401 protein-coding genes, 5 tRNA genes, 3 rRNA genes, 2 other RNA genes and 3 pseudogenes (2 of these 414 only partly in view) are annotated in these 458,942 nt (G+C 61.6%); 236 read left to right on the plus strand and 178 right to left on the minus strand.

All coding sequences use genetic code 11. The features are described 5' to 3' along the window. Positions 1–367: the beginning of a LysR substrate-binding domain-containing protein gene (locus ACMGF5_RS12125; protein WP_414157810.1), read on the minus strand. The gene continues 521 nt to the left of window position 1, outside the view; only the first 367 of its 888 coding nucleotides appear in the window; the start codon lies at positions 365–367; its stop codon lies beyond the left edge, outside the window. Positions 368–467: 100 nt separating this feature from the next. Here ACMGF5_RS12125 and ACMGF5_RS12130 point away from each other — a divergent pair, with 100 nt between their 5' ends. The 12 genes from ACMGF5_RS12130 to ACMGF5_RS12185 all read left to right on the plus strand — a co-directional run bounded on the left by ACMGF5_RS12130 (position 468) and on the right by ACMGF5_RS12185 (position 22,980). Then, the gene (locus ACMGF5_RS12130) at positions 468–1,418 is read left to right on the plus strand and encodes a 2-hydroxyacid dehydrogenase (protein ID WP_119688220.1); all 951 of its coding nucleotides are present in this window, start codon (positions 468–470) and stop codon (positions 1,416–1,418) included. Positions 1,419–1,583: 165 nt separating this feature from the next. Continuing rightward, positions 1,584–2,927, plus strand: a complete 1,344-nt coding sequence (locus ACMGF5_RS12135; RefSeq protein WP_119688221.1) for an MFS transporter — start codon at positions 1,584–1,586, stop codon at positions 2,925–2,927. A 363-nt stretch (positions 2,928–3,290) separates the two neighbouring features. Continuing rightward, on the plus strand, positions 3,291–4,685 hold the full coding sequence (gene gabP / locus ACMGF5_RS12140) for a GABA permease (RefSeq protein ID WP_119688222.1): 1,395 nt from the start codon (positions 3,291–3,293) through the stop codon (positions 4,683–4,685). A 162-nt stretch (positions 4,686–4,847) separates the two neighbouring features. Then, on the plus strand, positions 4,848–5,594 hold the full coding sequence (locus ACMGF5_RS12145) for an efflux RND transporter periplasmic adaptor subunit (RefSeq protein WP_231386316.1): 747 nt from the start codon (positions 4,848–4,850) through the stop codon (positions 5,592–5,594). Continuing rightward, the gene (locus ACMGF5_RS12150) at positions 5,591–6,910 is read left to right on the plus strand and encodes an HlyD family efflux transporter periplasmic adaptor subunit (RefSeq protein WP_119688224.1); all 1,320 of its coding nucleotides are present in this window, start codon (positions 5,591–5,593) and stop codon (positions 6,908–6,910) included. Before ACMGF5_RS12145 ends, ACMGF5_RS12150 begins: the two co-directional genes overlap by 4 nt. Next, positions 6,910–9,003 (plus strand): biotin/lipoyl-binding protein, encoded by a 2,094-nt coding sequence (locus tag ACMGF5_RS12155; protein WP_119688225.1) that lies wholly within the window; start codon positions 6,910–6,912, stop codon positions 9,001–9,003. The genes ACMGF5_RS12150 and ACMGF5_RS12155 overlap by 1 nt, the downstream gene beginning before the upstream one ends. Before the next feature lie 25 nt (positions 9,004–9,028). Further along, positions 9,029–9,829: an aspartyl/asparaginyl beta-hydroxylase domain-containing protein gene (locus ACMGF5_RS12160; RefSeq protein ID WP_119688226.1), complete on the plus strand. Its 801-nt coding sequence runs from the start codon at positions 9,029–9,031 to the stop codon at positions 9,827–9,829. Next, positions 9,817–10,800, plus strand: a complete 984-nt coding sequence (locus tag ACMGF5_RS12165; protein ID WP_119688227.1) for a sulfotransferase family protein — start codon at positions 9,817–9,819, stop codon at positions 10,798–10,800. The genes ACMGF5_RS12160 and ACMGF5_RS12165 overlap by 13 nt, the downstream gene beginning before the upstream one ends. Before the next feature lie 172 nt (positions 10,801–10,972). After that, a complete protein-coding gene (locus tag ACMGF5_RS12170) occupies positions 10,973–11,443 on the plus strand; it encodes a GNAT family N-acetyltransferase (RefSeq protein WP_119688228.1) in 471 nt (156 codons plus the stop codon). A gap of 55 nt (positions 11,444–11,498) precedes the next feature. Beyond that, on the plus strand, positions 11,499–12,086 hold the full coding sequence (locus tag ACMGF5_RS12175; protein ID WP_012312610.1) for a phage tail protein: 588 nt from the start codon (positions 11,499–11,501) through the stop codon (positions 12,084–12,086). A 220-nt stretch (positions 12,087–12,306) separates the two neighbouring features. Then, positions 12,307–21,420 (plus strand): Ig-like domain-containing protein, encoded by a 9,114-nt coding sequence (locus ACMGF5_RS12180; RefSeq protein ID WP_414157811.1) that lies wholly within the window; start codon positions 12,307–12,309, stop codon positions 21,418–21,420. Between the two features lie 63 nt (positions 21,421–21,483). Next, positions 21,484–22,980 (plus strand): TolC family protein, encoded by a 1,497-nt coding sequence (locus ACMGF5_RS12185; RefSeq protein ID WP_414157853.1) that lies wholly within the window; start codon positions 21,484–21,486, stop codon positions 22,978–22,980. On the opposite strand, the gene cysC is transcribed toward ACMGF5_RS12185, so the two are convergent. Together cysC and ACMGF5_RS12195 are read right to left on the minus strand one after the other, a co-directional pair. Next, a complete protein-coding gene (gene cysC, locus ACMGF5_RS12190; RefSeq protein WP_414157812.1) occupies positions 22,964–23,539 on the minus strand; it encodes an adenylyl-sulfate kinase in 576 nt (191 codons plus the stop codon). The two genes, ACMGF5_RS12185 and cysC, sit on opposite strands and share 17 nt — an antisense overlap. 331 nt (positions 23,540–23,870) lie before the next feature. Next, on the minus strand, positions 23,871–24,518 hold the full coding sequence (locus ACMGF5_RS12195; protein WP_115273512.1) for a HEPN domain-containing protein: 648 nt from the start codon (positions 24,516–24,518) through the stop codon (positions 23,871–23,873). Between the two features lie 219 nt (positions 24,519–24,737). Between ACMGF5_RS12195 and ACMGF5_RS12200 the strand changes: the two genes are divergently transcribed. The 3 genes from ACMGF5_RS12200 (at position 24,738) to ACMGF5_RS12210 (ending at position 30,379) form a co-directional block, all read left to right on the plus strand. Continuing rightward, complete coding sequence (locus ACMGF5_RS12200) at positions 24,738–26,219, plus strand: hypothetical protein (protein ID WP_414157813.1); 1,482 nt, start codon at positions 24,738–24,740, stop codon at positions 26,217–26,219. 61 nt (positions 26,220–26,280) lie between these two features. Further along, a complete protein-coding gene (locus ACMGF5_RS12205; protein ID WP_414157814.1) occupies positions 26,281–29,682 on the plus strand; it encodes a TM0106 family RecB-like putative nuclease in 3,402 nt (1,133 codons plus the stop codon). Between the two features lie 37 nt (positions 29,683–29,719). Next, positions 29,720–30,379, plus strand: a complete 660-nt coding sequence (locus ACMGF5_RS12210) for an ankyrin repeat domain-containing protein (protein WP_414157815.1) — start codon at positions 29,720–29,722, stop codon at positions 30,377–30,379. Positions 30,380–30,440: 61 nt separating this feature from the next. Here ACMGF5_RS12210 and ACMGF5_RS12215 read toward each other — a convergent pair whose 3' ends face one another. Continuing rightward, positions 30,441–31,316, minus strand: a complete 876-nt coding sequence (locus ACMGF5_RS12215) for a WYL domain-containing protein (protein ID WP_045487618.1) — start codon at positions 31,314–31,316, stop codon at positions 30,441–30,443. Positions 31,317–31,435: 119 nt separating this feature from the next. Between ACMGF5_RS12215 and ACMGF5_RS12220 the strand changes: the two genes are divergently transcribed. The 3 genes from ACMGF5_RS12220 to ACMGF5_RS12230 all read left to right on the plus strand — a co-directional run bounded on the left by ACMGF5_RS12220 (position 31,436) and on the right by ACMGF5_RS12230 (position 35,268). Further along, complete coding sequence (locus ACMGF5_RS12220; RefSeq protein ID WP_144968035.1) at positions 31,436–31,696, plus strand: hypothetical protein; 261 nt, start codon at positions 31,436–31,438, stop codon at positions 31,694–31,696. 8 nt (positions 31,697–31,704) lie between these two features. After that, positions 31,705–32,757: an ADP-ribosylglycohydrolase family protein gene (locus ACMGF5_RS12225; RefSeq protein WP_404602042.1), complete on the plus strand. Its 1,053-nt coding sequence runs from the start codon at positions 31,705–31,707 to the stop codon at positions 32,755–32,757. A 552-nt stretch (positions 32,758–33,309) separates the two neighbouring features. Then, positions 33,310–35,268, plus strand: a complete 1,959-nt coding sequence (locus ACMGF5_RS12230) for a DUF262 domain-containing protein (protein WP_404602043.1) — start codon at positions 33,310–33,312, stop codon at positions 35,266–35,268. A 111-nt stretch (positions 35,269–35,379) separates the two neighbouring features. Here ACMGF5_RS12230 and ACMGF5_RS12235 read toward each other — a convergent pair whose 3' ends face one another. Genes ACMGF5_RS12235 through ACMGF5_RS12255 form a run of 5 tightly spaced genes read right to left on the minus strand, consistent with a single transcriptional unit; the run spans position 35,380 to position 40,755 of the window. Beyond that, a complete protein-coding gene (locus ACMGF5_RS12235; protein ID WP_404602045.1) occupies positions 35,380–36,087 on the minus strand; it encodes a hypothetical protein in 708 nt (235 codons plus the stop codon). Positions 36,088–36,101: 14 nt separating this feature from the next. Continuing rightward, positions 36,102–37,178, minus strand: coding sequence for a patatin-like phospholipase family protein (locus tag ACMGF5_RS12240; RefSeq protein ID WP_404602046.1), 1,077 nt, complete (start codon positions 37,176–37,178; stop codon positions 36,102–36,104). Then, on the minus strand, positions 37,171–38,082 hold the full coding sequence (locus ACMGF5_RS12245; RefSeq protein WP_404602048.1) for a diguanylate cyclase regulator RdcB family protein: 912 nt from the start codon (positions 38,080–38,082) through the stop codon (positions 37,171–37,173). The genes ACMGF5_RS12240 and ACMGF5_RS12245 overlap by 8 nt, the downstream gene beginning before the upstream one ends. Further along, entirely contained in the window at positions 38,079–40,568 is a 2,490-nt protein-coding gene (locus ACMGF5_RS12250; RefSeq protein WP_404602049.1) for a dynamin family protein, read from the minus strand. The genes ACMGF5_RS12245 and ACMGF5_RS12250 overlap by 4 nt, the downstream gene beginning before the upstream one ends. A gap of 43 nt (positions 40,569–40,611) precedes the next feature. Beyond that, positions 40,612–40,755 carry a hypothetical protein gene (locus ACMGF5_RS12255; protein WP_414157816.1) on the minus strand — a complete coding sequence of 48 codons (144 nt, stop codon included), beginning with the start codon at positions 40,753–40,755 and terminating at the stop codon, positions 40,612–40,614. Between the two features lie 544 nt (positions 40,756–41,299). Here ACMGF5_RS12255 and ACMGF5_RS12260 point away from each other — a divergent pair. Next, complete coding sequence (locus tag ACMGF5_RS12260; protein ID WP_404602054.1) at positions 41,300–42,250, plus strand: 5'-nucleotidase; 951 nt, start codon at positions 41,300–41,302, stop codon at positions 42,248–42,250. A gap of 20 nt (positions 42,251–42,270) precedes the next feature. Here the strand turns inward: ACMGF5_RS12260 and ACMGF5_RS12265 are convergent, their stop codons facing one another. Beyond that, positions 42,271–42,447 carry a hypothetical protein gene (locus tag ACMGF5_RS12265; protein WP_404602055.1) on the minus strand — a complete coding sequence of 59 codons (177 nt, stop codon included), beginning with the start codon at positions 42,445–42,447 and terminating at the stop codon, positions 42,271–42,273. A 515-nt stretch (positions 42,448–42,962) separates the two neighbouring features. On the opposite strand from ACMGF5_RS12265, the gene ACMGF5_RS12270 reads away from it, so the two are divergent. The 3 genes from ACMGF5_RS12270 (at position 42,963) to ACMGF5_RS12280 (ending at position 51,425) form a co-directional block, all read left to right on the plus strand. Continuing rightward, the gene (locus ACMGF5_RS12270) at positions 42,963–45,842 is read left to right on the plus strand and encodes a DNA methyltransferase (RefSeq protein WP_414157817.1); all 2,880 of its coding nucleotides are present in this window, start codon (positions 42,963–42,965) and stop codon (positions 45,840–45,842) included. A gap of 317 nt (positions 45,843–46,159) precedes the next feature. Beyond that, entirely contained in the window at positions 46,160–49,171 is a 3,012-nt protein-coding gene (locus ACMGF5_RS12275) for an RNA-directed DNA polymerase (protein ID WP_404602058.1), read from the plus strand. Between the two features lie 139 nt (positions 49,172–49,310). Beyond that, a complete protein-coding gene (locus ACMGF5_RS12280) occupies positions 49,311–51,425 on the plus strand; it encodes a hypothetical protein (protein ID WP_414157818.1) in 2,115 nt (704 codons plus the stop codon). A 66-nt stretch (positions 51,426–51,491) separates the two neighbouring features. Here the strand turns inward: ACMGF5_RS12280 and ACMGF5_RS12285 are convergent. From ACMGF5_RS12285 to ACMGF5_RS12340, 12 genes and pseudogenes are all read right to left on the minus strand, one after another. Further along, a pseudogene (locus tag ACMGF5_RS12285) lies at positions 51,492–51,695 on the minus strand (IS5/IS1182 family transposase); the annotation flags it as partial. Between the two features lie 576 nt (positions 51,696–52,271). Beyond that, positions 52,272–52,538 (minus strand): DUF3077 domain-containing protein, encoded by a 267-nt coding sequence (locus ACMGF5_RS12290; RefSeq protein WP_125923549.1) that lies wholly within the window; start codon positions 52,536–52,538, stop codon positions 52,272–52,274. Between the two features lie 115 nt (positions 52,539–52,653). Then, entirely contained in the window at positions 52,654–52,896 is a 243-nt protein-coding gene (locus ACMGF5_RS12295) for a hypothetical protein (protein WP_414157819.1), read from the minus strand. A 364-nt stretch (positions 52,897–53,260) separates the two neighbouring features. After that, positions 53,261–53,652: a transfer-messenger RNA gene (gene ssrA / locus ACMGF5_RS12300) on the minus strand. Positions 53,653–53,751: 99 nt separating this feature from the next. Then, the gene (locus tag ACMGF5_RS12305; RefSeq protein WP_046785172.1) at positions 53,752–54,045 is read right to left on the minus strand and encodes a hypothetical protein; all 294 of its coding nucleotides are present in this window, start codon (positions 54,043–54,045) and stop codon (positions 53,752–53,754) included. Positions 54,046–54,195: 150 nt separating this feature from the next. Then, the gene (locus ACMGF5_RS12310) at positions 54,196–54,444 is read right to left on the minus strand and encodes a DUF3077 domain-containing protein (RefSeq protein ID WP_161871123.1); all 249 of its coding nucleotides are present in this window, start codon (positions 54,442–54,444) and stop codon (positions 54,196–54,198) included. Between the two features lie 4 nt (positions 54,445–54,448). Next, a complete protein-coding gene (locus ACMGF5_RS12315; RefSeq protein ID WP_115273537.1) occupies positions 54,449–54,718 on the minus strand; it encodes a hypothetical protein in 270 nt (89 codons plus the stop codon). A 391-nt stretch (positions 54,719–55,109) separates the two neighbouring features. Beyond that, entirely contained in the window at positions 55,110–55,358 is a 249-nt protein-coding gene (locus tag ACMGF5_RS12320; protein ID WP_414157820.1) for a DUF3077 domain-containing protein, read from the minus strand. Between the two features lie 4 nt (positions 55,359–55,362). Further along, positions 55,363–55,632, minus strand: a complete 270-nt coding sequence (locus tag ACMGF5_RS12325) for a hypothetical protein (protein WP_414157821.1) — start codon at positions 55,630–55,632, stop codon at positions 55,363–55,365. Between the two features lie 911 nt (positions 55,633–56,543). After that, entirely contained in the window at positions 56,544–59,354 is a 2,811-nt protein-coding gene (locus tag ACMGF5_RS12330) for an FAD-binding and (Fe-S)-binding domain-containing protein (protein ID WP_115273538.1), read from the minus strand. A gap of 73 nt (positions 59,355–59,427) precedes the next feature. Beyond that, complete coding sequence (gene lldD, locus ACMGF5_RS12335; protein ID WP_012312630.1) at positions 59,428–60,573, minus strand: FMN-dependent L-lactate dehydrogenase LldD; 1,146 nt, start codon at positions 60,571–60,573, stop codon at positions 59,428–59,430. Positions 60,574–60,636: 63 nt separating this feature from the next. Beyond that, a complete protein-coding gene (locus ACMGF5_RS12340; protein ID WP_279933637.1) occupies positions 60,637–62,307 on the minus strand; it encodes a lactate permease LctP family transporter in 1,671 nt (556 codons plus the stop codon). Positions 62,308–62,563: 256 nt separating this feature from the next. On the opposite strand from ACMGF5_RS12340, the gene ACMGF5_RS12345 reads away from it, so the two are divergent. Then, entirely contained in the window at positions 62,564–63,331 is a 768-nt protein-coding gene (locus ACMGF5_RS12345) for an FCD domain-containing protein (RefSeq protein WP_012312632.1), read from the plus strand. A 161-nt stretch (positions 63,332–63,492) separates the two neighbouring features. Here ACMGF5_RS12345 and smpB read toward each other — a convergent pair whose 3' ends face one another. Beyond that, positions 63,493–63,975 carry an SsrA-binding protein SmpB gene (smpB, locus tag ACMGF5_RS12350; RefSeq protein ID WP_414157822.1) on the minus strand — a complete coding sequence of 161 codons (483 nt, stop codon included), beginning with the start codon at positions 63,973–63,975 and terminating at the stop codon, positions 63,493–63,495. 162 nt (positions 63,976–64,137) lie between these two features. Here smpB and ACMGF5_RS12355 point away from each other — a divergent pair, with 162 nt between their 5' ends. After that, positions 64,138–64,572: a type II toxin-antitoxin system RatA family toxin gene (locus ACMGF5_RS12355; protein ID WP_012312635.1), complete on the plus strand. Its 435-nt coding sequence runs from the start codon at positions 64,138–64,140 to the stop codon at positions 64,570–64,572. Between the two features lie 62 nt (positions 64,573–64,634). Here the strand turns inward: ACMGF5_RS12355 and ACMGF5_RS12360 are convergent, their stop codons facing one another. Next, positions 64,635–65,171, minus strand: coding sequence for an outer membrane protein assembly factor BamE (locus ACMGF5_RS12360; RefSeq protein ID WP_046788146.1), 537 nt, complete (start codon positions 65,169–65,171; stop codon positions 64,635–64,637). Positions 65,172–65,268: 97 nt separating this feature from the next. Here ACMGF5_RS12360 and fur point away from each other — a divergent pair, with 97 nt between their 5' ends. Beyond that, the gene (gene fur, locus ACMGF5_RS12365; protein WP_008096237.1) at positions 65,269–65,673 is read left to right on the plus strand and encodes a ferric iron uptake transcriptional regulator; all 405 of its coding nucleotides are present in this window, start codon (positions 65,269–65,271) and stop codon (positions 65,671–65,673) included. A 112-nt stretch (positions 65,674–65,785) separates the two neighbouring features. Here fur and recN read toward each other — a convergent pair whose 3' ends face one another. Then, positions 65,786–67,459 (minus strand): DNA repair protein RecN, encoded by a 1,674-nt coding sequence (recN, locus tag ACMGF5_RS12370; RefSeq protein WP_046788148.1) that lies wholly within the window; start codon positions 67,457–67,459, stop codon positions 65,786–65,788. A 191-nt stretch (positions 67,460–67,650) separates the two neighbouring features. On the opposite strand from recN, the gene grpE reads away from it, so the two are divergent. The 8 genes from grpE to ACMGF5_RS12410 all read left to right on the plus strand — a co-directional run bounded on the left by grpE (position 67,651) and on the right by ACMGF5_RS12410 (position 78,115). After that, positions 67,651–68,205: a nucleotide exchange factor GrpE gene (grpE, locus tag ACMGF5_RS12375; RefSeq protein ID WP_012312638.1), complete on the plus strand. Its 555-nt coding sequence runs from the start codon at positions 67,651–67,653 to the stop codon at positions 68,203–68,205. A gap of 101 nt (positions 68,206–68,306) precedes the next feature. Further along, positions 68,307–70,232: a molecular chaperone DnaK gene (dnaK, locus tag ACMGF5_RS12380; RefSeq protein WP_046788149.1), complete on the plus strand. Its 1,926-nt coding sequence runs from the start codon at positions 68,307–68,309 to the stop codon at positions 70,230–70,232. Between the two features lie 197 nt (positions 70,233–70,429). Further along, positions 70,430–71,554, plus strand: coding sequence for a molecular chaperone DnaJ (dnaJ, locus tag ACMGF5_RS12385; protein ID WP_039602362.1), 1,125 nt, complete (start codon positions 70,430–70,432; stop codon positions 71,552–71,554). 13 nt (positions 71,555–71,567) lie between these two features. Beyond that, entirely contained in the window at positions 71,568–72,371 is an 804-nt protein-coding gene (dapB, locus tag ACMGF5_RS12390; RefSeq protein ID WP_046788150.1) for a 4-hydroxy-tetrahydrodipicolinate reductase, read from the plus strand. A 374-nt stretch (positions 72,372–72,745) separates the two neighbouring features. Next, entirely contained in the window at positions 72,746–73,882 is a 1,137-nt protein-coding gene (gene carA / locus ACMGF5_RS12395) for a glutamine-hydrolyzing carbamoyl-phosphate synthase small subunit (RefSeq protein ID WP_039602472.1), read from the plus strand. A gap of 105 nt (positions 73,883–73,987) precedes the next feature. Continuing rightward, on the plus strand, positions 73,988–77,209 hold the full coding sequence (gene carB, locus ACMGF5_RS12400; protein WP_012312643.1) for a carbamoyl-phosphate synthase large subunit: 3,222 nt from the start codon (positions 73,988–73,990) through the stop codon (positions 77,207–77,209). Further along, positions 77,206–77,688, plus strand: coding sequence for a transcription elongation factor GreA (gene greA / locus ACMGF5_RS12405; protein WP_012312644.1), 483 nt, complete (start codon positions 77,206–77,208; stop codon positions 77,686–77,688). Before carB ends, greA begins: the two co-directional genes overlap by 4 nt. Continuing rightward, on the plus strand, positions 77,666–78,115 hold the full coding sequence (locus ACMGF5_RS12410) for a hypothetical protein (RefSeq protein WP_012312645.1): 450 nt from the start codon (positions 77,666–77,668) through the stop codon (positions 78,113–78,115). Before greA ends, ACMGF5_RS12410 begins: the two co-directional genes overlap by 23 nt. Positions 78,116–78,127: 12 nt before the next feature. Here the strand turns inward: ACMGF5_RS12410 and yhbY are convergent, their stop codons facing one another. Then, positions 78,128–78,436, minus strand: coding sequence for a ribosome assembly RNA-binding protein YhbY (yhbY, locus tag ACMGF5_RS12415; protein WP_003249945.1), 309 nt, complete (start codon positions 78,434–78,436; stop codon positions 78,128–78,130). Between the two features lie 102 nt (positions 78,437–78,538). Between yhbY and rlmE the strand changes: the two genes are divergently transcribed. The 16 genes from rlmE to ACMGF5_RS12495 all read left to right on the plus strand — a co-directional run bounded on the left by rlmE (position 78,539) and on the right by ACMGF5_RS12495 (position 94,507). Continuing rightward, the gene (gene rlmE / locus ACMGF5_RS12420; RefSeq protein WP_012312646.1) at positions 78,539–79,165 is read left to right on the plus strand and encodes a 23S rRNA (uridine(2552)-2'-O)-methyltransferase RlmE; all 627 of its coding nucleotides are present in this window, start codon (positions 78,539–78,541) and stop codon (positions 79,163–79,165) included. Between the two features lie 203 nt (positions 79,166–79,368). Then, positions 79,369–81,273 carry an ATP-dependent zinc metalloprotease FtsH gene (ftsH, locus tag ACMGF5_RS12425; protein WP_012312647.1) on the plus strand — a complete coding sequence of 635 codons (1,905 nt, stop codon included), beginning with the start codon at positions 79,369–79,371 and terminating at the stop codon, positions 81,271–81,273. Between the two features lie 8 nt (positions 81,274–81,281). Next, entirely contained in the window at positions 81,282–82,133 is an 852-nt protein-coding gene (gene folP / locus ACMGF5_RS12430; RefSeq protein ID WP_046788151.1) for a dihydropteroate synthase, read from the plus strand. Positions 82,134–82,149: 16 nt separating this feature from the next. Next, a complete protein-coding gene (gene glmM / locus ACMGF5_RS12435; protein WP_046788152.1) occupies positions 82,150–83,490 on the plus strand; it encodes a phosphoglucosamine mutase in 1,341 nt (446 codons plus the stop codon). A gap of 66 nt (positions 83,491–83,556) precedes the next feature. Beyond that, a complete protein-coding gene (tpiA, locus tag ACMGF5_RS12440) occupies positions 83,557–84,312 on the plus strand; it encodes a triose-phosphate isomerase (RefSeq protein WP_039603947.1) in 756 nt (251 codons plus the stop codon). Between the two features lie 4 nt (positions 84,313–84,316). Continuing rightward, on the plus strand, positions 84,317–84,709 hold the full coding sequence (secG, locus tag ACMGF5_RS12445; protein ID WP_012312651.1) for a preprotein translocase subunit SecG: 393 nt from the start codon (positions 84,317–84,319) through the stop codon (positions 84,707–84,709). A 21-nt stretch (positions 84,710–84,730) separates the two neighbouring features. Next, positions 84,731–84,816: transfer RNA gene (locus tag ACMGF5_RS12450), tRNA-Leu, on the plus strand. A 98-nt stretch (positions 84,817–84,914) separates the two neighbouring features. Next, positions 84,915–84,991, plus strand: a tRNA-Met gene (locus ACMGF5_RS12455). A 130-nt stretch (positions 84,992–85,121) separates the two neighbouring features. Continuing rightward, on the plus strand, positions 85,122–85,580 hold the full coding sequence (gene rimP, locus ACMGF5_RS12460) for a ribosome maturation factor RimP (RefSeq protein ID WP_042111874.1): 459 nt from the start codon (positions 85,122–85,124) through the stop codon (positions 85,578–85,580). A 59-nt stretch (positions 85,581–85,639) separates the two neighbouring features. Further along, entirely contained in the window at positions 85,640–87,121 is a 1,482-nt protein-coding gene (nusA, locus tag ACMGF5_RS12465; RefSeq protein WP_046788153.1) for a transcription termination factor NusA, read from the plus strand. Positions 87,122–87,148: 27 nt separating this feature from the next. Further along, a complete protein-coding gene (gene infB / locus ACMGF5_RS12470) occupies positions 87,149–89,680 on the plus strand; it encodes a translation initiation factor IF-2 (RefSeq protein ID WP_046788154.1) in 2,532 nt (843 codons plus the stop codon). Between the two features lie 116 nt (positions 89,681–89,796). Further along, on the plus strand, positions 89,797–90,195 hold the full coding sequence (gene rbfA, locus ACMGF5_RS12475; RefSeq protein WP_012312655.1) for a 30S ribosome-binding factor RbfA: 399 nt from the start codon (positions 89,797–89,799) through the stop codon (positions 90,193–90,195). A gap of 3 nt (positions 90,196–90,198) precedes the next feature. Continuing rightward, positions 90,199–91,116: a tRNA pseudouridine(55) synthase TruB gene (gene truB, locus ACMGF5_RS12480; RefSeq protein ID WP_046788155.1), complete on the plus strand. Its 918-nt coding sequence runs from the start codon at positions 90,199–90,201 to the stop codon at positions 91,114–91,116. Positions 91,117–91,262: 146 nt separating this feature from the next. Beyond that, positions 91,263–91,532: a 30S ribosomal protein S15 gene (gene rpsO, locus ACMGF5_RS12485; RefSeq protein WP_012274241.1), complete on the plus strand. Its 270-nt coding sequence runs from the start codon at positions 91,263–91,265 to the stop codon at positions 91,530–91,532. Positions 91,533–91,783: 251 nt separating this feature from the next. Beyond that, complete coding sequence (gene pnp, locus ACMGF5_RS12490) at positions 91,784–93,889, plus strand: polyribonucleotide nucleotidyltransferase (RefSeq protein ID WP_046788156.1); 2,106 nt, start codon at positions 91,784–91,786, stop codon at positions 93,887–93,889. A gap of 264 nt (positions 93,890–94,153) precedes the next feature. Next, entirely contained in the window at positions 94,154–94,507 is a 354-nt protein-coding gene (locus tag ACMGF5_RS12495) for a BON domain-containing protein (RefSeq protein ID WP_039603841.1), read from the plus strand. Between the two features lie 76 nt (positions 94,508–94,583). Here the strand turns inward: ACMGF5_RS12495 and ACMGF5_RS12500 are convergent, their stop codons facing one another. Next, a complete protein-coding gene (locus ACMGF5_RS12500; RefSeq protein ID WP_204919640.1) occupies positions 94,584–94,886 on the minus strand; it encodes a putative quinol monooxygenase in 303 nt (100 codons plus the stop codon). Between the two features lie 60 nt (positions 94,887–94,946). Here ACMGF5_RS12500 and ACMGF5_RS12505 point away from each other — a divergent pair, with 60 nt between their 5' ends. Continuing rightward, positions 94,947–95,360 (plus strand): VOC family protein, encoded by a 414-nt coding sequence (locus ACMGF5_RS12505; RefSeq protein ID WP_046788159.1) that lies wholly within the window; start codon positions 94,947–94,949, stop codon positions 95,358–95,360. A gap of 134 nt (positions 95,361–95,494) precedes the next feature. Here the strand turns inward: ACMGF5_RS12505 and ACMGF5_RS12510 are convergent, their stop codons facing one another. The 13 genes from ACMGF5_RS12510 to dksA all read right to left on the minus strand — a co-directional run bounded on the left by ACMGF5_RS12510 (position 95,495) and on the right by dksA (position 114,078). After that, entirely contained in the window at positions 95,495–98,431 is a 2,937-nt protein-coding gene (locus ACMGF5_RS12510; RefSeq protein WP_414156174.1) for a DUF748 domain-containing protein, read from the minus strand. A gap of 80 nt (positions 98,432–98,511) precedes the next feature. Next, positions 98,512–99,381: an oxygenase MpaB family protein gene (locus ACMGF5_RS12515; protein ID WP_119688253.1), complete on the minus strand. Its 870-nt coding sequence runs from the start codon at positions 99,379–99,381 to the stop codon at positions 98,512–98,514. A 42-nt stretch (positions 99,382–99,423) separates the two neighbouring features. After that, entirely contained in the window at positions 99,424–101,358 is a 1,935-nt protein-coding gene (gene acs, locus ACMGF5_RS12520; protein ID WP_119688254.1) for an acetate--CoA ligase, read from the minus strand. A 129-nt stretch (positions 101,359–101,487) separates the two neighbouring features. Continuing rightward, on the minus strand, positions 101,488–103,152 hold the full coding sequence (gene pgi / locus ACMGF5_RS12525) for a glucose-6-phosphate isomerase (RefSeq protein ID WP_125923576.1): 1,665 nt from the start codon (positions 103,150–103,152) through the stop codon (positions 101,488–101,490). Positions 103,153–103,294: 142 nt separating this feature from the next. Continuing rightward, positions 103,295–104,158: a pantoate--beta-alanine ligase gene (gene panC / locus ACMGF5_RS12530; protein ID WP_414157823.1), complete on the minus strand. Its 864-nt coding sequence runs from the start codon at positions 104,156–104,158 to the stop codon at positions 103,295–103,297. Beyond that, a complete protein-coding gene (gene panB, locus ACMGF5_RS12535; protein ID WP_046788164.1) occupies positions 104,155–104,955 on the minus strand; it encodes a 3-methyl-2-oxobutanoate hydroxymethyltransferase in 801 nt (266 codons plus the stop codon). The genes panC and panB overlap by 4 nt, the downstream gene beginning before the upstream one ends. Before the next feature lie 263 nt (positions 104,956–105,218). Beyond that, positions 105,219–105,698 (minus strand): 2-amino-4-hydroxy-6-hydroxymethyldihydropteridine diphosphokinase, encoded by a 480-nt coding sequence (gene folK / locus ACMGF5_RS12540; protein WP_012312667.1) that lies wholly within the window; start codon positions 105,696–105,698, stop codon positions 105,219–105,221. Further along, positions 105,695–107,083: a polynucleotide adenylyltransferase PcnB gene (locus ACMGF5_RS12545; protein WP_115273547.1), complete on the minus strand. Its 1,389-nt coding sequence runs from the start codon at positions 107,081–107,083 to the stop codon at positions 105,695–105,697. Before ACMGF5_RS12545 ends, folK begins: the two co-directional genes overlap by 4 nt. Before the next feature lie 776 nt (positions 107,084–107,859). Beyond that, positions 107,860–109,299 (minus strand): sigma-54-dependent transcriptional regulator, encoded by a 1,440-nt coding sequence (locus ACMGF5_RS12550; protein WP_174142449.1) that lies wholly within the window; start codon positions 109,297–109,299, stop codon positions 107,860–107,862. A gap of 4 nt (positions 109,300–109,303) precedes the next feature. Further along, positions 109,304–112,279, minus strand: coding sequence for a sensor histidine kinase (locus ACMGF5_RS12555; protein ID WP_012312670.1), 2,976 nt, complete (start codon positions 112,277–112,279; stop codon positions 109,304–109,306). Beyond that, entirely contained in the window at positions 112,263–112,439 is a 177-nt protein-coding gene (locus ACMGF5_RS12560; protein WP_003250005.1) for a hypothetical protein, read from the minus strand. The genes ACMGF5_RS12555 and ACMGF5_RS12560 overlap by 17 nt, the downstream gene beginning before the upstream one ends. A gap of 244 nt (positions 112,440–112,683) precedes the next feature. Next, a complete protein-coding gene (gene gluQRS, locus ACMGF5_RS12565; RefSeq protein WP_119688257.1) occupies positions 112,684–113,571 on the minus strand; it encodes a tRNA glutamyl-Q(34) synthetase GluQRS in 888 nt (295 codons plus the stop codon). Between the two features lie 63 nt (positions 113,572–113,634). Next, positions 113,635–114,078 carry an RNA polymerase-binding protein DksA gene (dksA, locus tag ACMGF5_RS12570; RefSeq protein WP_039604811.1) on the minus strand — a complete coding sequence of 148 codons (444 nt, stop codon included), beginning with the start codon at positions 114,076–114,078 and terminating at the stop codon, positions 113,635–113,637. Positions 114,079–114,288: 210 nt separating this feature from the next. Between dksA and ACMGF5_RS12575 the strand changes: the two genes are divergently transcribed. Together ACMGF5_RS12575 and sfsA are read left to right on the plus strand one after the other, a co-directional pair. Next, positions 114,289–115,461, plus strand: coding sequence for a pyridoxal phosphate-dependent aminotransferase (locus ACMGF5_RS12575; RefSeq protein ID WP_414157824.1), 1,173 nt, complete (start codon positions 114,289–114,291; stop codon positions 115,459–115,461). Next, a complete protein-coding gene (gene sfsA, locus ACMGF5_RS12580) occupies positions 115,461–116,174 on the plus strand; it encodes a DNA/RNA nuclease SfsA (RefSeq protein ID WP_039604039.1) in 714 nt (237 codons plus the stop codon). Before ACMGF5_RS12575 ends, sfsA begins: the two co-directional genes overlap by 1 nt. Here sfsA and ACMGF5_RS12585 read toward each other — a convergent pair. Beyond that, on the minus strand, positions 116,164–116,481 hold the full coding sequence (locus tag ACMGF5_RS12585; protein ID WP_414157825.1) for a Rieske (2Fe-2S) protein: 318 nt from the start codon (positions 116,479–116,481) through the stop codon (positions 116,164–116,166). The two genes, sfsA and ACMGF5_RS12585, sit on opposite strands and share 11 nt — an antisense overlap. A 149-nt stretch (positions 116,482–116,630) precedes the next feature. On the opposite strand from ACMGF5_RS12585, the gene ACMGF5_RS12590 reads away from it, so the two are divergent. The 4 genes from ACMGF5_RS12590 to ACMGF5_RS12605 are packed head-to-tail and all read left to right on the plus strand — an operon-like array spanning position 116,631 to position 120,216. Then, entirely contained in the window at positions 116,631–117,515 is an 885-nt protein-coding gene (locus ACMGF5_RS12590) for a heme/hemin ABC transporter substrate-binding protein (protein ID WP_115273552.1), read from the plus strand. Between the two features lie 50 nt (positions 117,516–117,565). Continuing rightward, on the plus strand, positions 117,566–118,549 hold the full coding sequence (locus tag ACMGF5_RS12595) for a FecCD family ABC transporter permease (protein WP_414157854.1): 984 nt from the start codon (positions 117,566–117,568) through the stop codon (positions 118,547–118,549). Beyond that, positions 118,549–119,316: a heme ABC transporter ATP-binding protein gene (locus tag ACMGF5_RS12600; RefSeq protein ID WP_204919648.1), complete on the plus strand. Its 768-nt coding sequence runs from the start codon at positions 118,549–118,551 to the stop codon at positions 119,314–119,316. Before ACMGF5_RS12595 ends, ACMGF5_RS12600 begins: the two co-directional genes overlap by 1 nt. Positions 119,317–119,328: 12 nt before the next feature. Next, the gene (locus tag ACMGF5_RS12605) at positions 119,329–120,216 is read left to right on the plus strand and encodes a ChaN family lipoprotein (protein ID WP_414157826.1); all 888 of its coding nucleotides are present in this window, start codon (positions 119,329–119,331) and stop codon (positions 120,214–120,216) included. Between the two features lie 201 nt (positions 120,217–120,417). Here ACMGF5_RS12605 and ACMGF5_RS12610 read toward each other — a convergent pair whose 3' ends face one another. Together ACMGF5_RS12610 and ACMGF5_RS12615 are read right to left on the minus strand one after the other, a co-directional pair. Beyond that, the gene (locus ACMGF5_RS12610; protein ID WP_012312680.1) at positions 120,418–120,696 is read right to left on the minus strand and encodes a TfoX/Sxy family protein; all 279 of its coding nucleotides are present in this window, start codon (positions 120,694–120,696) and stop codon (positions 120,418–120,420) included. 177 nt (positions 120,697–120,873) lie between these two features. After that, on the minus strand, positions 120,874–122,436 hold the full coding sequence (locus tag ACMGF5_RS12615) for an AAA family ATPase (protein WP_119688260.1): 1,563 nt from the start codon (positions 122,434–122,436) through the stop codon (positions 120,874–120,876). A 117-nt stretch (positions 122,437–122,553) separates the two neighbouring features. Between ACMGF5_RS12615 and mrcB the strand changes: the two genes are divergently transcribed. The 18 genes from mrcB (at position 122,554) to recD (ending at position 147,497) form a co-directional block, all read left to right on the plus strand. Further along, positions 122,554–124,875, plus strand: coding sequence for a penicillin-binding protein 1B (gene mrcB, locus ACMGF5_RS12620; protein ID WP_115273557.1), 2,322 nt, complete (start codon positions 122,554–122,556; stop codon positions 124,873–124,875). A 15-nt stretch (positions 124,876–124,890) separates the two neighbouring features. Next, a complete protein-coding gene (locus tag ACMGF5_RS12625; RefSeq protein WP_046788177.1) occupies positions 124,891–125,679 on the plus strand; it encodes a tetratricopeptide repeat protein in 789 nt (262 codons plus the stop codon). Continuing rightward, positions 125,679–126,005, plus strand: a complete 327-nt coding sequence (locus tag ACMGF5_RS12630; protein WP_012312684.1) for a YqcC family protein — start codon at positions 125,679–125,681, stop codon at positions 126,003–126,005. The genes ACMGF5_RS12625 and ACMGF5_RS12630 overlap by 1 nt, the downstream gene beginning before the upstream one ends. Positions 126,006–126,419: 414 nt before the next feature. Beyond that, the gene (locus tag ACMGF5_RS12635) at positions 126,420–128,144 is read left to right on the plus strand and encodes an acetolactate synthase 3 large subunit (protein ID WP_414157827.1); all 1,725 of its coding nucleotides are present in this window, start codon (positions 126,420–126,422) and stop codon (positions 128,142–128,144) included. A gap of 1 nt (position 128,145) precedes the next feature. After that, positions 128,146–128,637 (plus strand): acetolactate synthase small subunit, encoded by a 492-nt coding sequence (ilvN, locus tag ACMGF5_RS12640; RefSeq protein WP_003250040.1) that lies wholly within the window; start codon positions 128,146–128,148, stop codon positions 128,635–128,637. Positions 128,638–128,691: 54 nt separating this feature from the next. Next, a complete protein-coding gene (gene ilvC / locus ACMGF5_RS12645; protein ID WP_012312686.1) occupies positions 128,692–129,708 on the plus strand; it encodes a ketol-acid reductoisomerase in 1,017 nt (338 codons plus the stop codon). A 150-nt stretch (positions 129,709–129,858) separates the two neighbouring features. Continuing rightward, positions 129,859–130,710, plus strand: a complete 852-nt coding sequence (gene pssA / locus ACMGF5_RS12650; RefSeq protein WP_012312687.1) for a CDP-diacylglycerol--serine O-phosphatidyltransferase — start codon at positions 129,859–129,861, stop codon at positions 130,708–130,710. A 76-nt stretch (positions 130,711–130,786) separates the two neighbouring features. Next, complete coding sequence (gene msrP / locus ACMGF5_RS12655; protein WP_046788178.1) at positions 130,787–131,800, plus strand: protein-methionine-sulfoxide reductase catalytic subunit MsrP; 1,014 nt, start codon at positions 130,787–130,789, stop codon at positions 131,798–131,800. Next, a complete protein-coding gene (gene msrQ / locus ACMGF5_RS12660; protein ID WP_414157828.1) occupies positions 131,800–132,414 on the plus strand; it encodes a protein-methionine-sulfoxide reductase heme-binding subunit MsrQ in 615 nt (204 codons plus the stop codon). The genes msrP and msrQ overlap by 1 nt, the downstream gene beginning before the upstream one ends. A 143-nt stretch (positions 132,415–132,557) precedes the next feature. Next, on the plus strand, positions 132,558–132,926 hold the full coding sequence (locus ACMGF5_RS12665; RefSeq protein ID WP_414157829.1) for a hypothetical protein: 369 nt from the start codon (positions 132,558–132,560) through the stop codon (positions 132,924–132,926). A gap of 46 nt (positions 132,927–132,972) precedes the next feature. Then, positions 132,973–134,509: ribosomal RNA gene (locus ACMGF5_RS12670) — 16S ribosomal RNA — on the plus strand. Positions 134,510–134,595: 86 nt separating this feature from the next. Continuing rightward, a tRNA-Ile gene (locus ACMGF5_RS12675) sits at positions 134,596–134,672 on the plus strand. A gap of 24 nt (positions 134,673–134,696) precedes the next feature. Further along, positions 134,697–134,772, plus strand: a tRNA-Ala gene (locus ACMGF5_RS12680). Between the two features lie 236 nt (positions 134,773–135,008). Continuing rightward, positions 135,009–137,900 (plus strand): 23S ribosomal RNA (locus ACMGF5_RS12685). A 131-nt stretch (positions 137,901–138,031) separates the two neighbouring features. Then, positions 138,032–138,147, plus strand: a 5S ribosomal RNA gene (gene rrf / locus ACMGF5_RS12690). Together the 16S, 23S and 5S rRNA genes with 2 tRNA genes alongside form the textbook arrangement of a ribosomal RNA operon. Before the next feature lie 133 nt (positions 138,148–138,280). After that, entirely contained in the window at positions 138,281–141,757 is a 3,477-nt protein-coding gene (gene recC / locus ACMGF5_RS12695) for an exodeoxyribonuclease V subunit gamma (RefSeq protein WP_414157830.1), read from the plus strand. Beyond that, entirely contained in the window at positions 141,754–145,425 is a 3,672-nt protein-coding gene (recB, locus tag ACMGF5_RS12700) for an exodeoxyribonuclease V subunit beta (RefSeq protein WP_414157831.1), read from the plus strand. Before recC ends, recB begins: the two co-directional genes overlap by 4 nt. Then, the gene (gene recD / locus ACMGF5_RS12705; RefSeq protein ID WP_414157832.1) at positions 145,422–147,497 is read left to right on the plus strand and encodes an exodeoxyribonuclease V subunit alpha; all 2,076 of its coding nucleotides are present in this window, start codon (positions 145,422–145,424) and stop codon (positions 147,495–147,497) included. Before recB ends, recD begins: the two co-directional genes overlap by 4 nt. A gap of 221 nt (positions 147,498–147,718) precedes the next feature. Here the strand turns inward: recD and ACMGF5_RS12710 are convergent, their stop codons facing one another. After that, positions 147,719–148,669, minus strand: coding sequence for a LysR family transcriptional regulator (locus ACMGF5_RS12710; RefSeq protein WP_414157833.1), 951 nt, complete (start codon positions 148,667–148,669; stop codon positions 147,719–147,721). Positions 148,670–148,801: 132 nt separating this feature from the next. Here ACMGF5_RS12710 and ACMGF5_RS12715 point away from each other — a divergent pair, with 132 nt between their 5' ends. After that, positions 148,802–150,328: a CoA-acylating methylmalonate-semialdehyde dehydrogenase gene (locus ACMGF5_RS12715; RefSeq protein WP_279931927.1), complete on the plus strand. Its 1,527-nt coding sequence runs from the start codon at positions 148,802–148,804 to the stop codon at positions 150,326–150,328. A gap of 10 nt (positions 150,329–150,338) precedes the next feature. Further along, the gene (gene mmsB / locus ACMGF5_RS12720; protein ID WP_174142287.1) at positions 150,339–151,226 is read left to right on the plus strand and encodes a 3-hydroxyisobutyrate dehydrogenase; all 888 of its coding nucleotides are present in this window, start codon (positions 150,339–150,341) and stop codon (positions 151,224–151,226) included. Positions 151,227–151,358: 132 nt separating this feature from the next. On the opposite strand, the gene ACMGF5_RS12725 is transcribed toward mmsB, so the two are convergent. Then, a complete protein-coding gene (locus ACMGF5_RS12725; protein ID WP_003258412.1) occupies positions 151,359–151,703 on the minus strand; it encodes a cupin domain-containing protein in 345 nt (114 codons plus the stop codon). Between the two features lie 123 nt (positions 151,704–151,826). Next, the gene (locus tag ACMGF5_RS12730; protein ID WP_174142289.1) at positions 151,827–152,711 is read right to left on the minus strand and encodes a LysR family transcriptional regulator; all 885 of its coding nucleotides are present in this window, start codon (positions 152,709–152,711) and stop codon (positions 151,827–151,829) included. 78 nt (positions 152,712–152,789) lie between these two features. Here ACMGF5_RS12730 and ACMGF5_RS12735 point away from each other — a divergent pair, with 78 nt between their 5' ends. Further along, positions 152,790–153,554: a sulfite exporter TauE/SafE family protein gene (locus tag ACMGF5_RS12735; RefSeq protein ID WP_204919666.1), complete on the plus strand. Its 765-nt coding sequence runs from the start codon at positions 152,790–152,792 to the stop codon at positions 153,552–153,554. Here the strand turns inward: ACMGF5_RS12735 and ACMGF5_RS12740 are convergent. Next, positions 153,544–153,858 carry a putative quinol monooxygenase gene (locus tag ACMGF5_RS12740; protein ID WP_046784702.1) on the minus strand — a complete coding sequence of 105 codons (315 nt, stop codon included), beginning with the start codon at positions 153,856–153,858 and terminating at the stop codon, positions 153,544–153,546. The two genes, ACMGF5_RS12735 and ACMGF5_RS12740, sit on opposite strands and share 11 nt — an antisense overlap. A 157-nt stretch (positions 153,859–154,015) precedes the next feature. Here ACMGF5_RS12740 and ACMGF5_RS12745 point away from each other — a divergent pair, with 157 nt between their 5' ends. The 3 genes from ACMGF5_RS12745 (at position 154,016) to ggt (ending at position 157,377) form a co-directional block, all read left to right on the plus strand. Then, complete coding sequence (locus ACMGF5_RS12745) at positions 154,016–154,606, plus strand: NAD(P)H-dependent oxidoreductase (RefSeq protein ID WP_115273566.1); 591 nt, start codon at positions 154,016–154,018, stop codon at positions 154,604–154,606. Positions 154,607–154,695: 89 nt separating this feature from the next. Further along, positions 154,696–155,592 (plus strand): LysR family transcriptional regulator, encoded by an 897-nt coding sequence (locus ACMGF5_RS12750; RefSeq protein WP_115273567.1) that lies wholly within the window; start codon positions 154,696–154,698, stop codon positions 155,590–155,592. A 117-nt stretch (positions 155,593–155,709) separates the two neighbouring features. After that, a complete protein-coding gene (gene ggt, locus ACMGF5_RS12755) occupies positions 155,710–157,377 on the plus strand; it encodes a gamma-glutamyltransferase (protein WP_414157834.1) in 1,668 nt (555 codons plus the stop codon). A 130-nt stretch (positions 157,378–157,507) separates the two neighbouring features. Here ggt and ACMGF5_RS12760 read toward each other — a convergent pair whose 3' ends face one another. Beyond that, entirely contained in the window at positions 157,508–159,427 is a 1,920-nt protein-coding gene (locus tag ACMGF5_RS12760; RefSeq protein WP_414157835.1) for a methyl-accepting chemotaxis protein, read from the minus strand. 187 nt (positions 159,428–159,614) lie between these two features. Continuing rightward, positions 159,615–160,499, minus strand: a complete 885-nt coding sequence (locus tag ACMGF5_RS12765) for a neutral zinc metallopeptidase (protein ID WP_046784707.1) — start codon at positions 160,497–160,499, stop codon at positions 159,615–159,617. A gap of 188 nt (positions 160,500–160,687) precedes the next feature. Here ACMGF5_RS12765 and pcaH point away from each other — a divergent pair, with 188 nt between their 5' ends. After that, positions 160,688–161,407, plus strand: a complete 720-nt coding sequence (gene pcaH / locus ACMGF5_RS12770; protein ID WP_046784708.1) for a protocatechuate 3,4-dioxygenase subunit beta — start codon at positions 160,688–160,690, stop codon at positions 161,405–161,407. Between the two features lie 10 nt (positions 161,408–161,417). Further along, complete coding sequence (gene pcaG / locus ACMGF5_RS12775; protein ID WP_046784709.1) at positions 161,418–162,023, plus strand: protocatechuate 3,4-dioxygenase subunit alpha; 606 nt, start codon at positions 161,418–161,420, stop codon at positions 162,021–162,023. Between the two features lie 38 nt (positions 162,024–162,061). Here the strand turns inward: pcaG and trmA are convergent, their stop codons facing one another. The 3 genes from trmA to ACMGF5_RS12790 all read right to left on the minus strand — a co-directional run bounded on the left by trmA (position 162,062) and on the right by ACMGF5_RS12790 (position 165,814). Beyond that, on the minus strand, positions 162,062–163,147 hold the full coding sequence (trmA, locus tag ACMGF5_RS12780) for a tRNA (uridine(54)-C5)-methyltransferase TrmA (protein WP_414157836.1): 1,086 nt from the start codon (positions 163,145–163,147) through the stop codon (positions 162,062–162,064). Then, the gene (locus ACMGF5_RS12785; protein ID WP_046784711.1) at positions 163,144–164,439 is read right to left on the minus strand and encodes an NCS2 family permease; all 1,296 of its coding nucleotides are present in this window, start codon (positions 164,437–164,439) and stop codon (positions 163,144–163,146) included. The genes trmA and ACMGF5_RS12785 overlap by 4 nt, the downstream gene beginning before the upstream one ends. Positions 164,440–164,593: 154 nt before the next feature. Beyond that, positions 164,594–165,814, minus strand: coding sequence for an MFS transporter (locus ACMGF5_RS12790; protein ID WP_125923832.1), 1,221 nt, complete (start codon positions 165,812–165,814; stop codon positions 164,594–164,596). A 346-nt stretch (positions 165,815–166,160) separates the two neighbouring features. Here ACMGF5_RS12790 and ACMGF5_RS12795 point away from each other — a divergent pair, with 346 nt between their 5' ends. The 3 genes from ACMGF5_RS12795 to ACMGF5_RS12805 are packed head-to-tail and all read left to right on the plus strand — an operon-like array spanning position 166,161 to position 168,772. Next, positions 166,161–167,597 carry a cytochrome ubiquinol oxidase subunit I gene (locus ACMGF5_RS12795; protein WP_046784713.1) on the plus strand — a complete coding sequence of 479 codons (1,437 nt, stop codon included), beginning with the start codon at positions 166,161–166,163 and terminating at the stop codon, positions 167,595–167,597. Between the two features lie 3 nt (positions 167,598–167,600). After that, the gene (cydB, locus tag ACMGF5_RS12800; protein ID WP_012312717.1) at positions 167,601–168,608 is read left to right on the plus strand and encodes a cytochrome d ubiquinol oxidase subunit II; all 1,008 of its coding nucleotides are present in this window, start codon (positions 167,601–167,603) and stop codon (positions 168,606–168,608) included. Positions 168,609–168,616: 8 nt separating this feature from the next. After that, positions 168,617–168,772 carry a DUF2474 domain-containing protein gene (locus ACMGF5_RS12805; RefSeq protein ID WP_080765861.1) on the plus strand — a complete coding sequence of 52 codons (156 nt, stop codon included), beginning with the start codon at positions 168,617–168,619 and terminating at the stop codon, positions 168,770–168,772. Between the two features lie 32 nt (positions 168,773–168,804). On the opposite strand, the gene ACMGF5_RS12810 is transcribed toward ACMGF5_RS12805, so the two are convergent. Continuing rightward, on the minus strand, positions 168,805–169,929 hold the full coding sequence (locus tag ACMGF5_RS12810; protein WP_414157837.1) for a methyltransferase: 1,125 nt from the start codon (positions 169,927–169,929) through the stop codon (positions 168,805–168,807). A gap of 92 nt (positions 169,930–170,021) precedes the next feature. Then, positions 170,022–170,732 (minus strand): autoinducer binding domain-containing protein, encoded by a 711-nt coding sequence (locus ACMGF5_RS12815; RefSeq protein WP_237860172.1) that lies wholly within the window; start codon positions 170,730–170,732, stop codon positions 170,022–170,024. A gap of 212 nt (positions 170,733–170,944) precedes the next feature. Here ACMGF5_RS12815 and ACMGF5_RS12820 point away from each other — a divergent pair, with 212 nt between their 5' ends. Further along, positions 170,945–171,721 (plus strand): ferredoxin--NADP reductase, encoded by a 777-nt coding sequence (locus ACMGF5_RS12820; protein WP_115273571.1) that lies wholly within the window; start codon positions 170,945–170,947, stop codon positions 171,719–171,721. A 62-nt stretch (positions 171,722–171,783) separates the two neighbouring features. Here ACMGF5_RS12820 and mscL read toward each other — a convergent pair whose 3' ends face one another. After that, positions 171,784–172,203, minus strand: a complete 420-nt coding sequence (gene mscL, locus ACMGF5_RS12825) for a large-conductance mechanosensitive channel protein MscL (protein WP_012312722.1) — start codon at positions 172,201–172,203, stop codon at positions 171,784–171,786. 176 nt (positions 172,204–172,379) lie between these two features. Here mscL and radA point away from each other — a divergent pair, with 176 nt between their 5' ends. Beyond that, positions 172,380–173,747 carry a DNA repair protein RadA gene (gene radA, locus ACMGF5_RS12830; RefSeq protein ID WP_042111159.1) on the plus strand — a complete coding sequence of 456 codons (1,368 nt, stop codon included), beginning with the start codon at positions 172,380–172,382 and terminating at the stop codon, positions 173,745–173,747. A gap of 96 nt (positions 173,748–173,843) precedes the next feature. On the opposite strand, the gene ACMGF5_RS12835 is transcribed toward radA, so the two are convergent. The 3 genes from ACMGF5_RS12835 to ACMGF5_RS12845 all read right to left on the minus strand — a co-directional run bounded on the left by ACMGF5_RS12835 (position 173,844) and on the right by ACMGF5_RS12845 (position 176,375). Further along, positions 173,844–175,361: a nucleobase:cation symporter-2 family protein gene (locus ACMGF5_RS12835; RefSeq protein ID WP_046784717.1), complete on the minus strand. Its 1,518-nt coding sequence runs from the start codon at positions 175,359–175,361 to the stop codon at positions 173,844–173,846. 263 nt (positions 175,362–175,624) lie between these two features. After that, complete coding sequence (locus ACMGF5_RS12840) at positions 175,625–175,990, minus strand: PilZ domain-containing protein (protein WP_046784718.1); 366 nt, start codon at positions 175,988–175,990, stop codon at positions 175,625–175,627. Between the two features lie 103 nt (positions 175,991–176,093). After that, positions 176,094–176,375, minus strand: coding sequence for a lytic polysaccharide monooxygenase (locus ACMGF5_RS12845; RefSeq protein WP_231386145.1), 282 nt, complete (start codon positions 176,373–176,375; stop codon positions 176,094–176,096). Between the two features lie 248 nt (positions 176,376–176,623). Between ACMGF5_RS12845 and ACMGF5_RS12850 the strand changes: the two genes are divergently transcribed. From ACMGF5_RS12850 to yjiA, 3 genes are all read left to right on the plus strand, one after another. Further along, positions 176,624–178,690, plus strand: a complete 2,067-nt coding sequence (locus ACMGF5_RS12850; protein ID WP_119688274.1) for a carbon starvation CstA family protein — start codon at positions 176,624–176,626, stop codon at positions 178,688–178,690. Between the two features lie 13 nt (positions 178,691–178,703). Further along, positions 178,704–178,901, plus strand: a complete 198-nt coding sequence (locus ACMGF5_RS12855; protein WP_008094130.1) for a YbdD/YjiX family protein — start codon at positions 178,704–178,706, stop codon at positions 178,899–178,901. Between the two features lie 72 nt (positions 178,902–178,973). After that, positions 178,974–179,951, plus strand: coding sequence for a GTPase (gene yjiA, locus ACMGF5_RS12860; protein ID WP_204919686.1), 978 nt, complete (start codon positions 178,974–178,976; stop codon positions 179,949–179,951). Here yjiA and ACMGF5_RS12865 read toward each other — a convergent pair. Next, positions 179,887–181,398 (minus strand): methylenetetrahydrofolate reductase C-terminal domain-containing protein, encoded by a 1,512-nt coding sequence (locus ACMGF5_RS12865; RefSeq protein ID WP_115273575.1) that lies wholly within the window; start codon positions 181,396–181,398, stop codon positions 179,887–179,889. The two genes, yjiA and ACMGF5_RS12865, sit on opposite strands and share 65 nt — an antisense overlap. A gap of 215 nt (positions 181,399–181,613) precedes the next feature. Here ACMGF5_RS12865 and metE point away from each other — a divergent pair, with 215 nt between their 5' ends. Further along, complete coding sequence (gene metE, locus ACMGF5_RS12870) at positions 181,614–183,914, plus strand: 5-methyltetrahydropteroyltriglutamate--homocysteine S-methyltransferase (RefSeq protein ID WP_414157838.1); 2,301 nt, start codon at positions 181,614–181,616, stop codon at positions 183,912–183,914. A 74-nt stretch (positions 183,915–183,988) separates the two neighbouring features. Here metE and ACMGF5_RS12875 read toward each other — a convergent pair whose 3' ends face one another. Next, a complete protein-coding gene (locus tag ACMGF5_RS12875; protein ID WP_414157839.1) occupies positions 183,989–185,167 on the minus strand; it encodes an acetyl-CoA C-acetyltransferase in 1,179 nt (392 codons plus the stop codon). Between the two features lie 322 nt (positions 185,168–185,489). Here ACMGF5_RS12875 and fabV point away from each other — a divergent pair, with 322 nt between their 5' ends. Together fabV and ACMGF5_RS12885 are read left to right on the plus strand one after the other, a co-directional pair. Then, positions 185,490–186,689, plus strand: coding sequence for an enoyl-ACP reductase FabV (fabV, locus tag ACMGF5_RS12880; protein WP_237860166.1), 1,200 nt, complete (start codon positions 185,490–185,492; stop codon positions 186,687–186,689). A gap of 88 nt (positions 186,690–186,777) precedes the next feature. Continuing rightward, positions 186,778–187,686 (plus strand): alpha/beta fold hydrolase, encoded by a 909-nt coding sequence (locus tag ACMGF5_RS12885; RefSeq protein WP_115273578.1) that lies wholly within the window; start codon positions 186,778–186,780, stop codon positions 187,684–187,686. A gap of 24 nt (positions 187,687–187,710) precedes the next feature. Here ACMGF5_RS12885 and ACMGF5_RS12890 read toward each other — a convergent pair whose 3' ends face one another. The 4 genes from ACMGF5_RS12890 to ACMGF5_RS12905 form a co-directional block, all read right to left on the minus strand. Beyond that, a complete protein-coding gene (locus ACMGF5_RS12890; protein WP_414157840.1) occupies positions 187,711–188,052 on the minus strand; it encodes a HopJ type III effector protein in 342 nt (113 codons plus the stop codon). Continuing rightward, positions 188,045–188,341: a DUF1244 domain-containing protein gene (locus ACMGF5_RS12895; RefSeq protein WP_012312735.1), complete on the minus strand. Its 297-nt coding sequence runs from the start codon at positions 188,339–188,341 to the stop codon at positions 188,045–188,047. Before ACMGF5_RS12895 ends, ACMGF5_RS12890 begins: the two co-directional genes overlap by 8 nt. Before the next feature lie 9 nt (positions 188,342–188,350). Continuing rightward, the gene (gene folM, locus ACMGF5_RS12900) at positions 188,351–189,043 is read right to left on the minus strand and encodes a dihydromonapterin reductase (protein WP_115273580.1); all 693 of its coding nucleotides are present in this window, start codon (positions 189,041–189,043) and stop codon (positions 188,351–188,353) included. Between the two features lie 77 nt (positions 189,044–189,120). Continuing rightward, a complete protein-coding gene (locus tag ACMGF5_RS12905; RefSeq protein ID WP_046784728.1) occupies positions 189,121–189,681 on the minus strand; it encodes an antibiotic biosynthesis monooxygenase in 561 nt (186 codons plus the stop codon). 220 nt (positions 189,682–189,901) lie between these two features. On the opposite strand from ACMGF5_RS12905, the gene ACMGF5_RS12910 reads away from it, so the two are divergent. Next, a complete protein-coding gene (locus ACMGF5_RS12910; protein ID WP_414156853.1) occupies positions 189,902–190,834 on the plus strand; it encodes a MerR family transcriptional regulator in 933 nt (310 codons plus the stop codon). On the opposite strand, the gene ACMGF5_RS12915 is transcribed toward ACMGF5_RS12910, so the two are convergent. Continuing rightward, the gene (locus ACMGF5_RS12915) at positions 190,819–191,436 is read right to left on the minus strand and encodes a hypothetical protein (RefSeq protein ID WP_046784730.1); all 618 of its coding nucleotides are present in this window, start codon (positions 191,434–191,436) and stop codon (positions 190,819–190,821) included. The genes ACMGF5_RS12910 and ACMGF5_RS12915 overlap by 16 nt on opposite strands. Positions 191,437–191,482: 46 nt before the next feature. Then, on the minus strand, positions 191,483–191,923 hold the full coding sequence (locus ACMGF5_RS12920) for a PAS domain-containing protein (RefSeq protein ID WP_119688281.1): 441 nt from the start codon (positions 191,921–191,923) through the stop codon (positions 191,483–191,485). A 102-nt stretch (positions 191,924–192,025) separates the two neighbouring features. On the opposite strand from ACMGF5_RS12920, the gene ACMGF5_RS12925 reads away from it, so the two are divergent. From ACMGF5_RS12925 to ACMGF5_RS12935, 3 genes are all read left to right on the plus strand, one after another. Then, positions 192,026–192,481, plus strand: a complete 456-nt coding sequence (locus ACMGF5_RS12925) for a flavodoxin (RefSeq protein ID WP_046784732.1) — start codon at positions 192,026–192,028, stop codon at positions 192,479–192,481. A 206-nt stretch (positions 192,482–192,687) separates the two neighbouring features. Beyond that, positions 192,688–193,593 (plus strand): alpha/beta fold hydrolase, encoded by a 906-nt coding sequence (locus ACMGF5_RS12930; RefSeq protein ID WP_237860160.1) that lies wholly within the window; start codon positions 192,688–192,690, stop codon positions 193,591–193,593. A gap of 113 nt (positions 193,594–193,706) precedes the next feature. Continuing rightward, positions 193,707–194,627: an SDR family oxidoreductase gene (locus tag ACMGF5_RS12935; protein ID WP_414156854.1), complete on the plus strand. Its 921-nt coding sequence runs from the start codon at positions 193,707–193,709 to the stop codon at positions 194,625–194,627. 265 nt (positions 194,628–194,892) lie between these two features. Here the strand turns inward: ACMGF5_RS12935 and ACMGF5_RS12940 are convergent, their stop codons facing one another. Continuing rightward, positions 194,893–195,675 carry an IclR family transcriptional regulator gene (locus tag ACMGF5_RS12940; protein WP_046784734.1) on the minus strand — a complete coding sequence of 261 codons (783 nt, stop codon included), beginning with the start codon at positions 195,673–195,675 and terminating at the stop codon, positions 194,893–194,895. Between the two features lie 113 nt (positions 195,676–195,788). Here ACMGF5_RS12940 and hmgA point away from each other — a divergent pair, with 113 nt between their 5' ends. Genes hmgA through maiA form a run of 3 tightly spaced genes read left to right on the plus strand, consistent with a single transcriptional unit; the run spans position 195,789 to position 199,031 of the window. Continuing rightward, positions 195,789–197,090, plus strand: a complete 1,302-nt coding sequence (gene hmgA / locus ACMGF5_RS12945) for a homogentisate 1,2-dioxygenase (RefSeq protein WP_414156855.1) — start codon at positions 195,789–195,791, stop codon at positions 197,088–197,090. Positions 197,091–197,093: 3 nt separating this feature from the next. Beyond that, the gene (gene fahA, locus ACMGF5_RS12950; protein ID WP_046784736.1) at positions 197,094–198,386 is read left to right on the plus strand and encodes a fumarylacetoacetase; all 1,293 of its coding nucleotides are present in this window, start codon (positions 197,094–197,096) and stop codon (positions 198,384–198,386) included. Positions 198,387–198,398: 12 nt separating this feature from the next. Next, positions 198,399–199,031, plus strand: coding sequence for a maleylacetoacetate isomerase (gene maiA / locus ACMGF5_RS12955; protein WP_174142302.1), 633 nt, complete (start codon positions 198,399–198,401; stop codon positions 199,029–199,031). Here the strand turns inward: maiA and ACMGF5_RS12960 are convergent. Then, positions 199,025–199,831, minus strand: coding sequence for a SirB1 family protein (locus ACMGF5_RS12960; RefSeq protein WP_046784738.1), 807 nt, complete (start codon positions 199,829–199,831; stop codon positions 199,025–199,027). The genes maiA and ACMGF5_RS12960 overlap by 7 nt on opposite strands. 125 nt (positions 199,832–199,956) lie before the next feature. Here ACMGF5_RS12960 and ACMGF5_RS12965 point away from each other — a divergent pair, with 125 nt between their 5' ends. Next, on the plus strand, positions 199,957–200,976 hold the full coding sequence (locus tag ACMGF5_RS12965) for a Glu/Leu/Phe/Val dehydrogenase family protein (protein ID WP_046784739.1): 1,020 nt from the start codon (positions 199,957–199,959) through the stop codon (positions 200,974–200,976). Between the two features lie 27 nt (positions 200,977–201,003). Here ACMGF5_RS12965 and ACMGF5_RS12970 read toward each other — a convergent pair whose 3' ends face one another. Beyond that, positions 201,004–201,267, minus strand: a complete 264-nt coding sequence (locus ACMGF5_RS12970; RefSeq protein WP_046784740.1) for a YebG family protein — start codon at positions 201,265–201,267, stop codon at positions 201,004–201,006. Between the two features lie 228 nt (positions 201,268–201,495). Between ACMGF5_RS12970 and ACMGF5_RS12975 the strand changes: the two genes are divergently transcribed. Then, positions 201,496–201,966: a phosphate-starvation-inducible protein PsiE gene (locus tag ACMGF5_RS12975; protein ID WP_115273586.1), complete on the plus strand. Its 471-nt coding sequence runs from the start codon at positions 201,496–201,498 to the stop codon at positions 201,964–201,966. Between the two features lie 3 nt (positions 201,967–201,969). Here the strand turns inward: ACMGF5_RS12975 and ACMGF5_RS12980 are convergent, their stop codons facing one another. Then, the gene (locus ACMGF5_RS12980) at positions 201,970–202,260 is read right to left on the minus strand and encodes a DUF3509 domain-containing protein (protein WP_046784955.1); all 291 of its coding nucleotides are present in this window, start codon (positions 202,258–202,260) and stop codon (positions 201,970–201,972) included. A 173-nt stretch (positions 202,261–202,433) separates the two neighbouring features. Here ACMGF5_RS12980 and ACMGF5_RS12985 point away from each other — a divergent pair, with 173 nt between their 5' ends. Next, the gene (locus tag ACMGF5_RS12985; RefSeq protein ID WP_414156856.1) at positions 202,434–204,389 is read left to right on the plus strand and encodes a pilus assembly protein TadG-related protein; all 1,956 of its coding nucleotides are present in this window, start codon (positions 202,434–202,436) and stop codon (positions 204,387–204,389) included. Here the strand turns inward: ACMGF5_RS12985 and ACMGF5_RS12990 are convergent. Further along, complete coding sequence (locus tag ACMGF5_RS12990; protein WP_414156857.1) at positions 204,374–207,019, minus strand: ATP-binding protein; 2,646 nt, start codon at positions 207,017–207,019, stop codon at positions 204,374–204,376. The genes ACMGF5_RS12985 and ACMGF5_RS12990 overlap by 16 nt on opposite strands. After that, positions 207,016–207,456 (minus strand): TadE/TadG family type IV pilus assembly protein, encoded by a 441-nt coding sequence (locus ACMGF5_RS12995; RefSeq protein WP_039603864.1) that lies wholly within the window; start codon positions 207,454–207,456, stop codon positions 207,016–207,018. The genes ACMGF5_RS12990 and ACMGF5_RS12995 overlap by 4 nt, the downstream gene beginning before the upstream one ends. Positions 207,457–207,531: 75 nt before the next feature. Here ACMGF5_RS12995 and ACMGF5_RS13000 point away from each other — a divergent pair, with 75 nt between their 5' ends. Continuing rightward, a complete protein-coding gene (locus ACMGF5_RS13000; protein ID WP_404601914.1) occupies positions 207,532–207,966 on the plus strand; it encodes a prepilin peptidase in 435 nt (144 codons plus the stop codon). Positions 207,967–207,981: 15 nt separating this feature from the next. Here the strand turns inward: ACMGF5_RS13000 and ACMGF5_RS13005 are convergent, their stop codons facing one another. The 8 genes from ACMGF5_RS13005 to cpaB are packed head-to-tail and all read right to left on the minus strand — an operon-like array spanning position 207,982 to position 215,405. After that, positions 207,982–208,245 carry a DUF3613 domain-containing protein gene (locus ACMGF5_RS13005; RefSeq protein ID WP_012312770.1) on the minus strand — a complete coding sequence of 88 codons (264 nt, stop codon included), beginning with the start codon at positions 208,243–208,245 and terminating at the stop codon, positions 207,982–207,984. 15 nt (positions 208,246–208,260) lie between these two features. Beyond that, the gene (locus ACMGF5_RS13010) at positions 208,261–208,962 is read right to left on the minus strand and encodes a tetratricopeptide repeat protein (RefSeq protein WP_046784779.1); all 702 of its coding nucleotides are present in this window, start codon (positions 208,960–208,962) and stop codon (positions 208,261–208,263) included. A 10-nt stretch (positions 208,963–208,972) separates the two neighbouring features. Then, on the minus strand, positions 208,973–209,860 hold the full coding sequence (locus ACMGF5_RS13015; RefSeq protein ID WP_115273589.1) for a type II secretion system F family protein: 888 nt from the start codon (positions 209,858–209,860) through the stop codon (positions 208,973–208,975). A 2-nt stretch (positions 209,861–209,862) separates the two neighbouring features. After that, the gene (locus ACMGF5_RS13020) at positions 209,863–210,744 is read right to left on the minus strand and encodes a type II secretion system F family protein (RefSeq protein WP_046784781.1); all 882 of its coding nucleotides are present in this window, start codon (positions 210,742–210,744) and stop codon (positions 209,863–209,865) included. Next, positions 210,741–211,997, minus strand: a complete 1,257-nt coding sequence (locus ACMGF5_RS13025) for a CpaF family protein (protein WP_046784782.1) — start codon at positions 211,995–211,997, stop codon at positions 210,741–210,743. The genes ACMGF5_RS13020 and ACMGF5_RS13025 overlap by 4 nt, the downstream gene beginning before the upstream one ends. After that, the gene (locus ACMGF5_RS13030) at positions 211,994–213,184 is read right to left on the minus strand and encodes a pilus assembly protein (RefSeq protein WP_046784783.1); all 1,191 of its coding nucleotides are present in this window, start codon (positions 213,182–213,184) and stop codon (positions 211,994–211,996) included. Before ACMGF5_RS13030 ends, ACMGF5_RS13025 begins: the two co-directional genes overlap by 4 nt. Beyond that, positions 213,181–214,440, minus strand: a complete 1,260-nt coding sequence (locus ACMGF5_RS13035; protein ID WP_046784784.1) for a type II and III secretion system protein family protein — start codon at positions 214,438–214,440, stop codon at positions 213,181–213,183. The genes ACMGF5_RS13030 and ACMGF5_RS13035 overlap by 4 nt, the downstream gene beginning before the upstream one ends. Before the next feature lie 17 nt (positions 214,441–214,457). Further along, on the minus strand, positions 214,458–215,405 hold the full coding sequence (cpaB, locus tag ACMGF5_RS13040) for a Flp pilus assembly protein CpaB (RefSeq protein WP_414156858.1): 948 nt from the start codon (positions 215,403–215,405) through the stop codon (positions 214,458–214,460). A 294-nt stretch (positions 215,406–215,699) separates the two neighbouring features. Here cpaB and ACMGF5_RS13045 point away from each other — a divergent pair, with 294 nt between their 5' ends. Together ACMGF5_RS13045 and ACMGF5_RS13050 are read left to right on the plus strand one after the other, a co-directional pair. Then, positions 215,700–215,879: a Flp family type IVb pilin gene (locus tag ACMGF5_RS13045; protein ID WP_046784786.1), complete on the plus strand. Its 180-nt coding sequence runs from the start codon at positions 215,700–215,702 to the stop codon at positions 215,877–215,879. Positions 215,880–215,927: 48 nt separating this feature from the next. Continuing rightward, positions 215,928–216,338: a response regulator gene (locus ACMGF5_RS13050; RefSeq protein WP_115273593.1), complete on the plus strand. Its 411-nt coding sequence runs from the start codon at positions 215,928–215,930 to the stop codon at positions 216,336–216,338. Positions 216,339–216,407: 69 nt separating this feature from the next. Here ACMGF5_RS13050 and ACMGF5_RS13055 read toward each other — a convergent pair whose 3' ends face one another. Then, entirely contained in the window at positions 216,408–216,755 is a 348-nt protein-coding gene (locus ACMGF5_RS13055) for an HPF/RaiA family ribosome-associated protein (protein WP_012312780.1), read from the minus strand. 275 nt (positions 216,756–217,030) lie between these two features. Here ACMGF5_RS13055 and ACMGF5_RS13060 point away from each other — a divergent pair, with 275 nt between their 5' ends. From ACMGF5_RS13060 to ACMGF5_RS13085, 6 genes are all read left to right on the plus strand, one after another. After that, positions 217,031–217,336, plus strand: a complete 306-nt coding sequence (locus ACMGF5_RS13060; RefSeq protein WP_046784788.1) for a DUF3649 domain-containing protein — start codon at positions 217,031–217,033, stop codon at positions 217,334–217,336. Then, complete coding sequence (locus ACMGF5_RS13065) at positions 217,333–218,913, plus strand: PepSY-associated TM helix domain-containing protein (protein ID WP_281870322.1); 1,581 nt, start codon at positions 217,333–217,335, stop codon at positions 218,911–218,913. The genes ACMGF5_RS13060 and ACMGF5_RS13065 overlap by 4 nt, the downstream gene beginning before the upstream one ends. After that, positions 218,907–219,233, plus strand: coding sequence for a DUF3325 domain-containing protein (locus ACMGF5_RS13070; protein ID WP_115273595.1), 327 nt, complete (start codon positions 218,907–218,909; stop codon positions 219,231–219,233). The genes ACMGF5_RS13065 and ACMGF5_RS13070 overlap by 7 nt, the downstream gene beginning before the upstream one ends. Before the next feature lie 55 nt (positions 219,234–219,288). After that, complete coding sequence (locus ACMGF5_RS13075) at positions 219,289–219,786, plus strand: RNA polymerase sigma factor (protein ID WP_223255085.1); 498 nt, start codon at positions 219,289–219,291, stop codon at positions 219,784–219,786. Then, on the plus strand, positions 219,783–220,763 hold the full coding sequence (locus ACMGF5_RS13080; RefSeq protein WP_125923849.1) for a FecR family protein: 981 nt from the start codon (positions 219,783–219,785) through the stop codon (positions 220,761–220,763). The genes ACMGF5_RS13075 and ACMGF5_RS13080 overlap by 4 nt, the downstream gene beginning before the upstream one ends. Before the next feature lie 117 nt (positions 220,764–220,880). After that, positions 220,881–223,271, plus strand: coding sequence for a TonB-dependent siderophore receptor (locus ACMGF5_RS13085; protein ID WP_414156859.1), 2,391 nt, complete (start codon positions 220,881–220,883; stop codon positions 223,269–223,271). On the opposite strand, the gene ACMGF5_RS13090 is transcribed toward ACMGF5_RS13085, so the two are convergent. After that, positions 223,268–224,143 (minus strand): helix-turn-helix domain-containing protein, encoded by an 876-nt coding sequence (locus ACMGF5_RS13090; protein ID WP_414156161.1) that lies wholly within the window; start codon positions 224,141–224,143, stop codon positions 223,268–223,270. The genes ACMGF5_RS13085 and ACMGF5_RS13090 overlap by 4 nt on opposite strands. Positions 224,144–224,359: 216 nt before the next feature. On the opposite strand from ACMGF5_RS13090, the gene ACMGF5_RS13095 reads away from it, so the two are divergent. The 4 genes from ACMGF5_RS13095 to ACMGF5_RS13110 all read left to right on the plus strand — a co-directional run bounded on the left by ACMGF5_RS13095 (position 224,360) and on the right by ACMGF5_RS13110 (position 228,166). Further along, the gene (locus tag ACMGF5_RS13095; RefSeq protein ID WP_115273598.1) at positions 224,360–225,256 is read left to right on the plus strand and encodes a DMT family transporter; all 897 of its coding nucleotides are present in this window, start codon (positions 224,360–224,362) and stop codon (positions 225,254–225,256) included. 89 nt (positions 225,257–225,345) lie between these two features. Beyond that, the gene (locus ACMGF5_RS13100; protein ID WP_414156860.1) at positions 225,346–226,866 is read left to right on the plus strand and encodes a glucosyltransferase domain-containing protein; all 1,521 of its coding nucleotides are present in this window, start codon (positions 225,346–225,348) and stop codon (positions 226,864–226,866) included. Next, positions 226,860–227,231 carry a GtrA family protein gene (locus ACMGF5_RS13105; RefSeq protein WP_115273600.1) on the plus strand — a complete coding sequence of 124 codons (372 nt, stop codon included), beginning with the start codon at positions 226,860–226,862 and terminating at the stop codon, positions 227,229–227,231. Before ACMGF5_RS13100 ends, ACMGF5_RS13105 begins: the two co-directional genes overlap by 7 nt. Next, the gene (locus ACMGF5_RS13110) at positions 227,228–228,166 is read left to right on the plus strand and encodes a glycosyltransferase family 2 protein (RefSeq protein ID WP_174142257.1); all 939 of its coding nucleotides are present in this window, start codon (positions 227,228–227,230) and stop codon (positions 228,164–228,166) included. The genes ACMGF5_RS13105 and ACMGF5_RS13110 overlap by 4 nt, the downstream gene beginning before the upstream one ends. A 40-nt stretch (positions 228,167–228,206) precedes the next feature. On the opposite strand, the gene ACMGF5_RS13115 is transcribed toward ACMGF5_RS13110, so the two are convergent. Further along, the gene (locus ACMGF5_RS13115; protein ID WP_046784799.1) at positions 228,207–229,181 is read right to left on the minus strand and encodes a 2-hydroxyacid dehydrogenase; all 975 of its coding nucleotides are present in this window, start codon (positions 229,179–229,181) and stop codon (positions 228,207–228,209) included. Positions 229,182–229,289: 108 nt separating this feature from the next. Further along, the gene (locus tag ACMGF5_RS13120; protein ID WP_046784800.1) at positions 229,290–230,237 is read right to left on the minus strand and encodes a LysR family transcriptional regulator; all 948 of its coding nucleotides are present in this window, start codon (positions 230,235–230,237) and stop codon (positions 229,290–229,292) included. Positions 230,238–230,415: 178 nt separating this feature from the next. On the opposite strand from ACMGF5_RS13120, the gene ACMGF5_RS13125 reads away from it, so the two are divergent. The 5 genes from ACMGF5_RS13125 to ACMGF5_RS13145 all read left to right on the plus strand — a co-directional run bounded on the left by ACMGF5_RS13125 (position 230,416) and on the right by ACMGF5_RS13145 (position 236,410). After that, on the plus strand, positions 230,416–231,945 hold the full coding sequence (locus ACMGF5_RS13125) for an efflux transporter outer membrane subunit (RefSeq protein ID WP_414156861.1): 1,530 nt from the start codon (positions 230,416–230,418) through the stop codon (positions 231,943–231,945). Next, entirely contained in the window at positions 231,942–234,119 is a 2,178-nt protein-coding gene (locus ACMGF5_RS13130) for an FUSC family protein (protein WP_414156862.1), read from the plus strand. The genes ACMGF5_RS13125 and ACMGF5_RS13130 overlap by 4 nt, the downstream gene beginning before the upstream one ends. Positions 234,120–234,123: 4 nt before the next feature. Then, complete coding sequence (locus tag ACMGF5_RS13135) at positions 234,124–234,324, plus strand: DUF1656 domain-containing protein (RefSeq protein WP_008097766.1); 201 nt, start codon at positions 234,124–234,126, stop codon at positions 234,322–234,324. 10 nt (positions 234,325–234,334) lie between these two features. Further along, positions 234,335–235,192, plus strand: a complete 858-nt coding sequence (locus ACMGF5_RS13140) for an HlyD family secretion protein (protein ID WP_115273604.1) — start codon at positions 234,335–234,337, stop codon at positions 235,190–235,192. A 177-nt stretch (positions 235,193–235,369) separates the two neighbouring features. After that, entirely contained in the window at positions 235,370–236,410 is a 1,041-nt protein-coding gene (locus tag ACMGF5_RS13145; protein WP_414156863.1) for a PDDEXK nuclease domain-containing protein, read from the plus strand. Positions 236,411–236,434: 24 nt separating this feature from the next. Here ACMGF5_RS13145 and ACMGF5_RS13150 read toward each other — a convergent pair whose 3' ends face one another. Then, a complete protein-coding gene (locus tag ACMGF5_RS13150; protein ID WP_115273606.1) occupies positions 236,435–236,881 on the minus strand; it encodes a universal stress protein in 447 nt (148 codons plus the stop codon). Positions 236,882–237,148: 267 nt separating this feature from the next. On the opposite strand from ACMGF5_RS13150, the gene ACMGF5_RS13155 reads away from it, so the two are divergent. From ACMGF5_RS13155 to ACMGF5_RS13175, 5 genes are all read left to right on the plus strand, one after another. Beyond that, entirely contained in the window at positions 237,149–238,057 is a 909-nt protein-coding gene (locus ACMGF5_RS13155) for a LysR family transcriptional regulator (RefSeq protein ID WP_115273607.1), read from the plus strand. A gap of 135 nt (positions 238,058–238,192) precedes the next feature. Further along, positions 238,193–239,734 carry an MFS transporter gene (locus tag ACMGF5_RS13160; protein WP_251961997.1) on the plus strand — a complete coding sequence of 514 codons (1,542 nt, stop codon included), beginning with the start codon at positions 238,193–238,195 and terminating at the stop codon, positions 239,732–239,734. 27 nt (positions 239,735–239,761) lie between these two features. Beyond that, positions 239,762–240,823, plus strand: coding sequence for an HlyD family secretion protein (locus ACMGF5_RS13165; protein ID WP_115273609.1), 1,062 nt, complete (start codon positions 239,762–239,764; stop codon positions 240,821–240,823). Continuing rightward, positions 240,820–242,271: an efflux transporter outer membrane subunit gene (locus ACMGF5_RS13170; protein ID WP_115273610.1), complete on the plus strand. Its 1,452-nt coding sequence runs from the start codon at positions 240,820–240,822 to the stop codon at positions 242,269–242,271. Before ACMGF5_RS13165 ends, ACMGF5_RS13170 begins: the two co-directional genes overlap by 4 nt. A 16-nt stretch (positions 242,272–242,287) precedes the next feature. Then, complete coding sequence (locus ACMGF5_RS13175) at positions 242,288–242,698, plus strand: SDR family NAD(P)-dependent oxidoreductase (RefSeq protein WP_414156864.1); 411 nt, start codon at positions 242,288–242,290, stop codon at positions 242,696–242,698. On the opposite strand, the gene ACMGF5_RS13180 is transcribed toward ACMGF5_RS13175, so the two are convergent. The 14 genes from ACMGF5_RS13180 to ACMGF5_RS13245 all read right to left on the minus strand — a co-directional run bounded on the left by ACMGF5_RS13180 (position 242,648) and on the right by ACMGF5_RS13245 (position 260,366). Continuing rightward, a complete protein-coding gene (locus ACMGF5_RS13180) occupies positions 242,648–243,472 on the minus strand; it encodes an SDR family oxidoreductase (protein WP_046784809.1) in 825 nt (274 codons plus the stop codon). The genes ACMGF5_RS13175 and ACMGF5_RS13180 overlap by 51 nt on opposite strands. A gap of 149 nt (positions 243,473–243,621) precedes the next feature. Further along, positions 243,622–244,086 (minus strand): hypothetical protein, encoded by a 465-nt coding sequence (locus tag ACMGF5_RS13185; protein ID WP_046784810.1) that lies wholly within the window; start codon positions 244,084–244,086, stop codon positions 243,622–243,624. Between the two features lie 152 nt (positions 244,087–244,238). After that, positions 244,239–245,693 carry a mannose-1-phosphate guanylyltransferase/mannose-6-phosphate isomerase gene (locus tag ACMGF5_RS13190; RefSeq protein ID WP_046784811.1) on the minus strand — a complete coding sequence of 485 codons (1,455 nt, stop codon included), beginning with the start codon at positions 245,691–245,693 and terminating at the stop codon, positions 244,239–244,241. A gap of 37 nt (positions 245,694–245,730) precedes the next feature. Further along, complete coding sequence (locus tag ACMGF5_RS13195) at positions 245,731–246,378, minus strand: alginate O-acetyltransferase AlgF (RefSeq protein WP_115273612.1); 648 nt, start codon at positions 246,376–246,378, stop codon at positions 245,731–245,733. 21 nt (positions 246,379–246,399) lie between these two features. Next, entirely contained in the window at positions 246,400–247,557 is a 1,158-nt protein-coding gene (locus tag ACMGF5_RS13200) for an alginate O-acetyltransferase (protein WP_046784812.1), read from the minus strand. A gap of 11 nt (positions 247,558–247,568) precedes the next feature. After that, a complete protein-coding gene (locus ACMGF5_RS13205; protein WP_012312809.1) occupies positions 247,569–249,029 on the minus strand; it encodes an MBOAT family O-acyltransferase in 1,461 nt (486 codons plus the stop codon). A gap of 215 nt (positions 249,030–249,244) precedes the next feature. Then, on the minus strand, positions 249,245–250,348 hold the full coding sequence (locus tag ACMGF5_RS13210; RefSeq protein ID WP_012312810.1) for a mannuronate-specific alginate lyase: 1,104 nt from the start codon (positions 250,346–250,348) through the stop codon (positions 249,245–249,247). A 7-nt stretch (positions 250,349–250,355) separates the two neighbouring features. Then, the gene (locus ACMGF5_RS13215) at positions 250,356–251,795 is read right to left on the minus strand and encodes an alginate O-acetyltransferase (protein ID WP_115273613.1); all 1,440 of its coding nucleotides are present in this window, start codon (positions 251,793–251,795) and stop codon (positions 250,356–250,358) included. A gap of 13 nt (positions 251,796–251,808) precedes the next feature. Beyond that, positions 251,809–253,368 carry a mannuronan 5-epimerase AlgG gene (gene algG, locus ACMGF5_RS13220; protein WP_281870334.1) on the minus strand — a complete coding sequence of 520 codons (1,560 nt, stop codon included), beginning with the start codon at positions 253,366–253,368 and terminating at the stop codon, positions 251,809–251,811. Between the two features lie 19 nt (positions 253,369–253,387). Continuing rightward, a complete protein-coding gene (locus ACMGF5_RS13225; RefSeq protein WP_115273615.1) occupies positions 253,388–254,866 on the minus strand; it encodes an alginate export family protein in 1,479 nt (492 codons plus the stop codon). Next, positions 254,863–256,284, minus strand: a complete 1,422-nt coding sequence (algK, locus tag ACMGF5_RS13230; protein WP_414156158.1) for an alginate biosynthesis TPR repeat lipoprotein AlgK — start codon at positions 256,282–256,284, stop codon at positions 254,863–254,865. The genes ACMGF5_RS13225 and algK overlap by 4 nt, the downstream gene beginning before the upstream one ends. Before the next feature lie 12 nt (positions 256,285–256,296). Next, a complete protein-coding gene (locus tag ACMGF5_RS13235; RefSeq protein ID WP_174142262.1) occupies positions 256,297–257,463 on the minus strand; it encodes an alginate biosynthesis protein Alg44 in 1,167 nt (388 codons plus the stop codon). A gap of 37 nt (positions 257,464–257,500) precedes the next feature. Beyond that, positions 257,501–258,982: a mannuronan synthase gene (alg8, locus tag ACMGF5_RS13240; protein ID WP_174142263.1), complete on the minus strand. Its 1,482-nt coding sequence runs from the start codon at positions 258,980–258,982 to the stop codon at positions 257,501–257,503. Between the two features lie 67 nt (positions 258,983–259,049). Continuing rightward, complete coding sequence (locus ACMGF5_RS13245) at positions 259,050–260,366, minus strand: nucleotide sugar dehydrogenase (protein WP_119688305.1); 1,317 nt, start codon at positions 260,364–260,366, stop codon at positions 259,050–259,052. A gap of 341 nt (positions 260,367–260,707) precedes the next feature. Between ACMGF5_RS13245 and ACMGF5_RS13250 the strand changes: the two genes are divergently transcribed. The 7 genes from ACMGF5_RS13250 (at position 260,708) to ACMGF5_RS13280 (ending at position 267,132) form a co-directional block, all read left to right on the plus strand. Then, positions 260,708–261,232, plus strand: coding sequence for a hypothetical protein (locus ACMGF5_RS13250; RefSeq protein WP_251961995.1), 525 nt, complete (start codon positions 260,708–260,710; stop codon positions 261,230–261,232). Positions 261,233–261,292: 60 nt separating this feature from the next. Beyond that, a complete protein-coding gene (locus ACMGF5_RS13255; protein ID WP_115273619.1) occupies positions 261,293–261,733 on the plus strand; it encodes a hypothetical protein in 441 nt (146 codons plus the stop codon). 114 nt (positions 261,734–261,847) lie between these two features. Further along, complete coding sequence (locus ACMGF5_RS13260; RefSeq protein WP_052750401.1) at positions 261,848–262,642, plus strand: hypothetical protein; 795 nt, start codon at positions 261,848–261,850, stop codon at positions 262,640–262,642. Further along, complete coding sequence (locus tag ACMGF5_RS13265) at positions 262,639–263,304, plus strand: ABC transporter ATP-binding protein (RefSeq protein WP_251961994.1); 666 nt, start codon at positions 262,639–262,641, stop codon at positions 263,302–263,304. Before ACMGF5_RS13260 ends, ACMGF5_RS13265 begins: the two co-directional genes overlap by 4 nt. Then, positions 263,297–264,466 carry an ABC transporter permease gene (locus tag ACMGF5_RS13270; RefSeq protein ID WP_414156865.1) on the plus strand — a complete coding sequence of 390 codons (1,170 nt, stop codon included), beginning with the start codon at positions 263,297–263,299 and terminating at the stop codon, positions 264,464–264,466. Before ACMGF5_RS13265 ends, ACMGF5_RS13270 begins: the two co-directional genes overlap by 8 nt. Next, positions 264,459–265,922, plus strand: coding sequence for a TolC family protein (locus ACMGF5_RS13275; RefSeq protein WP_237860127.1), 1,464 nt, complete (start codon positions 264,459–264,461; stop codon positions 265,920–265,922). The genes ACMGF5_RS13270 and ACMGF5_RS13275 overlap by 8 nt, the downstream gene beginning before the upstream one ends. Then, positions 265,915–267,132, plus strand: a complete 1,218-nt coding sequence (locus tag ACMGF5_RS13280; RefSeq protein WP_414156866.1) for an efflux RND transporter periplasmic adaptor subunit — start codon at positions 265,915–265,917, stop codon at positions 267,130–267,132. The genes ACMGF5_RS13275 and ACMGF5_RS13280 overlap by 8 nt, the downstream gene beginning before the upstream one ends. A 68-nt stretch (positions 267,133–267,200) precedes the next feature. Here the strand turns inward: ACMGF5_RS13280 and yaaA are convergent, their stop codons facing one another. Further along, positions 267,201–267,980 carry a peroxide stress protein YaaA gene (gene yaaA / locus ACMGF5_RS13285; protein WP_414156867.1) on the minus strand — a complete coding sequence of 260 codons (780 nt, stop codon included), beginning with the start codon at positions 267,978–267,980 and terminating at the stop codon, positions 267,201–267,203. A 136-nt stretch (positions 267,981–268,116) separates the two neighbouring features. On the opposite strand from yaaA, the gene ACMGF5_RS13290 reads away from it, so the two are divergent. Both ACMGF5_RS13290 and ACMGF5_RS13295 read left to right on the plus strand, forming a co-directional pair. After that, positions 268,117–269,244, plus strand: coding sequence for a polysaccharide deacetylase family protein (locus tag ACMGF5_RS13290; RefSeq protein WP_414156868.1), 1,128 nt, complete (start codon positions 268,117–268,119; stop codon positions 269,242–269,244). Positions 269,245–269,525: 281 nt separating this feature from the next. Then, positions 269,526–270,920 carry a PhoH family protein gene (locus ACMGF5_RS13295; RefSeq protein ID WP_046784825.1) on the plus strand — a complete coding sequence of 465 codons (1,395 nt, stop codon included), beginning with the start codon at positions 269,526–269,528 and terminating at the stop codon, positions 270,918–270,920. A 46-nt stretch (positions 270,921–270,966) separates the two neighbouring features. Here ACMGF5_RS13295 and ACMGF5_RS13300 read toward each other — a convergent pair whose 3' ends face one another. The 4 genes from ACMGF5_RS13300 to ACMGF5_RS13315 are packed head-to-tail and all read right to left on the minus strand — an operon-like array spanning position 270,967 to position 276,534. Beyond that, on the minus strand, positions 270,967–272,172 hold the full coding sequence (locus ACMGF5_RS13300; protein ID WP_414156869.1) for an MFS transporter: 1,206 nt from the start codon (positions 272,170–272,172) through the stop codon (positions 270,967–270,969). A 4-nt stretch (positions 272,173–272,176) separates the two neighbouring features. Continuing rightward, the gene (locus tag ACMGF5_RS13305; protein WP_414156870.1) at positions 272,177–273,724 is read right to left on the minus strand and encodes a carbamoyltransferase C-terminal domain-containing protein; all 1,548 of its coding nucleotides are present in this window, start codon (positions 273,722–273,724) and stop codon (positions 272,177–272,179) included. Then, positions 273,705–275,441, minus strand: coding sequence for a methyltransferase domain-containing protein (locus tag ACMGF5_RS13310; RefSeq protein ID WP_414156871.1), 1,737 nt, complete (start codon positions 275,439–275,441; stop codon positions 273,705–273,707). Before ACMGF5_RS13310 ends, ACMGF5_RS13305 begins: the two co-directional genes overlap by 20 nt. 10 nt (positions 275,442–275,451) lie before the next feature. Continuing rightward, positions 275,452–276,534 carry a SagB/ThcOx family dehydrogenase gene (locus tag ACMGF5_RS13315; RefSeq protein ID WP_414156872.1) on the minus strand — a complete coding sequence of 361 codons (1,083 nt, stop codon included), beginning with the start codon at positions 276,532–276,534 and terminating at the stop codon, positions 275,452–275,454. A 457-nt stretch (positions 276,535–276,991) separates the two neighbouring features. Here ACMGF5_RS13315 and moaC point away from each other — a divergent pair, with 457 nt between their 5' ends. Genes moaC through moaE form a run of 3 tightly spaced genes read left to right on the plus strand, consistent with a single transcriptional unit; the run spans position 276,992 to position 278,156 of the window. Beyond that, positions 276,992–277,462 (plus strand): cyclic pyranopterin monophosphate synthase MoaC, encoded by a 471-nt coding sequence (gene moaC, locus ACMGF5_RS13320; protein WP_012312827.1) that lies wholly within the window; start codon positions 276,992–276,994, stop codon positions 277,460–277,462. Next, complete coding sequence (moaD, locus tag ACMGF5_RS13325) at positions 277,462–277,707, plus strand: molybdopterin converting factor subunit 1 (protein ID WP_012312828.1); 246 nt, start codon at positions 277,462–277,464, stop codon at positions 277,705–277,707. Before moaC ends, moaD begins: the two co-directional genes overlap by 1 nt. Positions 277,708–277,709: 2 nt before the next feature. Then, positions 277,710–278,156 (plus strand): molybdopterin synthase catalytic subunit MoaE, encoded by a 447-nt coding sequence (gene moaE, locus ACMGF5_RS13330; RefSeq protein ID WP_046784826.1) that lies wholly within the window; start codon positions 277,710–277,712, stop codon positions 278,154–278,156. A gap of 196 nt (positions 278,157–278,352) precedes the next feature. On the opposite strand, the gene rhlB is transcribed toward moaE, so the two are convergent. Continuing rightward, positions 278,353–279,804, minus strand: coding sequence for an ATP-dependent RNA helicase RhlB (gene rhlB / locus ACMGF5_RS13335; protein WP_125923868.1), 1,452 nt, complete (start codon positions 279,802–279,804; stop codon positions 278,353–278,355). 100 nt (positions 279,805–279,904) lie between these two features. Next, positions 279,905–280,561 carry an alpha/beta hydrolase gene (locus ACMGF5_RS13340; RefSeq protein ID WP_046784828.1) on the minus strand — a complete coding sequence of 219 codons (657 nt, stop codon included), beginning with the start codon at positions 280,559–280,561 and terminating at the stop codon, positions 279,905–279,907. Positions 280,562–280,891: 330 nt separating this feature from the next. Between ACMGF5_RS13340 and ACMGF5_RS13345 the strand changes: the two genes are divergently transcribed. From ACMGF5_RS13345 to ACMGF5_RS13360, 4 genes are all read left to right on the plus strand, one after another. Beyond that, a complete protein-coding gene (locus tag ACMGF5_RS13345) occupies positions 280,892–281,920 on the plus strand; it encodes an amino acid ABC transporter substrate-binding protein (RefSeq protein ID WP_046784829.1) in 1,029 nt (342 codons plus the stop codon). 67 nt (positions 281,921–281,987) lie between these two features. After that, positions 281,988–283,166, plus strand: a complete 1,179-nt coding sequence (locus ACMGF5_RS13350; RefSeq protein ID WP_119688313.1) for an amino acid ABC transporter permease — start codon at positions 281,988–281,990, stop codon at positions 283,164–283,166. A gap of 10 nt (positions 283,167–283,176) precedes the next feature. Continuing rightward, on the plus strand, positions 283,177–284,274 hold the full coding sequence (locus ACMGF5_RS13355) for an amino acid ABC transporter permease (RefSeq protein WP_046784831.1): 1,098 nt from the start codon (positions 283,177–283,179) through the stop codon (positions 284,272–284,274). 10 nt (positions 284,275–284,284) lie between these two features. Next, the gene (locus ACMGF5_RS13360) at positions 284,285–285,049 is read left to right on the plus strand and encodes an amino acid ABC transporter ATP-binding protein (protein WP_012312835.1); all 765 of its coding nucleotides are present in this window, start codon (positions 284,285–284,287) and stop codon (positions 285,047–285,049) included. 103 nt (positions 285,050–285,152) lie between these two features. Here the strand turns inward: ACMGF5_RS13360 and algW are convergent, their stop codons facing one another. After that, positions 285,153–286,313, minus strand: coding sequence for a Do family serine endopeptidase AlgW (gene algW, locus ACMGF5_RS13365; protein WP_115273626.1), 1,161 nt, complete (start codon positions 286,311–286,313; stop codon positions 285,153–285,155). 158 nt (positions 286,314–286,471) lie between these two features. On the opposite strand from algW, the gene ACMGF5_RS13370 reads away from it, so the two are divergent. The 4 genes from ACMGF5_RS13370 to ACMGF5_RS13385 all read left to right on the plus strand — a co-directional run bounded on the left by ACMGF5_RS13370 (position 286,472) and on the right by ACMGF5_RS13385 (position 291,023). Continuing rightward, positions 286,472–287,230 carry a Nif3-like dinuclear metal center hexameric protein gene (locus tag ACMGF5_RS13370; protein WP_115273627.1) on the plus strand — a complete coding sequence of 253 codons (759 nt, stop codon included), beginning with the start codon at positions 286,472–286,474 and terminating at the stop codon, positions 287,228–287,230. A 156-nt stretch (positions 287,231–287,386) separates the two neighbouring features. Then, on the plus strand, positions 287,387–288,304 hold the full coding sequence (gene cysD, locus ACMGF5_RS13375; protein WP_009684445.1) for a sulfate adenylyltransferase subunit CysD: 918 nt from the start codon (positions 287,387–287,389) through the stop codon (positions 288,302–288,304). A 15-nt stretch (positions 288,305–288,319) separates the two neighbouring features. Continuing rightward, positions 288,320–290,221 carry a sulfate adenylyltransferase subunit CysN gene (gene cysN / locus ACMGF5_RS13380; RefSeq protein WP_046784834.1) on the plus strand — a complete coding sequence of 634 codons (1,902 nt, stop codon included), beginning with the start codon at positions 288,320–288,322 and terminating at the stop codon, positions 290,219–290,221. Between the two features lie 322 nt (positions 290,222–290,543). Beyond that, on the plus strand, positions 290,544–291,023 hold the full coding sequence (locus ACMGF5_RS13385) for a hypothetical protein (protein WP_115273628.1): 480 nt from the start codon (positions 290,544–290,546) through the stop codon (positions 291,021–291,023). Positions 291,024–291,126: 103 nt separating this feature from the next. On the opposite strand, the gene ACMGF5_RS13390 is transcribed toward ACMGF5_RS13385, so the two are convergent. From ACMGF5_RS13390 to ACMGF5_RS13400, 3 genes are all read right to left on the minus strand, one after another. Then, on the minus strand, positions 291,127–291,384 hold the full coding sequence (locus ACMGF5_RS13390) for a bacteriocin immunity protein (protein WP_115273629.1): 258 nt from the start codon (positions 291,382–291,384) through the stop codon (positions 291,127–291,129). Beyond that, a complete protein-coding gene (locus ACMGF5_RS13395) occupies positions 291,374–293,746 on the minus strand; it encodes an S-type pyocin domain-containing protein (RefSeq protein WP_414156873.1) in 2,373 nt (790 codons plus the stop codon). Before ACMGF5_RS13395 ends, ACMGF5_RS13390 begins: the two co-directional genes overlap by 11 nt. Positions 293,747–293,859: 113 nt before the next feature. Continuing rightward, positions 293,860–294,339, minus strand: coding sequence for an Lrp/AsnC family transcriptional regulator (locus tag ACMGF5_RS13400; protein ID WP_039604488.1), 480 nt, complete (start codon positions 294,337–294,339; stop codon positions 293,860–293,862). A 127-nt stretch (positions 294,340–294,466) separates the two neighbouring features. Between ACMGF5_RS13400 and ACMGF5_RS13405 the strand changes: the two genes are divergently transcribed. After that, positions 294,467–295,660: a methionine gamma-lyase gene (locus ACMGF5_RS13405; RefSeq protein ID WP_204919839.1), complete on the plus strand. Its 1,194-nt coding sequence runs from the start codon at positions 294,467–294,469 to the stop codon at positions 295,658–295,660. A 185-nt stretch (positions 295,661–295,845) separates the two neighbouring features. Here the strand turns inward: ACMGF5_RS13405 and ACMGF5_RS13410 are convergent, their stop codons facing one another. Continuing rightward, on the minus strand, positions 295,846–296,283 hold the full coding sequence (locus ACMGF5_RS13410; protein WP_012312843.1) for a YhcB family protein: 438 nt from the start codon (positions 296,281–296,283) through the stop codon (positions 295,846–295,848). 136 nt (positions 296,284–296,419) lie between these two features. Between ACMGF5_RS13410 and ACMGF5_RS13415 the strand changes: the two genes are divergently transcribed. The 3 genes from ACMGF5_RS13415 (at position 296,420) to zapE (ending at position 299,610) form a co-directional block, all read left to right on the plus strand. Further along, a complete protein-coding gene (locus tag ACMGF5_RS13415) occupies positions 296,420–297,055 on the plus strand; it encodes an alpha/beta hydrolase (protein ID WP_115273633.1) in 636 nt (211 codons plus the stop codon). Between the two features lie 25 nt (positions 297,056–297,080). Beyond that, a complete protein-coding gene (locus tag ACMGF5_RS13420) occupies positions 297,081–298,430 on the plus strand; it encodes a tryptophan--tRNA ligase (protein ID WP_115273634.1) in 1,350 nt (449 codons plus the stop codon). 85 nt (positions 298,431–298,515) lie between these two features. After that, positions 298,516–299,610, plus strand: a complete 1,095-nt coding sequence (gene zapE / locus ACMGF5_RS13425; protein ID WP_039603943.1) for a cell division protein ZapE — start codon at positions 298,516–298,518, stop codon at positions 299,608–299,610. Positions 299,611–299,987: 377 nt separating this feature from the next. On the opposite strand, the pseudogene ACMGF5_RS13430 reads toward zapE, so the two are convergent. From ACMGF5_RS13430 to ACMGF5_RS13440, 3 genes and pseudogenes are all read right to left on the minus strand, one after another. Then, positions 299,988–300,158, minus strand: a pseudogene (locus ACMGF5_RS13430) (IS110 family transposase); the annotation flags it as partial. A gap of 309 nt (positions 300,159–300,467) precedes the next feature. After that, positions 300,468–301,388 (minus strand): GlxA family transcriptional regulator, encoded by a 921-nt coding sequence (locus ACMGF5_RS13435; protein WP_172655354.1) that lies wholly within the window; start codon positions 301,386–301,388, stop codon positions 300,468–300,470. Positions 301,389–301,607: 219 nt separating this feature from the next. Next, a complete protein-coding gene (locus ACMGF5_RS13440) occupies positions 301,608–302,648 on the minus strand; it encodes an NADP(H)-dependent aldo-keto reductase (protein WP_119688319.1) in 1,041 nt (346 codons plus the stop codon). Positions 302,649–302,905: 257 nt separating this feature from the next. On the opposite strand from ACMGF5_RS13440, the gene rplM reads away from it, so the two are divergent. The 7 genes from rplM to ACMGF5_RS13475 all read left to right on the plus strand — a co-directional run bounded on the left by rplM (position 302,906) and on the right by ACMGF5_RS13475 (position 307,774). After that, a complete protein-coding gene (gene rplM / locus ACMGF5_RS13445; protein ID WP_008097538.1) occupies positions 302,906–303,334 on the plus strand; it encodes a 50S ribosomal protein L13 in 429 nt (142 codons plus the stop codon). 14 nt (positions 303,335–303,348) lie between these two features. Continuing rightward, positions 303,349–303,741: a 30S ribosomal protein S9 gene (gene rpsI / locus ACMGF5_RS13450; RefSeq protein WP_046784841.1), complete on the plus strand. Its 393-nt coding sequence runs from the start codon at positions 303,349–303,351 to the stop codon at positions 303,739–303,741. Positions 303,742–304,004: 263 nt separating this feature from the next. After that, positions 304,005–304,598, plus strand: coding sequence for a ubiquinol-cytochrome c reductase iron-sulfur subunit (gene petA / locus ACMGF5_RS13455; protein WP_039604011.1), 594 nt, complete (start codon positions 304,005–304,007; stop codon positions 304,596–304,598). Beyond that, positions 304,598–305,809, plus strand: coding sequence for a cytochrome b (locus ACMGF5_RS13460; protein ID WP_042111179.1), 1,212 nt, complete (start codon positions 304,598–304,600; stop codon positions 305,807–305,809). Before petA ends, ACMGF5_RS13460 begins: the two co-directional genes overlap by 1 nt. Further along, positions 305,809–306,588: a cytochrome c1 gene (locus ACMGF5_RS13465; protein WP_012312852.1), complete on the plus strand. Its 780-nt coding sequence runs from the start codon at positions 305,809–305,811 to the stop codon at positions 306,586–306,588. The genes ACMGF5_RS13460 and ACMGF5_RS13465 overlap by 1 nt, the downstream gene beginning before the upstream one ends. A 120-nt stretch (positions 306,589–306,708) precedes the next feature. Then, complete coding sequence (locus tag ACMGF5_RS13470) at positions 306,709–307,332, plus strand: glutathione S-transferase N-terminal domain-containing protein (RefSeq protein ID WP_046784843.1); 624 nt, start codon at positions 306,709–306,711, stop codon at positions 307,330–307,332. A gap of 10 nt (positions 307,333–307,342) precedes the next feature. Then, positions 307,343–307,774: a ClpXP protease specificity-enhancing factor gene (locus tag ACMGF5_RS13475; protein ID WP_046784844.1), complete on the plus strand. Its 432-nt coding sequence runs from the start codon at positions 307,343–307,345 to the stop codon at positions 307,772–307,774. Positions 307,775–307,825: 51 nt separating this feature from the next. Here ACMGF5_RS13475 and ACMGF5_RS13480 read toward each other — a convergent pair whose 3' ends face one another. From ACMGF5_RS13480 to ACMGF5_RS13500, 5 genes are all read right to left on the minus strand, one after another. Beyond that, entirely contained in the window at positions 307,826–308,044 is a 219-nt protein-coding gene (locus ACMGF5_RS13480) for a YgdI/YgdR family lipoprotein (RefSeq protein ID WP_414156149.1), read from the minus strand. A gap of 79 nt (positions 308,045–308,123) precedes the next feature. After that, positions 308,124–308,702 carry a BON domain-containing protein gene (locus ACMGF5_RS13485; protein WP_115273637.1) on the minus strand — a complete coding sequence of 193 codons (579 nt, stop codon included), beginning with the start codon at positions 308,700–308,702 and terminating at the stop codon, positions 308,124–308,126. Then, a complete protein-coding gene (locus ACMGF5_RS13490; RefSeq protein ID WP_008097558.1) occupies positions 308,699–309,292 on the minus strand; it encodes a phosphoheptose isomerase in 594 nt (197 codons plus the stop codon). Before ACMGF5_RS13490 ends, ACMGF5_RS13485 begins: the two co-directional genes overlap by 4 nt. An 86-nt stretch (positions 309,293–309,378) precedes the next feature. Further along, positions 309,379–309,750, minus strand: coding sequence for a YraN family protein (locus ACMGF5_RS13495; RefSeq protein ID WP_039605078.1), 372 nt, complete (start codon positions 309,748–309,750; stop codon positions 309,379–309,381). Further along, positions 309,750–311,567, minus strand: coding sequence for a penicillin-binding protein activator (locus ACMGF5_RS13500; RefSeq protein WP_115273638.1), 1,818 nt, complete (start codon positions 311,565–311,567; stop codon positions 309,750–309,752). Before ACMGF5_RS13500 ends, ACMGF5_RS13495 begins: the two co-directional genes overlap by 1 nt. Positions 311,568–311,754: 187 nt before the next feature. Between ACMGF5_RS13500 and rsmI the strand changes: the two genes are divergently transcribed. The 18 genes from rsmI (at position 311,755) to lpxC (ending at position 331,180) form a co-directional block, all read left to right on the plus strand. Further along, the gene (rsmI, locus tag ACMGF5_RS13505; protein WP_414156874.1) at positions 311,755–312,630 is read left to right on the plus strand and encodes a 16S rRNA (cytidine(1402)-2'-O)-methyltransferase; all 876 of its coding nucleotides are present in this window, start codon (positions 311,755–311,757) and stop codon (positions 312,628–312,630) included. 66 nt (positions 312,631–312,696) lie between these two features. Continuing rightward, positions 312,697–313,070, plus strand: an RNA gene (gene rnpB / locus ACMGF5_RS13510) — RNase P RNA component class A. 308 nt (positions 313,071–313,378) lie between these two features. Beyond that, complete coding sequence (gene mraZ / locus ACMGF5_RS13515) at positions 313,379–313,834, plus strand: division/cell wall cluster transcriptional repressor MraZ (protein WP_011535546.1); 456 nt, start codon at positions 313,379–313,381, stop codon at positions 313,832–313,834. Beyond that, positions 313,831–314,778, plus strand: coding sequence for a 16S rRNA (cytosine(1402)-N(4))-methyltransferase RsmH (gene rsmH / locus ACMGF5_RS13520; protein WP_414156875.1), 948 nt, complete (start codon positions 313,831–313,833; stop codon positions 314,776–314,778). Before mraZ ends, rsmH begins: the two co-directional genes overlap by 4 nt. Beyond that, the gene (gene ftsL, locus ACMGF5_RS13525; protein ID WP_012312861.1) at positions 314,775–315,068 is read left to right on the plus strand and encodes a cell division protein FtsL; all 294 of its coding nucleotides are present in this window, start codon (positions 314,775–314,777) and stop codon (positions 315,066–315,068) included. The genes rsmH and ftsL overlap by 4 nt, the downstream gene beginning before the upstream one ends. After that, positions 315,068–316,801: a peptidoglycan D,D-transpeptidase FtsI family protein gene (locus ACMGF5_RS13530; RefSeq protein ID WP_414157855.1), complete on the plus strand. Its 1,734-nt coding sequence runs from the start codon at positions 315,068–315,070 to the stop codon at positions 316,799–316,801. The genes ftsL and ACMGF5_RS13530 overlap by 1 nt, the downstream gene beginning before the upstream one ends. Continuing rightward, complete coding sequence (gene murE / locus ACMGF5_RS13535) at positions 316,798–318,288, plus strand: UDP-N-acetylmuramoyl-L-alanyl-D-glutamate--2,6-diaminopimelate ligase (protein ID WP_182445246.1); 1,491 nt, start codon at positions 316,798–316,800, stop codon at positions 318,286–318,288. Before ACMGF5_RS13530 ends, murE begins: the two co-directional genes overlap by 4 nt. Continuing rightward, positions 318,281–319,648, plus strand: coding sequence for a UDP-N-acetylmuramoyl-tripeptide--D-alanyl-D-alanine ligase (locus ACMGF5_RS13540; protein WP_115273639.1), 1,368 nt, complete (start codon positions 318,281–318,283; stop codon positions 319,646–319,648). The genes murE and ACMGF5_RS13540 overlap by 8 nt, the downstream gene beginning before the upstream one ends. Continuing rightward, positions 319,648–320,730 carry a phospho-N-acetylmuramoyl-pentapeptide-transferase gene (gene mraY, locus ACMGF5_RS13545; protein WP_012312865.1) on the plus strand — a complete coding sequence of 361 codons (1,083 nt, stop codon included), beginning with the start codon at positions 319,648–319,650 and terminating at the stop codon, positions 320,728–320,730. Before ACMGF5_RS13540 ends, mraY begins: the two co-directional genes overlap by 1 nt. A 6-nt stretch (positions 320,731–320,736) precedes the next feature. Next, positions 320,737–322,083, plus strand: coding sequence for a UDP-N-acetylmuramoyl-L-alanine--D-glutamate ligase (murD, locus tag ACMGF5_RS13550; RefSeq protein WP_115273640.1), 1,347 nt, complete (start codon positions 320,737–320,739; stop codon positions 322,081–322,083). Beyond that, a complete protein-coding gene (ftsW, locus tag ACMGF5_RS13555) occupies positions 322,080–323,294 on the plus strand; it encodes a putative lipid II flippase FtsW (RefSeq protein WP_046784852.1) in 1,215 nt (404 codons plus the stop codon). The genes murD and ftsW overlap by 4 nt, the downstream gene beginning before the upstream one ends. Beyond that, positions 323,284–324,363 (plus strand): undecaprenyldiphospho-muramoylpentapeptide beta-N-acetylglucosaminyltransferase, encoded by a 1,080-nt coding sequence (murG, locus tag ACMGF5_RS13560; protein ID WP_115273641.1) that lies wholly within the window; start codon positions 323,284–323,286, stop codon positions 324,361–324,363. Before ftsW ends, murG begins: the two co-directional genes overlap by 11 nt. Next, positions 324,356–325,804: a UDP-N-acetylmuramate--L-alanine ligase gene (gene murC, locus ACMGF5_RS13565; RefSeq protein WP_046784854.1), complete on the plus strand. Its 1,449-nt coding sequence runs from the start codon at positions 324,356–324,358 to the stop codon at positions 325,802–325,804. Before murG ends, murC begins: the two co-directional genes overlap by 8 nt. Then, entirely contained in the window at positions 325,801–326,757 is a 957-nt protein-coding gene (locus ACMGF5_RS13570) for a D-alanine--D-alanine ligase (protein ID WP_046784855.1), read from the plus strand. Before murC ends, ACMGF5_RS13570 begins: the two co-directional genes overlap by 4 nt. Before the next feature lie 6 nt (positions 326,758–326,763). Further along, on the plus strand, positions 326,764–327,633 hold the full coding sequence (locus ACMGF5_RS13575) for a cell division protein FtsQ/DivIB (RefSeq protein ID WP_012312871.1): 870 nt from the start codon (positions 326,764–326,766) through the stop codon (positions 327,631–327,633). 14 nt (positions 327,634–327,647) lie between these two features. Beyond that, positions 327,648–328,904, plus strand: coding sequence for a cell division protein FtsA (gene ftsA / locus ACMGF5_RS13580; RefSeq protein WP_012312872.1), 1,257 nt, complete (start codon positions 327,648–327,650; stop codon positions 328,902–328,904). A gap of 55 nt (positions 328,905–328,959) precedes the next feature. Beyond that, entirely contained in the window at positions 328,960–330,156 is a 1,197-nt protein-coding gene (gene ftsZ / locus ACMGF5_RS13585) for a cell division protein FtsZ (protein ID WP_003251871.1), read from the plus strand. 112 nt (positions 330,157–330,268) lie between these two features. Further along, positions 330,269–331,180 carry a UDP-3-O-acyl-N-acetylglucosamine deacetylase gene (gene lpxC, locus ACMGF5_RS13590; protein ID WP_039603495.1) on the plus strand — a complete coding sequence of 304 codons (912 nt, stop codon included), beginning with the start codon at positions 330,269–330,271 and terminating at the stop codon, positions 331,178–331,180. Positions 331,181–331,255: 75 nt separating this feature from the next. Here lpxC and ACMGF5_RS13595 read toward each other — a convergent pair whose 3' ends face one another. Further along, positions 331,256–331,711 carry a DUF721 domain-containing protein gene (locus ACMGF5_RS13595; protein ID WP_115273642.1) on the minus strand — a complete coding sequence of 152 codons (456 nt, stop codon included), beginning with the start codon at positions 331,709–331,711 and terminating at the stop codon, positions 331,256–331,258. Positions 331,712–332,022: 311 nt separating this feature from the next. On the opposite strand from ACMGF5_RS13595, the gene secA reads away from it, so the two are divergent. The 4 genes from secA to ACMGF5_RS13615 all read left to right on the plus strand — a co-directional run bounded on the left by secA (position 332,023) and on the right by ACMGF5_RS13615 (position 337,856). Next, positions 332,023–334,758, plus strand: coding sequence for a preprotein translocase subunit SecA (gene secA / locus ACMGF5_RS13600; protein ID WP_174142273.1), 2,736 nt, complete (start codon positions 332,023–332,025; stop codon positions 334,756–334,758). 187 nt (positions 334,759–334,945) lie between these two features. Then, on the plus strand, positions 334,946–336,163 hold the full coding sequence (gene argJ, locus ACMGF5_RS13605) for a bifunctional glutamate N-acetyltransferase/amino-acid acetyltransferase ArgJ (protein ID WP_125923880.1): 1,218 nt from the start codon (positions 334,946–334,948) through the stop codon (positions 336,161–336,163). 119 nt (positions 336,164–336,282) lie between these two features. Next, on the plus strand, positions 336,283–336,915 hold the full coding sequence (locus tag ACMGF5_RS13610; protein WP_046784860.1) for a glutathione S-transferase family protein: 633 nt from the start codon (positions 336,283–336,285) through the stop codon (positions 336,913–336,915). Next, complete coding sequence (locus ACMGF5_RS13615; protein ID WP_414156876.1) at positions 336,912–337,856, plus strand: Nudix family hydrolase; 945 nt, start codon at positions 336,912–336,914, stop codon at positions 337,854–337,856. The genes ACMGF5_RS13610 and ACMGF5_RS13615 overlap by 4 nt, the downstream gene beginning before the upstream one ends. A 42-nt stretch (positions 337,857–337,898) precedes the next feature. Here ACMGF5_RS13615 and ACMGF5_RS13620 read toward each other — a convergent pair whose 3' ends face one another. From ACMGF5_RS13620 to ACMGF5_RS13630, 3 genes are read right to left on the minus strand one after another with little or no spacing between them, the layout of a single operon-like run. Then, positions 337,899–338,465, minus strand: a complete 567-nt coding sequence (locus tag ACMGF5_RS13620) for a cob(I)yrinic acid a,c-diamide adenosyltransferase (RefSeq protein ID WP_119688323.1) — start codon at positions 338,463–338,465, stop codon at positions 337,899–337,901. A 1-nt stretch (position 338,466) separates the two neighbouring features. After that, positions 338,467–340,497 carry an ATP-binding protein gene (locus ACMGF5_RS13625; protein WP_115273647.1) on the minus strand — a complete coding sequence of 677 codons (2,031 nt, stop codon included), beginning with the start codon at positions 340,495–340,497 and terminating at the stop codon, positions 338,467–338,469. 37 nt (positions 340,498–340,534) lie between these two features. After that, a complete protein-coding gene (locus ACMGF5_RS13630) occupies positions 340,535–341,452 on the minus strand; it encodes a putative 2-dehydropantoate 2-reductase (RefSeq protein WP_115273648.1) in 918 nt (305 codons plus the stop codon). Between the two features lie 102 nt (positions 341,453–341,554). Between ACMGF5_RS13630 and ACMGF5_RS13635 the strand changes: the two genes are divergently transcribed. From ACMGF5_RS13635 to ACMGF5_RS13645, 3 genes are all read left to right on the plus strand, one after another. Next, positions 341,555–342,040: a YajQ family cyclic di-GMP-binding protein gene (locus ACMGF5_RS13635; protein WP_046784865.1), complete on the plus strand. Its 486-nt coding sequence runs from the start codon at positions 341,555–341,557 to the stop codon at positions 342,038–342,040. Between the two features lie 112 nt (positions 342,041–342,152). Further along, positions 342,153–342,995 (plus strand): mechanosensitive ion channel family protein, encoded by an 843-nt coding sequence (locus ACMGF5_RS13640; protein ID WP_115273649.1) that lies wholly within the window; start codon positions 342,153–342,155, stop codon positions 342,993–342,995. Positions 342,996–343,216: 221 nt separating this feature from the next. Further along, positions 343,217–344,461 carry an MFS transporter gene (locus ACMGF5_RS13645; RefSeq protein WP_046784867.1) on the plus strand — a complete coding sequence of 415 codons (1,245 nt, stop codon included), beginning with the start codon at positions 343,217–343,219 and terminating at the stop codon, positions 344,459–344,461. A 62-nt stretch (positions 344,462–344,523) separates the two neighbouring features. Here ACMGF5_RS13645 and ACMGF5_RS13650 read toward each other — a convergent pair whose 3' ends face one another. Both ACMGF5_RS13650 and ACMGF5_RS13655 read right to left on the minus strand, forming a co-directional pair. Further along, entirely contained in the window at positions 344,524–346,071 is a 1,548-nt protein-coding gene (locus ACMGF5_RS13650; RefSeq protein ID WP_039603670.1) for an AmpG family muropeptide MFS transporter, read from the minus strand. A gap of 43 nt (positions 346,072–346,114) precedes the next feature. Continuing rightward, positions 346,115–346,468 carry an MGMT family protein gene (locus ACMGF5_RS13655; RefSeq protein WP_125923885.1) on the minus strand — a complete coding sequence of 118 codons (354 nt, stop codon included), beginning with the start codon at positions 346,466–346,468 and terminating at the stop codon, positions 346,115–346,117. Positions 346,469–346,620: 152 nt separating this feature from the next. Between ACMGF5_RS13655 and ACMGF5_RS13660 the strand changes: the two genes are divergently transcribed. From ACMGF5_RS13660 to ACMGF5_RS13705, 10 genes are all read left to right on the plus strand, one after another. Then, on the plus strand, positions 346,621–347,631 hold the full coding sequence (locus ACMGF5_RS13660) for a DUF481 domain-containing protein (protein WP_046784869.1): 1,011 nt from the start codon (positions 346,621–346,623) through the stop codon (positions 347,629–347,631). 134 nt (positions 347,632–347,765) lie between these two features. After that, a complete protein-coding gene (locus ACMGF5_RS13665; RefSeq protein WP_119688324.1) occupies positions 347,766–348,497 on the plus strand; it encodes a HugZ family protein in 732 nt (243 codons plus the stop codon). A 66-nt stretch (positions 348,498–348,563) separates the two neighbouring features. Further along, positions 348,564–349,025 carry an FxsA family protein gene (locus ACMGF5_RS13670; protein ID WP_115273651.1) on the plus strand — a complete coding sequence of 154 codons (462 nt, stop codon included), beginning with the start codon at positions 348,564–348,566 and terminating at the stop codon, positions 349,023–349,025. A gap of 241 nt (positions 349,026–349,266) precedes the next feature. Beyond that, entirely contained in the window at positions 349,267–349,560 is a 294-nt protein-coding gene (locus ACMGF5_RS13675; RefSeq protein WP_009395550.1) for a co-chaperone GroES, read from the plus strand. A 48-nt stretch (positions 349,561–349,608) separates the two neighbouring features. Next, on the plus strand, positions 349,609–351,249 hold the full coding sequence (gene groL / locus ACMGF5_RS13680) for a chaperonin GroEL (RefSeq protein WP_046784872.1): 1,641 nt from the start codon (positions 349,609–349,611) through the stop codon (positions 351,247–351,249). A 165-nt stretch (positions 351,250–351,414) separates the two neighbouring features. Beyond that, positions 351,415–352,098: a two-component system response regulator ColR gene (colR, locus tag ACMGF5_RS13685; protein ID WP_003255215.1), complete on the plus strand. Its 684-nt coding sequence runs from the start codon at positions 351,415–351,417 to the stop codon at positions 352,096–352,098. After that, positions 352,088–353,398, plus strand: coding sequence for a sensor histidine kinase (locus ACMGF5_RS13690; protein WP_046784873.1), 1,311 nt, complete (start codon positions 352,088–352,090; stop codon positions 353,396–353,398). The genes colR and ACMGF5_RS13690 overlap by 11 nt, the downstream gene beginning before the upstream one ends. A gap of 107 nt (positions 353,399–353,505) precedes the next feature. Beyond that, positions 353,506–354,186 (plus strand): class I SAM-dependent methyltransferase, encoded by a 681-nt coding sequence (locus ACMGF5_RS13695; RefSeq protein WP_115273653.1) that lies wholly within the window; start codon positions 353,506–353,508, stop codon positions 354,184–354,186. A 6-nt stretch (positions 354,187–354,192) separates the two neighbouring features. Then, positions 354,193–354,894 (plus strand): lipopolysaccharide kinase InaA family protein, encoded by a 702-nt coding sequence (locus ACMGF5_RS13700; RefSeq protein ID WP_046784875.1) that lies wholly within the window; start codon positions 354,193–354,195, stop codon positions 354,892–354,894. Continuing rightward, positions 354,891–355,118 (plus strand): hypothetical protein, encoded by a 228-nt coding sequence (locus ACMGF5_RS13705; RefSeq protein WP_046784876.1) that lies wholly within the window; start codon positions 354,891–354,893, stop codon positions 355,116–355,118. The genes ACMGF5_RS13700 and ACMGF5_RS13705 overlap by 4 nt, the downstream gene beginning before the upstream one ends. 61 nt (positions 355,119–355,179) lie before the next feature. On the opposite strand, the gene ACMGF5_RS13710 is transcribed toward ACMGF5_RS13705, so the two are convergent. The 9 genes from ACMGF5_RS13710 to ACMGF5_RS13750 all read right to left on the minus strand — a co-directional run bounded on the left by ACMGF5_RS13710 (position 355,180) and on the right by ACMGF5_RS13750 (position 368,613). After that, positions 355,180–358,224, minus strand: coding sequence for a multidrug efflux RND transporter permease subunit (locus tag ACMGF5_RS13710; protein WP_414156877.1), 3,045 nt, complete (start codon positions 358,222–358,224; stop codon positions 355,180–355,182). Between the two features lie 13 nt (positions 358,225–358,237). After that, a complete protein-coding gene (locus ACMGF5_RS13715) occupies positions 358,238–359,386 on the minus strand; it encodes an efflux RND transporter periplasmic adaptor subunit (RefSeq protein WP_115273655.1) in 1,149 nt (382 codons plus the stop codon). Positions 359,387–359,529: 143 nt separating this feature from the next. Further along, the gene (locus ACMGF5_RS13720; RefSeq protein WP_046784879.1) at positions 359,530–360,627 is read right to left on the minus strand and encodes a DUF1513 domain-containing protein; all 1,098 of its coding nucleotides are present in this window, start codon (positions 360,625–360,627) and stop codon (positions 359,530–359,532) included. Between the two features lie 2 nt (positions 360,628–360,629). Next, the gene (locus ACMGF5_RS13725; protein WP_046784880.1) at positions 360,630–361,694 is read right to left on the minus strand and encodes an imelysin family protein; all 1,065 of its coding nucleotides are present in this window, start codon (positions 361,692–361,694) and stop codon (positions 360,630–360,632) included. Positions 361,695–361,712: 18 nt separating this feature from the next. Continuing rightward, complete coding sequence (locus tag ACMGF5_RS13730) at positions 361,713–363,140, minus strand: di-heme oxidoredictase family protein (RefSeq protein ID WP_119688327.1); 1,428 nt, start codon at positions 363,138–363,140, stop codon at positions 361,713–361,715. Positions 363,141–363,399: 259 nt separating this feature from the next. After that, the gene (locus ACMGF5_RS13735; protein ID WP_046784882.1) at positions 363,400–364,737 is read right to left on the minus strand and encodes an imelysin family protein; all 1,338 of its coding nucleotides are present in this window, start codon (positions 364,735–364,737) and stop codon (positions 363,400–363,402) included. 146 nt (positions 364,738–364,883) lie between these two features. Next, on the minus strand, positions 364,884–366,935 hold the full coding sequence (locus ACMGF5_RS13740; protein WP_046784883.1) for a putative bifunctional diguanylate cyclase/phosphodiesterase: 2,052 nt from the start codon (positions 366,933–366,935) through the stop codon (positions 364,884–364,886). A 270-nt stretch (positions 366,936–367,205) separates the two neighbouring features. Beyond that, positions 367,206–367,802, minus strand: coding sequence for a superoxide dismutase (locus ACMGF5_RS13745; protein ID WP_012312902.1), 597 nt, complete (start codon positions 367,800–367,802; stop codon positions 367,206–367,208). A 211-nt stretch (positions 367,803–368,013) separates the two neighbouring features. Further along, a complete protein-coding gene (locus tag ACMGF5_RS13750; protein ID WP_046784884.1) occupies positions 368,014–368,613 on the minus strand; it encodes a LysE/ArgO family amino acid transporter in 600 nt (199 codons plus the stop codon). 90 nt (positions 368,614–368,703) lie between these two features. On the opposite strand from ACMGF5_RS13750, the gene ACMGF5_RS13755 reads away from it, so the two are divergent. The 3 genes from ACMGF5_RS13755 (at position 368,704) to ACMGF5_RS13765 (ending at position 371,551) form a co-directional block, all read left to right on the plus strand. After that, entirely contained in the window at positions 368,704–369,594 is an 891-nt protein-coding gene (locus ACMGF5_RS13755; RefSeq protein WP_046784885.1) for a LysR family transcriptional regulator ArgP, read from the plus strand. Positions 369,595–369,640: 46 nt separating this feature from the next. Then, positions 369,641–370,636 (plus strand): NAD-dependent epimerase/dehydratase family protein, encoded by a 996-nt coding sequence (locus tag ACMGF5_RS13760; RefSeq protein ID WP_119688328.1) that lies wholly within the window; start codon positions 369,641–369,643, stop codon positions 370,634–370,636. 87 nt (positions 370,637–370,723) lie between these two features. Further along, on the plus strand, positions 370,724–371,551 hold the full coding sequence (locus tag ACMGF5_RS13765; RefSeq protein WP_046784887.1) for an ATPase: 828 nt from the start codon (positions 370,724–370,726) through the stop codon (positions 371,549–371,551). Positions 371,552–371,675: 124 nt separating this feature from the next. Here the strand turns inward: ACMGF5_RS13765 and ACMGF5_RS13770 are convergent, their stop codons facing one another. Beyond that, positions 371,676–372,725 carry an alkene reductase gene (locus ACMGF5_RS13770; RefSeq protein WP_046784888.1) on the minus strand — a complete coding sequence of 350 codons (1,050 nt, stop codon included), beginning with the start codon at positions 372,723–372,725 and terminating at the stop codon, positions 371,676–371,678. An 18-nt stretch (positions 372,726–372,743) separates the two neighbouring features. Further along, positions 372,744–373,046, minus strand: a complete 303-nt coding sequence (locus ACMGF5_RS13775; RefSeq protein WP_046784889.1) for an ArsR/SmtB family transcription factor — start codon at positions 373,044–373,046, stop codon at positions 372,744–372,746. Positions 373,047–373,198: 152 nt separating this feature from the next. Here ACMGF5_RS13775 and ACMGF5_RS13780 point away from each other — a divergent pair, with 152 nt between their 5' ends. Continuing rightward, positions 373,199–373,780: an ACP phosphodiesterase gene (locus ACMGF5_RS13780; RefSeq protein WP_115273660.1), complete on the plus strand. Its 582-nt coding sequence runs from the start codon at positions 373,199–373,201 to the stop codon at positions 373,778–373,780. Between the two features lie 21 nt (positions 373,781–373,801). Here the strand turns inward: ACMGF5_RS13780 and ACMGF5_RS13785 are convergent, their stop codons facing one another. Beyond that, the gene (locus tag ACMGF5_RS13785; protein WP_251961982.1) at positions 373,802–374,590 is read right to left on the minus strand and encodes a lysophospholipid acyltransferase family protein; all 789 of its coding nucleotides are present in this window, start codon (positions 374,588–374,590) and stop codon (positions 373,802–373,804) included. Then, positions 374,590–375,345 (minus strand): L-ornithine N(alpha)-acyltransferase, encoded by a 756-nt coding sequence (gene olsB / locus ACMGF5_RS13790; RefSeq protein WP_174142076.1) that lies wholly within the window; start codon positions 375,343–375,345, stop codon positions 374,590–374,592. The genes ACMGF5_RS13785 and olsB overlap by 1 nt, the downstream gene beginning before the upstream one ends. A gap of 141 nt (positions 375,346–375,486) precedes the next feature. Here olsB and ACMGF5_RS13795 point away from each other — a divergent pair, with 141 nt between their 5' ends. The 7 genes from ACMGF5_RS13795 to ACMGF5_RS13825 all read left to right on the plus strand — a co-directional run bounded on the left by ACMGF5_RS13795 (position 375,487) and on the right by ACMGF5_RS13825 (position 381,011). Continuing rightward, a complete protein-coding gene (locus ACMGF5_RS13795; protein ID WP_414156145.1) occupies positions 375,487–376,374 on the plus strand; it encodes an acyl-CoA dehydrogenase in 888 nt (295 codons plus the stop codon). Between the two features lie 64 nt (positions 376,375–376,438). After that, positions 376,439–377,521, plus strand: a complete 1,083-nt coding sequence (locus tag ACMGF5_RS13800; protein WP_187306320.1) for a serine hydrolase domain-containing protein — start codon at positions 376,439–376,441, stop codon at positions 377,519–377,521. After that, complete coding sequence (locus ACMGF5_RS13805) at positions 377,518–377,814, plus strand: hypothetical protein (RefSeq protein ID WP_046784895.1); 297 nt, start codon at positions 377,518–377,520, stop codon at positions 377,812–377,814. The genes ACMGF5_RS13800 and ACMGF5_RS13805 overlap by 4 nt, the downstream gene beginning before the upstream one ends. Positions 377,815–377,858: 44 nt before the next feature. Continuing rightward, positions 377,859–378,440, plus strand: coding sequence for a YceI family protein (locus ACMGF5_RS13810; protein WP_046784896.1), 582 nt, complete (start codon positions 377,859–377,861; stop codon positions 378,438–378,440). A 1-nt stretch (position 378,441) separates the two neighbouring features. Further along, complete coding sequence (locus tag ACMGF5_RS13815; protein ID WP_119688332.1) at positions 378,442–379,599, plus strand: phospholipase D-like domain-containing protein; 1,158 nt, start codon at positions 378,442–378,444, stop codon at positions 379,597–379,599. 52 nt (positions 379,600–379,651) lie between these two features. Beyond that, the gene (locus ACMGF5_RS13820; RefSeq protein WP_012312917.1) at positions 379,652–380,230 is read left to right on the plus strand and encodes a DJ-1/PfpI family protein; all 579 of its coding nucleotides are present in this window, start codon (positions 379,652–379,654) and stop codon (positions 380,228–380,230) included. 190 nt (positions 380,231–380,420) lie between these two features. Further along, positions 380,421–381,011, plus strand: coding sequence for a GNAT family N-acetyltransferase (locus ACMGF5_RS13825; RefSeq protein ID WP_115273664.1), 591 nt, complete (start codon positions 380,421–380,423; stop codon positions 381,009–381,011). 73 nt (positions 381,012–381,084) lie between these two features. Here ACMGF5_RS13825 and ACMGF5_RS13830 read toward each other — a convergent pair whose 3' ends face one another. Then, positions 381,085–382,608 carry a fumarate hydratase gene (locus ACMGF5_RS13830; protein WP_016488901.1) on the minus strand — a complete coding sequence of 508 codons (1,524 nt, stop codon included), beginning with the start codon at positions 382,606–382,608 and terminating at the stop codon, positions 381,085–381,087. 249 nt (positions 382,609–382,857) lie between these two features. Here ACMGF5_RS13830 and ACMGF5_RS13835 point away from each other — a divergent pair, with 249 nt between their 5' ends. Beyond that, a complete protein-coding gene (locus ACMGF5_RS13835) occupies positions 382,858–383,778 on the plus strand; it encodes an iron-sulfur-binding ferredoxin reductase (protein WP_251962016.1) in 921 nt (306 codons plus the stop codon). Between the two features lie 54 nt (positions 383,779–383,832). Here ACMGF5_RS13835 and pyk read toward each other — a convergent pair whose 3' ends face one another. Next, positions 383,833–385,287 (minus strand): pyruvate kinase, encoded by a 1,455-nt coding sequence (gene pyk, locus ACMGF5_RS13840; RefSeq protein ID WP_012312923.1) that lies wholly within the window; start codon positions 385,285–385,287, stop codon positions 383,833–383,835. 171 nt (positions 385,288–385,458) lie between these two features. Here pyk and ACMGF5_RS13845 point away from each other — a divergent pair, with 171 nt between their 5' ends. The 3 genes from ACMGF5_RS13845 (at position 385,459) to sbcB (ending at position 387,811) form a co-directional block, all read left to right on the plus strand. Continuing rightward, on the plus strand, positions 385,459–385,845 hold the full coding sequence (locus ACMGF5_RS13845) for a hypothetical protein (RefSeq protein WP_046784899.1): 387 nt from the start codon (positions 385,459–385,461) through the stop codon (positions 385,843–385,845). A gap of 123 nt (positions 385,846–385,968) precedes the next feature. Then, positions 385,969–386,328, plus strand: a complete 360-nt coding sequence (locus ACMGF5_RS13850) for a PilZ domain-containing protein (protein WP_046784962.1) — start codon at positions 385,969–385,971, stop codon at positions 386,326–386,328. 46 nt (positions 386,329–386,374) lie between these two features. Beyond that, positions 386,375–387,811 (plus strand): exodeoxyribonuclease I, encoded by a 1,437-nt coding sequence (gene sbcB / locus ACMGF5_RS13855; RefSeq protein WP_115273665.1) that lies wholly within the window; start codon positions 386,375–386,377, stop codon positions 387,809–387,811. Between the two features lie 80 nt (positions 387,812–387,891). Here the strand turns inward: sbcB and mvaT are convergent, their stop codons facing one another. Then, a complete protein-coding gene (gene mvaT, locus ACMGF5_RS13860) occupies positions 387,892–388,269 on the minus strand; it encodes a histone-like nucleoid-structuring protein MvaT (RefSeq protein ID WP_012312927.1) in 378 nt (125 codons plus the stop codon). Positions 388,270–388,566: 297 nt separating this feature from the next. Here mvaT and purU point away from each other — a divergent pair, with 297 nt between their 5' ends. Then, positions 388,567–389,418: a formyltetrahydrofolate deformylase gene (gene purU / locus ACMGF5_RS13865; protein WP_012312928.1), complete on the plus strand. Its 852-nt coding sequence runs from the start codon at positions 388,567–388,569 to the stop codon at positions 389,416–389,418. A 188-nt stretch (positions 389,419–389,606) separates the two neighbouring features. Here purU and ACMGF5_RS13870 read toward each other — a convergent pair whose 3' ends face one another. The 5 genes and pseudogenes from ACMGF5_RS13870 to ACMGF5_RS13890 all read right to left on the minus strand — a co-directional run. Next, positions 389,607–390,599: a lysylphosphatidylglycerol synthase transmembrane domain-containing protein gene (locus tag ACMGF5_RS13870; protein ID WP_115273667.1), complete on the minus strand. Its 993-nt coding sequence runs from the start codon at positions 390,597–390,599 to the stop codon at positions 389,607–389,609. Beyond that, positions 390,596–391,360: a DUF2334 domain-containing protein gene (locus tag ACMGF5_RS13875; RefSeq protein ID WP_115273668.1), complete on the minus strand. Its 765-nt coding sequence runs from the start codon at positions 391,358–391,360 to the stop codon at positions 390,596–390,598. The genes ACMGF5_RS13870 and ACMGF5_RS13875 overlap by 4 nt, the downstream gene beginning before the upstream one ends. Next, entirely contained in the window at positions 391,353–392,474 is a 1,122-nt protein-coding gene (locus ACMGF5_RS13880; RefSeq protein ID WP_115273669.1) for a glycosyltransferase family 4 protein, read from the minus strand. Before ACMGF5_RS13880 ends, ACMGF5_RS13875 begins: the two co-directional genes overlap by 8 nt. Before the next feature lie 183 nt (positions 392,475–392,657). Next, complete coding sequence (locus tag ACMGF5_RS13885) at positions 392,658–393,422, minus strand: methyl-accepting chemotaxis protein (RefSeq protein WP_371316836.1); 765 nt, start codon at positions 393,420–393,422, stop codon at positions 392,658–392,660. A 93-nt stretch (positions 393,423–393,515) separates the two neighbouring features. Continuing rightward, positions 393,516–394,532 (minus strand): annotated as a pseudogene (locus ACMGF5_RS13890) (cache domain-containing protein); the annotation flags it as partial. Positions 394,533–394,697: 165 nt separating this feature from the next. On the opposite strand from ACMGF5_RS13890, the gene ACMGF5_RS13895 reads away from it, so the two are divergent. Continuing rightward, positions 394,698–396,173, plus strand: a complete 1,476-nt coding sequence (locus ACMGF5_RS13895) for a helicase HerA-like domain-containing protein (protein WP_414156878.1) — start codon at positions 394,698–394,700, stop codon at positions 396,171–396,173. 104 nt (positions 396,174–396,277) lie between these two features. On the opposite strand, the gene ACMGF5_RS13900 is transcribed toward ACMGF5_RS13895, so the two are convergent. Both ACMGF5_RS13900 and ACMGF5_RS13905 read right to left on the minus strand, forming a co-directional pair. Then, complete coding sequence (locus ACMGF5_RS13900) at positions 396,278–397,750, minus strand: inorganic phosphate transporter (protein WP_012312934.1); 1,473 nt, start codon at positions 397,748–397,750, stop codon at positions 396,278–396,280. A gap of 317 nt (positions 397,751–398,067) precedes the next feature. Beyond that, positions 398,068–398,268: a hypothetical protein gene (locus tag ACMGF5_RS13905; RefSeq protein WP_012312935.1), complete on the minus strand. Its 201-nt coding sequence runs from the start codon at positions 398,266–398,268 to the stop codon at positions 398,068–398,070. Positions 398,269–398,735: 467 nt separating this feature from the next. On the opposite strand from ACMGF5_RS13905, the gene pcaR reads away from it, so the two are divergent. The 7 genes from pcaR (at position 398,736) to pcaC (ending at position 406,758) form a co-directional block, all read left to right on the plus strand. Then, positions 398,736–399,611, plus strand: coding sequence for a pca regulon transcriptional regulator PcaR (gene pcaR, locus ACMGF5_RS13910; protein WP_012312936.1), 876 nt, complete (start codon positions 398,736–398,738; stop codon positions 399,609–399,611). A gap of 325 nt (positions 399,612–399,936) precedes the next feature. Next, a complete protein-coding gene (locus tag ACMGF5_RS13915) occupies positions 399,937–401,280 on the plus strand; it encodes an MFS transporter (RefSeq protein ID WP_039602158.1) in 1,344 nt (447 codons plus the stop codon). 220 nt (positions 401,281–401,500) lie between these two features. Next, on the plus strand, positions 401,501–402,706 hold the full coding sequence (pcaF, locus tag ACMGF5_RS13920; protein ID WP_237860911.1) for a 3-oxoadipyl-CoA thiolase: 1,206 nt from the start codon (positions 401,501–401,503) through the stop codon (positions 402,704–402,706). Positions 402,707–402,894: 188 nt separating this feature from the next. Further along, a complete protein-coding gene (locus ACMGF5_RS13925; RefSeq protein WP_012312939.1) occupies positions 402,895–404,184 on the plus strand; it encodes an MFS family transporter in 1,290 nt (429 codons plus the stop codon). Positions 404,185–404,193: 9 nt separating this feature from the next. Further along, positions 404,194–405,546 (plus strand): 3-carboxy-cis,cis-muconate cycloisomerase, encoded by a 1,353-nt coding sequence (locus tag ACMGF5_RS13930; RefSeq protein ID WP_414156879.1) that lies wholly within the window; start codon positions 404,194–404,196, stop codon positions 405,544–405,546. An 11-nt stretch (positions 405,547–405,557) separates the two neighbouring features. Beyond that, complete coding sequence (gene pcaD, locus ACMGF5_RS13935) at positions 405,558–406,349, plus strand: 3-oxoadipate enol-lactonase (protein WP_115273673.1); 792 nt, start codon at positions 405,558–405,560, stop codon at positions 406,347–406,349. A 10-nt stretch (positions 406,350–406,359) separates the two neighbouring features. Further along, positions 406,360–406,758, plus strand: coding sequence for a 4-carboxymuconolactone decarboxylase (gene pcaC, locus ACMGF5_RS13940; protein WP_046784914.1), 399 nt, complete (start codon positions 406,360–406,362; stop codon positions 406,756–406,758). A 124-nt stretch (positions 406,759–406,882) separates the two neighbouring features. On the opposite strand, the gene ACMGF5_RS13945 is transcribed toward pcaC, so the two are convergent. The 5 genes from ACMGF5_RS13945 to ttgA form a co-directional block, all read right to left on the minus strand. Next, positions 406,883–407,395, minus strand: coding sequence for a DUF962 domain-containing protein (locus ACMGF5_RS13945; RefSeq protein ID WP_414156880.1), 513 nt, complete (start codon positions 407,393–407,395; stop codon positions 406,883–406,885). 155 nt (positions 407,396–407,550) lie between these two features. Next, on the minus strand, positions 407,551–408,804 hold the full coding sequence (locus tag ACMGF5_RS13950) for an OprD family porin (protein WP_125924258.1): 1,254 nt from the start codon (positions 408,802–408,804) through the stop codon (positions 407,551–407,553). A 256-nt stretch (positions 408,805–409,060) separates the two neighbouring features. After that, entirely contained in the window at positions 409,061–410,515 is a 1,455-nt protein-coding gene (locus ACMGF5_RS13955) for an AdeC/AdeK/OprM family multidrug efflux complex outer membrane factor (RefSeq protein WP_346640392.1), read from the minus strand. Next, on the minus strand, positions 410,512–413,664 hold the full coding sequence (ttgB, locus tag ACMGF5_RS13960) for a multidrug efflux RND transporter permease subunit TtgB (protein ID WP_046784918.1): 3,153 nt from the start codon (positions 413,662–413,664) through the stop codon (positions 410,512–410,514). The genes ACMGF5_RS13955 and ttgB overlap by 4 nt, the downstream gene beginning before the upstream one ends. Before the next feature lie 3 nt (positions 413,665–413,667). After that, positions 413,668–414,822 (minus strand): toluene efflux RND transporter periplasmic adaptor subunit TtgA, encoded by a 1,155-nt coding sequence (ttgA, locus tag ACMGF5_RS13965; protein WP_012312947.1) that lies wholly within the window; start codon positions 414,820–414,822, stop codon positions 413,668–413,670. 255 nt (positions 414,823–415,077) lie between these two features. On the opposite strand from ttgA, the gene ttgR reads away from it, so the two are divergent. Next, complete coding sequence (gene ttgR / locus ACMGF5_RS13970; protein WP_046784920.1) at positions 415,078–415,710, plus strand: efflux transport transcriptional regulator TtgR; 633 nt, start codon at positions 415,078–415,080, stop codon at positions 415,708–415,710. 71 nt (positions 415,711–415,781) lie between these two features. Here ttgR and ACMGF5_RS13975 read toward each other — a convergent pair whose 3' ends face one another. Next, positions 415,782–417,233 (minus strand): MDR family MFS transporter, encoded by a 1,452-nt coding sequence (locus ACMGF5_RS13975; protein WP_414156881.1) that lies wholly within the window; start codon positions 417,231–417,233, stop codon positions 415,782–415,784. A gap of 381 nt (positions 417,234–417,614) precedes the next feature. Between ACMGF5_RS13975 and ACMGF5_RS13980 the strand changes: the two genes are divergently transcribed. Further along, on the plus strand, positions 417,615–418,484 hold the full coding sequence (locus tag ACMGF5_RS13980) for an isocitrate lyase/PEP mutase family protein (protein WP_012312950.1): 870 nt from the start codon (positions 417,615–417,617) through the stop codon (positions 418,482–418,484). A gap of 20 nt (positions 418,485–418,504) precedes the next feature. On the opposite strand, the gene ACMGF5_RS13985 is transcribed toward ACMGF5_RS13980, so the two are convergent. After that, positions 418,505–418,645: a hypothetical protein gene (locus ACMGF5_RS13985; RefSeq protein ID WP_279929733.1), complete on the minus strand. Its 141-nt coding sequence runs from the start codon at positions 418,643–418,645 to the stop codon at positions 418,505–418,507. A gap of 126 nt (positions 418,646–418,771) precedes the next feature. Then, positions 418,772–419,680, minus strand: a complete 909-nt coding sequence (locus ACMGF5_RS13990; protein ID WP_414156882.1) for a LysR family transcriptional regulator — start codon at positions 419,678–419,680, stop codon at positions 418,772–418,774. Positions 419,681–419,784: 104 nt separating this feature from the next. On the opposite strand from ACMGF5_RS13990, the gene ACMGF5_RS13995 reads away from it, so the two are divergent. Then, entirely contained in the window at positions 419,785–420,660 is an 876-nt protein-coding gene (locus ACMGF5_RS13995; protein WP_414156883.1) for an MBL fold metallo-hydrolase, read from the plus strand. A gap of 27 nt (positions 420,661–420,687) precedes the next feature. Next, positions 420,688–421,302, plus strand: a complete 615-nt coding sequence (locus ACMGF5_RS14000; protein WP_174142070.1) for an NAD(P)-dependent oxidoreductase — start codon at positions 420,688–420,690, stop codon at positions 421,300–421,302. Here ACMGF5_RS14000 and ACMGF5_RS14005 read toward each other — a convergent pair. After that, positions 421,296–422,174: a LysR substrate-binding domain-containing protein gene (locus ACMGF5_RS14005; RefSeq protein WP_119688340.1), complete on the minus strand. Its 879-nt coding sequence runs from the start codon at positions 422,172–422,174 to the stop codon at positions 421,296–421,298. The two genes, ACMGF5_RS14000 and ACMGF5_RS14005, sit on opposite strands and share 7 nt — an antisense overlap. 113 nt (positions 422,175–422,287) lie before the next feature. Here ACMGF5_RS14005 and ACMGF5_RS14010 point away from each other — a divergent pair, with 113 nt between their 5' ends. Then, the gene (locus ACMGF5_RS14010) at positions 422,288–423,925 is read left to right on the plus strand and encodes a 5-guanidino-2-oxopentanoate decarboxylase (RefSeq protein ID WP_174142068.1); all 1,638 of its coding nucleotides are present in this window, start codon (positions 422,288–422,290) and stop codon (positions 423,923–423,925) included. 12 nt (positions 423,926–423,937) lie between these two features. On the opposite strand, the gene ACMGF5_RS14015 is transcribed toward ACMGF5_RS14010, so the two are convergent. After that, complete coding sequence (locus ACMGF5_RS14015) at positions 423,938–424,858, minus strand: AraC family transcriptional regulator (protein ID WP_039604874.1); 921 nt, start codon at positions 424,856–424,858, stop codon at positions 423,938–423,940. 202 nt (positions 424,859–425,060) lie between these two features. Between ACMGF5_RS14015 and ACMGF5_RS14020 the strand changes: the two genes are divergently transcribed. Next, positions 425,061–425,354 (plus strand): putative quinol monooxygenase, encoded by a 294-nt coding sequence (locus ACMGF5_RS14020; protein ID WP_012312958.1) that lies wholly within the window; start codon positions 425,061–425,063, stop codon positions 425,352–425,354. A gap of 56 nt (positions 425,355–425,410) precedes the next feature. Then, complete coding sequence (locus tag ACMGF5_RS14025) at positions 425,411–425,644, plus strand: hypothetical protein (RefSeq protein WP_115275480.1); 234 nt, start codon at positions 425,411–425,413, stop codon at positions 425,642–425,644. On the opposite strand, the gene ACMGF5_RS14030 is transcribed toward ACMGF5_RS14025, so the two are convergent. The 6 genes from ACMGF5_RS14030 to bglX all read right to left on the minus strand — a co-directional run bounded on the left by ACMGF5_RS14030 (position 425,645) and on the right by bglX (position 434,098). Beyond that, entirely contained in the window at positions 425,645–426,250 is a 606-nt protein-coding gene (locus tag ACMGF5_RS14030) for a flavin reductase family protein (protein ID WP_115273680.1), read from the minus strand. It abuts the gene before it with no gap. Between the two features lie 116 nt (positions 426,251–426,366). After that, positions 426,367–426,654, minus strand: coding sequence for a hypothetical protein (locus tag ACMGF5_RS14035; protein ID WP_414156884.1), 288 nt, complete (start codon positions 426,652–426,654; stop codon positions 426,367–426,369). Positions 426,655–427,041: 387 nt separating this feature from the next. After that, on the minus strand, positions 427,042–428,361 hold the full coding sequence (locus ACMGF5_RS14040) for an MFS transporter (protein WP_046784965.1): 1,320 nt from the start codon (positions 428,359–428,361) through the stop codon (positions 427,042–427,044). Between the two features lie 277 nt (positions 428,362–428,638). Further along, entirely contained in the window at positions 428,639–429,973 is a 1,335-nt protein-coding gene (locus ACMGF5_RS14045) for a sigma-54-dependent transcriptional regulator (protein WP_046784929.1), read from the minus strand. Beyond that, positions 429,967–431,724, minus strand: coding sequence for an ATP-binding protein (locus ACMGF5_RS14050; protein WP_119688342.1), 1,758 nt, complete (start codon positions 431,722–431,724; stop codon positions 429,967–429,969). Before ACMGF5_RS14050 ends, ACMGF5_RS14045 begins: the two co-directional genes overlap by 7 nt. A gap of 82 nt (positions 431,725–431,806) precedes the next feature. Next, positions 431,807–434,098 carry a beta-glucosidase BglX gene (bglX, locus tag ACMGF5_RS14055; protein WP_414156885.1) on the minus strand — a complete coding sequence of 764 codons (2,292 nt, stop codon included), beginning with the start codon at positions 434,096–434,098 and terminating at the stop codon, positions 431,807–431,809. A 186-nt stretch (positions 434,099–434,284) separates the two neighbouring features. On the opposite strand from bglX, the gene ACMGF5_RS14060 reads away from it, so the two are divergent. Together ACMGF5_RS14060 and ACMGF5_RS14065 are read left to right on the plus strand one after the other, a co-directional pair. Further along, a complete protein-coding gene (locus tag ACMGF5_RS14060; protein WP_046784931.1) occupies positions 434,285–434,902 on the plus strand; it encodes a TPM domain-containing protein in 618 nt (205 codons plus the stop codon). A gap of 99 nt (positions 434,903–435,001) precedes the next feature. Further along, positions 435,002–436,231, plus strand: coding sequence for a class I SAM-dependent methyltransferase (locus ACMGF5_RS14065; protein ID WP_174142065.1), 1,230 nt, complete (start codon positions 435,002–435,004; stop codon positions 436,229–436,231). Between the two features lie 31 nt (positions 436,232–436,262). Here the strand turns inward: ACMGF5_RS14065 and ACMGF5_RS14070 are convergent, their stop codons facing one another. Then, positions 436,263–437,276 carry a DUF4917 family protein gene (locus ACMGF5_RS14070; protein WP_174142064.1) on the minus strand — a complete coding sequence of 338 codons (1,014 nt, stop codon included), beginning with the start codon at positions 437,274–437,276 and terminating at the stop codon, positions 436,263–436,265. Positions 437,277–437,389: 113 nt separating this feature from the next. Between ACMGF5_RS14070 and ACMGF5_RS14075 the strand changes: the two genes are divergently transcribed. Continuing rightward, entirely contained in the window at positions 437,390–438,457 is a 1,068-nt protein-coding gene (locus ACMGF5_RS14075; protein WP_414156886.1) for a glycerophosphodiester phosphodiesterase, read from the plus strand. 92 nt (positions 438,458–438,549) lie between these two features. Here ACMGF5_RS14075 and ACMGF5_RS14080 read toward each other — a convergent pair. The 4 genes from ACMGF5_RS14080 to ACMGF5_RS14095 all read right to left on the minus strand — a co-directional run bounded on the left by ACMGF5_RS14080 (position 438,550) and on the right by ACMGF5_RS14095 (position 440,935). Next, a tRNA-Gly gene (locus ACMGF5_RS14080) sits at positions 438,550–438,623 on the minus strand. 119 nt (positions 438,624–438,742) lie between these two features. Further along, on the minus strand, positions 438,743–439,633 hold the full coding sequence (locus ACMGF5_RS14085) for an alpha/beta fold hydrolase (RefSeq protein ID WP_046784933.1): 891 nt from the start codon (positions 439,631–439,633) through the stop codon (positions 438,743–438,745). A gap of 344 nt (positions 439,634–439,977) precedes the next feature. Further along, positions 439,978–440,670 (minus strand): pseudouridine synthase, encoded by a 693-nt coding sequence (locus ACMGF5_RS14090; RefSeq protein ID WP_115273685.1) that lies wholly within the window; start codon positions 440,668–440,670, stop codon positions 439,978–439,980. A gap of 34 nt (positions 440,671–440,704) precedes the next feature. Further along, complete coding sequence (locus tag ACMGF5_RS14095) at positions 440,705–440,935, minus strand: cysteine-rich CWC family protein (protein WP_046784935.1); 231 nt, start codon at positions 440,933–440,935, stop codon at positions 440,705–440,707. A gap of 246 nt (positions 440,936–441,181) precedes the next feature. On the opposite strand from ACMGF5_RS14095, the gene ACMGF5_RS14100 reads away from it, so the two are divergent. Further along, positions 441,182–441,622 (plus strand): hypothetical protein, encoded by a 441-nt coding sequence (locus tag ACMGF5_RS14100; protein ID WP_115275482.1) that lies wholly within the window; start codon positions 441,182–441,184, stop codon positions 441,620–441,622. A 31-nt stretch (positions 441,623–441,653) separates the two neighbouring features. On the opposite strand, the gene ACMGF5_RS14105 is transcribed toward ACMGF5_RS14100, so the two are convergent. Continuing rightward, entirely contained in the window at positions 441,654–442,760 is a 1,107-nt protein-coding gene (locus tag ACMGF5_RS14105) for an enoyl-CoA hydratase/isomerase family protein (RefSeq protein ID WP_115273686.1), read from the minus strand. Between the two features lie 126 nt (positions 442,761–442,886). Between ACMGF5_RS14105 and ung the strand changes: the two genes are divergently transcribed. Further along, positions 442,887–443,579: a uracil-DNA glycosylase gene (gene ung / locus ACMGF5_RS14110; RefSeq protein ID WP_115273687.1), complete on the plus strand. Its 693-nt coding sequence runs from the start codon at positions 442,887–442,889 to the stop codon at positions 443,577–443,579. Positions 443,580–443,631: 52 nt separating this feature from the next. Here ung and ACMGF5_RS14115 read toward each other — a convergent pair whose 3' ends face one another. The 5 genes from ACMGF5_RS14115 to ACMGF5_RS14135 form a co-directional block, all read right to left on the minus strand. Further along, positions 443,632–444,663, minus strand: coding sequence for an AbrB family transcriptional regulator (locus ACMGF5_RS14115; protein WP_115273688.1), 1,032 nt, complete (start codon positions 444,661–444,663; stop codon positions 443,632–443,634). Next, complete coding sequence (locus ACMGF5_RS14120) at positions 444,656–446,170, minus strand: tripartite tricarboxylate transporter permease (protein ID WP_115273689.1); 1,515 nt, start codon at positions 446,168–446,170, stop codon at positions 444,656–444,658. The genes ACMGF5_RS14115 and ACMGF5_RS14120 overlap by 8 nt, the downstream gene beginning before the upstream one ends. Before the next feature lie 3 nt (positions 446,171–446,173). Then, positions 446,174–446,632: a tripartite tricarboxylate transporter TctB family protein gene (locus tag ACMGF5_RS14125; protein ID WP_115273690.1), complete on the minus strand. Its 459-nt coding sequence runs from the start codon at positions 446,630–446,632 to the stop codon at positions 446,174–446,176. Between the two features lie 83 nt (positions 446,633–446,715). Continuing rightward, positions 446,716–447,696 carry a Bug family tripartite tricarboxylate transporter substrate binding protein gene (locus ACMGF5_RS14130; protein ID WP_012312979.1) on the minus strand — a complete coding sequence of 327 codons (981 nt, stop codon included), beginning with the start codon at positions 447,694–447,696 and terminating at the stop codon, positions 446,716–446,718. Between the two features lie 31 nt (positions 447,697–447,727). Next, complete coding sequence (locus ACMGF5_RS14135) at positions 447,728–449,017, minus strand: OprD family porin (RefSeq protein WP_161872334.1); 1,290 nt, start codon at positions 449,015–449,017, stop codon at positions 447,728–447,730. A gap of 200 nt (positions 449,018–449,217) precedes the next feature. On the opposite strand from ACMGF5_RS14135, the gene ACMGF5_RS14140 reads away from it, so the two are divergent. Together ACMGF5_RS14140 and ACMGF5_RS14145 are read left to right on the plus strand one after the other, a co-directional pair. Further along, positions 449,218–449,889 carry a response regulator gene (locus ACMGF5_RS14140; protein WP_012312981.1) on the plus strand — a complete coding sequence of 224 codons (672 nt, stop codon included), beginning with the start codon at positions 449,218–449,220 and terminating at the stop codon, positions 449,887–449,889. Beyond that, positions 449,882–451,261: a sensor histidine kinase gene (locus ACMGF5_RS14145; RefSeq protein ID WP_046784942.1), complete on the plus strand. Its 1,380-nt coding sequence runs from the start codon at positions 449,882–449,884 to the stop codon at positions 451,259–451,261. Before ACMGF5_RS14140 ends, ACMGF5_RS14145 begins: the two co-directional genes overlap by 8 nt. A 40-nt stretch (positions 451,262–451,301) precedes the next feature. On the opposite strand, the gene ACMGF5_RS14150 is transcribed toward ACMGF5_RS14145, so the two are convergent. Further along, positions 451,302–452,108, minus strand: coding sequence for an HDOD domain-containing protein (locus ACMGF5_RS14150; protein WP_414156887.1), 807 nt, complete (start codon positions 452,106–452,108; stop codon positions 451,302–451,304). Between the two features lie 31 nt (positions 452,109–452,139). Next, positions 452,140–453,081, minus strand: a complete 942-nt coding sequence (locus ACMGF5_RS14155) for a YgfZ/GcvT domain-containing protein (RefSeq protein ID WP_404601856.1) — start codon at positions 453,079–453,081, stop codon at positions 452,140–452,142. 133 nt (positions 453,082–453,214) lie between these two features. Between ACMGF5_RS14155 and ACMGF5_RS14160 the strand changes: the two genes are divergently transcribed. After that, entirely contained in the window at positions 453,215–453,469 is a 255-nt protein-coding gene (locus ACMGF5_RS14160; protein ID WP_008094993.1) for a succinate dehydrogenase assembly factor 2, read from the plus strand. Then, on the plus strand, positions 453,453–453,911 hold the full coding sequence (locus ACMGF5_RS14165) for a protein YgfX (protein ID WP_046784945.1): 459 nt from the start codon (positions 453,453–453,455) through the stop codon (positions 453,909–453,911). The genes ACMGF5_RS14160 and ACMGF5_RS14165 overlap by 17 nt, the downstream gene beginning before the upstream one ends. Positions 453,912–453,962: 51 nt before the next feature. On the opposite strand, the gene nadB is transcribed toward ACMGF5_RS14165, so the two are convergent. Then, entirely contained in the window at positions 453,963–455,567 is a 1,605-nt protein-coding gene (nadB, locus tag ACMGF5_RS14170; RefSeq protein WP_125924242.1) for an L-aspartate oxidase, read from the minus strand. A 435-nt stretch (positions 455,568–456,002) separates the two neighbouring features. Between nadB and rpoE the strand changes: the two genes are divergently transcribed. From rpoE to ACMGF5_RS14190, 4 genes are all read left to right on the plus strand, one after another. Then, positions 456,003–456,584 carry an RNA polymerase sigma factor RpoE gene (gene rpoE, locus ACMGF5_RS14175; RefSeq protein ID WP_003252049.1) on the plus strand — a complete coding sequence of 194 codons (582 nt, stop codon included), beginning with the start codon at positions 456,003–456,005 and terminating at the stop codon, positions 456,582–456,584. Between the two features lie 31 nt (positions 456,585–456,615). Beyond that, positions 456,616–457,206, plus strand: a complete 591-nt coding sequence (locus ACMGF5_RS14180) for a sigma-E factor negative regulatory protein (RefSeq protein ID WP_115273695.1) — start codon at positions 456,616–456,618, stop codon at positions 457,204–457,206. A gap of 12 nt (positions 457,207–457,218) precedes the next feature. Further along, the gene (locus tag ACMGF5_RS14185; protein WP_115273696.1) at positions 457,219–458,184 is read left to right on the plus strand and encodes a MucB/RseB C-terminal domain-containing protein; all 966 of its coding nucleotides are present in this window, start codon (positions 457,219–457,221) and stop codon (positions 458,182–458,184) included. 209 nt (positions 458,185–458,393) lie between these two features. Beyond that, positions 458,394–458,942: the 5' end (the start) of a DegQ family serine endoprotease gene (locus tag ACMGF5_RS14190; protein WP_196998204.1), read on the plus strand. The gene runs 858 nt beyond the window's last position; the window shows 549 of its 1,407 coding nt (coding positions 1–549); it begins with the start codon at positions 458,394–458,396; its stop codon lies off the right edge, out of view.

Here is a 458,942-nt window from a genome sequence, read left to right on the forward strand (position 1 = left end):
CCAGTTCGATGTCGGGTACGGTCTTGGCGGCGTGCACCAGCAGGCGCGGGATCATGCTGTAGGCCCCGACCGCTGTGAAGCCCAGCGTCAATCGGCCAGCCTCGCCATGGGCAATGCGCCGGGCCGACTGGCTGGCCGATTCGGCGATCTGCAGTATGCGCCGGGCATCTTCCAGAAAGCTCTGCCCGGCGAGTGTGAGCCGCGCCTGGCGGTTGTTGCGCTCGAGCAGCAGCACCCCCAACGAATGCTCCAACAGCTGGATCTGCCGGCTCAACGGCGGTTGGGTCATGTGCAGGCGGCTGGCGGCACGGCCGAAATGCAGCTCCTCGGCAACCGCTACGAAGCAGCGCAGCTGGTGCAGCTCCATGATTCAATTCCTGAATTATTCGATCCACTATCTATATTAGACCTGTATCGCATGCCGGCCTAGCATCGAGTCACACCTTTGAAGTTGCCGGATATCAACGATGAACAACGACAACACCGCAGCCGTCGAGCTGCTGCTGACCCAGCCGGTACCGGATGCCATCGATGCGCAACTGGTCAGTGCCTACCAGGTGCATCGGCTGTATCGACATGACAATCCTCAACAACTGCTCGATGAAGTCGGCCCTCGTATTCGTGGGGTGGTCACCGGTGGCGCCAAAGGCTTGGCCAATGCGCTGATGGATCAGCTGCCAGCGCTGCAGATCATCGCCATCAGTGGCATCGGCACCGACGCTGTCGACCTGCACCACGCGGCGAAGCGCGGCATACATGTCACCACGACCCCGGGGGTGCTCACCGATGACGTGGCCGATATGGCCATGGGGTTGATCATCAACACACTACGCCGCCTGGGCGAAGGTGAACGTCTGGTGCGTGATGGCTTGTGGGGCACGGTCAACCTGCCGTTGGCGCGCAAGGTCAGTGGTAGTGCGCTGGGCATCGTTGGCCTGGGGCAAGTCGGCAAGGCCATTGCCCGCCGCGCTGCCGCCTTCGACATGCACATTGCCTACAACGGCCGGCGCGAACAGCACGGCTGTGGCTACCGCTTCGTCGCTGACCTGGTCGAACTGGCGCGTTCTGTGGATGTGCTGGTGGTGGCGGCCTCGGCTGATGGCGGCAAGGTGCTGGTGAGCGCCGAGGTGCTCGACGCGCTGGGTCCGCAGGGCTACCTGATCAACGTGGCGCGCGGCAAGTTGGTGGATGAAGGCGCACTGGTCGAGGCCTTGCGCGAACGGCGCATTGCCGGTGCCGGGCTGGATGTGTTCGTCGATGAACCCCATGTGCCACCGGCTTTGTGTGACCTCAACCAGGTCAGCCTACAGCCGCACCGTGGCAGCGCCACCCTGCAGACCCGCCTGGAAATGGGGCAAATGGTGCTGGACAACCTCGCAGCCTGTTTCCGCGGCGAGGTGCCACCGAACTGCGCGTAACCCCATCGCCGGCAAGCCGGCTCCCACTGGGAGCCCACTGCTTTGCAGCCCGGTGATGTGCCTGTAGGCGCCGGCTTGCCGGCGATAGGGCCACTAGCGACACCACAAGGCCACACCTTCTCTGCACAAGAACAATCGCTTCCATCGAGAAGCAAGAGGGTACACATGAACAGCAAATCCGCCGTCGCCGCACCGCAGGCCGTCGCCGCAATCGGCCGCCATCGCTTCCTTGTCCTGGCGCTGATCTTTGTCATCACGGTCATCAACTATGCCGACCGCGCCACCCTGTCGATCACTGGCACCGAGGTACTCAACGACCTCGGCCTGGACCCGGTCATGCTCGGTATGATCTTCTCTGCCTTCGCCTGGGCCTACGCCCTCGGCCAGGTACCCGGCGGCTGGTTGCTGGACCGCTTCGGTGCACGCCGCGTGTATGGCATCAGCCTGATTCTCTGGTCGCTGTTCACCCTGCTGCAAGGCACAGTGGGCTGGCTGGGCCTGGCCGGTGTGTCGGCTGCGGTGGCGTTGTTCTCCATGCGTTTCATGCTCGGCCTGGTGGAGTCACCGGCATTCCCGGCCAACTCGCGCATCGTCAGTTGCTGGTTCCCCACCCGCGAGCGCGGTACCGCATCGGCGCTGTTCAACTCGGCGCAGTACATGGCAGTGGTGGTGTTCGCGCCGCTGATGGCGTGGATGACCCACACGATGAGCTGGGAGCAGGTATTCATCTGGATGGGCGTGCTCGGCCTGCTGCTGAGCGTGGTGTGGTTCCGCCTTTACCATGAGCCGCACAGCGCACCAGGGTTGAGCCGTGAAGAGTTCGACTACATGCGTGAAGGCGGAGCGCTGGTCGACCTGGAAAAAGAGCGCAAGACGGCCAAGAGCAAACCGACCCGCGCGGAGCTTGCGCAGCTGTTCACCAGCCGCAACCTGTGGGCGGTCTACCTGGGGCAGTACTGCATTACCGCGCTCACCTATTTCTTCATCACCTGGTTCCCGATCTACCTGATCAAGGGCCGTGGCATGACCATCATGGAGGCCGGCTGGGTGGCCGCGTTGCCGGCGATCTGCGGCTTTACCGGCGGTATCCTTGGGGGCTTCGTGTCCGACTGGCTGATCCGCCGTGGCGTGCACCCGTCCAGGGCGCGCAAGACGCCGTTCGTGATCGGCATGGCGTTGTCCACCACCTTGGTGCTGGCCAATTACGTGGATGGCAACGCGGCGGTAATTGCCCTGATGACCTTGGCATTCTTCGGCAAGGGCCTGGCAGCGGTGGGTTGGGCGGTGCTGTCGGATGTGGCACCGAAGAAAATGGTCGGCCTGTGCGGTGGCGTGTTCAACGGCATCGGCAACATTGCCGGCATCGTCACCCCGCTGGTGATCGGCTACGTAGTGGCCAGCACCGGCTCCTTCGACAACGCACTTTGGTTCGTAGCCGCCCACGGCGTGCTGGGGATCTTCGCTTACCTGTTGCTGGCCCGGCGCTTCGAACGGACGGGGCAGGCGTAGGCAGACGCCTGAGCAACAGAGGCCCCGGGTGACCGGGGCTTTTTTGTACCTGTTACGCATACCCAGATGAAAAACAAAACCCTCAAATGGCCATCAGGCGCGTCTGGACATGCCATCCACGACATCTGACGTTTATGGAAAAGCGCTGTCGTGATCGAACAGTTGCGAGGCGTTCTCGTGTAATTTCCTGCAGCCTCAGCCGGCTTAAATGAACCCCGAACCGCACTGACGCCCTGCTTTGTGACGCGCGCCAAAGATCAACAACAGCGCGCAAGCAAGGTGTCGACTCATTGAATCCAAAGGAGATATTTTCGCCTACGCCTGCCCGTCCTTCCTTGTGTCAGCAAAAAGAGAACAACATCAATGAACACCGTGGGAACTGATGGCAACCTTGCACAAGGTTTCAAGCCACGTCATGTAACGATGCTGTCCATCGCGGGCATCATCGGCGCCGGTCTTTTCGTCGGCTCCGGGCACGCCATCGCGGCAGCCGGGCCAGCCACCATTGTTTCTTACTTCGTGGCCGGGACCCTGGTGGTGCTGGTCATGCGCATGCTCGGCGAAATGGCCGTGGCGCACCCCGACACCGGTTCGTTCTCCACCTATGCCGACCAGGCCATCGGCCGCTGGGCCGGCTACACCATCGGCTGGCTGTACTGGTGGTTCTGGGTGTTGGTGATCCCGATCGAAGCACTGGCCGCCGGGCATGTGCTCAACGCCTGGTTCCCACAGGTGGACAGCTGGATCTTCGCCCTCGGTTCCGTACTGCTACTGGCGTGCACCAACCTGTTCAGCGTGGCCAAGTACGGTGAGTTCGAGTTCTGGTTCGCCATTCTCAAAGTCACGGCAATCCTTTGCTTCATCGGCTTGGGCTTTGCGGCCCTGATGGGCTGGTTGCCCAACCGCGAAGTCAGCGGGTTGAGCGGGTTGATGAGCGCCTACGGCGGCTTTGCGCCTAATGGCTGGTCTGCCGTGATCGGCGCGTTCATCACCGTGATGTTCAGCTTCATCGGCACAGAAGCGGTGACCATTGCCGCCTCCGAATCCAGCGACCCGTCGCGTAACATCGCCAAGGCCACGCGCTCTGTGATCTGGCGCATCAGTACCTTCTACATCCTGTCGATTTTCGTGATCATCTCGATCGTGCCGTGGAACGACCCGCAGCTTGCGGTGGTGGGTTCTTACCAGCGGGCGCTGGAAATCATGAACATCCCCAATGCCGCCTTCATGGTCGACCTGGTGGTGCTGGTGGCGGTGACCAGCTGCATGAACTCGTCGATCTATATCGCTTCGCGGATGATGTACTCCCTGGCCAAGCGTGGTGATGCACCGGCCTTCCTCAACAAGACCTCCAAGGTCGGCGTGCCACGCGCTGCCGTGTTCGGCAGCACCCTGATCGGCGCGGCCATCGCCATCCTCAACTACTTCGCACCCAAGGGTGTGTTCGAGTTCCTGCTGGCCAGCTCCGGCGCCATTGCGCTGCTGGTTTACATGGTCATCGCCATCTCCCAGCTGCGCATGCGCCGCCGCCTGGAGCGTGAAAACGCGGAACTGAAATTCCGCATGTGGCTGTTCCCTTGGCTGACCTGGGCGGTGATCATTTTCATTGGCGGGGCGCTGGCGGTGATGATGTACACGCCCGAGCACCGGGTGGAGGTGACCGCTACATTGAGCCTGGCGATCTTCATTTCCTTCCTTGGCATCGTCACCGCGCGCGGTCATGAACGACAGGCGGCGGGGGTGCGCTCGCTCGGTTGAGCGGCGGCGGTGATACCTCCATGGTGGCCGGGTTGATCGGCCACCATGGACCGTTCGGCGTGATGTATCCGTGCCATCACTTTTTTCGTACACTCCGGTCTCCTAGCTTGCAAGGGAGTGTGCAACATGTGTCGTGGGATTCGACTGGCCTTGGCCTTGAGTATGTTGCACCTGCCACTGGCGCTGGCCAATGAAGCATCAGGCGACCCGCTGCTGGACACGCCGAGCGTCGGCAATACGGGCGCCGAGCACAGCGCCCGTGGCGTGTTGCGCGCGCGTCACCAGGCAGTGCTGGCCAGTGAGCTGGCCGGGCGTATCGTCGAGATGCCTTATGCTGATGGCGAGGCCTTCAAGAAGGGCAGCACCCTGGCGCGCTTCGACTGCTCGGCCTACCAGGCCCAGCTCAATGCCGCTCAAGCGGCGGTGCGCGCAAGCCGCGAAGAGCTCAACCACAACCGTCAACTGGCCGCATTGAAATCGGTGGGGCAGTTCGAGGTATCGCTGGCTGAGGCCAAGCAAGCCCAGGCCCAGGCCGAAGCCCAGGTCTACCAAGTGCAGGTCAAGCGCTGTGTGGTCACCGCCCCGTTCGACGGGCGAGTGGTACAACGCCGTGCCCAGCCTCACGAAAGCGTCGCCAACGGCGCACCGCTGGTGGAGGTGGTGGACAATCGTTCGCTGGAAATCCAGCTGCTGGTGCCTTCGCGCTGGCTGGCCAGGCTCAAGCCTGGGCAAAGCTTTCAGTTCACCCCGGATGAAACCGGTCAGCCGCTGGGCGCCACGGTCAAGCGTGTGGGCGCGCGAATCGATGAAGGCAGCCAGACGCTGCTGCTGATCGGCGAACTGCCCGCAGACGCTCACGGTTTGCTGGCGGGCATGAGCGGTACGGCCAGCTTTGCGCAGCAGCCATGACCGCCGCTGCCCATGGTACGGCGGAGCGGGCCTTCGCCTTGTTTCTGGGGCTGCAGCGCCAGGCGCGCCAGGCCACCAGTACCGAGCAGCTGGCGTATGCCATGGTCAACGACGGCCAGGCGATGTTTGGTTTTCGCCATGCCGCGTTACTGATCGCCGGCAAGGTGCAGGCGCTGACAGGCATCAGCGTGGTGGAAGCCAATGCACCGTTCGTGGCCTTTGTCGAACGTGCCGTGGGCAAGTTGCAGGCAGCGGGTGTCGCAGGGCAAGCCGGCGAGGTCGAGCCAAGCGTGCTGGATGCCCAGACACTCGCCGACTGGCAGGCGTTGTCGGCTGGGCAAGCCTTTTGGTTGCCATTGCACGACCGCAAGGGTGAGGCCTTCGGCGGCTTGTGGCTGGCCCGCGAGCAGGCGTTCAACGCCGCCGAGCAGGCCTTGCTGGTGCAGTTGGGGGAAACTTATGCGCATGCCTGGCAGGCGCTGAACCCGGTGCGCCCTTGGCGCCTGCGCTGGCCGCGGCGGCGCTTGCTGGCGGTGCTGGCGGCCGCGCTGCTGTTGCTTTTGCTGCCGGTGCGCCAGTCGGTGCTGGCGCCGGCCGAGGTGGTGCCGCGCGGTGGCTGGGTGGTGGCGGCGCCGCTGGACGGGGTGGTGGCCGAGTTCCTGGTCAAACCCAACCAGCGTGTGACAGCGGGGGATTTGCTGGTGCGCTTTGATGCCACCGCCCTCAAGGCCCAGGCCGATGTCGCCGCACGCACCTTGGGCGTGGCGGAGGCCGAACTCAAGGTCAGTGCCCAGCGCGCCTTTACCGATGCCGACTCTAGCGCGCGCCTGGACTTGCTGGCCGCACGCGTCGAACAGAAACGCGCCGAACTCGACTATGCACACCAGTTGCTGGCGCGCAGCGAGATCCGCGCCGAACGTGACGGCATCGCTGTGTTCGCCGATGCCGAGCGCTGGACTGGCAAACCGGTGCAGACCGGCGAGCGGCTGATGCAACTGGCCGACCCAGTGCAGGCCGAACTGCGCCTAGAGTTGCCGGTGGGCGATGCCATCGCCCTGCAGCCGGGGGCCGAGGTGGCGCTGTTCCTTGACAGTGACCCACTGCATCGGCACGTGGCGCAGCTTGAACGTGCTGCCTACGAGGCGCAAACCACCGCCGCCGGGCAGCTTGCCTACCGGCTGGATGCGACCTTCGTCGAGGCCTCACCACGCATTGGCCTGCGCGGTACGGCGAAGCTGTACGGCGAACGCGCGCCATTGGCCTATTACCTGCTGCGCCGGCCTCTGGCGGCCCTGCGCCAAGGGCTGGGCCTGTAATGTTGCCGGCGCTGCGTGCGGACCTGCAGCTCTCGCCAGCGGCACCGGCGTTGGACGGTGCCCCGCAATGGACCTTGGCCGACCCGTTGCGCGGCCGTTATTTCAAGCTCGGCGCGGCAGCGGTGCGTTTGCTCCGCCACTGGCCGCTGGGTGAGCCGCAACGGGTGCTGGCAGCTGCCAATGCCGAGCCGGGCCTGCCCCTGGATACTCAGGCGGTGGAGGACCTATTGGCGTTTCTCGGCCACCACGACCTGCTCAGCGCCAACGATCCCAAGCAGCGCCAGAGCTATGCCGTGAAGGCCGCCGCCAGCCAACAGGGGCTGTGGCACAAAGCGTTGCACCAGTACCTGTTCTTCCGCATCCCGCTGTGGCGCCCGGATGCCTTCCTCAACCGTACCTGGCCGCTGCTCGAGCGCCATGGTGGCTGGCTGCTGCGCGTTGGCCTGCCGGCGCTGCTGGTGCTTGGCCTGTTTCTGGTGATTCGTGACTGGTCGCGCTTCATCGCCACGTTCCCGCACCTGTTCAGCCTCGGCGGCATGCTCGCCTTTGGCCTGGCCCTGGCTTTCGCCAAGCTATGCCACGAGTTCGGCCATGCCTACATGGCCAAGCGCGCGGGCTGTCGTGTGCAGAGCATGGGGCTGGCGTTCATGGTACTGCTGCCGATGTTCTACACCGATGTCAGCGATGCCTGGCGCGTCAGCGACCGGCGCTCCCGGCTGCTGATAGATGCAGGTGGCGTATTCGCCGAGCTGGTACTGGCGGTGTTGGCACTGCTGGCCTGGTCGCTGCTGCCCGATGGGCCGCTACGCACCGCAGCGTTCATGCTGGCCAGTGCCACGTGGATCACTACCTTGCTGGTCAACCTCAACCCGTTCATGCGCTTTGACGGGTACTTTCTGGTCAGTGACCTGTTAGGCGTGGAAAACCTGCAGCAACGCGCGTTTGCCCTGTGCCGGTGGCGCTTGCGCGAGGCGTTGTTCGGCTATGGCGAGACGATGCCCGAGCCGTGGCCACCGGTAATGCGCCAGCGCCTGTTGATATGGGGCTATGGCGCCTGGGTCTGGCGTGCGCTGTTGTTCTTTGGTATCGCCCTGGCGGTGTATCACCTGTTCTTCAAGGTGCTGGGCATCTTCCTCATGCTGGTGGAACTGGTGTGGTTCATCGGCTTGCCGGTATGCAAGGAGCTGCAGCAGTGGTGGCTGCGCCGTGACCAGGCCCAGCCGCGCAAGGCGCTGGGGCTTGGCCTGGGGTTGATGCTGCTGCTGGCGCTGCTGGCCGTGCCTTGGCGCGGTGCAGTGGAGGTGCCGGCGATGCTCGAGGCGTCGCGGGTGAGTGCCTTGCATGCACCTGTGGCGGCGCGAGTGAAGCAGTTGCAGGTGCACGATGGCCAGACGGTCGCTCAGGGGCAGTTGCTGCTGGAGCTGGAATCGCCGGACCTGGATTCGCGCCTGAAGATCGTGCGCCGCGAAATAGAAATTCTGCAGTTGCTGTTACGCCGTCAGTCCGGGCGCAGCGCTACCGCCAGCGATGCCGGGGTGCTCGAGCAGCAACTGGCCGAGGCAGTGGCCGAGTACCGTGGCCTTGCCGCGCAGCGTGAACGCTTGCAATTGCGCGCGCCGGGTGCGGGAGTGTGGCGCGACATGCCCAGGGACCTGCAGGCGGGGCAGTGGGTCAATACAGGCCAGGCCCTGGGGCGGGTCGTCGAACCGGGGGTGCGCCTGCGTGGTTACTTGGGCGAGGCCGATTTGTGGCGCGTGGCGGCTGGCAGTGAAGGGCGCTTCATTGCCGATGACCCGGCGCGGGCGGCGTTGCCCGTGCGCGTGGAGCAGGTGGATGCTACCGGGGTTGCCGCGCTGGAACTGCAGGCGCTGGCGTCTGACCGGCATGGCCCGGTGGCCGTACGCCGCGATGGCCAACAGCGGGCCCAGCCGCTGCAGGCGCAGTACGGGGTGCGCCTGAGCCCGCTGACGGATGTGGCTGACGTGGCCCAGCCGTTGCGTGGGGTGGTGGTGCTCGAGGGTGCCCGCGAATCGCTGCTGGGCGCTGCCTGGCGCCGGTTGGCGGCCTTGGGCGTGCGTGAGAGTGGTTTCTAGTGCGAATTCACTGCAAGGAGCAGCCATGAGCGAAGTCTCGCTGCCGCTATGTTCCCGACTGCCCCTTGCCATGGACCTGCCGGCATTGCTGCAGGCTTTGGCACGGGTGGAGGCAGGGGCCTGGCAGGCGCATTTCAACCGCGGTTATCACGAGGGCGACTGGAGCGGTGTGGCGCTGGTCAGTGCCGAGGATGCTCCTGTGCCGCTTGCACCGGGCCGGGGCGCGCCCGTGAGGCAGGACTGGTGGCGCCATGAGACCGCGTGGCAGGCCGCGCTGGCGCCATTTCGCGCATCCCTGCAGGCCGCACGTCTGCTGCGCCTGGGCGAGGGCGCGCGGATTCACGAGCACCGCGACCCGGACCTGGGGCGCCCTGGAGGCTGCCTGCGCCTGCATGTGCCACTGCTGAGCCCACCGGGCGTCGAGTTTATCGTCGACGGCCTGCAGGTCCCCATGCAGGCTGGCGAGTGCTGGTTCGTCGACCTGTCACGTGCGCATCGGGTGCACAACCCCGGCCCCGGTGAGCGTATCCACCTGGTGCTCGACTGCTTGGCCGACAACTGGCTGCTCGGGTTGATCGAACAGGGGCGGGCACGAACCCCGGCATTGAGCCCGGGGCGGGCAGGGCAGGCTTTCGAGCGCTTTCGTGAGCAAGTGGCGCATACCCCTGCACTGGCAGCCAGCCTGCAGACACTGGACGATCCACGGGCATTCGTGGCAGCGGCCATTGCCCTCGGTGCAACCATGGGCCTGGTGTTTTCCGAAGCCGAGGTGCTGAGTGCCATGCGCCAAGGCAAGCAAGCATGGAGCGATCAATGGCGAATCTGAATGCGTCAGGCAGTTTTCACGGCTGGATGCCGATTCGCCTGTGGCGTGACAAGGGTGATTGGCGCCTGGACTGGTGCTGGTTTGGCCAGCAGCCCCTGACCAGGCCGTTTTTCCGAGACGACGTCGATCAGGCCTTACGCCTGCCGTTCAACCAGGCCCTGCGCCGCGACACCAACTTGCAGGCACTGTTGGACTGGCAAGTGCGCAGCCCAGGCCTGGCACCTTCGGTGCTGGTGTTCCATGCCTCGCGATGTGGCTCCACGCTGATCGCACAACTGTTGGCCAGCCAGGCGCGCAACATCGTGCTCAGTGAGCCGCCACCCCTGGACAACCTGCTGAGGGCATCGCTGCAGGACCCAGGCGCCAAGGACTGGCAGGCCGAAGGCGTGCGCGCACTGCTTTCAGCCTACGGCCAGCGGCGCCAGGGCGATGAGCGCCAGTTGGTGATCAAGCTTGATGCCTGGAACGTGTTCGAGGCGCCCTTACTGGCCGAACTGTACCCCGAAGTGCCGAGGATCTTCCTCTATCGCGACCCACTGGAGATCGTTGTCTCGCAGTTGCGCCAGGCCGGCATGCACCGGGTGCCGGGCCTGCTTGGCGCCTCGCTGCTGGACACCTTGCTGGGCAGCGGCAAGGGCATGGATACGGTGCAATACACCTGCCGGGTAGTAGGCGAGATCCTCAAGGCCGGCCTGCAGCTATGCCGGGAACACGGCGGCATTGCCGTCAACTACAGTGAACTGCCTGAGGCCATCTGGGGGCGCCTGGCCCCAGTGTTCGGGGTGATGCCCAGCGATGTGCCGAGGTTGCGTGAAGTGGCAGCGTTCGATGCCAAGCAACCGGGCATGAACTTCAGTGCTGACAGCCAGCGCAAGCGCGAGGAAGCCAGCGAGCAAGTACTTGAAGGCGTGCGCCAATGGGCGCTGGAGCCCTATAAGTGCTTGGAATTCATACGCTTGCATAACGCCTGAAAACTGGCGCCAAAAGGCTTCGAACGCCTGTTTGAGAAAACTGTGTAAATCGCCGACGCAGTGGTGGCGATTTGCCTCGTCAATCGACTAGGCTCTACGCCATCGTGTAGGACAATTCACTTGGATGTGCTCCCCTCACCATGGGGTAACTACAGCAGGGAAGCGTGACCCGATGTCGACCTCTGAAGTGCTTCTCCGCCCCGTGGTGGACGCTGACCAAGTGTTTCTGCGCGCCTTGTACGGTACCACCCGGGCCGCCGAAATGGCCGCGCTGGCGTGGGACCAGGCAACGATCGAGCATTTTCTCGACCAGCAGTGGCGTGCCCAGCACTTGCATTACCAGGCGCAGTACCCCGACGCCTGCTTTCTGATCATCGAAACCGCCAACGAACGTATCGGCCGTGCTTCCCTGCAATGGGCCGACAGCCACCTGCAGATCATTGATATGGCAATTTTGCCCGCCTGGCAGGGCCAGGGTATCGGCTCTCGTCTGCTGCGCCAGTGGCTGGCACAGGCTGACCGCCAGGGCCTGAGCGCCGGTTTGCACGTCACTTCGCACAGCCCGGCAGTGCGCCTGTATCGGCGCAGTGGCTTCGCGGTTGTCGAGGACAATGGTCTGTACCTGAAGATGCATCGTTCCTGAACCCATTTCGCGGGCCACCAGGTCCGCCTTGCAGGTAGTCATAGGAGAGCAGCAAATGGATCCGTTTCTCGGTGAGATCAAGATGTTCGCAGGCAACTTTGCGCCTCGCGGTTGGGCATTCTGCCAAGGTCAGCTGATGAGCATTGCCCAGAACAACGCGTTGTTCGCACTGCTTGGCACCACGTATGGCGGTGATGGCAAGACCACTTTCGCCCTGCCAGACCTGCGCGGTCGCGGGCCAATCGGTTTCGGCACCGGGCCAGGCCTGGCCGATGTGGTGCAGGGCGAAGCTGGCGGTGTCAACGATGTCACGCTGTTGCAGTCGAACATGCCGATGCAGCAGGCGGTGATCCCTGCCCAGACCGTTTCGGTGGCCATACCGGCGGTGGAAGGCGATGCCAACGCTGCGGCACCTTCGTCTGGCAACGTGCTGGCCAAGTCTTTTGACAGTTCGGGGGCAGGGGCGGCGGCGGATATCTATTCCAGTGACGTGCCTAATACCAGCCTGAAGCCGTTCAACGTCACGGTGCCTCAAACCAGCGTCAACCTGGGTGGTGCCTCGCTGCCCGTTTCTGTGCAAAACCCCTACCTGGGCATGAACTTCATCATCGCCCTGGAAGGCATCTTCCCGAGCCGTAACTGAGTCAAGGCAAGCAGTGCAGTTCATCGCGGGGGGCATGTCGGCTCCCCGCGGTGCGTCTGGATTCTCGACAAGGATGCGCCATTGCCTGGCGCAGTTACAGGATCAACCAGCCCAAGGGCTGAATGAGGTCGGCATGGCATTCTGGAAGCGAAACAAGAAGAACCAAAACCCCAGCGTTTCCATAAGCCGGCCGAGCCTGATTCAGGCCTTGGAACCCCGCATGATGTTCGATGCTTCGGTGGCCGTAGTCGCCGACCAGGGCGCCCAGGCCGCAGAGGTAGCCGCTGCCACGGCCACCAGCAAGGACACCGCTACCGCCAGCGATACGTCCAGTACCCAGGACAGCGCGAGCCATGAAAGCGCGCAACAGGCCGCACCCGCTACGGCGCCGGCTACCCTGGCTGCCGAGCGCCACGAAGTGGTGTTCGTCGACTCCGCTGTCAGTGACTATCAAAAGCTCATCGCCGGCCTGCCCGCCGGCGTCGAGGTGGTGGTGCTGGAGAACGGCAAGGACGGTTTCAAGCAGATCGCTGATTACCTCGACGGCCGTACCGATGTCACTTCCATCGATATCATCAGCCACGGTGACAGCGGCTATGTGTACCTGGCCGGCAACGCCATTTGGGCCAATCAGCTGGCCAGCCATCAGGCCGACCTGGCGCGCATCGGTGCCAGCCTGGCCGAGGGTGGCGACATCCGCTTTTTCGCCTGCAACACCGGCGAGGGCAGTGATGGGCAGCTGTTCGTCGATGAGGTGGCACGGCTGAGCGGTGCCGATGTAGGCGCGTCTTCCGACTCGACCGGCAACCGCGAGGGCGAGGACTGGGAACTGGAAACCGTCTCCGGTGTGGTCGCTACGGGCGTTGGTGTGCAACGTGGTGACCTGACGGCGTTCAATACGTCGCTGGCGACCATCACGGTGACCGACACCAATGCCACGTCCACTGCGGTTGATAGCTTTGTCTCGCTGGCCGAGGCGATCCAGGCCGCCAACACCGACACATCGGTGAACGGCTCCGCCGCCGGCAGTGGCAGCGACATCATCGTGTTCCATCAATCGCTGAGTGGCCAGACCATCCGCTGGTCCACCGCTTCGGCCTTGCTGGTCACCAGCAACATCACCATCAACGGTGATGTGGATGGCGACGGCCGAGGCGATATCATCCTCAGTGGCGACGTCAACAACAACGGCGTACGTGATGCGGCCGAGGCGTCGGGGCTGCAGAGCAACAGCGGCGGCGTGCTGACGGTGCGCAACCTCGATTTCCGTGACTTCTCGGGCAACCTCACCGGTGGCGCGATCCGTGCCAACGGTGGCTCGATCACCGTTGAAGATTCGAACTTCCAGAACAACGCCGGTGCGGTGATCAACTCGGCGCTAAGTGTCGGCTCCACGGTAGTGGTGCGCAACACCACCATTCATGACAACAGCGCCAGTATCGTCGGAGGCACCGCGATGTCATCGCTGGTGCGCCTGGGTGGCGCCAATAACCATGTGTTGGAAAACGTGGCGATCTACAACAACACCGGCATCTACAGTTTTACCGGCACCATCGCGGGGGGCGCGGTGATCGTCCTGAGCAACGTGGGCGGCTCGGTGAACATCGTCAACAGCACCATTGCCAACAACGTGTTCCTCAATACCGGTAGCGGCAGCATCACCTCCGCCGGCCTTGGCTGGGTCAGTGGCCAGGTCGGCACGATCACGGTGCAGAACTCCATCCTCACCGGCAATACCGTCAACGGTGCTGCCGCCGATGCAGCCACGGGCAGCAGCTACACCAGCACCACCAACCTGATCGGCACCACGGTCAATTTCGTCGATGCTGCCGGGGGTGATTACCGCCTGGCTTCCACGGCCAGCAACGCCATCGACCAGGGCACCAGCAGTGGCGCCCCGGCCACCGACCTGCGCGGTTTCGAGCGGCCACGCGGTGGCGGTGTGGATATCGGTGCCTACGAGGTACTGTATTCGGCACCACCGGTGGTCGACCTGGACACCACTACTGGCAGCAACGACAGCACGGTCAACTTCAGCGGCGCCGCAGTGGCGATCGTGCCGAACATCTCCCTCACCCAGACTGACGGCGACACTCAGGTCAGCGGTGCCTCCCTGGCGTTGAGCGGTGTGGTTGATGGCGCCAACGAAACCCTCTCGCTCACCGCTGCGCAGATCGCCACGGCCGCCGGCTTCGGCATTACTGTGAGCGGCTCGGGCAGCGCGGTGCTTACCCTGAGCGGTGTCGCCACCCTGGCCCAGTACCGGGCGATTCTTGCATCGGTGGCCTATGGCAACGCGGCGGCTGCCTATACCACTGGCACGCGCAGCGTGACCGTCAGCGTCAACGATGACATGGGCAGCACTACGCGTACGGCTGCGGTGGTCGTGCTGGCGCAGAACAACGCACCGGTGATCGGCAACCTCAACGGCGACAGCACTACATTCACCCAGGGCAATGGCGCGATACTGATCGATGCGAACGGCAATGCGACGGTCAGCGACAGTGACTCGGCCGACTTCGGCGGTGGCAACCTAACGGCCTCGGTCAGCGCCAATGGCGTAGCCGGGGAAGATACCTTGGGTATCCTCAGCGTGGGTAACGGCGCCGGGCAGATCAGCCTCAGCGGCAATACGGTGAGTTACGGCGGGGTAGCCATCGGCACCGTAGCCGGCGGCACCGGCGGCGCCAGCCTGGTGGTGACGTTCAACGCCAATGCCACGGCCGCGTCGGTACAGGCGCTGGTGCGCAGTATCACTTATGACAACGGTAATGCCGGCAATGGCATCGGCCAGGCCAGCCGATCAGTTTCGGTAACCGTCAGCGACGGCGATGGCGCTACCTCCACTACCGCCACGGTGCAGGTCAGTGTCCGCGAGACGGTGCCGCCGACCGCTACCATCAGCCTCAGTGACACCGCACTGAAAGTCGGCGACACATCGAACGTGACCATCACCTTCAGCGAAGCGGTGGCTGGCTTCAGCAATGCTGACCTCACGGTGATGGGCGGTACGTTGTCGGCAGTGAGCAGCAGTGATGGTGGCCTCACTTGGAGTGCGACCTTTACCCCCTCCGCCAACACCACTGTCGCCAGTGCGACGATCACCCTGAACAATGCCGGCGTCTCTGACCTGGCGGGCAATGCTGGCAGTGGCGTCACAGTGTCGCCGAGCTACAGCATCGACACGCAGCGCCCCACCGCCACTATCGTGGTCGCCGACAATGCCTTGCGCATCGGCGAAACCAGCCTGGTGACGATCACGTTCAGCGAGGCGGTGAGCGGCTTGAGCAATGCCGACCTGACCGTGGCCAACGGTACTATGAGCGCGATAAGCAGCAGCGATGGCGGCATCACCTGGACCGGGACGTTCACGCCGACCAGCAACATTACCGATGCGACCAACCTCATCACCCTGGACAACACGGGGGTGACTGACAGTGCTGGCAACGCCGGCTCCGGCACTACCAACTCGAACAACTACAGCCTCGATACCCAACGCCCGGTAGCGACAATCGTCGTCGCTGACACCGCCTTGCGCATTGGCGAAACCAGCCTGGTGACCATCACCTTCAGCGAGGCGGTGAGCGGCTTCAGCAATGCCGACCTGACCGTGGCCAATGGAACCCTCAGCGCGGTGAGCAGCAGCGATGGCGGCATTACCTGGACCGCCACCTTCACGCCCGCCAGCACTGTCACTGACGCCACCAACCTGATCACCCTGGATAACGCCGGCGTGGCCGACGCTGCCGGCAACAGCGGTAGCGGCACCACCGACTCCAATAATTACGCTGTTGACACCGTACGGCCGACCGCGACCATCGTGGTCGCCGACAGCAGCCTGGCCATTGGCGAAACCAGCACCGTCACCATCGTTTTCAACGAACCCGTCACCGGCCTGACCCTGGCCGACTTCACGGTACAGAACGGCACGCTCAGCGGCCTGAGCACCAGCGACAACATCAACTGGACCGCCACCTTCACGCCCGCCGGCAATGTCACCGATGCCAGCAACCTGATCACTTTGGACAATACCGGGGTGATGGACACGGCTGGCAACGCCGGCACCGGTAGTACCGACTCGAACAATTACGCCATCGACAGCCAGCGGCCAACTGCGGCCATCGTGATGGCCGACACTACGCTGACCGTGGGTGAAACCACCACGGTGACCATCACCTTCAGCGAAGCGGTGACCGGCTTCACCCTGGCCGACCTGTCGGTGCCGAACGGCAGCCTGAGCGGGCTGACCAGTAGCGACGGCGGCATCACCTGGACGGCCACCTTCACGCCGTCGATCAACGTGCAGGACGCCAGCAACGTCATTTCCCTGGCCAACACGGGCATCGCCGACCTTGCCGGCAACGTTGGCAGCGGCAGCACCGACTCCAGCAACTACACGGTCAACACCCTGCAACCCACGGCGACGATCGTGATGAGCGATGCGGCCCTGCGTATCGGCGAGACCAGTCAGGTGACCATTACCTTCAGCGAGGCGGTGGCCGGCTTCACCACTGCTGACCTGACCGTGGCCAACGGCACCCTGAGCGGGCTTGCCAGTGCAGACGGCGGCATCACCTGGACCGCCACCTTCACACCCACCAGCAATGTCACCGATGCCTCCAACCTGATCACCCTCGACAACAGCGGTGTGGTGGGCCAGAGCAGTGGCAACGCGGGCTTCGGCACCACCAGTTCGAACAACTACGCCATCGACACCCAGCGCCCGACGGCAACCATCGTGGTAGCCGACAGCCAACTGGCGATTGGCGAGACATCGCTGGTGACCATCACCTTCAGCGAGGCGGTGGTCGGCCTCAGCAATGCCGACCTGAGCGTGGCCAACGGTACCCTCAGCGCGCTCTCCAGCGGTGACGGCGGCGTGACCTGGACTGCGACACTGACGCCCACAGTTGGCATCAGCGATACCAGCAACCTGATCACCTTGGACAATACCGGCGTGATGGACACGGCTGGCAACGCCGGCACCGGTAGCACCGACTCGAACAATTACGCCATCGACAGCCTGCGCCCGACCGCCACCATCGTGGTCGCTGACAGCAACCTGACCGTGGGCGAAACCAGCCTGGTGACCATCACCTTCAGCGAAGCGGTGACGGGCTTGAGCAATGCCGACCTGACGGTTGCCAATGGCACCTTGAGCGCGCTTTCCAGTGCCGACGGCGGCATCACCTGGACAGCCACCTTCACCCCGGCCGTGGGTGTGCGCGATACCAGCAATGTCATCACCCTGGCCAACACGGGCATCGCCGACCTTGCCGGCAACACTGGCAGTGGCACCACCTCGTCGGGCAACTTCTCGGTCGACACCATTGTCCCCACGGCAACCATCGTGGTGGCCGACACTGCGTTGCGCCTTGGTGAGACGTCGCTGGTGACCATTACCTTCAGCGAGGCGGTGTCCGGCTTCAGCAATGCCGACCTGACCGTCGCCAACGGAACCCTCAGCGCAGTGAGCAGCAGCGATGGCGGCATTACCTGGACCGCCACCTTCACGCCCACCGGCAATATCACCGATGCCACCAACCTGATCAGCCTGGACAATACCGGCGTGGTCGGCCAGGGCGGCAACGCCGGTGTCGGCACCACCGATTCGAACAACTACGCCATCGACACCCAGCGCCCGACGGCAACCATCGTGGTGGTCGACAGCCAACTGGCGGCAGGCGAGACATCGCTGGTGACCATCACCTTCAACGAGGCGGTGGTCGGCCTCAGCCTGGCCGACCTGAGCGTGGCCAACGGTACCCTCAGCGGGCTCGCCAGCGGTGACGGCGGTTTGACCTGGACTGCGACACTGACGCCCACAGTTGGCATCAGCGATACCAGCAACCTGATCACTCTGGACAACACCGGCGTGGCGGACCTGGCGGGCAACGCCGGCACCGGCAGCACCGACTCGAACAATTACGCCATCGACAGCCAACGCCCGACCGCTACGATCGTGGTCGCCGACAGCAACCTGACCGTGGGCGAAACCAGCCAGGTGACCATCACCTTCAGCGAAGCGGTGACGGGCTTGAGCAATGCCGACCTGACGGTGGCCAACGGCACCTTGAGCGCGCTTTCCAGTGCCGACGGCGGCATCACCTGGACAGCCACCTTCACCCCGGCCGTCGGTGTGCGCGACACCACCAATGTCATCACCCTGGCCAACACGGGCATCGCCGACCTTGCCGGCAACACTGGCAGCGGCACCACCGCGTCGGGCAACTTCTCGGTCGACACCATTGTCCCCACGGCAACCATCGTGGTGGCCGACACTGCGTTGCGCCTTGGTGAGACGTCGCTGGTGACCATTACCTTCAGCGAGGCGGTGTCCGGCTTCAACAATGCCGACCTGACGGTGAATAACGGCACCCTGAGCATGGTTTCCAGTACCGATGGCGGCATCACCTGGACCGCCACCTTCACGCCCACCAGCAATGTCACCGATGCCACCAACCTGATCAGCCTGGACAATACCGGCGTGGTCGGCCAGGGCGGCAACGCCGGTGTCGGCACCACCGATTCGAACACCTACGCCATCGACACCCAGCGCCCGACAGCAACCATCGTGGTGGCCGACAGCCAACTGGCGGCAGGCGAGACATCGCTGGTGACCATCACCTTCAACGAGGCGGTGGTCGGCTTCAGCCTGGCCGACCTGAGCGTGGCCAACGGTACCCTCAGCGGGCTCGCCAGCGGTGACGGCGGTTTGACCTGGACTGCGACACTGACACCCACAGTTGGCATCAGCGACACCAGCAACCTGGTCACCCTGGACAACACCGGCGTGGCGGACTTGGCTGGCAACGCCGGCACCGGTAGCACCGACTCGAACAATTACGCCATCGATAGCCTACGCCCGACCGCCACCATCGTGGTCGCTGACAGCAACCTGACCGTGGGCGAAACCAGCCAGGTGACCATCACCTTCAGCGAAGCGGTGACGGGCTTCAGCAACGCCGACCTGACGGTTGCCAACGGCACCTTGAGCGCGCTTTCCAGTGCCGACGGCGGCATCACCTGGACAGCCACCTTCACCCCGGCCGTGGGTGTGCGCGATACCAGCAATGTCATCACCCTGGCCAACACCGGCATCGCCGACCTTGCCGGCAACATTGGCAGCGGCACCACCTCGTCGGGCAACTTCTCGGTCGACACCATTGTCCCTACCGCGACCATCGTGGTGGCCGACAACGTGTTGCGGGCGGGCGAGTCTAGCCTGGTGACCATCACGTTCAGCGAAGCGGTCAGCGGGTTTACCTTGGCTGACATGAGCGCGGCCAATGGTGTGCTGACCAATCTGAGCAGCCTGGACGGTGGCATCACCTGGACCGCAACGCTGACACCGACCAGCAATGTCGAAGACACCAGTAACCTTGTTTCTCTGGACAACAGTGGCGTAGTTGCCACGGCCTCTGGCAACGCCGGTGTGGGTAGCAGCATTTCCAACAACTACACCATCGACACACGCGTCCCTAGCGTGACCAGCGTCGGTGGGCCGGCGGGCGTTTCCTACAATGCCGGCGATGCGCTGGTGTTCGTGGTCAATGCCAGTGAAGCAGTGCAGGTGGCCGGTTCGCCACGCCTGGCCCTGGAAGTCGGCGGGCGCACGGTGTTCGCCGAGTTGATGGCCGGTGCCGGCACGCCGACGCTGGTGTTCCAGTACATCGTCCAGGCCGGCGACAATGACAGCGACGGCATCCGCGTGACCGGCCTGTCGGCCAATGGAGCCACCCTGAGCGATGCCCAGGGTAATGCAATGAACCTGGCCTTGAATGGCGTCGCCGACACTAGCAAGGTGCTGGTCGATACACTGGCACCTGCAGCCGTCGGCATCGTCACCCTCGACCCATCCCCGAGCAACGCGCAGAGCGTACGCTTCACCGTCACCTTCAGCGAACGCGTCAACGGCGTTGACCTGGCCGACTTCAGCCTGGTCGCCAGCGGTACCGCCAGCGCTACGCTCAGTGGCCTGCGCCAGATAAGCGATGGTGTCTACGAGATCACCGCCAGCGGTGTCAGCGGCACCGGTACCCTGGGCTTGAACCTGAAGGCCGCTGGCACCGCCATCAGCGATGTAGCCGGCAACCTGCTGACGGGTGGCCTGACCGGCGCGGTGTACAACATCGACCATGACGCCCCCACGGTGAATAGCGTCAGCGTGCCGGTGGGGGTGCACTACAACACCGGCGATACGCTGACCTTCGTGGTCGATACCAGCGAAGCGGTGATTGTCGACGGCGCCCCGCAGCTGGCACTGGATGTGGGTGGGCGTACGGTGTATGCCGATTTCGTCGCTGGCTCCGGCACGCCGACGCTGGTGTTCCAGTACCGCATCCAGGCTGGCGACAACGATGCCGACGGCATTCAGGTAGTGGGGCTGACAGCCAATGGCGCGACCTTGCATGACGCTGCCGGCAATGCCTTGCAGCCAGGGCTGGGGGCGGTTGGCGACAGCACTGGAATCATCGTCGATACGCGCTTGCCGAGCGTCGAGTCGATCGTGCCGACGCCTGTCAGTGGCAACGGCAGCCAGGGGTTCACCGTGACCTTCAGTGAAGAGGTTCGCGGCGTTGATCTGAGTGACTTCCAGCTGGTATCGAGCGGCAACGCCAGCGGCACCCTGCAATCACTGGTGCAGCTCGACAGCCGTACCTGGCAGGTGAATATCGCCGGGGTTGCCGGCAGCGGCAGCCTGGCATTGGCCTTGAACACCAGCGGCACGGCTATCAGTGACATGGCTGGCAACGGGCTGGAGGGCGGTTTCGTCGGCCAGGGCAGTGTGCTGCAGAGCACAGGTGGTGACCCGCAGTTCCTGGCCTACCCGGCCGCGCCGCCAAGTCTGGCCGGCCAGCCTTTACCCCTGCCCGGCACACCTGCACCAGCGTTTCCGGCGTTCCAGTCACCTTTGCTGCCAGTACCGTTGTTCGAAGTGCCCAGTGCTGGCGGTGGGCTGCCGCCGCTGGGCAGCATCTTTATCCGCGAGGGGGCCCTGGCGCCTAGCTACCTTGCCCAGGTGTTCGCAGGTCAGCAGGGCGGCTCCGCCATCGGCAACGGCACCGGGGCAGGTTTCCTCGGCTTTGGCGGTGGTGATGCCAGCGTGTTCGGCGCTAGCAGCCTGGCCAATATTTTCGACAAGACGCTGCCGGACGATGGCGGCCAGTATGAGCTCAGCGGTGGCAAACCCTGGCGCCAGGGTGGCGAAGGGCAGTCAGGTGCGCCGACGCTGGGGCAGCAGTTGCAGGCTTTCAAGGAGAGCGAGCAGCGCCAGGTCAGGGAGCTGGCCCTGGCGCTCGGGCAGATCAATACACCCGTGCCCGAGGCGTGAGCCGGAGCCATGGCGGATAACAACACAATGGATATCAAAAAGCAGTACCAGGGGGCGGTGGGGATGAGCAAGGCATCAAGGATATTTGCGATCAGCATGTTGGCACTGACAGTGACCGGTTGTGCGGTCAAGACCCAGCCGATCGAGCGCAGCGTCAGCGAACAGCGCGCGCGTGACGACCTGGCCAGCATGTTCAAGGGCCAGGAGGCACTGCAAGGTCCGCTGACCCTGCACCAGGCAATGGCCCGCGCGGTCAAGTACAACCTGGAGGCGCGCCTGAAGGTGATGGAAGAAGCCTTGGCCCAGCGCCAGGTAGACCTGGCCACGTTCGACATGCTGCCACGCATGGCGATGTCGGCGGGTTATGCAGGGCGCAGCAACACCAGCGCCGCCAGCAGCCGCAGCGTGCTGACCAACACCCAGTCGCTGGAACCCTCCACCTCCCAGGACCGCGACCGCGACGTGGCGGACCTGACCATGGTGTGGAACGTGCTGGACTTCGGTGTCAGCTATGTCAGCGCCAAACAGCAGGGCGACCAGCGCCTGATCGTGCAGGAACGCCGGCGCAAGGTGGTGCAGACCATCATCCAGGACGTGCGCTCGGCCTACTGGCGGGCGGTGGCTGCCGAGCGCCTGCTCAAGCAGATCGATGCGTTGATGGTGCGTGTCGAGCAGGCGCGTGACAACAGCGAGCGTATGGGCGAGCAGCGCATTGGCGACCAGATCCAGGCGCTTAACTACCAGCGTTCGCTGATAGAAGCCACACGCCAGCTGGAGGAACAGCGCCGCGCCTTGTCGCTGGCCAAGACCGAATTGGGCGCGCTGATCAACTTGCCGCCGGGCACCGAGCTGACCCTGGCGGCCAGCGACGACTACAGCGTGCCCGAGCTCAAGGTCGGGCTGGACAGCCTTGAGCAGCAGGCGCTTGCCTCACGCCCCGAACTGCGCGAACAGGACTACCAGGCACGCATCAGCGCCGCCGAGGTGCGTAAGTCGATGCTACGCATGTTGCCTGGCCTGGAGTTCTCCGCTGGCGGCCATTACGACAGCAACAGCTTCCTGACCAACCAGCACTGGGCCGACTACGGCGTGAAGGTCACCTGGAACCTGTTCAACGTGTTGTCCGGCCCAGCGTCGATCGATGTGGCCAAGGCAGGTGAGCAGGTGGTAGAGGCACGCCGCCAGGCCATGTCGATGGCCATTCTGGCCCAACTTTACGTGGCCAACGCCAACTACAGCGAGGCACGTCGCCAGTTCGCCACCAGCCAGCAGATGGTCGCCCTTGATCAACAGATCGTCGAGCAACTGCGCAACCGCCACCAGGCCCAGGGTATTGGTGAGCTGGAACTGATCCAGGGTGAGCTCAACGCCTTGCAGGCAGACTTGCGCCGCGATCTGGCCTACGCCGAGTTGCGCAACAGCTACGGCCAACTGTTCGCCAGTGCCGGCCTTGATCCGCTGCCGGCAACCTTGCCGTCCGACAAGCTGGCCGACATCGCCCAGGCGCTGGGCAACAGCGAGGCCCGCTGGCAGCGTGGCGAGATCACGCCGGAGTCATGAGACCTTCGGGGGCCAGGACCTGCTTGAGGACATAACCCAACAGCAGGTCCTGTGCCCTTTGCAGTGTGGTGCCAGCGGTATCCACTACCAGTTCGGGGTGCTGCGGCGCTTCATAGGGTGCATCGATGCCCGTGAACCCCTTCAGCTCACCCGCCCGTGCCCGGCGGTACAGCCCCTTGGGGTCGCGCGCTTCGCAGGTGGCCAGGTCCGCTTTGACATGCACTTCATGGAACCCGGCCTTGCACGCCCGGCGCGCCGCTGCGCGGTCGGCGCGGTAGGGGGAAATGAGCGCGGCGATGCAGATTAGTCCGGCATCGGCGAACAGCGCAGCCACCTCGGCGGTACGGCGGTTGTTTTCATGACGGTCGGCGGGGGAGAAGCCAAGGTCGGCGTTTAGGCCGTTGCGCAGGACGTCGCCGTCGAGAACGTAGGAGGGGTGGCCTAATTGCTCCAAGCGGAGTGCCAGGGCGTTTGCCAAGGAAGATTTGCCTGCGCCGGAGAGGCCGGTTAGCCAGATCACTGCGCCGCATCGTTGCCGTTCGCTTCCTGCGTTGTGCACTTCCAACCCTCCAGGGCGTAAGGCTGAGTGCGCCAGCCCAGCTATTTAGAATAGCTGGGCATGCCGTTGGAAACACTCCAAAGGTTGAAGCTCAAACAAACTCACGAATTGCAGGCACAAGAAAAGACGTCCGTGGACGTCTTTTTTTGATCATTTGGTGGGCCGGGGTGAGCTGAATTGTGTGATTAACTTATTAATTTATAAGATTAAAATCGGGTTGCGTTTTTTAGTGGAATACCAATTGGAATACTGGGGCAATTACTGCTCGCCTGCCGATTCACCAGTGGTCTCACCTGTCGGGTGACCTCTGCCCCAAGCCGCAGTCATCTAGCTAAACAACAACCGGATAACAAGCATCACCCCACAACGTCTCTGGGTTATCTAGCATCAGCAGAATGATGACCGGCACTAGCTTGCCGAGTAGGTTGGCGCAATCACGTAACTGATCCCGGTTCACGCTGCTGTTCCACGTGGCGCCGCCATGCATGATCTGATTGCGCAGGGTATAGATTCGATTGAAAAGCACGCCGAGTACGGCGGCGGTGTTGCGGTTTGCCAGCGCTTGCTGTGCGATTCTCCGGCCGTTGGCAAAGCGTTCGGTCCATTGTTGCTCGCTAATCTTGCCGTTCTGATTGTCCCAGAAGCTCTGAAACACATAAGGATTGTCCAACAATACACGAATACTGCCAGAAAACTCGGACCACACCAGGTTCTCGATCAGGCTGTTTTTGTCCAATGCACAGAGTTTCTCGAGGAATGCCTTGAATGTGGCTTGCTCGGACAGGCGGAACTCTTCATCAATGTCCGTCGCGTATGCCGAATTGAAGGCGATCCACAAAAAGATGAAGCGTCCATCAAGATCATCCGTCTGCTCGGCGCGATTTAGCCAGCTCAGCGCGCGATGAACGCGCAAGGTGAGGTTGGGGTGATGGTTCTCACGCTCTTGGCGGTGACGGGTCTTGAGTGCTTGATGGTCCATGAAGTGCTAATCCTTGAGGTCGTGAGCGGTCCGTAAAGTGGTTGCGTGTGTCTGAAAAATTTACAGGCTCATGCGCTGCTGGCCGCTGGTGTTGAAGCCTGGCTGATCCGAACGCTTTAACCTGCTCCATTTGTTTACCTGTATGAACAGCCAACGTGGACGTCGCCAGCCATTTTGCTTAGGGTATGGCCATTAGACATTACCCGCAAGGCGGCCTGCATGAAGCGTGAAGAGTTCCTGGTACAACCCGAAGTGGAGTCGTTCATTGCGTGGCTTGCAGCCAACTTGCCGGCGCTCACGTTCAAACTGCGCTTCAAGGCCAGCAAGTTCGTACCGGGCGGTTTGACGGTTGATGTGCAGGGGATCGAGCAGATAGTTGAGCACTACCGCTGGAAGGCAAGCTGGTATGACGCCAATCGGAGCGTGGTCGAGTCCATGACTTGGGCCCAGACCCAGCGCTCGCTGGGGCAGTTGCGTGAGTGGTTGTCCGCTGCGGTCAACGCCGGTGACGAGCAGCAAGCGCTGCAGGCGTGCTTGCAGATTCTTCGGTGGGGTGGTGTGACGGGCGCCATTCCGTTCTTGCATCGGCTGGCGGCACAGGGTGAGTTGTCGAGTTACCTGCAGAAGATGGCGGGGCTTATGTCGCTCGACGGTGACAATGACCTGGATGAACTCAACGAGAGCAGTGTCGAGCGCTTTGATTCTGGCCTGACCAAGATCCACGCCTTGCTCGATTTGTCTGGTTCGCCCATCTATGACAGCCGTGTAGGCGCTGCGATTGCCATGTTGTACTCGCTGTTTCGCCAGCAATGGGCAGGACGTGGAAAACCTTTGCTGCGGTTCCCGTCCGGCGGCGCGCGGGGCGACCAGGCCCGCAATCCTGGGGCGTTCTTGAACAATCTGGCCGCGCCGCAATTTTCGTCCATTGAGTATGCCGAGTGGGCACGTTGGCAAGTACGGTTGGGCTGGATTATCCGCGCATTGCTCGAGCGCACTGGCTGGTTTGCTGATCAAGGGGCAATGCCTGCGCGTTGTCACGCGTTCGAGGCAAGCCTGTTCATGCTTGGTTATGACCTTCGCTGTTTTGGCCTGCCGCTTGCACCTGAGCCCAAGGTTGATGCAGAAGAGGGCGAGGTATCGCCTCGGAAGCTTGGCAAGACCGGCTGGGTACCCACGGGGCATCCCTTTGCCCAAGTGCTCAATCATTATCTGGCCTTCCGTCGCAACGGTGAGCCCGACAACAAGGCATCCTTCGTTGATTGGCTGGTGGCTGAGCCGCGAAACGATGACGCAATCTCACGGGCTACCGCGCAGGGCTACTGCTTCCCGTTCTCCATCGAGGAGTTCGATTTGTTCGGCCGCCCACTTGCCGAACTAGAACACATTGTTGCGGGCGGCGAGGACGGGCTGCGGGCAGCGTTGGGGACCGAAACGCTGGAGCCGTTCACTGTGGGGGATGAGCGCGTCCGTGTCTGCCTGACAGATGTACTGATCACGGGCAACGCCTACGCAAGCGCACAGACCGAGAAGGATCGAATCGACTACATTTTGAGTGCCGGGTACGCCGGAACCGAAAATTCTGCAAGGACACTCATGGCCGTAGGGCGCAGCGTGGGCAAGCACTTTGGCCTGCTCGATCTGCATTACTTGCCGACGGCCCTGTTCAAGCAGTTCTACCAAGGTTGCTCGCTCGATGCTTGAACGACGCAGTCAATAGCGCGGTGCCATGTGCCTTCGGGCGTTCACGAGATGGAATACAATCATGCAAACTCGAAACGGGATTCAGCTGTATTCCGCCTCGGATATCTGCGGCTTTCTGGAATGTCAGCATCTGACAGCGCTGGACCTGCAGCATCTTGTCGTTCCTATGGAGAAAGCGCCGGCAAGCGAGCAGAACCGTTTGATCCAGGACAAGGGGCTCGCCCATGAGTCGGCGTTTCTCGAACGGCTGAAAAGCGGTTATGCCCATGTCGTCGACATTGCCGAAGGCAACCCGAGTTTCGCACGGCGGGTGGAGCTGACCATCGAGGCCATGAAGGCTGGCGTCGACATCATCTTCCAGGCTTCGTTGCAGGAAGGTGCCTTTATCGGGCACGCCGATTTCCTGCGTAAAGTGCCGCGCGTGTCGGCGTTGGGTAATCATAGCTATGAAGTCATCGACACCAAACTGGCCAAGACTGCAAAAGCCAAGTTTCTGGTGCAGGTTGCACTTTATTCGCGAATGCTGATTGCGATTCAGGGCGTACAGCCGCAGTTCATGTACATCGTGCTGGGTGATGCCGCGCGGACGGAACAGGCATTTCGGGTAGCTGATTACGCCGACTATCTGGAGCACGTGCTGCAGCGTTTCAACGCGTTCGTGAACAGTGACGGGCAGCAAGCGACGTACCCCGAGCCATGCGGGCATTGTGGCTTTTGCGGGTGGCGCGAGCGCTGCAGTGAACAACGCCTGCAAGATGATCATCTTTCGGCAGTCGCTGGTATCAGCCGTTCGCAAATCAAGAAACTGCAGGCGGGTGGGGTGAGCACATTGCAGCAGTTGGCGGGTAGTGGCGATGACTTGCGCATCCCCAGGTTGCCCGTAGAGTCACTGAACAAGTTGCGCCATCAGGCACGTTTGCAGTTTCAGGGGCGCTCCAGCGATACCCCGCTGTTCGAGCTGCTGCCGGCCACGGGACAACGGCGTGGCTTCGGCCGAATGCCCGCTGCGGTCGAGGGCGATCTGTTCTTCGACATGGAGGGCAATCCGCTGGAGGAGGGCGGCTTGGAGTACCTCTTCGGCCTGTATATCGACGAAGGCGGTCAACAATTCTTCAAACCTTTCTGGGCGCACAGCCGGGACGAGGAAAAGCTCGCGTTCGAGCAGTTCATCGATTGGGTCATCGCGCACCTCAAGCGCTACCCCAACGCACATGTTTACCACTATGCCAGCTATGAAGAGACGGCCATCAAGCGCCTGATGAGCCAGCATGGCACGCGCGAGGCGCAAGTGGACTGGCTGCTGCGCAACGGCAAGCTGGTTGACCTTTACAAGGTGGTGCGCGAAGCGATCCGAGTGTCCGAGCCCAGCTACTCGATCAAGAACATCGAGCACTTCTACATGGCCAAGCGCGACGGCGATGTTACAAATGCCGGTGCGAGCATCGTGTTTTATGAACGTTGGAAAGAGACTGGCGAGCGGGCCTTGCTCGAGCAGATCGAGCGCTACAACGAAGACGACGTGCTATCCACCTATCTGCTGCGCAATTGGCTTTTGAGCATCAAGCCGCAGGATGCAGGCTCCGTTCTTGTGCCGGAAGCTGAAGGCGAGAAAGCGGTAGCGGAGCAGCAGGAGATCGAGGTTCGACTGGAAGTTTATCGCGATAGATTGCTCGCTGGCTTGTCTGCCGACGACAGCGCCTTGAGCGAAACAGACCAGGTCAGGTTGCTCACCTTCCAACTGCTCGACTTTCACCGCAGGGCAGAGAAGCCTGTGTGGTGGCAGCTGTTCAGCCGTCAGGACATGACTACTGAGGAGCTACTGGAAGATATTGAAAGCCTTGCCGGTTTGCGGCGCACGACAACACCGCCCGAACCGATCAAGCAGTCGTTGCTGTTTGAATACAGTTTCGATCCCCAGGAAAGCAAGATGCGCTCGGGCTCTCAAGGCGTCATCACAGAGTCCCTGGCCACTGCGCAACTGGTCAGCCTGGACAATGACGCGTGTCTGGCGATTTTCAAAGCGACCGTGAAGAATGCGCCGCCGGTTGCCTTCGACATGATTCCTGGAAGGCCAATCCCGTCGACTTTGCTGCGCGAGGCACTATTTCGCTATGCAGACAGCGTCTTGGCGGCTGAGCCGCGCTTCCAGGCAGTGGCGGACTTCCTCCATCGTCGCGCGCCAAGGGTGAAAGGTGTTGAGCCGGGCGCACCGCTGCTAGATCCACGCCTGGCAACGACCGATGCCATCACGCAAGTGGTACGCAACCTCGAGAACAGTGTGCTGTTCATCCAAGGGCCGCCGGGTGCCGGGAAGACCTATACTGGCTCGCACGTGATTGTCGACTTGCTCAAGGCGGGCAAGCGCATCGGTGTGACCTCCAATTCGCACCATGCCATCAACAACCTGCTGGCTGCTGTCGAGGTGCGTGCACAAGTAGAGGGTGTTGCTTTCACGGGGCTGAAAAAATCATCGGAAGGAGAGGGCACGGAATTCAATGGCCGCTGCATCCGTTCCATCGAGAACAAGAAGGAGTTCCTCGACGCTTGGGGGCCGGGTATCAACCTGACCGCCGGCACGGCTTGGCTGTTTGCCGATGCGACCTTCACTGAACAGTTGGATTACCTGTTCATTGATGAGGCCGGCCAAGTGAGTGTGGCGAACCTGGTCACCATGGGCATGGTGGCACGCAACATCGTCCTGATGGGCGACCAGATGCAACTGTCGCAACCTGTACAAGGCGTGCATCCGGGCCGCTCCGGTGACTCCATCCTTGACTACCTGCTGGACGGTACGCCCACCATTCCTGTTGACCGAGGGGTGTTCCTGGCACAAACCTGGCGGATGCACCCGAACGTTTGTTCTTTCATTTCCCATGCGGTGTACGAAGGTCAACTTTCATCGGCGCCAGGTACCGAGCGGCAGGTGTTGCGACTCGACGGGGAGCGCCCGGAAGTACCAGACAGCGGGCTGATGTTCTGCCCTGTCGAACATGACGGCAACGGCCAGAGTTCAGAGGAAGAGGCCGCGTACATCAAAGCGCTCTACGCGTATTTTTTGCGCCAGCGCTATGTGGATAACCGCGGCGAGGAACACGCCGTTACCCTTGAAAACATCTTGGTCGTGGCGCCATACAACTTGCAGGTGCAACTGCTGAAGCAGGTTCTGCCTGCCGGTGCGCGGGTCGGTACCGTGGACAAGTTTCAGGGGCAGGAGGCCGAAATTGTCATCGTCTCGATGGCCACGTCGAATGAAGACTACCTGCCCAGGGACATTGGCTTCCTGTACTCGAAAAACCGTTTGAATGTGGCGGTAAGCCGGGCCAAGTCGCTGGCTTGCATCGTTGCCAGCCCGGGGCTGACAGCCATTCGCTGCCAGACGCCGCAAGACATGAATCTGGTCAACGGCTTGTGTATGGCGACCCGCTATGGAGGGGAGGAAAAGCAGTCGTCCCGGTGTGAATAGCGGCCTTGGTGTTTCTATCTATTCGGGAAAACGTGTCATGACTTATCCGCCCGCTTTGCTTGCCGTGATGGAAAAGACTCTCAAGACGACGCGCTTCGGCATCGACGACCTGTTGGCGCTAGAAATAGGAGTCTGGCATGCCGCCGTGCTTTTCGACGACACCGAGCACTTGCGGCTATTTGCTCCTGCAGCGATGAACGAGCGCGACCGCGCCGAAAACACGCCACTGGACATCGCCTACCGGCTCAACCGCTCGATATGGATCGACAGGTTGGAGGCGTTCGGGGCCGAGGGAGACAAGGCGCTTCTGGACTGGAAAGGCCTCGGCAGCTTTCTGACCCCTGTCAAGCATGATCGTTTGCCCAGCAAACGCGGCATCATCAAGGCGCTCGCCAATCGATACCGGCAGGGCCGCAGTCTGAATGACCGTGATGCGGCAGGTAATACTCCACTCCATTGGCTGGCCGCGCACGGCCACAGCAAGGCTGCGAACTACTTCGCCAACCACTACCGGACCTTCTGCCTGGACCTGAGCGCGAGGAACAACGAGGGCCACACCGCCCGAGACGTTGCCAGGCTGGCGGGCCATCACGACATAGCGGCGCAGCTGTTAATCCGGGAAATCGACAACTACCTGGGCGCGGCATATATCTGGCAGCAGATGTGTGCAGACCGCAGCAGTTACAGCCGTAGCTGAACCTCTGTGAGCGGAACATCGACCAAGGGCATTGAGCCCCTCGTCTGAGAGACTCGCGATTTCAATCATGCAACAACCACGGCTTCAGCTCTTTGAGGTTGCTCACGACAATCTGCTGGGCCTCGGGGCTCATGGCCAGGCTGCGCCGGTCAATCTGATAGCGCTGCAGCACATACTTCACCAGCGCCCTGCGGCTGGGCACAATTAACTGCCCCTGGGTCATACCGAAGTCCGTTTCGATGATTGCCTTCTGCGCCTCGTTCAAGCGTCCATCGGGCTCGATGATCACCGGAATCTCGGTGTTCCAGTCTTCATCCAGCTCGCGCGTGTTCGGTGAGGCGTCGAGCAAATCCGGCTGCCCGCGCAAGCGGCTCAGCACGAAGTCGCGGTATTGGCCATTCTTTTCGCAGTAAGCCCGCACATGCCAGCGCATGCCGGTGTAGACCAGCGTGTGAGGGGCGATCAGGCGAACCTCGACGTTGGGGGTGTTGAACGACACGTACTCGGTTTCCAGGCGCAGGCCCTCACGGCAGGCCTTGAGCAAAGGGCGCAGGACCTCCGGGCGGATGGGTCGATCCGGCACCTCCAGCACCTTGGTGTGCGCATAGGCCAGTGCGAGGCCGTCGATGTGCGGGGCCCGCTCATTGTTCTGGTAGAGCAGATGAAGATAGGCGCTGGCGCTGTCGTCGATGAACAGCGGCTTGAACTGCTTGCTCGGTACATACCCCTTGAGCTGCTTGTCATATGTCAAGTTTTTGGGCGCATGCTCGGTGATGTAGGTGTTGATGTCCTTGGACGCCTGCTGACGGCTGATGCCGAAGCTCTGCATCAGGTGCCCCGTGGTCAGCCGGCCTTCCCACCAGGCAACGGTCTCGATCAAACGATAGCGAAGTGCCAGGTCCCAGCGTACCTGCTCAATGGATTGCTTGCGTTTCATACCCTCTCCATGTGCGCGATTACTTTACCTGTATAAGTCTACATTCTAGACGTGTAGCTTTGCATTACATATCTTCGATTTGTCTTCGGAATACATCTGGGGCATCAAAGGATATGAGCATGACTATGCCGGAAGTGGTTGCGACAGGGGCCTTGGTGGCGATGGGGATCATCCTGCTGGTGCTGATTCAGCAGGCTTTGAAGCTCGGTGAGCTTGGGAAAAAGGTTGAGCACTGCCAGAGGGATTTGCGCTGGCTGCAGATTTGGGAAATGGAAAACCGCGAGCTGCGCTCGGCGTTGCGCGCAGAGCGAGAACATGTTGCGCAGCTCCAGCGCAAGCTGGTGATTTTGCAGGACCTGGCTTCTGGTGAAGGGTGTTAAGGGGCGATATGAACAGAATTGAACGGATCAGCGGCTGCCTACTGGGGGGGGCCGTCGGAGATGCGCTGGGCTCTCCCGTGGAGTTGCTTGAGTGGCCTGTGATCGAGGCCAGGTTCGGGCCGCAGGGCACCAGTGATTTTGCCCCGGCATTTGGCATCACCGGTGCGATCAGCGACGCTACCCAGATGATGCTATTTACCGCAGAAGGCTTGCTGCGGGCTTATGTGCTAGGGAGTTCGCGGCAGGCATGTCATGTGCCCTGCATTATTCATCATGCGCTGCAGCGTTGGCTGACGACCCAGGATTACCCTTCGCTGATACCGGTCGCCACCGATGGCTGGCTTATTAGGCAAATGGAGCTCTGGTCGCGTCGTGCGCCAGACATAACCTGTATGAGTGCGCTCAAGGTCAGCGGACGATTGGGTATGGTTGCCGAAAACAACAGCAAGGGCTGCGGTGCCTTGGTTCGTGTTGCACCCTGTGCATTCTTTGCCAATGCATTTGACTATGCATCGCAGTCCGGGCGGCTGACGCACGGGCACCCGACAGGTTACTTGGCGGCTGGGTTGTTCGCTGACATTCTTCAGCGTGTTGTCGATAGGCAAGGCAGCCTGGAACACGCCGTGACTCAAAGTTTGGCCAGCTATGGGCAAGTGCCTGGTATGGAGGAAACGCGCAGCCTCATCGAGCGCGTGCTGTTCTTCTTTTACGAGGGGTACACACCTACGCCGCAGCGCATTGACGATTTTGCTGGTGGTTGGGGTGCTGAGCAGGTGCTGGCGATTGGGCTGTGGTGTGCGCTGACAGCCCGGTCCCTTGAAGAAGGGGTGATTGCGGCGGTGAATCACAGTGGTGACAGCAGCAGTACAGGGCTGGTCGTCGGAAACTTGATGGGGGCGCAGTATGGTGCTGGCGCTATTCCTGGCCGTTGGCTTGAGCGCCTGGAGCTGCGGCAGGTGATTGCGCAGGTGGCTGAAGATATTGAGCGTGTTCCGCGGGAGTATTGCGGGGTTGGGGGTGAGTTTGATCAGCAGATTGAAAACGCCTATCCCGGTAGTTGAGCGTATTGCTGGTAATTAGTTTGGGCAGGGACGGAGGAGCATTGAACATGCCGATCAAACCCAGGCCCTTCACTTTTCAATGTGAAGGTTGTGGTTGGACGAAAACAGTGGCCCCGCGTAGTGATGCGTTGGTGCTGGGGGAGTGGATTGATCAGTGTCCTAAGTGTGGGGGCAAGGCGCTGAAGATGCGTGCTGCGGGGTGGTTTGAGGGGGCGATGGCGGAGTTATTGGCGCGGCGGAGATTTTGAGCTGAAGGTGATTGTATCGCGCGTCTGACTTAATAAAGAACAGGCCAGGGTTTGCGCCCTGGTCTGTAATAACCTGCTGATAAGCCGGGGAGCACGCTCTGTAATGTTCACCTCTTGTCTGGTAGCGACGCAGGCTCGGAATTCGGCTTTGAGGGTTACAGCCAACAATGGCCTGAGCCTTGTGCTTAGTGGCGCATTTCAGGAGTTCTGGCAAAGTGCTAATATTCGCTGAAATTCGAGTGTGCGCGACTCATCAGCTGGAAGACTGCACATGCCCCCGCCATTCACGGAGCGAAACTCTGCAATGACCACCCAAGGATTTGGCGCTCAGCTGCTGACGCTGCCGGGTATTTTTACGGACCGGTTTTTCACCATTCCAGATTATCAGCGCGGCTATGCCTGGGACAAAAAGCAGGTCGATGAACTGCTGAAGGACATTGATCATCTGATGCTGGATGGCGCCGCATTGCGTCACTACACGGGCACGCTTGTTCTCAGTCGACCGACACATGCAATGGGCGACGCTTTTAGCGTCGTGGATGGTCAGCAGCGGTTAACCACACTTGTCATTTTCTTATCCCAGCTTAATGATTTTCTACCGGTTGAAGATCGCGCTGCATTTTCGGCGTTGTACCTACGCCGTGGCGAATTGGGCAACGAGCGTGCGGTTCTGCGGTTGAATTCCGACACTCGATCATTCTTCGAACGTGTGGTAATGGGGGACGGCAGCGTTGACAACAGCCCGGTTAAACTGGTGGCACATCAGCGTTTGCTAATCGCCAAGGATACGATTAGAAAATGGTTGGAAGATAAAAGCGCTCAAGGTACTGAGTCGCAACGCATACGGTCAGTTCTTGAGCGTCGGCTTGGGTTTCTGGTGTTTGCGCCTGAGGAAGATGCCGAAACAGGGATCATGTTTGAGGTCATCAATAACAGGGGCAAATCGCTTAGTGAACTGGAGAAGGTTAAAAACTATCTGATCTACTGCTGCGTCAAGCTTTCTGCAGCTTCGCTGCGGGATAGCATTGATGAGGATTGGTCGGAGATACTGAGGGCCTTGAATATCGCCGGCAAAACATCAGCCGGCGAGGAAAGTGCTTTCCTTCGTTACTGTCTGGTCGTGCATTTCAAGCTGAACAAGACAGATAGCCAAAACGGCTACGAAGAACTCAAGAAGCGCGTTAATCTCGACAGTTGCCTGGCTGGTGATTCGCAGCGCAATCCGATCATCAGAAAAATAGCAGAATTTGTCCAGTTCATGAAAACTGCCGCGCTCTGGTATCAGCGTCTGTACGGGCGTGACCACACTGATCTGGAGCCTGAGACCGTTGTACTCCTTGATCAAATTCGAGCGCAGGCACGTCACGCCTCTATCATGCCGCTGTTTCTGGCCATGGTGATCAAACTGAAAGGTTCGGGTGAGCGCCTGCACAAATTGCTTCGGTTGCTTGAGATCCTCAATTTCAGGGTCTACATGGCGCGTAATATGACGTCGCGCAACGACACCGGGCAGGGCGACCTTTTCTGGTATGCTGCACAGTTTTACCACAGCAAGCTGCTGGCCTCTATTGCACCTGACGAGCTAAGGGTTGGGCGCACTCGGTTGGAAACCGACGAGGATGCTCTGGAGTACCGGCTCGTTGGCTTTACCTATTGGCTAGCGGCGGATCACCGCTTCGAAAAATCATTCTTGCTTGATCCGGAAAGCCCTGATGATTTTTACAAATGGAGCGGCTTGCGATACTTTCTCATGAATTATGAAGCGAAGCTGCAGCCGCGAAAAACGATCCAGATTGACAAGATCTTGCTCGGGGTTTCTGAGGGCAAGACCTCCGACTATTACTCTGTAGAGCACCTCTGGGCTACTGAAAATAGAAACCGAGAAGGAGGGAATGTCCGTAAGCAAGATAAGTATCAGCGACGTCGGCTCGGTAACTTTGTCTTGTTGGAGCTGCGCCTCAACATCCAGGGGGCCAATGATGATCTGGAAGAAAAATTGCCGCGTTACTGCGAAGGGCTGGGCGATGAGCCGCCTACCGAACTGCATCAAGTCCGGAAAATGGCTACTGATACGCGGTCGCTGATCGATGATTTCGAGGGAAGAAAGCGCACGATCAATTTTTACCATGACCTTCACAAGGAGCTGAATGATCGACAAGAGCAGCGCTTTATCAAGTTTGCGCAAGCGCGTTGGTCGTTGAAGCAATTTATCGGATACACGCAAATTCAGCGGGAAGCCTCTCATGAGGGTGAAGAAGCCTAGACTTCATCCTCCAGACGAAGTCATTGTTCTCAATCCCGTGCCAGTTTCCAGCACAAATATCCGCGCCAATGCGCGGATCTTTGTTTTACGCGCTATCTGAGACTCATGGCCTCAGGCGTCGAGCCTTAGCCGCAGGTATGCAATCAGGACAACGCATGGTACGGTGACCCGGTAAGCGGCCGAAGTCAGATTGTAGGTTCCCCAAACTCCTGACAAGGCGAGCCCGATTGGGCCTAGCATTGTGCTGACAGCGCGTGTGGAGGCAAATCCGACGCCTGCTGCAGCACCTCCGGCAATTCCGAAGGAACTGGCCGCCATCGCGTTGGACAGCAATTGTGCCATGCTCAGAGTATCGTCACCGCGATCATTGGCAGCATTTTCCGACGCAAATTTGCGCAGTAGTTCAGCCCTCTGTTCCCGTGGGACACCCTCCAACGTGAGCCCCCATAGTTTTTTCAATACCTTGACTTCGATGTCGGCGACTGAATCTCCGTCATCACGCGAGCCCTTCAGATGCTCCAAGACATCGAACAGTATCTCGCTGTACTGCACGCCTCCACTGCGGAAGAGGTTGACGATACTGTTACCGCCAAAAAGTTGGAGTTCACGAATCATCGTGCGAATGACTGTTTCTGGATAGGCGCGTGCAGATTTGGCTTTAACCAAGGTGGCGCACACATCATTGGATAACGACAAACGACCCTTACCACTATCAGTTAGGTAGTCGACGAACACTTCCAATTCATCAGGGTCGGCTCGTCGAAGCAAAGTCAACAAGTCATTATCATTTTTGATATCTATTGGCTTTCCCGCGCTCATTGTAAAGCCACCCATTACTTCAACTGAGCCATCACATCGGCCAGTGCCCGGTCTGCACTCGCATTACCTTTTTCACTCTGCGCCAGACGCGCCTCGGACTGTCGCAACTCATGGCGGGCTTTTCCGGCACTCATCACTCGGCCTACACAATGCAGAGTGTCGCGGTAGCCCTGCTCGATCCAGGACGGAATCTTGTCGCTATCGAAGCCCAACAAATCGCGGCTACCACCCAGTGGTCCCGAAGCGCGAGACAGGCTTTCCTTAGGGCGAATTTCCAAGATGGTGGCGTCTGGGAAGTCCTGGCGGCTCCATGGGGAGCCATCACTCAAGTGGGTGACAATCACCAGATTGCAGCCGGCCTGCAGTAGCGGCGTGATAGGTGTGTTGCCTTGCATGGATTGCCAGCCACCTTGGCCACCATCCGAGTAGAGTGTTCCATTGGTCTGGCGTGGAGCGAAGAGCATAGGGATGGCCGCCGAGGCGAGCAGAATCTCTTTTTGCATCTGAGGTGCCAGCGTCTGCAGATGCAAGAATTCGGAGTCAGGCGTATCTGCAAAGCCAAATTCAGCCTGGAAAGCTGCGAGCAGGTCATACAACCCGCCGAAGCTCTTGTAAACGGAGATATACAGCGGCAAGCCGGTGGCCAGATCATCAGTGACCAGATACTGGTCCATCAATGCTTGCAGCGGTTTGTCACACAAGACGCCAGTGTCGAAAATGTCGAAGCCTTTCGGTAGCGAATAGCCGAAACGTTGAGCTGCTCGGTTTGCCAAGCGAGCCACGATATCGACGGTACCGGCGCCGTGGAATTTCATCCCGGCCGAGATCAGCAAGCTGAGATAACCCGGAATGTTCATCTCTAGCGGGGAGCGCTGAGCCAACGTGCCCCACAACTCTTCCAAGCGCTGAATGCCTGTTTCAAAACTAGGAGACGAGGCCAAAATGGCGCCGTTAAGTGCGCCAATGCTCGCTCCCGACACAGCATCCACATGAGTACCCAATTCGCGCAGCGCCTTGAGGACTCCTACTTGGTACGCGCCCTTGGCCCCGCCGCCCGAGAGTACCAGGCCTACCTTCATATGCTCAGACATGAGCCACCTCCAGGAACAGTTCGCTGATCATCGCTTCGCTCATGCGCTCAGGTGAGTTAAGTCGTGGAAGATGCAGCGGCAACTCATCAGGCACCTGCGATACTGCGAATACGAAAGGCGACTTCTGTGGCTCATGGTCGTCTCCCAGATAAGCCAACGATTCGCTGGCCTCTGGCAAGACGTCCCGCCCCATGGGTTTTTCAAGCCAGCGTTCACGGGTCGCGATACGCTCTTTGCGCGTCACCTTGCTGTCGCTGGCCAAGTGGGTGATGACACGATTGGACAAGTTCTCCAGCAACTGCTGACGATCATTCCCGGTAGCCTGCCGACAATAGTCACCAAAAGCGCCCCAGCGCAGTTCTTCCAGAGCTGCATAACAACGACCCGACAGCGAGAAGCTGTTGAATCGTCCAGCGCTCCACTTGTTGAACACCATGTCCAGATGCAGCTGTACCCGCTGCACGAAATCAATGCGAGCAACCTGTTGGTCCAGGTTGTCACAGCGCTCGGTCAAGCGGTCAGCCAGGTTTTCCAGCTGACGGCGAGTGTCAATGGAATAGGTCGCAATGCGTGCAACGTCCAGCTTCAAGTGGTTAACCCGATCGTTGACACCTGCAATTGCAAGATTGCTGCTGGCCAACGACTCGCTGAGATCCTTCAGCCAGTTCAGGGCACCTTCCACACCGTCGGTCAAACTGGCATTGATTTCGGCTTGGTGACGGGCACCTTGACCGGTGAAACCATCAAACAAACGAGCAGCAAAGCCGGTGCGCCCCTTAAGATAAGCCTGCCGCTCGCGCGCAACGTCAATGCCGTTGGCAAAGTCCACGACAAACTTTTCGGGGAGGCACGTCAGAATCTGACAAATTTCGGATTGCTGCGTGATTGGTTGCTGTTCGCTCATGCCGAAACGCCTTCTGAAAGGATGTCGAATGCTTCAGTGTCTTTTTTCAAGTCGCGGCTGTCGGCAAGAATGGCCGGTACATTGCGCTTGAGGCCAGCGAGACGTTGGCTCAACGCTAGCTGCTCAGCTTGGCTGATCTCCTGGTCTCGAATGCCCTGCAGCAAGTCGCCACGAATCTGTTCAACGGTATCGATGAAGGCGGTGAAGAACTTGTCCACGGCATCGTTCAGCGGGACTTCAATGGATTTGGCAATCGTTTCGTTCAGGCCATCGAAGACCTTGGCAATTGCAGTCGAAACTGATTTTTTAACTTGCCGAATGTCGACCTGGTAAAACTTCTCGGTAGTGCTGTAAGACTCCCAGCCCCAGTCGTTGCTGTCGAACCATTTGCAAACGGTGCCCCAGACGCCTGTCTCGCGACGGTAACGGGTGACCTGCTTGCTCTTCTGGCTGACCATGCCAGCCAACGCATCGCTGGCGTTAAGCTCGATTCGCAGCGATCTTGCGCTTGGGATTTTCAACTCAATTGAGAATCCGTCAGAAGATAGTCGATGGTTCAGGTCATCAACGATTTTCTGTGCATTACTGGTTACTTTGTTTTTGAAGTTCTGCTCAAAGGCTTCAAGTATTCCACTCATTACATGCAGCATCATTTTCTCAGCGCTATTGATCTTTTTCATGATCGCGGCATCGATCTTGGTAATGAGCACTTTCGCAGACTTCTCGTCATCGAACTTGATCACTGGATCGTTGGGGTCGAAATCCTGAGCTGCATCAGCTTTGGCTTTGAGGCTCCCGAAGAGGTTGAACTCCTGGACTGTATCGCCTTTGGCTTTTGGGCTTCCCCAAAGCGAGGCAATTATCCCGCCCAGTGCTGCACCTACCGCCGAGGCTGGTACAATACCCGCATCCCGCTGCTTCACCGGCTTGCTGGCCGCTTGCTCAAGCTCGATGGCCTTACCTTCCTTGAAGTAGGTATCAATCGCTCGTTCGGTCTCGGTCTTGATCCGCTTGAAGACGTCCTGGGTACGCGTCTGAATGTCTGCCAGCGTTTCTTTCGCTTCCTTCTCGGTGTGCGAGCGAATGTTTTCGATCTTGTCGATGTCCCCCTTCAATGAGGAAATCTGTTCGCGCAGTACCTTGGCACTTTTCGCCAGCGCGGTCTCACGCACCCCGAGGAATTTTTCGACCGATTCTGCTGTATGGATTAGCTTCGATGCGGCAGAGTCAACCGCGAAAGTCGCAGCTCGTGCATGTGCGGTCTGAATGACGTCGGTCAGCGGGCGCGTGAAAAGCGAGTCCTTCCATAGCGCGTTGGCCGCCTTCAAGACTTCATCCATATCGTCGATGCTGTTCTGCCAGCGACGACCGAATGCTTCTTCGGCAAAATCGACGACCCAGGGCTGCTTATCTGGATCGGGTAGTTTCTTGTGCAGAAACACTTCGTGCTTAGCTCGGTTGGCCAGGTATCCCCAGCGGGACGACACGGGGTGAACGTCCGCGTGCTTGACCATGCCTTGCATCAGATCGTCTGCAACGACGCTCTTGATCTTTTCCTCACTATCGCCGTTTCGGTCTTTCTGGTCGAACTTGTTGACCAAGGCGAACAGGCGCCCGCTCGCGACACTGGCGATCTCCGCCAGCTCGGTACGAACCTGTGCATCAGCGTCCGATTTGAGCTGAGTAAAATCGAGAACGGCCAGTACCGCCGAGGCTTTCTTCAACTGCTCGCTCAGCATCTTACGCAGATGTTGTTGTCCCGACTCGTTAGGTCCGGGAGTGTCCAGCAACGTGAGGCGACCCCCTGCCTGGCCGGTCTCTCCCAAGTGAGCGAACTCAACCTCGATCACTGGCATCTCATGAACTTCGTCATAATCCGCAAATGGGAATTCGACATTCAGCGCAGCACTCAAGCGAACCAGGTCGTTGAGACTCTTGAGGAACTGGAAGATCGAGTCAGCGCCGTCATGCCGCTTGGCAAATCGCTCCCGTTGACTGATAAGCGCTAGCAACTCGCGCATGTCGTCATCCACCGCAAGCTTGCGCAACTGCTCTGAGGCTTGAGGGCTTTCGAGGGCATCCGCCAGCTCAAGGATCAAGGCGTTGATTGGAGCGCTGTTCTCAAGTTTGAGAACCGGCTCGATCTGGCCTGGCGTATGACGAATCAGCGTAGGCAGAGCTGTCATCGGTCGGTTACGGTTGGGCAGCACTTCGGTACCGACGATCGCGTTGATAGTGGTCGATTTACCTGCCTTCATGGTGCCGACTACTGCCAGCACCATTTCCAGATCGTTGAGTTTGGAAAGCTCGCCGCGCAACACTTCGATGTCTTTGGAAATGGACGCGATGGTGAACGTCTGTTGTTCACCTGCATGGGCTTGCGTGACAACCCCCGGTTGGCTCTGCATCTGCTCCAGAAGGTCGATTTCAACCTGCAGCAGTCGCTGGGCTTCGTCACGCAGTAGCTCAATGTTTTTTTCGTGCATGATGCTTCCTTGAAATTTACCCAGGGGCGGGGCGCGCAAAGTTCTAGCGCAACTCAGTACCATCGCCCGGGTTGCGAAATTCTTTAGCGTTGAGAAAGTGGAACAGAGCCAGCGCATCAACCTGAGGCGGTTGTGCGGGGTAGCCGAAGGTTGGGCTCAGGTTCAAATCCATTTTGAGAGAATCCATCCGATCACCGCCGGGCTGCGCAGCGGAGTTTCTGGTTGCGTTCAGGGAACACAAGTTGAGGTCAAGATGACATCAGATGCTAATTGATGTGCTGGCTGTTGGCCACACTCCATAAGGCTATTTCGTTGGTCGTCTGTGCCTTCAGAAGCCGCGCTTTCTTGAAATCGCTTCAACGACCAGACGTTCTAAGAAGCTTGGCTGCCGGAGTGCAAGATGCTCGTTGCCACAGCGTGGGCACCGTTCGAACCAGTCTCCTGGCCCCAGTGCATCACTGGGGGGCGCCAAGGTCTTTGTCCAACCGCATTGCTTGTATTCGAATGTGAAAGGTCTCGGTCTGATTGGCATTTTCTTGCTTCTCGATCACGAATGGCGGTAATAACAGTGAAATGATATGTAAATTTTGATTACATGTCTATGATGTAAGCTTATACAGGTAAACAGAACGCACGCATCCTTGGCGCTCTGCATGCCCGATTTCCTGAGCCTCTTTGGAGTTGTCTGGCGAACTGCTAGTATTTTCCGCAAGTCTGAAAGGGAATGACCCATGGCGTTTGATCTGAGCAATACCTTGGTGGTTGGCATATCCGCTACTGCACTGTTCGATATGAGTGAGTCAGATCAGATGTTCAAGGAGGCGCTGGAGAGCGACCCGGAAAGGGTGATCGATAACTATCGTCGGTACATGCAGAAACACGAGGATGAGCCGCTAGCGCCGGGTACCGGTTACCACCTGGTCAAGGCACTGCTCGATCTCAATCGCCATACGAAAAGTGATGATCGGTCGCCGCTGGTCGAAGTGGTGGTGATGTCGCGCAACAGCCCGGATACCGGCATCCGGGTGCTCAAAACCATCCGCCGTGACCAGTTGGCGATAACACGATCTGCCTTTACCGGAGGGGAGTCTGTTGCCGATTACATGGATGCGTTCGATGTCGACCTTTTCTTGACCACCAATGTGGAGGACGCGCAAAAGGTCATCGACTCCCGGCAGTGTGCGGCGGCAATCCTCAAGGCGCCGCCAGTCAATGCCCCGAAAATCCCCGAAGGCCAGGTGCGTATCGCTTTCGACGGTGATGCAGTGCTGTTCTCCGACGCCAGTGAGTTGGTTTACAAAACTCAGGGTCTGGATGCCTTCCAGGCTCAGGAAGATGCGCTGCAACATACTCCGATGGAAGAGGGGCCCTACGCTAGCCTTCTGATCAAGCTCGCAAAGTTACAGGAGCGACTGCCAACCGGCGGCAAGGATTCACCGATCAGAATCGCCATCGTCACCGCACGAAACTCTCCGTCCGAGATGCGCGTGATCAACACGCTGCGCGCCTGGGGTGTTTACGTTGACGAAGCGTTCTTTCTCGGTGGCGTCGGAAAGCCCAAAGTGCTTCGGGCGTTTAATCCGCACATTTTCTTCGATGATCAAGATGTGCATCTAGAGGCAGCAGCTAATTGGGTACCGTCTGGAAAGGTGCCGTATCTGACCAAGTCGGATGCGGCATGAGTAGGAATTCCTAGATTTACTCAGAGCTGCGCGGCCTGGCGACCGCGCCTGACCTTGGGCGCGGTGGCGCGTTGAGCCTTGATGTGCTCAAGCAGCACACTGGCCGGTTCGTCTTTCGGGTCTTGCGGCACCAATTCACCGCGGAAAGCTTTAGCCAGAATGCTCTGGGCCAAGTGGTCGATGCGGCTTTTAGCCAAGACAACTTTCGCTTCCACTTGCTCGGCAAAGGCAAAGAGTTGTTTACGTGCTCCGTGGATACCACCTGGAATGCAGCTTTGCTTGTTTACAGGGTGTATCAGAGTAAAGGCAGTAGGGTGACGCTGGCCTGCCTCTGGGAGAGTCTTGTCTGGAATCAGCTTTACCAGCTCGAAAAGATGGATGCGGACTGTGAAGCTTATGGTCGTCGTTGGTGGCCATACCCACAGCTCAAAATCTGCGAATCAGGGGTAACCCATCGTATGCCTAGCCTTGAGCTAGCTGTCTATCCTGGACTGCCCGCGGACAGTCAAAAATTAGCTTTGAAGATGATGTGCATCTATATAGGTTTTTATACTTGGTCCTCCTGCGATTGCTGGGTGGCTCTGCAGGGCTGATGGCCAAAAGCTATCCTGCGTCTTGGAAAATTCCCACAAGTGAGTAAGCTATTGCCTCTCGTGCCGAGTAGGCGCTTCATCTCTCCCCCGCAGGACGCATTTCTCCTATGACCTCCCAAATGCAAACCCCTCTTGAGCAGTTTGTGCAGTGGTGTGCCGACCACATCAGAGGTGACGAAAAAGGCGAAGCCCAGATTTTCTTGGATCAGCTTTTTAGAGGATTTGGCCATGCTGGCTTTAAGGAAGCCGGCGCAACCTGTGAAATGCGGGTGAAGAAGGCTGGAAAGGGTACGAGCTTTGCGGATTTGGTCTGGAAGCCAGTCGTATTGGTGGAGATGAAAAAGCGAGGGGAAGATCTTTCCAAACATTATTCTCAAGCCTTCACATACTGGACACGTTTGGTTCCTAATCGTCCTCAGTACGTGGTGTTGTGCAACTTCGACGAATTTTGGATCTACGATTTCAACAGCCAGATGGATAGTCCTGTTGATAAAGTACTCCTCAGCGAGCTTCCTAAGCGTTTCGGTCCGTTGGCTTTCCTGTTCGCGCAGCCCTCTGAACCTGTTTTCGGTAACCATCAGGAAAGCGTAACCCGACAGGCTGCCGACCAACTCGTGATGCTGTTCCGCTCCCTGAGCAAACGAGGCGTTGATCGTAAGCTGGCCCAGCGCTTTACGCTGCAGGCTCTGATGGCACTGTTCGCCGAAGACATCGGCCTTCTTGAAAAGTACTTTTTCACTCGGTTGCTGGATGATTGCACAACGCCAGGCCTAGCTTATGACCTGATCGGTCAGCTATTCGTGGAAATGAACACCCCCGGCAAGACTCCTGGGGGGCGCTTCAAAGGTGTACCTTATTTCAATGGAGGCTTGTTCGCAGACCCAGCTCGAATTGAGCTCTCCGTGGACGAAATCGAATTGCTCAAAGGTGCTGCCAAATTCGATTGGTCGATGGTTCGTCCAGAAATCTTCGGTGCTATTTTTGAGCACAGCATGGACTCTGATGAGCGCCGTGCGTACGGCGCTCATTATACCAGTCCGGTTGATATCATGAAGGTGGTGGGGCCGACCATAGTAGAGCCCTGGCGGCAGCGTATTGAGAGTGCAAAGACTCTTACTGAGTTGGAGCAGCTGCTAATGCGTATAGAAAACTTCCGCGTACTCGATCCGGCGTGCGGGTCAGGGAACTTTCTCTATGTTGCTTACCGTGAACTCAAACGCTTGGAAGCTCGTATCTACGAACGTATGAGTGAGTGGAAAAGCATCGATCCTTCCCAGAGACCGATGGGGTTTGTTTCAACACGAAACTTCTTTGGTATAGACATCAACTCGTTCGCTGTTGAGTTGGCAAAAGTGACAATGATGCTTGCCCATAAACTCGCCATTGATGAGCTGCATGTTCAGGAACAGGCATTGCCTCTAGGCAACTTAGACGCTAACTTTGAAATTGGCGATGCCCTGATGCGTGACGATGGCAGCCGCACTCCTTGGCCTGAAGCTGACGTGATCATTGGGAACCCCCCTTTCTCGGGAGCGAAGCTGCTGAAGCCTCAGCTGGGTGCTGATTATGTCAAACGCCTACGAAAGGCTTACCCTGAAGTACCTGGCATGGCCGACTTGTGTGTTTATTGGTTCCGCCGTGCTGAGGGCCACCTGCCTGAATGTACCGCGACGGATTGGTTCGCTGGCAGGGGGGGCTTGGTTGGGACGCAGAATATTCGCAATAACGCGAGCCGCATCGGGGGATTGGATGCGATCTGTAGTAGCGGAACTGTAGTGGAAGCTGTAGATAATCAACCTTGGTCTGGCGAGGCTAACGTACACGTTTCGATCGCCAACTGGGTGAAAACCCAGGATGCTGCTCTCCTACCGAAAAGCCGCCGCCTGTGGCACAAAATCGAGCAGGTAACAAAGGGTCGCAAGGCTCGAGGCACAGGCCAAGCCAGTAAGGACTACGAGCTGGACATTCGTGATGCGGCGCATATCAATGCATCATTGTCTGACAAAGTAGACGTAGGCAGTGCCGTTGTCCTGCGCTGTAACATAACGCCGCAAGTTACCTTCCAAGGTATTACCCCTGGTCATGCGGGCTTTGTTCTTACTGCGGATCAGTCTAAATCTTACCCGGCTAAAGAGCAGGTTTTGATTTCACCTTATCTGGTGGGAGACGAAGTTCTAAGCGGTGCTACCGAGCGACGCTATTTGCTCGATTTTGGGCAGCGCAGCGTATTGGAGGCGCAGGGTTTCCCCAATGCGTTCGCGCATGTGCGACAAAATGTACTCCCTGCTCGGGAAAAAGCGGCAGAGGAAGGAAAGGATGCGGATGGCAACATGCGCCCGCACCACCGTCGTTTCCTGGAGCGCTGGTGGCAGCTTTCCTGGGGTCGTTCAGATATGTTAGGGGAGTTGGCTAAGGTGCCGCGCTACCTAGCTTGCTCACGAGTTACTAAACGCCCAATTTTCACATTCGTCGATTCAGCAATACGGCCCGGTGATGCGCTCCAAGTTTTCGTGTTAGCTGATGACTATAGTTTTGGTATTCTTCAATCTTCTGCGCACTATCAGTGGTTCCATGCCAAGTGCTCCAACATGAAATCGGATCCGCGCTATACTTCGGAGTCGGTATTTGACACATTCCCTTGGCCTCAAGATATAGGGAAGGCTCAGGTCGATGCTGTGGCTGAAGCGGGGCGTCAGCTCCGCAAAATCCGAAATGAAGCACTAGAGCACTGCGAAGGGGGCTTGCGCGCACTCTATCGCACTCTTGACTTGCCGGGAAAAAATCCACTAGAAGATGCTCATCTAGCACTTGATGCAGCGGTGCTCAAGGCCTATGGCTTCAGTGCTAAACAGGATTTGCTGGAGGAGCTGTTAAAGCTTAATCAGCAGGTCGCTTCTCAGATTTCAGCTGGTAAGGAAGCCAATGCCCCAGGCATCCCGGCCATTTATCCTACTCCGGGGGATCTTCTGTCTGACGATGCTTTTGGTGGGCTTATCTGAAGTTATCGCTGGCCGAGGTACCAAAAGCGTGATACCGCCGCCATCAGTTTTGGTGGAGGCGGTATCTACTGCGAACAAGTCACTTGGTAGCGATACGTGTAATAAAGAATTCCTAGTGTCCTGACTCAGATAAAACGTTCTCTTTGTTCTCGCGTGCCATAGCCTCTCGGGCCCTCTGGATCCCTTACTTTTAAACTGGGCACTGTCAGTAACCGATGACACGTAGTGGCCGAGTTAGAGCGCCTGCAATGCGTTCGCCCACGGCTGCTTATTTTCGGTAATATCCGGGATATCTCAGGATTGCTGAAGGCTAAGAAATGGACGTCGCCCCAATATCGGTATCGCTGCACGATCTTGGCCTTGCCTACCGCAAGGCCAAGGTTGATCTCTACTACTCAACCAACCCCTCGCTGTTCGACATCGCCAACTATGAGGACGACCTGAGTCAAAACCTCACTCGCCTGAAAGATCGGATAGAAGCCACAAGCGAGGACTGGGTGAAAGACCCGGTATTTCTCGGCACGTGGACACTGGCACCCAAAGAAATCCAGATGCTCAAGGGAAAGCAGGATCAGAGTCTGATCTTCGCTTCACCGGACGCCGAGTGGTTAAGCGCGACGGAGGCCAGTAAGCCACCCGCCGCCGTATTCCGCCTTATGGCCCGCTGCAGCATCGACTTTCACGTGCTGTCATCGCTCTGGATGATGGAAGTCGGCGGCCTCTTCGACAAGCAGCTCAGCAGTAACGTCTTTGGCAGCCGCCTGCGCCGTAACCGGCATGACGAGATCAACACGTGGGCACTTGGCTCCTTCAAGCCTTACCTCAGGCCCTTTCGCGAGTGGCGTGATGGTGGCATCAAGGCGATGCGCTCCGCCCTGAGCGAGAAGAAAAAAGTACTGGCCCTGACAGCCGATGTAAGCAGTTTCTATCACGAGCTAAGCCCGGGCTTTATGCTCGACGACACTTTCCTCAAGTTAGCCAAGATTGAACTGAGCGAATCGCAGTCAAAACTAAACCGCCTGTTCATCTCCGCTTTGTTGGCCTGGGCGCAAGACACACCCCTGAAAAAAGGTTTACCCGTCGGTTTGCCTGCGTCTGCCGTAGTCGCAAACGCAGCGCTGCTGAAACTCGACCAGTTCATCGAGCAACAAGTGGTACCGCTTTATTACGGTCGTTATGTGGACGACATTTTGCTGGTCATGGAAAACGCCAGCGACATCAAAACTACCGAGCAGTTTTGGGAGTGGATCTTCAGTCGCGACGGCGGTAAGGGTCTGCTCAAAAAAGACAAAGGCAGCATCCTGTTCAAGCCTGACTATCTCAAAAAAGACCGCATCGCTTTTGAAAACAGCAAAAACAAGCTGTTCATCCTTGCGGGTTCTGCAGGTACCGCTCTGGTCAACGCCATTTCCGAACAGATCAACCAGCGTGCCAGCGAATGGCGCGCGTTACCCGACCTGCCGAATTCGCCAACCACCGTGGCAACGGATCTGCTCAAAGCTACCAACCTTGCCGGTGAGCAAGCAGACAATCTGCGCAAAACAGATGCACTGACGCTACACCGTGCTGGCTTTGCTCTAAGCCTTCGCAACTACGAAGCCTTCGAGCGCGATATCCCTCCAGAGGATTGGCAAGCGCACCGCCATGCTTTTTTCGCCGCCGTCATCGAGCATCTGCTGACCCCGGTCAAGTTTTTCGAACTGGCTCAATACCTGCCCCGCATCATCCGCATGGCTACCGCCTGTGAAGATTATGAGTACCTAAACAAGATCATCAATGCGCTGGGCGGCCTGATAAACAAAGTCGAAAACGACTGCACCCTGACGATCAAAAGCCTGGATGCTGCCAAGGTGCCGGCTGAAGCGCGGCAATTATGGAAAGAATCCATCTGGGAAGTTACAGCGCAGAGCATCGTTTCAGCGTTCCCTTCCCGCCTCAGCAAGTCGGGAGCTATTGCCTGGAAGAACCAGATGACAATCCATGTGGAGAGCCTTGCCAGCATCCTGTGGGGTAGCTTTCTAGACAGTCCAATGAACATAACCAGCCAGCACATACAGAAGCTCCACGCTCGTATGTTCAGCTTTGACCTGGCCCATATCCCTTTGCGCTTTGCAGGCCTTCCTCAGGAAATGGTCAGCCAGCGTGGCATACCACTCCGTAAAAACCTCACGACTACTGATTTAGAGAAACTGCTGCCTGATGAGATGAGCGACGGCATCGCCACGCTGGCGAATTGGCTCAGGTTTAAACGCGGTACCCCGCCTGGACTTACGTTTGCCACTCGACCGTTCAGCCTCAATGAGCTCTACCTCATAGCGCCCACCCCTTTTGCCGCCACTAGCCGCCAAACGCTGGGGCTGGTGGTGCAGGCACTACGAGGCTTCGAACTCACCGAGCACAAGATGCCGCACCTCGACAAAAAGCAGGTGTTGCATATCCCCGACGGAGAACCTAAAGCCAAACAAACCATTGCTGTAGCCAGTTTGGAAACCAAAGATGAAAGCTTTACCGCCGCCATCATGGGGTTGCCCGACCCGGACGGCCTGCACCGTTACCAACGCATCAATCGCCTGATCAACGAACTGATCTCTCGGCCTGACGGCGCTGGTTATTTGATCCTCCCGGAAGTAGCTCTACCACCCCAATGGTTTATGCGTATTGCCGATAAGCTCAAGGGCCGTGGCATATCGTTGATCACCGGAGTGGAGTACCTCCATGCATCGAAAAAGCATGTGCGCCACCAGGTTTGGGCTTCGCTGACCCATGACGGTCTTGGCTTCCCTTCGCTGATGCTGTATCGCCAGGATAAACAACGACCCGCATTCCATGAGGAGCAAGAGCTCTTTCGCCTGGCCGCCCTAGAGCTGAAGCCAGCTCAAGAACAGCAGTGGCAAAAGCCCCCGGTCATCCAGCATGGTGACTTCCGCTTTGCCATCATGATCTGCAGCGAGCTGACCAATATCCGTTACCGCGCTGACCTGCGCGGCCAGATCGATGCGCTGTTTGTTCCAGAGTGGAACAGCGACACCGACACATTCAATGCGCTGGTGGAGTCTGCCGCTCTGGATATTCATGCCTACATCATCCAGTGCAACAACCGCCGATTCGGTGATAGCCGTATCCGCGCACCCTACAAGGACCGCTGGAAACGCGACATATTGCGCGTCAAGGGTGGCAACCATGACTACTGCATTACAGGTGAAATCGACGTATTGAGCCTGCGCCAGTTCCAGTCTAGCCACCGCTCGCCGGCATCAGGTTTCAAGCCTGTACCAGATGGTTTTAACGAGGATATGGCAGCGGATCGGAAAGTATTACCCAAGGCATAAATCAGAAAATGAGTAGGTATAGAGAGCAACGCTTTGCACTGCTGGTGGCACGATAGATTTGTCGAGTCTCATCAGTTCAACGCACCACATTCGCCGGTACTCGGACAGTCGGCCCAGCCGCAGGGAAAGGGAGAACGCCTTGAGCGTGAAGATTAGCTTCGACGATGAATTGGCAGTTGCCAGCATACTGTTGGCCGATTGGGCTCCGGTGCTGGTCGAGTATCTGGGACGATACTTTGACGTCCGCGAGGGCACGCTTCGGCTGGACTACGCCCACCTGCCCGACGAGTGCATTGTCGATGCATTCGATTGGCTATGGAGTGTGCAATCTGTTCGTCAGCGCTTTGTGTACCACCTCGAGAGCGTCGCAAAGGAGGGGCCGATTGCAATGGTCCTCACATTGCTCGGGCACGAATCTACCGAGATCAAGGATTCATCGTCCATTCTGGACCAAGATGCCTACCGGTCTGCGGTGGAGAACTTCAGGACGAATATACTTCAAGGCGACTTGCCGGCCTTACGCGAAACCATCCTGGCGGACATAGCTCCCTGTGCAATATGGATGAGTTGGCTACTAGATGCCGACCGGGATCGTTTTCTGGACGATCGGGAGATCATGGCGGTGCTGGTGGCCAGTACGTCGGGGGACGATTGCATCCATGGCCTTGAACTAGTCGCCCCCCGTCCCGGCCAGAATTATTGGGCTTTCGAGCAGCTGGTCGAGAAGCATTGGCAGCATGTACGCCACTACCTAGAGACCCATCTCGGCATCTCCTCGGGCAAAGTGCCTGATCTCGTTTTCTCGTTGTTTGCGATTTCGCCGACGGTCCAGGCGTCCCGGTGGGCCTGTGAGCAGGTTCTTAGTCGAGCCAATCCAACGGTCTTTCCTCGGCTGATCCAACATTGCAGCGTGATTGAGGCGGACGATGTGCGCAGCCTGTTCCTGCGCTGGCACAGCCGTCCGAAGACAGAGAAGAAAGACGACTTCAGGGAATGCGTTGCCAAAGCCTGCTCGACGCTTGCTACCTTGTTGACCGATACCATGCCCTCGGACCTTGCGCTTGCTGCGATCTGGCACAAGTTCGTGGCCCCCGCGCGGCTCGTCCAGCAAAGCATTGCTGAAAGCCTCAGAGAATTACCATCCGGGGCGTGGGACCGAGAGGCTTTGTGGTGCCAACTTGGCCCTGCAGCCCGCGAGGCCTGGCGGCAGGATCTTTTTGGCCAAGTAAAGGGAGAGCCGGAGTTAGCTCAGGGTCTGCTCTATTTCGCTTGCCTTTGGCTCGAGCAGACTGTGTTCGCCGAAGTAGAGCCGGTACTGCTGCGATTGTTGGATGACGAGGATAACCTGGCTTTTACGAACCGGTTCTCCGGCACAGGTCCAAGGCAGATGCAACTGAGGGCCAACGGGCTGGTGCGGTCCAGGCAAGGTGCACCGGACTTGGAGGGAGCAATAGGCCAGGGCGACGACGCCACTGCGCTGCCCAGCGTCGGCGCCCACACCTGGCTAGGCGACCCGTCCGTGGAGCGCGTCATCCATAGAGCGCTCAGCCAGATTGAGGAAAAGTTTTGTCGCGAGTATTCGGTGACCTGGGGAGAAGACGAGGAGGCCCATACAGCGCGCCTCCTGGCCCTGACGCAGGAGGCAGTTGGCAACGCGAGTCACCAGTTGCACCAGCTATCGGCCACGACCCGGGCGACGTATCCGTGCCTCTCGGTGAAGGTACGTCAGCCCAGCAAACGGGAGGAAGGTGCTCGCACGCCTGCGGGGGCTCCGCTGGGGGCGGATGTGCTATTCCTGACCCGTATCGTGGACGAGGGCAAAACGGTGATCGAGCGAGCTACCCTTGTGCAGGTGAAAAAGCGCAGCGGCACTGGATCGGGGAGGGGCTTCAGTTCGACGATAGGCGTCGACCTGCAGCAGTGCGAGGACATGCTCAAGCAGTCAGAGCATGCCTACTACCTGTTCGCGACGCCGGCCTCGCCGCGCCCGACGCTCTGGGTTGCCCCGGCCCGGCTCGTCAGGAACTTGACCCAGCTGCACACAAGCAAAGCCTCGGTCGTGGCGATTCAGGTGCGGGACGCTAGTTGCTCCTATGCGGATTTTTTCCTGCACGACCTAGTCGGCCTGTGGGCTGGCGACGAAGATGAGGGCGTCGTCGCCATCGCCAACGGCGATCCCCGACGTGGGCGAACGCCTCGTCACATCGTCGACATCGAGGTTCGCCGCCAATCTGAGGTAGGCGATCTGCACTGAGCATCTGCTGAAGGAAGAACATATCGTTGCCCAAAGCGACCGGGTGGCCGGCTTCGGTTACGCAGTGATCTTCAACAGGTCGGGAGGATGGTAGGCGGGCCGGCCTGTTTCAGCCGGGACGATCCCCTCAAAACCCAGTTGGCCAAGGTCGAGTTCATCGACGAAAACATCGATCACCCGCACCGGGTTGGTGTCCGCCACATAGTCATCCAGGCTCTCGGGAAGCAGCGCGCTTCGGCCTCGGTGCTCTCCCTGGATAAAACGCTTCATTGGCGTCCCCTGCTAATTTCGAATCCATCAAATCATAGCGAGGTCGATGCCAGCGTTTTTACACAGCCTGGGCAGAAACTAGCCCTTCGAATCTCTGTTGCATAGGGTCAGACGAAAAGGGGACGGTTTTATTTATAGGGTTGATCGCCCGCTCCTGGCCGATTGTTGCCTGTCGCGAAAAGCCGAGATGGGCGGTTTTTTGCCATTGCTGCGGCGGTTATCGAGCAGCTTTATCCGCAGGCGAATATCCACGCTGAGATAGATGGAGGCGGGTAAGCGAGCCTGTAGGGTGCCTAGCCACGATCCGAGCGTTAGATCACACATTGCTGGTGACATCGGCGTTTGTCACGACGTTTGTCACGAGGGGTATTGCCGCAAAACCATGTGCAATCTTGGCTGCATCAGTGTCAGGAAATCCCGTCTCATTTCTGGGAAAAGAGACGGGTGCATGTTGGCGCACGAATCGGCTTCAGGGCAGCGCAGTCCGGCGTGATTGGCGCACGAGGGGCATGAGATTAAAGAGTACCCATCACCCGGGGGAGGTGACCGGCGCGCTTGGCCTGCTTAGGGTTGCATTCAAGTTTTCATCATCCCCAGTTCTGCATCATCGAGCAGGGCCTTGGCCAGGGCGCAAAGGTAGTGCGAGGCCCAGAGCAACTGCGGTTTGTCTTCCATCAGCCCGTCGATGCTCAGGTCGCGGGCATAGCCCATCAGTTCCGAGGCCTGCTCGCGGGCGGCCTGGCATGGGATGCCGGCTGCGATGCGGAAAAGGGCGTGGGTCTGGTTTTCACCTTGGAAGAAGGTGGTTTTGCCGACGGTGAATTTGGTTTCTTCGGTGGTCACTGTTTGATCTCCCTGAAGTCGTAGTCGCCTGGCCTGGCCCTAATCGCCGGCAAGCCGGACTCCTACAAGTTCATCGTTGTGCGGGAGAGTCAGGCCAGGCAGGTCATGATGCGGGTCAGTGCAGCGTTTGCGGATCGGTGGATTTCTGGATTTGGATCAGCGCCGCTTCGAGCAATTTGCGTAGCGTCTCGAGCTCGTGCATTGAGGTCATGATCAACAACGACACAGGTGACTTGGGCTGCATCAGCATTGCCTGCTGGGCGACGACTTCGGCGCACAGGGCGTAGTCAGCGGCCATCATCAGCGTGTCTTCCAGGGAGTGGAGTAGGTGGGGTGGATCGGGGACTATTTTCAGCATGTTTTAGGCCTGTTCAAGTTGAGGCCACCACCCTCTGCTGTCAAACAGAAAGGCGGCAGCTGTACATGGGTTGACAGACCGGTGAACAGACCAAAACCGGCGCACGCGAGGTGCCCCATGCACAGCTGCCAAAACGGCAAAGCCATGTGGTTAGTTCAGGACGGCCTGTCAAAGCCGATCGTTGCCTGGCAACGACAAGCCGACAGTAGTGCCTCGCCTGGAACACCACAATGGCTGGGAGTATCTTTGGGAAATGCCCTACAGGAAAGGGGTTAAATCTGATTATGACCGTGACAGCGTGTTACGAATTGGCAGATTGCAGGCACAAAAAAAGACGCCCGAGGGCGTCTTCTTTTTTAGGATTTGGTGGAGCCGGGGGGATTTGAACCCCCGTCCGCCAGTACTCCGCTGTCGGTACTACATGCTTAGCCGTGTCTATTGAGTTAATCCGCAGCCGCCCGACGGGCAGGGTGCTTTGGACGAGTTGGGTAAGTTTTAGTCGCTTTGCCCCCAACGTGCTACACGACGATCCTGTTCTGTATGACAATCATTTCGGGTTTACAGGCATCCCCTGATGATTGCTGGAGCCGAAGCTACCAGGAGAGCGGGCTCAGCTGCTTACGCAGCGAGAGCGTAACCCTCGTAGTTTTCGTCATTGGCAACTATAGAAAGTTGCAACAGTGGATTTACGAGTTCTGTTACCAACTCGGCATGCACCTAGAGTTTCGCTACCGGCGTCGAATCCTAATCGGCCCCACACTCAGCTCTAGCTGACGTACCTTTCGGCACGTGCTGCTGAGTATACGCCTTTGCGCGGGCGGCGTCGACAGCCGCTTCTTGCCGCCCGCTCAAAGCTTAGCTACCGCTGCCACCCGCCGAGCCGCTGCCCTTGTCGGTTTTTTCCAGGCGTTCGAGCACTTTGGTGGAAATGGCAATGCATTCTTTGGTGTCGCCCGATGCCTGCGCGGCCTTGGCCTTGTCGACGTGTTCGGTGATGGCCTTGTCCAGGCCTTCGGAAGTGGCGCCGGCGGTGGCCATCTGGTTGTCGATCTTCTGCAGGTTGATAGTGCACAGGTCGTCAGCAGCGAACACCGGTGAAGCCAGGAGGGTAGCGGCCGCGAAGAGGGCCGAAAGCGCGGTACCTTTCATGGGTGTCTCCTTGAAGGCCTCTGGAAGGTGGGCCTGTAAGGGTGGACTGTTGGGGTTTGCCGAGGGTTCAATCGGGGTGCTGGCTTGGCGAGATGATGGTGTGCGGCGGGGTGTTGCCGCTGATTGGGCCGCAGCGCGGCCCGGGTGGCATCAGTGGGATTTGTTCAGCCCAAGCTCGATGTCGTCGATCAGCGCCTTGGCCATCTCGCTCAGGATGCGCGCCGCGCTGCCGGCCTGGCGGTCGTGTTCCATTTCGGCTTCGGTGGTGAGGTGGCGTATGCAACCGAGCAGTACTGATAGCTGGCTGAAGGCGTGCTCGAAAGGCACGCCCGGTTGCAGGCGAAACAGGTCGAAGGTTTCGCTGCCGGCTGTGGTGAGGTTTTTCAACGCGTCATTCATTGAGTCACCTCTGCCTTTGCGCGTTGTAGAGGCCAGTCAAGGCATGCTCGATCAGGGCTCTGGACGTCTCGCAGGCATGCTCGGCGTTGCTGAGCATGCTTAGGCCCGGTTCGCCGGCGTGGGTGCGGCAGTGTTCATCGATGGTTTCGGCGACGCCGCGCAGCAGTTCGCTGGCGTGGGCCAGGGCGTCTGGAGGGGGCATGTCGCTGTGGATGGAGAAGTAAGGGTTGGTGAGGAGTTTGGAGCGAGGTGGGTCGGGTACGATTTTCTTCATGGTGCAGATCCCAGTTTGATTACTCAACAGGAGCTGCCTACGCGATCCTTTCTCACGGGATTGGGTGGCAGCCATGCGTGGGGTGAGAAACCGGTAAACATGGGAAATCCGGCCAGACCGAGGTCTGCCCACGCAGGGCCGCCATTACGAGGCTGCTGTCATGTTTACGGGGTTCTCACACCCTGTCGTTCGAAAACGACCCAGGGAAGTTAGCCCTGATGGTTGTGAGCAACAACAGCGAAACGGCAGCGGCGGTCGTAGGATAAATCCCAAAGCATTTAATCCAGAAGCATTTGGTTGCAGGTTAGGAAATGTCTTACGGGTGGAGGGCTTAGGTGAGGGCTGTGCCCTCGATCGCCGGCAATTGGGCCGCAGCGCGGCCCGGGTGGCATCAGTGGGACTTGTTCAGCCCAAGCTCGATGTCGTCGATCAGCGCCTTGGCCATCTCGCTCAGGATGCGCGCCGCGCTGCCGGCCTGGCGGTCGTGTTCCATTTCGGCTTCGGTGGTGAGGTGGCGGATGCAACCGAGCAGTACTGATAGCTGGCTGAAGGCGTGGTCGAAAGGCACGCCCGGTTGCAGGCGAAACAGGTCGAAGGTTTCACTGCCGGCTGTGGTGAGGTTTTTCAACGCGTCATTCATTGAGTCACCTCTGCCTTTGCGCGTTGTAGAGGCCAGTCAAGGCATGCTCGATCAGGGCTCTGGACGTCTCACAGGCATGCTCGGCGTTGCTGAGCATGCTCAGGCCCGGCTCGCCGGCGTGGGTGCGGCAGTGTTCGTCGATGGTTTCGGCGACGCCGCGCAGCAGTTCGCTGGCGTGGGCAAGGGCGTCTGGAGGGAGCATGTCGCTGTGGATGGAGAAGTAAGGGGTGGTGAGGAGTTTGGAGCGGGGTGGGTCGGGTACGATTTTCTTCATGGTGCAGATCCGATCGTGGCTGGATTTGAGCTGCCCTTCGTCTTCCTCTCACAGAATAAGGTGGCAGCCGAACGCGGGGTGAGAGACCGGCAAAGATCGGCATAAGCCGGCCAGGCCGAAGCCTGCCCGCGTTGCGGCTGCCATAGCAGTACTGCCGAAGTTTGCGGGCTCTCACACCCAAATCGTCAAAGATGACGACCCAGGGAAGTTAGCCCTGATGGTTGTGAGCAACAACAGCGAAACGGCAGCGGCGGTCGTAGGATAATTCCCAAAGCATTTAATCCAGAAGCATTTGGTTGCAGGTTAGGAAATGTCTTACGGGTGGAGGGGGTAGGCGAGGGCTGCGCCCTCGATCGCCGGCAAGCCGGCTCCCACCGGGGGGCAGCGTTTGCCGGTGAATTAGAGGAGAGATCAGATGGGGCGCGGGCAGCGTGTTAATGAATCTGGCTGTGGCTGGGCAGGCCGAAGCATCCAATTCAGAAGCGTTTGGTTGCGGGTTAGGGAATGTCTTACGGGTGGAGGGCGTAGGCGAGGGCTGTGCCCTCGATCGCCGGCAAGCCGGCTCCCACAAGGAGCTGCGTTAACTTTTAGAAATTGGTGAGACAGTTGCTCCAGGGGCGCGCCAGCTTTTAGAAATTGGGCAAGACGGTTGCTTACACAGGTAAAGCGCAGGGCTGAAGAACTGCGCGGTCGCGGTGGGAGCCGGCTTGCCGGCGATGGGCTGCGCAGCAGCCCCCATAGCGGAGCTGTAATAGCCCGAGCGCGCTCGACGGGACCAGCGAGCATCTGGGGCCGCTTTGCGGCCCATCGCCGGCAAGCCGGCTCCCACCTGGATCGCGCCAGCTTTTAGAGGTTGAGCAAGACAGTTGCTACCACCGGGGGCAGCGTTTGCTGGCGAATCAGCGGGCAGATCAGAGGGTGCGTGGGCGGGTGACGCGATCCACCAGGTAGACCAGCCCGTGGTAATCGATCCCGCTGTGGCTGGACAACCCGATCTCACAGGTCCGGCTGGTGGAAATCCCTTCACTGCAATACTGCACTGCGTCCTTCAGGCTGCGCAGTGAGTGGGCATTGAGCTCTGGTGTGGTAAAGCCCTTGTCACCGGCAAACCCGCAACAGTGAATCCCTTCCGGGATCACCACTTGCGTGCTGCAGCGCCGTGCCAGGTCGATCAGCGCCTGGCTTTCACCCAGGTGCTGGGTGCTGCAGGTCACGTGCACCGCCACCGGTTCGTTTTGTGGGGTGAACTCCAGCTTGTCCAGCAGGTGGGTGCGGATGAAGCGCACCGGGTCGTAGAGGTCCAGGCGGGTGTCGCCCAGGTCCTGCACCAGGCGCAGGGTGCAGGGGCTGGTGTCGCAGTAGATGGGGTCGAGGCCGCCGCGGCTGGCGTGCAGCAGCGCGTTGATCAGCTCTTGGCGCTTGTGCTCCGCTTGCTCGGGGTAACCTTTGGACGCGAACGGCTGCCCGCAGCACAGGCTGTCGGCGTTGCCGGGGAACACCACCTGGTAGCCGGCCTTTTCCAGCAGGGCGCGGGTCTTGTCCATTAGGGAGCTTTGCTCGCGGTCGGCATAGGCCGGGCCCATCACCCGTGACACGCAAGCCGCCAGGTACACCACCCGTGGCCGGGCATCGTTGCTCGCCGGGCCGAAATCGATGCTGCGCAACGGCTGCGGCATGGCGGGGGACCATTGCGGCAGGCGGCCTTTGCTGGCCTTGCTCAACGAGGCACTCAGGCGGCCCAGGCGCGGGGCGCCGAGCAGCTTGCGGGCGGTGTTGGCGGCGGTCAGGGTCAGGCGGGCGCCACCCAGTGCAGTAGGGAAGTGCTCGGCCAGCCAGTCGGCGGTCTTTGCATGCTCGGCGGCCTGGCTGCGCAACTTCTTCACCAGCTCGCCGGTATTGATGCCCACCGGGCAGCGCTGGGCGCACAGGCCGGTGGCGGCGCAGGTGTCGATGCCTTGGTACTGGTAAGTCTGCAGCAGTGCGCGGGTATCGATGCCGGCGCGTTTTTTCGCCTGAATGTCACGCCACATGACGATGCGCTGGCGTGGGCTGAGGGTCAGGCCTTTGGAGGGGCAGACCGGTTCGCAGAAGCCGCACTCGATGCATTTGTCGACGATCTCGTCGGCGGCGGGCAGGGGCTTGAGGTTTTTCAGGTGAATGTCCGGGTCTTCGCTCAACACCACGTCGGGGTTGAGGATGCCGTTGGGGTCGAGCAGGCGCTTGAGCGTCCACATCAGCTGATAGGCGTCATGCCCCCACTCCAGCTCCACGAACGGCGCCATGTTGCGGCCGGTGCCGTGCTCGGCCTTGAGCGAGCCGCCGAACTCCACCGCCACCAGTTGCGCCACGTCATCCATGAAGGCCTGGTAGCGCGCGACTTCTTGCGCGCTGTTGAAACCCTGGGTGAAGACAAAGTGCAGGTTGCCCTCCAGCGCATGGCCGAAAATGATCGCTTCGTCGTAGTGGTGCTTGTCGAACAGCTGGATCAGGCGGTTGACGCCTTCGGCCAGTTGCTCGACGGGGAAGGTGACGTCTTCGATGATCACCGTGGTGCCGGTCTGGCGCACGGCGCCGACGGCGGGGAAGGTGTCCTTGCGGATCTTCCACAGCTGGTTGTACACCGCCGGGTCTTCGCTGAAGTCGACTTTCTGTTCCAGCGGGTATTCGGCGATAGAGGCCATGACCTGTTGCAGTTGTTCGTGCAGCAGGCTTTGGCTGGCGGCCCTGGACTCGATCAGCAGCGCGCAGGCATTGTCCGACAGGCCTTTTACCCACAGCGGCATGCCCGGCATGTTTTGCACCGAACGCAGGCTGCGGCGGTCGAGCAGCTCCACGGCGGACACCGGCTGGCGCTTGAGCACGGTCACCGCGCGGCAGCAGCTTTCCACGCTGGGGAACACCAGCAGCGCGCTGGCCTTGTGCGGGTGATCGGGCACGGTGTCGTAGGTGACGGCGCTGATGAAGCCCAGCGTGCCTTCAGACCCAACCAGCAAATGCTGGAGGATATCTAGGGGCTTGTCGTAATCCACCAGGGCGTTGAGCGACAGGCCGGTGGTGTTCTTCAGCCGGTACTTGTGCCGGATGCGCTCTGCCAGTGCGGTGTTGGCGCGGGTTTCGCGGCCAAGCCGGGCCAGCGCTTCGAGCAGGTCGGCGTGGCTGTTTTCAAAGGCGGCAACGCTGGCCGGGTCTTCGCTGTCCAGGCGCGTGCCGTCAGCCAGCACCAGGCGCAGGCCGGCCAAGGTGTGGTAGGTGTTCTGCGCGGTGCCGCAGCACATGCCGCTGGCGTTGTTGGCAACGATGCCGCCGATTTTGCAGGCATTGATCGAGGCCGGGTCCGGGCCGATCTTGCGCCCGTAAGGGGCCAGCCAGGCGTTGGCCTGGGCGCCGATAACCCCGGGTTGCAGGCGGATCTGTTCGCCCTGGCCACGGATCTCCTTGTTGCCCCAGTTATCGCCGAGCACGATCAGCACCGAGTCACTGATAGCCTGGCCGGACAGGCTGGTGCCTGCGGCGCGGAAGGTCACCGGCACACGCTCGCGCTGGGCCAGTTGCAGCAGCCCGACCACTTCGTCTTCCGACTCCACGCGCACGACCAGCTTGGGGATCAGCCGGTAGAAACTGGCGTCGGTGCCGAAGGCCAGGGTGGACGTGGCGTCGTCGAAACGGCGATCGGCGGGTATCAGGCGCTCGGCATCACGCAGGAATGCGGCGGGCAGGCTCATGCTATCTCCTCACCGGGCCACGGCGTCTGGCGCGCCGCATGCCCGGTCATACAGGCGGTGTTTTTGCAGGCGCTCAAGCGCCCAGTTCGCGTACCAGCGAGTCGCGGCTGATCTCGCTGATCGCCTTGGCGCCCGTGAGCACCATGGCTACGCGCATTTCCTTTTCGAACAGTTCGAGCAGGTTCTTCACCCCGGCCTGGCCATGCACGGCCAGGGCCCAGAGGAAGGCGCGACCGATGAGCACGGTGTCTGCGCCCAGGGCGATCATGCGCACTACATCGAGGCCGCTGCGGATGCCGGAGTCGGCGAGGATTTTCAGGTCGCCTTTCACTGCGTCGGCGATCGCTGGCAACGCACGGGCGCTGGACAGCACGCCGTCGAGCTGGCGGCCGCCGTGGTTGGAGACGACGATGCCGTCGGCACCGAACTTGACCGCGTCACGTGCGTCGTCGGCGTCGAGGATGCCTTTGATGATCATCGGGCCGTCCCAGAACTCGCGGATCCATTCCAGGTCCTTCCAGGAAATCGACGGGTCGAAGTTGCTACCCAGCCAGCCGATGTAGTCGGCTAGGCCGGTGGGGTTGCCGCGGTATTTGGAGATGTTGCCCAGGTCGTGCGGGCGGCCCATCACGCCAACGTCCCAGGCCCATTCGGGGTGGGTCATGGCCTGCAACACGCGGCGCATTGGCCCGTTGGCACCGCTCATGCCGGAGTGTGCATCACGGTAACGGGCACCTGGCACCGGCATGTCGACGGTGAACACCAGGGTTTTGACCCCGGCGGCCTTGGCCCGCTCCAGCGCGTTGCGCATGAAGCCGCGGTCTTTGAGCACATACAGCTGGAACCACATCGGCCGGTCGATGGCTGGCGCCACTTCTTCGATCGGGCAGACCGACACGGTAGACATGGTGAAGGGGATGCCATGGGCGGCTGCCGCACGGGCTGCCTGCACTTCGCCGCGGCGGGCATACATGCCGGTGAGGCCGACCGGGGCGAGGGCCACGGGCATGCTCAGGGTTTCGTCGAACAGCCGGGTTTCCAGGCTCAGCTCGGACATGTTCTTCAGCACCCGCTGGCGCAGGGCAATGCCGGCCAGGTCCGAGACGTTGTGGCGCAGGGTGTGCTCTGCGTACGCGCCGCCGTCGGCATAGTGGAAGAGGAAGGGGGGCAGCTTGCGTTGGGCCGCGGCGCGATAGTCGGTGGAGGCGGAAATGATCATGGATTCTCGCAGCGTGGGTTGAAGGAGATGCCGGGCGCTCGGTGGCGCCCGGGCCCTTTCACTTTAGTGATGGACCAGCATGCCGGTCAGCCAGTAGGCCTGGACCAAGGTGATCAGGCCGACAATGGTGGCGAAGAACAGGCTGTGCTTGACGGTGAAGCGGAACAGGTCGGACTCCTTGCCGACCAGGCCGGTGGCTGCGCAGGCCACGGCGATCGACTGCGGCGAGATCATCTTGCCGGTTACGCCGCCGCTGGTGTTGGCCGCTACCAGCAGGGTGTCGCTGACCCCGATCTGGTGGGCGGTGGTGGCCTGCAGCGAACCGAACAGGGCATTGGACGAGGTGTCGGAGCCTGTGAGGAACACACCCAGCCAGCCCAGGAACGGCGAGAAGAACGGGAACGCGGCGCCGGTGCCGGCCAGTACCAGGGCCATGGTCGAAGACATGCCCGAATAGTTGGTGACGAAGGCGAAGGCCAGGACCATGCCGATCGACAGGATCGGCCAGCGCAGTTCCCAGAAGGTTTCCTTTAAAGTGGTAAGACCAGTTTTGAAGTTGATCTTCAATACGGCCATGGAGATCAGCGCGGACAGGAAGATCGCCGTACCGGTGGCGGAGATCGGGTCGAGCTTGAACACCGCTGGCATGGCGGTCGGCGCGGCGACGATCGGCGCGGTCTTGATCACCAGCTGGTCGAGGTGCGGGATGGCGAAGTTGAACACGAAGTTGTACATCGCGCCGCCCGGGGCGAATGCCGCCTTGAACGGTTTCAGGGTCCAGATGGTGACCAGTACGGTGAGGATCAGGAACGGCGACCAGGCCTTGAAGATTTCACCGAAGCTGTAAGGGCTTGGCTGGCTGCCGCCGCTGCTGACCACGGCGGCGCCGACGCTGCCTTTGGCTTCGGCGAACGAGCGCTTGGGCTGCCAGACCTTCAGGAACAGGGTCAGGGCGACAAGGCTGGCCAGGGCCGAGGTGATGTCCGGCAGTTCCGGGCCGATGAAGTTGGAGGTGAAGTACTGGGTGACGGCGAAACTCAGGCCGGCCACCAGGGCTGCAGGCCAGGTTTCTTTGACGCCGCGCAGGCCGTCCATCATGAACACCAGCCAGAACGGCACGAACAACGACAGCAGAGGCAGCTGGCGGCCGGTCATGGCGCCGATGTGGAAGGCGTCGATGCCCGTGACCTGGCCGGCGACGATGATCGGGATGCCCAGGGCGCCGAACGCCACGGGGGCGGTGTTGGCGATCAGGCACAGGCCGGCGGCGTACAGTGGGTTGAAGCCCAGGCCCACCAGCAGCGCGGCAGTGATTGCCACCGGTGCGCCGAAGCCGGCCGCGCCTTCGAGGAAGGCACCGAAGCAGAAACCGATCAGCAGCACCTGCAGGCGCTGGTCGTCGGTGATCGACAGTACCGAGCTGCGGATCACCTCGAACTGGCCGCTCTTGACCGTGAGTTTGTACAGGAACACCGCGGCTACGATGATCCAGGCGATTGGCCAGAGGCCGTAGAGGAAGCCATAGCCCGCGGCAGCAAGGGCCATGTCGACCGGCATCTGGAAGGCGAAGATCGCCACCAGCATCGATAATCCAAGGGTAATGCTGCCGGCGACGTGGCCTTTGAGGCGGAACACGGCGAGGGCCAGGAAGAAGAACACGATGGGTATGACCGCCGCCAGTGCGGACAGGCCAAGACTACCAAGCGGGGAATAGAGTTGTTGCCAGGTTTGCATATGGGGTAGCCCCTAATTGTTGTTGGTCAGGCACTGGCATTGGATAATTGGTAAGACCAATTTACAATGGCTGGACGCTAGGTTAAAAGCGCTGTCATGGGTGTGTCAATTTGTCCCGTGCAAAACTTTGGTCGTGTGCCGATGAGCGGGCGGCTGATGGCATGGGAAAAACGTCGGCTGGTGGGTGTCGGCGTGGCGTGGATCGGCGAGAATAGGCGCCCCCTGAACTTTGCCGGGGGTTTGTGGAGAGCATGTGATGGTTTTTGATCAGGTCCGCCAGCGGCGCCTGTCCGACGACATCGTCGATCGGTTGGAAGGGATGATTCTCGAAGGCACGCTGACCTCAGGCCAGCGGCTGCCGGCCGAGCGTGCCCTGGCCGAGCAGTTCGGTGTGTCGCGCCCCTCACTGCGCGAGGCGATCCAGAAACTGGTGGCCAAGGGGCTGTTGGTCAGTCGGCAGGGTGGCGGTAACTATGTGGCCGAATCGCTCGGTTCAACCTTCAGTGACCCATTGCTGCAACTGCTGGAGCACAGCGCCGAGGCGCAGCGCGATTTGCTGGAGTTCCGTCACACCCTGGAGGCGTCATGCGCCTACTACGCTGCCCAGCGCGCCACCGAGCCAGATCGGGCGCGCCTCAAGGCTGCATTCGACACCCTGCAGGACTGTTATGCGCGGGCTGACCAGGTCACGCGTGCAGAGGAGGGCGCGGCGGATGCGCGATTCCACCTGGCGATTGCCGAAGCCAGCCACAATGCCGTGCTGCTGCATACTATTCGCGGGTTGTTCGACCTGCTTAAGCGCAACGTGGTGACGAATATCGGGGGCATGTACCAGCAGCGTACCGAAACGCGGGACATGCTGATCAGCCAGCACCGTGAGTTGTACCAGGCGATTGTCGAGGGCAGGGCGGACGATGCGCGGGAGGTGTCCAGCCGGCACATTCTGTATGTGCAGGAGGTGCTGGAAGAGGCGCAGAACGAAGCCCAGCGCGTAGCGCGGGCAGAGCGGCGCAGCGGGCGCTGATCGGTTGTCGCTGAATGCGCGCCCTGTAGGAGCGGCCTTGCGTCGCGAAAGGGCCGCAAAGCGGCCCCAGGGATCTCGGCAGCGCCGCAGAAAGCTGGGGCTGCTACGCAGCCCTTTCGCGACACAAGGCCGCTCCTACGGCGGCCGCGCAAGGGCGGGAATTAGTCTTCCTTGCCCTTGTTCCGCACCGCACGCTGCAGCTCGCGGTTGGAATCGCGTTCGCGCACGGTGTCGCGCTTGTCGAATTCCTTCTTGCCCTTGCCAAGCGCAATCTCGCACTTGATCAGGTGCTTGCTCCAGTACAGCGCCAGGGCCACACAGGTGTAGCCCTTCTGCGCCACCGCAGCTTCCACACGCTCCAGCTCACGCTTGGTCAGCAGCAGCTTGCGCGAGCGGATAGGGTCGGCGATGACGTGGGTGCTGGCAGTGGTCAGCGGGGTGATGTGGCTGCCGAACAGCCAGGCTTCGCCATCCTTGAGCAGCACGTAGCTGTCGGTCAGGTGCGCCTTGCCGGCCCGCAGGCTTTTTACTTCCCAACCGGACAGGACCAGCCCGGCCTCGAACTTGTGTTCGATGAAGTAATCGTGTCGCGCCTTTTTGTTTTGCGCGATGGTCCCGGTCGGATGTTTCTTTTGTTTAGCCATAGGGGCGGCATTATAGGCAAGTCACCGCGTGGTCGGCTACGGGATTTAGGTGCGCTTGAGCCACCGCAATGAATACCGGACAATACAGGCCCTGTCTTACGCACAGAACCTGTTTTTGGCACGCTGCGAAGCCCGCCACCCAGCCTTGGAAGTGACGCCTGGATGACTACCCATATTCAACGCTCCGCCCTGCTGCCGTACCCTGCCCAGGCGCTGTACGACCTGGTCAATGATGTAGCCAGCTACCCGCAGTTCCTGCCTTGGTGCTCGGCCTCGACTGTGCTCGAAGCCAGTGACACGCACATGCGCGCCAAGCTGGAGGTGGCCAAAGGTGGCATGAGCCAGCAGTTCGTGACCCGCAATGTGCTGGTGCCCGGGCAGTCCATCGAGATGAACCTGGAGGAAGGGCCGTTCACCCAGTTGCATGGCGTGTGGGTATTCAAGGCGCTGGGTGAAAAAGCCTGCAAGATCAGCCTGGACCTGTCCTTCGATTACGCCGGGCCGATTGTGCGGGCGACCCTGGGGCCGCTGTTCAATCAGGCCGCCAACACGCTGGTGGATGCGTTCTGCCAGCGTGCCAAGCAGCTCAATACGTGATGCTGCCAAGTCATCAGGCACAAAAAAACCCGGACTGATCCGGGCTTTTTTTGCGCCTGCATTTACTGCGGCGAGGTTTCCAGCGGGGCAGGTGTCGGCACCGGTGTGGTCTCGATGGTGTCGATCTCGCGCTGGATGGATTCTTCCACCGAACCAGGTTTGGCCGGCTTCTCTTCCGGTTGCGACGCTGGCTGGCCTGGCTGGGTGGCCGGGCTGACCGTGGTATCACCGCTGCCGCCCAGGATTTCCTGGTCGCGGCTCACGCCTGGCATGAAGTCACCCGACAGGCTGACCAGTTGGTCGCTGTCGTTGAAGAAGATGCTCATGCGCTCCTGCTGGCGTTGGCCGCCACCAGGTTGCAGGCTGTACAGGTAATCCCAACGATTGGTGTTGAAAGTATCCTGGAGCAGAGGGTTGCCCATGATAAACCTTACTTGCCGGCGGGTCATTCCGGGGCGTAATTGGTCTATCATGTCTTGCGTAACGACATTGCCCTGCTGGATGTCGATTTTGTAAACCCCGGGAAACGAGCAACCGGCGAGTGCGAGCAGTCCCACGAAGGTGAGGCTGGTTAGCAAGAGCTTGGTGTTGTTTTGCATCGGTGGGCGACTTCCACTATCTTGGCTGGACAACGTAAACCCCGATCATACCCGTATTAAGAGAAGCTGCGAAGCAGCATCGGCGAGAAAGCTGACCATGGTTGAAAATAGCGAATTGCGCAAAGCCGGTCTCAAGGTGACACTGCCTCGAGTCAAGATCCTTCAGATGCTCGACTCGACCGAGCAACGTCACATGAGCGCCGAGGATGTCTACAAGGCGCTGATGGAGGCTGGCGAGGACGTCGGCCTGGCAACCGTTTATCGCGTACTCACCCAGTTCGAGGCTGCTGGGCTGGTGGTACGGCACAACTTCGATGGCGGTCACGCAGTTTTCGAGCTGGCGGACGGCGGTCACCACGACCATATGGTCAATGTGGAGACCAGTGAAGTCATCGAATTCATGGACGCCGAAATCGAGCGGCGCCAAAAAGAGATCGTGGCCGAGCATGGCTACGAGTTGGTGGACCACAATCTGGTCCTCTACGTGCGTAAGAAAAAGTAACGATTGCGGTCGTTATGAAGAGCAAAGGCGACCCTGGGGTCGCCTTTGTGCTTTCTGCGGTAGGGGTAACTGCGGGAGCCGGCTGTCGGCGATGACGCCAGTGCAGGCAGTATCACGCCTTACCGGACACCACCATCTTGCGCGCATGCGCCAGCGATTCCTTGGTCAGGTCGATCCCGCCCAGCATCCGCGCCACTTCCTCGACCCGCTCGCGCTTGCCAAGGCTGGCCACGGCAGTGTGCGTGGTGTCGCTATTGCGCACCTTGTGCACGAACAAATGATGATGGCCCTGCGCCGCGACCTGCGGCAGGTGGGTGACGGTCAGCACCTGGCCGCGCTCACCGAGGCGGCGCAGTAGCTGGCCGACGATCTCGGCCGTCGGGCCACCGATGCCCACGTCAACCTCATCGAAGACCAGTGTCGGGATGCGTGAGGTTTGCGCCGTGATGACCTGGATCGCCAGGCTGATCCGTGACAGTTCGCCACCTGAGGCCACCTTGGCCAAACCTTTGAGCGGCTGCCCGGGGTTGGCGCTCACCAGCAGCTCTATCTGCTCCAGGCCGTGTGGCGACAGGTCGCTGCTTTCGTTGGGTGTGAGTTCGATGCAGAACCGCCCGCCAGGCATGCCCAGGCGCTGGATCTCCTGTTCGACCGCGATGGCGAGCTGCTGGGCCGCCTGCTGGCGCAGGGCGCTCAACTCGATCGCCCTTTCCTGATAGTGCTTGGCATAGGCCGACAGTTCTTCGCCCAGGCGCTCGATCGATTCGTCGCTGGCATTCAGGCCTTCCAGCTCCTCCATCAACTGCTGCTGCAGGTGGGGCAGTTCGGTCGGGTGCACGCGATGTTTGCGTGCCAGGGTGTAGATGGTGTCGAGGCGCTCTTCCAGGGCTTGCAGGCGCATGGGGTCGGCGTCGAAATTGTCGAGGAAGCGGTTGAGTTCGCCTACGGCTTCTTCTATCTGGATCTGTGCGCTGGCGATGAGGTTGGCGGCTTCACCCAGCGCCTTAGGGGTGTTGGCTGCGGCGCCCAGGCGATTGAGGCTGGAGGTGAGGGCGCCTAGCACATTGCCTGAGTCGCTTTCGCTGCATTGGTCGATGACCTGGCGGCAGATGCCGAACAGGGCCTCAGCGTTGGTCAGGTTCTTGTGTTCCTGCTCCAGCTGCTCCAGTTCGTTTTCACCCAGGCCAAGGTTGTCGAGCTCTTCCAGCTGATAGCTGAGCAACTGGTGGCGGGCGCGCTGCTCATCGCCGGAGTTGGACAGGCGCTCGAGCTCCAGGCGGGTCTGGTTCCAGCGCTTGGCTGCGAGCTGGACCTGGCGGGACAGGTCGATGGCGCCGGCATATTCGTCGAGCAGGCGGCGGTGGGTGTCGGTCTTGAGCAGCGATTGGTGCTCATGCTGGCTGTGGATGTCGATCAGCAGTTCACCGAGCGCCTTCAGGTCACCCAGTGGGCAGGGCGTGCCGTTTATATAGCCGCGGCTGCGGCCTTCGGCCGTGATGACGCGGCGCAGGATGCACGGGCCGCCGTCGTCCAGGTCGCGCTCGGCCAGCCAGGTGTGCGCTTCGGGGATATCCACCAGATCGAAGGTGGCCAGGATGTCCGCCTTGTCCGCGCCAGGGCGCACCACGCCGCTGTCGGCGCGATCACCGAGGGCCAGGCCGAGGGCGTCGAGCATGATCGATTTGCCTGCGCCGGTCTCGCCGGTGATGACGGACATGCCGCGGGCGAGTTCGAGGTCGAGGTGTTCGACGATGGCGTAGTTGTGAATGGACAGATGCACCAGCATGGGGCGGCTCCCGAGAAGTCAGGTCTGGTTATTTATACAGTACTTTTTTCGAGCCTGCCAATGCCTGCTCGCAGTTTCCATCGTCGACCTGAAAACCGCTTTGCCCCTTGAAGCTGATTTTTCCGGCCCCATATAGCCGGCAGACACGGCGAGCTTTGCTCGTACTACAGAGATTGCGGAGGAGAGACCCCATGGCTGACGAACAGCTGAATGAGAAAGACCTTAACGCCGAAGAGGCTGGTGCAGTGGATAACGGCGCCCGCGTTCAAGAGCTCGAGGAGCAGCTGGCCGCCGCCAAGGATCAGTCCCTGCGTGCCGTCGCCGACCTGCAGAACGTGCGTCGCCGCGCCGAGCAGGATGTCGAGAAGGCGCACAAATTCGCCCTGGAGAAGTTTGCCGGCGACCTGTTGCCGGTGATCGACAGCCTGGAGCTGGCTCTGGCGCACTCCAGCGCTGAAGATGAGCAGGTCAAGAAGATCCGTGAAGGCGTCGAACTGACCCTCAAGATGTTCCAGGACACCCTCAAGCGTTACAACCTCGAAGCCATCGACCCGCACGGCCAGCCGTTCAATGCCGAGCACCATCAGGCCATGGCCATGCAGGAAAGCGCCGAGGTAGAGCCCAACAGCGTGCTGAACGTGTTCCAGAAGGGCTACCTGCTCAACGGCCGCCTGCTGCGCCCTGCCATGGTGGTGGTCAGCAAGGCGCCGAGCGCGCCGCAGCCTTCGATCGATGAAAAGGCTTGAAATCTGACGGGCCATCCCCATCTAGGTGTCAAGCCTTCAAGTATTACCGCAGTTGGCCAAAGTAGTCGCTGCTACCAAATTCAAGTTTCGGGAGAGTAAACATGGGCAAAATCATCGGTATCGACCTGGGGACCACCAACTCGTGCGTCTCCATTCTGGAAAACGGTAACGTCAAGGTCATCGAAAACGCCGAAGGTGCGCGTACCACCCCTTCGATCGTGGCCTACGCCAATGATGGCGAAATCCTGGTTGGCCAGTCGGCCAAGCGCCAGGCCGTCACCAACCCGCACAACACCCTGTTCGCAGTGAAGCGCCTCATCGGCCGCCGCTTCGAAGAAGATGTCGTGCAGAAAGACATCAAGCTGGTGCCGTACAAGATCGTCAAGGCTAACAACGGTGACGCCTGGGTCGAGGCTGCCGGCAAGGAAATGGCGCCGCCGCAGATCAGCGCCGAAGTTCTGAAAAAGATGAAGAAGACCGCCGAAGACTACCTCGGCGAGCCAGTCACCGAAGCGGTCATCACCGTTCCGGCCTACTTCAACGACAGCCAGCGTCAGGCCACCAAAGACGCCGGTCGCATCGCGGGTCTGGACGTAAAGCGCATCATCAACGAACCGACCGCTGCTGCGCTGGCCTATGGCATGGACAAGGCCAAGGGCGACCACACTGTCATCGTTTATGACCTGGGTGGCGGTACCTTCGACGTATCGGTCATCGAAATCGCCGAAGTTGACGGTGAGCACCAGTTCGAAGTGCTGGCCACCAACGGCGACACCTTCCTGGGTGGCGAAGACTTCGACATGCGCCTGATCGACTACCTCGTCGACGAGTTCAAGAAAGAGTCGGGCATGGACCTGAAGAACGACCCTCTGGCCCTGCAGCGTCTGAAAGAAGCCGCGGAAAAGGCCAAGATCGAACTGTCCTCCGCTCAGTCGACCGACGTCAACCTGCCGTACATCACTGCAGATGCGACCGGTCCGAAGCACCTGAACGTGAAGATCTCCCGCGCCAAGCTGGAGTCGCTGGTGGAAGACCTGGTCAACCGTACCATCGAGCCTTGCCGCATCGCCCTGAAAGACGCAGGCATCGACGCCAGCAAGATCGACGACGTGATCCTGGTCGGTGGCCAGACCCGTATGCCGCTGGTTCAGAAGGCCGTTGCCGATTTCTTCGGCAAGGAAGCCCGCAAGGACGTCAACCCGGACGAAGCAGTTGCCATGGGTGCTGCCATCCAGGGTGCCGTACTGGCCGGTGACGTGAAAGACGTACTGCTGCTGGACGTCAGCCCGCTGACCCTGGGTATCGAAACCATGGGCGGCGTGATGACCCCGCTGATCGAGAAGAACACCACCATTCCGACCAAGAAGTCGCAGGTGTTCTCGACTGCCGACGACAACCAGGGCGCAGTGACCATTCATGTGCTGCAGGGTGAGCGCAAGCAGGCTTCGCAGAACAAGTCGCTGGGCAAGTTCGACCTGGCTGACATCCCGCCAGCACCGCGTGGTGTTCCGCAGATCGAAGTGACCTTCGACATTGATGCCAACGGCATCCTGCACGTCGGCGCCAAAGACAAGGCCACCGGCAAGACCCAGTCGATCGTGATCAAGGCCAACTCCGGTCTGTCCGACGAAGAGATCGAAAAAATGGTGCGTGACGCCGAGGCCAATGCCGAGGAAGACCGTAAGTTCGAAGAGCTGGCCGCTGCCCGCAACCAGGGTGACGCGCTGGTTCACTCGACCCGCAAGATGGTCGCTGACGCCGGTGACAAGGTCACTGCCGAAGAGAAGACTGCCATCGAAGCGGCCGTGGTTGCCCTGGAAGCCGCTGTGAAAGGCGACGACAAGGCTGCCATCGATGCCAAGGTCGAAGAGCTGTCCAAGGTCTCCGCGCCGGTAGCCCAGAAGATGTACGCCGAGCAGTCGGCCGAACAGCCTCAGGGCGGCGCTCAGCAGGCCGAGCCGGAAGCCAAGCACGATGACGTGGTTGACGCCGAGTTCGAAGAAGTGAAAGGCGACGACAAGAAGTAATCGTTGCATGTTGTCGGCCAGCCCACCGCCGTTTGGCGGTGAGCTGGTAGGATGTCGCCGCGCGGGGGCTTGCTCCCGCGTTGGCGTATCTGGAATTCGAGAATTTTTACAGCATTTGTCTGGGCCGCATCGGGTCTTCAGGCGGGTGCTGACGGCGCGGCGCGGATGCCGAACGCCCAACAAGGTGCAAATGACCTATGTCCAAGCGTGATTATTATGAGGTCCTGGGTGTCGAGCGCGGCGCCAGTGAAGCAGACCTGAAAAAGGCTTATCGCCGCCTGGCGATGAAGTACCACCCGGACCGCAACCCGGGCGACAAAGAGTCCGAAGACAAGTTCAAGGAGGCCAACGAGGCCTACGAAGTACTGTCTGACGCGAGCAAGCGTGCGGCGTTCGACCAGTATGGTCACGCCGGCGTCGACCCGAGCATGGGTGGCGGCGGTGCAGGCTTCGGTGGCGCCAACTTCTCCGACATCTTTGGCGATGTGTTCAGTGACTTCTTCGGTGGTGGTCGTGGCGGTGGTCGTGGTGGTGCTTCGCGCGGCAGCGACCTGCGCTACACCCTGGAGCTGAACCTGGAAGAAGCCGTGCGCGGCACCACGGTCAGCATTCGGGTGCCGACCCTGGTCAACTGCCAGCCTTGTGACGGCAGTGGTGCGAAGAAGGGTTCGACCCCGTCGACCTGCCCGACGTGCGGCGGTATCGGCCAGGTGCGCATGCAGCAGGGCTTCTTCTCGGTGCAGCAGACCTGCCCGCGCTGCCATGGCCAGGGCAAGATCATCACCGACCCTTGCGGTTCGTGCCACGGTGAAGGCCGTGTCGAGGAATACAAGACCCTGTCGGTCAAGGTGCCGGCCGGCGTCGACACTGGCGACCGCATCCGCCTGTCCGGCGAAGGCGAGGCAGGCACCCATGGTGGCCCGACCGGCGACCTTTACGTGGTGATCAACGTGCGTGAGCACGAGATTTTCCAGCGTGACGGCAAGCACCTGTATTGCGAAGTGCCTATCAGCTATACCGATGCCGCTCTGGGTGGCGAGCTGGAAGTGCCGACCCTCGATGGTCGTGTGAAGCTGAAGATCCCGGAAGGCACGCAGACCGGCAAGCAGTTCCGCCTGCGTGGCAAGGGTGTGGCACCGGTGCGTGGTGGTGGTGCGGGTGACCTGCTGTGCCGCGTTGCGGTCGAGACCCCGGTCAACCTCAGCCGTCGCCAGCGTGAACTGCTCGAAGAGCTGCGCGACTCGCTCGAAGGCGACAGCTCCCACTCGCCCAAGGCCAATGGCTGGTTCGATGGCGTGAAGCGCTTCTTCGGCGATCTCTGACAAGGAACAGGCTATGCGACGTATTGCAGTGATGGGCGCGGCAGGGCGGATGGGCAAGACCCTGATCGAAGCCGTGCAGCAAACCCCGGGTGCCGGGCTGACGGCGGCGATCGACCGCCCGGACAGCTCGCTGGTCGGTGCGGATGCCGGTGAGTTGGCGGCGCTCGGTCGGATCGGTGTGCTGTTGTCGGATGACCTGGCCAAGGTTGCCGACGAATTCGACGTGCTGATCGACTTCACTCACCCTTCGGTGACCCTGAAGAACCTGGCGTTCTGCCGCAAGCATGGCAAGGCGATGATCATCGGCACCACCGGTTTCACCAGCGAGGAGAAGCAGCTGCTGGCCGAGGCGGGCAAGGATATCCCGATCGTCTTCGCCGCCAACTTCAGCGTAGGCGTCAACCTCAGCCTGAAGTTGCTGGACATGGCGGCGCGTGTGCTGGGCGATGATGTCGACATCGAGATCATCGAGGCGCACCACCGGCACAAGGTCGACGCGCCGTCAGGCACTGCGCTGCGCATGGGTGAGGTGGTTGCCAATGCCCTGGGTCGTGATCTGCAGGAAGTGGCGGTGTATGGTCGTGAGGGCCAGACGGGCGCGCGTGATCGCCAGACCATCGGCTTTGCGACTGTGCGTGCCGGCGATGTGGTCGGTGACCACACCGTGCTGTTCGCCGCTGAAGGTGAGCGCCTGGAAATCACCCACAAGGCTTCCAGCCGCATGACCTTCGCCAAGGGTGCGGTGCGTGCCGCGCTGTGGCTGGATGGGCGCGAGGCGGGCTTGTACGACATGCAGGATGTTCTAGAGCTGCGTTAAGCCGTTCCCTCGGGGTACATGTGATCCCTGGTAGGAGCGGCCTTGTGTCGCGAAAGGACTGCGCAGCAGTCCCAGGATATCTGTGGCGCCGCTGATATCCTGGGGCCGCTTTGCGACCCTTTCGCGACACAAGGCCGCTCCTACACGCGTGTTCATTGCCCAAGAAGGTCAGCCTGTCGCAATCATGTGTTTTAGAGGCACATTTACGGTAGACCAAAAAAGCACTTTTCTGTAAGCTACAGCTTTAGTGTGTCCACTAAAAGCGCGCAGCGAATTGAATTCAGCACATAGAAGCGGGGTGACGTGTCCATACGTCACTCCGCTTTTTTGCAACCTGCGATCGCCCTTTCATGCTTGATTTACGGGAGGTCTTCTTGACAAAGCCAGCCATACTCGCCCTTGCCGACGGCAGTATTTTTCGCGGTGAAGCCATCGGAGCCGACGGTCAGACCGTTGGTGAGGTGGTGTTCAACACCGCTATGACCGGCTACCAGGAAATCCTTACAGACCCTTCCTACGCGCAGCAAATCGTTACTCTGACCTACCCGCACATTGGCAACACCGGCACCACCCCGGAAGACGCCGAGTCGAACCGTGTCTGGTCCGCCGGCCTGGTCATCCGTGACCTGCCGCTGCTGGCCAGCAACTGGCGTAACACCCAGTCGCTGCCTGACTACCTCAAGGCCAACAATGTCGTTGCCATCGCCGGCATCGACACCCGTCGCCTGACCCGTATCCTGCGTGAAAAGGGCGCTCAGAACGGCTGCATCCTCGCCGGTGACAACATCAGCGAAGAAGCCGCCATCGCCGCTGCCCGCGCCTTCCCTGGCCTCAAGGGCATGGACCTGGCCAAGGTCGTTTCCACCAAGGAGCGTTACGAGTGGCGCTCCAGCGTGTGGGAGCTGAAAACCGACAGCCACCCGACCCTGGAAGCTTCCGAGCTGCCGTACCACGTTGTTGCCTTCGACTACGGCGTCAAGCTGAACATCCTGCGCATGTTGGTCGCCCGTGGCTGCCGCGTGACCGTGGTGCCTGCCCAGACCCCGGCCAGCGAAGTGCTCGCGCTCAACCCCGATGGTGTGTTCCTGTCCAACGGCCCTGGTGATCCGGAGCCATGCGACTACGCAATCCAGGCGATCAAAGAGATCCTCGACACCGATATTCCGGTGTTCGGCATCTGCCTGGGCCACCAGCTGCTGGCGCTGGCCTCTGGCGCCAAGACCGTGAAAATGGGCCACGGCCACCATGGTGCCAACCACCCGGTCCAGGACCTGGACACCGGTGTGGTCATGATCACCAGCCAGAACCACGGTTTCGCCGTAGACGAAGCCACCCTGCCGGGTAACGTCCGCGCCATCCACAAGTCGCTGTTCGACGGCACCCTGCAGGGTATCGAGCGTACCGACAAGAGCGCGTTCAGCTTCCAGGGCCACCCTGAAGCGAGCCCGGGCCCGACCGACGTCGCGCCACTGTTCGATCGTTTCACCGATGCCATGGCCAAGCGCCGCTGAGCATCCTGCTTCAAGGCCCCGGGCCGGCACCTGCCGCGCCCGGAAGCGCCTGACCCAGATTGTTCAAAGCGGCTTGCCGACTGACCCCGGATTTGAGTGACCACCATGCCAAAACGTACAGACATCAAAAGCATCCTGATTCTCGGCGCTGGCCCGATCGTGATCGGCCAGGCCTGCGAATTCGACTACTCCGGCGCCCAGGCCTGTAAAGCCCTGCGCGAGGAAGGTTTCCGCGTCATCCTGGTGAACTCCAACCCAGCCACCATCATGACCGACCCGGCCATGGCCGACGCCACCTACATCGAGCCGATCAAGTGGCAGTCGGTGGCCAAGATCATCGAAAAAGAACGCCCGGACGCCGTATTGCCGACCATGGGTGGCCAGACCGCACTGAACTGCGCCCTGGACCTGGAGCGCCACGGCGTTCTGGAGAAGTTCGGCGTAGAGATGATCGGTGCCAACGCCGACACCATCGACAAGGCCGAAGACCGTTCGCGCTTCGACAAGGCCATGAAGGATATCGGCCTGGAGTGCCCGCGCTCCGGTATCGCCCACAGCATGGAAGAGGCCAATGCGGTCCTTGAGAAGCTTGGCTTCCCATGCATCATCCGCCCGTCGTTCACCATGGGTGGCACAGGCGGTGGTATCGCTTACAACCGTGAAGAGTTCGAAGAAATCTGCACCCGTGGTCTGGACCTATCGCCGACCAAAGAGCTGCTGATCGACGAATCGCTGATCGGCTGGAAAGAGTACGAGATGGAAGTGGTCCGCGACAAAAAGGACAACTGCATCATCGTCTGCTCGATCGAAAACTTCGACCCGATGGGCGTGCACACCGGTGACTCGATCACCGTTGCTCCGGCGCAGACCCTGACCGACAAGGAATACCAGATCATGCGCAACGCCTCGCTGGCGGTGCTGCGTGAAATTGGCGTTGAAACCGGCGGTTCCAACGTGCAGTTCGGTATCTGCCCGAACACCGGCCGCATGGTCGTGATCGAGATGAACCCGCGTGTTTCGCGTTCCTCGGCGCTGGCTTCCAAGGCAACTGGCTTCCCGATCGCCAAGATCGCCGCCAAGCTGGCCATTGGTTACACCCTTGACGAACTGCAGAACGACATCACTGGCGGCCGTACTCCGGCGTCCTTCGAGCCGTCGATCGACTACGTCGTCACCAAGCTGCCACGCTTCGCCTTCGAGAAATTCCCGAAAGCCGACGCCCGCCTGACCACCCAGATGAAGTCCGTGGGTGAAGTCATGGCCATCGGCCGTACCTTCCAGGAATCCCTGCAGAAAGCCCTGCGCGGCCTGGAAGTCGGTGCTTGCGGTCTTGACCCTAAAGTCGACCTGGCCAGCCCGGAAGCCGCCGGCATCCTCAAGCGCGAGCTGACCGTGCCGGGTGCCGAGCGCATCTGGTACGTGGCTGACGCCATGCGTTCGGGTATGACCTGCGAAGAGATCTTCGCCCTGACCGGCATCGACATGTGGTTCCTGGTTCAGATGGAAGACCTGATCAAGGAAGAAGAGAAGGTCAAGACCCTGGCCCTGTCGGCGATCGACAAGGACTACATGCTGCGCCTCAAGCGCAAGGGCTTCTCGGACCAGCGTCTGGCCAAGCTGCTCGGCATCACCGACAAGAACCTGCGCCGTCACCGCCACAAGCTGGAAGTGTTCCCGGTGTACAAGCGCGTCGACACCTGCGCTGCCGAGTTCGCCACCGACACCGCCTACCTGTACTCCACCTACGAGGAAGAGTGCGAGGCCAACCCGTCGACCCGCGACAAGATCATGATTCTGGGTGGCGGCCCTAACCGTATCGGTCAAGGCATCGAGTTCGACTATTGCTGCGTGCACGCGGCACTGGCACTGCGTGAAGACGGTTACGAGACCATCATGGTCAACTGCAACCCGGAAACCGTCTCCACCGACTACGACACCTCCGACCGCCTGTACTTCGAGCCGTTGACCCTGGAAGACGTGCTGGAAGTCTGCCGCGTCGAGAAACCAAAGGGTGTCATCGTCCACTACGGCGGCCAGACCCCGCTGAAACTGGCTCGCGCCCTGGAAGAGGCCGGCGTACCGATCATCGGTACCAGCCCGGACGCCATCGACCGTGCCGAAGACCGTGAGCGCTTCCAGCAGATGGTTCAGCGCCTGAACCTGCTGCAGCCGCCAAACGCTACCGTGCGCAGCGAAGAAGAAGCCATCCGTGCTGCGGGCGGTATCGGTTACCCGCTGGTGGTGCGCCCGTCCTACGTACTGGGCGGCCGCGCGATGGAGATCGTCTACGAACTGGACGAGCTCAAGCGCTACCTGCGTGAAGCCGTGCAAGTGTCCAACGACAGCCCGGTACTGCTGGACCACTTCCTCAACTGCGCCATCGAGATGGACGTGGATGCGGTCTGTGACGGCACCGACGTGGTGATCGGCGCGATCATGCAGCACATCGAACAGGCCGGCGTTCACTCCGGTGACTCGGCGTGCTCGCTGCCGCCGTACTCGCTGAGCAAGGACGTGCAGGACCAGGTTCGCGATCAGGTGCGCAAGATGGCCCTGGAGCTGGGCGTGGTTGGCCTGATGAACGTGCAGCTGGCGTTGCAGGGCGACAAGATCTACGTGATCGAAGTCAACCCGCGCGCCTCGCGTACCGTGCCGTTCGTGTCCAAGTGCATCGGCACTTCCCTGGCGATGATCGCTGCCCGCGTCATGGCCGGCAAAACCCTGAAAGAGCTGGGCTTCACCCAGGAAATCATCCCGAACTTCTATAGCGTCAAGGAAGCCGTCTTCCCGTTCGCGAAGTTCCCGGGGGTTGACCCGATCCTCGGCCCTGAGATGAAATCGACCGGTGAAGTCATGGGTGTCGGTGACAGCTTCGGTGAAGCGTTCGCCAAGGCTCAGATGGGTGCCAGCGAAGTGCTGCCAACTGGCGGTACCGCGTTCATCAGCGTACGTGACGACGACAAGCCACAGGTGGCTGGCGTTGCCCGTGACCTGATCGCCCTGGGCTTCGAAGTGGTCGCTACTGCAGGTACCGCCAAGGTCATCGAGGCGGCCGGCCTGAAAGTGCGCCGCGTGAACAAGGTGACCGAAGGCCGTCCGCACGTGGTCGACATGATCAAGAACGACGAAGTGTCGTTGATCATCAACACCACCGAAGGCCGTCAGTCGATTGCCGATTCCTATTCGATTCGTCGCAATGCGTTGCAGCACAAGATCTACTGCACCACGACCATTGCGGCTGGTGAAGCCATCTGCGAAGCGCTGAAATTCGGCCCTGAAAAGACCGTTCGTCGCTTGCAGGATCTGCATGCAGGACTTAAAGCATGAGCATTACCAAGTATCCGATGACCGTTCAGGGCGCTCGCGCCCTGGAAGAGGAGCACCTGTTCCTGAGCAAGACCGAGCGCCCGCGCCTGAGCCAGGCCATTGGCGAAGCGCGCGAACTGGGCGACCTCAAGGAAAATGCCGAATACCATGCCGCCCGTGAGGAGCAGGGCATGGTCGAGGCGCGTATCCGCGACATCGAAGGCCGTCTGCAGAACTCGGTAGTGATCGACGTGACCACTATCCCTCACACCGGCAAAGTGATTTTCGGCACCACTGTGGTGCTGGCCAACACTGAAACCGATGAAGAGGTGAGCTACCAGATCGTTGGTGAGGATGAAGCCGACGTGAAGCAAGGCAAGCTCTCGAGCGGCGCACCGATCGCCCGTGCCATCATCGGCAAGGAAGAAGGTGATACTGTCGTCGTCAAGACGCCAAGCGGCTCGGTCGAGTACGAGATTGTCGAAGTCAAGCACATCTGACCGGCGCCTGCGGGCGCCATCCCTTGAGGGGATCCTCTGGCAACTGGCCCAGGTTTTCTGGGTCGGTGGCCTTTGGGTGTTCCATGTTGGGCTGGTGCCTGCGCTCAAGGTCAGTGGCCTGGCACCTTTGCTGGTACAGGATATCGCCGGGCAGATTGACCGTTGGTTGATTGGCGTGGCGTTGCTCGGGCTGCTGACGCAGCTGGCAGTACTGGCGAGGGTCGATGGCCTGGCGGCCTGGTGGCGGCAATTTCGTGGCCAGATGCTGTTGCTCGGCTTTGCGGCCTGCGTGGGGTATTACACCTTGCGCTATGGCATCTCGGTCGGCGAGCGCTGGCAGATGTTCTGTTTTCTGGTTCTGGGTTTTTCCGGCATCGTGCTGGTGGCTCAACCGGTACCGGTCAGGGCGCGCCAAGCGCGCCACTGATCGGCGCCACCGTTACTTGTAGCGGTGGATGTTGGACAGCTGTTTGTTCGGCTGTGGGTTCTTGCGGTAGATCAGCGCTTTCTTGCCGATGGTCTGCACCAGCTCGGCGCGGCCGGCCTTGCACAGCTCTGCGATGGTCTCGGCGCGCTCTTCGCGATCTTCCGAGCGAATTTCGACCTTGATCAGCTCGTGGTCGACCAGTGCGCGCTCCAGTTCGGCGATCACGCCTTCATTCAAACCGTTGCCAGCAACGATCAGGACCGGTTTCAGGTCATGACCAATGGATTTGTATTGCTTCTTCTGCTCGTTATTGAGCGGCATAATCTGACCCTTTCCGTCTGATTCTGTAAAATTGACGGGCATTTTACCCGAGGGCCTGTGGCTCCGCCCAGTCAAACACGACGCATATCATCGAGGTGCCCCGTGGTACAACGTTCCAAAAGCAGCGCTAACTGGCTGCGAGAGCATTTTAACGACCCTTTTGTTAAGCAGGCACAGAAGGATGGCTACCGCTCGCGTGCGAGCTACAAACTGCTTGAGATCCAGGAGAAAGACCGCCTGATCCGCCCAGGCATGAGCGTGATCGACCTGGGCGCGGCGCCGGGTGGCTGGTCGCAGGTGACCAGTCGTCTGATTGGTGGCCAGGGCCGTCTGATCGCTTCGGACATTCTGGAAATGGACTCGATCCCGGACGTTACCTTCATTCAGGGCGACTTCACCCAGGATGAGGTCCTGCAGCAGATCCTCGATGCGGTCGGTGATTCGCACGTAGACCTTGTGATTTCCGACATGGCCCCCAATATGAGTGGTACGCCTGAGGTGGACATGCCGCGCGCCATGTTCCTCTGTGAGTTGGCCCTGGACCTGGCAACCCGTGTGCTCAAGCCCGGCGGTGATTTTCTGATCAAGATTTTCCAGGGCGAAGGCTTTGACATGTACCTGAAGGATGTGCGCACCAAGTTCGACAAGGTGCAGATGCGCAAGCCGTCCTCTTCACGGGATCGCTCGCGTGAACAGTACCTGTTGGGTAAGGGTTTCAAGGGCGCTTGAATGGCGTGCTGCGGGGTGGTCGATAGTTATTTCCAATCGGCCGCCCCGTCTGGATTGTCCGAACTTCGTGTAGTCTAGATTTCACAAAGGGTTACAGACGGTGCCTGCGGTTGCGTAGGTAATGTAGTAAGTTAGGGCGATGAATATCATGCGAGGCACGGCTGCGTCGTGCGCCGGCCTCAGAGGGTAGCGAATTGAACGACATGGCAAAGAATCTGATCCTGTGGTTGATCATCGCAGCTGTCCTGGTGACAGTGATGAACAACTTCTCCAGCCCTAACGAGCCGCAGACCCTCAACTACTCCGACTTCATCCAGCAGGTCAAGGATGGCAAGGTCGAGCGTGTGACCGTCGACGGCTACATCATTACCGGCAAGCGCGCCGACGGCGACAGCTTCAAGACCGTTCGCCCGGCCATTACCGATAACGGCCTGATCGGCGACCTGGTCGACAATAACGTGGTCGTCGAAGGCAAGCAGCCCGAGCAGCAGAGCATCTGGACTCAGCTGCTGGTGGCGAGCTTCCCGATCCTGGTGATCATTGCCGTGTTCATGTTCTTCATGCGCCAGATGCAGGGCGGTGCAGGCGGCAAGGGCGGGCCGATGAGCTTCGGCAAGAGCAAGGCGCGCCTGCTGTCCGAAGACCAGGTCAAGACCACTTTGGCTGACGTTGCAGGTTGCGACGAGGCCAAGGAAGAAGTCGGCGAGCTGGTCGAGTTCCTGCGCGACCCGGGCAAGTTCCAGCGCCTGGGCGGCCGCATCCCGCGTGGCGTGCTGATGGTCGGCCCGCCAGGTACCGGTAAGACCTTGCTGGCCAAGGCCATTGCCGGCGAAGCCAAGGTGCCTTTCTTCACCATTTCCGGTTCGGACTTCGTCGAGATGTTCGTCGGTGTGGGTGCCAGCCGTGTGCGCGACATGTTCGAGCAGGCCAAAAAGCACGCCCCATGCATTATCTTCATCGACGAGATCGACGCCGTTGGTCGCCACCGTGGCGCCGGCATGGGCGGTGGTCACGACGAGCGTGAGCAGACCCTCAACCAGTTGCTGGTCGAGATGGACGGCTTTGAAATGAACGATGGCATCATCGTCATTGCCGCCACCAACCGTCCGGACGTACTGGACCCGGCCCTGCTGCGTCCTGGCCGCTTCGACCGCCAGGTGGTGGTCGGCCTGCCAGACATCCGTGGTCGTGAGCAGATCCTCAAGGTTCACATGCGCAAGGTTCCGATCGGCGAGAACGTCAACCCGGCAGTCATTGCCCGTGGTACTCCAGGCTTCTCCGGTGCTGACCTTGCCAACCTGGTCAACGAAGCTTCGCTGTTCGCTGCGCGCTCCAACAAGCGCCTGGTCGAGATGAAAGAGTTCGAACTGGCCAAAGACAAGATCATGATGGGCGCCGAGCGCAAGACCATGGTCATGTCCGAGAAGGAAAAACAGAACACCGCTTACCACGAGGCCGGTCACGCCATCGTTGGTCGCCTGGTGCCTGAGCATGACCCGGTTTACAAGGTCTCGATCATCCCGCGCGGTCGCGCCCTGGGTGTGACCATGTTCCTGCCCGAGGAAGACCGTTACAGCCTGTCCAAGCGTGCGCTGATCAGCCAGATCTGCTCGCTGTACGGTGGCCGTATCGCCGAGGAAATGACCTTGGGCTTCGACGGTGTTACCACCGGTGCCTCGAACGACATCATGCGTGCCAGCCAGATTGCCCGGAACATGGTCACCAAGTGGGGCCTGTCCGAGAAGCTCGGCCCGCTGATGTATGCCGAAGAAGAGGGCGAGGTTTTCCTCGGCCGCAGCGCCGGCAGCCAGCACGCCAGTGTTTCTGGCGAAACGGCCAAGCTGATCGACTCGGAAGTGCGCAGCATCATCGACCAGTGCTACGCCACTGCCAAGCAGCTGCTGACCGACAACCGCGACAAGCTCGATGCCATGGCCGAAGCGCTGATGAAGTACGAGACCATCGACGCCGACCAGATCGACGACATCATGTCCGGTCGTACGCCTCGCGAACCGCGTGACTGGGATGACGACAAGACTTCGGGCACGCCTGCTGCCCAGAATGATCGCCCTGAATCGCCGATCGGCGGCCCAGCGGCTCAACACTAAGGGCATCTATGAGCTCTAAGCTGTACCCGACCCGGTTGCCTTGCGGCAACCGGGTTCTTGATTTGTCCCGTACCCATGTCATGGGTATCCTCAATATCACCCCCGATTCCTTCTCTGATGGCGGGCGCTTCAGTCAGCGCGACGAGGCCCTACGTCATGCAGAAGCCATGGTTGCGGCGGGCGCGACGCTGATCGACATCGGCGGCGAATCGACGCGCCCCGGCGCCCGTGCGGTCTCGGTGACCGAGGAGCTCGAGCGTGTGGCGCCGATGGTCGAGGCAATCAATAGTCGCCTTGATGTGGTCATTTCGGTCGATACTTCAACGCCTGCCGTCATGCGTGAGTCGGCTCGCCTCGGTGCTGGCCTGATCAACGACGTGCGTGCGCTGGAGCGTGATGGCGCCCTCGATGCCGCTGCAGATACCGGGCTGCCGGTGTGCCTGATGCACATGCGCGGCGAGCCGGGGAACATGCAGGACGACCCGCATTACGAGGATGTGACCGCCGATGTAACGCGCTATCTTGAACAGCGGATGGCGGCTTGCGCAGCAGCGGGTATCGGTGCCGAACGCATCATCCTCGACCCGGGTTTCGGGTTCGCCAAGACACTGGCGCATAACCTGAGCCTGTTCAAGCATATGGAAGCACTTTACAGTCTCGGGCGCCCGTTGCTGGTGGGTGTTTCACGCAAGAGCATGATCGGCCTGACGCTGGATCGTCCGGTTGGTGAGCGGCTGTACGGCAGCCTGGCGCTGGCGGCCTTGGCCATGACCAAGGGTGCCAGCATTCTGCGCGTCCATGATGTGGCCGAGACCGCCGATGTGGTGCGCATGATTGCTGCGGTACAGAACGCCGAATAAGAACATTGGAGTCCCTATGAGCAGAAAATACTTTGGTACCGACGGCATCCGTGGCCGCGTCGGCGAATACCCGATCACCCCTGACTTCATGCTGAAGCTGGGCTGGGCGGCGGGCATGGCCTTCCGCAAGCAGGGTAACTGCCGCGTGTTGGTGGGCAAGGACACGCGCATTTCCGGTTACATGTTCGAGTCCGCGCTCGAGGCGGGCCTTTCTGCTGCAGGTGCTGACGTCTTGCTGCTCGGGCCGATGCCTACCCCGGCCATCGCCTACCTGACCCGTACCTTCCATGCTGAAGCGGGTATCGTCATCAGTGCTTCGCACAACCCGCACGATGACAACGGTATCAAGTTCTTCTCAGGCCAGGGCACCAAGCTGCCCGACGAAATCGAGCTGATGATCGAGGAGCTTCTTGACCAGCCGATGACGGTGGTCGGCTCGAGCAAGCTGGGCAAGGTCTCGCGTATCAACGATGCCGCTGGCCGCTACATTGAGTTTTGCAAGAGCAGTGTGCCGTCCAGCACCGGCTTCGAAGGGCTCAAGCTGGTGGTCGACTGCGCCCATGGCGCCACCTACAAAGTCGCGCCGAGCGTGTTCCGCGAGCTGGGTGCCGAAGTGACGGTGCTGCATGCGCAGCCTGACGGCCTGAACATCAACGAAAGCTGCGGCTCGACCCACATCGAGTCGCTGCAGGCGGCAGTGCTGGTCGGTCACGCCGACTTGGGCATTGCCTTCGACGGTGATGGTGACCGGGTGTTGATGGTCGATCATACCGGCGCGATCGTCGATGGCGACGAGCTGCTGTTCATCATCGCCCGGGACCTGCACGAGCGGGGCAAGCTGCAGGGCGGGGTGGTCGGTACGCTGATGAGTAACCTGGGCCTGGAGCTTGCACTCAAGGACCTGGACATTCCTTTCGTGCGGGCCAAGGTTGGCGACCGTTACGTCATGGCCGAGCTGCTGGAGCGCGGCTGGCTGGTGGGGGGTGAGAACTCCGGGCATGTCGTGTGCTGCAACCACACCACCACCGGTGATGCGATCATTGCCGCACTGCAGGTACTGCTGGCGCTCAAGCGCCGCGGCGAGACCCTGGCGCAGGCTCGCCAGGCCTTGCGCAAGTGCCCGCAGGTGTTGATCAATGTTCGTTTCGGCGCCAGCAAGGTCGACCCCCTGGAGCATCCGGCTGTCAAGGAGGCCAGTGCCAAGGTTACCGAGGACATGGCGGGGCGTGGGCGTGTGCTGTTGCGTAAGTCGGGCACCGAGCCGTTGGTGCGGGTGATGGTTGAAGGTGACGATGAAAGCCAGGTGCGCACGCATGCCGAAGCCCTGGCCAAACTGGTCGCTGAAGTTTGTGTCTGAATTGGGCTTGCCAGCGCAGATCTGGTTGGGTAAGATCTGCGCCCACTTTGACCGACGAGGTAAAGCATGCGTCGCCCCATGGTAGCTGGTAACTGGAAGATGCACGGTACCCGCGCCAGCGTCGCTGAGCTGACTCAGGGCTTGGGCAATATGCTCATTCCCGAAGGTATCGAAGTCGCGGTTTTTCCTCCGGCCCTGTTCATCAATGAAGTCATTGATGGCCTGAAAGGCAAAGGAATCATCGTTGGAGCACAGAATTCTGCAGTACAGCCCGAACAGGGTGCGCTGACTGGTGAAGTTGCACCGAGTCAGTTGGCTGAAGTGGGTTGCAAGTTGGTGTTGATTGGTCACTCCGAACGTCGCCAGGTTATCGGTGAAAGTGAAGAAGTGCTTAATCGCAAGTTTGCAGCTGCTCAGAAAAGTGGTTTGACGCCGGTGCTCTGCATAGGGGAAACTCTACAAGAGCGCGAAGCAGGCAAGACGCTTGAAGTTGTTGGGCGTCAACTAAGCAGTGTTATCGACGCGTTCGGTATTGCCGCTTTTGCCAATGCAGTAATTGCCTATGAGCCTGTATGGGCCATCGGTACAGGTTTGACGGCCTCGCCACAGCAAGCTCAGGATGTGCATGCAGCCATCCGTAAGCAGTTGGCAGCGAAGGACGCCGAAGTTGCGCAAAATGTGCAGCTTCTCTACGGCGGTAGCGTGAAGGCGGCCAATGCGGCCGAACTGTTCGGCATGCCGGATATTGATGGGGGGCTCATTGGTGGAGCATCCCTGAACGCAGACGAATTCGGTGCAATTTGTCGCGCCGCAGGAAACTGAACAAATGCTGGAAACAGTCATCGTTGTTTTTCATCTGTTGGCAGCGCTGTCGCTTGTAGTGCTGGTGCTGTTGCAACAGGGTAAGGGTGCGGAAGCAGGTGCATCTTTCGGCGCAGGTGCTTCAAATACTGTGTTCGGAAGCCAAGGTTCTGCTACCTTCCTGAGTAAATTCACTGCTATACTTGCTGCCACTTTCTTTTTGACAGCACTTGGGTTAGGATACTTCGCCAAGCAACAAGCTCACCAGCTTGGTCAGGCGGGACTTCCGGATCCAGCGGTGTTGGAAGTAAAGCAGCCAAAGCCGGCAGTAAATGATGATGTACCGGTGCTCCAGGAGCAGAAGAGCGAAACCACCCCAGCGGGTGACGTACCTCCTCCAGCCGAAGAGCAGAAGTAACGGGTTTCAAGAAGTAATATTGCCGAGGTGGTGGAATTGGTAGACACGCAACCTTGAGGTGGTTGTGCCCATAGGGTGTAGGGGTTCGAGTCCCCTTCTCGGTACCAATTAAAGCTTGAGAGCCCGCTTTAGCGGGCTTTCTTGCAGGTGGAGGTTAGATTGACCCAGCGACGGGTTCAGTCTTATACTTTCGCCCCAGCTTTGTCGCGGGGTGGAGCAGCTTGGTAGCTCGTCGGGCTCATAACCCGAAGGTCGTTGGTTCAAATCCAGCCCCCGCAACCAGCTTCAGCGGAGCCCCTTTTCAGGGGCTTTTTGCTAGCCGAACAGTTTACGGCGTCGTTGTCCAACGGCGCTTTCAGGGATGGGCGCTTCGCCCATTTTTTATTTGCACAGCATGCACGAGGGGGTTCAGGTGTCGAGCAAGCTAGAACAGTTGCAGGCCTTGTTGGCCCCGGTGGTCGAGGGTCTGGGCTATCAATGCTGGGGGATCGAGTACGTTTCCCAGGGTAAGCATTCGGTATTGCGCATCTATATCGACAAGGAAGGCGGCATTCTGGTGGAGGACTGTGAAGCGGTCAGCCGTCAGGCCAGCGCCATTCTTGATGTGGAAGATCCGATCAGCAGTGAATATACCCTTGAGGTGTCCTCTCCAGGCATGGATCGCCCGCTGTTCACGCTGGAACAGTTTGCCTCGCATGCCGGCGAACAAGTGAAGATCAAGCTGCGTACGCCCTTCGAGGGTCGTCGTAACTTCCAGGGCCTTCTCCGCGGTGTGGAGGAGCAGGATGTGGTGGTCCAGGTGGACAGTCATGAGTTCCTGTTGCCGATCGACTCGATCGACAAGGCCAATATTATTCCCAGTTTTGACTGAGACGTGCCGGGCCCGGCGGACTATCCGGGCCCAATGGCTTGCGCAAGGCGAGGCGTACGATGAGCAAAGAAGTACTGCTGGTTGTTGAATCGGTATCCAACGAAAAAGGTGTACCGCCCGGCGTCATTTTCGAAGCGCTGGAAGTGGCCTTGGCTACTGCAACCAAAAAACGTTTTGAAGACGAAGTCGACCTGCGTGTGGAAATCAACCGCCACACCGGTAGCTACGAGACCTTCCGTCGCTGGACCGTGGTCGACGAAGCCGATCTGGACGATCCGGCAATCGAGACCTGGCTGGCCAAGATCCACGAGACTCACCCTGAAGCCAAGGTGGGTGACGTGATCGAGGAGAAGATCGAGTCCATCGAATTCGGTCGTATCGCCGCCCAGACCGCCAAGCAGGTCATCGTGCAGAAGGTCCGTGAGGCCGAGCGCGCCCAGGTGGTCGATGCCTACCGCGAACGCGTTGGCGAGATCATCTCCGGTACTGTCAAGAAGGTTACCCGCGACAACGTCATCGTCGACCTGGGCAACAACGCCGAGGCGCTGCTGGCTCGCGAAGACATCATTCCACGTGAGACCTTCCGGGTTGGCGTGCGCTTGCGTGCGCTGCTCAAGGAAATCCGCACCGAGAACCGCGGTCCGCAGCTGATCCTGTCGCGCACCGCGCCACAGATGCTGATCGAACTGTTCCGCATCGAAGTGCCGGAAATCGCAGAAGGCCTCATTGAAGTCATGGCCGCTTCCCGTGATCCGGGATCGCGTGCCAAGATCGCCGTCCGCTCCAAGGACAAGCGCATCGACCCGCAGGGTGCCTGTATCGGCATGCGCGGTTCGCGCGTCCAGGCCGTATCCGGCGAGCTGGGTGGCGAGCGTGTGGATATCGTCCTGTGGGACGAGAACCCGGCGCAATTTGTCATCAACGCCATGTCGCCGGCTGAAGTCGCGGCGATCATCGTTGACGAAGATGCCCATGCCATGGACATCGCCGTTGCCGAGGACAACCTGGCCCAGGCCATTGGCCGTGGTGGTCAGAACGTTCGCCTGGCCAGTCAGTTGACCGGCTGGACCCTGAACGTGATGACCGAGAAGGACATCCAGGCCAAGCAGCAGGCGGAAACCGGTGACATCCTGCGCAACTTCATCGAGGAACTGGAAGTCGACGAGGAGCTGGCCCAAGTGCTGGTCGACGAAGGCTTTACCAGCCTTGAAGAAATTGCCTACGTACCGTTGGAAGAAATGCTCAACATCGATGGCTTTGACGAGGATATCGTCAATGAGCTCCGCGCTCGAGCCAAGGACCGTTTGTTGACCAAGGCCATCGCTACCGAAGAAAAACTGGCAGACGCCCATCCGGCCGAAGACCTGCTCTCCCTTGAGGGCATGGACAAGGACCTGGCGGCGGAACTGGCGGTGCGCGGCGTGGTTAACCGCGAAGACCTGGCCGAGCAGTCGATTGACGACCTGCTCGACATCGACGGCATCGACCAAGAGCGTGCCGGCAAGTTGATCATGGCCGCCCGAGCCCACTGGTTCGAGTAATTAGGCGCGGCCTGAGGAGAGAAGTGCATGACGCAAGTCACGGTGAAAGAACTGGCCCAAGAGGTCGAGGCACCGGTAGAGCGCCTGCTGCAGCAGATGCGTGAGGCAGGTCTGCCGCACACCGACGCCGGTCAGGTAGTGACCGACAATGAGAAGCAGACTCTGCTGACCCATTTGAAGAGCAGCCACAAGAGCAAGGCGGAAGAGCCGCGCAAGATTACCTTGCAGCGCAAGACCACCAGCACCCTGCGTGTCGCCGGTAGCAAAAGCATCAGCGTAGAAGTACGCAAGAAGAAAGTATTCGTTCAGCGCAGCCCTGAAGAGATTCAGGCTGAGCAGAAACGTGAGCAGGACGAGCGCCGTGCGGCTGAAAATGCCGCGCGTGACAAGGTCGACGCCGACGTTCGCCAGCGTAACGAAGAGCAGGCTCGTCGCCACGCGACCGCTACTGCTGCCGCTGCGCCGGCTGCCAAGGCCGAGCCGGCACCGGCTGCTGCTGCTCCGGCACCAGCACCGGCCGTCGCTAACGCCCCGGCTTCCGAAGACGCTGCAGCCCGTGCTGCCGAGCGCAAGAAGGACGAGACCCGTCGCAACGAAAGCCGTACTCGCGATGACGACCGTCGCCGTGGCGAGGCGCCACGTGTGTCGATCAAGGTCAAGGTGAAGGAGAAAGAAAAGGCTCCGACCCCTCGTGCCGCTCCGCGCACCACCGACGAAGAGAGCGATGGCGCTCGCCGTGGTCGTGGTGGCAAGGGCAAGCTGAAGAAGCGTAACCAGCATGGCTTCCAGAACCCGACCGGTCCGGTCATCCGTGACGTGACCATCGGCGAGACCATCACCGTCTCGGAACTTGCGCAGCAGATGTCGGTCAAGGCCGCTGAAGTCGTCAAGTTCATGTTCAAGATGGGCACTCCGGTCACCATCAACCAGGTGCTCGACCAGGAAACCGCTCAGCTGATCGCAGAAGAGCTGGGCCACAAGGTCACCCTGGTCAGCGATACCGCCCTGGAAGATTCCCTGGCCGAATCGCTGAAGTTCGAAGGCCAGGCCGAGTCGCGTGCACCGGTCGTTACCGTCATGGGTCACGTTGACCATGGCAAGACCTCGCTGCTCGACTATATCCGTCGTGCCAAGGTTGCCGCTGGCGAAGCCGGTGGTATCACCCAGCACATCGGTGCCTACCACGTGGAAACCGACCGCGGCATGGTCACCTTCCTCGATACCCCAGGCCACGCTGCGTTCACTCAGATGCGTGCCCGTGGTGCCAAGGCGACCGACATCGTCATCCTGGTGGTGGCGGCGGACGATGGCGTGATGCCACAGACCCGTGAAGCCGTTCAGCATGCCAAGGCAGCTGGCGTCCCTCTGGTGGTTGCGGTGAACAAGATCGACAAGCCTGGTGCTGACCTCGATCGCATCCGTAACGAGCTGTCCGTCGAAGGCGTGACCTCCGAGGAATGGGGTGGTGACACGCCGTTCGTCAAGGTTTCGGCGAAGATGGGTACGGGCGTCGACGAACTGCTTGAAGCCGTATTGCTGCAGGCCGAAGTCCTCGAGTTGACGGCCACTCCGACCGCGCCTGGTCGTGGTGTGGTTGTCGAATCGCGCCTGGACAAGGGCCGCGGCCCGGTGGCGACCATCCTGGTTCAGGACGGTACCCTGCGTCAGGGCGACATGGTCCTGTGCGGCTCCAACTATGGCCGCGTGCGTGCCATGCTGGACGAGAACGGCAAGCCTGTTAAGGAAGCCGGCCCGTCGATCCCGGTCGAAATCCTCGGCCTGGATGGCACTCCGGAAGCCGGTGACGAGCTGTCCGTGGTTGCCGACGAGAAGAAGGCCCGCGAGGTTGCACTGTTCCGTCAGGGCAAATACCGCGAGGTCAAGCTGGCCCGTGCTCACGCCGGCAAGCTGGAAAACATCTTCGAGACCATGGGTCAGGAAGAGAAGAAGACCCTCAACATCGTCCTCAAGACCGACGTGCGCGGTTCCCTGGAAGCACTTCAGGGTTCGCTCGGCGGCCTGGGCAACGACGAAGTTCAGGTTCGCGTGATCGGTGGCGGCGTCGGTGGTATCACCGAGAGCGATGCCAACCTGGCGCTGGCGTCCAATGCGGTGCTGTTCGGCTTCAACGTGCGTGCCGATGCCGGTGCGCGCAAGATCGTCGAGCAGGAAGGTCTGGATATGCGTTACTACAACGTGATCTACGACATCATCGAAGACGTCAAGAAGGCCCTGACCGGCATGCTCGGCAGCGATGTTCGCGAGAACATCCTGGGTGTGGCCGAAGTGCGTGACGTGTTCCGTTCGCCGAAGTTCGGCGCCATCGCTGGCTGTATGGTCATCGAGGGTACCGTGTACCGCAACCGTCCGATCCGCGTACTGCGCGACGACGTGGTCATCTTCGAAGGCGAGCTGGAATCGCTGCGTCGTTTCAAGGACGACGCTGCAGAAGTGCGTTCGGGCATGGAGTGCGGTATTGGCGTCAAGAGCTACAACGACGTCAAGGTCGGCGACAAGATCGAAGTCTTCGAGAAAGTCCAGGTTGCTCGTACCCTTTAAGGGCGAGCAGGGTGTCGGCCCCCGCCCCAGGGCGGTGGGCAGCCCCTCAGTAGGTAGCGCCCGGTCAGGCTTCAGCCTGACCGGGCGTTTGCCGCTTTAAGTTACAGGTAGCAAGAATGGCCAAAGAATACAGCCGTACCCAACGTATCGGTGATCAGATGCAGCGCGAGCTGGCAGAACTGATCCGCCGTGAAGTCAAGGACCCACGCGTCGGCCTGGTGACCATCACCGCCGTCGACGTCAGTCGCGACCTGGGCCATGCCAAGGTCTTCATCACCGTCATGGGTGAAGAAACGCCGGACGCAGTGCAGCAGTCGCTCAAGGCGCTGAACAGCGCTGCCAGCTTCCTGCGCCTGCACCTGGGCCGCTCGATGCAGCTGCGCAGCGTGCCGCAGTTGCACTTCCATTTCGATGAGAGCGTCAGCCGTGGTGTCCACCTGTCAGCGCTGATCGAGCGTGCAGTGGCCGAAGACCGCCTGCACAAGGATACCGACGAGCAGGACACCAAGGAGTAACCGGTGGCCCAGGTCAAACGTATCCGCCGCAACGTCAGCGGCATCATCCTGCTCGACAAGCCACTGGGGTTCACCTCCAACGCCGCACTGCAGAAAGTGCGCTGGTTGCTCAACGCGGAAAAGGCCGGCCACACCGGCAGCCTCGACCCGTTGGCCACCGGCGTGCTGCCGCTGTGCTTCGGCGAAGCGACCAAGTTTTCGCAGTACCTGCTCGATTCCGACAAGGGCTACGAAACCGTCATGCAGCTGGGGCAGACTACCAATACTGCCGATGCTGAAGGCGAGGTCCTGCAAACCCGTGAAGTGACCGTTGGTCGTGCCGACATCGAGGCGCTACTGCCACGTTTTCGCGGCCCGATCAGCCAGATACCGCCGATGTACTCGGCGCTCAAGCGTGATGGTCAGCCGCTTTACAAACTGGCACGTGCAGGAGAGGTAGTGGAGCGCGAGGCGCGTTCTGTTACTATTAACCGCTTGGAGTTGCTCGAGTGCGAAGGCACCCGTGCACGGCTGAGCGTAGGATGCAGCAAAGGCACCTATATCCGCACCCTGGTGGAGGATATCGGCGAGGCCCTCGGCTGTGGCGCCTATGTTGCCGAGCTGCGCAGGACCCACGCCGGGCCCTTCGAGCTGGCCCAGACCGTGACCCTCGAGGAACTCGAACAGGCCCACGCCGAAGGCGGCAACGAAGCGCTCGATCGCTTCCTCATGCCTTCGGACAGTGGCCTGCAGGACTGGCCGCTGATCGGCTTGTCCGAACACAGCGCGTTCTACTGGCTGCATGGCCAGGCGGTACGTGCTCCGGACGCGCCGCAATTTGGCATGGTCCGGGTACAGGATCACAATGGTCGTTTCATCGGTATCGGTGAAGTGAGCGAAGACGGGCGTATTGCGCCGCGTCGACTGATTCGGTCGGAATGATCGAAACCGCAGGCTTCGGCTCATGCTGTGGCCTGCGGATACAAGGGTGGCTGTCAGTAGGCACGGTCACACCTTTTTTATTAATACAGGGATTTGTCCCTGGCCTATTGGACCCGCTTGCGGGTTCCGTTATCAGGAGAAGCCACATGGCCCTCAGCGTTGAAGAAAAAGCTCAAATCGTTACCGACTTCCAGCAAGCTGCTGGTGACACTGGTAGCCCGGAAGTTCAGGTCGCTCTGCTGACCGCGAACATCAACAAGCTGCAAGGCCACTTCAAGGCCAACGGTAAAGACCACCACTCGCGTCGTGGCCTGATCCGCATGGTTAACCAGCGTCGTAAGCTGCTGGACTACCTGAAGGGCAAAGACACCACTCGTTACAGCGCCCTGATCGGTCGCCTGGGCCTGCGTCGCTAATAGCGGCCTGGTCAGTGGTGTGCATGGCGTGTCGCATGCTTCGCCAGCGCTGCTTGGCAGCGTTTGCGTCGGACACGCCACGCGTATCTTCGAGGTTGGCAGCCTGGCAACGCCGAGCGGTTTTTTCCGCTCGGCGCCAGGCTCCCAGCCTCGTGTTGTATCTGGACGGTCAATGGGGCCGATTCCCCGTTCTGCCCAAGAATTCGCAAGAAACCAGTTCCCCCAGAGCCACTGAAAAAAGGTAGGAAACCGTGAACCCGGTAATCAAGAAATTCCAGTTCGGTCAATCGACCGTTACTCTCGAAACGGGCCGCATTGCCCGTCAGGCAACCGGCGCCGTGCTGGTTACCGTCGACAACGATGTCACCGTGCTGGTGACCGTGGTCGGTGCCAAGCAGGCCGATCCAGGCAAGGGCTTCTTCCCTCTGTCGGTCCACTACCAGGAAAAGACCTACGCCGCCGGCAAGATCCCGGGTGGCTTCTTCAAGCGCGAAGGCCGTCCTTCCGAGAAAGAGACGCTGACCTCGCGCCTGATCGACCGTCCGATCCGCCCGCTGTTCCCTGAAGGCTTCATGAACGAAGTCCAGGTCGTCTGCACCGTGGTATCGACCAGCAAGAAGACCGATCCGGACATCGCTGCGATGATCGGTACCTCGGCTGCGCTGGCCATCTCCGGCATCCCGTTCGAAGGCCCGATCGGCGCTGCCCGTGTTGCCTTCCACGAAAGCACCGGCTACCTGCTGAACCCGACTTACGAGCAACTGGCTGCCTCGAGCCTGGACATGGTCGTTGCCGGTACTTCCGACGCCGTGCTGATGGTTGAATCGGAAGCCCAAGAGCTGACCGAAGACCAGATGCTGGGCGCTGTACTGTTCGCCCACGACGAATTCCAGGCCGTTATCCAGGCTGTCAAAGAGCTGGCTGCCGAAGCTGCCAAGCCGACCTGGGACTGGAAACCTGCCGTTGCCAACACCGAGCTGTTCAACGCCATTCGCGCTGAATTCGGCGAAGCCGTTTCGCAGGGCTACACCATCACCGTCAAGGCCGACCGCTACGCGCGCCTGGGCGAGCTGCGCGACCAGGCGATCGCCAAGTTCTCCGGTGAAGAAGGCCAGCCATCGGCCAGCGAAGTAAAAGAAATCTTCGGTGAGATCGAATACCGCACCGTTCGCGAAAACATCGTCAACGGCAAGCCGCGTATCGATGGTCGTGACACCAAGACCGTTCGCCCGCTGAACATCGAAGTCGGCGTTCTGCCGAAGACGCACGGTTCGGCACTGTTCACCCGTGGTGAAACCCAGGCCCTGGTCGTCGCGACCCTGGGTACTGCCCGTGACGCCCAGCTGCTGGACACCCTCGAAGGCGAGAAGAAAGACCCCTTCATGCTGCACTACAACTTCCCGCCGTTCTCGGTGGGCGAGTGTGGTCGCATGGGCGGTGCTGGCCGTCGTGAAATCGGTCACGGCCGCCTGGCCCGCCGTTCGGTACAGGCCATGCTGCCTGCCGCTGACGTGTTCCCGTACACCATCCGTGTTGTGTCGGAAATCACCGAGTCCAACGGTTCCAGCTCCATGGCGTCGGTCTGCGGTGCTTCCCTGGCACTGATGGATGCCGGTGTACCGATGAAGGCACCGGTGGCCGGTATCGCCATGGGCCTGGTCAAGGAAGGCGAGAAGTTCGCAGTCCTGACCGACATCCTGGGTGATGAAGACCACCTGGGCGACATGGACTTCAAGGTTGCCGGTACTGCCAAAGGCGTTACCGCACTGCAGATGGACATCAAGATCAACGGCATCACCGAAGAGATCATGGAAATCGCCCTGGGCCAGGCCCTGGAAGCGCGCCTGAACATCCTCGGCCAGATGAACCAGATCATTGGCCAGTCGCGTACCGAGCTGTCGGCCAACGCCCCGACCATGATCGCGATGAAGATCGACACCGACAAGATCCGTGACGTCATCGGTAAAGGCGGCGCCACCATCCGCGCCATCTGCGAAGAGACCAAAGCTTCGATCGATATCGAAGACGATGGCTCGATCAAGATCTTCGGCGAAACCAAAGAAGCTGCAGAAGCCGCGCGTCAGCGCGTTCTGGGCATCACCGCTGAAGCCGAGATCGGCAAGATCTACGTGGGCAAGGTCGAGCGTATCGTCGACTTCGGCGCCTTCGTCAACATCCTGCCTGGCAAGGACGGCCTGGTACACATCTCCATGCTCAGCGATGCGCGCGTAGAGAAAGTGACCGATATTCTGAAAGAAGGTCAGGAAGTCGAAGTGCTGGTACTGGACGTGGACAACCGCGGCCGTATCAAGCTGTCGATCAAAGACGTTGCCGCGGCCAAGGCCTCGGGCGTCTAAGCGACCTGCAACGTTGTATAAAAAGGGCCCTTAGCGGGCCCTTTTTTATTGTCTGCACGGAACCTTTTGCACACTTGCATCTTGCACGCAGATTTACCTCGCAGGTTGCAATTTGCACGATTGGCGACTAGTAGTGATTTTTATAAGTAGTTGATATACAAGGAAAAAACTAAATATTAAAACCTGGCACAGCCCGTGCAACTACCTTCATACCTGCCGCCAGGACATACGGCGCAGACCTTTCGAAAAACAGGAGTGACTCACATGAAGAAGTTCGCCATTGCTGCCGCTACTGCTACCGCCCTGACCCTGACCATGGCTAATGGTGCGTTCGCCGCCGAGCCTGTCCAGGCTCCAGTCATGCTGGCTGCCAACGACACTGTGGACAACATGCAACAGGAAGGCTCCGACACTTGGATCACCACCAAAGTCAAAGCTGACCTGATGACTGAAAAAGGCGTTCCAGGCAGTGACATCAAAGTCGAAACCAGCCAAGGCGTCGTGTCGCTGTCTTCTGACGTGAAGGTCACCGATTCTCAGAAAGAAGAAGCGGTCCGCATTGCCAAGAACATCAAGGGCGTCAAGAGCGTCATGTCTGATGGTCTGAAGTCCGAATAAGGAATGTCCCGTCGGCCAAAGGATCTGGCCACCTTTCAAAACAGCCCCGGCCTTGGCCGGGGCTTTTCGTTACCGCTCAATTCGCTGGGTTACGCGCGATAACGTTGCTTTCGAAATACTCCTGCTCGGCGATCAGAGGCTCTACAAGGGGGCGGCTGTCACGAAAGTGCGCAGTGCGGGTATGCGCTTCATATGCCTCGTCGTCGCGGTAGATTTCGTACAGGTAGATTACCTCCGGATCGACCCGGTCCTGTGACACATCGAACACCAGGCACCCGGGTTCCGTGGCCACGGAGGCGGCAGCGTTTACCTTGATGGCCGTGAGAAAGCGTTCGGCGCAACCAGGCTTGACGCGCGTCTTGATGAACAAGCTATACACATGAAGCTCCTTTTGTTTTAAATTCTATTATGAATTGTATACAAAAATGGAGTCGCGCTAATGTCTGAATTACCTGCACGCCCCGGTCGTCTCAATGGCCTGCGCCATATCGCCCTGCTGGTGCCCAACCTTGAAGAGTGCGAGCGTTTCTATGTCGATGTGCTGGGCATGGAGGTGTTGAATCGAGCCAACGAGGATCTGGTCTACTTGACGTGTGGTAACGACAACCTCTCGCTGGGGCGGGGGGCAGGGGCTGCCAATGGCCTGCAGACGCTGGATCACTACGGCTTCATCGTCGACAGCGTGGAGGAATTGGAGGCCTGGTATCAGTACTTCAAGGCTCGTGGGGTGACCTTGCTGGACCGGCCTTTCAATCATGGGGATGGCGCGCGCAGCTTCCACTTGCTGGACCCGGCAGGCAACAAGGTGCAGCCGCTGTACCACCCGGCGGTATCCGGGCAGCGGCTTTCGTAGGAGCGGCCTTGTGTCGCGAAAGGGCTGCGCAGCAGTCCCAGGATAGCTGTGGCGCCGCTGATATCCTGGGGCCGCTTTGCGGCCCTTTCGCGACGCAAGGCCGCTCCTACAGGGCGCGTCAGGGCAGACATTGTTTACTCGGCATCCAGATGCATCGGTGTAATCACCCGGCCATCTGATTCAGCCTGCCCCAGCGTGGTATCGATGAAATACACCCGGTCATCCTCAAGCTTGCCCTTGTCGACCAGGTAGTCCTTGATACTGCTGGCCCGCTCCTGGCCCAGGGTGCGCAGCAATGCGGCGCTTTCGGCCCATGACTTGATCACCGCCTCGCGCAGCCTGGCGGTGCGCTCCTCGCGGCTCAGCTGTTCCCAGTCGGCCGGCGGTTGCTGTTTCAGACGGGTACGGTAGATGCCTTCGAGCATGGCCGGTTTGTCGCTGTCGTCGACCACCAGCATGGAGGCGTTGGCCGGCACCTTGTCGCCACGGCGTTGCAGGATCTTGTACCAGGTGGCCTGATACTCCCGCTCCAGGCGCTGCTGAGCTAGCAGTGGGCCATCACTGCTCTGGGCACTGGTGCCTTCGATTTCCAGGCGCAGCTCGGGGCGCTCCTTGAGGGCCGAGGCGAGTTTGTCCAGGGCCGATTGCGCATCGCCACTGAGCTCGCTGGAACCTGGGGCGAACGATACGTTGCCAAGGTCTTGCGAGCCGCCGCCAGCAATCAGCCCGCCGATGAATTTGAAAGGCGCCTGAGCCGCACGCAGCACCAGGTTGCGCAATGTCTGCCAGACGATAGGCATGACGCTGAATTGCGGGTTGTTGAGGTCGCCGGTCACCGGCAGCTCGATCGAAATCTTGCCTTCGGTGTCTTTGAGCAGCGCGACCGCCAAGCGAATGGGCAGGTCGACCGCATCCGGGCTATCGACCTTCTCACCCAACTGCAATTGCTCGACCACCAGCTTGTTCTCGGCCTTCAATTGGCCATTGGTGATCAGGTAGTGCAGGTCGAGGTTCAGGCGGCCCTTGCGGATACGGAAGCCGGCGAACTTGCCAGAGTAGGGCGTCAGCGTGGTCAGCTCGACACGTTTGAAGCTGGTGGCGATATCCAGGCTTGCCATCGGGTTGAACGGGTTCAGCGCGCCTTTGATGGTAACCGGTGCATAACGGTCGACCTTGCCCTTGATGTCGACCTTGGCCGGCGCCGGCTTGCGGTTGTCGATGGTGCCGATCTGGCCGTTGAGCTGCTGCACCGCCGTGGCGAAGTTAGGTGTCAGAGTGAGGTCGGCAAAGTTGGCTGAACCATCGTTGATGCTGATCTGCCCGATGCGGATGCCCAGCGGCTTGCTGCTTTGGGTGCTGGCCGGCTTGGCTTGGCTTGGCGCGGGGGCATTGGCAGGCTGCGGGATCAGCAGGTCATCGACATTGGTGGTGCGGTCTTCGTTGATGATGAAGCGGGCATAGGGCTGCAGCAGGGTTACCTTGTCGATCGACAGGGCATCACCGTGCACATAGGCCAGGCCGTCCACATTCACCTGTTGCCATTTGACGAAGTCGCGGTTCTTGATGGTGTCCAGGGTGTGCAACTGGTTGACCTGCGCCTTGCCGGCCACGGTGAAGGCCAGTGGTTCGGTGCCTTTGAGGTCGACCTTGAGGTCGCTGGCAAGCATGCCGCTGCGCAGCTCCAGGCGGATGAACGGACTGATATAGGCCTGCGCAATACGCAGGTCGATGTCGCGTGTGCTGACATCGAGCCTGGCGCTGACCGGCGCCAGGTTGACCTCGCCACTGGCCTGCAACTTGCCCTGCTTGCCAATGCCGGTGTCGAGCTTGAGGGTGAAGGGTGAATGGTTGAGGCTGTCGAAGCCCTGAAGGTCGACGTTCAGAGGCCCAACGTCCAGCGCAACTGGCTCTTTCTGGCTACGGTCGGCCAGGTGCACCTGATAATTGCGCAGCTGAACGTCCTTGAGTAGCACTTGCCATGGCTTGCCTGGTTCCTTGGCTGCCTTGTCGTCGGGAGCCGGTTCGGCGGCGGCCGGCTCTGCCTTTTCCGTCGGCGTGGGCTTGGCCGGCTGGCTGGCGAAGAGTTTCTGCCAGTCGAGCTGGCCGTCCTGCTCCAGGGCGGCCCAGGTTTCCAGTTTTTCACTGCGGATCTTGCCCACGGTAACCCGCTGTTTGGCCAGGTCGATGCTGGTTTCGCTGACATCGAGGCTCGCCAGGCGTACCAGTGGGCGACCATCTGGCGCCTTTATGGCGAATGGCGCGACACGTACCGAGGTGTTGTCCAGCAGCAGCTCGGTTTCCTTGGACAGGTTGAGCGTGTAGTGCGTGTCGAGGTTGACCACGCCGTCCTCCAGCACCAGCGGCACGGCATCGCGAACGTAGGGCCAGAACAGCTTCATCTTGCCGTCGGTGATTTTCAGAGTGCCCTTTGAAGCTATAGGCGCAAGGCTCAAGGTGCCGTTCCAGTCGATGCGCCCACCGTTAGGGCCCAATGCCACCAACGTCATGTCAGCGTTGTCGTCCGGCAAGGTGCTGAGGTTTTTCAGCTCCAGGTTCATGTCGTCGTAGATGAATTCGATCGGCTCGCTTGGACGCGCATCGGCAAAATGCAGGTAGCCAGCGCTGAGCTTGATGCTGCCGATGCGCAAGGGGAACGGATCGGATGCAGGCTCTTGAGCTTTGGGTTCGCTGGCTGGCAGCTTGAACAGCTGGGTGAGGTTGAGCGTGCCGTCCTTGGCGAACAGCACTTCGTTGCGGGGTTTGTCGAGTTCGATCGCCTGCAGGTGCAGGGCGCCGCTCCACAGGCTGTCGAGCGCAAGGTTGGCATACAGCCGCTCAAACCCTACCTGTTCTTTGCCCGGTTCGCCGATCTGCAGGCCCCACAGCGTCAGCTCGAGGCTGAACGGGTTGAGCTCGATACGCTGAAGGTGCGCCGGCAGTGTGGCGTATTGGGCCAGCTGCTGGTTGGCGATGCGCAGGGCAACGCCAGGAACGATGAGGAAGCCAAGCAGGCTGTAGAGGGCCACGAGAGCCAACAGGGCGCCGAGGGCGCGAGTCAATCCTTTGTACATGTGTCGCTTCGTCTGTCCAGGCAGGAGAGCTTGGAGTATGGCAGGTTAAATCGGTTCCGCTGGGGGCGCGGCATTTGCGCTCACTCGATCCCCATGCGCCTTTTGGCGCGATGCGCCGAACCGTCACGCATGGCCCAACGCAGTACCGGGGCGGTGCGGCTTAGCCCCAAACGGATCATGCGCTGCTGCAGCGGGCCCTGATGCAGGCCGAGCATGGCCTGGGCCCAGTCCGGCAACAGGTCGATACCCGCTTGCAGCATCAACCTGCCAACCGGCTGGGCAAGACGGCTCGGCGCAGGGGCCTGAAGCAGGATCTCGATCACTTCCAGGCTGCGCGCGTCGCAGTGCAATTGAGGGCGCATACGCTGCAGGTACTCGTCGACCTGCTGGCATGAGCGGGGCACATTGCGGGCACCAAGGCGTTCGGCGATCAGGGCGATTTCGTCGTAATAGGCATCCTGCTCGGTGCGTGACAGCTGCGGGTCGCGATAGCGCAGGTGGGCCGCGAGGAAGCTGCTGACTTCGGCCACATGTACCCAGGTCAGCAGATCGGGGTCGCTGGCAGCGTATGGACGGCCATCGGGCGCAGTCCCGGTCACTTGCAGGTGAATGGTGCGCACCTTGTCGATCAGCCACTCGGCGTCACGGGTCGAGCCGAATGTCGTGCCCGAAATGAATTGGCTGGTGCGGCGCAAGCGGCCGAGCAGGTCTTGGCGAAAGTTGGAGTGGTCCCACACGCCCGCCAGTGCCAGCGGGTGCAGCAGTTGCAGCATCAGGGCGCTGATACCGCCAACCAGCATGCTGGGGAAATCGCCATGCACCCGCCAGCTCATGCTGTGCGGGCCGAACAGGCCGGGGTCACCTTTGGGGGATTCCAGGTCGAGCTGGCCGAGGGCCAGCCCGGTGAGGCTCATGACCTGGGTTTCGATACGGCGGCGTAGGGCTTCCATGGTGACCTGTCGTTCAGGGCGGCCATGAACAGGTGCCGCCGGCTATTGGTTGAGGCGTTTGTCGATCAACCCCTGCACCACGCTCGGGTCAGCCAGGGTCGAGGTGTCGCCCAGGGTGTCGAGTTCGTTGCAGGCGATCTTGCGCAGTATACGCCGCATGATCTTGCCCGAGCGGGTCTTGGGCAAGGCCGGCGCCCACTGGATCAGCTCGGGTTTGGCGAAGCTGCCGATTTCCTTGCTGACCAGTGCCAACAGTTCCGCTTTCAGGGCATCGTCCGCTGTCACGCCGTTCATGGTCGTCACGAACGCATACACACCCTGGCCCTTGAGATCATGGGGGTAACCGACCACTGCGGCCTCGGCGACGCTTTCATGCAATACCAGTGCGCTTTCCACTTCGGCGGTACCGATGCGGTGGCCGGAAACGTTGATCACATCATCGATGCGGCCGGTGATCCAGTAGTCGCCATCGGCATCACGCCGGGCACCGTCGCCGGTGAAGTAATAGCCGGGCATAGGTTTGAAGTAGGTGTCGACCATGCGTTGGTGGTCGCCGTAGACGCTGCGGATCTGCCCCGGCCAACTCGCCTTTATCGCCAGCAAGCCGGCGCCGGGCCCTTCGATCGGCTTGCCTTGGTCATCCAGCAGCACCGGTTGCACGCCGAACATGGGTTGTGTCGCACAACCTGGCTTGAGCTTCTGTGTGCCGGGCAGCGGGGTGAGCATGATGCCGCCGGTTTCGGTCTGCCACCAGGTGTCGACGATGGGGCAGCGTTTTTGGCCGACTTCCTCGAAGTACCATTCCCATGCCTCTGGGTTGATCGGCTCGCCGACGCTGCCGAGCAGGCGCAGGCTCTTGCGCGACGTACCCTGCAACGGGCCAGAGCCTTCACGCATCAGAGCGCGCAGTGCGGTGGGCGCGGTATAGAAAATATTGACCTTGTGCTTGTCCACCACCTGCCAGAACCGCGAGGTGTCCGGGTAGTTGGGAACGCCCTCGAACATCAGTGAAACCGCGCCGTTGGCCAGCGGGCCATAGACGATGTAACTGTGGCCGGTGACCCAGCCCACGTCGGCGGTGCACCAGAACACCTCGCCGTCGCGGTAGTCGAACACCACCTTGAAGGTCATGGTGGCCTGCAGCAGGTAACCGGCGGTGGTGTGCAGCACGCCCTTGGGCTTGCCGGTGCTGCCGGAGGTGTAGAGGATGAACAGCGGGTCTTCGGCCTCCATGGGTTCAGGTGGGCAGTCGTCACCCGCGTTTTCCGTTGCCTGGTCATACCAGAGGTCGCGGCCCTCGCTCCAGGCTACATCGGTACCGGTACGGCGCACCACCAATACGCTGCTGACGTCCGGGCAACTGGCCATTGCCTTGTCGACATTCTGCTTGAGTGGGATGCGTTTGCCGCCGCGCAGGCCCTCATCGGCAGTAATCACGGTGCGGCAGTCAGCATCGAGAATGCGGTCGCGCAACGCATCCGGGGAGAAGCCGCCGAACACCACCGAGTGGATCGCGCCAATCCGCGTGCAGGCAAGCATGGCGTAGGCAGCTTCGGGAATCATCGGCATATAGATGCATACCCGGTCGCCTTTCTTCACGCCACGTGCCTTGAGTGCATTGGCCAAGCGACAGACCTGGCGGTGCAACTCTTGGTAGGTGATGGCCTTGGAGTCCGCAGGATCGTCGCCTTCCCACAACAGGGCGGTCTGCTCGCCGCGTTGGGCTAGGTGGCGATCGATGCAGTTGTAGCTGACGTTCAGCTGGGCACCTTCGAACCAGCGGGCTTCGCCGGTCTTGAGGTCGCATTGCTGTACCCTGGACCACGGTTTGATCCAGGCCAGGCGTTTGGCCTGTTCGGCCCAGAAGGTGTCGGGGGCTTCGACCGACTGGCGGTAGAGGCGGCTGTAGTCGTCGGTAGAAAGGCTGGCGGACTGGCTGACGGCCAGGGCCTGGGGGTAGTCGCGTATATCGAACATGGCAGGTGGTCCTTTGCTCTTGTCGGGGCGGTGGACTGCAACGGCTATTCGATTGGACAGTGTAGCTGGAAGAGGTGTTCAACCTGTGCCGGCGTCTTCGCGGGCTGGCCACGAAGACGCCGGCATCGGTCAGCCGCGGTGACGGCCGCGGAAGTAGTTGATCAGGCCCTGGGTGGAACCATCTTCGGCGCTGTCTTCCAGGCTGCCGACGATACGCTGGTAGACACCCTTGCCCAGCTCCTTGCCCAGTTCCACGCCCCATTGGTCAAAGGCGTTGATGCCCCAGATCACGCTCTGTACGAACACCTTGTGCTCATACATCGCCACCAGCGCGCCAAGGCGACGCGGGCTGATGCGTTCGACCACAAGGGTGTTGCTCGGGCGGTTGCCCGGGATCACCTTGTGTGGAGCGAGCTGTTCGATGTCGGCTTCATTCAGGCCCTTTTGGCGCAATTCGGCCTCGGCCTCCTCACGCGTTTTGCCCAGCATCAGCGCCTGGCTTTGCGACAGGCAGTTGGCGTACAGCCACTGATGGTGGTCGGCAACCGGGTTGAAGCTCACCACCGGGACAATGAAGTCGGCCGGGATCAGCTGGGTGCCCTGGTGCAGCAACTGGTGGTAGGCGTGCTGGCCGTTGCAGCCGACGCCGCCCCAGATCACCGGGCCGGTATCGGTCTTCACTGGCGTACCGTCGGTCAGCACGCTCTTGCCGTTGGACTCCATGTCCAGCTGCTGCAGGTGTTTGGTGATGTTGCGCAGATAATGATCGTAAGGGAGGATCGCGTGGCTGCGGGCACCCCAGAAATTACCGTACCAGACGCCCAGCAGGGCCAGCAGCACCGGCATGTTTTTCTCGAACGGCGCGGTCTGGAAGTGCTGGTCCATGGTGTAGGCACCCGACAGCAGTTCCTTGAAGTTGGCGGTACCGATGGCCAGGGCGATCGGCAGGCCGATGGCCGACCACAGCGAATAGCGCCCGCCGACCCAGTCCCACATGGGGAAGATGTTCTCTTCGCGGATGCCGAAGGCTACGGCGGCAGCCTTGTTGCTGGATACGGCGATGAAGTGGCGATACAGCTCGGCTTCCGAACCGCCCTGGGCCAGGTACCAGGTACGTGCGGCCATGGCGTTTTTCAGGGTCTCGAGGGTGTTGAACGACTTGGACGAGACGATGAACAAGGTGGTTTCGGCGCGCAGGTTGGCCGACAGCTCATGGAACTCACTGCCATCGATGTTGGCCAGGTAGTGGCAGCGCACGCCGCGCTGGGCGTAGGGCAGCAGCGCCTCGGAAACCAGTTCAGGGCCCAGGAAAGAACCGCCGATGCCGATATTGACCACATCGGTGATAGGCTTCTCACTGTAGCCACGCCACAGCCCGTCATGGATACGCCCCACCAGCTCGGTGATCTGGTTGAGTACCTTGTGCACCTCGGGCATCACGTTGACGCCGTTGACGCTGAGCTTGTCACCCACCGGGCGGCGCAGGGCGGTGTGCAGCACCGGACGGCCTTCGGAGGCGTTGATGATTTCGCCGCTGAACATCGACTTGATCGCATCCTGCAGGCCGACTTGTTCGGCCAGCTGCACCAGCAGGTCGCGGCTTTGTTCGTTGATCAGGTTTTTCGAGTAGTCGAGGAACAGGCCGCAGCAGCTCAGGGAAAACTCGTCGAAGCGCTTGGAGTCGGCGGCGAAGGCTTCGCGCATGCTGAAATCCTGCATGGCGTCGCGGTGCTGCTGGAGGGCCTGCCAGGCTGGCAGGGCCGTAACATCATGGGGTGTCCGGTAATACGCCATTGCGCAGAATTCCTTGTTGCGTAGTGTGGCCTTGGACAGGGGCGTCATGGCCAGGTTCAGGCTGGCCATCATTATAGGCATTGGTTGCGCGCAGGGAATGGGGCGGGGAGGGGAATTTGGGGCTGCAGGGCAGCCCCCGGCATCATGCAGTCTTTTCGTCCAGATGCACGTAAAGGTTGTCGATAAGCCGCGTGTTACCCAGGTAGGCCGCCACCAGAATCACCAGGTCCCGGTCATCGACCATCGCTGGGCGAAGGGTCAGCGCATGGCGTACCTGCAGATAGTCCGGGCGCAGGCCGGCCGCTGTCAGCTGAGCCTGCCCATCGGCAACCAGCGCTGCAAAGTCGCGCTGGCCACGGCGGATGGCGTCGCCGATCTGCTGTAGCGTGCGGTACACAACCGGGGCGGTAGCACGCTGTTCTGCCGTCAGGTAACCATTACGCGACGACAGCGCCAGGCCATCCTCGGCGCGCACGGTCGGCTCGCCGATGATCTGGATCGGCATGTTCAGGTCACGCACCATGGCGCGAATCACCGCCAGTTGCTGGTAGTCCTTTTCGCCGAACACTGCAAGATCGGGCTGCACCATGTTGAACAGCTTGCTGACCACGGTGGCTACGCCCTCGAAATGCCCCGGGCGGCTTGCGCCACACAGGCCTTCGGAAAGGTTCGGCACGCTGACGCGGGTCTGCACGGCCATACCGTCGGGGTACATCTCTTCGACAGTGGGAGCGAACAGCAGATTGCAGCCAGCCTGGAGCAGGCGCTCTTGGTCGGCGGCGAGGGTGCGTGGGTACTTGTCGAGGTCTTCGTTGGCGCCGAACTGCAGCGGGTTGACGAAGATGCTGGCAACGACGAAGTCGGCACGTTGGGCCGCTGTGGTCACCAGCGCAGCATGGCCGTTGTGCAGGTTGCCCATGGTTGGCACGAAGCCGATACGCTTGCCCTCGCCACGGGCGCGCGCAATGGCTGCGCGCAGTTCACGGACGGTCTTGACTGTGTTCATGCGCTGAATCCGTGCTCGCTCGCTGGGAAACTGACGTCTTTGACAGCCTTGACGTAGGCGGTAAGTGCGCTCGCGATGTCCGGTTGGCCGACCATGAAGTTCTTCACGAACTTTGGTACCCGACCGCTAAGGGACAAGCCCAGCATGTCGTGCAGGACCAGCACCTGGCCGTCGGTAGCGTTGCCGGCACCGATACCGATCACTGGGATGCTGACGGCCTGGGTAATTTCTGCGGCCAATTCGCTGGGTACGCATTCGAGCAACAGCATGGCGGCGCCGGCCTGTTCCAGGGCGATGGCATCGGCGCGCATCTGCCGTGCCTGGGCTTCCTGGCGCCCCTGCACTTTATAACCGCCCAGAACGTTGACGGTTTGCGGGGTCAGGCCCATGTGAGCGCACACCGGCACACCGCGCTCGGCCAGCAGGCGAATGGTCTCGCCCAGCCAGGCAGCGCCTTCAAGCTTGATCATGTGGGCGCCGGCCTGCATCAGCGTGGCGCAGTTGGCGAAGGCCTGCTCGGGGGTGGCGTGGGCCATGAACGGCAGGTCGGCAAGAATCAGCGCACCCTCGTTGCCGCGTTTGACGCAGGCGGTGTGGTAGGCCATTTCCGCCGTGGTGACGGGCAGCGTGCTGTCATGGCCCTGCAGGACCATCCCCAAGGAGTCGCCCACCAGCAACACTTCGACGCCGGCCTGGCTTGCAGCCTTGGCAAAGGTAGCGTCGTAGCAGGTCAGCATGGTGATCTTTTCACCCTTGGCCTTGAGGCCGTGCAGGGTGGTCAGGGTTACTTCAGGCATGTAGGAAAATCCTCGTTCAGGCGCTGTGAAAAACGACCGCCAACAACGCGTGTAGTCATCTTCCGGAGCGGCACATCATCGCGTGTGATGTTCGGGGCACAGGTCCGTCCGGGCCTAAATACGGGTATGCGGCACTTTGGTGCCACACGGGACGCCTATAGTCGTGAGCGAGGTGGGGGAAGTCAATCACCCTGTTACCGCATTGTTACGAACAGGGTGTTACTGGCGTTACCGCCCTTGGAGAAAGGCCCCAAGCGCCTGGGCTACAGGCGTTCCAGGCCGACAAACGGGCAGGCTTGGAGCAACTGGGCAAGCGGGCGGCCGTCGGCCAGGTGAAAGTCGTCTGCCACCAGTTCGGCCAGTGGGTACAGCACGAAGGGGCGGGCATGCATGTGGTAGTGCGGCACCTGCAGGCGTGGCACATCGATGACGTGGTCGCCGAACAGCAAGATGTCCAGGTCGAGCGTGCGTGGGCCCCAGCGTTCCTTGCGTACACGGCCCTGTTCATTCTCGATGGCCTGCAGGGCGTCCAGCAGGTCCAGGGGGGCGAGAGAGGTATCCAGAGCGGCGACGGCGTTGGTGTAACGCGGCTGGCCAGGCAGCAGGGAGTCGCTGGTGTACAGGGCAGAGGCCGCCACCAGGCGGGTGCTCGCGACCCGGTCCAGCGCCTGCAGGGCGTTGCCCAGTTGCTCGGCAGGCGCATCCAGGTTGCTGCCAAGGCCGATGTAGGCGCGAGTGGTCACTCGAACGCCTCATCGCCACCACGTTTGCGCTTGCTGTTGCTGCGCTTGCGCTTGCGTGGGCCGGCCCCGGTGCCTTCATCACGGCTGCCCAGCTCGCGGATCATCTCGCGGCGCTCGGAGTCGCTGGCATCCTGGTAATCGGTCCACCACTGGCCAAGGTCGTCGGTTTCTTCGCCTGCGCTCTCGCGCAGCAGGAGGAAATCGTAGCCGGCACGGAAGCGTGGGTTGTCGAGCAGCAGGTCGGCGCGTTTGCCGCTGCGTCGTGGCAGGCGCTCCTGCATGTCCCAGATCTCGCGGATAGGCAAGGTGAAACGCTTCGGAATGGCAATGCGCGCACACTGTTCGGCAATCAGGTCGTGGGCTGCGCCATTCATGGCCGGGATCGGCGGTACACCCTGGTTTTGCAGGTGCAGTACGCGGCTTGGCAGGGCTGGCCAGAGCAGGGCGGCGAACAGGAAGGCCGGGGTCACCGGTTTGCCTTGCTTGATACGCAGGTCAGTGTTGCTCAGCGCCTGGCTGATCAGGGTATGGGTGTAGGTCGGGCGCTCTTCCAGTGCATGCGCACTGGCCGGGAACAGCGGCTCGAACAATGCCAGGTCGACCAGCATCTCGAAGACGATCGCGCCTTGGCCGGACAGGAACAGCTTGAGGCATTCCTCGAACAGCCGCGCAGGCGGGATTTCGCGCAGCAGCGGTGCCAGGCCGCGGATAGGCTGGAAAGTATGCTTTTCGATGCCGAAGTCGAGTTTGGCGGCAAAACGCACCGCACGCAGCATGCGTACCGGGTCTTCCTGGTAGCGATGCGTCGGGTCACCGATCAGGCGCAACAGGCGGTTGCGTACGTCGTGCACGCCGTTGGCGTAATCGAGGACGCGTTCGCTGACCGGGTCGTAGTACAGGGCGTTGATGGTGAAGTCGCGGCGTTGCGCGTCCTCTTCCAGGCTGCCATATACGTTGTCACGCAGAATGCGACCACTGGCATTGTGCGACGAGCGGTGACTGTCACCTTGGTCGTCTTCTGAGTGATGGGCACGGAAGGTCGCGACTTCGATGATTTCACGGCCGAAATGCACGTGAACCAGCTTGAAGCGACGGCCGATGATGCGCGCATTGCGGAACTCGGCACGTACCTGCTCAGGTGTTGCGCTGGTGGCGACGTCGAAGTCCTTGGGCGTGATGCCCAGCATCAGGTCGCGCACGCAACCACCGACCAGGTAGGCCTGGTAGCCCGCGCCTTGCAGGCGCTCGACGATATTCACCGCATGGCGGCTGAACTGGTGGCGCTGCAGCGAGTGTTGGCTCTTGTTGATCACCTCAGGCGTGGTGCGCTTGTGGTGCTGGCCCGGTACGGGAGGGCGGAAAGACTGGAACAGCTTCTTCAGCATGGGATGCACTGTGTGAAGGAATGTTCGGCCAAGAATAGGAGAATGGCCGCATGATGGGCGGGGATTCTAGCATTTACTCGGGGAATGGTGTAGGCGGTAGCAGGATGGACTGCCAGAAGGGAGAAACGACAAGGGGAGCCTAAGCTCCCCAAGAAGTCGTTGCGTGCTCTTATTGTTTTTATGCCGGGCTTCTTGTTTTTGTTGAGTGCCCTGCCCACAAATCTCAAAGCTTGTGGACGACCCCCAATCCAGGGGTTAAGAGCAAACGGATTGCTTTGGCCGCTGATGTCACGCTGATCATTCGATCCAACCAGTTCAGGCGCTGCTTTTTAGTGCAGTTTTTGTTGTTCTCTGCCTGGTCGTGGGGCAAGCCCCAAACACGCATCCTCTCCAAAAGAATCAGTTAGCTGCGCCTCCGCCGTCTTGTTTTTATTGTGCGTGAGCCGTTTCGTCTTGTTCTTATTCTGAGTTGCAGTGCTTGTTATTGTTCTTGTACTGAACATATAGCAGGTGGCGTGCCAACTTTTGCAAACCCAATGAAATCAATGGCTTGGCGGGTTTTTGAAAAGGCTGGCGGGTGGTAAATGTCGGAATTTCGTTACCGTACGCCTCGGGAACTGTTACGGCGCAAAGATTGGGTAACAGATTTTTGCGGGTACTGATGTGTTACCACGGGTTGCCGCGACCTGTTCAGCGTCCATGCGATCAAGCGCCGCGCGGGCGGCGCTCGATCTGACTGGCGCCACCTTTGCTGCGGCGTGCACCATCGGAGTCGCTCATTCGCTGGTAGCGTTGCTCTTGCGGCGCGGTATGCCCAGGCGCTGACGGCGCTCCCACAGGCACTTGCGGCTCACCCCGAGCTTGCGGGCAAGCTCGGTTTCGGTCATGTGGTCCTGGTGCTCAAGCACGAAATGCTGGAAGTAGTCTTCCAGCGATAGATCCTCGGTCGGCTCATGGCTGGCGTTGCTGGCAGCGCCAGCGGCCATCGCCTTGTCGAGAAGGTCGTCATCGTCCATATCGCTCAGCTCGATATCGATACCCAGCAGTTCGGCCGATATTTCCGCGCTCTCGCTCAGAATCACCGCACGCTCTACGGCGTTCTCCAGTTCGCGCACGTTGCCCGGCCAGCTGTAATGACGAATGGCTTGCTCGGCTTCAGGCGAGAAGTGCAGGTCGTCACGACCGATGCGCGCGCTCTGCCTGGCGAGGAAGGCGCTGGCGATCTCGTTGACGTCACTGCCGCGCTCGCGCAGGGCTGGCAATTTCAGGGCGATCACATGCAGGCGATAGTAAAGGTCTTCACGGAATTGCCCAGCCTTGGCCAGGTTTTTCAGGTCGCGGTGGGTCGCGGCAATCAGGCGCACATCGACTTTTTGCGACTGTACCGAACCCACCCGGCGGATTTCGCCCTCCTGCAGTACGCGCAGCAGACGGGCCTGGGCTTCCAGTGGCAGTTCACCGATCTCATCGAGGAACAGGGTGCCGCCGTCTGCCGCTTCCACCAGGCCGGCACGCCCGGCGCTGGCACCGGTGAACGCACCTTTTTCGTGGCCGAACAGTTCCGACTCGATCAAGGTTTCGGGAATGGCCGCGCAGTTCACCGAGATCATCGGCGCTTTGGCGCGCCGTGACAGGTTGTGCAGGGCACGGGCTACCAGTTCCTTGCCGGTACCGGACTCACCCTGGATGAGCACATTGGAATCGGTGGGCGCCACCTTGCGGATCTTGCTGTACATATCCTGCATGGGGGGGCAGGAGCCAATGATGCCGATCTCGCCGTTGGCCGATGCCGGGGCGCCTTTTTCGGCAGGCGCTGCCTTGCCGTTGCTGCGTGGCTCGGCGGCTGGGGCGGGTGCCGGCGCACTCTGCCGGTCGCGCAGGATGCGCGCCACGGCCTGGAGCATTTCGTCGTGGTCGAAAGGCTTGGCGATGTAGTCCACCGCGCCCATCTTCATCGAGTCCACCGCCGAGCGCAGGCTGGCGTAACTGGTCATGATCAGCACCGGGGTGCCTTGGCCGAGCTTGATCAACTCGGTTCCTGGCGCGCCGGGCAGGCGCAGGTCGCTGACGATCAGGTCGAAGGTGGCAATGCTGAAGCGTTCCTGGGCTTCCTGCACCGAGCCGGCTTCGCTGACCTGGTACTGGTTCCGCTCGAGCAGGCGACGCAAGGCCGAGCGGATGATGGTTTCGTCTTCGACGATCAGAATATGCGGCATTGATTCAATTCTCTCGACGGTCTCGAATTTCAGGGGACGTCGCTACGACATGCCGGGGCAGGGTCACGCGGATCCGTGTGCCACGTTGCCGTTCGATGTCGGCCGGGCTGTCGATGGTGATTTGCCCATAATGCTCTTCCACGATGGAATAGACCAGAGCGAGCCCCAGTCCGGTTCCCTCGCCCGGGTCCTTGGTGGTGAAGAAAGGTTCGAACAGGCGGTCCATGATGTTCTTCGGAATCCCACTGCCTTCGTCCTCGACGATCAGGTCGACGGTGTGCTCGCTGACTTCGGTGCGTACCCGCACGGCGCTGCCGGGCGGCGAAGCATCGCGCGCGTTGGAGAGCAGGTTGATCAGTACCTGGGCCAGGCGCTGGGGGTCCCCCTCGGCCCAGTGGTCGGGGTCGCAGAGGTTGAAGAACTGTACTTCGAAATTGCGCCGGTTCAACGCCAGCAGACCGATGGCATCCTGGGCCACTTCAGCCAGGCACACCGGCTCTTCGCTGTTCTGGTGGCTACCGCCGGCATGGGCAAAGCTCATCAGCGACTGCACGATGCGCGACACCCGTTTGGTCTGTTCGAGTATCTGGCTCGACAATTCGATGATCTCGCCGTCCCCTTCGCGCTCCTCGCGCAGGTTTTGCGCCAGGCAGGCGATGCCGGTGATCGGGTTGCCGATCTCGTGGGCCACGCCCGCAGCCAGGCGGCCGATGCTGGCAAGGCGCTCGGAGTGCACCAGCTTGTCTTCCAGGGCCTGGGTCTCGGTGAGGTCTTCGACCAGCAGCACCAGGCCGCTGTTGCCGGGTGCCAGGGGCTCGTCGATGGCTGCCTTGTGCAGGTTCAGCCAGCGCGGCTGCCCGTCCAGTGCCAGGCGCTGCTTGTGCAAGTGCTCATCAGGCACGTTGATGAAACCTTGCAGCAGGCCGCGCCAGGGTTCATCGATGGTTACCAGGCGCGACCCGACCACGTGTTTGGCGGCGATGCCGGTCAGCTCTTCCATGGCCTTGTTCCACATCAGGATTTCCTGGTCCTTGGCCAGCGAGCAGACGCCCATGGGCAGCTCCTGCAGGGTCTGGCGGTGGTAGCGGCGCAAGGCATCGAGTTCAGCAGCCAGGCCCGTCAGGCGCGAGTGGTAATCTTCCAGGCGGCTTTCGATGAAGTGAATGTCTTCGGTGACGTAGTTCTCGTTGCCAGACTTGTAAGGCAGGAAGGTTTCGACCATGTCCTGGGCCACGCTCGGGCCCATCAGGCCCGAGAGGTTGGCCTCGATGCGGTCACGCAGGCGGCGCAGGGCATAGGGGCGGCGCTCGTCGAACGGCAGGTAGAGGTCACGCAGGGCTTGTTCGACTTCCTTCTGTGCAGCCTTGGCGCCCAGTGGCTTGGCCAGTTGGGTGGCGAATTCCTGCGGTGAGGCAGCATGCAGCTCGCGGCGCTGGGGGCGGCGCACGTTGTCCACCGCGCATGCTTCAGCGGCGCTGACTTCCTCGCTGCTGGCGTTGGTGAACAGTGAAATCAGCGTGAACAACAATACGTTGGCGGCCAGCGAGGCAATTGCCGCCATGTGCCAGCTGGTGTCGTCGAGCACATAGATCATGTCCAGCAGCGGGATGTAGAAGCCCTGCAGGTTGCCCAGCAGGGGCAGCAGCATGGTCACCATCCATACCAGGGTGCCGGCCAGCAGGCCGGCGATGAAGCCACGGCGGTTGGCGGTCGGCCAGTACAGCACCGACAGCACCCCAGGCAGGAACTGCAAGGTGGCGACGAAGGCGACGATGCCCAGGTTGGCGAGGCTCTGGTGGGTGTTCTGGTTCAGGTAGAACATGAAGCCAGCGGTGATGATGGCGACTATCAGCGCGCGGCGGGTCCATTTCAGCCAGCGGTAGATGTTGCCTTCGGCCGGTGGCTGGTACAACGGCAGCACCAGGTGGTTGAGCGCCATGCCCGACAGCGCCAGGGTGGTGACGATGATCAGGCCGCTGGCGGCAGACAACCCACCGACATAGGCCAGCAGTGCCAGCGCCTTGTTGTTGGCGGCGATGCCAAGGCCCAGTGTGAAGTACTCGGGGTTGGTACTGGCGCCCAGGCGCAGGCCTGCCCACAGCACCAGCGGCACGGCCAGGCTCATCAACAGCAGGAACAGCGGCAGGCCCCAGCTGGCGCTGACCAGCGAGCGCGGGTTGAGGTTTTCGGTGAAGGCCATGTGGTACATGTGCGGCATGACGATGGCCGAGGCGAAGAACACCAGCAGCAGGGTGCGCCATGGGCCCTCCTGCAAGGGGGTGTGCAGCGCTGCCAGGGCTGTCTGGTTCTGCAGCAGCCACACTTCCAGCCCGTGCGGGCCCCCGAACACGCCGTACAGGGCATACAGGCCAATGCCGCCCAGGGCCAGCAGCTTGATCACCGACTCGAAGGCGATGGCGAACACCAGCCCTTCATGCTTTTCGCGCGTGGCGATGTGGCGTGAGCCGAAGAAGATGGTGAACAGGATGATCAGCGCACAGAAGGCAAAGGCCACCCGGGCCTTGACTGGTTCACCGGTGAGAATGCTGATCGAGTCGGCCACTGCCTGAATTTGCAGCGCCAGCAGGGGCAGTACCCCGATCAGCATGAAAATGGTCGTCAGCGCACCGGCCCAGGTGCTGCGAAAGCGAAAGGCCAGCAGGTCAGCCAGTGACGACAATTGGTAGGTGCGGGTGATCTTGAGGATCGGGTAGAGCAGCACCGGTGCCAGCAGGAAGGCGCCGGACACCCCAAGGTAACAGGCGAGGAAGCCGTAGCCATACTGATAGGCCAGGCCCACCGAGCCGTAGAACGCCCAGGCGCTGGCGTAGACACCCAGCGACAGGGTGTAGGTCAGCGGGTGGCGAATGATCGAACGGGGTATCAACCCACGCTCGCTGATCCAGGCCACGCCGAACAGCACCATCAGGTACGCGGCGCTGATCAGGATCATCTGGGTCAGGCTAAAGCTCATCGGCATCTCGTTGGCTCTGCAGGATGAAGGTGACGACGATCAGGATCAGCCAGAGCAGGTAAGGGCGGTACCAGGCACCGGTCGGTTCGATCCACCAGTCCATGATGGCCGGGGAGAACAGGTAGATCCCCACGACCAGAAGCAGGACCAAACGATAGATGTACATGCTGGCCTCGATGGTTGGGCGCTGCGGGCTTGGACTTATTATTGGCGCAAATGGCTGGGGCGATGCTAGCGGGAATCGGTGGTGTTCGCCAAGGGTTTGAAATTATTGGGCTTTTGTTTTTGAGACGGTAGTTGCCTGTAATGGCCCTATCGTCGGTAAGCCCGCCCCCCACAAGTACCCACACCTATAGGTACTGCACTGTACCTGTGCAAGCCGGCTTGCCGGCGATAGGGCCGGTGATGCTTCAGTTCAAATCAGCCTCGGGCACCGTCGTTCGCTGTGCAATGGCCGCTGGCTGCCAACGCTGGCGCGCCACGGCCAACACTTCAGCCGGCGTCGCCGTCAACAACTGGGGGTCGGCTTCCTGGCCCAATGCCCGCAACGCCCGCAACAGCAACGGCGTCGCCTGGCCAGCCTCAAGGGGCGGCGAACGGTACGACTTGCCCAGCTTGTGCCCATCAGGTTGCACGATCAGCGGAATGTGCAGGTAGCGCGGCTGGGAAAAGCCCAGCAATTCCTGCAGGTACAACTGGCGCGGCGTGTTGTCGAGCAGGTCGGCCCCGCGCACGATGTCGGTAACACCTTGCCAGGCATCATCCAGCACAACGGCCAACTGGTACGCATACAGCCCGTCGCGGCGCTGAATCACGAAATCGCCCACCTCGCGCCCAAGGTGTTGCTGGAACGCCCCTTGCACCCGATCGGTAAAGCGGTAGAGCAGTTCTGGCACCCGCAGGCGGATGGCCGCGCCTTCACGGGCATGCCCGGCGTTGCGGCAAAACCCTGGATAGATGCCGTTGTAGCCTTCGAGCTGCTTGCGCGAACAGGTGCAGGCATAGGCCAGGCCCATATTGAACAAGCGCTCGACCACTTCTGCATAAGCCGGGTGGCGCTGGCTCTGGAAGACAACCTCGCCGTCCCACTCCAGCCCATAGCGCTCCAGCGTCTGCAGGATTGCATCACGGGCGCCCGGCATTTCCCGGGGCGGGTCGGTGTCTTCCACGCGAAGCAGCCAGCGGCCATTGACCGCACGGGCGTCAAGCCAGGAGGCGAGGGCTGCGACCAGCGAGCCGAAGTGCAGAAAACCGCTGGGGGTGGGGGCGAAGCGTCCGATGTAGCGGGAGTCGTTCATGGGTGGTCGTGCGTATGAAATGAAACGGGGCGCATGATGCGCCCCGTTCGGGTAGGAGAAGGATCAGCCTTTGCCGACTGTTTTTTCCTTTTTCTCCGCGATTTCCTTGCAGTCGAAGCACAGGTCGGCAGTCGGACGGGCTTCCAGACGGCGCAGGCCGATCTCGATACCGCAGGAGTCGCACCAGCCGTACTCGTCGTCCTGAATTTTCTGCAGGGTCTTGTCGATTTTCTTGATCAGCTTGCGCTCGCGATCGCGGTTGCGCAGCTCAAGGGCGAATTCCTCTTCCTGGCTGGCGCGGTCGGCCGGGTCCGGGAAGTTGGCCGCTTCGTCTTTCATGTGATCAACGGTGCGATCCACACTGACCATCAGCTCGCCTTTCCAGGCATTGAGCAGCTTGGTGAAGTGCTTTTTCATGGGCTCGCCCATGTACGCCTCACCCTTGCTTTCGACGTAGGGCTCGACACCGTACATGGTCTGGACTTTTTGCTTTTCTACGGTGGACATGAATAGACCGCCTCTCACTCATCTGATCCAATGCGCAGGATGCTCCATCTCCGGCACCCGCCGGCCCTGCGACTGCGAGCCGCCGAACTTACCAGATAGATCGGGGGTGCGCTAGCCCGCCCGGTCCTAGCTGTTGACAGCGCCGTGAAGCGCACGTTCGGTGCCGCGCAGAGGTAGAATCACCAGTTTAGACCCAATTGAGAGAAGGTCATGGCTCACCCCTACAGTGCGCGCAGCCGCGCCATCGAACCCTTCCACGTCATGGCGTTGCTGGCGCGGGCCAACGAGCTGCAAGCGGCCGGTCATGATGTGATCCACCTGGAGATCGGCGAGCCGGACTTCACCACTGCCGCGCCTATCGTCGAGGCAGGCCAGGCAGCGCTGGCTGCCGGGCATACCCGCTATACCGCCGCGCGTGGCCTGCCGGCACTGCGCGAGGCGATTGCGGTTTTTTACGACCAGCGTTATGGCGTTGCGGTGGACCCTGAACGCATCCTGATCACCCCGGGGGGCTCTGGCGCGCTGCTGTTGGCCAGCAGCCTGCTGGTCGACCCGGGCAAGCACTGGCTGTTGGCAGACCCCGGCTATCCATGCAACCGCCACTTCCTGCGACTGGTCGAGGGTGGTGCGCAACTGGTACCTGTCGGGCCTGAGGTGAACTACCAGCTGACCGCCGACCTGGTGGCCCGCCACTGGAACCAGGACACCGTCGGTGCCCTGGTCGCCTCGCCAGCCAACCCCACCGGTACGGTGCTGGAGCGTGATGAGCTGGCCAGCCTGGCCAAGGCCACCCGCGAACGAAATGGCCACCTGGTGGTGGACGAGATCTACCACGGGCTGACGTACGGCATGGACGCTGCGAGCGTCCTGGAGGTGGATGATTCGGCATTCGTCCTGAATAGTTTTTCCAAGTATTTCGGCATGACCGGGTGGCGGCTTGGCTGGCTGGTTGCGCCGCCTGACGCCGTGGCCGATCTGGAAAAGCTGGCGCAAAATCTGTACATCAGCGCGCCCAGCATGGCCCAGCACGCCGCACTGGCCTGCTTCCAGCCTGAAACCCTGGCAATATTCGAAGCGCGCCGCGCCGAGTTTGCCCGTCGTCGCGACTACCTGTTGCCCGCCCTGCGCGAACTGGGCTTTCGCATTGCCGTGGAGCCGCAGGGCGCGTTCTATCTATATGCCGACATCAGTGCCTTTGGTGGCGATGCCTTTGCCTTCTGTCGGCACTTTCTGGAAACCGAGCATCTGGCGTTCACGCCGGGCCTGGACTTTGGTCGCCACCTGGCCGGCCATCATGTGCGCTTTGCCTACACCCAGAGCCTGCCGCGGCTGGAGGAAGCGGTCCAGCGCATCGCCCGGGGCTTACGGAGCTGGCAAGGCTGATGGTGTTCTTTCCTCCACTCGAGCAGGGGCGGCTGTTGCGCCGCTACAAGCGGTTCCTGGCGGACATCGAACTGGCCAATGGGGAGCAACTGACCATCCATTGCCCCAACACCGGCTCCATGCTCAATTGCATGCGTGAGGGCGGGCAGGTCTGGTTCAGTCGCTCCAACGACCCCAAGCGCAAGCTGCCGGGCACCTGGGAAATCAGTGAAACGCCCCAGGGGCGGCTGGCCTGCGTCAACACGGGGCGGGCCAACGCGCTGGTCGAAGAAGCGCTTCGCGCCGGCGTGATCCGAGAGCTGGCGGGCTTCACTGCACTCAAACGTGAGGTGGCCTACGGTGAAGAAGGCAGCCGTGTGGACTTTCGCCTGGAGTTCGACCACGGGCCGGCCTACGTCGAGGTCAAGAGTGTGACACTGGGGTACCCGGACACGGCAGTGGCTGCTTTCCCGGATGCTGTCACCCAGCGCGGTGCCAAGCACCTGCGCGAACTGGCGACGCTGGCCCGGCAAGGTATACGTGCGGTGCAGTTGTACTGTGTGAACCTGACAGGCATCGAAGCGGTGCGCCCGGCCGACGAGATCGATGCGGCTTATGCCCGGGCACTGCGCACCGCGGTGGCGGATGGAGTAGAGGTGCTGGCCTATGGTGCGCGCCTGGATGCCGGGCACATCGTCATCGACCGTCCGCTACCGGTGCTGCTCAACCCCTGAGCCAGATGCCCTGGCTATCTTCCAGGCAGTCCAGGGCCTGCAGCGCGTCACCTTCGCAGGGGCCTGCCACGCATTCGCCATTCTCAATCAGGAACAGCGCCCCGTGATGGGCACAGTGGATCAGGCTGGCACTGTCATCGAGAAATGCGCCCGCCTGCCAGTTCAAGGGGATACCCCGGTGCGGGCAGCGGTTACGATACAGGTGCACACGGCCCTGGCGACGCACGCCGAACAGTTCGGTGCCGTCTACGCTGAAGGCGCGGCTGTGGCCCTCGGCCAGCGCTGCGGAAGTACAAAGGAAGTGCATTTGCGGGAACGACTCGTGAAACAAGTGATGGCTTGACGCGCCAATGCGAATAATTATCAAATTGCCCGCTATCGCTGCGCCCGGTTGTCTATGGTGCGCAGTTCCGCCGTTCGCCACAAGGCGTGTGGCTCGCCTTCAGAAGGAATCCGATGATGCGTCGTCCCGCTGTCTTGCTTGCCTTGTGTGCGGCCCTGGTTGCTTGCACCCAAGCCCTGGCCGCCGACCTGCCACAGCGCTGGGTCAGTGCTGGCGGCGCATTGAGCGAGTGGATCAGCGCACTGGGCGGCGAGCCGCGCCTGGTGGGTGTGGACACCACCAGCCAGCATCCTGAGTCACTCAAGGGCCTGCCAAGTATCGGTTACCAGCGCCAGTTGTCCGCAGAGGGCATCCTCAGCTTGCGCCCGGATGTACTGGTGGGCACAGAAGAGATGGGGCCGCCACCTGTGCTTGCGCAAATCCGCAAAGCCGGCGTTCGGGTGGAGCTGCTCTCCAGCAAGGCTGACCTCGCCGCCGTGGATGCAAACCTCGAGCAGTTGGGTATGTTGCTCGGCGCCGAGCAGAAGGCCGCGCAACTCGTTGCCGATTATCATCAGCAGCTCGAGGTATTGCAGGAGCAGGTCAAGCAGGCCCAGGCCAGCCACAAGGTGCCGGGTGTGCTGTTGCTGGTCGGCCATGCCGGTGCCAAACCGCTGATTGCCGGGCAGGGCACCGCAGGTGACTGGCTGCTGCGTCAGGCAGGTGGGCGAAACCTGGCGGAGCATCAGGGATACAAGAACTTCTCCAATGAGGCGTTGGCGGCGCTGGACCCGGATGTCGTGGTGTTCTCCGACCGCGCCTTGGTCGGCGACCAGGCCCTGCAGGCACTGCTCAAGGAAAACCCGGCCCTGAACGCCTCCCGCGCGGTACGCGACAGGCGCCTGGTGCCACTCGACCCGACCTTGCTGGTTGGCGGCCTGGGCCCGCGCTTGCCGCTGGCCCTGCAAGACCTGGCGGCTGCGCTCTACCCGGCGGCAAAGGTCAGCTTCACGCAATGAAGCCGCGCGTGCAGCCACGTACACTGATTACCTGCCTGAGCCTGCTGTGCCTGTTGGCGGTATGGCTGTCCCTCGCGTTGGGCCCTGTGAGCTTGCCGCTGTTCGATACCTTGCGCGCGGGCCTGCGGTTATCGGGGCTGCGCATCGATGGCGAAGGCCTGCAGCAGGCCGAAATGATCCTGGGCCAGATTCGCCTGCCACGCACACTGCTGGGTTTGGCAGTGGGGGCGGTGCTGGCGCTGTGCGGTGTGGCCATGCAGGGGTTGTTCCGCAATCCGCTGGCCGACCCTGGGCTTGTGGGTGTCTCCGCCGGTGCCGCAATGGGCGCCGCAGTGGCTATCGTTGGCGGTAGTTGGTTTGGCGGCATGCCTGAGGCTTTCGCACCTTACTTATTGTCACTGTGCGCCTTTGCCGGCGGCCTCGGGGTCACCGCGCTGGTCTATCGCCTTGGGCGGCGCGACGGGCAGACCAATGTGGCCACAATGTTGCTGGCCGGTGTAGCCATGACTGCGCTGGGGGGCGCGGGGGTTGGCCTGTTTTCCTACCTGGCCGACGATGCCACCCTGCGCACGCTGACCTTCTGGAACCTGGGCAGTCTCAATGGTGCCAGCTACGACCGGCTGTGGCCGTTGCTGATCGTTGCCGCAGGCGTCGCGCTGTGGTTGCCGCGCCGGGCGCGGGCGCTCAATGCCTTGCTGCTGGGCGAGTCCGAGGCGCGGCACCTGGGGATCGAGGTGGAGCGGCTCAAGCGCGAGTTGGTGTTCTGCACGGCCTTGGGTGTGGGAGCGGCCGTTGCGGCGGCGGGGCTTATCGGCTTCATCGGCCTGGTGGTACCGCACCTGGTGCGCTTGCTGGCCGGGCCTGATCACCGCGTGGTGTTGCCCGCCTCGTTGTTGGCCGGCGGCGTGCTGATGCTGCTCGCCGACCTGGTGGCGCGCTTGGCGCTGGCGCCGGCCGAGTTGCCGATCGGTATTGTCACGGCATTTATCGGTGCGCCGTTTTTCCTGGTTCTGCTGATCAGAGGGCGCAGCTGATGTTGCAAGTCGAGGGCCTGTACCTGCGTCGTGGTGGGAATGAAGTACTGCAAGACCTCCACCTGCAATTGCACCCGGGCCAGGTCATGGGCGTGCTCGGGCCGAATGGTGCAGGCAAGAGCAGCCTGCTGGGCGTGCTGTGTGGCGAGCTGTCGCCCGGCCAAGGAAGCGTGACGCTGCAGGGCCGGCCGTTGGCCGATTGGCCTGGGCAGGCGCGGGCCAGGCGCCTGGCGGTGTTGCCGCAGGTGTCCAGCCTGGGCTTTGCGTTCAGGGTCGAGGAAGTGGTGGGCATGGGGCGAATGCCGCATGACAGCGGCCAGGTGCGTGACGCTGAGATCGTTGAGGCGGCCCTGCGCGCGGCGGATGCCTGGCACCTGCTGGGTCGCAGTTACCTGGCTTTGTCGGGCGGAGAGCGGCAACGGGTGCATCTGGCCCGCGTACTGGCTCAGCTTTGGCCGGGTGAGGAGGGGACTACGCTGCTGCTTGACGAGCCGACCTCGATGCTCGACCCCTTGCACCAGCACACCACCTTGCAAGCCGTGCGCAGTTTTGCCGATCGCGGCGCAGCGGTATTGGTGATCCTGCATGACCTGAACCTGGCGGCGCGCTACTGTGATCGTATCCTGTTGCTCGAAGGCGGCCGTGCCCATGCTCTGGCGTCGCCGCAGGAGGTATTGACGCCCAGGGCGCTCAAGGCCGTGTTCGGCATTGACGTATTGGTGCAGGCCCATCCGGAACGGGGGCATCCGCTGATCATCACCCGCTAGGAGGCGTTGCCGATGCATCATTCCTTACTGTCTGGCGCGTTGCTGGGCTTGTTGCTGGCGTTGGGTGGCTGCCAGGCCAGCTTGCCGCCGTTACCCGCCTGGCAGAGTAGCGAGGGGCGTGACAGCGCAGAACTGGGGCAAATCCACGACCTGGCCAGTGGCAAGGTCATCAGCCCGGAACAGCTGGTCGAGCAACTGGCTGGCGTACCGCGAGTGCTGGTAGGCGAAAAGCATGACAATGCCGACCATCACGCCTTGCAACTTTGGTTGATCCGCGCCATGCAGGCCCGGCGTGCCCAGGGCAGCCTGCTTCTGGAAATGCTGCAACCGCAGCAGCAGTCACGGGTCGATGCGGTTGAAGGCCAGGCCCGGTTGCCGCAGGACCTGCCCAAGGCCCTGGCGTGGCAGGAGGGCTGGGACTGGCAGCTGTACGGGCCGATCGTACGTGAAGCACTGGGTAACCATATTCCCCTTCTGGCCGCCAACCTGTCGCCTGGCGAAATGCGCCAAGCCTACCGGCAGGCGGCGGCGGTGCCGGGGGCGCAGTCCAATGCCCCGTCAGTAAAGGCGGCATTGCTCGAGCAGGTGAGGGCCGGGCACTGTAATTTGCTCCCCGAGAGCCAGTTGCCGGCCATGCTGGCCGTTCAGCAACAACGTGACCGGCGCATTGCCGAGCGGCTGCTGGCAGCGCCGCAGCCGGCCTTGTTGTTCGCCGGTGCATTCCACGCACGCAAGGACCTGGGCGTGCCGCTGCACCTTGCCGACCTGGGGGCCGAGGGGCAGAGCAAAGTGCTGCTGCTGGCCGAGGTCGGTCAGCAGGTCGAGGCGGGGATGGCAGACTTTGTGTGGTATACGGCTGCGATGCCGGAGCAGGACTATTGCGCACGGTTGCGTAGGTAGACGGGGAAGCGCGGGCGCTGACAATGCAGTGACATGCAAAAAAAAGACCCGGCAAAAATGCCGGGTCAATAACCGTGATTAGCCTGATGAGGAGATAATCTGAGAGTCCGAACCAGGGGCTTTCAGCTTATCCAACCAGTCTCGCGACCAGTTGTGATAATCATAACGATTCTCATTATCGAGTCAATCCCCATCTGATGTTTATTTTGCATTTTTTTGCGCAGGGCATTTCGCATCCAGTTGTTGATTGAGCGCTTGCTTGCGCTCGGCCGGCAAATCGTTCCAGTGCATGTCCAGCAGCGCGCCTTCAATGGCGTACAGCAACACCTTCGACGCCCGGAATCCTCGGGTTTTCACGGCCTGGTACGCACCTACCGCGCCGAGTCGACGCAAATCCGATGCACTGTGGATACCGGCCGCATGCAACCACTGCGCGGAGGTCTTTCCAAGATTCTTCAGATGCTGCAATTCATCGTTCATCGAGCCTCCTTGCGATGGCTGAACGGGTATTAGGGGATAAATCGCGAGCAGGTCAGAGAGGAGTGTAGCGGGGGTTGGAAAATGCGCGGCCTTTTGCCATCGGGGGCGACGAGATGCCCTGTTTGCGCTGGGTGCAGGAATGCGGGCCGGCCAATTGCCGGCCCGAATTGCGTTGAATCAAAGACCGGGCAAACGCTGACGGACCTGGTCGATCACCTGGTCCATGCTGCTGGCATCCTGAGTATCAACACGTGTGCTCTGCTGCAGTTCAACGTCATCCAATGGCTCACGGCTGGCCTGCTGTGCCTTGACCACTTCCAGGGTGGCGTCCGACGGGTCGCTATTCTGGGCCAGGCGCTGCGCCAGCCAACTGGCGATGACCGCCTCCGGTGCCTGGCAATCGAGGATCAGCAGTGGCACGCCGGTATCGCTCGCGACCTCGGCTGCGGCCTTGCGGTGTTCGTGCTTGAGGTAAGTGGCATCGAGCACTACCGGGAAGCCTGCGCGCAGGATGGTCGCGGCAAGCTGGTGCAGGCGCTGGTAGGTGGCGGTGCTGGCATCGTTGTCGTAGATGCCGGCTTGCAGTTGGCCTGCTTCGGCTTTCTGCTGTTCACCGAACAGGCGCTTGCGCTCCACATCGGAACGCACGCGCACGGCGCCCAAGGCTTCGACCAGGCGCATGGCGACGTGGCTCTTGCCCACGGCCGAGACGCCGTGGGTGATGGCCAGCAGGCGCGAAGGGATGGCGCTGTAGCTTTCAGCCAGGTTGGCGTAGTTGCGGTAGGTGCGCAGGCTGGTGGCGCGCTGCACGCCATCGGCATTGGCCGGCATGCTGAACAGGGCGATCTTGGCGCGGACCAGGGCGCGGTAGGCCTTGTAGAAGTTCAACACTTCCAGGCCTTCATAGTCGCCGGTCAGCTCCAGGTACTGGCTGACGAAGCGCCGCGCCAGGCATTTGAGGCCGCGGTCTTCCAGGTCCATGGCGAGGAAACCGGTGTCGGCCCAGACGTCGGTCATGCGGAACGGTTCGTTGAACTCGATGCAGTCGAAGATCACCACCTTGCCATCGATCACGGTGGCGTTACCCAAATGAATGTCGCCATGGCATTCGCGGGTGAACCCATTGGCCTTGCGCGCCGCGAACAGGCCTTCAAGGCGTTCGAAACTGCTGCGCGCCCAGGCCTGCAGGTTGTCCAGCTGCTGCAGGTCGGCCTTGTCACTGAGGAATGGGCGGATCTGCTCGAAGTTTTGCTCGACCGGGGCCATGACGCTTTCAGGTGAGCCATAGGGCTGCTCGGCGGGCACTTTCGGAGTTTGCAGGTGGAATTCGGCGATCTGCCGGGCCATTTGGTCGATGTGCCCGGCATTGAGTTCACCGTTGGCCTGCAGGGTGTTGAGCATCTGCCCCTGCGGGAACTGGCGCATTTTCAGCGCGTACTCGATCGCCGCACCTTCACCGCCGAGCTGCGGGGCTTCGGCGCTGCCAGTGATCGGCAGCACTTCCAGGTACAGGCCGTCGGTCAGGCGCTGGTTCAGGCGCAACTCTTCGTTACAGAAATGCTGGCGCTGATCAAGCCCGGTGAAGTCGAGGAAGCCGAAATTCATCGGCTTCTTGATCTTGTAGGCGTATTCGCCAGTGAGCAGGACCCAGGAGATATGCGTCTCGATGAGTTGGAACCCGTCCACGGGGTGAGGGTAGAGGGCAGGGTTCTGCAACGCTTTGATCAAGGCTTGGCTCACGGGAAATCCTTCCGGGGGCAGGGAATTCGAAGGCGCCATTATGGTCAATGGTGCCGCCCCTGCATACCGCCAGAGGGCGCCTGCCCAGCCTTTACAAAGTGCGTATAATCCGCCGCCATGACTCGAACCCGAAATTCCCGTACTCCTAAGAAACGCCCGACCGGCCGCTCGCGCGCCTGGCTGGGCTGGGCGTTGAAGCTCAGCCTGGTTGGCCTGGTGATCGTTGCCGGCTTCGCGGTTTACCTCGATGCTGTCGTCCAGGAGAAGTTCTCCGGCAAGCGCTGGACCATCCCTGCCAAGGTGTACGCCCGGCCGCTGGAGCTGTTCGTCGGCCAGAAGCTGAGCAAGAACGACTTCCTCACCGAACTCGATGCTCTCGGCTACCGGCGTGAAAGCGCGGCCAATGGCCCGGGCGCTGCGGCTGTCAACGGTAACACCGTCGACCTCAACACCCGCGGCTTCCAGTTCTACGAGGGTATGGAGCCCGCGCAGTTCGTGCGTGTGCGCTTCTCCGGCGACTACGTTGCCGGGCTGTCCGGCGCCAACAATGGCAAGCTGGATGTGGTGCGCCTCGAGCCGTTGATGATCGGGGGTATCTACCCGAAGAACCTCGAGGACCGCATCCTGATCAAGATCGATCAGGTGCCGCCGTACTTGCTCGAAACCCTGGTGGCAACCGAAGACCGAGACTTCTACAGCCACTTCGGCGTGTCGCCAAAGTCCATCGCACGCGCAATGTGGATCAACACCTCCTCCGGTTCCATGCGCCAAGGTGGCAGTACCCTGACCCAGCAGTTGGTGAAGAACTTCTACCTGACCAGCGAGCGCACCCTCAGCCGCAAGCTGACCGAAGCGATGATGGCCGTACTGCTGGAGATGCACTACGACAAGCGCGAAATTCTCGAGGCCTACCTCAACGAGGTGTTCGTCGGCCAAGATGGCCAGCGCGCCGTGCATGGCTTTGGCCTGGCCAGCCAGTTCTTCTTCAGCCAACCGCTGTCGGAGCTCAAGTTGCACCAGATCGCCCTGTTGGTGGGTATGGTCAAAGGGCCGTCCTACTACAACCCGCGTCGCCACCCCGAGCGGGCTCTGGCGCGGCGTAACCTGGTCCTGGACCTTGTGGCCGAGCAGGGCGTTGCGAGCCAGGAAGCGGTCGATGCGGCGAAGAAGATGCCGCTGGGCGTGACCAAACGAGGCAGCCTGGCCGACAGTTCGTTCCCGGCCTTCCTCGACCTGGTCAAGCGCCAGCTGCGCCAGGACTATCGCGACGAAGACTTGACTGAAGAGGGCCTGCGCATCTTCACCAGTTTCGACCCGATTCTGCAGATGAAGGCCGAAACCTCGATGAATGAGACCTTCAAGCGTCTGTCGGGGCGCAAAGGCGCTGACGAGGTCGAATCGGCGATGGTCGTGACCAACCCGGAAACCGGTGAGGTGCAGGCCCTTATCGGCAGTCGTCAGGCCGGATTCGCCGGCTTCAACCGTGCCATCGATGCCGTGCGGCCGATTGGCTCGCTGGTCAAGCCGGCGGTGTACCTGACCGCGCTGGAGCAGCCGAGCAAGTACACCCTGACCAGCTGGGTGCAGGACGAGGCGTTTTCGGTCAAGGGCGCCAATGGCCAGGTGTGGCGCCCGCAAAACTATGACCGCCGCCCGCATGGCACCATTTACCTGTACCAGGGGCTGGCCAACTCCTACAACCTGTCGACCGCCAAGATCGGCCTGGAAGTGGGGGTGCCCAACGTCATCAAGACCATCGGCCGGCTCGGGGTCAATGTCGACTGGCCAGCGTTCCCGGCAATGCTGCTGGGGGCCGGTGGCATGTCGCCGATGCAGGTGGCGACCATGTACCAGACCATCGCCAATGGCGGTTTCAATACGCCGATGCGCGGCATCCGCAGTGTGCTCACCGCCGAAGGTGAGCCGCTCAAGCGTTACCCGTTCCAGATCCAGCAGACCTTCGATCCGGGCTCCATCTACCTGGTACAGAACGCGATGCAGCGGGTGATGCGCGAAGGTACCGGCCGCTCCGTGTACAACGTGCTGCCCAGGTCGCTGACCCTGGCGGGCAAGACCGGTACCAGTAACGACTCGCGTGACAGTTGGTTCTCAGGCTTCAGCCAGGACCTGCTGGCGGTGGTGTGGATGGGCCGTGACGATAACGGCAAGACGCCGTTCACTGGCGCCACCGGTGCCCTGCAGGTGTGGACCAGCTTCATGAAGAAGGCTGACCCGCTGCCGCTGGACATGCCGCAACCGGACAACGTGGTACAGGCCTGGATCGACCCCTACAGTGGGCAGGGTTCCGACGCAAGCTGTCCGGGGGCGGTGCAGATGCCGTATATTCGCGGGAGCGAACCGCCCGCCGGCGCGATCTGTGGCGGCGAGCAGAATCCGGCAGAATCGGTCATGGACTGGGTCAAAGGCTGGATGAATTAAGCCCTGGCAGCATTGATGAGGTGTGAAGTGAAAAAGTGGTGGTTTCCTGCCGTGACGGCACTGGTGGTGCTGCAGGGCTGTTCCAGCGTTCAGCGTGGCAACATCCCGGTTGTGGACTCGAGCACACGGGTGTCCAACAGTGAACGCGTGACGGCCAACCGCTCGGCGGCCGGCATCAGCAATGGCACCTCGCAGGCGCAGACCCTGCCTGAGGACTCCGGCGTGACCGTGATGATTCCGCAAGGTGCCGGTGCCACGGGCATCCAGACGTTCCCGGCAGGCAATGGCGTGGCCCCGATCAGCACCACGCCGATTACCACTGGCCCCGGCACATCTGCACCGATGACGACCAACCCCAACCCGATCGCCGACGAACCGTTCGACATCGCGTCGATGAACAGTGCCCCGGCCGCTGCCAGCGCGCCAACCGGCATTCCGCGCAGCAGTGCGGCATCCGGGGGGCTGTCGGCTGACGAGCAGCTCGATGGCCCGGTGCTGGCATTGTTGACCACCGCCCAGTCGCAACAGGGCAGTGGCGACTTCAACGGTGCGGCCTCGAGCCTGGAGCGCGCCCAGCGCATCGCCCCGCGTGAGCCGCAGGTACTGTTCCGTCTGGCGCAGGTGCGCCTGTCCCAGGGCGATGCGGCGCAGGCCGAGCAATTGGCGCGCCGTGCCCTGACCTATGCCAATGGTCGCCCTGACCTTCAGGCCGAGCTGTGGAACACCATCGCCCAGGCCCGTGAGAAGCAGGGTGACAGCGCCGGCGCCGCGCTGGCCCGGCAAAAAGCGCGGGTCAACTCCTGATGATCGAGCAGCGCATTCTGGACATCGCCGACCACCTGCTGCTCATCGAGCGTGAGTTGATCGTGCAGGGCTGGTGGGCTGACGAGCCGCCAAGCGATGAGGCGCTGGCCAGCACAGTGCCTTTTGCGGTCGATAGCATGAGCTTCGAGCAGTGGCTGCAGTGGATATTCCTGCCGCGCATGAAGATCATCATCGAGCTTGGTCAACCGCTGCCCAACGCCTCGAGCATTCTGGTGATGGCCGAGACGGTGTTCGTCGACCGGCCGGAGCAGAGTCGTGAGTTGCGGCGCCTGCTGGCAGAGTTCGATCAATTGATCGCTGCTTGAGCCTGATTTCTTCTCTTTTTCCTTCAGGGGCCGCAGATTGTGGCCCTTTTTTGTGGAAAAGTTATTTTTCCTGCTGCTGTGTCGGTTTTTAGTGGTGGCAGGAATTCATCTTGAGGAAAAATTGGCAATAATTTTTCTTGACTTGTAGCCGCCAAATCACAAGAATCCAGTTTCCGCTTTAGAGGGACTGCCAGAAGCAGACCCGCTAAGCAGATCATGAGGCGCACACCCGCGCCGACCTGTTACACCCCGCAACGCGTTACCTCGCGCTGGGTGGGATAACCCCGCAACACTCAGGGGTGCTCCCAATACTTGCTCAGTCAGTGCTGACGTTCGCTCATGCTCTGCTTGGCAGTAAACCTATTAAGACCCGTCCACTAGGGACGGTATTCTGGCGTTTTAGAGGTGAACAACGTGGAGCTTTTATCTGGCGCTGAGATGGTCGTCCGCTTCTTGCGTGACGAAGGCGTTAAGCACATCTACGGGTACCCTGGTGGTGCTCTCCTGCATGTTTACGACGCCCTGTTCAAGGAACCGGAAGTCGAGCACATCCTGGTTCGTCACGAGCAGGCTGCTACCCATATGGCGGACGGCTACGCCCGCGCCACCGGCAAGGCCGGTGTGGTGCTGGTAACCTCCGGCCCGGGCGCGACCAATGCCATCACCGGTATTGCCACCGCTTACATGGACTCGATTCCGATGGTCATCCTGTCCGGCCAGGTGCCTAGCACCATGGTGGGTACCGATGCCTTCCAGGAAACCGACATGATCGGCATCTCGCGGCCGATCGTGAAGCACAGCTTCATGATCAAACACGCTACCGAGATCCCTGAAGTTCTGAAAAAAGCCTTCTATCTGGCGCAATCCGGCCGTCCAGGCCCGGTCGTGGTCGACATTCCAAAAGATATGACCAACCCGGCCGAGAAGTTCGAATACGTCTATCCGAAGAAGGTCAAGCTGCGCTCCTACAGCCCGGCAGTGCGTGGCCACTCCGGCCAGATCCGCAAGGCTGCCGAGATGCTGCTGGCTGCCAAGCGTCCGATCGTCTATGCCGGTGGCGGTGTGATTCTCGGTGGTGGCTCCGAAGCGCTGACCGAAATTGCCAAGTCGCTGAACCTGCCAGTCACCAATACCCTGATGGGCCTTGGCGGCTTTCCGGGTACCGACCGCCAGTTCCTCGGCATGCTCGGCATGCACGGCAGCTACACCGCCAACATGGCCATGCACAATGCCGATGTGATTTTCGCGGTCGGCGCGCGCTTCGATGACCGCGTGGTCAATGGTCCGGCCAAGTTCTGCCCGAATGCCAAGATCATTCACATCGACATCGACCCGGCGTCGATCTCCAAGATGATCAAGGCCGACGTGCCGATCGTGGGCCCGGTCGACAGCGTGCTGAGCGAGATGCTCGGCATCCTCAAGGAAATCGGCGTGCAGCCAGACAAGGCCGCGGCCGAAGCCTGGTGGAAGCAGATCGACGAGTGGCGCGGTAATGGCGACCTGTTCCCCTACAACAAGGGCGACGGCAGCGTCATCAAGCCGCAGACCGTCATCGAGACCTTGTGCGAAGTGACCAACGGCGATGCTTTCGTCACCTCCGACGTCGGTCAGCACCAGATGTTCGCAGCACAGTACTACCGCTTCAACAAGCCGAACCGCTGGATCAACTCCGGTGGCCTGGGCACCATGGGCTTCGGTTTCCCGGCAGCCATGGGCATCAAGCTCAATTTCCCGGATCAGGACGTGGCCTGCGTGACTGGCGAAGGCAGCATCCAGATGAACATCCAGGAGCTGTCCACCTGCATGCAATACGGCCTGCCGGTGAAGATCGTCAACCTGAACAACGGCGTGCTGGGCATGGTCCGTCAGTGGCAGGACATGGCCTACAACGGCCGTCACTCGCACTCCTATGTCGAGTCGCTGCCTGACTTCATCAAGCTGGCCGAGGCCTATGGCCATGTGGGTATCCGCATCACCAGCCTGAAGGACCTCAAGCCGAAGCTCGAAGAAGCCTTCGCGATGAAGGACCGCCTGGTGTTCATCGACATCGCGGTCGACCGTACCGAGCACGTCTATCCGATGCAGATCAAGGATGGCTCGATGCGTGACATGTGGCTGAGCAAGACGGAGCGTACCTGATATGCGGCACATCATTTCCCTGCTGCTGGAAAACGAACCCGGTGCTCTGTCCCGCGTGGTCGGCCTGTTCTCCCAGCGCAACTACAACATTGAAAGCCTGACCGTGGCGCCCACCGAAGACCCGACCCTGTCGCGTCTGACGCTGACCACCGTTGGCCATGACGAAGTGATCGAACAGATCACCAAGAACCTCAACAAGCTGGTCGAAGTGGTCAAGCTTGTCGACCTGTCGGAAAGCGCTCACATCGAGCGTGAACTGATGCTGGTCAAGGTCAAGGCCACCGGTGCCCAGCGTGCCGAGATCAAGCGCACCACGGACATCTTCCGTGGCCAGATCGTCGATGTTACCGCCAGCGTGTACACCGTACAGCTCAGTGGTACCAGCGACAAACTGGACAGCTTCATCCAGGCCATCGGCACTGCATCGATTCTCGAAACCGTGCGCAGTGGCGTCACCGGCATTGCCCGTGGCGACAAAGTGCTCAGCATCTGAATTCAAAAATTAGCGATGGCTCCGCAGGGGCCGAGATATAACCAGGGGTATTTCATGAAAGTTTTCTACGATAAAGACTGCGACCTTTCCATCATCCAGGGCAAGAAAGTCGCCATCATCGGTTACGGTTCCCAGGGCCACGCCCAAGCGTGCAACCTGAAGGACTCCGGTGTAGACGTTACCGTCGGTCTGCGTAAAGGTTCGGCTACCGTTGCCAAGGCTGAAGCTCACGGCCTGAAAGTGGCCGACGTTGCCACCGCCGTCGCTGCTGCCGACCTGGTCATGATCCTGACCCCGGACGAGTTCCAGGGCGCTCTGTACAAGAACGAAATCGAGCCGAACATCAAGAAGGGCGCCACCCTGGCCTTCTCCCACGGTTTCTCGATCCATTACAACCAGGTCGTTCCACGTGCCGACCTCGACGTAATCATGATCGCGCCGAAGGCCCCGGGCCATACCGTGCGTTCCGAGTTCGTCAAAGGCGGCGGTATCCCTGACCTGATCGCTATCTACCAGGACGCCTCCGGCAACGCCAAGAACGTCGCCCTGTCCTACGCTTCCGGCGTTGGTGGCGGCCGTACCGGCATCATCGAAACCACCTTCAAGGACGAGACTGAAACCGACCTGTTCGGTGAGCAGGCCGTTCTGTGCGGCGGTACCGTCGAGCTGGTCAAAGCCGGTTTCGAAACCCTGGTCGAAGCTGGCTACGCGCCGGAAATGGCCTACTTCGAGTGCCTGCACGAGCTGAAGCTGATCGTCGACCTCATGTACGAAGGCGGCATCGCCAACATGAACTACTCGATCTCCAACAACGCCGAATACGGTGAGTACGTCACCGGTCCGGAAGTCATCAACGAAGAATCCCGCAAGGCCATGCGCAACGCTCTGAAGCGCATCCAGGACGGCGAGTACGCGAAGATGTTCATCTCCGAAGGCGCCACCAACTACCCATCGATGACCGCCAAGCGTCGCAACAACGCCGCTCACGGTATCGAAGTCATCGGCGAGCAACTGCGTTCGATGATGCCGTGGATCTCGGCTAACAAAATCGTCGACAAGACCAAGAACTGAGTCTTATCGAATGATGAAAAACGCGGCTTCGGCCGCGTTTTTTCGTTCTGGCATTCAGCTTCTGGTATAAAGCAGACCAGTGGCCTGCCGTCAGAACCTGTTTCGCGGGCCCGTGTCGAACATTTTCCATCCTGTTGCAAGGTACCCTCCATGAGCGAACGTCCCGAAGAGCCGAACAAGCCCTCCGACGCCGAAAGCCTGCTACCTGTCGATGAGCACGTTGAAGAAGGGCATGATGCCGAAGGGCGCAAGGTGCGCCATCGCGGTATCTATCTGTTGCCCAACCTGTTCACCACCGCCAACCTGTTTGCCGGTTTCTATTCCATCATCAACTCGATGAGCGCGCAGAGCGCCCTGAGTGCTGGCGACCCGCGCGAGGCGAGCAAGTACTTTGCATTTGCCGCCATCGCCATCTTCGTGGCCATGGTGCTCGACGGCCTCGATGGTCGTGTCGCCCGCATGACCAACACCCAGAGCGCCTTCGGGGCCGAGTACGACTCGTTGTCGGACATGGTCGCCTTCGGCGTGGCCCCGGCCCTGCTGGCCTTTGGCTGGGCGCTGGGCGACATGGGCAAGGTCGGCTGGATGGTCGCCTTCATCTATGTGGCCGGTGCCGCGCTGCGCCTGGCGCGTTTCAATACCCAGGTTGGTACTGCCGACAAGCGCTACTTCATCGGCCTGGCCAGCCCGGCTGCCGCTGGTGTGGTCGCCGGTACCGTATGGGCCTTCAGCGACTATGGTATCCAGGGCTCCAAGTTGTCGTTTTTGGTGGCACTGCTGGTTGCCGCCGCCGGTATGTTGATGGTCAGCAACATCAAGTACAACAGCTTCAAGGAGCTCGACCTCAAGGGCCGCGTGCCGTTCGTGGCGATCCTGGCGGTGGTGCTGGTGTTTGCCGTGGTATTCAGCGACCCGCCGCGCATCTTGCTGCTGATTTTCCTTGCCTACGCCGCTTCTGGTCCGATCCAGTTCCTGCTCAAAGGCCGCCATCGTAAATCCTGAATGATTTAATGATGGAATAACCCTGCGGCTCCATAGTCTTACTGGTACATCCGTTAACCAGTGCTGTGGAGCCGTCATGCTTATAAAGCTTCCCAGGTCTTCCGATTGCAAGGCATCGGAGATCACTCCCGAAAGCATCTACCTTTCCCGTCGTACCCTGTTGGGTGGCTCCATGGCCGGCGTTGCGCTGGGTGCGATGCCCTTTGCGGCGCGCGCGGCCCAAACATCGCGTTACGCAGATGTCGAGGCAGGTAACGCACCGGCCTGGTTCACCAGCAAGCTGGCTGACACGCGTTGGCAAGCGGTGACGGTAAAAGACGAGGCGATCACGCCCTTCAAGGATGCCACTCATTACAACAACTTCTATGAGTTCGGGCCTGATAAAGGCGACCCCGCCGCCAATGGCGGGAGCCTGAAGACCGAACCCTGGTCGGTGGTGGTCGATGGTGAGGTTGGCAAGCCCGGGCGTTATGCGCTGGAAGACTTTGTCAAACCCTACGCGCTTGAGGAGCGTATCTATCGGTTACGCTGCGTGGAGGCCTGGTCAATGGTCATCCCCTGGTTGGGCTTTCCCCTGGCGCAAGTGCTCAAGCAGGTTGAACCGACCTCAAAAGCGCGTTATGTACGGTTCGAGACCCTGCAGGATCCGCAGCACATGCCGGGGCAGCGTTCGGGCTTCGCGTTGATCGATTGGCCGTACGAAGAGGGCTTGCGCCTGGATGAGGCGATGAACCCGCTGGCCATCCTGGCGGTCGGCATGTATGGGCGCGAGTTGCCCAACCAGAACGGTGCGCCGCTGCGCCTGGTGGTGCCGTGGAAGTACGGGTTCAAGAGTATCAAGTCGATCGTGCGGATCAGCCTGGTGGCCGAACGGCCGCGCACGACCTGGGAGAGTCTTGCGCCTGATGAATATGGTTTCTATGCCAACGTGAACCCCGAGGTCGATCACCCGCGCTGGAGTCAGGCGCGCGAGCGGCGGCTACCCAGTGGCCTGTTCAGTCCCAACGTGCGACAGACCCAGATGTTCAATGGCTATGCCGATGAAGTGGCGTCGCTGTACGCTGGCCTCGACCTGCGGAAGAACTATTGATGCGTTATCCCTGGCTGCGCCTGGTTATCTTTATAGTCGGTTGTCTGTTTCCGCTGTGGTGGTTGTATGAGGCGGCCATGAACCTGCTTGGACCGGACCCAGGGAAGATTCTTATGGATCGGCTTGGGCTGGGGGCGTTGATCTTCCTTTTGATCACGCTGAGTATGACGCCGCTGCAGAAGCTGACAGGGTGGTCGGGGTGGATCGTTGTGCGCCGGCAACTGGGGTTGTGGTGTTTTGCCTATATCGTGTTGCACCTGCTCTGCTACCTGTTCTTTATCCTGGGGCTGGATTGGGGGCAGTTTGCCGTCGAGCTGCGCAAGCGGCCGTACATTATTGTGGGTGCGCTCGGCTTTATTGGTTTGCTGGCGTTGGCGGTGACTTCCAATCGTTACAGTCAGCGCCGCTTGGGCGGGCGCTGGAAGAAACTGCACAAGCTTGTATATGTGATTCTCGTTTTGGGCCTGCTGCATTTTCTATGGATCGTGCGCTCCGATCTGCGCGAGTGGGCGATCTACGCGGTCATTGGTGGTTTCTTGATGGTGCTGCGAGTGCCAGCGGTGGCGCGGCGAGTGCCTCGCATTATGGGGCGGCGGGGAAGGGTGGCTTCGTAGGCGCTTGAAGGATAGCGTCCCACACCAGGTACGCTTAGGGCTATTTCTACCTATATTTCAATTTCTTGAATTAAAGCCTTGACGGGCGTTCGAATCCCCTTATAATGCGCCCCACTTCCAGCGTAGTCGGAACGAGAAACTCCTTGAAATTCAAAGAGTTGCTTAATCCAGGTAGTGCTGGTGGTGCTTCGGTCGACAGATCGATAGTGGTTAAAAAGGTGGTTGACAGCGGTTCTAAACGCTGTATGATTCGCCTCCCGCTACGAGAGATCGCAGCGAGCCAAGTGTTTGAAGCTAAACGAGTTTCTCGCAAAAAACTTCAAAATAAACGCTTGACAGGCTCTGAGGAAAGCGTAGAATGCGCGCCTCGGTTGAGGCGAAAAGCTCTTAACCAAACGCTCTTTAACAAATCGAATCAAGCAATTCGTGTGGGTGCTTGTGAGTACGGACTGATAGTCAGAAAGATTATCAGCATCACAAGTGACCATGCGAGAAATCACATAGTCATTTGAGATTGCTGAGCCAAGTTTAGGGTTTCTTAAAAACCCAAGCAGTATTGAGCTGAAGAGTTTGATCATGGCTCAGATTGAACGCTGGCGGCAGGCCTAACACATGCAAGTCGAGCGGATGACGGGAGCTTGCTCCTTGATTCAGCGGCGGACGGGTGAGTAATGCCTAGGAATCTGCCTGGTAGTGGGGGACAACGTTTCGAAAGGAACGCTAATACCGCATACGTCCTACGGGAGAAAGCAGGGGACCTTCGGGCCTTGCGCTATCAGATGAGCCTAGGTCGGATTAGCTAGTTGGTGGGGTAATGGCTCACCAAGGCGACGATCCGTAACTGGTCTGAGAGGATGATCAGTCACACTGGAACTGAGACACGGTCCAGACTCCTACGGGAGGCAGCAGTGGGGAATATTGGACAATGGGCGAAAGCCTGATCCAGCCATGCCGCGTGTGTGAAGAAGGTCTTCGGATTGTAAAGCACTTTAAGTTGGGAGGAAGGGCATTAACCTAATACGTTAGTGTTTTGACGTTACCGACAGAATAAGCACCGGCTAACTCTGTGCCAGCAGCCGCGGTAATACAGAGGGTGCAAGCGTTAATCGGAATTACTGGGCGTAAAGCGCGCGTAGGTGGTTTGTTAAGTTGGATGTGAAAGCCCCGGGCTCAACCTGGGAACTGCATCCAAAACTGGCAAGCTAGAGTACGGTAGAGGGTGGTGGAATTTCCTGTGTAGCGGTGAAATGCGTAGATATAGGAAGGAACACCAGTGGCGAAGGCGACCACCTGGACTGATACTGACACTGAGGTGCGAAAGCGTGGGGAGCAAACAGGATTAGATACCCTGGTAGTCCACGCCGTAAACGATGTCAACTAGCCGTTGGAATCCTTGAGATTTTAGTGGCGCAGCTAACGCATTAAGTTGACCGCCTGGGGAGTACGGCCGCAAGGTTAAAACTCAAATGAATTGACGGGGGCCCGCACAAGCGGTGGAGCATGTGGTTTAATTCGAAGCAACGCGAAGAACCTTACCAGGCCTTGACATGCAGAGAACTTTCCAGAGATGGATTGGTGCCTTCGGGAACTCTGACACAGGTGCTGCATGGCTGTCGTCAGCTCGTGTCGTGAGATGTTGGGTTAAGTCCCGTAACGAGCGCAACCCTTGTCCTTAGTTACCAGCACGTTATGGTGGGCACTCTAAGGAGACTGCCGGTGACAAACCGGAGGAAGGTGGGGATGACGTCAAGTCATCATGGCCCTTACGGCCTGGGCTACACACGTGCTACAATGGTCGGTACAGAGGGTTGCCAAGCCGCGAGGTGGAGCTAATCTCACAAAACCGATCGTAGTCCGGATCGCAGTCTGCAACTCGACTGCGTGAAGTCGGAATCGCTAGTAATCGCGAATCAGAATGTCGCGGTGAATACGTTCCCGGGCCTTGTACACACCGCCCGTCACACCATGGGAGTGGGTTGCACCAGAAGTAGCTAGTCTAACCTTCGGGAGGACGGTTACCACGGTGTGATTCATGACTGGGGTGAAGTCGTAACAAGGTAGCCGTAGGGGAACCTGCGGCTGGATCACCTCCTTAATCGACGACATCAGCCTGCTGATGAGCTCCCACACGAATTGCTTGATTCTTTGTATAAAGACGATGCTGTAACGCGACCCTGTTATAGGTCTGTAGCTCAGTTGGTTAGAGCGCACCCCTGATAAGGGTGAGGTCGGCAGTTCAAATCTGCCCAGACCTACCATTACATGGTTCAGCCGTAGAATACGGGGCCATAGCTCAGCTGGGAGAGCGCCTGCCTTGCACGCAGGAGGTCAGCGGTTCGATCCCGCTTGGCTCCACCACTTTTGCAGTAACTTGTCAGAACTTAGAAATGAACATTCGGCTTGAATGTTGATTTCTGGCTTTTGTCAGATCGTTCTTTAAAAATTCGGATATGTGATAGAAATAGACTGAACACCAGTTTCACTGCTGGTGGATCAGGCTAAGGTAAAATTTGTGAGTTCTGCTCGAAAGAGCAACATGCGAATTTTCGGCGAATGTCGTCTTCACAGTATAACCAGATTGCTTGGGGTTATATGGTCAAGTGAAGAAGCGCATACGGTGGATGCCTTGGCAGTCAGAGGCGATGAAAGACGTGGTAGCCTGCGATAAGCTTTGGGGAGTCGGCAAACAGACTGTGATCCAGAGATCTCTGAATGGGGGAACCCACTCAGCATAAGCTGAGTATCTTGTACTGAATACATAGGTGCAAGAGGCGAACCAGGGGAACTGAAACATCTAAGTACCCTGAGGAAAAGAAATCAACCGAGATTCCCTTAGTAGTGGCGAGCGAACGGGGACCAGCCCTTAAGTTGATTTGAGATTAGTGGAACGCTCTGGAAAGTGCGGCCATAGTGGGTGATAGCCCCGTACACGAAAATCTCTTATCAATGAAATCGAGTAGGACGGAGCACGAGAAACTTTGTCTGAACATGGGGGGACCATCCTCCAAGGCTAAATACTACTGACTGACCGATAGTGAACCAGTACCGTGAGGGAAAGGCGAAAAGAACCCCGGAGAGGGGAGTGAAATAGAACCTGAAACCGTATGCGTACAAGCAGTGGGAGCCTACTTTGTTAGGTGACTGCGTACCTTTTGTATAATGGGTCAGCGACTTATATTCAGTGGCGAGCTTAACCGAATAGGGGAGGCGTAGCGAAAGCGAGTCTTAATAGGGCGTTTAGTCGCTGGGTATAGACCCGAAACCGGGCGATCTATCCATGGGCAGGTTGAAGGTTAGGTAACACTGACTGGAGGACCGAACCGACTACCGTTGAAAAGTTAGCGGATGACCTGTGGATCGGAGTGAAAGGCTAATCAAGCTCGGAGATAGCTGGTTCTCCTCGAAAGCTATTTAGGTAGCGCCTCATGTATCACTGTAGGGGGTAGAGCACTGTTTCGGCTAGGGGGTCATCCCGACTTACCAAACCGATGCAAACTCCGAATACCTACAAGTGCCGAGCATGGGAGACACACGGCGGGTGCTAACGTCCGTCGTGAAAAGGGAAACAACCCAGACCGTCAGCTAAGGTCCCAAAGTCATGGTTAAGTGGGAAACGATGTGGGAAGGCTTAGACAGCTAGGAGGTTGGCTTAGAAGCAGCCACCCTTTAAAGAAAGCGTAATAGCTCACTAGTCGAGTCGGCCTGCGCGGAAGATGTAACGGGGCTCAAACCATGCACCGAAGCTACGGGTATCACCTTTGGTGATGCGGTAGAGGAGCGTTCTGTAAGCCTGTGAAGGTGAGTTGAGAAGCTTGCTGGAGGTATCAGAAGTGCGAATGCTGACATGAGTAACGACAATGCGAGTGAAAAACTCGCACGCCGAAAGACCAAGGTTTCCTGCGCAACGTTAATCGACGCAGGGTTAGTCGGTCCCTAAGGCGAGGCTGAAAAGCGTAGTCGATGGAAAACAGGTTAATATTCCTGTACTTCCAGTTATTGCGATGGAGGGACGGAGAAGGCTAGGCCAGCTTGGCGTTGGTTGTCCAAGTTTAAGGTGGTAGGCTGAGATCTTAGGCAAATCCGGGATCTCAAGGCCGAGAGCTGATGACGAGTTGCCTTTAGGCGACGAAGTGGTTGATGCCATGCTTCCAAGAAAAGCTCCTAAGCTTCAGATAACTGGGAACCGTACCCCAAACCGACACAGGTGGTTAGGTAGAGAATACCAAGGCGCTTGAGAGAACTCGGGTGAAGGAACTAGGCAAAATGGCACCGTAACTTCGGGAGAAGGTGCGCCGGTGAGGGTGAAGGACTTGCTCCGTAAGCTCATGCCGGTCGAAGATACCAGGCCGCTGCGACTGTTTATTAAAAACACAGCACTCTGCAAACACGAAAGTGGACGTATAGGGTGTGACGCCTGCCCGGTGCCGGAAGGTTAATTGATGGGGTTAGCGCAAGCGAAGCTCTTGATCGAAGCCCCGGTAAACGGCGGCCGTAACTATAACGGTCCTAAGGTAGCGAAATTCCTTGTCGGGTAAGTTCCGACCTGCACGAATGGCGTAACGATGGCGGCGCTGTCTCCACCCGAGACTCAGTGAAATTGAAATCGCTGTGAAGATGCAGTGTATCCGCGGCTAGACGGAAAGACCCCGTGAACCTTTACTATAGCTTTGCACTGGACTTTGAATTTGCTTGTGTAGGATAGGTGGGAGGCTTTGAAGTGGGGACGCCAGTTCTCATGGAGCCATCCTTGAAATACCACCCTGGCAACTTTGAGGTTCTAACTCAGGTCCGTTATCCGGATCGAGGACAGTGTATGGTGGGTAGTTTGACTGGGGCGGTCTCCTCCCAAAGAGTAACGGAGGAGTACGAAGGTGCGCTCAGACCGGTCGGAAATCGGTCGTAGAGTATAAAGGCAAAAGCGCGCTTGACTGCGAGACAAACACGTCGAGCAGGTACGAAAGTAGGTCTTAGTGATCCGGTGGTTCTGTATGGAAGGGCCATCGCTCAACGGATAAAAGGTACTCCGGGGATAACAGGCTGATACCGCCCAAGAGTTCATATCGACGGCGGTGTTTGGCACCTCGATGTCGGCTCATCACATCCTGGGGCTGAAGCCGGTCCCAAGGGTATGGCTGTTCGCCATTTAAAGTGGTACGCGAGCTGGGTTTAGAACGTCGTGAGACAGTTCGGTCCCTATCTGCCGTGGACGTTTGAGATTTGAGAGGGGCTGCTCCTAGTACGAGAGGACCGGAGTGGACGAACCTCTGGTGTTCCGGTTGTCACGCCAGTGGCATTGCCGGGTAGCTATGTTCGGAAGAGATAACCGCTGAAAGCATCTAAGCGGGAAACTTGCCTCAAGATGAGATCTCACTGGGATCTTGAATCCCCTAAAGGGCCGTCGAAGACTACGACGTTGATAGGTTGGGTGTGTAAGCGCTGTGAGGCGTTGAGCTAACCAATACTAATTGCCCGTGAGGCTTGACCATATAACACCCAAGCAATTTGCTTCTGCAGATTGTGGTGGTGAAGACGAAAGAACCGAAAGTTCGCAACATCACAACTATCGCATATCCGAATTCGCTGGGCTGTCCATCTGGACATTCTGGCTACAGAATTTCTTGACGACCATAGAGCATTGGAACCACCTGATCCCATCCCGAACTCAGTAGTGAAACGATGCATCGCCGATGGTAGTGTGGGGTTTCCCCATGTGAGAGTAGGTCATCGTCAAGATTCATTTCGCAAAACCCCTATCTGCGCGAGCAGGTAGGGGTTTTGTCTTTTCTGGCTTTTACAGATCCCGGACTCGGCGGCTAGCCGTGATATCGTTCCCCATCAGCCCGAACTGCCTTCCAGAGAACCATCAATGGCCAACCCGACTTCACTCCATCCCGGCTTCATGATCGTGCACGGCAATCGCCTGGACGACTTGCGCAGCCTGGTGGTGAGCTGGATGCGGCGCTATCCGCTGGCCCCCCTGGAAAACGAAATCGCCCTGGTACAAAGCAATGGCATCGCCCAGTGGCTCAAGCTGGCCTTGGCCGAGGACCCGCTCGAAGATGACCAGGGTGGTTGTGGGATCGCTGCTGCCATCGAAGTGCAGTTGCCGGGCAGCTTCATGTGGCAGCTGTACAGAAAAGTCCTCGGGCGTGACGAGATTCCAGAGGTTTCCTTGCTCGACAAGGCCCCGCTGACCTGGCGACTCATGCGTTTGCTGCCAGCGCTGATCGAGCGCACGCATTTCGAACCGTTGCGACGCTTCCTCACCGACGACGGTGATCTACGCAAACGCTATCAGCTGGCAGAGCGCCTGGCTGACCTGTTCGACCAGTATCAGGTCTATCGTGCCGACTGGCTCAAGGATTGGGCTGCCGGCCAGCACGTCCTCAATACGGCCCGTGGCGAACGCAAACCCCTGGCACCTGGCAACCGCTGGCAGGCCGAGCTGTGGCGGGCCTTGCTCGAGGATGTAGGTGAACAAGGCATGGCCCAGAGCCGTGCAGGGGTGCACCAGCGATTCATCGAACGGATCAACAGCCTTGAGCAACCCCCTGCGGGTCTGCCTTCACGGGTAATCGTATTCGGTATCTCATCGCTGCCTGCCCAAGCGTTGGAGGCACTGGCAGGTCTTGCGCGGTTCAGCCAGGTATTACTGTGTGTGCACAACCCTTGTCGCCATCACTGGGCGGACATCGTCGCCGACAAGGACCTGCTGCGCCACCAGTACAAGCGCCAGCAGCGCAAGCAGGGCATGCCCGCGCAGTTGGATGACGAGTCCTTGCACCAGCACGCCCACCCCTTGCTTGCCGCCTGGGGCAAACAGGGCCGCGACTACATCAACCTGCTCGACAGTTATGATGACCCAGGCAGCTACCAGGGCGCATTCAGCGATGGACGCATCGACCTGTTCAGCGAAAGCGAGCCGGCAACACTGCTCAAGCAGCTGCAGGACGATATCCTCGAACTGCGCCCGCTTGCCGAAACCCGTGAGCTGTGGCCTGAGGTCGATCTGGCGCAAGACCGCTCCGTGCGCTTCCACATCGCCCACAGCCCACAACGCGAAGTAGAGATCCTGCACGACCAATTGTTGGCCCGCTTCAGTGCCGACCCCACCCTGCGCCCACGTGACGTCATCGTGATGCTCCCGGCAATCGACAACTATGCACCGCATATCCGTGCCGTTTTCGGCCAGCTACAGCGCAACGACCCGCGTTACATACCCTTCACCCTGACCGATCAGGGCCAGCGCGGGCGTGATCCATTGTTGATTGCCCTGGAGCATCTGCTCAAGCTGCCAGACAGCCGTTTCGCCGTCAGCGAAGTGCTCGATCTGCTGGACGTACCGGCTGTACGAACGCGTTTCGGGATCCGCGAAAGCGACCTGCCCACGCTGCACCGCTGGATCGAGGGCGCCGGTGTCCGTTGGGGGCTCAATGCCGAGCAGCGAGCGTCCCTGGGCCTGCCCGAAGGGCTGGAGCAGAACAGCTGGCGGTTCGGCCTGCGGCGTATGCTGTTGGGTTATGCCGTCGGTATGGGGGAGGGCTGTGACGGTATCGAACCTTACGACGAAATCGGCGGCTTGGATGCTGCGCTGATCGGCCCGTTGGTGGCCTTGCTCGACGCCCTCGATGTGGCCAACCATGCCCTCTCTCAGCCAGCCAATGCGGCCCAGTGGGGCGAGCGACTGAACGCGCTGTTGCAAGTGTTCTTCCTGGCAGAAGGCGAGCACGACGAATTCCTGCTCATGCAACTGCAGGAGCTGCGCGATAGCTGGCTACAGGTGTGCGAGACCGTAGGCTTGCAGGACTTGTTGCCCCTCACGGTCATACGCGAGGCGTGGTTGTCGGGCCTGGATCAGGGCAAGCTGTCCCAGCGTTTTCTTGCAGGTTCGGTAAACTTCTGCACCCTCATGCCGATGCGTGCCATCCCGTTTAGAGTGGTCTGCCTGCTTGGCATGAACGATGGCGATTACCCGCGCGCCCAGCAGCCGCTGGACTTCGACCTGATGGCCAGTGACTACCGCCCCGGCGACCGCTCGCGCCGCGAGGATGACCGTTACCTGCTGCTCGAAGCGTTGTTGTCCGCGCGCGATCAGCTGTACATCAGCTGGGTCGGCCGGAGCATCCGCGATAATAGCGAGCGCCCGGCATCTGTGCTCATAGGCCAACTGCGCGATCACCTGGCGGCAGGTTGGCGGCTGGCCGGTGGCAGCGGCAGCCAGCAAGCGGGCGAGCAGTTGTTGCATGCGTTGACTCAAGAGCACCCGCTGCAGCCCTTCAGCCCGCGTTATTTCCAGAAAGGCAGCGCGTTGTTCAGTTATGCCCATGAATGGCAGCTGCTGCACCAAGTCTGCGATGAGGCTAAACAGGCGGATGTCGGCCTGCCGGCTTACAGCAGCGATGAAGCCCTGACCCTTACGCAACTGCAGGACTTTCTGCGTCATCCGGTGCGTCACTTCTTCAGCCAGCGCCTGAAAGTGTTCTTCGAGGCGCTGGAGGCGCCGACGCCGGATGAGGAGCCGTTTGTCCTCGATGCCTTGCAGCGCTATAGCGCCAGTGAAAGCCTGCTCGGCGCGGCGCTGGCCGAGCCGGAAAACGCCGAGCAGGCGCTGCAAGCCCAGGCGCGCCGGCTGCAGGCGTGCGGCATGCTGCCGTTGGCCGGGTTCGGCGAGCTTCTACAGGCAGAGCTGATCCAGCCGCTGCCCGATCTGCTGCAACGCCATCGCCAATTGTTGCAGCGCTGGCCCAACGTGGTCGAGGGCGCACTGCCGATCCATTTCGAGCATGGCAGCCATCGCCTGGAGGGTTGGCTTGGCCGGGTGTATCAGGCCGATGACCAAAGCCTGTTGAGCATCACCACGGTGCCCAACACCATCAGCGCCGGGCGTAACAGCCTCAAGTGGCACCGGCTGATCGCCAGTTGGGTCATGCACCTGGCGGCGTGCGCCGAAGGCTATCCGCTGCATAGCGCCCTGTTGGCCAGCGACATCACCCTGCTGCTCGCGCCACTGCCACAACACGAAGCTGCCGAGCAGCTCGGCCATCTGCTGGTGTCACGCCAGGCCGCAATGAATGCGCCGCTGCCGGTCGCCGCCAAGACAGCGTTCGCCTGGCTGGCCCAGGACGATCCTGACAAAGCCCTCGCCGCAGCTGCCCGTGCTTACGAAGGTGATGGCCGCACCAGTTTCGGTGAGCGCAGCGAAAGCCTGGCCCTGGCCCGACAGTTCCGTGACTTCGCCGCACTCAGTGCCGACGAAACTTTTGAAGGCTGGTGCGAAACCCTGTACCGCCCGTTATTCAGCGCAGCCTGGCAGACGCTGGGCAACCCGGAGAGTGGCGCATGACCCAGGTCCGTCCCCTGGCACTGAGTTTCCCCCTGCATGGCAGCCAACTGATCGAAGCCAGTGCCGGTACCGGCAAGACGTTCACGATTTCGGCGCTTTATCTGCGGCTGATCCTCGGCCATGGCGGCGAGTGCGCTTTTGGCCGCGAGTTGTTGCCACCGCAGATCCTCGTGGTGACCTTCACCGATGCGGCCACCAAGGAACTGCGCGAGCGTATTCGCGCGCGCCTGGCCGAAGCTGCACGCTTCTTTCGCGGCGAGTTACAGGAAGCCGACCCGCTGCTGCACCAGCTACGTGACGATTACCCACCCGAGCACTGGCCGCGCTGCGCCAACCGCCTGGAGATCGCCGTACAGTGGATGGACGAAGCGGCAGTCTCGACCATTCATGGCTGGTGCCAGCGCATGCTTCGCGAGCATGCCTTCGACAGCGGCAGCCTGTTCACCCAGAGCCTGGAAACCGACCACAGCGACCTGCTTGGCCAGGTCATGCGCGACTACTGGCGGCGGTTCTGCTACGGCATGCACGGCGAGGCCCTGGGCTGGGTGCGTAGCCATTGGGGCAGCCCCGATGCATTGTTGCCCAGGATCCGCCCCCTGTTTGGTCGCGTGCGTGCGCAGCAGGATGAGCAAGAACCGCAAGCGCTGATTGATGCAGCGCTGCTGCAGCGCGCCGATCAGTTGCACCAGCTTAAAGCCCCATGGGCGCAATGGGTCGAGCAGTTGCAACAGATCTGCCGGGACGCCGTCGCCGCCAAGCAGGCCGATGGCCGCAAGCTGCAGGCGCGCTTCTTCGAACCCTGGTTCGACAAGTTACGCGCCTGGGCTGCTGATGAGCAGATAGTGGAACTTGACCTTGGGACTGGCTTTACGCGCCTGACTCCAGCAGGCATGGCCGAAGCCTGGAAGGTCGGTGAGCCTCCAGATCACCCAGCGCTGCACGCCATGCAAGACCTGCCACAACAGCTGCAGGCTCTGGCAAGCCCCGATGCACGCCTGCTCGAACACGCCGCTGCCTGGGTTTCGGCGCGCTTCGAGGTGGAAAAGCGCCGCCGCGCCGAAATGGGCTTCGATGACATGCTGCTGCGCCTGCAACATGCGTTGGCCAGTGAAGCCGGCGAGAGATTGGCAGGCCTGATTCGCGAACAGTTCCCGGTAGCCCTGATCGACGAATTCCAGGATACCGACCCGGTTCAATACGGCATCTTCGAGCGCATCTACCGCATCAGCGAAAATCGTGAGGAAACCGGCCTGTTCATGATCGGCGACCCCAAGCAGGCCATCTATGCCTTCCGGGGCGCCGACATTTACACCTACCTGTCCGCGCGGCGCGCCACCGCCGGCCGGCTGCACAGCCTGGACACCAACTACCGCTCCAGCGAGGCCATGGTGGCCGCTGTCAACCGGGTGTTTCTGCAGGCTGAAGCCCGTGAGCAAGGGCGGGGCGCCTTCCTGTTCCGCGAAGACGATGACAACCCGTTGCCGTTCATCGAGGTGCGCGCCAAGGGGCGCAGCGAACGCCTGCTGATCGACGGCCAAGCCATCGCGGCCCTGCAGTGCTGGCAACTGGAAAGCGACGACCCCGTCTCCAGCACACTGTACCGGCAGCAACTGGCGGCCAGTTGCGCCAGCCACATCGTCGCCCTGCTCAACGGTGCCCAGCGCGGCCAGAGCGGTTTCAGCAAGGCTGACGGTGAGCTGCGCCCGTGCCTGCCCTCTGACATCGCCATCCTTGTACGCGACGGCCATGAAGCGCAGCTGGTGCGAGCCGAGCTTGCCGCCCGTGACGTTCGCAGCGTGTACCTGTCCGACAAGGACTCGGTTTTCGCCGCCCAGGAGGCGCATGACTTGCTGGCCTGGCTCAAGGCCTGCGCCGAGCCGGACTCCGAGCGCCTGCTCAAGGCCGCCTTGGCCAGCCTGACCCTGGACCTGTCGCTGGCCGAACTGGACCAGCTGAACCAGGACGAGCGGGTCTGGGAAGACTGGGTAATGCGTTTTCGCCGCTACCGCGACACTTGGCAGCGCCAGGGCGTACTGCCGATGTTGCGGCACCTGCTGCACGACTTCCAGTTGCCGCGTACGCTCATTGCCCGCAGCGATGGCGAGCGGGTGTTGACCAACCTGCTGCACCTTGCCGAGCTGCTGCAGCAAGCGGCGGGCGAACTGGACGGCGAACAAGCGCTGATCCGCCATCTGGCCGAGCACCTGGCCAATGCCGGGCAGGCCGGTGAGGACCAGATCCTTCGCCTGGAGAGTGATGAACAACTGGTCAAGGTCGTGACCATCCACAAGTCCAAGGGCCTGGAATACCCCTTGGTCTACCTGCCGTTCATCTGCACCAGCAAACCGGTCGACGGTAGCCGCCTGCCGCTGGCCTGGCACGACAGCCAGGGCAATGCGCAGATGACCCTGACCCCCGACCCGGCACAGATTGCCCTGGCCGATGATGAACGCCTCGCTGAAGACCTGCGCCTGCTCTACGTGGCCCTCACACGTGCCCAGCACGCATGCTGGCTGGGCGTCGCCGACCTCAAGCGCGGTAACCAGAAAAGCTCGCAGCTGCACCGTTCCGCGCTCGGCTATCTGCTTGGTGGCGGAGTGCCACTGCAGGGCTCGGAACAACTGGCGGGCTGGCTGCAGAGCTTGCAGGCAGGCTGCCCGTACATTGCCTGCCCCGGCCTGCCGGAGGCTGACGAAGTGCGCTACTGCTCGCCCCATGCCGAACGCGAGCTGCTGCCTGCACGCAAGCCTCGTCGCGCAGCGGCGGAGCATTGGTGGATCGCGTCGTACAGCGCCTTGCGGGTGGGTGAACAGACACTGGGGGGCGACAGTTCCCAGGCCCAGCAGTTGCTCGACGATGAGGGGGTCGATGCTCAACTGCCCCGTGAGGTGCCCGCCGACAGCGGCGACATTCACCGCTTCCCGCGCGGGCCGAACCCCGGCACCTTCCTCCATGGTTTGCTTGAGTGGGCCGGGCGCGAAGGCTTCTCCGAGGTCGCCGCCAACCCCAAACTGATCGAGCGCACCGTCGGCCAGCGCTGCAACCGGCGCGACTGGACCGGCTGGATCCCGACACTCAGCGAATGGTTGCAGCAACTGCTGAACGAGCCACTGCCGGCCCGTGACATGAGCCTGACGTTGGCGCAGTTGCAGCACTATCAGATAGAAATGGAATTCTGGTTCGCCAGTCATCAGGTCGATGCAGAGCAACTGGACCGGTTGGTCGCCCGCCACACCCATCCAGGCGCAGCGCGCCCCGCTGCTCAGCCGACACTGCTCAACGGCATGTTCAAAGGCTTTATCGACCTGGCGTTCGAGCTCGATGGCCGCTACTACGTGGCCGATTACAAGTCCAACTGGCTTGGCCCGGATATCCAGGCCTATGACACGCTGGCCATGGAAAAGGCGATCCTGGAGCACCGCTACGACTTGCAATACGTGCTTTATCTGCTGGCCCTGCATCGCCAGCTGCGTGCACGGCTGCCCGATTACGATTACGACCGGCATGTGGGCGGTGCGCTGTTCATCTTCTTGCGCGGGGCCAGCAGCAGCGGCCACGGCGTGTACTTCGTCAAGCCGCCACGTGAGTTGATCGAGGCGCTCGATGCGCTGTTCCGTGGCGTTCACGCGCCTCAACAACAGGACCTGTTCGCCGGAGCTGCGCCATGAGCCGCACCCTTGATGACCTCTTGCCTACCCCACTGAACGCAGAGCACTTGCTGAGGCTGGCGCCACAACGCAACAGCGCAGACCTGCTGCAACTGCTCGACCGCTGGGTTGAGCGCGGCTGGTTGCGGGCTTTGGACCGGGCTTTCGTGTCCTTCCTGGAAGAGCTCGCACCCGGCAGCGATCCGCTGTTGCTGCTGGCCGCTGCGTTGGCCAGCCATCAACTGGGCCACGGGCATGTCTGCCTGGACCTGCAGCAAACCCTTGCCGAGCCGGATTTCGCCCTGTCGCTGCCGCCGGAGGGCGATGCTTTGGCAGGCCCGTTGCTGCTACCGTCGCAATTGCTCGCCAACCTCGACCTGCACACCTGGCGCGAGCGCATTGCCGCCAGCCCCCTGGTTGCAACTGGCAATACCCCTGGTCATAACGCCCGGCCATTGGTGATCAGCGGCGAGCGCCTCTACCTGCGCCGCTACTGGAGTTATGAGCGGCAGATAGACGAAACCCTGCGCCAGCGCCTGAGCCAGGACGAGGCCACGCCCGCCGACCTGCCTGCACGCCTTGCGCAGTTGTTCGACGAAGGCGCTCTGGCAGGCCAGGTCGATTGGCAGAAACTGGCCTGTGCCCTGGCCACCCGCGCCGGCTTCAGCATCATCACCGGGGGGCCGGGCACCGGCAAGACCACCACGGTAGTGCGCCTGCTGGCCTTGCTGCAGGCACCTGCAGTCGAGCAGGGCAGGCCTCTGCGCATTCGCCTCGCAGCGCCCACCGGCAAGGCTGCAGCACGCCTGACCGAATCCATTGGTCAGCAGGTCGAGCGCTTGCAGGTGAGTGCCGATGTCCGCGGGCAGATTCCTACCGATGTCAGCACCGTGCACCGGCTGCTCGGCAGCCGTCCGGGGTCGCGGCACTTCCGCCACCATGCAGGCAACCCGCTGCCGCTGGATGTGCTGGTGGTGGATGAAGCGTCGATGATCGACCTCGAAATGATGGCCAACCTGCTCAATGCCTTGCCACCCAAAGCCCGGTTGATCCTGTTGGGGGACAAGGACCAGCTGGCCTCGGTCGAGGCGGGCGCGGTGCTGGGCGACCTGTGCCGGGATGCCGAAGAGGGCTGCTACTCATCCGCTACCCAGGCATGGCTGGAGCAGATTGGCGGTCAGTCGCTGGCCGACAGTGGCCTGAAGGCCGGCGACGCGCAACGCAACCCATTGGCCCAGCAGGTGGTGATGCTGCGTTTTTCCCGGCGCTTTGGCGAAGGCAGCGGCATCGGCCAGCTGGCGCGCCTGGTCAACCGCCAGCAAGCCCAGGCGGCCCGCGACCTGTTGACCATGCCCCCGGCCGATGTATTCGGCCTGGCCCTGCGCGGCGAGCACGACCGCGCCTTTGATCGGCTGATACTGGACGGTCTGAACCGCGGCGCTGAGGGGCCACAAGGCTATCGTAGCTATCTGCGTACCATTGGCCGCCATCGTCCAGCGCCTGGCAGTGCTTTCGACGACCCGCACTGGGAGCAGTGGGCTGGCAAGGTGCTGCGCAGCTTTGAGGACTTCCAGTTGTTGTGCGCGGTGCGCAAGGGCGCCTGGGGGGTTGAAGGCCTTAACGAGCGAGTAGCGCGGGTGCTGCACAGCGCCGGGCTGATCGACAGCCAGCAGCCTTGGTACGAAGGGCGCCCGGTACTGGTGACGCGCAACGACTACGGCCTGGGCCTGATGAACGGTGACATCGGCATCGCCCTGCGCTTGCCGGACGAGCAGGGCGAGCCTTTGCTGCGCGTGGCCTTCCCACGCAACGACGGCAGTGGCGGGGTGCGTTTCGTGCTGCCCAGCCGGCTCAACGAGGTGGAAACGGTGTTCGCCATGACCGTTCACAAGTCCCAGGGCTCTGAGTTCAGCCACACCGCGCTGGTACTGCCCGATGCGCTCAACCCCGTGCTGACCAAGGAGCTGGTATACACCGGTATAACCCGGGCCAAGCATTGCTTCAGCCTGGTCGAGCCACGCCAGGGCATCTTTGAAGAAGCGGTGGCACGCAAGGTACGGCGTATCTCCGGGCTGATGCTCGAACAGGTGTGATGCACTGCTGTAGGAACTGCCGTTTGCCGCGAAAGGGCGCTCTCACCGCAATGATGGCGTTGCGCTATCGTTGAGCCGCGGCCAACGAGGCCTTTGAGCTGACTGCCAGAACCTCAGAGCAGCGGGCGCAAAGTGTGGCCAAGGTGTGCTTCCACAACTACATCGAAGGCAGTGGAAAGCGTGGGGCCGGTTTGCCGGCGATGGGCTGCACAGCAGCCCCATCACTCCTGAGCGAAACGCATCTCACGCGTTTGCCCCATCAACAACGGCGTATTCGCCTCCGTCACCCCACGAATGTAATCCCACAGCAAGGTAATGCGCTTCAACTTGCGCAGATCCTCCCGGCAATACATCCAGAATTGCCGCGTCACCTCGATCTGCTCAGGCAGCACCGTGACCAATCGCGCATCCTGCGCCGCCAGGAAACACGGCAAGATCGCCAACCCTCGCCCCTGCAACGCCGCCGTGTACTGTGCAATCACGCTGGTACTGCGAAGGTGCGCGCTGGCGTTGGGAATCAGGTTGGCCAGGTACAGCAGCTCTGAGCTGAACGCCAGGTCATCCACATAGCTGATGAACGGATGGCCAACCAGGTCGCTGACCTGGTTGATCGGCGCATGGTTGTCCAGGTAATCCTGGGTCGCATACAGCCGCAGGCGATAGTCGCACAGCTTGCAGCACACATAAGGCCCATGCTCTGGCCGCTCCAGGGCAATGACGATGTCCGCCTCACGCTTGGACAAGCTTATGAAGTGCGGCAGCGGCAGGATATCCACCGATATCGCCGGGTAGGCATCGACGAAATGGCTCAGCTGCGGGGTAACGAAAAAGCTGCCGAAGCCTTCGGTACAGCCCATGCGCACATGGCCCGACAACGCCACACCTGAACCGGACACCTGTTCGCAGGCCATGTGCAGCGTGCTTTCGATCGACTCCGCGTAGCCCAGCAAGCGCTGCCCCTCGGCGGTCAGGACAAAGCCGTTGGTCCGCGATTTTTCGAACAGCAACGTGCCCAGCGCGCCTTCCAGTGAAGTGATGCGCCGCGACACCGTGGTGTAGTCCACGCTCAGGCGTTTGGCCGCGCTGCTGGCCTTGCGGGTGCGTGCTACTTCGAGGAAGAACTTCAGATCGTCCCAGTTCAGCGCACTGAGAGAGGTCAGGTCTTTTTGCATGTTGATCCGGTTTTTTTGTGCGTTCTTGTTGGATGTTTGCACATCTATACTCGAAAAAAGCCCCATGACGCCACCTCGCGGTTGCACGGCGCTGGCGATCTCGTCCTGACAATAATTCCAAGGAGAACGCAGATGAACGCACCCCAATCCCCCGACCAGACCAAGGTCGAGCAGGTCAAGCTGCTGATCGACGGCCAGTGGGTCGAGTCGAAAACCACCGAATGGCGCGACATCGTCAATCCGGCTACCCAGCAGGTGCTGGCGCGAGTGCCGTTCGCCACCGTCGAAGAAGTGGATGCCGCCGTGGCCGCTGCCGAGCGCGCCTTCAAGACCTGGCGCGACACCCCGATCGGCGCACGCATGCGCATCATGCTCAAGCTGCAGGCGTTGATCCGCGAACACAGCAAGCGCATTGCCCTGACCCTGAGCGCCGAGCAGGGCAAGACCATTGCCGATGCCGAAGGTGATATTTTCCGCGGCCTGGAAGTGGTCGAGCACGCCGCCTCCATCGGCACCCTGCAGATGGGCGAGTTCGCCGAAAACGTCGCCGGGGGGGTCGACACCTACACACTGCGCCAACCCATCGGCGTGTGCGCCGGCATCACCCCGTTCAACTTCCCGGCGATGATCCCTCTGTGGATGTTCCCGATGGCCATCGTCTGCGGTAACACCTTCGTGCTCAAGCCGTCCGAGCAGGACCCGCTGTCGACCATGATGCTGGTCGAGCTGGCGCTGGAAGCCGGCGTGCCGGCCGGTGTGCTGAACGTGGTGCACGGCGGTAAGCAGGTGGTGGATGCGATCTGCACACACAAGGATATCAAGGCGATTTCCTTCGTCGGTTCCACCGAAGTCGGCACCCATGTGTATAACCTGGGCAGCCAGCACGGCAAGCGCGTGCAGTCGATGATGGGCGCGAAGAACCACGCCGTGGTCCTGCCCGATGCCAACCGCACCCAGACCATCAACGCCCTGGTCGGCGCAGCGTTCGGCGCGGCGGGTCAGCGCTGCATGGCCACCTCGGTGGCGGTGCTGGTGGGCAAGGCGCGTGAATGGCTGCCGGACATCAAGGACGCGGCCAGCAAGCTCAAGGTCAACGCCGGTAGTGAGCCAGGCACCGATGTCGGCCCGGTGGTCTCCAAGCGCGCCAAGGAGCGCGTACTAGGCCTGATCGAGAGCGGTATCAAGGAGGGCGCCAAGCTCGAACTCGACGGTCGCGACGTGAAAGTGCCGGGCTACGAGCAAGGCAACTTTGTCGGCCCGACGCTGTTCTCCGGGGTGAAGACCGACATGCAGGTTTACACTCAGGAAATTTTCGGCCCGGTACTGGTGACCCTGGAAGTCGACACCCTCGACGAGGCCATCGCCCTGGTCAATGCCAACCCGTTCGGCAACGGTACCGGCCTGTTCACCCAGAGCGGCGCGGCGGCGCGCAAATTCCAGAGCGAAATCGACATCGGTCAGGTCGGCATCAATATTCCGATCCCGGTACCGGTGCCGTTCTTCAGCTTCACCGGTTCGCGTGGCTCCAAGCTCGGTGACCTTGGCCCGTACGGCAAGCAGGTGGTGCAGTTCTACACTCAGACCAAGACCGTTACCGCCCGCTGGTTCGATGACGACAGCGTCAATGACGGTGTGAACACCACCATCAGCCTGCGCTAAGGAGATCGCCATGCGTATCGCATTCATCGGCCTGGGCAATATGGGTGCCCCCATGGCCCGCAACCTGATCAAGGCCGGGCACCAGCTGAACCTGTTCGACCTGAACAAGACCGTACTGGCCGAGCTCGCCGAACTGGGCGGGCAGGTCAGCGCCTCGCCCAAGGAAGCGGCAGCCAGCAGCGAACTGGTGATCACCATGCTGCCGGCCGCGACCCATGTGCGCAGTGTCTACCTGAACGACGACGGCGTGCTGGCGGGCGTGCGCCCGGGCACACCGACCGTGGACTGCAGCACCATTGATCCGCAGACTGCGCGCGAGGTGTCCAAGGCCGCTGCGGCCAAAGGCGTGGACATGGGCGATGCGCCGGTTTCCGGCGGCACCGGCGGCGCGGCGGCCGGCACACTGACCTTCATGGTCGGCGCCAGCACTGAACTGTTCGCCACGCTCAAGCCGGTGCTGGAGCAGATGGGCCGCAATATCGTGCATTGCGGCGAGGTCGGCACCGGGCAGATCGCCAAGATCTGCAACAACCTGTTGCTGGGCATCTCGATGATTGGCGTGTCCGAGGCCATGGCGCTAGGCAATGCGCTGGGCATCGATACCAAGGTGCTGGCGGGCATCATCAACAGCTCGACAGGGCGTTGCTGGAGTTCCGACACCTACAACCCGTGGCCGGGCATCATCGAAACCGCCCCGGCATCACGCGGCTATACCGGCGGGTTTGGCGCCGAGTTGATGCTCAAAGACCTGGGGCTGGCTACCGAGGCTGCGCGTCAGGCGCATCAGCCAGTGATTCTCGGTGCTGTGGCCCAGCAGCTCTATCAGGCAATGAGCCTGCGGGGTGAGGGTGGCAAAGATTTCTCGGCGATTGTCGAGGGGTACCGCAAGAAGAATTGACGAGCGAGGTGGACTTCATCGCGGGCCGGGCGGCCTTCCCTCTGTAACTGCGCACCAGAGGGAAGGGCACTTGCTCCGCGATTTTTTTGTCTGTTGAGGCCCTTCGCCGGGGACAACAAACAACACGTTGGATCAGGCGAAAACGAAATACTTGCGTACCGTCTCAACCACTTCCCAAGTCCCTTTCATCCCAGGTTCGATCACGAACACATCACCCGCCTTCAGGTGCTTGGGCTCCTCACCTTCCGGAGTGATGATGCAATAGCCATCGAGGAAGTGGCAGAACTCCCACTTCTCGTAGTTGACCTCGAATTTGCCCGGTGTGCAGATCCAGGTGCCCATGATCTTGCTGCCGTCGGCCGACAGGTAGGCATTGAGGTTGACGGTGTGTGGATCGCCGCCGATGCGCTTCCACTTGGTGGCGTCCACGACCGGCGTCGGGCAGGTTTCGCGCAGGACGGTAATGAAATCGGACATGGCACAACTCCTGGTGACTGGCTGAATGACTCGACACCATAGGGCCATTGGCCGAGCCGCAGTTGCCTGGGCTCGACGCTCAGGTGCCTGACTGCGCTATGCGCATGCGTGTGGGATGAGCGTTCAAGCCTTTGCCAGCCGTTCGACCAACCCGGCCGCATAGCCCGGCAACGCCGCAAAATCCCGTGCGCACAGCCGCAAGCGGCGATTCGCCCAATCCTCGCGCAGCGCCACCCAGTGCAGCGGCAACAGGCCTTCCCAGCGCTTCACTGCCGCCAGCGGCACCACGCCAACCCCGGCGCCACCCGCAACCATGCGGATCACCCCGTCAAAGCCTTCGGCGCGCACCCGTACGCGCATGCGCCTACCTTCGCGCAGGGCCTGTTCCTCCAGATACAACGCCAGGGCGCTGTTCGCACCGAGCCCGACATGCTCGTGGGCAAGGCTGTCGATGAAGCTTGGGGCAGGCTCCGAGCTGAGGGGGTGAGCCCGCGGTGTGATCAGCGCTAGCGGGTCGTCTCGAAACGGTCGGGTTTGCAGGTGCGTGCTGGGCGCAGCGGTGGAGATGATGCCCAGGTCGGCCATGCCTTGGGTGATCGACTGCACGATCCTCAGGCTCGGCATTTCCTGCACGTCGACGCTCACGCCAGGGTTGTCGGCCAGATACCCGGCCAGCAGCTCCGGCAGGTATTCGGTCAGCGCCGCCGTGTTGCACAGCAGGCGTACCTGGCCCTGCTGCCCCTGAGCGTACTGGCCCAGGTCGAACTGCATGCGTTCGACCTGCTGGCCGATCAACCGCGCATGCTGAAGCAGCGCCTGGCCAGCCGGGGTCGGTTGCACACCGCGGCGGTTGCGTTCCAGCAACGCAGTACCGAGTGAGGCTTCCATGGCGCGGATTCGCGCACTGGCAGCAGGCAGCGACAGGTGGCTGCTGCGGGCCCCGGCCGTGATGTTGCCGCACTCCAGGGTGTGCCGGAACAGCGTGAGATCAATCAGGTCGAAATGCATCAGCCTCTGTCCTGGCGAGAGTCAGGGTGAGTATATGGCAGATTTTCAGCCACTGCGGTGCACGCCATGATGGTGGTCATGAATAACCTGATCGCTTTCTATCAACATATCGGGCCGGCCTTGTCCCTGCTGGTAATCGTGACTTTCGTGCTGGCTGGCGCGGTAAAAGGCGTGATCGGCCTGGGCCTGCCGACCATTGCGATGGGGCTTTTGGGCCTGGCTATGCCTCCGGCGCAGGCTGCCGCCTTGCTGATCGTGCCATCGACCATCACCAATCTCTGGCAACTGGCGGCGGGCGGCCATCTGTCGGCGTTGCTGCGGCGTCTTGGGCCGATGCTCGCCATGATTTTCATCGGCACGCTGGTCGGCAGTGCCTGGTTGGGGATCAACAGTGGCCCATGGGCGGCGCACGCGTTGGGCGCGGCGCTGCTGGTGTATGCGGTGTATGGCTTGATCGGGCCTGGCCTGCGGCTGGCGCCGGGCAGGGAAGGGTGGCTGGGACCAGTGTGCGGGGGGGTGACCGGCATCGTGACTGCCGCCACGGGTGTATTCGTGATGCCCGCAGTGCCCTACCTGCAGAGCCTTGGCCTGAGCCGAGACGAAATGATCCAGGCATTGGGCCTGTCGTTCACCGTCTCGACCGTGGCGCTGGCCCTGGGGCTGGCCGGGCAAGACGCCCTGGGCAGCCAGGCACTGGGCGCTTCATTGCTGATGCTGGCGCCCGCGCTGCTGGGCATGCTGGCTGGCCAGTGGTTGCGGCAGCGCATCAGCGCCGAGCTGTTCAAACGGTGCTTCTTCATCGGCCTGGCCGCGCTGGGCGGCCATCTGCTGATCAACGGCTAGCGGAGGACGCACTGAGCATTTCGATCAGCTGGATATCGAAGTCGCGCTCCAGGTAGTCCATACGTTTTTCGAAGAACTCGACCATATGCGGCAGGGCCGAATGCACGTCCAACGCTGCTTTGTTGGCCCACACCTCAAAGAATACGAACAGGCTCGGGTCTTCCTTGTCGCGCAGCATGTGGTATTCGATGCAGCCAGGCTCATTGCGGCTCGGTTCAACGTAAGCACGGAACAGGGTATCGAAGGCGTCGGCCATTTCCGGACGGGTCTTTGCCTTGAGAATGAAGGCGTATTGCTCGCTCATTGATCACAACTCGTTGGTGGAGGGTGAAGCGATTCTAAGGCAATAATAAGCTTCGTATTCGTGACTTATGGTCAATTGTATTTTGCCCCGCTCACCCTGTATCCCGTGACCCTGAATCGCTAATCTGCCGGCCATTGATTCTTGACTTGAGGTCAGCATGAAAAAGATTCTCCTGCTCAATGGCGGTAAACAATTCGCCCATTCCGAAGGTCGCCTTAACCAGACTTTGCACGACGCCGCCCTTGCTCATCTCGACCGAGCCGGTTTCGACGTGCAGCAAACCTTCATCGACGCGGGCTACGACGTGCAGGCAGAGGTGGCGAAGTTCCTCTGGGCCGATGTGGTGATCTACCAGATGCCGGGCTGGTGGATGGGCGCACCCTGGACCGTGAAGAAATACATCGACGAAGTCTTCACAGCAGGCCACGGCAGCCTCTACGCCAACGACGGCCGGACTCGCTCGGATGCTTCGCAGAAGTACGGCAGCGGCGGTCTGGTGCAGGGCAAGCAGTACATGCTGTCGCTGACCTGGAACGCACCGCAGCAGGCCTTCGACGACCCGAGCGATTTCTTTGAGGGCAAAGGGGTGGATGCAGTGTATTTCCCGTTCCACAAGGCCAATGAGTTTCTTGGCATGACCGGCCTGCCGACCTATCTGGCAGTCGATGTGATGAAGCGCCCGGATGTGCCGGCTGCATTGGCAGCTTATGAGGCGCATCTGAATAAAGTGTTCGGCATGGCTCGGTAAGTGCCTTTCAATAGGGCCGCTTCGCGCCCCCTTGCATAGAAGCCGATCAGCCGCTATCAATCACGGCATATCATTGTCAGGCCAATCCTGTGAAAACCCGATCCGAAGAACTCCAGGTATTCGTCGCCGTTATCGACTGCGGTTCGATTTCCGCTGCCGCCGAGCAACTGGGGCAGACCCCTTCGGCGGTCAGCCGCACATTGTCGCGCCTGGAGGCAAAGCTGGGCACTACGCTGGTCAATCGCACCACCCGGCGCATGGACCTGACCGAAGAAGGGCGCTTCTTCCTGGAACGCTCACGGTTGGTGCTCGAGCAGATGAATGACATGGAAGAGCGCCTGTCGATGAACCGCCAGACGCCTTCCGGGCGCCTGCGCATCAACGCCGCAGCGCCGTTCATGCTGCACGCGATCTTGCCGTGGATCGGTGAATTTCGCAGCCAGTACCCCGACATCGAGTTGGAACTGAACACCGATGACCTGATCATCGACCTGCTGGAGCAGAGCACCGACGTGGCGATCCGCATCGGTGAGCTGGCCGACTCCAGCCTGCACGCGCGTTCGCTGGGGTGCAGCCCGGTGCAGGTACTGGCAAGTCCGGCGTACCTTGAGCGGCACGGTACACCGCAGCATGTCGAAGACCTGAACCATCACTGCCTGCTCGGTTTCAGCCAGCCCGAGTCACTCAACCAGTGGCCGCTGCGCCATGCCCAGGGCGACCGCTGGGCGATCCGCCCGGCGCTGATCGCCTCCAGCGGCGAGACCCTGCGCCAGTTGGCGCTGGCCGGGGAGGGTATCGTCAGCCTGTCGCACTTCATGACCCACGAGGACATCCGCGCCGGCCGCCTGCAGGTCATTCTGAGCGAGGCCAACAACGGCTACCGCCAGCCGATCCACGCTGTTTACTACCGCAACACGCAACTGGCCCTGCGCATCCAGTGCTTCCTCGACTTCATCCAGCGCAAACTGGCGATGTACGCCTGCTGAGTTGCCTGAACGCGACAAATCCTGTCCAAGGGCGGCGAAACTTCCTACATGTGATTGCACAGTCGAGACGCTTCGGCCTTACTGAGTGATCAACAAAAACAACACCAAGGAAGTGTCATGCGTATTGTCCTGTTCCAGTCCATGGCCCTCGGCGCCGCGATCTTGAGCTGTTCATCGGCCTATGCGGTAACCCTGGAGGGTGGCGCGGTGGCCGCGCCCGATCAATATGGCGCACAGGTAGCCGCCGACATCCTGAAAAAAGGTGGCAACGCGGTGGATGCAGCAGTGGCTACCGCCTTCACTCTGGCGGTGACCTACCCTGAGGCCGGCAACATCGGTGGCGGCGGTTTCATGACCCTGTTCGTCGACGGCAAGCCGTATTTCCTCGACTACCGGGAAGTGGCGCCCAAGGCCGCGACCCGCAACATGTACCTGGACGAAAAAGGCGAGGTGATCGAGAACCTCAGCCTGGTCGGCGTGCGCGCAGCCGGCGTGCCCGGCACGGTGATGGGCCTGTGGGAAGCGCACGAGAAATTCGGCAAGCTGCCCTGGAGCGAGCTGCTGACCCCCGCCATCGGCTATGCGAAAAACGGCTTCAAGGTTGCCGAAAAGCAGTACCAGTATCGCAATGACGCGCAGGGCCTGTTCAAGACCGCGACCAACTTCAACGACTATTTCGGCACCATGAAGGTGGGCGAGCTGTTCAAGCAGCCAGAGATGGCCCAGACCCTCGAACGTATTGCCGACAAGGGCGTGAGCGAGTTCTACCAGGGCAAGACCGCCGACCTGCTGGTGGCGCAGATGCAGGCTGACAAAGGCCTGATCACCAAAGAAGACCTCAAGGACTACAAGGCCGTCTGGCGTGAGCCCATGGCCCTGAGCTGGCGCGGCAACGTGGTCTACACCGCGCCACCGCCAAGCTCGGGCGGCGTTGCACTGGCCCAGTTGCTGGGCATCAAGGAAGACCGTGCGGCTGATTTCAAAGGCGTGGCGCACAATTCGGCGCAATACATTCACCTGCTGGCCGAGATCGAGAAGCGCGTGTTCGCCGACCGCGCCGACTACCTGGGCGACCCGGCCTTCACCAAGGTGCCGGTCGACCAGCTGATCGCCAAGGATTACCTGGCCAAGCGCGCCGCGCAGGTCAACTCCAAGGCCATTTCCGCGACCGACGATGTCAAACCGGGCCTGGAGCCGCACCAGACCACGCACTTCTCGATCGTCGACAAACAGGGCAACGCGGTCAGCAATACCTACACCCTCAACCTCGACTACGGCAGTGGTGTGGTGGTCAAGGGCGCGGGCTTTTTGCTCAACGACGAAATGGACGACTTCAGTGCCAAGCCGGGCGCAGCCAATGCCTTTGGTGTAGTGGGCGGTGATGCCAACGCTATCGAGCCGGGCAAGCGCATGCTGTCGTCCATGAGCCCGAGCCTGATGACCCGCGATGGCAAGGTTGCACTGGTGATCGGTACGCCCGGCGGCTCGCGGATCTTCACTTCGATCTTCCAGGTGATGAACAACCTGTACGACTACGGCATGCCCCTGGACAAGGCCGTGGCGGCGCAGCGTGTGCACCACCAGTTGTTGCCCAAGGACACCATCTACTTCGACAGCTACGCACCGCTGAGCGGGCCGGTAGCCGACGACCTGAAGAAGATGGGTTACGTGCTGGAGGATCAGGGCTGGGAGATGGGGGATATCCAGGCGATCCGGGTGAACGGGGCGAAGCTTGAGACGGCTTCGGATCCGCGTGGGCGCGGGGTGGGGATGGTCGTTAAATAATCGGCTGTCAGCTCTACCATCATCACCGGCAAGCCGGCTCCTACTGATATCGCGCAGCCTCGAGCCTTGCGTATCCCTGATGGAGCCGGCTTGCCGACAATGGGCCGCAAAGCGGCCCTAAAGTACGAGGTCAGACGCGGAACTGGCTGACCAGCGTCTGCAGGTGCCCACCCAGGCGCGCCAGCTCGACACTGGACGCCGCGGTCTCATCACTGGCCGCTGCGGTCTGCTCCGACACATCGCGCACATTCAGGATGCTGCGGCTGATCTCCTCAGCCACCGCACTCTGCTGCTCGGCTGCCGCGGCAATCTGCTGGTTCATCGACTGGATGCTCGACACCGTGCTGGTGATGTTTTCCAGCGAAGTGCCGGCTTTGCGCGCCAGTTCGACACTGCTGTCGGTCAGGGTGCGGCTGCCTTGCATGGCGTTGGCCACTTGCTGGGTGCCATGTTGCAGGCCAGCCACCAATTCTTCGATCTCTTCGGTGGATTTCTGCGTACGCTGGGCCAAACCACGTACCTCGTCGGCGACCACGGCAAAGCCACGGCCAGCCTCACCGGCACGGGCGGCTTCGATGGCAGCGTTGAGCGCCAGCAGGTTGGTCTGTTCGGCTACCGACTTGATCACATCCATGACACTGCCGATTTTCTGGCTTTCTTGCTGCAGCAGGTTCATGGCTTCGGTGGAGCGGTGCACTTCCTCGGCCAGGCGTTCGATCTGGCTGATCGCTTCACCGACCACGCGATCACCTGCGCGTGCTTCGTCATCGGCGCCGGTCGCTGCGTGCGAAGCCTGCTCGGCATTGCGCGCCACTTCCTGAACGGTCGCGGCCATTTCGTGCATGGCGGTAGCGACCTGGTCGGTTTCGACCTTCTGGCTGTTTGCGCCAGCGCTGGTCTGCTCGGTGACCGCCGACAGTTCCTCAGCGGCGCTGGCGATCTGCGTGACACCGTCGCGGATGCCGGTGATGAGCTCGCGCAGGGTGGTGCCCATGCGGGCGATGCCCTGCTGCAGCACGCCGATTTCGTCGCGACGGGTAACACGCAGGTCGTGGGTGAGGTCGCCACCAGCGATGCGCTCCACCGCTTGCAGCGTGTCATGCAGCGGGCGGGTGATCTGGCGGGTGATCAGCACCGCCGCCAGTACACCGACCAGCAGGGCCAGCAACGTGGCGATGGTCTGCAGGCTGCGCGCCTGGGCGCTCTCGGCGTCGCGGCGGTCGATCTGGATCTTGTACAGCGCGTCGCTGCGCTTGACGATATCGCCGCCCTGCACGGTCATCTCTGCACGGGCGGTGGTGATGTCGGCGACTGCATCGCGGAACTGGCGCACGGCCTCGCGGTAGGCCTGTATCGATTGCTCCAACTGCTGCACGCGCGTGGCTTCGGCAGGCAGCTGACGCTTCAGGTTGTCGATCTCGGCAAGCGCCGACTCCAGCTGGCGCAGGGCGGCCTGTTCGTTGGCCGCAGAGTTGTCGGCAATGTAACCGCGCACATCCACTCGCACTTGCAGCAGTTGCTGGCGCGCCTTGCTGATCAGTTGGTATTGCGCCAGGCGCACGCTATCGGCTTCGGGGCGGCCCATGACGTCCTGGCCAAGAACTTCCATGGCCTCGTCGGCTTTGGCGGCCGATACATTCATCGCGTCACGTGCAGCCAGCGAGCCTTTGTAGCCGGCACGCATCTTGTTCAGCGAAACCTCGTACTCGCTGATGGTCTGGCCCAGTTCTTTGAGCAGCTTGACGTTTTCCGGGCTCTTGAAAGTACTGACCAGGTATTGTTGCTGCTTGCTGAAGGCATCCAGCTTGGCCTGGGTGTTGGCTGCGGCAGCATCGTCGCCATTGGCGATCATGTACTGCAGGCGCGCCACGCGCAGGTCGGTCAGGTCTTTGTTGAGCTTGCCGATATCGCCCATCCAGTTGCTGCGGTCGATGAGGCTGCCCAGGCTGTTCCAGCCGGTCAGGGCCAGCAGGCCGGTGAGGACCAGCACCAGGCCGAAGCCCAGGCCGAGTTTGAGGTTGACGCTGATGTTGGCAAACCAGCTGTTCATGCACGCTCTCCAGAAATGATTTCGCTCACTTGATCAATGTTCGATCGCGAGGCGTTGTTGTTCTGGATGCCCGCTGAATCGTGCAGGGGTTATCGGCAAATGGCGGGGAAGCTGAAACGCTTTTTCAGCTCAATTGCAACACCACGCGCGGCAGCGGGCTTGCCGCGCGCAGGGACCCCTTGAAATTTCAAAGGCTTCGCGCACTGAACGTGTCGCAGCTGTTCACATCGCCCTGGGCAAACCCGGCCTTGAACCAACGCACCCGCTGCGCCGAGGTGCCGTGGGTAAAGGAGTCAGGTACCACGCGCCCCTGGCCCTTTTGCTGCAGTCGGTCATCACCGATGGCATTGGCAGCATTGAGTGCTTCCTCGACATCCCCTGGCTCCAGCCAGTTCAGGCGTTGCTGCGCCTGGTAAGCCCATACACCGGCCAGGCAGTCGGCCTGCAATTCCTGGCGCACCAGCAAGCCATTGTCACCCTCCAGGCGCTGGCCTGCACGGCGCGCGGCATCGACCTTGGCCGACACGCCAAGCAAGGTTTGCACGTGGTGGCCGATCTCGTGGGCGATCACGTAGGCCTGGGCGAAGTCGCCTGCGGCGGCGAAGCGGGTTTCCATTTCACGGAAGAACGACATGTCCAGGTACACCCGCTGGTCGGCCGGGCAGTAGAACGGCCCCACCGCCGCTGAAGCGAAGCCGCAGGCGGAATTCACCTGGCCGCTGAACAGCACCAGCTTAGGGTCGCGATACTGCTTGCCAGCCTGCGAGAACAGAGCCTTCCAGGTGTCTTCGGTGTCGCCCAGGATCGAGGCGACGAACTGGGCCTGCTCGTCGTTGGCCGCTGGGGCCTTGTTGCCCGCACCGCTTGGGGCTTGCTGCTGCTCCATCTGGCCAGTGAGCTGGCCGAGGATCTGCAGCGGGTCCTGGCCAGTGAGCCAACCGATGCCGACGATCAGCAGGATGGCCCCGAGCCCCAGGCCCTTGCCGCCGCCAAAGCGCATGCCACCACCGCCGCCGCCTTGGCCACGGGCATCGACCACATTGTCGCTACGACGGCCTTTTCGCCATTCCATGAAGTGCACTCCAGAGCCTGAAACATGAAGACAAAGGTTAGTTCACGCCAGCCAAAGGTACTAATGCATAACCATTTGGTTAAGTAACGGTCGGCGGAATTCAATATTCATCTGGGGCGACCTATCCGAAACTGCAAGTCCGCCTGCGAACCACAGGCGCTTTGATAACTCCAAGAGAGGAAAACGGCATGCCCGCCCAGGACAACAGCCGCTTCGTGATCCGTGATCGCAACTGGCACCCCAAGGCCCTGACCCCCGACTACAAGACTTCCATTGCCCGCTCGCCGCGCCAGGCATTGGTCAGCATCCCGCAGTCGATCAGCGAAACCACCGGCCCGGACTTCACCCACCTGGGCTTCGGCGCCCACGACCATGACCTGCTGCTGAACTTCAACAACGGCGGCCTGCCGATTGGTGAGCGCATCATCGTTGCTGGCCGTGTCGTCGACCAGTACGGCAAGCCAGTGCCCAATACCTTGGTAGAGATCTGGCAGGCCAACGCCGGCGGCCGTTACCGCCACAAGAACGACCGCTACCTGGCCCCGCTGGACCCGAATTTCGGTGGTGTCGGCCGCTGCCTGACCGACAGTGAAGGCTACTACAGCTTCCGCACCATCAAGCCCGGCCCATACCCATGGCGCAACGGCCCGAACGACTGGCGCCCGGCGCACATCCACGTCGCTGTCAGCGGCCCGTCGATCGCCACCAAGCTGATCACCCAGCTGTACTTCGAGGGCGACCCGCTGATCCCGATGTGCCCGATCGTCAAGTCGATCGCCAACCCAGAAGCGGTGCAGCAACTGATCGCCAAGCTCGACATGAGCAACGCCAACCCCATGGATTGCCTGGCGTACCGCTTCGACATCGTGCTGCGCGGCCAGCGCAAAACCCACTTCGAAAACTGCTGAGGACCCCGCCATGCCAATCGAACTGCTGCCGGAAACCCCCTCGCAGACCGCCGGCCCCTACGTGCACATCGGCCTGGCCCTGGAAGCGGCCGGTAACCCTACCCGTGATCAGGAAATCTGGAACCGTCTGGCTAAGCCGCAGGCACCGGGTGAACACATCCTGCTGATCGGCCAGGTGTATGACGGCAACGGCCACCTGGTGCGCGATTCATTCCTGGAACTCTGGCAAGCCGATGCCAATGGCCAGTACCAGGATGACTACAACCTGGAAAACGCCTTCAACAGCTTCGGTCGTACTGCCACCACCTTCGATGCCGGTGAGTGGACCGTGCAGACCGTCAAGCCCGGTGTGGTGAACAACGCTGCCGGTGTGCCGATGGCCCCGCACATCAACATCAGCCTGTTTGCTCGCGGCATCAACATCCACTTGCACACGCGGCTGTATTTCGATGATGAGGCCGAAGCGAACGCCAAGTGCCCGGTGCTCAACCTGATCGAGCAGCCGCAGCGCCGTGAAACCTTGATTGCCAAGCGTTGCGAGGTGGATGGCAAGACGGCGTACCGTTTCGATATCCGTGTTCAGGGGGAAGGGGAGACGGTCTTCTTCGACTTCTGAGTGTATTGGGGCTGCAAAGCAGCCCCAATTTCCGTCAATCAGCGCCGAACCAGCAATACCCCACTTTCCATGTGGTGGGTATACGGGAACTGGTCAAACAACGCACAGCGTTCGATGCGGTGCGTGTCCTGCAACTGCTCGATGTTGGCCGCCAGCGTTTCTGGATTGCACGAGATATACAGAATCCGTTCAAAACGCCGTGTCAGCTCGCAAGTATCCGGGTCCATCCCCGCGCGCGGTGGGTCGACGAACACGGTCCCGAACGCATAACTCTTCAGGTCGATCCCTTCCAGCCGGCGGAACGGACGAACCTCGTTCAGCGCCTGGGTCAGCTCTTCCGCTGACAGGCGCACCAAGCGCACGTTATTCACCGCGTTCTCTTCGAGGTTGCTCAGGGCGGCGTTGACCGAGGTCTTGCTGATCTCGGTGGCCAGCACTTGGCGTACGCGGGTGGCCAACGGCAGGGTGAAATTGCCGTTACCGCAGTACAGTTCCAGCAGGTCGTCATCGCGCTCGCCGATGGCGTCGTACGCCCAGCTCAGCATCTTTTGATTAACCGCGCCATTGGGCTGGGTGAATGCGCCTTCCGGCTGGCGATAGCTGAACACCCGGCCAGCCACATCGAGTTTTTCCATGGCGTAATCACGGCCGATGACCAGCCGCTTGCCCTTGGAGCGGCCGATCAGGCTCACGCCCAGCTCTTCGGCCAGTTGCCGTGCTGCCACTTCCCAGGCCTCGTCCAGCGGGCGGTGGTAGCACATCGTGACCATCGCATCGCCGGCAAGGGTGGTGAGGAACTCCACCTGGAACAGCCGATTGCTCAGTTCTTCACTGGCCTGCCAGGCAGCCTTGAGGCGCGGCATCAATGCGTTGATGCGCTCGCTGGCGATGGGGAAATCGTCGATCAGGATGGCCTTGTGCTTCTCGCCCGGGGCGAACATCGCATAGTGGCGCTGGCCATCCTCGCGCCACAGGCGAAACTCGGCACGCAAGCGGTAATGCTCGCGCGGCGAGTCGAACACAGCGGGCTGCGGCGCACCGAAGGGGGCCAGCAGCTCGCGCAGGCGGGTAACCTTGGCCTGCAGTTGCGCGTCGTAGGCGCTAGGGTCGAAGGCAGCACTCATGCGTTGAACCAGCCCAGCTTGATGACGAACAGGATGGAAAGGATCACCAGTGCCGGGTTCAGGTCGCGGCGGCGGCCGGAAATCAGCTTGACGGCGGTCCAGCAGATGAAGCCGAAGGCGATGCCGTTGGCGATCGAGTAGGTCAGCGGCATGGCCAGGGCGGTGACCACCACCGGTGCGGCCTCGGTCACGTCGTCCCAGTTTATTTCCGCCAGGCCCGAAGCCATCAGCACGGCGACGAACAGCAGCGCCGGTGCGGTGGCAAAGGCCGGTACGCTACCGGCCAGCGGGGCGAAGAACAGCGCCAGCAGGAACAGCACGGCCACCACGATGGCGGTCAGGCCGGTGCGGCCACCGGCGCTCACGCCTGCTGCCGACTCGATGTAGCTTGTGGTGGTCGAGGTGCCCAGCAGCGAACCGGCCATGGCCGCAGTGCTGTCGGCGATCAGGGCACGGCCCATCTTCGGCATGTGGCCGTCCTTGCCCATCAGGCCGGCGCGCTTGGCCACGGCGATCAGGGTGCCGGAGTTGTCGAACAGGTCGACGAACAGGAAAGCGAAGATCACGCTGACCAGGCCTACGTCGAGTGCCCCGGCGATGTCCAGCTGCAGGAAGGTCGGTGCCAGCGAAGGGGGCATCGACACGATACCGCCGAACGGCGTGACGCCCATGGCGATCGCAGCGACCGTCACGGCGAGAATGCCGATCAGCACCGCGCCGCGCACCTTGAGCGCTTCAAGGCCCACGATCAGGAAGAAGCCCAGCGTGGCAAGGATCACCGACGGCTGCTTGAGGTCGCCCATGCCCACCAGGGTGGCCGGGTTATCGACGACGATGCCGGCGTTATGCAGGGCGATGAGCGCCAGAAACAGGCCAATGCCCGCGGCAATGGCCGAGCGCAGCGGCAGCGGGATGCTGTTTACGATCCACTCGCGGATGCGGAAGATCGACAGCAGGAAGAACATCACCGCCGAGAGGAACACCGCGCCCAACGCGACCTGCCAAGTGTGCCCCATGTGCAGGACCACGGTGTAGGTGAAGAACGCGTTCAAGCCCATGCCCGGCGCCAAGGCGATGGGGTAGTTGGCGATCAGGCCCATGGTCGCCGAGCCGATGGCGGCAGCCAGGCAGGTGGCGACGAAGATCGCGCCCTTGTCCATGCCGGTTTCGCCAAGAATGCTCGGGTTGACGAACAGGATGTAGGCCATGGCCAGGAAGGTGGTGACGCCCGCAAGAATCTCGGTGCGCACGTTGGTGTTGTGTGCTCTTAGTTGAAACAGCCTTTCCAGCATGCCCGCTCCCCGAGGCGCCCCCGGCGCCGTGAATGTATCGACCCCATCAGCAAAGCACAGACCGTAACGGCTGCCGTGGTTTTGCGTGGGGAGGAAAAAAGCCGCGCATCATACCAGCATGGCTGGCAGGGGCCTATGGCCGTTCAGGCCCCCGTCAACCATTGTGCAACCGATCCCGCGTGGCCAGTGTCGGGAACAACTTTATCCACACTCCGGTCACCACCAAGGTGCCGACGCCCCCCAGCACCACCGCCGGCACCGTGCCGAACCAGTGCGCCGTGACCCCCGATTCGAATTCACCGAGCTGATTGGAGGCACCGATGAACAGGCCGTTGACCGCGCTTACCCGGCCCCGCATCTCATCCGGCGTCTCCAGTTGCACGAACGCACCGCGTATCACCATGCTGATCATGTCTGCTGCACCCAGCACTACCAGTACCGCCAGCGAGAACCAGAATGAGGTCGACAGGCCAAAGGCGATGGTGGCCACGCCGAACACCCCGACTGCGGTGAACATGGTGCGGCCGACCTTGCGCTCCACCGGGAAGCGCGCCAGCCAGAACGACATCAACAGCGCGCCCACCGCTGGCGCCGACCGCAACAGGCCCAGGCCCCAAGGGCCGGTGAGCAGGATATCCTTGGCGAACACTGGTAGCAGCGCGGTGGCGCCACCCAGCAGCACGGCGAACAGGTCGAGGGAAATCGCCCCGAGAATGTCTGGCCGGCTGCGGATGAAACGCACGCCTGCCAGTAGCGACTCCAGGCTGGCGCGACCGCGTTGCGGCACTTGCTGGCGCGAATCCAGGGTCAGCATAAGCAGGCAGGCAATGGCATACAGGGCCACGGTCGGGCCATACACCCAGGTACTGCCGAAGGCATACAGGAGCCCACCCACGGCCGGGGCGACGATGGTCGCCGCCTGGGTGGCCGAGGCTGAGGCCGCTACGGCCCGAGGAAACAGCCCGGGCGGCACCACATTGGGCAGCAGCGCCTGGGTGGCGGGCATTTCGAACGAGCGGGTGGCTCCGAGCAGGAAGGCGAGGGCGAAGATCAGTTCGCGGCTGACGTTGTCGGTGGCGCTGCCCAAGGCCAGCACCAGGGCGATCAACCCCTGCAGCGTCTGGCACAGGGCCGCGACCTTGCGCCGGTCATAGCGGTCGGCGACGTGCCCGGTGTGCAGCATGAACAGCACCCGCGGCGCGAATTCGACGAGGCCAACCAGGCCCAGGTCGAGCACATTGCCGGTCAATTGGTAGAGGTGCCAGCCAATAGCAACGGTAAGCATCTGAAAACCGCTGGCGGTGAACACCCGGGCCAGCCAGAAGGCAATGAAAGGGCGGTGATGGCGCAACAACTGCGGTGCGGAATCGGACATCGGAAACCTGTGGCCTCGGCGCAGTAGAGGGGGGCGGCAGATTATCATCTGTTTGTAACAAACGGTTACTGTTTGCCGTTGTCGACACGGTTTCTTCGGCTCTGGAAGGGCGTGGGGCAACCGGTCACGCGGCAAACAACCGCACCGCCTGCCGGGCCATTCGGGACTATGCTTGCTATCAATCGTTGATCTGGATCAATCGTTCCAGAAACAACGATTTGGCCAGTGGGCCGAAATCCCTGCGATCGAACAGAACAATTCCAACGTGCCGCACTCGACACTAACGCGGGGGCAGTGGGCGACGGGCCACGAGCCCGGAAGCCGGATTACCTGAAGAGGAAGCACCATGTTCGGAATAGAAGCCCTCGAGCTCGCCCGAATTCAGTTTGCCTTTACCGTGTCGTTCCACATCCTGTTCCCGGCCATCACCATTGGCCTTGCGAGTTACCTGGCGGTTCTCGAAGGCCTTTGGCTGAGGACCCATGAGCAGGTCTACCGTGACCTTTACCATTTCTGGTCGAAGATCTTCGCCGTCAACTTCGGTATGGGGGTGGTTTCCGGCCTGGTCATGGCCTACCAGTTCGGTACCAACTGGAGTCGTTTTTCCGACTTCGCCGGCGCTGTCACGGGCCCCCTGCTCACTTATGAGGTGCTGACCGCGTTCTTCCTCGAGGCGGGCTTCCTCGGCGTCATGCTGTTTGGCTGGAACCGCGTGGGCCGCGGCCTGCATTTCTTCTCCACCGTGATGGTGGCATTGGGTACGCTGGTGTCGACCTTCTGGATCCTGGCGTCCAACAGCTGGATGCAGACCCCGCAAGGCCACGAGATCATCGACGGTCGGGTCGTCCCGGTGGACTGGCTGGCGATCATCTTCAACCCGTCGTTCCCCTACCGCCTGATGCACATGGCCACCGCCGCGTTCGTTGCCACAGCCTTCTTCGTTGGTGCCTCGGCGGCCTGGCACCTGCTGCGCGGGCGCGATAACCCGGCGGTGCGCAAGATGCTGTCGATGGCCATGTGGATGGCGCTGATCGTCGCCCCCATCCAGGCTGTGATCGGTGATTTCCACGGGCTTAACACCCTCAAGCATCAGCCGGTGAAGATTGCCGCAATCGAAGGCCACTGGGAGAACGTTCCTGGCGAGCCGACCCCGCTGATCCTGTTCGGCATCCCGGACATGGAAGCCGAAACCACCCGCTTCAAGGTCGAAATCCCGGCGCTCGGTAGCCTGATCCTTACCCACAGCCTGGATAAGCAAGTGCCGGCGATGAAGGAGTTTCCGCCCGAGGACCGTCCCAATTCGACCATTGTCTTCTGGTCGTTCCGGGTCATGGTCGGGCTTGGCTTCCTGATGATCTTCGTTGGCCTGTGGAGCCTCTGGCTGCGCAAACGCGGCACCCTCTACACTTCACGCCCGTTCCTGTACCTGACACTGTGGATGGGCCCATCGGGCCTGATCGCCATTCTTGCCGGCTGGTTCACCACCGAGATCGGCCGCCAGCCGTGGGTGGTGTACGGCCTGATGCGTACCTCGGAGGGTGTCTCCAACCATAGCTACGCCCAGCTGGGCTTTACCCTGATTGCATTCGTGGTGGTGTACTTCGCGCTGTTCGGCACTGGCCTGGGCTACATGATGCGCCTTGTGCGCAAAGGGCCGAAAACGGGCGAGGGCGACGAGCACACCCCTGGCGGTCCCGGCCAGAAACGCACGCCGGCACGGCCGCTTTCCGCCGCCGATGAAGGCCGCAAGGCCACTGCCCCCAGCCTGAGCAAGGAGAACTGAGCCATGGGTATCGACCTTCCGCTGATCTGGGCCGTGATCATCATCTTCGGTGTCATGATGTACGTGGTGATGGACGGGTTCGATCTGGGCATCGGCATGCTCTTCCCCTTCGTCAAGGCTGAGCAGGACCGGGATGTGATGATGAACACCGTCGCCCCCGTATGGGACGGTAACGAAACCTGGCTGGTCCTGGGCGGCGCCGGTTTGTTCGGGGCCTTCCCGATGGCCTATTCGGTGGTGCTCGAAGCGCTTTATCTGCCGCTGATCCTCATGCTGATCGGCCTGATCTTCCGCGGAGTGGCCTTCGAGTTCCGTTTCAAGGCCAAGGACGACAAGCGCCACATCTGGGACAAGGCGTTCATCGGCGGTTCACTGGTGGCGACTTTCTTCCAGGGGGTCGCGTTGGGGGCATTCATCGAGGGCTTCAAGGTAGTGGACCGGCATTACGCCGGCGGCACGCTCGACTGGCTGACCCCGTTCAGCCTGTTCAGTGGCCTGGGCCTGATCGTCGCGTACACTTTGCTCGGGTGCACCTGGCTGATCATGAAGACCGAGGGGCCTCTGCAAGCGCAGATGCACAAGCTCGGCCGGCCGCTGGCCCTGGTGTTGCTGGTGGTGATCGGCATCGTCAGCTTGTGGACGCCGATCGCTTACCCACAGATTGCCGATCGCTGGTTCAGCATGCCCAACCTGATCTGGTTCATGCCGGTACCGCTTCTCGTGCTGGTAACGTTCTACGGTTTGTTCAAGGCAGTGGCGCGCAGTGCCAACTACACCCCGTTTTTGCTGACGTTGGTGCTGATCTTCCTTGGCTACAGCGGCCTGGGCATCAGCCTCTGGCCGTATATCATCCCGCCGTCGATCTCGATCTGGGATGCAGCTGCGCCGCCACAGAGCCAGGGCTTCATGCTGGTCGGCACATTGTTCATCCTGCCATTCATCCTGGGGTATACCTTCTGGAGCTATTACGTGTTCCGCGGCAAGGTCACCCACGAAGACGGCTATCACTAGGAGGGCCCATCATGGCTGGCAAACATGGCCTTGAAGAGAAGAAACCCCTGTGGCAACGCCTGGGCTGGTTGTTGCTGATCTGGGCTTTGAGCGTGGCCGCCCTGGGCGTGGCGGCCTATGTGATGCGGCTGTTCATGAGCGCGGCGGGGCTGACCACGCATTGATGGGCGTGGGGCTGCCCTGAGCAGCCCCCGCTTCACTTGCGGGCTTTGAGGATCACGAACTTCGGCGTCGCGGCCACCTGTTCAACTCCCCGGAACAGGCGCGCCAGCTTGCTGTGATAGCCCAAGTGGCGATTACCGACGATATACAACGCACCGCCGACCACCAATGCCTCACGCGCCTGCTGGAACATGCGCCAGGCAAGGAAGTCGCCCACCACCTGCTGTTGATGGAACGGCGGGTTGCACAGCACCACATCCAGCGACTGCTTTTCCACCCCCGCCAGGCCATCGCCTGCCACTACCGTCACCGCGCGATCGCCCAGCGCAGCCTGCCAGTTTTCCTGCGCCGACTGCACCGCCATGTACGATTCATCCACCAGTGTGTAGTGCGCCTGGGGGTTGGCCAGCGCGCTGGCGATGGCCAGCACGCCGTTGCCGCAACCCAGGTCGGCGACACGTACATTGCCCAAGTCGTGTGGCAGGTGTGGGAGGAAGGCCCGCGTGCCGATGTCCAGGCCGTCGCGGCAGAATACGTTGGCATGGTTGAGCAGTTCGAGCGCAGGTGAGTCGAGGCGGTAGCGGGTCGGGTACGGGGAGCTGGCGGCAGGGCGCTGGGCGAAGGTGGCCGTCAGCAGGCGCGCTTTTTTTTGTGCCAGCGAAGCTTGTACCGGGCCGATGTACTTCTCCAGCAGATCACCCGCAGCCCGTGGCAAGTGTTTGATCATGGCCGCAGCGATGACCTGGGCGCCTGGGGCCAGGTGGCCTTGCAACCGGATCAGTTGCTCTTCGAGCAGTGCAAGGGTTTTGGGCACGCGCACCAGTACGCGATCGAAGTGCCCCTGCCAGTGCTCGCTGGCGGGCACGAAGGGCACGCTGTCGAAAGCCTTGCCGTTGCGTGCGAGGTTTTTTTCCAGGGCCATGTGGGCCAGGTGCGAGTCGCCACTGCTGACCACTGACACGTGGTCGATCAGGCTGGCGGCCAGTGCGCCGAAGCTGTCATTTAGTACCAGCACTCTGCTCTCGGCTGCCAGCTGCTGAGCATGCAACTGCTCGAGCAGGTATTCATCGGCGGCATCAAAGGCCTGCAACGGGTCGTTGGCCTGGTCCGGCTGGCGGATCAGGTCGAGTTCGGCGTAGGGGGTGGTCAACAGGGGCATGGCATCTGGCTCGGGCACGGATCTGCCCGTCACGGATCGTCACGGGCTTTGGTAGCGATTCTACAGCGCTTTGCTGCTGGTCGCAGGCCGTGCTACTGATCGATCAGGCCACGCATCATGGCAATGGCGACGGCGCCGGCCTTGTTGGAGGCGTTGGTCTTGGTGATTACGCTGCGGATATGGAAGTTCACCGTGCTTTGCGACAGGGACAGAATGCAGGCAACGTCGGCGGCGGTCTTGCCGGCGGCCGACCATTTCAGCACCTCGAGTTCGCGGTCGCTCATCTTCAGCGGCGAACTCAACTTGGCCAGGTGATGCTCACAAATGGTGTCATGCAGCGTATGGCACAGCCATTGCACTTGGCCGGCCTTGTCGTACAGCTCATGGATGTCGATCTTGCCACAGGGCCTTGCCACACTGACCTGAGTCTCGTTGTGCCTGAGGTCATGCAGCGACTGAGTCCAGCCGTGGCGCAGGCCATGTTTGCAGGCCTGCTCACGAAAATCCGGGGCTTCGCGATACAACTCATCGGTCCACAGTACAGGCTCGGTCGACGTGTGACTGAGTGCTGCTGCCGGGTCCTGCTTGTAGAACTCGTCGCGTTGATAACGCTCGATCCAGGCAAGCGGGTAGTTACTGTACAGGTAGAGCCTGGGTGCCTGGGCTGCAAGCTGAATGCGAAGCTTGAGCCCCATGAACTCCATGCCCAGGTCCTGTGCCAGGTGAACCGCGAGGTCGAACACCTTTTGCGGGGTACTTTCGTTGACCAAGCGGTCTAAATGCTCGTGATTCCAGTGAGGCATCAACCCTCTCCCTTGCGTCCAGAGGACCCAATCCGTTTGCATACCGGTGGGATTGTAGGAAAAGACCGAGCGTTTTGTTGGGATTTTTTTGTTAAGAATGTCTCATCATTCCAGGACAGCAGCCAGGCCGTGGCCTGTGACCCTACAATCGAACGGTTTTTATCCTGGCCGCTTTGCGCGACACTGTGCGCACGCTATTCACGGAGCCCGTCATGACCGCCAGTGCCGAAAAGTTTACCCGCCAGACCTTGCTGGACGTCCAGCCACTGACGCCTGGCCTGTTCAGCCTGCGGGTGACTCGCGATCCGGGGTTTCGCTTTCGGGCCGGGCAATTCGCCCGGCTTGGCGTGACCAAGGCCGATGGCAGCGTGGTCTGGCGTGCTTACTCGATGGTCAGTGCGCCGCATGACGAGTATTTAGACTTCTTCTCCATCGTGGTCCCGGGCGGGGAGTTCACCAGCGAGCTCAGCCGCCTTGGCGAGGGTGATTCACTGCTGATCGACCGCCAGGCATTTGGCTACCTGACCCTTGATCGCTTCGTCGGTGGCCGTGACCTGTGGCTGTTGGCGACCGGTACCGGCATTGCGCCGTTCATGTCGATCCTGCAGGACTTCGAGGCCTGGGAGCGTTTCGACAACATCAAACTGGTGTATTCGGTACGCGAGGCCAAGGAGCTGGCCTATGTGGATGACATTGCCGGGCTTGAACAGCGTGATTACCTGGCAGAGTTTGCAGGCAAGCTGCAATTCATTCCCGTGGTTACCCGTGAGCAGTATCCGGACGCGCTGAATGCACGCATCACTACACTGATCGAGAATGGCGAGCTGGAAAAGGCGGCGGGGCTGGAACTGTCGCCTGAGCACTCACGGATCATGCTTTGCGGCAACCCGCAAATGATCGATGAGACCCGCAAGGTGCTCAAGGCGCGTGACCTGCAGTTGAGCTTGAGCAAGCGGCCTGGGCAGGTGGCGGTGGAGAACTACTGGTAGCTGCAAGCTGCAAGCTACAAGTGCTGCCCTTGAGCGGCCTTACGCTTGCAGCTTGCCACTTTTCAAGGCAGGCGATTCTGGTTCTGCGACTTGAGCAGGTCACGAATCTCGGTCAGCAGCGTTTCCTGAGGGGTCGGGGTCGGCGGGGCGCTTGGCGCAACGGCCTCTTCGCGTTTCAGGCGGTTGATCGCCTTGACACCCATGAAGATGGCGAAGGCCACGATCACGAAGTCGATCACGGTCTGGATGAACTTGCCGTAGGCCAGCACCACGGCCGGTATATCGCCCTCAGCCGCCTTCAAGGTAATGGCCAGGTCACTGAAGTCCACGCCTCCGATCAATATCCCCAGTGGCGGCATGATGATATCGCCGACGAATGAGGAGACTATCTTGCCGAATGCAGCGCCGATAATGATACCGACTGCCATGTCGACGACATTGCCCTTGACCGCGAAGGCCTTGAACTCACTGATCATTCCCATGTTCGATTCCCTTGTGACAAATGGTGATGTTTACGCAGTGTAAGCCACTGCATCGCTTCATGCGTGCCGTTCACGGGTAGTGACTGCGCTTGGAACGAATAGTTTTGTCGCATGCCGACGCGCTCGAGACACGTCTGCGTCGGCTATCATGGCGATTTTTCCAGGAGACCCTGCCCATGGCCAAGGCCAAGCGCTTGTATGGCTGCACCGAGTGCGGCGCTACCTTTCCCAAATGGGCCGGCCAGTGTGGCGAATGCGGGGCGTGGAACACCCTGGTCGAAACCATGATCGAGAGCGGCGGTGCGGCGGCACCCAGCGGTCGCGCCGGCTGGACCGGGCAACAGGCGCAGATCAAGACCCTGGCCGAAGTCAGCGTCGAGGAGATTCCGCGGTTCACCACCAGCAGCACCGAACTCGATCGTGTGCTGGGCGGCGGCCTGGTCGACGGTTCGGTGGTGTTGATCGGCGGTGACCCGGGCATCGGCAAATCGACCATTCTGCTGCAGACCTTGTGCAATATCGCCGTGGGCATGCCGGCGCTGTATGTCACCGGCGAAGAGTCGCAGCAGCAGGTGGCCATGCGCTCACGCCGCCTGGGGCTGCCCCAGGACCAGCTCAAAGTGATGACCGAGACCTGTATCGAAACGATCATTGCCACCGCGCGCCAGGAAAAGCCCCGGGTCATGGTCATCGATTCGATCCAGACCATCTTCACCGAGCAATTGCAATCAGCGCCCGGCGGTGTCGCCCAGGTGCGCGAAAGTGCGGCATTGCTGGTGCGCTACGCCAAGCAGAGTGGCACGGCGATCTTCTTGGTCGGCCATGTCACCAAGGAAGGCTCGCTGGCAGGCCCGCGGGTGCTGGAGCACATGGTCGACACCGTGTTGTATTTCGAGGGCGAGTCCGATGGCCGCTTGCGCTTGCTGCGCGCGGTGAAGAACCGCTTCGGTGCGGTCAATGAACTGGGGGTCTTCGGTATGACCGACCGTGGGCTCAAAGAGGTTTCCAACCCATCGGCGATCTTCCTCAACCGGGCTCAGGAAGAAGTACCGGGCAGCGTGGTCATGGCCACGTGGGAAGGTACCCGGCCGATGCTGGTAGAGGTACAGGCACTGGTCGATGACAGCCACCTGGCCAACCCGCGGCGTGTCACCCTGGGCCTGGACCAGAACCGGCTGGCCATGTTGCTGGCGGTGCTGCACCGCCATGGTGGTATTCCCACCCATGACCAGGACGTGTTTCTCAATGTCGTCGGCGGGGTGAAGGTCCTTGAAACCGCGTCGGACCTGGCCTTGTTGGCTGCGGTGATGTCCAGCCTGCGCAACCGGCCATTGGCCCACGGGCTGCTGGTATTTGGCGAGATTGGTTTGTCGGGCGAGGTGCGGCCGGTTCCCAGTGGCCAGGAGCGCCTCAAAGAAGCGGCAAAACATGGCTTCAAGCGGGCCATCGTGCCCAAGGGCAACGCACCGAAGGAATCACCGGCGGGGTTGCAGGTGATCGCCGTAACCCGGCTGGAACAGGCTCTGGACGCCTTGTTCGAATAAGCCGCTGGTTGTGCAGGCAATCGGCCGGTGCAGGCAAACAAAAAAGGGAGCCGACGATGCGCATCGGCTCCCTCTGGGTCACCGCTCAGTCAGCGGTCAGTGCTCGGCTACCGGCGTTCGCCTGGGCGCCGCATTGCCATGCTCGTCCAGCTCCAGCACCGGCACCTCATTGCCCTCGGCGTCGAACAGCTTGCCTTCCTTGAAGTAATCGCCATCACGCAGTGCAGAGATGTCCGAGTACTGGATGGTGCGCTCGTAGCCTGCCGCGAACACTGACTGCTGGTCTGAATTGCCTGCCGTGAAATGGTTGAAGATCAGGTTCAACACGATGGCCATGATCGCTGCCGAGCTGATGCCGGAGTGGAAGATGGTCTCGAACCAGTTCGGGAAGTGGTGGTAGAAGTTCGGCGCGGCAATCGGGATCATGCCAAAGCCCAGCGAGGCGGCGACGATGATCAGGTTGACGTTGTTCTTGTAGTTGACCTTGGACAGGGTGCGGATACCGCTGGCAGCCACAGTGCCGAACAGCACGATGCCTGCGCCGCCCAGTACCGGGGTTGGCACTGCTGCAATCACCCGGCCCATCACCGGCAGCAGGCCCAGCACTACCAGGATCACACCACCGGTGGCCACCACGTAGCGGCTCTTGACCCCGGTCACGGCCACCAGGCCTACGTTCTGCGCAAAGGCGCTCTGGGTGAAAGAGCCGAATACCGGTGCCAGGATGCTCGAAGCCATGTCGGCGCGCAGGCCATTGCCCAGGCGCTTGGAATCGACCTTGGTATCGATGATCTCACCCACGGCCAGGATGTCGGCCGAGGTTTCCACCAGGGTCACCATGATCACGATGCACATCGACAGGATCGCCGCGATGTGGAAGGTCGGCATACCGAAGTGGAACGGGGTAGGGAAGGCGAACATCGGGCCTTCGGCCACCTTGCTGAAGTCGGTCATGCCCAGCGCCCAGGCGATCAGGGTGCCGAAGACCATGGCCAGCAGGATCGACAGGCGCGAAATGGTCGCGCTGCCCAGTTTGCTCAGCAGCAGCACGATGGCGAACGTCAGCGCTGCCAGGCCGATGTTGGCCATGCTGCCGAATTCCGGCGAAGCACTGTTGCCGCCCATCACCCAGCGTGCGGCCACCGGCATCAAGGTCAGGCCAATGGTCGTGATGACGATACCGGTGACCAGAGGCGGGAAGAACTTGGTGATGCGCGAGAACACCGGGGTGATCAGAAAGCCGATCAGCGATGCCGCCATGACTGCGCCCAGCACGCCTGGCAAGCCGCCACCGTCCTGGCTGCTGAGAATCGCCCCCATGGTTGCCACGCCTGCGAACGACACGCCCTGCACCAACGGCAACTGGCATCCGAAGAAGGGCAGGCCGAGCGTTTGCAGCAGCGTGGCCAGGCCACCGGCAAACAGCGAGGCCGCGATCAGCATGCCGATCTCGGCACCATTGAGGCCCGCAGCCTGCCCCAGGATCAGGGGTACTGCGACGATCCCTCCATACATGGTCAGCACATGCTGAAGGCCATAGGCCAAGTTGGCTCCAAGGCCGAGGTTTTCGTCCTCGGGGCGCTTGGCGGGAGACGTGCTAGGGGACGTAGTCATTGAGCAGGCTCACTGTTTATTGTTGTGCCGCTACTGTAGACACTTCCTACAAATGATTGCTACAAGAATTGTATACAATATTTTGATTGGAGCGCGAACAAGCAGGCTTGCAGGGTGTGCAAGAACGCAATGCAGATCGCGTACCAACTCATTGAATACGGTGTTAGAGGGGTGTGTACAACGTTGCGATACCCAGGTTGAAAGCTGTCTGGGTAGACAAGAAACACAAGTTGGGAAAGCTATTAGCTAGCTAAGAGATCCCATTATTCGATGAGTTGTCGCAGCTCGCGCATCATTTCGGTGCTGTCGGCCACGTTCAATTCCACAAGACGGTGCAAATGGCTCATCGAATCGATGTCGATGTAGAGGCAGATGAACCCCAGCCGCTTCGCCTCTTCATGGCGTAGTTCCACCTGCATCTGCACATGGGTGTGCGGGTCCAGTTGGATGATCGCATCGAAATCCTGAGTGAGGTCGGCGTTCCACGGCTCAGGGCGCTCGATCAGCAGGCCCTTGAGCGACAGATCCAGGAGTTTGACCGGCCAGCGGCGATCGCCCTGGCGCAGTTCGGTGGGGGCGTCGAAGTCAATGCGCTGGAAGCGCCGGCGATCGTCGGAAGGAGTGGTCATGGCGGGCCCTCGTCAGTAGCACTGACTATAGACCAGCCATGGGCACTCCTGCCGGATGACGGGTAATACGGATGACATATGGCCGAGTCACCCGGCGCCACCGTTAGCTGGTGACGAAATCGAGGTCGACCACCTGATAGAAGGCCTTGTCGGTCTCGGCTATTTCCCAGACGCCCAGCAGTACGTGATAGCCCTGGCGTTCAGGTAGCTCCAAGGTATGCGTAGTGGGTTGTGCCGGCCACATCTGCTCGTCGGTGAAGCCCCAGTAAGGCTGAAGTTCATTGAGGAATGTGGCGAACGGCTGCGGTTCGAACTGGGCACGGGTCAGCGGCTCCCCGGCTTTCAGATGATCGACGCACGATTTCAGCGTGTGCAGATTCGTCAATCGCGTGTCTTCCAAGGGCAATCGGATTGCCTGATCATTGAAAGCGCGTGCCCCTTTCATGCACAGCTGGCAAAAATGACAGGCCCGCCAGGGCGCGTGTTGCTTCCCAGGCATGAGGTTGTACGGGTAGCGGCGTTCTAGAGCCTGTGCTCGCCACCGGCTGTATGCCAATTCGGGATGGTAAACCCTTCAAGCAAGCCCTAGACTCAAGGGGCTGTCTATTCCAACCACTTAGCTGGAAGCATGCCATGAACAACAATAACAGCCTGCTACGCCACATCCCGTGGCTGGCGCTGGCGGTCATAGGGGCTTGTGCGCTGGGTGTGGTCGCCCTGCGTCGAGGCGAGGCGATCAATGCCTTGTGGATCGTGGTCGCGGCAGTGGCCATCTACCTGGTCGCCTACCGTTACTACAGCCTGTTCATCGCCACCAAGGTGATGCAACTCGACCCTCGCCGAGCCACCCCTGCGGTGCTCAACAACGATGGCCTGGACTACGTCCCGACCAACAAACACATTCTTTTCGGTCACCACTTCGCCGCCATCGCTGGCGCCGGCCCCCTGGTCGGTCCCGTGCTTGCGGCGCAAATGGGCTACCTGCCTGGCACGCTCTGGCTGATCGCCGGCGTGGTGCTGGCCGGCGCGGTCCAGGACTTCATGGTCCTGTTCCTGTCTACCCGCCGCAACGGCCGCTCGCTGGGCGACATGGTGCGCGAGGAGATGGGGCGCATCCCTGGCACCATCGCCCTGTTCGGCTGCTTCCTGATCATGATCATCATCCTGGCGGTGCTGGCGCTGATCGTGGTCAAGGCCCTGGCTGAAAGCCCATGGGGCATGTTCACGGTGATGGCGACCATCCCGATCGCGATGTTCATGGGCATCTACATGCGCTACATCCGCCCGGGCCGTATCGGCGAGATCTCGGTCGTCGGCGTGGTACTGCTGCTGGCGTCGATCTGGCTGGGGGGCCAGATTGCCGCGGATCCGGTCTGGGGCCCGGCGTTCACCTTCACCGGCGTGCAGATCACCTGGATGCTGGTGGGTTATGGCTTCGTCGCTGCCGTGCTGCCAGTGTGGCTGGTGCTGGCGCCGCGTGACTACCTGTCGACCTTCCTCAAGATCGGCACCATCGTCGGCCTTGCCATCGGTATCCTGATCATCGCGCCAGAGCTGAAAATGCCTGCGCTGACCCAGTTCACCGACGGTACAGGCCCGGTGTGGAAGGGCACACTGTTCCCGTTCCTGTTCATCACCATCGCCTGTGGTGCGGTGTCCGGCTTCCACGCGCTGATTTCCTCGGGGACCACGCCGAAGCTGCTGGACAACGAAACCAACGCCCGCTACATCGGCTACGGCGGCATGCTGATGGAATCGTTCGTCGCCATCATGGCCATGGTCGCCGCCTCGGTCATCGAGCCAGGCGTTTATTTCGCCATGAACAGCCCGCCCGCAGTGGTCGGTGCCGACGTCGTGTCGGTGGCGCAGACGGTCAGCAGCTGGGGCTTCCTGATCACCCCCGAACAGCTTGAGGCCGTGGCCCGCGACATCGGCGAGCACACCATCCTGGCCCGTGCCGGTGGTGCGCCGACGCTGGCGGTGGGTATTGCGCAGATCCTGCACCAGGTGCTGCCGGGTGAAAACACCATGGCCTTCTGGTACCACTTCGCGATCCTGTTCGAAGCGCTGTTCATCCTGACCGCAGTGGACGCCGGTACCCGTGCCGGCCGCTTCATGCTGCAGGACCTGCTGGGCAGCTTCGTGCCGGCGCTCAAGCGTACCGAGTCGTGGACGGCCAACCTGATCGGCACGGCCGGCTGCGTGGCCCTTTGGGGTTACCTGCTGTATCAGGGCGTGATCGACCCGCTGGGTGGCATCAACACCCTGTGGCCGCTGTTCGGCATCTCCAACCAGATGCTGGCCGGTATCGCTCTGATGCTGGGCACGGTGGTATTGATCAAGATGAAGCGCCAGCGCTACATGTGGGTCACCTTGCTGCCAGCGGTGTGGCTGCTGATTTGCACCACCACTGCCGGGCTGATCAAACTGTTCGACCCGAACCCTGCGGTTGGCTTCCTGGCCCTGGCCGAGAAGTACAGCACTGCGCTGGACGCCGGCCAGGTGCTGGCCCCGGCCAAGGATATCGGGCAGATGCAGCACGTGATCTACAACGCCTACACCAACGCCGGGCTCACCGTGTTGTTCCTGATTGTGGTGTTCAGCGTGTTGTTCTTTGCCATCAAGGTCGGCTACGCCGCCCTCGGCCGCAAGGAACGCACCGACAAGGAAACCCCGTTCCAGGCACTGCCTGACGCTTGAGAGGAATGCTGCGATGTTCAACGACCTGGGTCGGCTGGGTAAATACCTGGGGCAGGCAGCCCGCCTGATGGTCGGCATGCCCGACTACGACAACTATGTCGAGCACATGCAGACCAAGCACCCGGACAAGCCGGTGATGAGCTACGAGGCGTTCTTCCGGGAACGCCAGGAAGCCCGCTACGGTGGCAAGTCCGGCCCCAAGTGCTGCTGATTCGGCACACTGCGTGAACCTGTGGGAGCCTGTGGGCTCCCACAGTCATTTTCAGCTTCAGGAGATTTCTGCGTGCAGACGCCAATTCCCGTAACCGTGCTCACCGGTTTTCTCGGTGCCGGCAAAACCACGTTGCTCAAGCACATGCTAAAAGCCGAGCACGGCCTGAAAATCGCCGTGATCGAGAACGAGTTCAGTGAGGCAGGCATCGACAGCCAGCTGTTGGGTGACGAGCCGGTGCAGGTCATGACCCTGGCCAACGGCTGTGTATGCTGCAGCATTCATGGCGACCTGACCCGTGCCCTGTTCCTGCTGCTCGAGCGCCTGGACGCCGGGGAGATCGCTTTCGATCGCCTGGTGATCGAATGCACTGGCCTGGCCGACCCCGCGCCGGTGGCGCAGACCTTCTTCGTCGAAGAGCAATTGCGCGACCGCTATATCCTCGATGGCATCATTACCCTGGTCGATGCGGCCCATGCCGAGCTGCATCTGGCCCAGACCATCGCGCAGGCCCAGGTGGGCTTTGCCGACCGCCTGTTGCTGAGCAAGACCGACCTGGTCGAGCCGGCGGCGGTGGACGCCTTGCGCGAGCGCCTGGCGCGTATCAATGGCCGTGCGGCGTTGCGCGTGGTCGAGCACGGCCGTATCGACCTGGCCGAACTGCTCGACGTGCGCGGGTTCAACCTCAACCCGGATCTGGGCGCCAACCTCAAGCCAACCCTGCGCCCGGCGTTCAAACCCGCCACACCTGATCGTATCTCGACCCTGGTGTTGCGTACCGAGGTCCCCCTGGACATCGACCGCCTCAGCGGCTTCATGAACGAATTGCTCGAGACTCACGGCAAGCAACTGCTGCGCTATAAAGGTGTGCTCAACATTGCCGGAGAAGACCGTCGCCTGGTGTTCCAGGGCGTGCTCAAGCTCTATGGTTTCGATTGGGACGCCGAGTGGGCCGAAGGCGAAACGCGCGAAAGCGTGATGGTGTTCATTGCCGATGAACTGCCTGAGGCGAAGATTCGGGCGGGTTTCGAAGCGTTGGCTGCGGGCTGAACCGGGCAGGCGTCTGCACGGCGAACCACTGCGGCCATGAACTGCGGTGACGCGTTTGTACCTCGATGCAGGGGATCAGCCGTTCGGTGAGCACGGCGGTCTGTTGCACGGCTTTGGCGGTGCGGTATTTGACGCTGTGGATGCACTCGCGGTCGCCGAACTCACAGCGGTTCAGCGCAGTACCGCCACAGGGGCCGTTGGCCAGGCCCTTGGGGCAGGTTTCGGGGCAGATGTACAAGGTGTCTTCCAGGCGGCACCGGCCACAGGTGTCGCAGCCCAGCAGCGGGCGCTTCACGATGCGCTCCAGCCCGTGCAGCCAGCGGGCGCCGCTGTCGCTGGCCCACAGCGGCTGGCGCACGGCCCAGCCAAAGGTCTTGCTCAGCCAGTTGTTACGGCTGAACAACAGGGCGTGAAACCCATGCAGCAGGTGATAACGCAGTTTCTCCCTGGCGGTTGCGCTGACCCTCGACTGGCCTTGGCGCCAGTCTGCTTGTGGTGGGTGAAAGGTCACCGCCGGCAGGCCTGGCATCTGCCAGCTGCCGGCCCAGGCCGTTGTCCACTGTTCCTGTGAATGGACACGTGCTTGCCAGTCCTCGATGCGCGCCTCCAGGGCGAGCAGTTGCTTGAGTTCGTGAACACCTGAAAGGTGCACCCCGGCATACCCCATCAACTTTACGCCAATGATCTGCAGGGCCAGGCGATCAAGGCCGCGTGCCTGGGCATAGGCTTTGGATACGCCCGCTTCGGCCTCAAGCATGTCGCGCATCGACGGCGATACGGTAACGCCGGCGACATGCTCGAGCATCGCTGCACGGCCATGGCTCAGGCTCATCAGGCAGGCCAGTAGGGGCTTGGGTTCGGCCTGACGCCCCATCCACTGCATGGCCTCCAGATGCTTGCTGGCATCGAAGCCCAATTGCAGGGTGAGGAAATCGGCGCCCGCAGCGAGCTTCTTCTCTGCCTTGAAATACTGCGCACCGCCTTCCTCCTCGCGGTATTTGAATGGGTTGAGTGCAGCCCCCAGCAGCCAGTGGGGGCAGGCCTTGCGAGCAAGTTGCAGTGCGGCGACCGATTCCAGATAGCGCACCGGGCGCTCGCCTGGCTGGTGGCCTGGCAGGCGATCGCCGGTCAGTAGCAGCAATTGGTCGAGGCCGGCGGCGTCCATTCTTTTCAGCTGCGCGAGCAGATCATGGCGTTCACGGTCCTTGCCGGAAAAGTGGGGCAGGGCAGGGACGGGTTTACTGAAGCTGGACAGGGCGTCCAATGGTGAGAGGTCCAGCGGGCTGCCGACACGGTCGCCGATGGCTACGGTCATTGGCCAGCCGCACAAGTGCCCACGGGCCATGATCGCCTCCATCGCAGCGAAGCGTTCGGCCGACGGCTTGGGCACGAACTCCATGACGCAGACGAAGGTTTTTTCGCGCAGCGCCGATTTCAGCAGGCTCATGGCAATGGGGCACCTGGATTGTTCAGTGAGGCATTGTGCGACGCGTCTTGGGCGCAGGCTTGTCTGCGAGCGTACCAGGCTGCTCTGAACAAGACGTGCCCGGCCTATTCATCATGAAAGAATCTTGACTTCATCTCAAATTAAATGAGTTTGTCTCATTGTGTGGCGGGCCGGAAAATCCCCCTCATTATTTTTTGCATTCTGAGGGACAAGAGATGGCACTGGCACATAACCTGGGTTTTCCGCGTATCGGCCGCGACCGCGAACTGAAAAAAGCCCAGGAAGCCTTCTGGAAAGGTGAGTTGGACGAAGCCGGCCTGCGCAAGGTTGGCCGCGACTTGCGCGCGGCGCACTGGCAAGCCCAGAAGGATGCTGGCATCGAGCTGTTGCCCGTCGGCGATTTCGCCTGGTACGACCAGGTACTGACGCACTCGCTGACCTTCGGCGTCATCCCCGAGCGTTTCCGAGGCCATGACGGTGCCAAGCCCACCCTGCAAACCCTGTTCGCCATGGCCCGTGGCGTGGCGACCGAGCGCAGTGCCAACTGCTGCGGCGCTGCCCACGCCCAGGAAATGACCAAGTGGTTCGACACCAACTACCACTACCTGGTACCTGAGTTTACCGTCGATCAGCAATTCGCCCTGAGCTGGGAGCAGCTGTTCGAGGAAGTGGACGAAGCCACGGCATTGGGCCATGCCGCCAAACCGGTGGTGATCGGCCCGCTGACCTACCTGTGGCTGGGCAAAACCAAAGGTGGCGACTTCGACAAGCTGGAGCTGCTCGACCGCTTGCTGCCGGTGTATGACGAAATCCTCAATCGCTTGGCTGGTCAGGGTGTGGAGTGGGTGCAGATCGACGAGCCGATCCTGGTACTCGATCTGCCGCAGGAATGGAAAAACGCCTATGAGCGTGTCTACAACATCCTCCAGCGCGCCCCTTTGAAAAAACTGGTGGCCACCTATTTCGGCGGCCTGGAAGAAAACCTCGGCCTTGCCGCCAACCTACCCGTCGACGGCCTGCATATCGACCTGGTGCGGGCGCCGGAGCAGTACCCGACCATCCTCGACCGCCTGCCGGCCTACAAGATACTGTCGCTGGGCCTGGTCAACGGCCGCAATGTCTGGGCCTGCGACCTGGAAAATGCCGTTGATGTACTGCGTCACGCTGCCGAGCGTCTGGGTGACCGCCTGTGGGTCGCACCATCCTGTTCGCTGTTGCACAGCCCGGTGGACCTGAGCCGTGAAGACCAGCTCGACACCGAGCTGAAAAGCTGGCTGGCCTTCGCCGTGCAGAAATGCCAGGAAGTCGCCGTGCTGGCCAAGGCCGTCAATCAGCCGGACGCTGCCGAAGTTGCCGCCGCACTGGCGCGTAGCCGCGCCATCGAGGCTGGCCGCGCCAGCTCGCCGCGTATCCACAAGCCTGCCGTACAGGCGCGTGTCGACGCGATAAAGCCTGGCGACAGCCAACGCCTGTCGGCGTTCGGCCAGCGCATTGCCAAGCAGCGAGCCGGGCTGAACCTGCCTGCCTATCCGACCACCACCATCGGCTCTTTCCCACAGACCCCTGCCATACGCCTGGCACGCCAGGCGTTTAAACAGGGCAAGTTGACCGAAGCCGATTACGTCGAAGCCATGCACAGTGAAATTCGCCATGCCGTACAGATCCAGGAAAACCTGGGCCTTGACGTATTGGTGCACGGCGAGGCCGAGCGCAACGACATGGTGGAATACTTTGCCGAGCAACTCGACGGTTACTTGTTCACCCGTTTTGGCTGGGTACAGAGCTATGGTTCGCGGTGCGTGAAGCCGGCGGTGATCTACGGTGACCTGAGCCGGCCTGAGGCGATGACCGTGGCCTGGACCCGCTATGCACAAGGGCTGACCGGCAAAGTGATGAAGGGCATGCTGACCGGCCCGGTGACCATGCTGATGTGGTCGTTCCCACGTGAGGATGTCAGCCGCGAAACCCAGGCCCGGCAACTGGCGCTGGCGATTCGCGATGAAGTGCTCGACCTGGAGGCAGCTGATATCAAGATCGTGCAGATTGACGAGGCCGCCTTCCGCGAAGGCCTGCCGCTGCGCCGCAGTGCCTGGCCCGCTTACCTCGAGTGGGCCACCGAAGCCTTCCGCCTGTGCGCTTCGGGCGTTCGTGACGAAACACAGATCCACACCCACATGTGCTACAGCGAATTCAATGATGTGATCGAATCGATCGCTGCGATGGACGCCGACGTCATCACCATCGAGACATCGCGTTCTGACATGGAATTGCTGGAGGCGTTCGAGAAGTTCGACTACCCCAACGAGATCGGCCCAGGTGTGTATGACATTCACTCGCCACGGGTACCGACCAGAGAGGAGATGGTCAAGTTGCTGCGCAAGGCGGCTTTGCGTATTCCGGCCGAGCGTCTGTGGGTCAACCCGGATTGCGGATTGAAAACCCGTGCCTGGCCTGAGACCGAGGCGGCGTTGGTGAACATGGTGGCGGCGGCTCGTGAGTTGCGCGCCACAGCCTGAGCATTTGCTGCTTGTACCGCCCTCATCGCCGGCTTGCCGGCGATGAGGGCAGTGCTGTCTGCCTTAAACCAGGATCAACGCTCGATCGCCAAAGCGACACCCTGGCCCCCGCCGATGCACAGCGTGGCCAACCCCTTCTTGGCGTCGCGCTTGATCATTTCGTGCAGCAAGGTCACCAGCACCCGGCACCCCGAAGCACCGATCGGGTGCCCAAGGGCAATTGCCCCGCCGTTGACGTTGACCCGCGCGGCATCCCACTCCAGCGCCTTGCCCACCGCCAGCGCCTGTGCGGCAAAGGCCTCGTTGGCCTCGATCAGGTCAAGCTCGGCCAATTGCCAGCCGGCCTTGTCCAGGCAACGCTGGGTGGCCGACACCGGGCCAATCCCCATGATTTCCGGGTCCACCCCCGCACTGGCGTAGCCGGCAATTTTGGCCAGTACCGGCAGGCCAAGGGCCTTGGCCTTGTCAGCACTCATCAGCAGCACCGCAGCGGCGCCGTCGTTGAGGCTGGAGGCGTTGCCAGCGGTGACGCTGCCGTCTTTCTTGAAGGCCGGGCGCAGCTTGGCCAAGGAATCAGCGGTGGTGTCCGGGCGTGGCTGCTCGTCACGGTCAAAGACCTTGGGGTCACCTTTTTTCTGCGGCATCACAATGGGCGTGATCTCGTCCTTGAAGCGGCCGGTATCGATGGCGGCCACCGCCTTGCGTTGCGATTGGGCGGCAAATGCATCCTGCTGTTCACGGCTGATGCTGTACTTCTCCACCAGGTTTTCGGCGGTAATGCCCATGTGGTAGTCGTTGAAGGCATCCCACAGGCCGTCGGTGATCATGCTGTCGACCAACTGGCCATGGCCCATGCGCTGCCCGGTTCGCGCCGAAGGCATCACGTAGGGGGCCAGGCTCATGTTTTCCTGGCCTCCGGCGATTACCACCTCGGCATCACCGCAACGGATGGCTTGTGCAGCCAGGTGCAGGGCCTTGAGCCCCGAGCCGCAGACTTTATTCAGGGTCAGCGCCGGCACACTGTAGGGCAGGCCGGCCTTGATCGCGGCCTGGCGAGCAGGGTTCTGCCCGACGCCGGCGGTGAGTACCTGGCCGAGGATCACCTCGTCGACCTGTGCCGGGTCCAGCCCGGTCTGCTCCAGCAGGCGCTTGATCACGGCAGCGCCCAGGTCTACCGCGGGCACGTTGGCCAGGGCACCCTGGAAGCTGCCGATGGCGGTTCGGGTTGCGGCGACGATGACCACGTCGTTCATGTTGTTGTTCTCCGTGTGCAGGTGGGCGCCAAGCGGGCGCAGTGCCACCAGCTTCGGCGGGTTTGGCTCATTTGTTAAGTTTGTTTTTCTTTGCCATTGATGTGAAAAACCAATCAATGGCTCCTGGGCTGGTGTCCGGTCTTTGCTCTTAACCACCGGATCTTGCCGGCGACAGAGTGTTCATCGGGAGGCGCATCGTTTTGCATCCCTTTGATCACCCCGTAATATGTGTCGGATAACCTGTGGGGGTAGTCTCACCCTCTGATCAATCGGAATCGCCCAAGGCGGCGCTTCCCTGCATAAACCTGACGAGGTACAGACATTGGCCATCATTCATCCTAAGGTTCGCGGTTTCATCTGCACCACGACTCACCCCAAGGGCTGCGAGCTGAACGTCCGTGACCAGATCGAAGCCACCCGCAAGCTGGGCGTGCGCGAGGATGGCCCGAAGAAGGTCCTGGTCATTGGTGCATCCAGCGGCTACGGCCTGGCGGCACGCATTACCGCAGCCTTCGGCTTCAAGGCCGATACCCTGGGCGTGTTCTTCGAAAAGCCAGGCACCGAGACCAAGGCTGGCACTGCCGGCTGGTACAACGCTGCTGCCTTCGACAAGTTCGCCAAGGCCGAGGGCCTGTACAGCAAGTCGATCAACGGTGACGCTTTCTCCGATGAAGCCCGTGCCAAGGTCATCGAGCTGATCAAGAACGAAATGGGCGGTCAGGTCGACCTGGTCATCTACTCCCTGGCCTCGCCGGTGCGCAAGCTGCCGCAGACCGGTGAAGTGATCCGTTCCGCGCTCAAGCCGATCGGCCAGCCGTACAAGTCGACCGCCATCGACACCAACAAGGACACCATCATCGAGGCCAGCATCGAGCCGGCCACCGAGCAGGAAATCGCTGACACCGTCACCGTCATGGGCGGCCAGGACTGGGAACTGTGGATCGACGCCCTGAACGCCGCTGGCGTGCTCGCGCCACAGGCTCGCACCGTGGCCTTCAGCTACATCGGTAGCGACATCACCTGGCCGATCTACTGGCACGGCGCCCTGGGCAAGGCCAAGCAGGACCTGGACGAAACCGCCCAGCGTCTGGCCGGCAAGGTCGGTGGCAGCGCCAACGTGGCCGTGCTCAAGTCGGTGGTCACCCAGGCCAGTTCGGCCATTCCGGTGATGCCGCTGTACCTGTCGATGGTCTTCAAGATCATGCAGGAGAAGGGCGTTCACGAAGGTACCCAGGATCAGCTGGACCGCATGTTCCGTGACCGTATGTACCGTGCTGACGGCGTCCCGGCGGAGCTGGACGAGAAGGGCCGCCTGCGCCTGGACGATTGGGAGCTGCGCGACGATGTGCAGGGCGCCTGCAAGGCCCTGTGGCCACAAGTGACCACCGAGAACCTGTTCGAACTGACCGACTACGCCGGTTACAAGAAGCAGTTCCTCAACCTGTTCGGCTTCGAGCGCGCTGATGTCAACTACGACGAAGATGTGGCGACCGATGTGAAGTTCGACTGCGTCGAGCTGTAAGCCCTCTGGCTGTACCGGCCCCGCGAAAGGGCCGGTACAGCCCTCGCGTTTTTTGCTAGCGTTGGCGCACAACAACAGGAAGCGCGCCATGAGCAGCCTCACCCAACCGGCCACGCCTTTTCGCCAGACCACAGCCGACGGCTACAGCCTTGGTGGTTTCTACTGGCGCCACGCCCAGGCCAATCCCCAGCGCCCGCTGGTGATCATCAATGCCGCCACGTCCGTGCGCTGCCGTTACTACACCCGCTTTGCCGATTACCTGTTCGCCCAAGGCTGCGACGTGTTGACCTATGACTACCGCGGCATCGGCGAATCCCGGCCGCCTTCCTTGCGCGGTTTCCAGGCCTCCTGGAGCGACTGGGGCAGGCTGGATTTCGAAGCCATGCTGGCGTACGCCGCCCAGGCATTTCCCTGCCAGCCGGTGGATGTCGTTGGGCACAGCTTCGGCGGTTGCGCCGTAGGGCTGGCGCCGTCTGCCGAGCGGATCAGGCGGGTGGTGATGGTGGGTGCGCAGTTCGCCTACTGGCGTGACTACGCGGCCGATCAGCGTTGGCGACTGTTCGGTAAATGGCATGTGGCGATGCCGTTGCTGACCCGTGTGTTCGGTTACTTCCCCGGCAAGCGCCTGGGCTGGATGGAAGACACGCCTGCCGGTGTGGTCCAGGACTGGACTACCCGTACTGCGCGCTATGAGCAAAGGCCCAGCGGGCGCCAGTTGCAGTATTTGCCGTTTGCTCAGGTGCGGGCGGCAACGTTGGCCATCAGTCTGGCCGATGACCCGTTTGGCACGGTTGCCGCTACAGAGCGATTGCTAGGTTATCTGGAAGGCGCCGAGCGTCGGCATCTGCGGATCGCACCTGTGGATATCGCGGTCGAGGACATTGGCCACTTCGCGTTTTTCCATGACCGATTCCGCGAGAGCCTGTGGCCGATTGCGCTGGCGTGGTTGCAGCGCGGCGGGTTGCCGGCCGACGGGCCGGGGCAGATCATCAGCTGATGGGGCCTGCCCGGCCCGGCAGTATCAGGCGTTACGCGAAAGCGGCTGGGCGGTGAACTTCACGCCTGCCAGGCCATGCGCGATCAGCGCACGGATGTTGCCATGGTCAGTGCCCTCGGGCGTGGCCATCACGTCGCGGTAGTGTTCACCGAAGGCCAGCAGCGCCTCCTGGTCGCTCAGGCCTTCCAGCAGGGCCAGGCCCAGCGTCTTGCACGAGCCTTCGTTCTGCCCGGCGGCGTTTTCCACGCCACCGTTGGTGAAAGCCTGTGGCTGGTAGCTGTAGTGGGCAGCGATGAACGCCAGGGTGTCGGCGAAGGCGTGTTTGCCGCTGGCCAGGCTGGCGCGCAGGGTGTTCAGATCAGTCACGAGGTTTTCCTTTTTCAAACGCCGCTTGCTGGTCGGCGCTGGCTTCTTTCTGGTACTGGGTTTTCCATTCGGCGTAGGGCATGCCATACACCGCTTCACGGGCGTCATCCAGGCTGATGTCGACCTGGCGTTCGTCGGCCGCGGCCTTGTACCACTTGGACAGGCAGTTACGACAGAAGCCAGAGAGGTTCATCAGGTCGATGTTCTGCACATCGGTGCGGTTCTGCAGGTGTGCGACCAGGCGCCGGAAGGCGGCGGCTTCGAGTTCGAGTTGTTCTTGCGCAGTCATGGGCTTCTCTCAGGTCATGCGATTCTTCAGGTGGCGGCCACCGTTGATGACCACCTGGCTGCCGGTGCTGTATTGGCTGTCGAGCAGGTATTTGACCGTCTCGATCAGCGGGCCGGCGCCGGGTTCGAATTCCAGCAGGGCCTTTTTCAGGGTCTGCTGGCGATAGGCTTCGTCGCCCCCTTCCTTGAGGATCAGCAGCCCGGGCAGGATACCGTTGACGTGTACCTTGGGCGCATATTTTTCGGCAAACGACAGCACCATGTTCTGCAGCGCTGCCTTGGTGGCGGCGTAGCCGATATGGCTCTTGCTGCCACGCGAGGAGGTTTCGTCGCAGATATGGATGATATCGGCCTTGTCGACCTTGTTCAGCAAATCACCCAGCGCCAGGTTCAGGTGGTAGGGCGCCTCGACGTGGAGGCGGAACATGGTCTGCAGGTTGTCCAGGCCATCGTCGAGCCACAAAGAGGCATTGTGGATGATCGCGCGCAGCCCATCGTAGTGCTGCTGCAGGTGGTCGATCAGCGCCTGGCGGTCGGCCGCCAGGCAAAGGTCGGCCTGGAACTGCACGATGTTAGGGTGCGCAGGCTGGGGCTGGACGCTGCGGCTGGCACTGACCACGGTATGGCCGGCCTCTGCCAGCTCAAGGGCCAAGGCCAGCCCGACGCGCTGGCTGGCTCCGGTAACGAGAATTGGGCTGTTCATGTGCGGGCGGTCAACTTGTCTTTCCTGTCGTTGCCGCCCAGCATACCCGAACTGTTTCCCTCTTGTATGGCCTGCCCTCAGCGGCTGCGCAGTGCGGCGCCTGAGGGCGGCGAGGCATGAAGCCAACCGGCCAGCAGGCGGGTGGAGAGGGGAATGAACAGGTAGACCATCAGCGGCGTCAGGGCCAGGGTGCTGAGCATCACGCGCGGCACCAGTTCAAATTCGGTCAGCCAGTGGCCGAACAGCACGTTGAACAGCAGCGAGACGGGGAAAAATGCCAGCCAGATCGCGATTGCCTGTTTCCAGCGCGGTGGTTTTTGCACTGTGTTGGTGCCGAACCAGTCATCAATGCCACTGACGCGCCTTTCTTTGGGGCGCTCGAACAGGCCGTTGCCGCGTTGCAGCCAGGCCCGGCGCGACGCGGAATGCTCCCAGGCGTGCAGGGTGGGTTCATCGCTGAAGCGGAAAATGATCTGGAATTCATCGCTGTCGCGGGGCGGTGCGAGGATGCCTGAACCGAGGTAGCCGGGGAAGTCGGTAGCCAGCTGCTCGCCTTCGTGCAGCCAGGCCAGCAGGTCCTGGTAGCGGCCATGGGCGGCGCGGCGCGACACCATCAGGGTGACGGGTGGGGTAGACATCGTGTATCTCCTGGCGACGGGGCTGGCGGGTAGCCGGCCCCTTGGCTGCGTGGCCCGGGGTGGTGGGCGACGCAGGCTTGCATGCAAGAATCGGGCGCGGATTATCGCTTATTGGACTTCGTTGGCAACTGCTCCGCTGCAAAAGGGAGGCTAACGTGAGACGTTCCCGGTCGTAGTAGACTGTACCTCCAATTTTTTGCGCACAGGTCACTTAGTGCAGATGGACAAACAGGGACTTATCGCGCAAGTCGAAGCAGGCCTGCAGCAGTCGGAGCTGTACCCGATTCGTGAAGTTTCCCGGCTCACCGGGGTCAATGCCGTGACCTTGCGTGCCTGGGAGCGGCGCTATGGGCTGATCCAGCCAACACGCACCGACAGTGGCCATAGGCTCTATTCGCTGGCAGACGTCGACGAAATCCGGCGCATCCTCGGGTGGCTCGAACGCGGTGTGGCGGTCAGCAAGGTCGGCAGTATCCTGGCGCGTGATCAGGCGAACGTGCATGACGCGTTTGCAGCCGATTCCGCCATCCGCTGGCAGGCGCAATTGCGCGAGGCCGTGCAACGCTTTGATGCCGCGAGCCTTGACCGCTTGTTCGACCAGGTGTTTGCCTGCATCAGTCAGGACCAGGTTTTCGCTGATGTGTTCATGCCTGTCTGGCACGACCTGGCGGCGGGGCAGGGTGCGTTCGGCCAGGCCAGCGAGTGGCTGTTCCTCGATCAGTTCTTGCGTGCCCGGGTGTTCTCGCGCCTGCAGCTCACGCGTCGGCAGCGCAGCCGCTGCGTGCTACTGGCACCGTTGCCAGGGCAGTGCCTGGAACTGGAGCTGCTGGTCACCGGCCTGTTGTTGTGCAGCGATGATGTCGGGGTGACGGTGTTGACGCCTGGGCAGCCGCTGGATGAATTGGCGGTCGTCTCTGGAAAGCTCCGGCCCGATGCTTTGGTGCTGTTCTCCAACCACGCGCCGACCGCTGAGCTGAGCAAGCGCTTGAGCCGTCTGGCTGCCGGGCTTGAGTGCCCATTGCTACTGGCGGGGGAGGCTGCCGAAATGGCCCAGGAAAGCCTGGCCGGCAGCCCGGTGGCGTGCCTGGGTGCAGAGGTAAGCCTGATGCGGCGGCGCCTGCGGCAATACCTGGCCGGTCAGCTCGACAGCTGAGCGTGCAGCTCCGGGTGGGCCTGAAGGTGAGCCTGCAGAATGTATTCACGCAAGCGCTCGGTTTCTTGCGCCGGGCTGCGGCTGAGGTCGTAGGCAGCGAGATCCGAGCCAATACGCCGGCGTAGCCTGCCGTGCAGTGTGATGGCCGGGATGCCCCCTGGCGCGAAGCGCAGGTCGAAGCGCGAAGGCGCTTCGGGCAGGCCGCGAATTTCCAGCAGCGCCCCTTTGAACGAAATCTCGCGCACGAAGAGCCCGCTAACCTTCCCGTGCGCATCCAGCAGCGCGGTGGGTTGGTCCATCGACAGGCGCCAAGGGCGCAGCATCGGGCCGTCTTCGTAGATTTCCGGCGAGCCGATCTGCAGGTGCACGGCGTGGAACTCGTCTTCCACCAGGTGCAGGGGGAAGTTGATCTGCTGGTTGTTGAACTGTGCCTGCAGGGTGACTTGCTCGTTGGCCACCAGCCGAGCCAGCAACGACTGAATACGACGGTCGCCATTGACTAGCAGGCTCGACATCGGGTCGGTCTGGTTCAATTGCGGGGAATGCTGCATGTCCTGGATGAAATCCAGCTCGTCCTGGGTCAAAAGCGCATTGGCGTGCATGATCGAACTCGGAGTTGACGGCTTCTTCAACGGGATTGACTCTGCCTTAAGCGCTTGGTTCCTGGCGCTTGTCGAAATTCCGACGAACGTTCATCTCGGCCAGTTCACGTTCCAGCTCGACCTGGCGGCTGACATCCTTCTGGATGCCGATGAAATACGTGCGATGATCGGTATCGCATTTCACCGGCGTGATCGACAACTCGTTCCAGAAGGCGCTGCCGTCCTTGCGGTAGTTGCGCAGTACTTCGCGGCAGGGACGGCCTTCGGCCAGCGCCTTGCGAATGCGCGCTCGGGCAAGCTGGTCCCGGTCATCGCCCTGCAGGAAACGGCAATCCTGGTAAAGGATCTCGTCGCGGCTGTAGCCGGTCAGGCGCTCGAACGCCGGGTTGACGTAGATCAGAATGGTGTCATCGCCTTCCTGTTCGGCGACCACGATGCCGTCGTTGGACGCATCGACCATCGATTGCAGCAGTTGTGCGTTGATCATGTCCTGGCCAGTAGACAAAGGGGGCATAGGGATGGGCGGCCTTTTGCCACCGCCGGATGCTAGTATCCTACGTTTTCACTCAGTTTCGGAATCCATCTCTCGATGAAAATCGCCATTATTTCCGGCTCCGTGTACGGTACTGCCGAAGAAGTTGCCCGTCATGCCGAGTCGCTGCTCAAGGCTGCAGGCCATGATGCCTGGCACGCTGCCCGCGCCACCCAACAGGATCTCGAAGGTTTTGCGCCAGAAGCGTTGCTGGCAGTGACCTCCACCACCGGCATGGGTGAACTGCCGGACAACCTCATGGCGCTGTACAGCAGCATCCGTGACACCCTGCCCGCCGCCTGGCGTGGCTTGCCGGGGGCGGTCATTGCGTTGGGCGACTCCAGTTATGGCGATACTTACTGCGGCGGTGGCGAGCAGTTGCGTGAACTGTTTGCCGAATTGGGTGTGCGTGAACTGCAGCCGATGCTCAAGCTCGATGCCAGCGAGACAGTAACCCCGGAGACTGACGCCGAACCGTGGTTGGCAGCATTTGCCCAGGCCCTGACGGCCTGAGGTTGTAGTGGCGACCCGTGTGCGCAGTGACCGTTCGTGCCACTGACTCGCTCGGTCATCAAGCTGGCTGTCAACGCAAGTTTCACCGAGTGGGCGGCTGACTAGACTCAGCCTCGACATAGAGAGCACATGTATGTGCCGAGGTGAAATGCAATGACCGCAGCCTTGCCCTATAACCACAACCTTTGCATACCGGGACGAATCTGATGCCTTTGGCCGAGATACCATTGTGCGTCTGGCGTACCCGGAGTCAGAGTTTTTCATTCCGGGGCCAGAGCATCCGCTACTGGACCGCAGGGCAAGGAGAGCCCCTGCTGCTGTTGCATGGATTCCCGACGGCAAGTTGGGATTGGCATTACCTCTGGACGCCGCTGGCCCAGCGCTTTCGCCTCATCGCCTGCGACATGCTCGGCTTTGGCGATTCGGCCAAGCCGCTCAACCATGGCTACAGCCTGATCGAGCAAGCCGACCTGCAGCAGGCCTTGCTCGCCCACCTCGAGGTCGACCAGCCTGTGCACCTGCTGGCACACGATTACGGCGGCAGTGTGGCTCAAGAGTTGCTGGCGCGACACCATGAACAGCGTGCCGACATCGCCAGTTGCGTGTTCCTCAACAGCGGCCTGTTCCCTGAAAGCTGCCGGGTACTGTTGATACAGAAGCTGTTGCTCAGCCGCCTGGGTTGGCTGGTGGCGCGTTCGTTCGGGCGCGACGACCTGGTGCGCAACGTCAGCCAGGTCTATGGGCCGTGCACTCACCCCAGTGAAAGCGCGCTGGATGACTTCTGGAGCCTGATCGCTGCCAACGGCGGCACTCGCATCCTGCACAAGCTGGTCGGTTTCGTGACCGAGCGCAGGCTGCATCGGGAGCGCTGGGTGGGTGCGCTGCAGCGTGAGGGCGTGCCGCTGCGTTTTATCAACGGCGTGGTCGATCCGCTTAGCGGAGCGCAGATGGTCGAGCGTTACCGGCAACTGGTGCCCAACCCGGACATCGTGCAATTGCAAGGCATTGGCCATTACCCGCACACCGAAGCCCCTGCGCAGGTTTTGCGCCATTATCTGGCCTTTCGCGAACAGCCGCTGAGCTACTTCCCGCAAAAAGTGGCCTGGTCCTGAGCAACTGAAATCGCTGCGCGTTATCGCCTGGCATTCAGGCTGAGTGAGCTTGATTGTCCGCTGGCAGAGGCTGGTGGACACTCGAGGCCTTGAACCTGTCTGGAGCCAAGAGCATGAGCGAGCCGGTACGTCTGCAAGACCGTGTGGTGATCGTCACGGGGGCCGGTGGTGGCCTGGGCCGCGCCCATGCACTGTTGTTCGCCGCGCGTGGCGCCAAGGTGGTGGTCAACGATCTTGGGGGGTCCACCCATGGGGAAGGCGCCAGCGCTTCGGCGGCCGATCGGGTTGTCGAGCAGATCCGCGCCGCAGGTGGTACGGCTGTGGCCAACCACGACTCCGTCAGTGACGGCGCACGCATCGTCGAACAGGCGCTGGACAGCTTTGGTCGGGTCGATGTACTGGTCAACAATGCTGGCATCCTGCGCGACAAGACCTTCCACAAGATGGACGACAGTGATTGGGATCAGGTTTACCGGGTCCATGTCGAGGGCGCCTACAAGGTTACCCGCGCTGCCTGGCCCCATTTACGCGAGCAGAACTGGGGGCGGGTGATCTTCACCGCTTCGACCTCCGGTATTTATGGCAACTTCGGCCAGGCCAATTACGGCATGGCCAAGCTTGGGTTGTATGGCTTGACCCGTACCCTGGCCATCGAAGGGCGCAAACACGGCGTACTAGTCAATGCCATCGCGCCCACCGGTGGCACGCGCATGACCGAAGGGCTGATCCCGGCACAGGTGTTCGAACGCCTCAAGCCTGAACTGGTCAGCCCCCTGGTGGTTTACTTGGGCAGCGAGCAGTGCCAGAGCAGCGGTGAGCTGTTCGAGGTGGGCGGGGGCTGGATTGGCAAGGTGCGCTGGGAGCGTAGCCTGGGTGTCGGCTTCGACCCGAGGGAAGGTTTTAGCCCTGAGCAGGTGGCTGACAGCTGGGCGCAGATTGGTGATTTCGCTGATGCGGTGCACCCGCAGGACAGCTTGCAGGCGTTGCAGCAGATGATGACGAACCTGCAGCAGTATCTGCTGCAGCGTCCTTGAAAACGAGCACCATCGCGGTCGCCGCTCGGTCTTCTGGCCGCCAGAGCACACCTCAAAAAAAAGGCCGCTGCAAGCGCAGCGGCCAATCGAGACGTCAGATCAAGGAGCTTCAAAATCAACGTCGGTGAACCTCGCAGGCCTGAAAGGCGGGGGGAGTGCCCTTCATGCCGGCCAGTGATTCAAGAATAAGCGCTTGATCCGGCAGGAAAAATAGCCGCTTGCGACATTCACCTTTACGTTTCAGGCAACAGTGCCACGGCCCTTCTCAGGCCTTCGGCGAGTGACCCATGCGCCAGCTGGTATCGCGCGCTGCTGCCAGCAGGCGCTGCGCCGCCGGCCCATGTTCATCGGCGTGAAAGATCGAGGTCGGCCCCACCACCGTCATCACCGCAGCGATCTGCCCCATGGCATTGAACACGGGGGCCGAGAGCGCATCCACGCCTGGCATCAGCAAGCCGTGCACATGGTGCAGCCCCCGTTCACGAATGCCTGCCAGCAGCCGGTCGTAATCGCTCGCGCTCTGCTGCAGCACGGCCAGTTCCTTGTCGCGCAGCTCCAGGGTTTCGCGCTCAGGCAAGTACGCGGCAAACACCAGCCCGGTAGAGGAACTGAGCAGCGGCAACACCGAGCCGATCTGGGTCACCACCGTGACTGCCCGTACAGCAGGCTCGATGCTGACCACCGTTGCTCCCTGATTGCCCCACACGGCGATGAAGCAGCTTTCGTTGAGCTCGTCGCGAAGCTGCGACAAGGGCAGCGCCGCCAGCTTCAGCACATCGATGCTGCCCAGCGCTGCCAGCCCCACGCGCAATGCTTCTCGGCCCAGCCCGTAGTGGTTGGTGGCCGCATCCTGCTCGGCAAAACCACTGGCAATGAGTGCTTGCAGGTAACGGTGCACTTTGCTCGCGGGCATCTGCACGTGCTCGGCCAACCGCGACAGGGAGGTGGACGGCGAGAGCTCGGCGAGGGCCTTGAGGATGTCGGTGCCGACTTCCGCCGAGCGGACCTTCTGCTTGCCGTTGTCGGTGGGGGAGCTGGCTTTGGCCATGGGTTGGGTTTTCCGGATTCGTCGAGTCGCGCCTTTATAGCTTGACGGGTTGCACGGAGCAAATTACGTTATTCGTAATCTGATTACGATAAAAACAAAATCCGGAGGCATCGATGAACCGCGACACGTCGCCCGACCTTCAGTACCTGAGCGGCTTCGGCAATGAGTTCGCCAGTGAAGCCCTGCCCGGGGCCCTGCCCGTCGGGCAAAATTCTCCGCAGAAGACCCCCTACGGCCTGTATGCCGAGCTACTGTCGGGTACGGCGTTCACCATGGCGCGCAGCGAACTGCGCCGGACCTGGCTGTATCGCATCCGCCCATCCGCCCTGCACCCACGCTTTGAACGGCTGGCGCGTCAGCCACTGAACGGGCCGCTGGGCGCCGTCACCCCCAATCGCCTGCGTTGGAACCCTCAACCGCTCCCCGCTGAACCAACTGACTTCATCGAGGGCTGGCTGCCAATGGTGGCCAATTCAGCTGCGGACAAACCGGCGGGTGTGAGTGTCTATATCTACTGCGCCAACCGCTCGATGGAACGGGTGTTCTTCAACGCTGACGGTGAACTGCTGATAGTGCCGCAGCAGGGCCGCCTGCGCATCGCCACTGAGTTGGGGCTGCTGGAGGTCGAGCCGCAGGAAATCGCAGTGGTCCCGCGCGGCATGAAGTTTCGCGTCGAACTGCCTGATGGCCAGGCCCGGGGCTACATTGCCGAGAACCACGGCGCGCCGTTGCGCCTGCCGGACCTGGGCCCGATCGGCAGCAACGGCCTGGCCAACCCCCGAGACTTCCTGGCCCCGGTAGCGCGTTACGAGGAGGCTGAAGGCCCGGTGCAGCTGGTGCAGAAGTTCCTGGGCGAACACTGGGCCTGTGAGCTGCAGCACTCACCACTGGATGTGGTCGCCTGGCACGGCAGCAACGTGCCCTACAAGTATGACCTGCGTCGTTTCAACACCCTCGGCACGGTCAGCTTCGATCACCCCGATCCGTCGATCTTCACCGTGTTGACGTCACCGACCAGCGTGCATGGTCTGGCCAACATGGACTTCGTGATCTTCCCGCCGCGCTGGATGGTGGCCGAGAACACCTTCCGTCCCCCGTGGTTCCACCGCAACCTGATGAACGAGTTCATGGGCCTGATCAGCGGTGCCTACGATGCCAAGGCCGAAGGTTTCCTGCCCGGTGGCGCTTCGCTGCACGGGGTGATGAGCGCCCACGGGCCCGATGCCGAAACCTGCGAAAAAGCCATTGCCGCCGACCTTGCGCCGCACAAGATCGACAACACCATGGCCTTCATGTTCGAGACCAGCCAAGTGCTGCGCCCGAGCCTGCAGGCGCTCGAGTGCCCGCAGTTGCAGGCCGACTACGATAGTTGCTGGGCCACCTTGCCGAGCACCTTCAACCCGAACCGGAGATAACCCATGAACCAGTCCGCCATTGCCCGTAGTTGGGTCGAGCACGCCAACGGGCACAGCGACTTCCCGCTGCAGAACCTGCCGCTGGGCATCTTCAGCCGCCCAGGTGAAACGCTGCGCTGCGGCGTTGCCATCGGTGATGCGATTCTTGACCTGGAGGCCGTGCTGGCTGCCGGGCTGTTCGAGGGCCAGGCCAAGGCCGCCGTGGAGGCTACCCGTGGTGGTGCGCTGAACGCCTTCTTCGCCCTCGGCCGAGAGGCCCGCGTGGCGTTGCGCGAGCGGTTGCTGGCGCTGTTGGGCGAACACAGCGAGCATCAGGCTGTGCTCAAGGGCGCGCTGCATCCTGCCGGCGATTGCCAGTTGCACCTGCCAGCCAAGGTCGGCGACTACACCGATTTCTACGTAGGCATCCAGCACGCTACCAACGTCGGCAAGCTGTTCCGCCCCGATAACCCACTGCTGCCCAACTACAAGTACGTGCCGATCGGCTACCACGGCCGCGCCTCGACGCTGCGCCCGTCAGGCACCGATGTACGCCGCCCCAAGGGCCAGACGCTGCCCGCCGGGCACACCGAACCGAGCTTCGGCCCGTGTGCGCGCCTGGATTACGAACTTGAACTGGGTATCTGGATTGCCCGGGGTAACGAGATGGGGCAGGCGATTCCGATCGCTGAAGCCGACCAGCACCTGGCTGGCCTGTGCCTGCTCAACGATTGGTCGGCGCGTGATATCCAGGCCTGGGAATACCAGCCGCTGGGGCCGTTCCTGTCCAAGAGCTTCATCACCACGCTGTCGCCCTGGGTGGTCACCGCCGAGGCCCTGGAGCCTTTCCGCTGCGCCCAACCGGCGCGTGCGCAAGGTGATCCACAACCGTTGCCCTACCTGCTTGACCCACGTGACCAGGCCAACGGCGCCTTCGACATCGAGCTGGAAGTGCTGCTGATCACCGAGCGCATGCGTGAGCAGGGCTTGCCGGCCCACCGCCTGGCGCTGAGCAACACCCTGAACATGTACTGGACCGTGGCACAGCTGATTGCCCATCACAGTGTCAACGGCTGCCAGTTGCAGCCAGGCGACCTGTTCGGTTCGGGCACGCTGTCCGGCGCTTCGCCCGACGCCTACGGCAGCCTGCTGGAGACCACCTTGGGTGGCAAGCAGCCGGTGGAGCTGGCCAGTGGCGAGCAGCGCAAGTTCCTCGAGGATGGCGATGAGATCATCCTGCGTGCCCGTTGCAAGCGTGATGGCGTGGCCAGCATCGGCTTTGGTGAGTGCCGCGGCAAGATCATCGCCGCCAACTGAGGGAGCAGGGCAATGGAGCTGTACACCTACTACCGTTCCACCTCTTCCTACCGGGTGCGCATTGCCCTGGCGCTCAAGGGCCTGGATTACCAGGCCCTGCCGGTCAATCTGCTCAAGGGCGAGCAGCGCGGTACCGAGTATGTAGCGGTGAATCCGCAGGGCCGGGTACCGGCTCTGCGCACCGACGATGCCCAGCTGCTGGTGCAGTCGCCGGCGATCATCGAGTACCTGGAAGAGGTTTATCCACAGCCTGCGCTGTTGCCCCGTGGCGCTGCAGCACGGGCCAGGGTGCGCGGTGTGGCGGCGATCATCGGTTGCGATATCCATCCGTTGCACAACGTCAGTGTGCTCAACCAATTGCGCCAGTTGGGCCATGACGAGGCCAAGGTCAACCAGTGGATTGCCCACTGGATTGGCCAAGGCCTGGCGGCTGTAGAGCAGCTGATCGGCGATGATGGCTACTGCTTTGGTGAGGCGCCGGGGCTGGCAGACGTCTATCTGGTCCCGCAACTGTATGCCGCCGAGCGATTCAACATCGACCTTGGCAGCTATCCGCGTATCCGCCGGGTTGCGGCATTAGCCGCCAGGCATGCTGCATTCGCCAAGGCGCACCCGTCCTGCCAGCCGGATACACCGCTTCAGTGAATCGAACGGTTCGCCAGCGGTAGCTGGCCGATGCGTTCGGACAGCTTCAGGCGCTGGACCGGGTCCTCGGTGAGCAGCAAGGCATGCTCCAGGTCGAAGCGTTCGGCCTGCGGGCAGTCGAGGTGTTGGTAGAGCGAGGCGCGGGTCATGTAGTCGCTGACTTGCACCGGGCCCAGTTGCATGACCCGTTCGGCGTCGACCAGCGCGGCCAGGTGGTTGTCATTGCTGATATGCAGCTGGCGCAAATTACGCGAAAGGCGCTGCAGCATCTGGGCCGGGCTGGCCGTGCGCAGGTGCTCGGCTGTCAGCGGCACATGCGGGCCAAACTGGCGGGCCAGCAACTCGCGGCAATCATTGGGGTACAGGCGCCGGCCACCGCAAGGGTCGAGCAGGTGATCGGCACCGGGTACGCGCAGCAGAAAGTGCCCTGGGAATGCCACACCCTCCAGCGCTATGGACAGGCGCCGGGCCAGCTCCAGGGTAATGATGGCCAGCGCCAGCGGTTGGCCCCGGCGGCGCAGCAAAACCTTGTCCATCAGTGCTGCCTGCGGGCGCAGTGGGTGGAATTCATCCTGCTGGAAGCCCAGCGCATTGAGTTGGCGCAGCAGTGGCTGAGCCAGCTCGCACACCGGCAGCATCGGCAGGCTGGCGCTGATTTCGGCTTGCAGGTGGTGCAGGCTGGCAAGGCTGGCTGCGGGCTCGACCTTGCGATCGTGCTCGGCGGCAATCCACAAGGCAGCTTCCAGCAAGGCGACCGGTTCGCGTTCCAGGCAGGCCAGGCAGGCTTGGCGTGGGTTCATGGGGGCATCTCCGCATACCCTTGAGTAATAGCGCTGGCGTCGTGATTCGTCCAGTGGTCCGGTCGCAGCTTGGCGTGCATGTGGATGCCTATACTGCTAGGAGCACCTCCCAGGGGAGCCCGCCGATGTTCGCGCTGATGCAAAGCACCCGCACTCAGTCACTGCACCTCTTTACCGACCCGAAAACCGGCCTCAAGGCTGTGGTGGCCATTCATAACGAGATTAGAGGCCCGGCGCTGGGAGGTTGCCGCTACCTGCCCTACGCTGACGACGAGAGCGCCATGGCCGATGCCATCCGCCTGGCGCAAGGCATGAGCTACAAGGCGGCGCTGGCCGGGCTGGCGTTGGGGGGTGGCAAGGCGGTGGTCATGCGCAACCCGCACGTGGAAAACCGCGCGGCGCTGTTCGAGGCGCTGGGGCACTTCGTCGATACCCTACAGGGGCGTTTCATCATCGCTGTGGACAGCGGCACCTCCACGCTGGACATGGATTGCATCGCCCAGAGTACGCCCCATGTGACCAGCACAACGGCCTCGGGTGATCCCTCGCCGCATGCGGCCATGGGGGTATTCGCCGGTATCCGTGCAACCTGCCTGGCCCGCCTGGGCAGCAGCGACCTCAAAGGCTTGCGCATTGCGGTGCAAGGCCTGGGCAATGTGGGTTACGCATTGGCCGAGCAATTGTACGCAGCAGGTGCCGAGTTGCTGGTGAGTGACCTGGACCCCGGTCGGGTGCGGCTGGCGGTGGAGCAGTTCAACGCCCATCCGGTGACCAACGATGCCTTGATCAGTACGCCCTGCGATATTTTTGCGCCGTGTGGCGTGGGCCCGGTGCTCAATGGCCAGACGGTGATGCAATTACGCTGTGCTGCGGTGGCAGGGGCGGCGAACAACCAGCTGACCACCTTGCAGGTTGCTGACCAGCTGGAGGCTCGCGGGATTCTTTATGCTCCGGACTACGTGATCAATGCCGGTGGTTTGATCTACGTGGCAATGAAGCACCGCGGCGAGGAGCTGGGCACCATCACCGCGCACCTGGCACGGATCCCGACGCGCCTGACCGAGGTGTTCGCTCACGCTCAGGCCGAGAAGCGTTCGCCCGCCCGTGTGGCGCAAATGCTGGCGGAGCGGTTGCTATACGGCTGAAGCCGCACGGCGGCCCGGCCGTCGACATCATTCTGCAGCGTCACCTTGCAACAACTCACCCAACGCGTCCGGCTGGCTCTTGAATGCCCGCGCGAACACGTCGCGGTTCTTCGCCATGTAAATGCCGGCTTCCTCGACCTGCTGCTCGGTCAGCGACGGCACCGCCTTGTGCAGCACCTCGGCCAGGCGCTCGGCCAGTTCGAGCATCTTGTCGTGACGATCTGCTTCGGCCTTATCCATGAACAAGCGCTCCGGGTCGCGGCTGCTGCGGTACACCACTTCGACGGCCATTCATCACCTCTGTGCCTTTTTGCGGTTGGTTTATCGATCACTGTATGCGCATACAGTAATGGCAATCGCACCTCAGGTGCAACCCTTGCCGCAAAAAAGCGTAGCCCACAGGTGCCTTGCGGCAATCTGCCGCCTTCCAAAAGCAGGGGCCTGGCCCTTTAACTGCATGGCACAAGCGTCACACGCGTGACGCATCATCCTTCATGTCGTATCGGGGAATCGCACATCGTGAACATCAAATGGGCAGAAAAGCTGCGCAAGGGCCTGCATGGCTCGGCCGACTCGCTGGGCAATCTGTGTGTAGAGGGGTTTCACTACCTTGCCCTGTTCGGCATCGGCGCCATTACCGCCTACGCGGCGGTGATGACGTTCCTGGACATGCTCGGCAAGGGCGGCATCAGCGTCGATGACATCCTGCTGCTGTTCATCTACCTGGAGCTTGGGGCGATGGTCGGGATCTATTTCAAGACCAACCACATGCCTATCCGCTTCCTGCTGTATGTGGCGATCACCGCGCTGACCCGCCTGCTGATCGGTGATGTGTCGCACCACAAGGCGCCGGATGAGGGCCTGCTGTACCTGTGCGGGGGCATCCTGCTGCTGGCGTTTTCGATCCTGGTGGTGCGCTACGCCTCGTACCGTTACCCCTCGACCAAGGTGCTGGACGCCAATGGCAAGGCAGTGGAAGAGGGCAAGTAGCCGTCAGTTGGCGATGGAGTGACCTGGCTGCTGGCGCGGGTCGCGGGTGAGGGCGGCCAGTACCTGCAAAGGGTTCTGCCCCAGTTCGATGGCCAAGCCCAGGCGAATGCTGTCGATGACCCGCTGCAGGCGCACCGGGTCGTTGCGCTGGGCCTGGGTGATCAGGCGCTTGGCGACCACCCCGGCATCATCGGACAGTGTCAGCATGATGCTGCCGTCCAGGCGCTCGATGCTCAGGTTTACGCGGTACTCGGGGGCGAAGGCGGCGCTGATCTGTTCGAATGGATTGTTCATGGTCTGGGCCCGCAATAGGTGATTGCAGGAATTGACCGGGTAGATGCCGGGTTGGTTCAGGGCATTTGATCGGTAGCCCTCGCGCCCCAGGGCAAGGCAATTAGCCACTAGTGTGACTACACTCCTGTGACCAAAGCCGCGATGGCTGGCCTCTGGCCTGCAAAGGAGTGCCCGTGGTTCCCTCTTCCGCTGCCCGGCAGCGTGGCGCGATCGGCCTGATGGCGGTTACCACACTGGCCCTGGCCTTGCTTTTCATGCTGGTAGTGGTCGACAGCGGCCGTCTTTACCTTGAGCAGCGCAAGTTGCAACGCATCGCCGACATGGCCGCGCTTGAAGCTGCAGGCCAGTCTGCCGTGTGCACGGGCAATGGCCCACAGGCCACGGCCATCGCCAGCGTAGCCGCCGCCCGCAACGGCCACACGCCTGGCAGCCCCTTGGTGGCCAGTTGCGGTTACCTGCAGACCGGTGCCAATAGCCTGCGCACGTTTACCAGCGACAATGCCCGTAACGAAGCGATACGGGTCGATGTCAGCAACACAGTCACCACCAGTTTTGCCGCCGGCATCTACATCCTGACCCAAGGTGGCGGGGCTCCCCTGACCACCACCCTGCAGGCCCATGCGGTGGCGTCCAAGGCATTGCCGCCACAGGCCATGCTGAGCATTCGCACTACGTTGGCTACGGTGGATTCGCAACAGTCGGTGTTGCTCGATGGCCTGCTCGGCGCCTTGGGAGGCAACGTGCAGCTTGGCCTCGCAGGCTGGAAAGGCATAGCCGCAACCGACCTCAACCTGCTCAACTACCTCGAGCAGTTGGCTGTCGACCTGCAATTGACCGTTGGCGACTACGAGCAACTGCTCAATGCCGACGCCACCGTCACACAATTGCTGGAAGCGGCGGTCAAGGTACTTGAGCAAAGCGGTGCCGCCGCCGATGTTGTCACCAACCTGGGCAAGGTCGCCCTGGGGGCCGGCAACAGCACGTTGCTGCAACTGGGCGACATTCTCGATATTCAGAACGGTACTGCCCAAGCGGGGCTGGACGCCAGCATCCAGCTGCTGCAACTGGTGCAGGGGGTGATCCAGCTGGCTGCCAGCGAAAGCGCAGCCACTGCCGACTTGCCGATTAGCGTGCTCGGCCTGATCAACGGTCGGGTGCGGCTGAAGGTCATCGAGCCGCAACAGGTCTCGGCGGTCGGCGATCCGCGTACGGATGAACTGAGGGTTCACACGGCTCAGGTACGGGCGATGATTTCGCTCGACCTGCCGCTGCTCAGCACGGTCTTCGGCTTGGTCAATGCGGTGCTCGACCTGGCCTCGCCACTGACCAACGTGCTCAACAACCTGCTCAGCCTGAACCTGGCTTCGACACTGGAATCGGTGCTATGCCTGTTGGGTGTGCCGTGCACCGTCACCGATATCGTGCTCGTGCCTGACAAGCTTCAGCTGGACATTGGCCTTCAGGTCGCCGAAGCCACGGCACGCCTCGACCCGCAGTCTCCTGACACGTTCAGATGCTCGCCCAAGCGTTTGACCGTTCAGGCCCAGAGCGCTGCTGCCCAGCTGGCGGTGGGGCGCTTCGAATCCACTGACGCGTTCTTCACCACCGGCACTACCGCAGTCAAGGCGCTGCCATTGATCGATATCGGCACCAAACGCTGTACCAAGCTGCTGATACTCGGAACTTGCGAAAGCCGAATACCCTACGCCGGTGGCGGCCTTGGCCTGCGGGTCGACAGCAAGCTGCTGAGCAGTGGCCCGGTAGAGCACTCGCTGGTGTTCCAGGGCCCGGTTAGCGAACCGCCCAATATCGGGCAGCCCGCCGCCTACCTGAACATGCGCCCGGTCAATGACAACGTGGTCGGCAGCCTCAGCGACACCTTGCTGGGCGTCCAGCTCCAGGCCTTCAAACCCACTGCCAACAGTGGTCTCGGCGATGTGCTGGTGATCGCCGGCAATGTACTCGGTACGGTCAAAGGCATCATCGAACCCTTGATAAGAGGGGTGCTCAGCCCCCTGATCGACCCGTTGGTCAATGTGCTGCTGAAGGTTCTGGGAATCGACCTGGTCAATACCGACGTCGGCGCCAACCTCAGTTGCTCCACCGGCCGTGCTCAGTTGGTGTTGTAGATGGGCAGCAACACTCGGAAGCAGGCGCCGTCAACACCATTGAGCGCTTCGAGCCTGCCGCCCATGGCTTCGACGATGCCGAAGCTCACCGACAGCCCCAGCCCGGTACCCACGCCCGCAGGCTTGGTGGTGAAGAACGGCTCGAAGATGCGCTCGATCAGGCGTGGGTCGATACCGCCGGCGTTATCTTCCACCTGCAGGCACAGTTGCCCTTGCTCGATACGCTGGCAGATGCCGATCCGTGGGCTGGCCACCTGGCGCTCGAGCAAAGCGTCCCGGGCGTTGACCATCAGGTTGATCAGCACCTGCTCGAGCTGGTCCTCATGCCCTTGCACCTCCGGGCAGAAATCCGGCTCTTCGACCTGCAACGCCACACCTTTGCCGCGCAGCCCTTCAGCCAGCAACGCCACTGCGCCATCCACCGCAGTCCAGGCTGCAAACACCTGGTGCTCAAGCGCGGAGCGCCGCCCATAGGTGCGCATGTGCTCCACCAGCCTGGCCACGCGCCCCACCTGTGCATCGATGCGCTGCAGCTTGCCTGTCAGGTACTCGACTTCGACCACCCCGCTTTCCACGCGCTTGAGTGTGTTGGCAATGGCCAGGCGCATCACGTTCAGCGGCTGGTTGATTTCATGCACCAGCCCTGTCGCCAACTCGCCGAGCGTGGCCATCTTGGCGCCCTGCATCAATTGTTGCTGGCTTTGCCTTACCTGCGTGTTGTCGCGCCCCACTGCCTGCACTTCCAGCAGCCGGCCTTGCTCATCGAACAGCCCACGCTCGGCCCACACCCACCAGGCATGCCTGTGCCCTGGCAGTTGCAGGCAGATCTCCGCGCTGCCCAGCGGCTGCTCCGGGGTAAGGTCGGCCAGGCGTTGCAGAAACGACAGGCGCTGGCTGTCGGACATCCATTGGCCCAGGTTCATCTCGCTCAGTTGCTCAGGTGCGCACTCCAGTTGTTCGGCGAGCGGCCGGTTGCCGAACAGCAGCTGCAGGTCCGGGGTGTAGCGGCAGATCATCGCGGGTGAATCCTCCACCAGCACCCGGTAGCGTTCCTCACTCTGGCGCACACGCTCGGCTGCCTCGGTCGCTTCGCTGACATCCAGCCACAGGCCGACCACCTCGACCGGCTGGCCAAGGTCGTCACGCAACAGCCGGGCTTCGTCCAGCACCCAGTGATAGCCACCCAAGTGGTCGCGCAGGCGATAGCGGCTGCGGACCTGGCCATCGCGCAACAGCGTACGTGTTCGCTCAAGCCATAGCGCCCGGTCGTGCGGGTGTACCGCCTGGCCTGGATGGCGCGCCAGCTCGCTATCTTTGGGCCAGCCCAGCATCGGCGTCAGGCTGGCGCTGAAAAACTCACTGTGCAACGCGCCCTCGCAACAGCGCTGGATATAGATCACCGCAGGCGAACTGGCGATCAGGTTCTCCAGCCGGGCGCGCGCGGCGCTGGCCTGAAGCTCCTGGGCTTTCAGTGCGCTGATGTCGAGCACAAAGCCGTGCCCCTGCCCGCCGTGCAACTGCCCGACCCAGTGCAGCCAGCGAGGCGCCGCGCCACTGTCGGCTTCGAGCAGCCGCACGTTCAAGCTCAATGCCACACCGTTGCGCAACTGCTCCAGGGCCATTTGCGCAGCCTCCCGATCAGCCGGGTGCAGGCGCGCCAGCCATTGCTCGATACTCACCGCACTGGGCAGGCCAAGGCTGGCGGCCAAGGCCGGATCGAAATGCAGCGGCCCTTGCCCCGGCCATTGCCACCAGCCTGCGCCCAGTTGCTGTTGCAGCTCGTCCAGATGGCGCGAGCGCTGCTGCAACTGGTGTTGCCGCAGGCGCGCGAGCAGCGGCTCGAGCAAGGCTTGCAAGAGCGCCTTGGCCGCCTCTGGTGAAGGCACCGATGGCGCGCCCGCACACAGCAACCAGGCCTGAACCTCATGGCCATGGCTGTAAGGCACAAGGAACAGCGGTAATCCAGCGCAAGTGGCCCGCCAGTGCGGCAAGTCAGGCGCGACCTGCTGAAAATGGGCGGGAAGCGCCTGCAGCCACGGCTGCAAGCGTTGGTCATCGGGCCAAGGCCAGTCGCTTTCGCTGCAGGTATGCGCCCGCCAGCCCGATGGGTCCGCCAACATCAGGCGTACCGAGCCGGCATGCCAGTGCTCGGCCAGGCGCAGCAGTTGCTCGGCGGTCGTCTGCGTCAGCCAGTCTTCGCTGCAGTCACGCACGGCCTGGCCGACGTCTGCGGCCAGCTGGCGCAAGGTCAGGCACTGTTCCTGCTGAGCGCCTTGGCGCAGCAGGTCGCTGATATCGAACAGCTGCAGCATCCAGCCGACAGCCTGGTGTTGCAGCCAGCCACGGGTCTGCAGGGCCTGGCCGTGCACGGTGTGAAAATCCAGGTCCAGTGCTTGCCCTTGCCAATCGGCGGGCACCCCTTCGAGGGCCAGCCAGCTGTGCCGATACAGGTAGTCGTGCACCCGCGCCTGCGCGTGGCTGGGTACGGCCAGCAGCGTGCGCAAGGGCCCGGCCAGGCGTAGCACATGCCCCTGATCGTCCAGCCACACCTGAAGGCCCACGGCATGCGGCATCTGCGCGGCGGGCTCTGCGCCATGGCTGCCCAGCCAGCGATCGAACAGGCCACTCACAGTTGCAGGCTCGCTTCGGCCTGCAAGCTCTCAGGCAAGCGGGGCACTTCGCCAATCAGCGGTATCACCAGCAGCGGCAGCACCTTGTGCAGTTTGCTTTTCGGATAATTGATCGTCACCTTCAGCAGCTTGTCATCATCCACGCTCACCTGTGCATCGGCCGGCTGGAAGTCGAGTGCCTCAGGCATCCAGGCCAACTGCTCGCGGATCACTGCATGGGCAAGCGCCTGTACATCGTCGTCATAGGTCTCGCTGCTCGGGTCCAGAGCCACGCAGCGGCGCACGGCCTCGCTGCTGGCCTGGTTGAACGATTGCAGCATCAGCATTGGCAGGGTGTAGCTGACCAGGCCGTAGAACACTGTGAAAAAGATCATGAAGACGGCGACGAACTCGATGGCTGCCGCGCCTTTTTGCCGTGCTACCGGGCCTGCTTGCATGATTGCGTCTACCCTGACGAGGAGTCCTGAGTTACAGCATAGAAGCCTTCGACGAACAGGGATGGCCAATTGCCAATATCCAGTATCGCCCTGCTGCTGTGGCTTGCCTTGTGCAGCCGGCAAGATGTCCGCGAACGGCAGATTTCCAACCTTCTGACCCTGGGCGTCGCAGCCTGTGCGCTGGTGTGGCTGGCGGTTACCGGGCACAGCTGGATCGGCGCCCGGGCCAGTGATGCCGGCTGGGCACTGGCGATTGTGTTGCTGCTCACGTTGCCCGGCTACGCGATGGGGCGTTTCGGTGCCGGCGACGTCAAGTTGCTCGCCGCGCTGGGGCTGGCCACCAGCCAGGACTACGTGCTCGGTACGTTCATCGGCGCCGGCGGCACCTTGCTGGTCTGGGCGCTGTTGCGACGGTGGGCGCGGCGCAGGGCAGGGCAGGGGGCTGAAAAGCAGCCATTCGCGCCCTTTGTGCTGGTGGGCTTTTTGCTGACCAGCATGTGCCTGCAGTGAGATCGCCAGGCCCGGTCAGTTGTTCGACTCAGTCATCTTGGTCCAGCGATAGAAATCCGGAATGGCGTACTTGTAGGTTTCCAGCCAGCGCTGCTTGGACAGATCACGCTCGCGCGCCGTCTGCACCTGCAGGCGCGTGGACGCCTGTTCGCCACTGGACTGCACTCGCAGCAGCGCTTCGGTTGCCGTCAGCGCAGGCGGTTGCTGGCGTGGGTAATCCTCTGCCCAGGCCGTGGTAATACCGGTGCAGCAGGCCAGCAGCATCACATACCTGATCATGACCTTCTCCTTTGCTCAGTTGACCATCACACCTGCGCCACTGGCCGAAGCTATCGGCCCGCGTCCTGTGGCTTTGATCTGGCTGGCGCGTGCCTGGGCCTGGGCAAACTGCGCCGGTTTGAGCCGCAGGCGGCCGACCAGGTCGGTGGCTTGCTGCCAGTTGTCCTGCAGCAGCGCCAAGGTCACCAGGTTGACGGCGGGCAGCGGGTTGTCATCCTTGAGCTCGATGGCGGTCAGGAATTCGAACCGTGCCTGTTCATACCGGCCCATGCTCATCAGCACCACACCCAGGTCGTTGCGAACCCGCTCGTCGGTGGGGGCCAGACGCGCCGCACGCTGCAGGTTCTGCAAGGCCTGCACGTCATCGCCCCGGGCCGAGGCGAGCTGGCCCAGGCCATGTTCACCTTCGGCCGCGAGGCAGCCGCCGAGCAGGCTGCGGTACAGCGGTTCTGCTTCGCTACGCCCCAACAAGCGCGAGACCCTGGCCTTGCGCAAGCGTACCTGGTCGAGGGTGTTGGGCAACTGCTCCAGGTGCGCCAGGCTGGCATGCGGGCGGCCATCGTTGAGCATCTCGTCCGCCAGGTTCAGCGCCAGTTGCTGATCGGCGTTCGGCTTGCCGCAGCTCGAGGTGCCGAACAGGTGTCCGAACCCTTCAGGCTGCTGGCCGGCGCATCCTGTCAGCAAGAGCAGGCCGGTGAACAACAGGGTCGCTTTCATCCATTACTCCCTAGGGGCCCAAGGCCCGCGTCAAGGCGGAAAATCCCGGCCCGGCCAGGACGATGAGCAGTGCCGGGAAGAGGAATACCATCATCACCGCCGACATTTTTGCCGACATTTTCGATACCCGTTCCTGCATGCGTGTCAGGCGCCGGTCATCGAGCAGGTCCTTGAGCGCGAGCAGCGATTTCATCGCACCACTGCCCTGTACCAGCAACTGTTGAAGGATCACGCAGGTGTCGATGAACTCATCCACGGCCAGTACCCGGGCGCTCTTTTCCAGCTCCGGGCCGAGCGCCAGGCCCGAGTCCACCCGTTGCAGCACCTGGCGCAACTCTTCGCTGATTTCGGGGACCAGCGCCTGGCCTTCCTGGCTCAGCACGCGCAGTGCCTGCTCTACGGCCAGACCGGTCTCGAAGAGAATGCGCAGCAGCGGAATCATCAGGCTGACTTCCTGGGCGATACGCTGCTGGCGCCGTCTGGCGGCAACCGCCAGCAAGCGCTTGGGCAACAGGTAGCTGGCACCCAAGGCGCATAACGGCCAGACCAACCAGTGCGTGCCTTCACCGCCTAGCACGCCTTGCTGCAGGATCAGTGTCAGCACGACCGCCAGCAGCGGCAGCCCCAGTTGCATGGCAGCGAACAGCGCCCGCTGGCGGCTGCGGCGCCAGCCGACACGGTCAAGCAAGGCTTGGGTTTCCCCGTCGAGTTTCTGCAGGCGCCGCCCCAGCGGGCTACTGCCCAGCCAGTGCAGCCAGTCCCCCAGGCGCTCCTCGCGCGTCAGCCGCCCCTGCAGCCTGCGAGCGACCAGGTAGCGGGCACGCAGCTGCCGGGCGGCCTGCACGCCAAGCAAGCCGGCGGCGATGAACAGGCACACGGCGCAGAGCAACAAGGCCATGGTCAAAGGCTCCTCATCATGCGCCACAGCACCAGGCAGCCGACCACCTGCAGGGCGAAGGCGAACAGCAGCATCATCTGGCCGCTGCTGTCTTGCCACATGGTCAGCAGGTAGTGCGGATTGGCCATCAGGAAGTAGCCGACCATGCACAGCGGCAAGGCACCCAGGATCATCGCTGTGATGCGGGTTTCGCCGGTCATGGCCTTGAGCTGACGGCTGCCTTGTTCGCGCTCGCGGATCAGCTTGATCAGGTTCTCCATCAGCTCGCTGGTATTGCCGCCGTAGCGCTGGTTGATGCGCAGCCCCATGGCGAACAGACGCAGCTCGTCCTGGTTGTAAAGCTCGGCCAGTTCGTTGACCGCATCGTCCAGCGGCACGCCCAGCTGTACGTTGCGCCGTACCCGGGTCATGGTCGAGCGCAAGGGCTCGCGAGAGCCGTCGATACCACCAAGGACCGCATCATTGAGGGTGCGCCCGGCCTTGAGGCTGCGCACGCTGTAGTCCAGCAAAGCGGGCAGCTGTTCGACAAGCTGGTGCACGCGCCGTCGGCATAGCCAACTGAGGGTGAAATAGCCGAGCAGCGGCAGGCCGACCAGCACCATCAGCCCGGCCACCCACCCGGCCCCCAGCAGCGCCACCAGTGCCAGGCCGAGCCAGGCCAGCAGCCAGCGCTGCGGTTGCCAGTCGGTTGCGCCAAGCCCGGCACGTTGCAACAGCGGCTCGAGCCAGGCGCGCCGTGCATTGCCGCTGCGGACCAATTCAAAGGCGCGCCCCAGGCGCTGGAGAATGCGCTGTTCGCTGCGCTTGTACAGGCCCAGGCGAAACAGCATCAGGGACACGCCCAGCAACAGGGGCGCCAGCGCCAGCAGCAGGGGGCCGGTCATTGCACACCTTCATGGCGCAGTTTGCTGCCCGCGGGGTTCGGCGCCTCCCGCAGAAACACGTCGCCGCCGCGGCGGTCGAGGCGGAACAGGGTATTGGTCACATACACGTCGTCACGCACGCCGACCACTTCCAGGATTTCACTGACGCAGCGGCGACCGTCGGGCAGGCGGGTCAGCTGGATCACCACGTCCAGTGCCGCGCAGATCATCTGCCGCAAGGTCTTCTCGGCGATCTGCCGCCCGCTCAGGCCAACCAGGGTTTCCAGGCGCAGCAAGGCGTCCTGCGCGGTGTTGGCGTGCACCGTACTCATCGAGCCGTCGTGGCCAGTGTTCATCGCGGTGAGCACGTCCAGCACCTCGGTGCCGCGGATCTCGCCGAGGATGATACGGTCCGGGCGCATGCGCAGGGCATTGCGGATCAGCTCGCTGGCCTTGATCTCGCCGTGCCCCTCGGCATTTGGCGGGCGGGTTTCCAGGCGTACCACGTGGGGATGGTGCAGTTGCAGTTCGGCGACGTCTTCGATGGTCACCAGGCGCTCGCGCGGGGCGATCATCTGGCTGAGGATGTTCAGCAGGGTGGTCTTGCCGGTGCCGGTGCCGCCGCTGACCAGGATGTTGCAGCGCCGACCCACGGCGCGCTCGAGGAAGTCGAAAATGTGCTGGTCGATGGCACGGGTGGCGAGCAGGTCGGCACTTTTGAGCATGTCCTGGCGGAATTTGCGGATCGACAGGCACGGCCCGTCCAGGGCCACGGGTGGAATGATCGCATTGACCCGGCTGCCGTCGGGCAGGCGCGCGTCGACCATCGGCGACGATTCGTCCAGCCTGCGCCCGAGCGGTGCAAGGATGCGCTGCATGACGCGCTCGACGTGTTGGGCATCGATGAAACGCAGGTCGGTCTGTTGCAACTGCCCGGCCCGCTCGACGAACACCCTGTGCGGCCCGTTGACCAGAATCTCAGTGACACTGGCGTCCCGCAGCAGCACCTCCAGCGGCCCGAACCCGGTCAGCTCGTCGACCAGCTCTTCGGCCAGGCGCTCCATTTCGTAGCGTGACATTGCCAGGCGCAGGCGCGCCACGTAATCGCCCACCTGCTCCAGTACAAACTGCGTCAGTGCCGGGCGCGCGCCTTCGAGCAGGTTGCGGCCGCTGTCTTCGATGGCATCGATGGCAAAGCGGTGCAGTGCGCGCTTTAACGCATATGGGTCGCCAGAGGCATGGTTGGGGCCGCCGAAGGGTTGGTCGCCGTTCATTTGCTGCCCCATAGCCGACGCAGCCAGGTAAAGGCCGGTGGCGCAAGGTTTTCCGAACGCTGCGCCAAGCGCTCACCCAGGCCGCGCAGGGCTTGTGTAAGGTTTTCGCGCGGGGCCAGTTCGAACAGGCTCAGGCCCTGGTTTTTCACGTTCAGCCGCACCTCGGGGCTGTCGGGCATGACCTTGAGCAGCGGCAGCGCATAGCGCTTGGCCAGGCTCTCGGCATCCGGGGCGACATTGCCCAGGTAGCGGTCGACCAAGAGGCTGGCATGCTCCAGCTTGATGCCATGATCGCGCCACAGCTCCAGCACTTCGAGGTTGCGCCGGCAGTCGAGGATGTTCTGGTCGGTATAGATGATGAGCTTGTCGCAGTGGCTGATGATGGTGCGCAGGGCTTCGCTGTCGGCATGCCCGGTCAGGTTCACGACGATGTGCTGGAAGTGCTGGCGCAGAGCGCTGAGCAGCATGTACAGCTCGGCGGCACTGGTCTGGCGCAGCGGGTCATCGTTTTCGGCAAAGGTCAGCAGGCGCAGGCCTTTCTTGTCGCGGGTGAAAGCACTGTCGATCAGGGTGGTGTCGAGCCGGCGCAGGTGGCGCAGGGCATCGCCGAAATAGAACGACGCCTCCAGCCCCAGCAGCGCCAGGCTGTCGCCACGTGGCATGCCCAGGTCCAGCAGCAGGGTCTGCTGGCCGCTTTCCTGTACCACCCGCGCCAGGTGCGTGGTCAGCAAAGCGCCGTCGGCACCGGTCTGCACGCCGTACAGCACGGTCAGGCCGCCCAGGCTGGGGTTGTTGGTGACGGTGGGCATGCGCTTGCCCAGCCGCCGGACCAGCCCGGCCACTTCACTGGCCCGTGAGCCGTAGGCGACGAAATCGCGGGCGCCGGCACGCATGGCGTGCAGCACCAGTTGATTGTCCATGCCATCGCCCAGAGCGACGATCGCCAATAGCGGCTTGGCTTCAAGCACCCCCTCGATCAGTGCGCACTGGTTGACCAGTTGCTCACGGTCCAGGCCGATGAACACCAGGGTGCTGAAGGTCGCATTGATCAGCGCCAGCAGTTCATCGAGGCTGCCGCCACTGGCGCCGATCACCTGGCCTTGGGGTGCCAGCGCGCTCTGCAGCCACTGCAGGTCTTCTTCATTGCGGGTGATGCCCAGAAAGGTCTGGTTGAGGCTCTCGTTCATCGTGATAACCCGCTTTGGCCATCGAAGTTGCCGTTTTCCATGAAGAACAGCCGGCCCCAGCTGGGGTCGTAGGTACGCAACCCTTCGCCGGGCAGTTCCGGCAGGCGGGCATTGGCCGCCAGCGGTTGAACCAGGTGCGGGGTGACGATCATCAGCAACTCGGTCTCCTCACGTATCAGGGCCGATTGCCGGAAGAACGCGCCAAGGATCGGCAGGTTGCCCAGCCCGGGGAGCTTGTCCACGGCGGAGCGGGTGTTGTTGCCGACCAGGCCGCTGATGATGAAGCTCTCGCCATCGGCCAGGGAAATGCTGGTATCGGTGCGCCGTATGCTCAGCCCCGGTACGCTTGTGCCGCCAATGGTCACCGCGTTGGTGTAATCCAGCTCGCTGACTTCAGGCGCTACCTTCAGGGTAATGCGGTCGCGGCTGATCACGGTCGGCGTCAGTGCCAGGCGCACGCCGAACTCCTTGTACTCGATCGAGAAGTTGTCACTGCCGGCGCTGGGCACCGGGATCGGTATCTCACCACCGGCCAGGAAGCTTGCAGTCAGGCCGCTGAGCACGGTGAGGCTGGGGCGCGCCAGGGTGTAGGCGAAACCGCTGTTTTCCAGGGCATTGATGGCCGCCAGGAAGCGGCTGCTGCCGCCGCCCCAGACGATGTTGAACACACCGTCGTTGAGCGGGATCTGCGGCGAGGTGACAGGCACGGCGCCCGGTGTCACCGAAGTGCCTGGCACGGTACCTGGCGATCCGATCAGGCTGTTGTTCGAGCCGCTGAAAAACAGCCGGGCGCCGGCTTCCTTGTACTTGGTGCGGCGCACCTCGACGAAGCGGATATCGGCCTGCACCTGGCTTGGCAACTCCGGATCCAGCGACGGCGGCAGGCCCGTTTCGGCCATGGCGGCGCTGGCCTGGCCTTTGACGAACAGCATGGCCCGGTGTGGCGCCGGTGCGCAGGCTGTCCACAGCATGAGCGTGGTATTGCCTTGGCCCACGGCCGTCACCAGCACGGCGCGGTCACCGCTGGGTTGCACGTCGGCAACCTTGGGGTCGCCGACGGCGGCGCGGGTGATCGCCAGCGGCAAGCGCAATTCTTGCTGCAGGCCTTGGTCGATTTCGATCACTGAAGGCAGCTGGGCAAATGCTTCGCAGCCGTTGCTGGCGGCATGGGCCTTCGGCAGCAGCGCAACCATGAGCAGGGCAAGGCACGCGAGACTGAAGAACCGTTTTGAACTGCAACGCTCGGAACTACGCATACTGCATCCTTGCCTTGTCAGGGGGTCTTGTTGGCGTCCGCGGCCTGTGCGCCACGGATGATCTGCATGCTTGCAACGGCTGCAGCGGTTGAGGCGGTTTTGGCCAATGGCGCCTGGGAAAGCTGGCTGAACCGATAGAGTTCCCGGTTGATGCTTTCTACCTGCGGTTTGCTATCCGCTTGGGCCCAATAGCGGGCCAGCCGCTGCTCGGCGGCACTGCGCACGGCCAGGCGCAGGGTGCCGACCTGGGCTGCCAGCATCAGGCGGCTGGCCAAGGCTTCAGGGACTGCCAGCACCACGGTGCGGGTGCTTGCGGGGTTGCCTGGGGTCGCCTGCTCGCGGCGCGCCTTGAGCTCCTCGGCGGTCAGTGCCGGGCGGCCGTCATTGGTAACGCCCATCTGTTCCCCGACGCTCAGCACGCGCAGGGCCGGCAGCACGACCTGGGCAGAAGACTGCGGGTTGTTGGCCTCTTCGCGCAGGTACAGCAGCACGTCGACAAAATCACCCGGGTACAGTTGCCCGGCGGCGCCGACCACGTCGTCCACGCCTACCGCAACGGCCCGCTCGTGGGCACGGATCATCCGTGCCAGCGGTCCGCCGGGCTGGAAGCTCGACTCGTCCAGCCAGCTACCTGCGGCCAGTGGCCTGGCGCTGCTGCGTCCGATCACTTGGTCCACTTGCTGGAAGGCACCGGCAGGGACTACCTGCAAGCGCTCGAGCAGCACGTCGTCTGCGGTCAAGGGCGTATTGGCCGGCAGCGCCTTGCGCAGCACGACGATGGGGAAGCGCTGCGGCTCGGGCGGTTGCGGGGTGGGCGCTGCAACCACCGCAGGCGGCTGCTCGGCGATGGGGGCTACCGGCTGGGGTGGTGCAGGGGGGCGGCTGAGCACGACCCCCCAGTATCCCGCGAGCAGTGCGCCGAGCAGGAAAAGGGTGGCCAGAATCATGGTCAAGCGACTGCTCATGGCTGGCCTCCGTGCACGCGTCGGGTGGTGGCAAAAAGTCACTATTTCGCTATTGCACGGTAGCCCACCCATCGCCATTCGCCATTAGGCGCTCGGCTTTTTTTGTAGCCAGAACGTAAACCCAATTAAAACAGTCGGTTGTTGAAATAAAAGGATCTAATGCTTTTGGATTATCACCTGATGACTAATGCTTTTTTATATTTGCAGACGGCTCCAGCTTGGCAATCCTTTGATGGCAAACAGGCGTCACTTTGACACCATTGTCGCCGGCGAGTTCGCCGCAAGGAGCTGGTCATGTTGCTGAAACAGGTCATCCTTCACTGCAAGCAATTCCTGCATCGCAAGGACGGTGCCTCGGGTATCGAGTACGCGGTCATCGCGGCGATGGTGGCGGTGGTATTGGCCGGGTTCGTTCCCGGGATCTCCGGCAACATCAGTACCATGTTCACCGCAATCCAGACGGCCCTGAACTAGACCAATAACAGGCGACGTCTCGTCGGACTGGATCAACAGGAGCCGCACATGCAGAACTCTCCCTCGCGTCAGCAGATTCTTCTGGTCGATGACGAGGAAGAGCACCTGCTTGAGTTGGCCGAACTCCTCGACAACGAGGGGTACTACTGCCACACGGCAGGCTCGGTGAAAGCTGCCCTGCAACTGCTCACCCGTTATCCGGACGTTGCCTTGGTCATCACTGATCTACGCATGCCGGAAGAAAGCGGCATCGGTTTGATCCAGCGCCTGCGCGACCATACGGCCCGGCAGCATTTGCCGGTGATCGTCATGTCGGGGCACGCCGGTGCGCAAGACCTCAGCGACCTGCTGCGTCTGCAGGTGCTGGATTTCTTCCGCAAGCCCATTTATTACGCACGGTTGCTGGAGACACTGGACAACCTGTTCCCGCAACCACTGTTGCAGGTTGCCAAGTACTGACTCAACTGGACGAAGGTGAAAACGAAAACGCCCGGCACATGGCCGGGCGTTTTTGCTTACTGGCAAGGGTCAGGCGTCGGGATCGCTCAGTTCCAGTACGCCGCGCTTGCTGCGCAGCTTGCCGTAGAAATGATCCAGCGCATTGTTCAGCTTGCTGGCGGCTCCATCCACCGCCTGGTCCAGCGAAGCGGCGGTATGGGTCACGGAAATCGGTTGATGGCCTTTGGGGCGAGCCTCCATCTGGCAGCGTTTGTCATGCGGCCCGGGCTTGGCGCCGTTCTCGTCGCGCAGGTGCACCTCGATGCGGGTGAGGTCCTCCTCGTAACGTTCGAGTGTGGTTTGCAGCGTACTGCGGACCCACTCGTTGAGACGGATGTTGCCTTCGATATGGTTGCTGCTGTTGACCTGGATTTGCATGATTCAATCCTTATTCAGCTTGCTCGCATGGAGGCGTGCCTAGGCCCTTGAGGCCCTTGGAAATTCTTCGCCTCTTGACTCTAAGGTCAGGCAACCGAAGCCTGAATTCAAGCCCTTCGTGAAAATAAATTTTCTGTTGCAATTAACCCCACAGAGGCTACCGGGCAGCCCTTTGACGACATAAGACCGGTTAAAACCCCCAAGTCTTTCAGACTTTGCTTATGCGAATTGAAATCATTACTATTGCAACCCCCAGAGTTTCCCGGACCTCCGCCATGAAGCGCAATGCCGCCGGACTGCCCCTCAGCTACCGCCTGGCCGTGACCTCACGCTGCCTGGCAGCGGTGCTGGGTGGGTACCTGCTGGCGTCCATGGCCAGTGTCTGCATCACCTTGCTGGTGCCGTTGGCGCAAGTCGACGCGGCCATGACCGGCATGATGCTGTCGTTCGTTTTCTACCTGTTGGCCTTCATCTGGTGCTTTGCCTGCCGCAGCGCCTGGCATGCCTGGCTCGGCGTGTTGCTGCCGAGCCTGCTGCTGGGGCTGATCAACGGGCTGGCCTATTGGATGAAGAACCCATGAAGGACGGTTTCCGCCAGGCGATGGCCTGGCTGCACACCTGGACCGGGCTGATTTTCGGCTGGCTGCTTTTCGCAATTTTCCTGACCGGCACACTGTCGTATTTCAAGGAAGAGATCAGCCACTGGGCACAGCCCGAAGTCCGCCGCCACGCGCTCGACCCGGTGGCCAGCCTGGGCCTGGCCCAGCGCTACCTGGAGGCCAACGCGGCGCACTCGGGCAACTGGATGATCCGCTTGCCCAGCGAGCGCGAAGCCGCGTTGAGCGTCGGCTGGCGTGACCCTGCCGGCGGGCGCCGTGGCTTTGTCAGCAAGCAACTCGACGCCCAGACCGGGCAGCCAGTAGAGGCCCGTGACAGCCGCGGCGGCGAGTTCTTCTACCGCTTCCACTTCCAGCTGCAGATGCCCCACCCCTGGGGGCGCTGGCTGGCGACCTTCTGCGCGTTCATCATGTTGCTGGGCCTGGTCACCGGCATCATCACCCACAAGAAGATCTTCAAGGAGTTCTTCACCTTCCGCCCCGGCAAGGGCCAGCGCTCGTGGCTGGATGGGCATAACGCAATCGGTGTGCTGGTGTTGCCGTTCCATCTGATGATCAGTTACAGCAGCCTGGTGATCTTCATGTACATGGTGATGCCGGCCAGCATCATGGCCAGCTATGGCGGCACTACCAACGGCTACTTCAACGACCTGTTCGGCCCAGAGGAGGTGCCCAAGGTGGCCAACGTCGCTGCGCCACTGGTGCCGTTGGCCGGCTTGTACGCCAAGGTTCAGGCGCAGGTCCCCGGTGCCCGCATGGGTTACATCCAGGTGCACAACCCGGGCGACCGCAACGCTCGCGTGAGCTTCGCCCAGGCTTCGGCCGACAACATCGCCTACAAGCGCAGCGCCAACTGGATGTTCGACGGCAGCACGGGCGAGCTGCTGAGCCAGGGGGCACCGGAAAGCGCTGCGATGATGACTTCGTTCAGCTTCGTCGGCCTGCACATGGGCAACTTCGCCGGGCCCTGGTTGCGCTGGCTGTACTTCGTGTTCGGGGTGGCGGGTACTGCGGTCATCGGTACGGGCCTGGTGATGTGGCTTGGCAAGCGCCAGCTCAAGCATGCCAAGCGCGAACGCATGCCCGCTGAGTTGCGCCTGGTCGAGGTGCTCAACATCGCCAGCATGAGTGGCCTGCTGCTCGCGGTGGCCGGCTTTTTCTGGGCCAACCGCTTGCTGCCTGTGGCGCTGCAAGGGCGGGCGGACTGGGAGGTGAACACGTTCTTCGTGGCCTGGCTGTTGTCGCTGGTACATGCCGTGCTGCGCCCCGGGCGCCGAGCCTGGGGCGAGCAGCTTGGGTTGGGCGCGCTGGCCTTCGCGCTGCTGCCTTTGCTCAATGCGCTGACCACCGGCCAGGGGCTGAACCACAGCGTAGCCGCCGGCGACTGGGCGATGGCGGGCCTGGACCTCACGGCATTGGGCACCGGTCTTTTCCTGGCCTGGGCCGCAGGCAAGATGCTGCGTGCTCCGAAGGCTGTGGCCAAGCGTGAGCCCCGGGTGTCAAAGGCAGCGGCTGAAACGCTCGAGGTGAACGGATGCTGAGCGTCGCCCTGATCGGTTTTGCCGGGTTCGCCGCCTTGTGCCTGGCGATGGAAAAGCACTTCAGCGACCTGCTCGGGCGCAAGCCTGCTGTCGGCCAGTTGCGCAGGCTGCGTATGGCGGGTTGGTTGCTGCTGCTGGCATCGCTGTTGCTGTCGGTGCACCTGCGTGGGTGGGCCCATGGCTTGGTGGAGTGGGTCGCTGTGTTGATGGCCGGGGTGACCCTGTGGGTCTTCGCCTTGCCTTACCAGCCGCGCCTGTTGCTGGGGCTGGCGGGGATCAGCCTGGTACTCGGCCCGCTGCTGGTCATATCTGGCGGGTGATGCCTTGATCGAACCTGACAGCGACAGCACGCGCGCACGTTTCGTCCAGGTCTTCATGGCCCAGCGCGCACGCATGGAAGCCCTGGTCAGCCGTCGGGTAGGCTGCCGCGCCACTGCATCGGACCTGGTGCAGGAGCTGTTCTTGCGCTTCTGGCGGCGCCCCGAGGTCAAGGTCGAGGCGCTGGATACCTACCTGCTGCGCTGCGCCGGCAACCTGGCCATCGACCATCTGCGCAGCGAAGGCAGCCGCGAACGCATCGCCGAAGCTTCGCTGCAACTGGATGAGTGCTCGGCCCAGGCACCGGAGCAGGCCCTTGAGGTAGACCATGACCTGCAGCGCATCGAAGCGGCACTGCGCGCCCTGCCCGAGCGCACCCGGCAGATCTTTTTGCTCAACCGCATACACGGCTGCAAGTACGGCGAAATCGCCAAGGCCATGCAGCTGTCCCAGAGCGCCGTGGAAAAGCATATGATGCGCGCCCTCCAAGCGTGCAAGGCCAGTGTTGCCGAACCCGCGACCCCGATGCGCAGGCCAGGGAGCGCCCGTCGATGAGCCATTCAGACTTGACCACCGCCGACCCGTCGCACGCTGCACTGCATTGGCTGGCCAGGATCAACGAGCAGCCTGAGGTAGCGCACAGTGCGGCGTTCAAGCGCTGGTTGCTGGCCGACCCCAGGCACCGTGAAGCCTATGCCCAGGCCCAGGCGCTGTGGCACAAGAGTGCGGCACCCGCGGCACGCCTGGCCGAGGAAGAACACGCAGACCTGCAACGATACCTGGATGCCATGGCCAAGGCGCCTGCCCCGCCTCGCTGGCGGCGCGCCCGCGCACTGGCCGTAGCGGCCTGCCTGGTGCTTGCCGTGGGCGTTGCCGGGGGCTGGCATCCGGGGTACTGGCTGCAGGACCTGCAGGCCGACTTCAGCAGCACAGACGCCATTCGCCAGGTGACGCTGGCTGACCAGTCGCAGGTGACGCTGGATGCGGGCAGTGCCATTGCTGTCGATTTCCAGCAGGGGCAGCGCCATGTGCGGCTGTTGCATGGTGCTGCATTCTTCAAGGTCACGCACACCGGTGACCCGTTTGTAGTAAAGGCGGCGGGGGGGCAGGTGCGGGTGCTGGGCACCGAGTTCGAAGTGCGCGAGCAGGCCGAGGGGGCACAGGTCACGGTGCGCAACGGTCGGGTGGCGGTCACGCCGGCTCAGGGGCAGGCCGCCCGTGAGCTGACGGCCAACCAGCAACTGGCCTATGCCAGAGGCCGGGCCGGTGAGACGGCGAGTGTGGACAGCGACAGCCGTCTGGCCTGGCGCCAGGGCTGGGTCAATTACTACCAGGTGCCATTGGCGCAGGTGGTCGAGGACCTGGGGCGCTATTACCCGGGGCGGATCGTGCTGCTCGACGGCGAGTTGGGGCAGCGCAAGGTCAGCGGCAGTTTCCCGGTGCGCGAGCCACTGGCGGCACTGGATTCGCTGGGCAAGGTGATGGGGTTCTCGCGGCAGACGGTTTTCGGCCGGTTGACCGTTATCCGTTAAGCGGCGGCACTGGAAAAATAATTTTCAAAAGCGGATGAGGTAACAGGACGTGACATCCGTGTAATGAGTGGAAGTGCGATTCATTCGCAGTCATCACCCTCTCACAGGTCAGCGTCCATGAAGTTCACCCACCGTTGCGTCCCTCTCTGGCTAGGTTTCTCTGCGCTTTCGGCCTTGGCTGCTGCCCCTTGTGTCCTTGCCGCCGAGCAGCTTGAACTGCACCGGTTCGCCCAGCCGAGCCAGCCCTTGCCCCAGGCGCTCAATGCCTTCAGCCGTGCCACCGGCCAGAGCGTGGTCTACACCTTGGAACTGCCTGCCGTGCAGGCACCGGCCCTGCAGGGTACGTTCAGTGCCGAACAGGCGCTGCAGCGATTGCTGGGCAACGCTGGCCTGACGTGGCGCCGGATCGATGCCCGCACCCTGACGCTTGAACCGGTGGACACCTCCGGTGCGCTCAACCTGCAGGCCACCACGGTGACCTCGCAGATGGACACCTACAGCTACCAGCCGCCGGCCAGCGCCTCGATCATGCGTGGCCAAGGCCCGTCCCAGGACATCCCCCAAGCCATCAACGTGGTCCCTGCCCAGGTCATCCGCGACCAGGCCCCGCGCAACCTGGATGACGCCCTGGCCAATGTCAGCGGCATCACCCAGGGCAACAATTTCGGTGGCACCTCCGACACGGTGATGAAGCGCGGCTTCGGTGACAACCGCGACGGTTCGATCATGCGCGATGGCATGCCCGTCGTGCAGGGGCGCAGCCTCAATGCGAGCACCGAACGGGTCGAGGTGCTCAAGGGCCCGGCTTCGCTGCTGTATGGCATCCAGGACCCGGGCGGGGTGATCAACGTGGTCAGCAAGCGCCCGCAATTGCAGCAGTACAACGCCCTGACCGTGCGCGGCTCGACCTACGGCAGCGGCAAGAACGGCAGCGGCGGTGGGTTCGACAGCACCGGGGCACTGGGCGACAGCAACTTCGCCTACCGTTTGATCGTCGATCATGAGGACGAGGATTACTGGCGCAACTATGGCGTGCACCGCGAATCGCTGGTGGCGCCGTCGCTGGCCTGGCTGGGCGAGGACACCCAAGTGGTGCTGGCTTATGAGCACCGCGAGTTTCTCTACCCGTTCGACCGGGGCACTGCGTTCGGCAGCAACGGCCACCCGCTGGACATTCCGGCCACGCGCCGCCTGGATGAACCTTTCAACGACATGGAAGGCCGCTCCGACCTGTATCGCCTTGAGGTCGACCACCAGTTGGCCGACGATTGGAAGCTGCACGTTGGCTACAGCTTCAACCGCGAGACTTACGACGCAAGCCAAGTGCGCGTGACCGGCGTCAACGAAGCCAAGGGCACGCTCACGCGCAGCATCGATGGCACCCACAACGCCATGAGCCGCGACCAGTTCGCGACCCTCAGCCTCAATGGCAACGTCGAGCTGGCCGGAATGCAGCATGACCTGCTCATTGGCATTGATCACGAAGACCGCAAGGTATTTCGCGGCGACCTGATTCGCCAGACCGCTCAGTCCACCTTCAGTTATGTGAACCCGGTCTATGGCCAGGAAGTGGAGGGCAGTACGGTGCGCGCCAGCGACAGCGACCAGACCGACAAGCTGCGCACCGAGGCGCTGTTCCTGCAGGACGCACTGCACCTGGACCAGCACTGGATACTGGTGGCCGGCGCCCGCTTTCAGCAGTACGACCAGTACGCCGGCCGCGGCCGGCCGTTCAAGGCCAATACCGACACCAGCGGCCAGGCCTGGGTACCGCATGCCGGCATCGTCTACAAGGTCGATGAGCAGTTGTCGTTCTATGGCAGTTACAGCGAGTCGTTCAAGCCCAACTCCAGCATTGCCCCGCTGACCGGCGGTGTGGTGCTGGATTCGTCGATTGCGCCGGAAGAGGGCAAGTCGTGGGAGCTGGGTGCCAAGCTCGACATGCCTGGCAGCCTGACCGGCACCCTGGCGCTGTTCGACATCACCAAGCGCAACGTGCTGGTCTCCAACTTCGACAGCGGTACCGGCGAGACGGTCTACAGCAATGCGGGCGAGGTCAGTTCAAGGGGGGTGGAGCTTGACCTGACCGGACAGCTCAGTGAGCGTTGGAGCCTGATCGGCAGCTACGCCTTTACCGACGCCAAGGTGACCAAGGACCCGGACCTCGAGGGTAACCGCCTGCAGAACGTGGCCAGGCACAGTGGCTCATTGTCGGCGGTGTACGACTTCGGCAGCCTGTTCGGTGGCGACCGTTTGCGTTTCGGTGCCGGAGCCCGTCATGTCGGCGAGCGCCCGGGCAACTCGACCAACACCTTCGACTTGCCCAGCTACACCGTTGCCGATGCTTTCGCCACGTACGAGACCCGGCTCGACGAGCACAATGTGCGCCTGCAACTGAACGTGAAGAACCTGTTCGACAAGGTTTACTACAGCTCGGCGGTGAACCAGTACTTCGTTGCCATAGGTGATGCGCGCCAGGTGAGCCTGTCGAGTACCTTCGAGTTCTAGTGGCTGAAGGCGGCGCGATAGTCGCCAGGTGTCGCGCCGACTGCCTGGCGAAAGCGGTTGCTGAAATGGCTGGCACTGGCAAACCCGCACAGCAGTGCAATGTCTCCCAATGGCAGCTGGCCCAGGCGCAGCAGTTGGCAGGCCCGATGCAGCCGGCGGGCCAGCAGGTACTGGTGTGGCGGCAAGCCGAAGCTGGTGCGGAACATGCGTGCGAAGTGATACTCGGAGAGGTTGCAACGCACGGCCAACTCACCGAGGGTGATGGGCTGATCCAGGTGTGTCTCGATGTATTCCACCAGTTGCCGGCGCAGGTTCGGTGCCAACCCGCCTTTGAGGCGTAACCCCTGGCGCAGCCCTACCTGGCTGAGTACGGCGTGATCGACAATCTCGTGTGCCAGGCTGCTGGCCAGCAAGCGCTCGCCTGGCTCTTCCCAGGCCAGGCTGATCAACTGGCGAAAACGCGCCGACTGCCGTGGGTCGTCGAGAAACGTCGCTTCCTGCAGTTGCATCTCCCGCGGTTCCCGGTCGAGCAGGCGCACGCAGCCCAGGGCGAATTGCACCTCGCTGATGTACAGGTGCGCCAGGCGGATCTGCCCATTGACCACCCAGTTGGACTCGTGGCCGGCCGGCATGATGCACAATTTGTCCGGCGCTCCTTTGTCGGCTGGGCGCTGGCGGCGAAAGGTGCCGGTGCCGTGGGCGATGTAGCACGACAGCGTGTGGTGGCTGGGCGCCTGATAGTCGCGGGCATCGTCACGGTTGCTCCATAGCGCCGCCGCCAGCCCGTCGCCCAGGTGCGCGCTCAGTTCCAGCCTCGCGTGGGGCGAGGCATGCATGGCGTTGAACACGTGCAACTGGGTCAGTGGGGTCATGAGCGTTTCCTCTGTCGCCATCGTACTGCCGATGCGCCGAGGTGGCAGCTCCCTGAATGCTGAAAAGCGCAAGTTTGTGCAAGCGCACTTCACTGGCCGCAGAGAACACTGATGGCCCTGGCGAGGGCTGCGTCCTCGATCGCCGGCAAGCCAGCTCCCACAGGTTGGCCGCATGGTGCCCCCCGCAATGCATGGTCGTATGCCTAAGGAACCCCCATGAACCTTTCCCTGTACCTGCTCACTGTCCTGATCTGGGGTACCACCTGGATCGCCCTGAAACTGCAATTGGGTGAAGTGGCCATCCCGGTTTCGATCGTCTACCGCTTTGCCTTGGCCGGCCTGATTCTGTTCGCCATCCTGCTGCTCACCCGCCGCCTGCAGCCGATGAATCGGCGCGGTCATCTGCTGTGCCTGGCGCAGGGCCTGTGCCTGTTCTGCGTCAATTTCATGTGTTTCCTCACCGCCAGCCAGTGGATCGCCAGTGGCTTGATCGCCGTGGTGTTTTCCACTGCAACACTGTGGAATGCGCTGAACGCGCGCCTCTTTTTTGGCCAGAGGGTTGCCAGCAACGTACTCGGTGGCGGCGCGCTTGGCCTTCTGGGGTTGGGGCTGCTGTTCTGGCCGGAGCTGTCGCACCATGCGGCAAGCCGCGAAACGCTCTATGGTCTCGGCCTGGCCTTGCTCGGTACGTTGTGCTTTTCGGCAGGCAACATGCTGTCGAGCATGCAGCAGAAAGCTGGCCTCAAGCCCATGACCACCAATGCCTGGGGCATGGTCTATGGCGCCGCGATGCTGGCCGTGTATTGCCTGATCAGCGGTATTCCATTTGCGATGGAGTGGAACACGCGCTATGTCGGCTCGCTGCTGTACCTGGTGATACCGGGTTCAGTGATCGGTTTCACCGCGTACCTGACGTTGGTCGGGCGCATGGGCCCGGAGCGGGCTGCGTATTGCACGGTGCTGTTCCCGCTGGTGGCGCTGAACGTGTCGGCGTTTGCCGAAGGCTATCAATGGACAGCCCCGGCTTTGCTCGGGCTGGTCGCAGTCATGGCGGGTAATGTGTTGGTGTTTCGCAAGCCCAAACCCCCGCTGGCAGGTGCTCTGGCACGTTGAGCGCTGCGCAGCAACTGACATAAATGCCAGGTGTTGGCACGCAGTGGCCTGTTTAGACTTGCCCGGGAGCCATTAGCCCGGAAACGTCAATGTCACCATTGCTCCCCTGGAACAAGCGACTGTCGCATCGTCAGGTGCAACTGCTCTGCCTGTTGGCCTTGGCGGTGCATCTATTGCCGCTGGTGCTTGCCGATTACGCCTATATCGATGATGTGTGGCGCGCCCAGAACGCTGGCCTCACGCCTACCGGCAATGAATCCTGGACAGGGCAGGGGCGCTTCCTGCTCTTTCTGATGCATCGCATGCTGGGCTTCTCTGTCGGGGCTGTGAATCTGTTCCCTTTGCCTATTCTGCTGGCTGCCAGCGTGACTGCACTGGCGCTCGCCCGTCTGGTGTCACATTACTTCCCGGCCCCCACGGCGAGCTCTGTGCTGGTGGTATTGCCCTTATGGTACAACCCCTTCTTTCTGCAAAACCTGTCGTACCAATACGACGCACCCGGTATGGCGTTGGCGCTGGCTGCATGCGTCTGGGCCATCACGCTGAGTGCCGAGCGCTGGCAGCAGTGCCTGCTGGGCGGCGTGCTGGTGGCATGTGCCGCGAGTTTCTACCAGGTCAGCATCAACGTCTTCGCTGGCTTGTGTTGCCTCGAAATCATGCGTCAGGTGCTCGGCCATGCCGGGTTGCGTCAGGTCTGCCGTCATCTTTTCGGCCGGCTGACACAACTGCTCGGCGGGTGCCTGCTGTACTCGCTCACGGCCCATCAGTTCATAGATGTCCCCCGCACCGCGTTGCTGCCTCTGGATGCCCAGTGGTGGCCTGAGCTGTTGCGGCGCCTGGAAGTTATCTTGGGGCACGTGGCGATGTTGATCACGCCAGGAACGGCGTGGGTGTTCATCGGCCTTTCGGGGCTGGCGCTTGTGGCGCTGCTGATCGCCTTGCGTGAGGTATTGGTTGATCCACGCCCTGTATGGGAACGGGGGGTGTTGACGGCTGCGCTGCTGCTGCCCATCCCGGCTGTGGCGTTGCTGGTGTACGGCCTGATGATGGTGTTCGCGCATTTTGACGGTCGCGCACGCCTGTTGATGGGGTTCGGCGTGGTCTTGATGATGCTGGCACTGCTGGCCCATCGGCTACTGTCAGGGCTTGGCGGTCGGCTGAGGTGGCTGCTGGCTATTCCTGTGTTGTTCATGTTGTCATTTTCGTTTGCTTACGGCCGAACGCTGATCGTGCAGAAGGAACTGCAACGCATGGTGACGTCTTCGCTCGCCAATGCCATCCAAAGCCGGCCGCAGTTGTACGAGACCAAGCGATTCTATGTTTTCGACATCGGTAGCAGCGCACGTTGGTTGCCTGCAGCCAGCGCCAGTTATGAACAGATGCCAGCGTTGCGTTATGTCCTGAACATCGATTTTCTGCTGTTGCCTGAGATGATGCCGCGCCTCGGGCTGGTCAACTTCACTACAAATCCCCCGCTCGACCGTGAGCAGGTACTTGCGCGCAGCCATGCAGCGGTGGTGAAGAGCACGTTTTTCGACATCCACCTGGTCGACGGTAACGGCTATGTGCTGATGAAAGCACCTGCCCAGAGCGAGGCCTACCGATGGTAACGACCCTGCGTTTCTACCGGTATGGCCTCATCGGTGTTGGAAATACGCTGTTGCACTGGGCGGTTTTCTTCCTGCTGCACCAGGCTGCCGGGCTGAACCAGGCATCGAGCAACTTGCTGGCATTCGCAGTGGCTGTCAGTGCGTCCTATTACCTCAATGCTCGCTTCACGTTCGCCACCGCGCCGAGCAAGCTGCGTTACCTGGCGTTCGTATCGGGCATGGGTTGCCTGAGCCTGAGCATGGGGGCGCTATCGGACCGGGCTGGTTTGTCACCCTGGCTGACCTTGGTAGCTTTTTCAGCCGTCAGCCTGATCATCGGCTACGGCTACTCGCGGACAGTGGTGTTCAAGCGGAGGCAGCCATGAACATTACCTTGGTCGTGCCCCTGTACAACGAGCAGGACACCCTCGAACGGTTCTATCACACGGTGCGTAACGAGCCGTCTTTACAGGGCGTGGTGGTCGAGATCCTGCTGGTCAATGACGGCAGCAATGATGCCAGCGAGGCCATCTGCGCCGAGTTGGCGGCACGGGATGAATGGGTAACCGTCGTCAATTTCTCGCGTAACTTTGGCAAGGAGTCGGCGTTGTTCGCCGGCCTTGAGTACGCCGAGGGCGACGCCGTGGTGCCGATCGATGTCGACTTGCAGGACCCGGTCGAGCTTATCGCGCAGATGATCGATGTGTGGCAGCAAGGGGCGGAGGTCGTTCTGGCAAAGCGCCGTAGCCGTGCCGCTGACACACGGTTCAAACGGTGGAGCGCACGCTTGTACTACCGCCTGCACAACCGCATTGCCTCGACCCGGATCGAGGAGAACGTCGGTGATTTTCGCCTGCTGGACCGTAAAGTGGTAGCCGCCATCCGCCAGTTGCCGGAGCAGCAGTTGTTCATGAAAGGTGTGTTGTCCTGGGTAGGCTTTCGTACTGCCATCGTCGAATACGACCGGCCCGAACGTACGGCGGGCAACAGCAAGTTCAGCTTCTGGCGGCTGTGGAACCTGGCCCTGGATGGCATCACCTCGTTCAGCACTGTGCCTTTGCGGCTATGGAGTTACGTGGGCGGAGGTGTATCGCTGTCGGCTTTTGCCTTTGCGGTGTACATGGTGATCGACAAACTGCTGTACGGAAACGATGTGCCGGGCTATCCGTCGTTGATGACGGCAGTGCTGTTCCTTGGCGGTGTGCAGTTGATCGGTATCGGAATACTGGGGGAGTACGTAGGGCGGATCTACCAGGAGACCAAACAGCGGCCCCGGTACGTGGTGCGCAAGGTGCTGAGGCGGCGCAGACAACCCACGTGAAGGTTGTCTGCGCAGGCCCCTTGGTGGGACAAACGCGTTATCAGCCCTTCCACACCTGCGGATTCACCAGGTCCTGCGGCCGCTCGCCCAGCAGCGCCGCACGCAGATTGTCCATTGCCCGGTTGGCCATGGCCTCACGGGTTTCGGCGGTGGCCGAGCCGATGTGCGGCAGCGTCAGGGCATTGGGCAATTTGAACAGCGGCGATTCGCTAAGCGGCTCTTTCTCGTAGACATCCAGACCAGCGCCGCGAATGGTGCCGTTGTGCAGGGCCTCGACCAGCGCTGCCTCGTCTACCACCGGGCCACGGGCAATGTTGATCAGGAAGGCGCTCGGCTTCATCAGCTTCAGCTCGCGAGCACCGATCAGCTTGCGGGTGGCGTCGGACAGCGGCACCACGATGCAGACGAAATCGGACTCTGCCAGCAGTTGTTCGAGGCTGCGGTATTGCGCCCCCAGTTCCTGCTCCAGCGCCGGTTTGCGGCTGTTGCCGGCATACAGCACCGACATGTTGAAGCCGAAGCGGCCACGGCGGGCGACGGCCGCGCCGATGTTGCCCAGGCCGACGATACCCAGTGTCTTGCCGTACACATCGCTGCCGAAGTGCGCCGGGCCGACGGTGGCTTGCCATTGGCCGGCCTTGGTCCAGGCATCCAGTTCGGCCGTGCGGCGGGCGCAGCCCATGATCAGCGAGAAGCCCAGGTCGGCGGTGCTTTCAGTGAGCACATCGGGGGTATTGGTCAGGGCGATGCCGCGCTCGTTGAAGTAGTCGACGTCGTAGTTGTCGTAGCCCACCGATACGCTGGACACCACTTCCAGTTTGGCTGCCCCCTCGAGCTGCGCGCGGCCGAGCTTGCGACCGGCGCCGATCAGGCCGTGGGCTTGGGGCAAAGCTTCATTGAACTGGGCACTGATGTCGCCGAGCTTGGGGTTCGGCACGATCACGTTGAAATCTTGCTGCAGGCGCTCGGCCATGGCCGGGGTGATACGGCTGAAGGCCAGGACGGTCTTTTTCATCGGGCTACTTCCAACGCAAAAGCTACAAGCTACAAGCTACAAGCTTCAAGCCGCAAGAAAAAGCAGCGCGTGCACCAATCTGCTTTTTCTTGCCGCTTGCAGCTGCTTTCAGTTCGCGATCAGCAACTCGTGGGTTTTCAGGTCCGCTTCATGGGCTGCGAGAATCTCTGGCAACGAGTTGCGCAGGTACTCAACCCAGGTCTTGATCTTCGCATCCAGGTACTGGCGCGACGGGTAGATCGCATACAGGTTCAGTTCCTGCAGCCGGTAGTCCGGCATCACCCGCACCAGGCTGCCATCACGCAAACCATCGATGGCCGAGTAGATCGGCAGCACGCCCATGCCCATGCCGCTGCGAATCGCGGTTTTCATCGCGTCGGCCGAGTTGACCTGGAACGGCGAGCTGGTGATGTTGACCAGTTCCTGGCCTTCCGGGCCGTCGAACAACCACTTTTCCAGCGGGATCACCGGGCTGACCATGCGCAGGCAGGCATGCTGCAGCAGGTCGACCGGCTTGTGCGCGAAGCCGTGCCTGGCCACGTACTCGGGCGAGGCGCAGACGATGCTGTAGGTGATGCCCAGGCGCTGCGACACGAAACCTGAGTCCGGCAGCTCGGTGGCCAGCACGATGGACACGTCATAGCCTTCGTCGAGCAGGTCGGGGACGCGGTTGGCCATGGTCAGGTCGAAGGTCACGTCCGGGTGCGACTCGCGGTAGCGGGCGATGGCATCGACCACGAAGTGCTGGCCGACCCCGGTCATCGAATGCACCTTCAATTGCCCGGCAGGCCGGGCATGCGCGTCGCTTGCCTCGGCTTCGGCCTCTTCGACATAGGTGAGGATCTGTTCACAGCGCATCAGGTAACGCTTGCCCGCCTCGGTCAGGGCGATGCGCCGGGTGGTGCGGTTGAGCAGCCGGGTTTGCAGATGGGCTTCCAGATTGGAGACCGCCCGCGACACGTTCGCGGTAGTCGTATCCAGTTGCGCCGCAGCGGCAGTGAAACTGCCAAGCTGGGCTACGCAACTGAAAGCACGCATGTTTTGCAGGGTGTCCATGGGTCACTCTCAAGGTAGAGGGCAAATTGTGTCACGAAGTTAGTTGCATGTGCCTTCGACCAAAGCCGGATTATCGCTGTTTTGGTAACAAAGATTCGCAGGAATCTGCGCTTATCGCCAGTGCGGCCGCCCCCTAGAATTGCCCAGCCCTCCACCTCTTCCTCGGGAAATCGCAGCTGTGCCGCGTCGCATCATCAGAACGCTTCAGGCGTTCAGTGCCTGTGCCCTTAGCCTCACCTTGAGCGGCTGTATCGGAACCTGGGGCATTGCCCCACAAAGCAAGACCCTCCAAGCCAATACCCTGACCACCGATGCGGCCATCCGCGAAGCCGCCAGCGATGCCCACTGGCCCGACCAGCAGTGGTGGCACGCCTACCGTGATCCACAGCTCGATCGTTGGCTCGACCTGGCTATGGCCGGTAGCCCGACCCTGGCCATGGCCGCAGCGCGGGTGCGCGCAGCCAAGGCCATGGCCGGTGTGGTCGAGTCGGCAGAAAAGCTGCAGGCCAACGGCCAGGCGTCGCTCAAACGCCACAACTGGCCTGAAGACCAGTTCTATGGCCCTGGCGCACTGTCGGGTGCCAACACCTGGGACAACAACGCCGCCATCGGCTTCAGCTATGCCCTGGACCTCTGGGGGCGCGAGCGCAATGCCAGCGAACAGGCCGTGGACCAGGCACACATGAGCGTGGCCGAGGCCCGCCAGGCGCAACTGGAACTGCAGAACAATGTGGTGCGTGCCTACATTCAGCTCAGCCTGCACTTCGCCCAGCGCGACATCGTCAAGGCCCAGCTGGAGCAGCAGGAGCAGATCCTGGCTTTGGCCAAGCGCCGCCTGGACGGCGGTATCGGTACCCATTTTGAGGTCAGCCAGGCCGAAGCACCGTTGCCCGAAACCCACCGCCAACTGGATAGCCTGGACGAAGAAATCGCCCTTACCCGCAACCAGCTGGCCGCGCTGGCGGGCAAGGGGCCGGGTGAGGGCGCGCAGATCCAGCGCCCCAGCCTGGCCCTCGCCGCCCCTTTGAAACTGCCGTCGGCCCTGCCGGCCGAGCTGGTCGGCCAGCGCCCCGACGTGGTCGCCAGCCGCTGGCAGGTGGCCGCGCAGGCGCGTGGTATCGACGTCGCCCACGCCGGCTTCTTCCCCAACGTCGACCTGGTCGGCAGCCTGGGCTTCATGGCCACCGGTGGCGGGCCGCTGGAATTCCTCACCGGGCGCAAGTTCAACTACAACGTCGGGCCGGCCATCAGCCTGCCGGTCTTCGACGGTGGCCGCTTGCGCTCGCAGCTGGGTGTGGCCTCGGCGGGCTATGACGTGGCCGTGGCGCACTACAACCAGACGGTCATCGGCGCGCTGAAGAACATTTCCGACCAGTTGATCCGCCGTGAGTCGATGAAGGAGCAGGCCCACTTCGCCGCCGAATCCGTGGCCGCTGCACAGAAAACCTACGATATTGCCATGGTCGCCTTCCAGCGCGGCCTGACCGACTACCTCAACGTGCTCAATGCCCAGACCTTGCTGCTGCGTCAGCAGCAGGTGCAGCAGCAGGTGCAGGCCGCGCGCCTGATCGCCCATGCCGAGCTGGTGACCGCGCTGGGCGGTGGCCTGCAGGCCGGCAAGGACCTGCCTGAGCAGGAGCGCCAGGCGGCGCCGAAAACCCCGGCCACTCTGGCTGTTTTCGAACGCAAACCGGACCACGCCGAATGATTACATCGAGCCTGCCCCTGCGCTGGCTGCACAGCCTGGAGTGGCGCCGTGGCTTCTTTGCCTGGGCGCGTACCGACGGGGTGACCTGGGTCTACATCTTCAAGGTGCTCGCCGCTGCGTTCATCACCTTGTGGCTGGCCATGCGCCTGGAGCTGCCGCAGCCGCGCACGGCGATGATCACCGTGTTCATCGTCATGCAGCCGCAGAGCGGCCATGTCTTCGCCAAGAGCTTCTACCGGGTGCTCGGCACCCTGGCCGGCTCGGCGATGATGGTGGCGCTGATCGCCCTGTTCCCGCAGAACACAGAGCTGTTCCTGCCCAGCCTGGCACTGTGGGTGGGCCTGTGTTCGGCGGGCGCCATGCGCTACCGCACCTTGCGCGCCTATGGCTTCGTGCTGGCCGGTTACACCGCAGCCATGATCGGCCTGCCGGTGCTGGAGCACCCTGACCAGGCGTTCATGGCAGCGGTGTGGCGCGTGCTGGAGATTGCCCTGGGCATTCTGGTCTCGACCTTCGTCAGTGCCGCGATCTTGCCGCAATCGGCCAGCGCCGCCATGCGCAATGCGTTGTACCAGCGTTTTGGCGTGTTCGCCGGGGTGGTGGTCGAAGCCTTGCGCGGTGACAGCCAGCGTGACCGTTTCGAAACCAGCAACGTACGGTTCGTCGCCGAGGCGGTCGGCCTGGAAAGCCTGCGCAACGTCACCGCCTTCGAAGACCCGCACATGCGCAGGCGCTCTGGCCGGCTGGTGCGCATGAACAGCGAGTTCATGGCCATTACCACGCGCTTCAACGCCCTGCACCGGTTGCTTGAACGCTTGCGCGCCCGCGGCCCGCTGCAGATCGTCGGGGCCATCGAGCCGGGCCTGAACACCTTGGTCGAGCTGCTTGAGCCCTATGTAGGGCGTGCGCTGACCGATGCCGATGCACTGCGCCTGACGCTGGAACTGGCGGCCTACAAAGAGGGCCTGCAGGCTCAGGTACGCGGCCTGCGCGCCGAGTACCTGCTGACCGAGCCCAGCGAGTCCGACCTGCTGGATTTCCATACCGCTTTCGAACTGCTCTATCGCTTCGTCGACGAGATGTACAGCTACGCCGAAACCCATGCCTCCCTGGCAGCGCACACGCACGCGCGCGAGCAGTGGGACGAGCCTTACGTGGCCCGGACCAGCTGGCTGGTGTCGCTGGCCGCCGGCGTGCGCGCCTCGGCGGTGCTGTTGCTGCTGGGTAGCTACTGGCTGCTCAGCGACTGGCCCAGCGGGGCCATGATGACCTTGATCGCCACCGTCACCGTGGGCCTGTCGGCGGCTTCGCCGAACCCCAAGCGCATGTCGTTCCAAATGGCCTGCGGCACGGCGATCGGCGCGTTCGTCGGCTTCTTCGAAACCTTCTTCGTGTTCCCCTGGATCGATGGTTTCCCGCTGCTGTGCATGGTCCTGGCGCCGGTGTTCGTGCTCGGCGCGTTCCTGTCTTCGCGGCCGGCTTACGCAGGTTACGGCATAGGCCTGCTGGTGTTCTTCGCCATCGGTTCGGTGCCCAACAACCTGACCGTGTACGACCCTTACACCTTCATCAACGACTACATCGGCATGGTCATCGGCATGTTCGTCTGCGCTGCGGCCGGGGCGATCATCCTGCCGCCCAACAGCCGCTGGTTGTGGAGCCGCCTGGAGCAGGAGCTGCGCGAGCAGGTGCTGTTCGCCATCAGCGGTCGCCTGCGCGGTCTGGGCTCGGCTTTCGAAAGCCGCACCCGTGACCTGTTGCACCAGGCCTATGGCCTGGCTGCCGGCAAGCCGCAGGTCCAAAGCCAGCTGATGGGCTGGATGTTCACCGTGCTGGAAATCGGCCACGCGGTCATCGAGCTGCGCAAGGAGCAGGCCCGCGCACCAATCCACCCGGCGTATGCCGAGTCGCAGCCGTGGCGCCAGGCCATCCGTGTCATGGGCCGCGCCTTGGCACGACTGTTCCTGCAGCCCAGCGCCAGCAACCACGAGCGCGCGCTGGTGGCGGTGGACCACGCCATCAGCCGCGTGCAGGCCACCGACGAACCCTTCGCCCGGCACTTCGACACCTCGGTGTTACGCCGCGCGCAGAGCTACCTGCACTTCATCCGTTCCTCCCTGCTCGACCCACAGTCGCCGTTGGCTACGACGAAAGGATTGCACGATGTTCCGTGAAATCATGCCCCGTGAGATCGCTTTTCATGGCGTGTACATGCCCACCATGACCTTGATGTTCCTGTTCGCCCTGGGCCTGGCCTGGGGCCTGGACCGCTTCATTGCCAGCCATGATGGCTACCGCTTCTTCTGGCACCCGGCGCTGTTGCGCCTGAGCCTGTTCGTCTGCCTGTTCGGCGCCCTGGCGCTGTCGCTCTACTGGTGAGAATCCTTCGATGAAAAAGTTCTTCAGCCTGATCGCTACCTTGCTGGTGCTGACCGCTGCCGTGGTGATCGGTCGCCAGTTGTGGCTGCACTACATGACCACGCCCTGGACCCGTGACGGCCGCGTGCGGGCCGACATCATCAATGTCGCCGCCGACGTGCCCGGTTATGTAGTGGACGTACCGGTCAAGGATAACCAGCGGGTGAAGAAGGGCGACCTGCTGATCCGCATCGACCCCGAGCACTACCAGCTGGCTGTCGACCAGGCCAAGGCGCTGGTCGCCTCGCGCAAGGCCACCTGGGAGATGCGCAAGGTCAACGCCCGGCGCCGTGCCGACATGGACAACCTGGTGATCTCCAAGGAAAACCGCGACGACGCCAGCAACATCGCCAACGCCGCCCTGGCCGACTATCAACAGGCCCAGGCAGCATTGGCAGCGGCCGAGCTGAACCTCAAGCGCACCCGGATCGTTGCCACGGTCGATGGTTACGTGACCAACCTGAATATCCACAAAGGTGACTATGCGCGGACCGGTGAGGCGGTGATGGCAGTGGTCGATGAAAACTCGTTCTGGGTTTACGGCTTCTTTGAGGAAACCAAGCTGCCGCACGTGAAGGTGGGTGACCAGGCTGAGCTGCAGATGATGAGCGGCGAACGGCTCAAGGGCCATGTGCAGAGCATCGCCCGCGGTATCTACGACCGCGACAACCCGCAGAGCCGCGAGCTGATTGCCGATGTGAACCCGACCTTCAACTGGGTGCGCCTGGCCCAGCGCGTGCCGGTGCGGATTCACATTGATGAAGTGCCGGACGGGTTTCTGCTGGCGGCGGGGACGACGTGTACGGTGGTGGTGAAGAGGGAGGAATGAAACTGTTATCGCGGGATGCCGTAAGAACGTTAGTTTTGAGCTCAGGGAGGGATTGGGAAATATCCTACTTGATTTAGGGAGAAATCGCCTGCTGGAGCTCTTGGCGGTGCTTTTCCATCGGAGCAGCCTGGGTTGTCACGAAAGCAACCCATCGATTGTTCGAGGAACTCTGATCCCATGCCCGAAAAAACGCTATCCCTGATCGACACCCCTCAGGGCTACAGCGCTTGGCTAGCTGACCTGAAAGGTCGTATTCAAAAAGCCCAGCAAAGGGCCAGCCTTGCCGTGAATCGGGAGCTGGTGGGTCTTTATTGGCATCTTGGGCGAGATATTGTCGAACGCCAAGCGGCTCAAGGTTGGGGAGCGAAAGTCATAGAGCGGCTGGCTCATGACCTCAAAACTGCGTTCCCCGCGATGAAGGGGTTCTCACGAGCCAATCTGATGTATATGCGAGCATTTGCTGAGGCTTGGCCAGAGGAAGCAATTGTCCAACAGGCTGTTGGACAATTGCCATGGGGCCATAATCTGGTGTTGCTGACCAAGTTAAAAAAGCCACAAGAGCGGCTTGCTTATGCAGTGCGGGCATCGGAGTGCGGTTGGTCACGGTCGACCTTGCAGATGCATATCGAGTCCAGGTTGCTGGAGCGCGAGGGTAATGGTGTTTCAAATTTTTCGGCGCTCTTGCAACCGCCAGGGACTGACCTGGCTCGCCAGTTTCTAAAGGATCCTTATCTTTTCGACTTCCTGAATGTAACCCAAGAGGCGAGTGAACGAGAGATCGAGGCAGCGTTGGTGGAGCACATCACCCAATTTCTGCTTGAGCTAGGGGCAGGTTTTGCCTTCGTCGGCCGCCAAGTGCATATGGAAGTCGGAGGTGATGACTTCTATATCGATCTTCTGTTTTACCACCTGAAGCTGCGTTGTTATGTAGTCATTGAGTTGAAGGCAGAAAAGTTCAAGCCGGAGCATCTGGGTCAGCTGAGCTTCTACCTCACTGCAGTTGATTTACAGATGAAGTTAGAGCAAGACAACCCCACGATTGGCTTGCTGCTGTGCAAAGGCACGAACAAGGTGGTGGCCGAGTACGCGTTACGCGGCAAGTCTCAACCCATTGGTGTCGCTGAATTTCAGTTGATCAATACCTTGCCGGAAGAGCTGCAGGCAAGCTTGCCCACTGTCGAGCAGATCGAGCGGGAGCTGGCTATTCGTCAAGAGTGAGCCATGGCTTTTGAAAATGTCCCCTCAAGCCGCTCCCACCAGCACTGGCACCTCAACCCGATCGATCACTTTAGTGCTGATCGACGGATCCAGCATCCGCCCCAGCCGCGACAGGTGCCGGTGGCCCATGATGATCAGCTCGCATTGCAGTTCCCGTGCCTTGGCGACAATGGCCTCGACCGGTTGCCCGGCGACCATGCAGCCGTGGCTGGTGAAGCCGGCCTGCTTTAGCCATGCAACAGCCTCGGCCACGGCGCGGTCGCCGAGGCGTTGTTCCTCACAGGCGGCAGGGTATTGCTCCAGTTCCTCGGCGGTGTAGGGCGCAGGCTTGTCGTGCACCGCGAAAGTCGAGTCGATGGCCAGCAGTACATGCAGTTCGTGTTCGTCGGGCCGGCAGTAGCGGCGGGCGAGGGTGAGCAGGGCGGTCGAGGCAGGGGACGCGTCGATGGCGATCAGGACGGGGCTGGGCATGGAGGTTCCTTGCTGAAAAACTGGCTGGTCGGTTGCCTGTACCGCCCCATCGCCGGCAAGCCGGCCCACAAGTAATGCACCGATCGCAGGGCAGTGGGGCACCTGTAGGAGCCGGCTTGCCGGCGATAGGGCCGGTACAGCCACAGCATCATTAATGGCTCATCTGGCCCTCGAGATAAATGCCCCTCCACGCACGAACGCATTGCGTCTGGTGCAATCATGCGACCTGTTAACATCGCGTTCCCACAACTGCCACGGAAATCGGCCATGCCACTCCCGGACATGAACCTGCTCGTCGCCCTTGACGCCCTGCTCGATGAAGGCAGTGTGGTCGGTGCCGCGCAGCGCATGAACCTCAGCCCGGCGGCGATGAGCCGGACCCTTGGGCGTATCCGCGATGCCTTGGGCGACCCGATCCTGGTGCGCGCGGGTCGTGGCCTGGTACCGACACCTCGGGCGCTGGCCCTGCGCGAGCAGGTGGCGGCGCTGGTGGAGCAGGCCGGTGAGGTGTTCCGCAGTGCTGCAGAGGTGGATTTGCCCAAGCTCGACCGAGCCTTCAACATCCGCACCAATGACCTGTTCATTGCCCTGTATGGCGCCATGCTGTTGCGCCGCATGCATGAGCAGGCCCCGCGCACGGTCCTGCGCTTCGTGCCCGAGAGCCCCGGCGGTGATGACGATAGCGTGCTGCGCGACGGGCGCACCGACCTGATCATCAGCTCGACCGTCGACCTGGGCCCGGAGATCAAGGTGCAGAGCCTGTTCCAGACCTACTACGTGGGTTTGGCGCGGCGCGACCATCCCATATTCGACCAGCCGATCACACCGCAGAGCTTTGCCAGTTATCCACAGATCAGCGTATCCAGGCGTGGCCGCGCCAATGGGCCGATTGACGTCGAACTGGCCAACTTCAAGGTGCAGCGGCGCGTGGCGCTGATCACGCCGAGCTTCCACTCGGCGTTGTTCTCGCTGCCGGATTCGGACCTGATCCTGCCGATGCCCGCCAATATCCTCAACAGTGTGCACAAGCTCGGCTTGCCGTTGCGCTCGTTCGAGATCCCGGTGCCGCTGGAGCGGGTAACCGTGCTGCAGGCCTGGCACCCGCGTTATCACAACGATCCGGCCCACCGCTGGTTGCGGCAGATCCTGAAAACCTGCTGCAGTGTCGATCCGTAAACCCGCTTCGCCCTACGGCGGCTGGAGCGGATTGCGTTAAACGCAATATAAAGCTGCCGATAAGTCAGTTTTCGTAAGCATTCGACTTTCTTAGACTTGCCCCAGCCATAAAATTGTTGCTGGAGTTGTCTACCCATGAGTTCCCTGTCCGCCCCTGCCACCGCGATCGCCGCCGCCCCCGCGCCGGCTGCGCCCGTGCAGTCGGCGTTCGGCCTGCGCGTGGTGGTCGGGCTGTTCGGCGTGTTGCTGGCCGTGCTGTGCGCCGGCCTCAACGAGTCGGTGACCAAGATTTCCCTGGCCGATATCCGCGGGGGCATGGGCATCGGCGCCGACGAGGGCGCCTGGCTGCTGGCGGTGTACAGCGCCGCGTCGGTTTCGGCCATGGCCTTCGCGCCGTGGCTGGCCACTACCTTCTCCTTGCGCCGCTTCACCATGAGCGCGGTCGGGCTGTTTGCGCTGCTGGGGTTGCTGCAGCCGTTGGCCCCCAACCTGCACAGCCTCATGCTGCTGCGCATCCTTCAGGGTTTTGCAGCGGGCGCCTTGCCACCGATGCTCATGAGCGTGGCGCTGCGTTTTCTGCCGCCGGGCATCAAGGTCTACGGCCTGGCCTGCTATGCCCTGACGGCCACCTTCGGGCCCAACCTCGGCACGCCGCTGGCCGGGTTGTGGACCGAATACGTCGGTTGGCAGTGGGCGTTCTGGCAGATCATTCTGCCCTCGGCCCTGGCCATGTTCTGTGTCGGCTGGGGCTTACCGCAGGACCCGCTGCGCCTGGAGCGCTTCAAGCAGTTCGACTGGCGCGGCGTGTTGCTGGGCCTGCCGGCCATCAGCTGCATTGTCCTGGGCCTGTCGCTAGGGGACCGCTGGGGCTGGTTCGATTCGCCGCTGATCTGCTGGCTGCTGGGCGGGGGCGTGCTGTTGCTGGTGCTGTTCCTGTACAACGAATGGTCCGAGCCGCTGCCGTTCTTCCAGTTGCGCATGCTGTCGCGCCGCAACCTGAGCTTCGCGCTGCTCACCCTGGCCGGCGTGTTGGTGGTGCTTTCCGGTGTGGGCAGCATTCCCTCTGCCTACCTTGCGCAAATCCAAGGGTATCGCCCGGCGCAAACCAGCCCGCTGATGATGCTGGTGGCCATGCCGCAACTGATTGCCCTGCCGTTGACGGCGGCACTGTGCAACCTGCGTGCGGTGGACTGCCGCTGGGTGCTGGCCACGGGGCTGGCGATGCTGGCGCTGTCGTGCATCGGCAGCAGCCTGCTGACCTCCGAGTGGATCCGTAGTGATTTCTACCCTTTCTACCTGCTTCAGGTGTTCGGCCAACCGATGGCGGTACTGCCGCTGCTGATGCTCTCCACCAATGGCATGAGCCCGCAGGAAGGCCCATTCGCCTCCAGCTGGTTCAACACCGTCAAGGGGCTCGCCGCAGTGATCGCCGGTGGCCTGCTGGATGCCCTCGGTACGCTGCGCCGACACTTTCATTCCAACCACCTGGTGGACAGCCTGGGCAACGCCCCGCTGATCGATGACCACGCTACGGGCCTTGCCAAGCGTATCCATGACCAGGCGCTGGTGCTGACTTCGGCCGACCTTTACCTGGTCATGGCCGGTATCGCCGTGGCGCTGATCTGCCTGATTCCTTTCGTGCCTACCCGGGTCTACCCACCGCGCGCGGTGGCCTGAGCCCGGATGAATTCGAGACCGCTGAAAATGACCAACAAGCGCAAGACAATCGTGATCGGCTCGGTACTGGCCGTGGCCGTGCTGGCGGGTATCGTCGGCCCCTGGCTGCTCGGCAGTGACCACCGGCAAAGCACCAACGACGCCTACGTGATCGCCGATTACACCGTAGTGGCGCCCAAGGTGGCCGGCTTCGTCAAGCAAGTGCTGGTCGAAGACAACCAGCAGGTGCAGGCCGGCCAGTTGCTGGCGACCATCGATGCGCGGGACTACCAGGCCGCCCTGGATGCCGCGCAGGCCCAGTTGCTGGTGGCCAAGGCGCAAAGCGCCGATGCCCGTGCCACCCTGGAACGCCAGGCGGCATTGATTGCCCAGGCCGAGGCGGCGGTGAAGGCAGCGCAGGCTGAAGCATCGTTCGCCGACCACGAGGTCAACCGCTACAGCCGCCTCGCCCAGCAGGGGGCCGGCACCGTGCAGAATGCCCAGCAGGCGCGCAGCCGGGTCGACCAGGCCCGCGCACGGCTGGCCAATACCCAGGCTGCATTGGTTGCCGCGCGCAAGCAGGTGGACATCCTCAGCGCTCAGGTCGCCAGCGCCGATGGGCAGTTCAAGCGTGCCGAAGCGGGCGTTGAAAAAGCTCAGCTGGACCTGTCCTACACGCGCATTACCGCCCCGGTGGATGGCATGGTCGGTGAGCGTGCCCTGCGCGTTGGCGCCTTCGTCAACCCGGGCGCACGCCTGCTGTCGGTGGTGCCCTTGCAGCATGCCTATGTGGTCGGCAATTTCCAGGAAACCCAGCTGACCCATGTGCAGCCGGGGCAGCCTGTCAGTATCAGCGTCGATACCTTTTCCGGTGAAACCCTCAAGGGCCATGTCCAAAGCATTGCGCCTGCAACTGGCGTGACCTTCGCGGCAGTAAAACCCGACAACGCCACCGGCAACTTCACCAAGGTCGTGCAGCGCATCCCGGTGAAAATCGTCTTCGATGACGGCCAGCCGTTGCTTGCGCGCCTGCGTGTGGGCATGTCGGTGGAAGCGACCATCGACACCCGTGGTGACACGTTCAGTGGCAAAGAGGTGAGTGCACGATGAAACCGGCAGTACGCTTGAGCCCCTTGCTGCTGGCCGTACTGATGGCCGGCTGCACCCTGGGCCCCGACTTCAAACGCCCGGACAGCCAGGCCCCGCAGCAATGGGCACCGCTGCAGGGCCAGGCGGCACCCAGCCAGCCGCAAGCAGAACCGCTTGAACTGCGTTGGTGGGAGACCTTCCACGATGCGCGCCTGAGTGCGCTGATCCAGCAGGTGGCCGAGCGTAACCTCGACCTGCAGATCGCCAGTGCGCGGCTGCTGCAAAGCCGCGCCTTGCGCAGCACGGTGGCTGCCGACCAGGCGCCGTCGGTCGATGTGGATGGCGGCTACAGCCGCGCCCGTAACAGTGCCGAAGGCCTCAGCGACCCGTCTGGCAAAGCAGGCAAGTCGGCGTTCAACCTGTGGCAGGGCGACCTGGTCGCCGGTTGGGAGCTGGACCTCTGGGGCCGGGTGCGCCGGCAGGTGGAGGCTGCCGACGCCACGGTGGAAGTGGCCGAGAATGACCGGCGCGGTGTGCTCTTGGCGCTGTTGTCGGAAACCGCAGGCAACTACATCCAGTTGCGTGCCGTGCAGCACACGCTCGATGTCACGCGCGACAACCTGAAGGTCGCCCGGCACAGCCTGAAGCTGTCCCAGGACCGCCAGGCCGAGGGTGTCGCCACCCGGCTCGACGTGGCCCAGGCCAGTGCCCAGGTTGCCTCGATCCAGGCCCGTCTACCGAGCCTGGAGGCCCGGCGCGACGACCTGATCAACGCGCTCAGCCTGCTGGCGGCCGAGCCCCCACGCAGTTTGCAGGCACAGTTGCTTGAGGGCGGGGAGTTGCCCGCGCCGCAGCAGCAATTTGCGATCGGCTTGCCGTCCGAGCTGGCCGAGCGCCGTCCGGACATCCGCCAGGCCGAGGCGCGGCTGCATGCGGCCACTGCCAGCATTGGCGTGGCCAAGGCGGATTTCTACCCCAGCATCCGGCTGTCCGGCAGCGTCGGCTTCCAGGCCATGCAACTGTCGGATTTCGGCGCCTGGGACTCGCGCCGCTTTGCCTTCGGCCCACAGCTGTCATTGCCGATCTTCGAGGGTGGCCGGCTCAAGGGTACCCTGGCGCTGCGTGAGGCGCAGCAGCAGGAGGCGGCGCTCAACTACCGCAAGGTGGTGCTCGGTGCCTGGCACGAGATCGACGATGTGCTGCGCCTGTACAACGCCAGCCAGCTGCGCCGTGATCACTTGGCCGAAGCGGTGCGGCAGAACCGCATCGCCCTGGAAACCGCCCAGCGTCAGTACGTGGAAGGGGCAGTGGACTTTCTCAACGTGCTGACCGTGCAGAGCGCGTTGCTGGCCAGTGAAGAGCAGTGGATCGACAGCTCGGCGGCGGTATCGCAGGCATTGGTCGGGCTGTACAAGGCTTTGGGTGGTGGCTGGCAGGCGTTCGACGGGCAGCCGACGACAAAGGTGTGATCAAGCGGAGGCAGCCATGCACCTCTCCCTCAATGGAAAGCGCGCACTCATCAGTGGCTCCATGGCAGGGCAGGGCCTGTCTACCGCCATAGACCTAGCCGCCGCCGGCGCCGAAGTCGTGCTCAACGACCGCACCCAGGCGTTGGTCGATGCTGCGCTGAGAGCGGTACGTGAGCGCTTGCCCAAGGCACGGATCATTGGCGTTGCCGCTGACCTGGGCACCGAACAGGGTGTGCAGGCCTTGCTCCAGCAGGTGCCGCACACCGATATCCTGGTCAACAACGGCACGCAGGACGTTGCCCGGCGCCTGCAGCGTCATTACGCCCGCGGCATGGCCGAGCGCAAGTGGGGGCAGGTGATCCACCTGCGCGGTGAATCAGAGCGGTCGCAGCAGCCCGAAGCGTTTGCGCAGTACCCAGTCCAGTAACCGGCGTGGCAGCCAGCGTGCCAGTAGCGGCAACGCCGTACTGCCATTGCCCAGCCGCACCACCGCTGGCACAGGCGATTTGCGCGTGGCCGCCAGCAGCCCTTGGGCAAATTGCGCCGCGGATGTGGGCCGGTCTTGCGAGGCGCGGGCCCGCGCCTGGATATGCTCGCGCAGCGGCCACCACGGCGACTGCGCCGCTACCACCTGATCGGCTTGGCGCTGGGCATTGCTGGCGAATTGTGAGGCGATCGCCCCCGGTTGCACTTCCATCACCTGAATGCCGAAAGGCGCCAGCTCCAGGCGCAGGGCGTCGCTCAGTGCGTGTACGGCAGCCTTGGAGGCGCAGTAGGCGCCGGCGAACGGCGTGACCAGTACGCCCGATACACTGCCGATGTTGACCACCAGCCCACGCGCACGGCGCAGCAGCGGGAACAGTGCACCGGTTACACCGATCACGGCGAACACATTGGTTTCGAACTGTTGGCGCAGGGCGTCCACGCCGCCATCGAGCAGGGGGCCCATGGCACCGTAACCTGCGTTGTTGACCAGGATGTCGAGCCGGCCGTGGCGTGCTTCCAGCTCCTCGGCCAGGTGCTTCAGGCCCTCGGCGTCGTTGACGTCAAGCTGCCGGGCGGTGAAGCCGGCGCCGGCCAGGTGTTCGACGTCTTCGGCTTTACGGGCGGTGGCCCAAACGTCGTGGCCGGCATCGCGAAAGGCTTCGGCCAGGGCGCGGCCGATGCCGCTGGAACAACCGGTGATCAGGACGGTGGGCATTGGGCAGGCCTGTGCTCAAAGTAAGTTATGTATAGGCTGGGCTGGCCCTATCGCCGGCAAGGCAGCTCCCAGAAGTACCCCGAATCTGCGGGCAGCGGTGAACCTGTGGCAGCCGGCTTGCCGGCGATAGGGCCAGAGCAGGCACCGTATCAGTTGGCGAATGTACCCTGTAGATGCTCGGCACGAAACTCCAGTGTCTGCGGCCGGTAGCCGGCGCGCAGTGGCGGCAGTGGCAGGCAATCGGTCCATTCTGCCCCAGGCTGCAGTTCGCCCGGCCCACGATAGCGCGGTGCGCTGTAGGTGTTTTCGGCCAGGTTGATGGTATCGCCCGGGGCATAGGCACCGACCCGCCAGCGCAGTTCTGTCAGCGGAGCCTTGTTGCCGTTTTTCATGTGTACCTTCAAGGCACGGTCGGCGGGGCATTGATCCGGGGCATAGGTCAGGCGCAGGTCAAGACGCGCCAGTTGCGAAGCTTCGCGTGTGTCCTGCCAGACGACGAACAGCGCGACCAGCCCGAGGCCGCAGACAGCGGCCAGCGAGATCGGCAGGGCCTTGGCCGGGTAACGCAGCAGCAGTACCAGCCAGGTGAGGATGAGGAAGGCGCCGATGATCATGTGGTCCGATTCCCGTTCGAGTCTTCGGACATCTTGGAGCGGCCAGCTGCAAGCTGCAAGCGGCAAGCTGCAAGAGAAAAGCGGGTCGGCGGTGGCCCCACATCTGTAGGTACACCGCCGACCCGCTGTGCTTGTAGCTTGCAGCTCGTAGCTTACTGCGCGATGGTCTTCACCGATACGCCACGTTCGACGGGAGTTGCCGTGCGCCCATACACATCCTCGAAGCGCTCGATATCATCTTCGCCCAGGTAGCTGCCGGACTGCACTTCGATGATCTCCAGCGGGATCTTGCCCGGGTTGCGCAGGCGGTGGACCGAGGCGATCGGGATATAGGTCGACTGGTTTTCGGTGAGCAGGAACACGTTTTCATCGCACGTCACCTCGGCGGTGCCCGATACCACGATCCAGTGCTCGGCACGGTGGTGGTGCATCTGCAGCGACAGGCTGGCGCCCGGCTTGACGGTGATGTGCTTGACCTGGAAGCGGCCGCCCATGTCCACCGAATCGTAAGAGCCCCACGGGCGGTACACCTCAAGGTGGTTCTGGGTTTCGCTGCGGCCTTGCTCGTCGAGGGTCTTGACCATCTGCTTGACGCCCTGGACCTTGTCCTTGTGGGCAATCATCATCGCGTCCTTGGTCTCGACCACGACGATGTTTTCCAGGCCGATCACCGACACCAGCTTGCCATTGCCATGGATCATGCAGTTGCGGCTGTCCTGCACCACCACATCACCCTTGGTGACGTTGCCATTGGCGTCCTTGTCATGCACTTCCCACAGCGACGACCAGCAACCGACGTCGCTCCAGCCAGCCGACATCGGCACTACGCAGGCGCGCTGGGTCTTTTCCATCACCGCGTAGTCGATGGAGTTGTCCGGGCAGCAGGCGAAGGTCGCTTCGTCGATGCTCAGCACATCATCTGTTTCGTCGCTGCGCTCCAGGGCCAGCACGCAAGTGTCATAGATGTCGGGCTCGTGCTTTTTCAGCTCTTCAAGGAAGCGGCTGGCGCGGAACAGGAACATGCCGCTGTTCCAGAAGTAGCCACCGGACTGAACGAATTCGGCGGCGCGTTTTTCGTCGGGTTTTTCGACGAACTGCGCCACCCGGGCCACACCTTCGGGCAGCAGGGCGTCCTGGCTGGAGCGGATGTAGCCATAGCCGGTCTCGGGCTTGGTCGCCGGGACGCCGAACAGCACCATCTCGCCACGCTCGGCGGCCACGGTGGCCAGGGCCAGGGCACGTTGCAGGGCCTTCTGGTCGTCGATCACGTGGTCGGCCGGCAGCACCAGCATCAAGTCATCGCGCCCCTCGTTGACCAGCTTCATGGCGGCCATGGCCACCGCAGGGGCCGTGTTGCGGCCGAAGGGTTCCATCAGGATGCCCTGGGTTTGCAGTTTCAGCGCCGCGAGCTGTTCCTGGACGATGAACTTGTGGTCCTTGTTGCAGACCACGATCGGGGCGTCCATGCCTTCGAACACCAGGCGCTCGAGGGTTTGCTGGAACAGCGTGTGCTCACCGGTCAGGGCGAGGAACTGCTTGGGGAACTGCTTGCGCGACAAAGGCCACAGACGCGAACCGCTACCACCAGAAAGAATTACCGGGATCATGTTGTTTCTCCAATAAGGTCGTTAAAGAGGCAGAGGATCAGTTGGTGGACACTGGGCGGGTGACCCAGACTGGCGACAGGCTGCTGCCCGAGCCGGTGACGTACAGCACGGCGGCTTCGCCGCGCTCCAGGGCGACGGGTTTGACGTCGCTGACTTTCTTGTCTCCTGCAAACAGGGCCAGGTTCACCTTGACCGGGTTGATCTCACGCTCGCCACGGCCTTTGGCCGCCACCGGAGTAACCACCTCGGTCTTGCCGTCAGCGGTCTTCAGGGCCAGCGCCTGATCGCTCAGGTTCTGTACACGCACCAGGGCTTTCTGCTTGTTCTTGAAAGGCGGTTCTTCGATCAGCTGCGGGTTGCCGCTGCCGTTGTTGACCAGGGTGTAGTACTTGTCTGCGGCGAGCTTGACCGGGACACTCTTGCCGGCGACCTGCGCGGTGTAGTCACCGCCCGGGAGGAAGCTGAAGTCGCTGCTGGCCTGGGCGCCGACCTGTTTGATCTGGGTGTTGCCGACGCTGGCGGCAGCCGGTGCAGGGGAGGCGTTGTACAGGCGCACGAAGGTCGAGCCTTTCGGTGCGGTCGGGCCATACAGGGCAGCGTCGGCGCCGGCGAATGCCTGCATCGAAGCCAACGACAGGCCTGCTGCGAGGGTGAGGGCTTTGGCAATGGAAGTCTTGGTAGTCATGTGCGTGTTCCTCTCTATCTATCAGTGGTCCGTCCGGTTGGACGACAGGGCCAGGTTTTCTTCGGATTTGCGGGTGTTCTTCAGTTGCGCGATCCACTGTGGATCGAAGCTGCTGAGGTCGTTTTTCATTGGCAGATAACGTTCGGGGAATTCCCACACCACAACCTGTGGCGCGGCGTTCTTGAAAGCATCGCTTTGCAGGTACTTGAGCATTGGCAGCAGGGGGCCGTGGCCGTCTTCGGCATAGTTGGCGACGTCGCTGCGCAGGGCCTGCTGCAGCGCGCCGAGGAAGTTCCAGTGCGGGTTGGCGCTGTAGCTGGTGCCGACCAGGGCGACCGGGATCTGGCTGTCGGCGAACAGGGCATCGCCCGCATCACCTTCGGCCTCGACCGGGCGCGTGCTGCGTTGCTGCAGGGTGTCCGGGCTGGGCAAGAGGTTGCTGAACAGCGGGTCCAGTGGCAGGAAGTTGGTCAGGTCGCCCTTATACGGGGCGGTGTTGCCTGCTTCGGTGATGAACGTCTGTGGGTCGCCATTGAGCAGGCTCTGGCGCCCGACCGCCTCGGCCACAGCCTGTGCGGCGACTTCAGCGCCCATCGGCGTCCAGTGGGTATCGGTGCGCAGGAATACCTGGCCGCGGGCCTTGGCCTGTTCCATCGGGGCCATCAGGTCAGGGGCGAACACGTTGGCCTGACGGACCTGGGCATGGAACTGGTTGTACAGGTCGTCATGCAGGCTGGCTGGCGCCTCCTTGCCCACATACTCCGAGTAGACCCGCGCCTTGGCCGGCACGATCGCCAGCACCAGCTGGCTGCCGTGCTGTTGCAGGGTGTCGCGCACACCGCGGATCAGCGCCAGGTTTTCCTGCATGAGCTGGTCGGCACCGGCAGTCGGTTTGAACTCTTCGTCGCTGAACAGCCACTGGTCACGGCCCAGCACCACGCCCGGGCGGCCTTCGTTGAACAGCTTGTAATCCAGCGCGGCCCAGAGGTTGGTGCCCAGGCGCTTGATCGGGAACTCGTCGTCGTAGTGCGTCTCGGCGGCCTTGGCCAGCTTGCCGTTGAGCACGGTCATCTGTTCGGTGCGCTGGAAGCTTTGCAGGCCACCGGTGGACCAGGCGCCCATGCCTACCAGCAGGCCGATGAACGACAGGGAATAGGTGATGCGTAATGTCCGGGTCATGGTCATCAACCTCAGAACTGGAAGTAAAGGAACGGCGAGTAGCTCTGCGCCGAAAGCTTGAGGATCGAGGCCACGAACAGCAGCAGGATCAGGGCGCGGGTCATCACCCGGGTCCAGTCCAGGCCAAGCGAGCCGTCGGCATTGACCTGCGCCGGGGTGCGCATGGCTGCCGGCGGGGTGGCATTGCGGTAGAAGTCACGCAGGCCGAAGAACGCCAGGGTGATGTAGGCGATGACCAGCGTCGCCACCTGCAGCCCGGTGAGCTGGGCGCGGTTGAGTTCGGACAGCTGCCACTCGCCGAAGCTGAACATGGCGCCGTACATGCGGCCGGCCACTTCCAGGTTTTCGGCGCGGAAGATCACCCAGCCGACCACCACCAGCAGGAAGGTGAACGCCCACTTGACCGGGTTGAAGCGCTGCGGGTTGGTGTCCAGGCCCAGTGCGCGCTCGATTGCCAGCCACATGCCGTGCCAGGCGCCCCAGATGATGTAGGTGAAGTTGGCGCCGTGCCACAGCCCGCCCAGCAGCATGGTCAGGAACAGGTTGCGGTAGGTGTTGAAGGTGCCTTTGCGGTTGCCGCCCAGGGTGATGTACAGGTAGTCGCGCAGCCAGGTCGACAGGCTGATGTGCCAGCGGCGCCAGAACTCGGTGATCGACTGGCTGATGTAAGGCTGCTTGAAGTTCTCCATGAAGCGGAAGCCCATCATCAGCCCCAGGCCGATGGCCATGTCGCTGTAGCCGGAGAAGTCGAAGTACAGCTGCGCGGTGTAGGCCAGCGCACCGAGCCAGGCGTCACCGGTGGTCGGGTTCTGCAGGGCGAAGCAATGGTCGGCGACCACCGCCAGGGTGTCGGCGATGAACACTTTCTTGATGAAGCCCTGCATGAAGCGGGTGCAGCCTTCGGAGAACTTGTCCAGGGTGTGGGTGCGGTTGTTGAACTGGTCGACCAGGTCCTTGAAGCGCAGCACCGGGCCGGCGATCAGGTGCGGGAAGATCGCCACGAACGCTGCGAAGTCGATCAGGTTGCGGGTGGCCGGGGTGTCGCCGCGGTACACATCGATGATGTAGCTGATCGACTCGAAGATGTAGAACGAGATACCGATCGGCAGCAGCACGTGGGTGAGGATGAAGGGCTCAAGGCCGAACGAGCTGATGATCGCGTTGAGGCTGTCGACGCCGAAATTGGCGTACTTGAAGTAGCCGAGGATCGCCAGGTCCACGCCTACGCCCAGCAGCAGCCAGCGCTGTGCAGGCTTGGTGCGCACGCCAGCGGCGCCGACTTTCAGGCCGATCCAGTAGTTCCACAGGGTGACACCGGCGAACAGGGCGAGGAAGTCCACCCGCCACCAGGCGTAGAAGATGTAGCTGGCGACCAGCAGCAGCAGGTTGCGATAGCGTTGCCCGCTCAGGTAGTACAGGCCGAGGAATATCGGCAAGAACAGGAACAGGAACACGTTGGACGAGAAGACCATCCCGGTTCTCCTAAATTGTTCACAGCATCCAGGGCAAAGCGCCCCCCAAACCCCCCAGTGAGAAACTGGAGGAAACCTTTGTTGCTTCAATACCGCTGGCGAGGGCTTGGCCCTCGTTTCGCGACGCGAGGCCGCTCCTACAGATTCAGCGCCGTCCTTGTAGGAGCGGCCTTGCGTCGCGATGGGCCGCAAAGCGGCCCCCATTCAGGCAACGCTCATTTCTTGGATTGCGCGCTCGGGTCATAGACCCGGGTCAGGTTGCCGCCCAGGCGGAAGCTGTCGAACGGCTGCATCCGGTGTTTGCGCTCAAGCGTGTCGCCCACGCACTGGTACAGCGCGCACCAAGGCTCGAGCCAGGCGTACTTGCCGTCGACCTTGAGGTCCTTCATGTCCTGTTTCTCACCTGCGCGCTCGGCGAAGTGGCGCGGGTCGCGGGCGCCGTACAGCACGCCTTCACCCAGGCGCTGCAGGGCAAAGTTGTTTTCGCTGCGCAGGTCCACGCCATTGGCCTTGGCAAAGCTTGCGATCATCGCCAGTGGCGGCAGGGCGTAGTTGTGGTAGGCCAGGGCACGCTGCTTGCGCTTGATTTCGTTGGGCAGGAAGCCTTGGTCGTCGATCTGGTTGGCGCCGACCTTGTATTCCTTCACCGCCCAGTCGAACAGGTCACGGCGGTCGGTGGCCACGGCGGTAGCCATCACCGACCAGGCCGCCCAGTAGCTGTGGTTGTTGATCTTCTCCAGCGGCAGGTTGCTCCAGTCGCGTACGGTCTGCTCGGCGAGGCGGGCGAACCACTTCTCGATCAGCTCGGCCTCGGCCTGGTGTGCGGCCAATGGCTGCGAGTTGGAGAACTTCAGGCGCAGCCACGAGCCGCTCATGCTACCCAGCGCCCATTTGCGCATGGACTTGCCGGTGTGGTTGTAGTTGGTGGACATCAACGCATCAGCGCGCGCCCATGTACCCAGCCAGGTCAGGGTGCAGTCCAGCTGCGCCGGACGGCCGTCACGCATGTACTGGTTGACCATCTTGGCGACACCACGCTCAAGGGTTGTGATGTCTTTGGTGGAGTCGCGGAAGGCTTGTTCCGAGTCCCGGTTCAGGGTCGCCCGAGCCTTGTCCGAGCCTTCGTACTTGCTGCGAAATTGCAGCGCGCCGGTGAAAGGTTTGGGCGCAGATTCGCAGCGGAAGTTGCCGTCGCTGGTCTTGATCTTTTCAATCCCCTCGTAATAACCCTGGGGCGGTACCAGCGCGGCATGCGCGGCACCTCCGTACAGGGCCAGAACGAGCAGGGCCGGGCTGAAGATTCGCTTGAATGCAGTCATGGTCGCCTCACTGGCCGGCCTGCGCGGTTTGCGCGGGCACGGCGTAGTTGTTGCGTTTGCAGAGCTTGGCCTCGACCTTCTGGGTGCCGCTTTCTGGCCCCTGGACTTCCAGGGCCAGCAAGTTCTGGCTGGCCCAGTCCTCGTCTTCACGCATCTGGAAGACGAAGCGGCCATTGGTGTCGGAGGTTTCCGGCTTCTCGATCTTGATGTCCTCGTGGCGCCCGTTGAGGTACCAGAGGGTGGCTTGCAGCACCTTGACCGAAGGGTCTTCGAACTTGATGTCCATCTGCAGGTTGCGGTTGACCAGGTCCTTGATCACGCCGCCCTTGCCGTTGACCATCAGCTCGTTCTTGCCGGGCTTGAGGGTGCTGCTGGCGCTCATCAGTGCCGGGCGCGCGTCACAGCCATCGTCGAGCAGAGCGAGGATCTGCCGCCAGATGGTTTCCTGGTCCAGGCGATACAGCGGCGAGAATTCCCAGATGAGGATCTTCGGTGGATTGTTCTGGAATTCCTCGCTGCCCAGGTACTCGATCATCGAGCCTTCCAGGCCGCCGCCAGGGAAGGCGACGTTGAGCACATCGGCACCGATGTACTGCTCGAGGAAGCCCGAGAAGTTGTAGTTCTTGCCGCTGTGGCTGGTGCCGACCAGGGTGATCTGGGCGTTACCGCTGTCGCCGAACAGATCGTCGCCGCCGCTGGCGCCTTTCGGTTCGGTGGCGAACTGGTCCATGTACTGCACGGCGTAGCTGGTGCCGCACAGCTGCCCGGCAACGTTGTGCAGGGTGCCGGTCTTGCCCATGCGCCCGGACTTGTGGGTCTCGAATTCCTTGCGCGGGATACCTTCGAAGGCCGGCATCTTGTGTACGGTGTCGGCCACGATCCTGGCTGCACGTTCGGCGCCGTAAGGCGTCCAGTGCTGGTCACCACGGAAGTAGAAGTCCTTGCCCTGCTCGGCGGCCGCCAACTGTTCGTTGGTCAGCGGCGACAGGTCCGGCACGTTGTAGCCCATGCCGGCGAAGCGCTTGAGCATGGCCTGGTAGTTGCCCAGGGCCTTCTGGTAATCGAAGGCGGCTTTCTCGGCCGGGTTGAGCATGTTGCGGTTCACCAGGCCTCGGGTGGGCTGGTACACCACCACCAGTTCCACGCCCCGCTTCTTGAACGCGTCGTGCACTTGCTGCAGGCGTTTGTAGCCTGCCGGTGTGGTGCTGAACTCGGTACGCAGGTCTTCGCGGGTACGGAACAGCCAGTCGCCCTTGGCCTGTACCAGCGTGGTGAAGTTCTGCTGGTAGCGTGTGGTGTAGCGGCTGGCGTCGTGTGCTTCGGGGCACAGCTGGCAGCAAGGCTCGGCAGTGAAGGTCGGCGCCTTGACCTCGTCGGCGCGCACGCCCTGGCTGATGGCCAGGAGGGCGGCGGACAGGCCCAGCAGTTTCATCAAGTGTGGGGTCATGGTCTGGGCTTCCTTAATCGATCATTTCGGTCTGGCGTTCGACCGGGTCGATCAGCACGGCCTTCTGCTGGCGCACCAGCAGGTCGAGGATTTCGTCCTGGCGCTCGCCCAGGATGCCGTTGAGGCTGATGCCGTTGGATTTGCGCGGGGCGAGCATGGAGACTTTGTACAGCTCCACCGACAGCGGCGAATCGATCGAAAGAGGCCCCGAGCCGTTGGCCGCCAGCTCACCGCCGACCACGATCAGCGAGACCTTGGTGTCGAACGGGTCGAGGGCGATGTCACGGTCGGTGTCGGACAGGTCCTTGATGTGCCCGTACACGCCAACCAGGCCATTGGCCATGGCGACGTTCTCGTACAGGCGGATGTTGACGCTGTTGCGCACGCGGATGCCGTGGCGACGGTTGCTGATCAGCTTGTTGCCCCAGATCAGGTTGTCACCGCTTTCGTACAAAGTGATGCCGTCGGTGTGGTTACGGTAGATCTCGTTGTAAGCGATCAGGTTGTTGACGCTGTTACGGTCGATCACCACGCCCGAGAGCTTGTTGTCGTAGCTCTTGTTGTTGATGATCCAGCTGTCGTTGACCTCACGCGAGACGATGATCCCGTGCTTTTTCTTGGTGCCATACACCGTGTTGCCGGCGATGATCAGGCGGTGCGAACGGTCGTGCGGGTCGATGCCGTAGACGATGTTGTCGCGGTAGGTGCTGTCCTTGACCACGAAGTCCTGGGTCTCGTAGCAGTAGAACCCGTACCACATGTCACTGAATTCCGAGCCGATGATCCAGCCGGTGGGCTCCGGGCGGCCCATGCGCTTGGCCATGTTCGGGGTGTACTGCGAGATGCTCACACCGTACGACTTGGACTTGGCATAGCCAAAACTGGCCATCTTGGTGTTGACGATGTACGTCTCGGTGCCGCCCCACGACAGCAGGAACGGGCGGAATTCATTGGGCGAGCGGAAGGTCGCCGGGCCGTTGTCCTTCTCGCGCCAGCCAGTGACCTGGGTGTCGCTGACGAACAGTTTGCCGTCATTGACCAGGAACGCGCCGCCCTCCTGGGACAGGCGCAGTTGCTTGACCTTGCCGTCGATCTCGAGGATGCCCTTGTGCCCGACCACGATCGGCAGACGCGCCAGGTAAACACCTGACTCGACTTCGCTGAGGTACTGCTTGGGCACCTTCTTGCTCAGTTCGACCAGGTCGACATGGCCGTCATCGACGAAGATCGCCTGGGGGATGCCGTGCTGGCGTTGTACCCACTCGGCAGCCTTGTTGTCGCCGCCGATGAATTCCTTGAGCGATTCTTCCTGCAGCATGCGGCGCACGCTGACCTTGCCCTTGTGGCTGCGGTCGATCTTTTTCTGCACAGCGGCGGCGGTGTAACCGCTCAGATCGGGCAGCTTGGGCGGGTCCATGTGCAACGGCTCGGTCGGTGCGCTGGACACGGTGTAGGTCTTGGCATGCTGCAGTTCCTTGGCGATCACCGCAGGTTCTGCGGCGACGGCCAGCCCTGAGGCCAGCAGCAGAGCGCTGGCCAGAAGGCTGTGACGTAAGTGCGGGTGAAGGTTCATTGCAGGTCCTCTACCGGCCTTAGAAGCGCCAGATCACGTCGACGAAGGCGCGGTGCATGTAGGAGTCCGCTTCCTTGCCATAGGCATCGCCGGGCTTGAACACACCGGCGCGCAGGCGCACCAGCGCGGACGGCTCGTCGATCGCCTGGCTCATCGAAGCAGGCAGCAGGCCCTGCTTGAAGTACTTGGTGACGACCACGTCCATTTCCTGGCCCAGGTCTTTCTCGCCGTTGACCAGCGGGCGGCTCACGCCGTTGTCGTTGACTGCAGCGTTGATGCCGCTGGAGCCGATGTTCTGCGAACCGTCGACACGCCAGAACTTGTGGTAGATGAAGCTGGCGTCGTAGTCCTCGCGCAGTTGCCAGGAGGCGAACAGGGTGGCCGCCTGCAGGTTGCCCAGCTCGCCGCGGAAGGCCTCGCCGAAGCGGTGCACGCGCGAACGGGTACCGGTGAAGTTGGAGCGGTTGCTCTCAAGGCCGGTCTGCTCGAAGTTGCTCGAACCGTCGTCGCCACCACCGCCGCTGCCGCGGGCATAGGCCGCGCCAACCTGCCAGTTCGGGTCCAGGCGCAGGCGGATGCCCAGGTCGGTGGCCCAGGCGTTGACGTCGCCGCTCTGCTTGCCGACGACGACCTGGTCGTCACCGACCAGCTGGCTGTTGAGCTTGTCGCGATCACCGGTCAGCCAGGTCAGGCTGCCCCAGTAGTTGACGGTGTGGTCGTTGCGCCAGTTGTAGGCGTCGCTGTTGGCTTCCAGGCCCAGCCAGGTGAGGTCGCCGGTGCGAGTCTTGTCCAGTGCGTCGATGGTTTCGCCCGGGCTTTTCAGGCTGCCGCTGTCATGGGTGTGATGGGCGCGCAGGCCGACCCAGTGGCCGGGTGTCCACTGCGTGGCGACGTTACCGTAGATGTGCGTACGGTCTTCGTCTTCCGGGGCCAGCTCGGTCAGGTCGGTGCGGTATTCGCTGAAGCGTTGGGCCACACCCAGGTCAGCCTTGAGCAAGGTGGTGTCGAAGGTCCAGTTCAACGCTTCGATGTTGGTGTCGCGCCACATGCCGTCGTCGCTGCGCAGGCGTTGGCGACCAAGGCGCAGCTGCTCGCCCGGGTAAGCCGTGAGGCCGCTGTAGCCGACCCAGAACTCGCGCATGGCCAGGTAGCTTTTGTCGGGTTGGCGGCTGTCGTCACCGGTGTCGGTGGTGGTGCCGTCATCGTTCTGGCGCAGGGTGTCGGTTTCGATGGTGTCTGTGGCAGCAACGGCCTGGCCCATGGCGAAGGCACTCCAGTTGCCGCGCTCGCCGTATACCCAAGGGCGCAGGTCAAGGCCCAGGCCGTTGACGTCACCGCCGGAGCGGGTGCCCAGGTCGCGATCGTCTTCCGACTGGCCGGTGATCTTCACATCCAGGCCGAAGTTTTTCTGGGCGGTCATGTCGGCCAGGGTCGGGCAGGACCACAGCAGGGCGAAGCTCAGGCCGATGCCGGCTTTCACGAAGGGATTGAGCGTCATAGCGAGTCCTCACCGTCTACTTCTTTTTCGTCGTCTTGCAGGGCCTCGAGGGCCAGGGTGCCGCCTTGGGCCATGCTGCCGCGAGCCTGCTTTTCCTGCGTCAGCAGGCTTTGTGCCTGGCTGCGCTGGTCAGGCGTGAGCTGCTGGTCGAGTTGCTGCAGCAGCTCGGTGGACTGCGGCGTCGGATTGGCTTGCGAAAGCTGGGCGAATACCCAGGCGTTGCCCGGTTGTGGGCGAATGCCATGGCCTTCGCTGAACAGCTGGGCAAGGGCATAGTCGGCACTGTTCTGGCCACCGCGGGCTGCGCTGAGCAGGTGATCGACGGCCTTTTGCGGCTCGACGTTGCCCAGGTAGCCACGGCGATACAGCTGGCCAAGGTAGTAGTGGGCGCTGACTTCGCCGGCCTCGGCAGCTGCCTGCAGGTGGTGTTCGGCCTTTTCGGCATCGGCGGGCAAGGTCTTGCCTTCGTAGTACAGGCGGCCCAGCAACAGTTCGGCACGCGGCTGTTCGGCTTCGCGGCCCTTGTCGATGTAGGCCATCAGCTGGTCGGTGTCGCCCAGTTCCGGGAAGTCGTAGACCAGTTGCGCCAGGCTCACCCAGGAAGCCGGATTGGCCGGGGCGACCTGTTCCAGCAGCGCTTTGGCGGTTTTTTCGTCAGTCTGGCCCAAGCTACGGTCGGCCAGTACACGGGCAACGCTGTCGACCCGAGTGGCAGGCACCGCACCGCGGGCATAGGCGGACTTGAGCTGGCCGAGCAGGGCGGCTTGCTGGTCGGCCTGGCCGCGTTTCTGATACACGGTGGCCAGCTCGACATAGCAGATGTCGTTGGTGTTCAGCGCCGCCTTGCAGATCTTCTCGACTTCACCCAGGTGCTGGTCGTAGGTGCCCTGGGTGCGATACAGCAGCACCTGGGCCAGGCCCGCTTCCGGGTTACCGGCAGCGCGCCACTGGTCGATCTGCTGCTGTGCATTGATGTTGGGGAAACTCTGCGGGTAGGTCAGGTAGAGCATCGCCAGCGGGATCAGGGTATTGCCTTGGCCCTGCTTGGCGGCGAGCTTGAGCAGGGTCTGAGCTTCTTCGCGTTCGGCCTGGGTGCTGTCGGGCTTGGCCACCAGCAGGCGGCCGAGGCGTGCCTGGGCGCGTGGCGAGGTAGCCGCCGCAGCGCGATAAGTGGCCTCAGCTTCCTTGAGCTGCGAGGGATCGCGGGTAGCGACCTTGATGTCGGCCAGGCCTACTTGTGCGTCGCTGTAGCCCAGGTCAGCCAGGGCCTTGTAGTTGCGCTCGGCCAGCGCGGTGTCACCGCGCTTGAGGGCTTCGTTGGCCAGGCGCTGGTCAGGCAGGCCCGCACAGCCTGCCAGGGCGATCGCCGCGGCCAGGGCACAGAGGCCCAGGCTTGCGCTTTTCTTGTGGGGAATCATCGTTTGATCCTCTTACAGCCCACGGGCCACGGCTTTGTCGATCAGCCAGTTGAGCGAAGGGCCACGGTCGCTGCTGACCGATGCCGGGCGCCCGGCCAGCTCGGCAGGCAGGCCGCCGTCTGGTTTGATCTGCACGCGGATGTCGGAGGCCAGGTTTTCGCTGTCGAGGCTGGCGCTGCTGACGATCTGGCCGGTGCGCACTTCGGTTTCGCCCGCCACCTGGAAGTTGACGCGGGTACCTGGCTTGACTTCGTCGAACTGGCGGTAGCTGAAGCGTGCCTCGACCATCGGGTTGCTGGTACGCGGGACCAGTTGGAAGATCGGCTGGCCCTTGGCGGCGTACTGGCCATCGTCCACCAGCTGGCGGGCGACTACGCAATCGCAGGGGCTGGTGAGGGTGCCGGAGAGTTGCTTGCCGAACAGTTCCTCGACCTTGGCCGGCTCCAGCTGCGAGTCGTCCAGGTGGCCTTTGAGCATGTCCAGCATGCTGGTGCTGAAGCTTGCCAGCGGCGCGCCCTTGACCACCATGCCACCGGGCTCGACCAGGCTGTTGACGGTGCCGTCACGCGGCATGGTGATGTTGGTGGTCGGCACCGCGACCACGCCGGCTTCGGCGTGGCTGACGAAGTACATGCCGTACAGCGATTTGGCGACGAAGCCGAAGGCGGCTACACCAACGACGAACACCCCGAGGGTCACGGTCACTGCCTTGAGGCGGCCGAAAGCGGACAGGCCAGAGCCGCCGTCCTTCTGTTTGCGCGCCTTGGTGAAGTTGTCGCGCTGCAGGGTGCTGAGCACGTCGCCGACGCTGATCAGTTCACCCGAAAGGTGGCTGGTGATGATGTGGCGCAGGGTGGCGATGTCGCGGGGTTCGAGGTTCTGGAACTGCGCACCGGTACGGCCATCGCTCGGGTTGCAGGAGCGCACCTGAAACTCGATGTCCATCGACAGGCCCAGGTTGTCGACCACGAACTGCAAGCGCCCGCGCAGTACCTGGCCGACCTTCAGCGGCTGCTTGGCGTAAAAACTCAAGCCGCCAGCGGACAGGTCTTCGACCTTGACCTCCTGGGTCTGGCGTTCGCCATCCAGATAGCGCAGCTTGGCCGGGATGCGCACCCGGGCGTGCTGGCGCTGGGCTTCGGACTCATGCACGACATTGACGTTCACGGCGGTATTCATGGTGGTTTGTTCCTGTTAGTTCCGATCCGGGTTGGGCTCACACGACCATGAACAGCACAGCGACGAAGATGCTGGCAGCCGAGAAGGTCATGGTCCGCGAGGACCAGGTGTTGAACCATTGTTGAAAACTGGCGAGGTCACGTTTCAGGGCAGTCGGTTGACGGGTCCAGGACTGCTTGTCGAGGCGGAAGAAGACGTAGATCTTCATCAGCGCGCCGACGATCTGGTTGTAATAAAGGATCAGCGGATAGGCCGGGCCGACGTTGTGCCCCGAGCACAGCAGCATGATGGTGAGGATCAGGCGGGTGATGCCGATCCACAGCAGGTACACCAGCAGGAAGCCGAGGCCGAACTTGAGGCTGGCGATCACGGCCACGGTCAGGCCCAAGAGGCTGGTCCACATCGACACGCGCTGATCGAACAGCACGATGCTGGTGAACAGCCCCAGGCGGCGCATGCCCAAGCCCAGCGCGCGGGAGTTCTGCCGCAGGTTGTTGCCGTACCAGCGGTACATCAGTTTGCGGCTGGCCTTGAGGAAGCTCTTCTCCGGCGGGTGCTCGACCGTGTTGATGGCGGCGTCCGGCACGTAGAAGGTGTCGTAGCCAAGGCGCATCAGGCTGAACCAGCTGGACTTGTCGTCCCCGGTGAGGAACTTGAAGCGGCCCAGGCGCCAGTGCATCAGCGAGTCGCTTTCGACGTCGGCGATGAACTCGGGGTTGGTCACAACGCTGGCACGGAACATCGACATGCGCCCGGTCATGGTCAGCACGCGCTTGCTCAGGGCCATCGAGCACATGTTGATGTGGCGCTGGGCGAAGCGCAGCTTGTGCCACTCGCTCATGATGTAGCCACCGCGCACTTCGCAGAACTCGTTGGTGGTCAGGCCACCGACGTTCGGGTACAGCTTGAACCAGGGTACGGTCTTGCGAACCACGCCTTCGGCCAGCACGGTATCGCCGTCGATCACCGCGACAACGGCGTTCTCATCCGGCAGCATCCGCGAGATGGCGCGAAAGCCGTACGCCAGGCCATCACGCTTGCCGGTCCCGGCGATGCGCACGATGTCCAGCTTCACGTGGGCGGGCGGGTTGTATTTGGCCCACAGGCTCTTTACCAGCAGTTCATCGGACATTTCCACCAGCGAACAGACCACGGTGGTGGGGAAGCCGCAATCGATCGCTTCACGGATCACTGAGCTGTACACCTGGGCAGTGGTCAATGCTTCGATGCGAAAGCTGGTGACCATCAGGTACACGTGCGACGGGTCGGCCGCGCTGCCCATCTTCTGCACCTTGCGGCGCAGGTAGGGGTACACGCCGTATAGGAAGATCATGCCGCGAATGAAATGGGTGGCGCCCATGGAGTAGCGCCAGATGCCGACTGCGCCGACCAGGAAGATGAAGTGCTTGGACTGCGAGTCGAAGATTTCGGCCGGCAAGGCCAGGGCGATCAACATGAGCAGGCTCATGTAGAGCAGCCAACCGGCGCACTGCAGCAGCACTGTCTGTAGCCTTTGCATGTTCAGCATCCGTCGAGAATTCTGGGAAAAGGGCAGCGCAGGAGGCCTGCGCTGCCTGGCTGCTGGCTTACCAGCAGATGCCTTCGGTACGGCTGATGTTGCAGGTCGGTTTGCTCATGAAGCCGACCAGGTCGATCACTTGCTTGCCTTCCGGCGCTTGTTCGGCCAGGGCGCGGAACTGCTCGTCACGGTTGCCCAGGACGATGATGTCGGCGTTGTCGATGACCTTCTGGAAGTTGGCGTTGAGCAGCGACGAGACGTGCGGGATCTTCGACTCGATGTACTCTTTGTTCGCACCGTGAACACGGGCGTACTCGACGTTCTCGTCGTAGATGTCCAGTTGGTAGCCTTTGCCGATCAGGCGCTCGGCCAGCTCCACCAGCGGGCTTTCACGCAGGTCGTCGGTACCGGCCTTGAAGCTCAGGCCCAGCAAGGCGACCTTGCGCTTGTCGTGGGCTTCGATCAGTTCGAAGGCGTTCTGCACCTGAGATTCGTTGCTGCGCATCAGCGAGTCGAGCAGTGGCGCCCGTACGTCGAGGCTGGCGGCACGGTAGGTGAGGGCGCGCACGTCCTTGGGCAGGCACGAGCCGCCGAAGGCGAAGCCAGGGCGCATGTAGTACTGCGACAGGTTCAACACCTTGTCCTGGCAGACCACGTCCATCACGTCGCGGCCATCGACGCCGACGGCCTTGGCGATGTTGCCGATTTCGTTGGCGAAGGTGACCTTGGTGGCGTGCCAGACGTTGCAGGTGTACTTGATCATCTCGGCGACTTCGATCGGCTTGCGGATGATCGGTGCATCGAGTTCTTCGTACAGGCTTTGCAGGACGTCGCCGCTGGCGCTGTCCAGTTCGCCGATGACAGTCATAGGTGGGTGGTCGTAGTCCTTGATCGCGGTGCTTTCACGCAGGAACTCGGGGTTGACCGCGACGCCGAAGTCGACGCCGGCTTTCTTGCCCGAGCAGTCTTCGAGAATCGGGATGACCACGTTCTTGACCGTGCCTGGCAGCACCGTGCTGCGCACCACGATGGTGTGGCGGCGAGTGGTATCGCGCAGGACGTAGCCGATTTCGCGGCAGACCGACTCGATGTATTCCAGGCCCAGGTCGCCATTTTTCTTGCTTGGGGTACCGACGCAGATCATCGACACGTCGCTGGCGCGGATGGCCTCGGCGAAGTCGGTGGTGCCACGCAGGCGGCCGTTGGCGATGCCCTGCTGCAGCAGTGCTTCCAGGCCAGGTTCGACGATGGGCGACTTGCCCTGGTTGATCAGGTCGATCTTGGTGCTGGACACGTCCACACCAATCACGTCATGGCCTCGCGCCGTCAGGCAGCCTGCACAGACCGCACCCACATAACCCAAACCAAAGATGCTGATACGCATCGCTATCACCTCATGTGTTTATCACGCCAGCTCTTCCGGGAAGAGCCGGACCGGGTTGATTAACAACAGTTTTAGGGCGCACGGATCCCATGGCGAATGCACACTTCACCGAGCGCAGGCATGAATAAATCCGGAGCGCACAACGTTGTGCACTCAAAGTTGGCAGTCAAAGGCCAGTAATTAATAGGCGTGCCCTGAAATGCAGCCGTCTTTATTGCAAAGCGCTACTTGGCGCGTTGCTGTGCTTGTTCTTTCAAGTGAAAAAATCCTTTGAAATCAACCACTAGGACGATTCTTTAGGGGCGCGTCTCTCCTGCTGGGCAGGGCCTACGGGAGTACCCGTGGCATCTGTTAAAAGTTTCGGAGCCGCTATTGGTTCGCGGCTGCTTGTCATCTGTAAGTCATCTCTCACACCGCACAGGCATGAAATTCGTTACGGCACTATGAGCGATGCGTCACAGAAGAAGTTCCTGGGTGGGTTTCGCCTCGATGAAAGATTTCTAAATAATTCTTCAGTGGCGAATACTTTCAAACTGATAGCACGCCTCAGGCGCACCCCTGTATATAAAGGGCGAAATCCGGGTGAGATATTTTTGTGCCAGCACCGAAAAATTTTTTTCAAAATTCGTCAAAAAACTACGAATGGGCTTATGACGGTTTGCGATAACAGCTCGTATGCCGATTTTTTGGCGCTGGTTTGTTGGCATGGTGGCTGCGTGATCCCTGCTTCAGTGTGGTGCGGGTTCACATTCAGAAATATTCAAAGCCATGCGAAAGCTAAGGTTTTTCCGGGGCTGGTCGTTAACACCCTTGGACGCGCCTATTCGGAGCTGTCCATGAACGACGGAGCGTCTTGGGCAGCCTGAGGCCACTGGCCATCAGGGGCGTCTCATCCTTAATCACATGGAAGAGACGAGATCACGCTAATGAAAAAGACATCGCAGATTGTGCTTGCCACCGTATCGCTGCTTGCCGCCGGCCTGGCGCAGGCGGGGCCGCCGGTTGAGGTGACCATCAAAAATCTCGGCGCTCAGCCCGCAGTCATGAAACTGGTGACCTCAAATGAGACCAGTAGCTATCAGATCGCCAACCCTAAACCCTCCAATACGATTCCAGCCTCATCTTCCACCTTCATGCGCGTGCAGCGGTTGGTAAGCCCGGACGTAAATGGTGCGATGGTGCGCTACACCATTGGCAGCAAGACGTGCGCTTTTGGCACCACTTTTCAGATGCGCATGCTACCGGGTGGAATAAAGCAGCCCCAGTGGACCAAAACCGCAACGCCAAGTGGCGGAGCAACGTGCACGGCGACTATTACGAGTACATCCGCTGACTTCGCATGGAAAGTTGAATTCACGATGAGGTGAGTGGCGTTTCAGTCTTCTTCTCAACGTCTGCACTTTGCCGGTATGCGCCGGCGGAGTGTAATTGAAGTATTTGTGCGAAAGGTGGGTGCTGCATCAGCAGCAGGAGTTATGTATATGGATGGAGTCAATGGTCGTGGGGTATATAAAAGCCAGGTTGGCACGGCTCTAACTGTCAGGCGTGTAGAGGAGTCTGACCTTGTAGACGCGCAGAAAATAGACAGCAAAACGGGGAATGGCGAAGAAAAAATTTCGAGCCTGGCTAAACAGTTGAGCGCTGCTGCCGAGCGTGCGGCGTTGCGTGATAGCCAGCTCTCCCGTAGTGAGCTGGCAGACCTTGCAGCCAGCATTCTTGACCGGTTGGGAGGGCTTTCATATTCCTTGGCGAAAGACTTTTATGATTCACAGCTACCGGATACGGATAATGCCGAGTTGCTGGCGCGTGCGCGCCAAGCCAATGATTTTGCAAGTGGCAAAGGTAGCAACCCATTCAAGGGTTTTAGTCGCGAGCAGCTAAGCCTGATCATTTACGATGAAAGCGGGGCTTTCACGGTGAGTGAGCGGCGTGCTGCAATGTTCGAAAAAACAGACCAGCATAACCAGTGGGCACAATCAATAAGCGGCAAGATGAACGCTGAATATCAGCGAACGGGCCGAATTGATGAAGGGTTGCATGAAATTCTGGACTTTTATAATGCTCTACCGCCCATTGAAGTTGCCGAATATGGGAACTATGAGGCCGATATCATGATGCAGTTGTCGCAGCATGAAGTGCCGCAGCCGGAGTTTGATACTTCGTTGATCGACATGCTGGCAAAGGAGTGGAAATCGGCACGAAGCGATCAAGCGAAAGCACTCGACTCGCAGAGCGACGCTGCATTTCAGGGTGAGAATGGGGGGGGCAAGGCATGAACCCGATAGTCTGCGTGAACGGTATCGCGCGCATTCTGGGCTGCCAGCCAGTCCTGCAAGATGTCTCTTTGTCCATCCCCCGCGGCCAGACCTGCGCCATCATCGGCCCTTCCGGCTCGGGCAAAAGTACCTTGCTCAACCTGATCGGCCTGCTCGACCAGCCTTGCCGTGGCCAGATAGTGCTGGCTGGCCGGGACATGACCGCCGCCACCGCCGACCAGCGCGCAATCATGCGTAATCGCCTGCTGGGTTTCATCTTCCAGAGCTTCAACCTGCTGCCGCGCCTGACTGTGCTGGACAACGTCGCTTTGCCGTTGAGTTACCGGGGCATCGGGCGGGTAGCGGCACGCCAGGCGGCACAGCAGCAACTGGAGGCGGTCGGGCTAGGTCAGCGGGCGCAGCACCTGCCTGCCGACTTGTCCGGTGGCCAGCGGCAACGGGTCGCCATCGCCCGGGCGCTGGTGACGGAGCCTGCGTTGCTGCTGGCCGATGAGCCGACCGGTAATCTCGATGGCGCCACGGCCGAGGGTATCGCAGCGCTGTTACTGGCGCTCAATCGTGAGCGGGGCGTGACCTTGCTGATGGTCACCCACGACCCTGCCATGGCGCGGCGCATGGACCGTTGCATCGAGGTGCGCAACGGTGGGGCCTTTGATGCCTGAGGCCTATGGCCCTTCGTGGCCGCAGCGCTTGAGCGAGGCGTTGGCCAGCTTGCGTCAGGCAGGCCCCCGCGCCTGGCTGGCGCTGATCGGCATCGCTGTGGGGTGCGCTGCGCTGGTGGCCTTGCTCAATATCGGCCACAGCGCCACGCAGCATGCTCGGCAGCTGTATCGAGGCATGGGCAGTGAACTGCTGGTCGCCAATCTGCAACGCCCCGCTGAAGTTGCAGCACCCGTGGCACTGGACCTGTCAGTACTGCCAGCGTCCGTTCGCGCCGCTGCGCCATTGCTGGTTTCTGTGGCCACAGTGCAATTGGCAAGCAAGCGCCATGAGACCCTTGTCGGCGCAAGCACGCTGCAACTGGCGCAAGTGCTGGACCTGCAAGCCAGCCAGGGCCGCTTGTTGTCCGCCTACGACGATGACACCACGCATGTATTGCTGGGGGCTACGCTGGCCCGGCAACTGGGTGCGCGTGTGGGCGATCGTCTGCAGTCGGGCCGCTACCTGTTCGAGGTGGTTGGCGTGCTTGCGCAGCGGGGTTACAACCCGATGCTGCCAATACAGGTCGACGATGTTCTGCTGATGCCCTTGCCGGGTATGCGCCGCCTGGGCGCTGCGCCCGAGGTGGGGACGGTGCTTGCACGCGGGCATGATGTCGCGGTGTTGACGGGCACGGCGCAGGCGCTGACTGACTACCTGGCTGCACGATTGCCAGGTTACGAGGTCGACGTGCAACTGCCACAGCAGCTGCTGGAAGGGATGGCCAACCAGTCACGGATGTTCACGTGGGTGCTCGCCGGGTTCGCCGGTATCGCATTGCTGTTGGGTGGGGTCGGGGTGATGAATGTGATGCTGATGAGCGTAGCGCAGCGCCGTCGCGAGATCGGCGTGCGCTTGGCGCTGGGCGCACGCACCCGCGATATTGCCTGGTTGTTCCTGCTCGAAGCGCTGTTGCTGGCGGTTGGCGGAGCGTTGCTCGGAACACTGGTGGGGCTAGCGGCGAGCTGGGGCTTTGCCCTGGTGTCAGGCTGGCGCTATGCGCTGGATGCGTCATCGATAGCGCTGGGCATGGGCAGCGCGTTGGCGCTCGGCCTTTTCTTCGGCTTGCAACCGGCACTGGCTGCGGCGCACCTGCAACCTGTATTGGCGTTGCGCGATGACTAGATGGCTCGTTTTTCTGTGCTCGGCGCTGCTGGGCGGTGCCGTACTGGCTGCTGACCCGCTGCAGCTGCCGCGTTCGGACCACGGCTTTGCGGTGTCGGCCACTGCCTGGGCGGCCAGCGGGGGCGCCGAGGTATCGCTGGAGCTGGCCGATGCCGTTGCCTTGGCCCTGCGCGACAACCGCGCCGTCCGCAGTGCTTATCTTGAGCGCATCGCGCAGAAATTCGACCTGCGCGTGGCGCGTGATCACTATGCCCCGCAGCTGTCACTCAAGGCACGCTACCTTGGCAATCGCAACAGTGATGACCACTACCGCGAAGTCCAGCTCGCTCCGGCGGCGAGCCTGCTCACGCCCTACGGTACACGGCTGAGCCTGGACTGGGCGTACGGCCAGACACGCGCCGACAGGGCTGGCGTACATTACCGTGATGGCGCCAACTTGATGGTGATACAGCCGCTGCTGCGCGGTGCCGGGCGCGAGGTGGCCAGTGCACCGCTACGCCAGGCGCTGCTGGCCGAGCAACTAAACCGGCTGGTGCTCAAAGACCGCGTGGCTGAAGTGATCACGCGTACCATCCTGCACTATCGCGAACTGCTTCACGCCCAGGAGCAGTTGCACATTGCCCAGCAGGCGCTGGCCCGGGCGCAGCAGTTGGTAGAGGTGAACCAGGCGCTGATCGCTGCCGGGCGCATGGCCGCATTCGACAAGGTTCAGGCCGAAGCCGAGGTGGCTGGGCAGGAGTTGGCGCTCGAAAGCAGCCGTAATCAGCTCCACGCAAGCCGGCTGGCGTTGGCCCAGGTGTTGGCAGTGGACCTGGCCACCCCTTTGCGAGCAGTGGAAAAGGTCCACGTCCAGCGCTTGCAGGTCGATACTGCGCAGGCACTGACCCAAGCCGAAGCGCTGCAGCCTGCGTATCTGATGCAGGTGATCACGGGTGAGCAGGCGTTGATTGAGCTGCAGGTGGCACGCAATGAGCAATGGTGGGACGTGTCGCTGGTCGGCGGGGCCAGCCAGACGCGCCAGCGCCCTGGCAACCAGGCCGGCTGGGAGCACTATGTAGGGCTGGAGCTGGAAATACCGCTTGGAGACCTGAGCCGGCGTCAGGCCGAGGTACGTGCCCGCGTGGCTGTCGAAAGGCAGCAGGTCAGCCTGGCCGAGGCGCGCCAGCAACTCCAGCGCGATGTGTTGACTGCAGTGCGCGATTCCCAGGTGCGTTGGCGCCAGCTGGAAATTGCCGCACGGGCGCTGGCGCTATCGCGGCGCAAGCTGGAGATAGAACAGGAAAAACTTGCCGTCGGACGCTCGAGCAATTTCCAGGTGCTCAGCTTCGAGAGCGATTTGCGCCATGCGCAGAGCGTCGAACTGGATGCCAGAATTGCCTACCTCAATGGCCAGGCTGAACTCGACCGGACACTGGGTACCACGCTGGAAAGCTGGGCTGTGGCGCTCAATGATTAGATGGCGGTTGCTGTTGTGGCTGCTGGCGTGGCCGGCAGCGTGGCTCCTGTGGCAAGCCTGGCCTGCTAGCCAGGGGCAGGATGTCGCGGCGCGCTGGTTGTGGGTTGAGCCGCAGCGGCTGGAAAGCCGGGTGGGCCTGGTCGGCAGGGTCCAGGCGGTCCGCCAGCAGATCCAGGCTGCGCCATTCGACGGGGTGGTCACCGAAGTGGAGGTGGAGCCAGGGCAGCGGGTGGCTCCAGGCCAGCCACTGTTCAGGCTCGATACCGCACAACTGGATGTGCAGATACGCCAGGCCGAGGCCGAGTGGCTCAAGGCGCGGACAAGCGTGCGCCTGCTGCAGGGTTGGCAAACCGGGCCGCAGGTGGCCCGTGCGCGCCGCGCGATGTTCGGCGCCCGGGGGGCTTTGGCAGCCAGCGAGGGCGCGCTGGCAGACACACGACGCCTGTTCGAGCGGGGGATCGTCGCCCGCATCGAGGTCGACAGCCTGGCGCAGCAGGTAGTCGCTCAGCGCGAGGCACTGCAAGATGCCGAACAGGAGCTGAGCCTGGTGCGCGAACGCGGGCGAGGCGATGAGCTGCGCATTGCACAGATGGCGCTGGCTAATACCCACGCCCGCTGGCAGGCGATGCTGGCCCAGCGTGAGCGCAGGGTGGTCAGGGCGCCTTTTGCGGCCTTGGTGGTGCGTGCCGACAACGCTGGGGGCGGTGCCTCACGGCACCTGCAAGCGGGCCAGCAGGTGAGCCAGGGTGCGCCATTGCTGACGCTGGTCGACCTGAGCCAGCTGCAGGTGCTTGCCGCAGTCCAGGAGCATGATCTGGACAGGCTGCGCGAAGGGCTGGAGGTCGAGGTCATCATCGCCGGTCAGCCACTTGCCGGCCAGGTGCAACGCGTTGCCCTTCAGGCCAGGAACGATGAAGGGCAGGGGGCCTGGTACGACGTACGGGTGGCCTTGGAGATGCCGAGGGAGCCGTCGACACCGTTGTTGCGCCTTGGGATGACGGCGCAGTTGACAGTGATCGCGCACAGAACGGAGCAGGGCATTGCGGTACCGGCAGAGGCGCTGCAGGTGGATGAGGCGGGGCAGGCTTACGTGGTCTACCGGGCTACGGGCGATCGACAGGGGCGCAAGGTACCGTTCACGGCAGGTGTCGCGGTAGCGCAGGGGGTCGAGGTGGTGGGGCTATCGGCGGGTTATGTACGAATTCCGTAACGGGCCGCTGTGCGGCCCGGTCGGTTGTCACAGATCCAGGGACCAGGGCTTGGCGGTGGTGCAGGCACTCACTCGGCCGGATGATCGCGCAAGAACACCAGGTGATCAGGCTTGGACTGTTCGGCGCTGTAGTAGTAGCCCTGTACATCGAACTGCTTGAGCTGCTGCGGGTCATTGACCCGTTCCTGGATCACGAAGCGGCTCATCATGCCGCGGGCTTTCTTGGCGTAGAAACTGATGATCTTGTACTGGCCGTTCTTCAGGTCCTTGAAGTCGACGTTGATTACCCGGCCTTTCAGGGCGCTGCGTTTCACCGCGCTGAAATACTCGTTGCTGGCCAGGTTCAACAGCAGGTCATCGCCCTGCTCGGTCAGCGCCTGGTTCAGCCATTGGCTGAGACGCGTGCCCCAGAAGGCATACAGGTCCTTGCCACGGGCATTGGCCAGCTTGGTACCCATTTCCAGGCGGTAGGGCTGCATCAGGTCGAGCGGGCGCAGCAGGCCGTACAGGCCGGAAAGCATGCGCAGGTGCTGCTGGGCGTAGGTGAAGTCGTCTTCGCTCAGGGTTTCGGCGTCCAGCCCGGTATACACGTCACCCTTGAAGGCCAGCAGGGCCTGCTTGGCATTTGCCGGCGTGAAGCCTGGCGTCCAGCTGCCAAAGCGGGCGGCGTTGAGGCCGGCGAGTTTGTCCGACAGGTGCATCAGCTCGCTGATCTGCGCCGGTGACAGCTCACGCAGTTGCACGATCAGCTCCTGGGAGTCGTCCAGGTACTGGGGCAGGGTAAAACGCTCGGTCACCGGTGGGGTGTCGTAATCGAGGGTCTTGGCGGGGGAAATCACCGTCAGCATCGGGTCGGCTCCTGGAATCGTTGCCGGGGATTCTACGGACTGAAGGGGGGAACGCCAAACTATGGCGACAATAGTCACAGACCATCGGATGAGCAGGCGCTATAGTGCGCGTTTCGCTGTGACGGAGAGACCGATCGTGCGCATTGCCGGTGTCTTGCTGGCCTCACTCCTGAGCCTGGCCGCCCAAGCCGCCCCTATCCCCCCCGCCAGCCTGGACCGCAGCCTGTGGCCCGAACAGTTGGACAGCCCTGCATTGTTCGATGTCGCCTCGCGCGCAGAGATCCTGTCGTTTGCCCAGGTACTGCACGAAAGTGAGCTGCTCGACGATGGGGCGCTGGCTGCGCGCCTGGGCTTGCGGCAGATCAACCTGCAGAAGGTCCGGGCGCTGCGGGCGCGCATGTGGCAGCGTTTGTGGCAGGGCTACCAGCAGGCCCAGCGCAGCTGCGAGCAGGATGCCTCGTTCTGCTACGTGGTGGAGTCCATGGCCGATTTGCGCACAAGGGCTGCGACGTTCGCTACCGATGTCGGCACCTTCTATACCGGCTGGGTCGAACCAAGCCACCAGTTCCATGTGCGCTACCTGGATGAGCAACTGCGCAAGGCGGCGCTGTTGCCGCAGATCACCAGCGAGGTCGAACGCCTGTCCAATCGTGAGCGCAGCGGCGATGAGCTGAATGACCGCATGTTCTTGCTGACCTTCGTGGGCGGCCCCGGCCCCCAGGGCAGCACGACCGACACGCTGACCGCTTACCTGCGCAAACAGAAGATGCAGGGCACCTTCTTTGTACTGGGCAACCGCTTGCAGCAGCGCCGTGACGCTGGAGCGGCCGGTGCGCTGGGGCAGCTCTATGATGGCCAGTGCGTGGGGCTTCAGGGGTGGGAGTATCGCTCGCATGCGCAGTGGAATGGCTGGCAGGATTCGCTCAGGCGCAGCCAGGCGCGGATCCAGGCCGACCTGCCTGAGCAGTATGTGCCGTTGTTCCGCCCGCCCTATGGCCAGCGCCGGGCCGATGGCGAGGCATTCATGGCCAGCCAGCAGCTGCGGGTGTCGCTGTGGGATATCGACGCACAGGATGACGGCCCGTTGACAGCCCAAGCCTCGGCCCAGCGGGTGGTGACCTTGATGCTGCTGTGGCGCAAGGGCGTGATCCAGTTGCATGACAGCCTGCCCAAGGCGCAGCCGGCGGTGCAATGGTTGCTGGAACATACCGCGCAAAGCGGCATTGGCTGGGAGGATTGCCGTGAATACGGCTATCAGGAATAACGGGTCTGACTTCTGACTGTAGTCCCGTCTGGGTCCATCGCCAAGTCCTGTTCGTCAATCGGAAAAATAAACTTCACCAACACGTAAAAATGCTTTTTTTAGTCATGCTTTTTGCGGTATGAAGAAACCAGACAGCCGATTCCTGCAGCACAGGTGGCGTCATCCGAGCCCACCTTGCCAGGTTCACTTCCCGCCCGTAGCAACGCGGATACGGGGAGAACGGCAGTCACTCTGCGGCGCAGCAGACCGCGCCGTGTGGCTTCGACATAAGGTGACCGAGTATGGATGACCAAGGACGCAACCCTTCCTCCAGCAAGCCAATCCTCTATGTGCTCGATACCAACGTCCTGATTCACGACCCCAACGCACTTCTCAACTTCGAGGAGCACCACGTCGCCCTTCCGATGACGGTGCTGGAGGAACTCGACAAGCTCAAGACCGGTAAACAGTCCATCGCCGCCGAATGTCGCCAGGCCATCCGCCTGATCGACCAGACCCTCGGTGACGCCTCGCCCAGCGATGTCGAGCAGGGCGTACCCATACAGCGTGGCAAGAGTGGGCCCAAGGGCTTCCTTTCGATCCTGATGAGCCCACGCAACGAACCCAACCGGCTGCTGCCGGAGAACCTCAACGACAACATCATCATCAACCAGTTGCTGGAACTTCGGGCCAAACGTGCCGACCTGGACGTGGTGCTGGTAACCAAAGACATCAACATGCGCCTTAAGGCGCGGGCCTGCGGTATCGCGGCCGAAGATTACAGCACCGACCAGCTGGTCGATGACGTCTCGCTGCTTTCCAAGGGCTACCACTCGGTCACCGGTTCGTTCTGGGACCGTGTCAGCAAGGTCGATACCCGTCAGGAGCGGGGCCGAACCTGGCACCGGGTGCAATTGATCGACAACCTGCCGGCAGTGCATGTCAACGAGTTCATCATCGATGAGCAAGGGTTCGTCGGCTGGATCAAGGGCATCCGCGAAGATGAACTGCTGCTGCTCGACCTGCACCAGGAGCCACTGCTGCACCAGGAGGCCTGGGGCCTCAAACCGCGGGATATCCATCAAAGCCTGGCGCTGTTCGCGTTGCTCGACCCGGATATCCACCTGGTCAACCTGACCGGCGCCGCCGGCTCCGGCAAGACTATCCTGGCGCTGGCAGCGGCTATCGAGCAGACCATGGTCAGCAAGCGTTACCGCCGTATCATCGCCACCCGCAGCGTGCAGGGGCTGGACCAGGAAATCGGTTTCCTGCCGGGGACCGAAGCCGAGAAAATGGAACCCTGGTTGGGTGCGATCACCGACAACCTCGAAGCGTTGCACATGGATGACGAGAGCACCCACGGCAGTGTCGAGTACATCCTCGAGCGGGTCCCGCTGCAGTTCAAATCGCTGAACTACATCCGGGGCCGCAGCTTCCAGCAGAGCCTGATCCTGATCGACGAGTGCCAGAACCTGACGCCGCACCAGATGAAAACCATCATCACCCGTGCCGGCTCTGGTTCCAAGGTGGTCTGCCTGGGCAACCTGGCGCAGATCGACACCCCCTACCTGTCCGCGACCAGTTCGGGCCTGACCTACCTGACCGAACGCTTCAAGGACTTCCCCCACGGCGTGCACATCACCTTGCAAGGTGTACCGCGCTCGGTGCTGGCCGAGTACGCCGAGTCGCATTTGTAATATTGGCGTTCTACGTTGCAAGCCTGTTTCTACAGGCTTGCAACTGTTACGAGCCATCCGATGTCTCATGCTGCAGGTAATAGGTATGTAAAAGAACAGCGCTGATTAGTGTTATCAACCCCGATGTCATGATGACGCTGGCGGTACTCGTTACTCCTGCTAACCATGCTCCTGCAGCCGGAAGGACAATGAATAGGGAAATTGAACAGCTTCTTGCAGTGGAAAACGCCGTGCCTAAAATATTGCTGGGGCATGTGAGCTGAAGAGTCGAAGTGAACCCTTGAGAGGTTAGTCCATAAGCAAAGCCAGCAATCAGGAAAAGAACTGGAAATGAATAATTTCCAAATAACTCATAGTTAAGACCGGCACTGCCTACGGTTAATAAGCAAGCGCCAAAAATCGAAGAGGCGACAGTTGCGCAAAGTAGAGTGTGTCGTCGATATAACTTCGGAAAAGCGAACCCAGCTATTATTCCACCTAGCGCCGTCGCGCTTACAACTTGACCGAACGATGAAGAGCTAAGGCTGAGCTCTCTCATGAAAAGACTTAAAAGAGAATCATAGGTCCCCAGTGCGGCTGACTGAATTAACATACATAAAAGAAATGCTTGAGCGGTCGTATGAGACACAAAAAAATCAAGCACCTCGCGTAGGCTGGATTTTTGTCTAGTGGTGTTGCATTTTTTAGTGTGAGTTAAGTTTGGCTTCAATAGCCACACAAATGCTAGGCCGTTGATGCTTATTAATCCGGAAATTAAAAATCCGTAAGTGCTATTGCTCAAGGTGATTGATAGCCCAGCTGCGAGTGGTGCTATTATTTTTATGGTTTGATCAGTGATGCTTACTAATGATGTATTTTTTATTATGCTTTCAGGGGGGAGGAGCCTAGTTGTAAGTACGATTTCAGCTGGAGTGGATCCGAGGTTTGATAGTCCTTTTAGGGCAATAAAGGCCAAGAAAAATTCCAGGCTGGAAGCTTGAAAGAGACAGATTGCGGTCACGGCTCTCACACAAAAGCTAACTGCTATAATTGCATGTGGCGAATAGCGATCAGGTAATGAACCAATATACGGGCCTAATATTAACGAAGGTATGCCATAAAGTGCCGCTGCAAGCGCTAACGTTTCGGCCTGCGCATGAAATATGAATGTCAGCGTTGAAAATATTAAAATAAAGTCAAGCCAAACTGTCGCGGAACTACAAAATCGTATGCCATACAGGTAACAATATTGACTTGTTCTTATGCTCTCCATCTCGTTACTCCATCCTCGTGTACATGGTGTCATCAATCACAAATGTCGAAATCTCGTTATCAGTGCAAAATTTTTCCAAGTCAGATCGATTGTTAATGAAGCCTGTACCACTGAAGTTGAGTGATGTGTTACACAAAACCCCGGCGCCACTGACGTCTTTGAAAGCCGTTAACAGGCTATATAGTAAAGGGTTGTCGTCATGTGCAACAGTTTGAACGCGTGCAGTGCCGTCAGTGTGGGTGATAGCTTGAAGCTTAGGGTTAATTACTCTGTAGAATGACAACATAAATTTGCTGGTTTCGCAGTTCTCGAAATGCTGCGGCGCGTCTTGTTCTAAGCATATCGGTGCTATAGGGCGATAATTTTCTCTTTTTTTTATTTGGTTCAATTTATGTGTGGTTGTTTTGCAGAACGGGGATGCCAAGATTGAGCGATTGCCAAGTGCTCTTGGGCCAATTTCACAACGTCCCTGCACCCAACAAATTATTTCACCTTCAAGAATCTTTTTGCAGACAGTATGGAGTTGTAGTGGATACGAAGTGTAGTAAGCGTTTGCAGTAGGTTCACGTTCATGTGAGAAGGGTTGGCCAGAGTAAACACTCCAATCTAAGCCGCACCGTCCAGCCAGAAGCTTCTGGGCTAGCGCGGCCGCTCCGATAGCCACGCCAGTGTCATTGGTGCATGGCGGGACGAATACATCTGTAAATAAACCGCTTTCTTCCCATTTCCTGTTCCAGTCACAGTTCAGTCCACATCCGCCAGAGAGTAATAATGGAACACGCTTGTTTATATGTCTGAGTATTTTTGACTTGATATGCTCAAATAGATTGTTCGATATTTTTTTTGCAAGATCGCAGAAGGGTTGCGTGTGGGGGCCGATATTGTAGTATTTTGAATTTACAAAGTCGGCTTTGCAAAATGTATCTATCGGGGAAGAGGCGTTGATAAGGTAGTCGAGGATTTCCTGTTCTTCGTTACTCGTCGGTGAGTCATGTCCAAGACCAGCAAGCGCCATCATTTTTCCTGCGTCGCCCAAGCGGCAATAACCTTTTGGGAGATTGAAAAGAGGGTCAGCTATACCAAATGCAAATGAATACCTTAAGCCAGGACTTTGAGTGATATTCTGGAGTAACTCTACTTGTAGGTCTTTATTGATGTAGTAGAGGTTGCCAATGTATCCTTCTAGTAATAGGACATAGCAATCGCTTATGTCTGCATATTTTGACAGTGCGTAGGAGCATACTATGTGTGAGAGTTCATGGCTGCAGTATACCCATGTCTTGTTGTTATTGTGCTCAACGTTATAATTTAGGCCAAGATATCCGCCGTCGATCGGAACATTTCGAGGGTCATGCCCCTTTGCCCAGCCACTTATAGCGATTACGTCATATTCATTTTTGATTGATGTAAGAGTTTTTAGAAGGTCGCTAGGTGAGTTGGCTGAGTACCTAGGATTACTATCCTTTTCAGCTTCGTGACTAAATAATAATTTGTTGTTTTCAATTAGGCAGATCTGACCGTCGTGACCGAGGTTATAACTTATGATTTTCATGTGTATTCCTTGGTTTAACCCAAAATAAGTACATGTTAGAAAATGCTGTGGGGTTTTTTGATTCAAATGATTGCCATTTCCGAAGTAATTCTCTAAGTTCTTTCCCGCTATTGAATGTTGTATAGGCGGGGGCGCGAGTAAGATGGGTGTCGAAACCGCAGAAGTCTAGGTTATATGTGCGTAGCAGGTCGTAGATTCTTTTGGGTGTATAATTATCCTCGTAGGGATTGAATAATAGATCCATACACCCTTGGTGAGAATAGAAGTCTCTCGACCAGATGATGCTCTCAAATTCGTCGGGATATTGAGTGATCGCTAATCTCCTTATTTCTAGAATGCTGTTTGGAGAGTATGCAATTTTGTGCATGCTGCATTTTTTCTTTAATGTATCAATGGGTGCTCTGGCTACCTTACTGTAGAGGCCTAACTTTAAAATTCCATTTTTGCGTAGTGCCATTAATAAAGACTTTATGGCTCTGCAAGGTTGTTTGAGATGGTGTAGAACTCCAATGCATTCGATTATGTGAAATTTTATTTTAAGATCCGTTATGTCGAATATGCTACTATGAATAAAAGTGACATTGTTAACGTTATGCTTCTGTTTCATAATATTGGCGTATTGTAGGCTTGGTAAGCTTATGTCTACTCCAACTATTTGAGCGTCTGGATAGTTAAGGGCCACCTGGATTGCATGGCGGCCTGTACCACAACCTGCAACGAGTATTTTGATTTTGAGTGAAGAGTTATTCGTGTTGGTTAACCCCGTTCGAGCGAAGTAGTCATCAATTGTGCTGGGTGAGTGATGTGGCAAGTATTTCCATTTTGGGTAGGGATTTGATTCGTAAAAAGATCTTAGAGCGTCTCGCGAAGTGGCATGGGCAAGCTTATTAAGTGAGTTATTCTGCCTTCTTGGCTTTCGGATAAATATTTTTGATGGGCTTTGGCTGCTTGAAATGATTTGGCGAATTTCAGATCCGTCGTTGTTGAATGCGTGTTGAGATAATCGATGTTGAGAGTTAATAACTGCGGACAGCCAGGCTTTATGTTTTTTATCGAGGCCTGGCAAGTGTTTTTTTGATCGTTCGAGTAAATTCTCAAGTATAGGGTTTGTTATGAAATGCTTTGTTAAAAAATTGAATGCGAGCTTATGTTTGGATAGGTGTTCCACTAGTTGGGATGGCCAATTGGGCTGTGATGTGTCTATTGTAGAATTTGTTAGTATGTTTCTATAATAATTATATAGAAGTAGTTCAAGGTCGATTTTTTCAATGTCAGAAATTTTTTCTAGCGCCAATAACGTTTGTCTGTTATTGGTCGCTGCGTCGGTATTGGAAAGCAGGTCGAGATAATTTACAGCGGTCTCATACGTTGTCGTATTTTCTGATTCTATAGTTTTTTCGTATGCCCAGAGGCCTAAGGGGATTTCTTTGATAGAATGGCAGGCGCGTGCTAAATTTCCGTAATATATATGATCATTTGTTGTTTTGCCTTTTAGTTGTGAGCACGCTCTTCTGTATAACTCAATGGATTTTTCTATTTCTCCTAATTTCTCGTAGAGTACGCCAAGATTATTAAGTGTCTTTATGTTTTTGTTGTCGAGGTCTATGCTTTTGTTGTAGGCGGTTTCCGAGAGACTAAGTTGTTGTTTTTTGAAAAGCTGGTCACCTATTTTTCGTGCGGCTTCGGAGGCCTCACGACGCTGTTGCGTGTCATCCATATGAGCATTCCTAGATTAGCTTCTGCATGTTTGGGGATATAGGGTCGGAGTAACCAGGGCCGCCAGCCATTACGAAGAGAGAGTGCTCGTTAATGCCGTCAACTTTCAAAAGTTCGTTGAGCATATTGTCAATGAAATACCCGCTTATCCAAGTGTTCAACTTGTATGCAGTTGCGGATAAGTTAAAAGTCTGAGAAAGATGGCCGACCTCCAGTAGAGCTGAACGGTATGCTCTTGAGTGAGGGTACTTCCACCAGAGCTTGTCAAATCTCGACGTCATTGCAATAAGAAAGGATGCCTCCGTTGCAAATGTTTGATGGCATAATATTTTGCTGAGTTCGATAACTTCATTATTGATCAGGGACAATGCGTGGTCTTGTGGCCTGTAATGATATACACCTTTCTCAAGGCCATGTACGTTAAGCGCAATTAGATAGGCTTCTGTAGCTTGTAAGCATCCGGCGCTGGGCGATGAGCGTCTATAGCCGATCGTTTTTATCCCGCGTGCAGCTAATGCTTTTTCATGAGTGTCTCCATGAAATTTTCCAAAAGTGGAAAACAATAAGTCAGAGACAATGCTAATGTCGGTTTCTAAGTTTTTGAAGTGACGACTAGTTTTTCTATTTTTCAATGCGCTTAGTAATGAGGTCTCTAGTTCAAATAGGCATGGTGCTGGTAACCTCGTTATAGCCCCAGTCCGTTCTATGTGAATCGAAGGCATATTGCCTGCGATACTCTCGCAAAAGTCAACGTAAGCAGCCTCGGGATTCTCTAGTTTATTAGATAGGTCGCATGGAAAGTTATGTTTTGTACCTAGGTGGAATATTTTTGCAATATCGTCCCATCCCCATTGTGGATGTGCTTCATCAATGCCTTTGTTTGTCGTTGCTAGCTCTAATATGCCGGCATCGATAAGTTCATTGTCGATGTCGTCAATAGCGGCTCTGTATCCCGTCAAGGTTGTTATTTCATGAATTCTATCGAGATACTTTGTGTCGTAAATTTGGTATTGCTCGCCATTAGTTAAATTCCATAGTGCAAAAACACCTTTTTTGACGGTGAATACGATATCTTCGTTGAGTTTGTAATTCATGATTATCTCGAATTCTGTTTAATAGTCCTGGGCAGGCAAGCGCTGCCCAGGATGTAGAGTTAATCTACCAATGCTTTTGCTTGATCAAAACGCGCCACAAGGATGTGGTAGGCATTGTTGGATAACGCGCTCAGATGGCTCTGCAAGCTGATTTTTTTCATTCTTATTTCCTCATTGTGGTTGTTGAAGTCGTTGTGACTTCGGAGGTAAGAATATTTTCCATGTGGTAAAAGTCAACAGTGCGTGAAGGTAGGAAAGTTCTATATGGTATGTAGGATATTTCGTCGGTATTAAATGCTTTGATATCAGGAAGTTAAATATTTTCCTCATGATTAACGATGTTCAGGAAGACAAAATTTTTTATCGAAAATATGCGAGCCCCCCGGAGGAACAATTTTTTCTGCCAAAACCTGACCCACAGGTTTAAGCTTTAGCTTCCCTTCACAGGAGCAGAGCAGTGCTGACACATCTTGATTCCCAGGGGCGGGCCAACATGGTCGACGTCACTGAAAAGGCCGTGACCGAGCGCGAGGCCACCGCTGAGGCGCGCGTGCGGATGTTGCCGCAGACCTTGCAGATGATCGTCGAGGGTGAGCACCCCAAGGGCGATGTGTTCGCCGTGGCGCGTATCGCCGGCATTCAGGCAGCGAAGAAGACCAGCGACCTGATCCCGTTGTGCCACCCTTTGATGCTCACCAGCGTCAAGGTCGAACTCAGCGCAGAAGGCACGGATGCGGTGCGCATCGTCGCGCGCTGTAAGCTGGCCGGACAGACCGGTGTGGAGATGGAAGCATTGACCGCTGCCAGCGTCGCGGCGCTGACGATCTATGACATGTGCAAGGCCGTGGACAAGGGTATGGTCATCGAGCAGGTGCGCCTGCTGGAAAAGCTCGGTGGCAAAAGCGGCCACTACAAGGTGGATGCGTGATGAACGTGAAAGTGATGTATTTCGCCCGTTACCGTGAGTTGCTTGGTGTGGATGCCGAGCGCCTGGAGGGCGACTTCAAGGTGCTTGACGATGTACGCCAGGCCCTGGTGGCCAAGGGTGGGCAGTACCAGGTGCTGGCCGAGCAGAACCTGATGTGCGCGCGCAACGAAGAGCTGTGCAGGCTCGATGAGCCGCTGGAAGCGGGCGATGAGGTGGCGTTCTTCCCACCGGTGACCGGAGGCTGAGCATGGCAGTGCGAGTGCAGGATGGCGCGTTCGACCCCGGGGTCGAGGTCAATGCCATGCATGCCGCCAATGTTGGCGTGGGCGCGGTGGTCGGGTTCGTTGGTTACGTGCGCGATTTCAATGATGGCCGGGACGTGGCCGGGATGTTCCTGGAGCATTACCCTGGCATGACCGAGAAGGCTTTGGCGAAGATCGTGGTCGAGGCCGAGCAGCGCTGGCCGTTGCTGAAGGTTGAAGTGCTGCATCGCATTGGTGCGCTGGAGCCTGGGGAGCCGATCGTGTTCGTCGGTGTGGCCAGTGCCCATCGGCAGGCGGCTTTCGATGCCTGCAATTTCATCATGGATTACCTGAAGACTCGTGCGCCGTTCTGGAAGAAGGAGAATACCCAGGAGGGCCCGCGCTGGGTCGAAGGCAGGCAGAGTGATCAGGATGCGGCGGGGCGCTGGTAAGGTCTGATCGATTGGCCGGGGCTTTGCCCCGGATCGCCGGCAAGCCGGCTCCCACTGGGTTTGCGCTGAGCTTGAGAGCAGCGGGGTACCTGTAGGAGCCGGCTTGCCGGCGATAGGGCCGGTAAATCCGATGCAAGACTCAGTGCAGTTCTCGTTGCGACCAACTGCGGCGCATGGGCTGCAAAGCAGCCCCGCATCAATGGTGTTTGCGCGGCACCGGTGTAAGCAGCTCATCCGGTGGCATCTCGCACTTGATCTTGCGCCCCAGCAACTCTTCGATCGCCGGCAACTGGTAGGAGTCATCCTCGCCGGCAAAGCTGATCGACACGCCACTGGTGCCGGCACGGCCCGTGCGGCCGATGCGGTGCACGTAGTCATCCGGGTCTTCCGGCAGAGTGAAGTTGATCACATGGCTGATGCCGTCGATGTGAATGCCTCGCCCCGCCACGTCGGTGGCCACCAGCACGGTAATCCGGCCCTCGCGGAAGCTTTCCAGGGTACGGATGCGCTTGTGCTGCGGCACATCGCCCGACAGCTGGGCGGCATTGATACCGTCGCGTACCAGTTTTTCCTCGATACGCCGCACTTCGTCCTTGCGGTTGGCGAACACCATCACCCGTTCCCACTTGTTCTGGGTCACCAGGTTGTACAGCAGCTTGTACTTGTCGCTGCCCGCCACTGCGAACACGTGCTGTTCGACGGTTTCGCTGGCGACATTCTCCGGCTCGATCTCGACGATCGCAGGGTCGGTGGTCCACTGCTTGGCCAGGTTCATCACGTCGTCGGTGAAGGTGGCAGAGAACAGCAGGGTCTGGCGCTCGCTCTTGGGCGGGGTCTGGCGGATGATCTGCCGTACCTGCGGGATGAAGCCCATGTCCAGCATGCGGTCGGCTTCGTCCAGCACCATCACCTCGACCATGTCCAGGTGCACATCGCCGCGCTGGTTGAAGTCCAGCAGGCGGCCAGGGGTAGCCACCAGGATGTCACAATGGCGCGCTTCGAGCGCCTTGAGCTGCTTGTCGAAGTCCATGCCGCCGACGAAGGTCATGACGTTCAGGCCGGTGTATTTGGTCAGGGCGGCGGCGTCCTTGGCGATCTGTACCACCAGTTCGCGGGTTGGCGCGATGATCAGTGCACGCGGTTCGCCCATGTAGCGCTCTTTGGGCGGCGGCGTCTGCTGCAACTGAGAGATGATCGAGATGAGGAACGCGGCGGTCTTGCCGGTGCCGGTCTGCGCGCGCCCGATGGCGTCCTGGCCACGCAGGGTGTGGCCCAGCACCTGGGCCTGAATCGGCGTGCAGTACGGGAAGCCCAGGTCATGGATGGCGTGCATCAGCTCGTTGGAGAGCTTGAAGTCGTGGAAGCGGGTCTTGCCTTCCTGCGGTTCGACCACGAAGTCTTCCGGCTTCCACAGGCTGGCCTGGGGTTTGGGCTTGCGTTCGCGGCGCGGCTTGTCCATGGCCGGTTGCTCGGCAACGGGCGCGGCTGCAGGCATCTGGGCCTTGGCGGCGGGTTTGGTGCGCGGCGTGGAGGGCTGCGGCTCGGGCTGAGCCATGGGGGCCGCAGGCGGGGTGATGCTGGCAGCAGGAGCGGCGGCCTGAGGTGCCGGGTCTCCCTTGCCGAATATTTTCTTGAGTGCCTTGAGCACGATCGTCTCATCAACTGATTTAGGAATGTACGCCGGGCAGTGTAATGCAAGATCTGGGCGCGGCGTAGCGGAATGCGCCCACAACTACAAGAGAGCCTGCCTATTGCAGTTGCTTGCTCAGCCAGTCGTGGATATCGCTCAGCTCTGCCACCACCACCTCGTGTTCCATTGGGTATTCCTGCCACCGCGCGGCCACGCCCCAGGTGTTCAGGTACTCGAAGGCGGTGCGGCCCATGGAGGGGATCACCACCGGGTCGTGCACGCCGTGCAGGCACAGGGCGGGGGTACGTTGCTGGCAGGCGCTCAACTGATGGCCGTCGTTGAAGGTTGGTGCATAGGTAGACAGTGCGATCACGCCGCCCAGTGCTTCTTGCCACTTTATATAAGCAGTGTGCAGCACCACGGCGCCGCCCTGGGAGAACCCGGCCAGGATGATCCGTGCCAGGTCGATGCCTTTGGCCCGCTCGGCCTCGATCAGGGCAATGATCTGGTCAGCCGATTCTTCCAGCTGCGCTTCGTCGATGGCGCGGGCCGGGGTCATGGCCTTGATGTCGTACCAACTGGGCATTGCATAGCCGCCGTTGATGGTGACAGGCCGGGTCGGCGCCTGGGGCATGACGAACCGCGTGCTGAGCAGACGCTCCTGCATGAATTCGGCAACCGGTAGGAAGTCGTAACGGTCGGCGCCCAGGCCGTGCAACCAGATCACACAGGCGTCTGCGGTTTTCTGGGGTTCGAGAATCAACGGGTGGGTCATGACTGCTCCGAAAGTGTGCGAATCGTATGAAGGCATGCGCAAAAAGAAGGCGCTGGAAATGATTGTCGGAAAAAGAATGTCGCAACGATACAACTTTCCCTACTTGACGAGCGCTTAAACGCTTTAGCCGCCAACTGTGGTACGCCCCTTGCTATGAAACCTCTGATGCAAGGGTCGGGCCGGTACGGTAACACCCTTGTCACGCGAAGGCTGTCATAGAACAGCCCATTGCGCCATTGACCCAATAACAAGCCAACAAGGGTCGGATGCGCCTCATAAGGGTGCGGTGCAATTCCGGCTCGTACAACAAGAGCGATTTGGAGGTTGTGAATGAAGATGTTGAAAACCACCCTGGCAGTCCTCACCGCTGCCGCCGCGCTGGGCGCCGTGAGCAATGCCCAGGCCGGCGCCACCCTCGATGCGGTCAAGAAGAAGGGCTTCGTCCAGTGTGGCGTGAGCGACGGTCTTCCAGGCTTCTCGGTACCTGATGCGCAGGGCAAGATCGTCGGTATCGACGCTGATGTCTGCCGCGCCGTGGCCGCCGCCGTGTTCGGCGATGCCACCAAGGTCAAGTTCAGCCAGCTCAACGCCAAGGAACGCTTCACTGCGCTGCAGTCCGGCGAAGTCGACGTGCTGTCGCGCAACACCACCTGGACCAGCTCGCGCGATGCCGGCATGGGCCTGGTGTTCGCAGGCGTCACTTACTATGACGGCGTCGGCTTCCTGGTCAACAAGAAGCTGGGTGTTTCCAGTGCCAAGGAACTCGATGGCGCGACCATCTGCATCCAGGCAGGCACCACCACCGAGCTGAACGTGTCCGACTACTTCCGCGCCAACGGCCTGAAGTACACCCCGATCACCTTCGATACCTCCGACGAGAGCGCCAAATCGCTGGAGTCGGGCCGTTGCGACGTGCTGACCTCGGACAAGTCGCAGCTGTTCGCCCAGCGTTCCAAGCTGGCCGGGCCAACCGACTACGTGGTGCTGCCGGAAACCATCTCCAAGGAACCGCTGGGCCCGGTGGTGCGCAAGGGCGACGAGGAGTGGTTCAGCATCGTCAAGTGGACCCTGTTCGCCATGCTCAATGCCGAAGAGGCGGGCGTCACTTCGAAGAACGTCGAAGCCGAGGCCAAGTCCACCAAGAACCCGGACACCGCCCGCCTGCTCGGCGCGGACGGTGAGTACGGCAAGGACCTGAAGCTGCCCAAGGACTGGGTAGTGCAGATCGTCAAGCAAGTGGGTAACTATGGCGAGGTGTTCGAGAAGAACCTGGGCCAGAGCACTGACCTGAAGATCGACCGTGGCATGAACGCCCTGTGGAACAACGGCGGCATCCAGTACGCGCCACCTGTGCGCTGATGGCTGCACCCTGCGGCGGCATTCCGCCGCCGCAGGCTGTTCGAATCCCTACTGTCCGGGGCACTTCATGCAAAATCGAATCGGCGCACAAAAGGGGCTGACCCTGAGCGATCCACGTGTGCGCGCGTGGTTGTTCCAGATTCTCACGATCATCTTCGTGGTGGGTCTGGGCTGGTACCTGTTCCACAATACTCAAACCAACCTGCAACACCGGGGCATTACGTCCGGCTTCGACTTCCTCGACCGCAGTGCCGGCTTCGGCATCGCCCAGCATCTGATTCCCTATGTGGAGTCCGACAGCTATGCGCGGGTGTTCGTGATCGGCTTGCTCAATACCCTGCTGGTCACCTTCATCGGCGTTATCCTGGCAACGATCCTGGGGTTCATCATCGGTGTGGCTCGCCTGTCACCGAACTGGATGATCAACAAGCTGGCGACCGTGTATGTCGAGACGTTCCGCAACATCCCGCCGCTGCTGCAGATCCTCTTCTGGTATTTCGCCGTGTTCCTGACCCTGCCGGGGCCACGGGGCAGCATCAGCTTCGACGATGCCTTCTTCATCAGCAATCGTGGCCTGAACATGCCCGGCGCCCTGATGGCCGACGGCTTCTGGCCGTTCGTCGCTGCCGTAGCCCTGGCGATCGTAGCCATCATGGCGATGGTGCGTTACGCCAACAAGCGCTTCAACGAAACCGGCGAGCCGTTCCATAAGTTCTGGGCAGGGCTTGCCCTGTTGGTGGTGATTCCAGGCCTCTGTGCATTGCTGTTCGGCAGCCCTGTGCAGTGGGAAGTCCCGCAGCTCAAAGGTTTCAACTTCGTTGGCGGCTGGGTACTGATCCCGGAACTGCTGGCGCTGACCTTGGCGCTGACCATCTACACCGCCGCGTTCATCGCCGAAATCGTGCGTTCGGGCATCCGTTCGGTCAGCCATGGCCAGACCGAAGCCGCCCGTTCGCTCGGGCTGCGCGAAGGCCCGACGCTGCGCAAGGTGATCATCCCCCAGGCACTGCGGGTGATCATTCCGCCACTGACCAGCCAGTACCTGAACCTGGCGAAGAACTCGTCGCTGGCGGCCGGTATCGGCTACCCGGAGATGGTCTCGCTGTTCGCCGGTACCGTACTCAATCAGACCGGCCAGGCCATCGAGGTGATCGCCATCACCATGAGTGTCTATCTCGCCATCAGCATCAGCATTTCGCTGCTGATGAACTGGTACAACAAGCGCATTGCGCTGATCGAGCGGTGAGGATACGCCCGTGAATGCTCATGTTTTCAAACCTGACATGCCGCCACCGGTCAAGACCGTCGGCGTGCTCGCATGGATGCGGGCAAACCTGTTCTCCAGCTGGCTCAACACCCTGTTGACCCTGTTCGCCGTGTACCTGGTATGGCTGATCGTGCCGCCGCTGCTGCAGTGGGCGTTGATCGACGCCAACTGGGTCGGCACCACGCGCGCCGACTGCACCAAGGAGGGTGCCTGCTGGGTGTTCATCCAGCAGCGCTTTGGCCAGTTCATGTACGGCTATTACCCGGCTGAGTTGCGCTGGCGCGTGGACCTGACCGTATGGCTTGCCGTGCTTGGCGCTGCGCCGCTGTTCATCAAGCGCTTCCCGCGCAAGGCCGTTTACGGCCTGGGCTTTCTGGTGGTGTACCCGTTCCTGGCCTACACGCTGCTGCATGGCGGCTACCTGGGCCTGGAAAGCGTGCCGACCAGCCAGTGGGGCGGGCTGATGCTGACCTTGGTGATCGCCACGGTGGGTATCGTCGGCGCCTTGCCGCTGGGCATCTTGCTGGCCCTGGGGCGGCGTTCAAACATGCCTGCGGTGAAGGTGGTCTGCGTGACCTTCATCGAGTTCTGGCGTGGCGTGCCGTTGATCACCGTGCTGTTCATGTCGTCGGTGATGCTGCCGTTGTTCCTGCCCGAAGGCATGAGCTTCGACAAGCTGCTGCGGGCCATGATCGGCGTGATCCTGTTCCAGTCGGCGTACATCGCCGAGGTGGTGCGCGGCGGCCTGCAGGCCATCCCCAAGGGGCAATATGAAGCCGCTGCGGCGATGGGCCTGGGCTACTGGCGCTCGATGGGCCTGGTGATCCTGCCGCAGGCCTTGAAGCTGGTGATCCCTGGCATCGTCAATACCTTCATCGCCCTGTTCAAGGACACCAGCCTGGTCATCATCATCGGCCTGTTCGACCTGCTCAACAGCGTCAAGCAGGCTGCCGCCGACCCGGCCTGGCTGGGCATGGCCACCGAGGGCTATGTGTTCGCAGCCCTGGTGTTCTGGATCTTCTGTTTCGGTATGTCCCGCTACTCCATGCACCTGGAGCGCAAGCTGGACACTGGCCACAAGCGTTAGGAGTTTCGAAATGAGTGAAGCGATCAAGCAGCCTGCCGGCCCCGAAGGCATCATCCAGATGCAGGGCGTCAACAAGTGGTACGGCCAGTTCCATGTACTGAAGGACATCAACCTGAACGTGCGCCAGGGTGAGCGTATCGTGCTGTGCGGGCCTTCCGGTTCGGGCAAGTCCACCACCATCCGCTGCCTCAACCGCCTGGAAGAACACCAGCAGGGGCGCATCGTGGTCGATGGTGTGGAGTTGACCAACGATCTCAAGCAGATCGAGGCGATCCGTCGTGAGGTGGGTATGGTGTTCCAGCACTTCAACCTGTTCCCGCACCTGACCATCCTTGAAAACTGCACCCTGGCGCCCATGTGGGTACGCAAGATGCCGCGGCGCAAGGCCGAGGAAATCGCCATGCACTATCTGGAGCGGGTACGTATCCCGGAGCAGGCGCACAAGTACCCTGGGCAGTTGTCCGGTGGCCAGCAGCAGCGCGTGGCGATTGCCCGGGCGCTGTGCATGAAGCCGAAAATCATGCTGTTCGACGAGCCGACATCGGCGCTCGACCCGGAAATGGTCAAGGAAGTGCTCGACACCATGGTTGGCCTGGCCGAGGACGGCATGACCATGCTCTGCGTGACCCACGAAATGGGCTTTGCCCGAACCGTGGCGAACCGGGTGATCTTCATGGATAAGGGGGAGATCGTGGAGCAGGCTGCGCCGGATGACTTCTTCGACCGGCCACGCAGTGACCGGACAAAGCTGTTCCTAAGCCAGATCCTGCACTGATGCTGTAGGGGCACAAGGCCGCTCCTGCAGGGTCACGCGTTTTGCCTGCAGGAGCGGCCTTGTGTCGCGAAAGGGCTGCAAAGCAGCCCCGGATCTTGAAGCCTTACTTCTCTTCCTGAGCCGCAGCCGGCGCAGGCGGCGGCCGTAGCCCCACTTCGGCGATCAGCTTCAACTGCTGCCCGTTGCGCATCACCTCGATGGTGATCTTCTCGTTGGGCTTGATCCGCGCCACCTGGTTCATCGACTTGCGCCCGTCACCGGCCGGCTCGCCATTGATGCTCAGGATCACGTCACCCAGTTGCAACCCGGCCTTCTGCGCCGGGCCATCGCGGAAAATGCCCGCTACAACGATGCCTGGGCGCCCTTGCATGCCGAACGATTCGGCCAGTTCCTGGCTCAGCGGCTGAACTTCGATACCCAGCCAGCCACGAATCACCTGGCCATGCTCGACGATCGACTTCATCACTTCCAGCGCCAGTTTGACCGGTATGGCGAAGCCGATGCCCTGCGAGCCGCCCGATTTGGAGAAGATCGCCGTATTGATGCCGACCAGGTTGCCGTTGGCATCGACCAGCGCGCCGCCGGAGTTGCCCGGGTTGATTGCGGCGTCGGTCTGGATGAAGTCTTCGTAGTTGTTCAGGCCCAGCTGGTTGCGGCCAGTGGCGCTGATGATGCCCATGGTAACGGTCTGGCCGACGCCGAAGGGGTTGCCGATGGCCAGGGTGACGTCACCGATGTGGATGGTGTCGGAGCGGCCGATGGTGATGGCCGGCAGGTTCTTGAGGTCGATCTTCAATACCGCCAGATCGGTTTCGGGGTCGCTGCCGATCACCCGTGCCAGGGTTTCGCGGCCGTCTTTGAGCGCCACGACGATCTGGTCGGCGCCGCTGGTGACGTGGTTGTTGGTCAGCAGATAGCCCTCGGGGCTCATGATCACCGCCGAGCCCAGGCTCGACTCCCAGCGCCGTTGCTTGGGCAGGTTGTCGCCGAAGAAGCGGCGGAACTGCGGGTCTTCGAACAGCGGGTGGGCGCTCTTGTTCACCACCTTGGTGGTGTACAGGTTGACCACGGCAGGGGCGGCGAGCGTGACGGCGTCGGCATAGGACACCGGGCCTTGCATGATCTGCGTGGTCTGTGGCGCTTGTTGCAGGTTTACATCCTGGCTGGGCAGGCCGACCCACTGCGGGAAGCGCTGGATGATCAGCATGGCGATCAGTATGCCGGTAAGCAGGGGCCAGCCAAAATAACGCAAAGCCTTGAACATGAACGAATCCTGGGAGTGGGCGAGGGCCATGGTGGCGCGGCGGGGCGCGAACGCGCGCGATCATACACCGGTTTCCCCAACGCCGGCGACGGCCCATAATGGCGGCCATTATACGGGCGTTGTTCCCGTTGAACGTGCAGATTTCGAGGAGATTTTCCATGGCCGTCGCCCTTGACACCCTGGTTGAAGAAGCCGAGCGTTACCTGGGTAGCGCGAAAATCCAGGATTACTGCCCCAACGGCCTGCAGGTCGAAGGCCGCCCGCAGGTCAGCCGCATCGTCAGCGGCGTCACCGCCAGCCAGGCATTGCTGGATGCGGCGGTCGAGGCACAGGCCGACCTGGTGCTGGTACACCACGGTTATTTCTGGAAGGGCGAGAACCCGTGCATTACCGGGATCAAGCAGCGGCGCTTGAAAACCCTGCTCAAGCACGACATCAGCCTGCTGGCCTTCCACTTGCCGCTGGATGTGCACCCTGAGGTCGGCAACAACGTGCAACTGGCCCGCCAGCTGGACATCACCGTCGAAGGGCCGCTGGACCCGAACAACCCCAAGGTGGTCGGGCTGGTCGGCTCGTTGGCCGAGCCTGTGACGGCGCGCGATTTCGCCCGCCGTGTGCAGGAGGTGATGGGGCGTGAACCCCTGCTGGTCGAAGGTGACCAGGTGATCCGTCGCGTCGGCTGGTGTACGGGCGGTGGGCAGGGCTATATCGATACGGCGATTGCTGCCGGCGTGGACTTGTTCATCAGTGGTGAAGCGTCCGAACAGACCTACCACAGTGCCCGCGAGAATGGCGTGAGCTTCATTGCCGCCGGGCATCATGCCACCGAGCGCTATGGTGTGCAGGCGCTGGGCGACTACCTGGCGCGGCGCTTTGCTCTGGAGCACCTGTTCATCGACTGCCCGAACCCTATCTGAGGCCGCAGAGCGGCCCTTTGATAGCCAAACCCCCAGTCATATCGTTAGACCTTTTCGATCTAGTCCGGCGCCTAAATAGAATCAGCCGCTGTGATAAAGTGGCTCGCTCGAACACGGCCCGAAGGCCGTCCATAAGATCGTTTTACGTGAGTAGCCATGGTCGACAAACTGACGCACTTGAAACAGCTGGAGGCGGAAAGCATCCACATCATCCGCGAGGTGGCCGCCGAGTTCGACAACCCGGTGATGCTGTACTCGATCGGCAAGGATTCCGCCGTGATGCTGCACCTGGCGCGCAAAGCCTTCTTCCCAGGCAAGCTGCCGTTCCCGGTGATGCACGTCGACACCCAGTGGAAATTCCAGGAGATGTACCGCTTCCGCGACAAGATGGTCGAGGAAATGGGCCTGGAGCTGATCACCCACGTCAACCCCGAAGGTGTGGCGCAGGGCATCAACCCGTTCACCCATGGCAGCTCCAAGCACACCGACATCATGAAAACCCAGGGCCTCAAGCAGGCACTGGACAAGCATGGTTTCGACGCCGCTTTCGGTGGTGCCCGCCGCGATGAAGAGAAGTCACGTGCCAAAGAGCGTGTCTACTCGTTCCGTGACAGCAAGCACCGCTGGGACCCGAAGAACCAGCGCCCGGAACTGTGGAACGTCTACAACGGCAAGGTCAACAAGGGCGAGTCGATCCGCGTGTTCCCCCTGTCGAACTGGACCGAGCTGGACATCTGGCAGTACATCTACCTTGAAGGCATCCCGATCGTGCCGTTGTACTTCGCCGCCGAGCGTGAAGTCATCGAGAAGAACGGCACCCTGATCATGATCGACGACGAGCGCATCCTCGAGCACCTCTCCGAGGAAGAGAAAGCGCGCATCGTCAAGAAGAAGGTGCGTTTCCGTACCCTGGGCTGCTACCCGTTGACGGGTGCTGTCGAGTCGGAAGCCGAGACCCTGACGGACATCATTCAGGAAATGCTCCTGACCCGAACGTCCGAACGCCAGGGCCGTGTCATCGACCACGATGGCGCCGGTTCCATGGAAGACAAGAAACGCCAAGGCTACTTCTAATTTCAGGGTTACTCCATGTCGCACCAATCTGATCTGATCAGCGAGGACATCCTCGCCTACCTGGCCCAGCACGAGCGCAAGGAACTGCTGCGTTTCCTGACCTGCGGCAACGTCGACGACGGCAAGAGCACCCTGATCGGGCGCCTGCTGCACGACTCCAAGATGATCTACGAGGACCACCTCGAGGCCATCACCCGTGATTCGAAGAAGTCCGGCACCACCGGTGAGGAAGTCGACCTGGCGCTGCTGGTCGATGGCCTGCAGGCCGAGCGTGAGCAGGGCATCACCATCGATGTCGCCTACCGCTACTTCTCCACCGCCAAGCGCAAGTTCATCATTGCCGATACCCCGGGCCACGAGCAGTACACCCGTAACATGGCCACCGGCGCGTCCACCTGTGACCTGGCGATCATTCTGGTCGATGCCCGCTACGGCGTGCAGACCCAGACCCGCCGCCACAGCTACATCGCTTCGTTGCTGGGCATCAAGCACATCGTCGTCGCGGTCAACAAGATGGACCTCAAAGGCTTCGATGAAGGCGTCTTCGAGGAAATCAAGGCCGACTACCTGAAGTTCGCCGATGCCATCAACCTGACCCCGAGCAGCCTGCACTTCGTGCCGATGTCTGCGCTCAAGGGTGACAACGTGGTCAACCGCAGCGAGCGTTCGCCGTGGTACACCGGCCCTGCGCTGATGGAAATCCTCGAAACCGTCGAGGTCGCGGCCGACCGCAACTTCACCGACCTGCGTTTCCCGGTGCAGTACGTCAACCGCCCGAACCTGAACTTCCGCGGCTTCGCCGGTACCCTTGCCAGCGGCGTTGTGCACAAAGGTGACGAAATCGTCGTACTGCCCTCGGGCAAGAGCAGCCGGGTCAAGTCCATCGTCACCTACGAAGGTGAACTGGAGAACGCCGGGCCAGGCCAGGCCGTGACCCTGACCATGGAAGACGAGATCGACATCTCCCGTGGCGACCTGCTGGTGCATGCCGACAACGTCCCGCCGGTGACCGACCAGTTCGACGCAATGCTGGTGTGGATGGCCGAAGAACCGATGCTGCCGGGCAAGAAGTACGACATCAAGCGCGCCACCAGCTACGTGCCAGGCTCGATTGCCAGCATCACCCACAAGGTCGATGTGAACACCCTCGAAAAAGATGCAGCCAGCGCGCTGCAGCTGAACGAGATCGGTCGCGTCAAGGTGTCGCTGGACAGCGCCATCGCCCTGGACGGCTACGACAGCAACCGCACCACCGGTGCGTTCATCGTCATCGACCGCCTGACCAACGGCACCGTCGGCGCCGGCATGATCATCGCTCCGCCTGTTCTGCCGCACGGCAGCACCGGCCAGCATGGCAAGCAGGCCCACGTGTCTACCGAAGAGCGCGCCCTGCGCTTCGGCCAGCAGCCAGCCACCGTGCTGTTCAGCGGCCTGTCCGGCGCTGGCAAGAGCACCTTGGCCTACGCGGTCGAGCGCAAGCTGTTCGACATGGGCCGTGCAGTTTACGTGCTCGACGGCCAGAACCTGCGCCATGACCTGAACAAGGGCCTGCCGCAGGACCGCGCTGGCCGCACCGAGAACTGGCGCCGCGCCGCTCATGTGGCGCGCCAGTTCAACGAAGCCGGCCTGCTGACCCTGGCCGCGTTCGTGGCCCCGGATGCCGAAGGCCGCGAACAGGCCAAGGCGCTGATCGGCAAAGAGCGCCTGGTGACCGTTTACGTCCAGGCCTCGCCATTGGCCTGCCGTGAGCGCGACCCGCAAGGCCTGTACGCGGCTGGTGGTGACAACATCCCGGGTGAAAGCTTCCCGTTCGATGTGCCGCTGGATGCTGACCTTGTGATCGACACCCAGGCCACTAGCGTGGACGAAGGTGTGAAACAGGTGCTGGACGTGCTGCGTCAGCGCGGCGCGATCTAAGCGCTAGCCTGCAAGGAAAACCCCGCTTCGGCGGGGTTTTTGTTTCTCGCTCCACAGGCTTGCAAGTTCCCTTTTAGGAGCGGCCTTGTGTCGCGATGGGATGCGCAGCAGACCTAAAGAGGTTCTATGCGAGCTCGAATGAATGGCCAATTCCCACATGCAAGTTTCTTCGCTATGTGAAAAGCGCTGTTGGTTTTCATGTTTTTAAAATCGGCATGCTAAATTCAGACGCTTCCTACAAGTTTCAATGGTCTTCATGAGGTAAGCTGCAACCCGTTTTGATTGAGTATGGTGTCTGGGTGAATTCAGTTGGGGGGGAAGTATGGTTTTGCGCAGTGTGTTGATGCCGCCTAAGCTTGATGAACAATTAGTCTCGAAGCTTACTGGTCTTTCTGAAGAAATAGATTGTGGAAAACGAGACTTGACGCAACACCTCGTTATCGAGTTTAACCAGCTAGCTGCAACTGCATTTGATTTCTTGGATTTTCAGGGCATCTACGGAGGGCAGGATCATGACACTTGGGTCCGTAAAGTCCTATATGGGCCGTATATTAAGCCGGTTGCTGACATTACTACCGATGAACTGGTTGAGATGATGCGAAGGGTCATGGAGTGTGAAGGTGCTGAGCATGAGGTTGATTTTTGGATTTTTATGTTGGAAGTGAATGTGCCTAATGAGCGACTAGTAGATTTGGTTTTTCACCCCCAAGTGTATTTCGCCGATCCCGAATTCTCTCAGGAATTATCACCTGAGCAAGCAGTTTATCTGGCAATGAACACAAAAGCTGTTGCTGATTGCTAGATTCAGTGATGGAGCAGCAGCCTTGCTTGGCATGGCTTACAGCTCAGCAGGCACCTAGGTCAACTGATAGGTGAGGCCCTGGGTGATCAGGGCCTCAATCTATTTAGCTAGCTTTGAAACCTTCTTTGCCATTGGCCAGGCGCCACGTTTCGACTATTTCAAGTACTTGTTCAGGCTCGCCCCGGTTGCTGCCTTGCGGTCTGAAAAAAAGATCACTACCAGACGGGTGCTCGGTAATTTTCTCAAAATGTTCAATCAACGGTACCAGTACGTTGTCTGGCTCATCCTCGATAGCTGTATCAATCACTTGGAGGAAGGCAAGAAACTCTTGTTTTGTATAATCTTCAAATTTATTTTTCAAGATCGTCTTTTCCATAGTGAATGTGGTTGTGAGCTTTGGGCGTCAAAATTATTAAGTTGTCCATATCATATACGCCACCTTGCTTGCTGATAGGCACGACGTGGTGGATTTCGTGAGAGCGTTTGCTCATATACTTGTCATCTTTATCGACCCAGGGCGAGTATCCATGTTTTCTCATTCGACGGATGTCTTGAGGGCTAAACTGCTTCGATAGCTCGGGGTCATTAGCCACCGCCTTCCAAAATTGCCGCCGGAACGCGTCAAAGGTCCTATATTCTTTACCTCTTAGAAGATCAGCAATCTGAGCAGGAATTGGAGCCCCTTCGAGGCTGGCGGCCGATTTACGCCATGTATCTGTTACCTGTGCACCATTTCCGGTTGATGTACCAGCCTCATATCGCGGGCTTTTGAACACCACCAGAATAGGCGGTAATCCCGAGCCCATGGGGAAGGTGATGATCAGGCGTTCCTGATCCAGCAAATCCAGCGCTGGGTAGCTTTCCGTCTCGTTACTTACAGGGCTCAGGCTGCTGCCGGTGTAGATGATAGTACCCGGTGGCGCTGGAGGGAGGCTTGTCGAGCTTCCGTTCTCACCGCCTGGCGCGCGGATGGGCGTCCATGTCAGGATTCGCTGCGGATTGTCCAGCACTAGGCTGTAAACCTGCCGCGCGCTGTCGAACGTCGCCGCTCTTACCCCAATAGGCTTGCCGCCGGGTACTACGTACAGCCTCACCTCATCATCATCTTCATTGCCAGCAAGCAAATAGGGCACATCAACGCTGGCAGATGACATGGCCAGTGCTGTCAGGTCAGGCCCGGCTGGCGGTGACAGGCTGGAGAGTGGGGTGCTGACAAGGTAGCGCCGATCAGCGTTACCGAGTGTTGATGGCCAAGCTGCTGCCAGAGTGGTGACGATGAACTGAGGAGCAGCCGCAACGGCCACCGTCCCCATGCGAGCTACTGCTGCTTTGATAGCCTCCAGCATTGCAGTGGACGCACTTTCCGCTAGTGCGAACGTTGCCGCGCCGATCGGAGTGATGGTGGGTACTGAGGATGCGGTTCGGGCATCGCTGATGTAGCTGATGCGTTGGCGTGCCGCTTCTTGGCGCTGACGTTCAGCGTGTGCTGCCAGTCGTTCGACTTCTGCCTGTTTTCGTGCAGCTTCCTCGGCAGCCAATCGTTGCGTCTCGGCCTTCAGTCGCGCAGCTTCCAGGGCCGCAGCCTGTTCTGCCGCGTGCCTGGCTTGAAGTTGCTCCACCTCAATGGCGCGCTGAGCCAGGTTGCCCATCGCAGCGCTGAACCCTTGCAGGTAGCGAATGGATTCGGTCAGCGCGAGTGCGCGATGGTAGTCCGCCCACAGTTGTCCGGCTCGACGTGTGGCCTGCTCATCGACCAAATGTTGCAAGGCTTCGGTTTGCGGCTTGGACAGTGGCCCGATGATGTTCGGGTTGGATTCGCTGAATGCCGGTACTTGCGCCTTCTTGGCCTCAATCAGACCGTTGGCGGTATTCAAGTATGCCGACAGCCGCTGGGGCAGGGTATCGGTATCCTGAATGGACGTGGCCTGAACCACCTGATGCTGTACGAAGTTAGGCAGACAGTCGAAACAGATCTGCTGCTCCAATTGTATCTGCCGGATCCTGCGCTCGATTGCCTTTGGCAGATCCTTATGGGGCTGTTCCAGTTCCGCCTTGTCCAGTTGCCGAGCCAGATCGGGAAGATCGGCCGCCAGTGCACGGTACTTTTCTGCTAAGAGGTGGAGCCGATAGGCTGCATTTACGGAGGCATCAAAGGTTACCCAGATCTTTCTGCCCCATTCCTCGGGTGTGGTACTGAAGTCGAATGCCCCATCGTCACCAAGGCGGGAGGCAAATGAGTCGTAACGTTTAAAAAAGGGAATTGCGCCATAGAATCCAACGGCTGCCGGCACGATTTGCAGGTAGTCGCTGCGCCAATGTTGCAAATTGGCCATTGTCAGTTGCTGCTTCAGCTCGATTAACTGAGTGGGGCTGGTTGCCGTAGTGCTTGCTTGTTGTTGAATGGCTGCGCGTTCTGCTTCGATTTGCGCGGGAAGCTGTTGCATAGCCGGCGCGTATTGCAAGGCGTAGCCGTTGTTGACGGCCTTGTGCTCCTCGCCGAAAACCGTTCGCCAGCCTTTTTCACGGGCAAACCGGCTAGGCCCTCCGGTACCTCGTAGTCGCCCTGCATCGAGCCCCCATCCGCCATAGCCGGGGCCTCCACCGCCAGCAACAGATGTGAACGGTGTTCTGTGAGGTTCGTTGGGGCTGATCCATGTGGCTTCGAGGTATACCGGCGCGCGAACGTGCGTGTTTTCTGAATGGACAGTTTGTTTTTGAGCCATGTAGACATCCTCCTGGTCGCTACATGGTCAGCGTGCTCCAGGCGGTTTTTCCCGTATGTCAGGCACGGCCTGTCAACCAGTAGGAGCCTTCCTACCGGCTTGAAAGATCTCATTCAGATATGCGTTTCCGACACGGGGATCACGCGTTTTTCCTTAACTGCCTTGTAGGAAAAACTCGAATAGATTTCCTTCACCCCGGGCAAGCGCTGCAGCACTTCGCGGGTAAATTCGCCGAACGACTCCAGATCCCGTGCGAGGATTTCCAGCAAGAAGTCATAGCGCCCGGAGATGTTGTGGCAGGCGACGATCTCGGGGATTTCCATCAGCCGCTGTTCGAACGCCAGCGCCATTTCCTTGGTGTGCGAGTCCATCATGATGCTGACGAACGCAGTTACCCCAAACCCTAGCGATTTGGGCGAAAGAATAGCCTGGTAGCCGGTGATGTAGCCGTTGTCCTCCAGCAGCTTGACCCGTCGCCAGCAGGGCGAGGTGGTCAGGGCTACCTGGTCGGCGAGTTCGGCGACGGTGAGGCGGGCGTTGTCCTGTAAGGCGGCGAGTAGGGCGCGGTCGGTGCGGTCGAGGCTTGAAGGCATGTTTTGCCCTCCTGGTCCGTTAATTGTTGTTTTTGTTCCAGCAAGCACGCAGATGCGTGGGCTATTTTGGAAAAAATCGGGCAGCTCGGTGGCATAAGCTTATAACAAACCACAAGAGGCTGTTGCGATGCGCGACTCCCATAACAACACCGGTTTTTCCACACGGGCCATTCACCATGGCTACGATCCGCTTTCCCACGGTGGTGCCCTGGTGCCACCGGTGTACCAGACCGCTACCTATGCCTTCCCGACCGTCGAATACGGTGCTGCCTGCTTCGCCGGGGAGGAGGCGGGGCACTTCTACAGCCGCATCTCCAACCCCACCCTGGCCTTGCTTGAGCAGCGCATGGCCTCGCTGGAGGGCGCAGAGGCGGGATTGGCGCTGGCGTCGGGGATGGGCGCCATCACTTCGACCATCTGGACCCTGCTGCGGCCTGGTGATGAGTTGATCGTCGGGCGCACCTTGTATGGCTGCACCTTCGCGTTCCTGCACCATGGCATCGGCGAGTTCGGGGTCAAGATTCGCCATGTCGACCTTAACGATGCCAAGGCACTGAAAGCGGCGATTAACGGCAAAACGCGGATGATCTACTTCGAAACGCCGGCCAATCCCAACATGCAATTGGTGGATATAGCGGCCGTCGTCGAGGCAGTGCAAGGCAGTGATGTGTTTGTGGTGGTCGATAACACCTACTGCACGCCTTATCTGCAGCGGCCGCTGGAGCTTGGGGCGGACTTGGTGGTGCATTCGGCGACCAAGTACCTCAGTGGCCATGGCGACATTACCGCCGGCCTGGTGGTGGGGCGCAAGGCACTGGTCGACAGGATTCGCCTGGAAGGGCTCAAGGACATGACCGGCGCAGTGTTGTCGCCGCACGATGCTTCGCTGTTGATGCGGGGCATCAAGACCCTGGCTTTGCGCATGGACCGCCATTGCGCCAATGCCCAGCAGGTGGCGGAGTTTCTGGCGCGCCAGCCGCAGGTCGAAGTTATCCATTACCCTGGGCTGCCCACGTTCGCGCAGTATGAACTGGCGCAGCGGCAGATGCGTCTGCCTGGCGGGATGATCGCCTTCGAACTCAAAGGGGGAAACGAGGCTGGCCGGCGCTTCATGAATGCGTTGCAACTGTTTGCCCGTGCGGTAAGCCTGGGGGATGCCGAGTCGCTGGCGCAGCACCCGGCGAGCATGACCCATTCCAGCTACACACCGCAGGAGAGGGCGCATCACGGGATATCGGAGGGGCTGGTGAGGTTATCGGTGGGGCTGGAGGATGTGCAAGACCTGCTGGCGGACATCGAGCAGGCGCTGGGGCATCTGTAGGAGCGGCCTTGTGCCGCGAAAGGGGCGCGCAGCGGCCCCCGGATTTCAGCCATCCTGCAAGATTGCCGGGGCTGCTTTGCAGCCCGTTCGCGGCGCGAGGCCGCTCCTACACTGGGTCGTGCACGGGCAGGAAAACGGCATCCACAAAAAAGGCCTCTTACGAGGCCTTTTACGTGTTCAGCAGATCAACGCTTGAGCCCGTAGCTCTCGTCAAGCATGCCCGGCGAGTTCGGCGCTTTTGGCGCATAGTCGCGCGGTACTTCGGCGGTGTCCTTCGGCGGCGTCAGGCGGTCACGTGGTGCCTGGGCCGACTCGGAGTGCAGTGCAGCCAGCAGGCGCTGGCGAGTGACTTCATCGAGGGCCAGGCTATTGGCGCCTTCGGCCAGGTGATCCTGGACATCCTGGTAGCTCTGGGTCAGTTTCTTGACCAGCATTGCGGTGCTGTTGAAGTGGGTGACCACTTCGTTCTGGTAGCTGTCGAAGCGCTTCTGGATGTCGTCCAGTTGGCGCTGGGTGTTGGTCGGCGCAGCATTGGGCAGCAGGCGGGCCACGATGAAACCGACCGCCACACCGATGACCAGGGCCAGGGTTGGCAACAACCAAACAAGGAGCGAGAGTTCCACGAGTCCTTCCTCTATAAACGGCTTTGCTTTACGTTAACGGCTCAGACCTGCGCTGTATACCGCGAGCGATCGCAAATCAGAACAGAATTCCTACCCTAGACGAATCGACCCCCTTCGAGGTCACGGAGTGAGTGCCTTGCTTGTCCGCGAAACCCCCTTGTTCATCGATGGCCCCGTCGGCCAGCTGGAAGCCTTGTACCTGGACGTGGCCGACGCCCGTGGCGCGGTGCTGATCTGCCACCCCAATCCGGTTCAGGGTGGCACCATGCTCAACAAGGTGGTCTCGACCCTGCAGCGCACGGCACGCGACGCTGGCTACGTGACATTGCGTTTCAATTACCGCGGTGTTGGCCAGAGCGCGGGCAGCCATGACATGGGCGCTGGTGAAGTGGCCGATGCACAAGCTGCCGCAGCCTGGTTGCGCGAAAAACACCCGCACCTGCCGCTGGTGCTGATGGGCTTCTCGTTCGGCGGCTTTGTCGCCACCAGCCTGGCCGGGCGCCTTGAGAGCGCTGACGTCACGCTGCAGCACCTGTTCATGATTGCCCCGGCCGTGATGCGCCTGACTGCAGAGTTCCCCTTGCCGCAGCGCTGCCCGATCACCGTGGTGCAGCCAGATGCCGACGAAGTCGTTGCACCGCAGCTCGTTTACGAATGGTCTGACACGCTGCCGCGCCCCCATGAGCTGCTGAAAGTGGCAGAATGCGGACACTTCTTCCATGGCAAGCTGACCGATCTGAAGGATCTGCTGCTGCCGCGCCTTTCGAATTGAGCCAAGCCTGAATAAGCGAACACCCATGACCACGCGCATTCTCACTGGTATCACCACCACCGGTACCCCACACCTGGGCAACTACGCCGGTGCCATTCGCCCGGCGATCGTCGCCAGCCAGCAGCCGGGGGCCGACTCGTTCTACTTTTTGGCCGACTACCACGCCCTGATCAAGTGCGATGACCCGCTGCGCATTCAGCGCTCGCGTCTGGAAATCGCTGCTACCTGGCTGGCCGGCGGCCTCGACCCGGACAAGGTGACCTTCTATCGTCAGTCCGATATTCCCGAGATCCCCGAGCTGACCTGGCTGCTCACCTGCGTTGCGGCCAAGGGCCTGCTCAACCGTGCGCACGCCTACAAGGCTTCGGTGGACAAGAACCTCGAGAATGGCGAAGACCCGGACGCCGGCGTGACCATGGGCCTTTACAGCTACCCGGTGCTGATGGCGGCGGACATCCTGATGTTCAACGCGCACAAGGTGCCGGTCGGTCGCGACCAGATCCAGCACGTGGAAATGGCCCGTGACATCGGCCAGCGCTTCAACCACCTGTTCGGCCAAGGCAAGGATTTCTTCGCCTTGCCAGAGGCGGTTATCGAAGAAAGTGTGGCGACGTTGCCTGGCCTGGACGGGCGCAAGATGTCCAAGAGCTATGACAACACGATCCCGCTTTTCTCCAGCGCCAAGGACATGAAAGACGCCATTTCGCGCATCGTCACCGACTCGCGTGCACCTGGCGAAGCGAAAGACCCGGACAACGCGCACCTGTTCACCCTGTTCCAGGCCTTCTCGACGCCGGTGCAATGCGCCGAGTTTCGCGAAGAACTGCTGCAGGGCCTGGGCTGGGGCGAGGCCAAGCAGCGCCTGTTCCAGCTGCTTGACGGGCAACTGGCCGAGAAGCGTGAGCACTATCACCAACTGATTTCCCGCCCGTCGGACCTGGAAGACATCCTGCTGGCTGGCGCTGCCAAGGCCCGCAAGACCGCCACGCCGTTCCTCGAGCAACTGCGCGAGGCCGTTGGCCTGCGCTCGTTCCGTAGCAGCGTGCAGGCCACTACAGAGGTGAAGAAGAAGGCCGTCAAGAGCGCACGCTTCGTCAGCTTCCGTGACGAGGACGGCAGCTTCCGCTTCCGCCTGTTGGCCGCTGATGGCGAGCAACTGCTGTTGTCTCGCAGCTTTGCCGACGGCAAGAGCGCGGGCGCGGTGAGCAAGCAGTTGCAGCAGGGCGGCGACGCCGATGTGCGTGTCGAAGGCCTGGGCTTCAGCTTGTGGCTGAACGGCGAGCAGGTTGCCGACGGGCCGCAGTTTGCCAGTGCCCAGGCCCTTGACATGGCCGTTCAAAGCCTGCGTGAGGCCCTGGCGCCGCAGCAGGACTGAGACAGTTTGACGCAAGTCTGATTGCCATTAGGCGGGCCGGTCGCTACAGTGACGGCCCGTTTTTTGTTGCCTCGCTAACGAAATCATGACGCCCCTAGAACGATATCAAGCAGATCTGAAACGTCCCGACTTCTTCCATGATGCGGCGCAGGAAACTGCGGTGCGTCACTTGCAGCGCCTGTACGACGACCTGGTGCACGCGCAGAACAACAAGCCGGGCATGTTCGGCAAGCTGTTCGGCAAGAAGGAGCAGACGCCGGTCAAAGGCCTGTATTTCTGGGGCGGGGTAGGCCGGGGCAAGACCTACTTGGTCGATACCTTCTATGAAGCGCTGCCGTTCAAGCAGAAGATGCGTACGCACTTCCACCGCTTCATGAAGCGCGTTCACGAGGAGATGAAAACCCTCAAGGGCGAGAAGAACCCGCTGACCCTGATCGCCAAGCGCTTCAGCGATGAAGCCAAGGTGATCTGTTTCGACGAATTCTTCGTCTCCGACATCACCGATGCCATGATCCTCGGCACCCTGATGGAAGAGCTGTTCAAGAACGGCGTATCGCTGGTGGCGACCTCCAACATCGTCCCCGACGGCCTGTACAAGGATGGCCTGCAGCGTGCGCGCTTCCTGCCGGCCATCGCCATGATCAAGCAGTATACGGACGTGGTGAACGTCGACAGCGGGGTCGACTACCGCCTGCGCCACCTGGAGCAGGCCGAACTGTTCCACTTCCCGCTCGACGAGGCTGCCGAGCAGAGCATGCGTGCGAGCTTCAAGGCGCTGACACCCGAGTGCACCCAGGCCGTCGACAATGACGTGCTGATGATCGAGAACCGCCCGATCCATGCGCTGCGTACCTGTGACGATGTCGCCTGGTTCGACTTCCGCGCCCTGTGCGACGGGCCGCGCAGCCAGAACGACTACATTGAACTGGGCAAGATTTTCCATGCCGTGCTGTTGAGCAACGTCGAGCAGATGGGCGTCACCACCGACGACATCGCCCGGCGCTTCATCAACATGGTGGACGAGTTCTACGACCGCAACGTCAAGCTGATCATTTCGGCCGAGGTAGAGCTGAAGGATTTGTACACCGGTGGGCGCCTGAGCTTCGAGTTCCAGCGCACCTTGAGCCGGTTGCTGGAGATGCAGTCGCACGAATTCCTGGCCCGCGCGCACAAGCCCTGAGGTCCTTGCGCTGTAGGAGCGGCCTTGCGTCGCGAAAGGGGCGCGCAGCGGCCCCAGGTTCTGTGGCGCAACAAAAAACATCGGGGCCGCTGCGCAGCCCTTTCCGACCGGTCCGGCGCCCCAGCAAGGCCGCTCCTATGTATGGACTTAGCTGCTTTTTGAACATAGGAACCCGGTTGCATCTACGTATCAGGCCTATTCAAGGAAGCTTTTTGCTTCTGGCCAACATCGTGGTGAGCTCGCAGCGTGCCGTTTACATTGAGGCCACTCATCAGGCCTGTAGGAGCGGGGGCATCTGTCTGCGACGGTCTTACCAAGGGTCAATGTTCACTAGCAGGGGTTGGAGCGCTCAGCGCCCGGTGGCATTGCTCAGTTGATCAGCGGCTCATAGCAGCCTCCGACCGATTTTCCGCTTTGCGTTGGTAAACCTGGCCACTCTGCAGCAGAGCCCAGATTATCCGCAGATTCCGATTAGCCAGTCTGATTGCCGCCTCCTTGCGCCCAAGGCGGGATAGCCAGCGCAAGAGGCGGCGATCGTCTGGCTGATCATCAAGACGGTCACCGTCACGGGTAGTTTGAGCAAGAAATCATGGAAGGCTTGGCGGGATTTGATGCGATCTTCGTAGATCACCCGGCCGGCAGCATCTTCGCCTGCTAGCTGGAAGACCTGCTTGGTCAGGTCTACGCAGATGGTTGTGCAAAGCTCCACATCAGTGGAAGACAGGGAATCGTGCTTCGAACTATGCTTTTTCATGGACTCGCCCTCGCTGCCGTTGGCTTCTTAGAACGCCACCGTGGCACTGTGATGCCTCGGCGGGGGCGAGTCCATCGATTACAGACGGTCGCTTGGGCTGAATTCAGGCTTCCTGCATAAACTGCTGCCGATACTGGTTCGGCGACAACTCCGTGTGCTGGCGGAACAGCCGCGCAAAGAAACTCGCATCGTCATAGCCGACTTCATAGCTGATGGTCTTGATGCTCTTGCGTGTGCTCGACAGCAACCCCTTGGCTGTTTCTATCCGTAGCCGCTGCAGGTAGTGCAGCGGCTTGTCGCCGGTCGCGCCCTGGAAGCGCCGCATGAAGTTGCGGATGCTCATGCCATGGTTGCGGGCCACATCCTCGAAGCGGAACTTGTCGGCGAAGTGCTCCTCGAGCCAGTGTTGAATCTGCAGGATGATCAGGTCCTGGTGCAGCTTCTGCCCACCGAAACCCATGCGCCCAGGGGTGTAGTTGCGCTGCACTTCGTAGAGGATGTCACGGGCCACGGCGCGGGCCACGTTGGCCCCGCAGAAGCGTTCGATCAGGTAGATGTACAGGTCGCAGGCCGAGGTGGTGCCGCCGGCGCAGTAAAGGTTGTCGGCGTCGGTCAGGTGCTTGTCCTGGTTCAGCCGGATCTTCGGGTAGCGCTCGGCGAAGCTGGTGAAGAAGCGCCAGTAGGTGGTCGCCTCCTTGCCGTCGAGCAGGCCGGACTCGGCCAGCCAGAATACCCCGCTGGCTTCAGCGCAGAGTACGGCGCCGCGGGCATGTTGCTCGCGCAACCAAGGCAGCACTTGCGGATAACGTTGCAGCAGGTTGTCGAAGTCTTCCCAGAAGGCTGGGAGGATGATCACATCGGCGTCGTCCAGGCCGCCATCGACCGGCAGCTGCACATTGCTGAAACTGTCCACCGGCTGGCCGTCGGGGCTCACCAGGCAGATCTCGAACATGGGCTGCAGGCCCAGGCCCAGCTGTTTGCTGTAGCGCAGGCTGGCGAGGTGGAAAAAGTCCTTGGCTTGCATCAAGGTCGAAGCGAACACCTTGTCAATGGCCAGGATGCTGACGCGCCGCAATGACGCGGAGGGTTGGGTAAACATCATTGTCATTGTTCTTATAGGGTAGAGTGGTCAATCACCGGCTGGATCGTCTTATGTTTTTTGTCGAGCTGCAAGCTTCAAGCTGCAAGCGGCAAGAAAAAAGCAGAGGCTGCGACACCGCTCTGCTTTTTCTTGCAGCTTTGTTCAAGGTGCCGGGTTGGGCTGCTCCTGATGAACGGCCTCGATCGCCGCCAGCAGCTCATCACTCAGGTTCAGCTCCAGGCTTTTGAGGTTGCTCTGAAGTTGTACCAGGTCAGTGGCACCGATGATGTTGCTGGTCACGAAGGGCTGGCGGGTGACGAATGCCAGGGCCATTTGTGCCGGGTCCAGCCCGTGTGCCTGGGCCAGTTGCACATAGCGGCTGCAGGCCGCCACGGTCTGCGGGTTGGAGTAGCGGGCGAAGCGGCTGAACAGGGTCAGGCGGCCTTTTTCCGGCCGGGCGCCGTTCTCGTATTTACCCGACAGCATGCCGAAGGCCAGCGGCGAGTAGGCCAGCAGGCCACACTGCTCGCGGATGGCCACTTCCGCCAGGCCCACCTCGAAGCTGCGGTTGAGCAGGTTGTACGGGTTCTGGATCGACACCGCCCGGGGCCAGCCGCGGGTTTCGGCCAGGTGCAGGAACTTCATGGTGCCCCACGGCGTTTCGTTGGAAAGGCCAATGTGGCGGATCTTGCCTGCCCGCACCTGCTCGTCGAGCACCTCGAGGGTTTCTTCCAGGGGGGTGAACAGGTCATGCGGCAGGTGCTGGTAACCCAGCTTGCCGAAGAAGTTGGTGCTGCGCTCCGGCCAGTGCAGCTGATACAGGTCGATACGGTCGGTTTGCAGGCGCTCAAGGCTCGCATCCAGCGCCGCCACGATGTGCTGGCGGTTGTGCTTGAGCTGGCCGTCGCGGATGTGGCTGATACCGTTGCCGGGGCCGGCGACCTTGCTGGCGAGAATCCAGTCATCACGGTCGCCGTGCTGGCGGAACCAGTTGCCGATGATGCGCTCGGTGGCGGCATAGGTCTCGGGGCGTGGCGGCACCGGATACATTTCGGCGGTGTCGATAAAATTGACCCCGCTGGTTTTGGCCAGTTTGATCTGGGCGAAGGCCTCGGCCTCGTCGTTCTGCTCGCCCCAGGTCATGGTGCCCAGGCACAGGGCGCTGACATCGAGATCGGTACGGCCGAGCTTGCGGTATTCCATCGGGAAAACACTCCTTGGCAAAGACACCCATAAAAGCAGGTTGAAATTTTTCGCGCAATCTGGATAATTCGGCCCCTCTCCGTGTGGCGGAAGTGATGCACCACCACGCAGGAAGAACCCCGTCGAACATTGGCGTGCCCGACCCGAGCCCCCAAAAGCGTCTGTGTTCGGCTGCGCGCTTGCCCTTGGCAAGCTGTGCACTATCCAGTAAGATTCGCCGTCTATTTTTCGCTGGGCGGCCTCTGAGGCTTTAGAGAATGAAAACTTTTACTGCTAAACCGGAAACAGTAAAGCGCGAGTGGTTCGTAGTCGACGCCGCTGGCCAGACCCTGGGTCGTCTGGCTACCGAAATCGCTAGCCGTCTGCGTGGCAAGCACAAACCAGAATACACTCCTCACGTTGACACCGGCGACTACATCGTCGTCATCAACGCCGAGCAAATCCGTGTAACTGGCGCCAAGTCTTCCGACAAGATGTACTACTCCCACTCCGGCTTCCCGGGCGGTATCAAGGAAATCAACTTCGAGAAGTTGATCGCCAAGGCCCCTGAGCGTGTTATCGAAACCGCGGTCAAAGGCATGCTGCCGAAGAACCCGCTGGGTCGCGACATGTACCGTAAGCTGAAAGTGTACGCGGGTGCTGCTCACCCACACACTGCTCAGCAGCCTCAAGAACTGAAGATCTAACGGGATAGTTCATTATGTCGGCGACTCAAAATTACGGCACTGGCCGTCGCAAGACCGCAACCGCTCGCGTTTTCCTGCGTCCGGGTACTGGTAACATCTCCATCAACAACCGTCCTCTGGACACCTTCTTCGGCCGCGAAACCGCTCGTATGGTTGTTCGCCAGCCGCTGGAGCTGACCGAGACCACCGCGAAGTTCGACATCTACGTCACCGTTGCCGGTGGTGGTGTCAGCGGTCAAGCCGGTGCGATCCGTCACGGTATCACCCGCGCTCTGATGGAATACGACGAAACCCTGCGTGGCGCTCTGCGTCGTGCTGGCTACGTCACCCGCGACGCTCGTGAAGTCGAGCGTAAGAAAGTGGGTCTGCGTAAAGCGCGTAAGCGTCCTCAGTACTCCAAGCGTTAATACCGCTTCGGCAGTCGAAAAAAGCCCGGTTCTTTGGAACCGGGCTTTTTTTATGGCTTGAACTAACCTGTCAGCATGTCCGTGGTGTCCTGTCGCATAGACGCAGATCAAGCAAAGCGAGGGTTGTAGCCCAGACCTGGGTTAATCACCTTGTCACTGTGTGGATTTGTTTCTTACCATGGCGGCCAATTTGGGGTGCCACAGACATTACCTAAGTACAGGCCTGATCCAACAGGCCAAGCAAGCTGATGGGAGAGGACTGAATGAGCAATGACGGCGTCAACGCAGGCCGGCGCCGCTTCCTCGTAGCCGCGACATCCGTGGTCGGGGCAGCGGGGGCAGTGGGGGCTGCGGTACCGTTCGTGGGGTCATGGTTTCCCAGCGCCAAGGCGAAGGCGGCCGGGGCACCGGTGAAGGTCAACATCGCCAAGGTTGAGCCTGGGCAGCAGATGGTTGCGGAATGGCGTGGCCAGCCTGTGTTCATCGTGCGGCGAACGGATGAGATCCTCGGTAACCTGAAAAAAGTCACTGCCGAGCTCGCCGACCCTGAATCGAAGGCCTCCGTACAGCCGGAGTACGTCGACCCCCAGGTACGCTCGATCAAGCCGGAAATCCTCATTCTCGTGGGCCTGTGCACTCACCTTGGGTGCTCACCGACCTTCCGCCCGGAAGTCGCGCCCGCCGATCTGGGGCCCAAGTGGGTGGGCGGCTATTTCTGCCCCTGCCATGGTTCCCACTACGACCTGGCGGGGCGTGTCTACAAATCGCAGCCAGCGCCTCTCAACCTGCCAGTGCCGCCGCACTCTTACGAGTCGGATGACATCGTCGTCATCGGCGTCGACCAGGAGAAAGCATGATGAGCAAGTTCATGGACTGGATTGATGCTCGCTTCCCCGCCACCAAGATGTGGGAAGAGCACCTGAGCAAGTATTACGCGCCCAAGAACTTCAACTTCCTGTATTTCTTCGGCTCGCTGGCCCTGCTGGTGCTGGTCAACCAGATTGTCACCGGTGTATGGCTGACCATGAGTTTCACGCCCTCGGCGGAGGAGGCCTTCGCTTCGGTCGAGTACATCATGCGTGACGTGGAGTACGGCTGGATCCTGCGCTACCTGCACTCCACCGGTGCTTCGGCGTTCTTTGTCGTGGTCTACCTGCACATGTTCCGCGGCCTGCTCTATGGCTCCTATCAGAAGCCACGTGAACTGGTCTGGCTGTTCGGCATGCTGATCTACCTGGCGCTGATGGCCGAGGCCTTCATGGGCTATCTGCTGCCGTGGGGTCAGATGTCTTACTGGGGGGCGCAGGTGATCATCTCGCTGTTCGGTGCCATTCCGGTGATCGGCGACGATCTCACCCAGTGGATTCGTGGTGACTACCTTATTTCCGGCATTACCCTGAACCGCTTCTTCGCGCTGCACGTCGTGGCCCTGCCGATCGTCATTCTCGGGCTGGTCGTGTTGCACATTCTGGCCCTGCACGAGGTGGGTTCGAACAACCCGGACGGGGTCGATATCAAGAAGAAAAAGGACGAAAACGGCATCCCGCTGGATGGTATTCCGTTCCACCCTTACTACACCGTCAAGGACATTGTCGGCGTGGTGGTGTTCCTGTTCGTGTTCTGTGCGGTAGTGTTCTTCTTCCCGGAAATGGGCGGTTACTTCCTGGAAAAACCCAACTTCGAACAGGCCAATGCGTTCAAGACGCCTGAGCATATTGCGCCGGTCTGGTACTTCACGCCGTTCTACGCGATTCTGCGTGCGGTGCCCGACAAGTTGATGGGCGTAATCGCCATGGGGGCGGCGATCGCCGTGCTGTTCGTATTGCCTTGGCTCGATCGAAGCCCGGTACGCTCCATGCGCTACAAGGGCTGGATCAGCAAGGTCTTCCTGCTGGTGTTCTGCATTTCCTTCGTCATCCTCGGCATTTTGGGGGTGCTGGCACCTACGCCAGGTCGCACGCTGCTGTCGCAGGTGTGCACCGTGCTGTACTTCGCCTACTTCCTGCTGATGCCGTTCTACACAAGGCTTGAGAAGACCAAACCGGTTCCGGAAAGGGTGACTGGCTGATGAAAAAGTTGATTGCAGTATTTTTGCTGGCAGTGATGCCTGCCTTTTCCTTTGCTGCCGGACCGGGGCTGGAGCTGGACAAAGTCGATATCGACCTGACGGACAAGGCTGCGATGCAGGATGGCGCACGGACTTTCGCCAACTATTGCATGGGTTGCCACAGTGCCAAGTTCCAGCGTTACGAGCGCGTAGCCGATGACTTGGGAATACCCCATGAGTTGATGCTGGAGAAGCTGGTATTCACGGGTGCCAAGATCGGCGACCACATGAACATCGGCATGAAGCCCGATGACGCCAAGACCTGGTTCGGTGCTGCGCCACCGGACCTTACCCTGGTTGCCCGGGTGCGTGGTACCGACTGGCTGTACACCTACCTGCGCAGCTTCTATGAGGACAAGTCGCGACCTTACGGGGTTAACAACAAGGTGTTCCCGAATGTCGGTATGCCCAATGTGCTGGTCGGGCTGCAGGGCAATCAGGTGATAGGGTGCAAGCAGGTGCAGATGGTGGTCGATGGCAAGAAGCAATTCGACCCCTTGACCGGCAGCCCTTTGACCCATGAAGCGTGTGACCAGCTGACCATCACGCCGAATTCCGGTACCCTGACGCCTGAGCAGTTCGACGAGAAGGTCAAGAACCTGGTGACCTTCCTGGCCTATTCGGCCAACCCGGTCAAACTGGAAAGCCAGCGCATCGGCACGTATGTGTTGCTGTACCTGGCCTTCTTCTTCGTGTTCGCCTACTTGCTCAAGCGCGAATACTGGAAGGACGTGCACTGATCACGCAGTAGTTTCTGGTAGTTGAACGCGCCCTGGGCGCTCCCTCGTGTATGCGAAGGGGCCTCCAGGGCGCGTTTGCATTTGCAGTTTCACAAGCATCCCCATGCGAGGAGGCGCTACATGGGCGCGACCATCAGGTTAGCCTGCTATTCCGACCCCGCTGACCATTATTCTCATCGGGTACGCCTGGTTCTCGCCGAGAAAGGTGTCAGCGTGCAGATCATCGACGTCGATCCCGGTCGTCTGCCACCCAAGCTGGGTGAAGTGAACCCTTACGGCAGCGTGCCGACCCTGGTCGACCGCGATCTTGCGTTGTATGAATCGACCGTGGTGATGGAATACCTCGAGGAGCGTTATCCGCATCCGCCCCTGATGCCGGTGTATCCGGTGGCGCGTGGTAACAGCCGCTTGTTGATGCATCGCATTCAGCGTGACTGGTGCGCGCTGGCCGATACCGTGCTCGATTCGCGCAGCAGTGATGCCGCTCGTGCCGAGGCGCGCAAGGCACTGCGTGAGAGCCTGACGGGCGTCTCGCCATTGTTCAACGAGTTCGCTTGTTTCATGAGCGATGAGCAAAGCCTGGTCGATTGTTGTCTATTGCCCATACTCTGGCGTTTGCCGGTACTGGGTATCGAATTGCCGCGGCAAGCAAAGCCGCTGCTGGATTATATGGAGCGGCAGTTCGCCCGTGAGCCTTTCCTGGCGAGCCTGTCCTCCGTTGAACGTGAAATGCGCAAGCTTTAAGGAGCCGTTGATGAACTCCAGTCGCCCCTATCTGGTTCGAGCACTGTACGAGTGGATCGTCGACAACGATTGCACGCCCCATATGCTGGTCAATGCCGAATATCCGGCAGTCCAGGTGCCGCAAGGTTTCGCCAGTGACGGCCAGATCGTCCTGAACATTTCCCCAAGTGCCGTGCGCAGCCTGCACATGGACAACGACGCGGTGAGCTTCGAGGGGCGCTTCGGTGGCGTTGCCCACTCGTTGTTCGTGCCGGTCGGCGCGATTCTGGGCATTTATGCCCGGGAGAACGGCCAAGGCATGGTCTTCGAGCTGGAGCCTCCGTTGATGGAGGGTGAAGAGCTGGAAGACGAGGGTGTCGAGCCGGATGATGATGGCCCGCCGGAAGGTGGGGGGCAGCCGCCGCGCCCGAGTGGTCGGCCGAGCCTGAAGGTGGTCAAGTAACAAAAAAGGCGATCCGGTTGGGTCGCCTTTTTCTTTGCAGCACGGTGGTGGTTACAGGTCGCTGATGGTGCGAATCTGGTCACGGTTAACGCGGGTCTGTTTACCGTCGAGCTGCTGGAACTCGTAGAAGCCGGACTCCTGATCAAACTGTGGTTCGTCAACGGTCTGGAATTCGCGACCGTCGTTCAGGGTGATCAGGCTAGGGGTGGAGCAGCCGGCCAGGGTGGCGAAGGCGCCGATCAACAGGGCGGGCAGCAGAAGCTTTTTCATGCGGTGTTTCCTGAAGTTCTGAAGGTGGAGCCATTAGGATGCCTGTACCGGTATGCGAGGGCCGGTGCAGGCAAGCGTATCAGTCGATGTACTCGAACAGCTTGACGATCTTTTGCACGCCCGACACGCCTTGTACCACGGCAGTGGCGGAGTTGGCTTCCTGCCGGGTAACCAGGCCTAGCAGGTAGACGATACCGTTCTCGGTGATGACCTTGATGCGTGAGCTGGGCACGGCATTGTCGGTGAGCATCTGGGTCTTGATCTTGGTGGTCAGCCAGGCGTCGTTATTGCGCGCAAGGATGGAGGAGGGTTGCATCACCTGCAGCTCGTTATGCACCCGCTTGACCCGCTGCACCTGGCTGGCAGTCTGCTCGGCCAGGCTCTTCAGGTCGGCGCGCGGGGTTTGGCCGGCGAGCAGGACAATGCCGTTGTAGCTGCTGACGACAATGTGCGAACCCTTGTCCAGATCAGGGTTGGCCTTGGAGATGTTTACAGCGGCCTTGGTTTCGATCAACGAGTCGTCGATCTTGCTGCCGATGGTGCGAGTGCCGCGATCATCCTCGATCGGCGAATTGCGGGTCGAGGTCAGTACCGAGCTGCAGCCGGTGACGCTCAGGCACAGGGTCAGGGCCATCAGGCCGAGGCGCTTGGGGATCATTCTTCACTCCCGAACAGTTGGCTGTCGATCAGATCACACAGGCAGTGGATCGCCAGCAGGTGGACTTCCTGGATGCGTGCAGTGACCGTCGAGGGTACGCGGATCTCCACGTCCTCGGGCAACAGCAGCGAAGCCATGCCGCCACCGTCACGCCCGGTCAATGCTACGACAATCATTTCGCGATCATGTGCCGCCTGGATCGCTTGAATCACGTTTGCCGAGTTGCCGCTGGTCGAAATCGCCAGCAGGACGTCGCCGGGCTGGCCCAAGGCGCGAATCTGCTTGGAAAAGATTTCGTTGTAGCTGTAGTCGTTGGCAATCGAGGTCAGTGTCGAGCTGTCGGTGGTCAAAGCGATTGCCGGCAGGCTCGGACGCTCGCGCTCAAAGCGGTTGAGCAGCTCCGAAGAGAAATGCTGGGCGTCGCCGGCCGAGCCGCCGTTGCCGCAGGCGAGCATCTTGCCCTCGTTGAGCAGCGCATTGACCATGACCAGGCTGGCCTGCTCGATGTGCGGTGCCAGGATGTCCATTGCCTGTTGCTTGGTATCGATGCTGGCCTGGAACAGCCGGCGAATTCGGGATTGCATGTCCATCTGGTGACCTTAAGTGGGGCGGTGGCCTTTGCTACGCGCAACAGGGACCAGCCCGCGAAACATAGAGCAAAAATAGGGGAGTGGGTTCAGCATTCGAAGGCGTTTTTCAGCCATTGAAGCGGCCTGCCTGCATGGTGGCTACCCTGCAAGGCGACAACATCGAAGCGGCAAGGGTGGTTGGCCCAGCAAGACTCCTTCAGCAGAAAAAGGCTGGCGGCATGCACCAGCCGCTTCTGCTTGCGCCCGTCGATACTGCCAAGGGCGCCACCGAAGCCCGCGTGCAACCGATAGCGGACTTCGACGAATACTACTGTATCGGTGTCGAGCATGACCAGATCAAGCTCGCCGCCTTTGCATCGCCAATTGCGCGTCAGCAGTTGCAGGCCTTGCCCTTGAAGAAACTCAAGGGCTTGGTTCTCTGCGGCATGGCCGGCGCTGGTTGGTGATGCTTGGGGCATTAGCGGATGGTATCGGGCAGGCGTTTGACCTGGCCGCCAGAGAATTCAGCCCACGGCAGCTGGCGCTCGATGCGCTGGCTGGCGCTCATGCTCAGGCTGCCGGAAAGGCCCTGTACACGGTTGTCCGGCAATGCTTTGAGCTGACCCAGGCGTGGTGCCAGGCTATAGGCGTCTACACCCATCGCATACAGGCGGCCGAGACTGCCAGCGGCTTGTGGCCACTGCTGAACCACCTGCTGGCGCAGGCTGTTGGTGGTGTCGAGCAGCCACGGGGTTTCGCAGAAGCGAATGCCGTTCATGTCTTTGTACTGGTTGACGTCACCGCTGGCGCTGTAAAGGTTCGAGGTGGCGTAGACCGGAACGTCGCCAGCGTACTGGAAGTTCAGGGTCGGTTTGATCTGCTGCGCCTGTTGCGGGGTCGAGGCGAGGAAGATGAAGTCGATGTCCTGGCGACGCGATGGTTGTGCGGCAATGGTGCCGCCCACGGTGCTCTGCAGGCTCTGTGCGCGGCCTTCGCTCTGGCGCAGCTGGAACAGGTTGGCGATCTGCTGGGCCAGGGCGACCGGCTGGGCGATGCGTTCGGCGGCGATGATGGTGCCGCCATTGCCTTCCCAGTCTTGGCGGAACGCGGCAAGCACGCGGTCGCCCCATTCACCGCTCGGCACCAGGGCCACCGCGCGAACCATGCCGTCGGCGCGGGCGCGGCGCGAGACTTCGCGGGCTTCGTCTTCGGCCGCCAGGCCGAACTGGAAAAGCTGTGGCGGGGCGTTCTGGCCGGCGTCGGCGTAATTCAGGGCGAGAGTCGTGATAGGCAGCTGCGCATTGGCGGCCAGTTTTTTTACCAGCGCTTTTTCCAGCGGGCCGACTACCAGTTGCACGCCATCGGCCTGGGCCTGACGATAGAAGTCGTCCAGCGAGCCGATGCGTGAGCTGTCGTACACCTGTACGGCCGGCGCTTGCTGGCCAGCCTGCTGGGCCTGGAAGTGCGCGGCCATGAAGCCGTCACGCAGGGCGCGGGCGACACCGGCAAGCGGGCCTTCCTGGGGCAGCAGCAGACCGATCTTGGTCAGCGGCTGGCTTGCCAGTTCCTTGAGCTTGACCAAGGCCGATGGCAGTTGCTGTGCCGCGGGGTGGTCGGGGTGCTGCTTGCGCCAGGTTTCGATGGCGGCCTGCTGCTGCTCCAGGGTGCCGGCGCTTTTCACGGCCAGGGCCAGGCTGGTCCAGCCGGCCAGGGTCTGGTCGCCGGCGGGCTGCTGCAGTTGCTCTGCCGGCAGCGAGGCGACCAGGGCCCAGATCGCGTCATTGTTGGCGCTGGCAGCCTGGCCGCTGAGCAGTGGGCCCAGCATTACGCGCTGTTGTGCAGCGGCCAGGGCCTGGCCGTCGGCTTCAAGGGCGGCGGCGTGGACGCCATAGGTGCGCACCTGCTGCTCTGCCGGCAATTGGGCGAGGTGCTGCAGGCTGGTGTGCGAGAGGGCGCTGAGGGCGGCTTTGGGCTGGTTGCGGCTCATGGCCAGTTCGGCGCCAAGTGTGGCGGCGAAGATTTGTTGGGCGGGCTTGAGCGTATCCATGGGGACCTGCTCGAGAATGCGTGCGGCGCGCGGGTAATCCTTCTGCTTGTAAGCCAGGTCGGCAGCGCTCAGGCGCAGCAGGGCGGCATCTTCGGCAGACGTGCTGGCCGCCGCTTTTTCGAGCAGTTGCTCGATGCTGGCGTCCGGCGTGCGTGGCAGCTCTCCGAGGCTGGATGAGGGCGAGCTGGCGCAGGCTGCCAGCAGGGCAGCGAGGCAGAGGGCTGTGAGCAGCCGCAGGCAAGCGATCATGTAAAGGTCCTGTTACTCGATCAAGTTGGCCGGCAATTGTACCCAAGCGTTGGCCGGGGCGCGATGTTGCTGAACGGGAACCTTCACTATAGGTGTACTTGACGTGGCCGCAGGTGAAGTTCTTTGCGCCCTGTTACCGGCGCTCGGGCTACAATGGCGCCTTTGATCCGAAAGGCAGGTGTGCGCAGTGACTGATGTGGCAGGGGCTTCGAAATCCACCGTGGGGACGCTGTATGTGGTCGCAACCCCCATTGGCAACCTCGACGACATGAGCGCCAGGGCATTGAAGGTGCTGGCCAACGTCGCCTTGATCGCTGCCGAGGACACCCGGCACTCGATCCGCCTGCTGCAGCATTTCGGCATCGATACGCCGCTAGCAGCCTGCCACGAGCACAATGAACGGGACGAAGGCGGGCGTTTCATCACCAAGCTGATGGCCGGTGAAGATGTGGCGCTGGTCTCCGATGCCGGTACGCCGTTGATTTCCGATCCTGGCTACCACTTGGTGCGTCAGGCGCGAGCCGCGGGCGTCGATGTGGTGCCTGTGCCTGGCGCCTGCGCGCTGATTGCCGCGCTTTCGGCGGCCGGGCTGCCCTCCGATCGGTTCATTTTCGAAGGTTTCCTCCCCGCCAAAAGCGCCGGTCGCCGTGGCCGGCTCGAACAGGTGAAGGAGGAGCCGCGCACGTTGATTTTCTACGAAGCGCCTCATCGTATTCTTGAGTGTCTGGAAGATATGAAGCTGGTGTTCGGTGCCGAGCGCCCGGCGTTGCTCGCACGTGAGCTGACCAAAACCTTCGAGACCCTCAAAGGGTTGCCGCTCGCAGAGTTGTGCGAGTTCGTGGCGGGTGACAGTAACCAGCAGCGCGGCGAGTGCGTGGTGTTGGTCGGTGGCTGGAGTGCGCCGGAAGGTGAGGCGGCGATCAGTGTCCAAGCGCAGCGTGTGCTGGACCTGCTGCTGGCCGAGTTGCCGCTCAAGCGTGCGGCGGCCTTGGCGGCCGAGATCACCGGTGTGCGCAAGAACCTGTTGTATCAGGCGGCACTGGAAAAGCAGAAACCGCAGTAGTGGCAATTTGATATAGTTGCGGTATTGCTTGTTCTTGAGCGCAGCTGCCGTTAACCTTGGCGCCGGAGAGTCGATCGGACAGTCGCTGCCTGCTTTTGTTCCGCAACTTTTGTTGCGTAACGGCGGGGGGAGGAAAGTCCGGGCTCCATAGGGCAGAGTGCCAGGTAACGCCTGGGAGGCGCGAGCCTACGGAAAGTGCCACAGAAAATAACCGCCTAAGCACTTCGGTGCCGGTAAGGGTGAAAAGGTGCGGTAAGAGCGCACCGCACGTCTGGCAACAGTTCGTGGCTAGGTAAACCCCACTCGGAGCAAGACCAAATAGGGTTCCATCAGGCGTGGCCCGCGTCGGAACCGGGTAGGTTGCTAGAGGCGTCCAGTGATGGCCGTCGTAGAGGAATGACTGTCCTCGACAAAACCCGGCTTACAGATCGACTCTCCACCTCTCCTCCCTTCTGCTCGATCGATAGCAGAGCGCGTTTGTAATACCGAAAAGATCTTACTCTTAATAAATCACTTTAAGTTCAAACGGTATCCGTTTGAGTGGGTTTGATTTTTCGCGTTTTTTTTTGCCCCCAGTACTCCTTCCTTCTTCCTTTATTGAGCTAAATCTCGGTCCTGTAAGGGTTTTCCCTATGAACGCGCCTTGACGGTGCAGCGGACGGATTCCTATAGTGTGCGCAAGTGGCAGAAAGTGGGATGAAGTGGGTTTTCTGGCACAAAAAAGCTACCATTGTGGGGAATCGCAGCCGTGTTCCGCGGAGCCAACGCCGTCAGCCTCGATGCAAAGGGCCGTCTCGCCATGCCGAGCCGGTACCGTGACGAGCTCGATTCGCGTTGCAATGGTCAGCTGATCGTGACCATCGACGCCGTCGACCCCTGCTTGTGTGTTTATCCCCTCGATGAGTGGGAGCAGATTGAAGCCAAGTTGCGTGCCTTGCCGTCGTTGCGTGAGGAAAACCGCCGCCTGCAGCGTTTGCTGATCGGTAATGCGGTGGACCTGGAGCTCGACGGCAGTGGCCGTTTCCTGGTACCGCCCCGCCTGCGGGAGTACGCCAAGCTGGACAAGAAGGCGATGCTGGTGGGGCAGTTGAACAAATTCCAGCTGTGGGATGAGGATGCCTGGAACGCAGTTTCGGCAGCCGACCTTGCAGCTATCCAACAACCGGGCGCCATGCCCGACGATTTACGTGACCTGATCCTGTGACCATAGATAGCGGCTTCAACCACATCACCGTCCTGCTCGACGAAGCTGTCGAGGCATTGGCCCTGCGCGCCGACGGTTGCTATCTCGACGGCACCTTCGGCCGCGGCGGGCACAGCCGTCTGATCCTCAGCAAGCTCGGGCCGCAAGGGCGGCTGCTGGGCTTCGACAAAGATCCTCAAGCGATTGCCGCGGGGCAAGCGCTGGCGGCCGAAGACGGCCGCTTTGTCATTGTGCAGCGCAGTTTTGCCGAACTGGGCGCGGAAGTGGCCGAGCGCGGGCTGGCTGGCAAGGTCAGCGGTATCCTGCTTGATCTGGGCGTGTCCTCGCCCCAGCTGGACGACCCCGAGCGTGGTTTCAGTTTCCTCAATGACGGCCCGCTGGACATGCGCATGAACCCCGACCAGGGCATCAGTGCTGCCGAGTTCATCGCCACCGCGCCGGTTGAGGAAATTGCCCGCGTTTTCAAAGAGTACGGCGAGGAGCGTTTTGCCGGGCGCATGGCGCGTGCCGTGGTAGAGCGCCGCGAAAAGCAGCCGTTCACGCGTACTGCGGACCTGGCCGAAGTGCTCAAGGTCGCCAACCCTGCCTGGGAAAAAGGTAAAAATCCGGCTACCCGTGCCTTCCAGGGCCTGCGCATTCACGTCAACAACGAGCTGGGCGATCTTGAGGCCGGCCTTGAGGCCGCACTCGATGCGCTGGAAGTCGGCGGCCGCCTGGCGGTGATCAGCTTCCACTCGCTGGAAGACCGTATCGTCAAGCTGTTCATGCGCAAACTGGTCAAGGGTGAAGCGGATAACCTGCCGCGCAACCTGCCGGTTCAGCACAAGGTCTTCGAGCCGAAAATCCGTCTGATCGGCAAGGCCCAGTTTGCTTCCGAAGCCGAGCTCAAGGCCAACCCGCGGTCGCGCAGCGCCGTGATGCGGGTGGCGGAGAAGCTTCGGTGAGCCGGCTATTTGCCAAACCTTTGCCAGGCGGAAGCTTCCTGATGCTTCTGCTGTTCGTTGGCGTGCTTGTTTCGGCCATTGCCGTATCGTACAGCGCCCACTGGAATCGCCAGTTGCTCAACACCCTGTACGGCGAGTTGAATGAGCGCGACAAGGCCCAGGCCGAGTGGGGCCGGCTGATCCTCGAACAAAGCACCTGGACCGCTGCCAGCCGCATCGAGAACCTGGCTTCCGAGCAGCTGAAGATGCACGTGCCTGCCGCCGACGAAGTACGGATGGTGGCGCCATGATGAAGCTCGAAGGCGCGCTCTACCCCTGGCGCTTCCGCGTGGTGATCGGCTTGCTGGCGTTGATGGTCGGTGCCATCTGCTGGCGCATCATCGACCTGCAGGTGGTCGACCGTGACTTCCTCAAGGGCCAGGGCGATGCCCGCAGCCTGCGTCATATCCCTATTCCGGCACACCGTGGTCTGATTACCGATCGCAATGGTGAGCCTCTGGCCGTCAGTACGCCTGTCACCACCTTGTGGGCCAACCCCAAGGAAATGCAAGCCTCCAAGGAGCGCTGGCCGCAACTGGCCGCAGCACTGGGGCAAAACGCCCAACAGCTGAGCGAGCGCCTGACCCAGCAGGCCAGCAAAGAATTCATCTACCTGGTCCGCGGCCTGACCCCGGAGCAGGGGCAGCATGTGCTCGACCTGAAAGTGCCGGGTGTATACGGCCTTGAAGAATTCCGCCGCTTCTATCCCGCCGGTGATGTCACCGCGCACATGGTCGGTTTCACCGACCTGGATGACCATGGCCGCGAAGGGGTGGAACTGGCCTACGATGAATGGCTGGCCGGGGTGCCCGGCAAGCGGCAAGTGATCAAGGACCGGCGCGGCCGCTTGATCAAGGACATTCAGGTAACCAAGAACGCCAAGGCCGGCAAGACCTTGGCGTTGTCCATCGACCTGCGCCTGCAATACCTGGCCACTCGCGAACTGCGTAACGCAATCGCCGAACAGGACGCTAAGGCCGGCAGCCTGGTGATCATGGATGTCAAGACCGGTGAGGTCCTGGCGATGGTCAACCAGCCGACCTACAACCCGAACAACCGTCGCACCATGTTCCCGGCGGCGATGCGTAACCGGGCGATCATTGACGTGTTCGAGCCAGGCTCCACGGTCAAACCGATCTCCATGAGCGCCGCATTGGAGAGTGGGCGCTGGAAGCCCACCGACAAGGTCGAGGTGTACCCGGGCAGCTTGCAGATCGGCCGCTACACCATCAAGGACGTGTCCAGGAGCGAGGGGCCGATCCTCGACCTGACCGGCATCCTGATCAACTCCAGTAACGTCGGCATGAGCAAGATCGCCTTCGATATCGGCGGCGAAGCCATCTACCGGGTCATGTCCCAGGTCGGCCTTGGCCAGTACACCGGCCTTGGGTTCCCGGGGGAGCGCGTTGGCAACCTGCCCAACCATCGCGAGTGGCGCAAGGCCGAAACCGCGACCTTGTCCTATGGCTACGGCGTCTCGGTTACCGCCCTGCAGCTGGTGCATGCCTACGCGGCGCTGGCCAACGACGGCAAGATGGTGCCGCTGTCGATCCTCAAGGTCGACAAGGCGCCCGAGGCAGTCCAGGCCATTCCAAAGGACACCGCCGAGACCGTGCAAGGCATGTTGCAGCAAGTGATCGAGGCGCCGCGCGGGGTATTCCGTGCCCAGGTGCCGTTCTATCACGTGGCCGGCAAGTCCGGTACCGCACGTAAAGCCACAGTTGGCGCCAAGGGCTACACCGAAAACGCCTACCGCTCGCTGTTCGCCGGCTTCGGCCCGATGAGCGACCCGCGTTACGCCATTGTCGTGGTCATCGACGAGCCGAGGAAAGGCGGTTATTTCGGTGGTCTGGTATCGGCGCCGGTGTTCAGCAACGTCATGTCGAGCACCCTGCGGCTGATGAATGTGCCGCCAGACAACCTGCCACCGCCTGCCGACCCGCAACAAGTCAATGCAGTACCCGCCAAGGGAGGGCGTGGATGATGACAATGCCACTGAGCAAGCTTTTCGCCCACGCCAGTCGCGACCCGCTGATCCGTGAGCTGACCCTGGACAGCCGTGCTGTGCGCGCAGGTGACCTGTTCCTGGCCGTGCCGGGGGCCAAGGTCGATGGCCGTGACCATATCAGCGACGCGCTGGCCCGTGGTGCCGCCGCAGTCGCTTACGAACAGCAGGGCACCCATGTGCTGCCGATCACCGATGTGCCGCTGATCCCGGTCAAAGGCCTGATCGCCCAGCTGTCGGATATTGCCGGCCGCTTCTATGGCGAGCCGAGCCGTCAGCTGAACCTGGTCGGGGTTACCGGCACCAACGGCAAGACCAGCGTCACTCAGCTGGTGGCCCAGGCGCTCGATGCACTTGGCCAGCGGTGCGGCCTGATCGGCACCCTGGGTACCGGGTTTCATGGTGAGTTGCAGAGCGGTCGGTTGACCACGCCAGACCCGATTGCGGTGCAGTCGACCCTTTATGATCTGAAAAAGGCTGGCGCCAAGGCTGTGGCGATGGAAGTATCCTCGCACGCCCTGGAACAGGGTCGTGTTGCTGCGCTGGAATTCGATATCGCGGTGATGACCAACCTGTCCCGTGATCATCTGGACTATCACGGCAGCATGGAGGCCTATGAGGCCGCGAAGGCCAAGCTTTTCGCCTGGCCTGGCCTGCGTTGCCAGGTGGTCAACCTGGATGACGGATTCGGGCGTCGCCTGGCGGCTGATTTTGCCCGTCGTCCGAGTGTCGATCATATCGAGACCCGTTTGCTCAGCTATAGCCTGGAAAACTCCGACGCTTCCTTGTATTGCCGTGAAGCCAAATTCGACGACGATGGCGTACGCGCCATCATCGTCACTGCCCAGGGTGAGCGCACCTTGCGCAGCCAGCTGCTGGGCCGCTTCAACTTGAGCAACATGCTCGCGGCCGTGGCCACTCTGATGGCTCTGGATTATTCGCTGGATGAAATCCTCAAGGTCACCCCGCAATTGCAGGGCCCGGTGGGCCGCATGCAGCGCCTTGGCGGTGGTGAGAAGCCGCTGGTGGTGGTCGACTACGCGCACACTCCTGACGCCCTGGAAAAAGTACTCCAGGCCCTGCGCCCGCACGCCCACGGCCAATTGCTGTGCCTGTTCGGTTGTGGCGGCGATCGCGATCGTGGCAAGCGTCCGCTGATGGCCGAGGTGGCCGAGCGCCTGGCTGACCGTGTACTGGTCACTGACGATAACCCACGTACCGAAGACCCGCAGGCCATCTTCAACGACATTCGCCCTGGTTTTGCCCGGCCCGCCGAGGTCGAGTTCATCGCTGGCCGTGGCGAGGCCATTGCACACCTGATCGCTTCTGCTGCCGCCTCGGACGTCATCGTCCTGGCCGGCAAGGGGCACGAGGATTACCAGGAAATCAATGGCCAGCGCCATGACTTCTCCGACTTGGTCGAAGCCGAAAAGGCACTTGCAGCCTGGGAGGCTCCACATGCTTAAGCCCATGACACTCAGCCAGCTGACCGCAGCACTGAGCGCTCGCCTGGTCGGCGCAGACGCCAGCTTCAGCGGTGTCAGCATCGACAGCCGCAGCGTCGGCGCCGGGCAGTTGTTCGTCGCCCTGGCGGGGCCGCGTTTCGATGGCCACGACTACCTGGCCGATGTGCAGGCCAAGGGGGCTGTGGCAGCGCTGGTGGAGCGTGAAGTGGCCGATGTCGACCTGCCGCAACTGGTGGTTGCCGACAGTCGTCTGGCCCTCGGCCAGCTTGGTGCGCTGAACCGTGCCGGCTACGACAAACCTGTGGTAGCGATCACCGGCTCCAGCGGCAAGACCACGGTCAAAGAGATGCTTGCCTGCATCCTGCGTACCCGTGGCCCTGTTCATGCCACCCGTGGCAACCTGAACAACGACCTGGGTGCACCGCTGACCCTGCTGGAAATTGCCCCGCAGCACAGCGCCGCCGTCATTGAGCTGGGCGCTTCGCGCATTGGCGAGATCCGCTATACCGTGGGCCTCACCCAGCCACAGGTGGTCATCATCAACAACGCAGGTACTGCCCACGTCGGCGAGTTCGGCGGGCCAGAGAAGATCGTTGAAGCCAAGGGCGAGATTCTCGAAGGGCTGGGCGAGGGTGGCACGGCCATCCTCAACCTGGACGACAAGGCCTTTGCCATCTGGAAGGCGCGTGCGGGTGCGCACAAGGTCATCAGCTTTGCCCGCAGCGACGCCCGCGCCGACTTCCATGCCACCGACATCGGGCGCGACGCGCGGGGTTGCCCGTCGTTCACACTGCATGGCGCCGGCGCATCGGTGGCCGTGCAGCTCAATGTGCTCGGTGAGCATAACGTCAGCAACGCCTTGGCCGCCGCCGCCGCCGCCCATGCCGTTGGTCTGAGCCTGAGCGGCATTGCCGCCGGCCTGAACGCCATGCAGCCGGTCAAGGGCCGTACCGTGGCGCAAATCGCCCCGAATGGCGTGCGCGTGATCGATGACAGTTACAACGCAAATCCCACCTCGATGTGCGCGGCCATTGATATACTCGCCGGCTTTTCCGGTCGCACCGTTCTGGTGCTGGGGGATATCGGCGAGCTGGGGCAGTGGGCCGAAGAAGGCCACCGTCAGGTGGGCGATTACGCGCGCGGTAAGGTCGATGCCCTGTATGCAGTGGGTACCAACATGACACATGCGGTCAAGGCGTTCGGCGCCAATGGCCGTCATTTCGCAACTCAAGCTGAGCTGATCGAGGCCGTTCGTGCCGAAACTGCCAGCAACACCACTATCTTGATCAAGGGCTCGCGCAGCGCTGCGATGGAAAACGTCGTGGCTGCATTGTGCGGTGCCAGCGGGGAGAAACATTAATGCTGCTGCTGTTGGCTGAGTATCTGCAACAGTTCCACAAAGGCTTCGCGGTCTTCCAGTACCTGTCCCTGCGCGGGATCCTTGGCGTACTGACCGCGTTGTCGCTGGCGCTGTGGCTGGGCCCGTGGATGATCCGTACCCTGCAGATCCGCCAGATCGGTCAGGCCGTCCGTAATGACGGCCCGCAATCGCACTTGTCCAAATCCGGCACGCCAACCATGGGTGGTGCCTTGATCCTGTCCGCCATCGGCATCAGCACCCTGCTGTGGGCCGACCTGTCGAACCGCTATGTGTGGACGGTACTGATCGTCACGCTGCTGTTCGGCGCCATCGGATGGGTCGACGACTACCGCAAGGTGATCGAAAAGAACTCGCGCGGCCTGCCTAGCCGCTGGAAGTACTTCTGGCAGTCGGTGTTCGGCCTGACGGCGGCGATCTTCCTGTATCAGACGGCCCCGACCACTGTCGAAACCACCCTGATCGTGCCGTTCCTCAAGGACGTCACCATCCCGCTGGGCATCGGCTTCGTCGTCCTCACCTACTTCGTCATCGTCGGGTCGAGCAATGCGGTCAACCTGACCGATGGCCTCGATGGCCTGGCGATCATGCCGACGGTGATGGTTGGCGGTGCGCTGGGCATCTTCTGCTACCTGTCGGGTAACGTGAAGTTCGCTGAGTACTTGCTCATTCCTTATGTGCCGGGTTCAGGTGAGCTCATCGTGTTCTGCGGCGCGCTGATCGGCGCCGGCCTGGGCTTTTTGTGGTTCAACACCTATCCGGCCCAGGTGTTCATGGGTGACGTCGGCGCGCTGGCGCTGGGCGCTGCACTGGGCACTATCGCCGTGATCGTGCGCCAGGAAATCGTGCTGTTCATCATGGGCGGCATCTTCGTGATGGAAACCCTGTCGGTGGTGATCCAGGTGGCTTCCTTCAAGCTGACCGGCAAGCGCGTGTTCCGCATGGCACCGATCCACCACCACTTTGAACTCAAGGGTTGGCCTGAACCACGGGTGATTGTCCGTTTCTGGATCATCACCGTGATTCTGGTGCTGATCGGCCTTGCAACCCTGAAACTGAGGTAGACGAGCGTGTCACTGATCGCTTCCGACCAATTCCGCATCGTTGTCGGCCTCGGCAAGAGCGGCATGTCCCTGGTTCGCTTCCTGGCGAACCAGGGCATTGCCTTTGCGGTCGCCGACACCCGCGAGCAACCGCCGGAACTGGACACCCTGCGCCGTGATTACCCGCAGGTGGAAGTACGCTGTGGTGAACTGGACGTGGACTTCCTGTGCCGCGCCAACGAGTTGTATGTGAGCCCAGGCCTGGCACTGGCCACGCCGGCCCTGCAGCAGGCGGCGGCGCGTGGCGTGAAGCTGTCCGGTGACATCGAACTGTTCGCCCGCCATGCCAAGGCGCCGATCGTGGCGATCAGTGGCTCCAATGCGAAAAGCACGGTAACCACCCTGGTCGGCGAGATGGCCGCCAAGGCCGGCAAGCGCGTGGCCGTCGGCGGCAACCTGGGTACACCGGCCCTGGACCTGCTCAGTGATGATGTCGAGCTGTATGTCATGGAGCTGTCGAGCTTCCAGCTGGAAACCACCGACCAGCTCAATGCCGAAGTTGCCACGGTGCTGAACATCAGCGAAGACCACATGGACCGCTACAGCGGCCTGCCGGCCTATCACCTGGCCAAGCACCGGATATTCCGTGGCGCCCGCCAAGTGGTGGTGAACCGCCAGGATGCCCTGAGCCGGCCGTTGCCGGTCGAAAATCGCCCGTGCTGGAGCTTTGGCCTGAATCAGCCGGACTTCAAGGCCTTCGGCTTGCGTGAAGTCGAGGGCGAGAAGTACCTGGCTTTCGAGTTCCAGGCACTGATGCCGGTCCGTGACCTGAAAATTCGGGGTGCCCACAACCAGAGCAACGCCCTGGCGGCCCTGGCCCTCGGGCATGCCGCCGGTCTGCCGTTCGAGCCGATGCTCGAAGCCCTGCGCGAATTCGGCGGCCTGGCCCATCGTTGCCAATGGGTGCGTGCGCGCAACGGTGTGAGCTGGTACGACGATTCCAAGGCGACCAACGTCGGTGCTGCCCTGGCCGCCATCGAAGGCCTGGGCGCGGATATCGACGGCAAGCTGGTGCTGATCGCCGGCGGCGACGGCAAGGGTGCCGATTTTGCCGCCCTGCGTCAGCCGGTGGCACGTTTTTGCCGCGCCGTTGTGTTGCTCGGCCGTGATGCCGAACGCCTGGCCGAGGTGCTAGGTGATGCCGTGCCGCTGGTGCGGGTCAAGACGCTGGACGAGGCCGTGCAGCAATGCGCCGAGCTGGCTCTGCCGGGTGACGCCGTGTTGCTGTCGCCGGCGTGCGCCAGCCTCGACATGTTCAAGAACTTTGAAGAACGCGGGCGGCTGTTCGCCCAGGCGGCGGGAGGGCTGGCATGATCTTCGGCATCCTCAAGCCGTACCCGTCGCCGCTTATCAGCGGCCGTGGCATCGACCTCGACTTCGCCTTCCTGGCCGGCTGCCTGGCGCTACTCGGCCTGGGCCTGGTGATGATCACCTCGGCGTCGTCGGAGGTGGCCGCAGTACAGTCAGGCAACCCGCTGTACCACATGTTCCGCCATCTGGTTTACGTGGCCATTGGCCTGGTCGCCTGTGGTGCGACCCTGCTGGTGCCGATCGCCACGTGGCAGCGCATGGGCTTCATGATGCTGGTTGGCGCCTTTGGCCTGCTGGTACTGGTGCTGGTGCCTGGCATTGGTCGGGAAGTGAACGGCTCGATGCGCTGGATCGGCTTCAGCTTCTTCAACGTCCAGCCTTCGGAGATCGCCAAGGTCTTCGTGGTCATTTATCTCGCCGGCTACCTGGTACGTCGGCAGACCGAAGTGCGCGAAAGCTGGATGGGCTTTTTCAAACCGTTCATCGTGCTGCTGCCGATGGCCGGCCTGCTGCTGATGGAGCCGGACTTCGGTGCCACCGTGGTCATGATGGGCGCTGCCGCAGCCATGCTGTTCCTCGGCGGAGTAGGGTTGTTCCGCTTCAGCCTGATGGTGGTGCTGGCGGTGGTCGCAGTGTTCGTGCTGGTGCAGGCGCAGCCCTACCGGATGGCGCGCCTGATCACTTTTACCGACCCCTGGTCCGACCAGTTCGGCTCTGGTTACCAGTTGACCCAGGCATTGATCGCCTTCGGCCGCGGCGAGTGGCTGGGCGTAGGGCTGGGCAACAGTGTGCAAAAGCAGTTCTACCTGCCTGAAGCGCACACCGACTTCGTGTTCTCGGTACTCGCCGAGGAGTTGGGCGTGGTCGGTTCGCTGGTGACCATCGCGCTGTTCGTATTCGTGACCGTGCGCGCCCTCTACATCGGCCTGTGGGCCGAGAAGGCCAAGCAGTACTTTGCCGCCTACATGGCATTTGGCCTGGCGTTCCTGTGGATTGGCCAGTTCCTGATCAACATTGGCGTGAACGTCGGCTTGCTGCCGACCAAGGGCCTGACCTTGCCCTTCCTCAGTTACGGGGGCAGCTCCCTGGTGATCTGCTGTGCCTGCGTCGGCTTGTTGCTGCGTATCGAATGGGAAAGCCGCACGCACTTGGGCAGCGAGGAACACGAATTCAGCGAAAGCGATTTTGCCGAGGAGACCAGTCATGGCCGCTGACGGCAAAAACGTACTGATCATGGCGGGTGGCACCGGAGGCCATGTGTTCCCGGCCCTGGCCTGCGCACGTGAGTTCCAGGCGCGCGGCTATACCGTGCACTGGCTGGGCACCCCCCGCGGCATCGAGAATGAGCTGGTCCCCCAGGCCGGCCTGGCGCTGCACCTGATCCAGGTCAGCGGCTTGCGTGGCAAGGGCAAGCTGTCGCTGCTCAAGGCACCGTTTACCCTGGTCAAGGCCGTGCTCCAGGCGCGGCGTATCATTGGCCAGCTCAAGCCGGTCTGCGTGATCGGCTTCGGTGGCTATGTGACCGGCCCTGGCGGCGTCGCCGCGCGTCTGTGCGGTGTGCCGCTGGTGATTCACGAACAGAACGCCCGCGCCGGTACCGCCAATCGCCTGCTGGTGCCGTTGTCGGCGCGTGTCTGCGAGGCTTTCCCAGGCACGTTTGAAGCTGGCGAAAAGCTGCGTACCACCGGCAATCCGGTGCGCCCTGAGCTGTTCATGGACGCGCAGCGTGCGCCCTTGGGCGAGCGCCGTGCCCGCCTGTTGGTCATGGGTGGCAGCCTGGGTGCGGAACCATTGAACAAATTGTTGCCTAAGGCCCTGTCCGAGGTGCCCGCTGACCTGCGGCCCGAGGTGTTCCATCAGGCCGGCAAGCACCACGCGCCGATCACCGCCGAGCGTTATCAAGAGGCGGGTGTCGAGGCTCAGGTAGAGCCGTTCATCAAGGACATGGCCCACGCCTACAGCTGGGCCGACCTGGTGGTGTGCCGGGCCGGTGCCCTGACCGTCAGCGAGCTCGCGGCGGCCGGCCTGCCTTCGATGCTGGTGCCTTTGCCCCATGCCATCGACGACCACCAGACCCATAACGCCCAATATCTGGCTCGGGAAGGCGCCGCCTTCCTCATGCCACAAGCGACAACTGGCGCAGCGCAACTCGCTGAACGCCTGAACGAGGTGCTGATGCAACCCGAGAAACTCAACACCATGGCACGCACCGCACGGGGCCTTGCCAAACCTTCCGCAACCAGCACCGTGGTCGATATCTGCCTGGAGGTGGCCCATGGTTGAAAGCCAGAAAGCCATGCCCCAGCCGAAGATGGGCCGTATTCATCGTATCCACTTCGTCGGTATCGGCGGCGTGGGCATGTGCGGTATTGCCGAAGTGCTGCTGAACCTGGGCTATGAAGTGTCCGGCTCCGACCTCAAGGTGTCGCCGGTTACCCAGCGCCTGGAGTCGTTCGGTGCCGAGATCTTCGTTGGCCACCGTGCCGAAAACGCCGCCAATGCCGATGTACTGGTGGTGTCCAGCGCCATCAACCCGGCCAACCCGGAAGTCGCCACTGCGCTTGAACGGCGCATCCCAGTGGTGCCGCGTGCCGAAATGCTCGCTGAGCTGATGCGCTACCGCCATGGTGTGGCGGTTGCCGGTACCCATGGCAAAACCACCACCACCAGCCTGCTGGCCTCGGTATTTGCCGCCGGTGGCCTGGACCCGACGTTCGTCATCGGTGGCCGCCTGACCGCTGCCGGCACCAATGCGCAGTTGGGTACCAGCCGTTACCTGATCGCCGAAGCCGACGAAAGCGACGCCAGCTTCCTGCACCTGCAGCCGATGGTTGCTGTGGTCACCAACATCGACGCCGACCACATGGCCACCTACGAGGGTGACTTCAACAAGCTGAAGAAAACCTTCGTCGAGTTCCTGCACAACCTGCCGTTCTACGGCCTGGCCGTGATGTGCCTGGACGACCCGGTGGTGCGTGAGATCCTGCCACAGGTCAAGCGCCCGACCGTGACCTACGGTTTCAGCGAAGAGGCCGACATCCGCGCGATCAACGTCAGCCAGAAGGGCATGCAGACCCACTTCACCGTGCTGCGCCGTGATCGTGAGCCGCTGGAAGTGTCGGTCAACATGCCGGGCAACCACAACGTGCTCAATGCCCTGGCCACCATCGCCATCGCCACCGACGAAGGCATCAGCGACGAAGCCATCGTGCAGGGGCTTTCCGGCTTCCAGGGTGTCGGTCGACGCTTCCAGGTGTACGGCGAACTGCCGGTTGAAGGCGGCAGCGTGATGCTGGTCGACGACTACGGCCACCACCCGACCGAAGTGGCGGCGGTGATCAAGGCTGTGCGCGGTGGCTGGCCAAGCCGTCGCCTGGTCATCGTCTACCAGCCACACCGTTACAGCCGCACCCGTGACCTGTACGACGATTTCGTGCAGGTGCTGGGCGATGCCAACGTGCTGCTGCTGATGGAGGTGTACCCGGCCGGTGAAGAGCCGATACCCGGTGCCGACAGCCGTCAGCTGTGCCACAGCATTCGCCAGCGCGGCAAGCTGGACCCGATCTACATCGAACGCGGCGCCGAGCTGGCACCGCTGGTCAAGCCGCTGCTGCGTGCCGGTGACATCCTGCTGTGCCAAGGTGCCGGTGATGTCGGTGGCCTGGCCCCGCAATTGATGAAAAGCCCGCTGTTCGCTGGCGCCAAGCAGGAGAAGTCGAAATGACCAGCGCCTACGAGAAGCTGCATTCAACCCTGGACGTCAACGCGTTCGGCCGTGTCGCTGTACTGTACGGCGGCAAGAGCGCCGAGCGTGAAGTCTCGCTCAAGTCGGGCGCTGCCGTGATCGAGGCGCTGCGCAGCGCCGGTGTCGACGTGGTCGCCATCGACGTGGGCGATGACCTGCTGGCCCGCCTGCAAAGCGAGAAGATCGACCGTGCCTTCATCATCCTGCACGGCCGCGGCGGTGAGGACGGCAGCATGCAAGGCCTGCTGGAGTGCCTGGGCATTCCCTACACCGGCAGTGGCATCCTCGCCTCGGCCCTGGCCATGGACAAGCTGCGGACCAAGCAGGTATGGCAAAGCCTGGGCATTCCGACCCCGCGTCATGCTGTGCTGGCCAGCGAAGAAGATTGTGTTGTAGCCGGTACGGAACTGGGCTTCCCGCTGATCGTCAAACCTGCCCATGAAGGCTCTAGCATCGGCATGGCCAAGGTGAACAGCGAGCAGGAACTGGTCGCTGCCTGGCAAGACGCCGCCAAATACGATTCTCAGGTGCTGGTCGAGCAATGGATTCACGGCCCGGAGTTCACCATTGCCGTTCTGCGTGGCCAGGTGCTGCCGCCGATCGCCCTGGGCACTCCGCACGTGTTCTACGACTACGACGCCAAGTACATCGCCAATGACACCCAGTACCGCATTCCGTGCGGGCTGGACAGTGCCAAGGAGCAGGAGCTTATCGACCTGACCGCGCGCGCCTGCGATGCCATCGGCATCGAAGGCTGGGGCCGTCTGGACGTGATGCAGGACGAGCAGGGCCGGTTCTGGCTGCTCGAAGTAAACACCGCACCGGGCATGACTGATCATAGCCTGGTGCCCATGGCGGCCCGCGCGGCCGGTCTGGACTTCCAGCAACTGGTGCTGGCGATCCTGGCCGACAGCGTAGCGACGCGAGGTTAACAAACCATGCAAGGCGCAATGATACGTCAGCAGCAACCCGTTACCGGCCGTAGCAAGCCGGTGCCGCGTGGTGCCAGCCGACTGGTGGCCGACGAGCCCGTATCGGCGCGCCTGCCGCGGCCCAGCCTGGGCGGCCTCAAGCGCCTGCTGTGGCCGGTGTTGCTGGTGGCCGCAGGCTTTGGCGCCTACGAGGGCGCCATTCGCCTGATGCCGTACGCCGACCGGCCGATCACCAAGATCGACGTGCAGGGCGACCTCAGTTACATCAGTCAGCAGTCGGTGCAGCAGCGGATCGCGCCATACGTGGCAGCGAGTTTCTTCAGCGTCGACCTCACGGCGATGCGAGCCGAGCTCGAACAGATGCCATGGATCGCCCACGCCGAAGTACGCCGGGTTTGGCCGGACGAGGTGGTGATTCGCCTGGAAGAACAGTTGCCGGTGGCACGCTGGGGTGAGGAAGCCTTGCTCAACAACCAGGGCCAGGCCTTCACCCCGCGCGAGCTGGCCAACTACGAGCATCTGCCGCAGTTGGCCGGGCCACAGCGTGCCCAGCAGCAAGTCATGCAGCAGTATCAGGTTTTGAGCCAGATGCTGCGCCCCTTGGGCTTTTCCATCGCTCGCCTGGAGCTGCGCGAGCGTGGCAGCTGGTTCCTGACCACCGGTGCGGGCAGCACCGGGCAGGGCGTCGAGCTGCTGCTGGGGCGCGATCATCTGGTGGAGAAGATGCGCCGTTTCATTGCCATTTACGACAAGACACTCAAAGAGCAGATCACCAACATCGCCCGCATTGATCTGCGTTATTCCAACGGACTTGCCGTTGGTTGGCGGGAACCGAACGCACCGACGACGGCCCAACCCGCCGTTGCGAAGAATTAGAGAGAGGCAGGACCATGGCAAACGCGCATAGCGGCAAAATGATCGTCGGGCTGGACATTGGCACCTCCAAGGTGGTGGCGCTGGTGGGTGAAGTTGGCGAAGACGGTACCCTGGAGATCGTCGGGATCGGTACTCACCCTTCCCGCGGCCTGAAGAAGGGCGTGGTGGTGAACATCGAGTCCACCGTGCAGTCGATCCAGCGCGCAGTGGAAGAAGCGCAGCTGATGGCTGGCTGCCGCATCCACTCGGCGTTCGTCGGCGTGGCCGGCAACCATATCCGCAGCCTGAACTCCCACGGCATCGTCGCCATTCGCGACCGCGAGGTCAGCCTTGCCGACCTCGAACGTGTGCTTGATGCTGCCCAGGCCGTGGCCATTCCGGCTGACCAGCGCGTGCTGCACACCCTGCCGCAAGACTACGTGATCGATAACCAGGAAGGTGTGCGCGAGCCGCTGGGCATGTCTGGCGTGCGCCTGGAAGCCAAGGTCCACGTGGTCACCTGCGCGGTCAACGCGGCGCAGAACATCGAGAAGTGCGTGCGCCGTTGTGGCCTGGAAATCGACGACATCATCCTCGAGCAACTGGCCTCGGCCTACTCGGTGCTGACCGACGATGAGAAAGAGCTCGGTGTGTGCCTGGTGGACATCGGCGGCGGCACCACCGACATCGCCATCTTCACCGAAGGCGCGATCCGTCACACTGCGGTCATCCCGATTGCCGGCGACCAGGTCACCAACGACATCGCCATGGCCCTGCGTACACCCACCCAGTACGCCGAGGAAATCAAGATCCGTTACGCCTGCGCCTTGGCCAAACTGGCCGGCGCCGGCGAGACCATCAAGGTGCCGAGCGTGGGCGACCGCCCACCGCGCGAACTGTCGCGCCAGGCCCTGGCCGAGGTGGTAGAGCCCCGTTACGACGAGCTTTTCACGCTGATCCAGGCCGAGCTGCGCCGCAGCGGTTACGAGGACCTGGTGCCGGCCGGCATCGTCCTCACCGGCGGCACCGCGAAGATGGAAGGCGCCGTGGAACTGGCCGAAGAAATCTTCCACATGCCGGTACGCCTGGGCGTACCGCACAGCGTTCGGGGGCTGAGCGACGTGGTGCGCAACCCGATCTATTCCACCGGCGTGGGCTTGCTCGCTTACGGCCTGCAGAAGCAGTCCGAAGACTTGCCCCTGACCGGTAACAGCAGCAGCAACAGCTATGGCGATGAACCGAAGGCCCCAGTGCTTGAGCGCTTCAAGCGGTGGGTTCAGGGCAACTTCTAAGTTTCAAAGCAGTAGTGGTAGGCGCGACAACTAGAGAACTGAAAGGAGAGGGAAAATGTTCGAGCTCGTAGACAACGTCCCGCAAAGCCCGGTCATCAAGGTGATCGGTGTCGGCGGTGGCGGCGGCAACGCCGTCAACCACATGGTGAAAAGCAGCATCGAAGGCGTCGAGTTCATCTGCGCCAACACCGATGCTCAGGCGCTGAAAAACATCGGCGCGCGCACCATCCTGCAACTGGGTACCGGGGTCACCAAAGGCCTTGGTGCCGGTGCCAATCCGGAAGTCGGCCGTCAGGCTGCTCTGGAAGACCGTGAGCGCATCGCCGAGGTGCTGCAGGGCACCAACATGGTGTTCATCACCACCGGCATGGGCGGCGGTACCGGTACCGGTGCAGCCCCGATCATCGCCGAAGTGGCGAAGGAAATGGGCATTCTCACGGTTGCCGTGGTGACCCGTCCGTTCCCGTTCGAAGGTCGCAAACGTATGCAGATCGCCGATGAAGGCATCCGCATGCTGGCCGAGAGCGTCGACTCGCTGATCACCATTCCCAACGAGAAGCTGCTGACCATCCTGGGCAAGGATGCCAGCCTGCTGTCCGCCTTTGCCAAGGCTGACGATGTACTGGCCGGTGCCGTTCGCGGTATTTCCGACATCATCAAGCGCCCTGGCATGATCAACGTCGACTTCGCCGACGTGCGCACCGTGATGGGCGAGATGGGCATGGCGATGATGGGTACCGGTTGCGCCAGCGGCCCGAACCGTGCTCGCGAAGCCACCGAGGCGGCAATCCGCAACCCGCTGCTCGAAGACGTCAACCTGCAGGGCGCCCGCGGCATCCTGGTGAACATCACCGCAGGCCCTGACCTGTCGCTGGGCGAGTACTCCGATGTGGGTAGCATCATCGAAGCTTTCGCCTCCGACCACGCGATGGTCAAGGTGGGCACCGTGATCGACCCGGACATGCGCGATGAGTTGCACGTGACCGTGGTGGCCACCGGCCTGGGCGCGCGTATCGAGAAGCCGGTCAAGGTGGTCGACAACACCCTGCAGACTGCCCAGCAGGCGTACGAGGCCTCCAACCCGGCCCCTGTTCGTCAGGAGCAGCCAGCGGTCAACTACCGTGACCTGGAGCGTCCGACCGTGATGCGCAACCAGGCCCACGCAGGCGCTGCCGCAGCAGCTAAACTCAACCCTCAGGATGACTTGGACTACCTGGATATCCCGGCCTTCCTGCGTCGTCAGGCCGATTAATGGAATTTATCAGGGGTATAAGGGTGATTGGTGTTCAGCAAAGGCCGGGTCTGTTATCATCCTCAGCCTTTGTTGATACCTGTTCGCAATTTGCGCTGAAGCGGCCAATGCCATGATTAGACAACGCACCCTGAAGAATACCATCCGTGCCACAGGCGTCGGCCTGCACTCCGGGGAGAAGGTCTATCTGACCCTCAAGCCTGCGCCTGTCGATACCGGCATCGTCTTCCGTCGCGCCGACCTCGACCCTGTGGTCGAGATCCCGGCACGTGCGGCCAACGTCGGTGAGACCACCATGTCCACCACGCTGGTCAACGGTGACGTCAAGGTCGATACCGTCGAGCACCTGCTTTCCGCCATGGCGGGGTTGGGCATCGATAACGCCTACGTCGAGCTCTCCGCCTCGGAAGTTCCGATCATGGATGGCAGCGCCGGTCCCTTCGTATTCCTGATTCAGTCTGCCGGCCTGGAAGAGCAGGACGCAGCCAAGAAGTTCATCCGCATCCTGCGTGAAGTGACAGTGGAGGAGGGCGACAAGCGCGCTACCTTCCTGCCTTTCGAAGGGTTCAAGGTGAGCTTCGAGATCGACTTCGATCACCCGGTCCTCAAGGGCCAGACCCAGAGCGCCGTCGTCGACTTCTCCAGCACTTCGTTCGTCAAGGAAGTCAGCCGCGCCCGTACTTTCGGCTTCATGCGTGACATCGAGTACCTGCGCAAGCACAACCTTGCGCTGGGTGGCAGTGTCGAGAACGCCATCGTTGTCGATGAGACCGGTGTCCTTAACGAAGACGGCCTTCGCTCCGAAGACGAGTTCGTCAAGCACAAGATCCTCGACGCCATCGGCGACCTTTACCTGCTGGGCAACAGCCTGATTGGCGAGTTCAAGGGCTACAAGTCCGGGCACGCGCTGAACAACCAGCTGCTGCGCAAGCTGATCAATGAAACCGATGCCTGGGAAGTGGTCACTTTCGAAGATGCCAGTACGGCACCGATCTCTTATATGCGCCCTGTTGCGGCCGTGTAAGTTCGAACACTCTCTCTAGTGATTAAGGCCACCTTTGGGTGGCCTTTTTTATGGGTTGTGCTCAGGCCTGCTGACTCAACCCTTGCCCTTGGCGTGACTGGCCAGGCGTTCCAGTGCTTCACGCAGTTTGGGGTCGGTGATGCCTTCGGCGGAACCCCGAATGCCTTCGGCGGCATTGGTCGACAGCTCGGTCATGTTACCGCCGCGCTTGGCCGGAACCAGCGGCGGCTGCACCTTGTAAAGGATGCGCTGAAGGTTGCCGAACGCTTCCAGCGCCTGCAGCTGACGCATCAGGCGCTTCTGCTGATAGCGCAGGCGGGTGGCCCAGTGCCCGTCCGTGACCACCAGCAGCAGCGTGCCGTCGCGCCACGAAGCCACGTGGCAGTGCTCGCGGGCTGCCGGTTGCAACTGGCTTTCCAGCAGGCGCTGCAGGTGCGCCAGGCGTTCGGCCTGGTTCAGCAACAGGCGCAGCGGGCGCACCTGGCGCAGCAGTGCCGAAGGAGGCTGGGCGGGGGAGGGTTTGTAGGCCATGGGGGGTCGCATCAGGTTACAAGATCGGCAGTCTAACACCTCTGTCGGCCCCACTGACGGCGTCAGCGCCATCGCACACAGACAGCATACGAGTCATTCTCGATACGTTTCATGATGCTCCGGGTTGAACTCAGCGAAAATGCCCTTATCTTAGAAACGCCCCCGCCAAAGCGCTGTGCCAGCATCGTGGAAATCCACCACTTTCCTCACCATCGTTTCCGGGTAGAATGCTCGTTCGCATGCGGCCCAAGGGCTGCACGGGCGACTCATGGGGCCGCCCTCCATCCCTACGTGTGGAAGATCCTGCCGATATGTTTGCGCCTTTGTTAAAGAAACTTTTTGGAAGCAAGAACGAGCGTGAAGTCAAACGCATGCTCAAGACGGTGAACATCGTCAATGCCTTCGAAGAGAAAATGGTCGCCCTCTCCGATGAGCAACTGCGCGCCAAAACCGCAGAGTTCAAGGAGCGTCTGGCCAAAGGCGAGACACTGGACCAACTGCTGCCTGAAGCCTTCGCCGTGGCCCGTGAAGCCGGCAAGCGCGTGATGGGCATGCGCCACTTCGATGTGCAGCTGATCGGCGGCATGACCCTGCACGAGGGCATGATCGCAGAAATGCGCACCGGTGAAGGCAAGACCTTGGTCGGTACCCTGGCCGTTTACCTCAACGCCCTTTCCGGCAAAGGGGTGCACGTGGTCACGGTCAACGACTACCTGGCCCGCCGCGACGCCAACTGGATGCGCCCTCTGTACGAATTCCTCGGTCTGTCCGTAGGCATCGTCTCGGCCTTCCAGCCACCAGAGGAAAAGCGCGCTGCGTATGCCTCCGATATCACCTACGGCACCAACAACGAGTTCGGTTTCGACTACCTGCGCGACAACATGGCTTTCAGCCTGGAAGAGAAATTCCAGCGTGAACTGAATTTCGCCGTGATCGACGAAGTCGACTCGATCCTCATCGACGAAGCCCGTACGCCGCTGATCATCTCCGGCCAGGCAGAAGACAGCTCCAAGCTGTACATCGAGATCAACCGCCTGATCCCGCGCCTGACCCAGCACATCGAAGAAGTCGAAGGCCAGGTCACCCAGGAAGGTCATTTCTCCATCGACGAGAAGAGCCGCCAGGTCGAGCTCAACGAAGCCGGTCACCAGTTCATCGAAGAGATGCTCACCCAGTCCGGCCTGCTGGCTGAGGGCGAGAGCCTCTACTCGTCGCACAACCTGGGCCTGCTGACTCATGTCTATGCCGGCCTGCGTGCGCACAAACTGTTCCACCGCAATGTCGAGTACATCGTTCAGGACGGTCAGGTCCTGCTGATCGACGAGCATACCGGCCGTACCATGCCAGGCCGTCGCCTGTCCGAAGGCCTGCACCAGGCCATCGAGGCGAAAGAGAACCTGAACATCCAGGCCGAGAGCCAGACCCTGGCTTCGACCACCTTCCAGAACTATTTCCGTCTGTACACCAAGCTGTCCGGCATGACCGGTACCGCCGACACCGAAGCGTTCGAGTTCCAGTCGATCTACGGCCTCAACGTGATGGTGATCCCGCCGAACAAGCCGCTGGCGCGTAAGGACTTCAACGACCTGGTGTACCTGACCGCAGACGAGAAGTACGCTGCGATCATTGCCGACATCAAGGAAAGCATGACCCAGGGCCGTCCGGTTCTGGTGGGTACTGCGACCATTGAAACCTCCGAGCACATGTCGAACTTGCTGAAGCAGGAAGGCATCGAGCACAAGGTCCTGAACGCCAAGTACCACGAAAAGGAAGCCGAGATCATCGCGCAAGCGGGGGCTCCGGGTGCACTGACCATTGCCACCAACATGGCCGGTCGTGGTACCGACATTCTTCTGGGCGGTAACTGGGAAGCCGAGGTGGCTGCCCTGGAGAGCCCGAGCCCCGAGCAGATCGCTCAGATCAAGGCCGACTGGCAGAAGCGTCACCAGCAGGTGATCGAGTCCGGTGGCCTGCATGTGATCGCCTCCGAACGCCATGAATCGCGTCGTATCGACAACCAGCTGCGTGGCCGTTCCGGCCGTCAGGGCGACCCGGGTTCCAGCCGCTTCTACCTGTCGCTGGAAGACAGCCTGATGCGTATCTTCGCCTCCGATCGGGTTAAGAACTTCATGAAAGCACTGGGCATGCAGTCCGGTGAGGCCATCGAACACCGCATGGTCACCAACGCCATCGAAAAGGCGCAGCGCAAGGTCGAAGGGCGCAACTTCGATATTCGTAAGCAACTGCTCGAATACGATGACGTGGCCAACGAACAGCGCAAGGTGATCTACCACATGCGCAACAGCCTGCTGGCTGCCGAAAACATCGGTGACACCATCGCCGAGTTCCGTCAGGAAGTGCTCGATGCCACCATCAGCCAGCACATCCCGCCGCAGTCGCTGCCCGAACAGTGGGACGTTGCCGGCCTGGAGGCTTCGCTGGCCAGCGACTTCGCCATCAAGCTGCCTATCCAGCAGTGGCTCGACGAGGACGATCACCTCTACGAGGAGACCCTGCGCGAGAAGCTGCTGAAGGAAATCACCGACGCCTACAACGAGAAGGAAGACCAGGCCGGCATCGACGCCCTGCGCACCTTCGAGAAGCAGATCCTGCTGCGCGTGCTGGACGACCTGTGGAAAGACCACCTGTCGACCATGGACCACCTGCGCCACGGCATTCACCTGCGTGGTTACGCGCAGAAGAACCCGAAGCAGGAGTACAAGCGCGAATCCTTCACCCTGTTCCAGGAATTGCTCGAGTCGATCAAGCGCGACACCATCCGCGTGCTGTCGCACGTTCAGGTACGCCGCGAAGACCCGGTCGAAGAAGAGGCCCGCCTGCGCCGCGAAGCCGAAGAACTGGCCAGCCGCATGCAGTTCCAGCACGCCCCTGCGCCAGGCCTTGAGAGCGAGCAACTGAGCGAAGAAGGTGCCGAAGTGGCAGTCGCCGTGGCCCCGGTGCGCAACGATCAGAAGCTGGGCCGCAACGAGCCGTGCTGGTGTGGTTCGGGCAAGAAGTTCAAGCATTGCCATGGTCAGATCGAGTGATCTGAACAGACGTTTGTAAAAGCCTGGGGCCGCATTGCGGCCCTTTCGCGACACAAGGCCGCTCTCACATATCGCGCTCGCCCACCGGTTGGCGCGGTCCCTGTAGGAGCGGCCTTGTGCCGCGAATGGGGCGCGAAGCGGCCCCGCTCTTTCCTCATCACTTCACCGTTTTTCTAGGAGCGCTCTAATGGCTGTTGGTCTTGGTCCTTTGCCCACCCTGCACCCGGTTCCGGGTTTTGAACTCGGCATCGCTTCTGCCGGCATCAAGCGCCCAGGGCGCAAGGATGTGGTGGTCATGCGCTGCGCCGAGGGCTCCAGCGTGGCAGGCGTGTTCACCCTCAACGCCTTTTGCGCAGCACCGGTGATCCTTGCCAAGCAACGCGTTCAGGGCACTGTGCGTTACCTGCTGACCAACACTGGCAACGCCAACGCGGGCACCGGCGCGCCGGGGCTGGCCGCCGCTGAGCGCACTTGCGCCAAGCTTGCGGAGCTGACCGGCGTGCCTGCCGAGTCGGTGTTGCCATTCTCCACCGGTGTGATCGGTGAGCCGCTGCCGGTCGAAAAGATCGAAGGTGCCCTGCAGGCCGCTTTGGACAACCTGTCGGAAAACAACTGGGCTGAAGCCGCCACCGGCATCATGACCACCGACACTCTGCCCAAGGGCGCCAGCCGCCAGTTCCAGCACGAAGGCGTGACCGTCACCGTTACCGGTATCAGCAAAGGCGCCGGCATGATCCGCCCGAACATGGCCACCATGCTCGGCTACATCGCTACCGACGCCAAAGTTGCCCCGGCCGTGCTCAAGGACCTGATGCTCGACGGCGCCAACAAGTCGTTCAACCGCATCACCATCGATGGCGACACCTCGACCAACGACTGCTGCATGCTGATCGCCACCGGCAAAGCGGGCCTGCCGGAAGTCACCGAGGCCAGCGGCGCGCTGTTCGAAGCGCTGAAGAAGGCGGTGTTCGAAGTGTGCATGGAAGTGGCCCAGGCCATCGTCCGTGACGGCGAAGGCGCTACCAAGTTCGTGACCGTGCAGGTCAATGGCGGTGGCAACCATCAGGAGTGCCTGGATGTCGGTTACGCTGTCGCTCACTCGCCGCTGATCAAGACCGCGCTGTTCGCCTCCGACCCGAACTGGGGCCGTATCCTTGCTGCCGTAGGGCGCGCTGGGGTGCCTGCGCTGGATGTAAGCCTGATCGACGTGTACCTCGACAATGTGTGTATTGCCAGCAAAGGCGGCCGCAGCCCGAGTTATACCGAAGAGCAGGGCTCGGCAGTGATGGCTCAGGAAGAGATCACCATCCGTATCGAGCTGGGCCGTGGCCAGTGCAGCGAAACCATCTGGACCACCGACCTGTCCCACGAATACGTGAAGATCAACGCCGAATACCGTACCTGATCCAATGGCCTGATCGCCGAAAAGCCTGCTCGCAGCCACCTGTGGAAGCCGGCTTGCCGGCGATGGGCTGCACAGCAGCCCCAAGGCCACCGACATTGCCACATCATCGGAGCCGACCCATGAGCTATCACCTGATCATCGGCGACAAGCTGTATTCTTCCTGGTCGCTACGCGGCGCCCTGGCCCTTGAGCTGGCCGGCGTTCCCTACGAAGAAACCCTGATCAAACTCAACCAGCCCGACACCCGTCAGCGCATTCTCGCGTTCTCCTCCACCGGCAAGGTGCCGCTGCTCAAGACCGAGCACGGGGTGATCGCCGACTCCCTGGCCATCGCTGAATACCTTAACGAGCGCCACCCCGAGGCCCACTTGTGGCCTGTCGATGTGGCAGCCCGTGCCCAGGCCCGTTCGGCCTGTGCGCAGATGCACAGCGGTTTTTTCGCCCTGCGTGGCGCCATGCCCTTCGATCTGTCCCGGGACGAAGCACTGGAAAACATCCCGCTGGATGTGCAAGTGGATATCGACCGTATCGTCGCGCTGTGGTCCGAATGCCGCCTGGTGGCCAAGGACAGCGGCCCGTTCCTGTTCGGCAAGCCGACCCTGGCCGATGCCTTCTTCGCCCCGGTTGCCGTGCGCCTGCGTACTTACCGTGTAGAGGTGCCAGCGCAGGCTGCGAGCTATATCGAAACCATTTACCAATGGCCGGCCTTCAAGGCCTGGCAGCAAGCAGGCCTGGCGGAGCGTGAAGGGTGAAACGGATTCATGTAGCAGCAGCGGTGATTCGCGGTACAGACGGCCGCATCCTCATTGCCCGACGGGCCGACAGCCAGCACCAGGGTGGCCTGTGGGAATTCCCTGGCGGCAAGGTGGAGGAGGGCGAAAGCGTCGAAGCGGCGCTGGCTCGCGAGCTTCGCGAAGAGCTGGGTATCGAAGTGACCCGTTCACGGGCGCTTATCAAAGTCAGCCACGACTACCCGGACAAACAGGTGTTGCTCGATGTCCTTGAGGTCGAAGCGTTCACCGGTGAGCCCCACGGCGCTGAAGGCCAGCCGCTGGCCTGGGTGTCGCCGAGGGACTTGCCACAGTATGAGTTCCCCGAGGCCAACAAGCCGATCGTGGCCGCCGCGCGCCTGCCCGATCAGTACTTGATCACCCCGGACGGCCTGGACGTACCCGAGATGCTCAAGGGTATACAGAAGGCTGTCGCCGCCGGCATCCGCTTGATCCAGTTGCGTGCGCCGGACATGTACGACCCCAAGTACCGCGATGTGGCGGTGGATGCGGTGGGGCTATGTGCGGGCAAGGCACAGTTGATGCTCAAGGGGCCGCTGGAGTGGTTGGGCGACTTCCCCGCGGCAGGCTGGCACCTGACGGCTGCGCAACTGCGCAAATACGCCGCCAAGGGCCGGCCTTTCCCTAAAGATCGTTGGCTGGCAGCGTCCTGTCACAGTGCTGAAGAGCTGGCACTGGCTGAGCAGATGGGTGTGGATTTCGTCACGCTCTCGCCAGTGCAGCTGACGCAGACGCATCCTGAGGCCTCGCCGCTGGGTTGGGATGAGGCTCAGCGCTTGATTGCCGGGTTCGGCAAGCCGGTGTTCCTGCTCGGTGGTGTTGGGCCAGGCGAGCGTGAGCGGGCCTGGCAAACCGGGGCGCAAGGTGTTGCCGGGATTCGGGCCTTTTGGCCTGAGGCCTGAGGCGGCCGTCGCAGGGGGCTGCCAGGCAGCCCCTTTGCGGTGTCAGCCTGCTGGCTTGTCCGCAGCCTGCCACAACACCTCGGCAACCCCCTGCCGCCGCCCGATGATCCGCGCCGCCACAAACAGCAGATCGGAAAGGCGATTGATATACGCCAGCCCCACGCCTTCCAGCGGCTCAACCGCATTCAGTTGCTGGCAGCGTCGTTCCGCACTGCGTGCCAGGCTTCGGCAGACGTGCGCCTGGGCGATCAGCGCCGATCCACTGGGCAGGATAAAGTTCGTCAACGGCCCCAGTTCCTCGTTCCACCCATCGATGGCGGCCTCAAGCCGTTCCACCTCGGCCTCGTTCAGTGCCTTGTAACTGGGCATCGCCAGCTCGCCGCCCAGGTCGAACAGGCGGTGCTGGCATGGCGCCAGAACCTCGCTGACCTCCTCCAGACCTTGCTCTGCAAGGCCGGCCAGCAGCAGCCCAAGCTGGCTGTTAAGGCTGTCCACCTCGCCAATAGCCTCGATCCGCGGGTGGTCCTTGGGCACTCTGCGCCCATCGCCCAGGCCGGTTTCACCTGTGTCACCGGTGCGGGTGTAAATCTTCGACAGGCGATAGCCCATGTCATGTCTCCGTCTGGTTCGGGGCCGCTGCCGACGGCTGGCCGAGGGGCAGGCGCAGGGTGAAGCAGGTGCCCTGGCCGGGCGTGGACTGCACTTCCATCTGCCCCTTGTGGTTATTGGTGATGATGAAGTAGGAAACCGACAAACCGAGCCCGGTGCCCTGGCCGATTTCCTTGGTGGTGAAGAAGGGCTCGAAGGTGCGCTTGCGGACCGCTTCGGGCATGCCGACGCCGTTGTCCTCGACCTGGATCTCGGCCCACGGCGGGCTGAGCCGGGTACGCAAGGTGATCCTTCCTGGCTCGCTGGGCTGAGGCCGTTGGTGAATGGCCTGGGCGGCATTCTTCAGCAGGTTCAGCAGCACTTGCTCCAGCTCGTTGGCGGTGCACGGCACCGGCCCCAGGTTGGGGTCGAACTGGCGGACAATGGCCTGGCCCTTGAAATCGAAACCGATGGTCAGGTCGAAGTCGTTACCGGCGATTTCCACGGCCTGGTCGATCAATGCCGGCAGGTCGCAGGGCGCCAGTTGGCGGTTGCTACGGCGGCTGAAACTGAGCATATGAGTGACGATCTTGGCCGCCCGGGCACCGGCCTGCTGAATGCCATCGAGCAGTTGCGGTACCTCGCGGCTTTCCAGGTAGCGATTGACGCTGGGCAGGTCGATGCCCAGCTCGCTGGCTTGCTCCTGGTTGCGCGGCAGCTCCGGCGACAGTCGCCTGCGGATGTTCTGCACGTTGTGCAGGATCGCGCCCAGCGGGTTGTTGATTTCGTGTGCCATGCCGGCGGCCAGGCCACCGACCGAGAGCATCTTTTCCGATTGCACCATCATTTCCTCCAGCGACAGGCGCTGGGTGATGTCGTCGATGCGGATGACCACGCCGCGGCCGCCGCCACCCATCAGTGGATAGAAGGTCAGGGCGTAATGGCGCAGGTCGTCGCCTTTGGCCCAGGTGACCCGCTCGATCTTGGCGACACGGTGTTTTTCCACGGTTTCCTTGAGCTGCGGCAGGAACGGCTTGAGCGGCTCGAAAGCGATGAAGATCGGCTGGTTCAGCGCTTCGTCCAGCGGCGTGCCGGAGAGCACCGTGGCCTCGTGATTCCACTGGGTGACATAAAGCTGCTCGTCGAGGGCGATCAGCGCCGAGGGCATGGAGTCAATGATGCTGTTGAGATAGTTCTGAAAGCCCGTGAGCTTTTTCTCGATCTTGCTGCGCACCTGGACTTCCAGTTCCAGCTTGCGGTTGGTGTGGCGGGTTTCCTCGGCCAGGCCCTGGGCCTGATCGTAAGCGTCCTGGAATTCGTCGCGGGTGCGCTTGAGTTGCTGCTCGCGCGCCTCGATGCGCGAGAGCATGGTGTTGAAAGCGTCGGCGAGGCTGCCGATCTCATCGTCGTTGCCCCTTTTGGCACGCAGCGCGTAGCTTTCTTCACGGGTGACCTGGCGGCTGAGTTCTTCGAGCTGATTGATCGGCTGGGTGATCAGGCGTTTGATCTGCCGGGCGATGACCAGCCATAGCAGGATGCTGAACACCAGGATCGCCAGGCTGGCGCTCAGGGTGCCGGTGTAGAACGCGGTTGGCAGTTCGCTGCTGGCCACCAGCAGCAGGTGCGCGGGCGGGCTGGCATCACGGGGGATACGGATCAGTTGGGTGCTGCGAAATTCCATCAGGCGCCAGCCGTCGATGTTTCGATAGCGCTTGGGCAGGGCCAGCGGGTCGCCATGTTGCAATTGGGCCAACATGCGACCATCGCCACCATAGACCGCCGCAGCGCGCAGCGGCGTATAGCTGTCCAGCTCTTTGAGCAGCGCCGTGGCAGTGTCCTGGGATTCGCCGGCGCGTGCTGCCAGCTGAGGGTTGGCGACCAGGCGGCCGATGGTCTGCAACGCTTGCGGCGCCATGCTTTCCTGGGTGATCCAGTAGGCGGCGCTGATGAACGTCAGGTTGGCCACCAGCAGGATGGTCACCAGCAGTACCAGCAGGGCGGCCAGCAGCTTCTGCCCGACCGGGAGGTTTTCCAGGCGTTGGCGCAAGGTCATGGGCTAGGCAATGTCCGTATCCGGTTGAAAGGGCGCGTCAGGCGCTTGGCAAGCCACGTGCACGCAGGTTATCGACCAGCCGCTGGTGCAGGCGTTCCAGCCCAGGCAGCACCATGCCATGGCGCGCGGCTGAGCGGCAGGCATGGCCAAGCAGGTAATGCACCTCGGTACGCCGGCCTGCGCGCACATCCTGATACATCGAAGAGTAGTTGGCTGACGTGGCGAGGATCACCCGTTGTACTTCTTCGCCCAGATTATCGGCGGCTTCGGGTTGGCCACAGCGGCCCAGCAGTTCGCCGAGTTCGGCAATCAACCCATCGACTTCGCTCAGGTGCCCCAGCAGCCCGCCGTTCTGGCAGTCATGCAGCACGGTCAGCGGATTGATCGCGCAATTGAGCGCGAGCTTGCGCCACAGGCGGGTAAGTATGTCGACGGTCCATTCAGCCGGGATACCGGCGTCATGGAGCTCGTCGAACCACTCTGGCGCCGCGGGGTTGGCCGGGTCGCCCAGCCAGTTGAAGCCGTGGCCGGCAAAGCGTACCCGCCAGTCGTCCTCGCGGAATGCGCCCTCGGTGCTGGAGGCGAAGATGCAGCGGGCCAGCGGTACCTGATCGGCGACTTCGTCCTGGCTGCCCAGCCCGTTCTGCAGCAGCACGATTTGCGCGCCAGCGGCCAGGCGCGGGGCCAGCCGTGCGATCGCAGGTGCTGCGTCGTAGGCCTTGCAAGCCACCAGCAGGCGGTGCACCGGCCCGTTGGTATCGGCTGTTTCGGCAGGGATCGCGTAATGATTGGCGTGGTCCTGTTCGACCAGCGTCAGGCCGCCAGTCTGTTCATAGGCCAGCAACCGCTGCCGATCGCGCAGAATCAGGCGCACCGCCTTGCCGGCACGTGCCAGTCGGCAAGCCCAGAGGGTGCCGAGGCTACCGGCGCCGAGAATATGCCAGGTGCTGCTCATCTGCGTTTCGCAACCCGTTATAATAAGCCCGCATTTTAACCTTCAAACCCCGACGCGCTCCATCTTCAGACCGAGCGCGCTTTTATTTTATGGAGAACAACCATGCCTTCGTTCGACGTGGTATCGGAACTGGACAAGCACGAAGTGCAGAACGCCGTCGAAAACGCCATCAAGGAGCTCGACCGTCGTTACGACCTCAAGGGCAAGGGCAGCTTCGAGTTCAAGGAAAAGGAACAGACCGTGCTGCTGACTGCCGAGGCTGAGTTCCAGCTCGAAGCGATGATCGAGATCCTGCGCCTGGCGCTGGTCAAGCGCAAGATCGACGTGAAATGCCTGGAAACCCAAGACGCCTACGCCTCGGGCAAGGAAATGAAGCAGGAGGCCAAGTTCCGCGAAGGCATCGACAAAGAGCTGGCCAAGAAGATCGTCGCCCACATCAAGGATGCCAAGCTCAAGGTCCAGGCTGCCATTCAGGGTGAGCAGGTGCGCGTGACCGGCAAGAAGCGTGATGACCTGCAAGAGGCCATTGCTGCCTTGCGTGCCAAAGAGTTCGACATGCCGCTGCAGTTCAACAACTTCCGCGACTGATCCTTGTTGCCAGGAACCCCGATGGCGCAATGATGTCCATGGGGGCCATGGCCGCTGAATTTTTCGCGGCCGGTTTTACCGTGTACTTGCCGTTCGGCATCAGGAGATGAACATGGATTTGAACGCTGAAGTCGATCAGCTGGTCCGCCAATCGCAGACCTGGGTCCCCTTGATCATGGAGTACGGCAGCCGTGTGCTGCTGGCACTGCTGACCCTGGCGGTCGGCTGGTGGATCATCAACAAGGTCAGCGCCCGCCTGGGCAAACTGGTGGGTCTGCGTAACGCCGACCTGGCGCTGCAGGGCTTCATCAGCACCTTGGCCAACATCGTGCTGAAGGTGCTGCTGCTGGTCAGTGTGGCCTCGATGATCGGCATCGAAACCACCTCCTTCGTCGCTGCCATCGGTGCCGCCGGCCTGGCCATCGGCCTGGCCCTGCAGGGTAGCCTGGCGAACTTTGCCGGTGGCGTGCTGATCCTGATGTTCCGCCCGTTCCGCATCGGCGACTGGATCGAGGCGCAGGGTGTGGCGGGCACGGTGGACAGCATTCAGATCTTCCACACTGTGCTGCGCACCGGTGACAACAAGACAGTGATCATGCCTAACGGCAGCCTGTCCAACGGCATCATCACCAACACCAACCGCCAGCCGACGCGCAAGGTGGTGTTCGACGTAGGTGTGGATTACGAGGCCGACCTGCAGAAGGCGCGCAACGTACTGCTGGAGCTTGCGCAGGACCCTCGCGTGTTGCCCGACCCGGCGCCGCAGGCCGTGGTGGCGACCCTGGGTGACAGCTCTATCACCGTATCCTTGCGCCTGTGGACCAAGACCAGCGATTACTGGGATGTGCTGTTCATGCTCAATGAACATGCGCGTGATCGCTTGAAGGCCGAAGGAATCGACATTCCGTTCCCGCAGCGGGTGATTCGTGTGGTCCAGGAGCCTGCCGCGCAGTAACGCTGAGGTTGCACCATGGGGGCCGCTGTGCGGCCCAATCGCCGGCAAGCCGGCTCCAACAGGTATGCACTGCGCCTGATGCTTGCAGTGGGCCTGGAGGAGCCGGCTTGCCGGCGATTGGGGCGCGCAGCGGCCCCTTGTATTTACACTTGTTCACAGCCAAGCCGCGTCATTTCTGGCATATAGCCTGACCCCACCTGCCTCTGCACCGATACCCCACCATGAAACCATTGCTGTACATCACCCCTCTCAGAGCCCTGTTGTTCGGCCTGACCCTGGCCCTGTTCGAACTGCTGACCTACCTGGCCAGCGACGCCGTCATGCCAGCCATGCCGGTGGTGGTCGACCATCTGAACGCCAGCCCCGAATACATCCCGCACGCGTTGAACCTGTACCTGCTCGGTGGTGTGGTGCTGCAGTGGCTGATCGGCCCGCTGGCTGACCGTTATGGTCGTCGCCCACTGCTGCTGGCCGGTTGCGCGCTCTTTGGTGCGGCTTGCCTGGCCACCTTTTGGGTGCAGGACATTGGCCTTTTCAACCTGCTGCGGCTAGTGCAAGGCATCGGCCTGGGCTTTGTGGTGACGGTAAGCTACCCGGCCCTGAACGAAGCGTTCAGCGAGGCCGATGCGGTACGGATGATGGCGTTGCTGGCCAATATTGCCTTGCTGTCGCCACTGCTCGGCCCGCTGGTGGGTACCCTGATGTTGCAATGGCTGGACTGGCGCTGGCTGTTCGTGGCGTTCGCCGTTGGCGCTGTGTTGGTGTGGGGGCTGCTGTACCGCTTGATGCCCGAGACCTTGGGCGTGGAGCGGCGCGACGGCTCACGCCTGGCGTTCACGCCGATCCACCTGCTGCCGCTACTGGCGGGCTATGGCCAGCTGCTGGCCAACCGGCGTTTCGTCGCCGGCAGCGCGGCGTTGGGCCTGGTGGGCCTGCCGCTGATCGGCTGGATCGGCCTGTCACCCGTGTTGCTTATCCATGACGAGGGGCTCAGCACGATGGAATACGCCCTGTGGCAGTTGCCAGTATTCGGTGGGCTGATCCTGGGCAACCTGATCATCAACCGCATCGCTGACCGCTATCCGCTGCCGGCGCTGGTGCGCGGTGCGCTGTGGCCATACCTGGCAGGCTTGTGCCTGATGGTGCTTGCCACCTGGTACTGGCCCACCGTGACCAGCGTGGTGGCGGGCATGTCGCTGTATGCGCTGGGCCTGGGCGTGGCCAATGCGGTGCTGTACCGCATGACGCTGTTCTCCAGCGATCAGAGCAAAGGCTTGGTGTCTGCGATGCTGGGGATGATCACCATCGCCTTGCTGGGCTTGGGCGGGGCGCTGATGGCGATGATCGGGGCGGGGGCGAGCTTGATGCACTTTGCCTTGGCGGCAGGCGTAGCAGGGGCGCTGGCGCTCTGGCCGTTGTGGTTTGTGGTCGGTGGCCGGCCTGATGAGGGTGCTGTCGCTCAGTAGCGATTGCCTGGCCCCATCGCCGGCATGCCTGCGATGGGGCGGGTACAGGCCGCAAGTCTCCCTCAGGGCTGCTCGGTTGCCGAGTTCTCCACCGGTGCCTGTTTCCCGCGGCCCGCTTCCTGTCGCCATTGCAAGGCGATCAGGATCAAGGTCGGTACACCCAGCAGGGCGGTGATCAGGAAGAAGTCGTGATAACCGAACTTCTCGACAATCACCCCCGAATAGCCGCCGATCAGGCGTGGCAACAGCAGCATGATCGAGCTGAGCAGGGCATATTGCGTGGCCGAGAACTTCAGGTTGGTCAGGCTCGACAGGTAGGCGACGAATGCCGATGTCGCCAGGCCCGAGCTGAAGTTGTCCAGCGAAATGGTGACCACCAGCATCTGAAGATTTGGCCCCATGTCGGCCAGCATCAGGAACAGGATGTTGGTACCCGCCGAGGCCGCACCGCCGATGAACAGGATCGGCAGTATGCCGAAGCGCACGATCAGCAGCCCACCTGCACCTGCGCCCACCAAAGTCATGATCAGGCCGAAGATCTTGCTGACGCTGGCAATCTGGTCCTTGGTGAAGCCCATGTCGATGTAGAACACGTTCGCCATGACGCCCATCACCGTGTCCGACATCCGATAGGTGGCGATCAGGCCCAGCAGCAGCAGGGCCTGCCAGCGATAGCGGGTGATGAAGTCGTTGACTGGCGTCAGCACTGGCGCCAGGCCGCGACGGCCCATGCTCGACAGGCACGCCCAACTCAGCAGCACATAAAGGATAAGACGCAGGAAGGCGCGGTCTTCGAGCAGCAGGTCCAGTGGTGTGGCATCGCCGAAGATGACGCTGGCCCAGTCGGTGTTGAACAGCTGGGTGAAGCTAGCCGGTACCGACACCAGCAGGATGATCAGCACAAACACCGAGGCCAACTGGTGAATAAGCCCATAGCGCGCTGCCGACAACTGGGTGCGCAATGGTACGGGAGGTTCGCGCATCACCAGCGTGGTGAACAGCGCAGGCAGCATCATCACGCCGAACAGTACGTAAGTGCCGGCCCAGGCCTTGTGCAGGTAGCTGAAACCGGTGGAGCCGAACCATTCGGCAAAGAACAGGGCGCCAGCAGTGGCGAGCAGCGCAGCGATCCGGTAACCGGCCATGTAGCTTGCGGCCAGGGCGGCCTGGCGTTGATCGTCGGCAATCTCCAGGCGATAGGCATCGACAGCGATGTCCTGGGTGGCAGACGCGAACGCGACCAGCACGGCCAAAGCGATGAGCCACGACAGATGTTGCTGAGGGTCACACAGGCTCATGCCCACCAGGCCGATCACCACCAGTGCCTGTGACAGCAACAGCCACGAGCGCCGGCGACCCAGCCCACCCAGCAGCGGCAACCGCCATTGATCGAGCAGCGGCGACCATACCCATTTGAAGGCATAGGCCAGGCCGATCAGGCTGGCATAGCCAATGGTTTCGCGCGCCACGCCAGCTTCGCGCAGCCACACCGACAGGGTCGAAAACACCAGCATGTAGGGCAGACCGGCAGCAAAGCCGAGCAGCAGAAGCACCAGGGTTGACGGGCTGGCATAGGCAGCGAGCGCAGCGCGCCAGGTTTTACGGGGCATGGGCCAACATCTGCCTCAAGTTTGCGAAAACAAAACGCGCACTCTAACCGCTGTGCTCCATTGGGCGCCAGCCATGGCGCATCATATCCACACGATTATTGGCTACATTCACGCCCTCCGCACGCAGCCGCGCCCTTTGTTCATCTCCCGAGGGAGTCCCCAGCGCCAGGCTCAGACGACCGCCGGCACCCAGTACACGGTGCCACGGCAGACGGGTGTCCGCAGGAAGCTGGCCGAGGGCCTTTCCAACCCAACGCGCCGCTCGGCCAAGGCCCGCCAATTCGGCGAGCTGGCCGTAGCTGACCACCTTGCCTGCTGGCACCTGGCCCAGCACTGAATAAAGCGCCGTTCGTCGGGCCTCGGGCGTCTGCAGCGCGTACTCATGTGCCTCAGACATCGCGGCAGCCCTGGCCTGAAGTGAAACCGGACCAGTGGTCACGGCAAATGCGTATTGAACTCAACGCCATAGTGGGGGGTCTTTCCTTGCTCTGGTCGTCCGCATCCGGATAATGCCCGGCTCATTCGTCTAATCGAACCTGTATTTCGCTTATGCATTCTAGATCCTTGCTGTGCCTGTTGACCGCTTCCCTGTGCGCTGCTCCTGCGTTCGCCGACACCGTGTGGATGAAGAACGGTGACCGCTTGAGCGGCAAGATTCGGGTCTTCGATGGTGGCAAGCTGCTGCTGGAAACCCCATACGGTGGTTCTATTTCGCTGGACTGGAAGCAGGTCCAGACCCTGGAGAGCGACCAGGAGCTGCTGGTCAAGCAGGACGCCTACAACGGCGAGCGGGCCAAGTCGTTGAAGGCCGCCGAGCCTGGCAAGGTGACCCTGGCCAACGGTGAGACGCCCAAGACTGTAGAGCTTGCCAGCATCGAGCAGATCATGAAGCCCAAGCCTGTGGTCGAGGACCTGGTCTGGAAAGGCAATATCGATGCCGCGCTGGACTACCAGCGTGCCGAGAACGATACCGACGACTATGACATCGGTTTCAAGACCACGGCCCGTCATGGCCGTTGGCGGCACAACGCCGAAGGCGAGTACAACCGCGAGACCAAGGACGACGTCACCACGACCAACAACTGGAGCGCAGAGTATGCGCTCGATCGCTTCATCACCGAGAAATGGTTCTGGCAGGGGCGTCTTGAGTACAAGCGGGATCACATCGAGGATCTGGCGCGTCAGCGCACCGTGGGTACCGGCCCCGGTTACCAGTTCTGGGATGACGAACTGGGTGCGTTCTCGCTCGGTTCACTGATCAACCGCACCGACTTCGAGTATCAGAATGGCGGCAAGGACAACTTCTATTCGGCGGCGGTGAAGTGGGACTACACCCGTTACCTGATCGGCAAGAATGTCCAGCTGTTCACCAACGGTGAGTTCGCCAAGCCGCTGGGGGGCGTTGCCGACTATTCGCTGGATGCCGAGGTGGGGCTGCGCTACAAAGTGACCGAATGGGCCTCGCTCAATCTCAAGGCAGAAAAAGACATCATCACCGGCACGCGTGAGAGTGATCTGGACAAGACGCGCTATACCGCAGGCTTTGGCGTGACCTGGTAGGGGTCAGCTTCAAGCTGCAAGCTAAAAGCGAGTGGCATGGCGCCTCGCTCCTGCTTTTTCTTGCAGCTTGAAGCTTGAAGCTTGAAGCTTACAGGTAGCTTGCAACCCAATAGCCACCTGTCGAGGAGTCAGACGTGAGTCAGAAGGCCATCCGCCCCGCCCGGGAACTGCTGCTCAAGGAGTACCGCGGTGTACTCTCGACCCATTCCAAGTCCATGCCTGGCTTCCCTTTCGGTTCTGTGGTGCCTTATTGCCTGGATGCCGAGGGCAACCCGCTGATCCTCATCAGCCGCATCGCCCAGCACACCCACAACCTGCAGAAAGACCCCAAGTGCTCCTTGCTGGTGGGGGAGCGGGAAGCCGAGGACGTGCAGGCCGTTGGCCGCCTGACGATCATGGCCGAGGCGCACAAGCTGGTCGATGAGGCTGCCGTCGACGCCGCTGCCGAGCGCTATTACCGTTACTTCCCCGATGCCGCCAACTATCACAAGGCGCACGATTTCGACTTCTGGGTGCTGCAGCCGGTGCGCCATCGTTACATAGGTGGCTTCGGGGCGATCCACTGGCTCGATCAGGTGACGTTGGCCAACCCCTTCGCCGGCAAGGCGGAGGCCAGCATGATCGAGCACATGAACAGCGATCATGCCAACGCCATCGCCCACTACGTCGAATTGAGCGACCTGCCGCGTAGCGCGCCAGCGCAGATGGTCGGCATCGACAGCGAAGGCATGCACCTGCGCATAGGCCAAGGTATCCATTGGCTGGCTTTCCCAAGCAATTGCAATACGCCGACACAAGTTCGCGAGGCCTTGGTTTTACTGGCGCGCGCCGACCAATGGCCGGCCGCGACAGAAGTCGAAGCTTGAAAAACCGAGCGCACGCATCCATCTGATGGTCTTAAAGGAAGATAGTCTTCCGTCGAGGAATCCTTGATGCGTGTTTTTCTACTGCTGTTTCTGCTTTTCCCTGTGCTGGAGTTGTTCGTCTTCGTCAAGGTCAGCTCAGCCATCGGTTTCTTCCCGGCGCTGCTGTTGATCATCGCAGGTTCCGCCTTGGGTGTGCTGGTGATGCGTGTGGCCGGCCTGGCCACCGCCTTGCGTGCCCGTGAAAGCCTGCAGCGTGGCGAACTGCCCGCCGAGGACATGTTCCAGGGCATGATGCTGGCGGTGGGCGGTGGCCTCCTGCTGCTCCCGGGCTTCATCAGTGACGTGCTGGGCCTGCTCTGCCTGTTGCCCTTCACCCGCCATCTGGCCGCACGCAAGATGCGACAGCGTGCCGAGGCCCAGGCCATGCGCCAGCGCGCGTTCCAGGACGACCCCTCTCAGGCACAGCCGCGCGACAGCGGCCATCGGCCCAATGTGATCGAAGGCGAATACGAACGTCGCGACAAGTAGACATCCCCGGGGCCGCTTTGCGGCCCCAAGCTTTTCTGCTCGTTGAAAAATTTTCTGCAGCAAGCCTTGTAATTGATCATGCCGGCCTCATGTATGTGGTCACCGCAAGGTTTCTGGTGGCAACGCCAGACAATACACAGGTGGTTCGCCCGTCGCGGGCCACCCCCGGCAACGCCGGACCGCATCAACCCGCCGGTGTCGACACCGGCCGATGAAAACCACAAATTGGGAGAGATCGACAATGAAGCTTCGTCCTCTGCATGACCGCGTAGTCATCCGTCGCAGCGAAGAAGAATCGAAAACCGCTGGCGGTATCGTCCTGCCGGGTTCGGCCGCTGAAAAACCAAACCGTGGCGAAGTTGTCGCCGTCGGCACCGGTCGCATCCTGGACAACGGCGAAGTACGTGCGCTGGCCGTCAAAGTGGGTGACAAAGTGGTTTTCGGCCCTTACTCGGGCAGCAACACCGTGAAAGTCGATGGCGAAGACCTGCTGGTAATGAGCGAGAACGAAATCCTCGCCGTTGTCGAAGGCTGATTTCCCCGACTTCCCGTTACTCCAAAGAATTTCAAGGATTAAACGATCATGGCTGCTAAAGACGTAAAATTCGGCGATTCCGCCCGTAAAAAAATGCTGGTTGGCGTCAACGTTCTGGCTGACGCGGTAAAAGCGACCCTGGGCCCGAAAGGCCGCAACGTGGTCCTGGCCAAGAGCTTCGGCGCGCCGACCATCACCAAGGACGGCGTTTCCGTCGCCAAAGAAATCGAACTCAAAGACGCCTTCGAAAACATGGGCGCCCAACTGGTCAAGGAAGTCGCTTCCAAGGCCAACGATGCTGCCGGTGACGGCACCACCACCGCGACCGTTCTGGCTCAGGCCATCGTCAACGAAGGCCTGAAGGCCGTCGCTGCCGGCATGAACCCGATGGACCTCAAGCGCGGCATCGACAAGGCCACCGCTGCCGTCGTCGCCGAGCTGAAAAACCTGTCCAAGCCATGCGCCGACTCCAAGGCCATCGCTCAGGTTGGCACCATCTCCGCCAACTCCGACAACTCCATCGGCGAAATCATCGCTGAAGCCATGGAAAAAGTCGGCAAAGAAGGCGTGATCACCGTTGAAGAAGGTTCGGGCCTGGAAAACGAACTGTCCGTCGTAGAAGGCATGCAGTTCGACCGCGGCTACCTGTCGCCGTACTTCGTCAACAAGCCGGACACCATGGTTGCCGAGCTGGAAGGCCCGCTGCTGCTGCTGGTCGACAAGAAAATCTCCAACATCCGTGAGCTGCTGCCAGTTCTGGAAGCCGTTGCCAAGGCCGGCCGCCCACTGCTGATCGTTGCTGAAGACGTCGAAGGCGAAGCCCTGGCTACCCTGGTCGTCAACAACATGCGCGGCATCGTCAAGGTTGCTGCAGTCAAGGCACCAGGTTTTGGCGACCGTCGCAAGGCCATGCTGCAGGACATCGCCGTCCTGACCGGCGGCCAGGTCATCTCCGAAGAAATCGGCCTGACCCTGGAAACCACCACCCTGGAGCACCTGGGTAACGCCAAGCGCGTCATCCTGTCCAAGGAAAACACCACCATCATCGACGGTGCTGGCGTGGACGCCGACATCGAAGCACGCGTCAAGCAGATCCGTGCCCAGATCGAAGAGACCTCTTCGGACTACGACCGTGAGAAGCTGCAAGAGCGCCTGGCCAAGCTGGCTGGCGGTGTTGCCGTGATCAAGGTCGGTGCTGGCACCGAAGTTGAAATGAAAGAGAAGAAAGCCCGCGTTGAAGACGCCCTGCACGCTACCCGTGCAGCCGTCGAAGAAGGCGTGGTGCCTGGCGGTGGTGTTGCTCTGGTTCGCGCCCTGGGCGCCATTGTCGACCTCAAAGGTGACAACGAAGACCAGAACGTCGGTATCGCCCTGCTGCGTCGCGCTGTTGAAGCGCCGCTGCGCCAGATCACTGCCAACGCCGGCGACGAGCCAAGCGTTGTGGCCGACAAGGTCAAGCAAGGTTCGGGCAACTACGGCTACAACGCCGCTACTGGCGAATACGGCGACATGATCGAGATGGGTATCCTTGACCCAGCCAAGGTCACCCGTTCGGCCCTGCAAGCAGCTGCTTCGATCGGCGGTCTGATGATCACCACCGAAGCCATGGTTGCCGACCTGCCGGAAGACAAGCCAGCTGGCGGCATGCCAGACATGGGCGGCATGGGCGGTATGGGCGGCATGATGTAAGCCAGCCTCACCCCCTGTAACAGGAAAAGCCCCGGTTCGTGAGAACCGGGGCTTTTTCGTTTGCGTCAACTTCGTTGAATTTCCACCAGCACTGGCACTGTCCGTGCGATGGCCTTAAGCTGCGCCTGCCGCGCACCATAGCGAAGCGCCGCACAGGAGAACCCGATGCGCATTCTTTTGGTTGAAGACAACCGCGATATCCTTGCCAACCTGGCTGATTATCTGGGCATGAAGGGCTATACCGTCGACTGCGCCCAGGACGGCCTGTCAGGTCTGCACCTGGCTGCCACTGAGCACTACGACCTGATCGTGCTCGATATCATGCTGCCTGGAATCGACGGTTACACCCTGTGCAAGCGCCTGCGCGAGGATGCCCGTCGCGATACGCCGGTGATCATGCTGACCGCCCGCGACCAACTCGACGACCGCCTGCAGGGCTTCCGCTCCGGCGCCGACGATTACCTGCTCAAACCGTTCGCCCTGTCCGAACTCGCTGCGCGCATCGAAGCCGTGCTGCGCCGCGCCCAGGGCGGCGGGCGACGTACCCTGCAGGTTGCCGACCTGAGTTACGACCTGGACACCCTCGAAGTCACTCGCCAGGGGCGCTTGCTCAAGCTCAACCCTGTCGGCCTCAAGCTGCTCGCGGTGCTGATGCAGAAAAGCCCCCACGTGTTGCGCCGCGAGGTACTGGAAGAGGCGCTGTGGGGTGATGATTGCCCCGACAGCGACAGCTTGCGCAGCCATGTACACCAGCTGCGCCAAGTAATCGACAAACCGTTCGAAAAGCCGTTGCTGCATACCGTCCATGGCGTCGGCTATCGCCTCGCCGAGGGTCGCGATGGAGTTTAAGCAAAGCCTGGCGCAGCGCATCATCATCGCGTTTGCGCTGATGAGCGCGCTGGTGGCTGGGGCGTTCGCCTTCGGTATCGTCGCCACTGTCCACCTGGTTGAAGAGCGCTTGATCTCCTCGGTGCTGGGCGGCGACCTGCAGCGCCTGTTGCGCATGGACAGCATCAGTGACTGGAGCCATCGGCCGCGCCCTGACCAGCTGTTCTACTTCAGCGGTGGGCGCGATGACTTCGAGCTGCCAAAAGATTTGCGCCACCTCGATGCAGGCTTTCATGAGGTATTTCGCGACCAGCTTTCCTACCACGCAATGGTGGAAATCGTAGACGGCCGACGTTATGTATTGCTGCAGGACCAAAGCGATTTCGAAGAGCGCGAGCGGGTACTGTTCGCCGTCGTCATGGTGGGCTTCGTGCTCAGCCTGGTACTGGCGGTGTTCCTCGGCTGGCTGCTGGCACGGCGAGTGATGGCACCGGTGATCCGCCTGGCGCGGCAAGTACGCCATCGTGATCAGCTTCTTGGCCTGGCACCGCCCTTGGCACCCGATTACGCAGCCGATGAAGTTGGCCAGCTAGCGGTGGCATTCGACGATACCCTTGGCCGTTTGCGCGATGCACTGACCCGCGAGCGTCTGTTCACCAGTGATGTCAGCCACGAATTGCGCACGCCGCTGATGGTGCTGGCCACCTCTTGCGAGCTGTTGATCGAAAACCCCAATCTGGATAGCCGCTCACGCAGCCAGGTCGAACGCATCGCCCGGGCCACCGAAGAAATGCGTGAGTTGGTCAAAACCTTCCTGATGCTCGCCCGTGCCCAGCGCGACCAAGGTGCCGTGGCCTCCCAGGCGACGCTGCGCGAGGTGGCCGACGATCTGATAGGCGTATGGCGCGACACCATCGAGCAGAAAGGGCTGACGCTGTACTTCGATGGCCGCGTCAGTGCAGGCCCGCTGCTTTACAACGCGACGTTCCTGCAATCGGTGATGGGCAACCTGTTGCGCAACGCTGCGCACTACACCGACAGTGGTTACATCCGCCTGAGTCTTGAAGCCAATGGGTTCAGCGTCGAGGACAGCGGGGTCGGCATTCCGGAGGAGCAGCGCGAGGCGATGTTCAAACCGTTCGTGCGTGGTGATGAGCGACGCGGCGAAGGTCTGGGGCTTGGCTTATCGCTGGTACAACGGATCTGTGACGACCAGGGTTGGCGCGTTACGCTGACTTCTACCGCCCCCCATGGTTGCCGTTTTCAGGTGGACTTGAGCCAAGGCGCTGAAAAGTCCGATCCGTTAAAGCTTTGCGAGTAAATTACTGGGCTATATTCCTTTAGGGATAACACTTTTTTCACATTGGCATGACCTGTTTCCTACGCAGTGTTACTTAAGGTACATGCAATGGAGCCAGGAGATGCCCAATGCGTAGCCCGATCAAACTCGAATTTTCCAAGAAGTACGACCAGCAACATGCTCGGGAGTATTTCCTCAAGCACCAGGATGGTCTGGCACGTCGCCTTTCCCACAAGCGCGATGAGCAATTGGCCCGTCGAGCCTTGGCGCTGGCCGGAGAACCGGGGTTGGTGCTGGATCTGCCTTGCGGCGCGGGCCGTTTCTGGCCACTGCTGGCAGAAAAACCCAACAGGGTAATCATTGGTGCCGACAATTCCGAGGCGATGATCGAGACTGCCTGTGCCGCACAACCGCCAGAGGTGGTAGCGCGGGTACGCCCTTTGCAAACGTCAGCGTTCGCCATCGACTTGCCGGACAACTCGGTCGACAGCATTTTTTGCATGCGCTTGTTTCACCACATCGGTGAGGCAGCCCACAGAAAAACGATTCTTTCGGAGTTTCAAAGGGTTAGCCGTGACAGCGTAATCCTGTCATTGTGGGTGGACGGAAACTTCAAGGCCTGGCGGCGTCAAAAGCTCGAGCAACGGCGCAGTGCCAAAGCCGAGCCGGGCAGTTACCAGAATCGTTTCGTGTTACCGGCAGAGACAGTCGAAGAAGAATTCAAGGCCGCCGGCTTCAGGATCCAGGAACGCCTCGATTTCCTGCCGTTCTATGCCATGTGGCGGGTCTATGTATTACGTAAGGGGTAGTGTTTGATGGCTGTAGCCCAGAGCGGGGAGTCACGCTTCGATTATTACTGGCGTCAGCAGGGCGAATGGGTCGAGGAACCCAACCAGCGCCGCGGTGGTGAAAGTGGCGTGCAACGCCTCAACGATGCCGATGGCAAGTTGCTGTATGCCAAGCGCCAGGTCGGGCACATCTACCGCAGCCTGTTGCACCCCTTCGGCAGGCCGACGGTGCTGCGTGAGCTCGACGCGCTGAACAGCTTCGAGCAACTGGGCGTGCGTGTCCCGCGCATCGTATTTTGTGGGGCCGAGCGCGATGCCGACCACCAATGGCGTGCGCTGCTGGTCAGCGAAGCGCTCGATGGTTTCATCGAACTCGATGCCTGGCATGCCCAAGGTGCGCGCGAGCACTACCCGCAAGTGGTACATGAACGCATGCTCAAGGAGTTGGCTGACAACCTGGCCCGCATGCACCTGGGCCACTGGCAGCATGGCTGCCTGTATGGCAAGCACGTATTCGTCAAAGTGATCGGCGAGGGCGAACAGGCCCGTGTTGAAGTGGCATTGCTCGATCTGGAGAAGTGCCGCCGCCGTATCAGCTGCCAGCGCGCGGCGGGCAATGACCTGCGTCAGTTGCGCCGCCATTCGTCGCTCAATGACGCGGAATGGCAATCGTTGCTCTACTTTTACCAGATGGCGTTTGGCAGCGCTGTCAAAGGGTTAGGGCAATGAAACTAGAAATCGCTCGAGCATTGTTTCTGATAGCGGGTCTGGCTGTGACCACCGTGGCGGTAGCGGCGTGGGAAGAGCCACGGCCCAGAGTGTTCAGCAAGGCTGAACAGGCAGAACAATGCGCGTTGCCCAGGGACGTGAAGCAGCAGGTCCAGGCCCAGCCGGACCAGGATTTGCTGTTGCTTCTGTTCGGGCTGCGGCAGGGCTTGCGGCCTGCAGGCTGACCTGCTTTGAGCACAAGAGGCCCCGCTATTGCGGGGCCTTTGCTTTCTGTAGTTGGCCCGCTCAGGCTACGACAGGTTCCGTCGCCGCTGTCTTGTGCGCCAACAGGGTGTAAATGCACGGCAGCACAAACAAGGTAAACAACGTCCCGATCGACATCCCCGTCGCAATCACCGTACCGATGTCAAAGCGGCTCACTGCCCCGGCCCCGGTCGCCAGAATCAGCGGCACCATGCCAAATACCATTGCGGCGGTGGTCATCAGCACCGGGCGTAGACGAATGGCCGCAGCTTCCTCGATCGCCTCCCTTGCGCTCAGCCCTTTTTCCTCACGCAACTGGTTGGCGAACTCGACGATCAGGATACCGTGCTTGCTGATCAGCCCGATCAGCGTCACCAACCCGACCTGGGTATAGATGTTCATGCTGGAAACACCCAGGAATAGCGGCAACAGCGCCCCGCAGATCGACAGCGGTACCGTCACCAGAATCACCAGCGGGTCGCGGAAGCTTTCAAACTGTGCCGCCAGTACCAGGAAGATGATCGCCAACGCCAGGCCGAAGGTCACCCACAGCGCGCTGCCTTCCTGTATGTACTGCCGTGCCGCGCCGGCATAGTCGAAGGAGAACCCTTCCGGCGCCTGCTCGGCAGCAATATCCCGCACTGTCTGCAAGGCTTCGCCGATGCTGACCAAAGGCACGCCCTGGATGATTGCCGAGTTCAGTTGCTGGAACTGGTTGAGCTGGCGTGGACGCGCTCGGTCGCTAAGGGTGATCAGTGTGGACAGTGGCAGCAGTTGGCCCTGGTCGTTCTTGACGTAATAGCTGTTGAGCCAGCCGGCGTTGTCGCGGTAGGGCCGTTCGACCTGGGCGATGACTTTGTAGCTGCGGCCTTCGAGGGTGAAACGGTTGATTTCCCCCTCGCCCAGCAAGGTCGCCAAGGTGCCGCCAAGGACGTCCATGGATACACCCATCTGTGCAGCCTTGGCGCGGTCGATGTCGACTACCACTTCGGGCTTGTCGAACGCCAGGTCGATGTCGAGGAAGGCAAATTTGCCCGATGCCTGGGCGCGTTCCTTGACCCCTTGGGCAACCTCCAGCAGCGCCGGGTAATCACCTGCGGTATTGATGACGAACTGGAACGGCAGGCCTTCGCCGGTCCCCGGCAGTGACGGCAGGTTGAAGCCGAAGATCTGCAGGCCGCTGATGTTGTCGAGTTTGGCCTGTACCAGGGGCAGCAACTCCATTTGCGTGCGGTCGCGCTCGTTCCAGGGCTTGAGCAGGAAACCGCCGATGCCGCTCTGCACACCGTTGAATCCGTTGATCTGGAACGACGAGTAGTATTCGGGGAAGGCCTTGAACAGTGGGGTGAACTGGTCGGTGTAGGCATTGAGGTAGTCGAGGTTGGCTGGTTGTGGCGAGCTGCTGATCATGAAGATGACCCCCTGATCTTCGTTCGGTGCCAGCTCGTTCTGGGTGAACTTGAGCAGCACCGGGATCAGGCACAGGATGATCACGGCGAACACCAGCACCACCGGGCGGCTGTCCAGGGTGGTGTGCAGCAGGCGCTGGTAGCGGCCCTTGATCCGCTCGAACAGCACGTCAAGGCGATGGGCCAGGCCGCTGGCATTCTGCTCACGACGCAATAGCAGGGCACACATCATCGGCGACAGGGTCAGGGCGACGACGCCCGAGATGATCACCGCCCCTGCCAAGGTCAGGGCGAACTCCTTGAACAAGGCGCCGGTGAGCCCGGTCAGGAAGCCGATCGGTGCGTATACCGCGGCCAGGGTGATGGTCATCGACACCACTGGCATGGCGATTTCCCGCGCACCTTCCAGCGCCGCGTCCACCGGTGACTTGCCTTCCTCCATGTGCCGGTGGATGTTTTCCACCACGACGATGGCATCGTCCACCACCAGGCCGATGGCCAGCACCATTGCCAGCAGGGTCAGCAGGTTGAGCGAATAGCCCATCATCTGCATGAAGAACAGCACCCCGATCATCGACAGTGGGATGGTCACTACCGGGATCAGTACCGAGCGCAGCGCGCCGAGGAATAAGAACACCACCACGATGACGATCAGCACCGCTTCGCCAAGGGTCTTGACCACTTCGTCGATCGAGGCCTGGATGAACAGCGTGGCGTCATAGGCAATCGACCCCTTGAGCGCGGACGGCAACTGGCTTTGCAGCTCCGGCATGATGCGGCGTACTTCCTTGATCACCTCCAGCGGGTTGGCGGCCGGGGTGGCCTTGATGCCGATGTAGACCGAAGGCGTGCCATCGAACGAGCTGACCGTGTCGTAATTTTCCGCGCCCATCTCGACCCGTGCCACATCACCGAGCAATACACGGCTGTCGCCGGAGGTCTTGAGCGGCAATGCGGCAAAAGCCTCGGCCGACTTCAGTTCGGTGTTGGCGTTGATGCTGGTGACCACGTATTCGCCCTTCACCTCACCAGCGGCGGCGAGAAAGTTGTAACGGCGTACGGCGCTGGTCACGTCGGTGGCGGCAAGGCCGAACGCTGCCAGTTTGACCGGGTCGATCCAGATGCGCATGGCGAACACCTGGTTGCCGAGGATCTCTGCCTCGGCCATGCCCGGCAAGATTGCAAGTTTCGGCTGGATGACCCGTGACAGGTAGTCGGTGATCTGCGGGTTGCTCATTTCCTTGCTGTAAAAGCTGATGTACATCAGCGCCGAGGCATCTGCGGCTTCTTTGCTCAGTACCGGGTCTTCTGCGTCTTGCGGCAACTGGTTGCGCACTTCGTTGGCCTTGGCCAGCAACTCGGTGAACAGGCGGTCGCTGTCGGCGCCGATGCGCGCATAGATGGAGATGATCGAGAAGTTCTGCCGGCTCACCGAGGTCATGTAGTCGATGCCTTCGGCGCTGGCCAGGCTCTGCTGCAGCGGTTGGGTGATGTAGCCCTGAATGGTTTCTGCGTTGGCGCCGGGGTAGGCCGTGGTCACCGTGATCAGGGCGTTTTCCATCTGCGGGTACTGGCGGATCTGCAGCTTGTTCCAGGCCTGGAAACCCAGCAGCAGGATCAGCAGGCTGACCACGCTGGCCAGCACCGGGCGGCGGATGAACGGGTCGGTGAACGCCATGCCTGCCTCCTAGTCAGTCCGCGCGTGGGGCGCCTTGTTCGGGTTCGAGCGCTGCGTCCTGGCCGATGCGGATCGCCGCGCCAGGGCTCAGCTTGAGCTGGCCGGCGGTGACCACCTGTTCGCCCGCTGCGAGCCCTTTGCTGACCACCACCACGCCGTCGCGCCGCTCGCCGGTCTGCACGCTGCGCTGTTCGGCGCTGAGCTGCGGCCGGCCACTGTCGTCCCGCTCGGGATTACCGTCCTTGTCTTTCTTCGGCGTGGCGACATACACGGAATTGCCATACAGCGTGTAGGTGATGGCGCTTTCGGGCACTACCACCTGTGGGCGCGGGTCAGGCAGCAGCACCAGCAGGTTGGCGAACATGCCCGGCAGCAGCTTGCCATCCGGGTTGGCCATTGTCGCGCGCACCAGCAGGTTGCGCGTGCTCTCTTCAACCTTGGGGTTGATGGCGCTGAGGCTGGCAGGGAAGGTCTGGCCAGGGTAGGCCGCCACCTGCACCTGTACCTGCTGGCCGAGGCTCAGCTGTGGCAGTGCCTGCTCCGGTACATTGAAATCGACGTAAAGGCTGGAGAGGTCCTGCAGGGTAGCGATCACAGAGCCGGCCGCCAGGTAGTCACCCACATCCACCTGGCGGATGCCGATCGTGCCGCTGAACGGGGCACTGATGCTCTTCTTGGTTTTTGCGGCCTTGAGCTGGTCGACCACCGCCTGGTTGCGCCGGTATTGGGCAGTGAGGCGATCATATTCGCCGCGGGAGATGGCCGAATCACCCACCAGCTGGCTGCCGCGGCCGAAGTCCACTTTGGCCAACCCCAGGTCGGCCTGGGCAGTCCCCAGCAGGGCGGTTTCCTGATCGTCATTGAGCTTGAGCAGCAGTTGCCCGGCCTTGACCTTCTGACCGGAGTCGAAGTGCAGGGATTGAACGATGCCTTCCACCTCCAGGCTCAGCTCGACACCCTGCAGGGCCTTGAGGCTGCCGACGGCGGGCAGGCGCTGCTGCCACTCGCGCTGCTCGGCCATGGCCACCGCCACGGTGATGGGAGGCTTGGGGGCAGTGAACACCTGGATCTGCCGGTAGATCGAGAAGGCCTTGTAGCCCCCCAGGGCCAGCACGATCAGCAGAACGACGGCCAACATGATGAGCATGCGGCGGCGCAGCATAAGTCCGGTTCCTTGGATGCGAGGTTGTTATTGGTTTTGACACGACAACGGGCGGTCCTGCCCACGTGCGGATGGGGGAAGTATTGACTGTTTTTCGATTGAGGGGAAATGGATTGCGCCCCCGTAGGGGCGCGCAGGCCTGATCAGGCCAGGTGCAGGTGGTTGTCCCAGAAACCGGAAGGCAAATCCATCGGCTGGCCGATCAATTCCTGCTTGCGGCAATCATAGAACCGGCAACGCCCTTGCCCGGACGTCACGACAAAACCATCCTTCACCGCGCCCACCCCGGCACAGTCCGGCATCGGCGCATCCAGCCTGACTGCGCCACTGTCCAGGTCCCAGACGAACAGGCGGTTGGCCCGCGGCGCCGTCAGTGCCACCAGGCGCAGGTCGCTGTGGATGGCGACGCTGGCAGTGTACTGGGCCATGGCTTGCAGCTGGCGCTCTGGCACCGGGAAGGCCTTGAACGGCTCGCCTGGGCGCTTGATTGCCAGCAGCTCGGCGGTTTCATCGGCATCGCCCATGAACTGCTGGCAGGCGGCGATGGTGCCATCGCTGCCCACTGCCAGGTGGCGCACGCTGTTCATTTGCTGGGCCAGGGTTTCCTTGCTCAGCAACGTGCCGTCGCGCTGCATCAGTACCAGGCTCGGCTCCATGGCATTGAGGTTCATCTCGACCCGGCTTTCGGCCTCGGTGCGGATACCGCCATTGGCCACGACCAGAGTCTCGCCATCGGGCAGCCATGCCACTTCATGCGGGCCGATGCCGTGGGTGGGGATCTCGCCGGTGTGAACCAGGCGTTCACCCTCGAAGCGGTACACGCCCAGTACGCCACGCCCTGGATCGGTGGTGTCGTTCTCGGTGGCATACAGCCATTCGCCGCCTTTATGAATCACGGCGTGGCCGTAAAAGTGCCGGTCAGGCTGCGACGAGACGGTCTGCAACAAGCGCCCGTCGCGCAGGTCGATCAGGTAGCTTTCGGTACCGGGACGGCGTGCGACGAACAGGGCGATCGGCAGCTCTGGATGGTTGATGATGGCATGGCAACGCTGGGCCACCTGGGTGCTGAACACCCGGGTGCCGTCCAGGCGGAACCCGACGGCATAGTGCTTGCCGTCGCCATCGTCACGCGCCGACAGCAGCAAAGGATCGCTGCCTTTGTTGCGCATCAGGCTCCAGCCCCCCAAGGTCAGGGCGCTGAGCAGAACGCTACCGATTTTGAGTGCCTGGCGTCGCAGCATGATCAGTCACCGTCGTTGGCATTGAAGCCCAGCTGGATGTTCAACGCCTTGGCCAGTTCGCCTTCGTGCAGGCGGTGAACGACGTTGAGGCTGTCGTAGATCTGGTTGAGGCGCTGCATGCCATCTTCGTCAGCCAGCAACTCGCCCAAGGTCTTCTGGTTATCGGTCAGTAGTTTGACCGAGGTGGCGTAGGCGTCGTCGATCTTTTGCGCCAGGGCTTTCTGGTCGCTGCCCAGCAAGCCGCGCAGGCCTTGGTTGTCGACCCCGACCCAGACCGCCTGGGCGGCCTTGAGGCTGGCTTCCAGGCTTTTCAGCGAGGCGTGGCTGCGCCAGGCTTCGGCCTGCAGTGGCTGCGCAATGCCTTTGCTCTGGCGGCCCATCGGTGCGCCGAGCTTCTTTTTCAGGGTGTCCAGCGCAGTCACCTGCGCACGCAACAGGTCGGCGATCGCCTCGTGCGAGTCGGCATAGCGCTGGTTGGGGAACTTGGTCATCTGCGAGAGCATGCCGTCGGTGCTGTTCCAGCCTTTGAGGATCTCTTCAGCCAAGGCCTTCTGGTGCTCACCGATGGCGACCAGCAGCGGGCAGTATCGGGCTTTCTGTTCGGCGGTGGCGACATCCGGCTTGCTGTCGAACAGGATGTATTCGTAGGCCGACAGGCCGCGCACCACGACGCTGGACTTGCCCAGGGTCTGGGCGTCGATCGGCTTGTCGCCATTGACCAGTTGCTCGACCTGGCGACCGACCAGGTTCTTCTTGTCGGGCCAGAACTGCACCTGCCAGGCGCGGTTGCCCTCGGCCAGCGGGCCGACCAGCAGTGGCTGCAGCTCGGCCCAGGCTTTTTGCGCGTTGAGGAAATCGGCGCGAGCGCTGTCCAGGCTCTCTTTGCCTTCGCAGTAGGCCAGGGCACTGGCGGCCAGCTGGCGGTCGGCTTCGACCCAGCGGCTGTAGGTGGGCAGGATCACCTGCTTGGCGATGGCGGCGGAGGTCACGGCCTGCGGGTCTTGCGGTGAACAGGCACCGAGGGCGAGTGCGGCGAGGCTGGTGAACAACAGTTTGGGTCGGAACATGCCCGGCTCCTTGCGCTTTTAAAGTGAGTTCAGGAAAGCCAGCAGCGCAGCGCGCTGCTCGGCATTGAAAGTCAGAACATGGTCGCGCGCTGCCTGCGCTTCGCCGCCGTGCCAGAGCACGGCCTCGAGCAGGTTGCGGGCGCGGCCGTCATGCAGGTACTGGGTGTGGCCACTGACCGCTGGACTCAGGCCGATGCCCCACAGCGGCGGGGTTCGCCAGTCTTGGCCGTTGGCGGCAAATTCGGTGCGATCGTCGGCAAGGCCCGGGCCCATGTCGTGCAGCAGCAGGTCGCTGTAGGGGCGGATCACTTGCCCGGCCAGCTCTGGCTCGGGGGCGTCGGCGGCAGTGGTGAACTGCGGGGTGTGGCATCCCTGGCAGCCGGCCTGATAGAACAGGTTCTTGCCGGCCAGCACTTGCGGGGCGCCGACATCGCGCCGGGCTGGCACGCCCAGGTTGCGGGTGTAAAAGGTGACCAGGCGCAGGATGTTGTCGCTGACTTCCTTTTCGCCGTCGGTGCCGTCGCCATTGGGGGCTGCAAGGCAATCGCGCTGCGCCGGGGTGCAGTCGTCCCGGGGCTGCAGGGTGCTGGTCAAGCCCATGTCACCGGCAAAGGCGTGCACGTTCTGCTGGTTGACGTTCGGTTGCCCGGCCTTCCAGCCAAAGCGACCGACCACGGTCTTGCTCTGGGCGTCGTCCCAAACCCGGTTGGCCCGGCCGCGAATACCGTCGCGGTTGCGATCATCGGGGTCTTCGTTGGCCAGAATCTGAGCTTCGGGGATGGCTTCGAGCAGGCCCAGGCCGATCATGGGCGGTGCCACGCGTGCAGAGAACCGGGTGTCAGGGTGCATCGGCCCATAGCCGAGCTGGGTGATTTGCAGGGTAGGGCGACGCAGTTCGACCTTATGGCCGTCGTTGAAGCTGACGGTCTGGTTGTCGTAAGTCACGCGCACCTTGCCTTCCGGGGCCACACCAGGGTTGGCCATGTCCTGCAACTGGGTGCCATAGACAGGCTCCGGGACCACGCCCAGGCGCTCGATTTCTTTTGCCAGGTAAGGCTGGTCGGGGATCGACAGGCGCACCAGCATCGACACCGCGTTGCTGTCGCCAGGCTCTGGCGGATGGCCACGGCCGTCGCGTACGTGGCAGTTCTGACAGGCGTTGGTGTTGAACAGTGGGCCCAGGCCATCGCGTGCAGTGGTGGTGGACGGGGCGATCACCCAGGGGTTGCGGAAAAAGCTGTTGCCTACGGCAAAGTCCAGGCGGCGCTCGGGCGACAGGTTGGCCGAGGGCAGGGAAAAGGCATTGCGGTCGTTGCGCTGGACAGTCGCCTGGCCACCGGACAGCGCTTCGCCAGGCTCTGCCTGAGTGAAACGCGGGGCGTCGTCACAGGCGGCAAGGGCGAGGGCCAGCAGCGGAGGGGAGAGTCGGGACAGCGACAAGGACATGCAAAATCCTGGGCGTAGGCGAAAAACCGGCGTGCAAGCTTAGCAGGCTGAGAATGTTTGAATAAGAGGAATTTGCAATTGCTGGATGAAACTGCTGTCAGTTTTGGCCCTGCCGCAGGCAAGCCAGCCCTCACAGATACCGCGCAGAACTCAAGAACTGCGCGGCCCCGGTGGGAGCAGGCTTGCCGGCGACGGGCTGCGTAGCAGCCTACTAACGCTAACTGACTGGCGTTAGCCTTTTTTGCCTGCCAATGCCGAATCAGAACTCGTGATCGGCAGTGTCCGGGTTCAGGTTGGCAATGCCCAGCTTGCCCGCAGCCTGCTCGATCGCACCGGTCTGCTTGACCAGGGAGGCAATGGCATCGCGTACGACCTGGTTGCCGGCAGCGTTGTCGGCTGCGATCAGTTGGTCGTAATGCTCGCCTTTGAGCGCGTGGTCGACAATGACCTGAAGCTTCGCCTCGGTCGCTTCCAGGTCGGCCTTGAGGGTAGCGTCGGCAGCCGGGTCGGCCTTGGCCACCAGCGACGACAGGCTTGGGCCGGTCAGCTTGGTACCGTCGGCGCGGGTGTACTCACCCAGGTAGACGTTGCGGATGCCTTTGGCGTCGTAGAAGTGCGAGTAGTGGGTGTTGTCGCTGAAACAGTCCTGTTCGTCTTCCGGCGAATTGGCTTCCAGCGAGACCTTCATGCGCTCGCCAGCCAGTTCGCCCAGCGACAGGCTGCCCATGCCGAACAGCATCTTGCGCAGGCCGTCGGTGGCAGGCTCGGCTTCCAGCGTGGCGCGGTAGTTGTCGGCGACGTTCGGGGCCCAGTTGCCGACCATTTCTTCGAGGTCCTTGACCAGCAGCTCGGTGACCGACTTCAGGTAGGCGCGGCGACGCTCGTTGTGGCCGCCGGTGGCGCCTTTACCTTCGAGGTAGTCCGAAGCAGGGCGGTTGCCTGCGCCCGGGCCGGTACCGTTGAGGTCCTGGCCCCAGAGCAGGAATTCGATGGCGTGGTAACCAGTGGCGACGTTGGCTTCGGAGCCGCCCAGTTCGTTCAGGCTGGCCAGTTTCTCAGGGGTGATGTCCTTGACATCGACCTTCTCCTCACCGACCTGGATTTCGGTGTTGGCAATGATGTTCGAGCTGGCAGCCGGGTTGCCCAGCGCATGTTCGTAGCTCTTGTCGACGTAGTCGATCAGGCCTTCGTCAAGCGGCCAGGCGTTCACCTGGCCTTCCCAGTCGTCGATGATCGTGTTGCCGAAGCGGAAGGCTTCGCTCTGCAGGTACGGTACGCGCGCTGCAGCCCAGGCTTCTTTGGCAGCTTTGAGGGTGTCGTCGTTGGGGTTGGCGAGGAATGCATCGATGGCTGTTTGCAGGGACTTGGCCGTGCTCAGCGAGTCGCTGTAAACGGCGTAGACCATCTCGGTGTAATGCTTGACCACGGCCTTGCCGGCCGCTTCGTCGACAGCAGCCGGTGCTGCGGCGGCGGTGCTCGCGGCGGCAGGTGCCGCAGCTTGCGGGGCGGCGGCCTTCTCGTCCTTGCTTTCACCGCAACCGGCGAGAGCGATGGCGATGGCCAGCAGACTGGCGGAGGCCAGAGGCATACGAATCATTGTTGGTTTCCCTGCGTCGTGTGGTTGGACAGTGCGCCGTGGCACGTAAAACTACAACATCATGCGAAAGATTTGCATTTGCTGTAAAGGGGTGGGGCGCAATTATGTAAATGCCGGTTAAGGCCTGGAACCAACAGGGGCAGGGGTTATAACGCAGAAACCTGATTGCGCTGGGCCTGGCGCAGGAAACTGGTCAGCTCGCGCGCTGACAGTGGCTTGCTGTAGTGATAGCCCTGACCTTCGTGGCAGCCTTGGGCGATGATGTAGGCTTCCTGCTCGGACGTCTCCACGCCCTCGGCGATCACCTGCATGCCCAGGCTTTTGCCCAACTGGATGATCGCCCGAACGATGGTGGCATCGTCATCGTCGTCCAGCAGGTCCTGGACGAAGCTCTTGTCGATCTTGATCTTGTCCAGTGGCAGCGACTTGAGGTAGCTGAGCGACGAGTAACCGGTGCCGAAGTCGTCGATGGCGATCATCGCACCGGAGCGGCGCAGGCTGAGCAGGTGCTGGGCGGCGGTGCTGATGTCTTCCATCAGGCCGGTCTCGGTCACTTCCAGTTCCAGGCTGCGCGGTGGCAGACGGTAAGCCTGCAGCAGATTGTTGACCACGCGCGGAAGTTCGTTGTGATGCAGTTGCACGGTGGACAGGTTGACTGCCATGCGCAGTTCGCTGAAGCCCAGATCATGCCATTCGCGCAGTTGCCTGCAGGCCTGGTCGAGTACCCACTCGCCGATGGTGATGATGTTGCCGTTCTGTTCGGCCAGCGGGATGAACTGGTCCGGCGGGACCATGCCAAGTTCAGGATGCTGCCAGCGCAGCAAGGCTTCGACGCCGACCACGCGGTGATCGCGGTAGCTGATCTGCGGCTGGTAGACAAGGAACAACTGGTTGCGCGACAGCGCCTCGCGCAGGTCCTTTTCCAATTCACGGCGTCGACGCATCTCGCTGTCGACGCTGGCGATGTAGAACTGGTAGCGGTTGCGCGAGCGGGCCTTGGCCAAGGTCATGGTCTGCTCGGCCTTTTGCAGCAGCTTCTCGGTGCTGTCGCCGTCTTCGGGGAACAGGGTGATGCCGATGGTGGCGCGCAGGCGAATCTGCTGGTGATCCAGGTCGAACGGTGCTTCCAGGTCATCGAGGATGCTCTGCGCCAGTTCTGCGGCCTCGTAGGGCTGTTCGATAGTGGCCTGCACCAGGGCGAACTGGTCGCCACCCAGGCGTGCCAGCGCCCCCAGGCGGCCACTGTGGGCGCGCAGGCGGTCCGCCAGGGCGAGCAGCAACTGGTCGCCGACCTGATAGCTGAACTGCTCGTTTATGCCTTTGAAGTCGTCCAGGCCCACGCACAGTACGGCGACGCGATGCTGCAGGCGGGCGCCGTCTATAAGGATCTTGTCGAGCTGTGCCTGTAGCTGCTGGCGGTTCGGCAGGCCGGTCAGGAAGTCGTATTGGGCCATGCGTTGCAGGCTGTTTTCGGCTTCGTGGCGCAGATGGGTATTGCGCTCGATCGAGGCCAGCAGCTGGTTGGCGGTGTTGACCCAGATGCCCAGTTCGTTTTTTTCATGGCCTTTGAGCAGCGGAATCTGGTGCTGGCTGGGGCGGTCAGGGTTGATCTGGGTGAGGTGCTCGATGATTTTCGACAGCGGTTTGGTCAGCAGCCAGTGGTAGACCAGGTACAGCACCAGGCCCATGGCCAGGGCGCGCAGCACGCCGGAAATGAAGATGATGATGGCGTTGAGCAGGAAGCCTTCACCGTAGGCGGCAGTGTCCAGGGTGATGCTCAGGTCACCGTAGTACTCGCTGTAGGGGCCGCGGCCGACCAACTGAGTGGTGTAGGTGCGTTCCTGGCCAAGGAGCAGGTCGGTCAACCAGCGTACGGGAGAGTCCTGCAGCGGGCGGGACTTTTCGGCGAGCATGGTTTCATTGGGGTGGCCGATGGAAGCCTGGCGTACAGACTCGTCCTGGAACAGGCCTTCCATGACCTGCATGCCCATTTCCCGATCAAGGCTGTAGACCGCCTGGGTCGAGGGATCGCGAAACATGTCGAGGATGCGCTGGGCGTCGCTGTCGACGGTCTGACGGGTCTTGTAGGTGTCATAGACGATCTGCGCGCAGCTAAGAACGACACCGACCGCCAGCGCCGAAAGGAGCACGACCCTGAGCAACTTGACCGATAAGCTGTTCCGCAATTCCAGCTTCAATGGGGGTTTCCTTAATCCATGCGCATGACATCATTTTGCCATTAACCTTGGCGATACACTATCGGCCGGTGGAGCTGCCCTGAGCAGTGTATCGGTTGCCTGACCCTGCAACTTGAGTGCGCTGTAGCGAACTTTCAGACGTTTGATGTTAGCGCGCTCTGCGGGGGGAGCAAGAGCCGCCGGGAAAACTGTTCGTTGGGAGCCTGTGATGCCGGCACCGGCCATAAAAAAACCCGGCGCATGGCCGGGTTTTCAGTTCAAGGCGCAAGATCAGGCCTTGAAGGTCTTGCCTTCGAACTGCTCGGCAACGAAGGCCCAGTTGACCAGGTTCCAGAATGCTTCTACGTACTTCGGACGCAGGTTGCGGTAGTCGATGTAGTAGGCGTGTTCCCAGACGTCGCAGGTCAGCAGCGGGGTGTCGCCGCTGGTCAGCGGGCAGCCGGCACCGATGGTGCTGGCCAGGGCCAGGGAGCCGTCGGCCTTCTTGACCAGCCAGCCCCAGCCGGAACCGAAGGTGCCAACCGAAGTCTTGGTGAACTCTTCCTTGAACTTGTCGAAGGAACCGAATGCGGCGTTGATGGCTTCAGCCAGCGCACCGGTAGGCTGGCCACCACCGTTTGGCGACAGGCAGTTCCAGTAGAAGGTGTGGTTCCAGACTTGAGCGGCGTTGTTGAAGATGCCGCCCGAAGAGCTCTTGACGATCTCTTCCAGGGTCTTGCCTTCGAATTCGGTGCCTGGGACCAGGTTGTTCAGGTTCACGACGTAGGTGTTGTGGTGCTTGTCGTGGTGATACTCCAGGGTTTCCTTGGAGATGTGCGGCTGCAGGGCATCGTGGGCGTACGGCAGCGGCGGCAATTCAAAAGCCATGGTGGATCTCCTGATTCAGGTCTAGTTCGCGGTTTGCGCAAGGCCGATCACGGGCGGCCCTATGTGCGTCGGCGAGTTTGTACTCTTTGCGACGCAAGGGCTGGATCATAGCACCAGCCCCGCCGCATAACCACGCAACAAAGATAGGGAATAGAGGTTCCAGAGCGGTTGCCTGCCGCCGACGGGTGGCGCTCCGTTGCAAGCTTGCAGCTCAAGCAAAGATCAGCTGCGCCGCCACGGCGAACATCATCACGGCCACCATCAGGTCGAGCATCCGCCAGGTTGCCGGGCGGGCCAGCCAGGGCGCCAGCCATGCAGCACCGATCGCCAAAGTCGAGAACCATAGCAGCGAAGCGCTGGCGGCCCCTGCCACATAGGCGCCCGGCACGGTCTGCTGTGCGCCCAGCGAGCCGATCAGCAACACGGTGTCCAGGTACACATGGGGGTTCAGGAGGGTAACGGCCAGTGCACTGAGCAGCACCGCACGCCGCGAGCGCATGCCTTGGCCTTGCTGATGCTGCAGGCTCTGTTTGGAGCATGCACTGCGCAGGGCCTTGGCGCCGTACCAGAGCAGAAACACCGCGCCACCCCAGCGTGCAATCGCCAGCAGCGTCGGATTATGCGCCAGCACCGTGGCCAGGCCGAATACACCGGCGGCTACCAGCAGGGCGTCGCAGACGATGCACAGTGCTGCCACCGGCAGGTGATGTTCACGGCGCAGGCTCTGCGCCAGGACGAAGGCGTTCTGTGCGCCAATGGCCATGATCAGGCCGAAGGCCACCAGCATGCCGTTCAGATAGCTTTGCCACATGGCAGATACTCCAGAGAAGATGCTGGCTATTGTGCGGATCCCCCCTGTATAAGAAAAACAAATAGTGCTGATCCGTCATTAGGAAAATCGATGTTCGACTACAAGCTGCTTGCCGCGCTCGCGGCGGTGATCGAGCAAGGTGGTTTCGAACGTGCAGCGCAGGTGCTGGGGCTGTCGCAATCGGCTATCTCACAGCGCATCAAGCTGCTCGAGGCGCGGGTTGGTCAGCCGGTGCTGGTGCGCGCCGCGCCACCGAGCCCGACCGAGGTCGGGCGACAGTTGCTCAACCATGTGCAGCAGGTGCGGCTGCTCGAACGTGACCTGCAGCGTCAGGTACCGGCACTCGATGAAGAGGGCATGCCAGAGCGTCTGCGCATTGCGCTCAACGCTGATAGCCTGGCGACCTGGTGGGCAGCTGCGGTGGGTTCGTTCTGCGCCGAGCAGCAGGTACTCACCGACCTTGTGGTGGAAGACCAGGAGGTTGGCCTGAAGCGCATGCGTGCCGGGGAGGTGGCGGCCTGCCTGTGCGGCAGTGAGCGGCCGGTGGCCGGCGCCCGCAGCATGCCGCTGGGTGCCATGCGCTACCGGGCGCTGGCCAGCCCGGCATTCATGGCGCGCTATTTCCCAATGGGTTTCGAGGCCCGGCGCCTGGCCCGCACGCCGGCGATCGTGTACGGCCCGGACGATTTTCTGCAGCACCGATACCTCGCTTCTCTCGGTATCGAAGATGGCTTCCTGCATCACCTTTGCCCGTCGTCCGAAGGCTTCCTGCGCATGACCGAAGCTGGCCTGGGCTGGGGCCTGGTGCCTGAGTTGCAGGCCCGTGAGCAGTTGAGTAGTGGGCGACTGGTGGAAATTTGTGCCGATACCCCCATCGATGTGCCGCTGTACTGGCATCATTGGCGCAACGGCGGGCAACTGCTCGCGCAACTGACCGAACACCTGCGGCACACGGCACAGCATTGGCTGGTGCCCTTGTAGTGGCGGCTGGCGTCTGTTGCATCTGAAATCTGAGGCGGAGTGTTACATGCGAATTCTGGTCACTGGCGCGAGCGGCTTCATCGGCGGGCGCTTTGCGCGCTTCGCCCTGGAGCAAGGCCTGGATGTGCGGGTCAGCGGCCGGCGCGCCGAGGGCGTCGAGCACCTGGTCAAGCGCGGTGCGCAGTTCATCCCCGGCGACCTCGGTGACGCCGAACTGGCCCGGCGCCTGTGCCAGGGCGTCGAGGCGGTGGTGCATTGCGCGGGGGCGGTGGGCACCTGGGGGCGCTATCAGGATTTTTACCAGGGCAATGTGGTGGTCACCGAGAACGTGGTCGAGGGCTGCTTGAAGGAGCATGTCCGTCGCCTGGTACACCTGTCGTCGCCGTCGATCTACTTCAATGGCCGTTCGCGCCTGGATATCCGCGAAGACCAGGTGCCGCGCCGCTTTCACCATCATTACGCGCAGACCAAATACCTTGCTGAACAAAAGGTTTTCGGCGCCCAGGAGTTCGGGCTCGAAGTTCTGGCCCTGCGCCCGCGCTTTGTAACCGGAGCCGGTGATGCCAGTATTTTCCCGCGGCTGATGCAGATGCAGCGCAAGGGCCGTGTGGCGATCATCGGCAACGGCCTGAACAAAGTCGATTTCACCAGCGTGCACAATCTCAATGAGGCACTGCTTGGCGCGCTGTTCGCCGATGATCGCGCGTTAGGGCAGGCCTACAACATCAGTAATGGTCAACCGTTGCCATTGTGGGATGTGGTCAATTACGTGATGCGCCAGATGCAGTTGCCCCAGGTGACCCGTTATCGCGCCTACGGCCTGGCCTACAGCATGGCGGCGCTGAACGAGGCCGCTTGCATGCTCTGGCCCGGGCGACCCCAGCCCACCCTCACGCGCCTGGGGATGCAAGTGATGAGCCGCGATTTCACCCTGGATATCAGCCGCGCCCGGCAGTACCTGGACTATCAGCCCAAGGTCAGCCTGTGGACGGCGCTGGATGAATTTTGCGCGTGGTGGAAGCACCAGCCCCTTGGCCAGTGAACCAGGCGCCAGGATGATGGTCATCAGTGCGCCGCGTGAGCGGTTTATACTCATGTCTCTTTGCTACTACCGCGGTTGAAACTATCCATGCGTAACGATGCCCACGACGATTTTGATGATGTGCCAACCCTGCGTGCCGGCACCCCGGATGACGACGAACTGTTGCCGGCGCGTGTGTCGCGCAACCGCCAGAAGGCCACCAGGCCCGCCAGTACCGGCCCACTGTGGGCGTTGCTGGGGGCTTCGTTCATCGCGCTGGCCGGGCTCGGCTGGTGGAGCTTTCAGCAGATCTCGCTGATGGAGCAGCAACTGGTGGCCACTCAGGAAAGCTTTGCGCGCATCAGCGAGGAAGCGGCGGGGCGCTTGCAGGCGATCAGTGGCAAGGTCGCTGCCACCGAGAGCTCTACCAGCACCGGCAGTGAGGCGCTCAAGCTGCAGATCCGCCAACTGCAGGCCAGCCTGGCCGAGCAGGGCAAGCAACAGCAGGGGGTGGCCGGGCAGACGGGTGACCTGGGCAAGCGTCTGGAGCAGGTGCTGGCCGATACCCGCGAGCAGCAAAAGGCGGTAACTGAGCTGCAAACCCAGTTACAGGCGCAGTTGAAGGCGGTGAATGCCGAGCTGGCGGCGTTGAAGTCAGGCCAGGTGGATGGCGGCAAGCTCGATGGGCAGCTCAAGAGCCTTAGCGAGGAGGTGGCCGCACTGAAGAAGCAGGGCAACCCGAAAGCGGCGATCGAGAGCCTGGAGCAGGACGTGCTGGTATTGAAGAGCCAGGTGGACAATCGCCCGGCTGCGGCGCCAGCAAGTGGCGCTTCGGTGCAGGAGTTCGATGCGTTTCGTGGGCAGACCACGCGTAACTTCAACACCTTGCAGAGCCAGATTCAGAACCTGCAGCAGCAGATCAATGCTCGGCCTTAGGGCCTTAGGGGAGGGCTTCGCCCTCCTTTCGCGACACAAGGCCGCTCCTACACGAAATTGAGCGGTCGACTGTCGGGGCGGCCTTGTGTCGCGAAGGGCCGCAAAGCGGCCCCGGCGATCTGACTTACAGCCGCGGGTAATCGATGTACCCCACCGGCCCTTTTGCATAGAAGGTCTCCGGGTGCGCCTGGTTCAGCGGCGCATCGGCTGCCAGCCGTGCCGGCAGGTCCGGGTTGGCAATGAACGGCACGCCAAATGCCACCGCATCCGCCTTGCCACTGGCCAACGCGGCATTGGCACTGGCCTTGTCGAACCGCTCGTTGACGATGTAAGGGCCACCGAACGCTGCTTTGATCAGCGGGCCGATACTGTCATCGGCTTCTTTCTCCCGAGAGCAGATGAAGGCGATACCCCGCTTGCCCAGTTCCCGCGCTACATAGGTGAAGGTCTCGGCGCGGTCGGCATCACCCATGTCATGGGAGTCTGCGCGCGGTGCAAGGTGCACGCCGACACGGCCTGCGCCCCACACGCCGATGGCGGCGTCTGTCACCTCCAGCAGCAGGCGGGCACGGTTTTCCAGTGAACCACCGTAGCGGTCGGTGCGCTGGTTGGTGCTGCTCTGCAGGAACTGGTCGAGCAGATAGCCGTTGGCACCGTGAATTTCCACGCCATCGAAACCGGCAGCCTTGGCGTTCTCTGCGCCACTGCGGTAAGCCTCGACGATGTCGGCGATTTCTTCGCTTTCCAAGGCCCGTGGGGTCGGGTATTCGGTGATCGGGCGCACCAGGCTGACATGGCCCTTGGGCTGGATGGCGCTGGGAGCCACCGGCAGTTCACCGTTCAAATAGCTGGGGTGGGAAATGCGGCCAACATGCCACAACTGCAGGAATATACGACCGCCTGCGCCGTGCACGGCCTTGGTCACGTTGTTCCAGCCGCGTACCTGCTGGTCGTTCCAGATGCCTGGCGTATCAGGGTAGCCGACGCCCATGGCAGAGACCGAGGTCGCTTCACTGAGGATCAGCCCGGCGCTGGCGCGCTGCACGTAGTACTCGGCCATCAGCGCGTTGGGCACCCGGCCTTCGTCGGCGCGGCAGCGGGTGAGCGGCGCCATGATGATGCGGTTGGGCAGTTGCACATCGCCCAGTGTGATCGGATCGAAAAGCGTGGTCATAACGGGTTACCTACCTTGTCAAAGCGCTTGGCGCAGTTGTTCGAGGAACGCCTGGATGGTGGCTTCGTCGCGTTTGAAAAAATGCCACTGGCCGATCTTCTGGCTGCTGATCAGGCCTGCGCGCTGCAACGTTGCCAGGTGGGCAGAAACGGTCGACTGCGACAGGCCGCAGCGTTGATCGATCTGGCCGGCACAGACACCGTGCTCGGTGCTGTGGTGCTGGGCGGGAAAGTGCGCTGCCGGGTCTTTCAGCCAGTTGAGGATTTCTCGCCGGACCGGGTGGGCCAGGGCTTTTATTATGTCGTCGAGATCGAGAGGCATGGTGTGGGGCTCGTGGTGTAGCGGTATATCGCGATATGACGAAATATAAATCGGTATTTCGCGATATAGAAATATGAAGTGGTTCTGAGCTGAGCGCGAATCGTTATATCGCGTTATAACGATATACGGATGCGCAGTGCTAAACTGCGCCCATGAATTACCTCGCACACCTGCACCTGGGCGGCCCGGCGCCGCAACAACTGCTTGGCAGCCTGTACGGCGATTTCGTCAAAGGCTCGCTGGAGGGGCGCTTTGCGCCAACGCTGGAGGCTGCCATTCGGCTGCATCGGCACATCGACAGCTACACCGATCAGCACCCGTTGGTATTGGCAGCGCTGGCGCGGTTCCCCCGGGAGCGGCGCCGCTATGCCGGGATCATTGTGGATGTGTTCTTCGACCATTGCCTGGCGCAACACTGGGGCGACTATGCCGAGCAGCCGCTGGAGCAGTTCACCGGTGCGTTCTATCGCGTGTTGCTGGCCGAGCCCGAGTTGCCAGGGCGGCTGGCGCGCATTGCGCCCTTGATGGCCGCAGATGACTGGCTGGGAGCGTATGGCGATTTTTCCACCCTGGAGCAGGTCTTCAACGGCATTGGGCGACGCTTGTCCCGGCCTGAGGGCATGATGGGCGTGATGGCGGAGCTTGAGCGGTTGTACGAGCCGTTGCTGGCTGATTTCCGTGAGTTCTATCCACAGTTGCAGACGTTTGCCGCCGCACAGAGGTCTGGCCGATAGCGGTGTACTGCCAATCAGGCATCAAGCAGCACGGGCCTGCCGGCGCGCTGCCACCTCGACTTCGCCAACCCCGAACAACGCAATGTGGATAGCCTGTTGCGCCTGAAATGCCAACGCCGCGCGTTCTTTGTCCACGCTGCTGATCGGCTGCAACAGGTGGATGCACACCTCACCCCGCGGCTCGGCGAACAGCCGCATCAGGTGTGACACGAGGTCATCATCACCGATGAACGGCGCAACCAGGTCAGCCTCGCCGTTGCGCAGGTACTCAATGGCAACAGGCTGCACTGCCACACCCTGATCGATGGCGCCTGCCAGCAAACGCCCATGGAAGGTGCGCAACTGGCGCCCGTCGGTGGTGGTGCCCTCGGGGAAGATCAACAGCGGCCTGGCGTCGCCCAGTTGTGCGCTGATCTGTTCACGCAAGCGCTGGCTATCGCCGCCGCCGCGGCGGATGAACAATGTGCCGGCTTTCTCCGCCAGCCAGCCAGCCACGGGCCAGTGGCGGACTTCGGCCTTGGACAGAAACGACAGCGGCAGCAGCATGCCGAGCAGCGGGATATCGGTCCAGGACACGTGGTTGCTGACCCACAACATCGGCCGTTTGGGCAGTTCACCGATTACCCGCACGTCGAAGGGCAGGGCAGCGACCAGGCGTTTCATGAACAGGCAGGTCCAGCGCTGGCGGCGCTCGATGGAGGCCTTCATGCCCATGCGTTCACCGATGGCGATCACGCTGGCCATGAGCATGCCGAAAAGCAGTACCAGCAACAGCCTTGCGAGGCGGGCGAACACCCGCAGTTTGGGCATCAGACCGCTGCCTTGAAGTGGCGGGCGTAACGTGGGCAGAGGTCATCACGCTTGAGCAGGATGAACACGTCGGCCACCTGGAAGTCCTCATCCCAACAGGGTTCACCGCAGATCTTCGCACCCAGGCGCATGTAGGCCTTCAGCAGCGGCGGCATTTCGGCGATGACGTTGTTCGGCAGGGCCAGGGTGGGCAGCGGGTTCTTTGGCTCCGCACGCAGGTGTTCGTTGCACAGGTAACGCTCACGCAGGCGTTGCATGATGGCATGGGCCTGAACCCCGCCATCCTGCATGGGGATGCTCGCGCAGCCCATCAGGTAGCTGTAGCGGCCTTCATTGAGCACTTCGGCCAGCTCACCCCAGAGCACAGCGATGGTGCCGCCGTTGCGGTAGCCGGGGTCGACGCAGGTGCGGCCCAGTTCGAGGATTGGGCCTTGCAGTTGCAGCAGGCCATGCAGGCTGAATTCTTCTTCGCTGTAGAAGCGCCCCAGGCTGCTGGCGGCCTGATGGTCGAGCAGGCGGGTGGTGGCGACCAGTTCGCCGGTGTTCAGGTCGCGTACACCGATGTGCCGGCAATGTACGTCGTAGTCATCCATGTCCAGGCCCAGTTCAGCGCCCTTGAGCCTGGCCTTGAATTCTGCGCTGAACACTTTGTAGCGCAGGGCCTGTGCTTCCTGCAGGGCCGCGGCGCCGACCAGGCGTTCGGCTTGCAGACGGCGTTCAGTGCTGTTGTCGCCAGAGCGAGCTGTCCGAGTCATTGCGAGTCTCCCTAAGCCAGCCATGAAGGGTTGCGGCCGGTCGGCTTTGTTGTGCAAAGTCAGCCTAGGTAGGCGCGGTGTCACCCCTGTGAACCTTTGGTGATGCTTGCGTGACACCCCCTGACAAGCGAGGAGCGTCCGATGGCCTGGTTGCAACGACTCAACGATCCCTTTCGCCAGCCTATGGCCGGTACTTTGGGTGAGGCATATGCCGCGCAGCTCGAGCGCCTCGGTGGGTGCACGCCGTTCGAGCTGGCGGTGCTGGGTGGGCGCGCCATGGCCACACCCGGCCTGGCGTTTCTCATTGGCTACCAAGCCGCCTTGCGCATGCTGTGGCCTAGCGCCCCGGCCAGTCTCGGCGCGTTATGCGCCACCGAGCGGCGTAGCGTGCGCCCTGCGGACATGCAGACGCGCCTGGAGGGTTTACGCCTGACCGGCCGCAAGGACTTCGTGACCGCCGGGCTTGACGCCGAATGGCTGCTGGTGGCGGCGCGCAGCGAAGGGCAGGGTGAAGCACCGCGCCTGAGCCTGGGAGTGGTTTATCCGGGTGAGCCAGGAGTGACCCTGGAGGCGTTGCCGACCCTGCCTTTGATGCCTGAGGTCGGCCACGGGCGCCTGCAACTGCACCAGGCTGCCTGCGAGTTGTTGGCAGGTGATGGTTGGGATGCGTACGTCAAACCGTTTCGCTCGCTGGAAGATTTGTACGTACTGGCGGCGATGGTTGCCTGGTTGTATGGCGTAGCGCAGGAATGCGGCTGGCAACAGGAGCTGCGGTTGCGCCTGATTGCCTTGTTGGCCGGCTGTGCCGAGGCCAGCCGCCAGTGCGCCGACAGTGTTGGCTGCCATTTGTTGTTGGCGGGCTTGTTTGCGCAGTTTCAGGCACTGAAAGGGGCCATCGACAAAGCGCTGTCGGCCGGGCCGGCGCAATGGGCGCAGTTGTGGCAGCGTGATCAGGGGGTGATGGCGCTGGCGACGGCTGCTCGGGAAAAGCGCCTGGCCAAGGCTTGGGAGGCAGCCGGATTGTCATGAACGCCTGCCAGGATCGCCTGATCCGTTGAAAACCCGGGTCGCCTTGCGGCCCCAAGAGGCGTTTATGTTGAGGGCAGGGTTGTTGATCCTGGCGGTGGCGGTCGGTTCGGCCAGGGCAGAGGACTGGCCCCTACCGGATTGGCAGGCCGACATCACGGCCATCGACTGGCAGGCTGTCGACAGCTATGCCTTCCCTGAACGCGACGCCACCAAGCGCAGCGGCATTCGCAGCGACGCCCTGCTGATCATCCGTGACGGCCGTATCCTGCACGAACGGTACGCCGCACCTACCACCGCGAAAACCGCCCACCTGACCTGGTCGGTGAGCAAAAGCGTGCTGGCGACAGTGCTGGGCGTGGCCCAAGGTGAGGGGCGTTTTCAACTGCAGGACCCTGCGGCCCGCTTTTACCCGCCCATGCAGGCACACCCCGACGTGCGTCTGGCCGATCTGTTGCATTGGGCCAGTGGCCTGGCCTGGCAGGAAGACTACGAATACGCACCGCTGAAATCCTCGGTAGTGGCCATGCTCTACACGCGCGGGCGCCATGACATGGCGGCTTATACCGCTTCAAGGCCCGTCGCCGAAAAGCCCGGGCAGCGATTCATTTATTCGAGTGGCGACAGCAATGTCCTGGCCGCCGCATTGCGCGGCATGCTCAAGGGCAGTGCTTACCCTGACTACCCCTGGCAGGCGCTGTTCACCCCTCTGGGCATTCACAGCGCCGTTTGGGAACGCGATGGCAGTGGCACCTTCGTTGGCTCTTCCTACCTCTACCTCAGTGCCCGTGACCTGGCGCGCATCGGCCTGTTGATGCAGCGTGAAGGACGCTGGGGTGGCCGCCAGTTGCTGCCGGCAAGCTGGGTTGCTTTCAACCGTACCCTGTTCAGCCAGGCCACACCGCTGCCCGGCGAAGCCAACCCGGGTGGCCACTGGTGGCTCAACCAGCCACTGCCGGGCAGTGCTTCACCGTGGCCTGACGCGCCGGCAGACACCTATGCCGCCCTCGGCCACTGGGGCCAGGCCCTTTACATACTGCCGACCCACAAGCTGGTCATCGTCCGCTACGCCGACGACCGTGATGGCAGTTACCGCCATAACGAACTGCTCAAGCGTGTGCTGGCAGCGCTGGCCAAGGAGGGTGCATGAAGCGCCTGCTGGGGCTGGTGATGGTTGCCTTGTTGGGCTGGGCCTGGCTGGAACGCCAGGCATTGGCGGATTTCCCCGGTATTCTTTCGGCTTATTCGGCCAAGGAATATTGCTCCTGCCGTTTTGTCATGGGCTTGGACCCCGCCTATTGCCGGGGTTATGTCGCGCAGTGGTTGCCGTTGAGCATGCTGGAGGAGGACAGCCAGCAGCGTCTGGTCGTCGCAGCGGGCCTGGGCCAGCGCAATCAGGCGGCATGGCAGGGGGCGCAGGCTGGCTGCCGCTTGCTGCCATGAAGACGGCCGGGTAAGGTTGGCGGTCTGGTTTCACGAGATCTGTCATGTTCAAGCTGCCCCGTCTTCTACCCGCACTGTTGCTGGCTCTGTGCCTGCCCGCCCACGCCAATTGGCACCTCGATGGTGAATCCTCACGCCTTTCATTCGTCACCGGCAAGGACGGCGATACGGCCGAGGTCCATCGTTTTCTGGTACTGCATGGCACCGTCGACCGCAAGGGCGCAGCCGGGCTGCGTATCGAGATGGACTCGGTGAGCAGTGGTATCCCGCTACGGGACGAGCGCATGCGTGACGACCTGTTCGAGGTCGGCCGCTTTGCCGAAGCGACGGTCAAGGCCCAACTCGACCTGCGGCCGATAAACGACCTGGCCGACGGCGCGCAGGTCGAATTGCGCCTGCCACTGACCGTTACGCTGCATGGCCAGTCGCACAGCTACAACGCCTTGTTGCTGGCAACCCGCCTCGATGCGCGGCGCTTTCAGGTGGTGACCCTCGAACCGTTGATACTGCACGCCCACGACTTCGGCCTGCTGCCCGGCCTGGAAACCTTGCGCAAGTTCGCCAAGCTCAAATCCATCAACCCGACGGTACCGGTCAATGCGGTGCTGATTTTCAACGCCCGCTGACATGCCGGGGCCGGTCTTTCCCTGGCGCGATGGCAACCAGTTCGAACTGCTGATCGACGGCCCCGAATTCTTTCCACGCATGCTCCAGGCGATCGAGGGTGCTCAAGCCCAGGTCGATCTTGAGCTGTACCTGGTCGAGGCTGGTGCCTGCGCCGAGGCGGTGGTCCAGGCACTGGAGCAGGCGGCCCGGCGCGGTGTACGCGTGCGTTGCCTGTTCGACGACTACGGCTCGCTGGCTTTCAATGCTGCTTTGCGCCAACGCCTGCTGGATGCCGGTGTGTACCTGCGCTGGTACAACCGCCTGCGCTGGCGCCGCGGCCTGCGCAACCTGTATCGCGACCATCGCAAGCTGCTGCTGGTTGACGAGCGCTTGGCGGTGGTCGGTGGTACCGGTGTCACCGATGAGTTCTGGACGCCGGGTGAAGCGACCAGCGAGTGGCATGAGGTGATGGTGCAGATGCGCGGCCCGGTGGTCAGCGATTGGCAGCTACTGTTCAACCGCCAGTGGCAGGCCAACAACCGCCGTACGGCCTGGCGCCCCGCTGAAGGCTTCGGCCTGCCGCGCCTGCCCAAGGTGCCGGTGCAGGGCCAGGGCATGGGCCGGGTGGCCTATGCCGACGCCCGCCAGCACCGTGACATCCTGCATTCGCTGGTGCGTGCGCTCAACAGCGGTAAACAGCGGGTCTGGCTGGCCACACCTTACTTTTTGCCTACCTGGAGCGTGCGCCGCTCGCTGCGCCGGGCGGCAGGCAAGGGTGTCGATGTGCGCCTGCTGCTCACCGGCCCGCGGACCGATCACCCCTCGGTACGCTACGCCGGTCATCGTTACTACCCTCGTTTATTACGCGCGGGGGTACGTATCTACGAATACCAGCCGTGCTTCCTGCACCTGAAGATGGCGCTGGTGGATGATTGGGTCAGCGTCGGCTCGTGCAACTTCGATCACTGGAACCTGCGCTTCAACCTGGAGGCCAACGTCGAGGCATTGGACCCGCCGCTGACGGCCGCCGTGGTCGCCAGCTTCGAGCGCGACTTCAGCCTGAGTGACGAGGTCGATCTTGACCACTGGCACGCCCGGCCGTTGTGGCGCCGCGTGAAGCAGCGGGTGTGGGGCTGGCTCGACCGCCTTGTGGTCAACCTGCTCGACCGTCGCGACTGAAGCAGACTATCGTGCAGTGGTTGTTCCCCAAACTACCGAAGGAGTGGATGCGATGACTGCGAAGAAGATTCTCATGCTGGTGGGCGACTACGTCGAGGACTACGAGGCGATGGTGCCTTTCCAGGCCTTGAGCATGGTGGGCCACACGGTGCATGCGGTGTGCCCGGAAAAAATCGCGGGCCAGACGGTGCGCACGGCGATCCACGATTTTGAAGGCGAGCAGACCTACAGCGAGAAGCCAGGCCACAACTTTGCCCTGAACCATGACTTCGTCCAGGTCCGTGCCGAAAGCTACGATGCCTTGCTGATCCCCGGTGGGCGAGCCCCGGAGTATCTACGCCTGGATGAGCGCGTGTTGGCGTTGGTCAAAGCTTTCGACCAAGCCGGCAAGCCGATTGCGGCGGTTTGCCATGGTGCGCAGTTGCTGGCGGCGGCCGGCGTGCTGGAAGGGCGTGAGTGCAGTGCGTATCCGGCGTGTGCGCCGGAGGTACGTCTGGCAGGGGGGAAGTTCATCGACATCGCCGTGGACCAGGCTCACGTAGATGGCAACCTGGTGACGGCTCCTGCGTGGCCGGCGCACCCGGCATGGCTTGCGGCCTTCCTCAAGGTGCTGGGGACGCGTATCAGTTGAGCGAGTCAAGGAAAGCTGGGATGCACCGGCATTGAAAGCTGCGTAGTGGGCATTTACCCGTTCGGTAGCGGTCCTGGAACAGTTCCTGTCGTGTGGGGAAAAGGTGGGGCATTGGTACGGATGTTAGGGTTTCCCCTCAAGCCCGGCTTAGCCGAGCGCGTCACCCACCTCGACAGAACGACCGCCAAGCATGGAAATACGCCTGTTGCACGGTGCCGCTATCGCGCCTTACATCGATGACCTCGCTCGCCTGCGCCTGACTGTGTTGCGCGAGTTCCCCTATCTGTATGACGGCACAGTAGAGTTTGAGGCCGAGCACATGGCAGCCTATGCCCGCTCCGGCCGCAGCCTGGTAGTGCTGGCCCTGGACGATGGGCGTGTGGTTGGCGCCTCGACCGGCCTGCCACTGGTGGACGTTGCGCCCAAGTTTCAGCAGCCGTTCCTGGCGCAGGGGCGCGACCCTGCCAGCGTGTACTATTTCGGCGAATCGCTGGTGCTGCCCGAATACCGTGGCCAAGGCCTGGGTGTGCGCTTCTTCATCGAGCGTGAATCCTACGCGCACAAGCTGGCCGAATTCGACTACTGCGCATTCTGCACCGTCGAGCGCCCTGGCATGCACCCCAGACGGCCTGCCAACTACAAGCCATTGCACGGTTTCTGGCGAAACCGGGGCTTCCTGCATGACCCATCCCTGCGCACTCATTACGCTTGGCGCGATTTGGGCGAACAGGAAAGCAGCAACAAGATCATGTCATTCTGGCTCAAGGAACTACCCATATGATCCGCGTGGCGGGCTGCCAGTGAACCATAGGGGTGCATGAACGATCGGGGCTGCAAAGCAGCCCCGATACCGCTTACTTGACTTCTACCGCCAGGCTTTCGGCGATCTTGCTCTGCCACAGCGCAGGGCCGGTGATGTGCACCGACTCACCGTTGCTGTCCACCGCGACGGTGACTGGCATGTCTTTGACTTCGAACTCGTAGATCGCTTCCATGCCCAGTTCGGCGAAGGCCAGAACCTTGGACTTGCGAATCGCCTGGGCCACCAGGTAGGCAGCGCCGCCGACGGCCATCAGGTAAACGGCCTTGTTGTCCTTGATCGCTTCGATGGCGGTCGGGCCACGCTCGGACTTGCCGATCATGCCCAGCAGGCCGGTCTGTTCAAGGATCTGGCGGGTGAACTTGTCCATCCGGGTGGCGGTGGTCGGGCCAGCCGGGCCTACCACTTCGTCACCGACCGGGTCGACCGGGCCGACGTAGTAGATGAAGCGGCCTTTGAGGTCAACCGGCAGCGCTTCGCCACGGTTGAGCATCTCGACCATGCGCTTGTGCGCGGCATCGCGGCCGGTGAGCATCTTGCCGTTGAGCAGGATGGTCTCGCCCGGCTTCCAGCTGGCCACTTCTTCCGGGGTGATGTCGTCGAGGTTGACGCGGCGGGCGCTCGGGCCGGCTTCCCAGACGATTTCCGGGTAGGCGTCCAGCGACGGGGCTTCAAGCTCGGCCGGGCCGGAGCCGTCGAGCACGAAATGCGCGTGACGGGTGGCGGCGCAGTTGGGGATCATGCACACCGGCAGGGATGCGGCGTGGGTCGGGTAGTCCATGATCTTGACATCGAGCACGGTGGTCAGGCCACCCAGGCCCTGGGCGCCGATGCCCAGCTGGTTGACCTTCTCAAACAGCTCCAGGCGGATCTCTTCGAGGCGGTTCTGCGGGCCACGGGCTTTGAGTTCATGGATGTCGATGGACTCCATCAACACTTCCTTGGCCATGACTGCGGCTTTTTCGGCGGTACCGCCGATGCCGATACCGAGCATGCCGGGCGGGCACCAGCCGGCACCCATGGTCGGGACGGTCTTCAGGACCCAGTCGACGATCGAGTCGGACGGGTTGAGCATGGCCATCTTCGACTTGTTTTCCGAGCCGCCGCCTTTGGCTGCCACATCGACTTCGACCTTGTCGCCAGGGACGATCGAGTAGTGGATGACGGCTGGAGTGTTGTCCTTGGTGTTCTTGCGGGCACCGGCCGGGTCGGCCAGGATCGAAGCGCGCAGAACGTTTTCAGGCAGGTTGTAGGCGCGACGCACACCTTCGTTGATCATGTCGTCGACGCTCAGGGTGGCGCCGTCCCAGCGCACGTCCATGCCGACGCGCACGAATACGGTGACGATACCGGTATCCTGGCAGATCGGCCGGTGGCCGGTGGCGCACATGCGCGAGTTGATCAGGATCTGGGCGATGGAGTCGCGCGCGGCAGGCGACTCTTCACGCAGGTAGGCCTCGTGCATCGCCTGGATGAAATCGACGGGGTGGTAGTACGAAATGAATTGCAGGGCGTCGGCGACGCTCTGAATCAGGTCGTCTTGCTTGATCACGGTCATGCAGCGCGCTCCTCTTAAAGACGGGAACATTCGTAAAGGCCTTCCGACACTGCACACCTGCGTGTCGAAACGCCTGGCAAGGCGTCGACAGGTCAGGCCGACGCAAAAAGGCGCGGCAGTATAGCGCGCCTGTGCCTGCGAAACACCTGCGTGTGGTCTGGACCATGGTCTGCAGGCGACGGGCATCCTTTTTGCTGCCGATGCCGGCTTGCCTTAGAGTGGCGATGTATAGCCGGAGAAGTGATGACCATGCCTGAACTCTGTGTGGGCGAGCGCCGCTGGACGGTGCCCACCGGCAGCAATCTGCTCGATGCCCTGAACGACGCGGGGCTGAATGTGCCTTACAGCTGCCGTGCAGGTAGCTGTCACGCCTGCCTGGTGCATTGCCTGGACGGGCAACCCGCCGATGCACGGCCCGAGGCCCTGGCGCTGGAAAAACACGCACAGGGCTGGCGGTTGGCATGCCAGTGCCGGGTGATTGACGACCTGCGCGTAGCGGTGTTCGACCCCCTGCAGGACGGCATCTCTGCACAGGTCTGTGCGCTGGACTGGTTCGGTGATGTGCTGCGCTTGCGCCTGCGGCCGGAGCGGGCATTGCGTTATCAGGCCGGTCAGCATGTGGTGCTGTGGAACGGTGCGGTGGCCCGGCCCTATTCATTGGCAAGCCTGCCGGGCGAAGATGACTTCCTTGAGTTCCATATCGACTGCCAGCGCCCGGGCGCCTTTTGCGACAAGGCCCGTGGTTTGCAAGTTGGCGATACGCTGCGCCTGGGGGAACTGCGCGGTGGGGCGCTGCATTACGACCTGGACTGGCAGGGGCGGGCGCTATGGTTGCTGGCAGCAGGTACCGGGCTTGCGCCATTGTGGGGCATCTTGCGCGAGGCGGTGCGGCAGGGGCATCGGGGGGAGATCAGGGTGATGCATGTGGCGCATGATGACGCCGGGCATTACCTGGCTGAGCCGTTGATGCAGATCGAAGGCGTGATTGTCGAGCGGGTACTGGCGGATCAGCTGGATGCAGCGCTGGCGACATTGCGGCCATCATCGCGGCAGACTATCGCGTTGGTGTGTGGCTCGCCGGGAAGTGTAGAGCGTTTCGCGCGGCGGCTGTTCATTGCGGGGGTACCGAGGAATCAGGTATTTGCCGATGTGTTCGTCGAGCATGCCTGAAGACTGTGTGCAGTGATTGAACCGGCGCCGCAGAGCGGCGCCGGTTGAGGCAGATCAGCCGACCAGCGGATCACCGACATGCAGGATCTTCATGCCGTTGGTACCACCGATGGTGTGGTAGCTGTCGCCCTTGGTCAGGATCACCCAGTCGCCTTGCTCCACCAGGCCACGCTTGAGCAGTTCGTCGACTGCCGCCTGGCTGACCTTGTCGGCCGGCAGCGAAGCCGGGTCGAACGCGATCGGATAGACGCCGCGGAACATCGACGCGCGTGCCTGGGTAGCGCGGTGCGGCGACAGTGCGTAGATCGGTACGTGCGAGCGCAGGCGCGACATGATCAGCGGGGTGTAGCCACTTTCGGTGAGGGCGATGATCGCCTTGACGCCGGGGAAGTGGTTGGCAGTGTACATCGCCGCCAGGGCGATGCTCTCGTCGCAGCGCTCGAAGGTGGTGTGCAGACGGTGGCTGGACTTCTGGCTGGTCGGGTGCTTTTCAGCGCCCAAGCAGATGCGCGCCATGGCTTGGACCGCTTCGATCGGGTAGGAACCGGCGGCGCTTTCGGCCGACAGCATCACCGCATCGGTGTTGTCCAGCACGGCGTTGGCCACGTCGGACACTTCGGCGCGGGTCGGCATCGGGTTCTGGATCATCGACTCCATCATCTGGGTCGCCACGATCACCGCCTTGTTGTTGCGGCGTGCGTGCTGGATGATCTTCTTCTGGATGGCGATCAGCTCGGCGTCGCCGATTTCCACGCCCAGGTCGCCACGGGCAACCATCACGGCATCGGAGGCGGCGATCAGCTTGTCGAGGGTTTCGTCGTCGGCAACGGCTTCGGCACGCTCGATCTTGGCCACCAGCCAGGCGCTGCCGCCGGACTCGTCGCGCAGCTTGCGGGCATATTCCATGTCGCTGGCGTCACGCGGGAAGGACACGGCCAGGTAGTCCAGGTCCATTTCCGCGGCCAGCTTGATGTCGGCCTTGTCTTTTTCGGTCAGGGCCGGCGCGGTCAGGCCGCCACCTTTGCGGTTGATGCCTTTGTGGTCCGACAGCGGGCCACCGATGATCACCACGCAGTGCAGTGCATCTGCGGTAGCGGTCTCGACGCGCATGACCACACGGCCGTCGTCGAGCAGCAGTTCGTCACCAACGCCGCAGTCCTTGACCAGGTCGGGATAGTCGATACCGACGATGTCCTGGTTGCCTTCGGTCAGCGGGTGGGCGGTGGAGAAGGTGAACTTGTCACCGATCTTCAGTTCGATGCGCTTGTTGCTGAACTTGGCGATGCGGATCTTCGGACCCTGCAGGTCGCCCAGCAATGCGACATGGCGGCCGTTCTTGGCAGCGATTTCACGGATCAGGCGGGCGCGCGCCTTGTGCTCGTCCGGGGTGCCGTGGGAAAAGTTCAGGCGTGCCACGTCCAGGCCGGCGAGGATCAGTTGTTCGATCACTTGCGGCGAATTGCTGGCGGGGCCGAGGGTGGCGACGATTTTGGTACGGCGGATGGTCATGCACAGACTCCTATAGTGAAGCGCAGCGAAAGGCTACTCCTGAATCGCCCTGTAGTCATTGTTCCGTTGCACTACCTGCAGGCGGGTACGATAGGGCAGCTGCAAGCTGCAAGTTGCAAGCTGAAGAAATATACCGGCACGCCGATATACTCTTTATTAAAGGAGATCCCCATGCGAGCCCTGATCGTTTTTGCCCTGGCGGCCAGCGCCGTCGGCTGTACCCGCTGGTCCATGGACCACCATCTGAACAACGCCTATCGTGCGTACGACCGTGGCGATTGCCAGCGGGTCATGCTCGAGCTGTCACAGGTCGACCGTACCAGCCGCGCGCGGCCGTTCATCCATCCGGAAGTGTCGTTGCTGCGGGGTCAGTGCCTGGAGCGCCAGAAGCTTTTCGTGGACGCAGCACAAACCTACGAATACCTGATCCAGCAGTATCCGCGCAACGAGTACGCCTACCGGGCCAAGGCGCGACTGCAGACTCTGGAGAAGCTGGGCCACTACCGCGCTGGCGAGGGTGCGATGGCCAGCCCGGTGAATACCTCTCCTTGGCGTTAACACCAAGGTATCGTTTATTTCACGGGATTTGCCGCGTGCGCTGCGTTAACCTGTAACTCAGTTGTTACAACAACCGCCAGTACCTCGTATTCCTGGCATCGGGTACGGACTGCAATTGTGACCATGTTCAATCAGCGTCATATCGAACGCCATCAGTTACCTTGTGTACTGAGGGTCTTCAACCGCTTTACCGATCAGCCGATCGGGCAGCTGGGCAATGCCTCGGAAGATGGCTTGATGTTGATCAGCCAGTTACCGGTGCTGGTGGGGCCGGATTTCGAGTTGCAGTTGCGCCTGCCGCTGCCCGGTGGTGGCTTTCAGTTCATCAACCTGACCGCCAGTTGCCTGTGGTGCCGTGAGGACCAGACGCCTGGCCATTACGATTCGGGCTTCATGCTGCTGCAGGCACCACGCGAATACGACGAATTCGTGCGCTCGTTGCGCGACTATTTCAGTTTCCACCCGGCCAACGCTTCCGTCTGAGGCCATGTCCGCTAGAATCGGGGCGACCTTTGATCAGGACGTCCCCGTGACCTCTAGCATTTTCTGGCACGACTACGAAACCACCGGTATCAACCCGCGCTGCGACAGGCCGTTGCAGGTGGCCGGAGTGCGCACCGACTTCGAGCTCAATGAGATCGACGAGCCGATCAGTCTTTATTGCCGCCCCAGCGACGATATCCTGCCGCACCCGGCGGCCTGCCTGGTGACGGGTATCACCCCCCAGCAACTGGCCAGCCAAGGCCTGTGCGAAGCCGAGTTCATGACGCGGGTGCACGCGCAACTGGCCCTCCCGGGGACCTGCGGCGCCGGTTACAACACCTTGCGCTTCGACGACGAGGTTACCCGCTACAGCCTGTACCGCAACTTCTTCGACCCCTATGCCCGGGAGTGGCAGGGCGGCAATAGCCGCTGGGACTTGATCGATGTGGTACGCACTGCTTATGCCCTTCGCCCTGAAGGCATCGTCTGGCCGCAACAGGACGGGCGCACCAGCCTGCGTCTTGAACTGCTCAGCAAGGCCAATGGCATCGAGCATGGGCATGCACACGAGGCACTTTCCGACGTGCGGGCCACCATCGCACTGGCGCGTCTGATCCGGCACAAGCAACCCAAGTTGTATGAGTGGCTGTTCCAGTTGCGCAGCAAGCACAAAGTGATGGAGCAAATCCGTCTGCTGCAGCCGTTGGTGCATATATCGGGGCGGTTCTCGGCGGCGCGCAATTATCTGGGGGTGGTCTTGCCTTTGGCCTGGCACCCACGTAATCGCAACGCGCTGATTGTGTGCGACCTGCAACAGGAAACCCTACCCTTATTAAGGGAAAGTGCCGAGGTGCTTCGTGAACGCTTGTACACGCGTCGTGAGGAATTGTCTGACGGACAATTACCCATACCGCTGAAGTTGGTGCAGATCAATCGCTGCCCGGTAGTGGCGCCGCTCTCGGTATTGCGCGCGCCCGATCAGCAACGGCTCGGTATCGATTTGGCGCTCGTGCAATCACGCGCTGAAGAGTTGGCCAATCAACAGAATGCTTGGCAACACAAGCTGGAACACATTTACGGCAAGGACGACTTTGTTCCGAGTGACGATCCGGAACAGCAATTGTATGAAGGGTTTCTCGGCGACCGCGACCGCCGGCTGTGCGAACAAGTAAGAACGCTGGACCCTGCACAGTTGGGGCAAGGCCACTGGATGTTCGATGACCCGCGCATGCCTGAGTTGTTGTTCCGGTATCGGGCGCGCAACTTCCCGGAAACCTTGAATAGCGAAGAGCGGCAACGCTGGTATGGTTTCTGCCAGCAGCGGCTGAGCGATCCGCATTGGGGTGCACCCAACACGCTGGGTGACTTCGAGCAGGCGCGCCAAAGCGCCTGGGCCAACGCGGACGAGGCCGGGCGTCAGGTGCTGGATGCCTGGCAGGCGCATGCCCGACAACTGGCGGAGCAGTTTGCCATCAGTGTTTGAGTGGTTTTATACAAGCAAACAAAAACGCCGGCATCGTGCCGGCGTTTTTGTTTTTAGCAGTACAGCGATCGAGCGGACAATCAGTCCAGCAGGGTCGCCCAGCTTTCAACCACATCGCCACCCCATTTGGCTTTCCACTCTTTCAGGGTTTTGTGGTTGCCGCCTTTGGTTTCGATCACTTCACCATTGTGCGGGTTTTTGTATTGCTTGACCTTGCGCGCACGTTTGGTGGCGGTGGTCTTGACGGCGCCACGTGGCCCTTTGCTCAGTTTCGACTCCGGGTCGAGCAGGGCAATGACGTCGCGCAGCGATTTGGAGTATTCGCCCATCAGGGTGCGCAGTTTGCCTTCGAACTCCAGTTCTTTTTTCAGCTTGTCATCCTGCGACAGGTTGGCCAGGCGGGCCTGAAGTTCCTTGATGGCTTCTTCGGTGGCGCGGTATTCGTTGATCAGGGACATGGAGTGTTCCTTAAGGCGTGTTCGGAAATGTGTGGAGCAATAATAGACAGGCGAAACTCTCAAGTAAACCTATTAATCAGTTCCTCAACTGTTTATGTCGCTGTGACAAAATATCTCAAGGTTAAAAAAATATTTACATAAGGCCCCGCAATTCGTCATGTTTCACCCTCGCTGTTGCAGCGTGCCGCGGCTTGCGTGTAAGCGAGGAGGCGGGCGGCGGTGGGGTGCAATGATTACTGCGTTTTTCCGGGCGGGCCGCTAGAATGAGCGCCTTTGCGAAGTTCTGGAGTCTTATTCATGCGCACCTATCGTCTGGTGATCGCTTGCCCCGACCGTGTTGGTATCGTGGCGAAAGTCAGTAATTTCCTGGCTTTGTACAATGGCTGGATCAACGAAGCGAGCCACCACTCCGATGAGCAGAGTGGCTGGTTCTTCATGCGCCATGAAATCCGCGCCGAATCGCTGCCATTTGGTATCGAGGCCTTCCGTGAAGCCTTCTCGCCGATCGCCGAAGAGTTTTCCATGGCCTGGCGCATTACTGACTCGGCTCAGAAAAAGCGCGTGGTGCTGATGGCGAGCCGCGAATCCCACTGCCTGGCTGACCTGTTGCACCGCTGGCACACCGATGAACTGGATTGCGAGATCCCCTGCGTGATTTCCAACCACAACGACCTGCGCAGCATGGTCGAGTGGCACGGCATCCCGTTCTTCCATGTACCGGTCGACCCGAAAGACAAGGCGCCTGCGTTTGCTGAAGTGTCGCGCCTGGTTCAGGAACATGCGGCCGATGTGGTGGTGCTGGCGCGTTACATGCAAATCCTGCCACCGCAGTTGTGCCAGGATTACGCCGAAAAAGTCATCAACATCCACCACAGCTTCCTGCCGTCGTTCGTCGGTGCCAAGCCTTACCACCAGGCCGCCCTGCGTGGGGTGAAGCTGATCGGTGCTACTTGCCACTACGTGACTGAAGAGCTGGACGCAGGCCCGATCATCGAGCAGGACGTGGTACGTGTGAGCCATGCCGACAGCATCGAGGACATGGTCCGCTTCGGCCGCGACGTCGAGAAGATGGTGCTTGCCCGTGGCCTGCGCTATCACTTGGAAGACCGCGTGCTGGTGCACGGCAACAAGACTGTCGTGTTCGACTGATACGGGCTTTGGGGCTGCAACGCAGCCCCAGCTATGCAGGGGATGCAACATGACAAGCTCACGCAACAAACCCACCGCATCAGCACCGCCCACCCTCGGTGAAGGCTGCCTTGCCCGCTACGACCCCGATGCCCTGAGCGAACAGGACGGCACCGATTTTCCCGGTGCCGCCGAGCTCTGGCGCCAGCTCAACCCGTCTGACGCCGCCAGCGCTCCAGTAGCGGGCGCGCCAGCAGGCAGACGAACACCGGCCCCCCGGCCAGCAGGTAAAAATAGTAAGTGACCGCACGCCAGATCAGGATCGCTGCGGCAGCGGTGGAGCTGCCCACCAGAGGCGTCAACAGGCTTGCCGATGTCAGCTCGGCGGCCCCGGCTCCGCCCGGCAGCAGGCTGAATTGCCCGGCACTGAGCGAGAGCATCTGCACCAGAAAACTCGGGATCCACGACAACTCCACGCCCAAGCCTTGCAACACCAGGTACAGCACGCTGTAGCGCAGGCTCCAGTGCGCGCAGGTGAGGGTGAACACAAGCACCAACGTGCTTTTGGGAAGCTGCCAGGTCTGCGCCAAGGCATCGATGAAATGCAACAGCTTGCGTGCCCAGCGCCGTTTGCGCGCCGGCGCCATCCCCATGCGCTGCAAAAGCCGCCCGTTGAGGCGCATCACCGTCCGTCGGTAACGTAGCAGCGCCACTATTGCCGCCAGTGCCGAGCACAGCAACAGCGCGCTGCCCAGCAACATGCTCTGCTGGCTGCGGCCAAGGCTGTGGAACAGTGCGTAACCGGCTATTGCCAACATGGCACAGAAGAAGAACAGCAGGTCGTTCAACTGATCCATGGCAAACACCGCGCCGCTGCGTGCCGGGCCGATACGGTCGCGGGCCAGCAGCGCCATGAGTGTCAGCGGCCCACCACTGCCGCCTGGGGTGGTGCAAATGGCGAATTCGGTGGCCATCACCACGCCGAGGCTGCGTACGTGCCCAAGCTTTGCTCCCTGCTGGCCAAGCAGCAGGCGCAGCCGCACGGCATTGATCACCCAGCACAGCAGGATCATGCCCAGCAGGGTCAGCATCAAGCCGGGGTCGAAGGCCTTGAGCCGGGGCAGCAGTTCGCTTCCCCCCAGCAGGGCCGGTATCACCATGGCCGTCACCAAAGCCATGGCCAGCCAGCCCAGACGGTTCATCCGTTTGCCTGGCGCTGTAGCCAGGCCGACTTGGTCAGGGGGGCGCGGCCTTGCATCAGCAGCTTGTCCAGCGTTCGCAGCCAGTAATCTCGTGAGGAGCGGTGGCGCATGTCCACCGGATGCAGCCCAAGGCGCAGGGTTTGCGCGTTGCGCCAGCGCCTGCATTGCCAGTCACAGACCACTCGCGACACGCTGCGGCGCCAGGTGCTGCGGGCACTCCAGACCAGGCCGGGGGCATTGAACGCAGTGAAGTCCGGCAAGCGATACAGGTGCTGTGGTGTGCTGGTGTAGCGCAACGGCAGTTGGCTCAGGGCCTGGCGGGTGCCTTGGCTCATCAGCCAGGCCGGGGCGACGAAGCCTGCGACGGGCCAGCCTTGCCGGGCGAAGACTTCAAGGCCGGCCTCCAGGCGTTGCATGGCCTGCGCCTGGTTCAAGGCATAGAATTCACCTTCATGGGTGTACAGGCGGCGCATGAAGTACTCACGCAGGCTGCTTGGCGATGGCCCATCGTCGGCGTGATACAAGCCATGCAACGCCAGTTCATCGCCACGCGCCAGGCGCCGTTCGAGCAGGCGGCAGAATGCTGGGGAGCCTGCCAGCGGGTTGCGGTGATGGAAGTTCGGCACTACCAGCCAGGTCATGGGCACATGGCCCATTTCGTCGACCGCCTGAACGAAGGGCTGGTAGTCCGGCCAGGTCTCAGGCGCGATATCGTGCAGCACGAGCATCAGGCTGCCCGGCGCGGTGCTGGCCTCAAGCATGGGCGCGTACCTGTGGTTGATGGCCAAGCACCGCTTGATAGTGCTGCAGCAAGCCGGCGACGACATTGTCCCACGAATAATGTTGCTCAACGTGGCTGCGGGCCTGGGCCCCGAGCTTGCGCACGCCGGCTTCGAACACCTCACGCACTGCAGTGGCCATGGCCTGCCCATCGTTTGCCCGGCACAGGCGCCCGCACTGCTCATTGACGATCTCGCCGAAGGCCCCGGCGTGCACGGCCACCACGGGAGTGGCGCTGGCCATTGCTTCAAGGATGACCAGGCCGAAGGTTTCCTGGTCGCCGGCATGCACCAGCAGGTCGGCGCTGGCCACCAGCCTGGCGACGTCCTGCGGCGCGCAGAATCGATTGATCACGCTGACGTTGTCAGGGACGTTGGCTGGCATGTTCGAGCCCACCAGCAACAGGTGGTAAGGGCGGCCAAGACGCTGTATGCAATCGAGCAGTACGGGCAGGTTTTTTTCCCGCGAGCCACGGCCAGCGAAGACCAGCAGGCGACTGGTATCGGGTATGCCCAGTTCGGCGCGCAGTTGCGCGTCACGGTGTTGCGGGTTGAACGTGGCCAGATCGACGCCCAGGCGCTGCACATGGACATCGCGCACACCCAGGCGGCGAAGCTTGTCGGCCATCACCTGGCTGGGCGCCAGCACTCGGTCGAAATTGCCGTACAGCTTGCTGACATAGGCTTCTACATTTGGCATGAACCAGTTGCCCATGCGGTTGCTGACCAGCAGCGGCAAGTCGGAGTGATAGAAACCGATCACGGGTACATCCAGCTGACGCCGCGCCTCGAGGGCCGCCCAGGCGGTCAGGTAGGGGTCACCCACCTCGATGAGGTCGGGCTTGAGGCCGCGCAGCACATTGCACCAGGGGGCCAGCCGCACTGGGAAGCGGTAGCCTTTGCCGAAGGGCAGGGGCGGAGCCGGAACTTGATAGATGCCGTCTTCCTGGCGAGCGCTGGCTCCGGGAATCAACAGGCTGTGGCGTACGCCGTCAATGGCGTCGAGACGGTGGTGTTTGGCATCAAGATAAGTGCGTACGCCGCCGCTGGCCGGGGCGTAGAACATGGTGATGTCAGCGATGTGCACGATCAGCATCCCTCCGGGATCGACTTTTGGTCCGTCATCGGGCTGTAACAGGCCGGGGATGACGCGCCTAAGGTTGACCTACCTGAAGGATAGTTTGTTCGGTTGGGTTGGGTTGGGTGGGAGCTGCAAGCTACAAGCTGCAAGCAAGAGGCGGCGCCAAATCCGCTTTTACTTGCAGCTTGCCGCTTGGCGCTAGATGCGGAAGCTGCCTACCAGGTGCTTGAGGCGGGAGGCCTGCTGCTCCAGGTCCGAGCACGCCCGCAGGGTGGCCTGCAGGTTCTCGACCCCTTCCTGGTTGAGCATGTTGATCTCATTGATGTCCATGTTGATCGAGTCGACCACGGCTGTCTGCTCCTCGGTTGCAGTGGCCACCGACTGGTTCATGCCGTCGATTTCACCGATGCGCACGGTGACGCTGTCCAGGCGCTCACCGGCCTGGTTGGCGATCGCCATGCTGTCCTGGCTGTGGCGCTGGCTCTGGCCCATGGTATCGACCGACTCGCGGGCACCGACCTGCAGCTCCTCGATCATCGCCTGTACCTGTTGCGCCGACTCCTGGGTACGGTGCGCCAGGTTGCGTACTTCGTCGGCGACCACGGCAAAACCACGCCCGGCTTCTCCAGCCCGTGCGGCTTCGATGGCGGCGTTCAGCGCCAGCAGGTTGGTCTGTTGGGAAATACTGGTGATCACCTCAAGGATCTGGCCGATGTTCACCGTCTTGCTGTTGAGCGTTTCGATGTGCGCGCTGGAGGTGACGATCAGGTCCGACAGGCGATTCATCGCCTCGATATTGCGCGTCACGACTTGCTGGCCCTCTTCGGCCAACAGGCGTGCAGAGCTTGCATGTTGCGAAGCCTGGGCGGCATTGCCGGCGATTTCCTGGGCGGCGGCACCCAGTTCGTTGATGGCCGCGGCAACGCTGTTGGTGCGGTTGGACTGCTCGTCCGAGTTGGTCATCGACGAGTTGGAGGCGCTGATCACGCGCAGGGCCACTTCGTTGACCTGCTCGGTGGCCGAGGACACCTCGCGGATCGAGCCGTGGATGCGCTCGACGAAGCGGTTGAAGGCGGTGCCGAGGATGCCGAACTCATCATGGTTGTGGATTTTCAGGCGTTTGGTCAGGTCGCCTTCACCTTCGGCGATGTCTTCCATGGCGCGGGTCATGGTGAGCAAGGGTTGCATCAGCACGCGGATCAGCAGGCCCAGCAAGCCAATGATGATCACGACCGCCACCGCCGTGGCGATCACGGCCGACGTACGGAAGTTGCTGAGCATGGCAAAGGCTTTGTCCTTGTCCACCGACAGGCCGATGTACCAGTTGGCCGATGGCAGGCCCTTGATCGGGGTGAAGGTCAGCAGGCGGGTCTGGCCATCGGCCTCGATTTCGGTGAGCTCGCCGGTCAGTTTCGGCGTGTGCTGCGGGAACAGGTCCGACAGCGATTTCATGACCAGTGCCTTGTCCGGGTGCACCAGAATCTTGCCTTGGTCGTTGACCAGGAAGGCATAGCCCATGCCGCCGAAATTCAGCGAGTTGATGATCTGCACCAGGCCGTCCAGGGCCAGGTCGCCACCGACCACGCCGACACCCGCGGACACTTTGCTGAGGATGCCGATGACCATCTGGTTGGTGGTCATGTCGATGTAGGGCTCGGTGAGGATGGCGCCCGGGGCGCTCATGCCATCCTTGTACCAGGGGCGGGTACGTGGGTCGTAGCCATCAGGCATCTTCGAGTCGGGTCGCACGCTGAAGCCACCGTCGACCTTGCCCAGGTAGACGGTCAGGAAGCTTGACGTCAGGGCGCTCTGGCCCATCAGCGTTTCTGCGCTGGCAGGTTGCTGGGCGATGTTCTGCGCCAGGTTTTCAACCAGTTTTATACGGCCTTCGAACAGGTTGCGAATGTTGTTCGAAGTGGATGTGCCCATTTCAGCCAGATAATTCTCCAGGTTTTCACGGATGGCATTACGCTGGAGATAGTCGTTGTAGAGGGTGAACAGGCTGAAGGCGAGTATCACGATCAGTGATGCGGCCAAAAGAATCTTGTGGCTGAAACGAAGGCTTTTGTTCATGGCGTGATCGGTTCCGCTAAGGTTTTTATCGGGCGTTCGCACGAGTACCGCTTAAAACAGTGCAACATCCCGAAAGTCCTTTCAGGGGTGTTCTGTCTTCAAAGGCGAATATCATCCAGAGCTATCGGCTGGTGGGTGGGCAAGCTTGAGCAGAGGATTAAAAAGATGTCGGAAACTTCGACCATAGTTTTAGGTGCCGGCCCGGATGGCCAGCCTGTGCATCAAGCCATGCGCCTGGCTAACCGCCATGGGCTGGTCGCCGGTGCCACCGGTACCGGCAAGACCGTAACCTTGCAGCACCTGGCGGAAATATTCAGTGATGCTGGCGTGGCAGTGTTCGCTGCCGATGTCAAAGGAGACCTGTGCGGTGTCGGTGCGGCTGGAGCGCCCCAGGGCAAGGTGGCCGAGCGCATCGCCGGCATGCCCTGGTTGGGGTACAAGGCGCAGGCCTATCCGCTGAGCCTATGGGATATCGCCGGTCAGTCCGGCCACCCGCTGCGCACCACTCTTAGTGAGATGGGGCCGCTGTTGCTTGGCAATCTGCTAGAGCTGACCGACAGCCAGCAGGCTGCGTTGTATGCCGCATTCAAGGTGGCCGACCGTGACGGGTTGCTGCTGCTCGATCTCAAGGACCTCAAGGCGCTGCTCGCACACCTTAAAGACAATCCCCAGTTGCTGGGCGAAGACAGTGCGCTTATGACCACGGCCTCGACCCAGGCACTCTTGCGTCGTTTGGCAACCCTGGAGCAGCAGGGCGCCGAAGCGCTGTTCGGTGAGCCGGCGTTGCAACTGGAGGACCTATTGCGCACGGACGCTGATGGTCGTGGGCGAATTCATCTGCTCGATGCCAGCCGGTTGGTGCATGAGGCCCCGAAGGTATACGCCACCTTCCTGCTGTGGCTGCTGGCCGAGCTGTTCGAGCAATTGCCGGAGCGAGGCGACGCCGACAAGCCGGTGCTTGCGCTGTTTTTCGACGAAGCGCACCTACTGTTCAACGGTACCCCGAAAGCTCTGCAGGATCGCTTGGAACAGGTGGTTCGGCTCATTCGCTCCAAGGGCGTGGGGGTATTCTTTGTCACCCAGTCGCCGGGCGATCTGCCCGACAGCGTTCTGGCCCAATTGGGGTTGCGCATACAGCATGGGCTAAGGGCCTTTACCGCCAAAGAGCAAAAATCGCTGCGGGCCGTGGCAGACGGCTTCCGCCCCAACCCGGCATTCGACACTCTGGCAGTGCTGACCGAGCTGGGGATTGGCGAGGCTCTGGTGGGTACGCTTGAAGAAAGGGGTACGCCGGCGATGGTTCAGCGGGTGTTGATTGCGCCGCCGCAATCGCGAATCGGGCCGTTGAGTGTGGCCGAGCGTGGTGCGCTGATAGCAGCGTCACCGCTGGCGGGGCGCTATGACAAGCCGATTGACCGGGAGTCGGCGTATGAAATGCTGGCCCGGCGCAAAGGTGAGGCGGTAGAGCCGGTACCGGTGCCCAAGGCGGATGAAGACAGCCTGGTCGACAAGGCCGGAGATTTCTTGCAGAGCGCGGCGGGGCAGGCGATCAAGTCGGCGGTGCGTCAGGCGGCCAATCAGTTGGGGCGCCAACTAGTGCGGGGGTTGATGGGGTCGTTGCTCGGGGGCAAGAAGCGTTAGCATTCACAGGGACCGCGCAGCTCTTGAGGGCTGCGCTGTACCTGTGGGAGCCGGCTTGCCGGCGATGGGCCGCAAAGCGGCCCTTTTCACTGCACTGTTATGGCTCAGCCGATAGCCTTGGATGCCAGCCAGAACAAGCCAGCCGCCAGGCCCATCGTCGCCGGCAGGGTCAATACCCAGGCCAGCAGGATGGTTTTCACTGTGCCGCCTTGCAGGCCGCTCTTGTTGGCAACCATGGTGCCGGCCACGCCGGACGACAACACGTGGGTAGTCGAAACCGGCAGGGCGAACACGTTGGCCATGCCAATGGCGCATGCTGCGGTGATCTGGGCCGACATGCCCTGGGCATAGGTCATGCCCTGTTTGCCGATCTTCTCGCCTACGGTCAGTACCACGCGTTTCCAGCCAACCATGGTGCCCAGGCCCAGAGCCAGGGCGACGGCGACGATTACCCAGAACGGGGCGTATTCGGTGGTGGCGGTGAGGTCCTTGCGCAACTTGTCGAGGTCGGCCTTTTCACGCGCATCCAGTCCCGGCAGCTTGCCGACCTTCTTCGCCGTGTCATCCAGGCACAGCAGGTAGCGGCGCACTTCCACGCGCTTGTCGGCTTCCAGGGCACGGTAATCGGTCACGCCCTGCAGCGAGGATTGCAATGCTGCGATGGTGGGCTCGGTCTGCTGCGGGTTGCAACTGAACTGCTCCGGGAGGTCGCTGGCCTGTGCCTTGCCCAGTGCCAGGAACTCGCCCAGGGTGGCGGCATTGCGCTGGTAGAACTGGCTCAGGTGCATCGTCGCGTCGCGGGTGCGCTCGATCTGGTAGGTGGTGCTGTTCAGGTCGAGCACGAACTTGGCCGGAACAATGCCGATCAGTACCAGCATGATCAGGCCGATGCCTTTCTGGCCATCGTTGGAGCCGTGTACGAAGCTCACGCCCATTGCCGAAATCACCAGCACCAGGCGGTTCCAGAAGGGTGGGTGCTTCTTGTCGTCGAGCTTGCGGCGCTGTTCTGGCGTCTTGTGCATCTTCGACAGCGGGCGCCACCATTTCAGGCCGAGCAGCAACAGCGCAGCCACAGCGAAGCCGGCCATGGGCGAAATGACCAGGGACATGGCGATGTCGATCGCCTTCTGCCAGTTGACGCCGTCACCCAAGGGAATGTCGCTGATCAGGGCATTGGCCAGGCCCACGCCAAGGATCGAACCGATCAAGGTGTGCGAGCTCGAGGCCGGGATGCCGAAATACCAGGTACCCAGGTTCCAGGTGATGGCCGCAGCCAGCAACGAGAAGACCATGGCCAGGCCATGCCCGGTGTTCACATTGATCAGCAGCTCGACCGGCAGCAGGTGAACGATGGCGTAAGCCACCCCGACACCGCCCAGCAGAACGCCAAGGAAGTTGAACACCCCGGAGAAGAACACGGCCAGGTGTGGTGGCATGGCTTTGGTATAGATGACGGTGGCTACCGCGTTGGCGGTGTCATGAAAGCCATTGATGAACTCGAATGCGAGCACGAAGGTCAGGGCGAGCAGCAGGCTCACCAATACCCAGGCATCCAGTCCGCTGAATAAATCGATCATGAAGGTTGTCTGGCGGTCATTTGGGGGGCGGGATTATGCCAGAAAACCTTGGCAATCGATGCACCCGCAGCTGACCGATGGCAGTCTTTTGATCGACTTCCAAACGTTGTCTTCCACGGAGTAATGCGTAGAAGGTTTCGCTAAAAATCACAAAAAACGCCGAATTTCGCCGTATTCCTGTAAACGGGAATGGCCATTCATGATTAAAACGACTGTATGAAATTTGTGTAATTCCATTTCATACTCGGCCTGTCGGTAACGATCGGTCCCGCGAGCGCCGCCCTCGACCGTCAGTGCAATTGCCCGCGGCAAACGGCTCAGGTGTCTTCGTTGCGCAACTCTTTCTCCATCTTTTCCAGTTCCTGGTTGAAGGCCTGATCCTGGACCGTGGCCCGTTTGCGCCAAGGTTTGCGCTCCGGTTCCGGTTGAGCGGCGTAAGTGGTGACTTCACCACCGTAAACTTCCTTGTAACGTTCAGCCTGGCGCTCCAGTTCCGCGCGCAGTTCATCTTTCGTCACAGTAGTACCTGAATGTAAAAAGTGGCCGTTAGTGCGTGCACGTGCACGTTGCCCATGCACAGGGCGTGCTGGTCGTCGGATAAGGGTCAGGCCGTAAGTGCCTTGCCCGAATGCGGATCCGGGCCAGCCGACTGGATTATAGCAATCGATAAAACGCCAGACAGTGTTATTTACCCAGCCCTTACAACCGTCGTTCAAGTTGCGGGTAATGGCTGCTTGTGCAAAGTTTGAACGGCCGGCGCTTGGAAAGTTCGCTGCTGTTCAGATACCAGGCTGGGAAATAAAAACGGCCTCGCACAAAGGCGAGGCCGTTGCCTGGGGACTTCTACGGTGGGTACCTGACCAGTCTCTCCAAAGAAGCCACAAGTGGCAGTAGAAAGGTATAAGTAAACGTGTCAGCGGTCAATTGCGATTATCGGCCGTTTGTTCGATAATCGCACGAAGCAGCGAATTTTTTGAGGTGAGCGATGAGTGACGAAATCCCGGCCAACGAATCTGCCAGCCCGGAGTCGGTACGCCCGAGCGCTCCTGCCTTGGCACCGCCGATCGTGGCCTCGCCAGCCAAGCGTATTCAGGCATTTACTGGTGACCCGGACTTCATGACCTCGCTGGCGCGGGGCCTTGCCGTAATCCAGGCATTTCAGGAGCGCAAGCGCCATCTGACCATCGCTCAGATCAGCCACCGCACCGAGATCCCACGAGCGGCGGTGCGTCGTTGCCTGCATACGCTGATCAAGCTCGGCTACGCCACGACCGACGGGCGTACCTATTCGCTGCTGCCCAAGGTGCTGACCCTCGGCCATGCCTACCTTTCGTCGACGCCCCTGGCGATGTCGGCCCAGCCCTATCTGGACCGCATCAGCGATCAATTGCACGAGGCTGCCAACATGGCCACCCTCGAAGGCGACGATATTCTTTATATAGCCCGCTCGGCCACTGTGGAGCGGTTGATATCGGTCGATCTGTCAGTCGGTGGGCGGCTGCCGGCCTACTGCACGTCGATGGGGCGCATTCTGTTGGCAGCGATGGACGACACCAGCTTGCGCGAGTACCTCGACCGCGCCGACCTCAAGGCCCGCACCAGCCGTACCTTGCATGATCCGGAGTCGCTGTTCGCTTGTATTCAGCAGGTGCGTGAGCAGGGCTGGTGCGTAGTCGACCAGGAACTGGAGCAGGGGCTGCGCTCGATTGCTGTGCCGATCTATGATGCTTCCGGGCAGGTACTTGCGGCGTTGAATGTCAGTACCCATGTGGGGCGTGTGAGCCGAAGCGAGCTGGAACAGCGGTTCTTACCGATCCTGCTGGCATCCAGTCGCGATCTTTGCCATCAGTTGTTTGGCTGAAACACGTACAGCCCGTCGTGCCGCTGTGCACTGTTATCGAACATGCCAACCGTTTCCTGTTCGATAAACGCACAGTGTCGCTCTGGACGAATTGCGCGCCCTCCATTGGCTGATTAATGTCTCTCGCAGCGGTCGGCTGTGCCGACCGAACAAGAAAAACACAAGAGGCGCACACCATGACCACTGTCACTTTGCTGCTGCGGCCGCACCCGCACGCAGTTCCGTTGTATCCAGGCTGAATCAGGCCGCATTTCATCGACTTTGAACCCTGTACCGGTTGCCCTTGTGCAGTGGCTCGACTGTGCCCAATTTCTGGATAACAACAATGAACAAGCCACAATCTGTCGGGAACTGCCTCGACGTTCAATCATTCATCAATGAACAACCGCTGTCGCGCTATCAATGGCGCGTGGTGATCCTTTGCTTCCTGATTGTCTTCCTCGACGGTCTGGATACTGCGGCCATGGGCTTTATCGCTCCGGCATTGTCCCAGGAATGGGGTATCGACCGCGCCAGCCTTGGCCCGGTGATGAGCGCCGCATTGATCGGGATGGTGTTCGGTGCCTTGGGGTCAGGGCCGCTGGCCGACCGCTTTGGCCGCAAGGTCGTGCTGGTAGGTGCGGTATTGGTGTTCGGTGGTTTCAGCCTGGCCTCGGCCTACGCCAGCAACGTCGACCAGTTGCTGATGCTGCGCTTTCTGACCGGCCTCGGGCTGGGTGCCGGCATGCCCAATGCCACCACGCTGCTTTCCGAATACACCCCGGAGCGCCTCAAGTCGCTGTTGGTGACCAGCATGTTCTGCGGTTTCAACCTGGGCATGGCTGGTGGTGGGTTCATTTCCGCGAAGATGATCCCGGCCTACGGCTGGCATAGCCTGTTGGTAGTGGGCGGCGTGCTGCCGCTGCTGCTGGTTGTGGTGCTGATGGTCTGGCTGCCTGAGTCGGCACGCTTTCTGGTTGTACGCAACCGCGGTACCGACAAGGTGCGCAAGACCCTGGCGCCGATTGCACCGGCCGTCGTTGCGCAGGCAGCCAGCTTCAGTGTGCCGGAACAGAAGGCTGTGGCCGCGCGCAACGTGTTCGCAGTGATCTTCTCCGGCACCTATGGCCTGGGCACGATGCTGCTGTGGCTGACCTACTTCATGGGCCTGGTCATCGTCTACCTGCTGACCAGCTGGCTGCCGACGCTGATGCGTGACAGCGGCGCAAGCATGGAGCAGGCCGCGTTCATCGGTGCGCTGTTCCAGTTCGGTGGCGTACTCAGTGCCGTGGCAGTAGGCTGGGCCATGGACCGTTACAACCCGCACAAGGTCATCGGTATCTTCTACTTGCTGGCGGGCGTGTTCGCTTATGCGGTAGGGCAGAGCCTGGGCAACATTACCGTGCTTGCCACTCTGGTGCTGGTAGCTGGGATGTGTGTGAACGGCGCGCAATCGGCCATGCCTTCGCTGGCGGCGCGGTTCTATCCGACCCAAGCGCGTGCCACCGGTGTTTCCTGGATGCTCGGCATCGGCCGCTTTGGCGCGATCCTCGGCGCCTGGAGTGGTGCGACCCTGCTTGGCCTGGGCTGGAACTTCGAGCAGGTGCTGACGGCATTGCTGGTGCCAGCTGCGCTGGCCACGGTAGGCGTGATCGTGAAAGGCCTGGTGAGCCACGCCGACGCGACCTGAGCCTGCGCTGACGGGCCGCGTTGCGGCCCCTTGGGAAAGGGATGGCTGGGTGACAATATGTTCGATAAACGCACGGATAGTCGATTATCGGATTGTCAGCGACCCGCCACTCTCCTTAATCTGAGCCCAACGTAGCACCCTGAACCGAGGTCGACCTGGGTGCGCTGCGTGACTTTGAAACCCGCACCGCCGAGGCCCATGGCCCACTGGCAGGAGAAGCTTGATGCGCGACGTATTTATCTGTGACGCTATTCGCACCCCCATCGGCCGCTTCGGCGGCGCCTTGGCCGGCGTGCGTGCCGATGATCTGGCCGCTGTACCGCTCAAGGCGCTGATCGAGCGTAACCCGGGTGTGCAGTGGGATCAGGTCGACGAAGTGTTTTTTGGCTGTGCCAACCAGGCCGGTGAAGATAACCGCAACGTGGCACGCATGGCCCTGCTGCTGGCGGGCCTGCCCGAGAGTATCCCGGGTGTGACCCTGAACCGCCTGTGCGCCTCGGGTATGGACGCCATCGGTACTGCATTCCGTGCCATTGCCAGCGGCGAGATGGAGCTGGCCATTGCCGGCGGCGTCGAGTCCATGTCGCGCGCGCCGTTTGTCATGGGCAAAGCCGAGAGCGCTTACTCGCGCAACATGAAGCTTGAAGACACGACCATCGGCTGGCGCTTCATCAACCCGCTGATGAAGAGCCAGTACGGTGTGGATTCCATGCCTGAAACAGCTGATAACGTCGCAGACGATTACCAGGTTTCGCGTGCCGACCAGGATACATTCGCCCTGCGCAGCCAACAGAAGGCCGCAGCAGCACAGGCTGCCGGCTTCTTCGCCGAAGAAATCGTGCCTGTGCGTATCGCCCACAAGAAGGGCGAAACCATCGTCGAGCGAGATGAGCATCTGCGCCCGGAAACCACCCTCGAGGCACTGACCAAGCTCAGGCCGGTCAACGGCCCGGATAAGACGGTCACCGCTGGCAATGCCTCGGGCGTGAACGACGGTGCTGCTGCACTGATCCTGGCCTCGGCTGAAGCGGTGAAGAAGCACGGCCTGACCCCGCGTGCCCGTGTTCTGGGGATGGCCAGCGGCGGTGTCGCACCACGGGTAATGGGCATTGGCCCGGTACCGGCGGTGCGCAAGCTGACCGAGCGCCTGGGTGTGGCCATGAGCGATTTCGATGTGATCGAGCTCAACGAAGCGTTTGCCAGCCAAGGCCTGGCGGTGCTGCGTGAGCTGGGCGTGGCCGATGATGCGCCGCAAGTGAACCCCAACGGCGGTGCAATTGCCCTGGGCCACCCGCTGGGCATGAGTGGAGCGCGCCTGGTGCTGACCGCACTGCACCAACTGGAGAAGAGCGGCGGGCGCAAGGGCTTGGCGACCATGTGTGTCGGTGTTGGCCAAGGTCTGGCGTTGGCCATCGAGCGGGTTTGACCTGTTCCGGCCTTTTCGCGGGACAAGCCCGTTCCCACAGGGGACCACGCCTCTCTTGTGAGAGCGGGCTTGTTTCGCGAAGAGGCCGGACTTATGAGACACAAGGCCAATAGCCAGCCCAGAAGCGGAACGAGTGTGTTACTAAGTATGTCTAGACCTACTTAGCACACTCCAGGAGTAAAGCCGTCATGACCTCAACCTACTACACCGGTGAAGAGCGCAGTAAGCGCATCTTCGCCATCGTCGGTGCCTCTTCAGGCAACCTGGTGGAATGGTTCGACTTCTATGTCTACGCCTTCTGTGCAATCTATTTTGCGCCGGCCTTCTTCCCCTCTGACGACCCCACTGTTCAGTTGCTCAATACCGCGGGCGTGTTTGCCGCTGGCTTCCTGATGCGGCCAATCGGTGGCTGGATCTTCGGTCGCCTGGCGGACCGCCATGGCCGCAAGAATTCCCTGATGATCTCGGTGCTGATGATGTGTTTCGGCTCCTTGATGATTGCCTGTTTACCCACCTACTCGAGCATTGGCACCTGGGCCCCGGCATTGCTGTTGCTGGCCCGCTTGATTCAGGGCCTGTCGGTAGGCGGCGAGTACGGCACCACCGCGACCTACATGAGTGAGGTGGCGCTGCGTGGCCAGCGTGGTTTCTTTGCTTCCTTCCAGTACGTCACGCTGATCGGTGGCCAACTGCTTGCCGTGCTGGTGGTGGTGATCCTTCAACAACTGCTGACCGAAGACGAACTGCGCGCCTGGGGCTGGCGCATTCCGTTCGTGGTCGGCTCCATCGCTGCACTGATCTCGCTGATGCTGCGCCGCTCGCTGCACGAGACCAGCAGCGCCGAAACCCGCAAGGACAAGGACGCAGGTTCCATCAAAGGCCTGTTCCGCAACCACACGGCAGCCTTCATCACCGTGCTCGGCTATACCGCCGGTGGCTCGCTGATCTTCTATACCTTCACTACGTACATGCAGAAGTACCTGGTCAACACTGCGGGCATGACCGCGAAGAACGCCAGCTTCGTGATGACCGGCGCCTTGTTCCTGTACATGGTGATGCAGCCGTTCTTCGGCATGCTCTCCGACCGTATCGGCCGACGTAACTCGATGCTGCTGTTCGGTGCCTTGGGGACGCTGTTCACCGTGCCGTTGCTGATGGCGCTAAAGACCGTCAGCAGCCCGTTCATGGCCTTCGTGCTGGTGACCCTGGCGCTGTGCATCGTCAGTTTCTACACCTCGATCAGTGGCCTGGTGAAGGCTGAGATGTTCCCGCCGCAGGTGCGTGCGCTTGGGGTAGGCCTGGCTTACGCGGTAGCCAACGCAATGTTCGGCGGCTCGGCCGAGTATGTGGCCCTGGGCTTGAAAAGCCTGGGTATGGAGAACACCTTTTACTGGTACGTGACGGCGATGATGGCAATCGCGTTCCTGTTCAGCCTGCGTCTGCCGAAACAGGCGGCGTACCTGCACCATGATGATTAAGGACGTTGCATGAGCAACCTACTGTTCGACGCCTATTTCACCGCCCCGGCCATGCGCGAGATCTTTTCTGACCGCGGCCGTCTGCAGGGCATGCTCGATTTCGAAGCTGCCCTGGCCCGTGCCGAGGCTGCTGCCGGCCTGGTGCCGCACAGCGCGGTAGCGGCCATCGAGGCGGCCTGCCAGGCCGAGCGCTTTGACGTTCGCGCGCTCGCCGATGCCATTGCCACGGCAGGCAACTCGGCAATCCCGCTGGTCAAGGCGCTGGGCAAGGTGATCGCCAGTGGTGTTCCCGAGGCCGAACGCTATGTGCACTTGGGCGCCACCAGCCAGGACGCGATGGATACCGGGCTGGTGCTGCAGTTGCGTGATGCACTGGCGCTGATCGAGGCTGACCTCGCCACGCTGGCCGAAACCTTGTCGCGCCAGGCCCTGCTGCACGCCGACACACCGCTGGTGGGACGTACATGGCTGCAGCACGCCACCCCGGTGACTCTGGGCATGAAGCTGGCCGGCATACTGGGCGCCGTTACGCGCCACCGCCAACGGCTGCAGGAGCTGCGTCCGCGCTTGCTGGTGCTGCAGTTCGGTGGCGCTTCCGGCAGCCTGGCGGCCTTGGGCAGCAAAGCGTTGCCGGTCGCCGAGGGCCTGGCCGCACAGTTGAAACTGACCTTGCCCGAGCAACCCTGGCACACCCAGCGCGATCGCCTGGTGGAATTCGCCTCGGTGCTGGGCCTTATTGCCGGTAGCCTGGGCAAGCTGGGCCGCGATGTCAGCCTGCTGATGCAGACCGAGGCGGGCGAGGTGTTCGAGCCTTCCGCGCCTGGCAAGGGTGGGTCGTCGACCATGCCGCACAAGCGCAACCCGGTGGGCGCTGCAGTGCTGATCGGTGCCGCCACCCGGGTGCCGGGGCTGCTATCGACGCTTTACGCAGCCATGCCCCAGGAGCACGAGCGCAGCCTCGGCCTGTGGCATGCCGAGTGGGAAACACTGCCGGAGATCTGCTGCCTGGTTTCAGGCGCCTTGCGCCAGGCCCGGGTGATCGTCGAAGGCATGGAGGTGGACGCCGAGCGCATGCGCCGTAACCTCGATCTGACCCAGGGCCTGGTGCTGGCCGAGGCGGTGAGCATCGTCCTGGCCCAACGCCTTGGCCGCGACCGCGCCCATCACTTGCTCGAGCAATGCTGCCAGCGCGCCGTGGCCGAACAGCGCCATTTGCGCGCTGTGCTGGGCGACGAGCCGCAGGTGACCGCCGAACTGACTGAACAAGAGCTAGACCGTCTGCTCGACCCTGCCCATTACCTTGGCCAGGCCCGCGTCTGGGTGGCGCGCGCCGTGGCTGAACATCAACGTTTCACTGCCTGAAGGAGACCGCTGTGGCGCATTTGCAACTGGCCGATGGCGTACTGAACTATCGACTCGATGGCCCGGACGATGCCCCGGTGCTGGTGCTGTCCAACTCCCTGGGGACCGACCTGGGCATGTGGGACAGCCAGATTCCGCTGTGGAGCGAGCACTTGCGTGTACTGCGTTACGACACTCGCGGTCACGGCGCTTCGCTGGTCACCGACGGCCCATACAGCATCGAGCAACTGGGCGGCGATGTGCTGGCACTGCTCGATGCACTGGATATCCGGCATGCCCACTTCGTCGGCCTGTCCATGGGTGGCCTGATCGGCCAGTGGCTGGGTATCAATGCGGGCGAGCGTCTGCACAGCCTGACCCTGTGCAATACCGCGGCCAAGATCGCCAATGACGAAGTGTGGAATACCCGCATCGACATGGTGCTCAAAGGCGGCCAGCAGGCCATGGCCGACCTGCGCGACGCCTCGATCGCTCGCTGGTTTACTCCCGCGTTTGCCCAGGCCCAACCTGAGCAGGCGCAGCGCATCTGCCAGATGCTCGCGCAGACCTCTCCACAGGGCTACGCCGCCAACTGCGCGGCAGTACGCGACGCCGATTACCGTGAGCAACTCGGCCGTATCCAGGTGCCTACGCTGGTCGTTGCCGGTACCGAGGATGTGGTGACCACGCCGGAACATGGCCGCTTCATGCAGGCCGCGATCATCGGTGCCACCTATGCCGAATTCCCGGCAGCGCACCTTTCCAATGTCGAGATCGGCGAGGCGTTCAGCCTTCGCGTGCTTGACTTCCTGCTGGCTCGCTGAGGAATCTGCCATGGATGAGAAACAACGTTACGACGCCGGCATGCAAGTACGCCGCGCAGTACTCGGCGATGCCCACGTGGATCGCAGCCTGGAGAAACTCAACGACTTCAATGGCGAGTTCCAGGAAATGATCACTCGCCATGCCTGGGGTGATATCTGGACCCGCCCAGGCCTGCCACGGCACACGCGTAGCCTGATCACCATCGCCATGCTGATCGGCATGAACCGCAACGATGAACTCAAGCTGCACCTGCGCGCGGCGGCCAACAACGGCGTGACCCGTGAAGAGATCAAGGAAGTGCTGATGCAGAGCGCTATCTACTGTGGTATTCCAGCAGCCAATGCCACCTTCCACCTGGCAGAATCGGTGTGGGATGAGTTGGGTGTAGAGTCTCGTCAACAGCCGTGAAGCTCACGCACCTGTAGGAGCGGCCTTGTGTCGCGAAAGGGCTGCGAAGCGGCCCCAGGATGGTTGCAGCGTCGCTGAAATTGATGGGGCCGCTTCGCAGCCCTTTCGCGACACAAGGCCGCTCCTACGCAGAGCGCAGCGCCACCGGCCCGGCATTGGCCTCAACTGCATGCTTGAGCGCCGGGCACATTCCCAGCATGAACGCCGCCTCCGCCACCACGAACAGCGGCCCGATGATCAGCCCGCTGATATCGTCGACGAACGCTGGCTTGCGGCCTTCGTAGTAATGCCCGACGAACTGGATGATCCAGCCCACCACAAATGCCCCTGCCCCAGCACTGAGCCACAGCGCGGTGCTTTGCAGCGCCAGTGCCTGGCCAACCCACAGGCACAGCCCCAGCAGCAAGCCCATCACCAGCCCGAAACGCAGGTCCAGGCGCAGGTAGAACCACACCGACGCTGCCGCTGCCACAAGGGCAGGGGACAGCCAGATCCCGGCGACGTCCCAGCCCGGGCGCGACAGCAGGATGGTCACGGCCAGCACGATCAGCGGAATGCCGACGAAGTGGGTAGCGATATTGCGTGGGTCGCGGTGGTAGCTGGCGTATCGGCTCAGGTGTTCAACGAGGTTTTTCATTGTTGTTCCTCCCTGGGTGGCCTGTTTGCATGGTGTAGCCTGTGCCGCACTGTTGGCGGGCACAGGCCACTCATACTGCTCAGGATAGCCTGTGGCGCACCACTATCATCAGCTTAGCGAATGGTGGCAGTGCGCATGGCTGATGGCCGGTGAGATCACAACAGGTTCAACGGATAACTCACGATCAAGCGGTTCTCATCGAACGCGTTGGTGCTGAAGTCCCTGCGCATGGTGGAGTTGCGCCATTTCAGCGAAAGGTCCTTGAATGACCCCGACTGCACCACGTAGGCCAGTTCGGTTTCCCGCGCCCATTCCTTGCCGTCGTCAATGCTGCCAGAGGTGACATTGTCACCCTTGATGTAGCGGTTCATCAGGGTCAGGCCGGGGATACCGACGGTGACGAAGTTGAAGTCATGGCGCACCTGCCAGGAACGTTCCTTGGCATTGTCGAAGCTGGAGTTGTAGCTGTCGTTGGCCAGGGTGCCGCCGCTGGTGCCGTTGACCCGCAACCAGGCATCGTCGCCACTGACTTTCTGCAGGCCGACGTAGAAGGTGTTGCCCTTGTAGCGTGCCGAGAGCATGGCCGAGGCCGTGCGGTTGTCGAGCTGGCCTGCGCGTTCGGCCCCGTCTTCTTTGCCGATGAAATAGCCGAGGTTGGCGCCCAGGGTCCATTCGCCCAGCGGCTGGCTATGCACCAGGTTGATGTATTGCTGACGGTAGATGTCCTTGAGCTGGGCATCCCACAGGCCGATCATCGTGCGCTTGTCGTTGAAGGTATATTCGCCACCGCCGAAGTTGAAACGATCGGAGGTGAACGCCGCCCGCCCATTGAGCGACATGTCTTCCATGCTGGCGTCGTTGCGCGGGCTGTTGGCGCGGAACTGACCCGCGTACAGGGTCAGGCCCTCGATTTCTTTCGAGGTGAGCTGGCCGCCGCGGAAGGTCTGCGGCAGCGAGCGGCCGTCATCCGAGCGCAGAATCGGCAGCACTGGCATCCATTCGCCTACTTTCAGTTCGGTCTGCGACAGCTTGGCTTTCAGTGCAACGCCCAGGCGGCCGAAGTCGTCGGCGGGCCGGCCGTCATCGTGGACCGGTAGCAGGTTGGTATTGGTGGTGCCCTTACCGCCGTCGAGCTTGACCGAATACATGCCCAGTACATCCACGCCGAAACCTACGACGCCCTGGGTGAAGCCGGAGCGGGCATCGAGGATGAAGCTTTGCGTCCATTCCTCTCCCTTGGCTTGGGAGTGAGCCGGGTCGACAAAGTTGCGGTTGATGTAGAAGTTGCGCAGGTTGAGGGTGGCCTTGGCGTCCTCCATGAAACCGCCTTCGGCGGCCAATGCGGGGAGGGCACAGGACATGGCCAACAGGCCGGGCAGCAGCTGGCGTGCGGGGTGCGAAATGCTCATCTGTCGTGGATCTCTTGTTTTTATTGGCGAACCGGTGCGCTGCAGAGTGCAGCCTGCAGGGCGGGTCTTTTTGTCAAATTGGCAACGTGTTGCTGGAGAGGATGGTGCGGGGAGGGCAGCAGTGAGGCAATTCGTCGCAAGCGGAAGCGGGCGATAATCGAACGGAATGTTCCAGTTGGTTAATTATTTGTCAGGCAGCGTTGTGCGCAACAAAAAACCCACCGCGAGGGGTGGGTTTTTGTGTTTACCTGAACAGTCAGCTCTTCGGTGTTGCCGCCGATGCCTGCTGATTGGCCTGCCCGGTCTGCTCGTACCAGCCACCGCCGAGCGCTTTGTACAGGTTGACCTCGCTGGTCAGCTGCGACAGGCGATCGGTGATCAGCGACTGCTGTGCACTGAACAGGTTGCGCTGGGCGTCGAGGAAGGTCAGGTTGCTGTCGATACCGATGCGGTAACGGCGTTCGGCCAGGCGGTAGTAATCCTGGTTCGCCTGCACCAGGTCACGTTGCGCCTGCAACTGCTCTTCGAAGGTCTTGCGTGCCGCCAGGCCATCGGAGACTTCCTGGAAGGCGGTCTGGATGGTCTTTTCATACTTGGCGACGTTGATGTCCTTCTGGATCTTCGAGTAGTCCAGGCTCGCCTTCAGACTGCCGGCGTTGAAGATCGGCAGGTTGATCTGCGGCTGGAACAGCCAGGTCCCCGAACCACCATTGAACAGCCCGTCCATGTCCGGGCTCAGGGTGCCGGCGTTGGCGGTCAGGCTGATGCTCGGGAAGAACGCTGCTCGTGCTGCGCCAATGTTGGCGTTGGCAGCCTTGAGCAGGTGTTCGGCTTCCTGGATGTCCGGGCGGCGCTGGAGGATGTCCGACGGCAGGCCTGCCGGCACTTCCGCCAGCTGGTCGGCATCGAGCTCCAGCGGCTTGGGCAGGTTGGCCGGGATGCCGGTACCCACCAGCACGGCCAGGCTGTTGAGGTCTTGGGCGACAAGGCGCTGATACTGCGAATACTTGACCCGTGCCCCTTCCACTGCGGTGCGCGCCTGGCTGAGGTCGAGCGCCGAAGCCACACCGACTTCGTTGCTGCGGCGGGTCAGGTTGTAGCTTTCCTCGTAGGTCTTGAGCGTCTCTTCGGTCAGCTTGAACAGTGCCTGGTCGGCCTGCCAGGTGTAGTAGGCGTTGGCCACGCTGGCCACCAGGGCGATCTGCGTGGAGCGACGCGCCTGCTCACTGGACAGGTAGGTTTCCAGGGCCTGCTCGGTCAGGCTGCGTACGCGGCCGAACAGGTCCAGCTCGTAGGCGCTGACGCCCAGCGTGGCCGAGTACTGGCTGGTGATGTTGGCCTCACCGGTTGTCGACAGGTCCGCCGGGACGCGCTGGCGGCTGCCGCTGCCGGTGGCTGAAACCGCCGGGAACAGGTCGGCGCGCTGGATGCGGTACTGCGCGCGGTAGGCGTCGAGGTTCAGTGCCGCCACGCGCAGGTCACGGTTGTTCACCAGCGAAGTCTGGATCAGCTGCTGCAGTGCCGGGTCGTGGAAGAACTGGCGCCAGCCCTGTTCGGCGGCGGCCACGTCGGCCGACTCGGTCGGCGAGTACGCAGGGCCTTGCGGCCACTGCGCTGCCACCGGTGCTTCCGGCGTCTGGTAATCAGGGATCAGCGAGCAGCCGCCGAGAATGAAAGCGGTTACCGCCAGGGACAACAAAGACTTGGTCATTGCCCAGCCTCATAACGTGGAGTTTCAGGGGTGGCGTCCTGTTCCGGCTTTTTGCTGCCGAACAGCGACGACACTGCGACGAAGAACAGCGGTACCCAGAAGATGGCCAGCACGGTCGCACTGATCATGCCGCCGATTACCCCGGTACCGATGGCATGCTGGCTGCCCGCGCCAGCGCCGCTGGAAATGGTCAACGGTACCACGCCGAGGATGAATGCCAGCGAGGTCATGATGATCGGGCGCAGACGCATGCGGCATGCCTCGATCGCTGCGTCATACAGGCTCTTGCCTTGTTCGTGCAGTTCCTTGGCGAATTCCACGATCAGGATCGCGTTCTTCGCCGCCAGGCCGATGGTGGTCAACAGGCCTACCAGGAAGTACACGTCATTGGACAGGCCGCGCAGGCTGGTGGCGATCAGCGCACCGATGATGCCCAGTGGAACGACCAGCACGACGGCGATCGGGATCGACCAGCTTTCATACAGTGCTGCCAGGCACAGGAACACGAACAGGACCGAGAGGGCGAACAGTGCCGGCATCTGCGAGCCGGAGAGCTTTTCCTCGTAGGACATGCCGGTCCAGGAGTAGCCGATGCCGTCCGGCAGTTCGCCAGCGATCCGCTCCACCTCAGCCATGGCTTCACCGGTACTGTAGCCTGGTGCCGGTGCACCGAGAATCTCCATTGCCTCAACGCCGTTGTAGCGCGACAGCTTGGGCGAACCGTAGGTCCATTCACCTGTGGCGAAGGAGGAGAACGGCACCATCTCGCCTGCACCGTTGCGCACGTACCACTTCTGCAGGTCTTCCGGGCTCATCCGGGCGTTCGGTTCGCCCTGGATGTACACCTTCTTGACCCGGCCGCGGTCGATGAAGTCGTTGACGTAGCTGGCACCCAAGGCAATCGACAGGGTGTTGTTGATGTCGGAGATGGTCACGCCCAGGGCGCTGGCACGTTCGTCATCAATGGTCAGCTGGTACTGCGGCTCATCGTTCAGGCCGTTCGGACGCACGGCGCTGAGCACCTTGCTCTGGGCAGCCTTGGCCAGGAACTGGTTGCGCGCTTCCATGAGTTTCGCATGGCCGACGCCACCACGATCCTGCAGGAATACGTCGAAGCCGGTGGCGTTACCCAACTCCAGTACCGCAGGTGGAGCAAAGGCGAACACCATCGCATCACGGAAGCTGAAGAAGTGCTGCTGGGCACGCTCGGCCAGGCCGAACACGCTGTTCTCCTTGGAGCGTTCGTCCCACGGCTTGAGCATGATGAACGCCATGCCCGAGCTTTGCCCGCGACCGGCGAAGTTGAAGCCGTTGACGGTGAACACCGACGACACGGTATCGGCTTCGTCCTCGAGCAGGTACTCACGCATCTGGTCAATCACCACCTGGGTGCGCTCGGCACTGGAACCGGCCGGTGTCTGCACCTGGGCGAACAGTACGCCCTGGTCTTCCTCGGGCAGGAACGCGGTAGGGATGCGGGCGAACAGCCAGATCATGCCGACGACGATCAAGGCGTAGCCCAGCAGGAACGGCACCTTGTTGCGCAGGATGGTACCCACGCTGCGCTCGTAGCCGTTCACGCTGCGGTCGAAGTTGCGGTTGAACCAGCCGAAGAAGCCACCTTTGGCCACATGGTGCTCGCCCTTTTTAAGCGGCTTGAGCATGGTGGCGCACAGCGCCGGGGTGAAGATCAGTGCCACCAGCACCGACAGGCCCATGGCCGAGACGATGGTGATGGAGAATTGCCGGTAGATCACACCCGTGGAGCCGCCGAAGAAGGCCATCGGCAGCAGCACTGCCGACAGCACCAGGGCGATACCCACCAGCGCGCCCTGGATCTGCTCCATCGACCGCTTGGTCGCCTCTTTGGGCGGCAAGCCTTCCTCGGACATGACCCGTTCGACGTTCTCCACCACGACGATGGCGTCGTCCACCAGCAAGCCGATGGCCAGGACCATGGCGAACATGGTCAGGGTGTTGATGCTGAAGCCCGCGGCGGCAAGGATGCCGAAGGTGCCCAGCAATACCACCGGTACGGTCATGGTGGTAATGATGGTGGCGCGGAAGTTCTGCAGGAACAGGTACATCACCAGGAATACCAGGACCACGGCTTCGATCAGGGTGTGGATAACCCCGCTGATCGATTCGGTGACCACCGGCGTGGTGTCATACGGGAACACCGCCTTGACCCCTGGCGGGAAGAACGGCTCCAGGTCGCTGATGGTCTTGCGCAGGGCCGTGGCGGTATCCAGGGCGTTGGCGCCGGTCGCCAGCTTGACCGCAAGGCCCGAGGCCGGCTTGCCGTTGAACTGGGCGCTGATGGCGTAGTTTTCGCCGCCCAGGCCGACCTGGGCAACATCGCGCAAGCGAACCTGCGAGCCATCGCTGTTGACCTTGAGCAGGATATTTTCGAACTGCTCGGCGGTCTGCAGGCGAGTCTTGCCGATGATGGTGGCGTTCAGCTGGGTGCCGGGTATGGCAGGCAGGCCGCCGAGCTGGCCGGACGACACCTGCACGTTCTGCGCGGCGACCGCGGTCTTGACGTCGACCGGAGTCAGCTGGAACTTGTTCAGCTTGGCCGGATCGAGCCAGATACGCATGGCGTACTGTGCACCGAACACCTGGAAGTCACCGACACCTGCCGTGCGCGAAATCGAGTCCTGCATGTTGGAAACGATGTAGTTGGCAAGGTCATCCTTGGTCATGCTGCCGTCTTCGGACACCAGGCCGATCACCATCAGGAAGTTCTTCACTGCCTTGGTGACGCGGATACCTTGCTGCTGTACTTCCTGCGGCAGCAGTGGGGTGGCCAGGTTCAGCTTGTTCTGTACCTGAACCTGCGCGGTATCAGGGTTGGTGCCCTGCTCGAAGGTGGCGGTGATGGTCATGCTGCCGTCGGAGTTGCTCTCCGAGGACACATAACGCAGGTTGTCGATACCGTTGAGCTGCTGCTCGATCACCTGCACCACGGTGTCCTGCACGGTTTGCGCCGAGGCGCCCGGGTAGGTCACGGAGATGGCGATGGCCGGCGGCGCGATGCTTGGGTACTGGTTGATCGGCAGCTTCAGGATCGACAAAGCGCCGACCAGCATGATCACCAAGGCGATCACCCAGGCGAAGATCGGGCGATCGATAAAGAACTTCGACATGGTTTACTCCGCTTTGGCGTCTGCTTTGGCCGCGCTGGCCTGATCAGGGCTGCCCGGTTTCTTGACGTTGGTGGCATCGCTGACCTTGACCTCGACACCCGGGCGCACGTACTGCAGGCCCTCGGTGATCAGGCGGTCGCCCGGGTTCAGGCCTTCTTCGATCAGCCAGTCGCTACCCAGGGTGCGGCTGGCCTTGAGCTGGCGCAGTTCGACCTTGTTCTCCTGGTTGACTACCAGCGCGGTCGGTGCACCCTTGAGGTCACGGGTCACGCCTTGCTGCGGGGCCAGGATGGCATTGCTGTTGACCCCGGCCTTGAGCCGCGCGTGCACGAACATGCCAGGCAGCAGGGTGTGATCAGGGTTGGGGAAGATGGCGCGCAAGGTCACCGAACCTGTGGTCTCGTCGACCGCCACTTCGGAGAACTCCAGGCGACCTTCCTGCTTGAACAGGCTGCCGTCTTCCAGCACCAGCTGGACGGACGCGGCGTTGTCGCCGGACTTCTGCAGCTGGCCGCTTTCCAGGTCACGGCGCAGCTTGAGCAGCTCGGCGGTGGACTGGGTGACATCGACGTAGATCGGGTCGAGTTGCTGGATGGTGGCCATGGCATTGGTCTGGCCATTGCTCACCAGCGCACCTTCAGTGAACGACGAGCGACCGATACGACCGCTGATCGGCGCCAGTACCTTGGTATAGCGCAGGTCGATCTGGGCACTTTTGAGCGCTGCCTCGGCCTGCAATCGTTTGGCATTGGCGTCGTCGTATTCCTGCTTGGACACCGCCTGTTCGTCTATCAGCTGCTTGTAGCGCTCGGCCAGCGAGCGGGTAGCCTGGAGGTTGGCCTGGGCGTTGGCCAGGGTGGCCTCGTATACGGCAGGGTCGATCTGGTACAGCTGCTGACCGGCCTTGACGTCGCTGCCTTCCTTGAACAGGCGCTTGAGAATGATGCCATTGACCTGAGGGCGCACTTCGGCCACGCGATAGGCGCTGGTGCGCCCCGGCAGCTCGGACGTCAGGGTGAAGGCTTGGGGCTGGATTGTCACGACGCCGACCAGAGGAGCCTGTGCTGCGGGCGCGGCTTCTTCTTTCTTACAGCCACTTAGCAGAGTTGCCAGGGCGACGGCGGAAACCAGAGCGGTAACGGCTGGCTTGAATTGCATGAGGATCCTCGGGTCGCTAGAGCAGGGAGACGCTCAAGAGTAATGGAAGAGTCTTGTCAGAAAAAATGCTATCAGGTGGATAAATAGCTTACTAACGAATATACTTACATTCATGGTTGTTTGTAAATACCGTTGGGTAGTACTTGGCTACTATCCGGCCCCTTGATTAGCCCATCCGGAGGCACCCTTCAGAGGTGACCCCGGCGGATTCCCCGCAAGCAACGTGCCTGCGGGCCCAGATGAGGTTGTACTGCCATGGTCCGTCGAACCAAAGAAGAAGCCCAGGAAACCCGAACCCAGATCATCGAGGCGGCGGAAAAGGCTTTCTACAAGCGTGGGGTTGCGCGAACCACCCTGGCTGACATCGCCGAACTGGCGGGCGTGACCCGCGGTGCTATCTACTGGCATTTCAACAATAAGGCGGAGTTGGTGCAGGCGCTGCTCGACAGCCTGCACGAAACCCATGACCACTTGGCGCGTGCCAGTGAAAGCGAGGACGAACTGGACCCACTCGGCTGCATGCGCAAGCTGCTGCTGCAAGTGTTCAACGGGCTGGTGCTCGACGCCCGGACCCGGCGTATCAATGAGATCTTGCATCACAAGTGCGAGTTCACCGATGACATGTGTGAAATTCGCCAGCAGCGCCAAAGTGCGGTGCTGGATTGCCATGAGGGCATTACCCTGGCGTTGGCCAATGCCGTGCGCCGTGAGCAGTTGCCGGCCGGGCTGGATGTAGAACGGGCAGCCGTGGCCCTGTTTGCCTATGTCGATGGCCTGATCGGGCGCTGGTTGCTACTGCCAGACAGCGTCGATCTGCTGCGCGATGCCGAAAAATGGGTGGACACCGGGCTGGATATGCTGCGCTGGAGCCCTGCCTTGCGCAATTGACACTTTGTTAAGGATTGTGAGGGAGTGTTTTCCCTGAGCATTAAGGGATGATTAAAACCTAAGGTGCTCCCCTAGCGCCCACGCAACTGCCGGTCCGGCAATGCCACTGCCGCCACCAGCCCCAGCAGCGCCACCGTGGCGCTGCCCAGCAACAGGTGCCTGAAGGTTTCCAGCAATCGTGCCTGGGTTGCAGGATCCGCTTCCCCAGCCTGCAGGCTCCCCAGCAACGGATTACCCGCCAATTCGAACCCCCCCTGATGCAGCAGTGCCAGCAGTACGCTGGACATGCAGGCCACGCCCATGGCGCCGCCAAGTGAGCGGAACAGATTGGTCGTGCTGGTGGCCACGCCGATGTCCTTGCTATCCACAGCGCTCTGGGTGCCTACCAGCGATGTCGGGAACTGCAGCCCACAGGCGATGCCTGTGAACAACATGAAAAGCGCACTGAGAACGCCCGACTGCGGTGGGGTGATGGCCATGGCGAAGATCGCCACCGGCATCAGCAACGCACCGGCGAGGATCTGCGGCTTGTAGCGGCCAGTGAAGCTGGTCATGCGCCCGCCGGTGAATGCACCGATGGGCAGGCCGATGGCCAAGGGCAGCAGGTGCAGCGCGGCGCTGTCGGCCCCGGCCCCGGTGATGCCCTGGTAGCGCAGGGGCATCAGCATGGTCAGAGAGATCGATTGGAAACTGGCGAAGAAAATCACCGCCCAGCACAGCACGGCAACCCGGTTACCGAACAGTCCGAGTGGCAGCAACGGCTCCTGGCAACGACGTTCATGCCCGATGAACAAGGCTGTGCCAAGCCCGGCACAGGCGAACAGGGCCACTACGGCAGGCGCAGTCCAGGCATGGCCCTGGCCGACCAGGGTAATGCCCAACAGCAGGCTGCCCAGGCCAAGGATCAGCAACACCGCCCCCAGATAGTCCACCTGGGCCTGGCGGCGTTGCACGGGCATACCCTCCAAGGCGCGATGGATGGCCCACAGGGCGACCAGGCCCAAGGGCAGGTTGATCCAGAACACCCAGCGCCACGACAGGTATTCGGTCAGCCACCCACCCAGTACCGGCCCGGCAACACTGGCTGCGGCGTACATGCTGCTGAAATAGCCCTGATAGCGCCCACGCTCGCGCGGCGGCACGAAGTCGCCGATGATCGCCTGGCTCACCGAGACCATTCCGCCCGCACCGATGCCCTGCAGCACCCGCGCCAGCACCAGCTGCTGCATGTCCTGGGCCAGGGCGCAGGCGATGGAGGCCAGTGTGAACAGGCTGATGCCGGTAAGTATCATGCGCCGGCGGCCATACAGGTCCCCCAGCTTGCCATAGATAGGGACCGCCACGGTCATCGCCACCATGTAGCCCGAAATTACCCAGGCCAGCAGCCCGACGTCATTGAACTGGGCGGAGATGGCGGGCAGTGAGACCGCGACGATGGTCTGGTCAAGGGCACCAAGGAAAATGGCCAGCATCAACGCGGTGAGTACGTTGCGCAGGGCGGTCTGGGGGAGGGCGGCGGTCACGGGGGCACCTTGTTTGAACGACGGCGGTGACTTTGCTGGCCCGCGGACGGGTCGGCATCAATGCTGCGAGTGTAACCCGACTTAGGTAGCTACCTATGTACTATCTGCATCGCCCATGCAAGATCGGCATTGGCGCATTCATCCAGTGCTGCATGGCCGCGTGATATCGTGCATGTGCCGCAGAGCCTTGAATCCGCGGGTTGCACCAGCTTGGTGCAGCATGATGTCGCAGGATTCCAGTGCCGCTGTATCCCACACCTTTTATTCCTCTGCCTGCATGTCGAGCATGACCGCCCAGATGGCGACGGTTGGAACAGGTCAGGTAGACCCGATTCAGGGGTCGGTAGCAACCGTTCAATTTCACGTATAAGCGGAGTGATCATGCCCAAGGCTTCCCATCAAGATTTGCGTTTTGCCTTCCGCGAGCTGCTCGCTTCAGGTTCCTGCTATCACACGGCCTCCGTGTTCGACCCAATGTCGGCGCGTATTGCCGCTGACCTGGGCTTCGAAGTCGGCATTCTCGGCGGGTCGGTCGCTTCGCTGCAGGTGCTGGCCGCACCAGACTTCGCCCTTATCACACTCAGTGAGTTCGTCGAGCAGGCTACCCGCATCGGCCGTGTGGCCCAGCTGCCGGTGCTCGCCGATGCCGACCATGGTTATGGCAATGCGCTGAACGTCATGCGCACGGTCATCGAACTGGAACGCGCCGGTGTGGCTGCGCTGACCATCGAAGACACGCTGCTGCCGGCCCAGTTCGGGCGCAAGTCCACCGACCTGATCCCGGTCGAGGAGGGGGTTGGCAAGATCCGTGCGGCGCTGGAGGCCCGGGTCGACTCATCGCTGTCGATCATTGCCCGCACCAACGCCGGCGTGCTCAGCACCGAAGAAATCATCGTGCGCACCCAGAGCTACCAGAAGGCCGGTGCCGACGCGATCTGCATGGTGGGCGTCAAAGACTTCGAGCAACTCGAGCAGATTGCCGGGCACCTGAGCGTGCCCCTGATGCTGGTGACTTACGCCAACCCCAACCTGCACGACGATGAGCGCCTGGCGCGCCTTGGCGTGCGGATCGTGGTCGATGGGCATGCCGCCTACTTCGCCGCGATCAAGGCTACTTATGACTGCCTGCGCCTGCAGCGCGGCCAGCAGAACAAGTCGGAGAACCTCACGGCCACCGAACTCTCTCACACCTACACCCAGCCTGAGGACTACATCCGCTGGGCCAAGGAATACATGAGCGTTGATGAGTGACCGGCCTGGCGCCGTTCAACCTAACGGACGGCGCTCAAGGTTGCCGTATGCGGCACGCAGTGCGCCTGCTCGCAACTGGCCGCCGAGCTTGGCTGGTTGCGTAGCAGTTCTGCGCGCCAGCAGGCTGAGCCGTACAGCCCGGCGACTGCAGTCAATGCCATGACAAGGGCGACTCTTCTTGATTTGATGCCCATGGTGCTCACCTCCTGTTGCAAAAACAGGTGATACCTCAAGCATAGGTCAATCACCGGTGGACGCTTGACGCAACAGCCCTGTTGCGCGGCAGTTCACAACAAATCTTTATCCCACTCCGGTTCGTCCCTGAACCGCTGCGCCAGAAAATCCAGCATGGTGCGCAAGGTCGCCGGCATATGCTTGCGTGATGTGTACACCGCATTCAGGTTCAGCTCCTGCGGGCGTGCATAAGGCAGCAGGCGCACCAGCTCGCCTGTACGCATGGCCGCGGCAGCCTGGTAAGTCGGCAGCATGGCGACCCCTGCACCGGCCAGTGCCGCCTTCTGCAGGGTCATGGCCTCGTTGGCACTGATATTACCTTCGACCGGCACAGTGATCGGCTGGCCGCCCACTTCGAAATGCCAGACGCTGTGGCCGAAGTAGGCATGAGTAAGGCAATTGTGCTGGCTCAGTTCCTCGACCCGTTGCGGGGTGCCATGCTCATGCAAGTAGGCGGGTGCCGCGCAGACGACTGAGCGGCATACAGTGAGGCGCCGGGCGATGAGGTTCGGGTCCAGGTCGTTGCTGGTGCGGATGGCCAGGTCGATGCGCTCGTCCACCAGGTTGACCGTGCGATCAAGCATCTGCAGCTCGACTCTCACCCCAGGGTAGCGGCGCACATACGCGGCTACCGCATCCACCAGTTGTGCCTGGCCGAATGAGGTACTGACGCTGATGCGCAGGGCGCCACGGGGCGCATCCGCCGGTTGCTGCACGGCGGCCTGCAGGTCGCCGGCCAGTTCCAGCAGATGCCGGCAGCGGGGCAGGGTCTCCAGGCCAGCGGCGGTCAGGCTCAATTTGCGCGTGGTGCGCTGCATCAAGCGCGCGCCAACCCAGTCCTCCAGCTCGGCGAGGTAGCGCGAGACCACCGGGCGGGACAGCTGCAGTTGATCGGCCGCCGCCGACTGGCTGCCCAGGTCGACGACGGTGACAAAAACGCGCATCGCGTTCAGACGGTCCATGATTTGCCCGATTTCAGAAACAAACTATGTTCGAGCATCGCATTTTTTGTCATGGATCGGGCAACTAAGCTGTTGATCATTCTTCTCGCGGACGGTCACAGAGCATGTCGATATACACTCCCTTGCGCAGCCTGGTGCTGGCATGTGTCGCCCTGGCTGGCCAGGTCCAGGCTGCCGAGCCGTTGCAACTGGACATTTACAACCCAGGCCATGAGGCCATCTTCCCGGTCAGCTCGGTAATCGTCAGTGGCGAAAAGGACGCCATCCTGGTCGACGCCCAGTTCGGCAAGGCCCAGGCCGAACAGCTGGTGCAACGCCTGCGTGCTGGCGGCAAACACCTGACGACCATCTACATCAGCCATGGCGACCCGGACTACTACTTCGGCCTCGACACCCTGACCCAGGCCTTCCCTGAGGTCAGCGTGGTTGCTTCGGCCGCCACCGTTGCCCATATCCGCCGGACCATGGATGCCAAGCTGGCTTACTGGGGCCCGCAGATGGGCTCCGACAAACCGGCGCGGCTGGTGGTGCCACAGGTGCTCGATGGCAATCGCCTGATGCTGGAGGGGCAGCCGCTCGAAGTCATGGGGCTGGATGGCCCGCAACCTGAGCGCAGTTTTGTCTGGATTCCGTCGATCAAGGCAGTGGTGGGTGGGGTGGTGGTCTCCGAAAACATCCATGTGTGGATGGCCGATACCCAGTCAGCCAAGTCGCATGCGGATTGGCTTGGCACGCTCAAGCATATCGAGCAGCTGTCACCGCGTACTGTCGTGGCCGGCCACTACTTGGGGCAGAGCGATCATTCGCTCGATGCCGTGCATTTCACGGCGAGCTACATCCAGGCGTTCGATGTTGAAGCGGCCAAGGCCAAAGACGCCGATGGGCTGATCGGCGCAATGAAGAAGCGTTACCCGGGCCTGGCCGACGAGAGCTCGCTGGAGCTCGGTGCCAAGGTCGCCAAGGGCGAGGTGAAGTGGTAATTCCATTCAACTGAAGGAGTGTTCCTCATGAGCAAGATCGCAATCATCGGTGCTACTGGCCGCGCTGGCAGCCAACTGCTGGAAGAGGCGTTGCGCCGCGGGCACAGTGTGCTCGCCATTGCCCGCGACCCTTCGACACTGCAGGGGCGCGCGGGCGTGACCGTGCAGGCGCTCGACGTCAAGGACAGCGCGGCGCTGCACAAGGCGCTGGCGGGTGTGGATGCGGTGCTGAGCGCTGCGCATTTTTCGACCATCGAGCCGCATGCGATCATCGAGCCGGTCAAGCGTGCGGGCGTCAAACGCCTGTTGGTGGTCGGGGGCGCCGGCAGCCTGCTGTTGCCTTCCGGGCATCGGGTCATCGACAGCCCGGACTTTCCCGAGGCTTACAAGGCCGAGGCCAGCGCCGGTGTACGCTTTCTTGAGGTGCTGCGCCAGGAACAGAACCTGGACTGGACCTTCCTGTCGCCGTCGGCTGAGTTCGTCGAAGGGGAGCGGACAGGGCATTACACCTTGGGCAAGGACCACCTGCTGATCGGCGCCGATGGCAAGAGCTGGATTACCTTTGCCGACTACGCCATTGCCATGCTCGATGAACTGGAGAAACCGGCGCATTCGCGGCAGCGTTTTACCGTCGGTTACTGAGCCTCGGCACGGCCCTCCAGCCAGTCCATCAGCTCGGCCAGCCCTGCTGGCAAGCTTTTGGACTGGCAGGCCAGGTAATAGGCTTTGCCGGTGGTCACCTTCAACCCGAAGGGCATGCACAAACGCCCGCCGCGCAGGTCATCGCCAATCAATGCCCAATCGCCAATGGCAACCCCAGTGCCCTGGGATGCCATGGCCATGGCCATGTCCAGCGTCTCGAAGTGCTGCTTCGGCCCGTGCAGGTCGAGTGACGCACCGGCCGCTTGCAGCCACAGGCGCCAGTCATGCTCATCCCGCGATGGGTGCAGCAGCATATGGCGCGCCAGGTCCTCGACCTGCTTCAGTGGCAAAGGCCCAGCCAGTAACGATGGCGCGCAGACGGGCGTGAGTTGCTCATCGAACAGCTTGCGCACCCGCAGCCCATGATTGGGCAAGCTGCCATAGACCACCGCCGCATCGAACCCTTCGCGCCGAAAATCCACGCCATGTTGCACCGTGGTGGTCAGCTCTACTGGCACATCCGGGCGCAGTGCCTGCCATTCCATCAGGCGCGGCAACAGCCAGCGCATCACGCAGGTCGGCGCCTTGAGCTGCAAGGTCGTGCTGCGCCCGCCCACCTCGCGCACACCCTGTTCGATCAAGGCGAACACCTGTTGCACGCGCGGCAGCCAGTCCTGGCCTTCACGCGTCAGGCTCAGGCCGCGGGCCTGACGCTGGAACAAGGCATAACCCAGGTGTTCTTCGAGCCCGGCGATCTGCCGGCTGACGGCGCCCTGGGTGATATGCAGCTGCTGTGCGGCACGGGTGAAGTTGCAGTGCTGAGCGGTGATCAGGAAGGTGTGCAGAGCGGAAAGCGGTGGAAGGCGTTTCATCGCGCAAGCCATGATTACAGGACATGGCTAGTATGTGTTTTTTTGCCTTGTGGCGATAGCTGTGCGTTGGGTCCAATGAGCGCAGATTCCAACAAGATCCAAGGTGAAACGCGATGGCTACCTGCGGCGAAGTACTGGTCAAACTCCTCGAAGGCTATGGCGTAGACCATGTCTTCGGCATCCCCGGCGTACATACCGTGGAGCTCTACCGAGGGCTGGCGGGCTCGTCCATCCGCCATATCACACCGCGCCATGAGCAAGGCGCCGGGTTCATGGCTGACGGCTATGCGCGTACGCGTGGCAAGCCGGGTGTATGTTTCATCATCACCGGTCCTGGGATGACCAACATCACCACCGCGATGGGCCAGGCCTACGCCGATTCGATCCCGATGCTGGTGATTTCCAGCGTGCAGTCGCGCAGCCAGCTGGGTGGTGGCCGTGGCAAGCTGCACGAGCTGCCCAACCAGAGCGCCCTGGTGGCTGGGGTGGCTGCCTTCTCGCAAACCTTGATGAGCGCTGATGACTTGCCACAGGTACTGGCGCGCGCGTTTGCCGTGTTCGATGGCGCCCGGCCGCGTCCGGTGCATATCGAGATTCCGCTGGACGTGCTGGTCGAGCCTGCTGACCACCTGCTGCCGGGCCGCCCTGTACGCAGTAGCCGCGCGGGCGCCGCGCCGCAGGCTGTGGCACTGATGGCCGAACGCCTGGCCAAGGCGCGCAAGCCTTTGATCCTGGCAGGCGGCGGTGCTTTGGCTGCTGGCCCTGCGCTTGCGCGCATGGCCGAGTACCTGCAGGCCCCTGTGGCTCTGACCATCAATGCAAAGGGCCTGCTGCCCTCTGACCATCCGTTGCAGATCGGGTCGACCCAGTCGCTGGTCGCCACCCGTGCGCTGGTGGCTGAGGCTGATGTAGTGCTGGCGATTGGCACCGAGCTGGCTGAAACTGACTACGACGTGACGTTCAAGGGCGGCTTTGAAATCCCCGGGGCACTGCTGCGCATCGACATCGACCCGGACCAGACCGTGCGCAATTACCTGCCGGAGCTGGCGCTGGTCGCCGATGCCGAGCTGGCAGCACAGGCATTGCTCGATGCCTTGCACGACCTGCCACAGCCTGCCCGCGATGGCACGTGGGGGGCGGCACGCGCGCAGCGCCTGCGCACGTCACTGAACGCTACCTGGGACCAGCCAACCCTGAGCCAGACCCGCCTGCTGACCAGCATTCTGGAACGCTTGCCCAACGCCATCCTGGTGGGCGATTCGACTCAACCTGTGTACACCGGCAACCTGACCCTGGATATGGATCAGCCACGCCGCTGGTTCAATGCCTCGACCGGTTACGGCACCTTGGGTTATGCACTGCCGGCGGCGATGGGGGCGTGGCTGGGCAGCGCCGAGCAACCGGCCACGCGTGCCCCGGCAGTGTGCCTGATCGGGGACGGTGGGCTGCAGTTCACCCTGCCGGAGCTGGCCAGTGCGGTGGAGGCGCAGGTGCCGTTGATCGTGCTGCTGTGGAATAACCAGGGCTATGAAGAGATCAAGAAATACATGGTCAATCGTGCCATCGAGCCGGTAGGGGTCGATATCCATACCCCGGATTTCATTGGCGTGGCACGTGCGTTGGGGGCTGAAGCGGAACAGGTTGGCGATGTGCAGCAGTTGCAGGTGGCCCTGGGGCGGGCGGTGGAGCGTAAGGGGCCGACGTTGATCCAGGTCGATCAGAACCAGTGGCAGGCGGTGGTAGAAGGCTGATTGTGCACTCTGTTACCCGGCACTGGCCCGCAAGCGCGCCACATCCCGGATCGGCGGCGCGCCATACAGCCGGCTGTACTCGCGGCTGAACTGTGATGGGCTTTCATAACCCACCCGATAACCCGCCACCGCTGCCTCGAGGCCATCGTTGAGCATTAGCCGGCGGGCCTCCTGCAGGCGCAACTGCTTCTGGTACTGCAAGGGGCTCATGGAGGTCACGGCTTTGAACCTGTGGTGCAAGGTTGACGTGCTGAGGTTGACCTCCCGAGCCAGGTCCTCGATGCGCAGCGGTTGCTGGTAATTCTGATTGAGCCAGGTGATGGCTTGGCACACCCGGTGCGTCTGGCTGTTGGCCAGGGCAATTTCATACAGGCGGTAACCCTGAGGGCCGCGCAATAGGCGATAGAGGATTTCCCGCCGGATCAGCGGCGCCAGCATGGCAATGTCCCGCGGGGCGTCCAGCAGGCGAATCAGGCGCAGCAGTGCGTCGAGCAGTTGCGGATCTGTCCTTTCCACATAGAGGCCGCGACCTGAGGGCAGATTGGGCACCAGCATCGGCCCGCTTTCGGCAATCAACTGGCTGATCTCGGCCGGGTCAAGGTCCAGACGCAGGCCCAGGCTGGGGTTTTCCGGGCTGGCATCGAGCTTGGCACCGCTGAGCGGCAGGGTCACCGACACCACCATGTAATGCAGCGGGTCGTAGGCATACTGCTCGTCGCCCAGAAACAGGCTTTTGCTGCCTTGGGCGAGGACGCACAGGGCAGGCTGGGCCAGGGTTGGCACCGAGCGCACGTTCTCGGTGTAGCGCACCAGGTACAGATCATCGATGGCCGACGCGGGGCCGTGGGCTTCGCCGGCATGGCGCCCGATCAGCTCGGCCAGTTCCTGGCGCTGCACTTCCAGGGTCGGATCAATGGACGGGGCGGTGGTCATGATGGCTTTCCTCTGCTGACCGACGCAGCATAGGTTTGGGCAATGGCGGGCGCTAGTCCAAAGCTGCACGTCGATTGCCTGATCCTGCCGTGCGGCAGGATCAGGCAATCGACGTGCAGTAATGGCCTAACGCGCCGCGCGAGCGCGCCACTAACCTTGGCAGCCTGGTTTTCCCGTCCGTCTGCTCCAAGGAGATCGTGCAATGGCCCTTCTACAACCGGTCACCCATTTGGCTTTCATCCGTGCCAGCAGCGGTCGTTCGGCGGAGCTCGGCGCGCGCCTGCGGGACCTGCTTGAGCCTTCGCTGAGCGCGCCTGGCTGCCTGAGCTTTACCGTACAGCGTTCGCAGGCCGATGCCGATCTTTGGCTGCTCAGTGGGAGCTGGCGTGACCAACAGGCGATGACAGGTTATTTCGAGTCGCCGACCTTGCAGGTGTTTGGCGAACTGGTGCAGGCCCAGGTGGTCAGCAGCCTGGATCTGCATACCTTCGGTTGAATGCCATGCCGCGCGGGGTAGAATGCCGCCCCTCGATCAACGACGCGGATTGCAACATGGCACGTAAAGAATTCCCGCATTTCGAAGCGGTTTCGGCGATGGTCCCGGTGGAAGGCGGCGGCTACAACGCCGCTATCGCGGTCAAGGCGCTGGGCATGGGCGGTGCGCCGCGCTTTCACAAGGTGCTCGATGGCCAGGTGTTCAAGAGCGCCATGGCGGCCGATGAGGCCGCCTGCGCCGAACTCGAACGCCTCAAGGGCGTTGGTGAAGAAGGCGAGCTGGTCTGGTGATCAGCCCTGCGGCCTTCTCATCTTGAACAGGTTGCCCAGCTCGAAGTAGTCCGCCGGGCCACCGCCTCGCAAGATCGGCTCGGCGGCCGCGGTATCGTAGATACCGTCCTTGAGCAGGTGCTCAGCGATATGCACCGCCACCACCTCGCCGAGGATCAGCCAGCTCGGCACATGTTCCTGGTCGGCCCGCTTGAGCTGGACGATCTGGCTCACCTTGCATTCGAAAGCCACCGGGGTTTCGCCCACGCGGGGCACCTTCACCAGGCTCGACGGGGTTGCCGTCAACCCGCTCAAGTCGAACTCGTTCACCTCTGCCGGTACGGCTGCGCAGCTCTGGTTCATGGCTTCGGCCAGCGGGCGGGTGGCCAGGTTCCAGACGAACTCACCGGTCTGCTCGATATTGTTCAGGCTGTCTTTGCGCCCGACGCTGCAGAAACCGATGATCGGTGGGATGTAGTTGAAGGCGTTGAAGAAACTGTAGGGGGCGAGGTTCAAACGGCCTTCGCGGTCCTGGGATGAGATCCAGCCGATCGGGCGTGGGCCGACGATGGCATTGAACGGGTCGTGGGGCAGGCCGTGGCCTTTGGCGGGTTCGTAGTAATACATCTGTCGGGCCTGTGGCCCTACCTCCAGAGGGGACGAGGCGCCTAGTGTGCCAAGCTTGTGCCCGCCTGGAAATGATCAAGCCCGACCGAGGCCGGGCTGGTTGCACGCATCAGGGATCAGCTGATGCGGTGAGCGTTGGTGCGGTCGAAGCCGTCTTCGGCGAAGCGCTGTGCGCCAGTGCGATCGAAGCCGTCTTCGGCGAAGCGTTGTGCGCCAGTGCGATCGAAGCCGTCTTCGGCGAAGCGTTGTGCACCGGTACGGTCGAAACCGTCTTCAGCGTAAGTGGCCGCTTGGCTCTGGGCCGCTGCGAAGCTGTGGCCTTTGGTGCGCTCGAAGCCATCTTCGGCGAAGGCGCCAGTGGCGAAAACCGAGAGGGCCAGGGTGAGGATCAGTTTGTTTTTCATGGTCGTTGCTCCGTTGGGTTCAAGAGGTTGTTTGTTTCTATGGGTCCAATGCTACGCCGATTAATTTGATTAAAAAGCGCAAAAATTGGCGTTAAATAATCGAATTATCAGATCATTTTGGGCGCACCGATTGTCACTTCGCACTGGGTACGGCCCGGCAACGCCAGGGATGCGTTGCGCAGTGCAATTGGGCTCTCCAGCCTACGCAGGATGCAGCAGCGGTATTAATTCGGGGTTAAGGCGGGGATTTGGTGGGCTGTCGGGTGAGTGTCAAGGGCGCCAGAACACTCAAACCATGCAACCAGCGACATCACAAAAGCTTTGCGAGCAACCAAAAAAGGGGCGCCCAGTTACTGGGGCGCCCCTTTTCAAACCGCAGGGTCACTGTCAGTCAGTCGTAATCCGCGAATGCTGCTTGGTGTCCTTCATGGTCGCGTACACCAACAGCGAACAAGCGATGCACGCCGTGACGTACCAGTAGAAACCGCTCTCCATCCCGGCGCTCTTGAACCACAGGGCTACGTATTCTGCGGTGCCGCCGAAGATCGAGACGGTCAGGGCGTAAGGCAGGCCAACACCCAGGGCGCGGATCTCGGTCGGGAACAGTTCGGCTTTGACCACGGCATTGATCGAGGTGTAACCGCTGACGATGATCAACGCAGCCATGATCAGGAAGAACGCGCCCCACCAGGACTCAATGGTGTGCAGAGTGCTGAGGATCGGCACGGTGAACAGGGTGCCCAGTACGCCGAAGGCGATCAGGATCGGGCGACGGCCGATCTTGTCCGAGAGGCCGCCGATGATCGGCTGCAGGCACATGAACAGGAACAGTGTGGCCGCCGAAATGGTGGTCGAATCACTGATGCTCATGCCAACGGTGTTGACCAGGTATTTCTGCATGTAGGTGGTGTAGGTGTAGAAGGCTAAAGTACCGCCCATGGTCAGGCCGACCACGGTCATCAGTTCCTTGGGGTGGCGCATCAGGGTGCGCATCAGGCTTTCCTTGGCCTTTTCCTTCTTGGTGAATGAGGCGGTTTCTTCCATGCCGCGGCGCAGGTACAGCGCGACCACCGCGCAGAGCGCGCCAATCACGAACGGTACGCGCCAGCCCCAGGCATACAGTTGCTCGGTGGTCAGCGTCTGCTGCAGAACGATCAGCACCGCCAGGGCGATGAGCTGACCGGAGATCAGGGTCACGTACTGGAAGCTGGAGAAGAAACCACGGCGCTCCTTGCTGGCCATTTCGCTGAGGTAGGTGGCCGAGGTGCCGTATTCACCCCCTACCGACAGGCCTTGCAGCAGGCGGGCGATGACCAGCAGGACCGGGGCGGCGACGCCGATGGTTTCGTAACCCGGGGTCAGGGCGATGACCAGAGAGCCGGCGCACATGAGCAGAACCGAGGCCATCAGCGCGGCCTTGCGCCCCTTGCGGTCGGCGTACAGGCCCATCAGCCAGCCACCGATCGGGCGCATGAGGAAGCCCACGGCGAAAATCGCGGCGGTGTTGAGCAGTTGTGCGGTGGAATCGCCGGCCGGGAAGAAGGCCTTGGCGAAATACAGCGAGAATGCGGCGTAGACGTACCAGTCGTACCATTCGACCATGTTGCCGATGGAACCGCTGAAAATCGACTTGAGGCGGCTGGCGGTGGTTCTTTCTGCGGCGGGCGCGACGGCTGCCCCGGTTGGCAGGGAGGTGGCGTTATCCATCAGGGATACCTTCTCGTTGTTTTTGTGGAGCGCGCCGAAGCGCAGCTTGCCAGCGAGATTGCAGAAGGTGTGCCAAACGGGTGCGTGGTGATTCATTTGAGGGCGCGTGGCGCCGTTCACGGAGCTGCAGCTTGCATGGAAGCCGCGCTGCCGCTGGCCGGCCGCGGTTTGCATCGGCCTGCGCCTGCACGTGATGAACTGCAGGGCAGGCTTAGGAAAAAGAGTAAAAGTAAGCGGATTTTTGCTTATTGAGATTAACCAATAGGCGGATTTCCGCTCATTCCCGCACGACGAAATCCTCGCGTACCAGCCCATGGCGCTGCATTTTTTCGTTGAGGGTGCGCCTGGGCAGTTGCAAGTCTTGCATCACGCCCTTGATCTCACCCTTGTGCAAGCGCAACGCCACACGCAGACATTGCGCCTCGAACGCCTCCATCTGCTCTACCAGGGATTGGCCTGCAGGCAAGCTGTCAAGGCTCGGCGAACCCAAGCCCAGCGCGTGGCGTTCGGCGGCATTGGCCAGTTCCCGCACGTTGCCCGGCCAGTCATGTGACAGCAGCTGCGCCAGTTGCGTACCCGACAACGGCGGGGCTGAGCGGCCGAGCTTCTGGGCTGCAGCGTGGGCGAAGTGTTCGAACAGCAGCGGGATGTCCTCGCGCCGCTCGCGCAACGGTGCCAGGCGCAGTTCGGCGACATTCAGGCGATAGGCCAGGTCTTCGCGAAAACGCCCGGCGCGTGCCTCTTCGAGCAGGTCGGGCTTGGTTGCGGCGATAATTCGCAGGTCGACGCTGATGCTCTGATTGGCCCCCAGCCTTTCCAGCTTCTGCTCCTGGATCACCCGCAGCAGCTTGGCCTGCTGGGCCAATGGCATGCTCTCGATTTCATCGAGAAACACCGTGCCGCCGTTGGCATATTCGAGCTTGCCGATGCGCTTGCCTTGGGCGCCGGTAAAGGCACCGCTTTCGTGGCCGAACAGTTCGGCTTCGAACAGCGACTCAGGGATGGCTGCACAGTTGAGCGCCACGAAGGGCTTGCCTGCACGCGGGCCGAAGTCGTGCAGGCAGCGCGCCACGCGCTCCTTGCCACTCCCGGTTTCGCCGCGAATCAGCACATTGACCGGCAGGCTGGCCAGGTCCAGCACCTGCCGACGCAATTGCTGCAGGCCTTGGGACATACCCAAAAGCGTGGATTCCAGGCGCGACTTGAGGTCTGCCTGCTCATGCAGGCGGCGGTTCTCCAGCACCAGCTGGCGCTTTTCCAGCGCGCGGCGCAGGCTCCCGAGCAGGTGCTGTGGCGTGAAGGGTTTTTCCAGGAAATCGTAGGCGCCGTTGCGCATGGCCTCGACCGCCATCGGCACATCGCCATGCCCGGTCAGAAGAATGACCGGCAGGTCCGGATCATCGGCCTGCAGGCGCTCGAGCAGCTGCAAGCCGCCCATGCCCGGCATGCGCACGTCACTGATGACAACCCCTGGAAAATGACAGGGCAACTGAGCCAGGCAGTCCTCGGCGCGGGCGAACAACTGCACGTTGAAACCGGACAGGTTCAACCATTGCTCGACGGCGCTGCGAATACTGGCTTCATCATCGACAACGATCACTGAATTCAACATGCAGGCTCCAGGTCGCGGGGCAGGGTAAGGCTCAGGCGCGCACCGCCTGGCAGGTTTTCGGCCTGCAACTGGCCGCCGGCTTCATGGATGATGCCATAGGAAATCGCCAGGCCCAGGCCAAGCCCTTCACCCACCGGTTTGGTGGTGAAGAAGGGGTCAAACACCCTGGCCAGGTCGGTCTCGGCAATCCCGCCGCCAGAGTCGAGCACGCTCAATCGCCATTGATCGTGCTCGGGTTCGATGCGGATTTCCAGGCGTTTGTAACGTTTGTCGGCCATGGCGTCGAGGGCGTTGCGCAGCAGGTTGATCAACACTTGCTCCAGGCGGATCGCATCACCGCGTACCCATGCCGGGCGCGCCAGGTAGAGGGCCACTTCGACCTCGTCGCTGCGGATGCGTGTGTCCAGCAGGTGCAGGGCCTGATCGACAACGGTCGCCAGGTCCAGCCGCTCGCGCAGGCCGACCGGGCTGTTACGGGCGAAGGTTTTCAGGTGGCTGGTGAGCGCGGCCATGCGCGTGAGCATCTGCTCCAGCGGCTCCAGGGCCTGGCGTGCCTCGTCGTAGCGGCCGTGATCGAGCAGCAGGCGCAGGGTTTCCAGTTGCATGCGCTGGGTCGTCAGCGGCTGGTTGATCTCGTGGGCCATGGCGGCTGACATCTGCCCCAGTGCGGCCAGTTTGGCCGACTGCACCAGGCCCTCCTGGGCGGTACGCAGCTCGCGGGTGCGCTCTTCGACCTGGCGCTTGAGCTCTTCACGGCTGCGCCGGCGCAAGCGGGCCAGGCGCAGGCGCTGGCTGACGAACAGTGCAGCGAACACCAGGCTCAGCCACGCGGCAGCTGCGCCCAGGGCTGCATTACGGCCATCAGCGGCCAGTTGTGGTTTGCGCAACAGGTGCAAGGTCCAGTCTTCACTTTCCAGCGGTAGGCTTTCCCACAGGTACTCGGCAGGCCCATCAGGCCCCTGCACGCGGCTGAGGGTGCTGTTGCTGGCGAAGCGGGTCAACACCTGATGCTGCAGCGGTACCAGCGGTTGCTTGTCGTACTGGCGGGTCTGGGCCAGCTCTGCCCGATCGGGCCCGCTGAGCGGTTGCAGCTCGCGGTAACGCCAGCCGTCCTGGTTGGCGATGAAGGTGATGCCGCGTGCATCGCTGACCAGCAGGATGTCGTTGCCTTGGCGCCACTCGCGTTCCAGCTCGGGAAACTCCAGTTTCACCACCATGGCCCCGAGAAAACGGCCTTGTTCGTCAGTGACTGCGCTGGACAGGAAATACCCCGGCACGCCACTGGTCACGCCAACGGCATAGAAGCGGCCGCTACCCTGGCTGCGGGTTTGCTTGAAATACGGACGAAAGCCGTAGTTGGAACCTACGTAGGTGGTGGGCAAGCGCCAGTTGCTGGCCGCCACGGCCAGTCCGGTGTGGTCGAGCAGCTCCAGGGTGGAGGAATTGGCTGCACCATTTATTCGTTCGAGCTTGCGGTTGAGTGCGTCCTGTACCTGCTCGCTGATCGGGCCGCGCAGTGCCTGGATCAGTTCCGGGTCCAGCGCCAGGACGGCGGGCAGGGCGCGATAGCGTTCGATCAGGGTATGCAGCGACGTGGCGTACAGCCCCAACTGTTGGCTGGCGCGGCGGGCGTCATCCTCCATGGCTTGACGCTTGGCCTGCTGCATGGCCCAGCCCGCACTGAGCGCGGTGCCGGCCAGGATCAGCAGGGTGATCAGCCCCAAACGCAGGGCGCGAAAGGAAAATGGCATGGGGCGGGTCCGGATGAAGGAGTTGTCAGTACCGTCCTATCGCCGTCAAACCGGCGACAGGACGGTAATGCTTGCAGACCGGTTACAGCAGTTCGAAGCTCTTCTGCTGCACGGCCTCTGAGTCCAGCCCGACCTGGACATTGAAAGCGCCAGGTTCAGCCACCCGCTGCAGCTGCCCATTGAAGAACTTCAGGTCTTCTTCGCTGATGCGGAAGGCCAAGGTCCGCGACTCACTGGCCTTGAGCATCACTTTCTGGAAGTTTTTAAGCTCCTTCACCGGGCGGCTCATGGATGCTGCTACGTCCTGCAGGTACAACTGGACCACGGTCTCGCCATCCACCTTGCCGGTGTTCTTCACCGTCACCTTGGCCTCCAGCGTGTCGCCACGCTTGAGGTCCTTGTGCGACAGGTTCAGCCCCGACAGCTCGAAGGTGCTGTAGCTCAAGCCGTAACCGAACGGGTACAGCGGGCCGTTTGGCTCTTCGAAGTACTGTGAGGTGTAGTTGCCCGGCTTGCCTGGGGTGAACGGGCGGCCAATGCGCGTGTGGTTGTAGTACATCGGGATCTGCCCGACCGAACGCGGGAAGGTGATGGCCAGCTTGCCCGAAGGGTTGTAGTCACCGAACAGCACGTCGGCGATGGCATTGCCGCCCTCGGTGCCAGCGAACCAGGTTTCCAGGATGGCATCGGCCTGTTCGCGTTCCCAGGCGATCGACAGCGGCCGGCCGTTCATCAGCACCAGTACCAGCGGCTTGCCAGTGGCTTTCAGGGCCTTGATCAGCTCGCGCTGGCTGGCCGGGATCTCCAGTGTGGTGCGGCTGGACGACTCGTGGGACATGCCGCGGGACTCGCCGACCACCGCCACCACCACATCGGACTGCTTCGCTGCCTTGACCGCTTCATCGATCAGCACAGCGGCCGGGCGCGGATCGTCAACGATTTCCGGGGCATCGAAGTTGAGGAAGTTCAAGTAATCAACGATCGCCTTGTCGCCGGTAACGTTGGAGCCTTTGGCATAGACCAGCTTGGCCTTGCCCTCGACGGCGCGGCGCAGGCCTTCGCGCACGGTGACCGAGTGCATCGGTTTGCCGTCGGCAGCCCAGCTGCCCATCATGTCGATCGGCGCATCGGCCAGCGGGCCGACCAAGGCAATGGTGCCGGCTTTTTTCAGCGGCAGGGTCTGCTTGCGGTTTTCCAGCAGCACCAGGCTGCGGCGCGCCACGTCGCGCGCGGCGTCACGGTGCAGGCGGTCTTCGCCGTAGTAATCCTTCAGGTCGGTTTCGGCCTTGCCGATCCGCACGTATGGGTCCTTGAACAGGCCCATTTCATACTTGGCGCCCAGTACTTCGCGCACGGCCTGGTCCAGTTCGGCCTGGGTCACCTCGCCTGACTTGAGCAGCCCTGGCAGCTCTCCGCCATACAGGGTGTCGTTCATGCTCATGTCGATGCCAGCCTTGATCGCCAGCTTGGCCGCTTCGCGACCATCGTGGGCGACGCCGTGGCGGATCAGTTCCTGGATGGCACCGTGGTCACTGATGGTCACGCCCTTGAAGCCCCACTCCTTGCGCAGCAGGTCGTTCATCAGCCAGGTATTGGAGGTGGCCGGCACGCCGTTGATCGAGTTCAGCGCCACCATTACCCCGCCGGCACCGGCGTCGAGCGCGGCGCGGTAGGGCGGCAGGTAGTCGTTGTACATCTTCGGCAGGCTCATATCGACCGTGTTGTAGTCGCGCCCGCCTTCCACCGCGCCATACAGGGCGAAGTGCTTGACGATGGCCATGATGCTGTCCGGGTTGGCCGGGCTGCTGCCCTGGAACGAGCGGACCATCGCCTGGCCGATCCTCGAGGTCAGGTAGGTGTCCTCACCGAAACCCTCGCTGGTGCGGCCCCAGCGAGGGTCGCGGGCGATGTCGACCATGGGTGCAAAGGTCATGTCCAGGGCGTCGGCGGCGGCTTCGATGGCCGAGGTGCGGCCGACCTTGGCGATGGCGTCCATGTCCCAGGTGGCAGCCAGCCCCAGGCCGATCGGGAAAATGGTGCGCTCGCCGTGGATGGTGTCGTAGGCGAAGAACATCGGAATCTTCAGGCGGCTGCGCATGGCGGCGTCCTGCATGGGCCGGTTCTCGGGGGCAGTGCGCGAGTTGAAGGTACCGCCGATACGGCCTGCGGCAATTTCTTCGCGGATCTTGTCGCGTGGCATCTCCGGGCCGATGCTGATCAGGCGCAGTTGGCCGATCTTTTCAGCCTCGGTCATCTGGCTGATCAGATGCTCGATGAATGCCTGCTTGTCCTGCAGGGGCGGGGCGGTGGGGGCGGCAAGGGCCGCCTGGCTGGCAAGGCCCAAGGCCAGGCCCAGCAAAGACAGTTTCATCATGAATTCCGTTGTCGAGGCCTGTGCCGTATCCACGGTGATACGCGCGCGGCCGAAGTTTTCAGGCGGCTATTGTTGTACGATTCACCGGCATTAATTCCAGCGGCGGATTATGCCTGATTATGGCGCTCGCTGAGGATCACCCGAGTGCCGGGACAACAACTATAAAAACGATCAGAGACCGAAGGCATGACTTCCCTCGACGAATACGAGCAGCGCCAGATCGCTGAGGCCATCGCGCGCGTGGAACGGCGCACCGATGCCGAGCTGGTGACCGTGCTGGCCCGGCGTGCCGATGATTACGCCTACCTTCCACTGTTTTGGGCCGCCGTGCTGGCGCTGGTGGTGCCTGGCCTTTTGCAGCTGCTGCTGGGCTGGCCCGTTGGGCACGGGCTGCTGGTGGCCAACCTGCTGCTGTTCATCGGCCTTTGTGCGCTGCTACGTACCCCACGCCTGAACGCCTGGTTGGTCCCCCCTGCGCTGCGCCGCTGGCAGGCATCGCGCCTGGCCCGGCAACAGTTTCGCGAGCAGAAACTGCATTGCACGGCCAAGGGGGCCGGGGTGCTGATCTTCGTGGCCGAGGCGGAGCTGCATGTGGAGATCCTGGTCGATCAAGGTATCGATTGCCACCTCGATGCACACTCGCGTGCGGTGATCGGTGCCCGCTTCGCCGAACAGGTGCGCCAGGGCCGTACCTTGCAGGGGTTTGTCGAGTGCATCGAGGCCTGCGGTGAACGGCTGTGCGAGCACGTGCCACGCACCCACGCACGCAACGAGCTGCCGAACCGTCTGGTGATTCTAGAGTGAACCACGCCCATCGCGAAAACCTTCGCCTGAGCCAGGCATCAACGTAGAATGCGCGGCATTGCGCAACGCGCTCACCGCTATCCGAGGCACCTGTTTTCCATGTCCGCCAGTACTTCCGCTTCTATCGCGCCGGACGCGCGCGCCCAGTTTCTCGACCTGCTGAGCGCTGCCTTGCACGGCAATACCCTGGTCAAACTGGTGCTGGCGCGCCATGTCGGCGCCGACCAGACCCTACAGCGGATCATCGCCAAGCCGGTGCAGGTAAAAGGGCAGCCCACCCTTTCGTTGGTCTACCGCCACCAGACCCGCGACATCACCCGCAACGTGCCGCTGGACCAGGCCCAGGCACTGATCGCCGAGCTGCTGGGGCAGAGCTTTCGCAACGCCCACCTGTTCGACGCCGACGGCGAAGTGCAACTGACCTTCAGCAAAAAGGGCAAGCCGATGCTCCAGCGCCACGGTGCCCAGGCGCCGCGCGAGGCTGCTGCCAGCACGGGCCACGACCGCGAGAAGAAGCGTTACCTGGAACTGTCGCGGCCCTTCCTGCGTGATCTGGGCGTGACCGACGCACAGGGTGCGCTGATCCCGTCCATGTCGCGCAAGTGGAAGCAGATCAACAAGTTCGTTGAAGTGTTCGATCACGCACTGGCCAATGCGCCGGTGCCGGCTGGCCAGGTGCTGCGGGTGGCCGATTTCGGTTCAGGCAAGGGCTACCTGACCTTCGCCATGCACGACTACCTGAGCAACAGCCTGGGCCGCGCAGCCCAGGTGACTGGGGTGGAGCTGCGTCAGGACATGGTCGATTTGTGCAATGCAGCGGCTTCGCGTCTGGAGCATCCGGGCCTGGAGTTTCAATGCGGTGACGTGCGCAGCGTAGTACCCGAGGCCATCGAGGTGATGATCGCCCTGCATGCCTGCGACATTGCCACCGATTACGCGATCCACACCGGAATCCGTTGCAACGCTGCGATCATCATGTGCTCGCCGTGCTGTCACAAGCAGATTCGCCCGCAACTGCACAGCCCGGGCTTGCTGCAGCCGATGCTGCAATACGGCCTGCATCTGGGGCAGCAGGCCGAGATGCTCACCGACAGCTTGCGCGCGCTGTATCTGGAAGCCTGTGGTTACGAGACCAAGGTGTTCGAGTTCATCTCGCTTGAGCACACCAACAAGAACAAGATGATTCTTGCGGTGAAGCGCAAGCAGCCCGTAGCGGCGCAAGCGCTGCTGGAAAAGATTGCGCAACTGAAAGCGTTTTATGGGGTGCAGGAGCATTGCCTGGAGACGTTGTTGCGCAACGACGGGTTGATTCCCCCCATCTCAGCGTAAGTCGGCTGTGGCGCTCGTCCCCGAGCGCCTGTCAGTGTTCTGCATGTACTGGCATCTTTATCGCGTACTCCGCCAACCCCAACGGATGCGTACCCGCATCAAAGAAATGCAGCGCTGTCCCCGCCAGATCACCAAAGCGGTCCACAAAGTGCTGCTTCTGATTGACCACCGAAGCCTCGCTCAATGGCCGTATGGCAATCGAAAGATGGCGCGGCCGCGCCTGGCGAATCGCTTCGAGCAAGTGCTGGTCACTGCTGTCCAGATGGTGCCCGAACAGGCATAGCCCCTGGTTTTCCTGGGCCAACTGGCCCAGGCACCAGGCCAGGTAATCCGAGTTGCGGATGGCGCGCAGTTTTTCGTCACTGCGGTCTTCGTTGACGAACAGCGGTACTTCACCCGGAATGTTCACGGCAAAGCCGTCCAGCAGCTCGGCGCTTTCGGCGCTGCGCTGACGGGTGGTACCGTCGGGCAGCTTGAGCAGGTGCAGGCCGCCGTGCAAATGCAGCACGCGCGTCCCTTCGCTGCGGGTGCGGCGTACGTCGAAGAAGCCTTGCTCATCGAACAGCGTGGCGAAGCCCTGGGGTGCGTGCTGCACTGCCCAAGGCAGGATCAGGTCGTAGTTGCTGGTATAGACACTGCGGTAGCCGCGCAAGGCTTGGTTGATCGATGCCAGGGTTGTCGCTGGCATCTTTGGCCATGGCAGGTGCACGGTACGCACGGCGTGGATCAGCGCTTCCTTGATCGAGTAGTAGCGGTTCAGCGGCGCGGTGGAGTTGATCGCCAGGGCGGCGTTGGCGCGCACAGTCTGGTTCAGCGTGCTCAGCACCGGCTCGAACAATTCAGTGCCCAAGGACTTGAACAAGGCCTGGTCGCTGATTGCCAGGCCTTTCTTGCGGCCGGCGCGCTGGGCCTCCTCGAACAGCGAGAAATAGCCGAATGATTTCCACAGCACGCGGCTGGCGCCGTTGCCCAGTAGCAGGGCATCGCAGGGGTGGCGTTGGGCGAGTTCCTGCCAAGTGGCGAGGTGGGCGTCTAGTGCGGGCATGATGGGTCCATTCGCTGGAGCGGGAAACGGGGGCGACTTTAGCATGTCATGCAATGTGTGCGAGGGTTGCGCTACAGCCACGACAAGGTTCGCAGAATGAAAGAGGACTTCACATGCGCAAGTGTTTGATCGGGATGCTGGCCTTGGCAGCACTGGGGCCGGCCTCAGTGGCCTTGGCAACGGACGGCAAAGCCCTCGCCGCAGCCCACGGCATACCATACCCGGCCGTGATCGCTCACCGCGGCGCCTCTTACGACGCACCGGAATCCACCAGGCCTGCCTACCTGTTGGCCCGCGAGTTGGGCGCCGACTACCTGGAACTGGACCTGCAGCGCACGCGCGACGGCGTGCTGGTCGTGGTCCACGACGATGAGCTGTCACGTACCAGCGATGTAGCCGAGCGTTTCCCCGAGCGCAAACACAGCCCGGTCAGTGCCTTCAGCCTCGCCGAGCTCAGGTCGCTGGACGCCGGCAGCTGGTTCAACATCGCCTACCCGGCACGTGCCAGGGCATCGTTCGCCAAACTGTCGATCCTTACCCTTGACGAAGTCATCGATATTGCCGAAGGCAACCCGCAGCGCCAGCCCGGTTTGTATATCGAGACCAAGGTTCCCAGCCAGTTTCCAGGCATTGAACGGCAGCTCAAAGAGCGCTTGGAGGCCCGTGGCTGGCTCGATCGGCCTGGGCGCGTGGTGCTGCAGACATTCGATCGCAACAGCCTGGCGTTGCTGCACGAGGCGATGCCGCAGGTACCGAAGATTCTGCTGCTGTGGGTGGGTACCAAGGCCATAGCACCGGCCTCGGGGCAAGATTTGGCGGATTCAGGCGAAAGCGACAAGGCCGCTTTTTATGCACGCCAGCAACCGAAGAGCCGGGCTGAGTTCCTGCGCTGGCTGGACTTCGCCAAGCAGGGCGGTGCGATCGGTACCGGGCCTTCTGCCAAGCGCAGCAAGCTGGGCGAACAGAGCTATGCCGATCTCATTCAGCCATGGATGAACCAGGCCAGCCATGAGCGCGGGCTGCTGGTGCACGTCTATACGCTCGATGACGCGCAGGACTTCGCCGCAAGCATGAAGGCAGGGGTGGATGGGATCTTTACCAACAGGGCGGGTGCGCTACTGCGCTTTTATGATCGCCCGGCTGAAAGTGAGCCAGGTTTGCTGAAAAGGCTGGGGTACTGAGCTGTTGAAGGCGGCAAGCAGATCGACTTGCGGATGATCTTCGCCTCAGGGGCAGCGATGACGCTGGTTGAACGCCATGCGGTAATGCGGTGTGGAGCGGGTAGAGGGAATCGAACCCTCGTCGGAAGCTTGGGAAGCTACTGTTCTACCATTAAACTATACCCGCGTCTGCGCCCGACTTTTTACCAGAACCTGCCTGGAATTAGAAGCCCTCGTTATAAACCGGTGAAAAAAAGCTGTCGGCGCCCATAGCCTGCAGGCCATGGCTACAGGGCGCCGATGCACTCAGATGGCCCATGCATGCTGCTCTTGGCTGGCGTTGTACGGGGTGCGTGCCCGGGCCTGGCGCACGGTCGGCTTGAGGAAGCCGAGCAACGCGCTGCGTGTGGCTTCGCAGGCCGTCTTGTTCTCCATGTCCAGGAAGTGCCCGGCATCACGGATCACCGTGAAGTGGCTCTTGCCGACATGGTTGCCGAACTGGCGAGCGTCTTCTGCGGTGGTGTACTCGTCACGGTCGCCGTTGATGAACAGCACCGGGATGTCGATGTTGCGCGCGCCTCGCAGTGCCCGTTCCAGGTCATGCTGCAGCACCTGGTTGATGTGGAAGTGCATCTGCGCATACTCGTGGCTGTCCAGGCTGCTGACGTGCCGGTAGTTGAAGCGCTTGAACAGCGATGGCAGGTGCTTGCCAATGGTGTCGTTGACCAGGTTGCCGACCTGGTAGCGATCGCAGGCAGCCAGGTACTGGCAACCACGGTTCAGGTAGTCGCGCATCGGTTCGTTGATCACCGGTGAGAACGAGCTGACCACCGCCTTTTTCACCATGCGAGGCTGGTGCGCCAGCGCCAGCAGGGTGCAGGCACCGCCCCAGGAGAACGACATCACGTGGTCGGCCTGGAAGTGCTCGATCAGCTCAAGCAGGATATGCGCCTCGTCTTCCTTGCTGATCAGGCGTTCCTGGCGGTTATGTGCCTTGGACTTGCCGGAGTAGGGCTGGTCGTACAGCACGACGTTGAATTGTGGGTGCAGGTTACGCACCGTCTGGGCGAACGAAGCCGTGGTGGCCAGTGAGCCATTGATCAGGATGATCGTCTTCTCGGCTGCATCCGCGCGATGGAACTCCGTGTAAACCCGATACTGACCTTGGATATCAAGTACAGCGATTTCTGGCCTCATGTCATCGACTCCTGGCGCAAAAAGGGTGTTCGCGTCACCTAGGGTGCACGTTCTTTATGACAGGTAGGCATTTGCCTGAAGGAATTACCGGGGCCCTGTGTCGATCCTTGGCACACGTGTCGACGGTATTGTTTTTGGCGGGCAATTTGCCGTGCTCCAAGGCATCGAGGCCTTGGGTAGCCGGCAAAAAGGTGTCTGGCGCGCGGTGTGACTGGCGAGTCACGCACGGACCGACAAGTTAGGAGTCAAGCAGTGGGTTGAGGATCACGCAAGTGCCGGCTGGGTGAAATTGTGACTTTTGTCGCCGGGCGGTCGTATGACGTCCGGACAGTGCCTGAAGCGGCCTAGACCGAGGCGATTTCCGTAGCCGTGAGTGCCCGGAATTCACCCGGCGCCAAGCCTGGATCGAGCTGGATCGCGCCCATGGTTTCCCGGTGCAACCCTACAACCTTGTTGTCGAAGTAGCCGAACATGCGCTTGACCTGGTGATAACGCCCTTCAATGATGGCCAGCCTCGCCGTGCGCGGGCCAAGGATGTCCAGTTGCGCGGGGAGGGTGGTCAGGTCTTCGAAGGCGAAGTAGAAGCCTGTGCGAAACTTGTCGACGTAATGCGCGCCGATTTCATCTTCCGTTTCCACCAGGTAGTGCTTGGGCAGCTTGGTCGCCGGCTGGGTCAGGCGCCGCGACCATTGGCCGTCGTTGGTCAGGATCATCAGCCCGGTGGTGTTGTAGTCGAGCCGCCCGGCAATGTGCAGGTCCTCGCGCAACGGCGCAGGCAGCAAATCGAGTACGGTGCGGTGCTGTGGGTCGTGCGTGGCGCTGACGCAGCCGGCCGGTTTGTGCAGCATCAGGTAGCGCGCCGGGCGCCCCGTCTGGAGTAGTTGATCATCCACCTCGATACGGCTGAATTCGCGGACTTCAGCCCGTGGGTCGGCTACCGTTTCGCCATCCACCCGCACGCGGCGCTGTACCAGCAGCAGGCGTACTTGCTGGCGGCTATAGCTGGGCAGGTTGGCGAGGAAGCGGTCAAGGCGCATGGCATCAAGGACGTCGAGGGGAGTGGCGCGCAGTCTAGCGCTTTTCTGCCTCGACCTGGGCGGGCGCGTTCTCGGGCAGACCTGCCCCTGCGGCGCAGCGCGGGCAGAGGCAGGATTTGTCGCGCAGCTCGGTTGGCAGGGCCTTCAGAACTGCGGGGTCGATGTTCACGGCGTAGCACCAGCAGGCTGCTGGCGCAGTGCGCGGGTCGGCCAGGGTGCATTGGTTGAGGGCGCCGCAGGCAGGGCAGTGCTGGCTGTCATTCATACACTAGTCCGGGGTGTTCAATGCAGGCACGGTTGCGGCCGGCCTGCTTGCATCGTCGAGGTGCTCATTCTAGTGATATGGCCGGAAAAAGACTGCAGGTTTATTGGGGTATCCAAGCTATTTCAAATTATTGCGCAAATGGCACTGCACGATGGCGACAATGTCTCAATCATTGTCGATGTTCGCTTTGGCTTCGACGCTCGGCAGCGCCGCTGTACGGGCACCCCAGCGGTCCAGGAGGCCGCCATGTCCTATCGAATTCTGTTGATCGCCCTGTTGGGCCTGATGACAACCGCCTGCGTGCCTTACCACGAGGGAGGCCGTTATTATCGTACGGATTACTACACCGCTGACCGGTATGCCTCGCCGGGTTATTACCGCCATGACCGCTATTACGTAGCCCCCCAACCGCGCTATTACTACCAGCCGGCACCGCGTTACTACCGGCCTGCGCCCGTGCCGCAATACCGTCCGCACCCGCAGCCGGGGATGAAGCAGTGGCATGGCAACCCGCGTCACGACTACGGCAACCGCCAGCGTTATGACTACGGCCGTGATCGTGACCGGCATGATTACCGCAACGACAGCCGGCGGTACCAGAACGACCGTTGGCACTCCAATGGACGGGGTGATGGTGACCGCCGTCCCGGTGGTGGGCGCAGTGGTGATCGCAACTGGCGACGGTGAAGGTTGACGGGGGCGCGCGGAACGGCCCAGGTCAGGCAAGATCGGCCAACGGGTGGCGCCCCTCCCATACCTTCACAAAATGGGCTTCGACCACGGCCGCCGGCACTTGCGCAACATCCGGCCAGTGCCAGCGTGGGTGGTTGTCCTTGTCCAGCAGGCGGGCGCGCACGCCTTCGCTGAATTCGGGGTGACGGCAGCAATTGAGGCTCATGCTGTATTCCATCTGGAATACCTGGGCCAATGACAGGTGTCGGGCCCGACGGATCTGTTCCCAGACCAGGTGCGCCGTGAGCGGGCAGCCCTCCTGCAGGCGTTGGCCTGCATCAGCCAACAATGGGTCGTTATGCTGCTTGAGCCCCTCCAGTGCACGCCACGCGGCCGCCGGGTCGGCAACATCGAGCAGCGCATCGATCACCTGGCGCCGGGGCAGCCATTGCGCCTCCGGCAGTTCGGCATAGGCGCGGTGCTGTTCGGCCTTGAGCAGGCTGTTCAGCTGCAGGTCGGTCTGCTCTTGCCAGTTCAGTTGCAACAATTCTTCGATAAGCCCTTCCTGTTGATGCTCGCCAAAGAATCGGTCCGCCAGGCCCAGGTCGATGGCGTCCCGGGCATTGATGGGGGCGCCGGTGAGCCCCAGAAACAGCCCGAGCTTGCCCGGCAGGCGCGCAAGAAACCAGCTGGCGCCCACGTCGGGGTAGAGGCCAATGCTGATTTCTGGCATTGCCAGGCGGCTGCTAGGCGTGACTATGCGTATCCCCGCCCCCTGCAACAGCCCCATGCCGCCCCCCAGCACATGGCCGTGGCCCCAGCACAGCACCGGCTTGGGGTAGGTGTGCAGGAGATAGTCGAGGCGGTATTCGGCGGCAAAGAACGTGGCAGCCAGCGGTGGCACGCTGCCGGGGTGGTCGCGGCAGGCCTGGGCCAGAGCCCGTACATCGCCGCCGGCGCAGAATGCCTTGGCGCCGTTGCCACGCAGCAATACACAGACAACGCCCGGGTCGCGGGCCCAGTCTTGCAGGTATTCGCCGAGCACTTCGATCATCGGCAGGTTCAGGGCATTGAGCGCCTTGGGCGCATCCAGTGTGGCAATGCCGATGCGGGCGCCATCGGCGCCGGTGAGTACCTCGCAATGAATGGCCATGGACTACCTCGTTCAAGTCATCGCTCAAGTATGGCCTGCCTGGGCGATCATGCAGGCCATAGGTCAGACCGATTGACAAGGGGGGATGGCTTACCTAGTGTCGCGCCATTGTTTACGGATGGCCTCATGACTGACGACGATCGCATCAAACTTGAACCCGGCTGGAAAAACGCCCTGCGTGCCGAGTTCGATCAGCCCTACATGCACCAGCTGCGTGAGTTTCTGCGCCAGGAGCACGCCGCCGGCAAGGAAATCTACCCGCCAGGCCCGATGATCTTCAATGCGCTCAACTCCACCCCGCTTGAGCAGGTGAAAGTCGTCATTCTCGGCCAGGATCCGTATCACGGCCCGGGCCAGGCACACGGCCTGTGCTTCTCGGTGCAGCCGGGTGTGCCGACGCCGCCGTCGCTGGTCAACATCTACAAGGAGCTGCAGCGCGACCTGAACATTCCCATCGCCAGCCATGGTTACCTGCAGAGCTGGGCCGAGCAGGGAGTGCTGCTGCTCAACACGACCATGACCGTCGAACGCGCCAATGCCGCTTCGCATGCCAAGAAAGGCTGGGAATTCTTTACCGACCGGATCATCCAGGTGGTCAGCGAGCAGTGCCCGAATGTGGTGTTCCTGCTGTGGGGCGCGCATGCCCAGAGCAAGCAGAAACTGATCGATGGCACCAAGCACCTGGTGCTCAAATCGGTGCACCCGTCGCCACTGTCTGCGTACCGCGGGTTCTTGGGTTGTGGGCATTTCAGCCGGACCAACGGCTTCCTCGAACAGCGTGGCCTGGCGCCGATCAACTGGGCGTTACCGCCGCTTTAAGGGGCGAGCCGGTGCTCAGTGGCCGGCTTGCCGGCGATCACCTGCAAAGCTTTCAGTGCTGGCCTTTCACCCAGCATCTGAACAGCGGTTCGGCCAGAAACAGCACGAACAGCAAGCGCATCACCTGCAACGCCGTCACCAACGGCACCGACAGCTGCAATGTCTCTGCGGTCAGGCTCATCTCGGCAATGCCGCCCGGCATCATGCCCAGCGTCAGCGAGCGCAGATCCAGCGCAGTCATCACGCTCAACCCCCAGGCGGCAGTGCCCGCGATCAGCATGCACAGCGCCGTGGCGAGCAACGTGCGCAGCAAGAACGATGGAGCACGGCGGAAGAATGCGCGGTTGAAGTGGCAGGCCAGGCCACTCCCGATCAGCCATTGGCCGATCTGGCTGGCACCGTCGGGCAGGGCGATCTGCAAGTTGCCCGCCAGGCTTAGCGTGGCGGCCACCAGCAGTGGCCCGAACAGCCAGGGGTTAGGCTGGCGCAAGCGCTGCCAGGCGAAACCGACCGCTACACCCAGCGGTGCGATCAGCGCCAGCCAGCCCCAGCTCACGCTGCCGGCATGATTGAGCGGTACACCGTCACCGATCAGGAACTTGAACAGCGCCGGTACGCACAGCACCACCACCAGCACACGCAGGCTTTGCGCCGCCGCCACCTGGCTGAGCACCGCGCCGTTACGCGCGCCGAGGTTGACCATCTCACCGGAACCACCGGGCATGCTGGCAAAAAATGCCGTGGCACGGTCTTCGCCGGTACGCCGCAGCAGCCACACGCCAACCACGCTGGAAACGGTGGTCAGCAGTGCGGCAAAGAAGATCAGCACGAAATGGCTGGCGACCTGCTCGATCACCGCAGGGGTGAAGTGCAGGCCAATACCCAGGCCGATGATGCATTGGCCGCACTTGCGGCCATTGGGGATTTCCGAAAGCTGCCAGGGCGTCAGGCAGCGCACCAGGATGATCGCCAGCAATGAGCCGACCATCCAGGGCAAGGGCCAGCCGACCTGGCTGGCGAGATACCCGCCCGCCAGGCCGACCAGCCCTGTCGCCCAGTACAGCGGCAACGACCGATCAGGCATCGGCCATCGCCCGACGCTGCAGGCTACGTTTGCGCCAGATACGCAGCAGCGGCAGGCAGAGCATGCACACCACCAGTACCCAGATGCCCATGCTGATCGAGCTCGACCACAGAATGCCCAGCTCGCCATTGGAAATCGACAGCGCACGGCGCAGGTTCTGCTCCATCAGGCCGCCCAGGATGAAGCCGAGCAGGATAGGCGACAGCGGGAAGTCCAGCTTGCGCAGGATGTAGCCCATGATGCCGATGCCGACCATCAGGAACAGGTCGAAGGTGGTGGCGTGCACCGCGTATACACCGATCGCGGTGATGATCGCGATTACCGGCACCAGCGCCCAGTTCGGCACGGCGAGGATGCGGGTGAAGATGCGGATCATCGGGATGTTCAGGATCACCAGCATGATGTTGGCGACGAACAGCGAAGCGATCAGCCCCCAGACAATGTCAGGTTGCTGTTCGAACAGCAGGGGGCCGGGGGTGATGTTGTACAGGGTCAGTGCACCGATCATCACCGCCGTGGTGCCCGACCCGGGAACACCCAAGGTCAGCATCGGTACCAGCGCGCCGCAGCAGGATGCGCCGATGGCTGTTTCCGGGGCAGCCAGGCCACGGGCATCGCCCTTGCCGAACTTGCCGCTTTCCCCAGCGATGCGCTTCTCGCTCATGTAGGCCACGGCGCTGGCCAAGGTCGCTCCCGCACCTGGCAGCACGCCCATGATGAACCCAAGCAGGCCGCAGCGGATGTTGACGACGAACACCGAGGCCGCTTCCTTGAAGTTGAACAGCATGCGCCCTGTGGCCTTGACCGCTTGATGCCCATGATGAGTCTTCTCCAGCAGCAGCAGGATTTCGCTGATCGAGAACAGGCCCAGCACCAGCACAACGAACTGGATACCGTCGGCCAGATGCACGCTATCACCGGTGAAGCGGTATACGCCGCTGTTGGCGTCGATACCGACCGCTGACAGGAACAGGCCGATCAGTGCGGCGATGAAGGTCTTCAGCGGTTTGTCCCCGGCCATGCCGCCCAAAGCAACGATTGCGAACACCATCAGCACGAAGTACTCCGCCGGCCCGAAGGCAATCGCCCATTTCGCCAGCAGCGGGGCGAACAGCACCATGCCGCAGGTGGCGATGAGTGCGCCAATGAACGAACTCCACGCCGACAGCGACAGGGCAACGCCAGCCAGGCCGTTGCGGGCCATCGGGTAGCCGTCGAGGGTGGTCATCACGGTCGAGGCCTCGCCCGGGATATTCAGCAGGATCGAACTGATCCGCCCGCCGTATTCACAGCCCAGGTACACCGCTGCCAACAGGATCAGCGCCGATTCGGGCGGCAGGCCAAGGGCGAAGGCGATCGGGATCAGCAGCGCCACGCCGTTGATCGGGCCCAGCCCCGGCAGCAGGCCGACCACGGTGCCGATGAGGGTGCCCGAAAGGGCGGTAACCAGGTTGTAGGGGCTCAGGGCGACGCCGAAGCCCTGGCCCAGGTAGCTCAAGGTATCCATCTGTCAGTTCTCCAGTACGCTCAGCAGGCCGAGGGGCAGGGGCACATCCATCACGCGGTCGAACAGCCAGTAGAGGAACAGGCTCATGCCCACCACCACCAGGGTGCTGCGTAACCAGCGGCCGCCGTACAAGCGGGCCATAGGGATGCCAACCAAGATGGCGCTGAGGATGAAGCCCAAGGCTTCAAAGGTGCTGGCGAAGAGCAGCAGCAGGCCGACGCAGGCGGCAATCTTGGTCAGGGTTGCGCGGTCCAGCGCAGGCTCGTCGTCCTTGTGCACGATGGGCGTGGGGCGTATGGCGAGATAGAGCAGGCCCAGGCTCATCAGCCCAAGCATCAACAGCGGGTAGGCACGTGGGCCGACCGGTTCGTAGGAAAAGGCCGCCTGGTAGGGCCAGGCCATCACGGCCAGGACGGCGCACAGCGCCAGCAAAGCCAGGGCGAAGATGCGTTGCAGGATCATTGGGAATCCTCATTGAGGTTGCAGTGGCCGTAAAGGCCCCTTCGCCGGCAAGCCGGCGATGGGGCCAGTACATGCACCCAGGCTTACTGAACCAGGCCGAATTCCTTGGCCAGTGCCTTGTAGTCCGCCACTTGCTTCTTCACATAGCCGTCCAGTTCGTCACCTGTCATGGCGAACGGGAACAGCTCGCGCTGGTCACGCAGCTTGGCGAAGTCTTCAGAGGCAAGCATCTTGTCGAAGGAGTCCTTCCACCAGGCGTACTCTTCATCGCTCACTTTCGGCCCAAGGTAGAAACCGCGCACCACCGGCCAGACGATGTCGTAACCCTGTTCCTTGGCGGTGGGGATGTCTTTCATCTCCGGCTCGTCCAGGCGGTTTTCCGAGAACACCGCAAGGATGCGCATGTTGCCGCTCTGGATGTGTGGCATGGAGTCGGAGATGTCGGTGGAGCCGACCTGGATGTGGCCACCTAGCAGCGCGGTGGCGATTTCACCGCCCCCTTCCAGGGCCACGTAGCGCAGGTCGCGGGGGTTGATGCCGGCGGCCTTGGCGATCAGGGCAGTCTGCATCCAGTCCTGGCTACCGACGGTGCCACCGGAGCCGATCACCACCTTGCTCGGGTCTTTCTTCAGCGCTGCGACCAGGTCATCGAGGGTCTTGTAGGGCGAATCGCTTTTCACGGCAATGGCGCCGTAGCTGGTGCCGACCGCCGCCAGCCATTTCACGGCATTTTCGTCGAAGCGGCCGAACTTGCCCTGGGCCAGGTTGAGCAAGGAGCCGCTGGACCACGCCACCAGCGTGCCGGCATCGCCCGGGCGCTGCGCTACCACGGCGTTGTAGGCCACTGCGCCGACACCGCCTGGCATGTAGGTGACGCGCATCGGTTTGCTGAGGATCTTTTCCTGCACAAGGGCGCTTTGCACCAGTTTGCAGGTCAGGTCGAAACCGCCGCCGGGCGAGGCCGGGGCGATGCATTCTGGGCGTTTGGGTTCGGCGGCGAGGGCATTGCCGGCCAGCAGCAGGCAGCCGGTAGCCAGGGCGAGGCGGCGCAGTGAAAAGGTCATCGTCTATCTCCGTGAGCGTTGTTGTTATGGGTTACCACAGGGCGACGCTGTAGCTCACCAGCAGCCGCACTTCGTCGGCATCGCGGGCGAAATTCGAACGGAAGGTGGCGTTGCGCAGGCGCACGGCGACGTTTTTCAACGGGCCGCTTTGTACCACGTACTTGAACTCGGTATTGCGCTCCCACTCCTTGCCCTCGCTGCCATCGGCGCGGCTGACGTTGTCGCCGTTGATGTAGCGGGTCATGAAGGTCAGGCCAGGGACGCCCAGCGCTGCGAAGTTGTAGTCGTAGCGCACTTGCCAGGAGCGCTCGTCGGCGCCGGCGAAGTCGTTGATCTGCACGAAGTTGACCAGGTACGGGTTGGCACCATCGACATAAGGGAAGGCGCTGTCACCTGACAGGTGCTGGTAGGCGGCGCTCACCTTGTGCCCGCCCAAGGCATAGCTGAACATGCCGTTGACGGTGGTGTTGTCGATGTTGCCGGCCTTGGCCTGGCCCTGATCATCGCTCACTGCCAGGCGCAGGTCTGCACCGAAGGTGCCCGGGCCCCAAGGCTGGGTGGCGACCATGCCGAGGAAGTGCTGGCGGTAGATGTCGTCGAGCTGGCCGAAGTGGTAGCTGCCGGTGATGCGATCGGTGAATTGGTAGTCGACGCCCGCCAGGTCGAGGTTGTCTGCCGCGAACGTGCCGCCGAAGCGACCGTTCTTGTTGTTCAGGGTCAGGTCTTCCCAGTTGGTGTCGTTGCGATCCTTGACCTTTTCCAGGCGCCCGCCGGTGAAGGTGAGGTTCTGGATTTCTTTCGAGGTGACCAGGCCGCCCTCGAAGGTCTGCGGCAGGATGCGCCCGTCGTTGGGCTGCAGGGTCGGCAGTTCGGGGATCAGTGAGCCGATTTTCAGTTCGGTCTCGGACACTTTCACTTTGCCGGTCAGGCCGAGCTTGGAGTACTCATCGGCGGCCTTGCCATCATCGTGGGTCGGCAACAGGCCGGAGCCTGCGCGGTCGGGGCTTGAGTCGAGCTTGATGCCGAGCATGCCCAGGGCGTCCAGGCCAAAGCCCACGGGGCCGTCGGTGTAGCCGGACTCGAAGTTGAGCATCAGGCCCTGGGCCCACTCTTCGCGCTTGGATTGCTGTGCACTGGTGCCGTCGCGGAAGTCGCGGTTGAAGTACATGTTGCGGGTTTCGAAGGTTGCCGTGCTGTCTTCGAAGAAGGCGGCCTGGCTCATCGGGGCGACGCCGGCAAGCGCAAGGGCGCAGGCATAGGCGTATGGGCGTGCGGATGGGGAACGGGTAGGCGCGAACGCCTGCGGCTGCGATGACAGCATCGGGGATGACTCCGTTATTGTTCTTATTCGTTGCACCTTGCTGGTGCTTTATTTCGGCGCGTGGGGCGACCGTGGTGCGATGCTAGGTAACGAACCTTTCGCTAACCTTTCAGCCTGAAAGGTTTGTTACAAGGGGCTTCACAGACCGGGCTACAGCGGTACACTCCGCGCCACCGCCCCACCCGAGCAGGGAGAATCCGATGCGTGTGCTGCTGGTCGAAGACCACGTACAACTGGCCGAAAGCGTGGCCCAGGCCCTGAAGAGCCATGGTTTGACCGTGGATGTGCTGCATGACGGCGTGGCCGCCGATCTGGCTCTGGCCAGCGAGGAGTACGCCGTTGCCGTGCTCGATGTGGGCCTGCCGCGCATGGACGGCTTTGAGGTGCTGGCCCGCCTGCGCGGGCGCGGCAAGACCCTGCCGGTGTTGATGCTGACGGCGCGCAGCGATGTGAAGGACCGGGTGCATGGCCTGAACCTGGGCGCCGACGATTACCTGGCCAAGCCCTTCGAGCTGACCGAACTGGAAGCACGGGTCAAGGCCCTGCTGCGCCGCAGCGTGCTCGGCGGCGAGCGTCAGCAGCGCTGCGGCCCGCTGGTGTATGACCTTGATACCCGGCGGTTCGCCCTGGGCGAGGACAACCTGACGCTGACCTCCCGTGAGCAGAGCGTACTTGAGGCGCTGATCGCACGCCCCGGCCGGGTGATGAGCAAGGAGCAATTGGCCGCCCAGGTCTTCGGCCTGGACGAAGAGGCCAGCCCCGACGCCATCGAAATCTACATCCACCGCCTGCGCAAGAAGCTCGACGGCCAGTCGGTGGCCATTGTCACGTTCCGCGGCCTCGGCTACCTGCTCGAGCACCGCGATGCGTGACAATGGCAGCCTGCGCGGGCGCTTGCTGGGCAACCTGGCGCTGTTGCTGGTAGTGCTGATGCTGGCCAGCGGCCTGAGCGCCTACTGGAATGGCCGCGAGGCGGCCGATACCGCCTACGACCGTACTTTGCTGGCATCGGCGCGGACCATCGCTGCCGGCCTGTCCCAGCGCGACGGCACGCTCAGCGCGGACGTGCCCTACGTGGCGCTGGACACGTTTGCCTACGACAGTGCCGGGCGCATTTACTACCAGGTGCTGGACATCAACCAGAAACTGATCTCGGGCTACGAGAACCTGCCGCCACCCCCGCCGGGCACACCGCGTACCGACGATTACCCGGCGCTGGCGCGCTTCTACAACGCCACCTACCTCGGGCAGGACGTGCGTGTGGTCAGTCTGCTCAAGGCGGTCAGCGAGCCAAACATGAACGGCATGGCTGAAATCCGTGTGGCCGAGACGGAGGAGGCGCGGGTGAGGATGGCGCGCGGGCTGATGGCCGATACCCTGCTGCGCCTGGGCATGCTGGCGCTGGGGGCATTGGGGATGGTCTGGTTCGCCGTGAGTGCGGCGCTGCGCCCGCTGGAGCGTCTGCGCAAAGCCGTGGAAGAGCGCCAGCCGGATGACCTGCGCGCGCTGCCGCGGGTGCAGGTGCAGCGTGAGCTTGACCCGCTGGTGCGTGCCTTGAATCACTTCACCGAACGCTTGCGAGGGCAGTTCGAGCGCCAGGCGCAGTTCATTGCCGAGGCCGCCCACGAACTGCGCACGCCATTGGCAGCGCTCAAGGCGCGGGTCGAGTTGGGCTTGCGCTCGAAGCAGCCCGAACAGTGGCACCAGACGCTGGAGTCTGCCGCCCAAGGCACTGACAGGCTGACCCATCTGGCCAACCAGCTTTTATCGTTGGCACGGGTGGAAAATGGCGCTCGGGCAATCGCCGAAGGTGGCGCTCAGCGCCTGGACCTGAGTCAGCTGGCACGCGAGCTGGGCATGGCGATGGCACCGCTGGCGCATAAACGGGGCGTGGCCCTGGCGCTGGAGGCCGCGGCGCCGGTGTGGCTCAAGGGGGAGCCGACGCTGCTCAACGAGTTGCTCAGCAACCTGGTGGACAACGCGCTGGCACATACCCCGGCGGGCGGTAATGTGATCTTGCGGGTTCTGGCGCCAGCGGTACTGGAGGTCGAAGATGATGGCCCGGGTATCCCCGAGGATGAGCGCGAGCGGGTATTCGAGCGCTTCTATCGCCGCAGTGCCCAGGGAACTGGCTTGGGGTTGGCGATTGTGGGTGAGATCTGTCGCGCGCACCTGGCGCAGATCAGTCTGCATGACGGCGAGAATGGGGGGTTGAAAGTGCGAGTGAGTTTTATCGCTGACTGATGGCTTGCCTGTGCAGAACCTTTGGCGGGCAAGACGCTGGCTAGCGCAGCATGCTCCGCGCTTCCAGCAGTTCGCCAATCTCCAGTTCCGTGCCAAACGGCAACCCCAGGTGCCGATAGGCCGGCAACGCCGCCAGCGGCCGGCTGCGTCCGCGCTGGCTGAGGCAGCGGGCAATCTGCACCACGTCGATGTAGTCCACTTTGTCGGTGCGCCGGTCCAGGTCTTGAACCTGGCTTGGCAAGTTGACCAGTTGCTCGGGGAACTCCCATGACGAAAGTATCTTGTCGCCCAGCACAGGCTGGATCTGCTCGATCACGTAGTGCAGGCATACCGGGTCGGAGAGCAGTTCGTTGTGCTCTTCGGCGTAGATCAGCACCGGCAGCGCGCCGATCTGGTTGACCAGGCCGCCGAGGGTGGCCTGGTCAGGCTTGAGGTGGGTAAAGCGGCGGCAGATTTCATAGCTGATGCCCGCGACTTCGAGGCTGTTTGCCCAGATATCCCTCAATTTTTGCTCAACTGCCGATGAGCGTGCATGGAAGATCTGCTCGATCACCAGGCCGATGGCCAGGTTGCAGGTGTAGTTGATACCCAGGCGGGTGATGGCCGTGTGCAGGTCGGTGACCTCGATCGCCGCCCGCAGCAGCGGGCTGTTCACCACCTTGATCAGGCGGGCGGAGAGGGCAGCATCGCGGCCAATCACCTTGCTCAGGGCAGCAACGCTGATTTCCGTGTCCTCGGCAGCCTCGCGGATGCTCAGGGCAACTTCCGGAAGGGTCGGCAGGACCAGGTCATCGTTGGCGATGGCAGCCAGCAACTGTGCTTGAACCATCTCGGCCAGCTTGTTCATGTACTTCTCTACAGCAGGGGTGGCGGGCTGGTCAGCGCTGGATTTCCCGGTCGCGATCCAGTTCGTAAGGCAGGCTCGAGACCTGCAGGCGTGGGCCTTGCAGGCTGCCCAGGTGCAGGTTGTCGTCTTCCACGGCCTCGGCACTGAGTACCGCAAGCAGCTCGCAGCCCTGACCCGTGCTGGCCGCGATGACCACTTCCCCGACCGATGAACCATGGGTCGGCGAGAAGATTTGCGCACCCGGGGCAGGAATATCCTGCTGGTCCAGCAGCAAGCGGTACTGACGTCGCTTGAGCTTGCCCAAGTACTGCATGCGGGCGACGATTTCCTGGCCGGTGTAGCAGCCCTTCTTGAAACTCACGCCATCGACCGCCTGCAAATTGATCATTTGCGGGATGAACAGCTCACGGGTCGGGCCCATGACCTGGCCGATGCCGGCACGGACCTGCCCCAGCAGCCAGTCGTTGAGAGGCCCTTGCGGCAATGCGCTTGCCAGTTGTTCACGCACGCTGGCGGCGGCGTCCGCCGGTACCCAAAGTTCCACGCGACCTTCGGAGACGGCCACGGCGATCAGGCCTTCATGGCGTTCGGTGGCGCCGGCGCTGGTCGGCACCTTCAAACCCAGAGTCCGCAGCGCCGCATCACCGTCCTGCAGGCCGAAACGCGCCCAGGCGGCGCTTTCGTCGCTGAGCGTGGCTTTGGAAAACACGGCGTATTTTTTCAGGTCGGCCAGCTGCGCCTCGAGCAGTTCGCTGGCCATGGCCAGCAGGTAGCCGTTGCCTTCGGGCAGGATGCGGAAGCTCGACTGCATGCGCCCCTTGACCATGCAGCGGGCGCCAAGGCTTGCGTGCTCGGGGCTGAGGTAGTTGATGTTGCAGGTCAACTGGCCCTGCAGGAACTTGCCGGCGTCGGAGCCGCGGACGGCGAGGATGCCCTCGTGGGACAGGGGGCTGTAGAAAGCGGAATCGGCCATGGGGGATCGCGGTGGCTAAAGACTGGCGGCCATCATAGAACGCCAGTAACAAAATAGGTAGGTGACTAGACCAACGCCTCGTGCCGCTTCGTGCGCCTGGCTGTATACTGGCCGCCCATTTGAGGAGGGCCCCATGGTCGAACAAACTGAACTCAACCGGCTTTTCTGGCACAGCCGCCGCGGCATGCTGGAACTCGACGTACTGCTGGTGCCTTTCACCCAGGAGGTCTACCCGACCCTGAGCGAAGCCGATCGCGAACTCTACGTTCGCCTGTTGAGCTGTGAGGATCAGGACATGTTCGGCTGGTTCATGGAGCGCACCGAGTCCGAAGACCCGGAGCTGCAGCGCATGGTCCGCATCATTCTGGACCGTGTCCAGCCCAAGTGAGTGTTTCGAGTGCCGTTGGCAGGGCTCGCGCCTGCTGCTGACGGCCTACCTGATCTGCCAGGTGCTGGCGTTGCTTGCCTTGTGGCTGAGTGCGCTGCCCTGGTGGCTTTCCCTTCCTGCCTCCGTCGCTTGTCTGGCCCATGCCTGCTGGGTGATCCCCCGACGCATACTGCTGACCCATGCTCAAGCCGTCACTGGCCTGCGCCGGGATGCTTGCGGCTGGCAGCTTTTCAGCCGTGCCGGGGGCTGGCAGGCGGTGCGTCTGTGTCGCGACAGCGTGGCGCTGCCGGGCCTGGTGGTATTGCGGTTCGCAAGGCCTGGGCGCTGGTTGGGCGAGAGTCAATGTGTTGTCGGCGATGCCCTGGCGGCGGATCAGCATCGGCGCCTGCGGGTACGGCTGAAATTCAGTCGGCGCAGGTGGGCTGAGGTCGCGGCACGCTAGTCAGGTGCCGCGTCGCCCCTTTGCGGTTTTACCCGCGAAGGGCATCGATCTTCAGGCTGGGCTCAGTATGGTGTCCTTGGCCTCAGCCAGCATCCCGGGGTAATCCAGGGTGTAGTGCAACCCGCGGCTTTCCTTGCGCTGCATGGCCGAGCGGATCATCAGCTCCGCCACCTGTGCCAGGTTGCGCAACTCGATCAGGTCGCGGCTGACCTTGTAGTTGCTGTAGAACTCGTCGATCTCGTCCAGCAGCAGGCGCACGCGGTGCTCGGCACGCTGCAGGCGCTTGCTGGTGCGCACGATACCCACGTAGTCCCACATGAACCGCCGCAGTTCGTCCCAGTTGTGCGCAATGATCACATCCTCATCCGAGTCGGTGACCTGGCTGGCATCCCAGCAGGGCAGGGCTTTGGGCATGGCGATCTGGGCCAGGCGGGCCTCGATGTCCGCGGCAGCGGAACGGCCGTAGACGAAACACTCGAGCAGCGAGTTGCTGGCCATGCGGTTGGCGCCGTGCAGGCCGGTGAAGCTGGTCTCGCCGATGGCGTACAGGCCCGGGACGTCGGTATGGCCGCGATCGTCGACCACCACCCCGCCACAGGTGTAGTGGGCGGCGGGCACTACCGGGATCGGCTGACGGGTGATGTCGATACCGAAGGCCAGGCAACGCTCATAGACCGTTGGGAAATGGCTTTTGATGAAGTCGGCCGGCTTGTGCGTGATGTCCAGGTAGACGCAGTCCACGCCCAGGCGCTTCATCTCATGGTCGATGGCCCGGGCTACGATGTCGCGCGGAGCCAGTTCTTCGCGTGGGTCGAAGCGCGGCATGAAGCGTTCACCATTGGGCAGGCGCAGCAGGGCGCCTTCGCCGCGCAGGGCTTCGGTGATCAGGAAGCTCTTGGCCTGCGGATGATAGAGGCAGGTGGGATGGAACTGGTTGAATTCCAGATTGGCAACCCGACAGCCGGCGCGCCAGGCCATGGCGATGCCATCGCCGCAGGCACCATCGGGGTTGCTGGTATACAGGTAGACCTTGGCGGCGCCGCCGGTGGCAAGCACGGTAAAGCGCGCCCCGAAGGTGTCCACCTCACCACTGTTGCGGTTCAGCACGTAGGCGCCCAGGCACCGCGCGCCGGGCAAGCCCAGGCGCCGCTCGGTAATCAGGTCGACCGCCACTCGTTGCTCAAGCAGTTCGATGTTGGGGCGTTTGCGGGCTTGCTCCAGCAACGTGGTGAAAATGGCTGCGCCCGTGGCATCGGCGGCATGGATGATGCGCCGGTGGCTGTGCCCGCCTTCGCGGGTCAGGTGAAATTCGAAGCCGCCATCGTCAACGCTGGAGTGCTCATCGCGGGTAAAGGGCACGCCCTGTTCGATCAGCCACTCAATGGCTTCGCGGCTGTGCTCGACGGTGAATCGCACGGCATCTTCGTGGCACAGCCCGCCGCCGGCATTGAGAGTGTCCTCGACATGGGACTGCACGGTATCGGTGTCGTCCAGTACCGCGGCCACGCCACCTTGGGCCCAGAAAGTCGAGCCATTGGCCAGGTCGCCCTTGCTCAGTACGGCGATGCGCAGGTGGGCGGGAAGGTTGAGTGCCAGGCTGAGACCGGCTGCGCCGCTGCCGATCACCAGGACATCATGTTGGAATTGTTGGCTCATGTCGGGACACTAGTAATCTTCGGAGGGGGCACGGCACAATAGACACGCGTAGATGGCATTGTGAAACTATCGTGAATAGAGGCCGGGTTGCCTTTATAGCAGCCTGCGGTGGCCAATTTCCATGCCACTTGCGACGTTAGGGCAATCTTCGTGGGAACTTTCCTACATGGCTGGAAATCCTATGAAGGCTGCCCGTGCGCCATCATTTCGCGCGGCGACGCGTGGCGGCGGCTCTATCCGGGCTGACACCTGCGTATCCGAAACCTGATTATCGACGCTGCCGGCCGTGCCCGCGCCGCGTCTTCCGTGCGAGCCAGTCAAGGGCCGCAGGAAACTTGCTTGGAGGAGAGAACTTTTGCGAAAAGCCCGAGTCTATGTTTGCAAGCCCGAACGATGGCTGATGCAACGCTCCTTCGAGTTCACTGAGGAGTGTTCATGCTAACCCAGGAAGAGGATCAGCAGCTTGTCGAGCGCGTGCAGCGCGGTGACAGGCGAGCGTTCGATCTGTTGGTGCTGAAGTATCAGCACAAGATTCTCGGGTTGATCGTGCGGTTCGTTCACGATACCCACGAGGCCCAGGATGTAGCGCAGGAAGCCTTTATCAAGGCCTACCGTGCGCTTGGCAATTTCCGCGGTGACAGTGCGTTTTATACCTGGCTGTACCGCATCGCCATCAATACGGCGAAGAACTATCTGGTGTCCCGTGGAAGACGGCCGCCAGACAGCGATGTGAGCTCCGAGGATGCGGAGTTTTACGACGGCGATCATGGCCTCAAGGATCTCGAGTCCCCAGAACGCTCCCTGTTGCGGGATGAAATCGAAGGCACAGTCCATCGCACCATCCAGCAACTGCCTGAAGATTTGCGCACGGCTCTGACCCTGCGTGAGTTCGACGGGTTGAGTTACGAAGACATTGCCAGTGTCATGCAATGTCCGGTGGGTACCGTGCGCTCTCGAATCTTCCGCGCTCGGGAGGCCATAGACAAAGCCCTGCAGCCCTTGTTGCAGGAAACCTGAGACAGCGGCGACAGCCAAGAGAGGAACCGCCATGAGTCGTGAAGCTTTGCAGGAATCGCTGTCCGCGGTAATGGATAACGAAGCGGACGAACTGGAATTGCGACGGGTGCTGAGCGCCGTCGACGATGCCGAAACCCGTGCCACCTGGTCGCGTTACCAGGTAGCCCGCGCAGCGATGCACAAGGAGCTGTTGCTGCCGAAACTGGATATCGCCTCGGCGGTGTCTGCCGCCCTGGCTGACGAAGCCGTACCGGCCAAAGTCAAGCAAAGCCCATGGCGCAGCATTGGCCGCCTGGCCGTTGCCGCCTCGGTTACCGTTGCTGTGCTGGCTGGCGTACGCATGTACAACCAGGACGAGATCACCGGCGCCGAGCTGGCTTCGCAGCAACCTGCCCAGCAAGGCCTGAGCATGCCACAAACTCAGGGCCCGGCTGTTTTGGCAGGCTATAGTGAAGGCAGTGAGCAACCGACCGGGCCGATGGCCAATGGCGTGCTGCAGAACCAGGCCGGCTGGGATCAGCGTCTGCCGGGGTATCTGCGCCAGCACGCGCAGGAATCCGCGCTCAAGGGTACTGAAACTGCCCTGCCGTATGCCCGCGCCGCCAGCCTGGAAAACCGCTAAGTAAGGAGGATCATGCGCGCGCTACCTCTCCTGTCACTGCTTGTAGGCAGTTGCATGACGGTGCCGGCGTTGGCAGCCAATTCGTCGCCCCAGGCAAGCGAATGGTTGAACAAGCTGGCACAGGCCGAACAAAGGCAGAGTTATCAGGGCTCCTTCGTTTACGAACGAAACGGCAGCTTTTCCTCCCACGACATTTGGCATCGGGTTCAGGACGGCAAGGTCAGCGAGCGATTGCTCCAGCTTGACGGTGCCGCCCAGGAAATCGTGCGGGTGGACGGCAAGGTGCAATGCGTCAGTGGTGCATTGGCCAGTGGCGTGAGCAACTTGCCCGATGCCGCGCCGCGCATGCTCGACCCCCTCAAACTGATGAGCTGGTACGATTTGGCTGTAGCGGGCAAGGCACGGGTCGCCGGGCGCGACGCGGTCATTGTCACGCTTACTCCGCGCGACCAGCACCGCTACGCATTTGAAATGCACCTGGACAGCAAAACCGGCCTGCCGCTACGCTCGTTGATGCTCAACGACAAGGGGCAGTTGCTCGAGCGCTTCCAGATGACGCGCCTTGATACCGATGACCTGCCTACCGATGCCGATTTGAAGGCCAGTGCCGCCTGCAAACCGGTAGAGCGTGTGGCCCGCCCCAAGACCGAAGCCGTTGCAGGCTGGCGCTCGGACTGGCTGCCACCGGGTTTCGAGCTGATCAACAGTACCGTACGGCGTGACCCTTCTGGCGATAGCACCATCAGCAGCCTCATGTATGACGATGGCCTGGCACGCTTCTCGGTGTTTCTGGAGCTGGTCACGGAAGATGCCAGCGCTGATGTGCGTACTCAGCTAGGCCCTACTTCGGCCGTTTCACGTCGCCTTAACACGCCCAAGGGTAAGGTGATGGTCACTGTGGTCGGCGAAATTCCATTAGGTACTGCAGAACGCGTCGCATTGTCGATGCGCCCACAGGATGCTCAGGCGCGTCAGTAATGGCGCCCTTTTTCGGCTCATGCCAAGGCGCACGGACATGCGGCTGAAATGAAATTAAAGCATTGTCATTTGCAATCCATCTGTAAATTTTCTATAGGTCAGGCTTCTTGGAGTCTGGCCTTTCCTGCTTTTGCAGGCGGTCTTACGCTAACTACGCTCGTTGTGACGGGAGCCGTATGTCAATACCACGCTTGAAATCCTACCTATCGATGTTCGCCGCCGTGCTGATGCTTGGCCAGGTGCTGACCGCCCAGGCCGAGGAGGCCCTGCCGGACTTCACCACCTTGGTCGAGCAGGCCTCGCCGGCCGTCGTCAACATCAGTACCAAGCAAAAGCTGCCTGACCGCCGTGTCGCTGCCGGTCAGATGCCGGACCTCGAAGGCTTGCCGCCGATGTTCCGCGAGTTCTTCGAGCGCAACATGCCGCAACAGCCGCGTTCGCCCCGCGGTGACCGCCAGCGCGAGGCCCAGTCGCTGGGCTCAGGCTTCATCATTTCCAGTGACGGTTATGTGCTGACCAACAATCACGTGGTTGCCGATGCCGACGAGATCATCGTCCGTCTGTCCGATCGCAGCGAGCTGCAGGCCAAACTGGTCGGCACCGACCCGCGCACCGATGTGGCCCTGCTCAAGGTCGACGGCAAGAACCTGCCCACCGTCAAACTGGGCGACTCCGAGAAGCTCAAGGTAGGTGAGTGGGTGCTGGCCATCGGTTCGCCGTTCGGTTTCGATCATTCGGTGACCAAAGGGATCGTCAGC

Origin of the sequence: Pseudomonas sp. BNK-15, assembly GCF_047456105.1 — a bacterium.
Lineage (GTDB): Bacteria > Pseudomonadota > Gammaproteobacteria > Pseudomonadales > Pseudomonadaceae > Aquipseudomonas > Aquipseudomonas putida_E.

Bases quoted from the DNA above. Each gene is read 5' to 3' on its own strand.
- ACMGF5_RS12505 (WP_046788159.1), top strand. From the start codon at position 94,947: ATGTCTGAATTACCTGCACGCCCCGGTCGTCTCAATGGCCTGCGCCAT.
- ACMGF5_RS13625 (WP_115273647.1), bottom strand. From the start codon at position 340,497: ATGACCTTGCGCCAACGCCTGGAAAACCTCCCGGTCGGGCAGAAGCTG.
- ACMGF5_RS13055 (WP_012312780.1), bottom strand. From the start codon at position 216,755: ATGCAAATCCAGGTCAACAGCAGCAACCATATCGAAGGCAACATCCGT.
- ACMGF5_RS12590 (WP_115273552.1), top strand. From the start codon at position 116,631: ATGATGCGTCGTCCCGCTGTCTTGCTTGCCTTGTGTGCGGCCCTGGTT.
- ACMGF5_RS14010 (WP_174142068.1), top strand. From the start codon at position 422,288: ATGGCTACCTGCGGCGAAGTACTGGTCAAACTCCTCGAAGGCTATGGC.
- ACMGF5_RS13755 (WP_046784885.1), top strand. From the start codon at position 368,704: ATGTTCGACTACAAGCTGCTTGCCGCGCTCGCGGCGGTGATCGAGCAA.
- ACMGF5_RS14135 (WP_161872334.1), bottom strand. From the start codon at position 449,017: ATGCTGTCATCGCAGCCGCAGGCGTTCGCGCCTACCCGTTCCCCATCC.
- ACMGF5_RS13885 (WP_371316836.1), bottom strand. From the start codon at position 393,422: ATGACCAACTCGGACGAGCAGTCCAACCGCACCAACAGCGTTGCCGCG.
- ACMGF5_RS13020 (WP_046784781.1), bottom strand. From the start codon at position 210,744: ATGACCGGCCCCCTGCTGCTGGCGCTGGCGCCCCTGTTGCTGGGCGTG.
- pssA (WP_012312687.1), top strand. From the start codon at position 129,859: ATGAGCGAACGTCCCGAAGAGCCGAACAAGCCCTCCGACGCCGAAAGC.
- ACMGF5_RS12195 (WP_115273512.1), bottom strand. From the start codon at position 24,518: ATGGACCATCAAGCACTCAAGACCCGTCACCGCCAAGAGCGTGAGAAC.
- ACMGF5_RS13810 (WP_046784896.1), top strand. From the start codon at position 377,859: ATGTTCAAGCTGCCCCGTCTTCTACCCGCACTGTTGCTGGCTCTGTGC.
- ACMGF5_RS13530 (WP_414157855.1), top strand. From the start codon at position 315,068: ATGAAGCTCGAAGGCGCGCTCTACCCCTGGCGCTTCCGCGTGGTGATC.
- murC (WP_046784854.1), top strand. From the start codon at position 324,356: ATGGTTGAAAGCCAGAAAGCCATGCCCCAGCCGAAGATGGGCCGTATT.
- ACMGF5_RS13190 (WP_046784811.1), bottom strand. From the start codon at position 245,693: ATGATCCCGGTAATTCTTTCTGGTGGTAGCGGTTCGCGTCTGTGGCCT.
- ACMGF5_RS13895 (WP_414156878.1), top strand. From the start codon at position 394,698: ATGTCGGAAACTTCGACCATAGTTTTAGGTGCCGGCCCGGATGGCCAG.
- ACMGF5_RS12715 (WP_279931927.1), top strand. From the start codon at position 148,802: ATGAACGCACCCCAATCCCCCGACCAGACCAAGGTCGAGCAGGTCAAG.
- ACMGF5_RS12325 (WP_414157821.1), bottom strand. From the start codon at position 55,632: ATGAAGAAAATCGTACCCGACCCACCCCGCTCCAAACTCCTCACCACC.
- ACMGF5_RS13760 (WP_119688328.1), top strand. From the start codon at position 369,641: ATGCGAATTCTGGTCACTGGCGCGAGCGGCTTCATCGGCGGGCGCTTT.
- ACMGF5_RS13675 (WP_009395550.1), top strand. From the start codon at position 349,267: ATGAAGCTTCGTCCTCTGCATGACCGCGTAGTCATCCGTCGCAGCGAA.
- ACMGF5_RS13980 (WP_012312950.1), top strand. From the start codon at position 417,615: ATGCCCAAGGCTTCCCATCAAGATTTGCGTTTTGCCTTCCGCGAGCTG.
- ACMGF5_RS13185 (WP_046784810.1), bottom strand. From the start codon at position 244,086: ATGATCATCGGCGCCTTCCTCATCCTCACCTGGCTGGTACTGCTGCTG.
- ACMGF5_RS13130 (WP_414156862.1), top strand. From the start codon at position 231,942: ATGATTACATCGAGCCTGCCCCTGCGCTGGCTGCACAGCCTGGAGTGG.
- ACMGF5_RS13925 (WP_012312939.1), top strand. From the start codon at position 402,895: ATGACCTCAACCTACTACACCGGTGAAGAGCGCAGTAAGCGCATCTTC.
- ACMGF5_RS13435 (WP_172655354.1), bottom strand. From the start codon at position 301,388: ATGCAAGCCAAGGACTTTTTCCACCTCGCCAGCCTGCGCTACAGCAAA.
- ACMGF5_RS14050 (WP_119688342.1), bottom strand. From the start codon at position 431,724: ATGCCATTTTCCTTTCGCGCCCTGCGTTTGGGGCTGATCACCCTGCTG.
- mraY (WP_012312865.1), top strand. From the start codon at position 319,648: ATGCTGCTGCTGTTGGCTGAGTATCTGCAACAGTTCCACAAAGGCTTC.
- ACMGF5_RS12175 (WP_012312610.1), top strand. From the start codon at position 11,499: ATGGATCCGTTTCTCGGTGAGATCAAGATGTTCGCAGGCAACTTTGCG.
- ACMGF5_RS13255 (WP_115273619.1), top strand. From the start codon at position 261,293: ATGAAAAAGACATCGCAGATTGTGCTTGCCACCGTATCGCTGCTTGCC.
- ACMGF5_RS14160 (WP_008094993.1), top strand. From the start codon at position 453,215: ATGGTCGAACAAACTGAACTCAACCGGCTTTTCTGGCACAGCCGCCGC.
- ftsH (WP_012312647.1), top strand. From the start codon at position 79,369: ATGGCAAAGAATCTGATCCTGTGGTTGATCATCGCAGCTGTCCTGGTG.
- moaE (WP_046784826.1), top strand. From the start codon at position 277,710: ATGGCAGTGCGAGTGCAGGATGGCGCGTTCGACCCCGGGGTCGAGGTC.
- ACMGF5_RS13215 (WP_115273613.1), bottom strand. From the start codon at position 251,795: ATGACCCCACACTTGATGAAACTGCTGGGCCTGTCCGCCGCCCTCCTG.
- ACMGF5_RS12545 (WP_115273547.1), bottom strand. From the start codon at position 107,083: ATGCTGAAGAAGCTGTTCCAGTCTTTCCGCCCTCCCGTACCGGGCCAG.
- murG (WP_115273641.1), top strand. From the start codon at position 323,284: ATGGCCGCTGACGGCAAAAACGTACTGATCATGGCGGGTGGCACCGGA.
- ACMGF5_RS13115 (WP_046784799.1), bottom strand. From the start codon at position 229,181: ATGAAAAAGACCGTCCTGGCCTTCAGCCGTATCACCCCGGCCATGGCC.
- ACMGF5_RS12610 (WP_012312680.1), bottom strand. From the start codon at position 120,696: ATGAACGATGAATTGCAGCATCTGAAGAATCTTGGAAAGACCTCCGCG.
- msrP (WP_046788178.1), top strand. From the start codon at position 130,787: ATGCTTATAAAGCTTCCCAGGTCTTCCGATTGCAAGGCATCGGAGATC.
- ACMGF5_RS12145 (WP_231386316.1), top strand. From the start codon at position 4,848: ATGTTGCACCTGCCACTGGCGCTGGCCAATGAAGCATCAGGCGACCCG.
- ACMGF5_RS13120 (WP_046784800.1), bottom strand. From the start codon at position 230,237: ATGGACACCCTGCAAAACATGCGTGCTTTCAGTTGCGTAGCCCAGCTT.
- ACMGF5_RS13260 (WP_052750401.1), top strand. From the start codon at position 261,848: ATGGATGGAGTCAATGGTCGTGGGGTATATAAAAGCCAGGTTGGCACG.
- ACMGF5_RS13075 (WP_223255085.1), top strand. From the start codon at position 219,289: ATGGCCCAGCGCGCACGCATGGAAGCCCTGGTCAGCCGTCGGGTAGGC.
- ACMGF5_RS13540 (WP_115273639.1), top strand. From the start codon at position 318,281: ATGCTTAAGCCCATGACACTCAGCCAGCTGACCGCAGCACTGAGCGCT.
- ACMGF5_RS13710 (WP_414156877.1), bottom strand. From the start codon at position 358,224: ATGGCGTTCACCGACCCGTTCATCCGCCGCCCGGTGCTGGCCAGCGTG.
- ACMGF5_RS12135 (WP_119688221.1), top strand. From the start codon at position 1,584: ATGAACAGCAAATCCGCCGTCGCCGCACCGCAGGCCGTCGCCGCAATC.
- ACMGF5_RS13235 (WP_174142262.1), bottom strand. From the start codon at position 257,463: ATGAATACCGCCGTGAACGTCAATGTCGTGCATGAGTCCGAAGCCCAG.
- ACMGF5_RS13140 (WP_115273604.1), top strand. From the start codon at position 234,335: ATGAAAAAGTTCTTCAGCCTGATCGCTACCTTGCTGGTGCTGACCGCT.
- cysN (WP_046784834.1), top strand. From the start codon at position 288,320: ATGTCGCACCAATCTGATCTGATCAGCGAGGACATCCTCGCCTACCTG.
- ftsW (WP_046784852.1), top strand. From the start codon at position 322,080: ATGATCTTCGGCATCCTCAAGCCGTACCCGTCGCCGCTTATCAGCGGC.
- ACMGF5_RS12630 (WP_012312684.1), top strand. From the start codon at position 125,679: ATGATCGAGCAGCGCATTCTGGACATCGCCGACCACCTGCTGCTCATC.
- ACMGF5_RS13480 (WP_414156149.1), bottom strand. From the start codon at position 308,044: ATGAAAAAGCTTCTGCTGCCCGCCCTGTTGATCGGCGCCTTCGCCACC.
- ACMGF5_RS13155 (WP_115273607.1), top strand. From the start codon at position 237,149: ATGCCACTCCCGGACATGAACCTGCTCGTCGCCCTTGACGCCCTGCTC.
- ACMGF5_RS12295 (WP_414157819.1), bottom strand. From the start codon at position 52,896: ATGCTGAAAATAGTCCCCGATCCACCCCACCTACTCCACTCCCTGGAA.
- ACMGF5_RS12765 (WP_046784707.1), bottom strand. From the start codon at position 160,499: ATGGAATGGCGAAAAGGCCGTCGTAGCGACAATGTGGTCGATGCCCGT.
- ACMGF5_RS13050 (WP_115273593.1), top strand. From the start codon at position 215,928: ATGCAGAACTCTCCCTCGCGTCAGCAGATTCTTCTGGTCGATGACGAG.
- ACMGF5_RS13095 (WP_115273598.1), top strand. From the start codon at position 224,360: ATGAACCTTTCCCTGTACCTGCTCACTGTCCTGATCTGGGGTACCACC.
- maiA (WP_174142302.1), top strand. From the start codon at position 198,399: ATGGAGCTGTACACCTACTACCGTTCCACCTCTTCCTACCGGGTGCGC.
- ACMGF5_RS12810 (WP_414157837.1), bottom strand. From the start codon at position 169,929: ATGCCCCTGTTGACCACCCCCTACGCCGAACTCGACCTGATCCGCCAG.
- ACMGF5_RS13830 (WP_016488901.1), bottom strand. From the start codon at position 382,608: ATGACCGTGATCAAGCAAGACGACCTGATTCAGAGCGTCGCCGACGCC.
- yhbY (WP_003249945.1), bottom strand. From the start codon at position 78,436: ATGCCGCTCAATAACGAGCAGAAGAAGCAATACAAATCCATTGGTCAT.
- ACMGF5_RS12970 (WP_046784740.1), bottom strand. From the start codon at position 201,267: ATGGCCGTCGAAGTGGTGTACCGCAGCAGCCGCGACCCGGAGCGCTTG.
- ACMGF5_RS13495 (WP_039605078.1), bottom strand. From the start codon at position 309,750: ATGCCCCAAGCATCACCAACCAGCGCCGGCCATGCCGCAGAGAACCAA.
- ACMGF5_RS13610 (WP_046784860.1), top strand. From the start codon at position 336,283: ATGAGCTATCACCTGATCATCGGCGACAAGCTGTATTCTTCCTGGTCG.
- ACMGF5_RS12160 (WP_119688226.1), top strand. From the start codon at position 9,029: ATGAGCGAAGTCTCGCTGCCGCTATGTTCCCGACTGCCCCTTGCCATG.
- ACMGF5_RS12895 (WP_012312735.1), bottom strand. From the start codon at position 188,341: ATGACTGCGCAAGAACAACTCGAACTCGAAGCCGCCGCCTTCCGGCGC.
- ACMGF5_RS13745 (WP_012312902.1), bottom strand. From the start codon at position 367,802: ATGGCTTTTGAATTGCCGCCGCTGCCGTACGCCCACGATGCCCTGCAG.
- ACMGF5_RS12245 (WP_404602048.1), bottom strand. From the start codon at position 38,082: ATGAGCGAACAGCAACCAATCACGCAGCAATCCGAAATTTGTCAGATT.
- ACMGF5_RS13670 (WP_115273651.1), top strand. From the start codon at position 348,564: ATGCGTGTTTTTCTACTGCTGTTTCTGCTTTTCCCTGTGCTGGAGTTG.
- ACMGF5_RS13775 (WP_046784889.1), bottom strand. From the start codon at position 373,046: ATGCCTCTCGATCTCGACGACATAATAAAAGCCCTGGCCCACCCGGTC.
- gabP (WP_119688222.1), top strand. From the start codon at position 3,291: ATGAACACCGTGGGAACTGATGGCAACCTTGCACAAGGTTTCAAGCCA.
- ACMGF5_RS13340 (WP_046784828.1), bottom strand. From the start codon at position 280,561: ATGACCCACCCGTTGATTCTCGAACCCCAGAAAACCGCAGACGCCTGT.
- yaaA (WP_414156867.1), bottom strand. From the start codon at position 267,980: ATGCTGACGGTGATTTCCCCCGCCAAGACCCTCGATTACGACACCCCA.
- sfsA (WP_039604039.1), top strand. From the start codon at position 115,461: ATGGTGTTCTTTCCTCCACTCGAGCAGGGGCGGCTGTTGCGCCGCTAC.
- ACMGF5_RS13395 (WP_414156873.1), bottom strand. From the start codon at position 293,746: ATGGCTCAAAAACAAACTGTCCATTCAGAAAACACGCACGTTCGCGCG.
- secA (WP_174142273.1), top strand. From the start codon at position 332,023: ATGTTTGCGCCTTTGTTAAAGAAACTTTTTGGAAGCAAGAACGAGCGT.
- ACMGF5_RS12340 (WP_279933637.1), bottom strand. From the start codon at position 62,307: ATGCAAACCTGGCAACAACTCTATTCCCCGCTTGGTAGTCTTGGCCTG.
- dapB (WP_046788150.1), top strand. From the start codon at position 71,568: ATGCGACGTATTGCAGTGATGGGCGCGGCAGGGCGGATGGGCAAGACC.
- ACMGF5_RS12240 (WP_404602046.1), bottom strand. From the start codon at position 37,178: ATGTCTGAGCATATGAAGGTAGGCCTGGTACTCTCGGGCGGCGGGGCC.
- ACMGF5_RS13015 (WP_115273589.1), bottom strand. From the start codon at position 209,860: ATGGCCTTGTTGCTCTGCGCCGTGTGCCTGTTCATCGCCGCCGGCTTG.
- ACMGF5_RS13695 (WP_115273653.1), top strand. From the start codon at position 353,506: ATGCGTAGCCCGATCAAACTCGAATTTTCCAAGAAGTACGACCAGCAA.
- argJ (WP_125923880.1), top strand. From the start codon at position 334,946: ATGGCTGTTGGTCTTGGTCCTTTGCCCACCCTGCACCCGGTTCCGGGT.
- ACMGF5_RS13385 (WP_115273628.1), top strand. From the start codon at position 290,544: ATGGTTTTGCGCAGTGTGTTGATGCCGCCTAAGCTTGATGAACAATTA.
- ung (WP_115273687.1), top strand. From the start codon at position 442,887: ATGACTGACGACGATCGCATCAAACTTGAACCCGGCTGGAAAAACGCC.
- mmsB (WP_174142287.1), top strand. From the start codon at position 150,339: ATGCGTATCGCATTCATCGGCCTGGGCAATATGGGTGCCCCCATGGCC.
- ACMGF5_RS12235 (WP_404602045.1), bottom strand. From the start codon at position 36,087: ATGAGCGCGGGAAAGCCAATAGATATCAAAAATGATAATGACTTGTTG.
- ACMGF5_RS13705 (WP_046784876.1), top strand. From the start codon at position 354,891: ATGAAACTAGAAATCGCTCGAGCATTGTTTCTGATAGCGGGTCTGGCT.
- ACMGF5_RS13170 (WP_115273610.1), top strand. From the start codon at position 240,820: ATGAAACCGGCAGTACGCTTGAGCCCCTTGCTGCTGGCCGTACTGATG.
- trmA (WP_414157836.1), bottom strand. From the start codon at position 163,147: ATGAGTGCTGCCTTCGACCCTAGCGCCTACGACGCGCAACTGCAGGCC.
- ACMGF5_RS12980 (WP_046784955.1), bottom strand. From the start codon at position 202,260: ATGAACAATCCATTCGAACAGATCAGCGCCGCCTTCGCCCCCGAGTAC.
- ACMGF5_RS12625 (WP_046788177.1), top strand. From the start codon at position 124,891: ATGAGGTGTGAAGTGAAAAAGTGGTGGTTTCCTGCCGTGACGGCACTG.
- ACMGF5_RS12155 (WP_119688225.1), top strand. From the start codon at position 6,910: ATGTTGCCGGCGCTGCGTGCGGACCTGCAGCTCTCGCCAGCGGCACCG.
- ttgB (WP_046784918.1), bottom strand. From the start codon at position 413,664: ATGTCGAAGTTCTTTATCGATCGCCCGATCTTCGCCTGGGTGATCGCC.
- secG (WP_012312651.1), top strand. From the start codon at position 84,317: ATGCTGGAAACAGTCATCGTTGTTTTTCATCTGTTGGCAGCGCTGTCG.
- ACMGF5_RS13950 (WP_125924258.1), bottom strand. From the start codon at position 408,804: ATGAGCATTTCGCACCCCGCACGCCAGCTGCTGCCCGGCCTGTTGGCC.
- pgi (WP_125923576.1), bottom strand. From the start codon at position 103,152: ATGGCGTATTACCGGACACCCCATGATGTTACGGCCCTGCCAGCCTGG.
- ACMGF5_RS13475 (WP_046784844.1), top strand. From the start codon at position 307,343: ATGAACTCCAGTCGCCCCTATCTGGTTCGAGCACTGTACGAGTGGATC.
- ACMGF5_RS13465 (WP_012312852.1), top strand. From the start codon at position 305,809: ATGAAAAAGTTGATTGCAGTATTTTTGCTGGCAGTGATGCCTGCCTTT.
- ACMGF5_RS13150 (WP_115273606.1), bottom strand. From the start codon at position 236,881: ATGCCCAGCCCCGTCCTGATCGCCATCGACGCGTCCCCTGCCTCGACC.
- ACMGF5_RS13010 (WP_046784779.1), bottom strand. From the start codon at position 208,962: ATGAAAGCGACCCTGTTGTTCACCGGCCTGCTCTTGCTGACAGGATGC.
- ACMGF5_RS12255 (WP_414157816.1), bottom strand. From the start codon at position 40,755: ATGGATTCTCTCAAAATGGATTTGAACCTGAGCCCAACCTTCGGCTAC.
- ftsA (WP_012312872.1), top strand. From the start codon at position 327,648: ATGGCAAACGCGCATAGCGGCAAAATGATCGTCGGGCTGGACATTGGC.
- panB (WP_046788164.1), bottom strand. From the start codon at position 104,955: ATGCCTGAAGTAACCCTGACCACCCTGCACGGCCTCAAGGCCAAGGGT.
- petA (WP_039604011.1), top strand. From the start codon at position 304,005: ATGAGCAATGACGGCGTCAACGCAGGCCGGCGCCGCTTCCTCGTAGCC.
- alg8 (WP_174142263.1), bottom strand. From the start codon at position 258,982: ATGCAAAGGCTACAGACAGTGCTGCTGCAGTGCGCCGGTTGGCTGCTC.
- ACMGF5_RS12165 (WP_119688227.1), top strand. From the start codon at position 9,817: ATGGCGAATCTGAATGCGTCAGGCAGTTTTCACGGCTGGATGCCGATT.
- ACMGF5_RS14040 (WP_046784965.1), bottom strand. From the start codon at position 428,361: ATGGATAACGCCACCTCCCTGCCAACCGGGGCAGCCGTCGCGCCCGCC.
- ACMGF5_RS14090 (WP_115273685.1), bottom strand. From the start codon at position 440,670: ATGCGCCTTGACCGCTTCCTCGCCAACCTGCCCAGCTATAGCCGCCAG.
- dnaK (WP_046788149.1), top strand. From the start codon at position 68,307: ATGGGCAAAATCATCGGTATCGACCTGGGGACCACCAACTCGTGCGTC.
- radA (WP_042111159.1), top strand. From the start codon at position 172,380: ATGGCCAAGGCCAAGCGCTTGTATGGCTGCACCGAGTGCGGCGCTACC.
- colR (WP_003255215.1), top strand. From the start codon at position 351,415: ATGCGCATTCTTTTGGTTGAAGACAACCGCGATATCCTTGCCAACCTG.
- ACMGF5_RS13470 (WP_046784843.1), top strand. From the start codon at position 306,709: ATGGGCGCGACCATCAGGTTAGCCTGCTATTCCGACCCCGCTGACCAT.
- ACMGF5_RS13270 (WP_414156865.1), top strand. From the start codon at position 263,297: ATGCCTGAGGCCTATGGCCCTTCGTGGCCGCAGCGCTTGAGCGAGGCG.
- cydB (WP_012312717.1), top strand. From the start codon at position 167,601: ATGGGTATCGACCTTCCGCTGATCTGGGCCGTGATCATCATCTTCGGT.
- lpxC (WP_039603495.1), top strand. From the start codon at position 330,269: ATGATTAGACAACGCACCCTGAAGAATACCATCCGTGCCACAGGCGTC.
- ACMGF5_RS13080 (WP_125923849.1), top strand. From the start codon at position 219,783: ATGAGCCATTCAGACTTGACCACCGCCGACCCGTCGCACGCTGCACTG.
- ACMGF5_RS12150 (WP_119688224.1), top strand. From the start codon at position 5,591: ATGACCGCCGCTGCCCATGGTACGGCGGAGCGGGCCTTCGCCTTGTTT.
- rpsO (WP_012274241.1), top strand. From the start codon at position 91,263: ATGGCCCTCAGCGTTGAAGAAAAAGCTCAAATCGTTACCGACTTCCAG.
- ACMGF5_RS13645 (WP_046784867.1), top strand. From the start codon at position 343,217: ATGAAACCATTGCTGTACATCACCCCTCTCAGAGCCCTGTTGTTCGGC.
- mvaT (WP_012312927.1), bottom strand. From the start codon at position 388,269: ATGTCCCTGATCAACGAATACCGCGCCACCGAAGAAGCCATCAAGGAA.
- ACMGF5_RS12220 (WP_144968035.1), top strand. From the start codon at position 31,436: ATGACTATGCCGGAAGTGGTTGCGACAGGGGCCTTGGTGGCGATGGGG.
- hmgA (WP_414156855.1), top strand. From the start codon at position 195,789: ATGAACCGCGACACGTCGCCCGACCTTCAGTACCTGAGCGGCTTCGGC.
- ACMGF5_RS12840 (WP_046784718.1), bottom strand. From the start codon at position 175,990: ATGACCACTCCTTCCGACGATCGCCGGCGCTTCCAGCGCATTGACTTC.
- recN (WP_046788148.1), bottom strand. From the start codon at position 67,459: ATGCTGGTGCATCTGTCCATTCACAACTACGCCATCGTCGAACACCTC.
- ACMGF5_RS13180 (WP_046784809.1), bottom strand. From the start codon at position 243,472: ATGCCCACCGTCCTGATCACCGGTTGTTCCAGCGGCATCGGCCGCGCC.
- ggt (WP_414157834.1), top strand. From the start codon at position 155,710: ATGCGTATTGTCCTGTTCCAGTCCATGGCCCTCGGCGCCGCGATCTTG.
- ACMGF5_RS13405 (WP_204919839.1), top strand. From the start codon at position 294,467: ATGCGCGACTCCCATAACAACACCGGTTTTTCCACACGGGCCATTCAC.
- ACMGF5_RS12865 (WP_115273575.1), bottom strand. From the start codon at position 181,398: ATGAGCCTGCTGAAATCGGCGCTGCGCGAAAAAACCTTCGTCTGCGTC.
- ACMGF5_RS13690 (WP_046784873.1), top strand. From the start codon at position 352,088: ATGGAGTTTAAGCAAAGCCTGGCGCAGCGCATCATCATCGCGTTTGCG.
- ACMGF5_RS14155 (WP_404601856.1), bottom strand. From the start codon at position 453,081: ATGGCCGATTCCGCTTTCTACAGCCCCCTGTCCCACGAGGGCATCCTC.
- ACMGF5_RS13650 (WP_039603670.1), bottom strand. From the start codon at position 346,071: ATGCCCCGTAAAACCTGGCGCGCTGCGCTCGCTGCCTATGCCAGCCCG.
- recC (WP_414157830.1), top strand. From the start codon at position 138,281: ATGGCCAACCCGACTTCACTCCATCCCGGCTTCATGATCGTGCACGGC.
- ACMGF5_RS13820 (WP_012312917.1), top strand. From the start codon at position 379,652: ATGACTGCGAAGAAGATTCTCATGCTGGTGGGCGACTACGTCGAGGAC.
- ACMGF5_RS13160 (WP_251961997.1), top strand. From the start codon at position 238,193: ATGAGTTCCCTGTCCGCCCCTGCCACCGCGATCGCCGCCGCCCCCGCG.
- ACMGF5_RS13135 (WP_008097766.1), top strand. From the start codon at position 234,124: ATGCCCCGTGAGATCGCTTTTCATGGCGTGTACATGCCCACCATGACC.
- ACMGF5_RS13085 (WP_414156859.1), top strand. From the start codon at position 220,881: ATGAAGTTCACCCACCGTTGCGTCCCTCTCTGGCTAGGTTTCTCTGCG.
- cysD (WP_009684445.1), top strand. From the start codon at position 287,387: ATGGTCGACAAACTGACGCACTTGAAACAGCTGGAGGCGGAAAGCATC.
- msrQ (WP_414157828.1), top strand. From the start codon at position 131,800: ATGCGTTATCCCTGGCTGCGCCTGGTTATCTTTATAGTCGGTTGTCTG.
- ACMGF5_RS12205 (WP_414157814.1), top strand. From the start codon at position 26,281: ATGCAAACTCGAAACGGGATTCAGCTGTATTCCGCCTCGGATATCTGC.
- ACMGF5_RS13460 (WP_042111179.1), top strand. From the start codon at position 304,598: ATGAGCAAGTTCATGGACTGGATTGATGCTCGCTTCCCCGCCACCAAG.
- carB (WP_012312643.1), top strand. From the start codon at position 73,988: ATGCCAAAACGTACAGACATCAAAAGCATCCTGATTCTCGGCGCTGGC.
- ACMGF5_RS13795 (WP_414156145.1), top strand. From the start codon at position 375,487: ATGGCCTGGTTGCAACGACTCAACGATCCCTTTCGCCAGCCTATGGCC.
- ACMGF5_RS12940 (WP_046784734.1), bottom strand. From the start codon at position 195,675: ATGGCCAAAGCCAGCTCCCCCACCGACAACGGCAAGCAGAAGGTCCGC.
- ACMGF5_RS12330 (WP_115273538.1), bottom strand. From the start codon at position 59,354: ATGAGCCTGCCCGCCGCATTCCTGCGTGATGCCGAGCGCCTGATACCC.
- ACMGF5_RS14095 (WP_046784935.1), bottom strand. From the start codon at position 440,935: ATGAATGACAGCCAGCACTGCCCTGCCTGCGGCGCCCTCAACCAATGC.
- ACMGF5_RS12185 (WP_414157853.1), top strand. From the start codon at position 21,484: ATGAGCAAGGCATCAAGGATATTTGCGATCAGCATGTTGGCACTGACA.
- groL (WP_046784872.1), top strand. From the start codon at position 349,609: ATGGCTGCTAAAGACGTAAAATTCGGCGATTCCGCCCGTAAAAAAATG.
- greA (WP_012312644.1), top strand. From the start codon at position 77,206: ATGAGCATTACCAAGTATCCGATGACCGTTCAGGGCGCTCGCGCCCTG.
- ACMGF5_RS12275 (WP_404602058.1), top strand. From the start codon at position 46,160: ATGGACGTCGCCCCAATATCGGTATCGCTGCACGATCTTGGCCTTGCC.
- ACMGF5_RS13350 (WP_119688313.1), top strand. From the start codon at position 281,988: ATGCAAAATCGAATCGGCGCACAAAAGGGGCTGACCCTGAGCGATCCA.
- ACMGF5_RS13490 (WP_008097558.1), bottom strand. From the start codon at position 309,292: ATGGACATGCAATCCCGAATTCGCCGGCTGTTCCAGGCCAGCATCGAT.
- ACMGF5_RS13265 (WP_251961994.1), top strand. From the start codon at position 262,639: ATGAACCCGATAGTCTGCGTGAACGGTATCGCGCGCATTCTGGGCTGC.
- ACMGF5_RS12875 (WP_414157839.1), bottom strand. From the start codon at position 185,167: ATGAACGACGTGGTCATCGTCGCCGCAACCCGAACCGCCATCGGCAGC.
- recB (WP_414157831.1), top strand. From the start codon at position 141,754: ATGACCCAGGTCCGTCCCCTGGCACTGAGTTTCCCCCTGCATGGCAGC.
- ACMGF5_RS14105 (WP_115273686.1), bottom strand. From the start codon at position 442,760: ATGGCCATTCATTGCGAGGTACTCACCGGCGCCGATGGCGCCCGCATC.
- ACMGF5_RS12495 (WP_039603841.1), top strand. From the start codon at position 94,154: ATGAAGAAGTTCGCCATTGCTGCCGCTACTGCTACCGCCCTGACCCTG.
- ACMGF5_RS13165 (WP_115273609.1), top strand. From the start codon at position 239,762: ATGACCAACAAGCGCAAGACAATCGTGATCGGCTCGGTACTGGCCGTG.
- ACMGF5_RS13875 (WP_115273668.1), bottom strand. From the start codon at position 391,360: ATGCTTGAGGCCAGCACCGCGCCGGGCAGCCTGATGCTCGTGCTGCAC.
- fahA (WP_046784736.1), top strand. From the start codon at position 197,094: ATGAACCAGTCCGCCATTGCCCGTAGTTGGGTCGAGCACGCCAACGGG.
- ACMGF5_RS13845 (WP_046784899.1), top strand. From the start codon at position 385,459: ATGCGAGCCCTGATCGTTTTTGCCCTGGCGGCCAGCGCCGTCGGCTGT.
- folM (WP_115273580.1), bottom strand. From the start codon at position 189,043: ATGAACAGCCCAATTCTCGTTACCGGAGCCAGCCAGCGCGTCGGGCTG.
- ACMGF5_RS13570 (WP_046784855.1), top strand. From the start codon at position 325,801: ATGACCAGCGCCTACGAGAAGCTGCATTCAACCCTGGACGTCAACGCG.
- metE (WP_414157838.1), top strand. From the start codon at position 181,614: ATGGCACTGGCACATAACCTGGGTTTTCCGCGTATCGGCCGCGACCGC.
- ACMGF5_RS13725 (WP_046784880.1), bottom strand. From the start codon at position 361,694: ATGTTCCGACCCAAACTGTTGTTCACCAGCCTCGCCGCACTCGCCCTC.
- ACMGF5_RS12935 (WP_414156854.1), top strand. From the start codon at position 193,707: ATGAGCGAGCCGGTACGTCTGCAAGACCGTGTGGTGATCGTCACGGGG.
- algK (WP_414156158.1), bottom strand. From the start codon at position 256,284: ATGATTCCCCACAAGAAAAGCGCAAGCCTGGGCCTCTGTGCCCTGGCC.
- ACMGF5_RS14060 (WP_046784931.1), top strand. From the start codon at position 434,285: ATGACTTCCCTCGACGAATACGAGCAGCGCCAGATCGCTGAGGCCATC.
- ACMGF5_RS13785 (WP_251961982.1), bottom strand. From the start codon at position 374,590: ATGCCCAAACTGCGGGTGTTCGCCCGCCTCGCAAGGCTGTTGCTGGTA.
- ACMGF5_RS12510 (WP_414156174.1), bottom strand. From the start codon at position 98,431: ATGTACAAAGGATTGACTCGCGCCCTCGGCGCCCTGTTGGCTCTCGTG.
- ACMGF5_RS13990 (WP_414156882.1), bottom strand. From the start codon at position 419,680: ATGGACCGTCTGAACGCGATGCGCGTTTTTGTCACCGTCGTCGACCTG.
- ACMGF5_RS13175 (WP_414156864.1), top strand. From the start codon at position 242,288: ATGCACCTCTCCCTCAATGGAAAGCGCGCACTCATCAGTGGCTCCATG.
- dksA (WP_039604811.1), bottom strand. From the start codon at position 114,078: ATGTCCACCGTAGAAAAGCAAAAAGTCCAGACCATGTACGGTGTCGAG.
- ACMGF5_RS13245 (WP_119688305.1), bottom strand. From the start codon at position 260,366: ATGCGTATCAGCATCTTTGGTTTGGGTTATGTGGGTGCGGTCTGTGCA.
- ACMGF5_RS12130 (WP_119688220.1), top strand. From the start codon at position 468: ATGAACAACGACAACACCGCAGCCGTCGAGCTGCTGCTGACCCAGCCG.
- gluQRS (WP_119688257.1), bottom strand. From the start codon at position 113,571: ATGAACGACTCCCGCTACATCGGACGCTTCGCCCCCACCCCCAGCGGT.
- mrcB (WP_115273557.1), top strand. From the start codon at position 122,554: ATGACTCGAACCCGAAATTCCCGTACTCCTAAGAAACGCCCGACCGGC.
- murE (WP_182445246.1), top strand. From the start codon at position 316,798: ATGATGACAATGCCACTGAGCAAGCTTTTCGCCCACGCCAGTCGCGAC.
- ACMGF5_RS13750 (WP_046784884.1), bottom strand. From the start codon at position 368,613: ATGTGGCAAAGCTATCTGAACGGCATGCTGGTGGCCTTCGGCCTGATC.
- ACMGF5_RS13030 (WP_046784783.1), bottom strand. From the start codon at position 213,184: ATGAACGAGAGCCTCAACCAGACCTTTCTGGGCATCACCCGCAATGAA.
- nusA (WP_046788153.1), top strand. From the start codon at position 85,640: ATGAGCAAAGAAGTACTGCTGGTTGTTGAATCGGTATCCAACGAAAAA.
- ACMGF5_RS12790 (WP_125923832.1), bottom strand. From the start codon at position 165,814: ATGTCCGATTCCGCACCGCAGTTGTTGCGCCATCACCGCCCTTTCATT.
- ACMGF5_RS13770 (WP_046784888.1), bottom strand. From the start codon at position 372,725: ATGACCACGCTTTTCGATCCGATCACACTGGGCGATGTGCAACTGCCC.
- ACMGF5_RS12795 (WP_046784713.1), top strand. From the start codon at position 166,161: ATGTTCGGAATAGAAGCCCTCGAGCTCGCCCGAATTCAGTTTGCCTTT.
- ACMGF5_RS14020 (WP_012312958.1), top strand. From the start codon at position 425,061: ATGGCCCTTCTACAACCGGTCACCCATTTGGCTTTCATCCGTGCCAGC.
- ACMGF5_RS12550 (WP_174142449.1), bottom strand. From the start codon at position 109,299: ATGCCGCATATTCTGATCGTCGAAGACGAAACCATCATCCGCTCGGCC.
- ACMGF5_RS13630 (WP_115273648.1), bottom strand. From the start codon at position 341,452: ATGAGCAGCACCTGGCATATTCTCGGCGCCGGTAGCCTCGGCACCCTC.
- ACMGF5_RS13880 (WP_115273669.1), bottom strand. From the start codon at position 392,474: ATGCTGATCGTGCACATCGCTGACATCACCATGTTCTACGCCCCGGCC.
- ttgA (WP_012312947.1), bottom strand. From the start codon at position 414,822: ATGCAATTCAAGCCAGCCGTTACCGCTCTGGTTTCCGCCGTCGCCCTG.
- ACMGF5_RS12740 (WP_046784702.1), bottom strand. From the start codon at position 153,858: ATGAGCGAGCAATACGCCTTCATTCTCAAGGCAAAGACCCGTCCGGAA.
- ACMGF5_RS12725 (WP_003258412.1), bottom strand. From the start codon at position 151,703: ATGTCCGATTTCATTACCGTCCTGCGCGAAACCTGCCCGACGCCGGTC.
- ftsZ (WP_003251871.1), top strand. From the start codon at position 328,960: ATGTTCGAGCTCGTAGACAACGTCCCGCAAAGCCCGGTCATCAAGGTG.
- ACMGF5_RS13025 (WP_046784782.1), bottom strand. From the start codon at position 211,997: ATGAACGGCGACCAACCCTTCGGCGGCCCCAACCATGCCTCTGGCGAC.
- ACMGF5_RS13275 (WP_237860127.1), top strand. From the start codon at position 264,459: ATGACTAGATGGCTCGTTTTTCTGTGCTCGGCGCTGCTGGGCGGTGCC.
- ACMGF5_RS13045 (WP_046784786.1), top strand. From the start codon at position 215,700: ATGTTGCTGAAACAGGTCATCCTTCACTGCAAGCAATTCCTGCATCGC.
- ACMGF5_RS13500 (WP_115273638.1), bottom strand. From the start codon at position 311,567: ATGATCGCTTGCCTGCGGCTGCTCACAGCCCTCTGCCTCGCTGCCCTG.
- ACMGF5_RS13575 (WP_012312871.1), top strand. From the start codon at position 326,764: ATGCAAGGCGCAATGATACGTCAGCAGCAACCCGTTACCGGCCGTAGC.
- ACMGF5_RS13225 (WP_115273615.1), bottom strand. From the start codon at position 254,866: ATGACGCTCAATCCCTTCGTGAAAGCCGGCATCGGCCTGAGCTTCGCC.
- ACMGF5_RS12815 (WP_237860172.1), bottom strand. From the start codon at position 170,732: ATGCCTCACTGGAATCACGAGCATTTAGACCGCTTGGTCAACGAAAGT.
- ACMGF5_RS13815 (WP_119688332.1), top strand. From the start codon at position 378,442: ATGCCGGGGCCGGTCTTTCCCTGGCGCGATGGCAACCAGTTCGAACTG.
- ACMGF5_RS14015 (WP_039604874.1), bottom strand. From the start codon at position 424,858: ATGACCACCGCCCCGTCCATTGATCCGACCCTGGAAGTGCAGCGCCAG.
- ACMGF5_RS14025 (WP_115275480.1), top strand. From the start codon at position 425,411: ATGGCACGTAAAGAATTCCCGCATTTCGAAGCGGTTTCGGCGATGGTC.
- ACMGF5_RS14030 (WP_115273680.1), bottom strand. From the start codon at position 426,250: ATGTATTACTACGAACCCGCCAAAGGCCACGGCCTGCCCCACGACCCG.
- ACMGF5_RS13930 (WP_414156879.1), top strand. From the start codon at position 404,194: ATGAGCAACCTACTGTTCGACGCCTATTTCACCGCCCCGGCCATGCGC.
- rplM (WP_008097538.1), top strand. From the start codon at position 302,906: ATGAAAACTTTTACTGCTAAACCGGAAACAGTAAAGCGCGAGTGGTTC.
- ACMGF5_RS13640 (WP_115273649.1), top strand. From the start codon at position 342,153: ATGGATTTGAACGCTGAAGTCGATCAGCTGGTCCGCCAATCGCAGACC.
- ACMGF5_RS13195 (WP_115273612.1), bottom strand. From the start codon at position 246,378: ATGACTACCAAGACTTCCATTGCCAAAGCCCTCACCCTCGCAGCAGGC.
- ACMGF5_RS13985 (WP_279929733.1), bottom strand. From the start codon at position 418,645: ATGGCATTGACTGCAGTCGCCGGGCTGTACGGCTCAGCCTGCTGGCGC.
- ACMGF5_RS13370 (WP_115273627.1), top strand. From the start codon at position 286,472: ATGGCCGTCGCCCTTGACACCCTGGTTGAAGAAGCCGAGCGTTACCTG.
- ACMGF5_RS13660 (WP_046784869.1), top strand. From the start codon at position 346,621: ATGCATTCTAGATCCTTGCTGTGCCTGTTGACCGCTTCCCTGTGCGCT.
- ACMGF5_RS12560 (WP_003250005.1), bottom strand. From the start codon at position 112,439: ATGTACATCTATCGTTTGGTCCTGCTTCTGGTCGTGGGGATCTACCTG.
- ACMGF5_RS13420 (WP_115273634.1), top strand. From the start codon at position 297,081: ATGACCACGCGCATTCTCACTGGTATCACCACCACCGGTACCCCACAC.
- infB (WP_046788154.1), top strand. From the start codon at position 87,149: ATGACGCAAGTCACGGTGAAAGAACTGGCCCAAGAGGTCGAGGCACCG.
- ACMGF5_RS14145 (WP_046784942.1), top strand. From the start codon at position 449,882: ATGCGTGACAATGGCAGCCTGCGCGGGCGCTTGCTGGGCAACCTGGCG.
- ACMGF5_RS14035 (WP_414156884.1), bottom strand. From the start codon at position 426,654: ATGAAAAACAAACTGATCCTCACCCTGGCCCTCTCGGTTTTCGCCACT.
- ACMGF5_RS13345 (WP_046784829.1), top strand. From the start codon at position 280,892: ATGAAGATGTTGAAAACCACCCTGGCAGTCCTCACCGCTGCCGCCGCG.
- ACMGF5_RS14140 (WP_012312981.1), top strand. From the start codon at position 449,218: ATGCGTGTGCTGCTGGTCGAAGACCACGTACAACTGGCCGAAAGCGTG.
- ACMGF5_RS14115 (WP_115273688.1), bottom strand. From the start codon at position 444,663: ATGCCTGATCGGTCGTTGCCGCTGTACTGGGCGACAGGGCTGGTCGGC.
- algG (WP_281870334.1), bottom strand. From the start codon at position 253,368: ATGAACCTTCACCCGCACTTACGTCACAGCCTTCTGGCCAGCGCTCTG.
- lldD (WP_012312630.1), bottom strand. From the start codon at position 60,573: ATGATCATTTCCGCCTCCACCGACTATCGCGCCGCGGCCCAACGCAAG.
- rpoE (WP_003252049.1), top strand. From the start codon at position 456,003: ATGCTAACCCAGGAAGAGGATCAGCAGCTTGTCGAGCGCGTGCAGCGC.
- ACMGF5_RS13305 (WP_414156870.1), bottom strand. From the start codon at position 273,724: ATGAAAATCATAAGTTATAACCTCGGTCACGACGGTCAGATCTGCCTA.
- ACMGF5_RS12735 (WP_204919666.1), top strand. From the start codon at position 152,790: ATGAATAACCTGATCGCTTTCTATCAACATATCGGGCCGGCCTTGTCC.
- ACMGF5_RS12315 (WP_115273537.1), bottom strand. From the start codon at position 54,718: ATGAAGAAAATCGTACCCGACCCACCTCGCTCCAAACTCCTCACCAAC.
- moaD (WP_012312828.1), top strand. From the start codon at position 277,462: ATGAACGTGAAAGTGATGTATTTCGCCCGTTACCGTGAGTTGCTTGGT.
- ACMGF5_RS13035 (WP_046784784.1), bottom strand. From the start codon at position 214,440: ATGCGTAGTTCCGAGCGTTGCAGTTCAAAACGGTTCTTCAGTCTCGCG.
- ACMGF5_RS13730 (WP_119688327.1), bottom strand. From the start codon at position 363,140: ATGTCCTTGTCGCTGTCCCGACTCTCCCCTCCGCTGCTGGCCCTCGCC.
- ACMGF5_RS12855 (WP_008094130.1), top strand. From the start codon at position 178,704: ATGTTCAACGACCTGGGTCGGCTGGGTAAATACCTGGGGCAGGCAGCC.
- ACMGF5_RS12555 (WP_012312670.1), bottom strand. From the start codon at position 112,279: ATGCCGATGAGCTTTAGCCTGACCCAGATGATCCTGATCAGCGCCGCG.
- rpsI (WP_046784841.1), top strand. From the start codon at position 303,349: ATGTCGGCGACTCAAAATTACGGCACTGGCCGTCGCAAGACCGCAACC.
- ACMGF5_RS13955 (WP_346640392.1), bottom strand. From the start codon at position 410,515: ATGACCAAGTCTTTGTTGTCCCTGGCGGTAACCGCTTTCATTCTCGGC.
- ACMGF5_RS13720 (WP_046784879.1), bottom strand. From the start codon at position 360,627: ATGCTGCGACGCCAGGCACTCAAAATCGGTAGCGTTCTGCTCAGCGCC.
- ACMGF5_RS13825 (WP_115273664.1), top strand. From the start codon at position 380,421: ATGGAAATACGCCTGTTGCACGGTGCCGCTATCGCGCCTTACATCGAT.
- ACMGF5_RS13620 (WP_119688323.1), bottom strand. From the start codon at position 338,465: ATGGGCTATCGCCTGTCGAAGATTTACACCCGCACCGGTGACACAGGT.
- ACMGF5_RS12585 (WP_414157825.1), bottom strand. From the start codon at position 116,481: ATGCACTTCCTTTGTACTTCCGCAGCGCTGGCCGAGGGCCACAGCCGC.
- ACMGF5_RS12960 (WP_046784738.1), bottom strand. From the start codon at position 199,831: ATGAACCCACGCCAAGCCTGCCTGGCCTGCCTGGAACGCGAACCGGTC.
- ACMGF5_RS12710 (WP_414157833.1), bottom strand. From the start codon at position 148,669: ATGCAAAAAGACCTGACCTCTCTCAGTGCGCTGAACTGGGACGATCTG.
- ilvN (WP_003250040.1), top strand. From the start codon at position 128,146: ATGCGGCACATCATTTCCCTGCTGCTGGAAAACGAACCCGGTGCTCTG.
- bglX (WP_414156885.1), bottom strand. From the start codon at position 434,098: ATGATGAAACTGTCTTTGCTGGGCCTGGCCTTGGGCCTTGCCAGCCAG.
- ACMGF5_RS12320 (WP_414157820.1), bottom strand. From the start codon at position 55,358: ATGAATGACGCGTTGAAAAACCTCACCACAGCCGGCAGTGAAACCTTC.
- rbfA (WP_012312655.1), top strand. From the start codon at position 89,797: ATGGCCAAAGAATACAGCCGTACCCAACGTATCGGTGATCAGATGCAG.
- ACMGF5_RS14000 (WP_174142070.1), top strand. From the start codon at position 420,688: ATGAGCAAGATCGCAATCATCGGTGCTACTGGCCGCGCTGGCAGCCAA.
- ACMGF5_RS14130 (WP_012312979.1), bottom strand. From the start codon at position 447,696: ATGACCTTTTCACTGCGCCGCCTCGCCCTGGCTACCGGCTGCCTGCTG.
- ACMGF5_RS13765 (WP_046784887.1), top strand. From the start codon at position 370,724: ATGCGTAACGATGCCCACGACGATTTTGATGATGTGCCAACCCTGCGT.
- algW (WP_115273626.1), bottom strand. From the start codon at position 286,313: ATGTTCAAGGCTTTGCGTTATTTTGGCTGGCCCCTGCTTACCGGCATA.
- ACMGF5_RS13700 (WP_046784875.1), top strand. From the start codon at position 354,193: ATGGCTGTAGCCCAGAGCGGGGAGTCACGCTTCGATTATTACTGGCGT.
- smpB (WP_414157822.1), bottom strand. From the start codon at position 63,975: ATGGCTAAACAAAAGAAACATCCGACCGGGACCATCGCGCAAAACAAA.
- ACMGF5_RS14125 (WP_115273690.1), bottom strand. From the start codon at position 446,632: ATGATCCTGCAACGCATCTTCGCCCTGGCTTTGCTGGCGCTGTGCGCC.
- mscL (WP_012312722.1), bottom strand. From the start codon at position 172,203: ATGGGAATGATCAGTGAGTTCAAGGCCTTCGCGGTCAAGGGCAATGTC.
- ACMGF5_RS13295 (WP_046784825.1), top strand. From the start codon at position 269,526: ATGGATGACCAAGGACGCAACCCTTCCTCCAGCAAGCCAATCCTCTAT.
- ACMGF5_RS14045 (WP_046784929.1), bottom strand. From the start codon at position 429,973: ATGTTGAATTCAGTGATCGTTGTCGATGATGAAGCCAGTATTCGCAGC.
- ACMGF5_RS13145 (WP_414156863.1), top strand. From the start codon at position 235,370: ATGCCCGAAAAAACGCTATCCCTGATCGACACCCCTCAGGGCTACAGC.
- pcaG (WP_046784709.1), top strand. From the start codon at position 161,418: ATGCCAATCGAACTGCTGCCGGAAACCCCCTCGCAGACCGCCGGCCCC.
- ACMGF5_RS12925 (WP_046784732.1), top strand. From the start codon at position 192,026: ATGAAAATCGCCATTATTTCCGGCTCCGTGTACGGTACTGCCGAAGAA.
- ACMGF5_RS12995 (WP_039603864.1), bottom strand. From the start codon at position 207,456: ATGCAAGCAGGCCCGGTAGCACGGCAAAAAGGCGCGGCAGCCATCGAG.
- ACMGF5_RS13280 (WP_414156866.1), top strand. From the start codon at position 265,915: ATGATTAGATGGCGGTTGCTGTTGTGGCTGCTGGCGTGGCCGGCAGCG.
- ACMGF5_RS14120 (WP_115273689.1), bottom strand. From the start codon at position 446,170: ATGGATACCTTGAGCTACCTGGGCCAGGGCTTCGGCGTCGCCCTGAGC.
- ACMGF5_RS13005 (WP_012312770.1), bottom strand. From the start codon at position 208,245: ATGATCAGGTATGTGATGCTGCTGGCCTGCTGCACCGGTATTACCACG.
- olsB (WP_174142076.1), bottom strand. From the start codon at position 375,345: ATGACTCGGACAGCTCGCTCTGGCGACAACAGCACTGAACGCCGTCTG.
- ACMGF5_RS13315 (WP_414156872.1), bottom strand. From the start codon at position 276,534: ATGAATTACAAACTCAACGAAGATATCGTATTCACCGTCAAAAAAGGT.
- ACMGF5_RS12270 (WP_414157817.1), top strand. From the start codon at position 42,963: ATGCAAACCCCTCTTGAGCAGTTTGTGCAGTGGTGTGCCGACCACATC.
- ACMGF5_RS12915 (WP_046784730.1), bottom strand. From the start codon at position 191,436: ATGCACGCCAATGCGCTTTTGACCCAGGACGAGCTGGATTTCATCCAG.
- ACMGF5_RS12250 (WP_404602049.1), bottom strand. From the start codon at position 40,568: ATGCACGAAAAAAACATTGAGCTACTGCGTGACGAAGCCCAGCGACTG.
- ACMGF5_RS13870 (WP_115273667.1), bottom strand. From the start codon at position 390,599: ATGAACCGTCTGGGCTGGCTGGCCATGGCTTTGGTGACGGCCATGGTG.
- ACMGF5_RS13310 (WP_414156871.1), bottom strand. From the start codon at position 275,441: ATGGATGACACGCAACAGCGTCGTGAGGCCTCCGAAGCCGCACGAAAA.
- ACMGF5_RS14005 (WP_119688340.1), bottom strand. From the start codon at position 422,174: ATGAAACGCCTTCCACCGCTTTCCGCTCTGCACACCTTCCTGATCACC.
- grpE (WP_012312638.1), top strand. From the start codon at position 67,651: ATGGCTGACGAACAGCTGAATGAGAAAGACCTTAACGCCGAAGAGGCT.
- pcaC (WP_046784914.1), top strand. From the start codon at position 406,360: ATGGATGAGAAACAACGTTACGACGCCGGCATGCAAGTACGCCGCGCA.
- ACMGF5_RS12310 (WP_161871123.1), bottom strand. From the start codon at position 54,444: ATGAATGACGCGTTGAAAAACCTCACCACAGCCGGCAGCGAAACCTTC.
- ACMGF5_RS13100 (WP_414156860.1), top strand. From the start codon at position 225,346: ATGTCACCATTGCTCCCCTGGAACAAGCGACTGTCGCATCGTCAGGTG.
- ACMGF5_RS12170 (WP_119688228.1), top strand. From the start codon at position 10,973: ATGTCGACCTCTGAAGTGCTTCTCCGCCCCGTGGTGGACGCTGACCAA.
- ACMGF5_RS12835 (WP_046784717.1), bottom strand. From the start codon at position 175,361: ATGACTACGTCCCCTAGCACGTCTCCCGCCAAGCGCCCCGAGGACGAA.
- ACMGF5_RS12305 (WP_046785172.1), bottom strand. From the start codon at position 54,045: ATGAAAGGTACCGCGCTTTCGGCCCTCTTCGCGGCCGCTACCCTCCTG.
- ACMGF5_RS13945 (WP_414156880.1), bottom strand. From the start codon at position 407,395: ATGAAAAACCTCGTTGAACACCTGAGCCGATACGCCAGCTACCACCGC.
- ACMGF5_RS13300 (WP_414156869.1), bottom strand. From the start codon at position 272,172: ATGGAGAGCATAAGAACAAGTCAATATTGTTACCTGTATGGCATACGA.
- ACMGF5_RS13800 (WP_187306320.1), top strand. From the start codon at position 376,439: ATGTTGAGGGCAGGGTTGTTGATCCTGGCGGTGGCGGTCGGTTCGGCC.
- acs (WP_119688254.1), bottom strand. From the start codon at position 101,358: ATGTTCGATATACGCGACTACCCCCAGGCCCTGGCCGTCAGCCAGTCC.
- pcaR (WP_012312936.1), top strand. From the start codon at position 398,736: ATGAGTGACGAAATCCCGGCCAACGAATCTGCCAGCCCGGAGTCGGTA.
- ACMGF5_RS13850 (WP_046784962.1), top strand. From the start codon at position 385,969: ATGTTCAATCAGCGTCATATCGAACGCCATCAGTTACCTTGTGTACTG.
- ACMGF5_RS13090 (WP_414156161.1), bottom strand. From the start codon at position 224,143: ATGACCCCACTGACCCAGTTGCACGTGTTCAACGCCATGCATGCCTCG.
- pyk (WP_012312923.1), bottom strand. From the start codon at position 385,287: ATGACCATCCGCCGTACCAAAATCGTCGCCACCCTCGGCCCCGCCAGC.
- ACMGF5_RS12920 (WP_119688281.1), bottom strand. From the start codon at position 191,923: ATGATCAACGCACAACTGCTGCAATCGATGGTCGATGCGTCCAACGAC.
- ACMGF5_RS13595 (WP_115273642.1), bottom strand. From the start codon at position 331,711: ATGGCCTACAAACCCTCCCCCGCCCAGCCTCCTTCGGCACTGCTGCGC.
- ACMGF5_RS13200 (WP_046784812.1), bottom strand. From the start codon at position 247,557: ATGACCCGGACATTACGCATCACCTATTCCCTGTCGTTCATCGGCCTG.
- ACMGF5_RS13735 (WP_046784882.1), bottom strand. From the start codon at position 364,737: ATGATTCGTATGCCTCTGGCCTCCGCCAGTCTGCTGGCCATCGCCATC.
- ACMGF5_RS12930 (WP_237860160.1), top strand. From the start codon at position 192,688: ATGCCTTTGGCCGAGATACCATTGTGCGTCTGGCGTACCCGGAGTCAG.
- tpiA (WP_039603947.1), top strand. From the start codon at position 83,557: ATGCGTCGCCCCATGGTAGCTGGTAACTGGAAGATGCACGGTACCCGC.
- ACMGF5_RS13440 (WP_119688319.1), bottom strand. From the start codon at position 302,648: ATGGAATACCGCAAGCTCGGCCGTACCGATCTCGATGTCAGCGCCCTG.
- panC (WP_414157823.1), bottom strand. From the start codon at position 104,158: ATGAACACAGTCAAGACCGTCCGTGAACTGCGCGCAGCCATTGCGCGC.
- ACMGF5_RS12230 (WP_404602043.1), top strand. From the start codon at position 33,310: ATGACCACCCAAGGATTTGGCGCTCAGCTGCTGACGCTGCCGGGTATT.
- ACMGF5_RS14070 (WP_174142064.1), bottom strand. From the start codon at position 437,276: ATGCCCGCACTAGACGCCCACCTCGCCACTTGGCAGGAACTCGCCCAA.
- ACMGF5_RS13715 (WP_115273655.1), bottom strand. From the start codon at position 359,386: ATGCTGCGCCGCCGCATGCTCATCATGTTGGCCGTCGTTCTGCTGATC.
- ACMGF5_RS12260 (WP_404602054.1), top strand. From the start codon at position 41,300: ATGGCGTTTGATCTGAGCAATACCTTGGTGGTTGGCATATCCGCTACT.
- ACMGF5_RS12885 (WP_115273578.1), top strand. From the start codon at position 186,778: ATGAGCAGCCTCACCCAACCGGCCACGCCTTTTCGCCAGACCACAGCC.
- ACMGF5_RS12215 (WP_045487618.1), bottom strand. From the start codon at position 31,316: ATGAAACGCAAGCAATCCATTGAGCAGGTACGCTGGGACCTGGCACTT.
- ACMGF5_RS13360 (WP_012312835.1), top strand. From the start codon at position 284,285: ATGAGTGAAGCGATCAAGCAGCCTGCCGGCCCCGAAGGCATCATCCAG.
- pcaH (WP_046784708.1), top strand. From the start codon at position 160,688: ATGCCCGCCCAGGACAACAGCCGCTTCGTGATCCGTGATCGCAACTGG.
- ACMGF5_RS12605 (WP_414157826.1), top strand. From the start codon at position 119,329: ATGCATCATTCCTTACTGTCTGGCGCGTTGCTGGGCTTGTTGCTGGCG.
- ACMGF5_RS13655 (WP_125923885.1), bottom strand. From the start codon at position 346,468: ATGTCTGAGGCACATGAGTACGCGCTGCAGACGCCCGAGGCCCGACGA.
- dnaJ (WP_039602362.1), top strand. From the start codon at position 70,430: ATGTCCAAGCGTGATTATTATGAGGTCCTGGGTGTCGAGCGCGGCGCC.
- ACMGF5_RS12850 (WP_119688274.1), top strand. From the start codon at position 176,624: ATGAACAACAATAACAGCCTGCTACGCCACATCCCGTGGCTGGCGCTG.
- nadB (WP_125924242.1), bottom strand. From the start codon at position 455,567: ATGAGCCAACAATTCCAACATGATGTCCTGGTGATCGGCAGCGGCGCA.
- ACMGF5_RS13105 (WP_115273600.1), top strand. From the start codon at position 226,860: ATGGTAACGACCCTGCGTTTCTACCGGTATGGCCTCATCGGTGTTGGA.
- ACMGF5_RS13805 (WP_046784895.1), top strand. From the start codon at position 377,518: ATGAAGCGCCTGCTGGGGCTGGTGATGGTTGCCTTGTTGGGCTGGGCC.
- ACMGF5_RS13205 (WP_012312809.1), bottom strand. From the start codon at position 249,029: ATGGTCTTCTCGTCCAACGTGTTCCTGTTCCTGTTCTTGCCGATATTC.
- ACMGF5_RS14075 (WP_414156886.1), top strand. From the start codon at position 437,390: ATGCGCAAGTGTTTGATCGGGATGCTGGCCTTGGCAGCACTGGGGCCG.
- ACMGF5_RS12575 (WP_414157824.1), top strand. From the start codon at position 114,289: ATGGCTCACCCCTACAGTGCGCGCAGCCGCGCCATCGAACCCTTCCAC.
- ACMGF5_RS13210 (WP_012312810.1), bottom strand. From the start codon at position 250,348: ATGACTGCATTCAAGCGAATCTTCAGCCCGGCCCTGCTCGTTCTGGCC.
- ACMGF5_RS13835 (WP_251962016.1), top strand. From the start codon at position 382,858: ATGCCTGAACTCTGTGTGGGCGAGCGCCGCTGGACGGTGCCCACCGGC.
- ACMGF5_RS12820 (WP_115273571.1), top strand. From the start codon at position 170,945: ATGACCGCCAGTGCCGAAAAGTTTACCCGCCAGACCTTGCTGGACGTC.
- ACMGF5_RS12965 (WP_046784739.1), top strand. From the start codon at position 199,957: ATGTTCGCGCTGATGCAAAGCACCCGCACTCAGTCACTGCACCTCTTT.
- purU (WP_012312928.1), top strand. From the start codon at position 388,567: ATGCGCACCTATCGTCTGGTGATCGCTTGCCCCGACCGTGTTGGTATC.
- ACMGF5_RS12360 (WP_046788146.1), bottom strand. From the start codon at position 65,171: ATGCAAAACAACACCAAGCTCTTGCTAACCAGCCTCACCTTCGTGGGA.
- ACMGF5_RS12600 (WP_204919648.1), top strand. From the start codon at position 118,549: ATGTTGCAAGTCGAGGGCCTGTACCTGCGTCGTGGTGGGAATGAAGTA.
- ACMGF5_RS14150 (WP_414156887.1), bottom strand. From the start codon at position 452,108: ATGAACAAGCTGGCCGAGATGGTTCAAGCACAGTTGCTGGCTGCCATC.
- ACMGF5_RS12200 (WP_414157813.1), top strand. From the start codon at position 24,738: ATGAAGCGTGAAGAGTTCCTGGTACAACCCGAAGTGGAGTCGTTCATT.
- ACMGF5_RS12180 (WP_414157811.1), top strand. From the start codon at position 12,307: ATGATGTTCGATGCTTCGGTGGCCGTAGTCGCCGACCAGGGCGCCCAG.
- ACMGF5_RS13900 (WP_012312934.1), bottom strand. From the start codon at position 397,750: ATGATCGATTTATTCAGCGGACTGGATGCCTGGGTATTGGTGAGCCTG.
- glmM (WP_046788152.1), top strand. From the start codon at position 82,150: ATGAGCAGAAAATACTTTGGTACCGACGGCATCCGTGGCCGCGTCGGC.
- ACMGF5_RS12905 (WP_046784728.1), bottom strand. From the start codon at position 189,681: ATGTCTACCCCACCCGTCACCCTGATGGTGTCGCGCCGCGCCGCCCAT.
- ACMGF5_RS13915 (WP_039602158.1), top strand. From the start codon at position 399,937: ATGAACAAGCCACAATCTGTCGGGAACTGCCTCGACGTTCAATCATTC.
- ttgR (WP_046784920.1), top strand. From the start codon at position 415,078: ATGGTCCGTCGAACCAAAGAAGAAGCCCAGGAAACCCGAACCCAGATC.
- ACMGF5_RS14185 (WP_115273696.1), top strand. From the start codon at position 457,219: ATGCGCGCGCTACCTCTCCTGTCACTGCTTGTAGGCAGTTGCATGACG.
- ACMGF5_RS12210 (WP_414157815.1), top strand. From the start codon at position 29,720: ATGACTTATCCGCCCGCTTTGCTTGCCGTGATGGAAAAGACTCTCAAG.
- zapE (WP_039603943.1), top strand. From the start codon at position 298,516: ATGACGCCCCTAGAACGATATCAAGCAGATCTGAAACGTCCCGACTTC.
- ACMGF5_RS13995 (WP_414156883.1), top strand. From the start codon at position 419,785: ATGTCGATATACACTCCCTTGCGCAGCCTGGTGCTGGCATGTGTCGCC.
- ACMGF5_RS14100 (WP_115275482.1), top strand. From the start codon at position 441,182: ATGTCCTATCGAATTCTGTTGATCGCCCTGTTGGGCCTGATGACAACC.
- ACMGF5_RS13060 (WP_046784788.1), top strand. From the start codon at position 217,031: ATGAAGCGCAATGCCGCCGGACTGCCCCTCAGCTACCGCCTGGCCGTG.
- ACMGF5_RS13635 (WP_046784865.1), top strand. From the start codon at position 341,555: ATGCCTTCGTTCGACGTGGTATCGGAACTGGACAAGCACGAAGTGCAG.
- ACMGF5_RS13400 (WP_039604488.1), bottom strand. From the start codon at position 294,339: ATGCCTTCAAGCCTCGACCGCACCGACCGCGCCCTACTCGCCGCCTTA.
- ACMGF5_RS12345 (WP_012312632.1), top strand. From the start codon at position 62,564: ATGGTTTTTGATCAGGTCCGCCAGCGGCGCCTGTCCGACGACATCGTC.
- ACMGF5_RS14085 (WP_046784933.1), bottom strand. From the start codon at position 439,633: ATGAGGCCAGAAATCGCTGTACTTGATATCCAAGGTCAGTATCGGGTT.
- ACMGF5_RS12515 (WP_119688253.1), bottom strand. From the start codon at position 99,381: ATGGAAGCCCTACGCCGCCGTATCGAAACCCAGGTCATGAGCCTCACC.
- ACMGF5_RS12760 (WP_414157835.1), bottom strand. From the start codon at position 159,427: ATGAACAGCTGGTTTGCCAACATCAGCGTCAACCTCAAACTCGGCCTG.
- recD (WP_414157832.1), top strand. From the start codon at position 145,422: ATGAGCCGCACCCTTGATGACCTCTTGCCTACCCCACTGAACGCAGAG.
- cpaB (WP_414156858.1), bottom strand. From the start codon at position 215,405: ATGAGCAGTCGCTTGACCATGATTCTGGCCACCCTTTTCCTGCTCGGC.
- ACMGF5_RS12225 (WP_404602042.1), top strand. From the start codon at position 31,705: ATGAACAGAATTGAACGGATCAGCGGCTGCCTACTGGGGGGGGCCGTC.
- ACMGF5_RS13065 (WP_281870322.1), top strand. From the start codon at position 217,333: ATGAAGGACGGTTTCCGCCAGGCGATGGCCTGGCTGCACACCTGGACC.
- ACMGF5_RS13110 (WP_174142257.1), top strand. From the start codon at position 227,228: ATGAACATTACCTTGGTCGTGCCCCTGTACAACGAGCAGGACACCCTC.
- ACMGF5_RS13070 (WP_115273595.1), top strand. From the start codon at position 218,907: ATGCTGAGCGTCGCCCTGATCGGTTTTGCCGGGTTCGCCGCCTTGTGC.
- fur (WP_008096237.1), top strand. From the start codon at position 65,269: ATGGTTGAAAATAGCGAATTGCGCAAAGCCGGTCTCAAGGTGACACTG.
- ACMGF5_RS12355 (WP_012312635.1), top strand. From the start codon at position 64,138: ATGACTACCCATATTCAACGCTCCGCCCTGCTGCCGTACCCTGCCCAG.
- folP (WP_046788151.1), top strand. From the start codon at position 81,282: ATGAGCTCTAAGCTGTACCCGACCCGGTTGCCTTGCGGCAACCGGGTT.
- ACMGF5_RS13485 (WP_115273637.1), bottom strand. From the start codon at position 308,702: ATGATCCCCAAGCGCCTCGGCCTGATGGCCCTGACCCTGTGCCTGAGC.
- ACMGF5_RS12910 (WP_414156853.1), top strand. From the start codon at position 189,902: ATGGACAAACAGGGACTTATCGCGCAAGTCGAAGCAGGCCTGCAGCAG.
- ACMGF5_RS12745 (WP_115273566.1), top strand. From the start codon at position 154,016: ATGAAAAAGATTCTCCTGCTCAATGGCGGTAAACAATTCGCCCATTCC.
- ACMGF5_RS13780 (WP_115273660.1), top strand. From the start codon at position 373,199: ATGAATTACCTCGCACACCTGCACCTGGGCGGCCCGGCGCCGCAACAA.
- ACMGF5_RS12785 (WP_046784711.1), bottom strand. From the start codon at position 164,439: ATGCTGGAAAGGCTGTTTCAACTAAGAGCACACAACACCAACGTGCGC.
- ACMGF5_RS14180 (WP_115273695.1), top strand. From the start codon at position 456,616: ATGAGTCGTGAAGCTTTGCAGGAATCGCTGTCCGCGGTAATGGATAAC.
- ACMGF5_RS14065 (WP_174142065.1), top strand. From the start codon at position 435,002: ATGTCCGCCAGTACTTCCGCTTCTATCGCGCCGGACGCGCGCGCCCAG.
- ACMGF5_RS12730 (WP_174142289.1), bottom strand. From the start codon at position 152,711: ATGCATTTCGACCTGATTGATCTCACGCTGTTCCGGCACACCCTGGAG.
- ilvC (WP_012312686.1), top strand. From the start codon at position 128,692: ATGAAAGTTTTCTACGATAAAGACTGCGACCTTTCCATCATCCAGGGC.